Origin of the sequence: Enterococcus sp. AZ040 (assembly GCF_050499185.1) — a bacterium.
Classification (GTDB): domain Bacteria; phylum Bacillota; class Bacilli; order Lactobacillales; family Enterococcaceae; genus Enterococcus_D; species Enterococcus_D entomosocium.
Genome location: NZ_JBMHEW010000001.1, coordinates 345,872 through 680,000, shown reverse-complemented (window position 1 = coordinate 680,000; position 334,129 = coordinate 345,872). Strand labels below are relative to the sequence as shown.

Genomic DNA, 334,129 nt, shown 5'->3' with positions numbered 1-334,129 from the left:
CTATAAAAGATGCTGGGTTCCCCCATTCGGAAATCTCTGGATCATAGCTTACTTACAGCTCCCCAAAGCATATCGGTGTTAGTCCCGTCCTTCATCGGCTCCTAGTGCCAAGGCATCCACCGTGCGCCCTTATTCACTTAACCTTTGACCTTACGGTCGGTTTTGAGTACTTCTTCTAGCGATAGAAGGTTGCTCAAGAAAATAAGCGTTGAACTTATTAAAAAACTCTTTTAACATTTCAACTCGGTGTGTGTTACTTGTTTTGATTATTTCTTCGATATCCAGTTTTCAATGAACAAATTTTGTTTGAGAGTAAACCTCTCAAAACTGAACAAAGGCAAACGATGTGTAGTCTTCCGAAATATTCCTTAGAAAGGAGGTGATCCAGCCGCACCTTCCGATACGGCTACCTTGTTACGACTTCACCCCAATCATCTATCCCACCTTAGGCGGCTGGCTCCAAAAAGGTTACCTCACCGACTTCGGGTGTTACAAACTCTCGTGGTGTGACGGGCGGTGTGTACAAGGCCCGGGAACGTATTCACCGCGGCGTGCTGATCCGCGATTACTAGCGATTCCGGCTTCATGTAGGCGAGTTGCAGCCTACAATCCGAACTGAGAGAAGCTTTAAGAGATTAGCTTAGCCTCGCGACTTCGCAACTCGTTGTACTTCCCATTGTAGCACGTGTGTAGCCCAGGTCATAAGGGGCATGATGATTTGACGTCATCCCCACCTTCCTCCGGTTTGTCACCGGCAGTCTCGCTAGAGTGCCCAACTAAATGATGGCAACTAACAATAAGGGTTGCGCTCGTTGCGGGACTTAACCCAACATCTCACGACACGAGCTGACGACAACCATGCACCACCTGTCACTTTGCCCCCGAAGGGGAAGCTCTATCTCTAGAGTGGTCAAAGGATGTCAAGACCTGGTAAGGTTCTTCGCGTTGCTTCGAATTAAACCACATGCTCCACCGCTTGTGCGGGCCCCCGTCAATTCCTTTGAGTTTCAACCTTGCGGTCGTACTCCCCAGGCGGAGTGCTTAATGCGTTTGCTGCAGCACTGAAGGGCGGAAACCCTCCAACACTTAGCACTCATCGTTTACGGCGTGGACTACCAGGGTATCTAATCCTGTTCGCTCCCCACGCTTTCGAGCCTCAGCGTCAGTTACAGACCAGAGAGCCGCCTTCGCCACTGGTGTTCCTCCATATATCTACGCATTTCACCGCTACACATGGAATTCCACTCTCCTCTTCTGCACTCAAGTCTCCCAGTTTCCAATGACCCTCCCCGGTTGAGCCGGGGGCTTTCACATCAGACTTAAGAAACCGCCTGCGCTCGCTTTACGCCCAATAAATCCGGACAACGCTTGCCACCTACGTATTACCGCGGCTGCTGGCACGTAGTTAGCCGTGGCTTTCTGGTTAGATACCGTCAAGGGATGAACGTTCTACTCTCATCCTTGTTCTTCTCTAACAACAGAGTTTTACGATCCGAAAACCTTCTTCACTCACGCGGCGTTGCTCGGTCAGACTTTCGTCCATTGCCGAAGATTCCCTACTGCTGCCTCCCGTAGGAGTCTGGGCCGTGTCTCAGTCCCAGTGTGGCCGATCACCCTCTCAGGTCGGCTATGCATCGTTGCCTTGGTGAGCCGTTACCTCACCAACTAGCTAATGCACCGCGGGTCCATCCATCAGTGACGCAAAAGCGCCTTTCAACTTTCTTCCATGCGGAAAATAGTGTTATACGGTATTAGCACCTGTTTCCAAGTGTTATCCCCTTCTGATGGGCAGGTTACCCACGTGTTACTCACCCGTTCGCCACTCTTTTTCTTTCGGTGGAGCAAGCTCCGGTGAAAGAAAAAGCGTTCGACTTGCATGTATTAGGCACGCCGCCAGCGTTCGTCCTGAGCCAGGATCAAACTCTCATAATGATTTGTTTGAATGACCATACGGTCATTAAGCTCATAAAAATTAACTTTGCTAGCTATTGCTTGCATGTATTTGTTTCAATAAATTGAAACATCCTACACATTGGTTCGTTTGCTTGCTTTGTTCAGTTTTCAAAGGTCTACCGTGCTGTGTTAGCAACTTTTATATCATATCAGAGTGACAGTTGATTGTCAACTCTTTTTTAAAAGTTTTTTTCGCTCGTTGTTTTTCAACTTCGCAGCGGCTGTCTCAGCGACTTCATTAGAATAACAAATGATTTGTTATTTGTCAACAACTTTTTTTAATTAATTTTGTTGATGTATCAACATCGATTAACTGTTTTAAAATTGCGACTTCGTTATAATATCATCTGTTTCATTTTTGGTCAAGTCTTTTTTTGAAGTTTTTTCAAAAGCATTTTTGACCCGCTGACTCAATTGCCAACGTTGACTAATTTACCATTCTTCTTGACTCAGGTCAAGGAAATATTTCATTTTATTTACAAAAAGTTTTCAATAAAAAAAGACCGTCATAACGGTCTTCAGTCTTTTCACTAGTATACAGTTGCTAAAAGAACGGAACGCCTTCAATCTTATAGTCTTCGATGATCTTACGAAAGATATTGGGCTCTTCCCACGCATACCCTTCTGGCAGCTGTTGCGTTTGTCCTGCTTCTTGTGTTTCAAAAACAAATAAAGGAATGTTTTGCGTATCAATGTTGCCATTTGTGAGTTCAACGAGTTCGATCGCTGTCACATCAAGGTGGATACGGTCTTTAAACAATTGTAAGATCGTAGCCAAGCCGGTTTTATCTTCAGAAAAATCCGTTGACGCTAATTCCGCAGTGCCTTCGTGTATTTGCATCAAAAATCGTTTCGAACCATTTGCTAAGTGCATCATAACTGTACCCGCTACTTTTTTGGATCCCAAAATACCCACCTCAGTTATTCATCTGTTTGTAAACTAATTTTAGCACATTTTCAGAAAATATGCACGATTATCTGTTGCTGTTTTCTTTTTCTAACATTTCTTTGGCTTCTTTCACCCACACTGGTAAAGCTTCTCCAATCGTACGGAAACCGATCCGCTTATTCTTATTTGTAAAGTAGCGTTTACGCTTAAAGGGTGGCTGAACAAAACTTGATTCCAATGTACGGCGGGACAAACTGATCTTTTGGCTGTATTCGTCAATATCAATGATTTGTACACGGATCTTTTGCCCGATCTGTAAGACATCATGGATATTTTTGGTAAACCCGGATTGGATCTCTGAAACATGGATCAAGCCTTGCGTTTCTTTATCTAACGAAACAAATGCACCATAGGGTTGAATCCCAGTGACTGTTCCTTCTATAATGTTCCCGATTTGATAATTCATAGTCTTTCCTCTCTTTTCCACTTTCATTATACTTGAACTAGTGGTAGATTTGAAGCATCAGAAACAACGTTGCACAATAATAGGAGGGAAACGCATGATCAATTTTGACAAAGTCCATCCCCGCTTAAACACCAATAGCGTCAAATGGGACAGCATTGCAAAAACCTACAAGGAAGAAAACCTGCTGCCACTTTGGGTAGCGGATATGGATTTTCTGGCACCAGAACCTGTGAAAAAAGCGTTAGAAAAAGCAGTTGCCCAAGGGATCTATGGCTATTCCATCGTTCCTGATTCGCTACTTGATTCCATCATTGATTGGCAGCAAAGACGTCACGGTTATACCATCAATAAAAAAGCGATTCTTTTTAATAGCGGTGTCGTCCCTAGTATTGCCCTGGCGATCCAAAGTTACACCCAAGAAGGAGATGCCGTACTGATCCACGATCCGGTCTACCATCCCTTTGCCCAGGTTGTCAAAAATAATCAGCGTACCTTAATTCAAGAACCGTTACTGGAAAAAGATGGCCACTTCGTCATCGATTTTGAGGCGATGGAACAAACCATCATCGAAAAGAAAGTAAAATTGTTTCTTCTATGTAATCCGCATAATCCTGGTGGCCGGGTATGGTCCAAAGAAGAACTACTGGCGATCGGCCGTATTTGTCAAAAACATCAAGTGATCGTTGTCAGTGATGAGATTCATCAAGACATCGTTTTTGCGCCAAATCACTTTGTTTCTTTCCAAACAGTTGAGCCAAACTTTGCCGATTTTTCAATCATCTTGACTTCAGCAACCAAGACCTTTAATTTAGCTGGGATCAAAAATTCGATGGTATTCATCAAAGATAAAACCTTGCGCAGCCAATTTGCAAAAACACAGGAGCGTAACGTTCAAGGGGAGATCAATACGTTTGGATTGATCGCTACTGAAGCAGCGTATCGTGAATCTGAAGAATGGTTAGAAGAACTATTGTCCTACTTAGAGGCAAATCGCACCTTTGTCTGTGACTTTTTGACTGACCAACTGCCAACCGTGTCGTTTCAAAAGCCTGAAGGTACTTACTTGATCTGGCTAGATTTTTCTGCCTATGGCCTAACGGACAATCAGCTACAAAGAAAACTGATCAAAGAAGCCAGCGTCGTGTTGAATCAAGGAAGTATCTTTGGTCCCCACGGGAGTCACCATATGCGGCTAAACTTTGCCTGCCCTAAAGAGCTATTAGAAAAAGCACTCAATCAAATCGCCGCCGCGTTTAAAGACCAACCGATCGATTAACGCTTACGTGTAAAAAAAGAACCCTAAAGCTGCCATTTCAACGGTCTCCTGAGGATGACCGTTGAAACTGCTTTGGGTTCTTTTGTTTTATTCGCTGATTTCGATCGTTTCGATCACTACATCATGCACTGGGCGATCTTGTGGTCCCCGTTGCACGCCAGCAATTTCATCAACAACTGACATTCCTTCGATCACATGACCGAAGACTGTGTGACGGAAATCTAACCAAGGAGTACCACCTGCTTGATAGGCTTCGATGATTTCAGCTGGATAACCAGCACCTTCTAATTGACCTAACATGTTGCTAGGAACATTTTGGTTGTTTACGATGAAAAACTGACTGCCGTTAGTATTCGGACCAGCGTTTGCCATGGATAAAGCGCCACGAAGATTGAACAACTCTTTTGAAAATTCATCTTCAAAGCTGCCGCCATAGATACTTTCGCCGCCCATCCCTGTACCAGTTGGATCGCCGCCTTGAATCATAAAATCAGGAATGACACGGTGGAAGATGATCCCATCGTAATACCCTTTTTTCGCTAATTCAACGAAGTTCTTCACTGTTTTTGGTGCCAATTCTGGGAACAATTGTACAACTACATCCCCACGATTGGTTTTGATGACTGCTTTATGGCCAGTTTGTTTTTCTAATGCTAACTGTGGAAATTCAGACACATTAACTCCTCCTTCTCTCTCATAAATCCATGATAGCAGAAAATTGAAAAAATGCTAGTTTGGATAATTTTTGCTATAATGAAGCTATTCGTACACTACGAACACGCTTCACCCCAACGTGGTTAGAAAAGAGGAATAACATGGATATTTTTGATATAACGATTATCGGCGCGGGACCTAGCGGGATGTTTTCTGCTTTCTATGCCGGTATGCGTAACGCCAAAACCAAGATCATCGACAGCTTGCCGCAATTAGGCGGTCAGCTTGCTACTTTATACCCAGAAAAATACATCTACGATATCCCAGGTTATCCGAAAATCAAAGCGGGCGATCTTGTCCAAAACCTGGAAAAACAGTTGACGACCTTCAATCACCAATATTGTTTAGAAGAAACCGTCTTGTCGGTCGAAAAACAAGAAGACTATATCGAAGTCACCACCGACAAAGGAATCCATTACTCGAAAGCCGTGATTTTGGCTTTAGGAAACGGCTCCTTCCAGCCACGCAAACTGACTTTGCCAGAAAGCGAGCGGTTTGAAGGATACGGCTTAGACTATTTTGTCACCGATTTGATGAAGTATGCCGGACGCAAAGTAGCGATCGCCGGTGGCGGCGATTCTGCCATCGATTGGGCATTGATGCTGGAGCCGATCGCTAGTGAAGTCTACTTGATCCATCGCCGTCCTGAATTTCGTGCTCATGAACATAGCGTCAGCAAATTGCAAGCTTCTGCCGTCAACATTTTGACTCCCTATGTGATCCAAGAGATTCAAGGAGAGCAACGTTTGACTGGTGTCTCGTTGCAGCAAGTCAAAGGTGATGAAACGGTCAGCCTTTCATTGGATGCTTTAATCGTCAATTACGGTTTTTCTTCCACATTGAACATCAAGGATTGGGGCATGAAAAGCAGCCGCCAAGGAGTCTTCGTCTCTTCAGATATGAGCACGTCTGTTCCTGGGATCTATGGCTGTGGGGATGTCGTTTTATACGATGGAAAAGTCGACCTGATCGCTACTGGTTTCGGGGAAGCCCCAACTGCGGTGAACAATGCGCTCCACTACATTGATCCCAAAACGCGGACACAACCTGCCCATAGTACAAGTCTTTTTAAGGAGTAGCTGAGATGAAACAAGCTGGTCAACGTCAACTTGCCGCCTATAACCACCCTTTACAGGGGGAGACCATCACCGAGCAAATGGTTCAGTATCTGGAAGCCTTCGATCATGCCGAAACGGCGGTCCACAATCTGGCCGTTGCCCAAGAAGCCAAAGGATTGGCAGAACGGTTTCAAGTCAATGCGGATAAAGCTTACTTGGCAGGACTGCTGCACGATGTCAGCGTCGTCATCCCTAATGAACAACGAATTTCCTTGCAAATAGCGGTAGGCGAACCGATCTTAGACGCGAAGAGGCAAGCACCTTTTTTGCTGCATCAGCAGCAATCCGCTTTGTTGGCAAAAACGGTTTTTCAGGTGTCTGATCCAGACATTCTGTCCGCCATCAGCTGTCATACCACCTTAAAGACCCATTATCGTCGTCTCGATCTACTCGTTTTTTTAGCCGACAAAATCAAATGGGATCGCAAAGATCAAGCGCCTTTCTTAATCGGCTTATTAGACCGCCTCGATGATTCCTTGGAAGCCGCCGCTGGGTATTATATGGACTGGCTTTTTGCTGGTGACTTGGTGGTCCCCCATCCTTGGGCAGTGGCAGCCCAAGCAGAACTAGCAAACACCTGTGCTTCAATGGATGTCAGAAGGGACTAAAACCCAAATGGCATTGGTTGCAACTGGAATAAGGCACTACTTATGATTGCAATCCATCAGTCGCACGTTGACTTTTGAATAAACTATTTTTACATGGAGGGGAACTATATGGTATTAGAAAGCAAAACACTTGAAGACAAAGCAAGAGAATTGTTGGCCGACCGCGGTGTCTCACTGCAAGACATCGGCGAATTGGTGATGTTCTTGCAAAAAGATTACATTGAAGGCATCACGTTGGAGATGTGTATCGAAAGCGTCAACGCTGTCTTAAGCAAGCGGGAAGTCCACAACACGATTTTGACGGGTGTCCAATTGGATATTTTGGCAGAAGAAAATCAACTGCTGCATCCACTGCAAGAAATCGTCAAAGAAGACGAAGGGCTTTATGGGATCGATGAGATCCTCGCACTATCCATCGTCAATGTGTACGGCTCCATCGGTTTTACTAACTACGGATACATTGATAAAGTCAAACCGGGCATTTTGAAAGAACTGAATAAGCACGACGGTCCCCGCGTTCACACCTTTTTAGATGATATCGTAGGTGCCATTGCCGCTTCTGCCGCAAGTCGCTTAGCCCATCAACACCCAAGTAAATCTCATTACATCACGCAATAAAAAAAGACCAACGATCCGCCTTCTTCAAAGGAAGTGGATCGTTGGTCTTTTTTCATTACGCTGTTTTTTTCAAGCCTCGTTTGCCCCACCAATAGAAAGCAAAAAAGAAGACTTCAATCAAGACAAAAAAGAGAATAAAGCAATGCATGAAAAACGTTTCTGGCAATACGTTGATGATCGGATCGGTGGCTGGATTAAATAGCCAATCGTCGTTACTGAAGAAAATCTCATGGAACGTAACGAAAAAGCGATCAAAGCCGACTGCCATCAAAAACCCGAAAATCAGCGGCAAAATCATCCCCCATTGAGAGGGACGAATCAAGCGCCATTGCTGTTGTTTTTGCCGTAACCGATTGACGAACCAGATACTGGGCAGCACCGTGACGATCATCACGGCATAATTTAATAGAAACAACTGCTTCACATCGTAAAAATGCCCAGCGCCAGCTTCAGACATTGGAAAATCGGGCAAGGCGAGCGTACTTGCAAAGGGATTGTTTAGAAAATCTAGCAATAAGCCATAGTTCTTCAACAACTCTTCTCTTGTTAGCGAGGTATAATCCAGCAGATTTAAGTGATCGACATCAAACCAATATAACGGTCGAAAATTGATCGTTAGGGTGATCGCTAGACTGACCAAAAACAAAAACAAGCAGACAAATCCTAAGCGTTCAAGCCACACTTGTTTTTTCATTGTTCAAAATCCCACTCATCTAAAGAATCAACCACATAGGTTGGTGCTACTGGTAATGTCGGAACTGCCGCTTTCGGGGTAAATCCAGATAATACGAGCAAAGAATCGATCCCGTTTTGGATCCCCGAACGGATATCCGTTTCATAATTGTCCCCCACCATCAAGACCTCTTCTTTTGATAAGCCGATGTGTGCCACCGCTTTTTCCATAATGATGGCTTCTGGTTTGCCAATAAAAATCGGTTGCATTTGGGTGGCAGTCTCCACCATTGCAATCAGTGAACCCGCACCTGGCAACAAGCCTCTTTCCGTCGGGATATTTTTGTCTGGATTGGTCCCGATAAAGGTAGCTCCTTTTTGGATCGCTAACGTTGCTAAAACAAATTTTTCATACGTCACGTGGTTGTCTAAACCAACCACGACATAATCCGGATTGGTTTCTTCCCACTCAAACCCAGCAGCTAAGATCAAATCGATCAACCCCGCTTCGCCGATCACAAACACTTTGCGGCTTTTGCCATGGTCTTTCATAAAATCGATCGTTGCCAAGCTTGCGGTATAGATCGTTTCTGGTGCCACGTGAATCGAAAATTCATCCGCCAATCGCTGTGCCACGACTTCGGGACTGCGGGTCGTATTGTTGGTCACAAATAAATAAGGCAGTCCTTTTTCTTGTAAGGATTCTACGAAGCGTTTCCCAGCAGGAATCGGCTCTTTTCCTAAATAAATCGTGCCGTCTAGATCAATCAAATAACCTTTATATTTCATCTTATTCTTCCCTTTGTCGAATCGTAAACTCTTTTTTGCCTTTTTTCACCGTAGTTGTTTCGGTTTTTTTGACGTTTTTTTCTTTTGGTTTACGATTTTTAATCGTTGGTTTGCTTTTCTTCTGCGGAATTGCTTCACGCTTTTCTTCTATATGTGCGTTTTGTTGTGTAGTTTGATTTTGATTCGTTTGAGCTGGCTTTTTCTTACGTCTTCGGGAGGTACTTTTTTCTTTCTTGCCGCCAACCCTCTGGATCACGAAATAGGCACAACCGAAGTTGCAATACTCATACAAATAGTCTTCCAGCATGTCAATGCGCTGATCGGGTAATGCTTTGCGGTTATCCTTTTCAAAGAAGCCTTTCAAGCGTAGCTGTTCATAACCCCAATCACCTACGATATAATCATAGCGTGCCAAAACTTCACTGTAACGCTCACCAAGTTTTTCAGGATCGAAGCCTTCACGATAATCCATGACCAATTTGTATTGTCGATTGCCAATCATTAATTCTTCATCATTCAACAAAGTCACCAACTCGCCTTTTTGCGGTTGTTTCTCTGGTTCTTCAATAATTTCTTCTAGTACAGATGTCATTTCATCTGTGATCGTTTGTTTTTCGGTCATTTTTTCACCACCTGCTGTTTATTATACCTTGTTTTATTCCTCAATGATAGTCGCGGTTTTCCTAAAAAAACCACTGGAGGAGTACCAACTACTGAATAGGGTATTTCTGACTCAAGTAATCACCGACCACCGTCCGAATAAAGTCTGGAAAAAGAAACTCAACAGTTCCAGCAATCTCGATCGTCGGGAAAAACGGAATAAACAAGTAGTGATCCACAAGAGTCAACGTGTAGCTTTGAGAGACATCAACTGGTTCTTGCTTCCACAAAACTTGGTGGTTTTTTTCATCAAAGCGAATGCCTTCATAAACCAGTTCGCCAAAAATCTTCCCTCGAAAGCCCATCCCCATAATTGGGAAATTGCGCAAAAAGTTGCGATTTTTTTCCATCTCTAAGACCAATCGAATGACATCCGCGCCTTGCAGCGTCACTCGAATCAAATGCATCGGATGGGGCAAAATCGTGTGCAGCTGATCTTGATCGACCCGTCCTTGTGGTAAATCATCTAAAAATAGCCCCGTATTTAAGATGGCGGTATCCGTCTGTCCTTTGGCACATAATGCCAAAAGAGCCTCCCGAACCAAGGAATGTTCACTTTGCCAATCCCTCGTAAACGCTGCTGGAATTTCTGCCACCTGATTTGCCCGCAGCAAGCGATGGCCGATCGATAGATATTCGGAGATCTCGTCCTCATCTTGCGGAAAAGCCACCAACGAATCCGTCGGAATCACACGTGCGCGATGCTTGATCGGGCGGTGGTGATCATCTAAGACCACTTCGACTTCGCCAATGTTAAAACCAAACTTGCCAGCTGCGCCAATTTGAACCCCATTGATGACTTCGCCCTTTTCAAACAAATGGTGCGTGTGGGAACCTAATATAACATCTAACTCTGGAAAGTCCCTCGCAATCTGGCGGTCAGCATTGATGCCTAGATGGCTCATCAAGACCAGCAGATCGACCTCGGGGCGCAAATGCTGCACCAATGAAGGCAAAATCTCCAAGGGTTCGCGAATGTCCCAACCGTTGGGGGCATATGTTAGCGGAAACGGTGCCGTAAAAGCGATCAAGCCGATTTTGGCTCCTTGATTGCTTTCCATGATTTTGTATTCTTGTGCCCACTTTGGCGGACGCAAATCCTTTTTATCAAATAAGTTGCCTAAAATGACCGGAAATGCTGCTTGGTCATACAGATGCTGCAAGACCTCTTTGGGATTTCCGACTCCCTCATTGTTCCCAATCGTCACCGCATCATAATGCCCTTGATTCATCAAGTCGACATTCGCCTTGCCGTCAGTTGCTTCTGTCAAAGGATGCCAGCGATCGACAAAGTCGCCTAAGTCGACCGCGATCACTGTCTCTTCGGTCGTATCCGCTTCTCGTTTTCTTTGATCCAAATAACGCCGCATCTTCGGCCAATGTTCTAGGTGGGAATGCAGATCGTTGGTATGGATAATCGTAATTTTTTCCATTGTGCGCCTCTTTTCAAATACGTCGCCTGAAATCACTATCCGTTTCTCTTGGCATCAAGGGTTGCCAGTAGAAAGACGACGGAATTCTCTACAAAATAAGCATAGCATAAAATCTCTGGGAAACCATTGGAATGCTTGGAAAAGAATGGTGACTTTTTGTAAAAAAGAAACAGTTACAGTGACAGTTGTTCAAAAGAAAAAATCACTTTTCTGACTGTAAAAAGGAAAGTGATTTTTTCTGGTTATTTGGGGGAATTGCAACCGATAACACGACGGCGGCAATTTGTTGAAGCGAAAATAAAGAGTTCTTGAAACGACGATTCTATCGAATATCGAGAGCAGGTATTCCATGTTTCAGTTCGTCAGAACTACTGATTCTTTGAGAGTACAAAAATCGCCAACGGAAAAGTTATCAGAGTAAGGTTCTAAACAGGAATAAAGCCTTTGTATCAAAAATACAACTTACCCCTCTGAGAGCTGCTATCGATTGCCTAGATTTAAAGCAGAATACAATTAGAACAGCCCTTGGTGTCACAAAGACTTTCAGACAATAAAAAAACCTAAGACAGTCTGTCTCAGGTTTGAATGATCATCGATTCAATTAGTACTACTGCTTTCTTCAAAACAAGCAGTTTTTCAATCAGACACATGGAGAATCCTGCTTAGTGCTGCTTCCTTCCGGATCTGACACGCTTCACAAGACCTCCATTGTCCTAGCCTTTCGGCAAAACTTAGTATAACGTATTTCGTTAGAGATTGCCAGCCTTTTTTTGTTTTTTCTTTTCTCGTAATGCTCGGAAAAAATCTGTTAGCAGCTGGCCGCATGCTTCTTCTAAAATGCCGCCTTCCACATAGGACCAATGGTTGAAGCGCTCATCTTCCAATAAATTCATCAATGTACCAGCAGTGCCGCCTTTGGGATCGTAGGCACCAAAATACACTTCTTCCACCCGTGCCAATAACATCGCCCCACTGCACATCGGGCATGGTTCCAAGGTCACAAACAGCTGCGCTTGTTCTAAGCGCCAACTTCCGACAGTGCGACAGGCTTCCTCGATCGCAAACATCTCCGCATGCGCTGCGGCTTGTTGCTGCGTTTCTCGTAGATTGTGCCCACGACCAATGATTTTGCCATCCAAGACGACGACAGCACCGATCGGTACTTCTGCCACACCTTCTGCTTTTCGGGCTTCTTTGATTGCTTCTTCCATAAAGAACGCTTTTTCCTCGGCAGTCAAGGTACTTGTTTTTTCCACGACTTCACTTTCACTCCTCTACCTCGCACCATTTCGTGCATTTCCTTGTTAGTATAACGAAAAACGCTTAGAAAGACGAGAAAAACTCGCAAAGACCGATGTCCCTGCGAGTTTCAAATGGAATGATTGGCTTAAAAGACGGAATCAACAAAGCTCGTCAACTTGTCTTTGACATGTTCTGTCGAATCTTTGATGTTGTCTCCGTAAACAGAGATTTTGTTGCGGCCCTCATTGACTTTTTTCATCACACCTAACAACGAATCCAATTCATTGTCAGACAAGCCGTCTACGACATCCAACAATTTTTCATTGCCGTTGAATTTGTCATCGACAAATTTCTTTACTTTGTGTCGGTTGCAAGCGAAGCGTACTTTATTGAATACTTTGTCTGATACAACGACGGCAGTAGTGATCCCAGCGATCGCTGCAATGCTTAATCCAATCGTTACTTTTGATGATGTTTTCATATCGATCAGCTCCCTTATTTTGCTACTTCCATCATAGCACGAGGACTGAAATAAAAACACTATTTCGTTTAAATCGCTTTGAATCTTAATCCTTTTGGAAAGAAGTTTTTCACAGTTCCTTGGACTTGTTTTCCAAAACCGACGGGGATCTCATCGACTGTCAAAATCACCCATCCAGCATTTCCTGGCACGCTCATGGTTTCACCTGCCACATACTGCTGCCATTGCGGCAAAGTGATCGGCACTGTCGGTGCCCCTTCTTCTGCATGGATCGCCAATGCCAACGCATAACTAGGTTCGATCCTATTCTTCTTAACGACGCCGACATGCAAACCTGGGCGCATAAACTTGATCCCTTTTAAAGAAGGCATTTCTTCAGGAACGAGCCAGAGGTTTTCTCCTAGCAGCTGAGGTGTCGCATTCAGTGCCTGTAAAAAAGGAAACTCCTTGCGAAAGGCTTGCCACAACTTTTGAGTCGTTGCATCCAATGGGCTCTTGGCTGTCGCTCCTTTGCCTTTTTTCTTCTTTTTCACTGGCGCTGCTTCTGCTTGGGAGGTCAATTTCGCAGCGAAATGACCTTCTCCTTGGTTTAAATGCGGCCATAAGCGGATGGTTTTCTCAATCCCTGGTGCCTCTCCCCACTCGCTGCGCCCATGAGATACATTGGCCAAGTCGATCGCTTCGATTGTGAAGGGATACTCCTCCATTAACCAAGCCATCATCGCTTCGTTTTCTTCAGGGGCAAAGGTACAGGTGGAATAGATCAGCTGGCCCCCCGGTTTTAGCATCGCAACGGCTTGTGCCAAAATGTCTTTTTGCCTGATCGCACACTGATCAGGTGTTTCTGCCTGCCATTCTTCTAAGGCGACGGGATCTTTACGAAACATCCCTTCACCAGAACATGGGGCGTCCACCACGATCTTGTCAAAAAACTGAGGAAAATGGCGGCTCAATTCTTGTGGAGCCTGATTGGTGACGACTACATTCGGAAAGCCCCAACGCTCCACATTTTCTGATAGGATTTTGGCACGCTTCGGGAAAATCTCATTTGCTACAAGCAGCCCTTTTCCTTGTAATTGGCTTGCCAGCTGCGTTGTTTTGCCTCCCGGTGCCGCACATAAATCTAAGACCCGCTCCCCTGGTTGAGCGGCTGCGATCGTTGCCACGATCATCGCACTAGGTTCTTGGCTGTAGACATAGCCAGCTTGATGGAGCAACGAACGGCCTTTGACTTCGCCAATATAAGCCGCTTCTGCATAGGGGGCGGGTACAGCAGCTGGTCCATATTTTGCCAGCATCGCTTGTGCGTGCGGCTTAGCAACATTCAAGCGAAAGCCTTTGACTGGCTGATTATCGGTTAAAGCGGTAAAAAAAGCTGGTGCTTCTTCTCCTAGCAACCGTTGGTATTTTTCAATAAATGGTGTTGGTAATTGCATACTACCCCTCCTCGGCTTTTTTATTCTAGCGACTGAGAAGCAATTATGCAAGAATTCCTTGAGCAAATGGCAAAAAAACTGCAGCTGAGTGAAGTGGGCGACTAAATCGCTTCGACTTCTCTTTGCTGCAGACCTTTTTTTATTTAAAAATCGCTTTTTTGACACTGCTTTCGATGAATGGCTCAGAGACACGATTGTCCCAGAATTTGATCAGTGGGCCCACTAAAAAGGCACTGATGAAGGTTCCGATCCCGATTGGCCCGCCTGTGAAGAGCCCAATCAAGGCAAAGGCAACGTCTTGAATCACCCGCACCACTCGATAGTTGGCTTTCGTCTGATCGACGATGGTTGGGGCGATCGCGTCGTAGGGGGCGCTACCCAAATTCGCTGACATATAAAACGAAGCACCGAAGGTAAAGAAGATGATCCCGATCAACAAGAACAAGCCTTGCTGCCACCAGTTATTTGGACCGACGGATAACCAATCAAAAACGTTGGTATAAAAGTCGATGAAAAATCCTGTCAGCACCATATTGATGACCGTCCCGATGCCGATATGGCGACGGCCAAAGATAAAAATCAATACTAGGACAGCGATATTGATCATCAATTGATAGACCCCAAGGGATAACCCTAGCAGCTCGCCGACACCGATATTGGCTGCTGTGTATGGGTCTAGCCCTACTCCGCCAACCCGCAGCAATGCCGCCCCGAATCCTAAAATGGCGACACCAATCAACGCATAAAGCGAGCGTATTCCTGTTTCTTTTTTCATTAAAATTTCCCCTTTTTTCTCATCTGTTCTTTCAAGTATAACGAGAAAAAAGCAAAATGGGAATTTCAACGCTTCATAGGGCTTTTTGTATGGAAGGGATCTGGCTTAGTCATCTCCTTTGCTTCTATATGAAAAGCCAGCGGCAACCATCATTGCTATTGCGTATCTTAGTTTTCGTTTCTTACAGATACGCGTGCCTCGTCCATTACTCGGGCTTCACTGGAACCATCACTTCAAATATCTGCAATTCTTTTTGTGTGGTAAAGACTTCATCTTGCCATAACAATTCCCAAACATCGCCATCGATTTTCAACTGCTTCTCTTTTAGAAAGGCTTGGATGCGGTGGGTAAAAGCGGCAATTTGTTCTTCTCCCTCACTGACAAATCCAGAAACATACGTACCAGCGGGACGTGTGATGATCAGCTTTTCCGGATAGAGATGTAGCCGATCTTGGGGAATCAAGATCAATGCCCGATAAGGCGATGCGTGAAAAGTCTGATCCTCCAACGTCGTTCCTGCACTTAAAAAGCCGATGGGATAGCCACTGAAGGCATCTTTATAATCCACTAGCGGATAAAAACGGGCGTACACTTGATAAGCAGATTCTGGATCATCGCCAGCGATCTCTTCGGAAACGATAAACGCCTCTGCTTCGTGCTGCGCTATCGTAAAGGTCTCAAAATCGGCTTTCTGTACTTTTTCATAGCGCTGGATGTAGCGATCGAAGGTTCGTTCCAATTCTTGTAGCGCAGCGATTTTGTCACGGACTTGTCCTCGCCGTTCCACAAGTTCCTTTTGCGTGTATTCCGGGTTGCGGTTTTTCAAAAATTGGCGAATGTCTTGCAAGGGCATGTCTAAAGAACGCAACATCAAAATCACGTCTAACTCAAGGCATTGTTCAAAGCCGTAATAGCGATAGCTGTTTTCACCAATCGATTGCGGTTTGAACAAATCGATTTGATCATAATAAATCAATGTGCGCCGACTCACGCCAGCATAAGCGGACATCTCACTGATGGTCAATTGTTTTTTCAAAAAAATTTCACTCCTTGCTTGACTGTAACGTAACGTTACAGTTTATTCTACCATAGAACGACATTTTTGGAGGGAAATCATGAAACAATTACAGTTATTTTATAAAGAAGAACGACGCTTCTTTTTCAGTTTATTTCTTTTGATGCTAGTCCAATCCTTCGGCACACTCTTGTTGCCGTATTTTTTGGCAAAAATCATTGATGAAGGGATCTTAAAAGTCGACACGACGGCCATTTGGCACAATGGCTGGTGGATGTTTGCCATTGCCATCGGCACCGTGATCGTCTCGGTAGGCGGTAGTTATTTATCTGCCCACCTTTCAGGAAAATTCGGGCATTTTTTGCGGATGCGCTTTTTCAAAAAAACACAAGAACTCTCTGTATCCGCTGTTGATGGCTATGGTACACCCACTTTGCTGGCACGTACCACCAGCGACATCAACAACATCCAACAAATTTTGATGATGGCGCTGCAAATGATTTTGCCAGCCCCAATGATCGTCGCAGCTTCGATTTTTCTAACCGGCACCGTCTCTTTACGGATGATTTGGGTCCCAATCGTAGCGATCCTATGTTTTTCAATGATCGCTTATGGGGTGATTCGCAAAGCGATCCCATTATCACAAATCACGCAAAAACTAGTCGATAACATGATGCGGATCTTACGAGAAACCTTTACTGGCGCTCGGGTGATTCGGGCATTTGACAAAGCGGATTACGAAAAAGAACGGACAGATCAAACCTTATCCGAATATGCGAAAACCATGATTAAAGTCAATCGCCTCTTTGCTGTCTTGAATCCGACCGTCAACTTAGTAATGGGACTCTCGATTTCGACCATCCTAGTCTACGGCGGCTATCAAAGTCTTCAGGGCCATCTAGCTATTGGTAGTATTACTGCCATTATCGAATACACGATTTTGAGCCTTTGGTTTTTGACCATGGCAGCGATGGTGATCGTGATGGTGCCTAAAGGCTTGACTTCCTTACAACGAATCGAAGAAGTCTTAGAAGAACCAATTGATTTGATTGACGGTGACCAAACCTTAAACAAATCCGCCTTGTCAGAAACGATCGCCGCTTTCAATCACGTGCAATTTACGTATGAAGGCGCCGAAGAACCTGTCTTAGAAGATATCAGCTTCGAGATCCACCGAGGCAAAACGACAGCGATCGTTGGCGGAACCGGCTCTGGAAAAAGCACCATTGCCAAAGCCTTGCTGCGTTTCAAAGATGTGACTGCTGGTTCGATTACGCTTTTTGGCCGCAACATCAAAGAGATCTCTCAAGCCGAATTACGGGACCAAATTAGTTATGTACCGCAAAAAGCGCTCTTGCTTAGCGGCACGATTCAAGAAACCCTGCGTTTCGGCAATCGTCCGGCAACCCATGAGGTGATGGCAAAAGCCGCTGAAGTTGCCCAAGCCAAGTCATTTATCGAAGGCTTACCTGAAGGTTATGAAAGTCCAGTTGCTCAAAAAGGCAGCAATTTCTCTGGCGGTCAAAAGCAACGATTGAGTATTGCCCGAGCGCTGACAAAGCCCGCAGAAATCTACTTCTTTGACGACAGCTTTTCTGCTTTGGATTATCAAACAGACGCCAACTTGCGGCGTGCATTGAAAGAATACACGAAAGATGCCGCCGTCATTATCGTGGCTCAACGGGTATCGACCGTCAAAAATGCCGATCAAATCATTGTCTTGGATAACGGCAAAATGGTCGGTAGTGGAACCCACGAAGAATTATTACGCACTTGCCAAACTTATCAAGAGTTTGCCTCATCTCAAGGAATGGGAGGAATGAAGGATGAGTAAACAAACAATGGATACACCAAAAAACATGAAACATACAAGCCGGCGCCTACTTCGATTACTAATGGAACAAAAAGCCCGCTTTCTGCTGATCATCGTCTCTGCCTTGTTCTTTTCCTTACTGATGTCCATCGCCCCTTTGATCTTGGGACGTGGACTGGATAATCTGATCGCCTTGTTTCAACAAGAAGGCTGGCAGATCAATGATTTTTGGCAAAGTATTTTAGGTCCAGTCGTCCTTTTAGCGGGAACATGGCTTTTGATCAGTCTCTTTTCCTTGCTGCAAGAGTATACGATGGCCAGTGTCAGTGAAACCCTGACCTTGACTTTACGCAAACAAATCAGTGACAAATTCAATCGCCTGCCTATCAGTTTTTACGACAAACATCATACCGGCGATATTTTAAGCCGAGTGATTCTCGATTTAGATAAAGTATCCGAAGTCTTACAAGTCGGTTTGATGCAGCTGATCACCGCAACCATCAGCATTACCTTCGGCTTGATCGCCATGCTTTATCTCAGCCCATTACTGACGATCGGTGTGGTCCTGATTTTGCTTTTGAGTGCTTTTGTGACCACCGTTCTCGCACGAAAAAACTTGAGCTACTTTACCAAAAACCAAGAAACATTAGGTGCAGTCAGCAGTCGTGCGGAAGAGTTTTATACCGCAAATCCGCTGATCAAATCCTACAACCAGCAAATTGCCGTTGAAGCGGAAATGGCGGAATTGAGCGAAGCCCAATTTAAAGCCTTTCGGAAAGCACAGTTCGTCAGTGCAGCTATCAATCCTTTCGTGCGCTTTATCAATCAAATCGGCTTTATCTTAAGTGCCGTCGTTGGTGGTCTGATGGTGTTGCAAGGGCAATTATCCATTGGTCTTGTACAAGCCTATCTGCAATACATCAACCAAGTGTCTGAACCGATCACGCAAGCTTCTTATATTATGAATACCTTGCAAAGTGCCTTAGCATCTCTCGAACGAATTTTTGAGATCCTTGATTATCCTGAAGAAGAAACAGCGACCCAGCAACTGCCGGTACCGCAAACCATCAAAGGAAAAATCGATTTCCAACACGTCTCCTTCGGCTACAACAAGGAAAAACTCCTGATGGAAAACGTCGAATTTTCCGTCAAACCAAAACAAACGGTTGCGATCGTCGGACCAACAGGCGCTGGAAAAACCACCATGATCAATCTTTTGATGCGCTTTTATCCTTTGAACGGTGGAAAGATTTTGCTGGACGATCAAGACATGATGTCCTTTTCGGCACCGGCAGTCCGGAAAAAATTCGGTATGGTGCTGCAGGATACATGGCTGTTCCAAGGAACCATTGCTGAAAATATCGCATATGGCAATCCCGATGCCACTCGGGAAGACATCTTGGCTGCAGCCAAAGCCGCCCAATGCGACCACTTCGTGCGGACCCTGCCCAACGGTTACGATACCGTCATTGGCTCCGAAAGCGAACTGTCTCAAGGACAACAACAATTATTGACGATCGCCCGGGCGATTTTAGCGGACCCAACGATCCTGATCCTTGATGAAGCCACCTCCAGTGTCGACACTCGGACGGAACAAATGATCCAAACGGCAATGGATCGTTTGACCCAAGGAAGGACCAGTTTTATCATCGCCCATCGTCTTTCTACCATCAAAAATGCCGACTTGATTCTAGTGATGAAAGACGGCTCCGTCGTCGAAAAAGGCTCCCATACTCAATTGCTGGCACAAGATTCCCTTTACGCCCAACTATATAACAGCCAGTTTGCAACAGCTTGATGAAAAAGCCGAAAGGTCCAACGATGTCTATGACGAATCGTTGGACTTTTCGGTTATTTGCTTTTCATCCCTGAGTAGCACAAGTGTTCCTGTACAAGAAACACTTGTTACCTACTAAAAACCTTTCCCTTGCCTTGCCAGTATCCATATTCCATAATCAGACGTGAGAGACGATCCACCAAACAGACCATATGGGAGTGTTATGAATGAAAAATTTTCAGATGACGTTTATTACTTCTACTACCACCATTCGTTGGTTGAAACTATTGAATCTCTTGGAACGGCATAAGACCCTTTCGAATCGTGAGTTATCAAAAGCTGTCCAGAGTTCGCGGCGCACGATCATTTATGATATGGAGGGGCTACGGAGCTACTTTGGAAGTACTTTAATGATCGAATCCACGTCGAATGGCTATTCTCTTCACGAATTACTACCGAAGGAATATCTTGAACGAAAACGAGCGCTCCTTCAGAATGAACCATTATTCGTTATTCTTGAGCATCTGTTTAAGGGAGAATATCGGACAGTTTCCGAATGGGCAGACTATTTTTATCTTTCTGAAAGTTCCCTTTTACGCTATTTAACGCTTTTTGAAAAAGCCCTGAGGCCCTTTCAGTTATCTGTTGATCACAAGAATTTCCGTCTGATCGGATCAGAAGCGGATATTCGCAAATTTTTTCATACCTTTTATTATGAGTCAGACGCTACGCCTCATACGGTACGTCCAACGATCGCTGTGCAAAACATCGTCTTAGATTTTTTTCGAAATATACGCGGCAAAACCAATAATACGGCTTCATTTTGGTATATCAGTTATTGGTTGTATATTGTCCTTGAGCGTACTCAAGCAGGAGAAACTGTCATTGTCTCCGATCAATTAAAAAAGATCGTCTTGGCAGATGAGCTCTTCCAAGAAATCCAGCCCCTCAATCAACGACTCCAAACGGCTTTTTCCTTGTCTTTACCGTCAGAGGAGCTGGTCTACCTTTTCGCTCTACTAGCAAGTAACCGTGGGATAAACAACTATCTCAGGGAAATATCATTTGTTAACCGCTTTGACCATTGGCCTGAGCTAAAAGAACTGACTGCCAATTTTTGCCAGTTTCAGCAAATATCCGATCATGATCAGTCCCGAGAGTTTATTTTTCTCCATTCTTTCTTTATAACAGAAAAAATAAAACAGCTGATTTCCCCTACCTATAATCTAAGTATGGAAGAAATTTCCAGTTACGCACAAACGCAATACCCTAAAGAGTATGAGGAAAATACACGGTTTCTTCTTAGAGAGCCTCTCTTTGAAGCAACTGCTCTGCCAGCAATCAGTGCCCGCTTCACTTTATACTTTGAAGGATTAAAAGAAAAATACTGGGGCAATCCACGCCGAATCGCTTTTCTTTTAGAGGGGGATGCGCATATTTGTCTTCACATCAATGCTTTTGCCGTAAAATATTTTGGTCGATATCATATTTTGCAATTTCCTGATTCCAGTGAGTTTTCTTTGGATTATGTGGAACGAAACAAGATTGATCTAGTCGTGACGAATTACGCAGAGTATTTGGAAGAGTATATTTTAGATGTTGAATGCCTCCTGATAAAATCGATCCCAGATGCAGATGATTGGAACAATTTCTTGAAAATCATCAACCCAAAAATCATCCATAATTTTGCGTTGCGAAACATCGAAAAAAGCACCTTTTATAAGTGAAAAGACGTGTGCGGCACTTGAACGCCGCACACGTCTTTTCCATTCGTTTCTTATTGCCGACTAGTATTCTTTCTTCACTCTGGCACACTACTTAACGACCATTCAATCGTTGCACGGTACCATCCCAACTTGGGATTTGCACCAGCAGGCACTTCCAAGGCGACACTGGTGGCTGCCGTCTCTTGATCACCAAAACGATAGACCCATGTTCCCGTACTCTGACTGTCGCCAGTTAGTAGAGGCTGCGCTTCACCTGGCGTCAAAGTTACCCTATCATTCACCGTGGAAAGCTCTGGCATACTGGCATTGGAATTTGCTGAGGTCGTCATAAGCCGTTGATTGGCTAAGCTGATTTGAGCACCGATCAAGGGCTCATTGTCTTCATTTTGGAAGCCCTGCGAATCAAGAGTCGCCGATAAACGCCAACTCGTCTCTTCTGCATCGTTACGCTGATCCGTGATTTGCACATAATTCGGACGTTCCTTAGTTTCGGTTGCCCCTTCGGCAAGATTCATATGCTGAGGCAGTGCGTGATACGTTCCTTTGGCACTGCGGATCGGCACCTGACCAAATCGGAACTGGGAAACAAAATCAAGACTGAGCAACCCTTGGTTCTCAGGAATGACCGACGGATTTTCTGGATTCACTTCTACATCCGGTTCTAATGGATCAACCGGTGGCAGTGGTCCAGTCTGGGCGATTCGCAGGGTAGTTGCAGCGGGAAACACAGCGTCCCGAAAAACAACTTCTGAGGCTGGATTCTGATTGCCGTGTTCGTCATTCGTTGTCGGCGGATTGATCACTCCAGCTTCTTTTGCCGAACCAGCAGAATCTCTCAGAAAGACTTGGATCTCATCCCCCGCTTTTAACTGCCGATCACTTACATCAATCGTAAATGTTCCATCTTCATCGATAACCACCGCCTCTGTATCAAACCAGGCACCATTATGTGCAGCACTTAGCTCAACCTCTTTGTCTTCCGTGTGGCCATGGATCTCAGTTGTTTCTTCAAGAAGTACGTAGGAAGCAAAAGCTGCGGGCGTTGGCGGCAAAATAGGGAAAACCTGCACAGACTCGGTCCGTATTTGATGTTGGGCACCTTCTGTCAGTTCGCCGCTGGTTAATTCGACAGCGACGACTCGGACGATGGTTCCTGCTTCCAAAGGAGTCTCAAGAGGAATCTCAAAAATCCCTCCTTGCGGCTCTTCTCCATAGATACTGATCCCCGGTGTTTCTTCTGTATGTCCGACGGTTTTCGCAGTGACTTCTTCCTTCTCACCATCTGCTGTTTCAATTTCAACGGTCACTTTCGCTTCATCATCCCAAGCAGGGCGAGTGCCATCAAAACCAACAGGCAAGCTGACTCGCCCATGAATTTTTTTGTCCGCATTCGTCGGCACCCGTAACTCATCGACGATCGCCCAACGCGCATTGTTTGAACTTACGCGAGAGTACGCTGTCAGTCCCTGATTGCCAAAGGTCTCCGTATTCAATATCTCTGGTTTATTCGTCAAACCTAACGTGCCAAAATCAGCTCCTGAAAAAGCAAAATCGAGGGTTGGGAAATTTAGATCGGGATCTCCTAAGAGATTTGACCCGTTTTTCCAAACAGCTAAGTCACTATTCGTCGCTGTTAAAGTTGAAAGATTAGAAACACTAAAGATGTTTCCTCCATCAAGCCGCTCATTACGAAAATCAAAAAAGACTGGATCGTTCAAGAAGACAGATAGTTTACCTGAACGAAACACGCCACCATTCGGGGAACTTGTCCGCCCTTCCACTTGGAAATATCCTTGTTCAACGTAGATCGTTGAATTGAAGTAGGTATGCATGTCAATCCCCGGACCACTATCTGCTACACACATAAATTTACTATCGACACCTACGATTGAAAAATTATTCTCTGTCCCGTTATCATGGATGCCTCTCGCATAAAAAATTCCTTGATTTCCTCCAGCGACATTCCCATCATGCGCGTTGCCGTTTCCCGGATTATAAAGGTCAACGATGCCGCCTTCTGTGATCTCAAAAGAATTTCCTCCACTAGGAATTCGGATCAAGGGTGCGCTCCCCCCTATTTTACGAACTTTTACTATTCCACCATCCGTTACATGAAAGGTCACCAAACCAAAGTATAAAAATCGAATCACTGCATGGTCCCCGTCAGCCTCATGGCTGCTAGCTATTAATTGTCCATTGCTTTTAACTTTAAAAGTAAAGTTCAGACTAGTGATATTGATCGCACTAGCAGTGATGCTTTCGACCTCTAAGACTGCTGATTCATTCAAAGTAAGAGCCCCAGCTTCTGCCGCATTCGACGGTGTCGATAAAACAAAGGATGCTGCTCCTTCTGCCGCTGCAATCTCACTGAAAATCCGTACATGTGTCTCTTCGCCACTAATGGTGACGTCGGCATTTTTTCCGTTGACCCGTAAAGCATTCGCATTTTCGGCGGTCAAGCGTACTTTTGAGCCGTTCTGGATCGTCAACTTAGGATTCTCACCAGTCAGAAATACGCCGCGCCTTCTTTGTGTCGTTTCAATCTGCAATAAGGCAGCATCCCCCACAACCATTGTTGGATCCGCCCCCTTCATAAATAGTGCAATATTTTGTTCCTCCGACATTGCTGTGGCTGCTCCCTGACTTTCTACAATGAGCGTACCACCATCAAAAAGATAAAAATTGCTGTTGTCTCCTACTAGTTCGATCGCATTGGCATCTGCCGCCGTCTCATTGTTCACCCGTACTTGTGTTTCATCTCCTGCGATCGTAGCAGAAGGAAAGAAACCATTTAAGAGGATGGCGCTCGCATTCATTGTGTTTATCGTTACGTTTGCACCAGATTGGATCGTCAATTCTGGCTGCTCTCCAGTCAGAACAAGCCCGCGTTTTCTTTCTGTAACCTCGATTGAAAAAACTGAATTCTCTGCTGCGATAAAGCGAGGATTTCTCCCAGACAGAATAACGGCATTATTATTACCATTGGTCGGAGCAGCAGTCGTTCCTGGACTGCGAATAGTTAAACGAGCACCATGATTGAGTTCCATTTGACCATTATCGCCACGTAAATCGATTGTATTCGCATCCCCTAGTCGCGTAGTAATGCTCACTTGCGCACCCTCATCGATCAACAACCTAGGATCTTGAATATCTGGTGCTGTATAAAAAATCCACATATTCGGCTTATTAATAATCACTTGCGCTTGATTTCCGACCTCCACTTCTTTCAGATTGAACAAGGTATCGGAAGCCATCGTCATTGCCTCGAAGCGATTGATCCCACCAGTAAAGTGAACCTTCGCTTCTCGTGCTAAAATAAAAGGTGACCGATTCTCCGAGGCTTCTTCTACTTCCTCTAGTTCAACGACCCAGTTTTTACTCAACGCATTGGTGGTCTGGATCAAAGCGGTATTGCCTATTTTTTGGTATGTGAGATTTTCGATACGAAAAATCGTTTCTTCGTTAACGGTTAATAATTGAAAATAAGCACTATTGTTATTGAGGGTCAATGCATGACCATTTCCTTGAATCATTATCGGACGATCGATGGTCATTATGCTGGAAGTAGATTGGACAAGGTCCGCTTGTAAGGAAAGAATGGATACGGCTGGATCTTGTAAAGCACTAATAAACTCCGCCATGGTCGTTACGTAAGCTGTGCCACCATCAAAGGCGCTTGATACGATCTCACTAGCCGCCTGTACCGCTGACTCCTCCTGCGGACGCTCAATGTCTGCTACTTTTTCAGCAGGATCACTATCCGTTTCTTGCGATTCTAAGGACTCATTTTCCAAGTCTTTCGGTGTTTCCTCAGTGTCTGTCTCTGCAGCAGCTATTTCAACGATCGCTTCGCTCCCTGCACTGGCTATAACAAAACTTCCAGGAAGTTCGGCAACGATCAAAACAGAAAATGTCTGCCGTGCTTGACTTGCTTTGATCTGCCAGCATTGATCGCTTTGTTTTGCTGCTGTTTGTCCGGGTGCCAATACATCAGTCATCAGCTTGACTTCTGCTGGTAATTCTAGGAAGATTTCTGCCACCGCTTGGTCGCTGACCAAATCGATCGTAAGTGGTTGACCTACCGTACCAGCAAATTTAGGCTCTTTGAACTGCACCGTCCCTTCAGGCTCAGATGTTCCTGTGGCAAACTCCCCCAGAACTCCCTCATCCGCTAGCGGTTGTGCGAGGTATGGCGGCTCGGTTTCAGCAAAAACAACGATGAGCGGGACACTCATCAAGCGTAATCCCATAAAAACAAGCAGCAAGCGAATCCAATATTTCAAGTTTTGCTTTTTCATTCCATGCTCTCCTTTACTTCTTACGTATCCATGGTCGGCTTTTTGTTCTTCCATAACAGCCAAATGATTATTCCAATAAGGAAGATCACTAGTCCTAATGCGCTGATCAACCACCAGTTTTGCCCCTCTTCAATGGTGACATCCTCACGATTCAACTGTCGTGCTGTGTCTGCTTCCACAGTAAACGGATATTCCCATGTCCACTCCTCACCTTCAGCTCGAGCTGTTAAGCTCATTACATATTCTCCGCTGTAAAAACGATCCCCCTGTAATGAAACGGGAAAATGAAAATGTGAATTTGGCGCCATTTGCATCCCTTCACGCTGCGCCTCATATAAGACTTCTTCCTGATCCGCTCGTCGAACAGTTGCCTCTACCTCTAGTCGATTGACAAAACGCGGCAACGGATTTTGTAGCGTTGCCCGAAACGCATTGCGATAATTGACTTGACCGGCAAACACATCCAATAACGCAAGCTCTGGTTCAATAATAGACGCTTCATTGCGGACAACAACGCCTAGGATATAAGCAAACCGATTTTGGATCGCAACACCTTCTTCCTCTGATCCAGTCGCTTCTTCGATGACCTCTCGAATACGTAAACCGCCGACTAGACTACCAGTAAAGGCTTCTTCAGGCATATGTATGGGTAACTCGATCGTCTTTTTTTCCTTAGCTGACAAAATAATCTCTCCAGGTGATTCGATTAGATCAGCTATCGAATAAGGCAAAGTCGGATCAGGTTCTGCGGCATCTTTGCCATATTCCACGACGCCATTTCCGTTAGTGAACGCCGTATGTGCGGAAACTTCGATCGTGATTTCCTTTTCCGCGCGATTTTGAATCGTCACCCCCAGAACATCATCGGTCCCTGGTGCTAGTTCTAGATCAAAATAGCCACTATTCCCATCTGGCAATTGGCTTTTCGGCAAATTGGGGACCACATGAAATGGCAATTCTGATTGTGTTTCTGCCCAACCTGTCATCGGCAATCCAACGAGTACCATCACCAGTAAAACAAACCCAGCTACTAGCCTATTCTTGATTGATCTCTTGCTTTGTGTCTTCATAATGAATCATTCCTTTCAAAATAGGCAGGAACAACTCGTCTCCTGCCTATTCCCTATATCCCTTACTCACTTCCTGATTCGTTTTTCCCTAATCGCAACACGCGTATCATTCGCTATCGCGCTTACTGGTAAAATGATTCGTTAAAATCATGTGCCTTTATTCATGCTTCTGAGCCAAGCTAAAAGACTGGCTTCTTTGCTGTGTTCTTCCAAAAAACTTATCCCTTAATTCCCAGGAGTGGCACTTAAATGCCAAGTCAGAGTAGCCGTATAAGCGGTTGCTTGCGGATTCGCTCCTGTCGGTATATGGAGCCAAATCGCTTCATTGAGAATATCCTCTTCCCCAGCTGCATGCTGTTGATTTAGCAGGGTTTGATTGCCCCATTGAACCGTTGAAAGTCCCGCCCCTTGGCCAGGAGCCGCAGACATCAAGGTGTTGCCTTCCGTTCCAACATCGATGGTTTGATGGTTAAATTGATCGCTAGGTGCTGTTGGGAAAGTAGCCGAATCTAATGCATTCGAACGAATCTGTGGATTTTGAAATTCGATATAAGCCCCACGTAATACATGATTCGAAGTGGCATCTGTACTTGTAAATTGATCCAAATCGACATTTAACGTCCAGCCGTTGTGTCCACCACGGGTATCCAATACTTGAGCAAAAGAGACATATGGTGCGGTTCCTGACCCATCAGACAGTCGTTCCAGCTCCGCAAGCATTGCGGATTTTCCAGGGCCTGTGCTGATCACTTGGGTTCCAAAATCGAAGCGCTTTGGCACATGCACCAAAGTGAACGGACCGGTTACCTCTGGATCGATCGGATCAATTTCTACCTCTGGCTCTTTTTCAGGTAACTCAACATCGATCTCTTCCTCCTCACCAGGGATGAAATCTACTTCATTTTCGGTATTTCCTTCCAGGATGGGGGTTGCTGCTGCGGTCACTCCCCCAGATAACACAGCGATACTCATGACACCGATTGTTGCTAAATAAATACGTTTCATAAAAAATTACTCCTTTTACTATTATTATTCGCAGAAAGAATCTACGATGATTACTATTGATTGATGCATAAACCTTTTTTCGCTAGAACTGGTTGCCAGTTGGCTTACTAATCCACTCACTTCTTCAAAAACCACAACTGTCTTTTCCTAAAACAAGCGTGCGACCGTATTGCCTAAAGGTCATTTTTCTCGTTAGCTGATCTTCGTGCGCATCGTTTCAAGTAAGCGACCACACTCAAGAGGATGAGCAGCAGACCTATCCAGCGAATAAGCAGTCGTTGGTGACTGTTCGTTTGCGGAAAACGATCATTTTTTGCGTGACCAGATGAATCATCTTCAGGTACTGGCCATTTTCCTGTCGGCGGTTTTGGCTCTGGCTTTGCAGGTTCCTGACCACCAACAAAACGGATGACCCCTTCTGTTCTAGCGGTGGACACTTCTTTGGCTTCTACGAAATCAGCGACTAGCAGACAACTTAAAACCAACATCGCTACAATGAAATACCTCAATTTATGAAGCGGCATGTATTCCCCCTCATTTTCCTTTCGCCCCTTTTTCTCTTTCAAAAAACATACTTCAGACACAGACGAAGTCCTCCAATCCTTCATTTAAGATGGAGACAACCATTTTAATCGCTTCTTTATACCCAATGTATTTAGGCAAAAAAAATACCTGCGGTTGCTTTTCTATGGAGTAATCAAATGGAATGATATTGGTGATCAAAATATCACAGTCAAGCTGGTTGATCTGTTCCGATGTTAATTGTTCTTCATAGAGCACAGCCATTCGACCACTAAAATGATGTTCAAAAATACTGTAGACCCATTCATCGATCACATAATTATTGGCAAGCAACACCACGATTTTTTGTGAAACCCGGATCAATTGATTGCCAAAAAGATAGAGAACGAAGGAACAACAAAAGTCCCTCAAAAATTGATTTTTGAAACATTGCGGAATCTCATTCACTTCCATAAACCTAATCAAAGGCTCATATAGATCAAAAGGCAAAGAAAACACAAATTGATTCGTACTATCCGGATTTTTTAAGTAGATAGGTGCTAAGCCAACTTTTGCATATTGCCGGACTAAAAAATCTTCCACGACCTGTTGAATTCCACAAGGCTCGTCAAGGTAAGTATTGTGCTGTTCAAAAAAAGCAACAAAGAGTTCAACGAATCGCTTACTCGTTTTTGAAAAGGTATTGAGAGGAATCCTCGTTTTCCCTCGAAGCGCCCACTGCGCATAAAGCATTAAGTAAATAAAGCACGCTTCCTGAACGAGCCGTTTTTTCGCAATGGGTTGGAGACTGCTGCTTTCTTGAAGTGTTTCACTGATCGTCAAAAAAAGCGGATCTTGCTGGATCAATGCTAGGATCTCAGGATCAAATATCAAGGTTCCAAAAGTGGCACGCTGAACAGACAAACGAATAATATTGATGACCTTTTTTCTTGAAACGATCCCCACGTTTTGCTCAATTCTTCTTAAAAGCGTTTCTTGAAGCTGATGTTCAATGACCGGCAACTCAAAATAGTGCGTTTCGCAATAAAAATCCCAGAAGAACTTTCGCTGATTGATCTCTTCTCCCATCAGCCCAATCGGTGCTTTGGTTACCACCAAACCGTATTCATCAAGAATCAGCTGTAATTTTTTTATGAGTCGATTTGCCGTTGATTCTGAAATATGCATGGCTCGAATCCAAGCTAAAAAAGGAAACGTTTGTCCCGCATAAAAAGCTTGTACTAATAAAATAAGTGGTTCTCGCTCATAGAAGGAGCGTCGTTTTTTATAGTATTCACCATGATCATTGATTACCAACTTCATCCCGTGATGGGTCCCTTCAAGAGAGATCGCATCACCAAAAAATGTGCGTAGTGCTTTTAAGTCCGTTAAGATCGTCCGCCGAGAAATACTCGCTTTTTCTGAGAGCTGTTTGACACTCAAAATCTGTTCGTTTTCCATGTACGCCAATAGTATAAGGCTTCTTCGATTCACTGAGTTCGTTACCAATTGGAATGTAAGACTGTTCACGGGCGTAATCTCCTTTAGCAAATTTCCTATAAATTTTCCATCAAATCGTAGGTCCCTCCTTTAGTGCTGCCTTCGAATCGTTGCAATGTTTCTTGTTTGATTCTAACAAAATTACCACCTATTTTTTATCCAGCATTTGCACACGAGGGTGCAAAAATATTGACTTTCCGCAAAGAATCATTTGTTCTGCGGGCTCTCAATGGTAAATATTAGATGTTATTTTAAATAATTCAGACACGTTTTTGTTTATTGTTTCTCTTTTATAAATTGCTAGCTGTACTCACCAATAAGCCGCAGCTTTTTTAGTAACAGCGCCGATTTCAACTGCCTAAAGCACAAAAAAACAGCTAGACACTTGTCTAGCTGACTTTATAGAATTATAAGTTAGAGCTAACTCCTATTTCCTTTTCAGTACGCTTGTAAACACACCGCCTACCATGATTGCGCCTAGAATCACCAGCCATGCAGCTCGTTGCTCATTCGTTTTAGGAAGAGCCTTTGCTTTTTCTTGACTGGAAGATTTCGTGGTTTCGCTACTAGCACTTGTTTCAGTAGACTGGCTCTCATGGGGATTTACTAGCGTGGCACCGTCATGGTTTGTGGTCGTTGTACTTGGTTCTGCTATACTTGGCTCGGTCGTACTTGGTTCTGGGGTACTTGGCTCCGTTGTACTTGGTTCCGTTGTGCTTGGTTCTGTTGTGCTCGGTTCTGTTGTGCTTGGTTCCGTGGTACTCGGCTCCGTTGTACTTGGTTCCGTTGTACTTGGTTCGGTAATGCTTGGTTCTGTGGTACTTGGCTCCGTTGTACTTGGTTCGGTTGTGCTCGGTTCTGTTGTGCTTGGGTCCGTGGTACTCGGCTCCGTCGTACTTGGTTCCGTTGTACTTGGTTCGGTTGTGCTTGGTTCGGTTGTGCTTGGTTCTGTGGTACTTGGCTCCGTTGTGCTTGGTTCCGTTGTACTTGGTTCTGTTGTGCTTGGCTCCGTTGTACTTGGTTCGGTTGTACTTGGTTCCGTGGTACTTGGTTCGGTTTCTTTTTTTGTATTGGTGATTACAAGGGTATCTCCCTCAGTCGTCACACTGCTTTCGAAGCCGTCGGGGATATTGACTTCTTCAACCTGATACACGAAGTCTTCCCCTTGATTGTTGTATTTTGGTAAGTCTGCCATTTGACCAGCAACGGGTATCTTTGTTAATGATGCTTGAAAATCATTGGCTTTTTCAAGGGTCAAACGGTCTGACTGCTGCCAACTGTCTGCTGCCGTAGTGGTGGTTCTTTTGACTTGATAATCGATTTGGTCTGGAATCTCAGCTGCTGAGACATTGACCCACTTTTTGAGAACAGCAAGGGAAACATTGGGTGCCTTGATGGAAGGTATCGGAAAATCCAACGCTTCATCATCGCTTGCTGGTGTTAAGGTCGTACGGCCATTGCACAACACCCACGCCTCTCCTTTAAAATCTGGGGCTTCCGTATTCAAGCGAACTTGGTAGGTCAAGGTCAATTTTTCATTTTCACCTAAGGCTATCCCACTGACGGTAATAGTCTGATCCTTTTCAGAAACGGTTACTCCAGTTGCAACTTCCGGCGCCTCGACCCACTCTCCTTGCGCATTTTTGCGCCATCCGACTAACTGATACTGATCAGCATCAAAATTACCTGCCCCTTGCAAAAGAATGCCCTCTCCCATCGGATCTGTAATCGTCCCGTCAGGGATGGTTTTATCGATATGATTGGCGATTTCTGTCAATGCTGAACCCAATCCGCTCAGGTTTTCATCCGTTGTTAAGTAATTGCTCGGTGCAGACGCCAGATTGCGCCCAATGTATTCCCCTCGTGCGGAAGGCGCCGTTGCTACCGAATAATAGGTAAAACCAGATTTTTTAAGCGCGACGATCGTGCCAAGGGTCTCGTCTGTCACCACAGTGTTGCTAACAGGAATGGCTTGCGAATCTGATGGATTTTTACTTGTCGTATGGTAAGCAGTGGCTGACGTTTGAAATTCTTCAATATAGCTTTCCGTGTGATAACCGTTATAGTCACTGATTGCGCCGGTATTTTGATAAACCGCTGCCTCATCTACTGGCAAATAACTACGATTGGCACTGTCGTCACCGATATGAATAAACAGCTTTTCCGCTTCTGGACGACTTTCTTCCAGTAACAGTTGTTGTCCAGCCAATAAGCCTTTTTGCATAAAAGTTCCAGAATGGGATTCGGCCGTCTCACGCAGAAATTGTTCCAAGTACGCGATATCGGTAGAAAAACCGTTGGTAGTGTAAACTTCTCGATTGTAGGCAACGATCCCGATCCGAATGGAGCCATTCGCTAGCGAATCAGCTAATTCATTTCCAAACTGTTGCAGCCCCAACAAGGCGTTGGTTAATTTTTCTCCAGTCATGGAGGAAGAATAATCGATCACCATGACCAGATCAACAGGGGTACTGGTCTGATTGCCTTTGACAGCTAACGTTACATCAAATAGTCCTTGGCCCGCAGCTTCTTTGACACTCTTTTTCAGATAAGCTTCATCTGCATAATTGACATAGTTCTCTTCATCAAAAGCAACCCCCGGCGCCTGTCCATACTTGTAGTTGTACGTATCTCCTTGCGCCGTTCCATTTGTCAAATACTGTCCGGTCGCATCAGTTTGATAGTCAAAATCATACGTGGTGGTTTCACTGTTTACAGTCAGACTGCCCATGAGAACCCCCATCAACAACAGGAAAAAAATCCCTGTATACTTTTGCCAACCTCTTTTGTGTTTCATCACTTTCGCTCCTTTATTTCCGCACTGCTTTCCTCAGCAGACCATGAATGCTGAGAAAAGCGAGTCTTTGTCAGAAAACAGTATAGAAGGTTTTGCTGCGAAAAGGAGACAAAAAATTGCTGATTTCATTTACAAAAAAATCACGTTTTTTGTGCTATCATAAGAGAATCGAGTACATAGAGAAACCTTTAGAACGGAGCTTGAATTATGGAACGGTTTTATCCATTTTTTGGACACACTCTCAAGAGAGATATCGACCTGTTGCGGTTTTTGTATCTTCAAAAACGTTTTGTTCCCATTGAAGAGATCAGTCAAGCGTTGGCTTTGGATCGCCGCTCCATCCAAAAAAGCTTCGACACTTTAAGCAAACGCTCGCTTTCCTTACAAGACGATCCCTCACCGCTTTTGGTTGCCAAACACGGCTTTGGGTTATCCTTCATTGGGACTAAGCGAGACTACAAGCGATTGAGTCGGCAGTTGCTGGAAGCGAATCCCTTTTTTTATTTACTGGAAACCCTTTTGCTGCAAAATGAGATCAATTTGATCCAATTCGCCGCTGACCATTACTTCTCCGAATCAACCGTTCGTAAACGAATCTATGCGTTGCAAAAACTGCTTGCTCCATTGGGATTTCAGCTGCAAAAGCAAAAAGGGACGGTTCGACTCGTAGGCAGCGAAGCCCGTATCCGCTACTTTATGATGGTCTTCTTTTGGCGAACATTTGCCGGTCTGCATTGGCCCTTTACTGGTCTTTCCCAGAAAAAATGTGAAACCATCGCACAAGACTTCTACCAAAACAATCAGATTCCCTTTAACCCGATCGAATTGAAAATGACCACATACATTTTGGCTGTCACTATTTTGCGGTTTCGCAAAGGACAACGGATTTCAGCAGAAGCAGTAGCGATCGAAGCCCCTTTGATTGGGGAAGATCTTTCCCTGTTTCAATCCCTGATTGATGAAGAGACCGCCATCTACAACCATTTATCGTCAGAACTAGCGGAACACTTCTTTCTTGATGAGAATGAACGCCGCTTTTGTTTTCTATGGCTAGCATCGAATCTCGATCGAACGTTTGCCGATGCGCAACTGGACGCTGCGTTTTCCCCAAAAAAACCAACGACGAGCATCCAAAAACTTCTCTGGTCGATGACCGCGTTCGCACCAAAATCCGAGTTGACCCGCCCTTGCAAAAGTAGGATCGTGAATACCCTCTTGAATGGGCTTTTGACTGTCGAATTGTTTGGACCGGTCGACCATACATTAGCCGGCTATAATACTGCCCAGTTTTTAACAGAACATTTTCCTGATTTGCAAAAGCAAGCCGAAAAGCTAGTGACAAAAACTTCGTTATACCAAAAAGAGCCGCTGAAACAAAGCGGATTTTCTCTTCATGTCGCTATGGCGTGGACGCTGATTTTACCGCCAGCTACTTTTCAGCAGAAAATCAAGATCAAACTGGAAACAGACTTGCCGCTGGCGATTTCGCTGACCATCAGAGAACTGATCAAAGCGCCCTTTCAAGGGTTCTACAACCTTGATATTCGTGATCAGTTTGTCGACGACGACTACGATCTCTGTCTAAGCACCACTCCATTGTCTGAAACCTATGAAAAAGCACCGGTCCTATTGATCAATGCACAAGTCACCCTTCCTGATTTGTTAGCAATTCATCAGGCGATTGAAGTATTCCAATCGCAAAAATAATGATTGCTCTGCTCAAATCACTCCAACAAAACGAGACGACGAAGTAATGAAAGTAGGTACTTCGTCGTCTCGTTTTGTTTCATTCATTCAATACAGTATTACTTTTATACAACCAATAGTTAAATCTGTTGCTAGTTCCTTTAACGAAAAGGAACACTCGAGTGTTGCAACTGGATTCGAACGTTGCCGTCTTCATCCAACATATACCCAAATGTATATTCGACCTTTACCTCTTCTCCGGTCTCACCGGATGTAAAATAATAATTTCCTGAAGAAAGTGCTGTATCACCATTTAGAATCGTATCGTGATTGTCAAAGCGTACATTTGTCCACGGCTCTAAAGCAAACCCGCTGTCTTCTTCAATATCACCACCAACGAAATAAGACAAGGCTTCTTCCTTTGTTGAGCGGAAAGGAATTTCAGCAGCTTTCGTCGGTTTAAAAAGGACTGTTCCTTCATCAAATGCATACAACGTATCAAGGGTTTCTTTAGCTTGTTCTTCTGCAGCTTCCTCACTCTGCGTACTTGCTTCCCCAATAGCTACGATGCTCTCAGCCCAAGCTTCTTGTGCTTCTTCGATTGCAGCGAGAGTGATCGTTGGCACTTCAACCGTATCTGCTTGTGCTATGTCGTCTTCATTTTGAGCCCCACACCCTGTTAAAGTAACTAAGATTATTGGTAAAATCAGTGTTTTTTTATTCATTTTATTCCTCCTTCTTTATCAATCAGTCTAATAAAGAATAGGTTTAATTGAAATAATAATCATAAAATCTTAACAAAAATAGAAAAATACTCGTATTTTGATTATTAAATGCATTTATCGCAGCTGATAATGAGAGCTCATTTTTCAATCCGTTGTCTGCTTTTCTGCATATGTCAAAAAATACTGTTTATACGGACGCCCAATTTTTGTATACACATTTTCACTGCGAATGGCTTTGGTCTTTTCTAAGTGGGCGACATACTTTCTTACCGACACATGGGACAATGCGCAAGCTTGCGCCAATTCTTGGACTGTAAATGGCTGTTTGATAGTACGAATCGTTTCTTGGATCAACTGAAGCGTGTCTTCTGTCAACCCTTTTTCTAGTTCGATCCACGGACTTTTTTGGTTTCCCTGCAGAAGCAGATCGATTTGCTGCTGAGCGATCCGCGGATGTTTGAGGCTTTCGCGTCGTTGCTGAAATACTTGGATACTTTGGGCAAATCGTTCGAAGGAAAACGGCTTGATCAAATAATCCAGCATCCCCAAATGTAGGCTTTGGCTGATCAATCGTGTTTCATCGGCAGCCGTGATCATGATCACATCCACAGCCTGTTGTTGTTCCCGTAATGTTTGCAACAGCTCCAAGCCATTGCCATCTTTCAAATGGATATCCAGCAAGAGCAGCTCAATGGTTTCTTTTTGTAGCATTTCTTGCGCTTCTTCCACTGTTTCCACCGAAAAAATTCGCTCAAAAACCGCTAAACGTTCTAAATAGCTGCGATGAATAAATTGAACCATCGGATCGTCTTCAACAATCAAAATATTGGCTTTCATAGCTGCTCCTTCCGATAATCATTCGTGATCGTCACTTCCAAAACACCTTGCGCTTCCTGAAAAGTAATCGTCCCATTGACTTCATGCAGTAATTGCTGAAAATAGCCTACTTGTTGTAAAGTCACTTGTTCCGCTGGTGTCAACATTTCTTCCGCTAGCTGCCAACTCGTTTGCAACTGATTTTCTTGGTACTCGATTTTCATAAATATCTCTTGAGTCAAATGCTTTTGCAGCAAAAGATGATGTATATATTGATAAAGGTTTAATAAGACTTTGGTTTCATGTGCAACGGCCCCTTGAGGAATCTCTGGAAAAATTTCTAACAACAGCTGGCATTTCTTTTCTAAAAATTTTTGCCGCTCGCCAATCAAAAACCCTGCCAACAACGGGTTTTTAATAAGAATCGCTAGCCGATGAGCAAATTCTTTCTCTGGTTTCAAAATATCATCCAAATAGATCGTCAACTCTTCATAGGCTTCTAAATCCACCAAACCATAGATGACATGCAGCTTGTTCATAAATTCGTGGGCTTGACTTTGCAGTGCCGTCGCATAGGCTGTCGTATTTGCCAACTGATCCGCAATAAATAAAGACTCTGTCGCATTTCTTAGAAAAATAATATGCCCTATCTGCTGATTTCTCACGATGATCGGCGCCGATGAAAAGACATAGTTCTGCCCTTCTTGCTGTACTAACCGCTCTTGCTTCTTGTCAAAATCGACGTGCTGCAAAGCAGGCAAGATCGTTAGCAGGGATTGGCCAACCAAGCCATCTTCTGATGCAGTAGCAAGCGGCAATGCCGTGGCAGCTCGATTTGCCAGCAAGATGTTCTTCGCTAAGTCTAAGACAAAAACAACATCCTTGGTTTCTTCCAGCATACTATTGCGTTCTTCTAACAAACGTGAGATTTCTTGCGGTTCCAGATTATGCAGTTGTCGTTTCAAATAAAATGCCACGAATAATGCAATCCCCCCGCCTAATAGCAAACTGATGAACAATGCTTTCCGATAGCCTTTTTGCGATAGTAAGATTAGCGATTGCAGTGAAGTCATTTTAATCCCTAATGCCACGACGCCAAGTTGTTCTCCATCTTCTTTCACTGGAACGAACCCACGTAAGGACTGTCCTAAGGTGCCGTTGCCAATGGAGAGAGACTCCTTGCCTTCAATTGCCGGTGTTTCATCGCCACCTGTAAAAGGTTGACCAATCTTTTCAGGGTCTGGGTGCGTGATCCGAATAGCGTCTTGATCCATCAAAACAATAAAATCCAACCCATAATTTTTTGCTAATTCATTGGTATATGATTGCAACTGGGGACTGGCTTTCTTTTCCCGCAGTGCTTGCTTGACCTCCGCTTCTGATGCTAACTGACGACCGATCGATAGCAGCAGCGTTTCTTCATCCCGGTGCATTTGCTCTTTTTGTTCCATCATCATCAGTACATAAAATAATGTTAGAACGATACATAAGGTACTGGTAAAAATTCCTACTAACAGCACCCACAGCCGAACTGGCCGCTCTCGCATAGTCGTTCCTCCTCAATTGCTAATAAGCGTTCATTACACGCTCATTTTAACATAGGAATCTTTTTCCGAAGGTCTTTTTTTAAGTTGTATTTAATTAAATTAGTTAAATAATCTTCTTTGTTTGTGAGCGCTTCCTTATACTGGAAACATCCAAAGGAGGTATTTGAATGAAACAAGTCGTCGCAAAACAACCCGTTGTTGAAAAAAAGCAAACCAAAGCAAAGTGGTGGTCTTTCTATGTTGGTTCCGTTCCTTTGCCCGTCTATCTGGTAATGTCTGCCATTATCTTGATCACTGCTTTTCTACAGCAACTGCCTGTCAATATGTTGGGGGGGTTCGCCGTTATCCTAAGTTTAGGCTGGTTATTAGGAACGATTGGTGCCAACATCCCCATCATCAAGAATTTTGGTGGTCCCGCTATTTTTTCTTTGTTGATTCCGTCAATCCTGGTCTTTTTTAATCTTATCAATCAAAACGTATTGGAATCAACTAATATCTTAATGAAGCAAGCAAACTTCCTTTATTTCTATATCGCCTGTCTGGTTTGCGGCAGCATTTTAGGTATGAATCGCAAAATCTTAGTCCAAGGGTTGATGCGAATGATCATTCCTATGATGTTAGGCATGGTCTTAGCGATGGGCGTAGGTACCCTTGTCGGTGTCCTGTTAGGGCTAGATTGGAAACACACTTTGTTCTTTATTGTGACTCCTGTTTTAGCCGGCGGTATTGGGGAAGGAATCTTACCACTTTCCTTAGGCTATAGTGCCATCACTGGTTTAGGTAGCGAGCAATTGGTCGGTCAGTTGATTCCAGCCACTATCATCGGCAACTTTTTCGCGATCGTTTGTACTGGCTTGTTGACTCGCTTAGGGGAACAAAAACCGCAGCTTTCAGGAAAAGGCCAACTCGTCAAAATGAGTGATGGGGATGATTTGAAAGATGCGTTGGTTGAAGATCAATCACCGATCGACGTCAAATTGATGGGTGCCGGTGTGCTGACCGCTTGTACGCTCTTTATTCTCGGCGGTTTGCTGGAACACGTCACTGGTTTTCCTGGACCTGTTCTCATGATCGTAGCAGCCGCTTTCTTGAAATACTTGAATGTCGTACCAAAAGAAACACAAAAAGGATCGAAACAGCTTTACAAATTCATCTCTGGTAACTTTACATTTCCACTCATGGCAGGATTAGGACTGCTTTATATTCCTTTGAAAGATGTCGTCGGTATGCTGACCTGGCAATACTTTTTAGTCGTTATTAGCGTCGTTTTCACTGTGATTGCCACGGGATTTATCGTTTCTCGCTTTATGAACATGTACCCCATCGAAGCAGCCATCGTTTCTGCTTGTCAAAGCGGAATGGGTGGAACCGGCGATGTCGCGATCTTAAGTACCGCCGACCGCATGAATTTGATGCCATTTGCCCAAGTAGCTACACGTTTGGGTGGCGCGATCACGGTTATCTCAATGACCGCACTTTTACGACTATTATTTTAATTGTTTGAAATCGGAAGGGAGAAATCAAGAATGTCAACGATGAATGTCAAAGAAGCAGCTATGAAACAAGCCGAGGAAAATGGGGGCAAATTAGCCGTCGTTTCTAAAGTCACTATTGATTCAAAAGAAGATTTAAGTATCGCCTACACCCCAGGAGTCGCAGCTGTTTCATCAGCAATTGCTGAAAACGAAGAACTCGCCTACACCTTGACCACCAAGAAAAATACTGTCGCCGTGATCAGCGATGGCTCAGCGGTGTTAGGTTTGGGCAATATCGGTGCCAAAGCAGCTATGCCGGTCATGGAAGGCAAAGCGGCCTTGTTCCAGCGCTTTGCCGGAATCGATTCGATTCCGATCGTCCTAGATACGCAAGACACCGAAGAAATCATTCAAACGATCAAAGCGATCGCACCAACCTTTGGTGGGATCAACCTAGAAGATATCAGCGCCCCTCGCTGCTTTGAGATCGAACGACGCTTGATTGAAGAATTACCGATCCCCGTGTTCCACGATGACCAGCACGGAACTGCCATCGTGGTATTAGCCGCTTTGATCAATAGCCTGAAGCTGATCGACAAATCCTTTGAAGAGGTCAAAATCGTGATCAACGGCGGTGGTTCAGCTGGCCTTGCCATTACCCGAAAATTTTTGGCTGCTGGCATCAGACACATCACTGTTGTCGACAAAGCAGGGATCATTTCAGAAACGAACCATGAACTTGCGCCCCATCACGCAGAAATTGCCAAAGTCACCAATCGTCAACATCTAACAGGAACACTAGAAGATGCCCTCAAAGGAGCAGATGTCTTCGTAGGCGTTTCAGCTCCCGGTGTGCTGCACCCTGAGTGGATCAAAACGATGGCAGAAAAACCAGTGATTTTTGCTATGGCGAATCCAACGCCAGAGATTTTCCCTGATGAAGCACTGGCAGCTGGCGCCTTTATCGTCGGTACTGGTCGCAGTGATTTCCCTAACCAGATCAATAATGTCTTGGCCTTTCCGGGAATCTTCCGAGGCGCATTAGACGCTCGAGCAAGAGACATCACGATCGAGATGCAGATCGCAGCAGCACAAGGGATCGCTAGTTTGATCCCCGAATCAGCTTTGACTCCAACCACTATCATTCCAGATGCGTTTCAGCCTGATGTCGCTAAAGTCGTGGCAGAAAGCGTGAAGAATGCGGGGAAAAAAGATTAAATAGATTGGTATCATTAGTGACTGCAGCGCTAGTTGTTTGATACCAATAAAATGAAAAATAGCTACAAAAATGTACCGACTATGAAAACTAGTCGGTACATTTTTGTGTCGGATTTTACAGTTAATCGAAAGTTTCCTCCCAGAAGACAGTCCGAAAAAATACTACCTAACTTCCCATTCACTATTGCTTCACTTGGTTCACTTCACAGAGGGCACTCTTTAGTTTGAGGATACAATCGACAAATCACACGCTCCCAATCTTTCTTCGTTGGTATGCTACTTAACAAGATATAATCATCCGTCAAACCATAATCCAGGATATAGGGACGATAATTTGTGACGATCAAAACCTTCTGGTCCGCTTTTAATCGTTCTTCTGTTAATTCGTGCAATGAAAGAAAAATGACTTGATACTTGTTTGCAAAGAGCCGAATTGCTTGTAGTCGAATCATTTGAACGACCATTGAGTCCCCTTCTATAAGAAACAAAATATTTTTTTTCGGTTGATAATAGTCGCGTAGTAAATCACTTACCGTTGTAAAACTGATAGCAATATCTTCCATAAATTCTGTCGCAAAAGCTAACTCTTCTTTGTACTTTTCCAAAAATGGTTTATTTTTGTAGTAAGACTCTCGATGGTATGTTTTTATTGAGGCGACTTCTTCAGCTTGTCGCTTGTTCAAAGATGGACAAATCACTTCATTGAGTTTTCTAGACACCAGAAAGGAGGTTAGATAATCTTCTAGCAGTGACTGATCCCAGCCCTTAAATTCGGCATCAGCAAAATACGCTTTTACGATCGGCTTCACTTCTGGCCAGAAATTAAATCGAGCTAGAAAAGTTTTTTCTCGATCGTATTGATTGATTGTCCGCGTACATATAATCATGTAGTGAAGCCAAGCAAGTTCTTCTTTGGGTAAAGATACCCCATACTCTTTGAAAATGACTTCTTTCAGAATCTCTAGCAATTTAAAATCATTTTCTTGATAGACAAGCTCTTTTGCCCAGTCAGGAATCGAAACATAGTGCTCCTTTTGCGCCCGTACAATCGTTATATACAGCAGTGAATAAAAAGCCGAGATCGTCAAGCCAGTCCCTACTTCATATTTTCCCAATTTATCAGAAAGTCCCTTTAGAATTACATGATGCAGGCCTTCTGGTGGTCTGATCGTATAGGGGGTGGGCTCACCTACATAGTAAAAATCAAAAAAGAATTTACGAATGCTTGCTTCATCGCCTACCAAAGTAACCGGTGTGAAACTTAGAGAAAGTCCATACTCTTTTAAGGCTGGTTGCACACGTGCAATAAACCTTCGTAATGTTGTTTCCGCATAATTGTATCGATAAGCCAATTCATTCAGATCAACTACTTCTCCATAAAAAATGTTCCCAATGATTTCAAATAAAACTTCCTGATTTAATAGCTGCTCTTTTTTTTCTTTAAAGAGAACACGATTTCGTTCTTCGAAATGAAATCCGCTATTACCTGATACCAATTCAATACATTCGCCAAAATGCTCTTTGATCAAGCGTAGGTCTTTCACCAATGTCCGCTGAGAAATAGCCAATCGCTCAGAAAGAATCCCAACTTTAAAAACTTGTTCTCGTTCAATAATCGTTAATATCTGCATCCAACGCTTTGTACTCGGACTTGTAATAAAAGACATCTGAAGTTCCCTCATGCCATTTCTTCACTCATTTCCTTTTCTGACTTGGCTCTATTCATTCTACCATACAACAGAAACCCCTTTCTTCGCTACGTCAAATGAACTTCTTTCTAAAAACATAAGATGTGGCACGAAACATCCATTGTCAGAAAAGTTCGCTTTCGCTTTTTTGAACTTGCTGCGGGCTTTCTTTCAATCCATAGCAAGGCAAGCACCATTCTTTTCCTGGATCAAATGATAGCACTGCGACACGCGACAAATAAGAAAAGTGCTGACACCCATGTATACACACAACCTTTTGCCTGTGCGCAACAGATTTTCTATTGCAGATTCAAATAAAAAAGCTTAACACCTCGTAGATGTTAAGCAGAATCAGCTATCATTCTATGTTTGTTCAATACTCGGTGCCCGATTTTCATTTGGCATTCTTCTCTGGATCGGATTTAAAACCTCACAACCGCTTTGACCAACGGATCATCTTCTAACGTTTGGCGTTCTAGCGCCTCTTGCAGTTTTTCCAATGGGTATTCATCCGTGATATATTTTGTGGGATCGATCATGCCACTAGCAATCAAATCGATCGTTTCTTCAAACTCTTGGCGGGTGCATGAAACGCTGCCGATGAGCTTGATTTCTTGCAGGACCAACCGATTTAATGAAAAAGGAATTTCGGGAGCAACGGAATTTCCGATCGCCACGATCGTTGCGCCAGGACGAGCAGCCTCAATGCATGTCGCTAAGGAACTGCTGGAACCGACCGCTTCAAAAATCAAATCGAACCCACCAGCAGACGCGTCTTTCAATACTTCCCCGCGGTTTGGATCCTTAGCGTCAAAGTAATCGTCAAAGATTCCCAATTCCTTGGCTTTCTCAATTTTTGTATCGTTGATTTTGGACATGGCCACATAAGAAGCCCCAGCTTTTTTTGCCAATTCGCCAATCAATTGCCCGATGATCCCACTTCCAGAAACCAAGACTTTGTCATTTAACTTAATATTGGATTTACGGACGGCATGATAGGCAACCATCAAGGGATCAATCAAGCTAGCTGCTGTATCTGAAACTGTATCTGGCAATTTATAAGCATTGGACGCTTTTCCGACAAACCGTTCGGCATAGGCGCCATTGCAGACAAAGCCGATATAATTGGTGCCGTTTACTTCCCGACACAAATGCTCTTGCCCTTTTTGGCACATCTCACATTTTCCACAATAAAGATTTGCCCAAAAAGCGACGCGATCGCCGATTTTAAAGGAACTATCGCCTGCATCCGTCACGACACCGCAAAACTCGTGACCCATGATAAAATCGGACTCCCCTGTTTTGCCCCAACCTTTCCCTGCTTGCCACATATGCACGTCACTGCCGCAGACGCCGCAAGCTGAAACTTGGATCTCGATCAGTCCTTCTTCCACTTTCGGCACAGGTACTTGTTTGACCTCGATCGTTTCTGGTCCTTTTAATACAGCAGCTTTCATGTTTTTTTCTGTCATCTCTGTTTCCTCCTCATTGCTTTTTCCTTTTCTTACTGTCATACTAACATTAAAGTTAACTTTAAAGTCAACGTTAAGGAGTGAAAAAAATGACCTATACGATATCCCAAGTTGCGAAAGCCTTAAATATCCCCACGTCAACCATCCGCTATTACGACAAAGAAGGCCTTTTGCCGACGTTAGCGCGCAAAGAATCTGGCTACCGTTTATTTTCAGATACCGAAATTGAGATGCTGGAATTGATCGAATGTCTGAAGGAAACAGGCATGACCATTAAAGAGATCAAAGATTATGCACAATTGACACGCCTTGGTGATGACTCGCTGCAAGAACGCCATAAAATGTTTCTTGAACAAAAAAAAGCGCTGCAAGCGCAGATAGACGCTTTGCAGCAATCGATGGCGTTGATCGACCATAAGTGCTGGTATTATGAATCAGCGATCGCAGCCGGTACAGAACAAATCCATTTCCCAATCAAAATGTCGTTGAGAAACAAAGAAAAGTTTCAAGCGATCACCGCCCAAAGCGAAGATCGCTAACGTTATGTAACGTTCACAGGACTATCTGCCTGCTTCTAGTGATCCGAAGCAAACCTATTCTTGGTACTTTTCAAATACTTGCTTGTCTGCTAGTGAATAGACTTGTTCATACAAATAATCAAAGAGAGTATTCATGTTCTCTTTCGTATCGCTCACTTCATCAAGGATCTCTTTTGCCGTACGATGGGCGATATTCAAGCGCATTTCGGCGTTGTAGATCATCCGTTCTGCTTCAACCTGCGCTTCTTCAAGTGTCCGGTCTGCTTTCTTTCTAGCAAACAGCAAGATCTCTCGCATCTCCGCTTGAAACTGCTGATTTTCTTTTTGTAACTCTTGGTTTTCTTTTTGCAGCTCATTGACCGCTTTGCGAAGCGCAGCGGCTTCTTCTTCCTGAGGGCCTCGATCCTGCTCCTCCAGCTGTGCTTCTTTTTCAGCGAGTTGGTTCGCCAAATTTGTGATGACCTCTTCTTTTTGGAGCAGCAGCTGTTTTTGTTCTTGGGCTTTGCTTTCATACCATTGTTTTTCTCTTGCCCAATCCAAGCGTTCAAAAATCGCTTTTTCTTTCACTTGCTGGATATCCGACTGTGAGCGATGCAAGGTTTCTGCATGGAGCCGCTTTTCAAGTTCTGTGATTCTCGTTCGTGCCAACACTAACTCTTGATGGGTTTGTTCAAAGCTCATATCTGCTGGTGAGACAGGCGCCAGCTCCATCTGCTCCTCGTTCGCTTCCGCGGTAAACGCTTCAAAAGAGCGTTTTTCTTGATAGCTAGGCAAGGGCGCATTGACAGTTTCATTACGCTTTTTGGTGCTTTTACGCTTTCTCTTCCCTTTACTGCTTACTGGATGTGGCATGCCAGTTTCTGAGGACCAGGGTTGCGTCGAGTGCTTAGGCGATCCTTCTGGCTCCAATCGTTCCTCTAGTTCCGCTTGTACTGAAGGAGACGGTGCCGGCGCCTGTCCACTTCGTTGCCCTTGTTTTTTGCCTTTTTGGGGTTTACTACTGGTACCCATCATTTCTTGATCATTGCTAGTAGCTTTCTTTTTTGCGGTATCGGCGAAGGCTTCTTTCGCCGGTCCATTGGCAACAGCTGTCTCAGCGGTTCTGTTTTCTTTCTCATACGTTTCTTCAAATCCTTTTAATTCTTTCAATGACACTTGGTTCATTTCGTCGAATAGCGTCTGAGCAGAAAACCACCCACGTCCCTTCTTCTTACTCATCCCTTGAATCCCTCCCTTTCGTCAATAACTCTTTTGATTGTTTCATTCTAAGTTCCCGTGTCTGAAGCTTGGACAAGCTCTTTTCGGTTGAGTACTTGCCACTGTCCCTGAGCATTGCGGACGATCGTTTGTTCAAATGACGTATCGGGCGTATCTGCTACTTGCAACACGAAATGGCACCGTTTCACGCCCTGCGCCTGCGATAGATCATCGATGATTCGCTGCAAATTAGCTTCCCAAGCAGGAAAGTCCGCAGAAGAGTTCAAATGACTTGAACTCGTTAGGGTGATTTCTTGCAGCGGTTGGTCAATATGGATCAGCACGACTGTCGGTCCTAAAAAAGGCGTCACTTGCGTCCCAAATTCTTCTTCTAGCTGAAAACGCGCTTCTCGATCATCCGCCATCAGCAGCGTCTGCCAAGCAAGATTTTCAAAAGGGAGACCTGCAGACGGGTACACCGATAACGGTCGTTGCGTCCCTTCAATCTGTTCTTTTTGTAAATGTAAGATTTCCTGTTTCATCTGCTCCCTTTCCTCTGCTATCCTGCGGCTTTGCGCATGTATGGAAACATGAGTAAAAGTCAAAAGCAGCAAACTCATAAGAAACAGACCACTCACCATCAGTAACGCTAACGGATGTTCATTACGAATCTTATGCTTAAAAAAAGCCAGTTTTCTTTTTTCCAACTCCGTCATCTTTGTTCGTCGCTCAAGTCTTCGAACAAAGATTTCGAGGTATCCCCGTTGAGCAAGCACCCCGATCGCCACAAAACAAAGCAGCAGTATGCTGACATAAACAATCTTCACGGACATCCCCCTTTCCATCTTTTGTCCATAATTGAGCCTCGATTTTCAAACAGACACGCTGACTGACCTCGTTGAATCCTTAAAAGAAATTCAAGACGACCCCACGAAGCGCCTCGCTCGTCACCATACCAAATTCACGACTATCGATCGAGTGCATGATCGCATCCCCAACGACGAAATACTCTCCTGGCTGCAAGATGCCTCCGACCGGCAATTCCCTCGCCGTTTCTTGCGTCAGTGTAAAGGTATAGGAAAAATCATAATAGGACCCTGATGCACCCAATAGCAAACGATTGCCACTGCGCGCATAGGAATCCCCAGGAACCCCGATCACTCGTTTTACGATCAGCAGCCCTTCATGCTCAAAAGCGACGAGATCATAACGATGCGGCAACTGATTCTTTTGAATAACGACTAACTCGTTGTTTTGAATAATGGGGGCCATCGAATCACCGCTGACACGAGCCATTTTGTAGTTTGAAAAGAAATAGAACAGCAGCAGTAGCAGACAACTTATCCCCAACACACGAAGTAGCAATTGCTTTTGGAATCGACCCATGATACCTGTTGCTCCTCTACCATAATTTTACGTCGTACGTAGCGTTTGACTGATTCTACCGTTGGCTCTACCGTTTTTGCGAGAGGCAGACGCTGCTTGAAGCTCTTCACTAGGAACAGAGCCTTTACATTGACCAAGAAAATCGGCTAAAATCGCCTTGCCGAGACGTTCAATGGAATTTGGCTCAATCGGTCGTTCCAACCGATAGATGGGCTGTTCCAATTCCAGCAAAAAGAGCGGTTGATCAGTGACTACCACCTGGCGGGCGGTGAAAATCGACAGCTCACTCGTAGTCTCGACGACAACATCCACTCCTTGGGCAGCCAGCCAATCACTCAGACGTTGTTTGATCCAGCCTTTGATTTTCTCATTTCCACACAAATGATAGGTGATCATCAGCTGGTTGTTTTTTAACTGCTGCTTCTTTAGATAGGACTCGCCTATTGTCAGCAAATAGTGAGAAGCAGCGCTAGAAAGTGCCTTAGACTTTCCAATCTCCGACACTGCTGGCTTTCGACGATCCCGCAGCAAAGGAGGTGGCACATGGAAGAGCCGATCCAGTAACATGACTGCTAACGTCACTTGCACGAATACGCGATCTTCTCTCAATGTCTCTGCTTGCTTAGGAAACGTCTCTCGCAAGCTATCGATTGGATCAAAGGGCACCGTTTCTTCGACCCACGGATGTTTCAATAAAAACGAAAGTACCCCTTCATCTGCCATCATCAAAAACAATAGGACACACCGTTCTTGCTGCGACAAGGACCTGCAGACCTCCAAGCCTTCGATGACAAAACCCGTTTTTTCTAGAAACAACCGACAAAAGTCAGCCATTTCCCAATTTTCTTCCAAGCGTCCACCTTGTTGCGCCCGCAAAAGAAAGACCTTCGTCCACTGCAACGAAACCACTGGATCGATCGGCAAGGACGGACGATACCGCAGTGTCAACGTTTCAGCCAGCTGCTCAAAGATTTGGTAGGGCTGTTCCTCTTCTTCAAAATAAAAGGCTTTATAGAAATACCGTATGTTTCCTTCTGCCCCTTCTAGGCACCACTGCTTTTTATTCAAGGTCAGTTCATAAGCAGCGAACAAGGTCTGAAGCTGACGACATTGTTTCAAAAAGGTTTGATTGCCTAATCCGGTGATCGCAACAAGTTTTTCCGGTATCGCCGTTTCTTGCTGACACAAGAAATGCAGAAACAACAGATTCGGGTCATCCGCCAACAATGCTCGCTTTTTTTCCTGATACTCTGCCAATTCTTGGATCATCAATTCATAACCATTGCTGGCAGATGCGAGGATCGTCGAAGCCCCAAAGAGTTGGCGCAGTTCCTCAATGTCTGAAATAATCGTCCGCCGAGAAGCGCCGCAAGCATGTGCCAGCTGTTGCCCACTTAAAGGACCGCAACATTCCAACTGCCGCAAAATCGTCAATTGCCGCTTGCACGTCATTGAAAATAAACTGTTCATCAATAAAGACGGCTTGTTTCTCATCGTTTCACCTCCCCACACATTCGAAAGAAGAGAAGCTGCAGGCGACTTCCAGCAGCTTCTGCTTCCTTCTTATTCAAACTTTTATGACTCAGGTCTCGGAACAAAGCTTAATTCCCAATAAATCGTGCCGCGATAAGCAGTTGCTTGGGGGTTGGCACCAATCGGGACTTCCAGTTCCACACTGTTTTCCATTGTTTCACTTGAGCCATAATGTTGGATCCACGTCCCTCCACCATGATTCTCTTGAGCCGAAGCCAAGGTTTTACTTTGACCTGCAATAAGTTCAATGGCTTCTTGATAGTCTGGCGTCTCCGACTCATTCGAACCAGTGGTTACCATATGGATATTTGACAAATAAACGCTTGCCCCTCTTAGTCGTTGCCTTTCATCATGCGTACCCACAAAACCCTCTTCAGATAAGCGAGCACTCAGTGTCCAACCAGTAGTAGCGACCCTCCGATCCGATACTTGGATATAATTGGGACGGTCCCCTTCATGCACATCCTCATAAACTTCCCGCAACGCCTGCGGCTTTGCTGGATATCGAGTGGTACTTGAAAGAATTGGTACTTCTCCAAAATCGAATTGAGAAATAAAGTCGATGCTGACAAATCCCTGGTTTTCTGGCAAAACAGGAGGATTCACAGGATCGACCGTTTCATCCGGGCGAAAAGGATCCCGCGGATCCACAATGTCGATTTTCTCTACAATCACCGAATCCTTTCCCCATCTCCCATTCAAAAACGCCTCGGCTGTCACTAGCTCTTCGTGACGAAAATGTTGGAAGTTTGGAAATTCGGATAAATCAAACTGAAAGTTTCCCTCTTCATCAGCTTGGACGTGAAAGAATTCTCTGCGTCCATCTGGATCCGTTACAGTACCAAGGGAAGGATTTGGTTCGGGCATAAATGCTTCCCGCTCAAAACGAATATAGCTATTGGGATTTGCTCTTCCAGAGATGATCCGAGAATTTGATAAGGTCGGATCTTCCGTTAATGGATTCAACTCTATTTCAACTTCAGAAACTTGCTCGAAAAGCAATCGTTGGCTATGAGTCGAAAAATGACTACGTACCCCTTGTTCCACTGTTGGATCCAAAGTTACGACACTGTTGATTGTTGGATTGATCCAAGTAAGGTTGGTACTCATATGAATCAAAGGCATCCACTCATGGGTAGACTGCACCTCATCAAACTCACCGTATTGCCATTGTTTGATTCCTTGAAATTCGATTTCCAGTTCATTGGTTCCATTTAAGTTGATCAAACTTCCGTTATTAAAAGAAAGCGGCGCCGTTCGTTCTAAATTGACCTTTCGGGCCTCATTGAACGTCAACTTCGAAAGATTTCCAAAAAAGATCAAATTTTGAGAATCATTGCGACTGTCCGAACGAATATCTAAAATAGCATCTTTACCAACAGTGATACTGTTTTGAGGTTCCCAGAAGCCAACAACATGTGCCGATAAGTTGGGTTGATTTTCCGCATCAATTTTTAACATACTACGTTCCTTTAGATTGATATGGGTGTTGCCTCCTTGAAATGAAAGAATATTCCAATTCCATCCATTCGTGTGGCTTCGATTCTCTAAGGATTGGATATGCACTTTGCTGTCTTCCAAGAGATCGATGGTATGGTTTCCATGAAGTGTGGAAATCGCAGAGGCGTTGATCTGAGTGTCAAGTTTTAATTCTGCTCCCTTGCCAACAGTCAGATTCCCACCACCATTTCCAAAATAGACATTCACACCATCGGCTTCCCCTCTAGTCCCTTCAAAATTTGCTTTCATGGAAACTTTGGCATTCTCTCCAATAACCAGTTCTGGATGATTCAAACCATGATAAAATAAATTTCCTGAACTGATGGTCGACAATTCTACTTCTGCATTGGGACTGATCAAAAGTCGATGGACTTCAAAATTTGCTTGATTCCAAGCATTGATCTGCCAATTTTCATTAAAAGTCGAACGGTAGCTTCGTGCTTGATGTGAGGTAACCTTTCCTGAAAGCACTGCGGTTGTACCAACGGAATGCAAAAGCTGATTCCCAATGTTTTCAACATTATGGTACCGCATGGTGGATATGGCTTGATTGTTAACACCCAAAGTAGTAACGTTCATAGGTCCGTAATAATTCCCATGATAAAGGGTAATATTTTGATACGAAATATCCCAAGGAGATTCTGGTACCATCGTACTATCCAAGAAGCCAACAGCAACCGCACGAAAATCAATTTGGTATTTTCCTTGTCCATCAATAATAAGAGTTCTTGAGATTCCCGGTTGGCTGATATAGACATAAGAGTCTCCACTCGAAATATTAATTGTACTTCCTGATACGCCTGAAGCTATACCTTCAATCGGATTATCACTAGATTCAAAGCTATCGATCAACTTTATATGATTCACCTCTGGGTCCATGACAGCTTCTAAAAATTCTAGCCAGGAGCCTACTTCTTGTTCTCTTCGCCTATCTTCCAAAAGATCAAGATTGCCTTCATCCACCTCGATGTCATCAAAAAATGAACCATCTGATTTGACAGGATCCGCTGCTAAGTTAGTGCCAATCGGGTGGTCGTCCGTTTCCATAGGGGGCCTCTCCCCCTCATCTCCGGATTTTCTTTCTTCCACGTTCAAGGTAAGCACTGTCTCTGCTACCGTTATTTCATAAGTACCTACGGATTCTATCGTCAGTGGTAGACTAAACGACGTCAACGGCACTTCGGAGTTCAGAAGCCATTGCTCGGGATCCTCGGTTTGGGTGATCACTATTTCTTCCATTAAAAATGTTTCTTCTATGATCGTGGCTGCAGGCAGCTGGATGTCGATGCTTGTTAGTGGGCGGTTTGTTAAAAACATGATCGGAAACACTTCTCCAACATAGGCTTGCTGGATTTCTTCCAGAAAAGAAACCACCAACTCCTCTTGATCCTCTAAAGATTCTTCAAAAGAAGATCCAGTGAACACCTCGCCTAACGTACCTTCTCTTCCTTGCCATGCATGTAGTGGTTCAAAAAAGAACACACGAATAGACGGAAAAAACAAGTAAACACTAAATAGTCCTACCATAAGTGATAGTACTATCTTTAGTGTTTTTTTTTTCATTTTACTGATCCCCACCTTCCTTTGTCTTTTTTTTCTTGTTAATGATTAAAACAACAACGATGATCAATAACAAAACAAGTGCGGCGATTCCGCCAATCAGCCACCAATTGGTTTCTGGTTCCAATGTCACGTCTTCCTCATTTAAACGTCGGGCATCAGCAGCCGCAATCGTGAAGAGTTCTTCCCAATGCCATTCCTCCCCTTGTGAACGGGCCGTCATAGTTAGAACATAGTCTCCCGGACGGAAACGCTCGCCATTTAGAGGAATCGGAAAATCCATCTGCGAATTTGGGGCCATCTGCATGCTTGTGCGCTGCGTTTCATACAAGACGGTGTCACTGCCGCTGGCACGAATCTCAGCATCAATTTCTATGTGGTTGACGAAAGTCGGTGTGTAATTTTGAATCTTGGCACTGATCACGTTCCGATAATTGACTTGACTGGCAAAAACGTCCAGCAATTCAAGGCCCGGATCCGTTGACGAGCGGTTATTGCTTACGACGACTCCTAAAATAAAGGCAAACTCATTACGAATCCCGATGCCTTCTGTTTCTGACTCCGTTGCCGTAGCATCGCGGACCTCTTCTACTCGGATCGCCCCTGCCAGTATCCCATCAAATTCTTCCTCAGGCATCGTCAGAGGCAGTGTAAGGATCCGTTCTTCTTGGGCTTCTAAGGTGATGACCCCTGGTGCTTCAATCAATTCTGCAATCGAGGCAGGCAATGTCGGGTCAGGAGCTTCGGCATCACGACCGTATTCTACTACCCCATTGACATTCGTGAAAGCAGTATGAGCCGATACTTCGACGTCGATGGTTTCTTCCGATGTATTTTGGACGCGCAGCTGCAATTCTTCTTGTTCCCCTGCGCCTAAATTCAGATCAAAATAACCGCTAGCACCGCCTTCGATCTGACTGTCAGGGAATATCGGGGTTACAAAAAAATTCAACTCTGATTCAATGTCATCATTTGCTCTTACTGGTGTCGGCCAAGCAATCAATGAGCATAGCACGATCATTGCAGTCAAAAGCCGCAGCCAGCGTTGGTTTGTTGGTTGTTCAATCACTGTTGTTTCTCCTTCCAAAAAAGGCAGGAATAACGGTCTACTCCTGCCAGTTGTTTCACATTATTGTTGCGTTGCTTTGAAGATTAGTCGTCTTAGTCTGGCACTGTTTCACCATCGGCGTCCATCGTACTTGTTAAATGCCAAGTTAGTGTTGCCGTATATTCAGTAGCTTGTGGTGTAGCCGTTCCCGGGATATGCAGGCGAATGGCTTGATTCAAAACTGGATCTGTTTCTGACTCGTGAGCAGCATTTAATTCTTCTTGATCCCCCCAATAAATAGACGATACACCTTGCCCTTGCCCATCGGTAGCAGCCATCACTGTAACGTTGGTCGAGTTTGCAGGGACAATCAAACTCTGGTTTCCTAATTCGTCTGGTGTGGTAAAGGCATTAGGAAGTAACTGCAGTAAATAATCCCTATCCTCATGGTCATCAGGCAGTGCCTTCAGCTCTTCCTCAGTAGCGCCATTGTGAACAATGGTTGGATTAAGGAATTCTAAATAAGCCCCTCTCAAATTACTCCCGCTGGATGTAGTAAACTCTGTTAAATCAAGATGCAGTCCCCACTGTGGATCATCCAATCCGCGAGTATCAACGATTTGCGCGAAGGATACATATGGTACTCTTACCTCTTCGCCATTATCTCTTGAGATTTCCTCCCCCTCATCATCACCGGTGACAAGCTTTTCTTGTTCAGCGATTATTGGATAAAATTCATTAGTAGTTGAAATTCTTTGTATGCCAAAATCAAATTTTTTCGGTACATGGGCAATCGTTAACGGTCCGGTTGGTGGATCTGGATCAACGATTGTTACTGGTGGATACGGTACAGGAGGAACGACCTCTACGCTCTCCCCATCACCAGCTCGGAACTCAATATTATTTTCTGTATTCTGACGACGTCTTTCTCCACTCGGCTCTGGGTTCGGTGTTGGTTCATCATTTGCTACTGCTTGTACACCGCCTGCGAAGATCGTAGAGGTCAGTGTTGCGACTGTTGCTAAGCGAATCCATTTCATTTTTATTCCTTCTTTCTTTTCTTTTAGTTTGTTTCATCGGCTTGCGCCGTTGGAACTGTTTCTCCTGATTGCGAGGTAGTGGTCGTCAATTGCCACGTCAAAGTCGCCACATACAAGGCTGCATCTTTAGCAGTCGCTCCCGGGACGAACAATTGGATCGCCTCATTGCGAACCACCGGCGCCTGGGCTTGGACCTGCGCATTCAATTCATCTTGATAGCCCCAAACGACGGATGATGTGCCTGCCCCTTTGCCGGCATCAGCAGTCAGAACAGCTTGTGCTGAACCATTGGCATCCAAACGCAAGCCTGCTTCATGTGCGGCCGGTGCGTTTTCTTGGTTGTGGCTATTGTAGTCAACTTCTCGTGAGGCAAAGATGATTTGTGCCCCTCGCAGTTCGTTGTGTTGCGTCCCTGATTCAAACGCACTTAGTGCTACAGTCAAACGCCAGCCAGCATTTGACCCACGGGTATCTTGTACTTGGGCGAAGGAAACATACGGTACTTTGTTTTCTTCCCCTTGGGTATCCGCTAATTGTTGCTTTTCTGCCACCATCGAATAGACGGCATCTCGGTTGGAGATTTCTTGGGTACCAAAATCCAAAGTCGGCGCATAAGCGATCGTCAATGGTCCTGTTTGTCCATCTGGTCCGATCGGCGGTATCTCCACATCGGGGCCATCGGGGCCTGGATCAGGCGGAAACACTTCCGTCGGGTCTCGATCATTGGGCACAAAACTGACTTGCCCATCGGTTTCAGCGACTCTTACTTCAGCGGCGGTCCCTTGGATCCCACCAGTCAAAAGGGTTGCGGCAAGTACGGTGCTCGTTGCAAATCGCAAAAATCTCATAAGATCATTCCCTTATTCTCTATTACTCAACTTTTACTCAACTTTTCTTGTGTTCTTGAGGTTGTTCGTTCTTTTTGGTACCTGCGTGTCTTCTTCACTGTTGAATAGCCAGCGATCAATAGCAGCAATGATCCGAGTGCCGTGGCACTGGAACTTTTTCGGGTATTCGTCTGCGGCAAACGTTCCCCATCCCCGCCAGGTTGTGTCGGTCCGGTCGGTGGTGAAGGTTCTGGTTTGTCTGGTTCATAGACACCCGTGAACTGGACTGAGCCTTCTGTATCGACGGAACGCTCCTCTTGTGCCGAAACTAAAATCGTCGAAGCACTGATCACTTGAAAAAAAGCCGCGAAGATCATCAGCTTGACCCAAAAATTCCCCCTCGCTCTTTTCATTCTCCCTCCCCCTTTTTGACATCATCAAGCCTAAAAACCACCCTTTTTTAGACACCTTTACTTAGACGGTAACCTTGAACAAAGTCGATTGGTCTTTGTTTCAGTTGGCTTCCAAAAACGCTGGGTTTTATCCTCGATATACTTCATTATAGCTATCTTTGTGATGCGGGAAAAATCAATAAATTCACTGGCTGATGAAATCTATGCCTAAATAAAAAAACAAACCCCCGTTTTAAATAAATTATTCAACATAGGATATGGCTAAAGTGAGAAATCCTTAACATCTACCAAAGTGCTTGTTACCATAGAAAAATCATATATCAATCTCCAAAGCACCTGCAGTTCTCCATTCTATAAAAGCCACAATAAAATAACGGTAAAAAAAGGAGGGGGACTATCCTTATTAAGAACGTTCCTCTCTTTTCATCTGATCCCCCAAGCTACGTTTGTCGGGTATTCTTTCTTTTATGTTGTTTTTCTTAGAATCACTAAACTGATAAGAACATGAAGCATGCCTGTCAGTGGTCATCTCCTGCTCGTTTGGTATTTCTCTACGGAAAACAGTTGGGTGGTTCCTCGACGATTGGCGGATCATCAGCTATGGTTCTTCTTTCGGAGCGCCACCTTTCCCATTCATTTTCACTTATCCAGCCCTTTCCCGGTACTCTGTTGTTGCCAATACAGATGCAGCCAAACCAACGCATACTCCAATAGCTATTGCAGCGCTAAAAACTTTGGCGTCTCTGTCCATTGCTTTATCTTCTCTATCTAATATCCTTCGGTACTCCCTTGAAATGCCGCTTGGCTAAATCAGCCATTCCTCCATGAAGCATTTTATTGACTCTCTCGTATGTAGTTCTTCGGTCATCCATTTTTTGATTACTATTTACAGAACGAATCGATTCTTCCAGCCTCCCCCTTAAGAATTTTTCATTTCCTTGAAAAAAGCTCTCCACTGGATATTTGAAAACAGGCCTATTTGTTAGCACAAAAAAAAGCAAACGATCCCTTCTTGGTTTCACCAAAAGAAGCAAACGTTTGCTGCAGATTTGTTTATGTTAAGTAAGAGCCCGCGAAAGGCTCGTCTCGGTCGTACTATTTTATGTATACTTTTGCTTACAAACAAGCGATTTCTTCCTACTGTAAAAACGCTTCTTTGCTGATCATTGCTGTTTAATTCTTGATCATTCTCCTAAAGATTGCTTCTCTTTTCTTGTTCTGCCACGCTGTACCCAAAAATACATAACCAGCAGAAAGAAATAGCCAAGCAAAAGAATGGTTTGCCCCAATTGAAACCAGCTGCGAAGGATCACAGATATGCTGGGAAAGAAATCATACATGCCGTATTGTGCCACCGATATGCCTACCGACAAGTAGGCAAAAATAATAAAAAGTTTCATTCCGTTCATGTCCTACCTTCAAGCGCTTTTTGCTTTTTTTCACGTCTTACACAGTAATTATTTTATGAAGAGCAAAAAACATTCGTCTTTGTCGTTGACTTTAGCGGTCAATCTGTTGTTTCTTAAAAACAACTCTTACTCAAGCAAGGAAGACCAACCAATTGCCTTCCCCACTGCGTTGTTTGAGTAGTCCATCTGCTCTCTGTCATTCTCAAGGGTACGTTCCACCTGAAAATCATCCTTTTAGCCCCACTACTACTCTCCATTTATTTCTCCAAAAAACTATCTATGAAACTTCCCCAATAGTCTATTGAACATCATCGTTTCCCATTTATCTCAATTTTTTTCCTAACTCTCAGGTCTAATCGACGTATTAGACATAAAAATTCAGGACTCCGCTAAGTGTTCACTCAAATAAATCAAGCCCATTTTGGGTTTTTGCGTTAACTTTGCCCCCGTGATCTCACGGTAAAAATACTTATGGTCATTTTCTATCATTTCAATGACTTCTTCCTCACTCATCCCAAGGTCATCTAGCAATCCCTCTTTGCGATTGTTGCTGATTTCCATCAATATTTGCAATTGTGCATCAATCGCCAATAAGTGGCCCCACTGAACAAACAGGTTTTCTTCCTTGCTATGAAAAATCGTTAAAAACTCTTTTGCTAACCGATGATAAAAGGCATTTATTTTTGGAAAAAAGCGTAACACCCCTTGTTTTTCTAGCTCTGTTTGAAAATGCGCCAAATATTCTTCTGCTCCCGCTATCTTTTCTGCCAGCATATTAGCCTCCTCGTAATCTATCTGCATGTTCGTTTCCAGTTTACACTTTCTGGTAACCGTAGATGTTCTTCAACCAATCAATGTCTTCTATTTTCTTTCTCTCTCATTCGTGGATACCCCTCAAGTACACTGCTTTTCTAGGTATTGATGGCACATTCACTCATTTGCTAGTTACATTTACTGTTTATTTTCTCCCTTTTGATCCAACCAACAGTTCACAGGTTTCCTCTTGAGAAAAAACAAATACTCCTAAGCATCGGACTATGGTCTCACTATAGCGTCAAATATCCTTAAAAAAAAATAGCAATTTTCACCTGTCGGTGAAAAAACCTACATTGTATCAATTCGTTTCAACCGTTTACATCCACCAGAATAATAAAAAATCGAATATTTAGTCAAATAAAATTAAATTAAACATAAAAATTGAAGTTTTTTAATCAATTGTTTATAATGTGTTTAATTCTTTTTTAAATTCAACGGGGGCAACTATGAAAAATTTTCAGCTAAAATTTATCAAAAATCGTTCTTTAATCCGACGATTGCAATTATTAAATGAATTTGAGAAGAATCCATCTGCAACATTGGGCGATTTATCAGAAGTAACAAAAAGCAGTACCCGTACGATCATTGCGGATATTGCCATGATTCGCGACTATTTTAATGACGCGATCGAAATCTATTCCTCTAAGTTTGGGTATTTATTTGAAGAACTTGATCCCGAGGGGTATATCAAACAAAAACAAAATTTAGTTAAAGACGAGCCATTTTTTATGATTTTGGAGAGTATTTTTTTTGATGAATTACAATCTGCTCTGGATTGGAGCTTGACCCTTAATCTTTCGGAACAAGCATTGCTCAGTTACTTAAAAAAAATGAACGAATTATTAAAGCCCTTCAACCTTCGTCTATCAACAAACCCTGTCACATTGATAGGTTCTGAAATCGATATTCGCCGCTTTTTTTGTCTGTTTTATTATGAGTCAGATATCAATGTCAATACGATCTTCCCATCGCTGGATGTCCAAGATGCTGTCATTGAGATCACCAATCTTTTGCATTCAAAAAAGCAACCGGCTTCTACTTTTTCTTACTTTTCCTATATTCTCTACATTACACTGGAACGCAGCAAGAAAGGGTTACAAGTCGAACTTTCACCTGAACTAAAGGACATCTTTTATGCTTATCATTCATTGATTGCTCCAGATACGTTAAGAGAGATCCTTTATTCCTATTTTCATTACCATCTGCCAGAGGACGAAATCATTTATTTGTTACTTTGTCTCATCTGTCGCCGAAAAATCAATCATCCTTCGATCGAAGAATTTTGCCGAAAGTATAATCGCTGGCCTGAGATCCAACAAGTGACAAAAGATTTCTATGCCCTAAATCAAGGCAATTCCTATGATGAACAAAAAGATTTACACTGGTTAGAATCATTTTTTACGATTGTGAAAATACGCGATATGCTCTCGCCCATCATGAATGTCAATATTGACGATCTTACGCAATTCGTCAAAGAGAAGTTTTCCTACGAATATAAGAGAAACTATGCATTTTTGGCAAAACACAAGCTAGTCAAAAAGCTGTATTCATCCTCCTATCTTGACGATTTCTGTGCCAGCTTAACGATTCATATGGAAGCGATCAAAGAAGAAAATTGGGGATCACAACGGACGATCGCCGTGATTTTTGAAGGAAACGAATATGTTTGTGAATATGCCGAAAGTATCGTGCGAAAATATTTGGGTCGCTTCCATACATTGTATTATCCTAATGCCAGTGAACTCTCTCCAACCTATTTAAAAGAAAAGCAAATTGATCTATTAGTCACCAATTATTCGGAGTATACGACAGAATACTTACTGGAAGTAGAATGCGTTCTTCTAAAATCTTTTCCAGATGCGACAGATTGGAATCGATTACTTAATCAAATCAATCCACGGATCTTGCGTCTGGTTGTGTTGGACAATGCGTAAGTCAACTTGCTAGACACTATCTTGTGGAATCATTACGGTCACAAAGCATTTCGAAGTGTTATTTTATAAAAACCATTCTTACCCAACGAGTGGTTGACACTCTGATTTATCTCAGCGATCACAGTGTTCATTTCTCGCTGAGATAAATCAAGCCATGGGGCGCTTTCTGGTTTGTGCCGATCCCTGCCATTTGTCGGTAATAGACATTTTTGTCCTTTTTGATCATTTCGACGATCTCTTCTTCTGCTAATTCGATTTCTTTAAAAAAGTCGTGTCGGAAAAAATCTAAAAACATTTGCAGTTGGGCATCGATTTCTAGCAAATCCGCCATTTGTTGTAGCACATTATCGTACTCGGTATAGCAAATTTCTTTGAATCGTGTTTGCAACTCTGTACATACTTGTTTGATTAAGGGAAATTCCTGCAAGTAACAAAGTTCGCTGTAATTTTTTAAATAGGCTTCTGGTGTCATATGTCCTTTTTTCATCATGATTGCATCATTCCTATCTTTCCTCTGAGAATTATTTTGCACCTGGACCATTGTTAAAGTTTAAAGTCGATCAATGACATGAGTCTGCGCCAATCGGTTGAGTTCGGGATTTTATTGAACAATAAATACACGCCAGAACAAGAAAAATTCGACATATGCTCATTATAATTTGTGACGACGATATCAAATTGGTTCGCCTCAAAATAGCCGGGATTGATATCTAATACATTCGGAAAAAAGAGTTTCTGATAACTGCCTAGATACTTACGAGCAGTGACCTGAATTCGTTGCGAGATAAATTGATTCCCTTCTAACAGGAACGCAATTTTTTTAGGCTTCCCCCAGTACAATTCTTTCACACAGTCCATGTGAATGGTAAACACTGCGCTGATATCTACGATCATGTCTAAAGACAGGCACTTCAGTTGTTTGAATTGTTTTTGTAAGAACGCTGTGTTTTGTGCCATTTCCTCTGGAAAATGTTCTTTTACAAATGAGATCAGATCGGGAATCACTTTGTTCAAGACCGGTGAAAGTTTATTTTTTAGTAAGATCGTCGCAAAAAACGACTGGATCAAAACCGTACTATATTCCAGCGCATACGGCGGTACGCCTGCCTCCTTTAGATAACGTTGGGTTAGTTGCAGGATCTGCGAGTCTTTGCCTAACTTGTTGCAAAAGTCCCTTTCCATATCAATATCAAACACCGTCCGTTTTCCCATCGATAACGCATAAAAGTAGATGATTTCTTTTTCGGCGATCGTCGTTTGCAAATGGTTCGATAGCATCGTCTTTAATTTTTTCAGCTCAAGATAATACTCTTTACGAAACTGCTTGACGATGGCTGGATCGATCGTGACGTAATGGCCATGAGAGGTTCGCTCTAAAATGATATAAAGCATGTAACTGATTTCCTCAAAGGCAAGATTAGAGAAATTGCTATCGAATTCTTCTTTTTTCAAGTTTAAACCGATCTCATGAATGATCAACGGCGGAAATACGGTATGCGGCGTACTATCGGATTCATAATAAAAGTTCAGAAAAAAATGGCGAATATTGACTTCCTCACCAATAAGATCAACGGTGGTTTTATTTAATGTCAGTTGGTACTGTGCTAAAATTGGGTCGATCTTTCGAAAATACCGCATCAACGTGGCAGGGGAAATAAACAAAATGTCTGACCACTCATTGATGGTCAATATTTCCCCTAAAAAAATGCTCTCAAAGATGCGAAACAACGGCTCGTTACTGATCAAATTCCGTTTTTTTTCTAAGTAGCTTTCTGTGTCGATGACTTGTAGCTGATAGCCACTATTTGACGTTTCCATTTCGATAGCATCTTCGAAATACTCTTTAATGTTTTGTAAATCTTCAATGATGGTTCGGCTAGAGCTTTTGATCACTTTTGACAACCCACGGATCGGTGTATGAGAAGCGTGCTCCATATGTTCTAGCAAATGTAGCCACCTTAGCGTCGTTTTACTAATGACAAAAGATGATTGGAATTGTCTCATAGATTCGCCTTCCTCTACTCGAAATAACTTTTTAATTCAGCCACGATCCGCTCACTGGCTTGTCCATCTCCATAGGGATTTTTGGCTTGCGCCATCTGTTTGTATGCTGCCTCATCTGACAATAAATGAACGATTTCTGAATACACACGCTCCTCATGGGTACCAATAAGTTTCAAAGTCCCTGCTGCCACCCCTTCTGGGCGTTCCGTCGTTTCACGTACGATCAAGACAGGAATCCCCAAGGAGGGTGCTTCTTCTTGAATCCCTCCTGAATCGGTCAAAACAAGGTAGCTGCCTGCCAGTAACTGATAGAATGCAGGGGCATCCAATGGTTCGATCAGCTCAATATTTTGCTGCCCTTCTATATAGCGCTTGGCTAGTGTACGGACACGAGGGTTTTTATGCATCGGAAAGATGATCGTCAGTGCGGGATAAGCAACAGCGATCCGTTTTAGTGCACGAAACACTTGTTCCATGGGTTGCCCAATGTTTTCTCGCCGGTGCATTGTAACTAAAAGGATTTTTTTTTCACTAATTGGTTTTCGGTCTTTTTTTTGTGCCAAGGTGTGGTACAAAGCATCAATAGACGTATTGCCAGTAACGACGATGCGGTCTTGTGGATGATTTTCTTTTAGCAGATTTGCCTGGCTTTGATCTGTAGGGGCAAAGAGAAAATCTGCTAGTTGATCAATCAACCGGCGATTCATTTCTTCTGGAAACGGATCATTCTTGTTACCTGTTCGTAGCCCAGCCTCCACATGACCAATCAAGATCTGCTGATAAAAAGCGGCCAGCGCAGCTGCCACTGCCGTCGTCGTATCGCCATGGACCAACACTACGTCTGGTTCTTCTGATTGAAAAATACCTTCGAGTCCTTCTAAAATACGACTGGTGATACTAGACAAGGTTTGATTTTCTCGCATGATAGCCAAGTCGTAATCAGGGGTCAGCTCAAACGCCGCTAATGTTTGCTCAAGCATTTCTCGATGCTGCCCTGTCACGACGATCTTTGATAGGAAGCGTGGATCATTTGCTAGTTTTTTTATGACCGGTGCCATCTTGATGGCTTCTGGTCGTGTACCAAAAATAGATAATACCTTTATTTTTTGCATCGTACTTCTCCTTTTTTTCAGCAATTTGAGCATTAATCAAGTTGCTTTTTGTAAATCTTCTGCCAGCGCTTCATATACGACGTTAAGGCATACTGTTGCTCAATCGTTGCTCTGGCTTGTTGGCTGCTTTTGATTCGTTCTTCCTCGTTAGCTAACAGACTGCTCAACGTCTCGATCATTGCTTGAATATCACCGGCAGCTACTAGGTAGCCGTTTTCACCCGATTGGATCAACTCTGGGATTCCCCCAACCTTCGTCGTTACATTGGGGATACCTGCCGCCATGGTTTCTAAGATCGCCATCGGCAAGCCTTCGTGATAAGAAGGGAGAAAATGGATGGCTGCCTTACGAAAAACAGCTGGTAACGCATCGGTTGCTACCCACTCATTTAAGAACACATTGGTGAGAGCCTCTTCTTGGAGCTGTTGGGCAACCTGTTGATTTTCTTGATCGCCAAATAACATAAAGCGAATCTCGGGAAAGGAAACAGCCATTGCTTTTGCAACTGCCAACAGATCAAAACTGCCTTTTCTTTGCCCGATCCTGCCAAGAGTGATGATCCATTTTGCGGTGGGGTCATAAAAGGATTCCTCCGGCACCGCTACGGCATTTGGCAAGACCTCGATTGAGGTATCGGTAATCGTTTGGTAAAATGCTGACCAGCTACTACTTAGCACTACGAGCTGATCCACCCGAGCTAAGGTAAAACGGACCCACCACTTTGCCCATGAAGGACTGTTTTGATAAAACTGGTCAAATTGCGAAGCATGCATATGAAAAATCGTCTTGCAATGTTTTGGTGCTAGCAACAACAGCAAACTCTTGCGATAGAAACTGCCCTTTTGCGCAACGTGGAAATGAAGGATCTGGCACCTTTCTTTTTTGATGTGCCGACGAAACGTAAGAAACGCTTTGAGCTGCGTCCAATATTTTCCTTTTTCCGACCAAGTCTTATGGACGACGAAACGCACGTCCTCTGGCGCTTTTGCTTTTTGGAAATTATGAATGACCGTTGCGATCCCCCCTTTTGCTGCTGGATCTGGACCGATAAGTAAGATATTCATGCTTTGTTGATTTTCCTTTCTTGTACAAATCTAGTTACCTGCTTTAGTTCCTTGCGATAAAGAACAACGACGAAGAGCATCAGCAGCAAAATGAGGCTCTTTTCCAGCCAAAGAGTCCGATTGAATGCCGTAAACAGCGCAAAGCAATACAGCATGATCGAAAGGCTGATTTGGCGTTTGACTGAGAACCCCTGCCAATAGGTCATCGAAAAATATGTACGGGCAAAAAAGAAGACCAAGTACCCTAATGCCGTAGCACAAGCCGCTCCTGTGGCGCCAATTGTCGGTACGAGTAGGAGATGACCAAGGGATGCGGCTAAGACCGCCAGCAAAGAGGCAGCAATATTCAAATGACTTTTCTTATAAAAAACGATCCCGAGATTGGTCGTTTCACTGATCGTCATCATCAAGGGATAAAAACATAACAAGGGAAACAAGTACTGGGCCTCTAAGTAGTCTTGCGACAATAAGATGACGATCGTTTCTTTGAAAAAGACCATCAGTAAAAAGAAAATCGACAAGACGAACATAATAAAGTGACTGACTCGTTCGTAATAAATCAATGGTTTGCCTTTTTTGAACCATTCATAGGAGGTGGGAATCCAAAAATTGGCAAAACTAACTTGTAGAATCATCAAGGCACTTGCCACTTTGAATGCAGCCGTGTAGATACCCAAAGCGGCAAAATCAGCAAAATAGCGCAGCATCATTTTGTCGATAATCATTAACAGGCTATAGAGGAACGTTCCCACCACCGTCGGCAAGCCAAAACGACTCAGCTTTTTGATCAGGTTGCGATCGATTTGGCGAATGAGCGGCACAAAAAGCGCCAGGTTTGCCAGAATCAACAGACAATCACCGATAATCTGACCGAAGAGCATGCCATAGACCACCGTAATAAACGTCGGCGGACCAAAAAAGAGAAACAGCAACGTGATGAACAAGACCATGAATTTCACCAAAATACTGTAAACGGAGAACTGGATCGCTTTGTTTTGCATTCGAACCGTTAACAAAAGAAACCGTTCAAAAATCAGCAGTCCCGACGAAAAAGCAAATAAATAAATCGCACGGGTGTACTGTGGAGATTCAAATAAAAGCTGCGAAAAATCTACCGCAAAAACCACTAGGATCAGCTGAAAGAAAAATGAACCGAGCAACGGGACGAGCATCGCTTGTTGCAATAACTCGCGTTTGTTTTCGTGGTCATGGTATTCCCTCGTAAAGGCTTGGTCGAAGCCGAGATAGATCACGTATATCAAAAAGGTCTGTGCAAGGAAAAACATACTGGTCTTCCCATATTCTTCGGGTGTCAAAAAGCTGGTCGTTACGGGCAAAAGCACCAAGTTTAAGACCGCCGAACCTAACGAACCGAGGGAGAAAAAGCCCAGCCTCAAAAGTAATTTTTTCAATCAGTTGTTCACTCTTTCTCTGTTAAAATAATGCCTCCACAAATCAATCCTAAAAAGGTGGAAGACAATGCCGAATACAAAACATGCCCGGCAAAAAAACTATAAAAAAGCACCACGATCAAGGCAAAACTATAAACCGATCGTTTTCGTGGCTGAAAGGCCAAATAGACAAAATAGGCGAGCATTAGCAGCAATAACGCTATTCCCAGTAGGCCTTGCCCGAAAAGGGTGTCGAAGAAGTCCATTTCAATTAAGCCAAGACGACCAAAGTGTGCCAAACGGTATTCAAAGCCTTGGCCAAAGATCATGGTAAAGTGTCGGGCCTCATCATTTAAGAAGGCGTTCATCCCACCAATCAAAAAATCACTTCTTGAACTAGAAAATAGCCGGATCAAGTCCCCGTCGAAAAGATGATAAAAATACACCATGCGAAGATAGGTTCCTTCGACGGCTTGGATCAGCAATGGTAGTCCTTGAATAAGCAGCCAAGCAATCGTAATCAAACTCATAAACCAGATAAACAATTGTTGCAGAAATGCTTTACGTTCAATGCCTAGCACCAATCGGATTAAAAGATAGAACAACACACCGACACCATAAAACACGCCGGTTTTCGTACCGACCAAGACCAAACAGACGAAATTTCCAGCGAATAAACTAGCCAAAAACAGTGAAAACTTATGGGTCTGTTCTTTGATCGAAACAATTAGTGCCTGGACTGTAAAGGTGATTGAAACAATAAAGGCAAAGCTCGTATCATTATTGGCAAAGAAATAGCCTTTATACCCAGCATCAGAATTGTCATAAGTTTGGTAGCCTAGCCCTAAAAAATAAGGAATCAGTAGCCCCAAGGTGAAGCAGACACTGATAACAATAAACAAGCTGTCGTAGTGCAGTTTGGAGAAGTCGTTTTTTCGTTGATAGACATAATAAGGAATCAGTACCCATAAGAGGTATTTGATATACACCGATAGATCCTCGATCACCCACTGCCAGCTGTACCCTAGAAAAAGTGCTTGTAACAGAAAAATCGTAAGCGTCACAGCGATAAACCCATACGTTAAATATGTATAGTAGCTATGGGGAATCTTTTCTGTCACGATCATAATCACTAAGAACAAAAAGAACAGCAAACGGTAGAACACGCCAATGGGAAAAGGAATGCCCAGACTTAGAAATAAGCCGTTTAAGACGTCGATTATCGGAAAAATGGCCACAATCCCCAGGAAGAAGCGGTGATGGCTTTGCTGTTTTGATTTCATGCGTTTCTTCTTTTTTCTCCCCACACATACTGTAAAAAGCGTAAATTCCCTATGATATAGCGATTAAACATCCTGACTGGCTCTTGCGCAAAGCGATAAAACCATTCCAAACCTGCCCGCTGCATCCACAAAGGCGCTCGTTTGGTTTTGCCTGCGACGATATCAAAGCTGCCGCCAACGCCCATCGCAAATGGCACTTGCAACACTTCGCTGAATGTATCGAGCCAAATCTCTTTTTGCGGGCTAGAAAAAGCGACAAACAGCAAGTCTGGTTGCGTCCGTGCAATCTCTTTTGCCACGTCCAATGATTCGACTTCGGAAAAATAGCCATGGTGAAAACCCGCTATGTTCAGGTCGGGATAGAGCTGTTGGTCATGTTTGACGACGGCTTCTACGACTTCGGCAGTTGCTCCTAAATAATAAGGACGCCAACCTTTTTCTGCTGCCAATTTGACCAGCTCGCGAAAAAGATCGATGCCTGTTACCCTTTCTGGTACCGGGCACCCTAAATATTTCGCTGCCCAGACAATCGACTGCCCATCAGCCGTGATCAAAGCTGCCCGATTGACGATCGATCGCAACGAGGGATCTTTTCGCATCAAGTTTATTTTTCCCGCGTTAATTGAAACATGCTGTGCGGGCATCCCCTGTTCGATCATTGCCTCGATCTTAGTAATGGTTTCCTGAAAGTTTAAGGAATCGAGATTGCTGCCTAAAAGTGATACACGTACTTGTTGCTCCATTAGAATGCTCCTTTGGGTAAGAAAACAACGCCAATCGTTTTCATAATTATTTTCAAGTCCAATAACCAGCTCAGGTTATTGATGTAATAGAGATCCAATGCGACCATCTCTTGAAAGCTCAATTCGTTTCGTCCACTGACTTGCCACAACCCTGTGCACCCGGGTGTGACACACAATCGTTGCTTGTCTTTTTCTGAATAACTGACGACTTCTCTTTCTAAAGGAGGACGGGGGCCGACCAGTGCCATCTCCCCTTTCAAGACATTGATCAATTGGGGCAGTTCATCAAGACTCGTTTTTCTTAAAAAACGGCCTAAGCGCGTCACTCGCGGATCTTTCTTCAGCTTGAACATGGCCCCTTCAATTTCGTTTTTATCAAGGTATCGCCCTAATAATTGATCGGCATCAGGCACCATCGTTCGAAATTTGTACATCACAAACGTGGCCTCATTTTTGCCAACACGAACTTGCTTAAAAATAATCGGTGCCTGCCAGTTAGAAAATTTGATCCCTATACAAATCAGCAGTAACAGCGGGCTAAGGACGACTAATAAGCCCAAGCTAAAGATAGTTTCTATCGTGCGTTTCCAACGTAAATAGCTAGTCGCTTGAACCCTTGACTGCTTGTCTAAAGCGGGTCTTTCCACAAAGTTCCCCTCCTTAATAATAGTAATTTTCACCCGTGTCCGTGCCATTCGCAACGACACCTAAGATGTTTGCGTTAACTAGGCGTAGCTTTTTGACGGCATTTTTTGCGGATTGTTTGTTCGTTTTATCCGCATGAACGACTAAAAGTACACCGTCGACTTTCTTGGCTAGGATCAAGGCATCCGAAACGACATTGACTGGTGGCGTATCAATAATGACCACATCGTATAGTTGTTTGACCTCTTGCAAGGCTGCGGTCATTTTCGAAGAAGCGAGCAGATCATTAGGGTTTGACATAATGGCTCCACTAGTGATGATTGAAAATTCGCAATCTTCTAAAATCACTTGTTGGACACAGCTTTCGATCGAGATGTCCCGTCGGATATAGTTGGACAAGCCCACGTGCATTTCTTGTGAAAACAAATAATGTTGGGTGGGTTTACGCAGATCCGCATCGATCAATAAGGTTCGGTTCCCTTTTTGGGCATAGGCGACCGCCAAATTTGCCGAGACCGTGGATTTTCCCGTACCGCTTTCTCCTGAAGTAATCAAAATCGTTTGAGCATCTTGTTGTTGGCATAAATAGTCGACATTTTCGCGAATCAACTTGACTTGTTCGCTGATGATGGAATAATTTTCCTTCATGCTACGCATCACACACGCTTCCTTCCTCTAAAGCTTCTCGACTGGATGGTTTTAAACGAAGCAACTCGTTTTTCTTTGCTTATCTCTCCGATGACCTTTACCCCTAAGACCTCTTCGATTTCCGTATTCGAAGCAAAACTGCGCTCAAAAACCAACAGGAGGAACACATACGTAAAAGCGAAAAGAAGACTTAAAAAAGTGGTCAAACTGTACAACAAAAACTTGTTTGGACGAGCAGGCGTTTCTTGTGGCAAAACGGTTCCTTCTGCTAAGATCGTGACATTATCAATGTTCATGATTTTAGGGATCTCTTCACTAAAAACGCTGGCGGTCGTATTGGCGATTTCGGCTGCGATCTTCGGACTTTGATGGTAAGCGTTGATTTCGATGATCTGCGAGTTGGTGGCATTGGTAACACTCAAAATCTCCGACAATTCAGCCACATCGTAGCTTTCCTCTAGCGCCTCACTGACTTCATTTAAGATGCGAGGACTCATAATGATGGTGCTATAGGTACTGACGAGTTGAAGGTCTGCCTGAATCGTCTGGTTTTCCAGACGATTGCCAGCTATCGTTTCTGACTGACTAATCAGCAACTGTGCACTTTTTTGATAAATGGGTTCAGCAAACAGGGTTAGATAAAGCAACATCGCTAGTAAGGGAATACTAATGATCATGAGGATCCAGCCTATTCGTTGCTGAAGGACTTGCTTCAATTTTTTCATATTTATTTCTTTATTCATTGGTTTTCCCTTTCAATAACAGAAATAGCAATCAAACCATTTACTGGGCGCTTGGTAATGACCCAAGAGAATAGGCAGCCTCGAACCTCGTTTTACCTGTCACAATATTTTTCGTGTCAAAAACGATTTTTTGTTTCATCGCTTGAATGGCTGCCGGCGCTATGTCTTTAAAGGCATCATGGTCACAGAGGATCAATGCCAGATCACTGTCTGTTAGTGCTGCTTCAATTTGTGCAACATCAGAAGTGGCGACATAAGGATCATAGGTAGTGACTTGCAGAGCTTTCTTTTGTTTCAATCTTTTGGCGATCTCAACAGCCGGACTTTCTCTGGCATCGTCAATGTTGCCCTTATACGCCAACCCTAGGACCGCGATTTTGTTTCCACCATGAATCGCTAAGATCTCTTCGACTTTTTTTATAATGAATTCAGGCATCTCTGTATTGATCATCCGCCCCAATTGAATTAACTTCGCGTCATCAGGTGCTGCCGCGACAACAAAATACGGATCGACTGCTAAGCAATGACCGCCGACACCAGGTCCCGGTTGATGGATATTGACCCGTGGATGCTGATTGGCTAACTCAATCACTTGGAGTGCATCAATGTTTAGGCGATCCCCAATTTGGACCAATTCATTGGCTAGTGCAATGTTCAAGTCGCGATAGGTGTTTTCCATCAATTTCGATAGCTCAGCGATACTTGCAGAAGTCTCCAGCACGTTTCCTTTGACGAAGGTCTGATAAATTCGTTTGCCTTGTTGGGTGCAAGCGCTCGTCATGCCACCAATGATTCGATTGTTCATCACCAGCTCTTCAAAGATTTTCCCTGGCAAAACTCGCTCTGGGCAATGCAACAAATAGAGATCTTCTCCAATGGTATAACCTGCTTTTTCAAAAAAGGGTCCAACGATGTCTTCCATCGTGCGGGGTTGAATGGTCGATTCAACAATGACTGTGTTGCCTTTTTCAAGATAGGGTAAGATAGCAGCCATCGCCGCTTTCACGTAGGACAAGTCGCAACTACCAAATTGATCGGCGATATTTGGCGTTGGTACGGCAATAATAAAGACATCCGCTTTTTCTGGTACCAACTGTGCCTTGAATGTCTTTTTCGCTAAAGCTTGTGCTAGATAGCGATCAATGTCGGGTTCTTCGATTGGTGCCTGACCTGCTTGAAGTGATTGAACGACTGTTTCTGACACATCAACCCCAACGACTTCAATCCCATGGTTTGCAAAAGTAAGTGCTGTGGGTAGCCCGATATACCCCAATCCAATAACGTTTACCTTCATTCGCTCTTAACATCCCATTCTGCTAATTGTTCTTCACCGGGTTTATAAATCAGTTTTTTCGCCACTTGTCCTTCTTCTAAAGCAAAGGAAACTTGTCCAGTGATGGTTTCACCTACAGCGATCTCATTGCCAAACATCGCCATGGTATGATCAAGTTCAAGAAATTCTCCCTCTTCAGTTTCTAAAAGAAAATCAATCGAACCTAATCCAGCGGCAACTGATCCCATATTTTCTGCTGTGATGGTAAATGTATGTAATACTTGTTCCCCATCTTCTGTTTTCTTTTGATTGATTTCTTGTTTGTCGATGATGATCTTTAATCCACCAATGATCGATTGCGGCTCGGCATTGCTTTGATCCGTGATTTGTTCGATTGGTTCGCTGCCTTGGGTAGTATCCGTCTTTGCTTGGTCATCCGTCGAGCAAGCCGCTAAAAAACTCCCCATGAGGGCAAGGCTAAAGAGGCTAACGATTTTTTTCTTCATGTTCATTTGCTTTCTCTCTTTCTATCAATGAAGAGCCCCTTGCAACAGGCAAGGTACAAGGGGCTCTCGTAGTTTCTGTTTCTTATTCTGTGATTGAAACGGTTGCTTGTGCAATCTCTCGTGTACTTAAGTCAGCAAAGCGATGCAATGCATAGATCGTCATCTGGCTGTCTTTTGTCACACTGTTGGCTTGTTCTTGGTTCAAGTAGGCGGTAAAGGTACCATCCGCAAAACCGCTCACCCACAGGATCATGCCATCAATTTCAAGTCGAGCAAAGTTGATGTCATCGCCTGTATAGGTCCCCGTAATGGTTCTGTCTCCCAGCTTGTATGGATTTGGCGTAATCGTTCCAGTAAATTCTTTATCGATAGTGACTACACTGCGGTCCAACTCGTTATCTATCGGAAGGCCATTAATAATCTCGCGATGGTAAGCAACCAATTCGACTGTTTTCGCATCGCGAATCAAATTACGTGTATCTTGATTGACAAAGTAAGTAAAGGTTTGGTTTGCCGCGTTAAATGTGCCACCCCATGATATCGAACGCCCATCAACGATCAAGTTGGCGAAATTCACATCACCCGTAAAGGTTCCGGTAATTTCACTCTCTGTCACTTTGAAGGCTGCTGGTTGAATCGTGCCTGCTGCTTTGACGATTTCTACCGGCTGCAACACCAGCTTATGATCAATCGTTTGTCCATCGACTGTTTCACGATGGTAGGTTTGCAACTCAACTTTTGCTGCTGTTCTGATCTGTTCTCTAAATTGTGCGTGAACAAAGAATTCAAAGCGGCCAGTTTCTTTATTGAATGTGCCACCCCAGTTCCCTACAGACTGTCCATCAATCACTAAGTTGGCAAAATTGATATCTCCCGTAAAGGTTCCCGTGATCATGGTGTCGGTGTAACTGTATTGATCCGGTGTGATCGTCCCTTGAAGTTGGTCAATAACCGTTACTTCTTTCGTTTCTAGCACTTCGATTGCTTCCGTGCTGCCGTTGATTTGACGATTCAACGCTTGAATCTCGACTTTGTCGCCCGCTTTGATTCCAAGGTTCGCTACATAAAACGAGAAGGTGCCATCGGCATTGAAGGTACCACCCCATGCATTAGAAGGCATGCCATTGATCACTAAACGTGCAAAATTGACATCGCCCGTAAAGGTCCCAGTAATCATTGTTTCGCCAACACGATATTGATCCGGTGTGATCGAACCAGCCAAATCTCTAGTTAATTCAACGGTTGTCCGATCAAGTACTTTGCCATATTGATCCAAGGCTTCGATTTCTACGACATCATCTACGGATTGGATGCGATTGCCGATAAAGAATTCAAACGAACCATCAGCAAAATTCCCACCACGAACGGATGATCCATTTACATACACACGGGCAGATACAACATCACCGGTATACGACCCTCTCAGGAACTGATCGGCCGAAGAAACATTGTAGCTTGCTGGTGTAATCGTGCCTTCAGTGTTTGCTGGATCAGTGACAACGATCGTTGAAGCAATATTTGATTGCAATCCATCGATGCTTGCTTGAGCAGTAATAATTGTTCCCGCTGCTTGTTGATCAATCTCTACTTCAAAATTGCCATCACTGTCAACAGTGGCATTTTTCGTTTCATCACCAATCGTGATTTCCACATGTGCATCGGGTTCAGCTGTTCCGCTAACGGTAGTGGATGTGGTTGTCACCTCATTCAATGTTGTTTCGGCGATCGTTGCTCGCTCAACCATGGTTTCTGCAATATTTGATGAAATGCCATTTAAGGTTGCTTGGGCGGTAACTACCGTACCAGCTTGTTGTTTCTCAATCGTCAATGCATAGATGCCATCACTACCCACTCGTCCATTCGCAATGATCGTGTCACCGGCTTTGATCGTAATCTCAGCATTCGGCTCAGCCGTTCCCGTCACACTTGTGGAGTCAGTATTTAGCTCGGAAATCGTTGTTTCGGCAATCGTTTCTTTTTCACTATCCTCTACAACTGTTTCTGCAACCGATTGAATACCATTGGACGTTGCGGTAACAGTCACTTTTGTTCCAACTGCTAATGGTGCGTTCGGAATCGCAAATTGATAAGTTCCATCACTTGCAACGCGTCCCGTTAAACTTCCTTGTCCTTCAATAGTGACTGCTAAATCGGCATTTGGCTCAGCTCGCCCCGTAATGTGCGTTGAGCTTGTGGTTAAGTCGTCAATGGTCGTTTGTTGAATCGTTGCGGTATCCACAAAGTCACCAAAAGCGATTTTTCCGATTTGAGAACTATTGAATGTTGCGTTGAAGATTGAGTCATTGGATTCAATTCGCGAAGTAACTTGTTTGTTCGTATAAGTATTTAGTGAGAAAGAACCTTGTCTAAACTCTGGATAATTAAAGCTGGGCTCTCCTGAAAAATCAGCTGATCTTCTCCAAGTTTGCATTCCTGTCGATGAGTGGATCGTGTAGTTCGTTGTTCCTGGATAGGACCCAATTGCGGTTCCATTCGTATGATTGTTTTGGATTCGAACATTTGATCCTTCGTGGAAAGTGCTTGATTGTCCAACGTTTACCGTTGAATACGTGCTTCTTCCCACGACATCCAGTGTTCCCCCAGATAATACGGTCAAAGCACCTCGCAACCCCAATGCTTCTTGTGTTTTTTGCGTATTTGGCGCACTTGTGATCTTAAACGTTGCATTCGAATTAACTACTACGCTTGAGGCACTTCCTTCGATCAAGACTGCTTTTGCTGTATTTGAAGGATTGTTTTGAGTAACGTCTAATAAACTGCCTTCACCTAAATCAATTCGACCACCACTTGCAAGATAAATCGCACGAGCTGTTCCATTGTTATTTGCAACTACAGAAGCACCACTGCCGATATTCATTCGGACATTCGAAGTAGCCCAAATCAAGGAACCTGCATTTAATCGGTTTTCGCCAAAGAAATTAGCTGAAGAATTGCTAGCGGCTAAATAGAGTAAGCGCCCCGTTGCATGACTATTTTCATGAGTAACGTTTGTGAAGGAAACACTGGACGTTCTATTTTGATAGATCGTATTTGTTGCATGAGCCACGATTCTCACATTTCTGATACTTAATCCTTGATTTACCGTATTTCCATACAACCGAACATTATTCCCGAAGGTTAACGTATGACCATTACCTTCAATCGTTTTGGTCGTCCCTGTCCATGTCACACTACTAGTCATCGTGATGTTATTGGCTAAGCTGATTTGTGTAACCGTCGCATTGGCTAACGCTGTCCGTAATTCAGCATCAGATGTTACTTGGACACTTGCCCTTGTTGAACGGGTTTCAGCAGCGTCTTCTGATGATTCGTTAGAATTACTTTCTGAGGTTTCTTCATTTGGTGCATCCGCTTGTTCATCATTTTCTGCGACTTCATTATTTTCTGAAGAGTTCTCAGTAGAAACTTCTGTTTGAGCTTCTTCACTTTCAGTAGGAGAACCCTCTGTTTCCTGAACTGCTTGCTCATTGGTTGCTGTATGGTCATTTTCTGTGCTTTGAGTTGCTTCACTATCTGATAATAAATTTGGAGCTTCTATTCTCTCTTGTGTCACTCCTGAAGAATTATCAGTTTTTTCTGTCGCCATCGCATTTATTGGCAACGCCGATAAAGTTAAATGACTAATCAACAATAAACCTGTGACTTTTTTACTAAATTTGTTATTCATAAGTAACTCCTTTTTCTCTATTCTTTCTCTTGTACTTTAAAGATTCATTTCACGTTTTTATCAGTCACCCTTTCTTACTCCCTCGAAAAAAATCAGTTATAGCTCTTATCGGAACAACCTATTCGATACAAACTCTCTAAAAACCTAAATTAGAGCTATAAAATAATGCTTTTTTGACGAAATTTTATCGTTTTTAACGAGATTAAATTTACCATGGTTGATCATCAATCGATAAATCAAGATTTGCAAACCTGTATGAATAAATTGATTTTCATTTTCTTTTTAAATAAGGCATTTTAAAAGTTTGTGCAAAAAAAAGTGTTATAAAAAAAGACGATTCCTTATCATTTAAAAAGGATCGTCCATTTTTGTTATTACCTGTAACCACTTAACTCAATACGATGGATACAAGGTTTCTGCCTACTAATTCTTAGTATTATCACAAACATTTTTAACAACAGTTCCTTTCAACAGAACGCTTCTTTTCTTCAAAAAAGGTCCCAAAAAAAGCAAAATAAAAGAAATTGTATGTAATTTTACACATCTTCTAAAAAAATTCATTTTTCTTTGGTATACTAAACATAGATCTGCATATCATTAGATTTACGTTGCCCGTTAGTGAAGTTTCAGGCAACGTTTCTTTATGGGGGATAGATAAAAATGGAAGAGAAAAAGATTTTTGAGAAGCGGTGGTTATTAGCTACCAGTGAACAACGAGAGAAATACCATGCCTTGATTGCCTCTTACCCTTCGATCGAATGGACATTCAAAGAAAAAAGCTACCTTTTATGGCTTTGTCAGTTAGATAGTGATACGTTCAAAACCTTTGAAGCAATTTTTGATAAACTAGTAAATGCCAACTAACTGTTTCAACGTAGGCTGTTCTTTCACCAAAATAACCCAATCTTTTGGTATTCAGGAACAGTGGGCCTATTTTCAGATAACTCCCTTTTTTATTAGATGAACGAATAAAAGCCGCAACCGTTGATCGCAACGGTTGCGGCTTTTCCTTTTAATTTATCCACACATGTCCTCGTCATGCTCTTTTTCAACACGTATATTAGGCTGTGGGAGCGTTTAACGCTTGCCCTAACTGAGGATCGATTTTTTCAATCACTCTTTGCCAATCTTGATGATCGGGGATTGCTTTGAGCAAAAGATAATCAGTCGATAAGATGAACTCTGATAAATATTCACTATAATTTGTAACCACAAGATCAATGGCATTTCCCTTCAAATAATCGGTCGTCAATTCATTGATTTTTGGAAAAAATACCAGATGATCATTGCCGACATAACGCAAAAAGCGCGCACGAATCGTGTGACAGGCATAGAGATCACCTTCTATTATCAATGCGATCCGTCTGACTTTTTGAGCATAGAGCTCCCTGATTGCTTCACTGTAAAGGGTCAGTGCCGCACAAATATCTACCAGATACTCCTGCTTGATCCCAAGAATCGCTTGGTGCTGCTTCATAAATGCCAGATTCCTTTGATAAGCGGCAGAACGATGCTTCTGCGCTTCATTTTTTACTTCTGTTAGCAAGTGATTTAAAACGGGCGCCAGTTGCTCATTGATTTTCTTTGACAGGAAAAAGGCGTGGATCATCGTCTTGACCCGTTGGGGCTCTTGAAAGGAAATGCCCCATTCTTGAACGAAGCGCTGACTCAGTTCTTCGAGTTCAGGATACAGTCCAAACGATGCAACGAATTGCTGCTCTTTTTCAGGCTCGGTCAAAGTCCGTTTCATCACGGTCACTAAATAAAGCCACATAATTTCTTGTTGCGGCAGTCTTACTCGGTATAGCGCTTCGATTTTAGGTGCTAAGTCATTCATTACGGCAAATGCCTCATGGGTTTCGATGATTTTTGCCAACGATTGAGGAATCTGAACCGTCTTTCCCAATTGGTAACGCTTGATCGCAATATACAAGCTATAATAAAAATCACTCGGAGAAACGCCTGTATTCACCAGCTCTGCGGGCATTTCTGAGAAGACATCACTGACTAGTGCAATCAGTTCTTTGGGGGGCAATAGCGTATGAGGGGTGACATCTGATTCATAATAAAAATCTTTAAAGAACTTGCGAATATTGGCTTCGGAGCCACTCAAATTAACCGGTTGCAAGATCCACTCCACATGATACTTTCGCAACGTCACAGAAGCAGTATTCAAATAACGACGCATCGTACTTTCTGATACATACAAGCGCTGCGCCCACTCTTCAACCGAACAGAATTCACCGTGGAAAATGGCTTCCACGATTTGATACATTCCTTCTTCTGCAACAAGCTCCTTTTTTTGGGACAAGTATTTTTTCGGATTCGTTTCCCTAAAATGATAGCCATTGGCTACAAGCGAAAATTCGGCTGCCTCTTGTAGATAGGTTTTCAATTCTTTGATATCCGAGCTGATCGTCCGTTGGGTCACATCAAGTTTGTTTGCTAAACTTGCGATGGAACAAGTCCGTTCTCGCTCAAAAGTATTTAACATTTGAAGCCAGCGAACGGTCGTCTTATTTAGCATAAAATTTAACTGCAATTCTCTCATTTTCCCCTCCGTGTTTCTTCCTCACCGACTAGTGTCTTTACTATAGTACAATATTTAGGTGCATAAAAAAACCTTCCTATTTCCCAAATTCACATTAAGAAGCTTCTTGAATGTGTACTTAAGTGAACAAACAAGGTATTCTCTATGTAGACTTATTTTTGTGCAACTGGAGGAATTCGTATGACAAATATGGTTTATGGGTACGCACGTGTCTCCACAAGACAACAGGATCTCTCGCGTCAGTTAGATTTACTTGACCGGTATGAGTGCAATAAAATTTATACGGAAAAGATCAGTGGTGTTCGTGCGAATCGTCCTGAATTAAATAAATTAAAAAAACGAGTGAAAGAAAACGATAAAATCATCATTGAAAGTTTCTCGCGACTAGGAAGAAGTACCAAAGATCTCATTGATCTTGTCTACTTTTTTGAAAAAAAAGGAGTAAAGCTTATCAGTATCAAAGAAAATTTTGATACGCAAACCCCACAAGGGAAATTGATGATGACTGTTTTCCAAGCCTTTAGCCAATTCGAACGAGACATCATCGTCGAACGGACCAAAGAAGGCTTAGAATCCGCTCGTGCTAGAGGAAATATCGGTGGTCGCCCACGAATCGATCCTGGACTGATTCAACACGCATTGAACCTTTATCAAAAAGAAGGAAAAGCTGTTGTGGATATCTGTGCCCAAACAGGGTTAAAACGATCAACTTTTTATCGTTATCTTAGTCTGGAAAAAGAGGAAATCGTTTCATAAATACAAGTGCTGGCTAAACTTAGTACTCTCGGCTGCTCACTATATAAATAAACAGGACGAACATTGCTGATGTTTGTGATTGCTTTTTTGTTCTCTCTTAAAGCAATTCATCCAGCTTGTTCGTCCTGTATGTTTTATTCTTCTAGCTCTTTTGTCGATCCTATTGTTATTTTCTCCATGATTTCTTACGGTACAAGAGCACCAACCCGCCGATTAAGAATAGGATACCTGTAACACTTAGCAAAACACTGCTTGTTTCTCCTGTTTTTGGCAGTTGCTTAACAGTGGATTGTTTGCTTGCTTTGATCGGTGTTGTCTGTCCTGTTGCTGAGGGGTTGTCTGATTGTTCTGATGGACGTTTTTCGTTTTTCTCATCATCGTTTGTTTCTGACGTCTCTGTCTCAGGACGTGCCTTAATTGGTTCTTCTGTTATTGGATCAGACGCTTCAGTTTCAGGAAATTCAGTCCCAGGCGACTCACTTTCCGGGCGATTTTCTTCTGGTACTTCTGTTGGCGTTTCGTCAGGTGTTTCGCTGACTTTTGCTTGTATAGTAATCACGGCATGGGCAATCACTGCTCCGTAATGGTAGGAAACCGTGTATTGACCGACTATGTTGTTGTTCACTGTGCCATTGACTTCTACTTCTGAAAAGGCTACTTTTTTGCCATCACGATCGGTGGCAGAATCAAAGTTTGTTTCTGGCAACCATTCATCGCCTTGCTTGATCGTTGAATCGTGGACTTTTAGGGATGTTTCATCCGCTTTGACGGTGATAGTGGCTTTGCTTTCTACACCACGATAAATGTAAGTGACCTCGTACTCGCCTGCTTTCGTTGTGTCTGCTTTTCCTGTAACGGTGATATCTTCAAAATCAACAGGTTTACCATCCCGATCTGTTGCGCTATCGAAGTTGTCTTTGGCTGTCCAGTTTTCCCCTGTGTACAACTCGCTATCGTGGACTTTGACTGTAGTTTGATCGGCTTTGACGGTGATAAGGGCTTTGCTTTCTAAGTCATGATAGCTGTATATAACTTCATACTCGCCTACTTTCGTCGTATCGACAATCCCTGTGACAGTGATATCCCCAAAATCAACAGATGAACCGTCTCTATCTGTTGCATTATCGAAATTATCCTTAGCTGTCCAGTTATCCCCTGTGTACAACTCACTATCGTGGACTTTGACTGCCGTTTGGTTGGCTTTGACGGTGATAGTGGCTTTGCTTTCTACGCCGTGATAGCTGTAAGTGACCTCGTACTTTCCTGCTTGCGTTGTATCGACAGTCCCCGTGACAGTGATATCCCCAAAATCAACAGATGAACCATCTCTATCTGTTGCACTATCGAAATTATCCTTAGCTTTCCAGTTGTCCCCTGTGTACAACTCGCTGTCATGGGCAGTCACCTTGGTTTGGTCAGCTTTGACGGTGATCACAGCTTTTGATGCTACTCCATCATAACGATAAACTACCTCATAGGACCCCGTTTTTTTAGTATCTACGCTTCCTTCAACGTTCACATCCGCAAACGAAACTGGGTTGTTATCCCGATCTACGGCTTGATCAAAGTTATCTTCTGCGGCCCAGTCATCGCCGACGTATATCGAAGAATCATGAACCTTAATCGCAGTGAATCGTGGTTTTACGAGTATCGTTGCTTCTTTACTCACATGATTCAATTGATAACTGATTTTATACGTAGCGGCTTTGTTAGTATCTACTTGTCCGGAAACACGACCACCCTCAGCAATAAATTCCTCATAAGTCAAAGTTTTGCCTTCTTTTGAAATAGCTTGCTCAAAATTATCCGCCGCTGTCCATGTATCCTGTTCATAAATCGTGGTATCTTTCACGGTCAGATTGGTATAGTCAGTCGGTGCTTTTTGATAGACGTACGTCACCGTTACTTCGCCACGAGGAAGAACACCTTTTGCATTCGTTGGCAGTTGACTGGTATCAAGGATGTACCCCGGAATTTGTGGAATAAACGCACTTGTAGAGACATCATAAGGCTCATTGGTACTATCATTGATCGTTTGGGAAGGATAGATTTCCATACCAGTCTCATCCACATATTTAATGGTCAGATGGCTATTTGTAAAGCGAATATTATATGTTGCTGTAAACAAAAGGTTACCGTTAGCGTCGGTATATTCTAAAACCGCTGTTAAACCGTAATAGTTGATCGTAAAACCTGTGAAGCTTGTCCAAGATATATTTAATTGATTGGTACCAGTCACTTCACTTGTATACCATAGTCCCACTAGCATGTATACCTTATCCGTTTTGTAGACATAAAAATCTTCTGTCAGCTGCGGGTCTTGGTATAGTGTTTGGTGTGCGTATTTTTCCGGGATTGGCAAATCCAAAACCAGTGCTTTATACTTGATCGGATCATATTCTACAGTCAGATCGTAGTTGAAACTCTCGATACTCTTCGTTGATTCTGCAGCGAGAGGTTGACTATCCGTAGATTCTACATTGGTTTCAGCAGATGGGGCAGTAACTGAAATTTGAGTTTTTTCTGCAACATCAGCTGCGTTAGATTGATTTGTTTCTGAGTTTGAAGTGGTGGTCACCACTTCACTTTCGGTTGTTTCAGAAGATATGACGTCAGCATTTCCTTCTTGGGTATCTGTCTTTTCTCCTGTGTTCATGCTTCCTGATGAATCTGCCAGCAAGGGAACCGATGAGTCTATGAATGGTGTTTGCTGCTCTGTTTGTTGTGTTTCTGTTGCCTGAGCGATCGGCCATGTGCTTGGAAAGGTTGTCCCTAAAATCAGCATCCCTATTAAACCTCTCTTAATTATAACTACGCGTTTTTTCATTTTTACTTTTTCTCCTTTTTCTTTTTCCAAACTTTATTCACACTTACTTCCGTTCCAATCTGTCCAAATTTTGGTTGACTGCAACTGGCAGGGGTGTTTTCTATAAAATAACTTCCTTAAATGACTGTCCTTCGCAAAAATATGTGGGCGCCGCATCTTTAACATGAATTCCTTCAATTTTCAAGGGATAAGACTTCTTGAATGGCCCAGAGTATTATATAATTTACTTAAAACGAATGGTTTTTATATTCGATCGCTGATCGCTCCCACAGGGTCTTGAAAGAGGTGGTGACATCAATGTTAGAAAATTTATCCATCAACTTACATCGAGATAAGGCATTTTCTCGTCAAGTAAAAATTCTGCAAGTGCTAAATGCAGCACCCGCAGGGTATCACCCGCAAGAGTTGGCGACATTATTGGGACTTTCCTTGCCTACAGTCTCTAAAGAATTAAGTATTTTAAGCGACAGTTTGCCGAAAGATCTGGTCAAGATCAAACTTTCTGGATCCAACATCGTTTCGATTGAGTATGCACCAAATGCTTCAATCAATTCTGCCATTCAGCTTTTGGGCATGGAAACGTTGGAGTTTAAAATCATGTCTAGTATCATTGATAATAAAAAATACTCTATTCACCGAGCAACGATCGAATTTGGCTATTCCCGCAGTCATCTGTTGCGAACGATCAGTTATATGAACAAATCTTTACAAACCTATTCTGTGACCATCGCAACGAATCATCTTGATTTTATCGGTACCGAAGCCGATATTCGCTTTTGTCTGTTTGTCTTTTTCTCCGCTTATGGCGATAGCACGATCTTAGATAAAGACAGCCCTGCAGATGCGCGTCTTCTGGTCCAAAAAGCAAAAGAAGCCAACAAAAAAGATTTGCATTACAGTCATTATCGACTTGCCCTATGGCTAAGTATTGCCAAGCGTAGGTGGCGCTATTCTTACTTTTTGACATTGCCACCGTCTTTAGAACGCAATCTATTAGAGAAAGAACGCTTCGCTGTTTTCTCAAAAATATTAAACGAACATTATTTGAAAAAATATCGGATCATCCACTTGCCGCAACAAGAACTCCTTTGGATCTTCCTCAATGCTCTCCACTGCATTTCGTATAGTACGATGGATATTAATGGGGAAAGCGAGGCGGATTACATTTTTCACCATACAGAGAAACCAGAAATTCTCGCAGAAGTTGCTGCCTTTTTAAAGAAACCTGGAATAGCTATCCTTCCTGCAGCATCACACAAAATCATCGCATATCTCGTAAATCTCCGCTTGTTAACGATGATTTCTGCGAATTACGAATTTGCCGATCCCCAGATCAAAACCTTTGTTGAAGCGACATTCAAGACGGACTACCTTGCTTGGAATAAATGGTTGAAACAGTTTAATGAACAAAGTCGTTTCTTTTCGTTTACTCACTTAGAGCATGTCGCAGTTACGTTGACCTTGTTAAGCGAACTTTCTTCTAGCAATCAGTTGAAAAAACATCTCAAAGTGGCCTTTGCTTTTCAAGGTGGTGCTGGATTAGATGCCTTTTTAGCCGCATCAACAGAGCTATTCAAAAATGACCATACAGAAATCAGTTATTTTTTTGAAGTGGCTCCTGATGAACAAGAATTGATCCATCGAGAAATTGATTTGATCGTTAGCAATTTTGACTTGCATCTGAAAAGTAACCCCAAATTTCAGCAACTACGAATTTCCAATGTTCCTACCCTTTCGGACTGGACGATCATCCACAAAACGATTGAACAGCTGATTCAGCCAAGAATCACACCGATTCATTGACCTAAGGCAACTGTCGGCCTTCTTGAAGGAAGCGCCGTCAGTTTTTTCATTGCATGGTTTGCTATTTTAGTCCTTTCCTAAGTATCCATTTTTCTTTTCTCTTAGCGTGTCTATTTTTTTCACATCCGAAAAAAATCAGACCTTTTTTCAAGATTCCTCTCCTAACAAACGCTTTTCTTTTCAAGCGCAGCGTAAAAATTCATTGTCTTGTTTTCGTGTGCTGCTCGTAATCCCTGAAAAGTTGGGATGTTTGGTGTATTTTTTATGATAGAAATTTTAGCAGCTACTCTTAGCCCCAAATGTGAAAAGCGTTATTTTAAAAGCAAAGAAACATACGATCAAAACAGACTGCATGTTTTAAATAACTTTTGTATCTATTTTTTTTATTTACTAGAAAAAAAAGAAATCTTCTCCCCGCTCCTTTTTTGTATAATAGGTAAAAAGAGAGGGGGACCAATGTGGATTTTATCAAAGAGCTGCACTCCTTTAAAACGATCGTTGAAGAAGGTACGTTTACGAAAGCTGCTGCTAAATTAAACTATGCCCAATCGACGGTTACGAACCATATCAAAAAGTTAGAAGAAGAGTTAGAAGTAGCGTTATTTTTGGAAGGAAAAAGCAATGTACTCACGTTGGAAGGTGAATTGTTGAAACAGGCGGTTCCTGGTCTGATCGCTCAGTGGGAGGAGGTCAAAGAACAGTTGCTCAATGCTTCGAACACAGTCGAATATTCTTTACGGATGGGCATCGTCCCCCCTTATGACATGTTGATTTTACCGGAGCTTCTCCATGTATTTTCCCACCAATACCCAAAAATAAAATTCGAGATCATGGTGGGATCCACGCTGGCATTAGCCGATGCATTAAAAGAAAATCGTATTGATTTTGCGTTATGCTCACTTCCTCACGAAGATTCCTTTGTCTATGAAGAACTTTTCCAAGAAGAAATCTGCTGCATCACTTCGATCACGAACCCATTGATCATTAAGGAATTAGCCGACCTTACAGGAATCCATCTATACAGTTCCGGCGGTGACTGTCCTGCACTTAGAAATATCGAGGGCTACCTTGACCAGTGTGTACCTTCGCTCCAATGGGAATATGTCAGCAGCAGCACGACGATTCCTTATTTGATTGAACAAACAGGCTTCTGCGGTCTAGTCCCGCGTTCGATCATTGATCAAACATGCGCTCAAGTAAAAATTTTATCACTGCCTTTACCGAATCTCCGCATGACGATTGGCTTACTGTCAAAGCAACCATTGACACTTTTCCCGAATATTACAAAAAAGTTTGTCTTTGAGTTAAAAATGCGCTTACTGTAATTGTTATAAAACCAGTTTGATCACGATCGATTTTTATGCAGTTATTCTTCAAAAAAAAAATGATAGTATTTATTCTAGCAGCAAAGAAGCAGCGTGAAAACAAATAGCCGCACAACCTCTTTCTGTTCTACAGACGTTGTGCAGCATAGCTTTTCATTTCGCTTATTATTATTCAATCAGATGATTACCTCTTGTTTCGCCACTCACTTTTTGTTATCATTTTACTTTTTTTATGCAAACTGGTACGATTATTCATGCTATCCGCAGGAGATAAAAAAGCCACTGTTGTTCTTTACATTTCAGAATTTTTTACCGATTATAAAAAATAGAAACGTTCTTTCATCCTTTCCAATGTATACTCTACTTTGGAAAAGAACAATCACCAAAAAAGGCTGGACTTGAAAACCGTTCGATCATGTTTTTAGTAGCAGGCAGTTATTGCTCAAGGAGCCTATTTTTGCAATTGTCAGAAAAAATAGACGATGAGAAAAGGAGGAAAAACTATGTTTATCATTGAAGCGATCTTCAGCTTTCTAAGAGACACATTAGGTGTGATCCTGGCCATTCTCTTAGGGACGCTTTGTTTGTCGATGGTGATCAATCTGATCGTTATCGTTGTAAAAAACACCTATTCAAAATTTAAAAAGAATTATTAACGAATCGCTGTCTTCTAATAGATAGTTTTTTAGATAGTTTTTTCAACCTCTCAGGTCTCTTTTTTGCCTTTGTAGTATCTTTTTTCAAATTCAATCCAAGATTTGCTGAATTCATGGTTGGAAAAGGCACTTTTTAAGCCTGAGCGCTGCTTAAAGCGAAAGACCTCTTCGCGGTCCATCCCCAATTCCTTGGCAATTCGTTCGTCCGACCACTCGTTAGCGACCAACTGCTGCACGATGTTTCCCATCTTCTCGATGCCATGGGTACCACGTGCTCGATTGTGGCGAATCGTTGAAGCGATGCGATTCTCAAAAGGCTTATCGATCACTGTGACCGGAACGCTTGGCAACGCCAGGCGGTCTTTTGCTACGACATACCGATGAAACCCATCGATCAAAATATACTTGTCCAGCTCCTTATCGTGGTAACAAACCAGTGGCTGCGTAAAGCCATCTTCCCGAATCGACAGTTCCAGCAAATCCATCTCTGGAGCAGCCACGGTGTTGGGATTATACGTATTCGCGTGAATCTTGCTGACTGGGATCAGCTTCGCCGCTAACACTGGAAAATCGATATCGCTCATGAGGTACTACACTCCTTTTTAGAAATGAATAATTTTTTGTTTGTCGATAGACCGCAAACCCTTTTGACTCCAAAAGTGCAATTTCACTAGGCTGGTTACTAGAAGCGAGAATCTCTGCTTCTGGGTAATTGCGGCTGATATCCACCAACATTTTCCGTAAAAGAAACTTTTTAAATTGAGCAGTTGGATCTTTTTCATAAAATTCCCCTAGCTCCACTTTATTGACGCCTTTTTCATAATAAGAAAAAGCGGTCACCCGTTTTTCGTCATCAAGAATCACATACCAGTAGCAGTTCTCATCATTGACTAAGTACGGAAATTGCTGCTGATACACCCGTTCCGCAAAAAATGCCCCCATCAATTGATAGAATTGGCTTTTCTTATACGGTGGAAAAAATAAAACCAATCGTTCGTTCACAAAACCCTTCCTCTCTAGGGACACATTCGTCCATCGTTAGGTAATTTTTTTCGTTAAATACTCATATTTGGCATTCAATTTTTTTAACTGATACTTGGGTAAATGCTCGATTCCCAACGCCGCCCCAAAATCGACCGCCAACTCATACAATTCCGTCTCATCTTTTTTCGTCAGACTGTATTGTCGCGTGCTCAAAGAAAAATCATTTTTTTCTAACGCACGAGCGATCCCTTTCCAGTCATGCCAGAGTACTTCGTTTTTCAGCCACTCCTTACGTTTGGTCACATCGGGAATGTCTTCCACTTCGATTCCGTGCTTTTCTCGATAATGATCAATCAAGATCGTGATTTTGCGGTAATAATGGTCCTGTAATTTCTTTGAATAAAGTCCAATTGATTCCAGTAAAAAGACCGCATACTCTTGCCAAGTCATATGACTTGGCTTTCTCGTATTGTAATGCGCCAATAATCCCGTCTGGGCATACAATCGACCAAAATTGGCTCCTGACACGCGGTTGACGACCCGTTCCCACGTTTCCGGTTCCACCAGAGCATATTGATATAAGCCTTTTCGTTGCTGCATACCATAAGGCTGACAGATTCGCATTTGATGAATCGGAACGCCATGATCATATAATTTTTCATAAAAGCCATTTATCGGCCAGTCAAAATGGGCATAGGCGCCCCAGACATCTTCTGTCTTCCAATCATAGATGGGGTAAAAATTGACGACCATGGAATCTGCTACTTGCCGTTTGATCCAGCATTGCTTCCGAAAGTTATACTTTGGCGAAGTGATCGACCGATATCGGTATAGACTTTCCTGTGTTCGGATGCCAACGCCACAAGCAACGGGTTCACACTGATGATAGTTTGCGTACCAGTGAGCAAAGTTTCGTAAGAACTTATCTGGATTCATATTTGCACTCTGATAGATTTCCATCAATGATTCATCTAAATCAGCAAGTGAAATCGCATCTTTTGGCATCATCTGTACCCACTTCTCACGTTCTTGTTCATCCCACATCAGCCATTGTGGCTGAAATACGCTAGTGTTGTTGTCCTCGTAAAAGGGCAAACAGAAGTGAAAGGTTTGATTGATAGTTGGTAACGCTTTGATTTTTTCCATGAACGTTCTCGTAGCATCATAATTTGCCTCGATATCTAAAATCAGCAGATCAAAAGTTTTCTTTTTTTGTCGGGCGACTTGGTCAGCCAACTGAATCATGGCACCGCTATCTTTTCCACCACTGAAAGAGAAATAAACATGGGGAAAGGTATCAAAAATATATTCCAGGCGCGTCATCGCCGCTTCCAGCACATTATCCTTACAATATTTCTTCATAAAAGCTCATGTCCTCATTTTATTTGTCCTTTTTTTGAATAAGTATTACATTCTAGTATAAAGTTTCACTTAGCTTCTTACAAGGACTTAAGGGAGATTTTGCATTCGATACATGCAAATAATTGTTAGCTATCATTGCAATGTGTTCCCCATTGTTCACTACTATTCCTAGTAATCAAGAAAAATAGTGGGAAAAAATAGTAGAAAAATTCCTTCTGAAACAAGTTTTATTGCTTTTCTTGATTCATTCAGCCAAAAGGGTTTGAAGGACTTTTTCAATACGCTTCACTTGTTTTTCATTGAAGTGGGACAGCCATTCTTGATCCTCAAGTAAACGCTGAATCTCTTGCTGAAGGTCTTTGTATCGACTGGCTTCCTTGATGTTTTCAGTCATCTTCAAGAAATTACTAATTTTTTCTCCTTTAGGCAGCAGTACATACTCTTGCTTGATCCCTTCAAACTTGTCTTCATGATCAATCACCAAAAGTTGACTGATCAAATCATGAGCGATCCACCGATGATAGGAGTTTTTATGGGTATGCAAGGCCCAGATCCGTTCCCATTCATCATAAATCAGCTCAGGGTTTTTAACGGCTACTTCTTTAATGATCAAATAACTATTAAAATACTCATTGATATGATTTTGACCATCAACGATATTCTCCACTAGCCTCTCTCTTATCTTTCGATCATCGATCGCCGTTTGCACAAACGGTTGGGGATCAAAGGATGTTGTCTGGAAATGACCTGCGATTTCTGGGTAGTCCATGCTTTCACCTTCTTTAAAAATTATAAGATTATTTTACAGGTTTGAACCTCTAAGTTTATTTTAACAGAATCTATGTGCGAAAAAAGTGGCTTTTATATTCCCCTTCTTTTATCAATCATCCATTCTGATCACGTAGGTAGACTAACGCCACTTTGAATATCATACTTTTTGGAAAACCCAATTTAAAATTGAAAACAGCTGGAAAGAATCCTTTCGATCCTTTATCCACTAACACTGCTATCTATTGATTTCTTCGGTTCGTCTATTGAGCGCTAGGAAAAGTGCAAGCTTCCTTTTATATCCTTTTCTGAAAGGAGCCCTTCACAAGAGAACCTGCTGGCAACTACTTTCTCGTTAAATTCCCAATGTCACTGACACAAAAAAGGAAGTCCCGCGTTCGGGACTTCCTAACGTTCTTTTCTCTTCAAATACTATTTCACGCATAGCTGCGAGATGCTGGATCACGCGTCCTTTCTCCGAATACCTCGGTCGGTAGGCATTTTGATCCATTGTTCTGGTGGACGCTTTCTGATTTTTTTTGGTGCAAACATCAGTTGAATAGTTCTTTTGACAAAGTTATTTCGGTATACGTTTTCCATAACTTCCACGCCCTTTTCAATTGATTTAGGAAGCGATGACGTCGATCCTTCTTCCTATTTTTATTATAAGCCCCAATCCGGTACAAAACAAACAATTCAGCTGCTGTTTTCTCCCATTCGTTTAGATGAAATCTGTGATTGCTGCTAAAAAAAGAGGCATATATTCTTGAATAAAGTTCAATAAGCCACCGCATATTTATTGAAAAAAATAATGAAAAATTGCAGAAAAAGATCGAAACTACTCGAGACAAACGCCAAAGGGCTATGTTTTTGAATGAAAAATCGTTTCACTTTACTTTTTCTTAAATTTTAATTATTATTCTTTTGAAATAAGAATAATGAAGGAGATAAAAACATGGAAAAATACCAAGTGTTCCCTGGTCAAAACTATCAGGCAAATGTTATTGGCTTTACCGGTTTACAAGAAGTTAGTGTGATTCATGTTTACGAAAATACTGCAACTGTTCTAATCAAAGAAACAGCTGAAACAGGTGTTGCTAAGCTATGTAATTTTCTAGTTGGTGCCACACAATTAGTTAGTTGATCCTCTTTTATTAACCAAAACATGAGGAGCCATTTGCCATCCAACATGTTGTAGGAAAACGATTTGAAAGTAGTCCTTTGTGAGCTTGCTCTTTTCCTATTCATCAATTACAGCAGTATTTTTATTTATCTACTCAATATCTCTCTACTTTATATATAAATAGTGTTAGAATGAACAAAAGGAAACGTATCAGGCTTCCCCCAAGAGAATCTTCCCCAAGTACTCTTGTCTGATACGTTTCCTATTTTTGTGGCGAAAAAGCCACAGACTAATGGTAGCCCTTTACTCTGTGAAAAGCAAGCATTCAAAATTGATTTTTTCTTCATTTTTTTATTTTATCTCCTCAAATTCCCTTTAAAAATCAGGCAAAAACACACCTCTCGTAATAAGGTGTGTTCTTTTTATGACAATGATTATTCACGAATAATAAGTTCATAAGGCAGAATGATCTGTTCTTGTTTTCTTTCTTGAAACAAGCGAAAGGCTTCTTTGCCGCACTGATTCAGATGAAACTCAACGGAAGAAAAATGCAGCATTTGACTGATAAGCAGGTTTTCTTGCCCAATCACGATGGGTGCTGTCCCGTGGGAGTATTGATTCAAAATCATTGCTGCGATTTCGTCTCCATTTGTGATCACCCCATCGATTCCTCGTTCTTTAAAAAAGGCTGCTGCGGAAATCCCGTCTTGGGCTTTGATACAATCCCAATAAATATCGGCTTCCGAAAAAGCAGGAAACAGCTCCTTGGCTTTTGCGATGGTATTGACTGAATTGCAGCTAAGACGTTTGCTGCGCCCGAGCGTCAGTCCCAAACGTTTTACGCCTTGTTCTTTTAAATAATTGATACTAGCTGTCACAGAGCCGACCAAGTCGATCGCAACGAAAGGAACAGCAGTACCGGTCGAATTTTCACAAAAAACGATCGGTCCTTTTTCCATGTAGGGATAAAACGTCTCGATATGATTTGCGCGGGTAATGACGATCAATCCGTCAAACCCTTTTGCAGCGAATTCTTCTAGATATTCTAGTTCCAATTTCCGATCAAAATTGGTCGGCAATAACGTCACTTTGTATTTTTTAGCAAAGGCTTCTTCCATAATGCCATTTAGAATCCCATCAAAAAAGGCGTGATTGACAAACGGCACGATGACCCCAATATTATAGGTTTTCCCCGAGCTGAGCTTTTGGGCGATCTTATTCGGTTTGTAATCCAGTTCTTCCATCACCGCCAAAATCGCTGCTCGCTTTTGCTCATCGACATAAGGATGGCCATTGATCACACGAGAGACTGTCGTGATCGAAAAACCAGTGATTTTTGCTATATCGCGTATCGTTGCCATTTCCTTCATTCCTATCTGTTTGTTTTACGATTGACCTAAGTCTACCATAGAAAATTTACTGATTCACTTTCGATAAATTTTCTGAAAAGGTCCCTTGGTTGATTGTACGGTATGAAACGAGTTTCATAGCAAGACTATTGCCACATTATTTTTTCTTTAACTACTACATAGCATACGAAAAAACTGCTCAACATTTCTAGAAGAGCAGTTCTCTTTGATAAACGCTCAATTCATTTCTCTAAACTGCTTTGGTGAACTGCCCGTTACTTTAAAAAAATAGCGATAAAAATTACTCAAATCCCCATAGCCGACGAGCTCAGCAATCTCTTGGATAGGTAAGCTGGTTTGTCTTAAATAGACTTTTGCTTTGCTGATTCTCATCTCCAATACTAACTGAGAAAAAGTTTTTCCCGTTTTATTTTTTAGAATACGCGCAATTTGCCGCTGACTATAATTGAACTTGTTGGTTAAATCGACAATAGAGACTTCCGCAAAATGAGTCTGCAAATATTGAAGCATATCGATTGTTTCTGACTCCTCTCCTGCTTCAGTATCTAGGCTGACTTGATTGGTTTGAAACCCTCTTAAAAGCTTGATAAAAAAGGTATCGAGAATGTTCTTCAGCATTCTTTGAGAATAGCCATCCGTTTTGTTGATCTCTTCTGTCATTAATAGAATGTCGTCCGTCAGCCCTGCTGTGGGGAGTGTATGAAAATAAAGAAATCGCTTGCTGTTTTCATAAAGCGCATTCAGGAAGAAGTGCGACAAAATATCTTTATCCTCTAATAACCCAAAGAAAGAAGCGTTGAAGGTGCTCTTGCGAATTAAAATATTGACTGCTTCCAAGCCATCTGAAAATCCACTGATTGCGTGGATCGTCCGTGGTGCAATTACTACAATGTCCCCTTCCTTCAATTCATAGGTCTGATTTTCAAAAAAATTATAACATCTACCTTTTACCACATAGATCATCTCGAAAAATTCATGTGCATGATAATTTGCTGGTAGATAGCGAATGTGTTTGATCACTTGAATGTCAGCATTTTCTTCGATCAAGTAGTGCTCCGAGAGTTCTGGTCTGAATTCCGCGAAAATTTGTTCTAGGATCAGTCGTTTGCTAGAAGCTAAATTTTTGGGAATGACTTTGTCATGAAACGGTACCTGGAGTTCTAATTCTGGGCAAGCCAAATAAACCTCTTTTAATGCTTTTTCAAGAATCGTTAGTGTCGCCATTGTGAAATCCTCCAATGTCTTTTTTTACTAATCGGGTTGGCAATAATAGCTAAGACACAAAAAAGAATAGCGCTTACAATTTAGGTATCAAAAACTTAGTAGTAATACTAACAAGCCATTAAAAGAATTGCAAGCTTCATTTAGGGCAAATTTTGAAAGAAAGAAGGACCGTTTATGACAAAAAATTGGCAAGCGACTTGGATCGAACCGCAGCAAGAGCCAACTCGAAAAGAACCACCATTCAGTTTGGCGGATATGTTTTCAGGAAAAAAAGTTGTGCAGGATCCCCCCGAAGAAAGGTTACTCCCACCACATTATTTGAAAAAAATATTCACTATTGAAAACAAGTCTATCAAACAAGCATCCCTTACGATGACGGCACACGGCATCTATCAAGCAAAAATCAATGGACAAGCGGTGTCAGAAGCATTATTTGCGCCAGATTATACCTCTTACACGCAGTATCTTCAATATCAGACCTACGATGTGACTCACTTGTTAAAAGAAAAAAATGTTTGGTCGGTAACGTTAGCTGATGGCTGGTACGCCGGCAGGGTCAGTGTCAGTGGCGGCAGTGCTCAATTCGGTGATCGACTAGGTATCTTAGGAGAAATCGAAATCCACTATACCGACGGTACGCATGAAATCATTGTGACCGACGAAGATTTTTTTAGCAGCCACGGCAAATACGTCTACAGTGATCTTTTCATTGGTGAAAAACAAGACTTACGTTTAGAAAAGGAAAACTGGGAAACCGATTTTGACCTAACTGGATTTACGAAAGTGTCAAAAGCAGATTATGGCTTCGACCATTTGACTCCTCAAAGAGGACCGCAAGTCAAACGCCAAGAAAAGCTTGCAGCAAAGGGTATTTGGTGGGAAAAAGACGCAGTGATCGTAGACTTCGGCCAAGTGATCGCAGGTCGCGTCCAGTTACAGATTCCATTGGCTGATGGACAGGAAATCACCATTGAGCATAGCGAAGTGCTCGATCGGGAGGGTCATTTTTTCAATAATATCGTTGGTAGAAACAAAGACCAAAAAGATGTGTTTATTGGCAATGGCCGTGAAGCCTGGCTAGAGCCTGACTTTACCTTTCACGGATTTCGCTACATCAAAATTGACGGGCTTGACGTCCTGCCAGATAAACAGTCTGTTTGGGCATACGCCATTTACTCTGATATGAAAACAACCGGCTCTTTTACTACATCCAATCCAAAAGTAAATCAGCTGATCGAAAATATTCAATGGAGTCAAAAAGGGAATATGCTATCGATTCCGACAGATTGTCCACAACGGGAACGGGTCGGCTGGACAGGTGACATTCAAGTGTTCGGTCCAACAGCAACATTCTTTATGGATGTTTATGACTTCTTAGGGCGGTGGCTAGACAATGTCCGCTTGGAGCAACAAGCAGATGGACAAATCGTCGACTATACCCCTGCCCCCCGAGATTATTTTGAAGGAGAGTCACTTACTGGTTCTTTGTCTTCTGCTGGTTGGGGCGACGCAATCGTTTTACTTCCTTGGACATTGTATCAACGGTACGGCAAGTTAGAGATTTTAGTCGAAAATTATCAAGCCATGAAGCGCTGGCTCTCCTTTAGTCGAAAAAGCGCCGCTGGGGACAAGACGGATGACAAACAGTATTTATGGGATACAAAGTTTCATTTTGGTGACTGGATGTTTCCTAGCTTCATGATCGGTGAGGACGCTAAAGGTCCGATGGAAACAGCATTCGTCACGAAAGACCTTTTCGGTACGGCTTTTCTAGCACATTCATCTCAACTTTTTGCTCAAATCAGCCAGCTACTGGATGAAGAGGAAGAAAATTGGAGTGATTTTAGTAATAAAGTAAAAGCAGCTTTTCAGAAATATTACTGGCGCGATGATCACCTTACCGCTGATTTTCAAGGAAGCTATGTGATCGCACTGGCGTTTGATCTTTTAGACGAAACAGCGTCAAAAGCTGCAGCAGCAAGGCTAACCGAGCTGATTATTGCAAACAATTATTGCTTAGACACTGGCTTTTTATCCATCCCTTATCTCCTTGACGTTCTTTGTGATTATGGCTATCAAGAATTGGCACTGAAGCTCTTACTACAAGAGGAATGTCCTTCTTGGCTTTACGAAGTCAATCATGGGGCAACCACGATTTGGGAGTCATGGGCATCGATTCAACCTGATGGTACAGTCTGTGATTTTTCTTTCAACCACTATGCATTTGGTTGTGTTGGGGATTGGCTAGTGAGACGTTTGGCAGGATTGCAAGTAACAGAACCCGGTTTTACTTCTTTTACAATTTCACCGCTTGAGCAAACCGCGATCTCAAGCTATCACTTGAATTATACAACCGCATACGGTGACATTGAAATCGAACGGAGCAATGACCAATTCCATTTAAGTGTGCCACAAAATACGAAAGCAATCTTCCAATATGGAGAGACCACAAAAGTTTTAACATCTGGAAAACATCATTTAACGATTAAAGGAGAGAAAATATATGAGTAAATTGAGGTTAAAAATCGGCATCATTAGTCTGAGTTTTATGAGTATGAGTGCCTTAGTTGTGACTAATGCTTACAGTGCCATTATTGCTGATTTTCCTAATGAGCCGATTGCAAAGATCCAAATGATCGGTACGATCCCTAGTTTAGGATCTTTGATTACCACATTATTCGTAGGAGTATTAGCGATGAAATGCCCCAAAAAAATCTTAGCTCTCTTCGGAATCCTTTTAACAGCTATTGGGGGATTAGTCCCTATCTTCTTTCATTCAAGCATCAATCTCCTATTGGGGTTTGCGCTTATTTTGGGCATTGGGATTGGGTTTATGAATACACTCAGTCCTATGTTGCTCTCAGAGTACTTTGAAGGAGAAGAACGAGCCGGCTTAATGGGTATCGGAACAGCAATTACTTCGTTAGGCTCCGTTGTAATGATGCTGGGTGGCGGTTTGTTAGGTGCCTCAAATTGGCAAAATACCTACTATATTTTTCTAATAACGATCCTGGTTTTCTTATTGTTACTAGTGAATCTGCCTATGGATAAAATTCCCAAACAAACTGCAACTGACAAAAAGAACCAGTCAACCTCAGCCCCCATTGATGTTTTAAAATCAATGAGTAAACTGATTTTTGTTATTGCAGGACTCGCATTCTTCATGTCATTTATTTACACAATTTATCCAAGTAATCTCTCTATTTTGATCAACCATAAAGAAATTGGCGGTACAAGTACGACTGGATTAGTCAATGCAATTGGAACAGTCGGTGGGTTCATTGCCGGCTTCAGTTTGAAATACATCAATCGCGTGACAAAAGATAAAACACTTGCATTAGGATTTCTATCGTTAGCTTTGACGTTTCTGATCAGCCGTTTTTCTTCAACGGTACTGACCATGTCGATCGGTGCTATTCTCTCAGGATTTGCTATGGCTATGGTTATGGCTACCATTCCTTACTATATCTCATTGAAAGCAAGGCCTTTTGAGATTGCAATTGCTATGTCCGTGTTCCAATTTTTGAACTCACTGGGCGGTATTTTCTCGCCTATCATCCTAAGTTGGTTAACGATTAATCCGGGTGAACAAGCCTTCTTATTCGGTGGAATTGCTTGCGTGATCCTCAGTCTGATCATCTTAGTAACCAATATCGGCAAACGCGCATTGAATCAAGCTCCCCTAGACAAGGATTCCCTTTCACAAGTACAGTCTTAATCATATGATTGCTTAAAGCTTCTTTTGCTAAAAAATAAGCCTGAAATGATGGATAACACTCATTTCAGGCTTATTCTATTAGTTTTGCACTTTCTGCAGTGCTCGTTTCTTCGTATACCTTCGCATCAGTAACTCGATTCCCTTATCCGCAAAGCGTTGCATATAGGCGGAAAAATTCAACAAGGCAATCAAGAGAATGAGGTTGAGATAGCTGGTATTGCCTAGGTTAAAGAGGTCACGACCGACGATCAAGGCAGCAAAGTACAAGATCTGGGTGCTGAAAAAAATCATCGTTCGATAGCTGTTGATAGCTGGATAGACTTTTTTCTGGATCAAGCGATAGTTCCAAGCGGTAAAAATAATGCTCATGATCGATAGAGCTTTGCTGCTACTGTTGAACCAATAGCCAAAGTTGATGATCAGCAGAGTTCCTACCGTAATCGTCAATGCTGTTGGAAAAGCATTTTTGAAAATCGTTGTCATAAAGTCCCCTTTGATCCGATTGAAGTCTGGTTCAAAGTTTAAAAAGAAGGTCGGAATGCCGACAAAGCAGGCATTGATGATCGTTAATTGGATCGGCTCAAAAGGATATGTCGTTCCTGATAACAACGTCCCCATAGTGATCATGATGGAGAATAAGACTTGCACTAACACCAATGAACCTGAGCGAGTAATGTTATTGATTACTCGGCGGCCTTCATCCATGACCGAGGGCAAAGCATCGAATTGATTTTCCAAAAGCACCAAATTTGATACTTGGCGCGCAGCATCGACACCGGAAGCCATCGCGATGGAGCAGTCGGCTTCTTTCAGCGCCAAAACATCATTGACGCCATCGCCAGTCATCGCGACAGTATGCCCTTGTTCTTTCAAGTAGAGTACCATTTCTTTCTTTTGTTGCGGCGTCACTCGACCAAAAATCTGATAGTTGCTGACAGCTTCTTTTAATTCGGCTGCAGTTAATTTTGATACATCGATAAAATCAGCAGCCCCTGGTAGATTGACTTTTTTCGCGATTTGACTGACTGTCACTGGATCATCGCCAGAGATGATCTTGCATTGGATTGCTTGTGAACGAAAATACTCCAAGGTCTCTTTGGCATCTTCACGGATCGTGTCTGACAGTAAATAAAATCCTAACGGTTCAATATCCGTCGGCAGTCCTGCCTCCTCATAGCCTTGCGCACTGTGCGCCAAAACGATCACCCGGTAGCCTTCTTCTGCCAGCTGTCTTTCCTGTTTTAAGACAGCTTCATGGTTGGTTCCCAGTAAAATCGACGCAGCTCCGATGAAATAAGTGCCTTGCCCTTCAAACGTGACGCAACTGAATTTGCGGTCAGATGAAAAGGGGACGACTTGCTGCATCTGGTACGTCTTTTTTTCTGGGAAAAAGGTTCGCAGCGCCATTGCCGTTGGGTTCTGATCGGGTAGCTGCGCCATTAAGTTACCAGTGATTTCTGCCAACGGTGTTTCTGAATGAAAGGAAATCGTCTTTTCCACCGTCATCTTGCCTTCGGTGATCGTGCCCGTTTTATCTAAGCAAAGAACATCGACCCGTGCCAAGGCATCAATGCAGTTCAATTCCTGCACCATCACTTTTTTGCGCGCCAGATAGACGGCACTGATGGTCAACGTGACACTCGTCAATAAAAACAAACCTTCGGGGAACATTCCCACAGCTGCCGCCACCGTCCGTAAGATGGCGGTGTTGAAAGTCGCATGAGAGAAATAGAACTGTTTGACAAACAAGAGGGTACATAACGGTACCAAAATCAAGCTGATCCAACGAATGATTTTATTCAAACTGCCTTGGATCAAGTATTTTTGTCGTTTGATGGTCTTGGCTTCTTTGTTGATTTTTGCGATATAGTTATCAGCGCCTACGTGGATCACTTGGCACAACGCTTCACCAGCAGTGATAAAACTGCCAGAAAACAACTCGTCTGCCGGCTGTTTGTGGATTGTATCCATTTCACCAGTCAGCAAGGATTCATTGACTTCTAAAGATCCTTGAATGACTTTGGCATCCGTCGGCACTTGATCCCCGCTTTTCAGTCGTAACACATCATCCATTACGAGTTTGTGGATCGGCAAATTCTCCAGCTTACCATCCCGATAAACATCGGCTTTGGCAACTTTTAGCAGTGCCAGCTTATCTAGCGTTCGTTTGGAACGAACTTCTTGAAAGAGATTGATGATCACATTGCTGAAGACAACAAAGACGAACAAACCGTTTTGATAAGAACCCGTCAAACAGACGAGAAAGAATAGGACACAGTTGATTAAATTGAAAAAGGTAAAGATATTGGTAAACAGGATTTTCGGGTACGTATTCGTCGTATCCTTTTTTGTCTTATTGACTTGACCGCGCTGCACCCGCGCCTTGACTTCCCCTGACGTTAAGCCAATGGTTTGGTTGTTTTCGATGATCCTCACCCTTTCTAATCATAGTCATTTACTTTTCGTTTGCTGAATATTCAGCAAACGTGCATCGGACTTGGGAATGATTTTGCGTTTTTTCTATAAAACCAATTGGCGGCGATTGCGTAAGTTACGCCATCATCTATCGGCTTTTTTCCGTAAAAAAACAAGTACTGTCTAAAATATAGCATACCCTTTTAAGTAATGGCGTTTCATTTTTGTCACCTTCGCGTCACTTTAGGAATTAAAATAACAGTTTATTTTGTTAACTCAACCCACTACACATCAAGCGATCACAGGCTTCCTCGGTTGTTTCTTACGATGACACAAAACAAAAAAACAGCTGATCTTCACAGATCAACTGTTTAACAATTCTTTAAGTCAGCTTTTTCTAGCAGCTATTAGCAGCATCATTGGTCGGCGCATTTCGTCTTTCATTCCCGGTACTTCCAGTAATTCTTCTGGCGGCTGCGGCTCAATCACTTTTTCTAAAATGAAGCCGTTTTGCAATAAGGTCATTAAATAGGTTGTCAGGGTACGATGGTATTTCGTCACCGTTTCACCTAAAAATTGCGCTTGCCGCTTGCCTTCATAATAGTAATGATCGACTGGGAAATGCTGGATTCCCCCCTGCCTATCATACTGCCAATCTTGCGATCCTTCCGCAGTATAAACCGGATGCTCCACCGAAAATACGAGTACACCACCAGGTTTCAGCCAGACCGATATGCTTTTGATCAATGTTTCGAACGTTGCCACATAGTGAAACGCCAATGAACTTAAAACAACGTCTATTGTGGCTGGAGGAAGTGTCACTTCTTCCATTGCGACACATTGATACGTTATTTTCGGATCAGGGTTCCTTTTCTTAGCCTCCTCAAGCATCCGTTGAGAAATGTCAGTTCCTAGTACTGCTGCCGCTCCATGGTCTACAGCATATTGGCAATGCCATCCATACCCACAACCTAGATCAAGCACCTGCTTCTTTTTAAAATCCGGCAACATTTGTTTTAGCGTCTGCCATTCTCCAGCTCCTTGCAGGCCTTTTTGTGAACGAGTCATTTCACTGTATTTAGTAAAAAACGTTTGGTCATCATATTTGTTTTCTTTCATCATTTGTTCCTCCCATGTAAATCGTTTTTTGCTGGTCTTGATCTACATGGGCTTAGGCAATTTTTTGGGAAATAATGCCACCACACATCAGCTTTTTCCTCCTTGCTCTGATTAACGCCATCATAGCACGATTTTCAGTCTCTCACAATTGATAGCAAGTCGCTGGCGCTTCTTTGCCATTGTTTCTCAATAAACCGTTTTTTTATGTACAGCAAAAAATCACACTATGAAAAGGGTGTGATTTTCCTGTTCGATTCATTCATTTCTCTATTGATCAATGCAGTGCTTCCTTTTTCCATTTTCGGATTTTCGTTCGGAAATTGGTAAAGGGTGCTACTGTATTGATATGGATCCATTTATAGACTGGCCACTGTGCTTTGGTGGTTGCCCAATCCCGTTGCCCTGCTTCAAACAATTCCTGATCGGATAAGCCCTCGATCCACTGGCAAAGGGCCGTCACTTTTTGGTCTAAGAGCTCTTGCTGCTGTGCTAAGGTCAAACTGCCATATGTCTGATAAAAGGATTGATACAATCCGCCAAGGTTGTTCCATTTATACCCTTCAGCAGGTGTGTGAACGCTCATCCCTTGTTGTTCCTGTGCTTCCCATGACAATAACAAACTGACCCAGCCGATTTGGTAAGACAAGTTTTCTGAAGGCGTCTTATCGACCCCAGCTGTTCGCTGATTTCGTAACGCTTCGGGAATTTCAACAAATTCTTGGCGAAATTTTTGGTAACGTTCTGTGATCTCTTGGATCAAGTCTGCTTTGCTTTCGTACTGTCTCATTGACTGTCCTCCTATTCAGGAAAATGGTTACTCTTTGTCGCTTTCTTCAATGGCGATAAAAATCGTTACTTCGCCGTCTGGCGCATACTGTTCGAAATCAAAGGAATACCTGCGCTGCAACTGCTGGTTTTCTTCCTCTGACCAGACTTGACGCCAAGTAGTCAGAATGCCCTGCGCATCGCGCCGATCGACCGGATACTTTTTCCAAGTATATTTTTCTGTGTCAAAGTCTGCTTGCTCCGTTTCTTCGAAACAAAGCGAAACGGCATAGTCTCCTTGATAGTTTGACTCATACTCGTGGTAAACGCAAGCGATGACCGTTCCTTTTTCTGCGGCTTTCTTGACCGCCTCGCTGTTTTTCTCCCATAAGCCAATGATTTTTGCTTGAATCGCTGGATCAGTAAAATTATTGGTTCTTTCCGTTGCCATTATCGAAAATTTCATTGGAGTTCCTCCTTCTTTGTCTTTATGATACGATAGAAACCTAGACACCTTCTGTCAGTGTTTTATCATCTTTTTATAAAAGGAGTAACCCCAGTGAGCACGACACGCCTGTTCGGCCTTATCTACCACCTGTTGAATCATGAAAAAGCAACCACTTCTGAATTAGCCAAACAATTTGAAGTCTCGACTCGCACCATCACCAGAGATATCAATACCCTAAGCAGTATTGGCGTACCCATCTATACCGAAACGGGTCGAAATGGCGGCGTCTATTTGTTAAGCAGTTTTGTGTTGGATAAAGTGTTATTATCAGAGGAAGAACGGAAAAACCTGCTTTTGGCGTTGAAAGGGATTCGCCAGCTGACGCCACAGATCAGCGGAGAATCATTGGCAAAACTGCAATCCTTATTCCAGCAAAACGATGCAGACTGGCTAGAAGTTGATTTTTCCACTTGGCATCGGCGAGAAAACGGCAACGACACGTTTGATTTATTAAAAAAGAGTATTTTAACGAACCACGTGATCACCTTTGACTATATCAGTAAACAGGGACCGCAAAAACGCGTCTGTCAGCCTTACAAACTGCTTTTTCGTTCGCAAGCATGGTATCTGCAAGCCTTCGACCAGCAAAAGAATGCCTTTCGGACATTTAAAATCAGCCGCATGAGTCAGGTCCACGTCACTGAACAGCATTTTTTTCCGGTCACTGCGCCTGATTCTGCCATTGAATTGACTGTTACCACCTATCCTGCGCGTCTATTCTTTCAAGCCGACGTTCTTTATCGGGTATATGATGAGTTCGATCATCAGGATATTACTTTGACGGAGGAAGGCACTGCTGTGGTTACCGTTGATTTGCCCGAGGAAAGCTGGGTAGTGCCCTATTTGTTCTCTTTTGGAAAAAGCCTACGCATTTTAAGTCCCCCTCGATTAAAGAATCGTTACCAAGAAGAAGTTGCTGCGATTTATGCCAATTTGACTGAGAACGAGGGTGCGAACTGATTTTTCAAGAAATGGATCCCTATTGAAAGGAGTGTTTGATTTGAAAGAAGTGATCGTAGACTATGGCGGGGTTTCGCTAGCCCGCCTTTGCCAGCAGTTGGAAGAACAGCAGATTCACTTAAACGCGTATGCCAACCAGCTCTTGCGCCATCCCCACCTCTCCCTCAGTGCCGATAAACAGCGTACTACTTGTGTGATTGTTCCCCTTAAAGAACTGGGACTCCCCCAAGGCGGCTCGTTGACGGAGATTTTTGCAGCTGCACCTTCTTATGGACTGACCGATTGTACATTGGAAATGGCCTTACACTTTCGCCTCAGCTATCATCAACTGGCAAATAGCACCGGACTGAAATCCCAAGGAAAAGCGCCAGCTGCCGCAATCACGATCGCTTCTATGCCTTTGGAGAAAACCGACGATTTCCCCAAAGGATTCTACGTTCGCCGCATCGATGGTTGTGACTGGTTGCGGGGCTATACTTGCGATGCACGCCACCAGTTTGCACCGGATGACCTGTTTTTGTTTCAACGACGAGACCCGTTGTCAGAGACCTTCAACTGAAGGGGGAACAAATAGTTACCAATCAAACGTCCCCATTTACCCTTACTGCAATCATTCTGCAAGATAGGGAGAATCCAAAAGGACGAAAGGAGAAATAGATGAACTTAATACCAATGAAAGACAGCGACTACGCTGCCTACTTAGCCAATGCTGTTTTCGAATACGCCAATGACAAAATCCAAGCAGGCACATGGGCCAAAGACGAGGCCCTCTCCCTCGCCAAAGAAAGCTTTGCTTCTTTACTTCCTCAAGGGACTGCCACTGAAAACAATCACTTGTTTTCTTTATTTGCAGCTGATTTTAGTGAACCGATCGGGGTGATTTGGATCAACACAGCTGCCCAGAAAGCCTTCATCTATGACTTTATCATCGAGGAAGACCAGCGAGGAAAAGGCTATGGAACCAAAGCGTTACAAGCTTTGGAAAAGTGGGCGATCCAGCAAGGCATCACTGAGATCGGCTTGCACGTTTTTGCCCATAATCAATCTGCGTATCAGCTATACAAAAAAATGGGCTATTTGGAAACAGATATTACGATGGTTCGACGTTTCGCTGAATGAGTAGTGTTGAATAGGCCCGATCATTAGTACGAAAAAATTGATCGATCAGTTCCGAGCCAAACAAAAAGAAACGACGAAAAATCATCGTTTCTTTTTGTTTCTATTTACAGAAAACTACTCTTTCAGTTGTGGCTTCTTCAAAAGTATCGCCATTGTTGAATCTTCTTCGCTATAAGGACTGCCTTTAGCATCGCCAAATACCTCACAGATATCAAAGCCTGCAGCCTGAACTTCCCTCAGCAATGCATCTTTTGTAAAATAGGTCGTCCATAAGTAATAATTTGTGGTCTCACCTTCTGCTAAAATCGTTGTTTGCTCCAGCAAGACGTGATCAGGATATTTCCATCGTTGATATAGCACAAGATGGGGCTCCCCCCGCCAAAACCCTTCTGATTCGTGACTTTCCCAGGTCTGCTCTTCATTAAGCGTTAAAAACTGTTCAATCGTAAATACATCGAACAAAAATTTGCCACCCGGTTTTAGATGCGCCAGCACATTTTTTAGCAGTAGTTTGCGTTCCTCTGGATTTAAGGCACCATAGTCGCAATAAATCAAGGTAATAAAATCAAATTGCTGAGGCAATGCCATCTCCAAATAGTTATCAAATAGATAGGTAATATTTAGTTCCCGCTTATTCGCAGAATCTCTCGCATAGGTAAGGGATCTTCTGGAGTAATCAACGCCTGTCACTTCATAGCCCAGCGCTGCAAATTTTTCCGCGTAGATCCCTGGTCCGCAGCCGATATCAAGAAGTTGCGTCTGTTTTTCTGGCGGAACAAGGCGACTGATCCATCGAACGGATTCGTTGATAAAGTCAACCTTTCTACTAGCTCCCTCAAAATCAGGATCCAAATGAGCCTTTAACATTTGCTTGGAAATATACGCATCGTCCCAAAACGCCTCTGCCATTTTTTTATAGAGCGGTGGCCGCTCGATTGCCTTTCTCAATTCTTGGTACATCTTATTTTCCCCTTTCAAAATAATTGAAAAACAAAAAAGACCGCAGATTTCACTCTGCGGTCAACCTTCAAACGATGAAGATCAAAAAGCGAAGAGTAAAATAAAATCAATGATAGGCACTTCAAATAAAACTGCATGCAGTCAATTTTTTGCCTATGAAATTGATTTTATTTACTCTTTTCCAGTCCTACCCCTGTTAACGAAGGAATAACAGCAGATAGACCGGAGCCATCACCTTTTTCTCTTGTTTTTCTGCCTTTAGTTTAGAAGGCGCCAGTCGATTTGTCAATGGGAATTGACTGTAGACACTCGATTAAAAGATGGTCTTGCCGAAATTCACGCCTTACGGAGTAGAAATTTTGCAAGAACGCTGATTTTTTGCTTCCCTTCACCTGCTGATTTTTTCAACAGGAAGCTGGATCTCAGTCAGCCATTCCTCTTCACTTTCTTTATTCCAAATACCATCAATATAGCTTTCACGAAAAGGCCCTGTGATTCGATAGCCGTTATTTTCAGCAAACTGGATCACCGCAGCATAGGCTTTCGGAAACTCAGTGTAGGCTCCTTTATGGACCGTGCAAACTGCCTCTGGTACTTCTTCTATCTGCTTGAAGGTCAAATTCCCTTGATTATCTTTCATTTCTGTGACCGCTTCGCAAACTTCCACATCAATGTTTTCTTCTTTGTACTCGTTGTCATGATAGATAGTAAAGCAATATTCGGGCAATGCGCAGACGCAACCAGCTGTTTCCATCTGCAGCCCCATTTCTGGGATGATAGAAAACAACCGATCGAAGCTTGGCACGACCATTCTCATTGAAGCGACGATAACCGCTGGCAAACGTTTAACGATCATTTGGTAATTGGCTTCTTCCTGTTGCAAATACCCTTCGATCTGCGTGAGCATCGCCATCCGTTCCGTGATCTCTCTCATCAGTTGCTGTCTCTTGCGATGCAGTATTCGCCTTTCGCTTTCTCCTGCTTGCACTTGTTTGATTTCATCGATGTTATACCCCATTCTGCGTAAAGCTAATAACCGATGCAATGGTGCCAACTGACTAGAGATATAATAGCGATACCCATTATCTGGATCGATAAAATGGGGCTTAAGCAGCCCCACCTCATCATAATAACGCAGTGTTTTTATCGTCACTTGATTCATTTTAGAAAACATGCCGATTCGATACAGCTTATCTGGTGTTTTTTCACATTCTTGTGTCATAACTCTTTCCTCCGTTTCCTGTTATTCCCAACGGAAAAGCTTAACTGCCAAACCAAATCCCACGATCGTCACCACTGTCAATAGAAAAAGAATGAATCGAGGGTCACCGATTGGTTGATCGAGACTCACACTCTTTAACAATTTAACACCTTGTGTCAATGGCAGAACACTAGCGACTTTTTGCACACCTTCTGGAAATAGCTCAAAGGGAATCACTGCCCCAGAAAGAAACAACATCGGAAAATAAACCACTGTGCAAACGAGATTGGCAATCTTGATATTTTTACACAAACTAGCAATCAATAGTCCTAGGCTATACATGGCAATCATAACGAAAAAATAGCTAGCTATCAATCCTATCCAGCTGCCTTTCATTTGATAGTCGAGAAATACCACCGACACGAATGCGACACCTATCGCTGAGAGTAGTGCAGTCGCTGCAGCTACTACCACTTGAGCTGCAATCAGATGAACTGGAGAAGCTGGGGTAACAAAAAAGTGTTTCAAAATCTTTTTGTCTCGATAATCACAGATAGTTAACGGAATCCCCATAAAGGCTGTTGCGCAAATCCCCACCACCAGCAGCGAAGCAAAACTGCCCTCTTGAAATGTATAAGAAGCAGCACCAATCACTTTCTCTCCACCGATCATATTCGTCAAAAGCAGGACGACCAGCGGCATGCCAATACCAAAGACGATCCCATCAATTCCTCGTAACGCTATCTTTCCTTCAATTTTTGCTAGTCTCATTACTTTGCTCATTCTATCTCCTCCCTACAAACCAAAGATATGCCTCTTCGAGTTTTTGCTGACCGCTTCGTTTTAACAGCTCCTTCGTACTGCCTTCAACTACCTTGCCCCCATGAGCGATGATGCATAGCCGATCACAAAGAATCTCCGCCTCCTCCATATAGTGGGTCGTCAATAGAATCGTCATTTGCGCTTCTTTTAGTTTGAGGAGCGTTTGCCAGACACTTCTCCGTGCTTTTGTATCCAGTCCCGTTGTTAATTCATCCAAAAAAATCACCTCGGGATTCGGGATCAAGGCGAGTACAATTGAAAGCTTTTGTTTTTCCCCACCAGAAAGTTTGTCGATGAATTGCGATTCGAATGGTTCCAGCTGAAACAAACGCAAAAGCTCTTGATAGTCTTGAGGCTGTCGATACAAGAGCGTCATCTCTTTGCACAATTCTCCGACGCGAATATTGTTCTGATAACTTGAAGATTGAAGCTGTACCCCCACTTTTTCAAATACCTCACGTCGCTTTTTTTGAGGATCTGATCCGAGAATTTTGACAGAACCTTCCTCTGGTGTTTTGATACCTAAAATTGTTTCAATCGTTGTTGTTTTTCCTGCTCCATTTGGTCCTAATAAGCCGAACACCTCGCCTTTTTTTACGGTGAAGGTAAGTTGATCAATAATTTTCCGACCGTTGATTTTCTTAGATAGCTCGGCAACCTCAATCATTTTTTTCACAGCAATCGCCCCTTTCTACTAAAGCATACTGTCTCCTCTTGAGGGAGAGTCAATAGCCTACTTGCCTTTTTTCATGACGAACAACCCCATACTCATTGGTTAGCTAAAAGCGGCTTTTTCTTTTTGTTCGATAGAGCTACACTATTTAAATCACAATTAACTATTTTTAATTTCTAAGCTTGTTTTTTTCTTCTATCTCCACTATATTTGTGGGTAACCCTATTTATTTCTATGTAGAGAGGATGTTTCCCTTGAATTATCCCTTATTAAATGAACAAATGCCTCAAACCATCATTCGTGTTTGGCGGTTGCGAAGGATTACGTCACTGATTATTTTCAGCCTGATTTTCGCTGCTTCTTTTTGGTTTCTAGCCACGCAAAACTGGCTGCATTTCTGGGTGATCGCCCTTTGGTCAAGCTTATTGGCGCTGACTTTGATCAGCCATCTGCTTTCTTTTGTGCTGATGAGCTACCGTTACACATTCCATCGCTACGAGATTCAAGAAAATGATATCGCCATTCAACACGGCTATCTATTTCGCAGCACCACGTATATTCCGATCCGCCGAATTCAGCATATCGAAACAGACCAAGGGATCTTTTTGCGAAAATACTCCTTAGTCTCCTTACAGATTCATACGGCTGCCACCAACCACACCATTGAAGGCCTACCAGTGGCGCAAGCCGAACGCTTGCGAGAAACCATTATGACTTTAGTCGAGGTGGTCAAAGATGATCTATGAAAAACAACGACTGCCGTTGCTGTGCATTGGCCTTTACTGGTTCAAAAATTGCAAAAATTTTCTGGTACTAGCGTTTCTGCTTGTATTCAAATTATTCAACGACGTCCCTTCTTTGCCGATGATTCTGGGCGGCATTCTGCTATTTTTACTGGTGTGTCTGATTTTTGCGGTACTGTCTTACGCCCGCTTTACCTTTCAAATCGATCAAACGAGTGTACTAGTCAACAAAGGACTCTTTATCCAAAAACAAACGATTTTGCCATTTGAACGCATCCAAACCATTCAAGAGAATCATTACTTTTATTTACGTCCATTTAAATTAGCTGAAGTGAAATTGGAAAGCGCCGCAAGTTCGAGTGGCGAAGCCGAAATTCTTTTCCCAGCGTTGCCGCTGGCTCTCATTGCCTCCATCGAAGCGTCAAAAAAAGCGGCTGCGACACCACAAGAGCCGACTGCCCAAGCAGCTAGTGGAGAAGAACCAACCAATAATTACGCTACTGTTTTTTCGGGTGAGGAAACAGCAAATCCGCCGTTAGAAACATTCACTTTGAAATTCAAGGAGATTTTCTTGTTTTCTATCACTGATTTTTCTGTTTTCACCTTGGTTCTAGTCATCGGCTACAACGTGATCGACAACATTCCCAATCTCTTTACCTATGCATCGGAATTGCAACAACTCGGCCTTTTATTTGGTGCTGCGCTTTTGCTGGGGCTGTTAATTTTGTTTTTCTTTCTTGCGATTGCTAGAAATCTTTTCCGCTATTATGGCTTTACGGTGGAAACGAACCAACAACAGCTGCTGATCACGCAAGGCTTGTTTTCTAAACGACACCAAACGATTCCCCTCGCTAGGATCCAAGGGCTAAGTGTCGAACAAAATCTTTATCGCCGAATCTTTCATCTAAGCTCCGTCAAGTTACTGCTGGCTGCTGGCAGTTCTTCAGAAAGCGATGATACGGTCTATCTGTTCCCCATTTTGAAAGAGGCGCAGCTGACCGAAACATTGGCCCGCTTTTTACCTGAATGGTCGTTTCAACAAACCGCTCTAGTGAAAAATCCGCGACCCAACTTTTGGTACTTTTGCCGTTGGCCACTGCTTATCGGGCTGCTTGTTGTAGGAATCTCCGCCTTCTTTTTCTGGTGGTTAGCGCTGATTTTCTTCGTGTTCTTTGGCTCCTTCGTGTTATCAAGCATCTGGCGGGGCAAAATACAAGGGTATCAATTTTTAGATAACCATGTATTGTTGTGTCAAACGATTCGCGGCTTAACAAAGGTGACCGCTTATCTGAAGAAAAATAAAATCCAAGATTTCACCGTCACCACTACCTATTGGCAGCACAAAAAAGGTCTGGGCAAGTCACAGTTGACCATCAAAACCGAAGATACCTTCACCGAAAGTAAGCTGTTCTACTTCCCATTAACCGAAGCAGAAAAGTTACGGCGCTGGTTTTTGTCGTAGTTCATAAAAAAACGTCAAACAGCAGAACTGACGCGTTGTTTGACGTTTTTTGCAAGTCCTGAAATAAATGAGAAGGAAGCACCAACCATTGATTCGTTGATGCTTCTTTTTTCTATCCCCTGACCTTCCCCTCGACGATTTGCTGCTTGATTGAAGCAGCATCTAAGCCATATTCTTTTTGCAGGAAGTCGGGTGTGCCGACTTGGCCAAATCGTTCATTGACACCAATGCGCTTTAAAGGGACAGTACTGCCAGTTTCAGCAAGCACTTCGGCGACGGCACTCCCTAGTCCACCGGTGATAGAATGATTTTCGATGGTGATGACTTGCCGTTTCCCCTGAACTTCACGGATGATCATTTCTTTATCGATCGGTTTGATGGTAAACATATCGATCACTTCACAGCTGATTCCTACTTCTGCTAATTCTTCTGCCACTTGCAGTGTTTCAGAAACCAATTGGCCGCAGGCAATCAACAACAGTTCATCGCCTGGTCTTAAAACATTGCCTTTTCCTAGTTCAAAGGTCGAGCCTTTTTCATAAATCGTCGGAACCGCTTTCCGATTGCCTCGTACGTAATGAATGCCGGATAATTGGCTAAAGGTGTTTATGATCCATGCCATTTGGACTTCATCCGCTGCATCGCAGACGATCGACTGGGGAATCATTCGCATCAAAGCCACATCTTCCCATGTCGTATGGGTGCCGCCGTTGTGCCCGACTGCAAACCCTGGATCAGAACCGTAAATATTGATCGTATTGCCGCCATAGCCGCCAGAAATAAACAACTGATCGAATACCCGACGCGTCGCAAATGGCCCAAAGGTGTGGATAAAAGGTGTATAGCCAGTTAAACTCAAGCCAGCCGCAACGCCAACCATATTGGCTTCCGCGATCCCCATGTTGATAAAGCGTTGGGGATGTTTGTTGGCAATCGCTGTCCAGCCGCTGGCAGAGCCAAGGTCGGCATCCAACGCAACTAGCTGGTTATTTTCATCCATGAGTTCCACCAATGTGTCAACGACACATGTTCGCAGCTCTTTACCAGCAGCAGTGGTTTTGCTTAATGTAAACATGCCTTAGCGTCCTCCTTCGATTTTTATCGTCAACTCTTTGATTGCCGCTTCTGCCGCTTGATTGATTTCATCCGTGGTAAACTTCACGGAGTGATTGGCATCTAATTCTTCAAAGAAAGGAACGCCTTGTCCTTTCACGCTGTCCAAGACAATGCAAACCGCTTGGTCTTCGATCGCTTTGCAGCGCTCGATTGCCTCATCAATGGCTTGCATGTCTGCTCCTGGAACTTTTTCTGTATAAAAGCCAAATGCAGTCATCTTCTGCTGGATGTCAAAGGGATCAAGAATGTCTTTGGTTGGCCCATCTAGCTGTTTTTTATTGTCATCAATAATGACGATACAGTGATTCAGTTTGAAGTGGGCAATGTATTGGAAGGCTTCCCAGCACTGTCCTTCATTTAGTTCGCCGTCCCCGACGATCAAATAAACAAAATTGTCCTTCCCTGCCAAGCGCAGACCCGTCGCGATCCCGGCAGCCATGGAAGTCCCCTGCCCCAGTGAACCTGTGGTGGCATCAACCCCCGGCGTTTTCCAGCGATCCGGATGGGAAGGCAGTCTCGTGCCGCCCTCATTGATCGTCCATAACCACGACCGATCAAAATAGCCCGTATTTGCTAATGCACTGTACAGTGCGGCGCCAGCATGTCCTTTTGATAAAACGAGTCGGTCACGATCCGCCCACTGTGGATCTTGTGGATTGACCCGCAGCTGTTTGCCGTACAAAACGGCTAATAATTCAACAATTGAAAAGGAACCGCCCAGATGACCTTGCCCCATTTTCTTGATGCTGCAAAGGGTATCTAAACGAATCTTTGCCGCTAATCTTTCGAGTTCGTGGTATTCTTGTTCACTGATTGCCACTATTTATCCCTCCATCCTCTATTTATTCAGAAACAGATTTTGCCCGGCTGTTTTTCTTGAAAATCGTCAATCCGATCAAGACCGCGACTACCGCAATTATCCCTGAGAAGATGGCGATTTGACCGCCCATATTGGCTAAGTTTCCTAGGAAGATCCCTGCAACTCCATAGTCGGTATCAGAGAAAGTTGATCCTTGGAACCCAAGATCCCCCATGACTGGCATCAACAAGATCGGCATGAAGCTGATAATGATCCCATGAATAAAGGAACCAATGACGGCGCCTCGCACACCACCCGTTGCATTGCCGTAAACACCTGCCGTTGCGCCACAGAAGAAATGGGGCACGACACCTGGAATAATAACGGTTGTTCCTGTGAAGACCATGATGATCAAACTAACGATTCCACCGACAAAGCTGGTTAGAAAACCAATCAGAACAGCATTTGGCGCATAAGGAAAGACAATCGGACAATCCAATGCAGGAATCGCATTAGGAACAAGCTTTTCGGAAATTCCTTTAAAGGCTGGTACGATTTCTGCCAAAATCAGACGGACACCAGCTAAAATCACAAAGACACCAGCGGCAAACGAACCGGCTTGCTGCAACGAATAAATGATCGAGTTCGTGCCATTGCTAAGATTTTCTGTAATAAATTCACTCCCAGCAAAAATTGCTACGATCACGTATACAACAGCCATCGTAATCGTGATACTAACAGTAGAGTCCCGCAAGAAAGACAGGCCTTTCGGAAAATTGATGTCTTCGGTAGATTTTTCCTTATTGCCGACGTATTTCCCAATCAACCCGCTCAATGCGTAGCCGAAGTTCCCCGTATGCCCCAATGCGACGGAATCATTTTTAGTAATTTCTCGAGTAAACGGTTGTGCGATCGCTGGGAAAATCGTGTTACAGATCCCTAACGCTAAGCCGCCAAATAAAACTAGATTAAAAGTATCCATTCCAGTAACGCTCAAAATCACCGCAATCATGCAAGCCATATACAACGTGGCATGCCCAGTCAAATAAATGTATTTAAAGCGAGTGATACGGGCAATCAAAATATTGAAGGCCATTCCGGCTAACATAATAAGTGCGGTATAGGTGCCGTAAGTCGTCAAAGCCAGCGCAACGATCGCTTCGTTATTTGGGACGACCCCTTGCATGTTAAAGGCTGCTTGGAACATCTCCCCAAATGGCGCCAGAGAGCTTTCGATCACCCCAGCCCCGGCAGTGACCACGAGAAACCCAACAAAGGTTTTGATGCCCCCTTTGACGATCGTGGCAATGTCTTTTTTCTGCAGTACATTCCCCAAAACAGCGATCAGCGCAACTAAGATCGCTGGGGTACTCGCGATATCAACAAGAATATCTAAAAATTCGTTCATGACTGTCTACTCCTTTTTATAGTAATCCTTTTTCCTGACAAACGGCTTGAACCTTTTGCTTCAATTCATCGAGATCGATAATACTGTCTAACACCACGATCTCACCTAGATGCTGCGCACTATCGGCTAAATCGCCACCAACAAAGAAAACATCCGCCATATCGGGTGCAGCACTTCCTAAATCATAATGGGACACTTCCACACCTGAGACACCCAATTCATTTAAAACAGAATTGATATTCATCTCCACCATAAAACTTGATCCTAATCCTGACCCACACACTGCTGCAAATTTCATTTTTCATCTTCTCCTTCTCTGATCACTTCAATTATTTGATCCGCATTGGTTGCGGAAAGTAACGCAGTTAGTTTTTCATTATTCGACAAAATTTTTGTTAAACTCGCTAACGCTTTTAGATGGAGCTCATTGTCAACCGCCGCCAAACATATAAACACGTGAATAGGGTGTTGCGGATCATCATTCAAAAGCACTGGTTCTTTGACTTTTAATAACGACATCCCGATCGCATTGACCCCATCTTCTGGACGCGCATGGGGCAAAGCGATGCCTTTTCCAATATGGATAAAGGGACCGTGATCCACCACTTTATTGATCATGGCGGTTATATACTGTTCCTCAATCTTATTAGTCTTTTTTAATGGCGCAGCAGCTTCTCGAATGGCTTCTTGCCAAGTCAGCGGCACCTCGGTAAATTGGATGGTTTCTGCTGTTAATAAATCTGATAACATCGGACGTTGGTCTTCCCTTCTATTCAATTCTCGATTGATTTTTCTTTGCAAAATTTTTCTCAGCTTTTGCTTACTGATTCCTGCTTTTAAATCAACATAGGGCAAAATCACTTCTAACACATCGTCAATGGAATGCAAACCAGTTTTTGAAGGAAAGAATGCCGCTTGTACGTTTCTAAGCAGTTCATCCTTCTCAATGGGCGTCATAATCGGATTGATCACATAACATGGTCGTTTGGTTTTGATCGGGGCACTGGAAAAAATCAGATCAATCTCTTCATTGAAACGAACATTTTCATACTCTTCGATCGAACGAGCCGGCAAAAAATGGATCTGGGGAAACAGTTCCTTTAATTCTGATTCCAAAATCAAGGATGAACTGATGCCGCTTGGGCAGACAACTAATGCATTCAATTGGAAGTAATCGCGTTTGGCCTTTTGTTTACTGATTTCCCCACCAAACAAAATCGTAAAATAACCGATTTCTTCATCAGGGATCGTACCGACTAGGTCTTCTAAAGAACCCAGTGCTCGTCTCGTCAGTTCAAACAACTCATTGTATTGCAGCTTGATTTCTTCAATCAGTACATTCTCCAGTGGAAAACCGTAGCGGATTCGAAAATACGCCGGGACAAGATGATAGAATGTGTTCATCAAAAGGGTGCGATAGTCCACAAACTCGATAGCTGCCAGCCGTTCCATTTCATGAATGATCTTACTGGCACATTCCAATAAAAACTCTAATGAAGTATCTTCGATATCTCCTTGCAGAATCGTTTTCAACAGGATCGTTACATAAAGTTCTTCTGTTTTCCGATCTTTGATGGCAGGAAATTCTGCTAAAAACTGCTGACTAACTTGATGGACATGCAGCGACTGTAGCAGCGATGTTTCTGTCTCCGCTAAAGAAACAGCCGTTTCTGCCATCCGAAAGGATAAATAATTAAGAAAATAAAGCATTTCTTCGAAGCGGCTCGGTACGATCACCAGATTGAAGGCAGTCAATGTTGCGGACAAACGATCTCTTATTTGAATATATATCGTTTTATTCTGCTCATAGATTCCCTCAAATAAAAGCAAATTCCCATTTTTCGTATTGGATAATGCACTGACTTTTCGAAAAGCAAGAGCGCGAATCTGATATTCCTCTCCCTCTAGATAAAAGCCATATTTTCGAGAGTACAATAGTTGAATCTTGAAAGCTGCAAGTTCCTCTCTGATCCCCTTTAAATCCTTCAAAATCGTATTTTTACTGACATAGAACAGCTCTTGAAACTGGTAGACGGATAAGTCTTTCACTGCTGAAAAAGTCAGAAGATAAATCATGGACCGCCGCTCTTCTTCCGAAAAAAACAACGTGTTCTTCTGGACATCGAAAAGAATTTCCGGCCATTTTCGTTGAATCAGCGAAGGAATCAAAACTTCTCCCTCATGCATCGTGATTCGTTGATTCAACCGCTGTTCAGTGATTTGATTGATCTTGGCAATCTCCGCCAGAAATTCCTCATCCCTCCACTTCGTCAACTGAAGAAACGCCTCAATATTTGGTTCTGAAAACAGATACGTCAATTTGAAATGAATCATATTTGCTACCCCCACCTAAACTATAGCTTGCACAAAATGAAATCGCCATCATTTCTCGGCACAACTGAAACTCCGTTTTTTTTAAACGATGGACCGAAGAGGAGATTTCAAGAATTACCATAACATCCAATAAAATATTCGAGAAGGTTTTATTGATAGAAGCAAATGATAAAAAATACAACATTAAAAAAAGCGAATCATTTACTGATTCGCTTAGATAATGATGCTATTTGTTGTTTTATTATTGAAACTAACAGAATCATGAAGGACAATCGTCTTTTTTCCAATATACTTTTTTAAAGTTATTTTCTGATACCTAAAAATACTTATCTTAATGAATGATGGAAAATAGGCTTCTTCTATCTACTCACTTATACTCACAGGAATCGTTGTTTCCGTTTCTTGCGCCTCTGCGGTTTCATTTTTCACTTGCTGCTTTTCCAATATTTTGAAAAATGGCATATAAATAAAATATGAAATGAAAATCGATACAAAAGACCAAACGGCTGCTCCAATACTACCATTAGTAGCTAAATAAGGACCAATAATAGGAGGAATAGTCCATGGAACTTGAATAACAATCGGTCCCACTATACCAATATTCATTAAGATATACGTACCGATACATAGGACCATAGGCGTTGCTATAAACGGAATAAGCATTACAGGATTCATCACAATAGGCAAACCAAAAATAACCGGTTCATTGATACAAAAAATAGCTGACGGCAAAGATAATCGTCCAATCGACTTATACATCTTACTTCTGGAATGGAGCATATTTAACACTAGACCGAGTGTTGCTCCAGTTCCGCCTAAACACATAAAGACAATCCAAAATCCATCGGCAAAAACATGAGGTACTTCTGCACCACTTTGAAAAGCTGCCGTATTATCAGCAAGATAACTTAGGAAAACAGGGGTCGCAATCCCAGATAAAACATTGTCTCCGTGGATTCCACATATCCATAGCAAACAAACGAGAAGTGTGTATAACAGCATGCCAGGGAGTGTTCCCATCCCTTGCATTAAAGGTTGGAAAACAATAGTAATGATTTCATTGATATCAACCCCTAATAAAGTTCTGACGATCCATATAACGGTCAGAATAAATGCCCCTGGGATTAACGTTGCAAAAGAGGTTGCTACAGTGGGCGGCACACCCTCTGGCATTTTTATTACAATATTGTGAGTGACAAACCATTTAAAAGCATGAGTAACAAAGACCCCAACAATGATCGCGGTAAACATACCACTAGCACCAAAATTAGCCAAATTTATCGTCCAGTCATCGTTTAATGTTGCTAGAAGAAAGCCGATAGTTGTGAGCATCGAATTAGAAATAGCATCAACACCAAACTCTTTTCCTAAATGATAGCCTATACCAATGGCTGATATCAGTCCAAGGATTCCGAACGTAACATTGACTGGTGCATTCAACTGGGGCCCCCAATTTGACACAAAATCCATCCATGACTGTATTGGAAAGTTACCAATGATTAGGAAGATACTTCCAACAATAGTAAAAGGAATCGTCATGGAAATCCCATTTCTTATAGCAACTAAGTGTTTACTATTGCCTATTTTCAGCAATATAGGCAATACCTTGTTCTCAATGACCTGCATCTTTTTTCCTCCTTTTAGTTCACGACTTCCTTATCAACCACCAATACAGGATCTTTGTGCAACCATAGAGAAGTAACTGGACACTCTTTTGTAATCGTACCGCATAGAAACTGTTGTATCGCAGATTTCTTTTTTGCTCCACTAGCTTGTACGATCATTGTTCCAGATTGTAATAATTGTCCTATCCCTAACGTAATTCCTTTCGTACGATCAACTTTCTCGTCTGAAAAATATTTTTTCCCAACACTTTGGGTTGATTCGTCTAAGTTCACTATATGAGCTTTATCTTCGAAGGACGAACCAGGCTCATTAAAACCTAAGTGACCATTTACTCCAACCCCAAGCAAACTCAGTGTTAATCCTCCATTCTCCTCGATAAATTTATCAGCTTTTTTGCATTCCTCATTTAAATCATCGGCTAAAGGATCAAATGTGTGAAGTTGCTTTAGGTCAATAGGAACCCGATTGAATAAGTTTCTTTTTAAATAGGATAGACAACTGCCTTCATTTTTCGGATCGATTCCAACCCATTCATCTAGTTCAATAAACTTTGCCTGGGATAAATCTATTTCTTTGTTGATTGCTGCTTCTGCAATGATGTTAAGCGTTCCTACGGGTGTATCACCACCTGCAAAGCAATATAACCCATTTGGCTTTTCTTTTAAGACATCTAAAATGAGTTTTGCACAGATCCTACTGACTTCTTGGTAATTTGTCTCAACATAGTATTTTACTTTCATTGTCATTCTCCTTTAAAAAAATTCGGCAGATATTCTTTGTGTGCTAAAAGCATTTCATCAAGTAGTTGCTTTGCTGTCCTATCACTTGGAACTAAGGGATTGATCGTCATCGCTAATAAAGCAGTGTTATAGTCTCCCGTAACAGCTGCTTGGGCCGCTATACGTTCAAAAGACTTAATTTGTTGAACTAGTCCTTTGATAGGAATAGGTAATTCACCTGTAGTCAAAGGGATCGGTCCTTGTTTTGTAATCAAACAATTTACTTCAACCGCTGAATCACAATCGATATCACTGATGGCACCATTATTTCTTGTATTGACCGTTTGAATATCACGTTTGTCATTATAGATGGAATTAATTAAATTACATGCTGCTTCACTATAATAAGCGCCCCCACGTTCTGACAATTGAGGTGGTTTGATTGCTAGATGTTCATCTTTATAAAGTTCAAACAACTCATGTTCGATTTTCTGCACAACTTCTGCACGAGTTCCTTCTTTCTCTGCTGATCGTTTTTGCTCAGACAACATAGTAGCTGTTTGATAGTAATACCTTAAATAGCCGATGGGAATCATGCCAAGTGTTCGGAAAAAATTTGGTTCCCATTCTAAATCAGCAATGTTTTTCAGACCAACTGTATCGCCAGTATCTTGCGTCATCAATGTAAGTACTTTTTGGGTCACATCAATCCCTTTATGATAAATCTTTTTCGCAAAAACCATATGATTTAGCCCAGTAAATTCAACATATAATTCTTGTTTGGGTACTTTTAATGTTTCTGCAATGCCACGTTCTATTCCAATTGGTCCATTACACAAACCTACTACTCTACGCATATTGCTATGGCGTAAGACAGCTTCTGTCACCATGCCAGCTGGATTAGTGAAGTTGATCAGCCATGCTTCTGGGCAAAGGCGCTCCATATCTTTCACTATTTCTAAGATAACAGGAATCGTGCGTAATCCTTTAAAAAGCCCTCCTGGACCATTCGTTTCTTGTCCAATCGTGTCATATGTTAAAGGAATTCTCTCGTCTTTCGCTCGCGCTTCCAAAAGACCTACACGAAATTGCGTCGTAACGAAGTCCGCATCCTTTAATGCCGCTTCACGATCAAGAGTCATATAAATTTTCATTGGAAGGTTCGCTTTTTTTACCATACGTTTAGCAAGTTCCCCAACTATTTCTAATTTCTCTCTTCCTTGTTCAATATCCACAAGCCATAATTCTGAAATCGGTAATTCAGCATATCGTTTAATAAATCCTTCTATCAATTCTGGTGTATAACTTGATCCACCGCCAATTGTTGCAATTTTTATTCCTTTATCCATCCTGAAACACTCCTTTAACTTAACTACATGGTCAGTATAGATTATTTTTATCCCCTTAAATACCGCTTTTAAGTAAACGGTTACAAAAACAGACGATTGACACCGGTTACAATCCTGTTACAATTTGTAACAGGAGGGGATTACTATGTTGTTTCTTGACTATCAACCAGACTTAAATGAAACGGATATTGAGGTATATAAAGCAATTATTTCAGAGGTAAATGCAGTTGCTTCCATGAGTATTCGAGAATTAGCTGAGAAAAGTCATACGAGTACTGCCAGCGTATTACGCTTTTGTAAAAAATTTCGCTGTACCGGTTTTTCTGAATTTAAAATTTACCTTAGTGCGTATCTCGAATCTCTTAAAGAAGAAAAAGAGGTAAAAACACTTGATTTTGAGAGTGAACTCTTGAATTTTTTAGCACGGACACAAGACAAATTCTTTGAAGATAAATTTGATGAGGCAGTTCACTTATTGATGGAAAAAGAGCTGATTATTTTTATTGGCGTAGGCTCCTCAAATGTTGTTGCTGAATATGGTTCTCTTTATTTCTCGTCACTATTTAACATGGCGATTCGCATTGAAGATCCTAGTAATTATCCTATTAATTACCTATCCACTGAGTTAGCAAAAAAAATGTGTATCGTCGCTTTATCCGTTTCCGGCGAGACCACAGAAATCATTCAATATTTAAATCATTTGAATCTATCAGAAAGCTCAGTAATAGGAATTACCAGCAGCTCTAATTCAACACTTTCTAAATTAGCTGATATTTCAATAACCTATAATATTTCGCTAGAAAAAATTAATGAAGCTGATATTACAACCCAGATACCGGCAATGTATATTATTGAAAAGTTAGCCAAAACCGTGAGAAAAAGAATGGAAACTCAATAGATTTGTATAAAAAAATTCTTGCTAATAAATTCTTCAGGTAATTCTTTCCGTCTAAACACAAGTTCACCGACCGATATTTCCACAAAAAAAGAGACTCACATACATCTATGTGGTCTCTTTTTGTTATATAGATTTGTTCAGTTTATTTGTTTCACTTCCCTTTGGTTTGAGACGACTTCAAAAAATCTTGTGAAGTTTCCTCTTCTCAATCATTTGACTCTTCATTTCCTATTGTTGAGGTAACTTTTTCATCGATACGTAAAAATGGTAAGTAGATAAAAACACTCACAGCAATGATCGCAATTTGTAAGACTGATGCTCGCCAATCGCCACCAGTTGCTAAAAATCCAGATATGACGGGAGGAGTGGTCCAAGGTATCTGCACGACTACATGATTGATCAAACCAACAGCTGTCGCAAAATATGCAACTGTTAGGGAAAAAATCGGCGCCAATACAAATGGAATAATCAAACTAATATTGAAAACAATTGGTAAACCAAAAATGATTGGTTCACTGATATTAAAAAGTGCTGGAGTTACGGATAATTTTGCAAAGTCTTTGTAATCTTTACGACGACTAAAGATAAAAATAGCAATTAGCAAAGCAATAGTATTTCCTGACCCTCCCATAACAGCAAACGTATCTTTAAATGCCATGTTTATGATATGTGGAATATCTTCCCTATTCGCATAAGCAGCCATATTCTCTTGCATATTTTGAATCAAGAACGGATCGAGAAGTGAACCTGATATCACTGCTTGATGAATTCCAAACCCAAAAAAGAGATTTGCAATTGAGGTAATTAAGAGGAACCCTGGTAAACCTGTCGTTACCCTACTTAAAGGCCCAGTGATTAGAGTAGTAATCAACGAATTAACATCCATATTGAATAATTGATTGACAGCAAATGAACCAATTGCGAAGGTAGTCACGGTAATCATGATTGGAATAAGGACGTTAAAAGACTTCAACACAGCTGGAGGGATATTTCCTGACAATTGAATTTGTAACTTTTTATTATTAGATAACTTAATAAAGAGTTCCGTAGCAGCTAAGCCCACAAAAATTCCAACGAACATTCCTGACGCACCAGTATGAGTGACAGGAATAACCCCACCTACTTCCAGCGCTTCTTGACTTCCTTCTGGTGTAAACATCGTCATCATAGGGGTGAGAACAATAAACGTTGAAATAGCGACTAGAACAGCAGCAATATGATTTGTATAATTTCTGCTAACACACATATGATAAGAAACTGCCGCAACAACTAATAGTGTCGTTATACTTAGCGTTCCATTACTGATGGAAGTCCCGATCTCTTGAATCGTCGTTAATGTTGCTGGATCAATAATATTTCCCATAAATCCTGTTGGCTCTAAAATAACATAGTTGATCAATGTAACAAATCCCGCCAACATCATAAAAGGCATAAAAGTGGCGAAAGCATCCCTTAGTGTTCGAAGATGAATCTGGTTTCCTAACCTTGTGGCTATTATTCCGAACTTTTCAAAAATAGCATCTTTTTTACTCATAATTCCAATCAGTCTCCTTTTTTAGTTGTAAGCGATTGCTTATGGGATGATCATACACCAGCTCTTCCAAAAAGTAAATATCTTTATTTAAAATTATATATCTTTTTTTGAAAGTAAAAAAAAGACCAACGAAATTCGTTAGTCTTCACTTCTCAACAAAAACTGCTTCAAAAATAAAATCTTTGTATAAATGTCTCGAAAGAGAATATTCAAACGGTATACCAGAAGACAATGACACCACTTTGTCTACCTCTATCATAAACTCGCCTGGTTTTACAGAAAGAATTTCCGCATCGAAATCATTTGCCACATCCCCTTTGATCCAAATATGGGAAGATTTAATCTCTAGACCAAGCTCATTTGTAATGTAGCCATATACAGAACGTTTCAAATGCTTTGGTTCTAACCCCGGTATAACAGAAAGTGGCATAAACGTTTGCTCAATAGAATAAGGCTGTTCATCAATAAAACGACTTCTAATAATATTATAGACATACTCTTTTTGATTTATTTCTAAAATTTCTGCAACTTCATTCGATGGCAATTCAATTGAGAACGTATGGATTTCAGAAGTCACATGTTCTTCCCCTACTAAATCAAAAAGACCTTCATTTGGTCCAAACACTTTCGAATTATCAATTGGTCTGCGTAGAACTTCCGTTCCAAATCCACTACGTGTTCGTAAAACTCCCTCTGATACTAGCATATCAATACCTTTCTTCACAGTGAGCTTACTTGTTTGATACTCATGCGCAAGTTCATCGCCCGTAGGTAATTTTTCACCGATTTGATAGGTTCCATTGGCAATTTTTTTCTTTACCTCCGTATAAACCTCCATATATTTTGGCTGTTTCTTCATAACTTACTCCCTCATACTCATCTCTATTACTTATACTTTAACATAAAAATTGTCTTTTTACAGCTAAAACCATACCCACCATAAAAAGATATATATTTTTAATAAAAAGTATTTATTTATATCAAAAGCAATGTTACACTGTTAAAAACGAACAGGAGGAAACGATAATGTCAATACATACTCAGTTAACATTTCCAGATGACTTTTGGTGGGGATCCGCTTGGTCAGCAGAACAATCTGAAGGGCGTGGAGAAACAGGAAAAGCAGAGACCGTATGGGATCGGTGGTTTCACGAAGAACCTCATCGTTTTTATAAACGAATTGGACCTAGTATTACGACAGACCATATCCATCGTTACCACGAAGATATTCAATTGATGAAACAAACCGGGCACGATTCATTTCGGGTGTCTATCTCATGGGCACGAATGTTTCCAAATGATGGGGTTGGTAAAGCGAACGAGAAAGCGATAGCCTATTATCGAGATCTTTTTACCGAAATGAAAAATAATAATATCAAAGTTTTTGCGAATCTCTATCATTTTGACATGCCAGCAAAATTACAAGATAAAGGGGGATGGGAATCACGTGAAGTTGTTGAAGCTTATGTAAATTTTGCTGATACCTGTTTTCTAGCGTTTGGCGACTTAGTTTATCATTGGTTCACCTTTAACGAACCTTTGGGGCCAATCTTGGGCTCTTATTTAGAAGATTTTCACTATCCAAATCTCATTGATTTTAAACGTGGTGCTCAAGCAGCGTTCTTTACCATATTAGCCCATGCAAAAGCCATTCAAACTTTTAAAAAATACCAGCTATCTAGCAAAATCGGAGTAATTCTCAATTTGAGTCCGACTTTCCCAAGAAGCCAAAATTCAGCAGATAAAAAAGCAGCAGAAATTGCGGATCTTTTTTATACTCGTAGTTTCTTAGATCCCATGGTCAAAGGAGTATTTCCAGAAAAACTAGTCTCTTTGCTGGAGGAATATGACCAATTACCCGTTGATTTCAATGACACAGACCTAAAAATTATTGAAGAGAATACCGCGCAGATACTTGGTCTAAACTACTATGAACCACGCCGTGTCAAAGCAAGAACTTCTGCCGTTAATTTAGAAAGTCCATTCTTACCAGAATGGTTCTTTGAACCGCATATTATGCCTGGTCGTCGAATGAATGAATATCGTGGATGGGAAATCTATGAAAAAGGAATTTATGATTTATGTATGGACATCAAAAATAACTATGGAAATATTGAATCCTTTATCTCAGAAAACGGTATGGGTGTTGCTAATGAAGAACGGTTCATGGATGAAAATGGTCAGGTGATTGATGACTATCGCATTGAATTTATCCAAGATCATCTCGCCTATTTATGGAAAGCAATTCAAGATGGCTGTAATATAAAAGGGTATCATCTATGGACATTCATTGATTGTTGGTCATGGATCAATGCATATAAAAACCGCTACGGCTTAGTTTCTTTAGATTTAGCCACACAGAAACGTACAATAAAGAAAAGTGGCTTGTTTTACAAGGAACTAAGTAAGCAAAACGGTTTTTCCTACGATCTCGAGCGATTGGTAGATTAGCATTCACGAATATGATCGATAGTGATCTGTATAGAAGAAACCTGTTGCCACAACTCCTCTTTCGCACCTTTTAAGAAGGCGACAGGGTTTTATTAGTAATAAAATAACCGTTTCCTTGCTAAAGTTGACGGTTATTTTTTTGTCATTTTTCACTGTGGCTAGGATACGAAAGAGCAGCACGGCAATAAATGTACCAGAATTTATCTGGAACTTATTAGCCGCTAGTTTCGATAATAATGCTTCCCTTTTCTTTAAACATTGCATTCGTTTTTAGATGTTCGAACACTTTTCAAAAATGACTACATCGAACACCTTATTCCAATTGAGAATAAGGTTTTGCCTATGTCGCTTATCGATTTTGTTTGAAAATATCCTTGTTAAAGTTGAAAAATCACTCTCTTCTTGCTATACTAACTATGTAAAGAGGAGTTGTTGCCACAACCCCTCTGCAGCGCCATTTAAGACGGTGACAGGTTTTTTAACTTAAAAGATAACCGTTTCCCTGTTAAAGTCGACGGTTATTTTTTTTTGTCATTTTTCACTGCGGCTAGGATACCAAAGATCAGCATGGCGGTAAATGTACCAAAACTGATCATTAGCCCGATTGCTTCCGCTGTGGACAAAAAGGCTTCTCCTTTCTGAGGAGTTAGTACTTACATTCATAAGCACCACCACCTTTCAAAGATAGCCACCGTCACAAACTTTACTGCAGTCAAATGGTACCATACTTCCATCAATAAAACTTTCAAATGCCAAGGATTTGTCATTATTTTTTCACGGTGCATGGTCCATTTGCTTTGATTCATTACATAAAATCGTCAAAATAACCCGCTGTTCTCTCTTCAATCCTGGTCCACTCTTTTCCGACCTTCTCCAGCCCCTTTTCTCAATCCCAATCAAGGGCCTTCCATCAAGAAAAATAGTCAAAAGTCAATATCATTCTATTCACCAAAAACCACTTTTGTTATAGTAACAAAAAGGAGAATGCAGATGAGAAATGAACGAAAAATCATTCAAGATAGCACCCTTGGTGTAGAGGCTTTATTATTTAACGGCATCCAGCAGGAGTTTCCTAACCATTGGCACGAATATTATGTGATTGGCTTGATGGAAGCTGGAACGCGTCAATTCACCTGTCAAAATACCTGCTATATCGTTGAAGCAGGCGACTTGATTTTGATTCCACCAAAGGCTGCCCATCGCTGCCAGCAACTCACGGAGGAGAAGCTGGTTTACCGCAATATCCACTTAACCCCGGAGAACATGGCCGTACAAGTACAAAAAATTTTTAACACTCAATTGACGCCGCACTTTCCTGAACCGGTCATTCGCCAAGTGAAAGAAAAAGAGGAACTTCATGCAGTTCATCAGCTGCTGCTGTCGGATCGCGGCGATGAGTTTGAAAAACAAGAACGCTTTACTTGTCTCCTTCACGACCTGCTTGTTCAGTATGCGGATTTCACCCACGAACAAACAGATCCGGTTTCAAATAAAGCCGCAGCGGCAAAAGCCTATATCGATCAACATTATGCCGAAAAATTGTCCTTGAGTGAATTAAGTGACGTTCTTGGAATGAATCAGTACGTCTTGATTCGGCAATTTACCAAAGCGTATGGGCTGTCGCCGTTTCAATATTTAAGTACGGTGCGCATCAGTGCTGCCAAGAAAAGACTAGAATCACAAGAAGCAATTGCAGAAGTCGCTTTTCTGACAGGTTTTAGTGACCAAAGTCATTTTACCCGTATCTTTAAAAGCTTGATTGGGGTCACCCCGAAAGCTTACCAAACAATTTACCAAGAAGATGGAGTGAGAACGTATGAATAACCAAGAAAAATGTGTCATGATTATCGATGAACAATTACCGATTGGCTTAGTTGCAAATACTGCTGCAATTTTAGGCGCAACCTTGGGCAAATTGTTTCCCGAAGGAATCGGAGAAGATATTTACGATTCGACAGGCAGAAAACACCTTGGCATTGTCAACTTTCCCATTCCTATCTTAAAAACGAACAAGGAGCAGTTGCAGACCATTCGTGAATCGATCAGTCAGCAAGCAGATCCAGAAGTAACCATCATTGATTTTTCCGACGTTGCTCAGACCACCAATTCTTACGAGCAATACCGTCAGACGCTTGAGACGATTCCCACAGAAACACTGGCTTATTTTGGTCTTTGTTTAAAAGGCAAGAAAAAGAGTATCAATAAAGTCGCTGGTAGTTTGCCGTTGTATCGGTAAAGCGCTAGTAAGAAAACGGTCGTTTAAAACAAATTTTCTTTTTGTCGGCCGAACAGTCTTCTTGCTATATACGTTATTTATAAACAGTCTTACAAAAAAACAAACACTTTTGAGGTGTTTGTTTTTTTGTAAGAGATTTTCTAGCATACATTTTCTTGCTCTTTGATTTTGCCAAGATCAATTGAAAAAATAAACTACTCTCCTTGATAAATATTCAACCCCACTTCAGTATCTTCTACACAACTGTTCGCTGGTGCTTTAACAATCAGAAAAAGAAAGTAAAAGTCTCCCACACAAGAAGCGGCATGTGCGGCAGCAATCAAGGTGAAAAGAGATGCCGTCAACCAGCCAAATAAATAAAATAGAAAGAGACCCACAGAAATGCCAAGGAATGGCGCCAATAAAATGATGGCAAATTTCCCTTTTGAATAAAAGGAATGGGGACTCGTGGCATATGCTACCCCATTTTTGAACCCAAACTTTACCTTCCCTTTAGGGTCAAAAAGCTTGAAGAAGGCACCATGGATCAATTCATGAATAATGATGAGAATAAAATACGCAACCATTAAGAGCAAAAGATCGAAAATAAACGAAGTTTCAGCATTTGACCCATGACCACCTAAGACAAAGAGTGTAAAGAACACATAGAAAAAAATAAAACTAGGGATCGCCGCGAGATTCAATCTCTTTATTGTTTTTTTATCATCCATTAAATTGATTTGTTTGAGTAATTTCATCGCTGTTCTCCTTTTCTTTTCGACATTCTTCTTAGTACTTAATTTCTATGAATTCCCTTTACCCAACCAACAAGAGCAGCAAACACAAAACCAGTGCCGTTAAAACGAAGAGGAAATTGATCGTTTCTGGCGCACCTTCGATCCTTCTCTTTAATGGCGGAGGACGAAAACTTGGATTCATGCTTTTCGTTTGGTAGTCCACGCTGCTTGATAAAAAGCTATCGGAAGGGATCATAAACACCAAGAGAACGCCATAAATAATGGATGCAGGAATCAGGAGTGAGCATTTGGCTAAGTAGCCAATCAGTAGACTCACGATCAAAGGAATAGCTACGTATAAAGCACTTTGGTACAGTGATCGCCGAATTGGTTTCATAGGGAAGTCTCCTTAGTCAGTCTTCGTTACACACAGGAAAAAAATAATTTTATTTACTTATCAAATAAATATACCATTGCTTTCTAAGGGTGTAAACACGCAGAAAACCAATTCGATGCTGCCAAGTGCGGCTACCCAATGCTTGGTGCAAAAAAAGAAGTGGTTTCTTCCCACTTCTTAAAAAGCACTCTCCTTGCCTTTCTATCCTCGCTTAACCTCTCAAGATAATCGGAAACCGTTTAGTAAACCATTATACTTACCAGATTGCTTCCCCTCTTCCTTTTGAAAAAGCTACGACGCTGGACAAAGAAGCCTGCGAACATTGTCTCTTTATTAAAACTTCTTCTGAAAAGCATTCGTCTAAAAAAATCATACGGCCTTGTCTTTCCTTTTGGTTTCCTACAACACCCAATCTACTTGAGAAAAGACTGCGGAACCTTCTTTAGAAAAGCAAGCGTCTCAAGAAAATATAATCGTGCGGTTTCTGCCCTTCCTTTTGGCTTCGTACAATGCTTGATCCGCTTGATAAAAGATTTCTGAAATGTCTAACGTAGGACCTGCTTCTGAAATCCCTGCTGAAAAGTAAAGGGTCAGTTGTGTTCCCTCTAGTTTCAACTGTTCATTACTTAAGAACAAATGAAATTCTTCAATAATTTTTTTCACTGACACGGAAGTATTCTCTTTAAATAGGACTAAAAATTCTTCGCCACCATACCGATAGACTTCGATTAAATGGGAAGGACTTTTTTGATAGAGAAATGTCGTCAGTTTATCCGAAAAGAAGGTTAAGGCTTGATTGCCGATTTGATGTCCATGGTGATCATTGATCTGCTTAAAATGATCTAAATCCATCATCACCACGACCAGCTGATCCTTCTCGTTTATCACCAATTTTGAAATATCTTCGTTCAAACTACGGAAATTTTTTACCTTCGTCAACTCATCATAATTGCGCTCAATGATCTTCGTATTGATTTTTTCGAGAAAGTTTTTTTGATTCTGCAGATAATACTTCCATAAAGAAACGATTGCCACTGATCCAATCCCTAAAGTGACAGCATCCCAAAGACCAACTTCACGGCGATGAAAAAGCAATGCATTGACCATCGGCGAGACAACCGTAACCACAATCGAAAATAGATAAAAGACAGTATGATTTGTCTGTCCGTAAAATCTTTTCTTTAATAAGCAAGTAATGATTAAAATGATGTAATTTAATCCGATAATAAAGAGCATGGCTCCCCATTCGAATTTATTGATCAATGCAAAAAAAGTTAGCAAGATGACGGGGACCAGCCCAATCAGATATATTTTTTCTTTGAGGATACCAAAATAATAAATAAAGATTGGAATCGTATATTCATACGCAACATAACCGATACTGTTCAAAGAAAATGATATAATAAAGTAGACTTGCGAAATGAACAGAACGACACCGATAAGAATTTTAAATGACAAGCGTAAATTCAATTCTTTGAAGTTCTTGATAAACAAATCATACGAAATGAGCAAGCTTACAACTAAAATAGAATAGATCGCAGCATAAATCAGATGGACAAACACACTATTCCTTCTTTCTTTCATAGATTTTTCTTTAAAATCCTTCGCCCATGATTTTGAAAGGCTCGATTCTTTAACAATGCAGGTAAAGAACTCGATCTTCCTTTCCTGCACTTCATGAAACCAAAAATAAAACTACCCCAGAAAGGAGCAGAAACCAATGTCTGAGAAAATAGAACAAGAACTCTTATCGATATTTCCTCAATTATATTTTGATGCCCAGCCTATCTTTCAAATGAAAGCAGATAGTCAGAAAGTGATTGGCTACGAATTATTATTGAGAAGTACCGAAAGAAATAGGTTTCCCCTTTCCTTCTTCCAGCAAGTGATCAAATACAAAAAGCTACACACTCGCTTACTGCAATGGTACCGAAATGAAATTTTCAGCTTACTTCACCCGAATGAAGAAACAAAAATCAGTCTTAATATCCACCCGCAACAACTCAGCTACCCAGAAACCTTTCTGATGTTAGCTGACTTAGCACCCTACCATGATCGTATTTTGATTGAGATCACCGAAGACGATACGGAACCTTCTATCGCCTGTGATCCCAAGTCTTTTCTTATGAACAAAATCAACCAAATAAAAAAGATGCGCTTTTCTGTCGCATTGGATGATGTAGGGACAGGCATTCATTCACTGACAAATATTGCACCGATGCTGGATAAAATCGATGTGATCAAATTTTCGCCTATCTCGTTGCGAGTGCTGTCCCAAAAGGAGATTTTCTTTTTGATCGACTTCTGGCGAAATATCGCCAGCAATCGTAAAATCCAATTTATTGTCGAAGGGGTCGAAACCTCGGATATCCATGAGTACTTGCTTGAAGAAGAGATTTTTCTTCAACAAGGGTTTTATTTGGACAAACCTTCCCCAGCTAATCAATTAAAGCGAAAAAAATAGCCATCGCGTCGTTTATTTTTCTCACTATACGCGATTAAAAATAAACGAATATTAAAAAAATGAACAGATGCCCTTCAAATATAACACAAATAATTTTATTTGCAGAATTTTTGCTGATTCGGCATCGTTTTAACGGTGATTTTACATGAGAGGGAGTAGAAACCAAAGCAAAGACCTTTTTCAGATAAATGAATAGACAAAAAGCATTCAAGAAACCAATTCCTGAATGCTTTTTGTCTATTCACCCTTTTTTTCGATACAAACCTTCTATTTCAATCGCTCACCTTTACTAATTGCAGAAACATTAAAAATACTCATCACTTCTTACCAAATCGTTTTGCTAGAAGTGATTCCGACTATTCCCCTCCTTGATTTATCTCACGTTGAAAACCAGAGAATGCTTCGTTTCCATTCCTAGATTGTAACCGCACAATTCTTTCAGATAAAAGCGATAATCTTTTTCGACGATTCGGATGATCTCGTCATCGGAAAAATCGTCAAATCGCATCATTTCTGTGACTAAAACCAGTTTGGCATCGATTCCCAGAATATCTGGGGTGATCGCCCAAAATGTTTCTGGAGAAATCCCTGCTACCAATTGATCAAGTAACGTTAATTGCTTTTCTACATAAGAGGCTAAGGCACCATTTTCACGATTGGAATCCGTAAATTTCTTTTGAAATCCATCAAGATATTCTATCTTTGAAGTAAATACAGTCAAGCTTCTTTGCTCCTTTCTTTGAGGGGAACAAGCCCCCTTATTTTCTTCCTAAGTCTCAGCCTATTCTTTCTCGTTATCTATTCACTACTTTTTCTAGCTACTGAAAAAACACCAAGGTCCAGTAGTCAATGAAGAATATCCAGCAACCCTCTGACCAGTTGCTTGTAATGCTCTTTTTGATCCTTCGCCTCATCTTCTGCCTTGATTGAAAGACTTTGCTCAATTGCTTCTTGAGGCATCAACAAATGGGTGTTCAAATTTGAGATGTACGAGACGCATTCTTCCAACAACTGATACTCTTTTTGTAGGACACTAGGTACTTTATACGTACGAAAAATGAACAAATAGCGAGCATTCGCTTTTATTTCTTCTATGTGATTATTTTCTAATAAGTAACGCATCTTATCTATTTGTTCCCCTTGGGGATAGGGGCTAGAATCTGCAGTCAGCAGATGATAGTAGTAGCCAATATATTCACTATTTATGATGGTTCTTTCAAACGCTTCTTTCTTGATCTTCATCTTCTGTATCCTTTCAAAACTATCACTGACCTCACTTATACAGCGTTTGTGGTATCACTAAGGACTGCTTACTTTTATGATTCATTTTTTATCCGCTCTACTCTTTCATTAAAAAAGAGAAACTGTAAGTTTTCCTCACAGTTTCTCCTTTACGCTTCTAGCGATGACGATAGTTAAGGAGCGACGCTTTCACCGTGCTTCTTTTTTCTTGTCGCTGCAATGACAAACAGTACTAAGAGTGCATACCCAAGGATGATCAAACTGCTTGTGTTTGAAGAACCTGTTTGCGGTAATTTCCCTTGTCCGATTTGAGAAGCATCTGCGACGATCGTTTTCTTATTGTCATCGTCTGCTTCTTCCTCTTTCTTCGCTGTTTCACCAATTCGACCAGTCACAGTGACCTGCCCTGTTGTCGCCTCTGCGACAATGGTTTCTGATAGCTCCCAGACAGTCAGAGCCAGTAATGCAGCGATGAAAAAAATGATTCTTTTTCGTTTTTTCATACGATAGATCCCTTCTTTACTGGGATTTCAGTTTTTAGTCTTCCTCTACATCCGGCGCAAAACTCAAGACCAATTTGAAACTTGGGTTTGATTCTTCTGATGCATTGACAGGAGTTGCTTCACCAGTGAACGCAAACGTCCCTTCATTCGTTCCTTGGTTGCCTTCAAGGGTAAACAATTCTGTTTCTGTTACAGTTGGTGTGCCGTTTTCAAACAACTCAATCCCGTTTACGTTTAACAAGTCTACTTCAGACATATTCAATGGTGTATCAACACCTGCAACAGAAGCGATCACACCAACTGCTGAGTTATTTGTCACTGTGTACGTAGGCGAAACGATCTCTGTATGACTTGACGCTTCTGTCGTATAGAACAAAGCAGTCGTTGGAATCGTTACATTGATCCATTGGTTCAAATCATCGGGATTTGGTCCAGGTGTTGTATTATCGAATTCACCGATGATCCCGTTTACTTGGACATCTCCTGACGTATCGCCTTCACGTCCGTCAATAGTTTGTGTCGCAAAAGCGGTGGTGCCGCTTGCGATTACTCCTGCGATCGTTGCTGTACTTAGAATAGCTGCTACAAATTTTTTCATTTTTATTTCCTCACTTTTCCTTTTTTTAATTCTTAACGATAATCGTTAATTCAGCTTCAGTGACCCCTTGTTTTTCTTTGCTTTCAGGGTCGTAAATATTGATGGTGGCTTTGGCAGGATACTCGCCTTTTGCCAATGGTGTCGCTAAGGCGACATTTTCAACAAATTGATTTGGATAGATCGCACCGGAAGAATAGATGACTTCCCCGCTCGACAGTAAAGAGATATCCACGGCGATTGGGTACACATTGGTGCCTGGATTAACGATTTCGATGGATCCCGTGCTTTGACCATCTTCAAAAATGGCTTCTGGATTGATTTGCAGGGTGAAATAATTCGCATCTGCAATTTCCTGCGCCCGTTCAGATAATCGCTGATCGGTGGCATCGCCAGATTCAGGCAAAAGGTCTGCACTGATCAACGGAACTGCTTCTTTTGATTGATAGAAATAGTACCCGAGTCCACCGGCAAGTACGGCCAATAGCAACAACCACCAGAGCCATTTCCGTCGTTTTTTATTTTCGGTTTGATTCGTTTGCTCCAATGGATTCACCTCCTTCACGTTTGGTACGATCTTTTTTTCTTAGTCTCGTGGAACAAAGCGTAAGACGATGCGATAATTCGGTACGAGCAAGTCTTCATAATACCCGCCTTGATCGGCTTCTGAATCAACGACCCATTGCGGGTAATCCCCATAGAAATCCCCTGTTAAGGAAATCGGCACGCGACTTCTTTCTTCTAAGCGAACCAAGTGTTGTTCTTCCATCGCTTCATAGAGTTGAATCTGGGTTTCTTCCGTTTTTAGGTTCAATCGCAACAGCGGGGTTGAGATATCGTCATAAGTAAGGGTTGGGTCTTCCTCTTCGCTTTCACTTTCAGCGTAATCGAGGGGATCTTCTCCCTCTTCTAACAAGACGATTCCGGCATGATCATCGATCGCCAATTGATTGATATAGGTATCCACAGCAAGTGGCGATTGATTGCGGATCTCATACGCTTGGCTTTCAAAATTACGATTCGATTCCGCCGTATTGTACAAGGATTCAAAGACCATTTTGGTCGGGATCGTCACTCGCATATGCTCCAGTTTCGATGTCACATCGATACCGATAGTCATCTGGTAGGCTTTATTCCCCACCTCAAGAACAGCGAAGTAGCTGCCGTCTTCGTCCACTTCTCGTGTAAGATCCGTTTCTACGATGCGAAAGTCATCCGTCATATCCGCTTCCGTCAATACATTTGCGGCTTGCGCGCGACTTTCTTGAAGGATCAAAGCATCTAATTCTTCTTGCGTGCTTAATTCATTAATTTTATAGCGATCTAAGGTGATATTGTATGCTTCAAAATTCACACCTTTAATCACCGTTTGACGAGCGGTCACATCGACATAGGTCTCAATCGAAGGTTTCGATAAGAAAATCGACACTTCTGTCTCTGTTTCCAATCGCTCATTTTCTCTTAAGGGAATGCGGAAATAGCGATACAGCTGATTTTCATCCCGATAGTCGCCCCATTCGATTCGTTCAGAGTTTTTGTCCAATTCGACGATTTCTCCATCGGTATTTGTATAGGAGATCAAGGTGATATCGGTATCCTCGTACATGGAACCAGTGATTTCAGTCGACTGATCACTCAATGCATCGATTCGGGCAATGAGGCCTTCTGGTTCTGAAAAACGAATCTTATTGAAGTTATTCTTAGCAATCACTTGGTAAATGTCCGTTTGTTTTTCCAGACTTTCCAAAGAACCCTCTAATTGCTCGCCACTCAGTAATCTGGAACGCGCTTCGCCATTTCCTGTGCCGCCATAAGGGAATGTATTCCCCCCATTTCGATTGATTCGCATCGTTCCGGAAATATTGATAAATTCTTCTGTTGGTTCATCTAAAGAAGCATTTTCCCAAACTGCTAATTTTTGACTCGCAACATTGATTCTCAAACCGTTCGCAACCGTATTTTGTGCAGATCGGATCAAACGCTGCAATTGCGCATTGGCTTGACCAGTTCTTGTCGTAGGATGACTAATTTCAAACAAATTCACATTGTTTATATTCAATCGTGCATTGGCAAGTCTGAAATAAAGAACTTCAGATTTATTTCTTATGGTTTCCAATACAACCGTAGAATCTTCTCCTGCCGAAAATGAATTCCGCACATTGACTAACGGGCGATTGATAAATTCCGCTGATGTTCCCATGCCTGTCCGATTATCGGTCATGGAAAAATTAGCTCTGGCCCCTACTGTGATATTCGCAAATGAATTCGAATGATTGCTTGAGGCATTGCCTCCCGCCTGAGTATTTAAACCTCTCGCAACACCTTTAAATGTTGCCTCATCATTGAGAATGAAATTAGAGGAAGTCGTTACTCTAAAGATTCCTCCAGATTGATCCACGTCGAGGGTAGCCCCTTTACCAATCCGAACAAATGAATTACTAGCAGTCAACCAAATAAATCGGGAATCTGAAGTCGTTCGATCTCTTCTTGACGTCATGGTAGCATTGTCTTGCAACTCCACTCTTTGTGATACTCGGATTCTGGAATAATTTTGACTTGTTGCTGAATTTTGAATCGCCGTCGTTGTTGGCTCTGTCAAATGCACTTCAGCATGTTGCGCAAGCGTAACTGAACGAACAGTGGTGTTTCCTGTCATTCCTCTAGCAGCGTTTATTCTCGTATAGGAATTTTCGCCGAATAACAGATCTGTTGTTCCGACTCCCTGTAGAAATCGTCCACCAGTATCAACTTCGACTTTACTTCCTTCTTCCATCGTAAATTTCGAATTCGCCAAGGTTAAACGAAAAACGGCTCGTGCAGCTTGTCGCGTAGTATGATTGACCGTTACTTCCGCTTCACGACCTAGTTTGATTTCTTCTCTAAACCGGAAAAAATCAACATTTGCATTGCTTCGTCCAGAAACGGTGATTTCAGAGTGATCGCCCACATGCAACCGGCGAATGGTTGAAGAAGCAGCAGATGAGGTACCACCGGTAAAGCCTTGTGCGGTTTGTAGGCTGATCGTATTTGCCTCACCAATATAGATATCTGTTGTGCTGCGACCAGTCACCAATGGTCCTACTTGATTGAGGGTGATGGTTGCATTTGCTTCTGACAAAAATTGTGAAGCCGTCGACGTTGAACCCAGTGCAATGAAAGGATTGGCTGCTGATGATGTGCGAGAATAATTGATCGCTGCTTTTTCTCCTAGGAAGAAACGTCGTTGCACGGAAAAAGAATTGGCTGCTGTGCTCGTTGAATGCTCAGCAACATTGATTTCAGCCCCTTCAAGCAGCTCAAATTGATCGACCATCGTTCCAGCGGTAAAGCCATTCCCTAATACGCCCGTTAATTTTGAGTATTTCCCTAAAGTGACATGGGACAAACTTGCGTTGACAAACGCCCCTCGCTGGTTCACGGCTATTTCAGAATAGTCACCAATGGTGATTTTCCCGTTGCTTGATGCTAAGCCGATGACGACATTCGATGTACTTGCTGAAGAGGTCGTTCGCGTTCTCGGCACGTCAATTGTTGTATGACTTCCGATTTGAACCGAAGACGTTGCGAAAAAGGTTCGATACGCTTGACCAACAGTGGCATTACTAGGTTCACTTATGGTTATATCCACCTGATCACCAATCGCAATACTGTTGACTGCTACGTTGCCATTAAACCCGTTGCTATGCTGATTGTTCATTTTCACGTGGTCTTGAATCACTATCGTGGTACTAGCCACACCCGTAAACATCGGTCCATGCTGCGATATTCGCGTTTGTGTATTCTCCCCAAAATCGATGGAGGAATTTGCACTTTGGAGCTGGATAAAAGCTCCGGTCGTTGTGCCCGTCCGCGTTCCTTCAATAATGGTAGGTTGGTCCGCGGTACTATTTTCAACGATGAAGCGGTGTCCGACATTGATGGCGGGCGTCCCGCTGACCGTCCCGTACTCAGATAGTTTTAACTGACTCCCTGCTTGTAACCTTACTTCGCCTAGCGTGCTGGTGGAATTACCAGAAAGCCCCTGTCCCGTGCCAACATCTAGTGTTGCCCCGGTTGCTAGCGTCAACCGACTATCTTGATTGGCATTTGGTAGAGAAACCATTGCGCCAGATTGGCGAATCGTGGTCATACTTCCTTGACCAAAATCAAGGCTTGCTGCGGTACCTGTCATGTGAAAGACAGTGCCAGTATTGCTGTTGGTACTTCGGGTGACAGAAATTTCAGCTTGGCTAGCGACTACTACTTGATTCATTTCAAAGATTGGTGTGGCATTTGATGAGCGATGATTGATCGTCAATTGGCCTTCGACCAAGAGTCCTTCAGCCGTGAATAACGTTGGAATGGAAGACGTCGCTGTCGTCACCACATTGGTTCCTTTGAAATGAAGATGTGCTTGGTTGTTATTCACCACGCGTCCTGCGGTAGTGGTCAGCTCCAGTTGGGTATCTTCAAAGGTAATCGTTGAAGCCCCAGTTGTTTGAGCCAGCCCTTGCGCCGACTGAATGCCTTGTTGTTGCACCCCTTGCCAAGTCAGTTGAACAGGTGCCGCAAACTGCATCAGGTTCTCTGCCGCCGTCTGCGAAACGATCACAGGCGTATCTTGACTACGAAAAGTAACGTCTGTCCGTTGGATACCACTGATTGGCTCAGTTAATGCCAAGTTGTTGGCAAAAGTAAGCACCAAGGATTGATCATTGGCGATTTCTTCGTAATGATACTCCGTGCCATCTTCATCGGTGAAGGATTCCCCAAGTAAAATTGCCCGCAATTGCGCCTCACTTACTACAGTCAATGCGACCGCTGAAGCTTCAGCATCAAACCTTTCGACTTGCTCATTCTCAGCTTCTGTTTCCGCTTCATCTTCTGAGCTATCTGGCGTTTCTGCTTCGGGCAGTGCTTCATTTTCCTCTGCTTCTTCTTGGCTAGCTGTCGTGGAATCATCCGTGGCTTCCGAAGAAGATTGTTCTTCACTGCTTTCTTCGGTTGTTTCTTGGTCTTCCGATAGATCAGCAGAATTAGTGGTTTCCTCAGTTGAGGAGTGTTGCGTCTCTTCAGAAAGTGACTCTGTTTCTGCATAAGCAACTTGCTGGAACGCCAGCGTCGTGTTGACCGCCGTGCTGCTTAGTAGGAATACTGCAGAAAACAATGTAAGTAGTTTCATCATATCCTCCTTTCTTCAAGTCTTTGGTGCGTCAAGAAGGTTGAAGCTAAGAAACAGCCTCCTCCTTTTCACACAAAGTTGTCTCAATATTCTTCGTTTTTGGGGGAACGACAAAAAAAGACATTTGGACGAATCAAATGTCTGAAGAAAGTTGTTAGATTGGGTTTTTGTAAAATAATATCTACATACGAGTTCCTATTTCTTAAAAACGAAGGTTATTGAGACGAAAAAAACTGTAAGTGTATCACGCGTGGTCCTTACTAAACTAAGAATAGCGTGGTCCTTTAGCAAAAGAAAATCATTATTTTCATAAACACCTGAAATAGATGAATAAATAACCTACCTCTTTCACTGTGTGAAAGGTACGGGAATGGGTTTAAAAAAGCGGTTTTTGATACGGGTTTATTTTCCGTTCAAGATGTTCCCAATCTCGATCATCTGGAAGAGATTTTAATAATAAATAATCTGTTTTGACTTTGTAATCGACGAGATAGCGATTGTAATTGGTCACGATCAAATCAATATGTGATCCATTTAGCGTCTTCTTTGTTAAATATTGCAGCTGCACAAAGGTCAACTCGTGCTTGCTGCCAAACCGCTGGATTGCTCGAGTTTGAATGTGCTGGCACACAAAATGATCTCCTTCTAGGAGAAAATAAATGGTTTTTGCTGGTGCGTAATAATCGAAAATCAACTCGCTATAAATTGTTAAACTGACACAGATGTCTTCTAAGTAAGCACTAGACAAAGAGAGTTTTTTGCTCTGCTCCTTAAGAAATTGTAAGTTCTTTTGATAATTCTCGCTGTTGGAACGCATGATCACTTCTTTGATATCATCCATTTCCTTGTTCAAAACCGGCGCAATCGCATGGTTTATTTTCCTCGATAAAAAGAAAGAACGTAAAAACGTCGCCACCGTAATGGCTTGCTCTTTGGGCACATCATGGTTCTGCAGAAACAATTCGGCCACGTTTGCAATCGCTGTACCTTGATGAAACTGACGGTAAAATTTCTGCTCTCGTTCTTCTTGATCCAAGGTTCGCTTACACAGGGTGACCAAGTAGATCCAAGCAAATTCTTCTTTGGGCAACTGGGTCTGATAGATTTCTTCAATGCCTTTTTTCAAGGAATAAAGTTTGGCGAAACTATTCCCTTTATACGCTTGCCTGACCAGTTCTTTGGGCACAGTGATATGATAGCCAAGGCTCGCGCGTTTGATGGCAATATAAAACGTATAGTAAAACGCTGCGGGGGTCGCCCCAGATCCGATTTCATAATAGCCGAACTTGTCATCCAATTGCCCTAAAATCAGGTCATGCAATACTTGGTCTGGGACCAATGTATAGATCGTTTCGACCCCTTCATAATAAAAATCTTTGAAAAACTTACGTAAGTTGGCTTCGCTTCCTTCAATCGTTAAAGGATTGGAGGTCCATTGTAAGCCATAGCTTTTCAAAATAGGGTTGCGCTGATTGAGTAAGCGCCGAAATGTACTCTCTGAAAAATGGTAATGATGTGCTAGCTCATCCACCTTAGCTAACTTGCCATGAAAGATATTCCCGATAATTTCAAATAAGCATTCATTTTTTAACAAACTTTGTTTTCTTTTTTGATATTCTGTAGGCTTTTTCTCTTCGAAAACAAACCCGCTATTGCCGGAAACAAGAACTATACTGTCCCCAAAATATTCTTTCATGTATTTGATATCATTGGCAATCGTCCGCTGAGTTACCTGATTGCGCTCAGCTAAGTCGCCAATCGTAAACACCCGATCTCGCTCAATCGTACTCAACAGCCGAAACAACCGCGCGGTTGTGCGGTTGCTGATGAAGGCCAATTGCAGCTCTCTCATCCACTCCACTCCTTTTTCAAGAGATTCTTTTCTATACTATTACATAAATAGACCACTATTTGGTAATTATATACTCAAATTTACAGTATTTTTATCAAAAAACCTACTAATAATGAAAAAAATAGCGTTCTGAATTTTATTTTCTAACTTGTAATCGCTTCTTCGATGGAATGAAAAAAGCCGCAAGCAACACTCGATGAAAAGAGCTGCTTACGGCTAGTCTTGGTTTTTTCGTTAAAATAAATACTGCGCAGTAATCGACGATTGACAATTGATCAGTTGGTCTGGGGTTCCTTCGTACAAGATTTCACCACCGCGAATCCCACCATCAACACCGACATCGATCAGCCAATCCGCTGCTTTCATGACCTCAAGGTTGTGTTCGATCACGATCACCGTGTTGCCTTTTTCCACTAATCGTTCGATGATCGCCAAGATGCTTTTGATGTCGGCCATGTGCAATCCGGTCGTTGGTTCATCCATAATGTAGATATTGCCTTTTTTGCTTAATTCTTTTGCTAACTTCAGTCGTTGGCATTCACCGCCAGACAAGGTATTTAATGGCTGTCCGAGGGTCATGTATCCTAGACCTACAGCCAAAATCTGTTTTAGTTTTCTTTGAATCGCTTTTTCCTCAAAAAACTCCACCGCTTCCGTGATACTCATGGCAAGGACTTCATCGATCGACTTGCCTTTCAAGCGATACTGGTAGACTTCTTCTTTAAACCGTTTGCCGCCGCAGGCCTGACACAAAACCTCGACGGAATCCATAAAGGACAGCTCCATCTTGATGGTCCCGTGGCCCTTACATGTTTCACAAGCACCTTCGGAATTGTAGGAAAAAAGACCTGCTGAAACCTTGTTTTCTTGCGAAAACAACTTGCGAATGTCATTCATGATTCCTGAATAGGTTGCAGGATTAGAGCGAATATTCCCCGCCACCGCTGATTGATCGATCGTAATGGCTTCAGGGTATTCTTTGGCAAAAACACCATTTACCAAACTGCTCTTTCCAGAACCAGCGACACCGGTCACCACCGTAAATACCCCTAATGGCACCCGCAGTGCTGTATTTTTCAAGTTATGCAGCGTCGATTTTTTCGTTTCGATAAACTGTTGGCTTCTGCGAGGGGCTTCTTTGAAATCCACCATCTGTCCAAAGGCTTTGCCAGTCAGTGTATCTGAGCGCAGCAATCCTTCAAAGGTTCCTTCGTAAGTAATATAGCCGCCATTTTTCCCAGCTTTAGGACCAACATCGATAATATGGTCGGCTGCTTTAATGACATCTGGGTCATGCTCCACTACGATGACGGTGTTCCCTTTGTCCCGTAGTTTGACTAACAATTCATTCAATCGATGGACATCCCTTGGATGCAGCCCAATACTCGGTTCATCAAAAATGTAGATCACATCGTTCAAGCTAGAAGACAAGTGTTTGACCATTTTTACCCGCTGACTTTCCCCACCAGAAAGCGTCGTTGTTTCACGGTCTAAGGAAACATAATCCAACCCGATATTGATCAGATCAGTGATTCTCGCTTGGATGTTTTGAAGCAGGGGTTGGACACTCTCCTCCGAGATTTCTTGAAGAACCGTCAATAGTTCATCCACTTGCATCGCCAAAACGTCCGCAATCGAATAGCCCGCGATTTTACACGCGAGTACTTGTGGATTGAATCGTTTTCCCTGACAGTCAGGACACTTCTGCTCATTCATGAAAGAAGCGATTTTCTTCTGCGTAGCAGCGGAGCTTTCATTGCCGCCTTTGATATTGGAGCGATTAAAACGAGCGACTAAGCCTTCATAGGTGGAACTCATGCCTTCCATATACAAGGAATCGATTTTTTCTCCTTGGGCATACAAAAAGCGGTTCATTTCTTCTTCGCTATATTCTTTCAACGGCTTGTCATTGTCAAAAAAGCCCGTATTGGTGAAGGACTTCAGTAGCCAAGAGCCGACTTTGTAGCCAGGAAGCAGGATCGCCCCTTCGTTCAAGGACTTTTCAAGATCCAGTGCCTTTTCTAAATCTAACCCGACGATCCGCCCAATCCCTTCGCAAGTGGGACACATCCCATGAGGGTCATTGAAGGAAAAATTCCATGCAGGACCTAAATACGGTTGACCAAGACGAGAAAAAAGCAAGCGGATCAAGGGGTTGATATCCGTGATCGTCCCTAATGTAGAGCGGGAATTGCCGCCTAAACGGCTTTGATCAACTACTACCGCCATCGAAAGATTGTCGATGGCATCCGCATCGGGCTGGCTGTATTTTGGCAAAAAGTTGCGGACAAATTTCGAAAAGTTCTCATTCAGCTGTCGACCAGCTTCTTGTGCGATCGTGTCAAAGACGATCGATGACTTGCCAGAACCAGAGACACCCGTGAAAATCGTGATTTTTCTTTTGGGAATCTTCAAGTCAAAGCCCTTCAAATTGTTCTGCCTGGCGTTGTGGATCGTAATGTATTCCTGCATGCTATACCCTCCCAGATTCTATTGAATTTTTACAGTGAGCGACCATTATAGCACAAACATTCTCGCTGTTTCTCGGAATTTTGCAAAAAAACTATGTTTATTTTATGTTTTGTTCTCAATGTTGGAATAGCAAGGATAGAGGGCTTATGCAATTTTTCGATAACTATTGTATAGGAAGGAATTTAGAGTGCGAACGAAGTTAGAAGATAGAGCGAAGAAGGAGTATTTTGAATGACCTTAAATTGCTAAAAGGTAAAAAACAGTCCATTTCCCCTTGCTTGCAAAGTGAAATGGACTGTTTTCATGAAATAACCTTTAATCGTTTGAAGCCGAATGTTAGAGATCGGCCAGATCAGCCAGATCAGCTCACTACAGTTGACGGAAACGTTTTGATCAATGTCACCGTTTCTTCTGCCCCATAATCCCCTTCGGCATATAAAGCAAGATACTCTTCCAACAAATAGTCAGCAAGGTCTTGGGTAGATTGCGTAAAACCAGCCTTTTCGTAAGATCTGACTGCAGGGATATTTTTTCTCGATGGTCGCATCATCAATTTTTGAATGTCGAATGTTTCATGTAAATGATCACCGAGGGTGACGATCGCATCGGTACCAAATCCTTTACCACAATGACCTTCTCGATTCAACCAGATATCCAATTCTGCTATGCCGTCTTTTAGATGAAACGAGGAGTAACTAATAAAGCCAATAGGTTCACCTGCATGTAGAATCAAAAAGCCTCTGCCATCTTGCGGTTGGGCACCAGTAAAGTAATACTCTTGATAGTCCTCAAAAAACTCTGCTTCAGTGGCGATCGGTGCATTAGGATAAGAAGGTGGTCCGGAATGATATTTTGTGGTTTCAGAGTGAAAACACCATTGATAGACCGCTTCTTTATCTTTGATTTCCGCAGGGGTTAAAGTGACTTTGTTGCCTGTTAGCATGTGGTGTACTCCTTTCGCTCTTCCTAATGTTCCCCCCAATTATAGCGGAGGATGTCCCTTAAAAACAAACCGCGTTTTTTCTTTACTTGAATCGAACATCGACATTTCTTAAATTTTCATTGTTGCGCCAACAATCTACCGATTGATTCCTCTATTTTTTATCCTCTAAAAATTAAATTCATTTTCCCAATTAAAATCAGCAGATTCTTCTAAACTGTTCGGCCAATGATGGCACCAGGAAGGAACTCTGGGCACTTCTACTCGATCCAAACTTGGTGTGTACGGTTTGATATCTATTAGTGGCGTTTGGTCGTTTGCATCAATATAAGGAATAGAAAGAATTCCTTTCTCAACATCGACTGATAATACTTGAACAACACTTAATGCAATTGGATTTGGTCGGATGGGTGATCTCGTAGCAAATATCCCCATTTTTTCAGGCGCATGTTTATAGGGTTGCTCAGCATCCAAAATCATTCGATACTTTGCATCCGCAAAATCACTGAACCACCATACTAATTGAAGGTGACTAAATCCTTCAATCCCTGCCAAAGCTGGAACATATTCTTTCTTTAGCTTGAGCAAGCATCCGTCCTCATTGTTTTGAATGATTCCGATCGGTTGTAGTTTATATTCTGTCATTTTCTTTCCTCCATTTCCTCTTTGTGCTCTTAGAATAGTGCCTGACACAATGTGAGAGTCAAGAGAAAATAGAAAAAATCTGCTACTCATCGTTTTATGAGTGGTATTTGTATTTCAGTCAAATAATTGCTTTCCTCCTGCTCATTCCAAGGACCGCGATGCACGATTTGCCTGTCTGGTCCGTCCATTTGGTAATAAGGATGTTCTTGTAGCCACTCAGCCAAGGACAAATAGACGTTGGCTATGTTGGAGAATGCACCGTACACCATCGTGCACGCCATAATTGGCACTGCCTCCGTTTCGTAGATAGAAAATACTTTGGAATCTACTTGCAGGCCTGCTTTCACTTGCACACACAATTCAACATCGACATTTTTTTCTTTAAACTCTTGGTCGTGATAAATCGAAAATGATTGTCCGAAATTCTTTATTTTATGAAGCTCCATAAAAGTGGCTAGTTCTCTCCACAGTTCCTCTTCAGCAAAATAATTTGGTATGACTTTGCGAAGGGAGAGCACATGATAACTCGGGACTGCTTTCATTGTGACCTGATAATTGCGCTCTGTTCGTTCCTTCGTCAATTCTAATTTAGCTACTTCTAGTTTGATTAATTTTTGTTTTTCCGCCTCTATAGTTGTCTCAATTTCATCTTTTTTTCTTTCTAATTGTTCTGCAAGGAAGTCCTGCTCTTGGTTTTTCAGCAACACCGCAATTTCTGCTACACTAAAGCCGCTATCACGCAAATAGAGTATTTTATTGAGTTCAGGCAATTGAACAGCCGAATACAGTCGATAACCAGTAAACGTATCAATCCTATCGGGCTTTAATAGACCCATCTCATCATAGTAACGCAACATTCTGATACTCACTTGAGAGAGCTTTGAAAATTCACCTATCTTAAACATACGCACCTCCGATAGATTTATTATAAAAACACTTTATCCACACTTCAATGCTACTCACTATAAAAAACCGAAACAAAGAACTCACTCTCTGTTTCGGTCTTGCTTCATTATTCAACATTCAACGAAAAATTCTTCTAACACTTCTTGCATTTCATAGGCATGTGCCGATTTGTTCCACCTATCGGTTCACTGAGACGGCCATTCGGTGATAGGTATGGCGCTTGCCTCTGATGGCGATGGATAGTTGCAAGATGTTCTCGGGATCAGCGGTCCCAGAAAAACCTGCATCTCCGATATGATGAAGGTCGCAGCCGGCACGTTTGCTAGTCAATGCCAAGGCACGGATCGTACCTGTATCTGCACCTTCCTGTGTAGTACCGATGGTGCCCATGACCAACTGCCCTTTTTGGTGAATAAAGGCTACAAGATCACTCATGTGTTGTTCACTCAGACCAGGAATCGTGCCTGCAATGGGTACAAGAATAACATCGGCTCCCGCTTGAATGAACGCAGACGCAATTTTTTCATCTAACACGGGTTCATTGACACCAGCTCCGTGCATTTTTCCAGCAATAATGATCCCAGAGAAAACGGCTCTTGCTTGTTGGATTGCCGCTGTGATTTCCTTATTTGAAACGCCAGTGGAAGGATTTCCTGTCAGACAGATAAAATCAAATCCAAGTGCTTCTGCACGAGCCATGTTTTTCTTTGTTGCCAAACGCCCAGTAGCGATAGTTGTCAACTGTTCCATCTGCTCCGCACAATCGTCGACAGGCTCAAGATTGACCCCAATAGGCCGCCCCGTTAAGCACTGCAAAAAGCGAATGGGGTCATCCGTTGTCGGTAAACCTTTGATAGCGCCGTTTTCGCAATCAAAAAGGTTCAGTAAAATCAAATCCGCCCCAAATGCAGCGACGAATTCAGCATTGGTGATTCCTCTAGACATCGGATCGATTTGGACATCATTTTCTGCTACGATCGTCCGACCTGCACTTCCTCGGATACTTTCCAATAGTTGGTCTTTATCAAATGATTTAAAATCAGCTGCCGTGCAATTCAATAATCGTTTTGTCTTCATTTTACGCCCCACTTTCTGAACCGAGTTCACTGGCTAATGTCCGATTATCTAGCATTTTGAAGAATGGATAATAGATGGCTATAGAAACCGTCAGATTCACCAGCTGTAAGATTGCCCCCGAAATATGTCCGCCTGTGGCTAGATAACCGCCGATGATTGGCGGCATCGACCAGGGCACCAAAACGACGGCAGGTTGGACGATCCCCATGGCAACTGTCGTATAAGAGATGATATAGCAAACGACCGGTGTCAGAATATATGGGAACAAAATCAATGGATTCATAACAACGGGCAACCCAAACATGATGGGTTCATTGACATTAAAAACCGTTGATGGAAATCCGAGTTTCCCCAACTCTTTTAAATACTTGCTTTTACTTCTGACTAAGAGCAAGATCGCCAAGCCCAAAATCACCCCACTACCGCCAATCCAGACAAAGGTATTCATAAAGGTATAATTGATGATATGCGGAATCGTTTCGCCGTTTTGAAAAGCGATCCGATTTTCATCGATCATTTGAATCCATGTCGGCTGCAGGACGCTCAAGACCAAGTCCCAACCGTGGATGCCCACTGACCAAAACAATGACGTAAACATAATGGCAAATAGACCACCTATAAAGCCTCCACCAATGATCGATAAAGGTTGTCCCACAAGGCTGTACAGCAGATCATGAACATTCGTGTTGCCGAATGATTCCACTAATAAACGAATCACCCAGAAAAGCGAGAGGCAAAAGAATGAGGGGATCAATGCAATAAAGGAGCGACTGACCGCCGGGGGAACGTTTTCTGGCATGCGAATCACGATATTCTTTTGTACGAATAATCGGAAAATCTCCGCCGTGATTAGACTAGTGATGATTGCTACGATCAGCCCGCGGCTACCAAGATAAGACATTTGAATGCCGCCATCTTCAATCGGAGTGACTAAAAGAAAAACCGAAGCTGCCAATACACCGGCAGATAAACCGCTGACGCGGTAAGTGGTTGCTAAACTATACGCAATAGCAAAGGAATTGAACAGCGCCATCACACCAAAGGTCACTTGTACGACAAAGTCTAATTTGCTGCGCCATTCCCCGCCAAAAATACTAGTAACAAATAGGTTAAAGCCTTCCCATGGAACGTTGGATAAAATAACAAAAATGGAACCGATAATAATCAAAGGCATCGTGGTGACAAGTCCATCACGGATAGCAACTAGATGCTTTTCACCACCAATTTTCATTCCCCATGGCAGCATCTTTTCTTCCATAAATTTCTTTAACGAATCCTTCATAAGCTTCCTCCTTAACCTTAAAAGATCGCTGAAAGAGTGCGTTCAGGTATCTTTTCGAAGTGTGAATAGAAACCAAGGCTTGCCACCTTCAAGAACCTAGGATTGAAGTGCTGATCGCCAAAACGCTATTGCTATGAACACAGTAAGAACGCAAGGCTTTGGATTTCTCAACTATGACTGCCTATTTTCCATGCAACTGTTCTCAACTGATCTTCATACCTGTTATTCGCTGCAAACGATCCTGCGCATGAACCGTTTCAAACGACAAAAAAGGCATTGGACAAGATTGTCCAATGCCTTTGGCATAGCAAAATAAGCGTCCAGCATCCCACGGTTTTTGCCCAAAAACCTGCCTGAATCTACTAGAAATCGACAAGGAAATCGGGTACAATAAACACGTTGATGCCTTTGGCGATCAACTATGGCAACTTGATTGGTCATCCGTCTTAAGGGTGTGACTGATCAGGGCCTCGTAAATCTGTTGGCGCAGAGATACGAGGTGCCTATTTTTTTGGTTTCTATTCGCTTACATTTTATAGAATGTTTTTGGGAAAAGCAAGCGAACATTGCAACAAAATTGTAAATAATGGTCAAAAAAATAAAAAACTATTGTGATTTGTTCGATTGAAACAGAAAATAGTAATTACTTTGCGTATTTATAAAAAAAGGAGGACCGAATCATCCATGATTCAGTCCTCCTTTTCGCGTTAGACAAATACAAACAAAATTCCAGAGCAGATCGTGCCTACCAATAGCCCACGAATACTGCCTTCCCCTTCATTGGGTAACTCAAATTTGATGATATTCACCAGCAAAGCGCCGGTGATCAAGGCTTCAATGATGACCACCAAATAGTAGGGCAATGATACAAAGAGGGAGAACGCCGCTCCCGCGAAAATACTGAAGGAAAGCACAAAGCGGCCATATTTGTTATAAAGGGCACCATGATGGTGATAGAGCAACCAATCGTTCATGAGAAAGTGCAAACCAAAAGCGATAAAGTAGGTCAAAATGTAGAAACGCTCTGATAGCGTATTGGCAATCACGATATAGCCGATCATAATATTATAAATCACATGAAAAGCGATATCCGACCAAAAAAAGGCGTTTTTGGCACTGGTGATGTCTTTTTTTTCTAACACCATAAACGTCCGCTCATCGATTTTGTAGATCACGTAACTGAAGACTAAGCCAAACAAAACGATGCCATAGACCCCATGACTATAAAAAATCCCCGAGTCCCAGCCAAATTCATCAATCAACACCGTTTGAAAATACGCCAAATGGGGCAATAGATGAACGATCGCATAGGAGATTCCTACCCCAGCGGCAAAGGAGCTCATGTATTGCACGTTTAGTTTTCTGGATGAGATAACATTTGAAAATAGATGGATGAAGATAAACCCTAAAGTAATCATGCAATTCACAAAATTGTTTGTTAAATACGTCATTGTTTTCTCCTTCTTACATTCCGTTTACAGCATCGTTTAATCGCAATTTTCAATAACAAAGTCTTTTTAATTAGTTATTTTTGGTTATTTTCATGAAATATTCTTGTTTACTATACAGTAAGTGGGCTTGGGGGGCAATAGGTTTTTTAGGTTTTTGGGGAGAAATATTTTTGATAGAAAACGGCCTTCATTGTTGCCGATTTTTTACCGATGATCTTGTCTTCATTTTCGGATAGGATAATCTTGTTTTTGCTCTAGCAGATACTAGGTCTAACTTCATTTTTTATCAAAAATTGCGCTTATTTGAAGTTAACTTCAAATTTCCGAAAAATTGTAACCAATTTGAAGTTATCTTCAACTTTCTCAATTATGACAGATTTTTGACGTTCGTAACCAATCGCAGATGAATTCAGAAAGCCGTTGCTGCTCCTATTCCATCAAAAAAAGAAGCAAGAACCTGCAGCGTCCTTGCTTCTTTTTGTTACAATTCATTATACTTCTTTTTCGAATCTTTACTTTCTTTCACCGGATACTTCATGTTGTTTTTTTCCAGCTTTTCTTTGATGATCTCATCAATATCAAGACCCAAATTGTCTGCCAGCATATAGGAATAAATCAGAACATCGGCAATTTCTTCTTTTAAATGTTCGAAATCTTGAGTGGCTTCTTTAGGTGTTTTCCATTGAAAAATCTCCAACAATTCGGCGGCTTCGATGGAGATAGAAATAGCTAGATCTTTTTCATTATGAAATTGTCGCCAATTGCGATCATCTCGGAATTTATTGATCCGTTCCATTGAAGAGGGTTGGTTTTGCATGGTAGGCCTGGCTCCTTTCGTTTTGTAGGGTTAAGAGTTTTTGGCGCAGATTGGGATTGATTGCATAGATGTAAAGCCCTTTGATTGCTCGTTTCATTAATACATTCAATGAATTAAGGATGATCGTTTCTTTGGCTTTCTTCGTCAATTCTTGGTTCATATCGTCACGTCCCGTAAACGCCCCTTTGTCCTCATATTTATCGATATCGATGACAAGCTGGTCGGTCTCTGGATCGTAATCAACGGAAGGGCCAATGACGACTCCTACATTGTTTAAATCAAACCCTTGGACGGTGTAGATTGAACCGACTTCACTGATTGTATCTGGTCGCTCCGCCCATGTTCGCTTCGTATCGGTCGTATTCCATGGCAGGTTGATCCCACCAGGATCTACAAGATATGAAGCTCCGTCTTTCTTATGAACATAATCGAATGTTGAGATGATCCGTGACAGACCTTCCTTTTTATCGAGAGAAAAGATTTTGTTCTTCAACGCATCATGGGTTTCCATAATCTGAAGCTCAAAAGATGCTGTCGATTCTGGAATCGGTGTTACACGTTTTTCTACGATATCATCGATCCATTGAATAATTTGTGGACTACTTTTCATTCTTAATTGATCTTTTAGCTTAAAGCGAGAAGCATTGTACCTTTTCTGAAACTGATCCAATTTGTCCTGATCCCAATAACTTTTGATTTTCAATACTTGCTTCGGATCAAAGATACAAATCGTGATTTTTGCTCGCTTGATAATCTCTTCTAGTTGGTTTTCATAGTGAAAACTGTTATAGCTGTCTTTCTTCGTTAAAAGCAAATGGGCCTCATCCACAATAACGATGTCTGGGTGCAACTTCTGATTATCTGTTTTATTAATAAAGGAAGTTGGCTTTAACATATGATTCTTTTTTAAACTTGGCAAACTTTCTGCCATTGTATGGTAGGTTTTTAACATCTCTGAATGGTTGACTAGCAAATAGTTATCAGTGCCTTTTAATACAGACTCTGACTTTGTATAGTCTTGAAGGGTGTTATAGAGCGATGCCAATAGGACGCTCTTTCCCGTTCCAGCTTCTCCTTCAATTATTAAGACTTTTTGTGTTTCATCCTGCTGAATCGCTTGTTTACAGTACTCAATAATTTCAAGTTTTATATCTAACTGTTCTGGCGTCAATTCTTTAAAAGGGGATAATTTATATACATCTTTGTTGCGAATCGTATCGATTGAGTGCTTCGCCAATTGACGCCTTTGCAATTCTTCCCATAACTCTTGGAAGACCACTTCATCATAATACTCTTTTTCATAATACTGATGCATCTGTACCTGTCTTGTTTGACTGACGTTTTGTAACTGAAACTGCTCATCCCCAATGAAGTGATTGATCAAATTGGTTTCGATATTGTAGGTCGCTGATTGATTGAATTTTTCATGTCCAATCAGCAAGACTTCTTTAATTTCTCTGCGCTTAGAGTTATTCAAGTGCTGCTTCAATCGTTTATTCACTTGAACCGTTTGACCAATGTACGCAACAGGTCTTTTCTTTTCATTTCGGTTGTAGAGTATGTAAACGACTGGGTACTGATCGATATATGCCGTCGTTATGCTAGATAGCTCACCTTTCTTGAAATGATGATCTTCTATGATTAGTTGGTTGGTCATATTTTAGAGTCTCCGTTTAGTGTCTATTCCATTAAGTTTATTTATTTTAGTATATCATTGCATATTTTGCTCTTAAAGCATTAAAGACAAAATTGGTAATTTTTTGTTTTAGCAAAATAACCATTATCTAAAAAAATCGCTGTTGATTAATCTACTAATTTCGTCCAACGTGCATACTTTGCTAATGATTTAATAGACTAACTTATTATCCTGAAACTCTTTTCAAACGAATCCTCTCTAAGACGTTCTAAAATAAATAGCTGAAAATCCCCTTTGACAATTCACCAAATATCCTCTGTTTAGGATATTTATAAATTGTTTATTAAATCAAAAGAATTTATTTTGCAATCTGAAAATAAATAAATATTTTATAATTTTAATTTGACCAAATCATTCAATATGAGATAATCATTTACGAAAGGATGATTTGATGGACCATACAGTTACCAGCCTAAGATATCTGCGGATCGCTCAAATTTCTTTGTTAACATACTATATTTATTTAGCCGTCCATGACAATATGTTCGAAGCAATTCCATTACTGTTTATCAGTGGTATTTTAGATCTCGTGTACCCGCCAGACTACGCAAACCAGTCATTTTGGTTTCCTTATAAAAAGAAAACAATATTTTTAAAAAGCAACAATTTGTTTCTGGAAAGAGCATTAGAAATCTTAATCATAATTGTTCTTGGTATTTTTTTATCTCTTGTTTTTTAAAGTAAAGGAATAATTTGTGATTGCTGGTTTCCATTTAGCAACGACAGAATCCTTTTTCTATTGCTCACTACTATTTTATCCATTTGTCTATTAAAATGGATTTACCAAATAAATAACGAATCCTTCGCTGTTGAGATGGCGCTAGTATCTAATCGAAAGGAAAGATGATTGTTTATGAAAAGAATTTGTTTTGTCTTAGTGTTGAGCAACGGATTATCTTACACACCATTAACTCCAGGTGTTCTTTATCAAAGAGACACAAGCCTCAAAGACTATTTTTCACCGTTTTACGATGTTTCAATCAATTATCTGAGAGATAAAGATACTGTTGATTACTTAGTCCTTCCTGAGCCATTCGCTCCTTTTGATAATGAAAATAACCTCCCCATCATAAAAGTCCCTTCTAAATTTTTTCTGACTAAAGACTTTGAAAAAATTAAGGATTACATTGATAACTACTTTAAAGAAAACGTGGATAAGTAATACTATCCTCGATCGTTTTACGCCCTTACTGATTGATACCATTATCAATCAGTTTTTTTGTCGGATTGTCAATTTTTTTTGGACGGAAAAATAGTCCGAATATTCTAAATTTATATTTTTGCGATAAAATTATTTCAATAAATAATAAGGTGGTGTTAATTATGTGGCTTTCAATTATTAGTTTATTTGGCTGGGGGCATCCTTTGCTTGACCACAAAATTTAATTACCTTAATCTGAGATCGTACAAGGGTTAACGGTCTCAGATTTTACTTAAAGGGGTTTTAGTTTTGACAGACGAAAGATGGTTCCAAATAAGAAAAAGACGAAAAATAGAATTATATATTTGTCTTTTAGTCGTTTTACCAATGGTCTATGGGCTATGGTTCAACATAGTTTTTCTTGTACAATATACTGCCCTACTTTTTTGTATCGCAGTTTTAACAGCAATTTATGAGCTAGGAAAACTATTAATTGATAAAATTCGAAGAAAAAGGTAGCAATGTTCAATCTATATTTTGTAGGTTGGACATTACTACCTTTTTCTTGAAGGAATTTAATAACAATAAGCCTAAAGAAGATACAAAAAGGAGCACTCCTTAGAGTACTCCTTTTTTATTATTTAATGGAAAACAGTAAGATACTAGTCAAGTCAACAGAGCTCTGAAAGTAGTGGTATACACCTATTACCCCACAGACCCTTCCATCTCATAACTAATCAACCGGTTCAATTCGACTGCGTATTCCATCGGTAATTCTTTGGTGAATGGTTCGACGAATCCCATGACGATCATTTCGGTTGCTTCGCTTTCGGAGAGGCCGCGGCTCATTAGGTAGTACAGTTGTTCTTCTGAGATTTTGGAGACTTTGGCTTCGTGTTCTAGGGACACCTGGCTGTTGTGGATCTCATTGAATGGGATGGTATCAGATTTCGATAGGTCATCCATGATGATGGTGTCACACTCGATATGGGAGATAGAGCCTGCGCTCTTCTTGCCGAAGGTGACTTGTCCACGGTAGTTTACTGCACCGCCGTCTTTAGAAATTGATTTTGAGACGATGGAGCTGGAGGTGTTTGGTGCGTTATGGATCATTTTTGCACCAGTATCTTGGATTTGATTGGCACCTGCAAAGGCAATGGAAAGCATCGTGCCCCGTGCGCCTTTGCCATCAAGATACACACTTGGGTATTTCATGGTTGTTTTGGCACCTAGGTTGCCATCGATCCATTCAACGGTAGCACCTTCTAAGGCTTTGGCCCGTTTGGTTACTAGGTTATAGACGTTGTCTGACCAGTTTTGAATGGTGGTGTAGCGGCAGTAAGCGTCTTTTAGGGTAAAAATTTCAACGATGGCTGCGTGCAAACTATTGCTTGAATAGGTTGGGGCAGTACAGCCTTCAACGTAATGGACGCTGGCGCCTTCGTCAACGATGATCAATGTTCGTTCGAACTGACCGGTATTTTCGGCATTGATCCGGAAATAGGTTTGTAATGGCACATCGACACGAACGCCTTTTGGTACATAGATAAAGGTACCACCTGACCAAACGGCTGAGTTTAAAGCAGCAAGCTTGTTATCGGTTGGTGGGACTAATTTTGAGAAGTATTGTTTGAACAGCTCAGGGTATTCCTTCAAGGCTGAATCGGTATCGGTAAAGACGATGCCAAGTTTTTCAAACTCTTCTTTCATGTTGTGGTAAACGACTTCTGATTCGTATTGGGCAGAAGCGCCAGCCAGGTATGCCCGCTCGGCTTCTGGAATACCAATGCGCTCAAAGGTCTCTTTGATTTTTTCTGGTACGTCATCCCAATCACGGGCAGGACGATCACTTGGTTTTTGGTAATATTTGATGGCATCAAAATCGATGTCAGACAGGTCTGGGCCCCAGTTTTGCATGGGCATCTTGTTGAAGGCTTCAAGAGACTTCAAGCGGAACTCAAGCATCCATTCTGGCTCTTGCTTGACCCGTGAGATTTCACGGACGATGTCTTCGGTCAATCCTTCGCCGGTACTAAAAACAGGCTGCACGTCATCGTGGAAGCCAAATTTATATTCTTCTAATTCGGGTACACCCATGGTTCTCACTCCTTTTGTAGTGCGGTTGTCTATTCGCTGGTTTCTTCAGTGTCAGATTCATTGGCGTGGCTGTGACTGACAGATGCTTGTGTACTGTCGGCAGCAATGGCTTTTTCTAATGCTTTCCAAGCTAAGGTCGCACACTTGATGCGTGCAGGAAACTTCGCCACACCCCCAAGCATGGAAGCATCGCCTAAGCGATCGCTTTGGGGAATGTCGTTTCCTTGGACGAGCTCAGAAAACAAGCCTGAAAGTTCACCAGCTTCGGCTAGTGTCTTACCGATAATCGCATCCCCCATCATGGATGCACTGGCGGTACTGATGGAACAGCCTTCGCCAGTAAAGGCGATGTCTTTGATGGTGTCTCCTTCGACAGCGAGCTCCAAGTGGATCACGTCGCCGCAGGTAGGGTTATTCAATTCGACTTTGTACGTTGAATCATCCAAGGTGCCCCGATGATGTGGGTGGCTAGAATGATCCAGAATGACTTGTCGATACAAATTATCTAATTTCGTTAGTGCCATGTTGGAAAAACTCCTTCGTCAGCTTGATGGCGTCAACCAGTCGATCGGCGTCCTCTCTTGTATTATACAGGTAAAAGCTGGCCCGTGCAGTCGCTGGGACTTGCAAATAGGTCAAGAGGGGTTGGGCACAATGATGACCTGCCCGTACCGCGATGCCTTCCATGTCTAAAGCGGTGGCAACATCATGAGGATGGATGCCTGCTAGATTAAAGGCGATCACTCCCGTGCGTTTTGCTGCTTCTTGAGGACCATAGATGGTCAAACCTTCAATGGCTTGCAGTTTGGGCAAAACGTAGGCAGCTAAGTCTGCTTCATGGGCGTGGATGTTTTCTAAGCCGATTTCTGTTAAGTAATCGACCGCTGCACCTAAGCCGATCGCGCCGGCAATATTTGGTGTGCCCGCTTCAAATTTCCACGGCAGTTCTTTCCACGTGCTTTCTTGCAGATGGACAAAATCGATCATTTCACCGCCAAATTCGACGGGCTCCATTTGATCCAGCCATTGCCGTTTGCCGTATAAGACACCGATGCCAGTTGGTCCGCACATTTTATGGCCAGAAAAGGCATAGAAATCACAATCCAGTGCTTGGACATCAACTGCCATATGTGGAACAGCCTGAGCACCATCCACCACCATGACGGCTTGGTGCTGATGCGCCAATTTGGTTAGCTCTGCAATCGGATTGATCACGCCTAAAACATTGGAAACATGAGCGATCGAAACGATGGCGGTTTTGTCTGTGATCTGTTTCTTGGCATCTTCCATGTCCAAGGTGCCTTCTGGTGTCAACTGGATATATTTCAAGATAGCTTTTTTCCGAGCAGCTAATTGCTGCCAAGGGATGATATTGGAGTGATGTTCCATATAAGAAATCACGATTTCATCGCCTTCATTGACAAAACGGTCGCCGTAGCTGCGGGAGACCCAATTTAAACCAGTGGTCGTCCCTCGAGTAAACAGCACTTCCGCCGTTTCATTCGCATGGATAAAACGGCGAACTTTTTCTCGTGCGCCTTCATAGGAATGGGTCGCCCGTTCTGCGAGGGTATGGACCCCACGATGAACGTTGGCATTGTCTTGATGGTAATAATCGGTGATCGCCTGCAGCACCGCCTCTGGCTTTTGCGTAGTGGCGGCATTGTCGAGGTAGATCAATGGTTCGTCATTTACGAGCTGATCCAAGATGGGAAACGCTTGTTTCACTTTTTGGGCATCGATCATGCGAGCAACTTCCCTTCGATAACGGCAACCAATTCTTGTTGCACTTCTTTGACTGGGATCGCGGTCAAGACGGATCCTAAGAAACCACGAATCACCAAACGTTCCGCTTCTGCTTTGCGCAACCCACGACTCATCAAGTAGTACATTTCTTCTGGATCGACCCGTCCCACACTGGCTGCGTGTCCGGCTGTTACTTCGTGCTCATCGATCAAAAGGATTGGGTTAGCATCGCCACGAGCCTGGTCAGAAAGCATTAAGACTCGGCTTTCTTGTTGCGCGTCCGCCCCTTTGGCTCCTTTTAAAATGTGTCCGATACCGTTAAAGGTTAAGACGCCGCGTTCTCTGATAACACCGTGTTGCAGGATATGACCAATAGAATGCGGTGCTTTGTTGGTTACGCGGGTATCGATCCCTTGTGTTTGGCGTCCAGCACTGATTGCGACCGCTTTGACTTCCGAATGCGCGCCTTCGCCTACAAGATCAGAATCAAAGTCTGCCACGATGTCGCCGTCATTCATGACTCCGATCGCCCAATCTACCATCGCATCTCGTAATACGTAGCCGCGACGATTCATGTACGTAGTAATGTTGACACCTAGCTGATCAATCGCAGAGAATTTGACCTTCGCGCCTGCTTTGGCAATTACTTCCACTACGATATTGCCTGACAGTTTTTTCGCTTGGTCGCCTTTGGTTTGGAAACGTTCCAAATAGCTGAACTCACTGTGCTCATCAGCAACGATCAAAATGTGTTTGAAGAAATGCGCTTGGCTATTGCCATTGTGGTAGAAAATCGCTTCAAGGGGTTCTTCGATCACCACGTTTTTTGGTACATACAAGAACATGCCGCTATTCATAAACGCCGCATGTGCTGCGGTCATTTTGTCTTCGTCCATTGGCACTGCTTTGGTCATATAGTATTGATTAACCAACTCTGGTACTTCTTTCATTGCTGTAAACAAGTCGGTAAAGATCACGCCTTTGTCGATCAACTCTTGCGGTAATTGCTCAAAGATCGTGGTGTCATCGAACTGAACGAGGGTCGGATGGTTATCCATCGCGTCAAAGGCAGGAACTGCGCCTGCCACTTCTTCTTCTGACAAAGCGTACTCACCAGCAAGTGCTTGTTCGTCGATATTGAACAATGGCCAACGCTCGTAACGCACGCGCTCGATTTTTGGAAATGCAAGTTCATCCACTTTCGCAAGGGCTGCTTGGCGTAATTCCAACATCCATTCAGGCTCTTCTTTTAACGCTGAAAAAACGTTGACTTGTTCAAGATAATCCTGTAATTTTGCCATTTACCTTGCCTCCTTACGCTTCTTCTTCTTTGTAGTCGATCCCTAACTCTTTACTGATCCCAGCATAGCCTTCTGCTTCTAGGCGTTTGGCTAAGTCTGCCGAACCGGTCATCACGACACGGCCTTCCATCATGATATGAACCACGTCTGGTGTGATGTAGTTTAACAGACGTTGGTAATGGGTGATGATCAAAGCGCCAAAGCCTTCGCCGCGCATTTCATTGACGCCTTTTGCTACGACTTTCAAGGCATCGATATCTAGACCAGAGTCGATCTCATCCAAAATCGCAAAGGTTGGATCTAGCATCAACAATTGTAAGATTTCATTTCGTTTCTTTTCTCCACCGGAGAAGCCTTCATTCAAATAGCGTTCCGCCATTTCTTCGGGCATATTCAATAAATCCATTTTTTCATCTAATTTTTTCAAGAAATCCATGACAGAGATTTTGTCGTCTTCGTCACGTTTGGCATTGATCGCTGCCCGCATAAATTCCGCATTGGTAATGCCTGGAATTTCACTTGGGTATTGCATCGCCAAGAACAGACCTAAACGAGCTCGCTCATCCACTTCCATTTCCAAGACGTTTTCGCCGTCGAACAAAATTTCCCCTTCTGTCACTTCATAATTCGGGTTGCCCATGATGGCAGCGGACAAGGTTGATTTCCCTGTACCGTTTGGTCCCATGATGGCATGGATCTCTCCAGTTTTTAACACTAAGTCAACGCCTTTTAAGATCTTTTTATCTTCGATTTGGACGTGTAGATTTTTGATTTCTAAAACTGACATTTCTTTCCCTCCAGTATCTTTTCTTTCTCACTATTTTAGACTAATTGAGAATGAACTTCAAACGCTATTCCCGACTTTTTTAAAATATTTCTAATCTGTACATTGGAATTATTATAAAGTATTACATAGAGATAGTACATGGTTATTGTTCAGAAAGTCGACTATTTTTGAAATTTTACTTTTATCTTTCAACTATCTTCTTTTCTCTATTGTTGAAACCTTGTATTCTTAGGAAATCAAAGTGAAGGACCCTCACTCGTTTTTTGTGAGGGTCCTTCACTTTTTCCATCCTGCTGTTTTTTAACTATAATGGAAAATTAAAGTTCATCATAAAATGCTGTGCAACGTTAATCAGTTCTTTTTTTGATAGTTTCCCTAAAATTTCAATCTTTCTACCGTCACGCTCGGAATAATCTAGCGTATAAACTTGCTTTGTATTTACTTTACTCCCAGGTTTCAATTTATCGTGTTGAATATCGACAAAGTAAGGACGCTTCCTATCTGTACTCGTTATTGGACAAACAATGATCAAATTTGAAGTGTAACTGTACTCATCCCTGCTGATGACTAAAGCAGGCCTGCGCTTTTTGATTTCACTCCCTTTCGAGGGATCAAAATCAATAAATACAAGAGTCCCTTGTTCGAGCCTATTCATCAAGCTGCCTGCCTTCAACAATAAAATCAGCAGCTAGCATATCTTCTTCATCAACAAATTCTTTCTCTTTCGCAGCTAAAAAATAATCATCGATCTTAGGAATCAAGGAAATCGTACCATCGTTTTCTTTACTGATAAAGTAGGTCTTACCAGCAGGAATCTCAAACTTACTTGCTAGCGTGACCATTACCGCATTTCCTTGCTTTCTTGTTTTCACTGTATCCAAAACAATCACCTTTCCTTCATAACATATATAGTCTATTTTACTTCGTAATTACTGTAATTACAAAATACAGCTAGGAGATCAGCCCCTTTTTTACTAGGTACTTTACTATACGCAAAATGCATCTGATCAATCATCAACAACAAAAGAGGACACGAAAAAATCTCGCATCCCCTACCTTCACTTCTGCTGTGCCCATTCTTCTCGCAAGATGCCATACTTGATGGAATCATAATAGGTGCCTTCCCAGAAACGGACTTTGCGGATCTGGGCTTCTTTGGTCATCCCTAGCTTTTCTCCTAGTTTCATCATGCGGTGATTGCCCGACCACGTGGTATAACCAACACGCTGGATATGAGGCTGTGATTCAAACAACTCATTGATCCACTGGCGAATTACTTGGCTGCCAATCCCTTGATTCCAAAGGGAAGCATCATAGATGGCTATCCCGAATTCCAACCACTGCTGCAAGGTATTGTCTTCCCAATAAGCGGTCGCGATCCCTACGATTCTTCCTTGATAGCTGATCGCTTTACGTAACGGGTTGTCGATACAGCTAGCGCCAAACCCCGTTCGAAATTCTTCCCACGTCAACACGGGGTCTTGGAAATACGGTCCGTCCCATTTTTTCCATTCTAAATCTGCCTTAGGCCCATAGCTGATCGACCAAAGTTCAGCAATCATTTCTTCCGTAATCGGTTGAAGTGTGACTGTTTCTGCCATCTTCAAGCCCCCCCTTTCTCCTAAAAAAAGTCGTCTCCTTTATTCGTAGACGACTTTCTTTCTATTTTATCTGAAATTTCCGTAAATTTAAATAAAGGAGTCCGAAAAAAAGGACTGGAAAAAGAGTAGAGCCAAATTGCGGCTTCAAAATCAAGGCGACAAAAACGGCAACAAACAAACAGGTTGCTAACAAACTAGAAGGCCATTTTTTCAAAGTGAAAAAAAGTGCGGTACGCAGGACATCTTTCTTAGCGGCTTTTGGATTACGCACTTGGAAGTACCACGCGTTGATACTAAGAGCTATGGAAAGCATTCCTAACAAAAGAAAGAAAGGAACGAGCCATTTGCCACTTTCAAATTGAACCGCAAACAGAATATCCACGATCGCAATGACACTTCCCAACCAGCCGATGAGCCAATAGAGAAACCCGCGCACGGCAAAGGTTCGTAAAAAGCAGCAGAAATCTTTTACTGGATCGATGTCTTTGTGTTCTGCAAAGCGATCGATCGCAGCCAGGAGGCTGATCATGCTTGGCCCAATCAGCAAGAGTGCCAATGCAAACCAAAGGAGGTTTCTAGGATCGACTGCCAAGAACATTGCCGTGAGGGTGTAGGGTGTATTCACGACCCAAAAACTGATATTCAGGGCAAAGCCAATATATAGCCAGCGGAAGATCCGCATGTAAAGATTGTTTTCAAAGGTAGGTTTGGTAAACATGATTGATCACCTCAATTTTTCATTCCCGAAGTAGCGATTCCTTCTACGAAGTATTTTTGCATTGCTAAAAAGACGATCGCTACTGGCAAAATGGAGACCACAGATGCTGCCATGATCAGGGCGTACTCGGCATCATATAAGCCGACAAACATTTTCAACCCTAACTGAATGGTTTTGTTTTCGGTTGAGGAGAGGTAGATAAATGGTCCCATATAATCGTTCCATGTATTGACGAAGGTGATGATGGTCAGACTCGCTAAAGCGGGCTTCGTCAGTGGTAGAATGATTTTTCGATAGATCCCCCACTCACTCAAGCCATCGATCCGCGCACTTTCACACAGTGAATCAGGAATACTACTATAGTATTGTTTCAACAAAAAGACGCCAAAGGCACTGAAAGCTTGTAAGAGGACCAAAGACCAAAGCGTGTCTGTCAGCCCAAACTGGCGCATCATGATGAACTGAGGAATCATATAGGATTGCCAAGGAATCGCAATCGTACCGATGTATGTCAGAAACAACAGGTCGCGTCCTTTGAAATGCATCTTTGAAAACCCATAGGCCGCAAAGCTAGAGGTAAACAGTTGGACCAAGGTAATGATAATGCTCAAAAATGCTGTGTTCTTGAAAAAAGTCAGCAAAGGAATGCGATCCCAGATCACCGTATAGTTTTCTGGGTGCCAACTTTTTGGAATCCATTGGATCGGTACGCTAAAAACATCGTTATTGGTCTTAAAAGAAGCAGAGATCATCCAAAGAAACGGGATCAGTGTCACTAACGCGAGAAATGTTAATAAAAGAATCAAGGAGACACTGCCGACCGACAGCTTGGCTTTTTGTTTTGGTTTGGCTTGAACATTCTTTTTACTCAGTGTATTTTCCATCTGTACTCCCTCCTTACACCCGTTCTTGTCTTTGGTTCCACTTAAACTGGATCACCGTGATGCCCAAAACGATCACAAACAAGACCATGGCGATCGCAGATGCGTAACCAAAATTAAATTTCACAAACGCTTCGTTGTAAATTTGATACACCAAGACATTGGTGGCTCGACCGGGTCCGCCGGCAGTCATGACTTGGACCAAATCGAAGATCTTGAAACAGTTGATGACCAGCATGATCGAAACAAAGAAGGTCGTTGGTCGTAAGGACGGCAATGTCACGTTGCGAAACTGCTGCCACTTGTTGGCCCCATCGATCGAAGCCGCTTCATACAATTCCTTTGGCACACTTTGTAGCCCTGCCAAGTATAAGATCATGTAATACCCCATGCCACGCCAGACGCTGACTATGATGATCGCCGTCAAAGCCCAATCAGAGCTGGAGGTCCAACCAGGAGGATTTTCAATAAAAAATTTCAAAAACTGATTGATTGGTCCCATCGTTGGGTGAAACAACATGTTCCACACGACAGCGATCGCAACTAACGAGGTGACATAAGGAAAGAAGAAGGCAGTACGGAAAAACTTCATTCCACGTACTTTTTTATTCAATAAAATCGATAAGCCTAAGGAACATACTAACGTTAATGGAACGACGCCAATCGTATAGAGAAAGGTGTTCTTTAACGAGATCCAAAAGGTGTCGTCCCCTAGCATTTTGCTGAAATTTTTCATTCCCACAAATTCAGGCGAACTAAAGGAATCCCATTCCATGAAAGCCAGAATCAATGAGAACACAACTGGCACTAAGGTAAATAAGAAAAAGCCGATAAAGTTCGGTGCAATAAAAGACAGCGCGGTTAGCGTATTTTTGCGTTTCAACTTATTGGCTGCTTTTGATTTTGAGGTTATTTCCATATTTGTCTCCTGCTGCTTGCCAGCAGGCCCCCTTTCATTAATAAAGAGAAGGAACTTTTTTGCCCAAGTCCCTTCTCTCGTTAGGACTATTCGGTTTCAGATTTCACCCTTTTTTCCATATTCGCAATGCCTTCTTTTGGTGCTTCATCCCCTACAAGAATCAAGTCATGTTCTTCTTGCAAGATTTTGTCGATCGCTGGTCCATTTTCATCGACAGGAAACTCGATCGCGACGGTTTCTGGATTGAAGGCTTTTTTCGATACTTCATCGGCGGGCATGCCTTCACGGGAGAAGTAAAGTTCATCAATGGCGTCAGTCTTATACGAAGGAACGACACCGACTTCTGCTAATACTTTGGCGCCTTCTTCACCAGAACAAAAGTCTAAGAATTTTTGTGCAGCTTCTTGATGTTTTGAATTTTTATTGATGGCAAAAGCAGTCGGAGAACCAAATGTCGTTACTTCCCCTTTTTCATTTTGCGGCATTTCCGCAATGCCCCACTCGACATCTGTCTTGCCATCGTCGATATTGGTCATCAACGCTCCCATATACCAAGTTCCCATGTACATCATGGCTGCTTTTTCATTTTCAAATTGTGATTGATACGTAACTTTCGTTGATTTTGCTGTCCCAAAGTCCATTTGCGCTTTTTCGTCTTGCATCCGCAATGCACGATCATAGTACGCTTCCAAGTAGTCGTATTGAGGATCGATCAAGTTGGCGCCATTTTGGGCAGCTGCGATCGCTTGGGTAGTGGAACGCCACGTGTGTTGATACGCACCATAAATTTGTTCGTCTGGTTTTGTTAGCTGCTTGGCAAGCTCCTCATATTCGTCCCAGGTGATGTTTGATGGGTAGTCTAAGCCTGCTTCATCGAACATTTTTTTGTTATAATACAAGACCCAAAAATCCGTCCGATACGGTTGTGCATAGGTTTTGCCTTCTACGTCATACATGTCATAGCTTTCTTGCGCTGGGGCAATATCCAATGATCCGATATGGTCGGTGAGATCCACCAATTGGTCCCGCAACGCATAATTAGAGTAAGAAAGTAAATTTTTCATGGTCAAAATATCTGTCGTATCTCCTGAAGAGAGCATCGTCGTCAGCTTGGTATCATAATCATCTGAAGCAATATCGACAGGTTCAACGGTAATGCCTGGATTCGCTTCTTCAAAGGCACGGAATAGTTTTTCGAATTCAGGTGTCGTATCGTAATTCCAAGTGGTTACGGTCAATTTGATGTCGCCATCTTCAGAAGCAGCGGAATCATCTGTCGCTCCGCCTCCACAGGCTGCCAAAGCTGCGATCGCCCCAAACATCGTTGCTGCTAATAAACCTTTTTTCAAAAAGTGCATGTTCATTCCTCCATTAAACATTTTTTTAAAGGGTCGCCCCTAAAACTACCAATAGGAATACCAACTTTGTGACACCCGCATCAGCGCTTCCATGTAATAATAATCGCCCCAGATCATGCATTCATCGACCCCTTTGAGGGAATTCTTGTCATAAACCCCATGCATCAATAGTCCGTTTGATTCGGGATGGTCGATCGTTGTATAGTTTTGGGCTAACGATGCCAAGATCGCCAAGGCGTTTTCCTGATAGGCGGCTTGGTTTGGCTGCGTGATCGGTAAATGTTTCGCCAGTTCTAGCAAGCCACAGACTGCGATGGCGGCGGCCGAACTATCCCTTTCTTCCTGACTACCATCGTTAAACACTAAATCCCAATAACTGACCTTGTCCGCCGGTAATTCAGCAATAAAGTATTCCGCAAGGTCTTGAGCAGTCTTCAAGAAACTGGTATCACCGGTGTAAAGGTAACTCAGCGTAAATCCGTAGATGCCCCACGCTTGCCCTCTTGCCCAGCAGGAATCATCGGCATAGCCTTGTTGGGTATTGCCGCCGATCGCCGCTCCAGTTTCAACGTCGAAGTAATAGGTGTGGTACGTCGTGGCGTTGTCTCGCACGATGTATTTCTGGGTCTGCTTGGCATGGGCATAGGCTGCTTTTTTGTAGGATTCATCCCCGGTCATTTGGGAAGCAAAATACAATAGCGGCAAATTCATCAAGCAATCAATAATGATGCGCCCCCGTTGTTGCGGATCATCGAGATCGCCCCACGCTTGAATGATCTGGGCTTTGGGTGAGTAACGGGCCATCAATAGATCGGCGGCGGCAATCGCGAGTTTTTTCGAAGATTCCCGTCCGTTCACTCGATAGTCGGCAATCGCAGTCAAACTATACAAAAATCCGATATCATGGGTTTCTAGTCCAATTCTTTGGTCCAATCGTTCTTGGAAAGAGTGCAGTTGTTTTTCGATGGTTTCATCAAATTCTGTTGATCCCGTCAGTTCTTTACTCAAAAACAACATGCCAGTCCAAAAACTCGCCGTCCAATCATGGTTGGCTTCTGGTCGATAGACAAGCTGTTCACTTGCTGCCGGTGGGACCAATGTGTCAAAGGTCTTAGTATTCTTTCTTACTTGATTAACGGTGAAGTCGATTTGCTCGGCTATCCATTGTGATAGCTGTACGTCATAGCTAGTTTCCATTTTTTCCTCCTATTCGATCAACCTGGATCGTTTGTCCGGATTGATTGATCGTAATGTTGTCTGTTGTCACTTCGACGGTCACTGCTTGTTCTTGTTCTTGTGGAAGCAAGCCGGTGACGAGGGAAACGAATAGGTGCTTTCCCGCTTGTCGTTGAGCAGTTAGATACGGTAGCCACGTTGCAGGATACAAGAGGTTCGTATTGGGCTCCGTTCGTAAGACATCGCTCGTTTCATAGCCAGCGATCGCCTCGATTTTCGAATAGCCGATCGATGTTCGTACCGCAGCGCTACGTGCGGTTTTTTCAGTGATGGCAGTAGGCTCTTTCGGTGATGAAAATCCACCTTCATAGAAAGAAAGGGCGCGCTGAGAATTGATCTCGTGAATGCGAAGGTGGCTGCCTATCAGTGGAATGATCGTTGTTTTTATCTGCACGTCTTCCCACGGATCCCATTCATGAATGATCCGATCAGGTAAAAGTTGATACTGGCGATCCAATCCTTTGGTGCGAAAGTAATGGTCATCTTCTGACAAAGCCAACGTATTGTCATAATTTCCTTCATAAAACCAATAATTGCTTTTGGGCACGCTATTGCCAAACGTCGTTGAGTAGACAAATTTGCTATATTTGCTGCTGGCATGACTTTGATAGTTGATAAATTGCCCTGCAGGAAACATCAAGGCATGCGTCAAGTCTTGATTGTGTTGATAAAAGTTCTTACTGATGAGATGAGCCAGTGTTCTTTCAGTGATCGCTAATGGCGTGGAGGTGGCTTGCCAATAGGGATGCTCCTTTGGTACCGCTAACAAAAGAAAGGTTTTTAACGCCCAATAAGGCGAACCTGGTGCATTGTAACCTTCGGCAAAGATCAGATTCTGGTACGAATAGCCGACCGTCAGTATCCCTTCGGAAGTAAAAATGTCTTGCTGCATCCACTGATGCAGGTGACGACTGATCAACCCCTTGATCTCTCCCCATGGCAATGCTTCAACATCCGCAAAAACCAATGCGCTGAAAAAAGAAACTTGCGCAAAGCGATACGTCAAACTTCGACCAAAAGGAACGGCAGCTCCACCTGCTGCAAACCAATGCTTGAAGGTTCCAGCAAACTCGGTGGCTCGTTGTTTGAACTTCCTTCCCCTTTCAAGATCCTCAGGGACAAATCGACAGTACAGAAGACTATAGTAGTGGATCGCAAAAGATACATAGTAATCGATTTGAGTGGCTACTCCATCACAGTACCATCCTTCCCCTAAATAAAAGGTCTCGATCAATGCCAAGTCAGCATCGATCTTTTCTTGGGAAAAGCTGCTGCCACAACGCTTCATGGCTACATTGACGAGAACCCGAAAGAAATGCCAATTGTTTGCGGGAATTTCTCGTTGATTGACTTGGATCAGCCACGCATGGAGATTATCTTTTTGGCGTTGGGATAAAACATCCCACGTTTTTTCCTTGTTTAATAGTAAAAAGGTACTTAGCGAAGCCATTTCCACGATTCGTTGGTCGAAGTCTTCCACAACACCCCAATAATCGCGACTCTCTGGATCTGTACCCGCAATAATTCCTGAGAGATAGGTTTCCATGAATGAATCTTCTTGCTGGGTTAGATAAGGCGCGAGTCCCCAAAGCGGTCGCAAGAACGCTTCAAGTTCCTGTACCTCTTTCTCATAGACAGTCCCATGGCTGCCTAAAGCCAAATGACCGGGACGACTGCTTGCAAAAGCGGGTTTGAGTTGATCCATGATCGTTTTGAAGCCGGCTGCTACATCTTCATAACTTTCAAATTTATTCTTTTTCAATTGCTGCAGCTTCTGTGATTGCATCCGCATCCTTCCTTTCAATCAATGTCGCTTTAATAAACCCATAATATTCTCCGTAGATCGTCACCACTTCTTGTAGTTTCAATTGCTGACTTTGTTCATTGAATACTTGGTACTGTCCAGCCGCTGTTTCTAAAATAAATCGATTCCCTTTCTCAATGTCTGCTGTTTTCGCATCACTCTTCACGATGGTGCCAGATAGCTTCACGAATTCATGCAACGGGACGACACCTTGCGAAAAATCTTCGTCAGAATAACAAAGCGCTCGTTCTTTTAATTGCTTTTCGCTGCTTTGGGAAAATGCTTGCGTCTGCGTTGCTTCATTTGGAGAACAAGCAGTCAACCCCATAAGTAGACCCAGGATAAATAACGAATTAATCCACTTCATTCATGCCACCCTCATTTTTAAAACGCTTTCTTCAATTCAAATCATACTTTTTTTTAGGAAAATAATCAATAGTTTTTCCTAAAAAAAGTAAAATTTTTACTTGAGGGCAATTTCTCTCTTGGTTTTTTTACTAAAAAGAAATATACTGAAGAGGAGAAGCATTGGAGGAGGGATTCTATGGCTACGATTACCGACATAGCGACCATAGCTGAGGTATCAATATCAACCGTATCACGGGTTCTGAACTACGATCCTAGTCTTTCAGTGACCGAAGAAACCAAACGAAAGATTTTCGAGGCAGCTGAAAAACTAAATTATACGAAATACAAAAACAAGCAAAAGCAGCGTGAACTACCAGTGGATGTACCAAAAAAACACAACAAATCGATCGGGATCGTTCAGTGGCGGATGGATGATGAAGAATTGGAAGACATTTACTATATGTCGATTCGTTTAGGTGTGGAAAAACGCGCCGCCGAACTGGGTTGTGATCTGTTAAAAATCTCCAACCTTGATGAGTCAGTGATCCAGTCCGTCGACGGCTTACTGGCAATCGGCAAGTTTACAGAAGAGCGGGTCAAGAAACTCCATGAGCTACACCCCAACCTCTGTGTGATTGGCAGTAACTTTCCCCTGGATGACTACGATTCTGTCAATACCGATTTTACGCAAGCAACGGAGTTGGCTCTTTCTCACTTGATGGGACTTGGTCATCAAAAAATCGCCTTTATCGGCGCCGAGGAAAGTCAAAATATGTATGGGTATCGACGGTACAAAACGCCAACGGTCAACACCTATGTCGATATGATGCAGCATTATCAGCTGTTTGATGAGGATTATTTCATCGTGAAAGAAAATAGTCGGTTGGATGTCCAAACGGGGGAAGAATTAACGGAGCAGGCTTTGGCTTTGTGGCAAGACCGCTTGCCGACTGCGATTTTGGCAGCCAATGATGCCTTTGCGATCGGGGTCATTCATACGCTAACGGCTCATGGAATCAAGATTCCTGAAGACATCAGTGTTATGGGCATCAACGATATTTCGGTGTCCCGCTATGTCTCCCCACCCCTTTCTTCGGTCCAAGCATTTACTGAAGAGATGGGTGAAACGGGGTTAGAGCTACTCTATAACCGCATCGAAAATCCTGGGATCGCCAGACGCATCTTTTTAAGTACACAGCTGGTGATTCGTCAATCTACCGCAAAACCAAAAGAAGGCTGAGAAGCTGCGGTGTCTTCTTGCATTGATCAACGTCATTGCAAGGAAGCACCGCATCCTTCTCACCCTTTTTTTATTTTAATGGTCGTTTTGATTTCCCCTGTCTGCTCAAGCGTGTATTCGGCTTGAATCAAATACGCTTGCGCCTGTACACCATGGTGATCTTGATAAGTGACTGGCTGTATTTGGATCTTATCACTGGTAAAACCAAGAACACAGCGTGCTTTTTTTGTCATTAGTTGAACGGTCTTATCTTGCACCATTGGTGGTATGTTCGTAATAAAGTTTTCCACCACCAGATTCTTTGGTTGGTGCTCGTCAAAGACAAAATGGTCTTCGATCGTTACTTGTTGCTGCGAGACCACGAAGCGCCGCTGGTATTCAGTGACCGCTGCTTTCGGATAGAACGCACTGAGGTCTAAGTCAAATTGCTGGTCATTAACCTGTAGCACCGTTGCTTCCTCGGCTGTTGGGCGTTGGGTGTGCTGTTTGATGATTGGCAGCGAATGACTGATTGCGGCTGCGGGAAAGTAGTGATAGCGCGTGTTCTCGTCAAAATACTCTTTGGTGTACTCCCCTGCACCAAGGTCCGTCAGAAACAACTCCTCCGTCGTTCCTAAGACAAAATGACCGACATCAAGATGATTGTGGCTTTCTTGATTGCTCCCCCCTTTGGCAGCAAAAAAGAGATCCTGCTGCACATCTTTTGCAACGAACCACTGCGCTTGTTCAAAATAGTGATGATACGAGGCATTCGTTTCTCGTGTGATCGCTTCGTTATGCCAATACAAATTTCGATAGATGTGGGCAAACCGGTAGCAAGGATCAAAATCTAACGGACTGACCCCCGATAATTGGGGAACCGTCACGCCTAAATGCTCGTAGCAATAACTGACCAAGCCGCTAGGCAGTTCGATCGCCGAATAATCAGAAAAAGGAATATAATGCCCCGGAGAAATCATCGTGTAATAAGGAAAAGCGGCGATTTTTCTGGTTTTAGGCTGTTTTAGGTAGGTATCTTCTTGCAATACTTCTGCCAACAATTGCGCATAATACAGAAAATAACCAAACCCATACGCCCAGTATCCGACACCTTCCACACAAGCCCCATCTTCGCCAAAGCTGTTGAGATAGCTTTGCATTGCAGTATCCAATCGTTTGATCATCCGCAATTGTCGCTCGCTTTTTTTCGGCAATACATAGAGCGCCGTCATTCCAAGACAGCCACCAATGACTGCGGACCAATTGTTCTTTTTTGTCTCCCACTCCCAGGTTTGATCCTCGAAGGGTAAAAAAAGCCGTTGATCGATCTCATACAACACTCGTTCTGTGATGACTGGTGAAAGGTCTCCCCCAATCAACATCAACAACTCTGCTAAGGATTGCCCAGTTTCAGCTGCAAAAAGATCGACTGTGTGGCGCGCTTGCGAAGAAAACTGGCCATCGACAATCGGCAGATGCGCTGGCAGACACCATGTATATTCATTGCAGATTTCCCAAATCACTTGCTCCAGCAGCACTTTGATCGCTGCCTTACGCTCCATTTCATAAGCAAGTCCTAAAACCACCAACATCCGTCGGCGGGCAAAATAATGGGATTCGAAGACAACACGATTCCCCAATTCGAGATACTCTTGATAGCCTTGATAAGGCAAATAGGGAATCTCACCAGTGTCAAGATAAGCCTGTGCCGCCTGTAAAATTTCTTCTTTTACCTCTGCTGGATTCACGCGTTTTCCTCCTGAATAGAGCGTCCGAAGACTTCGATTTGGGTCAACGCTGGAAATGGTGAGGGATCGTCATTTTGGATCAGTTCATGCAATTTTACCCAAGTGACCGTTCGCGGCTGGAAAGAAAACCGTTGAGGCTGGCTGCTTTTGACCGAATGCAAGATTTCTTGACTCCCATCGGAAAACGCCAACGTGACTTGTTGCCAATAGCTATCATGGGGAAAATCCGCCCGTAACGTAAGCGCACATTGGTCGATGCTGACCTCATGACCAAAGTCGATCGTCAAAGCGGCATCTGCTTGTTGATTGATCCCCCATGAGCCATAGGGATAATTGCCATGAGACGTATTGGCAAAAATGCCATCAATAGCGTTACAAGCGAAAAACGTCGCATCATCTCTTGTTTCAACATTGGCATGGGCATGCGGATAGGCACCCAAGAATTCTTTTTGATCATGAGGGTTTAAGGCGACGTTGCGGTAAGCCGCTAGTTCTTCTTTTGTTGCTACCCGCACACTCAAATAGTGACTTTTCCCAGCAAAACGGCCTTCTGGCGCAGCTTCTTTGGCATTTTTACTAAGATTTACGGGGTAGATCCACTCGTTGCCTTTGATGTACACCAAAGTAGTCGCCAGCGTTTCATCGAGTGTGACCCACACAAATTGTCCGCTGCGTGAGAGCGAAACAACGATTTTATCTCCGTCCTCGTAACAACACTCTTGGGATGCCAACGTGACAAAGTCTTCCGCCGTCGCTTGCAGAAGGGTAGATTCACTTTCAGGTGCTCGTTTGCCTTGTTTTACTTGATGCTTTTGGTCATAAATCGTTAAGGAAATCTGGGTCATTGCATGTAGCTCCTCTCGTATTTTCTCCATTATAGCGATGTCGACAAAAAAATGTAACTGTTTCCAGCGATTTTTTACTATTTTTTTACTTAAAATCGAGAAATGTAACGGTTTCCATTTATTTATTTTACTAAATAAAGTAAAATAACAACTAAAAGGAGCTGTTTGCATGAGAAACTTCCAAGAAGCATTAAGTAAGAACCCTCTTCGAACCAAAACCGATCTAGAAGAGGCCCTTGTTGATCTGGTCACTTCCATATACGAATGTATGGCACAACAAGGAACTCCCGGGAGGGTCCACCTAGGAAATTCAGGAGCGGTGTACACTCAGGAAAAGAGTGACATCGAAGGCTTTTTACGGACACTCTGGGGATTGGGCCCATTGTTCAGCCAAGAAGAAGCGTGTCTTCGTTTCCCAAAACTTTTTCAACAAGCCAATGCCGGGATCGTTGCAGGCACCACCCCGACCTCTCAGGAGTACTGGGGAAAATTGCATGACTATGACCAATTGTTTGTGGAAATGGGTGCCCTTGCTAGCTATTTGATTTTTACCAAACCGATCTTTTGGGATCGCCTCACACCAAGAGAGCAAACGAATCTCTTTGATTGGCTCAGCCAGATCAATCAGCACACGATCCCTAAAACCAATTGGCTCTTCTTTCGGATTTTAGTCAATACCTTCTTTGAAATGGCAGCATTGCCTTTTGTAGAAACCACCCTTTTGGCTGATCAAGAAGAGATCGAGAGGTATTACTTAGCAGACGGCTGGTATTTTGATGGCTATGAAAATCAAATCGACTATTATATTCCTTTTGGGATGCAATACTACGGACTCCTTTACAGTGTTCTTACCTGTCGTTCCCAATGCCCTTATCAGTTTAACTACCGTCAAAGAGCCGCTACGTTTGCTCAATCCTTTAAGCAGTGGTTCACAAAAACCGGTGCGGCATTGCCTTTTGGCCGTAGTCTAACGTATCGGTTTGCGCAATCAAGTTTCTTTGCCGTCGGTGCTTTCGCCGATATAGAATATGAAGGCTTCACAAAAAATGAAGGAAAATATTTACTGTTACAAAACATGCGTTACTGGTTTCGCCAACCAATCTTTACGCAAGAAGGCTTTTTAAGTATTGGCTATGCCTACCTCAACCTAAATATGGCTGAAGGCTATAACGCACCAGGATCGCCTTATTGGGCTTTCAAAAATTTCTGTGTATTGGCAATCCCAGCGGATGCTGAATTTTGGACGCTTGAGGAGCAGGTGTCAACCTTTGCCCCACAGGTGCGCAATCCGCATAGTCGGATGCTCTTGGTGCATAACCAAGAAGGGACAGAATTGCAAGCTTTCACGGCGGGGCAGCATTCCCACGAACATGCTCACGGCAATGCCAAATACGAAAAGTTTGTGTATTCGACAACGTTTGGGTTTAGCGTACCGAAAGCAACCGTTTTATTGAAACAAGGTGCTTATGATAATACATTGGCGATCTCAGAAGGGCAGACGGATTTTAAAACGGCTTTTGGTTATGAAGCCTTTGCGATTGAAGATGACTACGTCTATAGTCGCTGGCGTCCCTACGAACAGGTCATCATCGAAACCTTTGTGATTCCGATGTATCCTTGGCATCTGCGTTACCATCGGATTCAAACGGATCGAAGGTTGCAACTGGTCAATGGCAGCTTTGCAGCACCGGCTGATGGTACTGCGTTTTCTAGCAAAGAAGGCACCTTTTATCAAAGCTCGGTTGGCTGTGTTGGTATCAAAACCTTCGCGACGCATCAAGAGGGTACCCTCTTGATGCCAGAACCCAACACGAATCTACTTTATAGTCGAACAGTCATCCCTCAAGTAAGCAAAACCGTTCTCGCCGGACAACAGGAATGGCTCGTTGCGTGTTTAGGCAATGCCTTTTCTGATCAGATCCCACCCTTTGATGTCACTATCACAGCGGACAAAATAACAATGAGCAAAGGGGATCAGAGAAAAACTATTCAGCTTAACTACTAGCAAAAAATTACTGGCAAATGCTAGTAGAAAAGCTACCGAAAACACCTTTCTAATTTACTGGATTGAAGAATGTCCCCCCAGAAGTTCGCTTTCAGTCTAACGTTTCAGCGTCGGTACCTTCTGCCCCCTCCGTTTCTATTGGCAAAGAGCAAAAAAATACTTGTACCACAAAACGGTTCTTCACACATTGTGAAGCGCCGTTTTTTTGGTACAAGTGATTCATGTTTTGATTGACGATCAGTGCTTATTTCCCGAAAAGCTTTTGGAGAAATCCTTTTTTCTCAGAGACTTCCTTTGTTTCAGTCACCTGAAGCGGTCCAGTTTCCTTCACGACTTGCTGAAAGCCACGATTGTCTTGCATCAACAGACCGTTTAGTTCCAGGATCCCAGACAGACTGCCAATCATCCGCCGCACTTCTCCCGCACTTTTACCGAAAAAGCGCTGGTCGTCATTTGCTTCGGCTTCTTCCAAAATAACCAGCAGCTGCTGGATGCTTTGATTTTGTTCACCTAAGACGTACGACAACTGGTCAACTTCCACTGTTGTAGTTGCCGCTGACGGTACTAAATCTGTTATTAGCTTTAAGCTATCTAAATAATCCTTTAAGTCAAAAATGAACGTTTGTGCCGCTTCATTATTCATTAATTGGCTTTGACTCAATTTTCTTTGTAGCGCTTCCAATTCACTTGAACGTTTAGAAAGTTCGCTTACGATCATTTCTATATCCATATGCCACCTCCTAATGACATTGTCCCGTTTTCTCTTTCATCCGTCAAGAATTCGTCGGACTTTTTTCTGCGTTTTTACCAATCACCCCTGACTATTGCTCCTGTTGGTACTTTGTGGGTGCGCACCCATAGCGCTTCGCAAAGAGCCGATTAAAATGGTTGATGTTTTGGAACCCTGATTGAAACGCCGCCTCTCGAATCGTTAGTGTTTCGTTGCTGCGTAGATAAAAAAACTTTTGAAACCGAGCTTGCAATAAATCTTCTTTGGGCGTGGTATGAAAAAACTGTTGATAGAGCTTGTAGAATTGGCTTTTACCGATGGAAAGCTCTCGGCTAAATTGGTAAAAATCCCATTGCTGTTCGCAATTGACTAACATTTTCAACCGCATCGCTTGAAACAGTTGATAGTGTTCATTTTGTGGTTGCGGGATGCTTTCTTCAAAATTGCGTTCAAGTAAGACCAATAGATTTGTCATATACGCCGCAATCAATTCTTCCGTGTGCCGTTGTGGCAACAAGGATTCATGATTGATCTTTTGGATCAATTTGTTGATTTGTTGAATATTTTTCGGCTGGAACAATTGGTTGCAAGGGATCGCATAGGTTTCTTCGATCACCTGATCCGTTTGAAACTCAACAAAGCTATTAAAAAAATCTTCTTTGCCACGATAATCTTGATAGACGGTTGGAGGAAAAAGAATGCAGCTACCTTTTTCACTGGTTTCTTGATGACCATCTTCAAAAGTGAAAACCATTGGAGACAACGTCAACACGAAAAGATAATGCTTTAAGCCAGAGGGGCGATAAATATGATCGGAAACAGCATTGTGCATTTGAAATCCTGAATAGGTTACGTTCAACTTCTCACTCCTTCCTACTTGCCTTTAGTATAAAGAAAACGGACAAAACGTCAATAGAATAAGACAGAATGTAGTGTTTATTTTCAAGGACTATCGCTACAATGAAAGAAAAGAAAGGGGTTGCAACATTGAAGAAAACTACGATGTATTTAGACAAACACTTTATTTTGGCACCAGTCGACGAACGGATCTATGGCTCTTTTGTGGAGCACTTAGGGCGCTGTGTGTACGAAGGGATCTATCAACCAGAAAGTCCTTTTGCCGATGAGCAAGGCTTTCGTCAAGATGTCGTTACCTTGATCAAGCAGTTGAATGTGCCGATCGTCCGTTACCCAGGAGGCAACTTCGTCTCTGGGTATAAATGGGAAGATAGCGTCGGACCTAAAGAGCAACGGCCAGCAAAAATCGATTTGGCCTGGCGGGTGATCGAGAGCAATCAGTTCGGCTTAAACGAATTTATGGATTGGACCAAAGAAGTCAATACGGCACCGATGATGGCGATCAATCTTGGGACACGAGGAATCGAAGCAGCGAAAAACTTGATCGAATACACCAATTTAAAAGGCGGCAGCTATTATAGTGATCTCCGTCGTACCCATGGGGTGGCCGATCCTCATGACATCAAACTTTGGTGTCTAGGCAATGAAATGGACGGCCCTTGGCAAGAAGGACATAAGACAGCCGATGAATATGGCCGTCTCGCAGAAGAAGCTGGCAAAGCGATGCGTCTGGTGGACCCAACGATCGAAACCGTTGCTTGTGGTAGTTCTTCTCTCACGATGCCGACCTTTGGCATGTGGGAAGATACAGTATTAAGTCATTGTTACGATCAAGTCGACTACATTTCCATGCATCAATATTATGGCAACCGTAACGGCGATAGCCAAGATTATCTAGCAAGCAATGTCGCAATGGATCAGTTCATCAGTCAAGTCGCAGCGATCTGTGATGCGGTGAAAGCCAAACGCCGAAGCAAGAAGACGATCAATATTTCCTTCGACGAATGGAACGTCTGGTATCACTCAAATGAACAGGATCAAAAAATTGAACCTTGGAGTCAACACCCACCACAATTAGAAGACGTCTATCACTTTGAAGATGCGTTACTCGTCGCAAGCATGATGATCACGATGCTTCATCACGCAGATCGCGTTAAAATCGCCTGCATGGCACAGCTGGTCAACGTGATCGCACCGATCATGACTTCCGATACTGCCGCTTGGAAACAAACGATTTTTTATCCTTATGAAATGATCAGCAACTATGGTCGCGGTCACGTGTTGCATAGTATCCTTCGAGGAGCTGATTTCGATAGCAGCCACGGGAAAGCTTCTTATGTGGATGCCATTGCGATCGAAAACGAAGATGACTATTTAACCTTTTTCTTAGTAAATAAGGATTTGCAGGATGCCAATGAATTCACTTGCGACTTGCGTCAATATGATTCATTGCAAATCGCTACCCATCAAGTCTTGCACCACCCAGACTTGCATGCCGTCAATACCGAAGCAACCCCGAACAACGTTGTGCCCGTCAATGGAAAAACAGCGGAATTGAATGACGGCATTTTGCGTGTCGTCTTGGAAAAACAAAGCTTCCAGATGCTACGCTTGAAGAAAAACGTCAGCAAGTAACGAGCGTATCTGTTTTAGCAAAAAAAGCAGCAGCCTTGGTGACATCCTGAAAAAACGAGACTTTTACGGAGTGGAGACATCCACTCCTTTTTTATGATCCCCCCCTGTTCGATTGCTGTTTTTCGCATTCTTAACTGATCTGGGCAAGGAAGCGGCAACTGCCAGCTTGCTTTCTCAAAAAAAATGAAACGACAAAAGAACACCCTGCGGCAGCTAAGATACCGCAGGGTGTTCTTGATTCATTGTTTAGCCGTTATAGGCATCAACGATGATTTGTTTCAATTCAGAGATTAGTGGTTCTTTTGGATTTGCTGTTGTACATTGGTCTTCGTAAGCCAATTCAGCCATGCGATCAACTGTTGTATCTAGTGTTTGTTGAGTGACGCCTTGCGCTTTCAAGCTCATGTCGATACCAACAGATTGTCCTAATTCGTAAACAGCTGTTGCCAATGCTTCAACCAATTCAGCCGTTGTTTTGCCTTTAAGGCCTAAGAATTTCGCAATGTCTGCGTAATCTGTATCGGCACGGAAGAAGTCATATTTAGGGAACATTGCATGTTTTTGTGGGTCTTTGGCATTGTAACGGATGATGTGCGGTAAAAGAATCGCATTTGTACGTCCGTGAGGAATACCATATTCACCACCGATTTTGTGAGCTACAGAGTGACAAATACCTAGGAATGCATTGGCGAAGGCCATACCTGCCATTGTTGAGGCATTATGCATTTTTTCGCGAGATTCCATATCAGGTGTTTTCACTGATTTTTCTAAGTAGTCAAAGACTAGCTTGATTGCTTGTAAGCTCAATCCACGAGTGTAATCAGAGGCCATTACGGACACATAAGATTCGATCGCATGAGTCAAGACGTCCATTCCAGTGTCTGCTGTAACAGAAGCAGGTACTGACATTACGAATTGAGGGTCAACGATTGCAACATCTGGTGTCAATGCGTAATCAGCTAATGGGTACTTCACGTGTGTTTCACTATCAGTGATAACCGCAAATGGGGTTACTTCAGAACCAGTACCAGACGTTGTTGGGATACAAACGAATTGGGTTTTTTCTGGTTTGTCGATCTTGTATGTCCGTTTACGGATATCTAAGAATTTTTGTTTCGCGCCGAAGAATGAAGTATCTGGGTGCTCATAGAACATCCACATGCCTTTGGCAGCATCCATTGCTGATCCACCACCAAGGGCGATCACTGTATCTGGTTTGAAATCAACCATCATTTTTGTTCCAGCGTAAACGGTGTTTGTTGATGGGTTTGGTTCTACGTCAGAGAAGACTTCGATTTTCACGTCATTTTTACGACGAGCAAGTACTTCACGAACCGTATCGCAATAGCCGAATTGAACCATACCAGGGTCACAAACGATCATGACACGTTCAACGTTTTCCATTTTCTCCAAGTACATTAGAGAGTTCTTTTCAAAGAAGATTTTTGGTGGCAATTTAAACCATTGCATATTATTTCTCCGTTTCGCTACAGTTTTCACGTTGATCAAGTTCACGGCAGAAACATTTCGTGATACAGAGTTTTTCCCGTATGAACCACAACCAAGTGTCAATGATGGAATCATTTCGTTGTAGATATTTCCGATACCACCTTCTGCAGATGGTGTGTTAACTAAGATACGGCAAGCTTTCATGCGTAGGCCGAATGCTAATTGCAAGTCTTCGTTTTCAGTGTGGATCACCGCTGTATGGCCTAATCCGCCTAAATCAAGCATTGCTTCACATTTTTCGAACGCGTCTTCTGTGTTGTTTGCTTTGATCATTGCTAAAACTGGAGAAAGTTTTTCTCTTGATAGTGGGTAATCAGCACCGACACCGTCAAGTTCAGCGATCAATAATTTTGTTCCTTCTGGTACGTTGATGCCTGCTAATTTCGCGATATCCATTGCTGAATGACCAACGATTGCTGGATTTACGGCATATTTCCCTTCGTTCATCACGGCATCTTCAAGTTTTTGTAATTCTTTTGCTTTTACAACATATACTTGATGTGCTTCAAATTCTGCTTTCACAGAGGCATAGACTTCTTTATCAACGATCACTGCTTGTTCAGAGGCACAGATCATTCCGTTATCAAAAGTTTTTGACACGATCAAGTCATTGACTGCTCGTTTCACTTTCGCTGTTTTTTCGATATAAGCAGGTACGTTCCCTGGTCCAACACCTAATGCAGGTTTACCAGTTGAGTATGCTGCTTTGACCATGCCAGCGCCACCAGTTGCTAATACGATCGCAATTCCTGGGTGGTTCATCAATAAGCCAGTCGCTTCGATTGATGGATGCTCGATCCATTGCACACAGTTTTCAGGTGCCCCAGCAGCGATGGCTGCATCACGAACGATACGTGCAGCTTCTGCTGAACATTTTTGTGCAGATGGGTGGAAAGCAAAAACGATCGGATTACGTGTTTTCAAAGCGATCATTGCTTTAAAGATCGTTGTAGATGTTGGGTTGGTTGTTGGTGTTACCCCACAAACGACACCAACTGGTTCAGCGATTTCGATCAAGCCTTTTTGTTTGTCTTCATTGATCACGCCGACTGTTTTGTCATGTTTGATACTGTTCCAAATATATTCTGAAGCGTACATGTTTTTGATTGCTTTATCTTCATAGATACCACGGCCAGTTTCTTCTACTGCCATTTTAGCTAAAGGCATGTGTTTGTCTAATGCTGCCATTGCCATTTCATGAACAATGTGGTCCACTTTTTCTTGATCAAAGCTTTCCATTTCTTTTAACGCCACATTTGCCTTCGTTGCTAAATCGTCGATCATTGCTTGTACGTCGATTGTCACTTCTTTTTCCAATGTCTTAGCCATTGTTTGTCCTCCTAGTTTTTAAACATGTTTTGTTTGTTAACTACTTCACATACAAATCATACAACATCTTTTTTTGTTTGTAAATAGTTTTTGTGATTTTTTTCACAGTTTATTAAACTCCCTTTAAATTAAGCGTTTTCAAGAGCTTTTAAGGAAAAGAAGTGGACAAAAGTTTCGGTTTTTATTAAGAAAAATGTCATGTGCTAAGTTGAACAATGGAGGGATTTACGAAAACACCTTATCCCTACTAAATATGATCATCTGCTCTTTTCACTTTTTCTGTCAAACGTCATATGATCTGAAAGGATTATTCATAAGAAGGGTCCTCTAATACATCCCATTTCATTAGGCGTTGGCTTCTTGCCGTAAATGCCTTCTGTTTAAACACCTCACAAGCTTTTATTACAAGAGGTGATGCATTTTGTTCATTTAGCTGCTCGATGGGGAAAAAAACTGCTCCCAATGAATCTTGGCCTGTAAATTGAGGAACATTCTTCTCAAGACTTCCAACGGTTGTTTGAATCTCATAAAAGACACAGATGTGATTATTCATAGATGTTCCTTGATAGTGCCAGGGGTAAAGAAAATTAATTGCCCCTAATTGATGATAGCTAGTGACGGTCATGCCGGTTTCTTCTTTAAATTCTCGGCACAGCGTGTCTTCCAGCAATTCACCTGCCTCCATGCTGCCGCCTGGCAAATCATAGCGGTTTTGATAAGGTCCCGCCTTCTTTTTGATGACGGCCAAGCAGTTGCCTTGAAACAAAATTCCATATACTCCAAATGCGGTATGGTACAACCGAATCCCTCCTAACTTGTATCTATTCTACGTAAATCAAAACAAATCATCAACAGGCTTAGTCGATTTATGTCTTACATCGAACATGCTTGGCTTGATTCATAAAAAAACGACCAGCCAGCGCTGATCGTCTTTCTCTTTAAAACAAATCTTCTTGGTCTGCTTCTGTTAGAGGCTTCCCGTGGGCAAGCTGGGAAACAACATGCGCCATCTTTTTGTAGGAATCATTCAATCCGATTCCGCCTTTTTTCGGCATCTTCAAGATATAGATATCTTTGGCATAGATTGCCACTGCTGGGTTTTCCTCTGACATCGCTGCAGCCCCTGGAATTCCTTGTGCATTGAATACTTTCGTCAATCCTGCTGCCATTTCGCCAAAATTAGGATAATGCATCGCAGGTCCGCAAAGAACGGCATCGGCGTCAAATTTTTTAGCAAACCCCACAAATTTTTTATTCACTTCTTCTTGATGCTCGTGATAATATTGGTCACCACAATAAATCGTTGCAACGATTTGTGCGTCTTGCTCTTGAAAAAGTGGATTCAAGGTTCGACCTGGACCAAGGGCAGCTTTTTTGCCGCTTGGCGGCAACTGAGCATTTTCATCACTTCCCATCCCTGCAGTGACATGATTGAGAATCAAAATTATTTTTTTCATGAGCGGTGCCTCTTTTCTTACAGATCATCAAAATCGAAATCATCAAAATTGATTTCCTCTTCTTCTTGTTCAACGGCATCCGCTTCTTCTTTTAGATATTGATTATCTAAGACTTTGATAAACGGGTAATAAATAGCCATTCCTAAGAGGATCAACAAGACTTGTAACACGGCCGCTTGCCAACCACTGACTAAGAAACCAGAAATAATCGGTGGCGTGGTCCATGGCAGCTGAATTCCATTGGTATAGTTGACTAACCCAAGATCCATACAGAAGTAAGAGATAATAATATTGATCGTTGGCACTAAAGCAAAAGGAATCAGCAGAACTGGATTCAAGACGATTGGTAACCCAAAGATGATTGGTTCATTGATCCCGAAAATACCTGGGATTAACGATAACTGTGATAGTTTTTTGACCCTTTGGCTTTTACAGACTAAGATCATGACTAAAATCAAAGATAATGTCGAACCGCCCCCGCCAAAGGTCGCGAACATGTCTTGAAATTGACCGGTGATGATGTTAGGAATTTCTGCGCCATTCTTGAAAGCATCTAAGTTTTCAATAGATAATGCCCGTAAGATAGGGTTGAAGACGGCACCGACCACACTGGAACCATTGATCCCAAAGAACCAGAAAAAATGCAAAAATAGGTAAGCTATGATCATGGCACCTAAAGTATTTCCTAAACTTAACAACGGTGTCTGTAAGAACTTAAAGAGGATCTCTTGGAGATTGCCATAAGACGTCAAGTTGGCTAACCAGTTGGCGATCATAAAAACCGTCACGATCACAAAACTAGGAATCAATGCCTCAAAGGATTTCACCACGGTTGGGGGAACACCGTCAGGCATTTTGATCGTCCACCCTTTGCGTAATAACGCAACGAACATTCTGGTGGAAATCAAGGCAACGACCATCCCTAAGAACAAACCGCTGGAACCCATCCACCGTAATGGCAGGCTGCCAACTTCATACACTTCCGTAGAGCCTTCTGGTGTGAAAACGGTCGTAAATGGTGTCACGATAAAAAAAGAAACGAGTGAAATAATGGCTGCTTGCATGGCATCAACTTTAAACTGTTTTGCCAAACTATACCCGATCCCACCAACGGCTAAAATCGTCATAATGTCAAAGCTGGCTGTTGCTGGCATATTCAACATCGTTGCCCAGTTGTCTCCCAGCAAACTGCTCATCATCTCGTTCCAATTTGGAATCGGAAAATTGGTCAAGACTAAAAAGAGTGAACCCACGATCAACAACGGTGTGGATAATAAGAAACCATCACGAATCGCAATCAAATATTTGTTTTCACCAATCGTCTTTGCCATCGGTGTTAACACTTTTTCTAACCAGTTTAAAAATTTCTGCATTTTTCTTCCTCCCATCTGCGTGCTATCTGGCAGATAACACGTAGTCCCCTGTTACTCCAACACTTTTATTACTTTGCTTTGGCTTTTTTGATCAAGCTTAAGGCATCTTTCAATGCTCGTTCGCCATCCATCATGCCGTATGCTTCTGTTGCGATCGTGCCGACTGGAATCCCCATTGGCTCGAAAGTTGCTTTCATTTTGCTATCTAAGTGTCGTACTTGTGGACCTAACAAAATAGCAACTGGTTTTTCTTGTTCGACTTTTTCTTCTGCATGGATTGCAGGGAATGCTTCGATCGTCAAAGGCATGTTGTGCTTTTTGACGACTTCCATCATTTTATTGACCATGATACTCGTTGACATTCCAGCTTCACAAAACAAATAGATTTTTTTCGTTGCCATATCCATTCCTCCAATGTTTGTTTTTCTCAATCGCGGTTGTTAGACCGGCGCTTTGATTCGTTCTTCATACGCTTCCAACCATTCTTTCGTAATAGGCTCGATCATGGTTGTCTGCTCAGGTCCTGGCGTTGCCATAAAAATAGCTGGCGCTTGATTGGTGGTTGCGACACTAAAGGTAAATTCTACATTGGTTGCCACGCCCCAGCGCCCCTGTTTATCTAAGGCGATCAGCGAGAAGGCGCCGGCTTTGCCATAGCGCTTCTTCAATCGCGCTTCAAAGTCGTAAACGGCTTGATCACATGCTTCTTGCGGTGCTAGCCCTTCTCCCATCAAACGGACGATTTCGTAGGAAAGGCAGCCTTTCATCAAGTCTTCCCCTAACCCTGTGGCAGCGGCACCGCCGATTTCACTATCCACATAATAACCAGAACCAGATAAAGGTGAATCGCCGACACGACCGCTTTTTTTCATAAATAAACCAGAACTAGAGGTTCCTGCTGCCATACTTTGGTGTTCATCTAGCGCAACTACTCCCACTGTATCGTGGCCGTCATAGGGATCGAGGTTGTTGGCAGCGATCTCTGCTTTGCGCTTTTCCCAAATGGTTTTGGCTCGCGGTGTCAGCATCGCTTTGGGCTGGAATCCTTCGGCAAGCGCATAAGCGACCGCTCCTTGGCCGATCCGAAAACTATTGAATTTTTCCTCACTTAGGCGGCGTGCCACGGAAATAGGATTTTCCACATCGACGATCCCAGCGACGGCACCAATTTTGAAGGTATCACCATCCATGAAGGCAGCGTCCATTTCCAACACGCCTTCTTCGTTGGGCAGCCCGCCATACCCCACCGATTTATAAAATGGATAATCTTCCACTGCTTTAATGGCTGTTTCTACTGCATCTTGGCAGGAGCCTTGTTGTTCTAATAGTGATTTAGCAGCGAGCACGCCATCGTGTGCCATCCGCCATGTAGCAATCATTCCCCACATAAATATCCCTCCATTTTTCATAGCGCTTTCAAGTATATTCTATACGGTATATACTACTATGTCTATACTAAAAAAAGAGTTTCTCAAAAAAATTGGAAAAACTCTTCTTCGTTCGCGTCTTCGCTTATTTTGTCAGTGCTTGTAAGCTGCGCAGATAAATTTCAAGATTCATCCGTAGATCGGCAACCGCCATGTACTCATCTTGGTTATGAGCGATCCCTTTTTGCCCTGGAAAAGACGGACCGAAAGCAAGGATATTTGGCATCTTGCGGGCATAGGTTGCTCCTGTAGTGGTCACGGGGGTTGGATCATTGCCCGTTACTTGGTGATAGATCGTCGATAGCGTTTGGATTTCGGGGGCATCTTTTGATCGGCAGAACCCCGGAATGCTGCGAAGGATCGTAAGGCTTGCCCCTTCTGGCAATGCCTTTTGCACCCCAGCGAGTACTTGTTCCTCCGTTACCGATACAGGATAGCGAAAGGCCACTTCTAACGCTAGTCCACTGGCGGATTTTTGGAGAACCACAGGGGTCAAGATCAACTTTCCTGAATCAGCATCTTCTAGTACCAAATCAACGCCTTCGCCATAGTGCTGCTGGTGAAAACTTTGGGCGATCCACTGCAAAGCTGCTTGCAAGGACGGTGTCGCCGCTAGTTGCGGTGCTGCTTGCTGGGCAAGCTTTGTAATGGCATTGTCCCCTAGCTCAGGGGCATTGCTAGGGGAGCGTTTGCCTAGTGCTTCAAAGGACTGGCTGCCTATGGTTACCGATAGGTGGTCTGGCACATGATCGCGGAATTGATCGCCAGAAAACGCCGCTAACAGCTGCTGTTCTTGGGCGGGCAACGGAAAATCAAGTTGCACATTGACGACACCTCGTTCGCCGTAAACCACTGGGTACTTGCAGTCTGGCGTAAAACCAAAACGCGGTGGCTGCTCAGCCGCTAGATAATGCGGGATATCCGACATACCGCTTTCTTCATCTGTACCGAAAATGATCCGCAGCGGTAATTGCGGTTGATGACCAAGGTCTTTCAACAATTTCATGGCAAACAAACAGCTGATGATTGGGCCTTTGTTGTCTAAAATCCCTCGGCCATAAAAGTTGCCGTCCTTTTCAGTTAGTGCAAACGGTGGATAGCTCCAGCCAGAACCTGCCGGCACGACATCCAAGTGTCCTAACACACCGATATAGTCGGTATCCGTTGGTCCCCAATGGGCATAGCCGATTGCATCATCAATGACCGTTGTTTGAAACCCGTATGCTGCGCTTTTTTCCATGACGTATGCTAACACTTCTCGTGGTCCCTTGCCATAAGGCGCATGGGGCGCCGGCTCACCTTTGACGCTTGCAATCTGCATCACTTCGCTCAAAAGCGTGAGAAATTCTGACCAATTGGCTTCAATACTTGCTGTGAGTGGATCCACTGTCTTCACCTCTAAAGGATTGATTTTATTTTTGACGAACTAATGTATTTTTGAAGGTATATTTGTCTGCTCGGTAATAGGATGTATCGTATAAGATCGGTTTGGCTGATGCGGAATAGGTCATCGAATGGACCAAAAGCATCGGTTCCTCTTGAGGCACCTGTAAAAGTTTCGCAATATCGGCAGGACTTTTCACAGCTTCCACCTCTTGATGGGAATAACCAATCTCGATGTTGGCTTCAATGACTTGATATAAAGACGACTCTAATTGAGCTTTCGTGAGTTCTGCGGTGCCTTCTTGCAGATAGCGTTTCAGTACGTAAAGATTTTCCACCGTCATCGGCTCATCATCAAAGTAACGCAAGCGCACCAAATAAACGATCGGTTCCTTGGCGTAATCACCAAACAACTGACCAATCTCTATCGGGAGCTCTTTGACGGTTTCGATATGCAGAACTTCCGTACGGGTCTTTTTCCCTTGGACCTTTGCAGTTTCAGTAAAACTTTGAAGGCCGCCGGAGCCGCTTTGGATCTTGGGCTGTTTCATGACATAGGTTCCTTTGCCTTTTTCTTTCACCAACAAATTCTGGCCAATCAATAGATCGATGGCTTTGCGCACCGTTAAACGGCTGCACTGAAATTCCTCTGCTAAATCATAATCGGAAGGAAGTTTTTGGCTCGTCACGTACGTACCTTCATGAACCCGTTGCGCAATCTGCTGGGCAACTTCTTGAAATACTGCTTGTTTTTTCAACGTCTCTCCTACTTTCTTTCACTTTGCTACCATTCATAAAACGATCGATTGGCACTGACGCCAGAAGAAACACTGACAAACGCTTGTTCATCGATTCCTTGGATCATGCCTTCGACGGTCTTGAGTTCTCTATGGGAAATGACAAGTAATAATAGTTTTTTCTGTTGATGATCAAATCCACCTTCGACATCGTTGATGACCGTGATGCCTCGCTGCAAGGCACATTGCAGCGTCGTAATGACGGGTTCTGCTTTTTCTGTAACGACCAGCAGCTGCACACGCCGCTGCTTCAGGTTGACGTAGTCGACCATCCGCCCACTGATGAAGAAGGAAATGGCACTATAAAAAGCATAGGGCCAGCCAAAGATCAGCCCGGCTGCTAGCTGCAAACTGACATTGAAGCCGATAAAGAAACTGCCGATACTTCTACCAGTGGCTTTTTTCACTAAAATCCCTAAAATATCAAGCCCACCCGTTGAAAAATCGTCGTTCAATGTCAAGCCCACCGACACCCCGTGCAGCAATCCGCCGAACACGGCACAGATCACCGGATCGGTCGTTAAAGCAATGACCGGTACCACCTTCATCATAACAGAAGACAGGACGACGGTACAAACCGTCATGATGGTAAATTCTCGATCGATTTTGACCCAAGCAACCGCTAACAATGGCGCATTAAAAAAAAGCACCAAAAGCGGGATCGAAAGCTGCAGATTCAACTGCTCATCTAAAAGCTGCGACAGCAATTGCGACAAACCAGTGATCCCACTCGCATAAATATTTCCCGGCAGCCAAAAGAGATTTAGGGCAATCGACGACAGCAATGCATAGATCAAAGCAACAAGCATTCGTTTTCTATAACGTGCCATGTTTTTCCTCCTCCGCTTCGCTTTTAGTATATATCATTAAGTATATACTGTCACGCAGAAAAAGCAGGCGAAATGAGGGGGGAAACAGGAACGAAGCAATGTAAAAACACGCCAAAATCAAGGAGTAAAACGTTGGTATCAAAGGTTTTTTAAGATTTTTTTAAAGCGAGTAAATCACTTGAAATTCGCTAAAAAATGAATAAAATAAAAAGTGTAAAAACAAAAGAACAAAGAAAGGATGATTCTTATGACACATGAGATTGTGCCACGCCGCTCAGATTCATACAGTATGACACCTTTTGATTTCTTTGAAGATTTTGGCCGCAGTTTTTTTGATGGGTTTCCATCGAACCTGATCAAAACCGATATTCACGAGAATGACAAGGAATTTCTCGTTGAAGCAGAACTGCCTGGCATCCCTAAGGAAAATATTCAAGTAACCTATGAGAATGGGGTTTTAACGATTACGGGACAACACCAGACGGATCATGCGACCGAAGATGAAAAAGGACGTCTGGTTCGCAGCGAGCGCAGCTTGACAAGCGTTCGGCGACAATACCTGTTAGAAAACGTCAAAGAGGATGAAATCAAAGCCTCTTACGCTGAAGGAATTTTGAAATTGACGTTGCCAAAAGATCAAGGCAAACAAGCGTCAAAGAAACTGATTCCGATCGAGTAGCGAAGGCAATCAAAACACTGCAGCAAAACGAGCGATCTCTGTTTTGCTGCGGTGCTTGTTTTATTTTAGAAACTGTCCGACTACTAAAAAAACGCACCATCGCTTCTGAGAAAGCGACGGTGCGTTTGTGCTTATTCTTTGGTTTCGTCTTGGATGCTCGTTGCGTCTTCGACATCAGCTGGTTCGATTTGTGTCTCAACGGATGCAACAGTTCCAGGTTTCACTGTGCGGATCGCTGAACGATCAAACTCTAAGAAAATTCCTTCACAGTCGATGATCACGGTGCTTTTTTCTGTGTTGACTTCAGAAAGAACGCCGTGGAGTCCGCCGATGGTTACGACTTCATCGCCAGCTTTCATATTTTCTAAAAGATTTTTACGCTCTTGCTGTTGTTTCTTTTGTGAACGACTCATAAAGAACCACATTGCCACTAAAGCAACCAGCATAAAGAGCATTGGTAAAGATTGTGCCATTTTTTTCACCTCGATTTATTTTCTTTCTATAAGATACTTTATCAGAATTCCTCTATTATTCCCACCATTTTAGTAGAGAATGTTAGAAATTCCTCGCATTTTCCTTGTTGAACCCATACTCTTCAATAAAATGCTCACGGAACTCCAACAAGTTGTCGTCCATGATGGCTTGACGGACATTTTTCATCAGATTCAATAAGAAGTAGACATTGTGGTAAGACGTCAAACGCATACCAAAGGTTTCATCACATTTGATCAAGTGGCGGATGTACGCACGAGAATAGTTTTTACATGTATAGCAATCACACTTCTCGTCAATTGGTCGAAAGTCACGGGCATATTGCGCATTTTTCACGACTAAACGACCTTTTGAAGTCATACAGGTACCGTTTCTTGCGATCCGTGTTGGTAAAACGCAGTCGAACATATCGACACCGCGAATCACGCCATCGATCAAGGAGTCGGCTGCCCCAACGCCCATTAGGTAACGTGGTTTATTTTCTGGAATCCAAGGGGTCGTAAATTCCAACACGCGATTCATTTCCGCTTTTGGTTCGCCAACTGACAGGCCGCCGATAGAATACCCTGGGAAGTCCATACTAATCAAGTCTTGGGCACTTTGCTTGCGCAAGTCTTCAAAGCCTGCACCTTGAATGATCCCAAACAAGCCTTGACGATCTGGATTGGCATGAGCTTTCAAGCCACGTTCTGCCCAGCGAGACGTCCGTTCCACCGATTTTTTGACGTAGTCATAGCTTTCATCAAATGGCGGACACTCATCAAAACTCATCATGATATCTGATCCTAATTTGTTTTGGATATCAATCGCTTTTTCAGGAGATAAAAACATTTTCGACCCATTCAAATGGTTTTTGAAATGGACACCTTCTTCGACGATGTTGCGCATTTCGGCTAATGAAAAGACTTGGAAACCACCTGAATCTGTTAAGATCGGTTGATCCCAATTCATAAATTTATGTAAGCCGCCTGCTTCTGCAACAATGTCTTCTCCTGGACGCAACCACAAGTGATAGGTATTGCTTAAAATGACGCCTGCACCCATTTCTTTCAACTCTTCAGGGGCAAGGGTTTTAACCGTTGCTAATGTGCCGACTGGCATGAACATTGGCGTTGGAAAGGTTCCGTGAGGCGTGATCAGTTCGCCTAAACGGGCACCGGTATGCTTTTCTTTCTTTATCAGACGATAACGAATGGCTGGTTCCGTCATTCATTTCCCTACTTTCTCTCTAAACTCAATTAACTGTGCAACGCTATCTATGATAAGGGTTGCCCTTACATTTTGCAAGGAAGTTTAAAGAAACTAAGAGTATTTTCTCCTAGTTATGCGAAACATCTATTACTTTTTTTTGAAGATTTAGCGAAAGTTTGCTATCATGTTATTTATATTGAAGGGAGGTTTTTTGAAATGAAATCAAATAGAGAACTAAAAGCAGAAGCAAAAGCAATCCTGAGAGGCCGCTGGAAAGACAGTGTTTTGATGTGTATTGTACCGACTTTGATCTCGATCGCTATCGCACTCGTCATTATCGTTCTTGCTGTTATTCCATTGTATCAAAGCGGTATGTTTAATGATCTTGGTTCCACTGACGCAGTCAATTCCGCAGGAGGAAGTGGCAGCGGCAGTGGTGGCGGTTTGATCAGCGGTCTATTTTCTGCCTTATTCGGTGCTGGGATCTCTTGGACTTTCCTTGACATTTTACGCGGTAAGAAGCAATCGATCCAGCCTTTTTCTGATGTCTTTCGCGGCTTCAGTGGCGCTTTCGTGTTAGGGATCATCGTCATCTATATTCTGTCGACTATTTTCACGACGTTGTGGACGTTCCTGTTTATCATTCCTGGGATCATTAAAGCTTATTCTTATTCTCAAGCATATTTTGTCTTTTATGATACCTATGAAGAAACGGGCATGCGGCCAGATTTTCTCAGCTGCATCACAGGTAGCCGTCATTTAATGAAAGGCTACAAAGGTCAACTGTTCATCCTTGATCTGAGCTTCATCGGCTGGCACATTTTGGCCATCATGACAGCAGGAATTGGCTACTTATGGTTGACGCCATACATCAGTGCAACCAAAGCAGCATTCTATGACAATCTGCCTAAACGAGCACTTGCTTAAAAGATCGGTTCGCCGGTCTTTTTTTTTGAAGAAAAGAATCGTTTTCTTTTGCAAACGCTTCCGTTTCGTGTTATAGTATAAGTGTAAGGAAGGTAGCAACTCTGTTGGTGGTTTTCGTAAATATCGCAAACTCAATCTACTAAAAGTTGTTGAACGTACAAGTTTCACCTAGTACCAAACGTGTAAAGTAACAAGAAGAAAAACGTAACAAGGATCGAACATTTCCATATCGAAAAATGATACGTCTCATTTTGTATCGGAATACACGAAACATGTGTAAGTTTGTAAATGAAAACAAATTTTCGAGAAACATTGCTTTGCATGGACCACAAAAAGCGACCACCACTTATACCTTCCTCTAGTAGTAAGCTGGGCGACAAAAAAAGCAGTTCTAAAAGTTGAGAAATTGATTCAACTTAAAGAGCCGCTTACGTCGCTCAGTTTTTTTGTTTATTTTAAGAACATCGCATCGCCAAAGCTAAAGAAGCGATATCGCTCATCGATGGCATGCTGGTAGGCAGAAAGTGTTAGGTCGCGTCCTGCAAAGGCACTGACTAACATCACTAAGGTTGATTTTGGTAGGTGGAAGTTGGTAGAAAAAGCTTCCACGATTTTAAACTGATAGCCTGGCGTGATAAAAATACTCGTCCACCCACTATCGGCTTTGATTTGCCCATCAAACTTGGTCCCAATGGTTTCTAATGTACGGATCGAAGTCGTTCCGACTGCAACGATCTTGCCACCATTTGCCCGAACCTCGTTCAATTGTGCGGCAGCTTCTTCTGTCAAACGGTAAAATTCGCTGTGCATCTCATGATCAGCGATATTATCGACACTGACTGGACGAAACGTTCCTAAACCAACGTGCAAAGTCAGATAAACCAGCTTGACGCCTTTCGCTGCAATCTGCTCTAGCAATTCTGGGGTAAAATGCAAGCCGGCAGTTGGTGCGGCAGCTGAGCCGTTTTCTTTGGCATAAACCGTTTGATAGCGGTCTGGGTCTTCTAGCCGTTCTTTGATGTAAGGCGGTAACGGCATTTCGCCAAGTGATTCCAGAATCTCTAAAAAGATTCCTTTGTATTGAAAACGAATAATCCGGCCGCCGTGATCGAGCTCTTCTTCCACCACTGCCTCTAATCGTCCGTCGCCGAAGGTGATCTTCGTGCCGGCTTTGGCTCTTTTGGCTGGCTTGATCAAGGTTTCCCACGTATCCCCTTCAATATTATTCAGTAAAAGGATTTCCAGATGGGCACCGGTTTCTTGTTTTTCGCCATAGATACGAGCTGGTAATACCCGCGTATCATTCATCACCAAGGCATCCCCTGGTTCCAATTCATCAATGATGTTATAGAAGTGCTTGTCCTCAAATTTGCCAGTCTCGCGGTCAACCACTAATAAACGGGAACTTGAGCGATCACTTAATGGCGTTTGAGCGATCAGTTCTTCCGGTAATTCAAAATCAAAATCTTCAGTTGTAAGCATGTTGTTCCTCTCTTTCCCTAAATTCTTCTCTATTCTAGCATGTTTTTATAAAAATTGAAAAAACAGCTTTTAATTCTGCCCTTTCTTAGAAAAAAATAAAGAGACTGCTGCTAAGGCCTTCAGCAAAAAAGTCTCCTTTTTCCCAATGAAAAATAACGACATATTTCCGCTGCTTCTTTTCTCTATGCATCGCTCCTTAATTTGGACTTGCTTATGGCGCTATTTTCAGTTTTGTCTATACAATTATGAAAAAAATGGGCAGATTATTTGAATAACACGTGACTTTTCGGCATACTTAGTACAGATTCTAAGCCATTATTCAGATTGCTTAAATAAAAATAGAGGTGACATCATGATTGAGTTTCAGCAGGTATCCAAAATTTACAAAGGTGGTAAAGTCGCTGTTGAAGATGTGAATCTTTCCTTTGAAAAAGGCGAATTCATTTGCTTCATCGGGACAAGTGGTAGTGGAAAGACGACTTGTATGCGGATGATCAACCGTATGACGGATCCTTCTAAAGGAAAAATCTTGATCAATGGAAAAAGCGTTACAGAGATCAACCCAGTGGAGTTACGCCGTCAAATCGGCTATGTGATCCAAAGCATCGGTTTGATGCCTCACATGACGATTCGGGAAAACATCACATTGGTTCAAAAATTGTTAAAAGTCAGCCAAGAAGAACGCAACAAAACTGCCGAGCGTATGATCGACTTAGTGGAATTGCCACGAGAAATGCTCGACCGTTACCCCAACGAATTGTCTGGAGGGCAACAGCAACGGATCGGTGTTGTCCGTGCCTTGGCAGCTGACCAAGATGTCATTTTAATGGATGAGCCTTTTGGCGCACTAGACCCAATCACTCGTGACTCCTTACAAGATTTGGTTAAAGACTTGCAAGAACGGCTTGGAAAAACCGTCGTCTTCGTTACCCATGATATGGACGAAGCATTGAAGCTTGCTAGCCGTATCGTGATCATGAGTGAAGGAAAAGTCATTCAATTTGATACACCAGAAAATATTCTGCAACACCCAGCAACACCGTTTGTGGAAGAATTGATCGGTGAAGACCGCTTGTTACAAGCAAAACCTGACACGACGCCAGTCAAAGACGTAATGTTAAATACCCCGATCGCTATCACACCAGAAAAATCCATACAAGAAGCGATTCACTTGATGCGGGAAAAACGGGTCGATACCTTGCTTGTTACCGACAATAGCAACGTGCTAAAAGGCTACATCGATGTCGAATCCATCGACCGCAACCGTGGCAAAGTTACTAGTGTCGGCGATATCTTGAACAAAGATGTCTTTTTCGTTCGCGAAACCGCCTTGTTGCGGGATACCTTGCAACGCATCTTAAAACGCGGCTTAAAATATGTCCCAGTAGTAGATGCCGACAAACATTTAGTTGGGATTTTGACCCGTGCTTCCTTAGTTGATATCGTTTATGACGTGATTTGGGGCGATGAGCCATCGATCATGGAAGCCATTGAGTCGGCGAAACCTGAAGAAACTGAGGAGGTCTAGCGCATGCAAAGCTTCTTTAATGAATATGGCGGCCAATTGGTCACCAAAAGTCTTGAACATTTGTATATTTCCTTTGCGGCTTTGCTCTTAGGGATTCTTGTTGCCGTACCGATCGGTGTGATCTTGACCCGTTTCCCCAAAGCAGCAACGATCGTGATCGGCATCACCAGTGCGTTGCAAACCGTGCCTTCTTTGGCACTATTGGCATTGATGATCCCGATTTTAGGTGTCGGAAAAGTCCCTGCTATCGTCGCTCTTTTCATTTATTCCTTGTTGCCGATTTTGCGAAATACCTACATTGGAATGAAAAAAGTCGATTGGAATTACCGCGATGTTGCCAAAGGGATGGGGATGACCAACTTGCAGTCGATCATCAGTGTGGAATTACCTCTAGCGATCCCAACGATCATGGCAGGGATCCGCTTATCGGCCGTGTATGTTTTAGCCTGGGCTACCTTGGCTTCTTACATCGGTGCCGGTGGACTTGGTGATTTGATCTTTAGCGGACTAAACAACTACCAACCGCCTTTGATTTTTGCTGGGACGATTCCAGTGACGATCTTTGCTTTATTAGCTGACTGGTTACTGGGTTTGTTAGAAAACAAACTGACACCAGCTGCCTTAAGGGGGGATGCGTAATGAAAAAAACTTCAAAATTAGCGCTGTTGTTTTCCTTAAGTGTCGCTTTACTGTCCGGCTGTTCCTTTCCCGGTTTAGCATCGACTTCTGATGAGAATACCGTGGCGATCACAGGCGGGATCACTTCCGAAGCCCAAATTCTTGGCGCGGTGGTTGCCGGTATGGTCGAACACTATACGGATAAAAACACAACCGTCATTAACAACTTAGCAACAACGACCATCAATCACCAAGCGATGATGAATGGCGATGCGTCGATCTCAGCTGCCCGCTACACAGGAACTGACTTGACCACTACGTTAGGGTTGGAACCAGAATCTGATCCGCAAGCCGCCTTTGACAAAGTCAAATCAGAATTTGAGCAACGATACCAACAGACTTGGTTCCCATCTTACGGCTTTGATAACACATATGTCTTTCTTGTCAGGAAAGACACTGCTGAAAAATACGGATTGGAAAAAGTCAGTGACTTGAAAGATGTCGCAGATCAATTGGTCGCAGGGGTCGATACCGCGTGGATCACACGGGTCGGCGATGGGTACGATGGCTTCCAGGAAGCCTATGGATTCTCTTTCCAAAATATCCTACCGATGCAGATCGGTCTCGTCTATGATGCTGTTGATAACGGAAAAATGGATATCGTTTTAGGGTACTCAACCGACGGCCGGATCGGCAGTTACGATCTCGTGATGCTAGAAGATGATCTAAACTTCTTCCCGCCTTATGATGCCGCACCGATCGTCGATGACAAATTATTGAAAGAAACACCTGAAATCGGCGATGCCCTGAACAAATTAGCAGGCAAAATTGATACCGAAAAAATGCAAGAATTGAATTACCAAGTGGATAATGACCTTCTAGAACCAACGGTAGTTGCCGAACGTTTCTTAGAAGAAAATAATTACTTCGAAGGAGAGTGACGAAATGGCAGACATGAATTTATTCCAACAATTTCTTTTCTATTTTCAAGAAAATGGCGGCTATGTTTTTGCCCAGTTCATTCGTCACTTCTTGATTTCAATCTACGGGGTACTTTTTGCCTCAATCGTCGGGATTCCAATCGGGATCTTGATTTCTAAAAAAATGCGTTTGGCAGATTGGGTGATTCGTTTCGCCAATATCATCCAGACGATTCCATCTTTAGCGATGATCTCGATTTTAATGATCGGCATGGGCTTAGGTGTGAATGTCGTGATTTTAACGATTTTCCTTTATTCTTTGTTACCGATCATCAAAAATACCTATACCGGCATGCGCCAAGTCGACCGCAATACGTTAGATGTCGGCAAAGGGATGGGGATGACTAGCTGGCAACGATTGTATATGATCGAATTGCCATTGTCTGTTTCGGTGATCATGGCAGGGATTCGAAACGCCTTAGTCGTGGCGATCGGTATCACCGCTATTGGGGCTTTCGTTGGTGCTGGTGGACTGGGGGACATCATCATCCGTGGAACCAATGCGACGGATGGTGCATCGATCATCTTAGCCGGTGCTTTACCAACTGCCTTGATGGCGATCATTACGGATCTTGGATTGAGCTTTATTGAACGCCGCTTAGATCCAGCCAGCCGTACGTCACGCTAAACTTATTTGCAAAAAGCAAAAGCCGTTGTGACCATTTATTGGTCGCAACGGCTTTTTGGGTTTGGTCATTTTTCAGAAAAGCATGCTTCAGACGCTTCCCTTCTTAGGTTTAACGCCCTGCTCTTTTTCGCTATTTATCCATTCCGTATACTTCGACTTCATAGATTCGGGCTGCCGAATCTGCTCCTTGTGTTGGTTTATCGATACTGATTTTTACATATTGCACCTTCTGGACGGCAAACGTATTGGTGCTATTGCCGGCTTCATTTTTCAACGTTCGTGAAACTGGCTCATAGTCTTTGCCATCTTCACTGACGAGCACCGTATACGCCCGCGTATTCATGTCTGGACCTTCTCCACCAGCCTCCGCATGAGCGAGGCGTACTTCACTGACCGTTTGTGGCCGACCGAGATCGATCATCAACTCATGAGGCGCATTGCCTGTCGCACACCACTTCGTACTCAAATCACCATCGAGGGCAAAAGCCGGTGCTTCGGCATCATTGACAAACGATGAAGCAGTTGCTTCGGCATCTTTTGAAAGCAGCAGCAACTCTTTCGGCGCATCAGCAGAAATCGTGATCAATCCCGCCATTTCCAGAGGGGTCTCTCCTGCTTCGTTTTTGGCAACAAGCGTGACTTTGTAGGTACCTGGTTCCGAATAGGTCACTTGGGGATTTTCTTCTGTACTGCTCGTGATATCGCCGCCTTCAAACGTCCATTCGAATGCTTCAGCATTCGCAGATGAGGTATTCGTGAAGGTGATCGTTTCCCCCGGTGCTGCCAAGGTTCTAGAGGCTGTAAAGGCCGCTTTTGGCAGCTGATTGTTCGGCCAAGTGATCTCCACCGTATCTGATAGCTTGCCACGATTGCCATAGCGATCCACTGCCACCACCGCGAACTTGGTTTTCGTCCCTTTTGGACGTTCAACGGCATTCAAATAGTGGTTGGTTGCTGGCGTAGCTGCTAAGAAAGAGCGTGAGCCGTCATCGTTCAATTGGTAGATCTCATAAACCGCAGCTGTCTTGTCCTTGGCAGCTTCCCACGTTAAACGGACACCCGCATAGTTGCCCTCTTCCTCATCAAAGAGCACATCCTCAACCGTCAATGCTTCGGCAGCGAATTTCTCCGCTTTCTGATCTCCGATCGTTAATTGCCCTAAATTCAATTCATAGACATCACTGGTTTCTTTCGTGGTTATGTCATAACCGATCGCTGTCACTTCTCCTTTGATGTCTTTCAATGAGTAGGTGATCGTCGTCCAGTCTGTTGCGACCTCTTTGTCTCCTTTGATTGTTTGTGTCGAACCATCGGCTAAGGTCACGACCAAATCAAGAGTTGTCGGTACCGTTGCTTTGACAGTCGTTGTTAGCTTCGTCTTTTTCGTCACAGGAAATGCTGTCTGATACAATGCCATGTGACTGGTACTGCCTTTTGTCATCTGTCCACGTAGTTTCAGTGCATTTCCGCCATTGTAGGCATCCGCATAATTGATTGATACAGCCAAATCATTATCTTTTCCATGATCAAAGACCCAACGATAGGTCGGCAAAACAGCTTGCAAGCTTCGGTTGTTCCAATTGCGGCTGGACACTTTTTCTCCGTCGATAAAATAGTTGTAGCCATTACCCAGACTAAAATTCGTCACAAAAGGCAGCTCTGTGATAGCGGTCTGTTCCAGGGCATACGTGGAGATTCCAGGCCACTCTGTCGCTTCTGGCAGCTGGCTTTCCCGAGGATCGCCCGTGTTATTGACCCAAAAAGCATTCTCTTTGCTTTGGAAATCATCCGGCGTACTAGCAGAAGAATAGGTCCAGCTAGGCACATACAGGCCCAATGAGGTATAAGGAACGCCTTTTTCATCCGTAAACAGATCCCAGCGCACAGGCGTTGAATAGCCATTTTCTTGCACATCGATCCCAGCAAAAAGATCGTAAGGATCGACGCCGATTTCACGGGCTTTTTCATTGGAGGTCTTCAGCAACTCTTTGTCCGCCAGTTTGTCAGTAGTCCACCAGAAATTCAAGAACATACTATCTGCCAATGGGTTCATCTCTGCATCCACCAAATAGGCTTTGTTCTTATCCGTCAACGCGTTTTGCCAATCCATTTTCCCATCACTCGTCATAGAATCATACCACATGATCTCTAAATGCTCGTCGGCTTGTTCTTTGAATTGGGCGATCAATTCTTGCATCGCTTTGGCGTGGCTTTCATTTAGTCCTTTACCATCAGTCCCCGATTGTTCGACACCTTCCGCTGCATCATCAAAACTAGTGACCGCCGTATCGGTTTCTTGATTGATGAACCAGCCATCAAAGCCATACGTATTGGCAACTTCGATCATCTTTTCTACGATCGGAAAATTGCCATCCTCATCTTTAGCTAAAAACGTATCTAGCCATTCCAGCTTCCCACCATGGGCAGTTTGCGGAAAGAAGATCGTTCCTAAAACAGGCACGCCATTCCTATGAGCAGCATCCGTTACATCAGGACTTGGTGGTACGATGATCCCTTCGCCAGAAGAGCCGCCCCAATAAACCAATTGATCGATGTATTGCCAATAAGAAAAGACATTGGCATCAAAGGTATTGATCCCTCGTGGTGCATTGCCGCTCGTACTGCTATTCATGATCGAAAGCGCCACGACTTTGGTTTCTGCCGTTTGCGTGTCATTCATCTTCGGCAACGTCTCTTTAGCTGCCCGCTGCGCTAATGGAACGACGCTGGTATTGTATTTCGCATCTGGATCTTTTTCAAAAGACCATGCCAACAAATCCTCTGGGAACCAATAAGACGACTCCGGTTGATTGTCCATCGCTTTTTCCAACGTACTTTTGGCTGTTTCTTGGTAAACGACTTTTCCAGTTGTCTTCGCCTCACTTTGGGTGCAGCCGCCGATTGCCGTTGCCGCTGCCAATACCAACAAAGATACGCCAACTTTACTGATTTTCCTTGTCACACTTCTTCCTCCTTGTTTTACATAAACCCGCCAACATTCCTACACTAAAACGATAACGCTTTCAAAGGTAGGAATATAGGAACAAATTAAAGAAATCATGCAACAAATCCAAGAAGGTTGAGTTTAGAAAAAAAAGAGCCTCCTTTTTGGGAAGCTCTTGGTCAACTAGCTAAAAAATCAGCTCTTCACACTTCATTCATAATGTGTCCATGCAGAATAAATTTCCACAACTTTATTTTCCTCATCAACTTTGTAAACCACTCGATGTTGCCTATTCAGCCTACGTGAATATCTGCCTTCATGTGTAGGTCTCAGCTTTTCAAAAGACTGCGTGGGCATATATTGATCTTCCTTCAAGGCCTGAATCACTTCTTCAAACTGTTTTTTTTAAATTCGATTGTTTGATTTTCCTTAGATCCACTTTCGCAGAGTTTTTGATTGTGACTGTATCGCTCCTCATCAAAGAGCTTGTCAATCAATATCATCGATATCCGTAAAGCCACTGTCGTCTTTTTCGCGGTCTCGTACCTTTTCTAGAGTACCTGTTTGCTCAAGAAAAAGGGTTTCTTGAATCGCTCTCCAGTCTTCTAGCGCAATCAACACCGCATTGTTTCCACTACGATCACTAATAATCTCAATTTCAGTATGGTTTTCATTTACATCTTTCAATAACTGATAAAAATTTTTACGAGCAGTGCTAGGATTCATCGTTGTATTAGCCATTGCCACTCCTCCTTTTCTTGATATAATTATAGCGTACCTGATTGAGTACATCAAAAATACAATAACGTACTCATATACAGCGAACTTTTCCCGTTATTTTTACATAGAAAAAAAGAGCCTCCTTTTAGGGAAGCTCTTTGGCCCTGCTTACTTCTTACTCCTTTCCAACGAGCGGCAGCCAAACGCGCATTTCGCCTATGCCCCGGTTGCCCCATAAATGGTATGGGATCAGTTGCCACGTACGAGGTATGACCGTTTCCGCTCGTTCTTCGTAAAGGGGTGTTCCCGACCATTCTTCGCTTTGGTAGCCTTTGATCGCCAAACATAAAGTAGTTGGCAACAACGTATCCTCTTTCGAAAAGGTCGCCTCCAGCGCCTGTGGGTCGATGCGGCAACGCCAGAGTGCTTGACCATTGTCGGCTTCTTCTATGCAATACACGAAGGGTCCTCGTTGCAATGCGACTTGATTGATAGCTTGAATAACCTGAGGATTCGCACGCAAGATTTGCAATGGTTGTTCAAAACGGATATTGGCCGTCACGTTTTCGACTGCCTCAAAGATGATTGCCTCGTTCGTCTCCTGCCATTCGTGTTCACTATCGATTTGAAACTTACTTAGTCCGTTAGGTTTGTGGATGATGAGCGTCTTTGGAATACCTTGATAGCGAATCGTGAGGTCCTCTGTAAAAGGAAACCCGCCTGTTTGTTCAAACGTAAATTGGTCAGGTTCTTCTAAACGGCTTGCCACAAATAAATTCACGTAAAGCTTTTCTTGATCGCAAGTGTAAACCAAGCGCTGCAGCGAAGCGACCATCCGCGCAAAATTCGGCGGACAACACGCACAACCGAGCCAATCAGGTCGTTGGGCTTTGACGTGGCCTTTGTCAGGATTTTCTTGATCTCGTTGGGGATTGACCTCCAAAGGATTCACGTAGAAAAAGTGTTTGCCGTCAATTGCCGCACCAGAAAGGACGCTATTATACAACGCTCGTTCCATCGTCGCTAAATATTTTGGTTCCTTGGTTAGTTTGAACAGCTCAAAAGAAAATTGCACCAATGCAATAGCTGCACAAGTTTCACAATACATCGTATCATTCGGCAAATCATAGGGACCGACAAAGGCTTCCCCGTGAACGGTTGAGCCGACGCCACCGGTCACATACATTTTCTTACAGGCGATGTCTTCCCAAATCGCTTCGCAAGCGTCGATTAATGCTTGATCTTGGGTATGCTGGGCGACTTTTGCCATCCCGCTTGCCATATACAGCATTCGTACCGCATGACCTTTGGCTTCATGCTGCTTTTTAGGTTGATCGTAGGCTTGTAAATAGGTGAGGTCTACCCTTGGTGTTTCATCTGATAAGCCATCCGCTTGGTTTTTCAAGATTTCTTTTTCGTAAAAGGCAGGATCTTCCCCACGTACTTCAAGAAAGAAATCAGCTAATGTCAAATAGGTTTGTTTACCAGTGTATTCATACAAACGCACCAGTGCCAATTCGATCTCTTGATGGCCATCAGCACCTTGAATTTTTCCAGGCTCCCGCCCAAAATACGTGCAAATATTGGCGATATTTTTCTCTGCCACGGTCAGTAATTTATCCTTGCCTGTTGCTTGATCATAAGCGATAGCCGCTTCGACTAGATGCCCGGCACAATAAAGTTCATGACTGAAATACAGCTGACGGTATTTTAACTTCGGTCGGGTCAATTGAAAGAAGGTATTTAAGTAGCCATCCGCTTCTTGCGCAGCAGCAACTAAGTCAATCACTTCATCTACTGTCTTTTCCAATTGCGGATCGCTAGTATTCAACAAGCTATACCCAGCCGACTCGATCCATTTGTAGACATCGCTATCTTGGAAAAACCAGCCAAAATGTTCCCCTTCCATTTGCCCTGCAGCGATGCGGAAATTCGCCAAGGCATGGCTTTTCCCAGCTGGCAAATTGGGATCTTCCCGTTCTGCTTGAACATCTACATCGATTTCATCATTTAGGACTTGGTATTGGTAAGGAATCGTTTCTTTGCGAACAAGCTCTTGGTATCCTTGCCAAAACTCGTCCGTGAGCTGTACCTTTTTTAATGCGAATTCTTTCATTACGTTCTCCTGTTCTTTTACTTTTTTATGCTTGATCATTCAATTCATATTTACTTCATTAATAAAAAGTTCGGATCATCTCCTGTGATATGTTGCCCTGCCTCCTCTTTGATCGTTTGCTTATATAAGAGCTGGTAGGCTTTAGGACTCATGCCTTTTTTCTGTTTAAAGGTATTGGTAAAGTGCTGCCTGCTGTTGAATCCTGCTTGAGCGGCAATTTCGACGATTGGCAGCTGACTATTGCTTAGTAAAAATGCTGCCTGTTTCAGACGCTCACTGGTGAGAAAATGGTTGACCGTCACTCCCAGTTGCTCATGAAAGAGTTTATGCAAGTAAGCTTTCGTAATCCCCACCGCCGCTGCGATTTGGGAGACTTGAATATCTTCATCAAAATGCTGTTGAATATAGTTGATCGCAGCGTTCACATAGCAATTGCCCCGTTTGGTTTCTTTCGTACGTAATGAAAAGGCTAATTCCATCAGCATCCGCTTAAACAAGAGCTCGATCGTAAATTGCCGTTCAGCAGACGGTTGCTCTTGAGTATCATCGATCATTAGCAGCTGCAGCAATGACTTGATCGCTTGTCCAAATTGGCGGACATCGCGACTTTTCGCGTAAGGCTCATTCCATTGTACATTTCCTTTGATGTATGCAAAAACATCACGAACACAAAGGGCGGACGGTGTCTCACTCAGAAGAAATTCAATATTCAGTAATGTGCAGGAATCTCCTTCAACGAGTAAGGCGTGTTCCACAAACGCATTTATGAAAACGAAATCATTTCTTTCCAGAACAATTACTTGATCTTGCACCTTTATCTTACACTTCCCTTTGGTCACAAACATGATCTCACACGCTGGGTGTTGATGTGGATTCATGGAAAAACGCTCAAGGGCAACACTATAGTATGCTGTAATCTTCGCATAGTTTGTTTCTTGTGGAAACACTATTGATCAACTCCTTTTTCATTCGTTGACGATTTCTTTCTTTTTTATTTCTAGTAGACAAAACTTTCCCTCTCTTTTTTATTGCTTACTATACTATAAGAAAAACGTACTAGGAGGAAATCGATGTCTTTTTTACATTTTGCACAAACACCCCCAATGGGATGGAATTCTTGGGACTGCTATGGCGCTTCTGTGACCGAAGCAGAAGTGATCGCCCATGCCGATTTTATGGCAGAGCATTTGAAAGCTTATGGTTGGGAGTATGTCGTCGTGGATATTCAATGGAGCGAACCAGAAGCAAAGTCTACAAGGTACAATGATTTTTATCCGTTGTGTATGGACGACTATTCTCGCTTGATTCCTGCTGAAAATCGTTTCCCTTCAGCAAAAGATGGCGCTGGTTTCAAAAAACTTGGTGACTATCTGCATCAAAAAGGGCTGAAGTTTGGTATCCATATCATGCGCGGCATTCCACGACAAGCAGTTCATCAAAATACGCCGATCAAAGGAACGGATAAACGGGCACGGGACATTGCTATGAATTCAATCTGCCCTTGGAATTCCGATATGTATGGGGTCGATGTTTCATTGCCTGAAGGACAGCTTTATTATGATTCTTTGCTCGAATTATATGCTTCTTGGGGTGTTGACTTTATAAAGGTGGATGATATCGGCGATTCGAAAATTTACGGTGATGCCCATAAAGCAGAAATCAAAGCGATTCGCCGTGCAATCGATCGATCCGGTCGAGAGATCGTCCTTTCTTTGTCTCCCGGACCAGCTGCCCTCAAAAATGGTAGTTTCTTTCAAAATCATGCCAATATGTGGCGCTTGACGGATGACTTTTGGGATCATTGGGATGCCCTTTACGCCATGTTTGACCGAGCAGCAGAGTGGGCACCTTTCGTCCGTCCAGGTAACTGGCCTGACTGTGATATGTTGCCGTTGGGTCATATCGGCATTCGGGCAGTTGATGGTGGCGGTGGTGACAGCTGGACACGTTTTACGGAAGACGAGCAATACTTATTGATGAGTTTATGGACGATCTTCCAATCTCCATTGATGTTTGGTGGTACTTTACCAGACATCGATCTCTTTACCTTACGTTTATTGACGAATACTGAAGTCTTAGAAATGTATCGAAAAATTTATACGAAAAAAGAGTTCTATCGTGATCAAGAGTGGATCATTTGGGAGGCGTTGAGCGACACAGCAGTCTACTATGCCATTTTCAATGTTTCTGATCAAACGCAAACCATCCCAAAATCGATCACTGATTTACTACCACTTAAAAACGGCACTGAGTTATGGCAACAAAAAGAACAAACAATTGCCAATGCTGAGGTTCCTACTCATGGTGTCCGATTATTCAAAGGCAGTATTTAGTAAAACCGGCAGCAGTATACGTTTATAAGCAGCACAATGCAACCTGCCCATTGTGCTGCTTATTTTTTATTCTTCGTACACTTTTCGACCAAGAAACGCAACGCCTTGATCATTGATTCCAGATAAAAACAACCTTTCTTTTTGGTCGATGTACTCATAATATGGGACAAATTCATTTTCTCCCCACAAGTAACTTCGTCCTTCTTTTTTTAATGCTGTTATTTCTTGCTGTTGAGAAGATATAACTTGAGACTCGTGATCAAATTGGATGATTTCCCACTTTCCTAACAGAGTTTCCTGCTCTGGCATTCGTGAAACACTTCCCTGATAGATTGAAGCAGAGATTACTGGCCAACCTGATTCTAGCCAATAGAGTTTACGTATTTGTAAATAGAATTGGTCACTGAAGGGTTTTCTCCGTGCATGATGCACAACGAAGCTTTCTTTATTGGTTTGCGTAAAGATCGAATTATGACCAGGAGCATATACAACTGGTTCTTCTGAGAACTGATAACTGCCCAACAGTTTAGTCCCTACTTCGGTTGGCGTCTTCTCTTGATCCGTCATGGCCGTACCATGCCAGTCCAGATATGGCCCTGTAATTTCTTTTGCTCGGGCGACACGGATATTATACGAATCGTTAAGGGAGTCGAAAGAAACAAACAAATAATAATAATCGGTTTCAGGATGATAATAGACAAATGGGCCTTCAATAGCAGTATCAACTGTTTTCGGACGAAAAGCAATCCGTTGGCCATAGCTCTTTTCTTGAAGTTTTCCAGTTTCTTTGTTCAATGGAGCAATATAGATTCCGCCAAAGAAAGAACCATAGACAAACCACTGTTCACCCGAGCGGTCAAAAGCAATATTGGCATCGATCGCGTTATGCTGTGCAAGAGTAGCATTGGTTTTAATAACCTCTCCTTGATCTTCCCAAGGGCCCAAAGGATCTGTTGCTGTAGCTAAGCCAATAAAAGAAGTGGTACTGCCGAATGTCGAAGCAGAATAATACATACGGAATTCGTCCTTATAGCGAATAACTTCCGGTGCCCATAGTCCTTGAGCCTTGCTCCATTTTACTGCTGGTTCAGGCATTTCTGACAATGCCTGTTTCTCAAATTGCCAATGGATCAAATCTTTTGAACGACGAATTGGTACACCAGCCGTTTTGGGCTGTTGGGTGTCCGTTGAATATAAATAAAAGGTGCCTTCATGTTCAATAATCGTAGGATCATGAACCCCATTGATCGCTGTCATGTCTTCCCTCATCTCCTAATTGATTTATTCTATTTTATAAAAACAGGACAGCTACTTGACGAGCTGCCCTGTTTGTTCCCACATTCCTGCAGGACAGTTTTTCTTAGCTAAATTTGCGCGAAACCGATAAAAGCAGCCGCATTTGGTACAGGTATGATTCAATCGCAATGGACAAGTCTCACAAACAACGATTCTCCTACTGACGATCTCCGGCGAAGCCAAGTCGCTTTCTAAAGAAAGTTGTTCTGCAATCAAGGATTCAATGTCTTCCTGTGCTGCTGCCGCAGCATCTTTCACTTCGCATCCTTTACAAGTCATGGGATCAGACTGTCAATGAGATCGTTAGAACACTCATTGCGGGCACCCGCAAGCTGACTTTGTTCTCTTCAACATTGTAAGCGGTGAAGTCTTGGATCACCACATCTTCAGGATGATCAAAATCATTGTGTGCGTTCATTTTGTTTCCCACGATATAACGAGCTTCTTTCACTTCATTGATCGCTGTTTCAAGGGAGAAGGATAATTCTTCCGTGCCTTGGGTAGCAAAATTACAAACCGATAGATGGATCGTATCTTCTTTTTTCGAAATCGTATACGTAATGGTATCGCTGCTGGTTCCATGGCTATCAATGGTTTCAGCATCTTGATGGACTTTGTACAAATCAAAGACATGATAGCTTGGGGTTTTCACCATTTGTTCGCCATCTGTCAAAATCATCGCCTGCAGGACGTTGACGGTTTGTGCGATATTTGCCATATGCACTCGCTTGGCATGTTTATGGAAAATATTCAAGGTGATCGCTGCGACCATGGCATCACGGATCGTATTTTGTTGGTATAAGAAGCCTGGATTCGTACCAGGTTCTGCTGAGAACCAAGTGCCCCATTCATCAACAATGATTCCCACACGCTGTTCTGGGTCATACTGGTCCATAATCGCGCTGTGGCGGGTCAATAATTCATCCATGTAGGCTGCTTTTTCACAGGTCACTTGCCACTCTGCCTCATCAAATTCCAAGGCGCTACCTTTTTCTTCCCAGCCTTGCGGATGAACGTAGTAGTGCAAGCTTAGGCCGTCCATCAACCAATGGGCGTTTTTCATCAGCGTTTCTGTCCAATGATAGTCTGCGACATTCGCTCCGCCGGCGACTTTGTAGATTTTTTTGTCGCCGTATTGGCGGACATAGGTTTGATAACGGCGATACAGATCCGCATAATACTCTGGCCGCATATTGCCGCCGCAGCCCCAGTTTTCGTTTCCTACGCCAAAAAATTTCATTTCCCACGCTTCTTCATGGCCATTTTCTCTGCGAAGATCAGCCATCGGAGAAATGCCATCCATCGTGATGTATTCCACCCATTCCGACATTTCTTGTACCGTTCCGCTGCCGACATTGCCGTTGACATACGCATCACATTCCAGTTGCTTGATCAATTCAAAAAATTCATGGGTCCCGAAATGATTGTTTTCAGTCACGCCGCCCCAGTGGGTGTTGACCATCGTTTTGCGGTTTTCTTTAGGACCAATCCCGTCTTTCCAATGGTATTCATCGGCGAAGCAGCCGCCTGGCCAACGTAGCACAGGGATTTGAATGTTTTTCAGTGCTTCAACCACATCAATCCGCATCCCATTTTTATTTGGGATCGGCGAATCTTCTCCAACGTATAATCCTTCATAGATACAACGGCCTAGATGCTCTGCAAAATGACCGTAGATATATTTGCTGATCGTTGTTCCTGATTTTGTGTTTTGAATGTTAATCGTCAATCAGTTCACCTTCATCTCTAATTTATTGTTTACGACCGGCTCACCAAAGACTGGGAATCCTTTTTCATCCCAAGTGAATGGTTGTGCAACTGCATGTCGATTCGGGTTTGCCAGAGGATCGCCTGCCTGATTTTTTTCTGGTCTTGCATGATAAACTAAAATGTCCTCACCATCTGCCCCTTTTGTAAAAGAGTTATGCCCCGGTCCATATTGAGAATTCCGTTCTGACGTTTGAAAGACTGGATCTTGGGATTTTTGCCAAGAAAACCCATTTAATAAATCACTATTTTCGTCTGTCCACAATAATCCCATAGTGTAATTTTCATCTGTAGCACTGCCCGAATAAGTGATAAAAATCTTACCATTTCGTTTAAGCACGGCCGGCCCCTCATTCACCATGAAACCAATCTGTTCCCAAGGATATTCAGGGATCGATAGTAAAAGCTGCTTCCCTTTTAGTGTCCATGGATTTTCCATTTCTGATAGATAAAGATTAGAGTTTCCTGGAATTCTTGGATCTTGTTGCGCCCAAACATAATAAAGTTTCTCCTGATGTTCAAACACGGTTGCATCTAAACTAAAACTTTCAAATTGCGTGATGACTTGTCCTTTTTCTTCCCATTCCCCTTCAAAAGGGTCACTTGCATTATTTTCGATCACGAACATTCGATGATGATGATTTTCATTTCTGATCTCTTCATTATCACTAGCGGCAAAATAGATATACCACTTATCAGCGATGAAATGAATTTCTGGTGCCCAAATCAATTCACTCATTGGTCCCGATTCATGTGCCTGCCAAACCGTCTTTCTCTCTGCATCTTCCAGTTCATTGAGGCTTTTCGCTCGTCTAAGTTCAATCGACTGATATCCAGGAACTGAACCTGTAAAATAATAGTAACCATCGGAATGTAAATATACCCAAGGGTCTGCTCGTTCATACACGATTGGATTTTGTATTGTCTCTGCATTTGCTTTTGCCATACCTTACTCCTCATTCCTAACAATAAATAATGGTACTCCTGCTTCTGAGGTACCTGTAAATGTCATTACTTGCTTTTGCTGATTTTCATCCCAGCCGGAAAGAAACTTCCCTTTATAAACAGTGCCATCGATAACCACACTTGAATCTTCTTGACTATTCTTTTCCGCTAGTTCCCATGTTCCAGTGCGATCACCATTGATCGGGCCATTTTTTTCAACTGTAATTTCCTGTGGTTCTTTCAAATCATCCGTTAAAAACTTGTCAAAGGAAATCAGCGTATAGGCACCCGTAACTTGATTCTTTGTATAATCAGCAATCGTTTCTTCGCTGTATCTCAATGGAGAAACAACCGGCCACCCTGCTTCTGTGAAAAACATTTGATGGACTCTCACAGAATGATATTCTCCGCTATTTGGAAAACGTGTATGGAAAATCAAGTAATATTGATTGGTTTCTTCATCATAATAGGTCGAGTTGTGACCTGGCGAAACATAGCCAACCCCTTCATTGCTCGTATTTTCGGTATATAGGAAGTTCCCCATAATCTTAGTTCCGAAGTCTTGAATACTTACGTCATCAAAAACCGTTCCAAATTTCCCTTTGACCTCAGCCATTGGATTTCCTTGGCTGTCTTCATAAGGACCATCGGGATTCTTTGACCGCGCGACTCGAAGGTTGTATCCACCGTCTGCATCTAGCCCACCAAATGAAGTGAACAAGTAATAGTAGCCATTTTCTTGATTATATTGAATGTATGGTGCTTCGATGCGACTGTGATTTCCGCCCATCAAATGTGTTCCGTAAGAATTGCGATCTTTAGGCAAACCCGTTTCATCATCCATTTCTAGGATAAAAATCCCGCCTGAGTATGATCCATAGACCATCCATAATTTCCCTTCATTGTCATAAAAAATATGAGGATCGATCGCATTTGGATGAATCGCTGCATTGTACGCTTCACCAAACTGCGGAGAGGTTCCTGAATAAAGAAAAGATTCGACTTTTTCATAAGGACCTTCAATAGAGTCAGATACCGCCACTCCCATTACGGATAGCGGTGAAGTTCCTTGACACAAACAATAGTACAAATAGTATTTTCCATTCTTAAACTGTTGGATATCACTAGCCCATAACGTATCTGTCTGTGCGTACTCAAATTCTTCCGCCAATTCTTCTCGAATATTCTCAAATAGAGTATCTTCAGATACTGAATTAGATATCTGCTCCCACTTCAACAAATCCTGAGACTTGGCAAATTGCATATGTGAACCAATAATATAAAACGTATCATCCGCTTTGATCACCGATGGGTCATGGACACTAACATCGGCAAACTCAGGAGGGGATAAGACTTCTTCAACTGCAGAAGCAGTACAGCCAGATAAAAGAATCATTAGAGGAACACACGAGAAAAGAAATTTTTTGATCATGATTTTAACAATCCTTTCTTGCTATAGCCTGACAACAAGCACTTGCTGGCACTGTACAAAAAGATTGAAATTGCGACAAAAAAGAACCAATGATACGCCATGCTAACAATTGAAAATGTAAGAACCATCAAAAGACAAAGAAAAGATTCTTTTGGTAACAAGAATGGACTCGTCAATGAAAAAACGGCTTTTTTCCGCCACTTATCTTTACTCAATCGAGTAACTAAGGATAAATTGATCAATACTAAAATCACATAACTGAACAAAAACAAAAGTGGCCATTGGAAAAATGCTCTCATTAGATCACTTTGCTGCACAATCAGCAATTCCAAATAGAGAATGCCTAGAATAAGTGGAAATATAAAGACCCGCCATTTGTATAAGCGAATAGCTGACACATAGTTTTTCCAAAATAAAGTCAATACTTCTATATAAGAGTAATAGCCTGTAAATAGATCCTCTTTATTTAGAATCGTTAAGACAGCAACAGTACTTGGAACAAAGCCGACCACAAAAAAACCAGCTAAAATACCTAGAAGCCACAAAATATTTAGTTCTATCAGAAGTACGAATGCATTTAGCCAGTTCATTGCTTTTAGAAACATCTACTCACCCTTTCATTCCAGAAAGTGCAACTGATTCGATAATTTGCTTTTGGAAAATAATAAATACGATCAAAACCGGAAGTAATGAAACAACGGAAGCTGCCATAATCAACGGATAATCCGTTTGAATAGCATAGGCGGCATTTAGGTTTGCGATCACTACTTGCAATGTTTGTTTTTCTGGACTATTCAAGTAGATCAATGGTGCTAAGTAGTCATTCCAAGCGCCCATAAACCATAAAATAAATTGAGCAGCAACTGCTGGACGAATCAACGGGAAAATCAATTGGATAAAGGTTTGTAAATAGCCCGCACCATCAATTTTTGCCGCCTCAACGATCGAATCAGGAATATTAGATAAATATTGTCGCAAAAAGAAAATCATAGTGATATTCCCAAACATTCCCGGAATGATCAATGGTAATAACGTATCAACCCAGCCAATTTGGGAGAACATCATAAATTGCGGGATCATCACCGCTGGATAGGGAATCATCAAAGCGGCTAAAAGGATTAGAAATAGCGCATCTTTATGCGGCATCCGTAATTTGGCAAATGAGAAGGCAGCTAAACTGGATGTCAGAGTACCTACAACAGTTACAGAAAGTGAAACGATCACTGTATTTTTAATCCCTGAGAACAAAGTGTCCAGCTCAGATAAACGTTTGTACGCATCAAATTGTACTGGGTCTGGAATCCATTGAGGTGGCAGCTGGAAGACGCCAGCTCGGTCTTTTAGCGATGTTGAGATCATCCAAAGTAACGGCCCCACCATAATAACTGCTCCAAGGGAGAGAATTAAAATAATGAGTACGTTGCTTATTTTCAGTTTTTTCATTCTTTTCCCTCCTAATCTAATTTATAGCTTGAACGATTGTTCATATAGAATTGGAATGCTGTTATCACAAAAACCAATACTGCTAGAATCAACGCCATACTGCTTGCATAACCCATTTGCCAATTTCTGAAAGCTTTTTGCCAGATATACCAAACGACCGTAGCACTGCTATATTGTGGTCCGCCAGTTGGTGTCATAATGTTTATTTCCGTAAAGATTTGTGAGCCGCCGATAATATTCGTAACGACTAAAAAGAAAGTGACTGGTCTAACCATCGGCCAAGTGATATTGCGAAACTTTTGAAAAGAAGAAGCACCATCTAATTCTGCTGCTTCATAAAAGGTTTTTGGTACACTTTGAATCGCTGCCAAGTACAAGAGCATAGAATAACCCAAGCCCTTCCAAACAGACATAATAATAATTGCCGGTTTGACTGTTGATGGGTTTTGCAACCAGTTAGGGCCGCTGATACCGAAGATATCCAAGACCTGATTGACTAAACCAAAATCACCATTGTAAGCCCATTGCCACAAAATCGAAATGGCTGCTAATGATGAGATGACTGGAATATAATAGATTGTTCGAAAAATCGTCGTTCCTTTAATTCCTCTGCTCAGTGCTGATGCTAGCATAAATGACAAAATCAAACCGATTGGAATCCCTAACATCAAAAAGACGGTATTAAACATCGTCTTATAGAAGTACTCATCTCTAAAAAGCTTCTGAAAGTTCTCAAGACCGATAAAATTCATTTGCCCTAGACCGTTCCAATCTGTAAAGGCAGCATAAACCGAATAGCCCAAAGGTATCAATGAAAACAAAATAAATCCTAAAACTGGAAGTAGAACGAACAAGAAAGCAACTTTGTGCTCTTTTGCATAAAGACTATTTTTATTTTTTGTTTTTTTTATTTCCACTTGTTCCATTACGCGTCCCTCCATAAAAATCTTTGGGGTCACATAGATATGTGACCCCAGTGAGTCTATCTTGCTGTTTCTTGTTGGCGAATCGCTGAGTCTAGTTTTTCTTGCATCTTAGGTTGAACTTCTTTTAAATAATCCGCTGCCGTTTGATCTCCATCTAACACAGGTTGGATATTGATAAAGAATTCATCGTACCATTCTGCATTGTAGGTTGTTGCTACTGGCAAAGCGCGACCATAATCTTGGACGATGTCAATAAATTCTTGTTTATTATTAGGTACACTGTCCGTATCAGAAGCCCATTCTTCAGCCATATCAATCAGGTTAGGAATTTGAATCTGTGCATCTACTAATTGTTGTTGTCCTTCTTCAGATGCACTTAAATACTCAACTAATTTCACTGCTTCTTCTGGATGTTTGGTTTTGCTGGCAACACCAATTCCTAAAGAACCAATATACGTTGCAGATTCGCCTGTAGAGCCTGCTGGCCAAGGCATCAAGTCATACTCAAAATCTAATCCTGCATACGTACTCATATCCCAAGGTCCTACAGGGAAGAAAGCAATCTCCCCATTCATCCATCTTTGATACGTATCCAATGTTTGTGCATCAGAAATTGAAGGGGTGAGTTCATGCACATTTTGCAGATCCGCAAACCATTGCAATGCTTCCGCAAATTCTGGTGTATCGACTGTAACGGTATCTTTGGCTTCGTTGATCCAATCTGCTCCGTTACTCCAAACAAAAGCTTGTAAACTCCAGTTTACGTTAAATCCTGTTGCCCATTGGTCAAGATTTCCATCTCCATCAGAATCCTTCGTCAACTGTTTAGATACTTCAACGAATTCATCCCATGTATAAGGCGTATCTGTATCTGGCAAATCAATACCAGCTTCTTTAAACATGTCTTTGTTATATCCTAAAGCAAATGGTCCAACATCTTTTGGTAATCCATACAAAGCACCGCTACCAACTTTTTCACCATCATACCGATAACTGTTTACTCCATATTCCCAAATGTTTGAAAGATCAAAATCTGAATTCTCAATTTCATCCGTAATATCTAGCAAAACACCATTATCAACGTAAGCCATTAGATTGCTTTGTTCTACATAGAAAACATCGGGCATATTACCGCCTGAGATTGCCGCTTGTAGCTTTGTTGCATATTGATCAGCATCTGTGGCGATAATCTTAACGCTTACATCATTTTCTTCCTCAAATTGTTTAATTGCTGTTTCATAGGCTTTCTTCTCGTCCTCGCCGCCTCGAAACATAAACGTAATTTCTTTACTTCCGCTATCATCACCTGAACTATTATTACTGTTTCCGCAGGCCCCTAATACCAAACTACTTAAACCTAGAACTGCTCCCGAAAAAATAACCTTTTTGATGTTCATCTTTTCCATCCTCTCAAGTTTTATAGATATTTGCAGGTACGTTATCACATTTGTTCATTGACCTCTCTAAAAAAAGACCTTACTAACTGCTCATAATAATTCCTAACACCTAAGATATTTCCTATAAAGAAGCCTATAAACAATTCACAAAAACAAAACATAGAAATTGATGTTTGCAAACACTTTCAATTTACAAATAAATCATAACTTTATTTGTAATCGCTGTCAACAATATTTTGATTAATTTACCAAGGATAATATCTATGTTAATTAATAAATATATTAATAACTAGCGAAATAAACAACGCTATTTACACAAATTAGCAAATATGTTAACATTCAAGTAAATCAAACAGTTTAAGCGGAGGTGACACGATGCAATTAGAAATCAATCAAGAAGCATTGCCTGTCTATGAGGCACTTGCCAGTAACGTGCGAATCAAAATCATTCAATTGCTGGCTAAAAACAAGATGAATGTCAAAGAGTTGGCACAAGAGTTAGGCTTAAGCAGCGCTATCATTACGATGCATATCAAAAAATTAGAAGAAGCCAAAATCATCAAAACAGAGCGTGTGGGGCAAAAAAAGATTTCCAGTTTGAGAGTGGACCATATCGATATCAACTTTCCTGAGAAAATCTTTAATGCCTTTGATACGAAAGAAACGGCGATACCGATCGGTCATTATACAAATTATTCGGTAGAACCAACGTGCGGGCTTGCTACTTCAGCTGATTTTGTGGGAATGGTAGATGAACCGAAGTTTTTCATGGATCCCCGACGAATGGATGCCCGCATCTTGTGGTTTACGAAAGGATTTGTCGAATACCAATCGCCAAACTTCTTAGCAAAAGAAGAAAAACTCGAAATGATGGAGATTTCAATGGAGGTTTCGTCTGAATTTCCTTTTTCCAATAACAACTGGCCGTCAGACATCACCTTCAGCTTAAATGGTGTGGAGCTTGGTACATGGACTAGCCCAGGGGATTTTGCAGATATTCGCGGCAAGTATACACCGGATTGGTATCCAGACAATCTAAATCAGTACGGGTTATTAAAGACGATTCGCATCATGGATCATGGAACCTACATGGAAGGTGTTCCTCTTTCCGACATTACGATCAAGGATATACCTGCCTACGAAGATACGTGGCATTTAAAAGTGGAAGTCAAAGAAGATGCCGAGCATGTCGGCGGTTGTACCCTCTTTGGCAAGGGGTTTGGGAATTACGATCAAGATATCAAACTAAAAATGTTTTATAGCTAAAAAAAACGCTAGTCTTAGCGGCTGACCCAAACATTTCTTTTGGGAATCAGGTCGCTAAACTAGCGTTTTTGTTATTTCTTCAAATGGTAACTGTACGTACTTACAATGATGTTTTCACGCCAAGAAAGTCTGAAACGCAAGCGCAGGCTTGTTTGGTTGTGCAAAATATTTTGCCAGCGACGTCTTGGAACAAACTGTGGAATGATGACGGTCGTTGTGTAATTGTGTTTGGCTGCATTGCGGCTGACTAGATCTACATAACGCAAGATTGGATTTTCAATCGAACGATACGAAGAATGAACGACGGAGAAACGCACGTCTGGGAATTTTTGCTTAAATTCTTGTTCGATCTCTTTTTCTTTCTTCACATCTTCATCCAATGAGACGTGCATCGCCACGACATAATCACCAATCGATTGGGCATAGTTCAATGCGCCGATATTTACTCGGGTAACATTTCCGACGAGAACGATCACGGTATTTCCTTCATAGACATGCAGTGCTTCTTGTTTTTCCAATCGCAGCTGTTCTGCGACTTTTTTATAATGATCATGGATCTTGTAAAAGATATACAAGAGGATCGGCATGATAATAAAGAATGGCCAAATATCGCCTAAGCGATACACGAACAAGATGGCAATGATCGCAAAGGAAATCAAAGCCCCAACGATGTTGGCGATCGATTTAAAGAACCAGCCTTTGCCTTCTTTTCTCCATTTGATCACCATTCCGCTTTGGGACAAGGCAAAAGGAATAAATACCCCAATGGAATACAAAGGAATCAAACGCTCGGTCGATCCTTGGAAGATAAACAATAATACGATGGAACCAGCAGCCAAGGTGATGATTCCGTTCGAATAGCCAAGACGGTCCCCACGGTCTTGATACATATGCGGCATATATTTGTCTTTCGCTAGGTTATACGCCAACACGGGGAAAGCTGAAAATCCGGTATTTGCGGCAACTGCTAAAATCAGTGCCGTAGCAAATTGCAAAACGTAGTACATAAACCCATGACCAAAAACGGCAGAACCGATTTGAGATAGGACGGTCACTTCTGTTTCTGGTACGATACCATACCAATAGTTGATAAAAGTGATGCCGACAAAGAAGAATCCTAAAATCGACGCCATGATTGTCAAGGTCGCAGCTGCATTTTTCGCCCGTGGTTTTTTGAAAAACGGCACCGCGTTACTGATCGCTTCGACCCCTGTCAAAGAAGAGGAACCTGATGAGAAAGCCCGTAAAATCAAGGCCACGGATACCCCAGGTACGACCGCTCCCGGTAGTGCGGTTGCATTTAACGGTTGCGCACCCGTTACGATATTGTACAAACCGACCACGATCAAGACTGTGATCACTGCGATAAAGGTGTAGACAGGAATCATCAAGAAGCTAGCTGATTCTCGCAACCCTCGCAGATTCATCATCATGATCAAGATTACGATCACGACAGAAATGGCCACTTGATGACCAAACAACGCCGGCACAGCTGAAGTGATAGCTTCTGCCCCTGCTGAGACGGATACTGCCACTGTCAGCATATAATCGATCAATAGAGAGCCGCCGGCAATCAGGCCCGCATTTTTCCCTAAATTTTCACTACTTACTACATATGCCCCACCGCCGTGAGGGTAAGCATGAATGATCTGGCGGTAAGACAAGGTCAATGAAATCAAAAGAATAATAACAAAAGCAGCGATCGGCAATGAATACCAGATAGCAGCAGCGGAAAGTGCCACTAATACGACAACGATCTGCTCTGTCCCATAAGCAATCGAAGACAAAGCATCAGAAGATAGCAACGCAAGGGCCGCCGTCCGGCTCAGTTTTTGTTCATCATTCTCTGCGGATTTCAATGGACGTCCGACCAACAAACGTTTCAAATACTCCACTTTTTCTACACTCCTTTTCATGAAAAAATCCTTCGTTAAACTTGTAACGATATCCTCACAAATATTGAATTATCAAGACTGTATGCTACTCTTGTAACCGCGAAAAGTCAATGAAAATCAGATGAAAAAACGACCCTTTTTCCCTCTTTTGATTATTAGAAATTTCACGTGATGGCACAAAAGCAGAAAGAACAAATGCTCTTTCTGCTTTAAGATTTTAGTGGAAGAAATGACTTTCTTTGGAAATGTCACTTAGTTTCTTCGTAGAGTTGACTAGATAAGGATACGCGTACGTACCGACGATCCCAAAGACTAGGAACAAAATCGTTAAAATGATCAACTGCGGGATAGCATTTGGCCAATAGATCCCACCGGCTGATTCTCTTAACAGATTGACCGCATGAGTAAACGGCAGTAGCGGATTAATGAATTGGAAGAACTTCCCAGAGACTTGGATTGGGTAGTTTCCTCCCCCACCTGAAATGGAGAGAACCAAAATAATGATGGCGATCCCTTTCCCGAGGTTGCCGAACAGTCCCGCCAGTACGTAGACGATCATCATAAAGGCGAGTCCGACGAGTAATGCGAAGAAGACACTGTACACAGGGTTGTGGACATCGACGCCTAATAAAAACATATTTCCTAGGGTCACGATCAAACTTTGGGCGACTGCCATCGTCAAGAACGTCAGCATCCGTGCCACAAAGGTTTCACGTTGTGTAAAGCGTTTTTTGTCTTTCTTCTCTAAATGATACTCCGTTGTAGCGACACTTGACAATAATAATGCCCCTACCCACAAACACAATGCGGTATAAAATGGTGTGCTAGCTGAACCATTGTTGGCGATTGGGTAGATTTCATTGCTTTTTAATTCCACTGGTTGTTTGAAGAAGTCGGCTTCATCCGTGGCATCAAGTTTCAATAATTTGATGACTTCCCCGAGATCGACTTCATTTTCTCCTGCTCGGATCGCATCAGCGGCTTTGTGGATGCCTGCTTTGATACTTGGCCAATCGTTATTGATTAAATCGACAGCCGCATCCAAGGCTTTTTCAACTTCTGGCAGTTTTTCATCCACCATCGCCATCGTAGAACTGATTTCTGATTTGATGGTTGGCCAATCGTTTTGCAAGAAGTCTACGGCCAGCCCTAATTTTTCTTCGACAACTGGCAATTCGTTGTTGTACAGGTCGGCTCCTTTGTTGATGGCATTGACGATTTCATCCATATGACCATTCAGCATCGTATTGGCATCGTGCAATTCTTGCTTGATGGCAGGCAATTCTTTTTGGTATTTTTCCAAAATCGTCACGGCATTGCTGACCACTGATTTGGTGGAAGACAGCAACGAGTCAAAATCGATTTCTTGGGCTTTTTTCAAGACATCTTCGGCAGTGGTGATGGTTTCGATTAGTTTAGTTAGAATGTCGTTGATGGTTGCAGTGATTGAATCAACATTGATGCTGTTCATGAGATTGGCAACGTTATTAGCTGCATCAGTAACTTGACTAAGGTATTGCTTAGCTGCTGTAACATCGCCGCTTTGCACAGCATTTCTAACCTGAGTTAACAACCCAGATACATTCGTCAAACGCCCTTTTGCGTCATTTAACTGACTGATCACGGCTTGAATTTGGGCATTTTCAGCTGAACCTTCAATATTTCCTAAAAATGCAATTAAGGCATCTAGCATACTTTGTTGTTGCTGAATGCTTTGTTGCAACCCATCAATTGTTTTTAAGATTGATTCTCGATCTTGTTCCAACTGCTCCTGGTTGATTGAATCGTTCAGAGCCTTCGACCATTTAGCAGTAGTTGTTGCCACTTGACTGATCGACTCAATCGTCACCTTCACACTGCTAGAAATACTTGGCAGGGCATCTTGCAACTGTTGCGCCCCATCTTTGGTCGATGTGGCGAAGCTGGCGGCTTGGTCGCCTAGTTGTTCGATCTGTGGTAACGCGGCTTGAACTTGTTCGATGACTTGCAGTCCTTGTTTGGCGGTATCGATGCCGTCCGTCATGGTGCTGGCAATGTCATCAAAATCATCATCGATCATCTTCAATTGTTTGCCGGCATTTTGGATCTCTGGGATCTTCTCTTGCAAGGTCAAAATGATGCTGGCTTCTTTCTTCAATGTCGGCAGCTTATCGTTTAGGCCAATCAGTTTTTCCCCCATGGCATCCACTTGCGGGATATAATCGGTAAATTCTTCAGCTTTTGCGATCTTTTCCTTGATTTCTGGAAACTTATCGTGCAAGGTGACGATCTCTTTCGTATAACCGTCGATCGTAGCCAAATTGTCATCGGTATCTAAGATCATGGATTTGACTTTGTTGATGCTGACTAAGTTGGAATCAATGTCATAGCCGATTTCATTGAAGACTTTTATTAACGTAGAGCTGGCAGTCTCAATAAAGTTTTGCGAGATCTCTTCTTGAAGACTGCTGGCTCCTTTTTCGGTGATTTTTGGTGCGATGGCGTTGATTTTTTGGTTGCTGTAATACTCAATGGTCGGTTTTTCAATTGTCCCGCTGGTAAAGCTGATCAGATCATCTGAAAAATCAGCTGGCAGATAAATACCGGCGTAATACTTTCCTGATTTGACTCCTTCTACCAAGTCCTCTTTTGAATCCACGAAACGCCAGCCTAACTGTTTGTTATCATGGAGGGTGTCGATGACTTCATCACCGATATCGATATGCTTGCCTTGAAATTCTGCCCCTTTATCCGCACTATACACGGCGATTGGCAATTCACTGGTGTTGCCATATGGATCCCAAAGTGCTTTGATATTGAACCACGCATAAAGCGAGGGTAAGATCATTAAGGCAATGATCAAAAATGCAGAGATTGGATTGCTGAAAATTCGTTTCCAGTCCAGTTTATATAAATAGAAAACATTCTTTAGTTTATTCATTTTTTTCTTCCCCCACTAGTTCTTCGTCGAAGGATAATTTACCATGTTTTTCCCCCGCCGCCAACGGCTACGATCGACCAAGAAAAGTCCTTTTGACAAATGGACGTTTTTGTCAAAATGAAACCCCTTTACTTTTTGTTTTTTTTCGCTTATTGTTAAACTTTCTTTAACTTTACCATGATGGCGAAAAACAAACCACTCATATCCTTTGAACTGTTTTTTTACCGGTCTTTTCTTCACAAAAAAAGCTTCCTTTTTCTGCAACGAAAAGGAAGCTTTTTTAGGTGTTATTTCAGTTGATCCTTTGCCAATAAATCATACACATATTTCAGTGAGGTGGCTTCGCCATATAACTGAAGTCCGGCCTTCTCTTCTGGGGAGTAGACTTGATCAAAACTTTGATCGGGAATCAACACGACATCGATCTCCGCACGTGTCGCAGCTGTTGCTCCCACAAGAGAATCTTCCATGACTAATGCTTTTTCTGCTGCGGCTTGCGCTTTTTCTAAAGTCAGCAAGTAAGGTGCGGGATCAGGTTTATGGGCGGAGACATCATCGCCAAAGGTCTGATAGTCAAAGGCCTGCAACAAATCGAAATGCGCCAACAATTCAGAGGCTCTTTTTTTCATCGTCGAGGTGGCTAGTGCCGTTTGGAAGCCTTTCTCCCTAGCCAATGCGATGGTTTCTTTCGCATAGGGTTTAGTTTTGAAGGTGCCATCAGTTATTTGCTGGGCAATATAGACTTCCCGTTCTGCTCGTAATTCCTGCACCCGCTGCTGACCGCCTACGAGGTCGGCTAATTTACTAGCCGTCTGTTGCCAACTTTGACCACGCCAACCAAAAATATCAGCGGCTGTAATCGGAAGCTGATACTTTTTAAATAGAGCCAACCACCCATCAAAATAGACTTTTTCAGTATCGACTAACAATCCATCAAAATCAAAAATCAAAAGTTCTTTCATAAACGCTCCTTCGTTTTGCTAAGATTTTCCCCTCACTCACTGGGTATCAAGACATTTCCCGACTTTTGTCAGCAGCTGCTTGCACTGCTTTGATGACAGCCGCACGAAAGCCATTTTCCTCTAAGGTTTTGACTGCTTGGATCGTTGTGCCCCCAGGCGAGCTGACACGATCCTTTAAGACACCTGGGTGTTCCTTCGTCTCTAGTACCATCTTCGCTGCGCCTAATACCGCTTGAGCAGCAAATTCATACGCCATCGGCCGCGGCATACCTTCTGCCACTGCTCCATCTGCCAAAGCTTCAATGAATAAATACGTGTAGGCTGGCGAAGAACCACTGACACCAATGACTGCATCGATCATGCTTTCTGGTACTTGCTCGGCTTTCCCAAGGCTTTCAAAAAGTTGTTTGACTTCGTTGGCTTCGGCTTCCGTTACTTGACCGTTGGGGCTGATAGAAGACATCCCTTCGCCGACAAGTGCGGGGGTATTTGGCATGACCCGCACGATTTTGTGCGCACCGATGATTTCTTCCATTTGCGCGATCGTCACACCCGCGGCAATGGATACTAGCAAGTGTTCCTCAGTCAATCCTGCTTTTAAATCAGCAAGCAAGCGGGGAAAGACAAAAGGTTTGACTGCTAAGACGAAGATCTCTGCTTTTTCTGTGACATCCGCCAGCTTAGTTGTCCCAGTGATTCCGGTTTCTTTTTCTAATTGTGCCAAAGTCGGCTCGTAGCGATGGTTATAAACCAAGATCTCTGCTGGTTCATACAGCTTTGCTGCAATCAAGCCATTAATGATAGCTTTTGCCATGTTACCGGCTCCTAAAAAGGCGATTTTTCTCATGTATTTCACGCTCCACTTCTGATTTTGGTACCACTTTTTGCTAAAAAAGCCTAATCAATGACTAGGCTTCAAATTCGATCATATACGGATGCAAGGCAGTGTTATAGATCCCTTCTGTATATTCTACCACTTCTCCTTGTAGATCATACGAATAACGGGTTCGTTTCAAGGCAGCGACCTCCGGCGTGATCATAAACTTCTGTTGCTCTTCAGTCAACGTCGTTGCCACAAACGCATCTTGAAAGCGATCGATGATCATTCGATGTTCATCCAATAGGCGATACAATGATTTTTCTTCAAAGACCTCGATGGAGGTTCCCTTTAGTTGCTTTGGCAAATGGTACTCATAGTAAATAAAAGGTTGGTGGTCAAAATAGTACATGCGACGTAAACGCATGACTTCTTTGCCCATCAAAGAATACGCAGGGTGTTCAGGCGCAAGTTCGACTAATTCATAGCTGAGGTTTTTCTTTGTGTATTCCTTGCCGGTCTTTTCAAGCAATTGGCTAAACGTCGTGCCTTTTGACAGCTTGTTGTAGGGGCGATTGCTTAAAACCGTCGTCCCACGTCCGCTGCGTTTTTCCACATACTCATCTGCCGCTAACAATTCGATGGCTTTGCGGACAGTGATCTTGCTGACATTGAAGGTAGCTTCCAATTCTGTTTCCGTCGGTAAAAATGAACCAATCGGGTAGCGACCCGACATGATGTCTTCTTTGAGCTTATCGGCAACATCACGGTAAAGAATGTGTTTGCGTTTCATTGCTATCTCGCCTTTCTCTCATTGGATTGGTCTGGTGTTCTCCTTATTCATCAAAGGTAGGAATGTCTTCTGGTTGCGGCTCAATCAAGACTTTCCGCGGCTTGCTGCCTTCAGAAGGTCCCACGACACCTTGATCTTCTAATTCATCCACTAACCGAGCCGCTCGGTTATAGCCGATGCGGAAACGTCGCTGCAAGAGAGAAACGCTGGCGGTCTGCATTTCCACCACAAGGGCTTTGGCATCTTCGAACAGCTCATCTTGCGGTTGTCCGCTGCTGCCGGCACTCGTTTCTTCCTCAGTGACCATCATTTTTTCTTCATAATTGGCTTCTTGCTGATCTGTCACGAATTCAACCACTCGTTCGACTTCTTGGTCGGAAATAAAGGCCCCTTGGACCCGAATCGGTTTGTTCTCACCCATCGGCAGATACAGCATGTCGCCGCGGCCCAGCAGTTTTTCGGCCCCGTTCCCATCAATGATGGTCCGAGAATCGACACCGCTGGAAACAGCAAACGCCATCCGTGATGGAACATTGGCTTTGATGATCCCTGTAATGACATCCACACTTGGTCGTTGCGTTGCTAAGATCATATGGATACCAGCTGCCCGCGCCATTTGTGCCAAACGAATGATGGCATCTTCGACTTCGTTGCTAGCAACCATCATCAAGTCAGCTAACTCATCAACGATCACCACAATGAATGGCAAGATCGGACGATTTTCGCCATCTTCTAAATTCTTATTGATTACTAAATCGTTGTAGCCAGTAATATTTCGGACCCCAGTTGCCGCAAATTTTTCGTAGCGTTCTTCCATTTCCTTGACCACTTTTTGCAACGCTTGCGCCGCTTTGCGAGGATTGGTCACAACGGGTGTCAAGAGATGGGGAATCCCATTGTAAACATTTAATTCAACCATTTTCGGGTCGATCATCATCAGTTTGACTTCATGGGGTTTTGCCCGCATCAAAATACTGGTGATGATGCCGTTGATGGCTACGGACTTCCCGCTCCCGGTCGATCCGGCAATCAAGAGATGGGGCATTTTCGTTAAGTCTGCCGTTTGGACACGGCCAGAAATATCGCGTCCTAAAGGTACTTCTAATAGTTTATCTGGATGATCTGGTTGGGCTTCGATCACTTCTCGGAATGAAACCATGCTGACTGCGCTGTTTGGAACTTCGATCCCAATCAATGATTTCCCTGGGATCGGCGCTTCCATCCGGACGTCTTTGGCGGCCAAGGCTAAGGCGATATCATCGGTCAACCCGACGATTTTGCTGACTTTGACCCCTACTGCTGGTTGAACTTCGAATTTGGTTACTGCTGGTCCTAAGCTAGCTTTGACGACTTTTGCGTCAACACCGAAGCTTTGGAAGGTGGTTTCTAACACACCAATATTTTGTTCGATCTTTTTGTACTCGCTGCTTTGATCCGTTGAAGGGATCGAATCGAGTAATTGCGCTGAAGGCAATTCATAATCACGATTTTCAGCTTCTTCCGAAATCTCAAATTCCAATACTTCACCATCGTCATCGAGGATCTCCCCGTCTTCGTTGACCTTTTTGCTTGGTCCCGGTTTGTTTCCTGCTGGATGCGGTGCTTGAGCGGCCTCTGGTGCCGCCGCTTGCGGCAATTCTTGGAAGTGGTCGATGGGTACAAAGCTCAGCTGCTCAGGTTCAAAATCAGCTGGCGCTTGCATCTGCTGTTCTTTTGCTGATTTTTCGTCTTCTGTCATTGGTCGGACTTGATTCTTTTCTTTGATCTCCGCCATGACTGCTGCTCGCTCGGCTTCTTTTTTGGCTTCTTTCGCCGCTTGTTTCTCTGCTGCTCGTTCCGCTTTGCGGGCTTCTCGTTCGGCTTGCTTTTCTGGAGAGCCTTCTAACAACCGCTGCAGCTTGTCACCAGCTACTTGCAGGTGCTCCACTAACTCGTGGCTGCTCATTTGGCTGAACAAGAACGCCCCGATCAGCATGAGTAAAACAGCGATGATGTAGCTGCCGATCTGGGAAACAAGAAAATAGGTCGCCCCATAAAGCATGGCGCCAATCATTCCGCCCCCGACATTTTGGGTCACTTGGCTGCGCCGGATATCGCCTAACAGCGTCATCCACGTCGTTTGGAAGATATTGGCTTGTTCTCCCACCACATTACTAAAGATTTGCGCATGGAGGATGATCAGTAAACCAAAATACACCAATATACAGCCGATCACTCGCCGAATGCTCTTAAACCGAGCATCGGTCGTTTTGATCGCTAACCAGACACCATAAGCAGCTAGGGCAACACTCAAAAATTGGTACGTGTTTCCGCCAACGATCCGAAACCCGTTGGCAATCAAGGTTCCTAAAAAACCTAAATGGAAAAAGCCAAATATCGAAAACAAGACAAAGAGCAGGCCGACGCCGACCAGCATTAATTTCTCTTGCTGTTTTTGTTGTTTTTTTGTTTTGCGTTTCTTTGCGCGTTTTTTTTGCGCCATTTCTATCCCTCTTTTCATCTTTCCCTATTATAACGAAAAAAGAAGGCGAACAAAAGTTTTCCTGTGAGAAATTTTGGTTAGCTGCTGGAATTTAAAGGAAAAAGAGGATGTCTGCCAGATAGAGCAGTGATCATCCTCTTTTTAGTTGGTGAACAAATTCAGCGACTGTATAGACAATCAGTCCTGATGATTTAAAATCAGCTGTATTGGTCGTTACTAGACTGTCGATTTGATTTCGCTTCGCACAAGCTGCTAAAACAGCATCTTCAAAATCTGTCATTGTTGAATCAAGCGCCTGAACGCAATCTGCTTCCGTGACTGTTAAGACGGTATGCACTTGGATCAGTTTTTTGACTTCCCTCCGAGCATCGACTCCTGCTGCTCCATCGAGAATATAGAAAAGATCCGTTAATGTACTTGCCGTAATCACGCCCTCGCAAAGTCCATAGATGGAACTGTTGTATATCAGTTTGATGGCTTCTTGATGGCTTTTAGACCCTCTTCCTAATAAATAGTCAAGGATCACATTGGTGTCAATCACGACTCGTTTGGCTTTGTATTTGGTCATGTTCCTTTCATTCTCCCAGATATTTTTTCCTACGCCGTTCGTTTCTTACTTTTTTGATGTCCACAAAGTGAGGTGTTTCAAATGAATCTGCTAAAATGCCTTGCAAAGAATCGACTAAACGAAGTTTCTCCTCTGGGGACAACTCCCCTGCTGGTTGCTTTTCTGTAATAACTAACTGTTTTTTGCCATTGACTTCTTCTGCCAGTTCCATTTCTAGTTCAGAACCTACCTGGAGATCCAATTTTCGAATCATTTTCTTAGACAAGCGAACCCCTTGTCCGTTGCCCCACTTAATCAAATGAGCGGTCTCTTTATAATGTTCCACTCGGCTCACCCCTCTTTATCGGATTTTCCTTGCTACCTATCATTATAACATGAGCACGCATATGTATACACAAGTATATACTTCAATCGTTCCTTCTTTACTTAGATACGCAAAAGAAATGAATGTATAAAAAAACACCAGCTGCTAAGCAGCCAGTGCCTCTTGTTGACTTGTTTTTAGTTTGGTGTGACGTCTTCGCCAAACCACTTTTCAGAGATTTCAGCAAAGGTACCATTGTCTTGCAATTCTTTCAAACCATCGTTGATTTTATCTGCCATGGCTTGATCGTCTTTACGCACACCTACAGCAAAATCTTCTGCTTCAAAAGGGCTTTCGATTTCGTTGAAGTCATCGGTTTTGCCTGTTTGAGTCAAATAATATTCTGCGTAGACGCGGTCGATCAAAAGACCGTCGATCCGACCGTTTTCTAGATCGATAAAGGCTTCATTAAAACTGGCATACAAGGTTGCGTCATTGCCGTCTATAAGATCCTTCAAAACTTCCGGTTGGTTATTGAAGGTCTCATAACCAGAAGAACCTTCTTGGGCACCTAAGACTTTGCCCGCCATATCATCGAAGCTAGTAATGCCGCTTGATTTCGCTGTGACCAAGACTTGTTTATTTTCCATATAAGTATCTGTAAACAATACTTTTTCTTCACGAGCTGCGGTTTTGGTATACCCGTTCCAGATCATATCGATGGTGCCATTGCTTAGTTCGGTTTCTTTCATGGACCAATCGATTGGTTGAAATTTGACTTTGGTTCCTGTTAGATCCAAAATCGCTGTGGCTAAATCCACATCAAACCCAACGATGTTGCCTTGGTCGTCTTTAAAGCCCATCGGTACGAAGGTATCGTCTAGGCCGACGATCACTTCTTCTTTGTCAGCGGCACTGGTTGTGGTGTCATTGCTACTGCCGCACGCCCCTAATAAAAATACACTTGCTGCTGCGATTCCCGTTAATAGTAATTTTTTCATTTTGTTCTCCCCCTTATTCTCCTGCTACTTTTAATAATTGATCGCCGATATTTTCGGCAAAAACCAAATCATGGGTCACCACGATCTGGGTCACTCCTTCTTTTTTCAGATCCAAGATCAGCTGTTCGACTTGCTGTCTCAAGCCTGGATCTAAGGCGCTGGTAGGCTCGTCATAGGCCAACACTTTGGGATTCATCGCCATCGCTCGTGCGATAGCCACCCGTTGCCGCTGCCCCCCGGACAACTGGAAGGGGTATTGAGCTAATAGGTCACTTAACCCTAGTTTTTCTGCCAACTGTTCGGCTTTTGCTGTATACGTGGCTTTGTCTTGTTTTAGCACCATTTTTGGTGCCAAAGTGATGTTTTCAAAAACCGACAAGTGGGGAAACAATTGGAAGTCTTGGAAGACGACACCGACGACTTGTTCTTGTTCTTTTGTGTCGGTGGGATCAAAGGCTTTGCCATCCAGTAAAAAGCTTCCAGAATCGATCGTTTCTAACCCAGCCAGTGTCCGAAGCAAGGTGGTTTTCCCGCCACCGGAAGGACCGACCACCGCTAAGATACTGCCGTCTTCGATCGTCAGGTCTAGCTGATCGATGACTTTTTTGGCGCCAAATGATTTTGATACTTGTTTTAGTTCTAACATACGTGGTTCCTCCTAACGGTAATAGTCCAGTTTGGTCTCGATTTGTTTTAACAATAACGTGAAGACGCCCGTCATCACCAAGTAGATCAAGCCAACCCCAACTAACGGAAGCAAGGTACTGTCTCGCTCCATGGCGATTTTTCCGATTCGCATCACGTCTGACAAGCCCAAGATGTAGACGAGGGATGTGTCTTTGACAAGATTGATGACTTCATTGCCGACAGATGGCAGGGTGATCTTGACAACTTGTGGGATGATGATTTTTTGGATCGTTTGGATTGGGGATAAACGCAAGACTTTCGCAGCTTCGTATTGTCCGGCTGGAATCGATTGGATCCCCCCACGGAAAATCTCAGCAAAATAAGCAGCGTAATTGATGATAAAGGCGATCAAGGCTGCTTCAAAGCGATCAAAGACGATCCCTAAAATCGGCAGACCGTAGAAAACAAAGATCAACTGCAGCAATAAAGGCGTTCCTCGCATCAACCAAACGTAGACTTGCACGATCAATTTCAAAATACGCAGGCGGCTGGCCAAAACAAAGGCAAACAAGATGCCTAAGGGAATGGACCCGATTAAGGTCAGTGCGAACAATTTAACGGTGATTCCGGTTCCTGAAATTAGTTGGGGCATAACATTGACTAAATACTCAAACATGGTGACTTCCTCCTTGATAGGTTTCAATTTCGCTTGGCAGAAAAACAGCTTAGCGACGGCTTACTCCGACGCTTATGTGGCGCTGTGCGTTGGCTGGTGAGGGCAACTGGCAAGTTTCATTTTTCTAAAAAAGAAAAACAAAAAAAGCGCACACTGGCATTTGCCAGAGGACGCTAGATACGTGGTTCCACCTCAATTTGCCTTTCCTTCACAGGAAAAGGCCTCGTGCAGTCCTTGTGATCCTTCCACTTTCGGTTTTCGGTGAGCCGCAAAAAAAGAGAAAAAAACGTCCCCTAGCCATTACAGCTAAAGGACGTTATCAACGCGGTTCCACCTTTGTTTATCAGTGCTTCACAGCAACTGAACTCAGAAAGTCATCAATCAATGACTGCTGCTGTAACGGGCAAACCCGGTCTCTCCTACTTTTCTTTCGGAAAAACGACTCCAAGATGTGTTTCACAACCATGCGTTATCTCTTTGCACCAACCAGAGACTCTCTTCAAACAGCAAGCCTTGCTACTCTTCTTTTCGATGTCTGTTTCATTAAGTTGTGTCTTACTTTACTCGCTCTTAAAGAAAATGTCAAACATTTTTTCTGAAATTTTCGAAACTTTGTCGCATGCACCGATTTCGAGGGGAAGATTCAGGGAAAAGAAGACGCAACTGCTTAACCGAAGTATGCTTCAGCTAAGGCTTGCCCTTGCTTGATTTTTGCCCATTGCTGCTCAGTCGAAAGCTCATTGCCGCAGTCACAAGAGGCAAAGCCACATTGATGAGAAAGATAAAGCCGCTCCTTAGGAATGATTTGACTAGCTTTGTCTAATAAGGCGATCACTCGCTCTTCATCGTCTAATGTGGCGGTTTTGCTGGATAATAAGCCTAAGACAACCTCCACTTCTGGACGATCTTTCAGCGCTTCTAAAGCCGAGATATCACCGGCACGGTCATCGTCCCACTCTAGGAAAAAGCGGTCATAATGCTGATCACGTAAGAATTTTTCGGCGATCGCTTTGTAGGTACCACTGGCTGCCGCGCGGCTTTGGTAATTGCCGCGACAATTGTGGGTCCAGACTTTTAATCCTAATTCGTGGGCGTAATCAGCGACTTCGTTGTTGATCGCCACGAATTCATCGGCTAACGCTTCTAAGCCGTCATTGCCTTGGGTGAAGAAGCTCTTGTCATTGTCTTCAGCAAATAGTTCCCATAAACAATCATCGAACTGAACGATCTCACCACCGGCTTCTCGGTATTCCTGCAAGAATTCCTTGTAGGCGTTAAGCAGCCCTTCCCGCAAGGCTTCTTTCGTTGGATATACCTGACCTTCACCAACGAGGTCGTTAAAGACAGTCAGCTCGGTAAAGGCGTGGGCAGCCCCCCAGACGGTGATTTTGACTGGCAGGTCGCCAGCTTGGCGTTTGGTTTCTTTAAACAATGTCAAGTAATGATGGTTTTTGCCAGATAATGGTTCTGTGATCCGGATGCCGATGTCTTTACGCGTTTCAAAATGTCCACCGTCCAAATCTTCAAAGGCATACCCATGATCGGAGATATAGCGCTCAACGCCTTTTAATCCCCAGAGAAAATCCAGGTGCCACATCGAGCGGCCATGTTCGCCATCTGTGATGACTGTAATGCCGTGTTCTTTTTGCGCTTCAATGATGTCAGCGATCGCTTTTGCTTCCGTTTCTTGGTAGCCAGGAAACGCATCATAAAACGGGTAGCGGATGTCCTCCCGATGCTCGATTTGATTTTTGTAGTCCAATAAATCTTGTGGTCGTAACAATGACCCCACAAGCTGAAATTTGTCTGTTGCCATATCCATTCCTCCTATACAAAGTTTTCAAAATTGTTAGATTTATTCTAGCAAACATCTTATACTATAGATAATACTTATAAACTTATATATTCCATAGGCAATACCTATAACACAAAAAGGAGGTTGCTTCCCATGCGTATCCAGCAGCTTGAATATTTGGAAAAAATCGTAGAGACCGGCTCTTTCAATGAAGCCGCCAAACAGCTTTTCATCAGTCAGCCATCCCTCTCCCAAGCCATGAAAGAGTTGGAAAAAGAGTATGATCTGCAGCTGTTTTACCGTAGTAAATTAGGGGTGACCTTGACCGATGATGGCCGTTCCTTTCTCAACTATGCTCGAAATATTTTAGACCAAGTCAATCTCTTGGACGAACGCTTTCGCAAAGACAGCCATCGCAAGCATGTTTTCAGTGTTTCTGCACAGCACTATGCCTTCGTCGTCCACGCCTTCGTAGAGCTGGTCAAACAGTTAGGGGAAGATGAATTTCAATTCACCTTGCGGGAGACCCAAACACAAAATGTATTGGATGATATCCAGACGTTTAAGAGCGAATTGGGGGTCATTTATCTGAATGATTTCAACACGACGGTCCTCACCCGTTTGATCCACGAAAAAGACCTGCAATTCATTCCTTTATTTGAAGCCAAACCCCACGTCTTCATCGGCCGAGAAAATCCACTGACTCAGAAAAAAAGCATCACATTAGCTGATTTGGAACCTTATACCTATTTGTCGTACGAACAAGGGGAAACCAATTCCTTCTACTTTTCTGAAGAGATCTTAAGCACTTTACAACGCAAAAAACACATTCGCATCAGCGATCGTGCCACGATTTTCAATTTGATGGTGGGTCTCAACGGCTATACCATCAGCTCTGGGATCATCAGCAGTGAGCTGAATGATGAAAAAATCGTTGCGATTCCTTTGGAAGTCGATGATGCGATGACCCTAGGTTACCTCAAACACAAGAAAATGGAACTGAGCGAGATGGCTTTGGACTATCTCGCCTTGTTGAAACAGCATATCAAAAATTACGGTTTCGACGTCTTTTAAAAAAACGATCCGCAGACAGTCGGTCGGGCTTCCTTGGTAAGGCGTCCCGACCCTGTTGCGGATCGTTTTGTACTGTTTGGTCTTCTTCTGTTCTTAAATTATCTTACGTTGGTGTTGTGGAGAAAAAATCAACGCAATGGTTTCCATTCCCACTCTTCGACTTCGGCGATATCATAGCCGTTTTCTCGAATAAAGTCATGGTGATACGCAACGGTGTCTGCCATTTTTTTGGCAAAGTCCGTTGCTTTTTCTCCATAGACCCATTCGGCGGCGTCTTTGGCTAAGTGGAAGCGATCCAATTCAGAAAGGATCCGCATATCAAACGGTGTCGTGATGTCGCCATTTTCTCGGTACCCATGAATATGAAGCTGTTGGTTGCGACGGCCAAAAAAGATGTCGCGAATCAGTCCTTCATACCCGTGGAAAGCAAACACGATCGGTTTGTCTTTCGTAAAGTAGGCTTCGAATGCTTCATCGCTCAACCCACGAGGATCGACTTCTGGACGACGCAATTTCAATAGATCGACCACATTGATGAAGCGGACTTTCAACTCTGGGAAGGCTTCAATCAGCAAGGAAACAGCAGCTAATGCTTCCAAATTCGGTTCCGTCCCGGCAGCTGCGATCACGATGTCCGGTTCTTGTCCTTCATCTGTCGATGCCCAGTCGATGACTTTCAAGCCATCTTTGACAAGCACTTTCGCTTCATCCGCCGAATAAAACTGCGGACGTGGGTGTTTCGAAGAGACCACTAGATTGATCTTTTCTTCAGAAGCGAGCGTTTCTGCCATGACAGCCATCAAGCTATTGGCATCGGCTGGCAAGTAGACCCGCACAAAGTCGGCTTTTTTCTCTGCAATATGGGTCATGATCCCTGGATCTTGGTGGGTGTACCCATTATGGTCTTGTTGGAAGACCGTTGATGAAGCGATCAAATTCAATGAGGGGTACGGGTTGCGCCAGTCAAGATCATGGGCTTTTCGTAACCATTTGAAGTGCTGCGTGATCATAGAATCAACGACTCTTAGGAATGACTCGTAGCTGGCAAAGAAGCCATGACGCCCCGTCAGCACATAGCCTTCCAAGAAGCCTTCTGCTTGATGTTCTGATAATTGTGAATCAATCACACGTCCCACTGAAGACAGCCATTCATCATAATCAGGATGTTTTGGCTCCAACCATTGGCGGTCCGTGACTTCGAACACATGGTTCAACCGATTGGATTTGGCTTCATCTGGGCCAAAAATGCGGAAGTTGTCAGGATTTTCTTTGATGATGTCACGGGCAAATTTCCCAAAGACCATCATATCTTGGGCCGTCGTTTCCCCTGGTGTCTCAATCGCAATGGCATGTGCTTGCCAATCTGGCAAGCGTAGCGGTTGCGGATCGATCCCCCCGTTGGTGATTGGGTTGACAGCCATCCGTTGCTCCCCTTTTGGCGCCAATTCTTGAATCTCAGCGTTGATGCGGCCGTTTTCGTCAAAAAGCTCTTCTGGACGATAAGACTGCAGCCAATCCGTCAAAGCATCCACGTGTTCCATATGTTTCGCATTGACAGGGATCGGCACTTGGTGGGCACGGAAGCCCCCTTCAATCGGCTCGCCATCCCAGACTTTCGGTCCAGTCCACCCTTTTGGTGTGCGAACGATTAAAACAGGCCAATGAGGCATAGCGGCTTCTTCCGCAGAACCTTTGCGGGCTTCTGCTTGGATCGCGTGGATCTGTTCGATGGCTTGATCCATCTTCTGTGCCAATTGCGGATGAACCGCTTCTGGATCGTCCCCTTCTACGAAATAAGGGGTCCAACCCATGCCTTCAAAATATTTCGTGAGATCTTGGTCGCTTTTACGAGCCAAAATCGTTGGATTGGCAATTTTGGCGCCATTCAAATGCAAGATAGGCAAAATTGCGCCATCATTGACTGGGTTGATAAAGGTATTTGAAAACCAGCTGCCCGCTAACGGTCCGGTTTCGGCTTCACCATCACCGACCACTACTGCTGCAATGACATCGGGATTGTCTAAAATAGCTCCGGTAGCGTGGGCGATGGAATAGCCTAGCTCGCCGCCTTCATGGATCGAACCTGGCGTTTCAGGTGCCGCATGAGAAGCGATCCCACCTGGGAAAGAGAAAGTTTTGAATAATTGTTTCATCCCTGCTTCGTCTTGGGTGGCTTTTGGATAGATCTCACTGTAGCTGCCGTCTAAATAAGCATTCGCAACCATGACTTGTCCGCCATGGCCCGGTCCTTCGATATAAAACATGTTTAAGTCGTACTTATTGATGACGCGATTGAGATGGGTGTAAATAAAATTTTGTCCGGCGATCGTTCCCCAGTGACCAATTGGATTCACTTTCAAGTCTTTTTCTTCGATGGGGCGGCGCAATAAGGGATTGTCTTTCAAATAGATCTGACCAACGGAAAGGTAGTTGGCTGCTCGCCACCAAGCGTTCATTTTCTGATAATACTCTAGTGTATCGTAGGTTGTCTTCATTGTGCTCCTCCTTTTAGTCCATTGTTCCACTCTTACATAAAAGTCTATGCCCCCTATATTTAAAAGTCAATTTTGCTGATTGCTGGTGCTTTCAAGGGTTTGCTTGCCCGCACTTTACAGCCAGAAGGCAAGAAAGCTTAAGAAAAACGCAAAGAAACCGCCGACCATCGCCAACGGTTCCTTTTGTGATTGGGTACTTATTTGATCGTTACGTATTCTAATCCTACAAGTTTCGCCCATGTTTCGATCTGATCAGAATTTAGGACAAGTGAGACAACGGTGTGATGGCCACCGCCTGTTTCGATCCACTGTTTGACGCCATCGTGGAAGTTTGGTTTTGGCGTCCACATTACTCGTGCAACCGGTAGTTTTGGTGCTTCTTCAGTTGGCTCAAAGGCATCGACTTCATTGATCAATAATTTGTAGTGAGTGCCAAAGTCGGCCATCGAAACCACGACACCTTCGCCGCCTTGGCCGTCAAACACGAGCCGGGCTGGGTCTTCACGATCCCCCATCGACAATGGCGAAACCACGATTTTTGGTTTGCTGGCTGCTAATACCGGATCGACTTCCATCATGTGGGATTGCAAGATGGCTTCTTTTCCTGGTGTCAGCTCATAGGTGTAGTCTTCCATAAAGCCAGTCGCTTTATTGTGAGCCATGATTTTCATCAAGCGGTCAATAGCGGCTGTTTTCCAGTCCCCTTCACCGGCAAACCCATAGCCTTCTGCCATCAAGCGTTGTACAGCTAAACCAGGCAACTGCTGCATACCATACAAGTCTTCAAAGTTCGTGGTAAATGCCGTATAGCCGCCTGCTTCAAGGAAGCGGCGCAGACCGATTTCTTGTTTGGCTTGTGCTTTGACATGACGTGCCCACTCTTCTTTGTCGTAATCGCCATAATCGAAATCATACAGCTGGCTGTATTCTTCAAAGAGTGCATCGATTTCTTCGTCAGTCACCGCATCGACAACTTGTACCAAATCGCCGATCCCAAAATAATCAACGGTCCAACCAAATTGGATCTGTGCTTCGACTTTGTCGCCTTCCGTCACCCCAACGTTACGCATGTTGTCGCCAAAACGAGCGACTTTAATTTGGAAGCTTTCATTGTAGCCGACTGCCACGTCCATCCAAGCAGCAATTTCTTTTTGGATGGCTTCATTTTTCCAATAACCGACAACGATTTTATTTTGCTTTTTCAAACGGGCATTGATAAATCCGTATTCTCGGTCACCATGAGCCGCTTGGTTCAAGTTCATAAAGTCCATATCGATGGTTTCCCATGGAATTTGTTCATTGTATTGAGTGGCAAGGTGCAGCAATGGTTTTTGTAATAATTTCGTGCCGCGAATCCACATTTTTGCAGGTGAGAAGGTGTGCATCCAGGTGATCACCCCAGCGACTTCATTCCGATAGTTGACTTCTTTCATGATTTTCGTAATCGTATCGGCAGTAACAGCGAGTTCTTGTAAAACAACTGGATAAGGCAGCTTTGAGCTGTCATTTAAGCTTTTGACCATTTCTTCTGCATGATCCCGTACTTCTTGTAATGCTTCTTCTCCATATAAGTGCTGTGATCCTACGACGAACCAAAATTCTTTTTTCCCGATTTCTAACATTCTACTTGCTCCTTTTTCGTTATTTTTGCCCGTAATAGGCATTTTCTCCATGTTTGCGTAAATAATGTTTGTCTAAGACCCGCTGCGGCAATTCGGGTGCGTAACTGTTGAGCTGGCGCGTGATAAAATTCATCTTAGCGACTTCTTCTAAGACAACTGCGTTCATCACCGCCGCATCCGCCGTTTTGCCCCAGGTAAACGGTCCATGACCGTGAAGCAAGACACCAGGAATTTCTTCTGGCGTGATGCCGCGTTCCTTAAAGGTTTCGACGATCACCTGTCCTGTTTGTGCTTCATAGCCTTCATCGATCTCGGCTTGCGTCAAAAAGCGGGCACAGGGGACTGCTCCATAAAACGTATCGGCATGGGTCGTGCCCATCGCTGGCAGATCGAGTCCTGCCTGAGCCCAGCTCGTTGCCCAAGTAGAATGGGTATGGACGATCCCACCAATTTCTGGAAATGCTTTGTATAAAACGGCATGCGTCGGCGTATCGGAGGAAGGATTTTTTGCCCCTTCCACTACGTTGCCTTCAAAATCACAAACCACCATATCACTGGCTTGCATGGTTTCATAGTCAACACCGCTAGGTTTGATGACAAACAACTGCTGTTGGCGATCCACTGCTGACACATTGCCCCAGGTGTATTTGATCAATCCTTGCTTCGGCAATGCCAAATTGGCTTGAAAGACTTCTTCTTTTAATCCTTCTAACACAAAATTCCCTTCTTTCTTTTTAAATCAACGCATCGATTGCCGCTTGCTCGATCGGCAACCCTGCTTGGTAACGTTGGGTAAAGACGGTGAATCCCTGAATGTCCGCTTCCGTTGGGGCTAACGTCACGCCGTGGTCATTTTTAAACACTTGATCTGCCAAGAATGCGGCCAAGGATTGTTCTGGCGTGTGACGGCGAAGGTATGCTGCTAAAAGGGCGATCCCCCAGGCGCCGCCTTCACCAGCCGTTTCCATGACCGTGACTGGGGCTTCCATGACAGCTGCCAAGACACGTTGGGCAACTTCTGGCGTCTTGAAGATCCCACCGTGACCAACGATTCGATCAATGGCGACGTCTTCGGCTTCCAGAATCTTCATCCCGATCTTCATCGCACCAAAGGCACTAAACAGATGTAAGCGCATGAAATTTGCTAAAGTAAAAGAACTCTCTGGCGATCGGACGAAAAGCGGCCGTCCTTCAGGGATCTTAGTGATATTTTCACCAGAATAATAGCCATAAGAAAGCATCCCGCCACATTCTGAATCCCCTTTCAATGCTTCGTTGAATAAGGTCGCAAACAATTCTTCCGTGGAAAGTTTCATTCCAGCTGCGTCGGCAAATTCGCGGAAAAGTTTGACCCAGGCATTGATCTCCGAGGTACAGTTATTCGTATGGACCATCCCCACCAAATCACCAGAAGGCGTCGTGACCAAATCGATCTCTGGATACACTTGCGTTAAGGGTTCTTCTAAGACGATCATGGCAAAAGCCGACGTCCCGGCTGAAACATTCCCGCTTCGCTGTGCCACACTATTCGTGGCAACCATGCCAGTGCCCGCATCGCCTTCTGGCGGACATAACGGGATGCCGGCTTGCAAGGTACCGGTTGGGTCGAGTTTTTTTGCGCCTTCTGCCGTCAATGTGCCGGCTGGTTCGCCTGCTGTCAACACTTGTGGCAAAAGGTCTTTGATCTGCCAAGGATACCCCTGACTGCTGATTTGTGCATCAAATTGCTGCAGCATATTCGCATCATAGTTTTTTGTCGTACTGTCGATTGGGAACATACCAGATGCATCGCCGATTCCGATAACTTTTTCCCCTGTCAGCTGCCAATGCACATAGCCGGCTAAGGTAGTGAAAAAAGCGACCTCTGGTACGTGAGCTTCTTGATTCAAAATCGCTTGATACAAGTGCGCGATACTCCAACGCTGCGGGATGTTGTATTGGAACAATGCCGTCAAAGCTTTTTCTGCTTCTTCCGTGATCGCATTTCGCCATGTCCGAAAAGGGACCAACAGCGTGCCTTGCTGATCAAAGGCCATATAGCCGTGCATCATTGCAGAAAAACCGATACTGCCGATCGTCGTCAAAGGTACCTCGAATTGCTGCTGGATATTGTGCGCCAACTCTTGGTAGCTGGCTTGCAGTCCTTGCCAAATCGCTTCTAGCGAGTAGGTCCAAATCCCTTGCCCCAATTGATTTTCCCATTCAAAGCTGCCGGAAGCGATCGTCTGAAACTGTTCATCGATCAAGACGGCTTTGATCCGTGTCGAGCCTAGCTCGATCCCAAGAGACGTGCGCCCGTCAATAATTGCTTGCCTTACTTGTTGCGTCATCTTCTTACTCTCCTTTTTGGTTATTGACTGAACCGCGAACGATCAGCTCTGGTTCAAAATAAAAGCGTTGTGCTTCTGTTGCCTTACCTGTAGTGATCCATTGTGCTGCCAATTCCCCCATCGCTTCTTTCGGGTGAGTCAGTGTGGTGATCGTCGGTGTGGACAAGGTGCTAAGGGGCGAGTCATCGTTTCCTACGATCGAAAAATCAGTAGGAACGTTCTTCCCAGCAGCCGTCAATGCTTGAATCAAACGATGCGCGATCTCATCGTTGTAACAAACGATGCCTGTGACTTGATTATCGGCAGCCGTCAAGCGCTGGATCGCTTGTTCAATAACGGCTTCTTTCGTCTCCGTCGTATACGTCAAGACGTCTTCTGCTGCAAACGTCCGCTTGGCTTGGGTCAACGCTTTGACAAACCCTTTCATCCGATATTTCCCTTGTAAGTCATCGATTTTCGTGATCATCATCAACTGCTGATGCTGTTGTTCTAATAGATAATTGGTTGCTAAAAACCCAGAACGTGTATCGTTGACACAAATATGCGGCAAGTCTAGTTCTTCGTAATAGGCATTGATCATGACGAGAGGAATCCCAGCTTCTTGGAGGGCGACATAATAGGCAAGATTCGGGTTGTACTGGCTGCTCTTAGTTGGTTCAACGATCAACCCGTCTACCCCTTGATCCATCATTTGCTGCAAGCACGCTCTTTCTTGCTCATGGTCATTGTTGGTTGAGCCTAAAAGCAGTGAGTAGCCTTGCTCCCGCAATGTCTGCTCCACGCCACGCATGATCGATGGGAAAATATAATCAGACAAATAGGTCATGATGATCCCAATCGTTTTGCGGTTTTTACGATTGACAGTCTCAGGTTTTGAAACGTAGGTACCTGAGCCCCGTTCTTTTCTTAAATAACCTTCATTGACCAAAACAGCGATCGCTTGGCGCACCGTGTGGCGGCTATAATGAAATTCTTCCTGTAAGGTTGCTTCTGAAGGGATCGCATCGCCTTCTTGATAGGTGCCTAAGCGGATCTTTTCTCTTAAGATATCCGCTAGTTGTTCGTACTTATTCGCCATTTTTACCCCATCTTTCAAAAGTTGTCCGTACATCTAAGATACCAAGAAACCGCTTCCTTGTCAATTGCTGCTAGGGATTTTTTTCTAAAAAACCATAACGAAAAGAAGGAAAACGACAAAACACCCTTATTTTCATCAGAATAAAACGAATAAAAACGCTATTTGTTGTATAATTGAATAAAATATTACTTATTACGTTTAAGGAGGTAAGTATTTTGACGAGAACACCTAATGAAACCTACGAGGAACCCATTATTCTGTATTCAAAAAAATATCGAGAGAATCGCAGACATGATGCCAGCTGTCGTTGGTTCATTACGAAAAAAGGCGTCTGGATAAACAACACCCATCCAAAAATCCCGGATGAAAAGATTCCCATGGCAAAAATTGCCGATGTGGAATTACACATAGGCAAAGGTCTCTTAGTGGACTACCTCCGACTGCAGGTACCAGGTAATTCTCATCTGCTTTATTTCACCAATCGAATCGATGCCCAAAAAGCCTATGAATTTTTAACGGATCATTTGGCAGCACTTGGCGGACAATCAGCCAAAAGTTACGTGGATGAAGAGGCTGGTAAAATCAAATTACTGTCTTATCATTATCGTGATGCTTGGATCATCGCAGAAGATACCCTCACGATCATCGACTACAAAAAGAAAGAAAAGCAGGTTTTGCAGATTCCCCAGATCACCAGTGTCAGTCTGAAAGAAGTTGCCGAATCTGGTCTTTGGAAAGGCAATGGCTTCTTGGAACTGTATATTGGCGGCGGGGCAATCAGAGAAACCCATTCTCGCAGAAGGACGGAACCAAACCACTCCCTTTGCTTTGCCGAAAAAGACCTGCTGATTGCTCGGATCATACAGCGCTATCTCACTAACTTCCCCCGTAAGCATGCGATACTGCCCCCGCGACCAACTGTAACCCCGACGGAACAGGTCATTGCTGATCTTCGCGAACTGAAAATGTTGGTCGATGAAGGAATTTTGACTGAAGAAGAATTTGCCTTAAAGAAAAAACAACTGTTAGGATTATAGAAGCCATCGCTTCGGGAAAAAAGCAGTCCTCCTGCCATGCAAAGGCAGAGATTTCGGTGAAGGGCTGTGCTTTTTTCTGGGAAAATTTTGAACGGTTTTTTTAGAACATGCTATACTAAATGAAGAATACGTAGAGTATCTCAAAGGAGGTCTTTCTCATTTTTTCTTTTAATGACATCAAAGCGCGTTTCCCCCAGGCAACGCTGCATGACAAAGTATCCACAACGAAGGACATCGAATCCATCGCTTTCGGCAAAAAATATATTTGGCTGCCAACTGACCAATTAAGTGACAGTGAAAAACTGCTGATCCAACTGGGAAACGGCTCTTTGCAACCAGAAATCGATAACCGAAACCATCCATGGTATCCGATTTTATTTGAACATCAGCCCGTTCAAGACCAAACGTGGGTCCGAATGCTGCAAGTTCATTTCACCCGAACCATTGACTCCTTGCAATCCGAATGGCTCGCAGAGATCCAGCAAATGCTCCCTAGCGTGGTGGATCTTTTTTTCCTCACCGAAGACCATGCGGTGATCGTAGAAAAACAAGACGACACTAATTTACCCATCGAAGATCTCGACGGCTTATTCGTGGCTTTGGATATGGATTTCGACTGCTATTCTCAGCTGTTCGTCGGTCCCTTCCATCATCCGCGCCACGATTTCACTACCTTATGGGCAAGTGAGTCTACCCTGTTCAAAAATGAGTTAAAAACGAAAACCACCAGTAAAAGTATGGATCTGCCCAAAGTGGTCTTCGCTCTTTTTCGCAACGGCTTTTCCGAGTATATTTCCTTGTTTCGTACCTTGTATCTAGATTGGTTTGAAGAAGAGACCGAAACGATCATTCAATCACTGTGGCGCAATCAAGGCAATGCGAGTTCTACTGCCAAAGAACTGTTTATGCATCGGAATTCCCTTCTTTATAAGATCGATAAGTTTCAAACACTGACACGTTTAAATTTAAAAAATATGGATGATCTTTTGCTTTGCTATTTATTGATCGATCAGTTCACCCATCAGAGCAATTAAACAACCTGCACAAGAAAACGTTTTTTTCTTGTGCAGGTTTCCGTTGCACATTCGAAGCGTTTTCATTTATGCTATTCATGTAAACTAAATGGAAAGAGGTAATCCCAATGGTAGAAATGGCCTTAAAAAATATCCACAAAAAATATGACAATAATGATGCGTATTCGGTAACTGATTTTAATTTAGATATCGCGGATCGCGAATTCATCGTTTTCGTTGGACCTTCTGGTTGTGGAAAATCAACAACCCTTCGAATGATCGCTGGTTTAGAAGATATTTCTGAAGGCGAATTGAGCATCGGTGGAAAAGTAATGAACGATGTGGCACCAAAAGACCGCGACATCGCGATGGTTTTCCAGAACTACGCATTGTATCCCCATATGACTGTTTTCAACAACATGGCATTTGGTTTGAAATTGCGTAAATACGACAAAGAAGAAATCAAAAAACGCGTAGAAAATGCCGCTGAGATCTTAGGTTTGACAGAATACTTAGATCGTAAACCTGCTGCCCTTTCAGGTGGTCAGCGTCAACGGGTTGCCTTAGGCCGTGCCATCGTTCGTGATGCCAAAGTCTTCTTGATGGATGAGCCGTTGTCAAACTTAGATGCGAAATTGCGGGTTGCCATGCGTGCGGAAATCGCAAAATTACACCAACGTTTAGAAACAACGACGATCTATGTAACCCATGACCAAACAGAAGCGATGACCATGGCTGACCGGATCGTTATCATGAAAGATGGTTTCATTCAACAAATCGGTTCACCAAAAGAAGTCTACAACACACCGAAAAACATTTTCGTTGCCGGCTTTATCGGTTCACCAGCAATGAACTTCTTCAATGTTACGTTGAATAACGGTATGATCTCTGATGGTCAAAGTTTGAATTTACGTATTCCTGAAGGCAAGAATAAGATTCTTGTTGAAAAAGGCTACGAAGGCAAACAATTAGTCTTTGGTATTCGTCCAGAAGATATCCACAGTGAACAAATCGCATTGGAAGCTTCTCCTGAAGCAACTGTACGTGCTGAAGTGGTCGTATCTGAACTATTAGGTGCAGAAACAATGCTTTATACACGTGTAGGTGCGACTGAATTTATCTCGAAAGTTGATGCCCGCGACTTCCACCGTCCAGGTGAAACAGTTGATTTAGCTTTCAACATCAACAAAGCGCATTTCTTCGACAAAGATTCAGAAAATGTCATCACACTTCCTTAATTTGTAGTTACCATGCACTGTTCTCGGATTTGCCCCCTAGGCAGTCGCATTTAACTAATATCCACTTTTATTCCTTATTTGTATCCCTCAAAAACAGACAGTCAGCCGACTGTCTGTTTTTGGGTTACTTTATTCTTCCTGAGGCACATAGCGCGCGGCCATGGTTTGAATGATCGGTGTTTGCCGAACTTGAGTAAAAACGATTTTGACAGCAGACACGCCGACCGCTTCAAAGCTGATGATTTTTTGATAGCCGATCGTCACTATTTCGGTCAGTAACTGTGGTCCTGCTACAGTTTGCAGAAAAATTTTTGCTTTTTCTACCCGTTGCCCATATTGAATCGCTTCCTTCAATACAAGTGAATTGATGACGACCGGTTCTGCAAAATGTAGGGTCAGCCATGGCCGTTTGTCTTCCAAGTCCGGTTTCCAATACTGGCCAAACGCTTGAGATAGTTGGAGCTTATCCATTCTGCTGGACACACTGGTTGAAGAACTCGCAAACGTGCCGTTCCTTTCAGTCGTCACCTCTTTCAATTGTTTAATCGAGTGACCTAATTGCTGCAATGCCTTTTGATCCGTTGGATGGATCATACCATCCGGCATCGGCGGCACATTAAGTAGAAAAGAACTATTGCCCCCAACGATCTGCTTGTAAAAAGACCAGAGCTCAGCGCCGCTTTTTACTTGTTGGTCTTCTGATGGATGATAAAACCAGCCGGGGCGAATCGATAAGTTGACCTCAGCAGGGTACCAAGCCAATTCGGCAGCTTCTTTAATGCCGTACTTTTTCAGCGCTTGTTGGCTTCCTAAATCCATTTCCATACTGGAAATCGATTGCCGAAACGCTGTGCTATCGGCTTTTTGCGAATGACTCGCTGTTTTTTCAGCATCCTTTAATGCTGCTGGCACCACACTCCATTCTTGAAGTCTGGTTTGCCCCGCTTCGTTTCCTACCCAACGGACATCCGGTCCGCAAACCGCAATCACTGCATTGGGTTGCAGCTCTCGAATCACTTGATAATACCGTTCCCAATCATAGTTTTGGCGTTTTCCATTGGGTCCTTCACCATTGGCCCCATCTAACCATATTTCGAATATATCACCATAATTGGTTAAAAGTTCTGTCAACTGCGCCGTATAAAAATCATCATAGGCTTGCCCCATTCCATAACAAGCTTCATGCTGATCCCAAGGCGATAAATAAATGCCGAATTTCAGGTCTGCTTGACGGCAAGCATCAGAAAGTTCTTTCACTAAATCACCTTGACCATTGCGCCAGGGCGTTGAAGCGACTGTGTAAGCAGTGTGCTGGCTTGGCCATAAGCAAAAGCCGTCATGGTGTTTACAGGTCAAAATGATTCCCTGCATCCCGCTTTGCTTCATTGCAGAAACCCATTGATGACAGTCTAGCTTTTGCGGGTCAAATACCGTTGGCGACTCATTGCCGAGCCCCCATTCACGATTGGTCATCGTATTGAGACCAAAGTGGATAAAGCCATAAAATTCCAACTGCTGCCACTGTAGTTGTCGTTTACTGGGGCGAATCTGGGTAAGTTCTGCTGGTTCGATAATCTGTTCCTCCATTCTATGAGTTGTTTGCTGCTTTAAGGAAACAGATACAAGATCGATTCTTGACTGTTTCCTCATTGGAAAAGATCCAACGCCTTTACTGTACTTCCGTCATCTGTACGCTCACTGGCAAACGAAGTACAGGAACTGACTGAAGCACCATTCAATCGACGGGTCTTCCCTATCAGGTGATCAAACTACTTTACGATAAAAAGAGTAGTGCTTGCTTGGGGGATTCGCAAGGCACTACTCTAAACAACATATTCAAACGCTAAAAGACACATCTTTTTACGCGAGCCTAGTGATCGTTTTGTAAGAGGGTCAGGCTGTCTGTAAGGACAGCTTCGCCATCTAACAGCTCGTAATCTGTTTCTTTGATTAATTTATATGGCACCGCTTTGACCATGAGAAAGTCTTTTAATCGATTGACTTCGTACTTCGACTGCGGACCGATCAACAAAGCATCGACTGTTTGCTGCTGCAGGATCTGTTCAGCAATGATGGCTGGTGCCGAATAGATATGCACAGCTAGCCCTTTTTCATCTGCGGCCCGCTGCATGTTTTTCACTAAGAGACCCGTAGTGATGCCGGCGGTACAAATCAATAAAATCGTCTTTTGTGCTTGGTCCTCCATAAACAGGCCCTCCTACGAAATTTTCTTTTTCTTATTGTAGATATCCAACACGACAGCCAGCAGCAAAATCAACCCTTTGATGGCTTGCTGCCAATCGACACCGACCCCTAAGATCGACATCCCATTGTTTAAGACACCCATCACGAGACCACCAACGATCGCCCCCATCACAGTACCAATACCGCCTGAGGTAGAAGCACCGCCGAAATACACTGCGGCCATTGCATCTAATTCCATTGACGTTCCCGCTTGTGGTGTAGCTGCATTCAACCGAGCCGCTAAAACCAAGCCCGCCAAAGCTGCCATCATCCCCATGTTCACGAAGACCCAGAAGGTGATTTTCTTCGTCTTGATTCCCGAAAGTTCAGCTGCTTTCTTATTGCCGCCGGTTGCATAGATTTGACGACCAGCGACGGTTTTGTTAGTCAAAAAGCCATAGGCAGCCACGATCACCCCTAAGACGATCAAAATGATCGGATACCCTTGGTAAGAGGCAAAGATGTAGGTAGCGCCGAGAAATACGACCGCAGTAAAGACGGCTTTAAAGGTAAAGGCTGCCATTGATTCCACTTCAAAAAGATTTTTTTTGCGACGCTCACGGGTTCGCCATTGGCCTAAAATCAAGATGCCCGTGATCACTACACCTAAAATCATGGAAAGTAAATGGATCTGACCGCCTGCAATATCTGGCAAATAGCCGGTGGAAATTTGTTGGAATGCCTTGGGAAACGGTGCCAATGATTGACCGCCTAAGACGACTTGGGTCAGTCCTCGAAACATCAGTAAACCAGACAAGGTCACGATAAATGCTGGGATACCGACATACGCGACCCAGAAGCCTTGCCAAGCACCGATCACTGCGCCCATCAGTAAGCAAAGAGGCACTGCCAGCCAAGGACTGATGCCGTTATTGACCATTAAGACACCTGCAATCGCACCGACAAACGCCATCACGGACCCTACGGATAAATCAACGTGTCCTAACAAGACGACCAAAAGCATACCAGCTGCCAAAACGAGAATATGACTGTTTTGCAACACGAGGTTGGTGATATTCAGCGGCCGCCAGAAAATCCCGTCGGTCATGAGCTGAAAGGCCACCAGCAGCACTGCTAAGATAATGATCATACTGTATTTGCTAAAGATTTCCAATGCCTTTTCTTTCAGCGAATGGCTGCGTTCTTTTTTTAATTTATTGGTTGTTTCCATCTCAAACCCCACTCTCTTCTAGTGTCATTAGATTCATCAATCGTTCTTGGTCTGCCTCTTCCCGTAACACTTCGCCCGTGAAGCGGCCTTCGTTCATCGTGTAGATCCGGTCGCACATGCCTAATAGTTCTGGTAACTCCGAGGAGATGATACAGATGGCTTTGCCAGCTGCTGCCATCTCTTCGATGATCGTATAGATTTCGTACTTCGCCCCGACATCGATCCCGCGGGTCGGTTCATCTAAAAATAAGATATCTGGTGTGGTCATCAGCCACTTTGCCAAAACGACTTTTTGCTGATTCCCACCACTCAAGCTGCCGACGTTTTGATAGATTGAATTGGTTTTCGTCCGCATTTTTTTGCGAAATTCTTCTGCCATCGTGACTTCTTTTTCTTTATCGATGACCCCTTGGCGGCTGATTTTGGCAAGACTAGCGATGGTGGTGTTCTCGCGAATATCCATCAGCAGATTCAAGCCCAACGCTTTTCTGTCTTCCGACACATAGGCTAACCCATTTTTGATGGCGGTTGGCACGTCTTTGACAGAAATCGGTTGGCCGTCTTTATAGACTTCCCCCGAAATCGAACTGCCATAGGAATGACCGAAGACACTCATGGCAAACTCTGTCCGTCCCGCACCCATCAAACCGGCGATGCCGATGATCTCTCCTTTGCGGATCATCAAGTTCAAATTTTCATTCACCACACGGGTATGGTCGATTGGATGATGGACCGTCCAATTTTTGACTTCAAAAAACGGTTCACCAATAGCGGGTTTCCGCTCTGGGTAACGATTGGTCAAATCTCGCCCAACCATGCCGCGAATGATACGCTCTTCAGAGATTTCGGCCCCGCTCAGCGTCTCGATCGTTTGCCCGTCTCGTAAAATCGTGATGCGATCCGCCACATTGACGATTTCATTCAGCTTGTGGGAGATAATGATCGAGGTGATCCCTTGGTTGCGAAACTCTTTGATCAGCTCTAACAGATTGGCACTTTCTTCTTCATTCAACGCCGCGGTTGGTTCATCTAAAATCAACAATCGGACGGATTTTGAAAATGCTTTGGCAATTTCCACCAGCTGTTGATGCCCGACACCGATTTGTGAAACCAGCGTATTCGGGTCTAATTTCAAGCCAACGATCTTTAAGAGGTTATCTGTTTTCTTTTCGGTCAGATCCCAATCAATAATGCCGTGCTTGGCTTGTTCATTTCCTAGAAAGATATTTTCTTTGATCGACAGGTAAGGACTTAAGGCTAACTCTTGATGAATAATAACAATTCCTTTGTCCTCACTGTCCCGCAAATCTTTGAACTTGCATAACTCCCCTTCATAATAGATCTCTCCATCATAGCTGCCGTAAGGATAGAGTCCGCTTAAGACATTCATCAGCGTGGACTTTCCGGCGCCATTTTCTCCACACAGTGCGTGGATCTCTCCTCGCTCGATCGAGAGGTTGACGTTATCAAGGGCGCGAACCCCTGAAAACTCTTTGACGATGCCTTTCATCATCAAAATATTATCTGCCATGTTCTTTCACCCTTTTCCTTTTTATGTAAAAGTGATGCGCTCCCTTTGCAAGAAAAGCGGAAAGAACGAATACTGGGGATGATTCGTTCTTCCCTGCTGCTTTAGGGGAAACTAGCATCTTTTCTCGCTGGATCTGCACTCCTTGCTTAAATGCCCAGCTCTTCTTCTGTATAGTAATCGGTATCGATCAGTTCTTCTTTGTAGTTGTCGCTATCCACAGAAACGGGATTTGACAAGTAGGTTGGTACGACTTTGACGCCATTGTCATAGGTTTCCGTATCGTTGACTGGCACTTCCTCGCCATTGGTGATGGCTTCGATCATTTCGATCGTGTTTTTCGCTAACACTCGTGTATCTTTAAAAATCGTTTGGGTTTGTTCGCCCGCGATGATTGATTTCACTCCTGCCACCGTCGCATCTTGACCGGTGATCACAGGCAGTGGTTTATCAGAGGAACCATAGCCCACACCTTTAAGCGATGAAATGATTCCTAGGCTGATTGGATCATACGGTGAAAGAACAGCATCCAATGTTTGATCCGTATAGTTGGCACTCAACAAGTTGTCCATCCGAGCTTGCGCGGTTGAACCATCCCAACGCAAGGTAGCGATTTGGTTGAAGTTGGTTTGACCAGAAGGAACGACTAGCTGTCCGCTGTCAAAGTATTGTTGGAAGACCGAAAGGACCCCATTATAATTGATCAATGCATTGTTATCATCTGGAGAGCCGCCGAATAATTCAATATTAAATGGTCCTTCACCGTCTTTGAGACCTAATTTGTCTTCAATATAAGACGCTTGCAGCACGCCGACTCCAAAATTATCAAAGGTGGCATAATAATCGACGTATTCCGAGTTCATCAGTAAACGGTCATAGGCGATGACTGTGATGTCTTCGTTATGGGCTTTTTCCAACACGTCCGTCAGTGCCGAACCATCGATCGAGGCGATCACTAAAGTATCAACGCCTTTGGTGATCATGTTCTCAATTTGTGCCACTTGGTTTTCTACTTTGTCTTCTCCATATTGCAGGTCAGTTTTATAGCCAAGCTTCTCTAATTCCTCTACCATATTGTCGCCATCTGCGATCCATCGTTCTGCCGATTTGGTCGGCATCGCAATCCCAACAAATCCTTTGTCTCCGTCACCGTTTGCCCCGCTATCTGATCCATTCCCACAAGCTGCTAACAATCCACCAACCAATAAGGTGGATGCTAGGACGACCAATTTACCAAAAGTACCTTTCATTGTGATCCCTCCATGTCTTTTTCTTACATATTCAGTATAGCTAGTTAAGGAATCGCTTACATTTAGATTTTTTCGAGGTTTCTTGGATTTCTTGAGAAAAAACGGCCCAGTTGCCCCCTTTTCTCTTTGGAATCTTGGATTTTTTAAGATTCCCTTGGTTTTTATTTGATTTGTTATTTTGTGTAAAGCGCTTCCGTATTTTTTAGTAGAATAGACCATAGAGGTGAAAAAAATGAGGAATAGAAAAATTGGGTTACTCCTTTGTTTGTGTCTGTCTTTCTTGGCTGGTTGCGAAGCAATCAAAGAAACGACCGCTGAAACAGCGGAAGAAAGTATCGTGATCGGTTTTTCCCAGTCGGGAACGGAAAGCAGCTGGCGTAAACGCCATACGGAATCGATCCGCACTGAATTAGAGAAGGAAGGCTATGAAGTCCTTTATCGTAACGGTTATATGAATCAAGAGCGACAGATCCAAGATATCCGCAATTTTATCGTGTATCAAGTCGATGCCATCGTCTTTACCCCCATTCAGGAAAACAATTGGGAACCGATTTTGGAAGAAGCGGCCCAAGCTGGGATTCCCGTTTTCGTGGTAGATCGACATGTCAATGTCAGCGATCCCTCTTTATTTTTGACCCATATCGGGCCAAGCTTCAAAGCCGAGGGCAATCGTGCAGGTCTCTACGTTAGTAATTATTATAAAGAGCATGAGAACGAAACAGTCAATGTTTTAGAATTGACGGGACTGGATGCTACGTCCCCGACGTATTTGCGCTCAGAAGGGTTCCGAGAAACCATCAAGCGTGATTATGCCCATAACAATGTGACGATCCAAGTCGTAGACGAATTAAACGGCGATTTCATCCGCCGTAAAGGCAAAGAAGTCATCGAACAATACATCGAAGCAGGCAAAATGGAACAGATTGATGTCTTGTTCAGCCACAATGATGAGATGACGTTGGGTGCCCTAGAAGCCTTAGAAAAAACCGATATTGAGCCGGGGAAGGATTTAGTGATCGTATCGATCGATGCTCAAAAAGAAATGATCGATAAATTGAAGCAAGGAGTGGTCAATTGTGTCGTTGAGTGCAACCCAGATGCCGGGGTGTTCGTCAAAAATGCCATCTCGCGCTACTTGGCTCGCGGCGCCGATGCCATTCCTCGTGAAATCTATGTCCATGAAACAGTTTTTTCCAGTGACATGGATTTCGATCAGATTCCACCAAGAAATTATTGAGGAGATGAAGATGAAAACAAAAAGTATCAAGGGCATCTTTCAACAGACGAATAAACTGATGATCCTCGTCGCCTTTATTCCCCTCGTACTAAGCAGTGTGTTTTACTCGCGGCAGATTTTCATTTACCAAAATACCATCAACAATATTGAAGAAGCCAATCAACTATCGGAAAAAGTCGATGCCATTGTCTTGGAGGAGATGTGGGACTTAGTCTTCGGCCAAAAAACCGTCGCACAAGTCCAAGAAACCAATGTAATTGAGGAATTGAGGAGCGACCTGCAACACATCCAAGAAAATACCAGCACTGCGAAAGAGCTCAATATTTTAGCGGTCGCCTTTCGGACGCTCGATTCTTTAGAAACCTATCAGCAACAGTTGATCGACAATATTCTCAAGGATGAACCAGTGGAAAAAAACCAATACGTCATGATCCAAGTGGATTCGGTGATCGATTTGCTATCCGATATTTTGCAGCAATTCGTCGGGGTAGAGATCAGCTTAGCCAGCCAAACCAATCACGAACTAGTCCAATCGGTATTGTTACTGATCCTTTTTCAAGTCGTGTTGCTTTTGATCATCTTTGCGATCATCAATAAAAATCGGCGCTTTGTTCGGGACAATCTGCAAGACCCATTGGATCGGTTATTAGATCTTTCTAACGAACTATCCCAAGGACATTTGAGCTACCGAGCAGAACTGCCAGAAACCCCAGAGCTGCGGACCTTGACGAGTAGCTTGAATCGAATGGCAGATGACTTGACCCGGCTCTTGGAAGAAAATGCCTTGAAGCAGTATCACTTAGCCCAAAGTGAGGTGCGGGTCTTACAAGCCCAGATTACCCCACATTTCATCTATAATAGTTTAGATGCGATCGTTTCTTTGATTGAAGCTGCCCGTTACGAGCAAGCAACGGAAATGACCTATGCGTTGTCGGATTTTTTCCGTATCTCCTTAAGCAAAGGGCAAGACTGGATTCCTTTGGAAAAAGAATTGCGGCATGTGGGCGATTACTTGAAGATTTTGCAGATTCGCTATGGTAGGATGCTGTCTTACACCATCGAAGATCAAACCGTCAGTCCAGAACTGCAGGTTTTGAAAATGGTCCTGCAGCCCCTAGTTGAAAACGCCGTTTATCATGGCACCAAGTTTGTCCGTCGCGTCGGCATGATTCGAATTACAGTGTCAGAATTGCCTCACCAGATTCAAATGACCATCAGTGACAACGGCATTGGGATCGACCCTGAGCGTTTGGAGGAGATTCGTCGTAACCTTAAAGAAACCACTGATCCCGCCTCTGAGAGCGGCTATGGCCTATATAACGTCTATCGCCGTCTCCAGCTGAACTACGGCAGCGAAGCGCAACTGACGATCCACAGTCAATACCAAGAAGGCACCACGATTAACGTCACAGTACCAAAAAGGGAGGAACCCAACCATGTACAAAGTGTTCATAGTTGAAGATGAACATCTGATTCGCGATAGTTTGCGTCACCAAATCATGACTCTCGCCAAACAATACCCGATCGTTTATAGCGATGAAGCCGCCGATGGCGAATTGGCGTTAGCTTCGATCCTTGATCTGCGTCCGGATATTATTATCAGCGATATCAAAATGCCGTTTATGGATGGCTTGGTCTTTGCGAAAGAAGCCAAAAAATTATTGCCGCAAGTTCGCATTATTTTTGTTAGCGGCTTTGATGATTTTGACTATGCAAAAACGGCACTGCAGCTGCAAGCAGACGATTACTTACTCAAGCCCATCAAAAACGAAGAATTAGAACAAGCCATCAAAACCGTCGTTCAACACTTAGATGAACAACAAACCACCCATCAGCAATTATCCAAAGAAGACGATTTATTCGAAATGGAAATCAAAAAAAATCACTTTCTGAATCATCTTTTTAAACAAAAGATCACGATCTCAGAAGCTTTTTTGCAAGCAGAAGAACTGGGACGGCGCTTTTCAGGCAAACAGTTTTGTGTGCTGTTAGCAAAAACCCCCTTCAATCAAAGTTTTTCTGACTACACTCGCTTTAGCCAGCAGCTGACCAAAGCCTATGAGCAAGATGATGCCGTCTTGTTCTCCAGTGTGTCTAGCCGCTTCATCAAGTTTTTACTTTTTGACCATGACCGCGAACAAGTTTTAGAAAAAGCCTATCAGATCGCTCAAAGCCTCGTTCATGGTTCTGGGGAAGAAGTGGCAGTGGCGATCGGACCTATAGCAGATCGTTTCTCGGGCATCCCTCTTTCTTATCAGAAAGCTCGTGACATGCTAAAAACCTATGGCAGCATCCGCAAGGAAAAAATCATCAGCTATGAAGATGACATTCGAGAAGGGGAACTGTCCCCCACCAATCCTTTCAAAACCGATCTTGCTTCAAGACTGGCAAATGCTGGGAAACAGACGATCCCTGAGCTGACCGATGAATTGATGGCGCCTCAAGGGACCGTTGAGCGAACGCAAATGTACCGTTTGTTCGTCTTGGTCGAATTGCTGGCATTATTGAAGAAAAAAGACAGTCATTCGCTGCCCCAGATCGTTCAGCACGCCCATGACTTAGACTATCTAGCGGCATTGACCCATGAGCCAGAGAACTATCAAACGACTCTGGCAGAACTGTTGCCGCTATTGACCAAACAACCCATCAATCCTGCAATGGCGAAGTATCAAAGCGTCATCAATCAAGCCAAAGCCTTTATCAGTGATCACTTTTCTGATCCCAATATTTCCTTAAATGTAGTTGCTGAAAAAGTTCATTTGAGTCCGGCGCACTTCAGCACCATCTTCTCGCAAGCCACTGATTCTACGTTTATCGAATACTTGACCGAGCAACGATTGACCTTAGCTAAGGAACTGCTGTTAACGACAAATCTACGGCTATCTGAGATCGCCTTTGATGTTGGCTATAATGACCCAAATTATTTTTCCTTTTTGTTCAAGAAGAAAGAAAGTATCTCACCGAAAGAATACCGTCAAAAAAATGCCTAGTTGAATGAATGGATACAAAAAAAGAGTGAGAGACAGCAAAATCGTCCTCACTCTTTTTTATTTTCTACCTCATTCAGTTATTTCTTCTCCATAGCAGCTTTTAAAGCAGCTGCTAATGGGCTTTCTTGCGGTTCTTCTTGATTGATTTTGTTCATCAAGCGGCGTTCTTCGTGTTTCGACAGCTTTTTGCTGCGTTCCTTTTTATCCGCCATTTTTTCGGTGGTCCCATCGAATTTACAGCGGAAATAGGCGCCGTTTTTGCCTTCAATGATCTCCATCTTTCGGTGGCATTGCGGGCAGCGTCGGTTTGAAACTTTCGGGTCTTTCCGACGACGGTACTTGCAGGTCCCACTGGAGCAAACATAGATCTTGCCATCACGGGTATTTTTCTCCCGCAAGGGTTCGCCGCATTCGGGACACCGTTTTTGGGTCAATGAGAAATCTTGGTACTTGCTTTCGCTTTGCTTGATTTCTTTGACCAGTTGTTTTGTGTCTGCTTCGATTTGTGCGAGGAAGGTTTGGGCAGAATAGGTGCCTTTCGCAATGGCTTCCAGTTCCTTCTCCCATTTTTCCGTCAATTCTGGTGTCACCAAGGATGGATTGACTAAGACTAACAGCTGCTTGCCTTTTGGCGATACTTGCAAGCCGCTTGGGGTCCGCTCCATCAGCTCAGATTTGATCAGCTTTTCAATGATCTCCGCACGGGTTGCCGGCGTACCAAGACTGTGTTTTTCCATTTTGCCTAAAAGAGTTCCTTCATTCAACGGTTTTGGTGGTGTAGTCAACTCTTTTTGGATGGTGAACTCAGGCTTGACGGTACTGCCTTTTTGCCAAGCCACATCACTGGTTTCTTCTTCAGAAGTCGTTTTCCACCCCGCTTCTAACACGGTATTGCGGTTGAATACAAAGGTTTCTGAACCAAAGGTCACGGTCACTTTCTGCTGCTGCTTTTTATGGGGTTTCGCAAAGAGCATTAAGAAACGACTAACGATCATTTGATAGATCCGTTGTTCATCGGTAGTTAATTTTTCATAACGTGCCCGCTGTTCCGTTGGCAATAAGGCATGGTGATCGGTAACTTTTTTATCATTGAAGACAGCTTGCTGCACTACTTGTCCGCCATTTTTCAAGTATCCTTTGACTTCTGGGGCAAAATCCGCAACTGCCTGCAGGCGTTCCTTCATGGTTGCCTTCATATCATTAGTCAAATACTTGGAATCCGTCCTTGGGTAAGTGACGATTTTATGGGTTTCATACAAGCTTTGAACAAGCGACAAGGTCTTCTTGGCTGAAAATCCATAACGCTGATTGGCTTCTCGTTGGATCTCGGTCAAATCATAAGGCAATGGCGCACTTTCTGTTTTGACCTTTTCTTCGATCGCTGTCACGCGACCATTTTGTTGACTCATTTGCTTGACCAATGCTTCGGCGTCGCTGCGTTCTTTTAGTTGATAGGGATTTTTTTGCTGCAGGCGGGCCTTGGCATCGCCTACGTTTAGGGTAATCACATGATAGGTTTGCGGACGGAAACTCTCGATCTGCATTTCCTGACTGCGCACCAAAGCTAAGGTAGGGGTTTGGACCCGACCCGCACTAAGATTGTCTTGATATTTGACCGTCAATGCCCGGGTGACATTCAACCCTACCAGCCAGTCGGCTTTTGCCCGCGCAAGGGCGGAGTAGTAAAGATTGTCGTAGTGCTTGGCTGACTGCAATTTTGCAAAGCCTTCTTTGATGGCTTTAGGGGTTTGCGAAGAAATCCACAAACGTTTGACTGGTTTGTCAAAACGAACCCACTCCAAAATCCAGCGAGCGACTAGCTCCCCTTCTCTTCCCGCATCGGTAGCGATCACGACTTCCCCGACATCTTTTCTTTGAGCCAGTTGTTTGATGGCTTTTAGTTGATGACCGGTTTTTGGTAACGGCTTGATCCCGATGGACTTAGGGATCATCGGTAACGTTTCCATCTGCCATGATGCCCACTCTTTGTTTAAATCTTCAGGCATTTTCAAGCCCAATAAATGACCAAGGGCCCAAGTAACAATCGCCTTGGGTCCTTCGTAATAATTTTTATGTTTTTGCTCACAGCCCAAAACTTTGCTGAGGTCTTTGGCAACGCTTGGCTTTTCCGCTAGAATTAGTTGTTTCATAAAAATCTTTCCTGCTTTCATCGACGACTTGCTGATATTCTTTAAGCAATGCCAGTCCAATATATTGTTGGAGGTAATCGTCGCATTCTTCGCACCAGCGTTCGTCTTCTTCATTCCAAAAAGCCGTCATAAAGTTTGATTTTGCATTTATGTACGAATACTCTTCTCTGATTTCTTGCCATTTTTGTTCATAAAATGACTGCGCCTCGCTGAAAGTTGCAAATGTGAACGCCTCTTGAATATCTGACTGCCATCCCTCAAAAAACCACCACGGTTCATTGTCCCCATACATGACTACTACTTGATACATTCCATTGCTCCTTTCACGATTCCTTCCCCATATTAGTCACTTTTACTTAAACTTGCAAGGAATAAGTTTCAGCATTTAAACATTGCTTTAAAAATTCATTAAACCCTCGTTTTTTTTGTACGATTTATCGGTTGTTTAAGATTACATCATTTCTATGCCCCTATAGTCTAGCACAGATGTTTCCTGTTGTGAATATAACATCAAAAGATTAAAAAAATATCAAACAAGATTTATTTTAACCTCGTAAAAAAAATTTGTCTGCGATGGATATGCTACAATAATGACAACCATGAAATTGCCAGGAGGTGCCCTATGTATCTCGAACAAATCACTTTTCCCGATCAAGAGACCGAGTTTGATTTTTTCCTTTCCATCAAACGAACCGTTTATGATTCTTACTACCCTTTTCAGATTCTCAGTGCCCGCCTTTTTCAGCAGATCGATTTTGAACCGGTCACGATCTTATATGGCGGCAATGGTTCTGGCAAAACCACCGCATTGAACGTGATTGCCGAAAAGATCCACGCGCAGCGCTTTGCTGCGTATAATCGCTCGAATTTTTTCGAGGACTACTTAGCCTACTGTACTACTGGCAGCATCGACGAACCGCAAGAAAAAGTACTTTTGACCAGCGATGATGTCTTTGATTACATGCTGGCTATTCGAAACTTGAATCAAGGGATCGATCATCGCCGAGAAGAAGTATTCCAAGAATACTACCAAGCAAAGTATGCAGACTTTCGTTTCACGGGTTTTGACGATTACCATGAATTGAAGAAAATCAATCTTGCACGATCCAACACACAGTCCAAATTCACCCGCAAGCACTTGATCGACAATGTCCGAGAATATTCCAATGGTGAAAGTGCCTTTCGCTTCTTTCAAGAAAAGATTCGTCCCAACAGCCTTTACTTATTAGATGAACCAGAAAATTCTCTTTCTGCTGAGCGTCAGCTGGAACTGGTGCAGTTACTGGAAGATTTTGTCCGCTATGAACAGTGTCAATTCATTATTGCTACCCATAGTCCTTTCGTTTTATCTTTAAAGGAAGCCAAAATCTATGATTTGGATCAAACACCTGTCGATGTTCGGAAGTGGACGCAGTTAGCTAATGTCCAGCAGTATTACCGCTTTTTTCAAGCACATCAAGCCGAATTTGATGATCGATCATGACCAAAGCAAACCATTTTCCGTCAAAGATTTCTTTTGGCATTTTTTTCCGCTACACTCACACAAAGACCAAAATCAAACTGATCAGAGCAATATAGAAGGCGACCACTCCCGCAATTTTGTCCCACTTGACTTCTGCTTGGTTATACTGATCGGAATGCTCCGCAATCTGAGCGGACAAAAAGTAGAACTTTTTAAAACAATCAAATACCCTACTAAACCAAATAGTACGGCTAAGGCAAGTTCGTTGATTTGGCTTGAAATGACCTGATTCTGATGAAGCATTACCACCCCTACGGCACTAACGAAAAACCCCCATTTCATGAGATTGGCTTTGGTACGATTCATGCTCCTCCTTTTTTTAAAAAATGCCAATGCATCAAAAACATTCATTTTCTATCTGAATTATATCATAATTTGACTATTTTTTTAAAATAGAAAGCGCTCGCTCTAATCGGTTTTTCTAATTGATTTATAAAAAGCCCTAGCTAAGTGCAACTGATTGGTTCAGTGGGCTTAGCTAGGGCTGATTGTGTTAGTGGTTAAACATATTGTAATTCTTTGGCTTCTTTGTAGGCTGCATCGATCAAACCGCCGCCCAAGCATTCCATCCCGTCATAAAAAACGACTGCTTGTCCAGGAGTGATGGCGCGTACTGGTTCGTCAAAAATCACTTCTGCTCGATCTCCATCTAATAGACGCACCGTTACCGGTACATCTTGTTGACGGTAGCGGAATTTTGCTGTGCATGAAAATTCCGTGCCGCGGTCTTGTTCTGTAGTAAAGTGGATTTGGCTTGCTTCCAAGCGATCTGCATACAAAGCGGGGTGATGGAATCCTTGCCCCACATACAAAGTGTTGGTCGCTAAGTCTTTTCCTACGACAAACCATGGTTCTTGAGTGGCACCGCCGCCGCCAATGCCTAAGCCTTGACGTTGTCCGATGGTGTAGTACATCAAGCCATCGTGTTGTCCTTTGACTTCGCCATCTAATGTAACCATATTGCCTTTTTTCGCTGGCAAGTAATTACTCAAAAATTGTTTGAAATTCTTTTCTCCGATAAAGCAGACACCCGTGGAATCTTTTTTCTTGGCTGTTGCTAGACCTGCCCGTTCAGCGATCGCTCGTACTTCTGATTTTTCCATGCCGCCTAGTGGGAACATGGTTTTGCTCAATTGTTCTTGTGACAATTGGCTTAAGAAATACGTTTGATCTTTGTTGTTATCCACGCCTCGCAACATATGAGTTACGCCGTTTTCATCAATGGTCACTTGCGCATAATGGCCAGTTGCTACATAGTCGGCACCAAGATCCATCGCATAATCCAAAAAGGCTTTGAACTTGATTTCCTTGTTACACATGACATCTGGATTTGGCGTCCGTCCGGCACGGTATTCTGCAAGGAAATATTCAAATACACGGTCCCAATATTCTTTTTCGAAATTCACTGAATAATAAGGAATCCCGATTTGCGCAGCCACTTTGGCTACGTCTTTGTAGTCTTCTGTTGCGGTACAAACACCGTTTTCATCGGTATCATCCCAATTTTTCATAAAGATCCCGACAACATCATACCCTTGTTCTTTCAGCAAAAGTGCTGTTACTGACGAGTCTACCCCGCCACTCATTCCAACCACCACCCGGGTGTTTTCGTTAGACATGATTGTTTCACCATCATTTCAATTATAGATTCTGAAATCATCTACGATTTGAAGGTCGCAACTTTTCAGTAATTTGCATTATACAACAAAACACAAAAAAGTTCACTGTTTGCTGTCTTTTCTTATAAATTCCTTTTTTAGAAAAGACATCTGGAGAGAAGTAACTGTTCGTTATTCCACCTACTCAGCCAAATAGAGGAAGCGCTGCTTTTGTGTCTGTCATCGACAGCTGTCCAAACAGTAACAACTTACTTTTCAAATGGTGGTTGTCATAAAATCGTATGAAATTCTTCAGGAAATGCAGAAATGCTCTTATTAGAAAAAGACTATACTTCTCTTAGATACTACTTTACGAGGAGGGGCATTTCATGCGATCGCACACAAGGATATCGAAAACGAGGAGAAACGATGGGAAGAAAGAAAAGAGCCTTGCACTGCTGCTTTTTCTCATCGGTGGTGTTTTTGTCATTCATTACGTGATTGATCAGGTCAGGGATGCTGCGTTTGATCAGACAGCGCTTGTCTCAAAACAGTTCACTCGCCAAGCCAATCAAGCGATTCAACAAGCGATGGCAGACACGCAGCAACTGCCGTTGATTGTACAAACCGATCAACGCTGGGGCAATAACACGTATGGATATGGAGAAGAGCAAAACACCTTTGCGGCAAACGGGTGCGCTATTGCTTCTTTAGCCATGATCGATGCTTTTTGGACGGATCGTCCGCCGAATCCTGACAAACTATTGGAGTGGGCTGGCGATCAATTTTATCTTCCCAAACAAGGAACAAGTTGGCAAATCTTTCCTCAGTTTGCCGAAGCTTTTGGTTACCAATTTGCCGATTTAGGGGATTCATTTGAGGCTGCCTATGAGAAAATGACACAAGGCATCCCCGTTGTGGTCTCGGTTCAAGCAGGAACCTTTACGACATCCGGACATATCATGGTATTGGCTTTGAACAAAGAAGGAACGATTCAAGTATTCGATCCTAATGATTCCCCCGAAAAAGCCCATTATGAGAAAAGCTATCCTAACGATGTCTTTCAAGCAGAAGGAATCCATTATTGGAGCTTTTGGCTTTGATGTTCTGATCGGCTGAAGCTGCAAAAATACACCTTTTGTGGGACAAAAAAAGACTAGCCGCAGCTAGTCTTTTGCTTATCTTGCTATTATTGAACGCGTGGTTCGTTGTTTTCTTGAATACGCGTCGTTGTCCGGTTGAAGGCACCTTTGGCTTTACGTGTTTGTTTTGACGCAAAGTCGCCAGTTGTTTCTGCCGCACTGCTTACTTTGTCTTGAACTGTTTCAGAGTCTTTTTCGAATTGTTCACGTGTTTTGACATCTGCTACATTCACGTTTACTTCGATGACTTCTAAATTCGTCATTTTGTTGACTTGTGTTGAAACAACCTCTTTGATTTGGTCGTAGATCGTGGTCATGTCGCTGCCATATTCTGCAACGATATCAAGATCGACTGCCACTTGTTTTTTCCCAACTTCAACGTTGATCCCTGAAGTCACATCATCGGTGTTGACTAATTTACCTGCAATATTTGAGAAGAAACCGCCATCGACTGTTAAGAGTCCGTCTACAGATTCTAATGCAATGCCTACGATTTTTTGAATCACTTTATCTTCGTAAGTTAATTCTCCTTTAACACCTGTTGTTGGTTTTGTTTGGTTTTCCATCGTACATTCCTCCTACTATAATCTTGATATAAATTAAACTAATAATGTTACCAAAGTTAACGGCGCGGTCTTTGAAATTGTTCAAAGAATCCGACTTCTTTGAGATAAAATCCCAGATACGTACCTAGTGCCGTAAATAGCACCAGCAGTATGGTTTTCAAAAAGCCGATCGTTAGAAACAGGATCGCTAGGATCAAACCGAAACCTGCAAAGATAAGCGGGATCTTATAGTGGTAGAACCATTCACTCATACCTGTTCCTCCTAAACTACACGCGGTTGGTCATGGGCTGCTGGCGTTTCTTGCGTATCTTTTAAAACAACTTCCGTTTGGATATTGCTTTCGATACCGAAAAGCTGCTGCAGACTGCTGCTGATCTCACCAACCAAAGCTTCTTGTTTTTGCGGGATGGCTGCTGTTTGTTTCATTTCTCCATCGATTTTTACCGCTACTTTATTCTTGACGATTTTGATTTTTACCGATGGCTGATGGATGAAATCTGCTTGTTTCACCCGCTCGAGCACAAAATGCTCTAACGCCTTCTTCTGAATCACTAAATCGCCTGTCTTATGGGGAATGATCAAGCGGTCTGAGCGTTTTGGATAAAACAAAACGACAAAGAGTGCGATCACTGTAAAAATAGCAAAGCCAACAGATAACCAAAAGAGCAGCATACTCATGGAAGATCCGACCCAAGGATACTCATCCAAAGGAATCAAGTAAACAGGCAATGAAGCCGCTTGCTGATTGGCGATGATCCCAAAATAAAAGACAAGTAAGAGTAAAAGTAATCCGATGATAAAAATCACTTTAGAAATCTTACGCATTGGCAACCTCCTTTACTGCTTTCTACTTAAAGCATACACATTTCTTAAATATCCATCAAATAATAACTCTTGGAATCGATTATTTTTTACATATAAAGTTTATTTTTATCAAAAAAATTTCCTTAATCAAAGCTTGCTGTCAAAGTCATCGCAAAAAAAGCAAGCCGTCCGACGTTGTCTTGACGCTTGCTTTTCTTGTTATCTGTTAACGAGCTAGCTTGGCAAGTTCTTGTTGCTTTGCATGATGTAGCACCGCCAGTTCATTTTCGGAAACTGGTCGACCGAAGGGACGCGGCTGCGGCAGAAACGCCAATTCCGGTGCATCGACTCCTACGTTGAGATTCTCAGCGATTGGTACACTATGATGATGGATATGCCCATGCAGATTGCGGCTGTTTTTGGTGATCCCCAGCAGCATAGGATAATGGGTTAGTAAAAATTGCTGATGAGCAAACTTCAGCAAGACACCAACATCTTCAAACGCATACTTTTGGGCTCCCAAACAACCAGGATCATGCTTGCGCAAGTACGCAAAGAAAGCCCGAGTATCATGATTGCCTTTGATAAAAACGATTTTGCCCTGCAGCTGTGCTAACAGCGCAGCAATTTCTGGAAAGCCTGCTTCATAAGCAGGGTGCATCGCGACATCCCCTAAATGATAAACGACATCTTTATCCGCAACCACCTCATTCCAGCTAGCGATCATCGTTTCATGCATTTGCGTCACTGTCTCAAAGGGGCGTGGGGCAAAGTCATTGTCCCCGAGCAAGGCTGCATGAAAATAATGGGTATCAGACGTAAAAAATTTCATAGTCGCTCCTTACTTTACTGCTTTTTTCTGTGATTAGGGTCTTCAAATCATCGCTAGCGGCTGCTTTTTCGTTGGCTCCGGAAAGCGTGCATCGATTGTCGCCAATTCGCTTTTGGAAAAAACGATTTTGGCAGCTTCAATGTTCTGCAGCATATGCAGCGAGTCACTGGTTTGTGGGATCGCTAAGACGTGGGGTTGTCGGAGGGTCCATGCCAAAAGCAGCTGAAAAATCGTGCAGCCTTTGGCTTCTGCCAGCTCTTTCAAGACTTCATCATTTTTAAAGTGGTGCCCTAACCGATCGCCTTGAGCAATTGGTGAGTAGGCAATCACCGGAATCTCCGTCTCTGCCTGCCAAGGCAAAAGATCGTATTCGATCCCGCGGGCGCCTAAATTATAGAGTACTTGGTTGGCGGCACATTGATCGCCGTTTTCTAACCGCAACAGCTCCTCCATATCTGCCACGTCAAAATTAGAGACGCCCCATGCGCGAATTTTTCCAGAGTCTTTGGCAGCTTCTAGTGCGTCAACTGTTTCTGCTAACGGTACATCCCCTCGCCAGTGTAACAGATACAGATCAAGATAGTCGGTGCCTAAACGCGCTAAGCTGCGGTCTAAAGCTTTTGGCAATTCATCGGTGGAGGCATTCCAGGGATAGACTTTTGAAATCAAATAAAGATCTGCTCGTGTAAAGGGCTGGATCGCCTTGCCAACTAGCGTTTCTGCGTTTCCCTCGCCGTACATTTCTGCGGTATCGATGACAGCCGCTCCGGCTTTGATGCCCGCTTGCAGCGCATCGATCTCGGCTTTTTCCTTAGCTGGGTCATCCCCCATATGCCAAGTCCCCATTCCAACGGCTAACACGGATTGCTTGTTTAAGGTTCGTTTCATCTGGATTCCTTCTTTCTCGTCTCAACGTATCCACTTTCTGAGAACGGCTTAGGTTTGTTTACTTTAGTATAAAAAGAAACCGGCAAAGATACAAAAGAAGTGTATCAATCCCTTGCCTGCTTGGCGGAGTGACACACTTCTTGCCCTTTGAACGGTATAGCTGCTTTTGACAAAAGCTTACGCTTTGACAAACAACCCGCGGCTGATAAAACCATCCATTAAAAAGTAAAATTTTTCTTGCAGCATTTTGTGCTGTTCATCTTTGAAAATATTGACTGCTTTTAATCCATTGGCTGTCGTGATCGACATCTTGAAGGTTTGCAGATCTTTTGCAACAGTGATTTTTAATTTAAATCCTTCTTTGCTTTGGGGTGTTGCTTCAAGGCCACGAATCAATTGGAAGTTGCCGCCGTTCGTTTCTGTAAAGCCATTGTCCCGCAACGTATATTTTTTTGCTTCAGGAGCAATGCGGTATTGGGTTGCTGCGCCTAAAACGGTTGCTGTTGTTTCAAATGCCATGTTCTTCACCTCTTTAACATCATTTCTTTCATTATAAATAGTTTTCAGCGAGATTGCTAGCTGTTCTCCTACTTTTTCGTTGCTAAGACAGTTTCTGCTAATAGCTGAGCAAATGCTTCGATTTCCGCCAATGTGTTGCCATAGCCAAAGCTGACTCTGACCGATTCCCGGATAGCTGGATGCTCTTTGCCTACCATCGCTTCTAGCACATGGGAGGGTTCAACATTGCCCGCCGTACAAGCGCTGCCTGTCGAGATGGCGGCTCCTTTTAAGTCCAATTTCATCAGTAACAAGTCACTGCTGACCCCTGGGAAACGCAGATTCAAAATATGGGGCAATTTGTGTGCTGGATCACCATTCAACTGAACATCAACGCCTTGTGCTGCTAAGGTCTCCATCAGCACATCGGCAAACGTTTGATATTGTTCTGCCGCTGCTTGCTGCGCTTCGGGGGTATGCAAAGAAGCTGCTTTGGCCATTCCCATGATGGCTGCCAAGTTTTCCGTCCCTGCTCGCCGTTTTTCTTCTTGTTCGCCACCGTGGAGTAGCGAAGGTAGCGACAAGCCATCTCGTTTATACAAAAAGCCGATCCCTTTTGGTCCGTTGATTTTGTGAGCCGAAATGCTTAGGAGATCAATGCTATTTTCATTGATTTCAAGCGGGATTTTGCCATAAGCTTGCACGGCATCGGTATGAAAAACGGCGGGATGCTCCCGTAAAAGGGCGCCAATTTCTGCAATCGGCAACAAATTGCCCGTTTCATTGTTTGCCGTCATTATGGATACTAAAATCGTATCGGGACGTAAGGCAGCCTCAACTTCACTGACGGCCAATTGCCCCTTTTGATCTACGGGCAAATAGGTCACCTCAAAGCCTAAGCCTTCTAAATAGCGCATACTCTCAATGACCGCCGGATGTTCGATCTGGGTCGTAATGATATGTTTGCCTTGTGCTTGTTTGCTAAGGGCTGTACCGATGATCGCTGTATTATCACTTTCGGTACCTCCACTGTTAAAAATGATCTCATGTTCCTTGACCCCTAGCTGCTGAGCGATCGCTTGACGAGCCAATTCTAATTGGGTGTGGGCATCTCGACCATAATGATGAATGCTTGATGGATTGCCAAAAAATGTCTGCATCGTCTCACTCATCACTTTGATCACTTCTGGGTGCAGCGGTGTCGTTGCTGCATGATCTAAGTAAACCATTCTTTTCACCTATCCTTCATTACTGCCATTATAACAAATCTTGCTCAGACGTCTATCGTGAGTGTCCATACGAAAAAACCTGTCAGTCAAAAGCGGAAAAATCGCCAATGATGACAGGCAGCTGAACGCGTTCAGCCTTACGAAAAATCAGGAACGAGTGCTGTTTTGCTTGTGCGAATCACGTCACTTACTGATCGTTTTATTTTTTTCCAGGTTCAGAGGCAATGACAGTCAATTCACCAACCAATTCCCATTTCTTGATCGGGTTTGGCAAAATGCAGCTCGTGCCCATTTTTAGTTCATAGGAATGACCGTCGATCATCAACTGCCCATACCCATCGATCACGGTCATCAAGGTATAATCGGCCTTTTGTGCCAAAGATAATTTCCCACGTACTTCCCATTCATACACATTGAAAAATGGCGTTTCAAGATAGGTAACGACTGCTGATTGTCCTTGTTTGACTTCACGGATCGATAATTCTGGCGTCCGTGCAGGAATCGTCGTCACATCGATTGATTGTTGGATATGCAGCTCCCGTGTTTGTCCTTGATCATCAGTACGATCATAGTCGTACACCCGATAAGTCGTATCCGAGCTTTGTTGGGTTTCTAAGATCATGATCCCTTTCCCAATGGCATGGATCGTTCCACTTGGCACGTAGAAGAAATCGCCTTTTTTCACAGGGACTTTTGTTAACAAATCATCCCAACGACCCGCTTCGATCATTTCCGCAAGTTCTTCTTTGGTTTGTGCGTGGTGGCCATAAATGATTTCCGCACCTGGTTCGGCATCAATAATGTACCAGCATTCCGTTTTCCCTAATTCCCCTTCATGGGCTAGCCCATACGTGTCATCAGGATGGACCTGAACGGATAGATCATCTTCCGCATCTAGAATTTTAATTAATAATGGAAAGACTGGTTCGTCTGAATGTCCAAACAGTTCTTGATGGTCTTGCCAAAGATCCGCCAATGTTTTGCCTTTAAACGGACCATTTTCAATGACGCTCACCCCATGAGGATGCGCACTGATCGCCCAATCTTCACCGATTTTGTCACTCGGTAAATCAAAACCAAAAACAGAATGCAGGCGACTGCCGCCCCAAATTTTTTCTTGAAAAACAGGTTTCATAAACAATGGTTCCATAATTGTTCCCCTCTCTAGTTGTTCGTGCATATTATAGCATGAATCCGCTTATTCGGCAGATTCTTTTAAGTAACATTGCAGGATTTCGTCACGATGACCCAAGTAGCTTTCTCGATGATCCACTGGATGGACCCGATTCGATAAGAAAATAAACGCTTTTTTGTTAGGGATATCTACTGCGAGAAACGTGCCTGTATAGCCTGTATGAAATAATTGGTACGGCGCACCCAATAAGTCCCAGCCATAGGTGCGGGGCTTTGTGCTTTCAGGCGTCTGCCTCTGAGCCAGCGCCTGCATCACTTTTTCTGAGAAAAACGGCGCACCTTGCTGCTGACCATTTGCCAATAACAGTTGAACGAACAGCGTCAAATCATCCACGGTAGAAAACAACCCGGCGTTGCCGGCATGGTTTCCCAGCACTCGTGCTTTTGGGTCATGGGTGATTCCTCTAAGGATACTGCCGTCTGGCTGCTGCTGGGTAGGCACGATCAATGGCAGCTGTGAAGGAGGAAAAGGCGGAAAGCCGCTGTTCTTCATGCCTAAAGGCGTCAAGACTTCTTCTTGAAAAATCTCGGTCACTGGTTTTTGATACAGCTCCTCCAATAAAAAGCCCAGCAAAATCGTCCCAGTATCCGTATAGCTGACCGTTTGACCGATCGTATCACTGCTTTCAAGCTGCAAATACGCCTTGCGCAAGGCAACAGCATCCAACTGGTCTCGATGAGGAATCCACGTGTTGATGGCTGCCGTATGCGTCAGCAAGTGCTTGATCGTTACCCGATCGTCTTTAAACGCTGGCAACCAACGAGTAAGCGGCGCCTCCATCTCGATTTTTCCTTGATCCCACAATTTTAACAGAACACTCGTTGTACAAACGACTTTCGTCAATGAGGCTAAATCAAACAAATGCTCTTTCGTCATAGGTTCGGTTTTCGGAAGAAGCGCTGCCTGTCCGAATACCTGGGTCTCTTGGGTTTCACCAGCGATAAAACGCAGCACCGCTCCTGGGAAAACGGTCGGCATTTTTTCTTGAATGAGCTGTACTGTTTTTGGGTACATTGTCATCGTTCCATACTCGCTCCTTTCAGGCTTGTCTTGCTTCTAACTTTAGCACTTTTTAGCAGCAAACAAAACTCGTTATAACCTTTTTTTCTCCAGCTGTTCGCCTCGATCAGCTAATCGATTCGCTTGCTTGGTTTCTTAGCCATCAAAAAACATCGACCACTCAAAAGAGTTTCCGATGTTTTTCTTATCTATTTGGATTTATTTTTTAACGATAAACCACCATTCGATACCGATCGCATCGTAGGTCGTCAACAATTGCCGTTTTTTGTCGATGAAAAACTCTTGGTTCTTCTCAGACAAGTGTTTTTCCAATGTATCGATATCTTCTTGACTGATGGAGATTTTCAAGAAGTCTAAGCCAAGCACCTCGTGGCTCGGTAAGTCGATCGTACCACCTTGTGCTTCAGTCAAGCCAACTTGGAAGTCACCATCATTGAGGATAAATTCCTTTGTTTCGGCTTCTTTTGTTTTCAATCCTAAGCTTTCTTCTAAGAAAAGCTGCTCTTTGGCTAAATCACTGACGTTTAAATACAGCTTGCCAAAATGAGCCTCTTTTGATAAGCCAGCCGCTTTTGCAGGTGCCGCTTTGATCAATTCTGCTTCGTCTTTTGGTACCGCAGTTCCTGCGGGTGCTGTAAATAAGACTTCGATTTTGTTTCCTTCTGGATCCGCTATAATAAAGCCTAATTGATTCGCTTCATAACGAGCTTCTTCGAAAGCAATCGCTTTTTGTTGGGCATTGCTCGCGATAGTTGCCGCTTCTTCTAGCGAGGATATGGCTAAAACGATGCGCTGCATCTTTTTGATCTCACCGAAATGGTCGTTGGCACGCGGGCTTTCTTCCAACCATAAAACTTCTCTATCTAATCCTTTTAGACCAAAGATGGCCAACTCATTTTCTTCTCTTTTCAGCTCAAAGCCAAGTACATCGCGATAAAAGGCAATCGCTTGATCGCGGTCTTTTACCCGAATTGCAACAGTCAGCAACTTCGTACTGCTCCCCAATAAGAAATCTGTCATTGTTTCTCCCCCTACTTACATATGTACTCATTGTACTGATAAAACGAAATTCTAGCAAATGAAATCCCTATCTCTTTTATTCTTTTTTTAGAGAAAATAAGAAGAAACGCACAGAAATGTCAGAATTTTGCATTTTTATGAGTAGAGAGGAGGCGCTTGGGTGTCGCTAATGGCTTCAACTACAGCCAGCTGCTGCTGGACTTGCCGCGAGGATCTGGGTTCCTAAACGATCGATCCGATCGGTGATACAAACGGCAGCTACCCCTGCTTTTAAGGCTTTCTGAGCACTTTTTAGTTTTGGCAGCATGCCGCCCGTGACTACTTCTTCGGTGATCAAGCGGGGGATCTCTTCAAAAGAAACAGCGGATAACCACTTGCTTTCTTGCTTGATCCCAGGGACATCCGTCAACAAATACAGTTTTTCGGCTTGTAAGCTGGCTGCGACCTGACAAGCCACTTCATCCGCGTTGATGTTCAACCATTGCCCCTCTGGCGTAATTCCTAGTGGGGCCAAGATCGGGACATGTTTTTTCTCTGTCAAGAGCTGCAAGAAGGCGGCGTTGATTCGCTGAACTTTCCCTACTTGCCCTAATTTCTCCTCATCGATAACTTCTCCTTGGATCAGCTGATCACAGCCAGCATTCAGTCCCACGGCATGGAAGCCAGCTTGCTGGAAAGCGGTCGTGATCAGCGGTTGAACTTGTCCCAAAAGGACCATTCTAGTTACTTCAAGCGTCTGGGGGTCGGTCACCCGCAGGCCGTCTTTGATCGTGACTGTCAACGCCATTTTCTCCATCATTTCTGAGATGTAGTGACCGCCGCCATGGACGATGACCACTTTTTTGCCCGCAGCTTGCCAATCTGCTATCGTCTCAAAGAATGACGGGGTTAAATTGTCTGAAGCGACACCGCCGATTTTTACTACGATCGTCTCCATCTACTCGCTCCTTTTTGTCTAGTACCTGATTTGTTTCAGGTATGATATAGTGCGTTGATTTTCACATAGTCATAGGTCAGATCACAGCCCCAAGCGGTGCCAACACCTGCCCCTTCTTTCAGCTCAACAGCGACTTTGACTTCATTTTCCGCCAACTGTTCTTGCATGATGGTTTCGTCAAAAGCTACCGGTGTCCCTTGGACAAAGACGGGAATGTCGGCTAATGCGATCGATACCGTTGCTGGATCGATGGGTTGCCCACTATAGCCCACTGCACATAAGATACGCCCCCAGTTTGGGTCTTTGCCAAAGAGGGCTGTTTTGACCAGCGGCGAACCGACGATGGTTTTGCTGATCATGCGGGCTGCTTCATCGGTCACAGCTCCACTCGTGTGAGCTTCGATCAATTTGCTGGCGCCTTCTCCGTCCTTCGCAATTGCTTTGGCTAAGGCGGTCAGAACTGCTTTAAGCATCCCTTTAAACTCATGATAAGCTGGCGTATCGGCTTCGATCGTTGGATTTTTGGCTAACCCGTTGGCTAAAACTAACACCATATCATTGGTAGATGTATCACCATCGACCGTGATTTGATTAAAGGTGACATCGGTCAACTCTTTCAGCAGTGTTTGCAAGAGTGCTGACGAGATCGCTGCATCCGTCGTAACAAAGGCCAGCATCGTGGCCATATTAGGATGGATCATACCAGACCCTTTGGCACAGCCCGCAACAGTCACCGTTTTGTCAGCGATCGTTGATTGGATGACACTGCTTTTTTCAGTCAGATCCGTCGTCAAAATTGCTCTTTGAAATCGGTGGGCATCCCCTTGCCTGTTTAGTTGCTGAATCCCTGCCGTGATTTTTTCCATCGGTAAGCTCTTACCAATGATCCCGGTGGAGGCTACCGCAAAGGCTTCGGGACTCGTATGCAGCTGGGCTGCTGCCAATTCTGCCATCTCTTGTGCATCTTTTAAACCTTGCTCCCCGGTACAAGCATTGGCATTGCCCGCATTGACGATCACGCCTTGCAAGGTGCCTGCTTGCATTTTTTCCTTTGTAACGAGAATGGGTGCCGCTTGTACTTGATTGGTGGTAAAGACTGCCGCAGCACTGGCTGGCACTTCAGAGACGATCCAACCAAGATCGACTTTCTCTTTCTTCAGACCGCAATGCAGACCGTCGGCAAAAAAACCTTTGGGGGTTGCGATCGTTCCTTCGATTTCTTTCATTTTCTTTCCTCCTACTGCCACCTTTTTGCGGATTGTCCACTGGCTGACACGAGTATCCTCACGCGTCTGTTGGCTATTTTATGGATATAACGGTGCTTGCATAAGACCAGTCGTTTCTGGTATCTTTGCCCATCGATTGAAGTTTTGGATCGCTTGGCCAGCAGCCCCTTTGCCTAAATTATCGATCACTGCGACAACGGTCAACACTTGGGTCAGTGGATTGAAGCATAGGCCAATGTCACAAAAATTCGTTCCCGTCACTTGCCGCAGCTCTGGCAGCTTTCCTAACGGTTGCACTCGGACAAACGGATGGTTTTGATACGTTTTTACATATTGCTCATAAACGGCTTCTTGGGAAATCGCGTCTTTGAGAGGCGCATAAAGCGTCATAAAAATCCCTCTTTTGACAGGAAGTAAGCTGGTAGAAAATTGGATCGGCGGTATTGCCTGATCCCATTGTTGAAACTGTTGCATGATCTCGGGAATGTGCTGATGCTGATTTGGCTTATACATCGTCATGTTATCTGCAGCGGTTGTAAAGTGACTGGTGTCGGACAATTTCTTACCAGCACCCGACAAGCCCGACTTGCCATCAAAAATCAACGTACCGCTGAATAGTTTTTGCTGAACCAACGGCGCAGCAGCTAAAATGGCAGCAGTCGCATAACAGCCTGGATTGGCGATCAAATTGCCAGGAGTCGTTGCAAACTCAGGCAGCGAATAGGTCGCGTGTGCCAACAACTCGGCAGGGGCAGCTTCTTGGTGATACCATTTTTGATAGCTATCCCGATCCTTCAATCGCAGATCACCAGAAAGGTCAATCACTGGAAAGTCATTTGCGACAAAAGTAGCTGCGAGTTCTTTGCTGATTCCAGCAGGAGTCGCAAAAAACACGAGTTGATTTTCCTTTTGGATTTTTTCTGCATCAAAAGGTTCGATCAGCTGCTCTGTCAGCCCAACTAGATGAGGATACAAAACTGATGAATTTTCATGCATAGAATGACTATGCAAGGTGCCCACCTCCAATTGGGGATGTTGCTGGATCAAACGAATCAATTCAATTCCGGTATACCCTGTTACACCAACGATTGCTGCCTTCAAACACGTCACTCCTCAAAAGAATTTACTTAAGATTATAAGAAACTCCCATTGCTCTGTCAATGATTATTTATAAAACTATTCAAAATAAATTCGCTGTTATTCGGTTTTTATAAGAAAAAATGCCCAAAAAATCTATTTTTATACAATTATGCTAAGATTGCTTGTAAAATCGCCAAGGCTGCTTTCGTTTCCTCTTGCGAGATCGTTAAGGGTGGCAGCAAGCGCAAAACCTTGGTACCCGCCTTTAATGCGAGGAGGCCTTGGTTCCGCAGTTGAGTCAACACGGATTGCAAGCTTTCCGAATCTGCTAATTCGATACCAATCATCAATCCTTTCCCACGAATCGCCTGCACCTTAGATAGTCCTTGCAATCCGTCGAAAAACTGCTGCTGACGCAATTGAACATTGACTTGAATGTCCTCTTCTTGCAACACACTGCAGACGGCACTAGCAGCGGCCATCGCTAATTTATTGCCACCAAAGGTCGAACCGTGACTACCGGGTCCAAAAGCCGTTTGCAAATGACTTTTGCCTAGCATTGCTCCGACAGGGATCCCGTTACCAAGCCCTTTTGCTACGGTAAAAAGATCAGGTTCAATGCCGTATCCTTCAAAAGCAAACAGTGTTCCTGTCCGTCCCATCCCGGTTTGGATCTCATCCACCACCAGCAGTGCTCCCTGCTCCTGACAAAGGGCTGCCACCCCTTGGACCCACGCCACCTCGGCAGGGATTACGCCGCCTTCGCCTTGGATCAATTCTAAAAACACGGCTGCCGTCTGCTCATCTAAAACGGCTTGCAATGCCTCAAGGTCATTAAACGGTACATAAACCATCTCTGGTACCAGCGGACCAAACCCATCGTGAATACTGCTTTGCCCAGTCAAAGACATCGCGCCAAAGGTCCGACCGTGGAAAGATTGTTCAAAACTGATGACTTTGCTACGGCCAGTCGCTTTGCGAGCCAGCTTTAAAGCTGCTTCGTTCGCCTCAGCGCCGCTATTACAAAAATAGGCCAGATACGGCTCGTCTGATACGTTCTTTTGGTTTTGGGTCAGCTTTTGGGCAACTTCTTCTTGTAGTTGGCTGTCATATAAATTCGGCACATGCCAAATCTGCTCTGCTTGGGTCATCAAAGCGGCTTGCACTTTGGGATGTCCATAACCGAGATTGACAACCCCGATACCGCTCGTTAAATCTAAATATTGGTTCCCTTGCGAATCTACGACATAGCTCCCGCTGCCTTGCTGGATATCGATGGGCAAACGGCTGTAATTAGGAAAAAGATGACTCATTGGATTCACTCCTTGTCTTGGATCATTCGAAATTATGTATTAATATACATTTTTATCTAGATAATTGCAATAAATATTTAAATTAAAGCGGTAAAAATTCATAAAAAAAGAAAGCAGTGACAATCACTGCTTTCTTTCAGTCAACCTTTGGCGGTCTGTTTATTATCATTTGGGGAAGAATTTCTTTCATTACAAACAGTGGATCACGCCACTTCTTCTGAAAATTGACTGTTATAAAGGTCTGCATAGAAACCGTTTTGCGCCATCAATTCCTCATGGTTTCCAGTTTCAACAATAGATCCGTGATTCATCACGATGATATTGTCAGCATCACGAATCGTAGAGAGACGGTGAGCAACCACAAAGCTGGTCCGATTTTCTAACAAACGCCCCATTGCTTTCTGGATCAAGATCTCAGTCCGCGTATCGACACTAGAAGTTGCTTCATCCAAAATCAAGACGTCCGGATCCGCTAAGAAGGCGCGGGCGATCGTGATCAGCTGACGTTGACCTTGGGAGATGTTGCTGGCTTCTTCATTCAAGACCGTATCATAGCCTTCTGGCAATTTGCGAACAAAATCATCCACATGGGCAGCCTTCGCCGCAGCAATCACTTGTTCTTTGGTCGCTTTTTCATTTCCATAATGAATGTTGTCATAGATGGAGCCGGTAAACAACCACGTATCTTGCAGCACCATCGAGATATTACTACGCAATTCATCACGAGTCAAGTCTCGGGTATCTCTGCCATCATAACGAATGCTACCGCCAGAAACATCATAAAAACGTTCCAAGAGATTGATCAGCGTGGTTTTCCCAGCGCCGGTTGGTCCTACGATAGCCACCATCTCACCAGCTTTGACATCCAGATTAAAATCGGTCATCAATAATTTGTCTGGGGCATAACCAAATTGAACATGATCGAAACGAACTTTGTATTCACTGTCTTCCACTGGTAAACCAGAAGGCTCATCATTCATTTCTTCTTCATCCAAGACTTCAAAGACCCGTTCGGCAGATGCAACGGTTGATTGGATGGTGTTTAGCAAACTAGCGATTTGAGTGATCGGTTGAGAGAATTGATTGGTGTATTGCAAGAATGCTTGCACATCCCCTAACGTCATGTTCCCATTCGCTACCTTGATTCCACCAAGGACAGCCACGAAGACATAGCCTAAGTTTTTAATGAAGTTCATCAAGGGCATAATGATCGCTGAAATAAATTGGGCTTTCCAACCAGCAGAATACAGACGGTCATTTTCTTCTTCAAAAACGACTTGATCGGCAGCTTCATGGTTGAAGGTTTTGACTACTGTATGACCGCCGTAAGTTTCTTCGACTTGGTCATTGAGCAATCCTAAACTTTTTTGTTGGGCCGCAAAGAATTTTTGCGATTTTGGTGCGACGATCATCACGACGATCAAGCTTAAAGGAACCGTTGCTAAAGCAATCAAAGTCAGTTGCCAACTGATCGTCAGCATCATCCACAAAACCCCGATAAAGGTCACGACACTCGTAATAAATTGGGTCAAGTTTTGTTGCAGGGTACTTGCGATATTATCCATATCATTGATTGCCCGTGACATGATATCCCCATTTGAGTGAGTATCATAGTAAGAGATCGGCAAGCGGTTCATTTTTTCATCTAAGTCTCGACGCAGCTCATAAACCGTTCGTTGAGAGACACGGGTCATAATAAACTGTTGTAGAAAGTTGAAGACGGCTGAAATCACATACATGCCGATCGCGATCAAAATGATTTGACCAACTTTCTCAAAATCGATAGGAAATTCTGTCACCTGTTGGCCGGCTTGCATCTGCTGCGTACCGATCATGACCCCTTTAAAAATTTCAGTGGTCGCTTCCCCTAAAATTTTCGGTGTTTGGATTTGGAAGATCACGGCTGCGATCGCTAAAACGAAGACGGCAATGATAGCGAGGGAGCGTTTCGACATGTACCCGAAAAGCCGTTTGACCGTCCCCCAAAAGTTTTTTGGTTTTGGTCCTTTGGCACCGATGTTACGGCCTGGACCGCCGCCCATTGGTCCGCCACGGTGTTGTGTTGTTGTTTTCTTTTCACTCATGCAAGATCCTCCTCTCTCAATTGTGAAGAAACGATTTCTTGATAGGTTTCATTGTCTGCCATTAATGATTCATGGGTCCCTTTCCCTACGAGTTGTCCTTCATCCAATACTAAGATCGTATCGGCATCCATGACGGTGCTGACCCGTTGGGCAACCACGACCATGATGCTGTCTTGCATGTCGCGTTTCAGTGCTGCTCGTAAGTTTGCATCGGTTTTGAAGTCCAATGCGGAGAAGGAATCATCAAAGACATAGACATCTGCTTGTTTCACTAACGCACGAGCAATCGCTAAACGTTGACGTTGTCCACCAGAGAAGTTGCCGCCGCCTTGTTCTACACGGCTATCTAAGCCATCTGCCAGTTCGGAGACAAAATCTTTGGCTTGGGCGATCTCTAATGCTTGCCAGATTTCTTCGTCTGTCGCATCAGGTTTTCCATATTTCATATTTTCACGAATGGTACCGGAAAACAGTACCGCTTTTTGCGGAACAAAGCCCACGACTTCTCGTAGATTATGCTGGGTGATTTCTGCAATATTGACCCCATTGATTTTGATTGCACCAGACTCCACATCGTACAAACGAGGCAAGAGATTGACTAGTGTCGTTTTCCCTGAGCCCGTCCCACCGATGATGGCAACAAAATCACCAGATTTTGCTTGGAAGTCGATATCTTCCAACGCCAATTTCTCAGCGCCTTGGTAGCGATACGCCACATGGTCAAAAGTCAAGGTTGCTTGATCCCCTTGTAAGCTCAATGTCGCTGGTGTTTTTGGATCGAGAATTTCATCTTCTTCATTTAAGACTTCGTTGATCCGATCAGCTGATGCTTGGGCTCTTGGCACCATCACGAAGATCATGGACAGCATCATAAAGCTGATCAAAATTTGCATCGCATAAGTCATAAACGCAATCAGGTTCCCGACTTCTAAGGTCATTTCGGCAATATAATGACCACCAAACCATGTGATGGCAATGTTCGTTCCACTCATGATCAACGTCATCAAAGGCATCATCAAGGCCACGATGGTATTTACTTTGATCGCGGTGTGGGTGTAATCTTTGTTGGCTTGATCAAAGCGATTCGCTTCATAATCCGTCTTGTCAAATGCCCGAATAACGCGGACCCCCGTCAAGCCTTCACGAAAGACTAAGTTCAAACGGTCAGTTTTCTTTTGCATACTTTTGAATAAAGGAACGGCAAAATACATAATACCGCCAACTAATACTAGCATGATAGGAATAACGACTAAAAAGATTCGTGTTAATTGGGCATCTTTTTGATAGGCCAAGAAGCTCGCCCCAATCAGTGTGATCGGTGCATTGATCATCATACGTAAAAACATTTGCGTCACCATTTGAATTTGGTTGACGTCGTTAGTGGTTCGTGTGATCAATGATGCGGTCCCAAATTTATCGAAAGAACGGGAAGAAAAATTCTCAACTTTTTGGTAAATGTCCGAACGTAGTTTTTGTCCTAATTTTTGTGATTCTCTTGTTGCGAAATACGTATTTCCTAAAGCGGCGATGATACTGATCAATGAAAAGCCGATCATGTAAAAGCCGGTTTTCCAAATGTAATCAATGTCCCCTGTCGCCACCCCATTGTTGATAATATTGGAAGTCAATGTCGGTAGATACAAATCAGAAACGACTTGGATCACCATAAACACCACTGCCATGATTATGGAAATGACGGATACGCGTTTTATCAGCTTAATCATAGGTTTCCCCTCTTTCTTTTTTTGCGCCCTCTCTTAACCAGCGGACTTTACTGTTGAAATCAGCGATCGCTTCGGCAGGATCATAGTCTGGATCAAATGCTGATTGGCGATAGGCTTCGGCAATCGTCGAAAAGACGGTATGCATCAGCAGCTGGATCAGCATTTTCAACTCATGGTCGTCTTTGACTTTCAATAAATCTTTGTCGACCTCTGACAAAAAGATGGCTTGCTGCTTCTGCCGATCGGCTTTGTGTTCTTGATGCATCTTGTGCTGCATCTCTGGCACGACTTTATGGAAGGAACGATAATCCATACTCATAAATAAATTGCGGTAAAAGTTTGCGTTTTTGCCTTTGAAAACCTCGGCGATCATCCGTGAAAAGTACCATTCGAACCCCGCAAACAGATCACCGTTTTCATGTTGGATCGATTTCAGCAGATCTCGCTGACTATTTTTTTTCAACGTATGGAAATAATAGTAATAAAGATCTTCTTTGTTTTCGAAGTATTGGTAAAAACTCCCGCGAGGAATCTCGGCATCTTTGATGATGTTGGCGATCGAGGCGTCTTTCAACGGCAGCCTTGAGAATTCTTTTTTCGCCGCATTTAAGATGCGCTTTTGTTTTTCTGGCGGCAAGTGAAAAAATGTATCGGTCGGCATCACAAGCAACTCCTTTCTAATTTAAAATAAATCACAGCTCTCGATATGACACGTTGTCATATGACACTGTGTCATTATACACCCCTCACCAGAGAATGCAAGAATTTAAATTTGACTTTTTTATGAAGGAATCAATTCTGGTCTTTTTATAAAAGGCGTTATTTGAAAAGAAATCACGAGTGAAATTTCTGAAAATAAAAAACCTTCGTTTCCCTGATGGAAAACGAAGGTTGCTATTTTTTCATTCCGCCGATTATAAATAACGGTCATTTTTTCTTTCGGCGCCATAAAATCAAGAAAACGATCAGCAGCAGGATAACACCGGCGATCAATAAGGTATAACTTGGCGCTTCATTGGTTTTAGGTAATGTTTTTTCGCCATCGGCAGTAGCGTTGGCCTCTTTCGAAGAAGTCGTTGTCGCTGTTTCTTGGGCTGTCGTCGAAGTTGCCGTCGCTTCTTCAGTCGTACTCGTTTGCGTGCCTGTAGGCAGATACATGGAATCATTTGCCGCTTGAATGATATAAGAGATCCGTCCGGGGACAAAGGCACCTGGATCAACTTGCATCTCTTGTTCCATCTGATTCAAATTGGTCAAAATTGAAATCATCCATTCGTTGGAAACGGCTTGATTCAAATGTAAAAAGACTCCGTCTGCTGGATAGACGACCCTTAAATATTCCTGCAACTGATCCACGACAGGAATCAAGTCAGCAAAACTGGCGTAGCTATTCGCATCAAAAGCCAGTTGCGGCTCAATGGCTTCCCAGGATAACGTCTGATCGACAAACAAGGCACCGATGATTTTTGCCAAGTAAGCAATATCAAAGCCCATCGCATCACTAGAATAACGTAACGCTAGGCGATTGCCATTGGTCAATTCTTCATCTGTCAACTGGTCCAACTGTTCTTGGGTAAATGCGGTCACACTGCCTTCAGTGATCCCTTGGGTTAAGGCGCTACGAAGCGAACTAGGTTCATCGGCTAACGTGTTGATCTCATTGACGTTTTGCGTCCCTGTCTCTGCTTGGATCGAGGCAATAACGGCTTCGGAATCGACTGGCTCTTGATTCTCGTCAGCTGTAGTTTCTGAAGTAGCGGATTGATCCGTTTCTTGGTTTTCATCTGTACTTTCTTGGGCAGAATTTTGAATCTGCTCACTGTCTGTTTGCCCTTCTGATGAAAGCGTCTCGCTAACGGCAACCGGATTGTCACTTCCACTCGTAGCCGTTTCATCTGCATGAACCATCATTGGTGAAAATGCCAGCGTCATTAGTCCGAACCAAATTATTTTTTTCATCATCATTGCCTCCTCGAATGGGATTTCTCCCTTTGTAACGAAACTGTAACATAAAGGCCTCGTTTCCGCAATCAATTTAGTAACTTCTTAAAAAAAACCTCCATCTTTATCAGATAGAGGTTTTACCATTATTTTATCGTTGCCACATGCATGACTGCTTGACCTGCGTTTGTTTCCGCGATCGGTAACAGTTCAACGTTGGCTGCTTGGTCCATATTGGTGATAATAACGAGCATCTCAGAGGCTTTGCCTTTGGCTGTCAGCTGCGCCAAATCGACTTGGGCAACTTGGGTGGCTGGTGTCACCGCTTGGCCTTCCTCCACCAGGATCTCAAAAGGTGCTCCTTGCAATTCGACGGTGTCGACACCCATGTGCAGCAGAATCTCTAGCCCGCTAGCAGTCTTGATTCCCAATGCATGTTTCGTTGGGAAAATCGTCGTGACGGTTCCTGCTGCTGGTGCAAAGATCGCCCCATTGTCTGGCAAGACGAAATACCCGTCGCCCATCATTTTTTGCGAAAATACCGGATCACTTGACGCGCTGATCGATTTTGTCGTACCTGTTGCTACTGCGTATAAGGGTGTATCGATCGTTGTTGCTGATGAATTTGCTGCCGTTTCCTTTGCAGCCGTTTCACTCGTTTCTTTTGGTTGCGGTTGCACAGTGACGGTTGCAGCTGGTTTTGCCTCCTCTGCTTCGCTTTCTTTGACTGCTTCTAAGCGATCTTTAGGAATCCCAAAGAAGTAGGTGGCAACGAAGCCGCCAGCATAGCCTGCTAACAAGCCGAAAATATAACCCATCCAACGGCCGTTGGCAATCAATGGAATCAAAGCTAGCCCTGATGGTCCAATCGCCGTTGCGCCGATATTTGTCAAAGCGCCAATGACCGCACCACCGATCCCACCACCAATACAAGCAGTGATAAATGGTCGACCTAATGGCAATGTCACTCCGTAGATCAATGGTTCGCCGATACCTAAGATCCCAACTGGCAATGCACCTTTGATCATTTCAGAAAGCTCTTTGTCTTTACGTAGTCGTACCCATAAGGCGAAAGCTGCTCCGACTTGACCGGCACCAGCCATGGCTAAAATCGGTAATAATTGCGTACTGCCTGTTGCTTCGATCATTTGGATGTGGATCGGGGTTAAAATTTGATGCAAACCAAACATGACCATTGGTAGGAAGGCCGCCCCTAAGACAAACCCAGAAAACGCACCGCCCACATTCAAGACCCAAGTGATTGAACCGACTAAGCTGTCAGAGATCAGACCTGCCAATGGCATGATCAAGAAAATCTCCGTCAAACCGATGATCAACAAACACAACGTCGGAGTCACGATAATATCGATCGCTTCAGGAATCACTCGATGCAGCACTGCCTCTAATTTCGCCAAAAGCCATACAGCGAAGATCACACCGATGATCCCTCCTTGGTTGGCAGCTAAAGCTTCGCCGGTGAACAAGTTTTGGATCGGGGCTTCTGGGTTCATACCGGTCAGCAAGATGATCGAACCGATCACTCCACCAAGGGTTGGATTGGCTTTAAAGACCTGCGCAGCATTGACCCCAGTAAAGATTGCTAAATAGGTGAACATCCCATTTCTTAGGACGTTTAAAATCATGACATAATAATTCCAAGTGTCTCCATCTAAATTTCCAGCAGTGATCATGTTGGTCAGAACGGAGGCGATCCCTGCAACGAGTCCTGCACCAACGAAGGCTGGAATCATTGGAACAAAGATATTTGAAATGTCTTTCAGCAGCGACTTCAATGGTGATGATTTTTGTTTGGCTTTTTGGGCTGCTTTCATCTCTGCCGTTTTTTCTGATAACGCCTCTTTGCCTGATTTTTGCTGCGGGATCTCTTGCCCTAAATCAACACCGGCTTTTGCCACCATTGCGTTGGCTACTTTGTTGACTTTCCCTGGTCCGATAATGACTTGCAGCTGCTCGTCATTGACGACACCCATCACGCCGGGAATCTCTTTTAACCCTTGTTGATCGACCTTGTCGTGGTCGCGGACGGTCATTCGTACGCGAGTCATACAGTGATTGACTGTTTCTACGTTGTCCATTCCGCCGGCTTCTTGAAAAATCATCTCCGCTAACTCTTCTACCGTCAGTGTTTCTTTTGCCATTACTTTTCTCCTCCTAACGCCGTTTTGACAAACCCTTGTGCCGTGGCAAGTTTTGCTTGTGCTTCGTCTTTCGTGCTATCCGTCAACAGCATCACGATCGCCAATTTGACATTCTGATCTGCTTCTTCAAATGCTGCAGCGGCTGTTTCATAATCAGCTTCAGTTGCCTGCATGATGATCCGTTTTGAGCGTTCCACCAATTTTTCGTTGGTCGCTTTCACGTCGACCATCAAATTATTGTAGACTTTACCGATCCCTACCATCGATAACGTCGAGATCATATTCAAAATCAATTTTTGGGCAGTTCCTGATTTCAAACGAGTCGAACCCGTCAGAAACTCTGGGCCACAATCGACTTCAATTGGAAAGCTGGCATGTTGAGAGATCTCCGCATCTTTGTTACAAGCGATCGTAGCCGTTGTGGCACCAAGCTCATTGGCGTAATCAAGAGCCCCAATCACGTAAGGCGTTCTACCACTGGCAGCGATCCCGATCACCATGTCATTTGGGTTCAACTTCAGATCGACAAGGTCTTGTTTCCCTAGCGTTAAGGAGTCTTCTGCTCCTTCGACAGCGACCGTCATCGCTTCTTCACCACCGGCGATCAGACCAACCACCATCTCAGGTGATACCCCAAAGGTTGGGACACATTCGGCCGCATCCAAGACGCCTAATCGACCACTTGTCCCAGCGCCAAGATAAATCAAGCGTCCGCCTTTTTTAAAAGCAGCGATAGTTTGTTCAATCACTTTTTCAATACTAGGAATTTCTTTTTCCACTGCATAGGCAACTTTTTGATCTTCTTGGTTCATTTTTTGGCACGCTTCTAAAATCGTCATTTCATCTAAATTGCTCGTTTCGCTATTGCGTCGTTCAGTCGTTAATTTGTCTAAATTGATTTTATTCATTGGAATCATCTCTTTCTAATTTAAATCGCATCCCTGCTTTGATTTGTTGGATCAAAGGCAGATCGGCTGGTATCACCTGAGCGGCGAGGTTGACTTTGGGGTCTGCAGGCAATGGTCGTTTGCACACTTGAATCTCTTCCATATAACGCAAGTACTCTTGGTTATCGATCGTCACAGCACCCATTGGCCGCTCTTGACTAAGTTCAGGTTTGACTTCTGGAATGGCATTGAAACGGGCATCGGCGCTACGCAAGACATCTCGAGCTTCATCGTAACGATTCTGGTGATCCCCTAGTACGTGTTCAAAGTAAGTAGAACCAAGATCTTTGACCCGCAAAACGATCCGCGCTTCTTGCAGATACGTCGCAAACTGCTGCGCACTTTTTGCAGAAACCATGCCATCGCCAATGTAAACAGCATCAACTGAGCCAGTAGCCAACAAGTCGATTGCTGCGGCAAAAGGCGACCAGTTGCGGTGTCTTTCCAGTGTGGGTAATCCTTGAAATAACGGTCCGCGTTTCTTGGCATCTCCTGGAACAAAGGCTTGGACGAAAAAGCCTTGTGCTTTCAACCAGCGGTTCTTCTCCTGAAACCAGTCAGCATCTAGTCCTGTTTCTGGCCGGGGGTAATAATTGTGCCAAGCTTCCAAACGAGTAAAATCGGCTCCATACGCCTGCAGCTCTCGAATGTCTTTTTCCGTTAATGTACTGGCATTCAAACTGATGGTCATTTCTTTTGAAAAAGCAGCGATTTGTTGATTGTCGATGGCATAGTCCATTCGTAAACCAGTGACACCGATCTCCCTTAGTTCCCCCAGATTGTCGATGGAAAAGCCCGATTCTGCTAAGGCGTTTCCAGAAATATCTACCATTAAAGACAGCTGATGGTCTTTTGCGAAACCTCCCAAGTCCGTCAGACGCTGCCGATAGGTACTGCGATCGTCTTCTGGTATGTGCATGGAGGTGAAAATCCCTTTAAAGCCTGATGCCATCGCAGTCATCTGCTCAAGTTCTGCTGCCGTCAAGTCTTCGTTCATAAATACAGAAAAGCCGAACATCTCTTTGCCTCCTTGGTGAGTCACTTTCGTGATACCGTTTTCTATAAAAGCATTATAACTGATTCTCTTCCTGTTCGCAACTATATTTCATAATTAAATCTTATATATAGAAATATCGTTTCATTTAATAAGAAAGCTTTACCCTTTAAACTTTCTTATGCCCTTCTTTCTGCACTTGTGGTACACTTTATTAGGAACGAAACTTGCTTTCGTCATTTTTACATAGTAGGAGGAATCACATCATCAATGATTACAATGGATGATATTATTCGCGAAGGCAATCCAACCTTGCGTGAAGTAGCAAAAGAAGTACCTTTTCCTTTGAGCGAAGAAGATATCGCACTAGGAAAAGAAATGATGACCTTTTTAGAAAACAGCCAAGACCCAGTCAAGGCAGAAGAACTCGAATTAAGAGGTGGTGTTGGTCTAGCAGCTCCTCAATTAGATATTTCAAAACGAATCACAGCGGTCCTCGTCCCTAGCAGCGACCCAGAAAAAGCAGAACCTGATTTTAAAGATGTTCTTTACAATCCTAAAATTCTAAGTCATTCCGTGCAAGAAGCTTGTTTGGGTGAAGGCGAGGGCTGCCTGTCCGTGGACCGTGAAGTCCCTGGCTACGTGGTACGCCATGCCCGGATCACGATCAGCTATTACGACATCAACGGCAAAAAGAAAAAAGTTCGTTTAAAGAACTATCCTGCGATCGTCGTTCAGCATGAGATCGATCATTTGAACGGGGTCATGTTCTACGATCATATCAATCAACAAAATCCTTTTTCATTGAAAGAAGGCATTTTAGTCATCGACTAACTAAAAAGTCTCTACCGACATTTTGCGGCAGAGACTTTTTTTTCTTCTATATTATTGAGTATCCTCTGGATATCTTCCTTCAAGGTTTTGGCGTTAATTGCCTTTTGCTAGGCTTTCTTGATGATCGGCTTTGATTTTTTCTAATAACGCCGGTTGTTCAAAAAGATCTAACGCGGTCAGCGCTAAAAGTTCAGCCGCGATAGCGATCGACTGCAAGCCTTTTTCACTCTTGGCAGCGGCTTTGAATTCTTCCGAATGACCCGCAATGTAGTCATCTGAAATCGAAACGGTGGGTTGGATCGTCGGGATCACTTGACTGACATTGCCGACATCAGAAGAACCAAGACTTGTTTTGGCTTCCGTATCGATCTCATCGGCAGGTACGCCCGCTTCTTGGGCATGGGCAAAGAAGATCTCATCAAAACTTGGTGTCACGATCACATCGTCGACGGAGTTTTGGAACAAGCCGAATTCATAGGTCGCTCCCGTGGCTAAAGCGGCTCCTTTGACGATGTTTTCGACTTTCTCGTAGACATCGTTCAAGGTCGCACGATTGGCTGCTCGTAAATAAAAACGACCGGCTGCATATTCTGGCACGACATTGGCTGCCACGCCACCATCGGTGATCACACCATGAATATTGACGTCTTTTGGTAAGTGCAGACGCAATCCATTGATCCCGTTAAAGACTTGCAGCAATGCTTCTAACGCGTTGATGCCTTTTTCTGGTGCAGCTGCCGCATGGGAAGCTCGACCATAGAACTTGATATCCACTGGATCATTGGCTAATGACGCTGTCGTTTTGCCATAGCGATGGGCTGGATGGACACAAAGAGCGGCATCGACATCATTGAAGAACCCTTCACGGACAAAACTGCCTTTAGCGGAACCATTTTCCCCACCTTCTTCTCCTGGCGTCCCATAGACTCGAATCTCCCCGCCTAGCTCATCGATGAAAGGTTGCAGGGCACTGGCTGCTAAGACGGAATAAGTCCCGAAGAGATTGTGCCCACAAGCATGACCGATCCCTGGTAACGCATCGTACTCAGCTAAAAAGGCAATCGTCGGGCCCGGTTTTCCACTGACATAGCGGGCATCAAAGCCGGTGCGATGTCCTGCGACATCCTTTTTAACAGCAAAGCCTTCTTTTTCTAATTGGGCGATCAGGGCATCGGCTGAGTAAAACTCATAGTTGCTGACTTCTGGGTGATTATGGATATCTAATGCCAAGGCTTGATAAGCGGCTAAACGCTCTTGGATAAATGGTTTAATCGTTGCTTTTGTAATAGTTGCTGTTGTCATAATCAAATCTCTCCTTTTTTATACATGTTTTTTCAATTTTATATCAAATTACGTGGTACTTATTTTGCCCCAAAGGTTTCCCAAGCAGGAACACTTGATCCTTTTGACGTTTCCTCGATGACTTTTTTCGTATCCTCTGTTTGGTAAGCAGCAACCACTTTTTGGTAAACTTCATTGTCTTCATCTTCTTTACGGGCGGCAATGATGTTGACGTAAGGACGGGCCGTTTCATCAACAGGCTCTAAAAAGATTGCATCTTCGGTAGGCACAAATCCTGCATCTACCGCCATGCCGCTATTGATAACAGAAACATCGACATCGGAAAGTGCCCGGGCTGTTTGCGCTGCATCAAGTTCCGAAATTTCTAAATTCAAACGGTTTTCAGTAATATCCGCGACCGTTGGTGTTTGTCCGGCTGCTTCATCCACTTTGATCAATCCAGCTGATTGTAACAAGAGTAATGCCCGACCACCATTGGTCACATCATTCGGGATCGCAACTTTAGCTCCTTCAGCCAAGTCGTTGACATCCGTCACTTTGTCGGAATAAATGCCTAATGGCGCGTTGACTGTATTGCCGATCGATACGAGATCGGTACCAAATTCTTTATTATAATTGTCCAAGAAAAATTGGTGTTGGAATGAATTGAGGTCAATGGAACCATCAGCTAATGCTGCGTTGGGTTGATTGTAATCAGAGAATTGGACATATTCTAAATTGATGCCTTCGTCTTTCAAACGATCTTTGACATCATCCCAGACATCGGTGTCCGCGCCAATCACCCCTAATTTCACAGTGACTTCTTCTTGATCAGTGGCTGCGGCACTGCCATTGTTTCCGCATCCGGTAATAAATAATAATGCTGCCCCTAAGACGATTGATTGTACGATTTTTTTCATTTTTTCTTCCTCCATAGACTTGCTTGTTTTTTTATTTGTACGTAAGTGGTGGTCAGTGAGATACTCGTTTAATGAGTAGGTTGCTGACAAATTGACTGATAAAAACGAATACTAAGATGATCAAGGTCGCCATGATCGTGACATCGGTCTGGAATCGGTTGTACCCGCGGGTGATGGCTAAGTTACCTAAACCGCCAGCGCCAACTGCTCCTGCCATGGCGGTCAATCCGATCACATTGATCACGGTCAATGCAGAGACCCGAATGATTCCCGCCACGCCTTCTGGCAAATAGACCCGAAAAATGATGCCGAAAGGACTGGTGCCCATCGCTTCGGCTGCTTCCACGACACCGGGGTCAACTTCTAGCAAGGCAATCTCGATCTGCCGAGCAAAGAAAGGAATGATCCCAGCAATCAGAGGAACCAATGCTGCTGTTTCGCCGATCGTCGTTCCCACAAGAAATCGGGTAAAGGTTCCTAGTAACGTCAATAAGATAATGAAAGGGATCGAGCGGACCACATTGATGACTTTATCGAGAAATTCAAAGAGCGGTCGATTTTCTAAAATCCCGTTCGGTCGCGTCACTACTAGGACGATCCCTAACAAGATACCTAAGATGCCCGCAATCAAAGAGGTCCAAAAAACCATATACAAGGTTTGGATCGTTGCTGCGACAAATTCATCTTGGATCGCAACAACATTGGGAAAATATCTTTCTAATAAGGCAGCCATCTAAAATCCTCCTTTAATCACATTGTTTAATGGTTCTGCATGATTTTCTTTTAAAATATTGGTGTACACTCCTTGAGACTTCAAATATTCTAAGGCATGTTTGCGCTGTTGGTACTCTCCGGATAAGCTAACGACCAAGCTGCCGATCGGCACTTCTTGCAAGATCTCCACGTTGCCGTAAAGAATATTGGTGGTCACTTTGTAGCGACTGTACAATTGGGCGATCAGTGGTTCATTGGTTTGATCCCCCACGTAGGACAGCTCCACCAGCCATTCATTCGGTGCCAAGGAAGAAAACTTCGAACTGCCGAGGATCGTTTCTAAGGCTTGGTCGATGTGCGTCGCCGTTCGGATGAAATCTTTGGTCAATGGTTTTTCTGGTTGGCTAAAAATCTGAACGCTCGAACCTTGCTCAATAACTTCGCCGTCTTCCATCACTGCCACTTTGTTGCAGATTTCTTTGACAACTTGCATTTCATGGGTAATGATCACGATGGTCAAACCGAGAGTCCGATTTAATTTTTTCAACAAAGCCAATATCTGTAAGGTCGTTTTCGGATCAAGGGCGCTAGTTGCCTCATCGCACAGCAAGATCTCTGGATCATTTGCCAAAGCTCTGGCAATGGCGACCCGCTGCTTTTGCCCTCCAGATAGTTGGCTAGGAAACGCTTGGGCTTTTTCTTCCAATCCAACAAGCGCCAGCAGCTCGGTTACTTTTTGATGACGTTCCTGTTTGGACCGTCCCCCATATTTCAAGGAAAAATCCACGTTATCAAAAACATTGCGGCTGTCCATCAAGTTGAAGTGCTGAAAGATCATTCCGATCGTTTTCCGTTTTTCTCGCAGGTCTTTCGCAGAAAGCGTGGTCAGCTCCGTGCCGTTGACGACGACGCTGCCGCTGCTTGGGCGCTGCAATAAGTTGATCACACGGACGAGTGTACTTTTCCCGGCGCCTGAGTAACCCACGATGCCGTACACGTCCCCTTTGTCGATCTCGATCGATACGTTTTTGACCGCTTGGATCGCGGGTTTCTTTGATTGATTGAATGTTACTGATATATCTTTTAATGAAATCATCGTCTTCCCCCTAGTTCTTGTCTTTTTCAATAAAAAAAGGCATCCTCAAACAAGTCACCTGTGACTTGTTTGAGGACGCCTTTTTGCGTGTTACCACCTCAGTTTAAGCTGTACTCGCATACAGCTCCTTTTCGAGTACGATCATACTCTAGCCAGATAACGGTCGCTACCGTCGTCGCCTTGCAAACTACTGCTCGGAACGAATCACTCCTTGGCCATTTTCTAAAAGTCGTTTGATGCTTCTTTTCAGCTACCGAAGCTCTCTGTTGAAAAAACGTGCTTTTTTACTTACCAATTCTTCGTGTGTGGTGCTATTTGATTTTTGTGTATAAAAAAAGTCCTTTTACCAGCGTTTGCTAGTAAAAGGACGAATATTCGTGTTACCACCTTTTGTTTAGAAGGTTTCCCTTCCCTCAACCCAACGTCTAGCCGTGCTAGAGATTGGTGCACTTTGTAACGGTAGTGCGCATCCGTGATTGCCTACTTATCGACAATCAATCCTCCAAGGCCATTTTTCATCGCTTCTGACTTGACTCTTTCCACCAACCAGAGTCTCTCTTTAAAGTATCCGCGGTTACTTTCCTTCTCAACAGATTCATTATTCTTGTTGAGTTGTACTTTACTGGAAAATGAACGCCTTGTCAACAAAAAATCACAATTTTTTCATCTAAGTGTTCCCCAAGACTGCCGATAGCGTCCTTGCCAGAATGGTTTACGCCTCAATTTTGATAGAGCATGCCTTTTTCTGCTAACTGTTGTTTGGCTTTTTCCAGAGCCGCAGGATCGGTGTAACGCAACGTATGCAAGTGTACCCCATTGGTTAAATCTGAGAGCAAGCGGGCTTCTGCATGTTTGGTTTTGTTGATGAAATCAGTCACGTCTTGGTCTGTTTGAATCTGCAAATTGCCAGTGATCTCTCCATAGATTTCATGTTCAACGATGACATCGACCACTTCCACGCCACAAGCGACAAAAATCCGCAATTCTTCTTCGGTTTGTTCAGGCCGATGCTGCACCGCTAGCTTGCTGACATGCCCCGCCTCATTCAACAGTGCTTGCAGTCGATAGCCGCGAGCAGTGGCCGCGATCGCTTCACCGGCTGCTCGCAGCAAGGCAATGTCCCCAACGATGATTTGGCGACTGACTCCTAGTGATTCTGCCAGTTTGCTGGCACTGATCGCTTTGTCCGCTTGCTTCAATGCCGCTAAAATCGTTTCTCGACGTGTTGCTCCATCCATACTCATTCCTCCAATTGATTCTCTTGATAGGTTTTTGAGTGTTTCATAATTGATTGAAACATGGCTAAAATCGTTTCCTCATAGGCTTGATTTGAAATCGCCTGCCGAATATTTTCCAGCACTTTCTCTTCACGATTTTCATCTAAAACCGGCAACTGACTACTTTTCTTCAATTGCACGATTTCATTAACTGTACTCATGCGTTTTTCTAAAAGATGCGTGAGCTGCCAATCAAGGTCATCGATTGCCGCTCGCTGAACAGCCAAAGGATCTTGCTGGTTGTTTTCTTCTTCCAAGTCGATCGTCTTGATGACCCGTGCCGGATTTCCCGCCAGCACAACATTGTCTGGGAATGATTTTGTGACCACACTGCCAGCCCCCACCACGACATTGTTACCTAAGCGCACCCCCGGCAAAATCGTGGCCGCGCCACCGATCCACGCGTTATCGCCAATCACGATCGGTGCCCCTAATTCTAAGCCGCTATTTCGTTTGACCGGATGCAATGGATGAGTCGCCGTAAACAACCGAACATTGGGTGCCAGCATACAGTTGTCACCAAAGGTAATTGGACAAACATCTAATAGCACACAGTCGTAGTTAGCATAGAAGTTTTTGCCGACAGAAATATTGTAGCCATAATCAAAGCGGACATTCGGTTCGATATAGATTCGACCAGTCACAGAGCTGAAAGTTTCTTTTAGTAACTGCTCTTTGATTTTTGTATCAGTTTCTTGGTTGATCAGGTTCATTTGTTCACGGGCATATTTCCGGTCTGCCACCAATTCTGGATCTGGGGAAAAGTACAATTCGCCAGCAATCATTTTCTCTTTTTCGGTACGTTGTGTCATATCATAAACTCCTTCATTCAATTTTCTGGAAAAACGTTTCGGCTGCTGCGGTCAACATGCCATATTCATTCGGGATCGCCAATGGTTCCTTATTGATGACCAACACCTGCTGGCTGTAATCGACTAGCCCTGCAAAAGGATAGACTTGCAGCGAAGTCCCCACGACCACCGTCAGGTCGGCTTGAGCAACGGCTTGAATGGCTCCCTCAATGGTTTCATCCGTAAATCCTTCCCCATAAAGCACGATCGCCGGCCGAATCTGACCGTCACATCCTGCATGGTGCCAATCCTGCAAATACGCTTGCCAAGGTACCGGATTACCGCATTTTCGGCAATAACAGTTGTACAAGGAGCCGTGAAAATCGATTCTTTGGTGACTCCCCGCTTTTTCATGCAGTCCATCGATGTTTTGTGAAACGACCCAAACTGTTTTTTTCGTTTGCAGCGCAGCCATTTTTTGATGAATGATGTTCGGCTGGGCCTGAGGATGGTAGAGGTGCTTGACGAACTGATAAAATGTTTCCGGTTCGTTTTCTAAACAGTCATGGCTTAACAAATACTCTGGCTGGGCCAGTCCTTGATAGACCCCTTTTAAGGAACGGTAATCAGGAATGCCCGATGGGGTTGAAACACCGGCACCCGTCAAAAAGGTCACGGATGATGCGGCGGTGACCGTTGCGATTGCTTGCTCAATAGATACCTTCATCGTTCTAACTTCCTTTATGGCTTTTCTCTTATTCTAACCGAAAAAGAACCGTTTTTGCGAAAAATCAGCCATTTTCTTTTTTAAAAGCAACTAATGCTTTTTCTTGCGGAATTGCTTATAATAAATGCAATAAATACAAGAAGAATGGGAAAACCAAATGAAAATTTTGATTATCGAAGACAACAATGAGATCAGCGAAATGTTGGCTACTATTTTAGCAGCTGACTATACCGTCCAGCAAGCCTATTCAGGCACGGAAGGTCTGCTGCTTTTTCAGCAAGATGCTTTCGACTTGATTTTGCTAGATCGAATGCTCCCCGGTAAAGATGGGACACAAGTCTTGCAAGAGATTCGCCAAACCTCCACGGTCCCCGTCATTATCTTGACTGCCTTAGATGAACCAGCCGATGTTTCCACCCTTTTGCTGGCGGGGGCCAATGATTACTTGACCAAACCCTTCAATGTCGAAGAATTAAAGGCACGTATCATTGTTCAATTGCGAACAAATAAACAACCCCCTCCAGTTGCCAGCAGCCACTCGTATAAAAACATTCAACTGTTGCCTGACTCGTTTCAGCTGCAACGAGGAGAGGCAACGGTTCAGTTAAAGAAAAAGGAGTTTGAGATTTTTTCCCTGCTCTTAGCGAACCCCAAAAAAGTTTATACCAAAGAAATGCTCTATGAAGCTGTTTGGCAAGAACCTTACTACGGTGAAGAAAACACGATCAATGTCCATATCAGCCATTTACGCAGCAAAATCAAAACACTCGATCCAGATGAAGCGTATATCGATACTGTCTGGGGCATCGGCGTCAAGCTAGCTTAAAAAGGAGGAACCTCATGCATATACTTCAGTTTTTCGCCGCTCTGATCGTTGTGTTATTGTTTGGCTATTGGTTTTTCTTACTATATGATCTAAAAAAGTACCACCAGCAATTAACAAGAATCAGCGAAATCGAAACAAATCAAGAGATCCATTTGCAGACCCGCGTCCCCGCTTTAAAAGCGATCGCCTTGTTAAACAATCAGATACTTAGAAAAAATAAGCAGCAACACTATCAAATGCTGCAAGAAAACCAACAGTTGGAACAAGCCATTCAAAATATCTCTCACGACTTACGCACACCTTTGACGGTCGCCAGCGGCTACACACAACTGCTGCAAGCCGATGCGACCCTCACCCCGCAACAGCTACAGCTGTTGGATAAAGTCAGCAGCAACCTAGAAAAAGTCGAAAATCATCTGGAACAGTTGTTGACCTATCAGCGTCTCAAAGACAATCAGCTCGCTTTGACTTTGGAAGAATTCAATCTTTCTCGTTTATTGGAAGAAGAACTGCTCCAGCTTTATCCTTCTTTTGAGGAAAACCATTTATCACTGACGGTTGCGATCCAACCCAACATCATGATCATTTCAGATAAAAAAAGCTGGCAACGAATTTTCCAAAATGTCCTTGGTAACCTGCTGGAACATGGCAGTGAAACGGGGACGATCCGCTTGAATCAGCAAGGAGGTCGCATCGTTTTCCAACAGGAAAATCAGCTGAGATCACCGATCCAGCACCCAGAAAAATTGACCCACCGCTTTTATACCGAAGACCTTTCACGGCATAAACAGCAAGCCGGACTTGGTCTGTATATCATCGCGGCATTGACTAATGCATTAGACGGCAAGATCCAATTGGATACAACCGAAGAGACGTTTCGTTTGACCCTTTTTTGGCAGCAGTCCGTTGAACCCCACTAACTCATGGCTATACACAAAAAACACCCAATCGCTCGACCTTCACTAGTCGATACGGTTGGGCGTTTTTCTGCTCTTACAATTCTTGTCTCTTAAACACCAGATGCGCAGCCAAGAGGCAAAGCAATAAACTGATCAGGCTCCCAAGAAAAATGGGTTGGACTGTTTCCCATGTTTGGAAAGTAGTCATGGTCACCATCTCTAACCCACCTTGAAAGTCCAAGTATTCTAAAAACTTCCAATTGGGTAAAGAGATTCGGGCAATCGCAAAGGCCATCGGAATAAAAATCGTCGCCAACACGCTGACCGCTGTATTTTTGGTCAAATACAAAACTAGCACTGCAAAAGAGGAAGTCGCTAATAAAATCAGTACAAAACTAACGAAATAATACAACAAGTTTTCTATCTGTGAAAGGTCATTATAACCAATCCCCCCAATAACCGTTCCCGCTACAAAGCTCACCAAACAAATCGCGACGATCTGTAAGACCAGCACCAATGTATAAACCAAGAATTTCCCAAAAAGATAAGCGGGTTTGGAGACACCAACGGTAATGATATTCTTCATGGTCCCTTTCGTGTACTCACTGCCTAAGACCTGCATCACCAATGGCAAGGAGTAATACAGCAACATGGAAGACAGACTGGTCTGGATCGCCAGAAAGCCAGTCATTTCCGTAAGGCTGCCTGCTGTTTGCGTACTATCCCCAAGAGTGACCCCTACACTACCATTGGAAACAACGGATAAAATCACCAACAATAAAATAATTCCTTCTGTGATCCAAAAACTTTTACTTCTTGATAAACGATACAAATCGGCTCGAATAAAATTCAACATCTTAATTTCCCCCTTCACTTGTTACTAACTCTTTGAAATACGACTCTAGATTTTCCCCTTCAAAAGAAATCCGGTCGATAGCGATCCCTTCATAAACCAGCTGACGGACCAGGTCACGAATCAACACATTCTCTTGATAAATATGAATTTTGTGGTCACTGACGACTTTATATTCGGAAATCAGCTGACTCTCTAGCAAGCGGCTAGCTGTGGCTACATCATCCACTTCTAATTGAATAAACCGTTTCGCCATCAGATCGAATTCGTGTTTGGTCATCTCTTTGATCAGACGCCCCTCACTAATGACCCCAAAACGTGTAGCCACTAAGTACAACTCTTCTAAAATATGACTGGAAATCAAAATCGTCATGCCGCGTTCTTGATTCAATCGTAAAAGCAGCTCCCGAAACTCAACGATCGCTACAGGATCCAGGCCATTGATCGGCTCATCTAGTATTAGAAAATCCGGTTGGTTCAATAAAGCGATGGCTAAGCCTAGCTTTTGTTTCATACCCAAAGAAAAATCACGGTATTTCTTGTGGCCAACATTGGTCAATCCGACAAACGCCAATGCTTTACTGACCGCCTCAGGTTCCACCACCCCGCTGATTTTGCAATAATAGTTCAAATTTTGCTCTGCGGTCAATTGGTCGTAAGCAACTGGGGTCTCAATCACATTACCGACCCGTTTCAGCATCTGAGTGTATACTTTGCCGCCTTCAACATCAAACAACTGCAGACTGCCACTAGTTGGTTGGATCAACTGAACGATCGCTTTTAATAGGGTCGTCTTCCCAGCACCATTTCTCCCCACCAATCCATAAATATCTCCCTTAGCGATCGTTAGATCGACATCATGTAACGCCTGCTGTTTGCCGTAACGTTTGTTTAATCCTTTGATTTTAAGAACATTTTCCATTTTTACTTCCTCCTTGCTTGCTTCTGTGCTCATTCTAGCAAGCAGATCTAAATCAGCTATTAACTAATTATTAATTGATTCTTAACTCGTAGTTTTCTGCAAAAAACAGTTTATTTCTATTATACACAGCTGAAAATGAACCGATCTAGAAAAATCGTCTCTTTTCAGTAAACCCACCAATAGCAAATGTAGTAGATGATCTTTTCATTACTGCTCTTGCTCTTTGTTTTTTGCCTCACAAAGAAAGAGATTCCTTCATGACAAGGAACAAAAAACGTGGTAAACTAGTCACGAATCAAAGTGAGGTGAAATACATTGGTAGCAGCTATTATTTATTGGGCAATGATCATTATCAGTTTCGGTTGGTTGGCAGTCAGCTTATATTTCTCTATCTTCTATTTAGCACGTAAAGAAAATGGCAATTTATGGGCATTCGGCTTTTTAAATGTCATCACAGCAATCATTCAAGCCATCGTCCTTGTGGTTTACCGTACCTTCGGACAAGATTGGGGCGTTACACAATACTCAAGCCTCATCTATCTAGCACTTGGCTTATTGCTTGCTTTGACAGTCATCCAAGCTGTTTTAGGCCGTGAACCAAAAGCGAAAGTCGCTTAAGGGTTCCAATAGACACTCGTAAAAACGATCCGCTTTCTCTTTGATAAAAATAGGGAAATGGTCGTTTTTTTGTTAAAAAGAATTGACATTTGGGTGCTTTTCTTCTAAACTCTGAGAAGAATCAAATTAAATACGAGTACCCTTTAACATTTAGGTAGAGGTCGCGAGGTTCATTAATCCTGCTGAGTGAAGCAACACGTTTACAGCAGAGCTAGGGAACATCGCCGAAACAAGGTCGGTTTTGCTTGCATCGATTTTGTTGGGCCGCAAATGAACAATTTGCGGACTGTCTTAGCTTGTCTAAGTTGCGCTATGTTTTGTGAAAGGTTTGTCGACGATGACCTGTCAACAGCCGTTTTCCAATCATGGAGTACGGCTGTTTTTTTGCTTTTTCATCCTTACCTGCTTGTCCAACTCGTGAAAGGAAAGAGAAAAAATGAAAAAAAATAATTGGATCTGGGCAGTCTTCGCCCTCTGTCTAACCCTCATTCAGCTGCCCCTAACCGTGCAAGCGGATGACCAAACACCTGCGGAACAATTCCGTGTCGGTATGGAGGCAGGCTATGCCCCATTTAACTGGACGCAAACGACGGACGCCAATGGTGCCGTGCCGATTTCTGGGGAAGAAGGCTCGGCGTTTGCCGGCGGTTACGATGTCCAGATCGCCAAACGAATCGCTGAAGGCTTAGGCAAAGAATTAGTGATCGTCAAAACTCAATGGGACGGTTTGCCGCCAGCTTTGCAAGCGGGGACTATCGATGCTGTGATCGCTGGTATGTCACCAACTGCCGAACGTCGCGAGCAAATTGATTTTACCGATCCTTACTATGAATCAGATTTGGTGGTAGTGGTTCGTAAAGATGGCGAGTTCGCCGATGCCAAAAGCCTCGCTGATCTTTCGGGGGCAAAAATCACTGCCCAGCTGAATACTTTCCATTATACGGTCATAGATCAAATCCCTGAGGTCCAAAAAGAACAAGCCATGCGGGACTTCTCCTCCATGCGCGTTGCTTTAGCTTCGGGTATCATTGACGGCTACGTCAGCGAACGTCCAGAAGGCGTCACTGCCGTCGGTGCAAATCCTGATTTGAAGATGGTCGAGTTCGATGAAGGCGCCGGTTTTGAAACCAACCCAGAAGACGTCCAAGTAGCAGTCGGAATGCGCAAAGGCGATCCCGATGTTGAAAAAGTCAATGAGATTCTTGCAGGAATTTCTGAAGAAGAACGGGTTTCCCTGATGGATCAAGCAGTCTTAGATCAACCTGCAGATGCCAGCGGAGAAACAGCGGATCAAGGTCTGGTCGCTGATTTTAAAAAAATCATTGATGATTACGGCATGCTCTTTTTACGAGGCGCTGGCTTGACCTTATTCATCGCGATCCTTTCAACGATCATCGGATTGATCATCGGTCTTTTAGTCGGTATCTTCCGGACATTGCCGCTTTCAGAAAATCCAGTAGGACGTTTCTTCCAACGCATCGTCAATGGTTTACTGACCATTTATATCGAAGTTTTCCGCGGCACCCCAATGATGGTTCAAGCAATGGTTATTTTCTACGGAACTGCTCTAGCCTTTGGCGTCTCCATGAATCGCACGCTGGCAGCCGTGCTGATCGTTTCTATCAATACGGGTGCCTACATGTCTGAAATCGTTCGTGGGGGGATTTTTGCTGTAGATGACGGTCAATTTGAAGCAGCTCAAGCCATCGGAATGACCCATTGGCAAACCATGATCAAGGTCGTGTTGCCGCAAGTGATGCGCAACATTTTACCAGCTACCGGGAATGAGATCATTATCAATATCAAAGATACTGCCGTCTTAAGTGTTATCAGTGTTGCAGACCTCTTCTTCCAAGGTACATCAGCCGCTGGAACGAACTTCCAATACTTCCAAACATTTGCGATCATCGGTGTGATCTACTTAGTCTTGACCATCAGTGCCACCCAGATCTTGCGCTTTGTTGAACGCAAAATGGATGGTCCCAGTGCGTATGTCAAATTAGAAGACATCAACCCGAACGAATAAGGAGGAAGAACATGTCAGCAATCATTGAAATTGACCATTTAAAAAAGAGTTTTGGCGACAACGAAGTCTTAAAAGACATCAGTTTGTCTGTTAATAAAGGAGAAGTTGTCACGATCATCGGTTCTTCTGGTTCAGGAAAATCTACACTTCTTCGCTGCATCAACTTATTAGAAAAACCAACCAGTGGGCAAATCATCTACTTAGGTGAAAATGTGCTGGAAAAAGGCTATGACTTGCCGAAATACCGTACGCATCTAGGAATGGTTTTCCAATCCTTTAACCTATTCAACAATATGAATGTATTAGAAAACTGCGTGACGGGCCAAGTCACTGTTTTGAAACGTGATCGCAAAGAAGCAGAAGCGACTGCCAAAGAAAATCTGGAGCAAGTCGGTATGGCTCAATATGCCAATGCCAAGCCTTCCCAGCTTTCAGGTGGACAAAAACAACGGGTAGCCATTGCCCGTGCCTTATCGATGAATCCAGATGTCATGTTGTTTGATGAGCCGACTTCTGCGCTAGATCCAGAAATGGTCGGTGAAGTGTTGAAGACCATGAATACGTTAGCTCATACTGGCTTGACGATGGTGATCGTTACCCACGAAATGGGCTTTGCCAAAGAAGTGTCTGATCGGGTCATCTTTATGGATCAAGGTGTCATTGCCGAACAAGGGACGCCTGAAGATATCTTTATTCATCCAAAAGAGCAACGCACCAAAGAATTCCTTTCCCGTGTGTTGAATTAATTTTCTGTCTTGAAACACTTAGCGGTCTTCTTCCGAGCTTTTTCGTCCTTTTTCAGTAAGCTTGGAAGAATTCAATGCTAAGTGTTTTTTTATTGCAGGAGGAGGAATTGTCAGAATTTATCAAAAAATCACAAAAAACCATTGCTATTTGTTAGAAACTTTGTTATTTTTTTTAAAACTAAGGAATTATAGGAGCTTTCATTTATGGAAAAAAAGTTACAGTTTAAGGATTATATGTATGTTGGATCAATGCTTTTCGGTCTTTTCTTTGGTGCCGGAAATCTGATTTTCCCCGTTCACATGGGACAAGAAGCTGGCGCGAATGTCGGCTTAGCCAACCTTGGCTTTTTAGTTACAGGGATCGGCTTGCCATTTTTAGGGGTCATTGCTATTGGCGTTTCCCAAAGCAGCGGTGTTTTTGAATTAGCTTCTCGGATCAATCGCCGCTATGCAATGATATTTACGATTTTGCTTTATTTAGTGATTGGGCCATTCTTTGCTCTGCCTCGTTTGGCTACTACTTCTTATGAGATCGGGATCGCTCCCCATGTTTCATCAGACATGCAAACTTGGTTATTGGCGTTGTTCTCTGCCCTATTTTTTGGAGCTGCCTGGTGGTTTTCACGCAAACCTAGCAAAATCTTAGATTATGTAGGGAAGTTTCTAAATCCCTTGTTTCTGGTCTTACTAGGAGTTTTGCTCTTTTTTGCCTTTTGGCAACCACTAGGAACCATCAGCGATGCGCCGATCTATCCTAGCTATCAAAGCGATGCTTTCTTTACTGGTTTCACCAACGGCTACAATACTCTCGATGCGCTGGCATCTTTAGCCTTCGGGATCATCATCGTCTCAACGATTCGCAATATGGGGGTTGAGAAACCTGCGACGGTCGCAAAAGACACGATCCTTTCCGGCTCTGTCAGCATCGTGTTGATGGGGATCATCTATACCTTACTTTCTTATATGGGAACCAAAAGTTTAGGCCAGTTTCCCATCAGCGAAAACGGTGGGATCGCTTTGGCACAAATCGCCAACCATTACCTTGGCACTGTCGGCAGTCTGCTATTGGCATTGATCGTCATCTCTGCCTGTTTAAAAACCGCCATTGGTTTAATCACGGCCTTTTCCGAAACCTTTGCTGGATTGTTTCCAAAGCAAAGCTACGGATTCTTTATCGCTTTGACAAGTATCTTACCAGCGATCTTCGCTAATGTCGGCTTGACCAATATCATCGAGTTTTCTATTCCAGTCTTGATGTTTATCTATCCACTGGCGATCACTTTGATTTTGTTGGCGATCATCAGTCCATTATTTAACCATCGTGCCAGTGTCTATCGAATGACGACATACTTCACGTTGATCGCTGCAATCATCGACGGCTTAAATGCAAGTCCTGCAGTGATTACCAACAACGCTTTCGTGCAAGGAATCTTGTCTTTTGCGTCAGATTATCTGCCCTTTTTCCAAATCGGGATGGGGTGGGTCGTACCAGCTGCGATCGGATTTTTGATCGGTTTGCTATGGTCGTGGTTCAAAAAAGACCCTGTTTCAGCCTAAATTAGTTAAAAAGATGAAAATAACCTACCTTTTTTTAAAGGGTAGGCTATTTTTTTGATTAAAAAGACTGACAGTTTCGTAAAAAAAAGATACAATAGAGCCACAAAGGAGGATACCTATGTTTTATGAAGAACTTATGATGGACCCGCAAACATTAATTAAATTTAAAATATTCCGGCGTATGCTGACTCTGCAAAACCCTAGCCACCCAATCGCACAATTGGCAAAGGAAATGGAGTTAAGCTACCAACAAGCTTTTATAGAGTTGACTGAGATCGACCAAGATCTAACTGAGTTAACTCCGGATCATATGTCGATACTCGGTCGTGGCGGTAAATTACAGCCTCAGAATATCGCGGTAACGATCGATGAATACCGCTTCTATTTATTGAATAAAAGCGTTCCGTTCTTATATGTTCTTTACATGCTGAATGAAGACAATCCTACGATCACGGATTTTTGTGCAAAATACGATGTCAGTCGTTCAACGGTGTCTCGCAAATTTGAACATCTAAAAAAACATTTGAAGCAATTTCAGCTTCGCTTTACGTACACTGAATCAAACTTAGTGGGCGATGAGCGTCTTGTGCGGCTCTCCCTATTCAATATCATTTGGTTAGGTACTCGTGGAATAGAATGGCCATTTGCGATCGCTGAGAGTGAGACAGAAAAAATGGTGGATCGATTCACGGAGTATTTCCCAATGACTCATTCTTATCTTGGCCGATTAGAGTTGAAGTATTTCGCCGCCTTGATTCTTTTACGAATCAAAAAAGGGAATTTTGCCAAATACGACAAGCGGTACAATTTCCTGATGAAAAATAATCCATATTTCGATTTTGAGCGTTTGACACAAGTCGTTGATCCTGAAGTTTCAATGACAGACAAACAATTAAAAGGCGAATCAGGGTTTATTTATTTGATGGCGCAAATCTTCCCATTCTACTTGAGTCCTGAAGAAGAAGCTTTGCAACAAACCTTGCAATTCTTTTCAAGCAAACAAAACCCAGTTTATCCGTTAGTCGCAGACTTGTTAGCAGAGATGAAAGCAACCTTCTTTGCTTCACAACCTGGCCTGTTAGACGAGCCATTGGTCGTGGGTAATTTAATCAATGTGACTTTCGGCAACTACGTTTTCCGTCAGCCGTTTCCAAATATCTATCGCTTGCTGACACCCTCGATCAATCGCGGGTCTGCTGAAGAGCAGCTGCAGCAAAAAATCGATGAATTCTTAACGAACTATCGCGAAGAATCAGCGGTGGACTATATCAATGATGAAAACCAAGAGCAGATGGCAACGATGTATACCCACGCCCTGCTGCCGTTTTATGATCAAATCCGTTATTCGAATCGTTTACGGGTAGGGGTTGCGTTAGAAGATAATTTCTTAGTCGTTCAAGGATTGAATCAATTCCTACATGACTTGACCTTCGTAGCAGCAGAACCTTATGATCTAAACCAGCAAGAAAATTATGATGTCATCGTTAGTTCCAATCAGTTGATGAAAAAACTCAAACCAGAAAAAATGAGTTATATTTGGGATTATGCGGCAGACGATCGGCAATACATTGATTTGTATCGTACGTTGAAAAACCGTTTTGATGAAAAGAACCTTTCTCTGTAACCAAACCGTTACGGTTTCTTAAGAACTTCCGAAAAGATTTGTCACAGAATATTCATATTTATCTCGTATACTCTATGTATACCAACAAACAACCCTAACTAACACTTTTTCATTTTTAACTCCTTCCCGTCGGCCACCCACCGACGGGTCTTTTTTTACTTATTTTCGCAGCCAGCAAACTTAAACACTTTCCAATCTTTTCTCCACAAAAAATTCATATTTGGACAGTATAGTATACATAACCCAACAAACAACCCTAACTAACACTTTTCATTTTTACTCCTTGCCTGTCAGCTACCCACTGACAGGCTCCTTTTTTTCTTACGGGGTTTGCCGTATACTAAAGGCAGGAGGTGGCCTATGACAACAGCCATTACGACAGTTGACCAATACATTGCAGCAGCTCCAGCAGAACGACAAGCGATTTTAAGAAAGGTCCGTCAAACCATCAAAGCCGTTTTACCTGAAGCGGTTGAAAAGATCAGTTATCAAATGCCTACTTATCATCAGGGAGAAAATATCGTACATTTTGCCTGCGCCAAACAGCATCTAGGCTTTTATCCCACGCCTTCTGCGATCACGGCCTTCCAAGAGGACTTACAACCATACAAGACCAGTAAAGGGGCGGTCCAGTTTTCTTTTGCACAGCCGATCCCTTACGAACTGATCGCTGTGATGACCGCTTGGCGACTCGCAGAAGTCAAAAACAAGCACGCGTAACTAGCAATTAAAAAACCGCTATGTCTAATGACGCAGCGGTTTTTTTGCTATGCACAGGCTTGTTTACAAGCCGGGTTTTGTATTCAAGGTGCTAACTTTCAGCACATGATGCAGGGGAATAATCCGCAGCTGCTGACGGTCGCTTTGTAATTTCAAGACAACTTGTTCTTTTGCTACCGTTTTGCCGACGATCCAGCCGGTAACGGTTTCAAAACCACCCAATTTCTCTGTTTTTACTTGCAGCACGACCAGATGCTTGGCAGCGGCTGCCTCTTGCAGCGTTCGCCGGATTTCTTTGACTTTCTCAGACTGATTCTTCTTGTCAGCATCATCACTGAAAAAGGTATCCAGCAACGTTGTGGATGTCATCACAATGAGTTTGCCCAATTGTTTGATGGGCGATGGTTTCTTTTCCATTGGACATTCCTTTCTGCGCGTTGCAGCAGTTTCTAAAACCACACATACGTTCGCATTTCCATGGTTCTATTTTAGCAAATTTTTGATAAAATACAAGCGAAAACGCCTTATTTTTCAGAAGAAATAACCTCTAGCCAATAAGGAATCCCCTCTTGCAGCAGTTGATAGGTCTCTTCGAAATCTCCTGTATAATAAGGATCTGGTACTTCCTCAGCCTCTTTGCCAGGAACAACACTCAAATACGAACGGATCTTTGCGGTCGTATCGGCAGGTGCTAGCGCTTGAAGTGTTTCAACATTGTTCGCATCCATGCCGATGATCCAATCAAATGTGGCAAAATCCGCTTCAGTGATCTGCCGTGAAATAAGACCGTCACTAGAGATCCCTGCTTGACGCAGTCTTTTTTTGGTTCCGGGATGAGCAGAATGTCCGACTTCCCATGAGCTGGTCGCTGCCGAATCGATCTGCCAATCCAACTTGTGTTTTGCTATTTCTGCTTTATAAATAGCTTCTGCCATGGGGGAACGGCAAATATTACCTAAACAAACAAATAAAACTTTCGTCATCGCTTACTGCTCCTCTTTTTCATAGATTTGGTAGCCAAAAAATTCCACATCCTTCGCCAAACGAAACAATTGCGTCGCAATCTCTAATGGGGTCTCTGGAAAGTCGTTGTGAATCCAATTTTCCAAAATGCCTCCGCAGCCGTAGGAAAAGAATCGGCTATAAAATAGAATGTCTTGTTTCGTCAATTGCTGCTCTTGATCGACCTCCAAGAACAAGCGCTGAAAAAGCGGTTCTGTGATCTGTAAAAAACCGTTCATTAAGATCTCGCGGTCATAAGCCAGTGATTTGCGGTAAAAGGCCGGCGCTTGTTTCATTGCTTTCAGCATGCGCAAGGCGGCTTCTTCCCAGTTATCAAGGGAGACATCTTCTGTCGTCAAAAAAATCAGGGCATCTTGCCGATAGATCCATTGGATCAAAGCTTTTTTATCAGGAAAATGGTAGTAAAACGTCTGCCGATTGACTTGCGCCTTTTCGGCGATCTCCTGTACGCTGATTTTATTCACTTCTTTGGTCTCACAAAGGGTGATCAATGTCTGGCCAATCACAGCCTTCGTTTGTTTCCCATCCATCATAGGGCACCTCTTTTTCTTCTCTTTCTATCATACCAAATTTTCTACTAAAAAAAAATCCTATCAAATGGTCCTTTTTCACAGACCTTATCCGAACACTTCATCAGGGCAATAGATCCCTGTGTGCTTTTTGCATATGGTAGATTTCTGCAAAAAACGCCTGCCTTCATTTGAGGCAGACGCTGCTTTCGATAGTTAAACGGCAAGATGCTCACTGTGCCGTTTTGGTTTGAAATTGTTCTCTGCGAATCACGCTGATTTTTTCAGTAAAATTGGCCCAATCGATGGGTCTAGGTGGTGCTAGCCATAAAATATGGTCGATCCCCAACGCACCATAAAATGGCAGGTTTGAAAGAATCAGGTGCGTATGATCATCTGGGTAACTCTGGAATTGCACATTCAAATCGAGAATTTTTTCAATATTCTTTTTGATCATCTGGTTGTAGGAATCACCAAACGAAAAATCAACACAGACATATAAAGGAACCAAAATCTCTTTTAGTGGAATCGTAGAAACTAATAAAATTAGGTATCTAAAAAACAAAAACTCTTTATTGTTCCATAAGATCGGTCGATTACGACTTTCTTCCAGATAGTTGCGGCAAAACGCAGCATATTCAGGATACGTCTCAAGAAAATATGTGACATCCATGTATTGGTATTCATAACGAGAACTAAAAGAAAACGACAAGAGCTGGTAATGAATCGTAGTCGTTTCGACATGAAGCAGCGCCAACGTGTCCGTGGTTAGCGAAAACTGCTGTTGGACTGCCTGAATAAACTGCTCGTTTAATTGTTGGATATAGGTTTGTTCTTGGTCGATGTAGCTATTGTTGTCGATCAACCAGCCTTCAACGATCAAGAAGCGCAAAATATCTCGTGCCTCACGTTCTAGGACTTCTTGATCGTTGATCGTCAAGATCTCCTGCAACCAACGCTTCAAATCTTCAATGATCACTAAATGTTTTGGCAAGACTAAATCGTTTTCCACACTGTTTTGCATGAAATGTCCTTTAGACATCCGCGCCAAAACAATACCTAGATAATGTTTCTTGCGAATCCGCATGCGGGCAGACTGTTCTGGATTCAGCCAAGTACTTTCATTGAATCGATCAAAGGTTTTTTCTTTGTCCAAGATACCTTTTGGGAAAGGGGAATGGTTCAAATAATATTCCTTCATAAAAAAGAGAAAAATAAACTCCCGAATCTCACTTTCTTCACCCACCAGCTGAAACTCTTTCGTCACTTCAATGTCGTATTCTTTCAAGATCAGTTTAAACTGTTTAAATTCTTTATAGACGGGATTATGACTTAGATAGTGATTGGTAGCAAATTCGTATAAAGAAGACAATTGCTCAAAAAAGCATTCTTTCAACATAGAAAATTTTAACGCTTGATCTAGATAATAGGTCAGTAGTGTGTCTGAAGTTGCCAGCCCGGAGGCATTCAGTTTAATGACCGTCCCATCGGTCACGATCTCAAATTCCTCATTCAATCCTAGTTCATAAAAATCAAGATTCAATTCTTGAACGGTCTTATTGATCAGAAATTCCGACATGGTCAATTGGTCCATCAATGTTTCCTTCGTTTCAGAAAGAGCGACTGCGTTTTCCAAATATTGCAGCATCATCAATTTTCGTTTGTCCGCCTTATTCAAAAATGTCACAAACATGCGTTTTCAAGCCTCCGTTATTTTTTTGGCCATAAAGAACGTTTCCTGAAAATAGATAGCATAAGCTGGCAAGATACGAAGGTTTGTCATCCCCGTCACCATCCGTATTATTTCCCGGCAGTGCTAAATCGACAGCCAAACGATCCGACGCAAAAACATCTTCTAACATGACTCGTTGTGCTAAGTGCTTCTGTTTTTCCAAAAAACTGCTCTCTGGAAATGCGGATTGTTCCTGTTCTTTTTTCGGAACAGGTTCCGGTTCAGGAGCCGGCGATTCTTTGGATTCTTCCTTTTCTGCAGGCGGTTCATCTGCTTTTTCCGTACTTCCTTCTGGCGGATCCGTTGGGACGATTTCTTCTGAGGGGTCTAGCGGATTATAGATAGTCGCAAAAACAACTTGTTCTGTGACAAGATCGATCATTCCAATAATCATGCAGGCACCAATGACAAAACCAAATCTGCGTTTCATTTCTTCACCCTCCTTATCAACAGAGCTTCTTTTTGATGCTCTTTCTACGGCGCTGAACGTTTCAACAGTTTGTGAACGCCAAGCAGACATCCACTAATTATAAATAAAATAACAAATAAAAGAAACCAATTTTTTTCAGATTGTTGTTTCCATAACATTTCTTGTTTTTGAGCCAACACTCTTGCGCCTTGTGACGTACTGCCCATGGTCGCTGTGTTTTGCGACTGCCCGGCAGTTGCTTGCTCAACAGGAATCGCTGTCAGCACGTAGCGTTCTTCTGTTCGAGTAGGTGTGGGACAAGTAATCAATGTCAACTTTGGTGTCTGGTCATCTGTTAGAACCGACAAGTCGGATTCATCTACGACTTTTTTATCGATAATAATATACTGCTGGCGTTCCTCGAGGTAGGTTACGGACACTTCCATCCCCACCTGTGCTTCTAGCAATTGACCAAATAACAAACTTTGTCTACCGAGATGATGCCCTAAAACGACAAAATTGTTATTTTTTAACAAACGTTCCGGAAACATCACGACACCGCCTTTCAGCAGCTGCTGATTGGTTATCCCCACCAATAGCGGCTGCTGGAACTCGATCGCTTCAATTGCAACAAAGCCGTACCCGGTGATCGTTGCCGACTGCGGAGCCAATACATCCCCTAGAGCCGGCATTTGAATCGTTTCTTCTTCTGGAATCGTTGTCGGCAGCTGGGTCGCTATCGTCAATTCGCTTGTGCGTAATTGCCAACTGACGATGCTTTCTTTTAAAAAAGGAAGTGCCAACAAGAGGATACCTGCGATGATCAAGCCATCGATCAAGTATTTCTCAAGGTGCTCACGCTTCATCCGTTTCATTTTTTTTCTTTCGTCGGTACCATAAAAGCAGCAGTAAGGCGAGCAGCAGCAAGAGACCGCCGATCAAGAAGTAAAGCCACGTGTAATCTGTTTCGATCGTCACATCTTTCTTATTAAGATCACGAGCAACATCGCCAGTCACTGTGAATTCTTTTTCGAAGCTCCATTTATAGAGATAGCTTTCTTCCTCGCCTTCTTCATTCTCCACTTTGTATTGTCCTTCATCGCTTTTCCCACCATAGGCCACGGAAGTCAACACATAGGTCCCTGCTTCTAAACGTTGTCCTTCCAAGGAAATTGGGTACGAGAAGTTTGAATTAGGTGCCATTTGCATTCGTGAGGTATCTGAAGCATACAAGACGTCACTATCGCCTTTCTTCTTCACTTCATTGATCAACCGTAAGGAATTTAAGTAAGCTGATTCAGGATTTTGCAACGTAACATTGATGGTATTGCGAGCGTTGACTTGTCCCGGTCCAACATCCAGCAGTTTTAGATCCGGCGTGACTTCTGTTGTATTTTGACGGAGTAAAATCGCAACGACATAGGCATACTCATTCTTGATGGCTAACCCTTGGTCTTCTTCACTGTCAGCAGTATCGGTTTCCGCTGTCGTTTCTTTCAAGGTCAAACCACCGGCAATAACCCCTTCAAACGATTCTGAGGGCATACTGATCTTTAAGGGTAAGGTGATTTGGGATTGTTTCGGGATCGTGATCTCTTCCTCCACTTCAATCAAATCAGCCATATCATAAGGCAAGGTTTCGTCCGCTTCGATGTCGTTTTCGCCATATTCCACGACCCCGTTTAGATTCGTAGTAGCAGAAGCGATCACTGGCGCGATGACGACCTCTTGATCGGTGTCATTGCGCAATTGGACTTCTACAGTTTGAACCGCTCCTGGCTCCATTTTCAAGTCAAAATAAGTCTTTTCTTTATCGATTTGATTCTCTGGAATCACTGGATTGACGGCAAAGTTAAATTCAGAAGCGGTTCCTATGGTTGGTACAAAAAAGAAAATACTTGCGAATAGGAGCGCCAAAAGCTGTTTGATTTTTTTCATGATGGATGTCCCTTCTTTCTATGTATTCTCCTTGAACCCTTTCGAGGTTCAAGGAGAAAGCTGGTACTTATGGGTTGGTTGGTGTGTCTGTTAGTAACCAAGTAAATGTGGTGTTGTATTGGCTGGCATATTTCGTCGTTGAGCCTGGAACTTCCAACTCAATGCTATCCATGGCTGCAGCTAAACTATCGCCCCAGCTCATTAAATAGGTCCCTGCCCCTTCGCCATCTTGGGCACTCATCACTAAGGATTGGGCACCATTTGGATTCAATGTGATCGTTGCGCTCACATTTGATGGTTTTGGTGACAATGAAGGAGTTACCACAGTTCCCTTCGTCAAACGAATTTGCGCAGCAGTCAATTCTTGATCTTCCGCTGTTTTGAACTGACCATTTTGGCGAACATTCAATGTCCAACCGCTCTCTGTTCCCCGATTGTCTGTCACTTGGACAAAATTCGGTCCTTCTTGATTATCACCAACTGAATCCACATATTTTTGAGTTTCCGCATGGTAGATCTCTGTTTTTGAGGTGATTTTTTGTGTGCCAAAGTAAAGGCTTGAAGCAAAATCAATCGATAGCGGTCCGTTCGTTCCCGGATTTGGTCCATCTGGGTCCGTTGGATCCACTGGTTTGATTGGATTTTCTGGATCTGGATCCGTTGGGCTGATTGGATTAGTTGGATCCGTATTTGGTTCAAAGGTGATTTGTCCATTTGAGTTGTATTCTGCACTGTCCGCTGCTTGTGCCAGCACTGGTGCTGCTAGGCTTAAGCCTAATACTGAGAGAAATGCTAGTGTTTTTTTCATGTCTATACTCCTTATCCTTCCGTTCCTGGTGTATCTGATAATACCCAAGTCAATGTAGTCGTGTAGCTAACGGCATCTTTTGGGGTGCTGCCTGGTACAGAAAGTGCGACTGCTTTGGTAATATCGGCTTGTACTTCTTGATCATCTTTGTCTATTTCAGTGATCGACTCAACGCTTCCCCAAGCATTGACCCATGTCCCAGCACCTGTTTGATTTGCTGCGGTCATCACCACTGATTCAGCACCGGCTGCATCCAACGTGATCGTTGCTTCTGCCACTGGAGCAGTGACGCCAATCGCATTTGATTTAACGGCAGGGCTTGTTAGGGTGATGACAGAACCAGTCAATTCTTGATTCAACGTCGATTCATTTTTAAATTGTCCATTTTGCTTCACAGACAACCGCCAACCGGCATTACTACCGCGATTATCAGTTACTTGGACATAATTGGCAGTTTTTAATGTAGAAGCTGTGCCATCGTCATTCAAGTACCCTTGTGCTCGTGCATAATAAACTTCGTTTTTATTGGAGATTTTATTGACACCAAAATCTAAGCTAGAGGCATAATCGATCGATAACGGGCCATTTGTTCCAGGATTTGGTCCATCGGGATCGGTTGGATCAACAGGATTGACCGGGTTTTCTGGATCTGGGTTTTCTGGATTGACTGGGTTCGTCGGATCGGTATTTGGAATAAAATCAACCGCCCCATTTGAGGTGTAAGAAGCCGCTTCGGCTGCTGAAACCTCGGTTGCTGCACTCGCTGCTGCCAATACGGCAAGACTTAAAAAGACCCATGCTGTTTTTTTCATTTCTATTTGACACTCCTTTATCTTTTTTACTGAAAATCAGTGATTTTAATTGCTTTCAGGGACATTCTTTAAATTCCAAGTCAATGTCGTCCGATACTCTTTGGCTAATTTTACGGAACTGCCTGGTACGTTTAATTTTACTGCCGTTGACCCTTCCGTTGCATCGTTCCCAAACTTGTAAATCCAAGTTCCCATTCCTTTTCCGACAGGTGCATTGACCAAGGTGATTTCACTATCGGGTACAAAGGTATGACTTGCAGTAACTGTTGGTGCATACTGCATATCGGTGACTGAAGTTGCTGCACCTGAGGCGATCGATAATGAAGCGCCGACTAGCTCTTCGTCATCAGCCGTTTTGAATTGTCCGTTTTGCACAACACTCAATGACCAACCTTCTTGCGTTCCTCGTTTATCTGTTACTTGCACATAGTTTGGTCCAGCAGCGCCAGCTGTGAACTCTTGCAGCTGTGCGTAATAATCTTTTGTTTCAGAAGTAATCAGTTGGTTGCCAAATTGAAAACTTGAAGCAAAATCAATCGATAATGGTCCAGCTGTTCCAGGATTTGGTCCATCTGGATCGGTTGGATCGACGGGATCCACTGGTTTTTCTGGATCGGTCGGATCAACTGGATTGGTTGGATTCGGGTCCGCTTCAAAAGTGATTGCTCCATTTGAAGTGTATTCAGCGGCATTAACGGTTGTTGGTAACAGAGCAGTGCTCATCAATAGAATGCCTGCCGTCAAGAAAAGTTTTTTCATTTTTTGTTCTCCTTTTGATTAAAATGATTCCTGCTGCCAACAAAACGACAAGACCACTGCTTTGATAGCTATTGAAGTGATCTGATCCTGTTGCCGGCAGAATATTGTTGCCTTTTTGATTAACTTGTTTATTCCCTGGCTGTTCTTTTACGGGCTCTTCTGGCTCCTCAACTGGTTCTTCATAGACGCCGAAAAAGGAAGTAATGCCATTGCTGTCATAAGCACCTGCTTCGGCTGCTGAAACGAGCTGAGGAAATATTAATAGACAGCCAGCAATAATACCGATCATGATTTTTTTCATTTGTTTTCCTGCCTTTATGGGTTGCCAGGTGCCGAAACCAGCTGCCAGCTCAGGGTTCCTTGATAGTCCCCAACTTTTTGCTGTTCGACTGGAACGGTAAGCTTGATTCCTTCATTCTGACTTTCGCCCCAGTGCTGATTCACGACGTATGTGCCATTTTCTGTCAATTCCGTTTCCTCGATGATCATTTCCCCACTGGTTATCATCTGTTCTTGACCGTTTGTCACAAAGCGGAAGACATCGGTTAATTGATCTGTCCCATCCGTTAATGGCTGTTGCTCTTTGACCGTCAAGCGCCATGGACTCCGTTCGGACCCTCTCGTATCTTTCACCGCTAGCTCACCTGTGATCGTTGGCCAATAATCTTGTGTTTCTGTGGCAACTTTCTGCTGCCCAAAATCAAAGTCTGTTGGCACACTGCTTAAAATAAGCTCGCCGGCAACTGCGACATTGACGACTTTTTCTGCCCGTTGACTGCCTGCTTCATAATGGTAAGCCGTTGATACATTTTTCAACAGCTCATCTTCCGTTGCTTGCTGGATCGCGGCAAAAGCTTGCGGATCGACAGTCGGTGGTATATTTGCCCGATTATCTGCAAAAATCGTGGTTGCTTGGGTATAGTCTGCCAAAGCGGCTTCATCTGTCAGCGCCGTTGCTTCTGGTAAGTTCAAACGGACATCTTTTGCATAGACGGCAAATTGCCGATCAGCAGAAATGACACTTTCATTTTTGACCACCACCAGATTCACGGTAGTTTCTTCCTGATTCTGATCGTTTTCCCCTACTGAAAAAGTGATCGCTTGTTTGCGGTAGACCGCTGTTTCTAACGGTTCTTGAATCGCAGCTAAGACCTCATCTGTCAGCGTATCCTTAAAGAAAGGACGCCCGCTGGCTTCGAGATAAGTCACGGCTTGTTCTTTGGTCAGCGATTGTGCCTCTTGCTCTGTAAGGATCACATTGCGGGCTTGGACTTCCGCCTTATTTGAGTAGCGGACACTAATATCGTAACTATACTCCCCATCAGGACTCGTCCAGTCAACTGGCTCTGAATCTGGTTGTTCCGTCAACTGCTGATCCGTGCTATCCAGCTTGCTGGATTTGATTTGCCCCGCATAGACCCATGAACCGGACGTTTGGGTTTCTGGTGTAAACGTCAATGTTGGCAATTCCGTTACCGTGTAGGGAATCAATAAACGCCCTTTTTGCACCTGTGTCCCCGCCTGCTCAGTTCCCCATGCTTGCAAGGTCAGCGGCGTATTGTTCTCTTTGACTGCCGTTACATTGTGACTAATGGCGCCAATCCCGTTAGCGACTCCCGGTGTTTCGACTTCGTAGTTAATGATCGAACCTGGTATCGCAATACCGTACCCGTTGGCTGCATTGGTCACATCGTTGTCCCCGATGAAGGTTTTCCCAGTCGCTTTTTCGATCCCGCTGAAGTTGATTGGCGTGATCGCTGCAGCATTAGCAGCAGTTGGATTTATAGTCAGTACTTGATAGGCACTAACCGCTCCAAACCACGTCCCTTGACTGTTGACTCGAGAACCTGCATCATTGGTCGTCGTTTTCAGCCACGTTAAATGATCTTTGTCCGTATCTGGTGTTGCGAAATCTGAAAGATTGATTCGCCCCGTTCCCGGCGGTGACTCAATCGTCCCTTTGTCTTCCACCGTTAACTTCGCGCCTGAAATCAAATTCGTTGCAGAAGAAATACCGATACCGGCATCCTTGGAAAGATGGATGTCACCGAACTGATGATAGGTCGTTGCGTGATTGACAGCAGTGGCTGAACGGCCATTTTTGATGTCTCCCCCATTGGCCATTAGCTTGATGCCGTTTGTCACATTCAATTCGGTAAAGTTGACGATTCCCAGACCCGTCACAGCGATTGGATCAGTTTGATAAGAAGCTGTCCCATCGACATTTTCACCAAAGCTCATCTTCACTTGATTGCTGCTGTTGGCTACGATCGTGTTCGTAAAGTTGTCTGACGCATTTCCGCCTGAAATCCCATTGATACTTTTGGCTCCTTGAACCCGCATTTCGACATCTCTTAAAATTCGATTTGAAGAAATGTTTGAATAATTTGTTGTATACAAGTTACCGATACTTGATCCTTCAGCTTGTATATTAATATTGATTTTACCGCTTCTTGTGTTGGCGGCCGTTGAACCACCATCGCCATAGATCGTTGCACCATTCAGTGCATCTGACCCCGGCTTTGTGTATATGTTCAATGTAATCGTATTGGTACTATCAGTCCCAACGATGTTGGTACTGTTAAACGGATTTCCACCTGAGATATTCGTTCCTGAAGGAAGCTTAAATTCCCCTTCATAATCCCTTAGGTCGATTGTTAATTGGGCATCCCCTAGCAGCGAACCTGCATTCGTGATTCCCCCAGAAAAAGCACTTGGACCTGTCCGAGGTGTTCCAGAAAAATCTCCGCCGTAAATTCGATTATCAGAATTTCCATTGATCGTGTGTCCCGAAAAATATCCATATGATGCACCCATTGAGGCATTGATAATACCATCATGAACAGTGACTGAAACGTCCCCTGTAATTTTGGCATCCCCCCAACCGCCGCCACTAAGAAACCAGTCGACTTGACCGTAATTTACTTCAGCATGTGAATTACCGAATACACGTTTACCGGTATATCCTGCACCTTCCAAAGTATCAACGATCCCGCCATTCAAGATGTTTGCCGTGTTTCCCTCGATGATTCCTGAAAAACCACCACCATAGGTCCAACGAGCGACTACATTGTTTAAGACTGTTTTTGTATCCCCATAAATATAAAGGTTGGTTGCTTGCACACCATTGGTACCGCCTCCGCCTACGATATCAAACGTTCCGACACCATTTGCTCGTGAATTCAAGCTATTTGAATAGGCGATACCATCTTTATAAGATCGTCCCCCATAACTGTAGACGAATCCAGGTCCGCCGACCGTGCGAGAATCATTTAATACGCCGACTTCGACAGTTGTGCTGCCGTCAATAAAGCCACCATACCCAGCTGCCCGCGTATACGATAAGTTGTCTCCTCCATAGCTGACACAGCCTTCTAGGATTTTCGTCGTAATATCACCGTATACTTTAAAGCGAGCAGTGGTTTCAGCGTAAGCCCGGCGATCAGTTGGTGTCATCGCGTCATACACACTATCAGATCCAGTTTGCAGACTGGTAACACTTACGTCCATTCCTGCTCCGCCATCGACACGATTGAACGACCCTTGATTGTAGTCACCTGCTTTAATCGTATTTTCAATACTCCCAGTAATCGTTCCATTGGTTCGATTGGCACCAATAAAATAGGCTGCTCCTGTAGAATAGGCGCTAGTGTCTACTTGGTTCGTAATCGCTGTTTGCTCTCGTGTCTGTCCAATATTTCCTTCTCTGGAACCACCATAATAATTCAATCCTGTACCGGTCCAACCACCCACTCCTGTGAGAGTATTGTGGACTGTTCCACCAATGTTCCCGTATTGAACACCGCCATAATAGGTTCCTAAACGGAAATTGGTGTTCGTTGTTTGAAAGACTGTTGCGACATTACCGGTAACATTGGCTGTATTTGAAGTAGTGGTTCCGACACCGCCCCCATAATAATTGGTCAGTGTGCCATTTAGTCGATTGATCGTGACACTGGTATTCCCATCAATCGTACCGATATTGGCACCTCCTGCAATCGTACTGATGCCGCCCACCGTATTATTTACGACAACCGCTGTATTCCCAGTCAATGTACCACCGCTTTGATTCCCACCATAGATGTTCCAAGTTCCAGAGCCTGTCGCATTTACAGTGATCGTCGGATTTCCAGTAAGGTCGCCATTGTTGCTTCCTCCATAAATAGAAAGGCCATTGCCGGTGGAACCACCGTTCAAGGAAAGACTATGCCCATTCATGTACATTCTCGTCCCCGTATAGTTGAGGTTTCGAATCACTACATCAGAACCGAAGTAGATGTCCGTACCAAAAGGAACGGTTCGACTACCCGAAGTCAACGTTGTTGCATCTGTGATGGGATCATCACTATGCCCTGTGATGATCAAGCGGCTGATTTTTCCTTGTAGTGCATAAAAAGTCATATTTGTATTATCCACTGTATCTGGAATCGTTTTTGAAGTCAGATTTGTTGGCAAAGACGGTAAAGCTGAGCCAGAGCCAACATACAAAGCAAATTCTTGGCCATTGCCGTTTTGATACATATCGAACAACGCTTGACGAATCCCTTCAGCACTATTGGTGTATTCTGCATATGCTGAATCATCTCCAGCTGGACTTGGTACAGCGATCACTTTCGTTTTATCGGCTTCTGCAATGATCTCTTTGATCGATTGTTCTGCCAACGAGATGTCCGCCGCTCTTGCCTTAACAGTCGGTTTAAAAACAGCAGTCAAGGTTTGATTCTCCGTGAGAATCAATTCGGTCAGCGCTTGACTTGTATAGACCGTGCCATCTAACGACCAACCTTCAAAAGCAGTATCATCTTCAAAAACTGGTAAATCACTTTCTTTTAGTGCTTCCCCTTTGTTTTTGCTGATCTGAGTGCGGGTTTCCCCGGTAGCAAATACATGCTCCTTGTCTGTCAGAAAGGTCACCTGTACTTCTTCTGCAGCTTCCGATGAAGCTTCTGTTTCAGCTGAAGCTGTGTCAGTGGCTCCTGTAGACGAATCTGTCGAAGCAAGTTCGCTAGATGCTTGCACGTCAGTTTCGTTCGTCTCTTCCAGACTGTCGATCGATGAAACGACAGGGTCAGAAGAAGACATACTTTGTTCTTCACTTGTTTTTGTAACACTTTCGGCTTGTGCCACTACCATTGCATATGAAAAACACGGACCTGATGTTAGTAGAAAAACAAGTAAAGTTGTTAAAAACCGTTTCACTTTATCCCTCCTATCTTAAAAAAATAAACGTATCGCGCAGTGCACGCCCTGTGTTACAACTCTTAGTTTAGCGAGTTGACGAAAGAGAATTATAATTCTTTTTTTCTTCCATTCAAAATTATGATTATAATTGTTTTTTCATAATTCCAATTTTTGTAACTTCCACATCTTACAGCTATTAACTACTCATCAATTAAAAAAAGCTCAAATTATCAAGATGAATCATCGACTCTTTTCAAAAAAATGCTTTTCTCTTTCATAAATCATACAAAAAACGAGGGATAAATCAACACTATAAATTAAATTAAGATGAGAAAAATAAAATAGAAAGTTAAAATATTTGACAAAAACTAATGTTCCAAAGGTCTTTTATATAAGCCAAAAATAGTAAGTTAAAAGAACGCTTCCCGTCTTCTCTCCGTAGTTAATGATAATGTTATAATCAAAAAATGAATAAAAAACGTTATTTAAAAATTCCAGCACACATAAAATAACAAAATAAAAAATATTATTTTTTTTATAAATCACTGATTTAGATAAAAAAAGGAGTGTTATCGTTTGAAATAACGCAAAAAAAGCCTCAAACAGCGTACCTTGTTCGAGGCTTTTTCAACTATTTTTCCTTTAATTGATCAATTAAATAAATGATCCACCATCCACAAAAGTGGTATAAATATGCTCGTCCGCCACTGGTTCCCCTTGGATCGATTGTACGATTTTCTCAGCTGCCACCATGCCCCATCGATGTTTCGAATAGGAGATCGTCGCTAAGCGCGGCTGCACAAAAGCGCCTAATTCCGTGTTATCAAACCCGATGATGCGGATCTCTTTTCCGATGCGATAGTCGGTCTCGCGGACATATTTGTAGACACCGATCGCCATTTCATCATTGAAGGCAAAGATATCAATGGGAAACTGGGGATCATTTGCTAAGAGCTGTTTTGCCGCTCGATAACCAGAAGGTTCCGTGAAGTCACCAGGAATGACTTCATAAGGAATACCAAAGCGCGTCAATTCTTTCGTACTGGCTTCCAAGCGCTCCCGACTGTCGTAGCCTTTTTCTGGCCCTGCTAAGAGGAAGACTTTTTGGCTTTGTCCAGCGATCAAGCGATCGATCGCCAGCGCCGCCCCTCCTTTATTGTCTAACAAGACTTGATGGATATTTTCATGAGACAAGACACGGTCTAACACGACGATTTGATGTCCTCGTTGGGCGTATTGCTCGATTTCCTTTGCTGGAAACGTCCAATCCAAAATGATGGCACCGTCCACCATCCGCTCAGGAATAAACAAGTGTGATTTCTTGCCGCTGCAGACGATCATTTCATAGCCGAAAAGTTCCAACCCTTTCTTGATGCCATCTAGCAATTCCCCATAAAAACTTCCGGCATAATCGGCGAGATAAACACCGATGATGTTGGTTTGTCTGCGTTTCAGTGTGCGAGCAGCCATGTTCGGAACATAGTTCAATTCGTTTGCGATCGCTTGAATCCGCGCACGGGTTTCCTCGGTCACTTTTGGACTGCCATTCAATGCATACGAAACGGTGGATATGGAGACACCCGCTTTTTGGGCAATATCTTTGATTCCTACCATGGCTTCTCCTTTCTTAACGATAAATATCGATCGTATTGGTTTGGTTCTCGCTTAATTTGGCGCAAAGCGCTGCTTTCTTCAGGACAAACGCACCTTGGCGGTAGCGATTTTCCGCAAACTCAGTGGACATTTCTTCGCCGTTGATCAATATTTTCGGCGTACTTGACGAATGATAGACGATTTCGACCGGCCGATCATAGAGTCGATACGTCAGTGTCAATCCTGCTAATTCCGCTGGCAAGACGGGATCAAGTTCAACGTGATCAACAAAGGTCCGAATGCCTAACACATTGCTGATCAACTGATTCATATAGATCCCCGGTCCACTAGAATAGATGCGCCAGCCGCCTTTGACGCCGACTGTTGCCTCCTTAAGTTTACCAAAATTTTCTTGGGCTTCAACCCTTGTTTTGAAATCGCCATCAGAACTACTGAAATACGCATTTGCTTGACGGATTTCCGCATTTTCGACCCGTTGAGCGATTTGGATCGGATTAATGACCCCAAGTGCTTGCCAAGTCTCTTCTTCTCGACCTAATTTCGCCATGGCCTCTGTAAAGCGGATGTGGGCGTGAACGTACTGTAAACCGATTTCTCGTCCAAAATTGGCTGCTTGTTCTGCCCGCTTGAAGTTGGTGCTGACACCACCCGCATAAGTCGCTGGACGATTCATCAAGCGCACCCCATCTGGAAATTGCAAATGCTCCTTGATGATCGCCACATGATGATCGGCTTGTTCGGGAGATAACAGCTCGCCGATCATGCTTTGCTGCATCGGCAGCAAGCGGTATTGGATACCGGTTTTCTTGTCAGTCGGATGGACCATCAGTTCCACGTGCTCGCTATCTTCCATATAGACAAATCCTGGCAAAGTCCCATCAGCTAACATGTATTTTTCAAAGTCATGTTTGATTCCCGCAGACAGTTCCGTTAAATGTTTGGCATACTCTGGGTCAACTGACTGCAACTGGTTGGCTAATTTTTTCAATACTTCATAGGTCAAGGCAACGGTCCAGCTGCTGGCCATTTGTTTCTTCAACTTACTGTTATTTGGCTGCAAGGTGTCATCCCAATCGCCATCACCATAACAAGACAGGTACGTTCCTTCCAAAAAGTTCGCTTCGATATACGCCACTTCTTTTTTCAAATGATCAAACAAAGAAGCATTGGTTCTGGTTTTCAAGAAGGTTGTGCGATCCGTATAAGGCAGTTCTTTTTCCAAAATCGCAAAATCTTTGGTTTTTTCGAGATAGTCACTAACGACTTTCATTGGCCAAACGATCACATCTCCGTGGCTCTCATCGGCTTTTTGTTTCTCATAGCGATCAAACATAAACCATTGTGGCCAGTTGCCGTCATCTGCAAATTGATTTTCAAACAAATGCTCGATGATGGACGCCACCATCTCAGGACGATTGAGGGCTAAGAAATACTCAGTCGGTCCTTGGGAAACGTCTCGAGTCCCCCAAGCAGCACCACCGTACTGTTCAAGGCCATGAGGAGACAAGTAATGAACAAGCATATTGTGGGTGTACCAACGTGCCAAGTGATTGAAGGATGCGACATCTGCCTGCGAATGTTTCAATTCAAACTGATTCAACAAATCATCGACAAAGGCCGTATAGGCAGTGTCTTCTTGCTGGCGATCTAACGTTTCGGAAACAAAGGGTTCACCAGTCAGTGTGCCTTGGATCACGAAGGAAACCGTCGCCTGTTCTGCAAAGGTCAATACGGTCGTGCTATCGTCGGCTGCCACATTGAAAATCGTTTCATCGGTTAGTTCAAAAGGTTGTGCTGCATGGAGATAATACGTCAATTCTGGATAAGTTTCCGCAATCGGTGAATCCGCTGTTCCTTTGATGGTGAGCAATTGCTGGTCTTGCGTAATGGTAACAGTCGGTACCGCTTCATCGATCCCCATCACAAATTGATTAGTGATGGCCCAGGTGTAAGCACGACCTTGTTCACTAGTGATGGTGGTTGCAATCGTGCGTCCATTTGCTTTCGTGAAGGTCGTTACTTGAATGACATCATCCGCTGTTTTGTAGTACCACGTCGCCGAATTTAAGCCCATTTCAAAGGCAGATGGCATCGTTAAAATCCGCCATTGATCGCCGTCTTTCAGATAGATCCGCTGACCGGAACGTTTGAAAAGATTCAATGAGTTGCGGCTATTACTCAACAATTTGTTCATGTTCGTATTGCCTAATACGATTTGGGAGTTAAACATCCCCGTCATGTAAACAGTCGTGCTCAAAATGGGTTGATCGACGATCAACTCTTGTCCGCTCATCAAAATATGCCCATGGGAGCGTTCCATCTGCCCTTCCTTTTCCTTCAACACGACATGGTGATAATCAGGGGTAAAAAAGGAATAAAGCTGTTGGTCAACGATTTCCACTGCTTCTTGCTGAGGAAATCGCTCGTTGATTTCTTCTGTGGTAAATGTCAGCCCTGTGAGCGGTCGACCGAAGTTTTTTCGAGCCTGCGCCGTTGCCTGCAACGAGTCAAAGGACAAGGCTTGATACGTTTCTTTCAACGTTTCAAGTGCAAACTGCGGTTCATTGACTGCCGTCGCTTGATTGGCTTTGACCGCTGCGTAAAAAACGATTTCCGTAGGTGTCTCACTTATTGTCAACCATTGCGTTTGCAGTGCCGTATAGGCAAATTCGTATTGATACACTTCATTGGCTAATGTCTCTTGGCTGAGTGCAGCTGGTTGATTCGTTTCTTTGTAGCTGCGACCGAAAAATTGATAGCCATCCGTCGAGAAGCCTTTTAAGGCTTGGAAGCTGCCCTGTTCCACCAATGGAAATTGACCATTTTGTGGTTGATTTTGGCGAGAAGATAGCACGATTCGATCCTTATCATGGCTAACATGATGGTCGATATATTGCGAAACATAGGCTTCATTGGATTGAACAGCACCTTTGGCTGCGTTACCAAGATCTTGTCCGTAAACCAATTCCGCTTCCCCAGAACCACTCAATTGAACTCGCCAGAACCAGCAATCTTGTGCCAATTGAAAATCTACTTGGTAACTGATAGACTGGTACGTTCCAGTCCAAGTCAGCTGTTTGTCTGAGTAAGCAAAGGCACTGTCAGCATTTGAGCCGATCAAGGGAATGAAGTGCCATTCCCCCGCTTCACGCAGTCGTAGATAAATTTGATTCAAACTGCCATCTAGCGCATTCCCATTCAACTGATTGATCATCACATCGTGACTTTGGATCTCATATAAATCACCGTTTGGTAAAAACGTCACGGTCGTATTTGCATTATTCATCACTATTTTTTTCGTCATAGAAACCTTCCTATCTTACCTAACTAATTGCAGGGTTGTTTGTTGGGTGTCTCGGCTGTTCCCACCAATCATGATGTGGAATTTCCCAGGATCACTGCTTGCTTGTTGGTTGCTATGGACATAGCGCAGCAGTTCTTCCGTGATCTCAAATTGAACGGTTGCTGATTCGCCAGCTTCTAGCCAAATTTTCTTAAAGCCTTTCAGTTCTTTCACTGGGCGAACCACTTCACCGACTAAATCGCGAATGTAGCATTGGACCGTTTCCCAGACCGCTGCTGTCCCTTGGTTCGTAACCGTGATGGATGCCGTGACTGTTTGATCTTTGGTCATGGTCGGCTGATCCAACGTCACCGTAGAATACGCAACTGGGCTATAGCTCAAGCCGAAGCCAAATGGATATTTGGCATAATTGGAGACATCCAAATATTTTGAGACATATTTTTCATCCGGTGCACTTTCATATGGACGACCGGTATTGTCAACGTTGTAATACACAGGGACTTGTCCAACGGTTTCCGGGAATGACATACTCAAGCGGCCGCTTGGATTGTATTCTCCCCACAAGATCTGAGCAAGTGCGTTTCCGCCTTCGGTTCCAGGGAACCAAGCCTCGACGATCGCTTTGGCTGCATCAACCCCTTGCAAGTCAAGAGGACGACCGTTATAAAGGGTTACGATCAATTGCTCGTTGTATTCTTTCAAGGTTTCAACCAAGGACAATTGGGCTTGCGGCAAGCGAATGTCGCTGCGACTGGCAGCTTCACCGCTCATCCATTCTTGCTCTCCTAGCGCTAAGACAACTTTATCCGCTTCTTTCACTAATTCGATCGCTTCTTGGATCGCTGCTTCAGACGGTGCAAAATAATCAAAGGGCTCTTGACCGATCAACAGATCCGCACCCAAGGCTTGAGCACCCGCCACTAATGTCACCACTTCTTCTTGTTTCCCTTGCCAAGACCAAGCACCTAATAGATCACGGGAGTGAGCACCCGGGCCCACGATCGCCACTTTTTCGGTTTTCTGCAACGGCAGGACACCTTCATTTTTCAACAATACCATTGATTTCTTTGCGATATCGCTGGCGATCTCTCGGTGTTCTTGAGACAGAACAGTGGCTGCTTCAGCGGCTTCATCAGCACCGCGGTATGGATTTTCAAATAGACCTAGTTCATTTTTCAAGGTCAAGATTCTTAGCACGGCTTCATCGACTAAGGCTTCCTCAACGGTGCCTTCTGCGATCAGCTCTTTCAAGTTATCAGTGTAGCAAGTCGTCATCATCTCGATATCGACCCCAGCTTTGATGGCTAGTTCAGCGGCATGTTTTTCATCCTCCGCTGCGCCATGAGCGATCACTTCTTTGATTGCTGCCCAGTCAGAGATCACAACGCCTTCAAACCCGAATTCTTCTCGCAAAACATCGCGGAAAAGCCAGCGATTGGCTGTTGCTGGAATACCGTCCACCGTATTGAAGGAGGTCATCACCAGTTTGGCACCGGCATCAAGGGCCGCTTTATAGCCCGGTAAATAACTTTCTCGCAGTTGGCGTTCTGACATATTGACCGTGTTGTAATCGCGACCGCCGATAGCCGCACCGTAAGCCGCAAAATGTTTGACACACGCAGCTACGCGGTTGAAATCCGTTCGCAGATCATCCCCTTGATAGCCTTTGACAAAGGCTTCAGCGAAGCGACTGTTCAAGTAAGGATCTTCCCCCGTCGATTCCATGACACGGCCCCAACGTGGGTCTCTTACTAAGTCCACCATCGGTGAAAAGGTCACATGCAAGCCAGAAACAGCCGCTTCTTTGGCAGATACTTCCGCCATCTTCTCCGCTGCTGCCAAATCCCATGAACTACCTAATCCTAATGGAATCGGAAAAATCGTCCGAAAGCCGTGAATGATGTCCGCCATCAATATCGTCGGGATATTCAAGCGGTTATTTTCGATATACTCTTTTTGGACGCGGATCGCTTCTTTTGCACCAGAAACACCTAGCGTTGTTCCCGCATTGTTGATGTTCTCTTGTGTCAGTCCTAAGTCGCCCATTGGGCCGGTTTTCTCTTCTGCTTTATCTGAATAAAAAGCCGCTGCCAGTTGCAGCAACTGATCGATTTTTTCATCTAAGGTCATTTCTGAAAGTAGTTCGGTTAATTTCTGCTGTTCCATTTTTATTCATCCTTTGCTTTCTTCAAATTGGACTTCTGCTTCTAAAGGGAAATGATCGGAAGGAAAACGACGATCACAAGAATCCGTTAGACAGGCGGTTTTGACCACCGTGAAGCCTTTCGTATAGATATAATCAATTTCTTCTAGTTCTTGCCATGGTAACGTATAAATAAAATTTTGATAGGAGCCTTTGGGTCCGTGATGAGGCTTTTGTCCGTGTTCTTTGGCATTTTGAAAATGCTGCTCTAAGTACCGATGCACCCGCTCCGTTGGCTCCGCATTCAAGTCGCCCATTAGTAATACAGGGTAGCGTTCGATCTGATCTGCCAGCTGCTCAAAGATCACTTTCATCCCTTCAAAACGAGCCATTTCTGAAATATTATCTAAATGGGTCGTGATGACAAGAAACGGCGGATTCTTTTTTTCCTGTAAGACTGCCCAAACACATAAGCGTGAATAGGCAGCTTCTGGATGAATACTGGGTTCAGTCGGTGTCAATGACAACCAAAACGAACCTGAAGCTAATAACTCGAAAGTCTCTTTTTGATAATACAGTCCGATGCCTTCGCCTAAGCCATCACCATCTCGTTCAGCCGTGACGGAAGCATACTGCGCTAGCTTTGCTAAATCTGCAAATTGACTAGGTCGGGCTTCTTGGATCGCCAGAACATCCCAGTCGTAGTAATCGATCAAGGAACAGACCGCCTCCGATCGATAGTGCCATTGCCATTCTTGGTCATAGTCGGTATCGACTCGTAGATTGTAGGTTGCTACTTTCATCTTCATTCATTTCCTTTGAGTAATTTTTTGATTTGCTGCATTTCACGACGGATTTGTTTCGCTTCGCCGCCGCCATGCCCTTTATTTAAGTAAATACGCAATTCTTTCGGTCCAGGAATCTTTTTATAGGAAACGAAGAAATCTTCCATGGGACAGATCGGATCAGCACTGCCGACCGATGTATAAACAGGACCAGTTATCTGATGAGCAAAATACTTCAAATCAAAATAACTCATGACTTGATAGATCGTTTCCCGCATTTCTGGAAATTGTTCGATATACTCTTGAATCACATGGTAACTTCCTGTTTTTTGTTCGATCCGATGGACAAGATTGGAGTGGCTTGGCACATCGGCAAACGTCGCAAAAATCGGGACGTTCGTTAATGCGTTGACCAATAAGGCGATGCCGCCTCCTTGCGAGCCGCCTCTTAAAATAATCCGCTGCGGATCGATTTCCGGTATCTGTTGAAGGACTTCTAGTGTGCGCAAACTATCTGCGACCAATCGCTTCATATAAAAATCTTCTTTTTTCAAGATGCCGCGTCCAAAAGGTGCTTCATGCTGCGTGGTTTCATAGGGAACCTGATCTTGCGTGCGTCCCCCTTGTCCGCGATTGTCGATGACAAGACATCCGCAGCCGATCAGTAACCAATGAGCGAATTGGAACGGTTCTTGCACATGATTCATATAGCCTAAAAAATCAATCACGATTGGACAATCTGCCGCTTGTTCTGGCAGCAGCAGATGCCCATAGATCGTTTCATTACCAAGACTTTGAAAAGAAATCGTAAAACAATCGATCCCTTTTAGCAAAGGCGTTTGTTTGGTTCTTTCAAAGGCTAGCGGAAGGGCGTCAAGTTCTTGTTGGACCGAAGCCCAAAAACAGGATCGATCAGTTGCGGTCGATTCAGTCATTTGTCTCTTCTCCCTTCGCTAATACTTTATTGAAAAACAACACTTGTACAAAGGCTGATCCTGAAATGCCTAAACAAACAAATAAGAATAGGTTTACTTTGCTGCACAATACAAAAACAATGATTGGGATCACCAGTAAAATGATCGCATTCGCCGTACTGCTAAGAACCGCATATGCCGTTTCTTTCGCTGTTTCTTGCAATGATTGCGCAAACAAACTGTACAAGAGAACGAACACGACGAGATACAGCGCAGCCAAGCTGACGAGGATCACGGCTAAAACGCCAAAGTAAGGTGTAAGCATCATCAAGGAATAGATCAAACCGGCAAAGACTGCGACATACGCAATAACAAGACCTTCTAAGAAGAGACCACGTTTGAGGTTGCTTAAGAATGCTTGCTTGTATCGTTGCCAAATCGGGACATCTCGTTCCTTGTACAATTGATCGATCGTCCGATACAGCGCGATCAATGCTGGCCCTGCGAGAATCAGCGTCATTGCTGGAATCATAAAGAGAAAACTAACAATGATCATATCTGCTAGAAAAGCAAAGACCCGATAGTACCATCCTTCATAAGAAAATAGTCGATTCATTATGATCCTCCAATCAAAACTTGCTGATTTGTGCTGCGGGTGCTGCGTAAACCTGTTTCTTGCCTTCTTGTGATTTTGGGTCGTTTCTCAACGTACGGGTTTCTGGGTTGCAGGTCTCACTACGTGAGCCAGTCGCAGTGATTCTTTGTACGGACACTACGCTCCCTGCAGTCGTCTAGTACTTTTCATCATCTGCTCTGTCTCACTACGCGAGCCAATCGCAGTGATTCTTTGTATGGTCACTACGCTCCCTGCGGTCGCCTAGTACTTTGAAACATCAGATTTTGCGCAAAGTGCGCGCAAAACCTGTGTTTCAAAGCAAAGGAGAGGAAAGGTCTTTTTTTTGGCTTCCTTTCCTCTCCTATGGGGGTTATTCTAGTCGTTCGCGGTTTTCGGCCATTTTTTCAGTTTTAATGTCTTTGATTGCGTCCCAGTTGTTTGAATCTAAGAAGCTTTCAAAGTCGGTTAGTGTGCTGTCAAATGTTCCTTCATCTTTTGAACGAATCAATGAGATGATCGTGCTGTTGATTTTGGTTTTGATGGCTGTGTTTGAACGTGCTTCTGCAGTTCCGGCATCTGGATCCGTATTTTCGATCACAAAGTGTGGATACAATTTGCCTTCGCCCCATTCTTGCATTTGAGTCAACGCATTTTCAGTTTTGACTTTCAGTGCATTGACACGGTCATTGTTAAAGTAGTTGAAGCGGCTGATACCATATTTTTTGTTGTAGCCTTCGTTGTCGGTTTGTTCCATTTCTTTGATTTCTGGCAAGTAATCGATTTTGCCTTCATCGTTGTATTCATACGTCACGCCTTCAACACCGAATTTTGTCAAAATTTGTCCTGGTTCATCGATCAAGTACGTGAAGAGTTGGGTTACTTTTGCTGGATCCGCCGCATCTTTTGTGATGTAGTTGATCAACCAGCCAGAGATTCCTGTTTGGTTCAAGGTTGCTTCACGACCAGAAGTGCTGGCAGGTCCGTCGATTGCGATGTACCGCGTGTCAGAGTTTTTCATGAATTCAGTGAAGTTCCCACCTTGTCCGCTCGTTCCTGCGACTAAGATCGTTGCATAGTCCCCTTGTTTTACTTTTTCATCATAGGTTGGACCGTCATCGGTAAAGCTGTCATCACTGATGTTGCCGTCACGATACACTTGATTAAAGGTTTTCAACCATGAGATATATTCTTCATCTAAGTTACGATCGTAGAAAGCACCATCTTCATCTTCTAACGGAACACCTAAGAAGTCTTGCAATTTATCTAAGAATGGTCCTGCTGTTTCGCCGATCGTTGTGAAGCCCATTGGTGTCAAATCAGGGAATTTCTCGCTGATTTCTTTCATGACTTTCACATAGTTTTCTGGAGTCGAAACATCTGGTTTGCCCAATGCTTCATAGACATCTTCACGGATCACAAAGTTATCGTTGACGGGAATATTGCCGCTTTCGTAGTCCGCTGCTGTGTTGGAATAGTTTGGATAGCCATAAGTTTTGCCATCATCTAAAGCAAACCATTTGAAGGTATCTTCGGTCACGACATTCATCAAATACGGATCGTATTGTTCCGCTAAATCGTTTAATGAGTATGCCCAGCTATCAGCTTTTGTGGCTGCTTGACTGGTTTTATCCATCAACGTCACGATATCAGGCATATCACCACTTGAAATCAAAGCATTTAATTTCGAATCATCACCTGAAATAAATTCAATATCAATGTTCAAATCTTTTTTGATTTGGGCTGTCGTCACATCTTCACCAAATGGCAAAGCTGTCCAGTCTGAATTGATGTACCATGTGATCTTGGTTGGTTCTTCTTTGGTATCGAGTTTCCATGCTGGTGTCTTTTCATCTAACTCATACCGATCTTTGATAGAAAAATCCGAACTGCTGGCATTGTCTGAGCTGCCGCCACATGCTGCTAAGCTAAGTAATGCTGATGCTGCCAATAAACCGCCTACTACTTTTTTCATGTCTATCCCTCTTTCTATTCTTTTACTGCACCGGCCATCATACCGCCGATAAAGTGTTTTTGAAGCAATGGATATATAATTAAAATTGGCACTGTCGTGATGACGATCGTAGCCAACTGAACCCCACGGGTCGTTGCTTGGACGATAAAGTCGGTACTACCGCTTTCAGTCATCGTACTCAAGTTGGATTGGACGATGATTTCATAAATCTTCATTTGCAGCGGATAAAGATACTCTTTTGTGATATACAGTTTTGTTGTCATAAAATCGTTCCATTGGCCAACCCCGTTGAACAAGATGATGGTTGCCAATGCCGGTTTCGTTAATGGTAAGAAGATTTTATAAAAGATTTGGAATTCACTTGCACCGTCGATCTTCGCCGATTCTTCGAGTGAAGGCGGAATCTCACGGAAAAAGTTCATTAAAATCACGACATCATAATAGCTGAACAAAGCTGGAATAATGTAGACCCAGAAAGAATCCAGTAATCCTAGCGAGCGAATCAGCAAGTACGTTGGAATCATCCCACCACTGAAGTACATGGTGATGACCCCCATCGTTGTATAAATGTTGCGGCCAACCAAGCGTGATTTACTCAATCCGTAAGCCACGATCGCACAAAACAAGGTATGGGTTGCAGCCCCAAGAACCGTTTTTAACACTGAGATCAAGAAGGCACGGGGGATACTTGCGTCGGAAAAAACTTTCCGATAGTTTTCCCAGGTAAAGCCTTTGGGCCATAACACGAGGCCGTTGCCCGCTAATCCAGAACTAGAAGACACGGAGGAAACCAAGATATTCCAAATCGGTACAATGATCATTAACGAGAATAAAATCAAGATCACGGTATTGAAGAAGTAAAACCACGTGTTTTCTTTTGCTTTTCTTTTGATCATGTTTTTTCCTCCTATAAGATAACTGAATTGCCGTTGTTCAACTTGCGGGTCACTCGATCCGTGATCACCAATAAGATGACGGAAATGACCGCGATCCCCAAGCCGACAGCAGTTGCATAAGAGAAATCACCTTGCGTCAACCCCATTTTATAAACAAAGGAGTTGATAACTTCTGAACGGTTTTGGTTCTGTGAATTCATCAAAACTAATGTTTGATCTAGGTTTGACCCTAAGATACCGCTCACATTCAGAATCAAGTTTAAGGAGATGATCGGTGTCAGTAATGGCAATGTGATCGAACGAATCTGTCTTAGCTTGCTGGCACCATCGATTCGTGCGGCTTCATAAAACGTTGGATCGATCCGCGACATACCTGCCAAGTAAAGAATCGTTCCCCAGCCGACTTCTTTCCATAGATCAGAAAGGACCGCGATCCACCAATATTTGCTTGGATCCAATAGATGATTGACCCCTTTGTCCATCAATCCTACGGACATCAACACTTGGTTGATAAAGCCGTTCGTTGACAGCCAAGAGATCATCATCCCACCTAGCACGATCCATGAGAAAAAATGGGGAATGTATGAAACCGTTTGAATAAATTTCTTCAAGCGACCATCTTGCATTTCAAAAATCATAATGGCTAACACAATCGGGATCGCAAAACCTAATCCTAATTTCAATAAGCTGATGGCTAACGTATTTCTAACTGCTTCCCAGAAAAAACTGTCATTCATAATGATACGGAAATTCTCTAACCCAACCCATGGTGCTGATGAAATCGTGTCAATCACCGTATAGTTTTTGAAAGCGATTATAATTCCGTAGATCGGAATATAATTAAATACGATCATAAATGCCACGCCGGGAAAAACCATCCAGTGAAGCTGCCGTTGACTATAAAACTTTTGCAGTTTACTCATACACAAAATCTCCTTCTTTCTATCCTCGCAACACTACGTATATCTCCACACTTCGGTGAAACGTTTCTACAAAAAGATTATATCCGCTGCCATTCGAAAATGCAAGCCTTTCCAATTATTTTTTTCAGGTTTTCTTTTTTCACAAATTTCGTTGAGTTCCTCACAAACATAAAAGCTATTATATCAACATTTTTATAAGAAATAATTTCTCCAAACACTTCCTTTTAATCGAATTTCACAAATGATGTATTTTTTCAACATCTATTGATCCTCAGGAATCATTAAAAAATAAAAAGAAACGTTTCACCAAAAGCACAAAAAAACAGCAATCATCGCTGATTGCTGCTTCCTTCTATTCACTTCTTTGGGGATAGCCAAAATGGTCATAGGCTAACGGTGTTGCGATCCGCCCACGCGAGGTGCGTTTCAAAAATCCTTTTTGGATCAAAAACGGTTCGTACATATCTTCCACTGTTTCGGTTTCTTCTCCGATATTGACAGCGATCGTACTTAATCCCACCGGGCCGCCTTGATACAATTCGATCATCGTGCGGATCAATTTCTGATCGATATAATCCAAGCCAGCATGATCGACTGCCAAAAGCGCCAATGCCTGGTCAGCAACGGTTCGATCGATCAATCCATCTGCTTGCACTTGCGCATAATCGCGAACTCGTTTAAGCAAACGGTTAGCGATCCGTGGAGTGCCTCGAGATCGGCGGGCGATTTCGATCGCCCCTTCTTCCACGATATCCGTTTCAAAGATCGACGCAGTCCGCTGCACGATCTCTTTTAAATCATGGTCTTCATAATATTGCATATGAGAAATGATTCCGAAGCGATCCCGTAGTGGCGCCGAGAGCATCCCCGCCCGTGTCGTTGCGCCGACTAAGGTAAATGGCGGGAGCGGAAAATGAACTGGGTGAGCCGTTGTCCCTTGCCCCACCATGATATCCACATAAAAATCTTCCATTGCCGAATAAAGCATTTCTTCGGCGACACGAGGCAAGCGATGGATCTCATCGATAAACAGAACATCCCCTGGCTGCAGCTCATTCAAGATCGCAATCAAATCCCCTGGTTTTTCGATTGCAGGACCGCTGGTCGTCTTGATTTGGACCTGCATCTCGTTGGCGATCACCATTGCCATCGTCGTTTTCCCTAAGCCTGGCGGACCATATAAGAGGACATGATCCAACGCTTCTTCTCGATTTTTCGCCGCTTGGATATAAATCGAAAGCTCCTGCTTGACTTTGTCTTGTCCGATATATTGGGCAAGGGTTTGCGGACGCAAGGATTTTTCGATGATCTCTTCTTGTTCAGTACTTTCTGGCGAAACAATTCGTTCATCCATCGTCTACTTGCTCCTTACTTTTTCATCATCAATCGGAGAGCTTCCCGCAAGTACTCATCCGTCGATTTTGTCGTATTCGCCGCTAATTGTTTCTCGGCTTTCTTGACTTCTTTTTCGCTATAACCCAATGCTTTCAAGGCTTCCATCGCTTCATCTAAAGCAGTCGTTGCTACGCTTAGAGGAACGATCGCTTCTTCTCCAACCAGTTCAGCCACTTTGCCTTTCAAGTCTAGGATCATTTGCTGCGCCGTCTTTTTACCGACACCTGGGAACTTAGTCAAATAATTGACGTCCCCATTTTCGACTGCCGTGATCAACCCTGTATGGTCTTCATTGGCCATGATTGCTAACGCACTCTTTGGTCCAATACCTGAGACACTGATCAATTTTAAAAACAACTGCTTGCCTTCGATCGTGGCAAAGCCGTAGAGACTATGAGCATCTTCACGAATCACTTGGTGCAGATAGATTTTTACTTCTTGGTTCAACTTGCCGCTAAATGAATACGGATTGCCAAAAGCGATCTGATAGCCGATGCCATGGGTCTCAACGACGATATACGCCGGAAAGATATCCGTTACTTTTCCTATGATATATTCGTACATGTGCTTTCCTTTCTGTACATATGTTCCCTTTATTGTAGCACAGACGAGAGGGCAAAAAAAGGACTGTGAACGAAGGAAAAGGCTTAGCAGGAAACAAACGGAGGAAAAACCGTTGTTTCAGTCGCATTTTTTCAAACGAGACATGCTGCTGCGTCTTTTTTTCGCACACAGTTCCTAATACTTACTCAACGAGTGATTTGAATTCGCCATAGCCTTTTTCATCCATTTCTGCTAAAGGGATGAACTTCAATGCTGCCGAGTTGATACAATAGCGCAAACCGCCTTTGTCCTGAGGACCGTCTGAAAAAACATGTCCTAAATGAGAGTCAGCTTCTTTGCTGCGGACTTCTACCCGATGCATGCCGTGAGAAAAATCGGCTTTTTCTTGAATATCTTGGCGACTGATCGGTTTCGAAAAGGACGGCCAGCCACAACCTGCGTCATATTTATCAGTAGAAGCAAACAATGGTTCTCCGTTGACGATATCAACATAGATCCCTTTTTCATAAAAATCATCATACTCGCCAGTAAAGGGGCGTTCGGTTGCATTTTCTTGGGTCACCGCATATTCGATCGGTGACAATTTTTCTTTTAATTCTTTTTTATCTGTCATTTTTTCACCTGCTTTTCCTCTAGACTCATCCTGTATGCTCTATCATGCCTTTTTTCTTAGCGAATGTAAAATGACTTGCTCAAATTGCTTAAGGGTTTTGCAGCTTTTGCCAACGAGTCGTTGGTTCCACAAAATGGTAAAAATGCGGTTGGTCTTTTGTATAGATTTCTTCGGTTAAGACAGCTTCTGGCAAGTTGCCAAACAACCCAGCCGCAAAAAAATAGGTGTGTGCTTCTTTGAGGTAAAAGAACAGGCTCGAGCCGCATTGACTGCAAAATCCTCGCTGTGCCCACTCAGAAGAATCGTAACGTCGCAGCCACTTCGCTCCTTGAAGAGCCATCTGGTTCTCAGAACATGGCGCAAGAGCAAACATCGGTCCGCCGTGAAATTTCTGGCAGAGACTACAATGACAAACCGTGATTTCTTTCGCAACTCCAGTCAAGTCAATCGTGACTTTGCCGCAAAGACAACTACCAGAAACATCCATCCTTATTCCTCCTCCATAAACTCTTGCAACAACTGATAGACCGTAGTGACAGGAAACCCTACAATTGTATAAAAATCGCCGTTTATCGATGAGACAAATACTTTGGCCGCCCCTTGGATCCCATAGGCGCCCGCTTTGTCTTGGTATTCATCCAAGGCAAGATATTTGTCGATCTCTTGATCGGTCAAGGAACGAAACACAACTTCCGCCGAAACCACTGCTTGGCGTTGTTGTTTGCCTTTTTGTAAAACGACGGCGGTATGCACCCAATGGACACGTCCGCTCATTTTTCGCAGCATCGAACGAGCATCTTCACGGTCGGCTGGCTTTCCTAAGATTTCTTCATCCACCACGACCGTCGTATCGCTCGCGATCACCAGATCTTCAGGATATGCTTGCGTAATAGCCGCCGCTTTTTCTGCTGCCATCCGTTGGACATAAGGAATCGCCGCTTCGTTTGGTTGGACCGACTCGTCGATATCCGCTGGTATGACCGCAAATTCCGGGACTAACTCCGCTAATAATTCTTTGCGTCGCGGCGACTGTGAAGCCAAAATAATCATTCCATGCCACTCCTTGCTCGATGAGGATCTTGAATCCGTTTGAACATCCGCTCCATGTCGCTGTTGGTGAAATGGATCAGCACCGGGCGACCATGGGGACAGTTGAAGGGATTCTCGCATTTCGCTAAATCTTGCAACAAGATCCGGGCTTGCGCTTCATTCAAATAGTGATTGGCTTTGATGGATCGTTTGCAGCTCATCATGATCGCGGTTGCTTCACGAAACTTTTTGACACTGACACTTCCTGTGGTCAGTAACATGTCGATCATTTCGCGGATGATGGCTTCTTCTTCACCGCTAGGGTACCACGTCGGGTGCGCCCGGACGATGAAACTATTGTTTCCAAAAGATTCCAGATGGATCCCGACTTCCGCCAGCTTGTCGCTTTGTTCTTGTAATTGCAGTGCATCGCTGTTGGGATAATCCAAAACGATCGGCACTAACAACTCTTGCAGGTCATTGGTCACTTCGCCGATTTTTTCGCGGTAATACTCATATTTGATTCGTTCCTGTGCCGCATGCTGGTCGACGATATAGAGCCCCGCCTCGCTTTGGGCAAACAAATAGGTCCCATGCATCTGCCCAAAATAATCCAATTGGGGAAAACGCTCCTTCGCTGGTTCTTCTTCCAGTAACCGTTCGACCGTTTTCAGGTAGTTGCGGTCATCCCCATGCATTTCAGGGTGCAGAGTCGCTTGATTTTGCAGATCTTGCGCCGTAAGCTCTGGCGTCTCTTCCGAGAGAAAGGCTGGCGCTTCTAGCAGCGGCGCTTTTGTTTCCGTCTGGTCTTCCACAAATGGTTTTCGGACAGGCTTATTTGGCAGAGTCTCTTCCAAACTGCGAAAGGTTTCCTCAGTTTCTTCCAACAGGTTTTCGCTAGATCCCTGTGGCATTTCTGGAAGTTTTCCACCTTCCTCCACAGGTTTTTCCACAGAGTTATCCACAGTCTGTTGATAAGTACTGCCCTGAACCTCAAATTTCCCGGTTTCCCGATTATAAGACAAACCAGAAGTCGAATTTCCTGCTGACTCCAGTTCCAAGCCAAGCTGCTGGGCTTTTGGCTGATCGGCAACTTTCTTCTTAAACCGCAGATTGTCAGCCGCGTTAGGAATCAAGTTGATTTCCCGCAGCGCCTCATTGATGGCTTTACTGATTAGTTTCGTTAGCTCTTCTTCTTTTGACAAACGAACTTCTTGCTTAGTCGGATGGACATTGACATCGACTAATAAGGGGTCCATTTTGACTTCAAGGACAGCTAATGGAAAACGACCGACCATCAATTTTGACCCGTAACCGGCTACGATCGCTTTATTCAAAGCAAAGTTGCGAATATAACGACCATTGATGATCGTGGATAAATAGTTGCGGCTGGCTCGGGTAACTTCTGGCAGTGACACAAAGCCAGTGACTTTAAAGTCGAGATCCTCAGTATCGATCGCAATCATTTTTTTGGCCGTTTCCACTCCGTAGATCCCGGCGATGGTTTGTTTTAACTGCCCACTTCCAGTGGTGCTCAACATCTTATTGCCTTCATGAACGAGGCGAAAAGCCACTTCTGGATGACTCAGGGCGATCCGATTGACGATATCGCCGATGTTCGCAAGTTCCGTTTGCAGCGTCTTGACATATTTCAAACGTGCCGGTGTATTGTAAAAGAGGTTTTCGACAGTGATCTTGGTTCCTTGTCGCAAGTTGGCAGGCAGATGCTCTTCAACAGCGCCGCCTTTTAAGCGCACAAAGGAGCCTTGTTGGGCGCCTTTGACTGCCGTTTCAATCGAGAGGATCGAAACCGAAGCGATACTAGGCAAAGCTTCCCCGCGAAACCCGAGGGTACGTATTCGAAACAAGTCATCTCGATTGTGGATTTTACTGGTGGCGTGGCGTTTAAAGGCAGTCAAGACATCCTCTTCTGCAATTCCTTCGCCATTATCGATGACTTGGATTTTACGCAAGCCTGCTTCTTCAATAAAAATATCGATTTGGGTACTGCCGGCATCCACGGCGTTTTCAACTAATTCTTTGACGACAGAAGCCGGTCGCTCAACAACTTCTCCTGCCGCGATTTGGTTCGCCAGACGTTCGGATAGCTCTTGGATCTTTCCCATCTGCTGACCTTCTTTCTAAATTCGTTTTTGCAGCTCGTACAATGTATTCAGAGCATCCATCGGGGTCATTTCCAACAGATTCAATTTCTTCAATTGATCGATGACGCCGATTTCTTCCGTAGATACTTCACTAAACAACGACAACTGCTGACTTTCTTCGACGACGGGTTTTGGTTGTACCGTCGGTTCATGTTCTTCCAGCGCTTTCAGGATCGTCGCTGCGCGCTGTAAGAGTGCACTTGGCAGTCCAGCGATTTTAGCTACATGGATCCCATAGCTTTTATCTGCGGGTCCTTCCATCATCTTATGCAAAAAGACAACTTCGCCTTCTTTTTCAACGGCACCGACATGGACATTGCGTAAGTGTGCCAATTCCTCATCTAAAACCGTCAGCTCATGATAATGGGTGGAGAAAAGTGTTTTGGCATGAACTTCTTTGTGGATATATTCAATGATGGCTTGTGCCAATGCCATCCCATCATAGGTCGCAGTCCCGCGCCCTAACTCATCAAACAAAATCAAGCTGTTAGGCGTTGCATGACGCAGCGCTTGGTTGGCTTCCATCATCTCTACCATAAACGTACTTTGACCGGCGATCAGGTCATCGCTGGCACCGATGCGAGTAAAGATCCGATCAAAAATCGGCATCTCTGCAGATTGTGCCGGTACGAAACAGCCGATCTGCGCCATAATGACTAGCAAGGCAAACTGCCGCATGTACGTACTTTTCCCAGACATATTTGGTCCTGTGATCAACAGGATCTCTGTTTCTTCATCCATCACGATACTATTTGGAATGTACTCTTGGTGACCAAGGACTTTTTCCACTACAGGATGACGGCCATCGATGATCGATACTGCTCGTTTTTTCGCTACTGTCGGCCGCACGTATTGGTAGCGTTCCGAAACCGTGGCGAAACTTTGTAAGACATCGACCGCACTGACGGCTTTGGCTAACTTTTGTAGACGGGTGATACTCTTTTTCACTTCTTCACGAACATCAAGAAAGAGGCGATATTCCAAATCCACCGATTTTTCTTCGGCTTCTAAAATCAAAGTCTCCAGTTTTTTCAACTCGGGTGAAATAAAGCGTTCCGCATTGGCTAAGGTTTGCTTGCGCTCGTAGCGAGAGGTATCTAAATTCACTAGATTGGCTTTCGTGATCTCAATGTAATAGCCAAAGACGCGGTTGAACCCAACTTTCAGGTTTTTGACCCCCGTCGCTTGACGTTCGTTGGCTTCTAATTCCGCCAACCATTGCTTGCCGTTACGCATCGCCGTACGGTATTCATCTAATTGTTGATGGAACCCGTCTTTGATGATGTTGCCTTCTGTGATCTGCAACGGGGCATCTTCATCGATCGCCGCTTCGATCAATGCAACCAAATCATCTAAGGGCGTTAATTCCAGCAGCAAGTCATTCCACTCGCCACGGTTGATCCCCTGCAGCAATTGCGCGATCAAAGGCACTTGCTCCAAAGAAGATTTCAACTGCAGCAAATCGCGGCCATTGACATTTCCGAAGGCGACCCGTCCGACTAGGCGTTCCATGTCATAGACTTTCGTCAACGCTTCTTGCAGATCTGCTCGCTCAAAGAAACTGTCCAGTAACGATTGGACCATTTCTTGGCGGGCAGTGATTTTCTTTGGCTGGATCAAGGGACGATCCAACCATTGCTTTAACAAACGTCCCCCCATTGCGGTCTTTGTCTCGTCCAGCAACCACAAAAGAGTCCCTTGTTTTTTTCCGGTTCGAATCGACTGCGTCAATTCTAAGTTGAATTTGGAATAATGATCCATTTTCAAGGCATGATCCGGCTGATATTCCACGGCTTGCTGAATGTGGGCTAAACTGCGTTTTTGGGTAATCGCCAAATAACTTAGCAATTTCCCTGTGACTACTTTTTCTAACCCTTGGGAGAGAGATTCCGTTAAAAATTGAAATTCGGCATTTTCTTCCAACGTTTCTTGCTTAGAAAACACGACATTCAAGCGATTGGTCAACATCGTTTGCAATGATTCAGGAATCTCGCTGCACAAAACGACTTCTTTCGTTTGCAGAGCGGCGGCCTCATTGACGACGGCTTCTTCATCTTCCAATTGCGCTGCTTTTAATTCACCGGTACTTAGATCGACATAGGCAAAGCCAAAACGCTCCCCTTGCTGCAAAACAGCTGTCAAAAAGTTGTTTTCTTTGGCGGATAGGCCTTTACTGTCCATCACCGTTCCCGGCGTGATCAGTTGCACGACTTCGCGTTTGACCATTCCTTTGGTGGTTTTTGGGTCTTCCACTTGCTCACAAATCGCTACTTTGTAGCCTTGCTCGATCAAGGTGTCGATGTAATTACTGGCGGCGTGGTAAGGCACCCCACACATAGGGATCGGTTCCTCCGCATTTTTGTTGCGGCTGGTTAAAGTCAGTTCTAAAATTTGTGCTGCCTTGACAGCATCCTCATTAAATAATTCATAGAAATCTCCTAAACGATAGAATAAAAAAGCATCTTGGTACTGAGCCTTGATGCTTAAATACTGTTCCATCATCGGGGTATTTTTAGTTTTTTGAGGCATTGGTTTCATCCTCCTCGATGGCTTTATTCATTTTCTTTTGGATCTCCGTCGTGACATATTGCAGCAATTCATCTGCTTGCAGTAACGCTTGGCGATAAGCAACCACTAAGGGGTGCTGCTCGTATTCGTTTGTCAATGACGCATAACGCTGCTCGGCAGCTTTTTTTGCTTCGGGTTTCTCATAATGCTCAAATTGAACGATTTCTTTTTGCGCTTGCTTCAGCGCTTCTTCCAACTCCAGTAGCCCTTGGTTTTGCAAGGCTCGTACTTGAATTTCTTGAAATTCTTGAACGATCGGATGATTAGACAAAAGCTTTTGCAAAGCAGCCAACTCTTGGGCAACGTTTGATTCTTTGGTTAATTGCTCTTCCATGCTTCTCCTATTCTGTAAACGGGCGATCTTCACTGATTTGGATCGGACGGATCGATTTTGCTTTACCAGTGGCTTCATCAATCTCAAGCAAGCAAGCCGACAAAATACTGCGGCCTTTTTCAATCACTTCAAACCGTTGCGGCAACGCCGTCAAAAATTTTTCAATGACTGGTTCGCGTTTCATTCCCAAAATCCCATCATAAGGACCAGTCATGCCGACATCTGACAAATAAGCCGTTCCTTGGGGCAAAATCCGCGCATCGTTGGTCTGTACGTGGGTATGCGTGCCGACGACTGCCGAAACTCGGCCATCCAAATACCAGCCCATCGCTTGTTTTTCGCTAGTAGTCTCCCCATGAAAATCCACAAAGATAAACGGTGTACGTTTGCGGGCAATCGCAACCAATTCATCCATTTTGCGAAACGGATCATCAAGGTCTACCATGAACGAGCGAGCTTGCATGTTGATCACCGCCAACTCAATGGTGTTGACTTTCACAAACACCATGCCGACCCCCGGTGTTCCCTCTGGAAAATTGGCTGGACGAATCATTTTCTTCGCATCGCCAATAAATTCAAAAATGTCACGGTTGTCCCATGTATGATTGCCTAATGTCACGACATCGACACCATCTTGCAAAAATTTCTTATAAATTTTACCAGTGATCCCACGACCCGCCGCCGCATTCTCGCCGTTCGCGATCGTCACCTGTGGTCGATACGCCTTCTTTAATTTGGGAAGGTACTCCGTGATTGTTTCTCTTCCTAATGAACCAACTACATCTCCAATGAATAATACCCGCACACATTTTTCCTCTTCTCTTTTAGCTTCTTTTCTATTATAAGGGTTTTGGTCCAGAAAAAAAAGGTTCTTTCACTTGCTGTTCTTCCTTGCAGCAAAACAAAAAAACACGCTAGACTTTTTCGCTTTAGTCTAGCGTGTTGCCGCGTTCTCTAGGAAACGGTAGTGTCTTCTTTCCCGACATGTTCCACGATCGCCACGATCAAATCACGGGCTTTTTCCATCGCTTCCACGGTAATAAATTCATACTGGCCATGGAAGTTTTCACCGCCAACAAATAAGTTCGGTGTTGGAATGCCTTTATAGGTGATTTTCGAGCCATCGGTCCCGCCACGAAACGGCGCTTCGATCGGTGTCACACCAATCGCTTGCATCCCTGCTCGGGCAGCTTCGATACTGCGGGGATCTTTCTTGATCAAATCCCCCATATTGTAATATTGATCATACAGCGTATAGGTGATACGTTCTTGCCCATAGGCTGTGTTCAGTTCATCAATGATCCCCACGATGTTGGCTTTTCGCTGTTCAAAAAGCGTATGATCGTGATCACGAATGATATAAGAAACTTCTGCTCGACCAATATGTCCCGTCAAATTGTGCAGCAGGTAGAAGCCTTCATACCCGCGGGTGCGTTCAGGAACTTCCTCTGCTGGTAAGGCATCATCGATTTGATGCGCGATTTTCAAGGCGTTGACCAAACGACCATAGGCAGTTCCAGGGTGCACACTCGTGCCGTCGATCGTTATATCGATACGAGCCGCATTAAAGGTTTCATACTCCATATGGCCCACGCGACCACTGTCCATCGTGTAAGCAAATGCTACTGGAAAATCCGCCGCATCAAAGCGATCAGCGCCAGTCCCGATCTCTTCGTCAGGACCAAAAGCGACCCAGACATCGCCACGCTTATGCGCATCCATCGTTTGTAAGATCCGCAGCGCATCAATGATCTCTGCGATACCAGCTTTATCATCTGCACCCAGCAGGGTCGTTCCATCCGTTGTGATCAACGTTTCGCCGACATAGTCTTTGAGATTAGGAAATTCAGCAGTTGTCATATAAATGGCTTTTTCTTTATTTAAACAAACATCCTTGCCATCGTAATTTTCATGGATCTGCGGCTGAATATTTTCAGCTTCGAAATCTGCCGTGTCTACATGGGCAATAAAGCCAATCGCCGTTTTTTCAGGATTACCAGGTAGACGACCGATCACAAAACTATTCTTTTCATAGTAAGCAACATCCGCTACCCCCATCTCGATCAACTGATCTTTCAATAAAAGAGCCAACTCAACTTGTCCCGGCGTCGTTGGGATGGTCTGACTCATCGCATCTGAGCGAGTATTCATTTTTGCATAGGTCAAAAAATCCTTTAAGATTGCTTTCAATTCTGCACGTCCTTTTTCTTCAATTCTTCTACTATCTTTATAACGACAAGGGACGATTGTCCGTTTCGTGGATCACTTGTCGAAAATCAGCAAAGCCGGCTGCTAACCCCCGCAACAAGATTTCTGCCGTTCCCATATTGGTAGCTAAAGGAATCTCGTACACATCCGACAAGCGAATCAATGCCGTTACATCTGGTTCATGGGGTTGTGCGGCTAAAGGATCGCGCAAAAAGATCACCATATCCAAGTCATCTTGCGAAATCATGGCGCCAATTTGCTGATCTCCTCCCAGCGGCCCTGATTTGTAGCGGTGGACAGGCAACTGGGTTGCTTCTTCGATCCTCTTCCCCGTAGTTCCTGTTGCGAAAAGTTCATGCTGCGCTAAAATTTCTCGATAGGCAGTCACTAATTTTACCATTACATCTTTTTTTCGATCATGAGCAATCAATGCGATTTTCATTTGCTGCATTCCCCCTTTTTTCTATTGTACCAATTTATTTTCTTTGCGACCGAGAAAAAACAAAAAAACATAGCACAGATGCCGTAAACCGACTGTGCTATGTCTAAAGGATTCCTTTTTAAATCAGTTGTAATTCTTTCAAGGCTAACCAGATGCCATCTTCATCATTGCTAGCGGTCACCATATCTGCGACTTGTTGGATCTCAGGGACCGCATTGCCCATTGCCACACCGACACCTGCGGCAGTCAGCATTTCACGATCATTTTGGCCATCACCAAAACAGATCACATCTTCTTGCGCTATCCCTAATTGTTCCGCGACGCACAGGATCGTTGCTGCTTTGGAGCCTTCTTTTGGAACGACATCCACACTGTTTTCATGCCAACGCACAAAACGCAGTTTGCTGTATTTCTCGTCAAAGAAATGCTCATACTCTTTTCCGTAAAAAGCCAATGCTTGATAGACTTCTTTTTCTTCGGGAAAATCCATGTCCAACTCAGGAAGTTGGGCACCAAAAGAATGCATCGCTGCTTCCATTTTAGCAATATCCAAAGAAGACGCTCGTTTCGCTGTATCCATCCCGACAAATGCCGTGTCGATCCCAAGCTCTTGGGCTTCTGCCACGAAAGCAGCCAATTGCGTTTCATCGAGTAAGTTTTTATACACCTGCTGATGCGAAAGAAAAGCAGCTGCGCCATTACATAAAATGTAATTATCAAAGGACAACGAACGAATAATATCTTGAGCGTGGAAACGACTGCGTCCAGTGGCAACGGTCACGAAATGGCCAGCATCTCGTAAAAGATCAAGGGCTTTTAGCGTACTGTCTAGTGGCTGTTTGTTCGAGTCAAGCAAGGTTCCATCAATATCAAAGGCAAAGAATTTCCGATTCATAAAAGGTTAAGGCTCGCTTTCTATTAAGAAGTAACTAAGATTTTGGTCTTGGTTGCGGTCATTTTTACAAAAAACAGCAAGAAAAACCGTACATACTTATTCTTAACATAAATAGGCGCTGATTTCAACGCTCCGTTAAGGGATGATGGCTTCTTCCTGGAGAAATGTTAGAGAAAAGAAAAAAAAAGAAGCATCGCTGCTTCTTTTGGTAGGTTCTAATTAGTCGACATAGGTCGATTTTGAGTTGTTCAACCATGCATAGCCCAGCCCCATGACCAAGCCACCGCCGATATAGTTACCGATAAAGGCAAAAACTAAATTATGGATCACACTGCCGACAGTCATACCTGCCAAGTGTCCGCCTGAAGCCCAGAAAGCTAAGGTAAACGCTGGGAAGTTAGCAATAACGTGTTCGAATCCTAAGAAAGCAAAGATGAAGATGATGAAAATGATTGCTGCAACTTTTCCGGCATCGTCTTTCATCCGCATGCTTACTAGCACAGCTGTGTTTACAACGATATTGGCGAACATCGCTTCTACTAAAATTTGGATGGTCGATTTTTCTAATTTCGCAGTGATCGAGGTCAGCATAAAGTTGTCTGCGGTCAGCCCTTGAAAAGGACCTGTCAGTGCAACGATTGAGCCGAAGATCACCCCGCCGATCAAGTTGAACAAGACACACGTAAGCAAAATTTTCAATGCCAAAGGAATACTTAGACGTTTACGGTAAACCCCAACAGTCATATACAACATATTTGATGTTCCTAATTCTGCGTTCATATAAAGAATCATGACTAAAGACCAGCTAAACATAAATGCATATAGAATTTTCCCTAACCCGTGAACCATCGATTCACCTTTCATAGCGATCGCAAAAGCAATAGCTGTTCCGAGGGTCAAGAATAAACAAGCCATCATCGCACGTACAGCGTAACGCAAATAACTACTCTTGATCAGATCGATTTTCTTTTCTATGGAAGAATCGATCTTCTCAAATAATGGGGATACTGGATTCATTTTTTCTACTCCTTTTATGAATAATTTCACTTCGTTATCATTTGCACAATACTTTCATATTCTAATGACGAAAAGCTGTTTTGTAAAGAGATATTTGAAAATATAAGTAATTAATGAAAAATTTCAAGATTTGTTTTCATCAAATCCAAAGCCAGCTCCATCTTGACTTTTGCCCCTAGTTTGTCGTATACTATTCCTTGTGTAAAATAATGCAGCAGGAAAATAACAGCTCGTCACCAGTTCGTTGCCCCTCGGGTGCAATTGCGTAACCGCGGCTGCAAAGGTGAAGATTGAAGAACGAACTGCACGAATGTGAGTTTTTCAACGGATTATTTTACTCCAAACTATTTTATTGGAGGAACTAAATTATGTCTCGTTATACAGGACCATCATGGAAAATTTCTCGTCGTTTAGGAATTTCTTTATCAGAAACTGGAAAAGAATTGGCACGTCGCCCTT

289 protein-coding genes, 2 rRNA genes, 1 other RNA gene, 1 pseudogene, 1 riboswitch and 2 other annotated features (2 of these 296 cut by a window edge) are annotated in these 334,129 nt (G+C 43.4%); of the genes and pseudogenes, 61 read left to right on the top strand and 232 right to left on the bottom strand.

Going from position 1 to position 334,129, the window contains the following annotated elements:
* The 4 genes from IGK63_RS03120 to IGK63_RS03105 all read right to left on the bottom strand — a co-directional run.
* Positions 1-143 (bottom strand): 23S ribosomal RNA (locus IGK63_RS03120) (it extends 2,772 nt beyond the left edge of the window).
* A gap of 229 nt (positions 144-372) precedes the next feature.
* A 16S ribosomal RNA gene (locus tag IGK63_RS03115) occupies positions 373-1,932 on the bottom strand.
* The 16S and 23S rRNA genes sit together here, the layout of an rRNA operon.
* 565 nt (positions 1,933-2,497) lie before the next feature.
* The gene (locus tag IGK63_RS03110; RefSeq protein WP_034871858.1) at positions 2,498-2,860 is read right to left on the bottom strand and encodes a hypothetical protein; all 363 of its coding nucleotides are present in this window, start codon (positions 2,858-2,860) and stop codon (positions 2,498-2,500) included.
* Positions 2,861-2,927: 67 nt separating this feature from the next.
* A complete protein-coding gene (locus IGK63_RS03105; protein WP_034871860.1) occupies positions 2,928-3,308 on the bottom strand; it encodes a CvfD/Ygs/GSP13 family RNA-binding post-transcriptional regulator in 381 nt (126 codons plus the stop codon).
* Positions 3,309-3,402: 94 nt separating this feature from the next.
* Here IGK63_RS03105 and IGK63_RS03100 point away from each other — a divergent pair, with 94 nt between their 5' ends.
* A complete protein-coding gene (locus IGK63_RS03100) occupies positions 3,403-4,584 on the top strand; it encodes a MalY/PatB family protein (protein WP_034871862.1) in 1,182 nt (393 codons plus the stop codon).
* Between the two features lie 87 nt (positions 4,585-4,671).
* Here IGK63_RS03100 and IGK63_RS03095 read toward each other — a convergent pair whose 3' ends face one another.
* Positions 4,672-5,259, bottom strand: coding sequence for a peptidylprolyl isomerase (locus IGK63_RS03095; RefSeq protein ID WP_005227659.1), 588 nt, complete (start codon positions 5,257-5,259; stop codon positions 4,672-4,674).
* 140 nt (positions 5,260-5,399) lie between these two features.
* Between IGK63_RS03095 and IGK63_RS03090 the strand changes: the two genes are divergently transcribed.
* The 3 genes from IGK63_RS03090 to IGK63_RS03080 all read left to right on the top strand — a co-directional run bounded on the left by IGK63_RS03090 (position 5,400) and on the right by IGK63_RS03080 (position 7,642).
* On the top strand, positions 5,400-6,377 hold the full coding sequence (locus IGK63_RS03090) for an NAD(P)/FAD-dependent oxidoreductase (RefSeq protein ID WP_010748839.1): 978 nt from the start codon (positions 5,400-5,402) through the stop codon (positions 6,375-6,377).
* A 5-nt stretch (positions 6,378-6,382) separates the two neighbouring features.
* On the top strand, positions 6,383-7,024 hold the full coding sequence (gene yqeK / locus IGK63_RS03085) for a bis(5'-nucleosyl)-tetraphosphatase (symmetrical) YqeK (RefSeq protein WP_016611249.1): 642 nt from the start codon (positions 6,383-6,385) through the stop codon (positions 7,022-7,024).
* A gap of 108 nt (positions 7,025-7,132) precedes the next feature.
* Positions 7,133-7,642, top strand: a complete 510-nt coding sequence (locus tag IGK63_RS03080) for a phosphatidylglycerophosphatase A family protein (RefSeq protein WP_005227653.1) — start codon at positions 7,133-7,135, stop codon at positions 7,640-7,642.
* Between the two features lie 55 nt (positions 7,643-7,697).
* Here IGK63_RS03080 and IGK63_RS03075 read toward each other — a convergent pair whose 3' ends face one another.
* The 10 genes from IGK63_RS03075 to IGK63_RS03030 all read right to left on the bottom strand — a co-directional run bounded on the left by IGK63_RS03075 (position 7,698) and on the right by IGK63_RS03030 (position 16,139).
* Positions 7,698-8,336: a TIGR01906 family membrane protein gene (locus tag IGK63_RS03075; RefSeq protein WP_016611250.1), complete on the bottom strand. Its 639-nt coding sequence runs from the start codon at positions 8,334-8,336 to the stop codon at positions 7,698-7,700.
* Complete coding sequence (locus IGK63_RS03070; protein WP_016611251.1) at positions 8,333-9,103, bottom strand: TIGR01457 family HAD-type hydrolase; 771 nt, start codon at positions 9,101-9,103, stop codon at positions 8,333-8,335. The genes IGK63_RS03075 and IGK63_RS03070 overlap by 4 nt, the downstream gene beginning before the upstream one ends.
* 1 nt (position 9,104) lies before the next feature.
* Positions 9,105-9,725, bottom strand: a complete 621-nt coding sequence (locus tag IGK63_RS03065) for a YutD family protein (RefSeq protein WP_016611252.1) — start codon at positions 9,723-9,725, stop codon at positions 9,105-9,107.
* An 88-nt stretch (positions 9,726-9,813) separates the two neighbouring features.
* Positions 9,814-11,196 carry a bifunctional metallophosphatase/5'-nucleotidase gene (locus IGK63_RS03060; protein ID WP_016611253.1) on the bottom strand — a complete coding sequence of 461 codons (1,383 nt, stop codon included), beginning with the start codon at positions 11,194-11,196 and terminating at the stop codon, positions 9,814-9,816.
* Between the two features lie 633 nt (positions 11,197-11,829).
* Positions 11,830-11,916, bottom strand: an RNA gene (ffs, locus tag IGK63_RS03055) — signal recognition particle sRNA small type.
* A 29-nt stretch (positions 11,917-11,945) separates the two neighbouring features.
* On the bottom strand, positions 11,946-12,452 hold the full coding sequence (gene tadA / locus IGK63_RS03050) for a tRNA adenosine(34) deaminase TadA (RefSeq protein WP_005231990.1): 507 nt from the start codon (positions 12,450-12,452) through the stop codon (positions 11,946-11,948).
* Between the two features lie 131 nt (positions 12,453-12,583).
* Positions 12,584-12,919: a hypothetical protein gene (locus IGK63_RS03045; RefSeq protein ID WP_005227636.1), complete on the bottom strand. Its 336-nt coding sequence runs from the start codon at positions 12,917-12,919 to the stop codon at positions 12,584-12,586.
* A 68-nt stretch (positions 12,920-12,987) separates the two neighbouring features.
* Positions 12,988-14,355 carry an RsmB/NOP family class I SAM-dependent RNA methyltransferase gene (locus tag IGK63_RS03040; RefSeq protein WP_034871865.1) on the bottom strand — a complete coding sequence of 456 codons (1,368 nt, stop codon included), beginning with the start codon at positions 14,353-14,355 and terminating at the stop codon, positions 12,988-12,990.
* A 139-nt stretch (positions 14,356-14,494) separates the two neighbouring features.
* Complete coding sequence (locus IGK63_RS03035) at positions 14,495-15,130, bottom strand: YczE/YyaS/YitT family protein (protein ID WP_008378064.1); 636 nt, start codon at positions 15,128-15,130, stop codon at positions 14,495-14,497.
* Positions 15,131-15,335: 205 nt separating this feature from the next.
* Positions 15,336-16,139, bottom strand: a complete 804-nt coding sequence (locus IGK63_RS03030; protein ID WP_016611256.1) for a MerR family transcriptional regulator — start codon at positions 16,137-16,139, stop codon at positions 15,336-15,338.
* Between the two features lie 106 nt (positions 16,140-16,245).
* Here IGK63_RS03030 and IGK63_RS03025 point away from each other — a divergent pair, with 106 nt between their 5' ends.
* The 3 genes from IGK63_RS03025 to IGK63_RS03015 all read left to right on the top strand — a co-directional run bounded on the left by IGK63_RS03025 (position 16,246) and on the right by IGK63_RS03015 (position 21,462).
* Entirely contained in the window at positions 16,246-17,979 is a 1,734-nt protein-coding gene (locus tag IGK63_RS03025) for an ABC transporter ATP-binding protein (protein WP_016611257.1), read from the top strand.
* Positions 17,972-19,756, top strand: coding sequence for an ABC transporter ATP-binding protein (locus IGK63_RS03020; protein WP_005231996.1), 1,785 nt, complete (start codon positions 17,972-17,974; stop codon positions 19,754-19,756). The genes IGK63_RS03025 and IGK63_RS03020 overlap by 8 nt, the downstream gene beginning before the upstream one ends.
* A 206-nt stretch (positions 19,757-19,962) precedes the next feature.
* On the top strand, positions 19,963-21,462 hold the full coding sequence (locus IGK63_RS03015) for a helix-turn-helix domain-containing protein (RefSeq protein ID WP_008378048.1): 1,500 nt from the start codon (positions 19,963-19,965) through the stop codon (positions 21,460-21,462).
* A gap of 74 nt (positions 21,463-21,536) precedes the next feature.
* Here IGK63_RS03015 and IGK63_RS03010 read toward each other — a convergent pair whose 3' ends face one another.
* From IGK63_RS03010 to IGK63_RS02985, 6 genes are all read right to left on the bottom strand, one after another.
* Positions 21,537-25,760 (bottom strand): WxL domain-containing protein, encoded by a 4,224-nt coding sequence (locus IGK63_RS03010; protein WP_429972431.1) that lies wholly within the window; start codon positions 25,758-25,760, stop codon positions 21,537-21,539.
* A 20-nt stretch (positions 25,761-25,780) separates the two neighbouring features.
* Positions 25,781-26,830 carry a WxL protein host-binding domain-containing protein gene (locus tag IGK63_RS03005; protein WP_016611259.1) on the bottom strand — a complete coding sequence of 350 codons (1,050 nt, stop codon included), beginning with the start codon at positions 26,828-26,830 and terminating at the stop codon, positions 25,781-25,783.
* Positions 26,831-27,055: 225 nt separating this feature from the next.
* Positions 27,056-27,835 (bottom strand): WxL domain-containing protein, encoded by a 780-nt coding sequence (locus IGK63_RS03000; protein WP_008378042.1) that lies wholly within the window; start codon positions 27,833-27,835, stop codon positions 27,056-27,058.
* Between the two features lie 173 nt (positions 27,836-28,008).
* Positions 28,009-28,419 carry a hypothetical protein gene (locus IGK63_RS02995; protein WP_016611260.1) on the bottom strand — a complete coding sequence of 137 codons (411 nt, stop codon included), beginning with the start codon at positions 28,417-28,419 and terminating at the stop codon, positions 28,009-28,011.
* Positions 28,412-29,866, bottom strand: a complete 1,455-nt coding sequence (locus IGK63_RS02990; RefSeq protein ID WP_008378039.1) for a helix-turn-helix domain containing protein — start codon at positions 29,864-29,866, stop codon at positions 28,412-28,414. Before IGK63_RS02990 ends, IGK63_RS02995 begins: the two co-directional genes overlap by 8 nt.
* 397 nt (positions 29,867-30,263) lie before the next feature.
* The gene (locus IGK63_RS02985) at positions 30,264-32,633 is read right to left on the bottom strand and encodes a VWA domain-containing protein (protein WP_016611262.1); all 2,370 of its coding nucleotides are present in this window, start codon (positions 32,631-32,633) and stop codon (positions 30,264-30,266) included.
* A 207-nt stretch (positions 32,634-32,840) separates the two neighbouring features.
* Here IGK63_RS02985 and IGK63_RS02980 point away from each other — a divergent pair, with 207 nt between their 5' ends.
* Complete coding sequence (locus tag IGK63_RS02980) at positions 32,841-34,340, top strand: helix-turn-helix domain-containing protein (protein ID WP_016611264.1); 1,500 nt, start codon at positions 32,841-32,843, stop codon at positions 34,338-34,340.
* A gap of 140 nt (positions 34,341-34,480) precedes the next feature.
* Here IGK63_RS02980 and IGK63_RS02975 read toward each other — a convergent pair whose 3' ends face one another.
* The 3 genes from IGK63_RS02975 to IGK63_RS02965 form a co-directional block, all read right to left on the bottom strand.
* Positions 34,481-35,044 (bottom strand): hypothetical protein, encoded by a 564-nt coding sequence (locus IGK63_RS02975; protein ID WP_008378032.1) that lies wholly within the window; start codon positions 35,042-35,044, stop codon positions 34,481-34,483.
* Positions 35,045-35,188: 144 nt separating this feature from the next.
* Positions 35,189-35,881: a response regulator gene (locus IGK63_RS02970; protein WP_008378031.1), complete on the bottom strand. Its 693-nt coding sequence runs from the start codon at positions 35,879-35,881 to the stop codon at positions 35,189-35,191.
* Positions 35,878-37,407, bottom strand: a complete 1,530-nt coding sequence (locus IGK63_RS02965; RefSeq protein WP_034871874.1) for a Spo0B domain-containing protein — start codon at positions 37,405-37,407, stop codon at positions 35,878-35,880. The genes IGK63_RS02970 and IGK63_RS02965 overlap by 4 nt, the downstream gene beginning before the upstream one ends.
* 167 nt (positions 37,408-37,574) lie before the next feature.
* Here IGK63_RS02965 and IGK63_RS02960 point away from each other — a divergent pair, with 167 nt between their 5' ends.
* Both IGK63_RS02960 and IGK63_RS02955 read left to right on the top strand, forming a co-directional pair.
* On the top strand, positions 37,575-38,903 hold the full coding sequence (locus IGK63_RS02960; RefSeq protein WP_008378026.1) for a 2-hydroxycarboxylate transporter family protein: 1,329 nt from the start codon (positions 37,575-37,577) through the stop codon (positions 38,901-38,903).
* A gap of 30 nt (positions 38,904-38,933) precedes the next feature.
* The gene (locus IGK63_RS02955; protein ID WP_034871877.1) at positions 38,934-40,100 is read left to right on the top strand and encodes an NAD(P)-dependent malic enzyme; all 1,167 of its coding nucleotides are present in this window, start codon (positions 38,934-38,936) and stop codon (positions 40,098-40,100) included.
* Between the two features lie 203 nt (positions 40,101-40,303).
* Here the strand turns inward: IGK63_RS02955 and IGK63_RS02950 are convergent, their stop codons facing one another.
* Together IGK63_RS02950 and IGK63_RS02945 are read right to left on the bottom strand one after the other, a co-directional pair.
* The gene (locus IGK63_RS02950; RefSeq protein ID WP_016611268.1) at positions 40,304-41,782 is read right to left on the bottom strand and encodes a helix-turn-helix domain-containing protein; all 1,479 of its coding nucleotides are present in this window, start codon (positions 41,780-41,782) and stop codon (positions 40,304-40,306) included.
* A 428-nt stretch (positions 41,783-42,210) separates the two neighbouring features.
* Complete coding sequence (locus tag IGK63_RS02945) at positions 42,211-43,260, bottom strand: zinc-dependent alcohol dehydrogenase (protein WP_228100636.1); 1,050 nt, start codon at positions 43,258-43,260, stop codon at positions 42,211-42,213.
* A gap of 89 nt (positions 43,261-43,349) precedes the next feature.
* On the opposite strand from IGK63_RS02945, the gene IGK63_RS02940 reads away from it, so the two are divergent.
* The gene (locus tag IGK63_RS02940) at positions 43,350-43,799 is read left to right on the top strand and encodes a MerR family transcriptional regulator (protein WP_008378019.1); all 450 of its coding nucleotides are present in this window, start codon (positions 43,350-43,352) and stop codon (positions 43,797-43,799) included.
* Positions 43,800-43,853: 54 nt separating this feature from the next.
* Here the strand turns inward: IGK63_RS02940 and IGK63_RS02935 are convergent, their stop codons facing one another.
* The 11 genes from IGK63_RS02935 to IGK63_RS02885 form a co-directional block, all read right to left on the bottom strand.
* Positions 43,854-45,017 (bottom strand): hypothetical protein, encoded by a 1,164-nt coding sequence (locus tag IGK63_RS02935; protein WP_016611270.1) that lies wholly within the window; start codon positions 45,015-45,017, stop codon positions 43,854-43,856.
* Positions 45,018-45,064: 47 nt separating this feature from the next.
* The gene (locus tag IGK63_RS02930) at positions 45,065-45,829 is read right to left on the bottom strand and encodes a hypothetical protein (protein WP_034871879.1); all 765 of its coding nucleotides are present in this window, start codon (positions 45,827-45,829) and stop codon (positions 45,065-45,067) included.
* Positions 45,830-45,902: 73 nt separating this feature from the next.
* Complete coding sequence (gene lepB, locus IGK63_RS02925) at positions 45,903-46,382, bottom strand: signal peptidase I (RefSeq protein ID WP_016611272.1); 480 nt, start codon at positions 46,380-46,382, stop codon at positions 45,903-45,905.
* A gap of 27 nt (positions 46,383-46,409) precedes the next feature.
* On the bottom strand, positions 46,410-47,876 hold the full coding sequence (locus IGK63_RS02920) for an HTH domain-containing protein (protein ID WP_051154583.1): 1,467 nt from the start codon (positions 47,874-47,876) through the stop codon (positions 46,410-46,412).
* A gap of 81 nt (positions 47,877-47,957) precedes the next feature.
* Positions 47,958-50,978: a WxL domain-containing protein gene (locus IGK63_RS02915; protein WP_016611274.1), complete on the bottom strand. Its 3,021-nt coding sequence runs from the start codon at positions 50,976-50,978 to the stop codon at positions 47,958-47,960.
* Position 50,979: 1 nt separating this feature from the next.
* Positions 50,980-52,044 (bottom strand): DUF916 and DUF3324 domain-containing protein, encoded by a 1,065-nt coding sequence (locus tag IGK63_RS02910; protein WP_034871881.1) that lies wholly within the window; start codon positions 52,042-52,044, stop codon positions 50,980-50,982.
* Between the two features lie 92 nt (positions 52,045-52,136).
* Complete coding sequence (locus IGK63_RS02905) at positions 52,137-53,063, bottom strand: WxL domain-containing protein (RefSeq protein WP_016611276.1); 927 nt, start codon at positions 53,061-53,063, stop codon at positions 52,137-52,139.
* A 23-nt stretch (positions 53,064-53,086) separates the two neighbouring features.
* Positions 53,087-53,911 (bottom strand): WxL domain-containing protein, encoded by an 825-nt coding sequence (locus IGK63_RS02900; protein WP_016611277.1) that lies wholly within the window; start codon positions 53,909-53,911, stop codon positions 53,087-53,089.
* A 26-nt stretch (positions 53,912-53,937) separates the two neighbouring features.
* The gene (locus IGK63_RS02895; protein WP_016611278.1) at positions 53,938-54,303 is read right to left on the bottom strand and encodes an LPXTG cell wall anchor domain-containing protein; all 366 of its coding nucleotides are present in this window, start codon (positions 54,301-54,303) and stop codon (positions 53,938-53,940) included.
* A gap of 1,184 nt (positions 54,304-55,487) precedes the next feature.
* Positions 55,488-55,712 (bottom strand): hypothetical protein, encoded by a 225-nt coding sequence (locus IGK63_RS02890; RefSeq protein WP_016611282.1) that lies wholly within the window; start codon positions 55,710-55,712, stop codon positions 55,488-55,490.
* Positions 55,713-56,090: 378 nt separating this feature from the next.
* The gene (locus IGK63_RS02885; protein WP_008377999.1) at positions 56,091-56,486 is read right to left on the bottom strand and encodes a DUF7006 family protein; all 396 of its coding nucleotides are present in this window, start codon (positions 56,484-56,486) and stop codon (positions 56,091-56,093) included.
* 488 nt (positions 56,487-56,974) lie between these two features.
* On the opposite strand from IGK63_RS02885, the gene IGK63_RS02880 reads away from it, so the two are divergent.
* On the top strand, positions 56,975-58,462 hold the full coding sequence (locus tag IGK63_RS02880; protein ID WP_016611284.1) for a helix-turn-helix domain-containing protein: 1,488 nt from the start codon (positions 56,975-56,977) through the stop codon (positions 58,460-58,462).
* 127 nt (positions 58,463-58,589) lie between these two features.
* Here the strand turns inward: IGK63_RS02880 and IGK63_RS02875 are convergent, their stop codons facing one another.
* The 13 genes from IGK63_RS02875 to IGK63_RS02815 form a co-directional block, all read right to left on the bottom strand.
* Positions 58,590-58,952 carry a DUF7006 family protein gene (locus IGK63_RS02875; protein ID WP_008377996.1) on the bottom strand — a complete coding sequence of 121 codons (363 nt, stop codon included), beginning with the start codon at positions 58,950-58,952 and terminating at the stop codon, positions 58,590-58,592.
* 53 nt (positions 58,953-59,005) lie between these two features.
* Positions 59,006-60,466: a helix-turn-helix domain-containing protein gene (locus IGK63_RS02870; RefSeq protein WP_016611287.1), complete on the bottom strand. Its 1,461-nt coding sequence runs from the start codon at positions 60,464-60,466 to the stop codon at positions 59,006-59,008.
* A 14-nt stretch (positions 60,467-60,480) separates the two neighbouring features.
* Entirely contained in the window at positions 60,481-61,578 is a 1,098-nt protein-coding gene (gene wecB / locus IGK63_RS02865; RefSeq protein WP_422708597.1) for a non-hydrolyzing UDP-N-acetylglucosamine 2-epimerase, read from the bottom strand.
* Positions 61,579-61,610: 32 nt separating this feature from the next.
* Positions 61,611-62,642 carry a glycosyltransferase family 4 protein gene (locus IGK63_RS02860; protein ID WP_016611289.1) on the bottom strand — a complete coding sequence of 344 codons (1,032 nt, stop codon included), beginning with the start codon at positions 62,640-62,642 and terminating at the stop codon, positions 61,611-61,613.
* Positions 62,639-64,054 carry a lipopolysaccharide biosynthesis protein gene (locus tag IGK63_RS02855; protein WP_034871886.1) on the bottom strand — a complete coding sequence of 472 codons (1,416 nt, stop codon included), beginning with the start codon at positions 64,052-64,054 and terminating at the stop codon, positions 62,639-62,641. Before IGK63_RS02855 ends, IGK63_RS02860 begins: the two co-directional genes overlap by 4 nt.
* An 8-nt stretch (positions 64,055-64,062) precedes the next feature.
* The gene (locus tag IGK63_RS02850) at positions 64,063-65,316 is read right to left on the bottom strand and encodes an O-antigen ligase family protein (protein WP_016611291.1); all 1,254 of its coding nucleotides are present in this window, start codon (positions 65,314-65,316) and stop codon (positions 64,063-64,065) included.
* Positions 65,313-66,059, bottom strand: coding sequence for a WecB/TagA/CpsF family glycosyltransferase (locus IGK63_RS02845; RefSeq protein WP_016611292.1), 747 nt, complete (start codon positions 66,057-66,059; stop codon positions 65,313-65,315). Before IGK63_RS02845 ends, IGK63_RS02850 begins: the two co-directional genes overlap by 4 nt.
* Positions 66,059-66,706, bottom strand: coding sequence for a sugar transferase (locus tag IGK63_RS02840; RefSeq protein ID WP_008377982.1), 648 nt, complete (start codon positions 66,704-66,706; stop codon positions 66,059-66,061). Before IGK63_RS02840 ends, IGK63_RS02845 begins: the two co-directional genes overlap by 1 nt.
* A 13-nt stretch (positions 66,707-66,719) precedes the next feature.
* Complete coding sequence (locus tag IGK63_RS02835; RefSeq protein ID WP_008377979.1) at positions 66,720-67,361, bottom strand: CpsD/CapB family tyrosine-protein kinase; 642 nt, start codon at positions 67,359-67,361, stop codon at positions 66,720-66,722.
* Positions 67,361-68,095, bottom strand: coding sequence for a YveK family protein (locus IGK63_RS02830; RefSeq protein WP_016611294.1), 735 nt, complete (start codon positions 68,093-68,095; stop codon positions 67,361-67,363). The genes IGK63_RS02835 and IGK63_RS02830 overlap by 1 nt, the downstream gene beginning before the upstream one ends.
* 40 nt (positions 68,096-68,135) lie before the next feature.
* Complete coding sequence (locus IGK63_RS02825; protein ID WP_016611295.1) at positions 68,136-69,389, bottom strand: nucleotide sugar dehydrogenase; 1,254 nt, start codon at positions 69,387-69,389, stop codon at positions 68,136-68,138.
* Positions 69,386-69,880 (bottom strand): hypothetical protein, encoded by a 495-nt coding sequence (locus IGK63_RS02820; RefSeq protein ID WP_008377972.1) that lies wholly within the window; start codon positions 69,878-69,880, stop codon positions 69,386-69,388. The genes IGK63_RS02825 and IGK63_RS02820 overlap by 4 nt, the downstream gene beginning before the upstream one ends.
* 76 nt (positions 69,881-69,956) lie before the next feature.
* Positions 69,957-73,562, bottom strand: coding sequence for an immunoglobulin-like domain-containing protein (locus IGK63_RS02815; protein ID WP_016611296.1), 3,606 nt, complete (start codon positions 73,560-73,562; stop codon positions 69,957-69,959).
* Between the two features lie 660 nt (positions 73,563-74,222).
* Between IGK63_RS02815 and IGK63_RS02810 the strand changes: the two genes are divergently transcribed.
* On the top strand, positions 74,223-74,426 hold the full coding sequence (locus IGK63_RS02810) for a hypothetical protein (protein ID WP_005232004.1): 204 nt from the start codon (positions 74,223-74,225) through the stop codon (positions 74,424-74,426).
* Positions 74,427-74,622: 196 nt separating this feature from the next.
* Here IGK63_RS02810 and IGK63_RS02805 read toward each other — a convergent pair whose 3' ends face one another.
* Positions 74,623-76,113, bottom strand: a complete 1,491-nt coding sequence (locus IGK63_RS02805) for a helix-turn-helix domain-containing protein (RefSeq protein WP_016611298.1) — start codon at positions 76,111-76,113, stop codon at positions 74,623-74,625.
* Between the two features lie 180 nt (positions 76,114-76,293).
* Between IGK63_RS02805 and IGK63_RS02800 the strand changes: the two genes are divergently transcribed.
* Positions 76,294-76,869, top strand: coding sequence for a recombinase family protein (locus IGK63_RS02800; protein WP_005232006.1), 576 nt, complete (start codon positions 76,294-76,296; stop codon positions 76,867-76,869).
* A 166-nt stretch (positions 76,870-77,035) separates the two neighbouring features.
* Here the strand turns inward: IGK63_RS02800 and IGK63_RS02795 are convergent, their stop codons facing one another.
* On the bottom strand, positions 77,036-79,696 hold the full coding sequence (locus IGK63_RS02795; protein WP_086299112.1) for a bacterial Ig-like domain-containing protein: 2,661 nt from the start codon (positions 79,694-79,696) through the stop codon (positions 77,036-77,038).
* Positions 79,697-79,993: 297 nt separating this feature from the next.
* On the opposite strand from IGK63_RS02795, the gene IGK63_RS02790 reads away from it, so the two are divergent.
* The 3 genes from IGK63_RS02790 to IGK63_RS02780 all read left to right on the top strand — a co-directional run bounded on the left by IGK63_RS02790 (position 79,994) and on the right by IGK63_RS02780 (position 83,480).
* Positions 79,994-81,499: a helix-turn-helix domain-containing protein gene (locus IGK63_RS02790; RefSeq protein WP_016611300.1), complete on the top strand. Its 1,506-nt coding sequence runs from the start codon at positions 79,994-79,996 to the stop codon at positions 81,497-81,499.
* 458 nt (positions 81,500-81,957) lie between these two features.
* Positions 81,958-82,824, top strand: a complete 867-nt coding sequence (locus IGK63_RS02785; RefSeq protein WP_016611302.1) for a LysR family transcriptional regulator — start codon at positions 81,958-81,960, stop codon at positions 82,822-82,824.
* Between the two features lie 503 nt (positions 82,825-83,327).
* The gene (locus tag IGK63_RS02780; protein ID WP_008377957.1) at positions 83,328-83,480 is read left to right on the top strand and encodes a hypothetical protein; all 153 of its coding nucleotides are present in this window, start codon (positions 83,328-83,330) and stop codon (positions 83,478-83,480) included.
* A 50-nt stretch (positions 83,481-83,530) separates the two neighbouring features.
* Here IGK63_RS02780 and IGK63_RS02775 read toward each other — a convergent pair whose 3' ends face one another.
* The 4 genes from IGK63_RS02775 to IGK63_RS02760 all read right to left on the bottom strand — a co-directional run bounded on the left by IGK63_RS02775 (position 83,531) and on the right by IGK63_RS02760 (position 86,595).
* Positions 83,531-84,064 (bottom strand): IbrB-like domain-containing protein, encoded by a 534-nt coding sequence (locus IGK63_RS02775; protein ID WP_429972430.1) that lies wholly within the window; start codon positions 84,062-84,064, stop codon positions 83,531-83,533.
* A complete protein-coding gene (locus IGK63_RS02770; protein ID WP_050790962.1) occupies positions 83,991-84,482 on the bottom strand; it encodes a hypothetical protein in 492 nt (163 codons plus the stop codon). Before IGK63_RS02770 ends, IGK63_RS02775 begins: the two co-directional genes overlap by 74 nt.
* A 36-nt stretch (positions 84,483-84,518) precedes the next feature.
* Positions 84,519-85,826 (bottom strand): DUF3440 domain-containing protein, encoded by a 1,308-nt coding sequence (locus tag IGK63_RS02765; protein WP_008377955.1) that lies wholly within the window; start codon positions 85,824-85,826, stop codon positions 84,519-84,521.
* A 244-nt stretch (positions 85,827-86,070) separates the two neighbouring features.
* Complete coding sequence (locus IGK63_RS02760) at positions 86,071-86,595, bottom strand: hypothetical protein (RefSeq protein ID WP_016611308.1); 525 nt, start codon at positions 86,593-86,595, stop codon at positions 86,071-86,073.
* Between the two features lie 954 nt (positions 86,596-87,549).
* Between IGK63_RS02760 and IGK63_RS02755 the strand changes: the two genes are divergently transcribed.
* Positions 87,550-87,738 carry a hypothetical protein gene (locus tag IGK63_RS02755; RefSeq protein WP_005227564.1) on the top strand — a complete coding sequence of 63 codons (189 nt, stop codon included), beginning with the start codon at positions 87,550-87,552 and terminating at the stop codon, positions 87,736-87,738.
* 413 nt (positions 87,739-88,151) lie between these two features.
* Here IGK63_RS02755 and IGK63_RS02750 read toward each other — a convergent pair whose 3' ends face one another.
* On the bottom strand, positions 88,152-89,078 hold the full coding sequence (locus tag IGK63_RS02750; protein WP_008377949.1) for a LacI family DNA-binding transcriptional regulator: 927 nt from the start codon (positions 89,076-89,078) through the stop codon (positions 88,152-88,154).
* Positions 89,079-89,303: 225 nt separating this feature from the next.
* The gene (locus tag IGK63_RS02745; protein WP_016611309.1) at positions 89,304-90,311 is read right to left on the bottom strand and encodes an AraC family transcriptional regulator; all 1,008 of its coding nucleotides are present in this window, start codon (positions 90,309-90,311) and stop codon (positions 89,304-89,306) included.
* Positions 90,312-90,485: 174 nt separating this feature from the next.
* Here IGK63_RS02745 and IGK63_RS02740 point away from each other — a divergent pair, with 174 nt between their 5' ends.
* Together IGK63_RS02740 and IGK63_RS02735 are read left to right on the top strand one after the other, a co-directional pair.
* The gene (locus tag IGK63_RS02740) at positions 90,486-92,822 is read left to right on the top strand and encodes an alpha-L-rhamnosidase (protein WP_016611310.1); all 2,337 of its coding nucleotides are present in this window, start codon (positions 90,486-90,488) and stop codon (positions 92,820-92,822) included.
* Positions 92,815-94,029: an MFS transporter gene (locus tag IGK63_RS02735; RefSeq protein WP_016611311.1), complete on the top strand. Its 1,215-nt coding sequence runs from the start codon at positions 92,815-92,817 to the stop codon at positions 94,027-94,029. The genes IGK63_RS02740 and IGK63_RS02735 overlap by 8 nt, the downstream gene beginning before the upstream one ends.
* Before the next feature lie 78 nt (positions 94,030-94,107).
* On the opposite strand, the gene IGK63_RS02730 is transcribed toward IGK63_RS02735, so the two are convergent.
* The 4 genes from IGK63_RS02730 to IGK63_RS02715 all read right to left on the bottom strand — a co-directional run bounded on the left by IGK63_RS02730 (position 94,108) and on the right by IGK63_RS02715 (position 98,794).
* Positions 94,108-96,465 (bottom strand): HAD-IC family P-type ATPase, encoded by a 2,358-nt coding sequence (locus IGK63_RS02730; RefSeq protein WP_429972429.1) that lies wholly within the window; start codon positions 96,463-96,465, stop codon positions 94,108-94,110.
* Between the two features lie 366 nt (positions 96,466-96,831).
* A complete protein-coding gene (locus tag IGK63_RS02725; RefSeq protein ID WP_034871894.1) occupies positions 96,832-97,563 on the bottom strand; it encodes a class I SAM-dependent methyltransferase in 732 nt (243 codons plus the stop codon).
* Between the two features lie 274 nt (positions 97,564-97,837).
* Positions 97,838-98,350 carry a ClbS/DfsB family four-helix bundle protein gene (locus IGK63_RS02720; RefSeq protein WP_005232023.1) on the bottom strand — a complete coding sequence of 171 codons (513 nt, stop codon included), beginning with the start codon at positions 98,348-98,350 and terminating at the stop codon, positions 97,838-97,840.
* Between the two features lie 27 nt (positions 98,351-98,377).
* Entirely contained in the window at positions 98,378-98,794 is a 417-nt protein-coding gene (locus IGK63_RS02715; protein WP_016611315.1) for an effector binding domain-containing protein, read from the bottom strand.
* A 93-nt stretch (positions 98,795-98,887) separates the two neighbouring features.
* Between IGK63_RS02715 and IGK63_RS02710 the strand changes: the two genes are divergently transcribed.
* From IGK63_RS02710 to IGK63_RS02700, 3 genes are all read left to right on the top strand, one after another.
* Positions 98,888-99,796 (top strand): helix-turn-helix transcriptional regulator, encoded by a 909-nt coding sequence (locus tag IGK63_RS02710; protein WP_034871895.1) that lies wholly within the window; start codon positions 98,888-98,890, stop codon positions 99,794-99,796.
* Positions 99,786-100,355, top strand: coding sequence for a hypothetical protein (locus tag IGK63_RS02705; protein ID WP_016611318.1), 570 nt, complete (start codon positions 99,786-99,788; stop codon positions 100,353-100,355). Before IGK63_RS02710 ends, IGK63_RS02705 begins: the two co-directional genes overlap by 11 nt.
* A 98-nt stretch (positions 100,356-100,453) precedes the next feature.
* A complete protein-coding gene (locus tag IGK63_RS02700) occupies positions 100,454-100,915 on the top strand; it encodes a GNAT family N-acetyltransferase (protein WP_008377933.1) in 462 nt (153 codons plus the stop codon).
* 114 nt (positions 100,916-101,029) lie between these two features.
* Here IGK63_RS02700 and IGK63_RS02695 read toward each other — a convergent pair whose 3' ends face one another.
* The 4 genes from IGK63_RS02695 to IGK63_RS02680 all read right to left on the bottom strand — a co-directional run bounded on the left by IGK63_RS02695 (position 101,030) and on the right by IGK63_RS02680 (position 104,574).
* Positions 101,030-101,875 (bottom strand): class I SAM-dependent methyltransferase, encoded by an 846-nt coding sequence (locus tag IGK63_RS02695; protein WP_016611319.1) that lies wholly within the window; start codon positions 101,873-101,875, stop codon positions 101,030-101,032.
* Positions 101,876-102,263: 388 nt separating this feature from the next.
* Positions 102,264-103,097, bottom strand: coding sequence for a MerR family transcriptional regulator (locus IGK63_RS02690; protein ID WP_016611320.1), 834 nt, complete (start codon positions 103,095-103,097; stop codon positions 102,264-102,266).
* Positions 103,098-103,118: 21 nt separating this feature from the next.
* Positions 103,119-103,859: an ABC transporter permease gene (locus tag IGK63_RS02685; protein WP_016611321.1), complete on the bottom strand. Its 741-nt coding sequence runs from the start codon at positions 103,857-103,859 to the stop codon at positions 103,119-103,121.
* Between the two features lies 1 nt (position 103,860).
* Positions 103,861-104,574: an ABC transporter ATP-binding protein gene (locus tag IGK63_RS02680; protein ID WP_034871898.1), complete on the bottom strand. Its 714-nt coding sequence runs from the start codon at positions 104,572-104,574 to the stop codon at positions 103,861-103,863.
* A 251-nt stretch (positions 104,575-104,825) separates the two neighbouring features.
* On the opposite strand from IGK63_RS02680, the gene IGK63_RS02675 reads away from it, so the two are divergent.
* Both IGK63_RS02675 and IGK63_RS02670 read left to right on the top strand, forming a co-directional pair.
* Positions 104,826-105,317, top strand: coding sequence for a PH domain-containing protein (locus tag IGK63_RS02675; protein ID WP_034871900.1), 492 nt, complete (start codon positions 104,826-104,828; stop codon positions 105,315-105,317).
* Positions 105,307-106,776 (top strand): PH domain-containing protein, encoded by a 1,470-nt coding sequence (locus IGK63_RS02670; protein WP_016611324.1) that lies wholly within the window; start codon positions 105,307-105,309, stop codon positions 106,774-106,776. Before IGK63_RS02675 ends, IGK63_RS02670 begins: the two co-directional genes overlap by 11 nt.
* Positions 106,777-106,888: 112 nt before the next feature.
* Here the strand turns inward: IGK63_RS02670 and IGK63_RS02665 are convergent, their stop codons facing one another.
* From IGK63_RS02665 to IGK63_RS02630, 8 genes are all read right to left on the bottom strand, one after another.
* On the bottom strand, positions 106,889-107,851 hold the full coding sequence (locus IGK63_RS02665; protein ID WP_016611325.1) for a transketolase family protein: 963 nt from the start codon (positions 107,849-107,851) through the stop codon (positions 106,889-106,891).
* A 3-nt stretch (positions 107,852-107,854) separates the two neighbouring features.
* Positions 107,855-108,712: a transketolase gene (locus IGK63_RS02660; protein WP_008377922.1), complete on the bottom strand. Its 858-nt coding sequence runs from the start codon at positions 108,710-108,712 to the stop codon at positions 107,855-107,857.
* A gap of 22 nt (positions 108,713-108,734) precedes the next feature.
* On the bottom strand, positions 108,735-110,099 hold the full coding sequence (locus IGK63_RS02655) for a PTS ascorbate transporter subunit IIC (RefSeq protein ID WP_008377920.1): 1,365 nt from the start codon (positions 110,097-110,099) through the stop codon (positions 108,735-108,737).
* Positions 110,100-110,115: 16 nt separating this feature from the next.
* Positions 110,116-110,397 (bottom strand): PTS sugar transporter subunit IIB, encoded by a 282-nt coding sequence (locus IGK63_RS02650; protein ID WP_005227537.1) that lies wholly within the window; start codon positions 110,395-110,397, stop codon positions 110,116-110,118.
* Positions 110,394-112,433 (bottom strand): BglG family transcription antiterminator, encoded by a 2,040-nt coding sequence (locus tag IGK63_RS02645; RefSeq protein ID WP_016611326.1) that lies wholly within the window; start codon positions 112,431-112,433, stop codon positions 110,394-110,396. Before IGK63_RS02645 ends, IGK63_RS02650 begins: the two co-directional genes overlap by 4 nt.
* 363 nt (positions 112,434-112,796) lie before the next feature.
* Positions 112,797-114,059 (bottom strand): PTS sugar transporter subunit IIC, encoded by a 1,263-nt coding sequence (locus tag IGK63_RS02640; RefSeq protein ID WP_016611331.1) that lies wholly within the window; start codon positions 114,057-114,059, stop codon positions 112,797-112,799.
* 14 nt (positions 114,060-114,073) lie between these two features.
* Positions 114,074-114,799, bottom strand: a complete 726-nt coding sequence (locus IGK63_RS02635) for a glucosamine-6-phosphate deaminase (protein ID WP_034871903.1) — start codon at positions 114,797-114,799, stop codon at positions 114,074-114,076.
* A gap of 2 nt (positions 114,800-114,801) precedes the next feature.
* Entirely contained in the window at positions 114,802-116,127 is a 1,326-nt protein-coding gene (locus tag IGK63_RS02630) for a 6-phospho-beta-glucosidase (protein WP_016611333.1), read from the bottom strand.
* A 145-nt stretch (positions 116,128-116,272) separates the two neighbouring features.
* Between IGK63_RS02630 and IGK63_RS02625 the strand changes: the two genes are divergently transcribed.
* Positions 116,273-117,025, top strand: coding sequence for a MurR/RpiR family transcriptional regulator (locus IGK63_RS02625; protein WP_016611334.1), 753 nt, complete (start codon positions 116,273-116,275; stop codon positions 117,023-117,025).
* Positions 117,026-117,230: 205 nt separating this feature from the next.
* Here the strand turns inward: IGK63_RS02625 and IGK63_RS02620 are convergent, their stop codons facing one another.
* Positions 117,231-118,559 (bottom strand): PTS sugar transporter subunit IIC, encoded by a 1,329-nt coding sequence (locus tag IGK63_RS02620; protein ID WP_016611335.1) that lies wholly within the window; start codon positions 118,557-118,559, stop codon positions 117,231-117,233.
* A 145-nt stretch (positions 118,560-118,704) separates the two neighbouring features.
* The gene (locus IGK63_RS02615) at positions 118,705-119,418 is read right to left on the bottom strand and encodes a GntR family transcriptional regulator (protein WP_016611336.1); all 714 of its coding nucleotides are present in this window, start codon (positions 119,416-119,418) and stop codon (positions 118,705-118,707) included.
* A gap of 167 nt (positions 119,419-119,585) precedes the next feature.
* On the opposite strand from IGK63_RS02615, the gene IGK63_RS02610 reads away from it, so the two are divergent.
* Positions 119,586-121,010: a glycoside hydrolase family 1 protein gene (locus IGK63_RS02610; RefSeq protein ID WP_034871905.1), complete on the top strand. Its 1,425-nt coding sequence runs from the start codon at positions 119,586-119,588 to the stop codon at positions 121,008-121,010.
* A gap of 518 nt (positions 121,011-121,528) precedes the next feature.
* On the opposite strand, the gene IGK63_RS02605 is transcribed toward IGK63_RS02610, so the two are convergent.
* The gene (locus IGK63_RS02605) at positions 121,529-121,633 is read right to left on the bottom strand and encodes a putative holin-like toxin (protein ID WP_017144486.1); all 105 of its coding nucleotides are present in this window, start codon (positions 121,631-121,633) and stop codon (positions 121,529-121,531) included.
* A gap of 367 nt (positions 121,634-122,000) precedes the next feature.
* Here IGK63_RS02605 and IGK63_RS02600 point away from each other — a divergent pair, with 367 nt between their 5' ends.
* Together IGK63_RS02600 and IGK63_RS02595 are read left to right on the top strand one after the other, a co-directional pair.
* Entirely contained in the window at positions 122,001-122,834 is an 834-nt protein-coding gene (locus tag IGK63_RS02600; protein ID WP_034871906.1) for an AraC family transcriptional regulator, read from the top strand.
* Positions 122,827-123,246 carry a DUF2000 domain-containing protein gene (locus IGK63_RS02595; protein WP_005232083.1) on the top strand — a complete coding sequence of 140 codons (420 nt, stop codon included), beginning with the start codon at positions 122,827-122,829 and terminating at the stop codon, positions 123,244-123,246. Before IGK63_RS02600 ends, IGK63_RS02595 begins: the two co-directional genes overlap by 8 nt.
* A 194-nt stretch (positions 123,247-123,440) precedes the next feature.
* Here the strand turns inward: IGK63_RS02595 and IGK63_RS02590 are convergent, their stop codons facing one another.
* The 3 genes from IGK63_RS02590 to IGK63_RS02580 all read right to left on the bottom strand — a co-directional run bounded on the left by IGK63_RS02590 (position 123,441) and on the right by IGK63_RS02580 (position 125,943).
* Complete coding sequence (locus IGK63_RS02590) at positions 123,441-123,983, bottom strand: DUF3267 domain-containing protein (protein WP_016611343.1); 543 nt, start codon at positions 123,981-123,983, stop codon at positions 123,441-123,443.
* Between the two features lie 58 nt (positions 123,984-124,041).
* The gene (locus IGK63_RS02585; RefSeq protein ID WP_005232089.1) at positions 124,042-124,359 is read right to left on the bottom strand and encodes a hypothetical protein; all 318 of its coding nucleotides are present in this window, start codon (positions 124,357-124,359) and stop codon (positions 124,042-124,044) included.
* Positions 124,360-124,818: 459 nt separating this feature from the next.
* Complete coding sequence (locus tag IGK63_RS02580; RefSeq protein WP_429972428.1) at positions 124,819-125,943, bottom strand: GGDEF domain-containing protein; 1,125 nt, start codon at positions 125,941-125,943, stop codon at positions 124,819-124,821.
* A 136-nt stretch (positions 125,944-126,079) separates the two neighbouring features.
* On the opposite strand from IGK63_RS02580, the gene IGK63_RS02575 reads away from it, so the two are divergent.
* On the top strand, positions 126,080-126,823 hold the full coding sequence (locus IGK63_RS02575; RefSeq protein ID WP_005232094.1) for an EAL domain-containing protein: 744 nt from the start codon (positions 126,080-126,082) through the stop codon (positions 126,821-126,823).
* 373 nt (positions 126,824-127,196) lie between these two features.
* On the opposite strand, the gene IGK63_RS02570 is transcribed toward IGK63_RS02575, so the two are convergent.
* From IGK63_RS02570 to IGK63_RS02495, 16 genes are all read right to left on the bottom strand, one after another.
* A complete protein-coding gene (locus IGK63_RS02570) occupies positions 127,197-127,544 on the bottom strand; it encodes a DUF7006 family protein (RefSeq protein ID WP_016611346.1) in 348 nt (115 codons plus the stop codon).
* Positions 127,545-127,669: 125 nt separating this feature from the next.
* The gene (locus tag IGK63_RS02565; protein ID WP_008377891.1) at positions 127,670-128,065 is read right to left on the bottom strand and encodes a hypothetical protein; all 396 of its coding nucleotides are present in this window, start codon (positions 128,063-128,065) and stop codon (positions 127,670-127,672) included.
* A gap of 173 nt (positions 128,066-128,238) precedes the next feature.
* On the bottom strand, positions 128,239-128,568 hold the full coding sequence (locus IGK63_RS02560; RefSeq protein WP_429972427.1) for an LPXTG cell wall anchor domain-containing protein: 330 nt from the start codon (positions 128,566-128,568) through the stop codon (positions 128,239-128,241).
* Positions 128,569-128,602: 34 nt separating this feature from the next.
* Positions 128,603-129,166 (bottom strand): hypothetical protein, encoded by a 564-nt coding sequence (locus tag IGK63_RS02555; RefSeq protein ID WP_008377887.1) that lies wholly within the window; start codon positions 129,164-129,166, stop codon positions 128,603-128,605.
* 25 nt (positions 129,167-129,191) lie between these two features.
* A complete protein-coding gene (locus IGK63_RS02550; protein ID WP_034871937.1) occupies positions 129,192-129,710 on the bottom strand; it encodes a hypothetical protein in 519 nt (172 codons plus the stop codon).
* Between the two features lie 39 nt (positions 129,711-129,749).
* Positions 129,750-134,327, bottom strand: coding sequence for a hypothetical protein (locus IGK63_RS02545; RefSeq protein WP_429972426.1), 4,578 nt, complete (start codon positions 134,325-134,327; stop codon positions 129,750-129,752).
* Between the two features lie 373 nt (positions 134,328-134,700).
* Positions 134,701-136,176: a helix-turn-helix domain-containing protein gene (locus IGK63_RS02540; RefSeq protein ID WP_016612451.1), complete on the bottom strand. Its 1,476-nt coding sequence runs from the start codon at positions 136,174-136,176 to the stop codon at positions 134,701-134,703.
* A gap of 234 nt (positions 136,177-136,410) precedes the next feature.
* Entirely contained in the window at positions 136,411-138,648 is a 2,238-nt protein-coding gene (locus IGK63_RS02535; protein WP_016612450.1) for an ATP-binding cassette domain-containing protein, read from the bottom strand.
* Between the two features lie 361 nt (positions 138,649-139,009).
* Positions 139,010-139,591 carry a GNAT family N-acetyltransferase gene (locus IGK63_RS02530; RefSeq protein ID WP_016612449.1) on the bottom strand — a complete coding sequence of 194 codons (582 nt, stop codon included), beginning with the start codon at positions 139,589-139,591 and terminating at the stop codon, positions 139,010-139,012.
* A 165-nt stretch (positions 139,592-139,756) separates the two neighbouring features.
* Positions 139,757-140,233 carry an SAM-dependent methyltransferase gene (locus IGK63_RS02525; protein WP_034872811.1) on the bottom strand — a complete coding sequence of 159 codons (477 nt, stop codon included), beginning with the start codon at positions 140,231-140,233 and terminating at the stop codon, positions 139,757-139,759.
* A gap of 86 nt (positions 140,234-140,319) precedes the next feature.
* The gene (locus IGK63_RS02520; protein WP_016612447.1) at positions 140,320-141,138 is read right to left on the bottom strand and encodes a MerR family transcriptional regulator; all 819 of its coding nucleotides are present in this window, start codon (positions 141,136-141,138) and stop codon (positions 140,320-140,322) included.
* Positions 141,139-141,316: 178 nt separating this feature from the next.
* On the bottom strand, positions 141,317-142,216 hold the full coding sequence (locus IGK63_RS02515) for a hypothetical protein (protein ID WP_016612446.1): 900 nt from the start codon (positions 142,214-142,216) through the stop codon (positions 141,317-141,319).
* 1 nt (position 142,217) lies between these two features.
* Positions 142,218-143,498 (bottom strand): PTS cellobiose transporter subunit IIC, encoded by a 1,281-nt coding sequence (gene celB / locus IGK63_RS02510; protein ID WP_195265273.1) that lies wholly within the window; start codon positions 143,496-143,498, stop codon positions 142,218-142,220.
* Positions 143,499-144,205: 707 nt separating this feature from the next.
* Positions 144,206-144,949: a hypothetical protein gene (locus tag IGK63_RS02505; protein ID WP_008377866.1), complete on the bottom strand. Its 744-nt coding sequence runs from the start codon at positions 144,947-144,949 to the stop codon at positions 144,206-144,208.
* 481 nt (positions 144,950-145,430) lie between these two features.
* The gene (locus IGK63_RS02500; RefSeq protein WP_034857870.1) at positions 145,431-145,766 is read right to left on the bottom strand and encodes a nucleotide pyrophosphohydrolase; all 336 of its coding nucleotides are present in this window, start codon (positions 145,764-145,766) and stop codon (positions 145,431-145,433) included.
* A complete protein-coding gene (locus tag IGK63_RS02495; protein ID WP_016612441.1) occupies positions 145,729-147,423 on the bottom strand; it encodes a DUF2075 domain-containing protein in 1,695 nt (564 codons plus the stop codon). The genes IGK63_RS02500 and IGK63_RS02495 overlap by 38 nt, the downstream gene beginning before the upstream one ends.
* An 892-nt stretch (positions 147,424-148,315) precedes the next feature.
* Between IGK63_RS02495 and IGK63_RS02490 the strand changes: the two genes are divergently transcribed.
* Positions 148,316-148,624 carry a hypothetical protein gene (locus IGK63_RS02490; protein WP_016612439.1) on the top strand — a complete coding sequence of 103 codons (309 nt, stop codon included), beginning with the start codon at positions 148,316-148,318 and terminating at the stop codon, positions 148,622-148,624.
* A gap of 684 nt (positions 148,625-149,308) precedes the next feature.
* On the opposite strand, the gene sufB is transcribed toward IGK63_RS02490, so the two are convergent.
* The 15 genes from sufB to IGK63_RS02415 all read right to left on the bottom strand — a co-directional run bounded on the left by sufB (position 149,309) and on the right by IGK63_RS02415 (position 163,418).
* Positions 149,309-150,700 (bottom strand): Fe-S cluster assembly protein SufB, encoded by a 1,392-nt coding sequence (gene sufB, locus IGK63_RS02485; RefSeq protein WP_005232103.1) that lies wholly within the window; start codon positions 150,698-150,700, stop codon positions 149,309-149,311.
* Positions 150,701-150,729: 29 nt separating this feature from the next.
* Complete coding sequence (gene sufU / locus IGK63_RS02480; protein WP_005232105.1) at positions 150,730-151,224, bottom strand: Fe-S cluster assembly sulfur transfer protein SufU; 495 nt, start codon at positions 151,222-151,224, stop codon at positions 150,730-150,732.
* On the bottom strand, positions 151,202-152,446 hold the full coding sequence (locus IGK63_RS02475; RefSeq protein ID WP_016611351.1) for a cysteine desulfurase: 1,245 nt from the start codon (positions 152,444-152,446) through the stop codon (positions 151,202-151,204). The genes sufU and IGK63_RS02475 overlap by 23 nt, the downstream gene beginning before the upstream one ends.
* On the bottom strand, positions 152,443-153,747 hold the full coding sequence (gene sufD / locus IGK63_RS02470) for a Fe-S cluster assembly protein SufD (RefSeq protein WP_016611352.1): 1,305 nt from the start codon (positions 153,745-153,747) through the stop codon (positions 152,443-152,445). Before sufD ends, IGK63_RS02475 begins: the two co-directional genes overlap by 4 nt.
* Before the next feature lie 13 nt (positions 153,748-153,760).
* Positions 153,761-154,534 carry a Fe-S cluster assembly ATPase SufC gene (gene sufC, locus IGK63_RS02465; RefSeq protein WP_005232112.1) on the bottom strand — a complete coding sequence of 258 codons (774 nt, stop codon included), beginning with the start codon at positions 154,532-154,534 and terminating at the stop codon, positions 153,761-153,763.
* Positions 154,535-154,838: 304 nt separating this feature from the next.
* Positions 154,839-155,189, bottom strand: coding sequence for a type II toxin-antitoxin system PemK/MazF family toxin (locus IGK63_RS02460; protein WP_016611353.1), 351 nt, complete (start codon positions 155,187-155,189; stop codon positions 154,839-154,841).
* Positions 155,182-155,406 carry a type II toxin-antitoxin system PemI/MazE family antitoxin gene (gene mazE / locus IGK63_RS02455; RefSeq protein WP_371860490.1) on the bottom strand — a complete coding sequence of 75 codons (225 nt, stop codon included), beginning with the start codon at positions 155,404-155,406 and terminating at the stop codon, positions 155,182-155,184. The genes IGK63_RS02460 and mazE overlap by 8 nt, the downstream gene beginning before the upstream one ends.
* A gap of 186 nt (positions 155,407-155,592) precedes the next feature.
* Entirely contained in the window at positions 155,593-156,135 is a 543-nt protein-coding gene (locus IGK63_RS02450; protein WP_016611355.1) for a GNAT family N-acetyltransferase, read from the bottom strand.
* 61 nt (positions 156,136-156,196) lie between these two features.
* Positions 156,197-156,853 carry a hypothetical protein gene (locus IGK63_RS02445; protein WP_016611357.1) on the bottom strand — a complete coding sequence of 219 codons (657 nt, stop codon included), beginning with the start codon at positions 156,851-156,853 and terminating at the stop codon, positions 156,197-156,199.
* Positions 156,854-156,864: 11 nt separating this feature from the next.
* A complete protein-coding gene (locus tag IGK63_RS02440) occupies positions 156,865-157,737 on the bottom strand; it encodes a carbohydrate ABC transporter permease (RefSeq protein ID WP_016611358.1) in 873 nt (290 codons plus the stop codon).
* Between the two features lie 13 nt (positions 157,738-157,750).
* Positions 157,751-158,653: a carbohydrate ABC transporter permease gene (locus tag IGK63_RS02435; RefSeq protein ID WP_429972425.1), complete on the bottom strand. Its 903-nt coding sequence runs from the start codon at positions 158,651-158,653 to the stop codon at positions 157,751-157,753.
* An 86-nt stretch (positions 158,654-158,739) separates the two neighbouring features.
* Positions 158,740-160,011: an ABC transporter substrate-binding protein gene (locus IGK63_RS02430; RefSeq protein ID WP_034872052.1), complete on the bottom strand. Its 1,272-nt coding sequence runs from the start codon at positions 160,009-160,011 to the stop codon at positions 158,740-158,742.
* A gap of 45 nt (positions 160,012-160,056) precedes the next feature.
* Positions 160,057-161,208, bottom strand: coding sequence for a glycoside hydrolase family 88 protein (locus IGK63_RS02425; RefSeq protein ID WP_016611360.1), 1,152 nt, complete (start codon positions 161,206-161,208; stop codon positions 160,057-160,059).
* Entirely contained in the window at positions 161,198-163,033 is a 1,836-nt protein-coding gene (locus tag IGK63_RS02420) for a DUF2264 domain-containing protein (RefSeq protein ID WP_016611363.1), read from the bottom strand. The genes IGK63_RS02425 and IGK63_RS02420 overlap by 11 nt, the downstream gene beginning before the upstream one ends.
* A complete protein-coding gene (locus IGK63_RS02415) occupies positions 162,996-163,418 on the bottom strand; it encodes a hypothetical protein (RefSeq protein WP_005232135.1) in 423 nt (140 codons plus the stop codon). Before IGK63_RS02415 ends, IGK63_RS02420 begins: the two co-directional genes overlap by 38 nt.
* Positions 163,419-163,595: 177 nt before the next feature.
* Between IGK63_RS02415 and IGK63_RS02410 the strand changes: the two genes are divergently transcribed.
* Positions 163,596-164,639, top strand: coding sequence for a LacI family DNA-binding transcriptional regulator (locus tag IGK63_RS02410; protein WP_005232137.1), 1,044 nt, complete (start codon positions 163,596-163,598; stop codon positions 164,637-164,639).
* 59 nt (positions 164,640-164,698) lie between these two features.
* Here IGK63_RS02410 and IGK63_RS02405 read toward each other — a convergent pair whose 3' ends face one another.
* Both IGK63_RS02405 and IGK63_RS02400 read right to left on the bottom strand, forming a co-directional pair.
* On the bottom strand, positions 164,699-166,366 hold the full coding sequence (locus IGK63_RS02405; RefSeq protein WP_016611365.1) for a heparinase II/III family protein: 1,668 nt from the start codon (positions 166,364-166,366) through the stop codon (positions 164,699-164,701).
* Positions 166,363-167,211, bottom strand: coding sequence for a hypothetical protein (locus IGK63_RS02400; protein ID WP_034872053.1), 849 nt, complete (start codon positions 167,209-167,211; stop codon positions 166,363-166,365). The genes IGK63_RS02405 and IGK63_RS02400 overlap by 4 nt, the downstream gene beginning before the upstream one ends.
* Positions 167,212-167,380: 169 nt before the next feature.
* On the opposite strand from IGK63_RS02400, the gene IGK63_RS02395 reads away from it, so the two are divergent.
* Positions 167,381-169,216, top strand: a complete 1,836-nt coding sequence (locus IGK63_RS02395) for a DUF2264 domain-containing protein (RefSeq protein WP_429972424.1) — start codon at positions 167,381-167,383, stop codon at positions 169,214-169,216.
* A gap of 244 nt (positions 169,217-169,460) precedes the next feature.
* Here IGK63_RS02395 and IGK63_RS02390 read toward each other — a convergent pair whose 3' ends face one another.
* Both IGK63_RS02390 and IGK63_RS02385 read right to left on the bottom strand, forming a co-directional pair.
* Positions 169,461-169,946: a hypothetical protein gene (locus IGK63_RS02390; protein ID WP_016611369.1), complete on the bottom strand. Its 486-nt coding sequence runs from the start codon at positions 169,944-169,946 to the stop codon at positions 169,461-169,463.
* A 91-nt stretch (positions 169,947-170,037) separates the two neighbouring features.
* A complete protein-coding gene (locus tag IGK63_RS02385; RefSeq protein ID WP_015508907.1) occupies positions 170,038-170,805 on the bottom strand; it encodes an AraC family transcriptional regulator in 768 nt (255 codons plus the stop codon).
* Between the two features lie 101 nt (positions 170,806-170,906).
* Between IGK63_RS02385 and IGK63_RS02380 the strand changes: the two genes are divergently transcribed.
* The gene (locus IGK63_RS02380) at positions 170,907-172,439 is read left to right on the top strand and encodes an alpha-N-arabinofuranosidase (RefSeq protein ID WP_016611371.1); all 1,533 of its coding nucleotides are present in this window, start codon (positions 170,907-170,909) and stop codon (positions 172,437-172,439) included.
* Between the two features lie 246 nt (positions 172,440-172,685).
* Here IGK63_RS02380 and adhE read toward each other — a convergent pair whose 3' ends face one another.
* The 9 genes from adhE to IGK63_RS02335 all read right to left on the bottom strand — a co-directional run bounded on the left by adhE (position 172,686) and on the right by IGK63_RS02335 (position 182,544).
* On the bottom strand, positions 172,686-175,277 hold the full coding sequence (adhE, locus tag IGK63_RS02375; protein ID WP_008376050.1) for a bifunctional acetaldehyde-CoA/alcohol dehydrogenase: 2,592 nt from the start codon (positions 175,275-175,277) through the stop codon (positions 172,686-172,688).
* Positions 175,278-175,584: 307 nt separating this feature from the next.
* Positions 175,585-176,076, bottom strand: a complete 492-nt coding sequence (locus tag IGK63_RS02370) for an NUDIX hydrolase (protein ID WP_005232154.1) — start codon at positions 176,074-176,076, stop codon at positions 175,585-175,587.
* A gap of 139 nt (positions 176,077-176,215) precedes the next feature.
* Complete coding sequence (locus IGK63_RS02365) at positions 176,216-176,734, bottom strand: GrdB-related putative oxidoreductase (RefSeq protein ID WP_016611373.1); 519 nt, start codon at positions 176,732-176,734, stop codon at positions 176,216-176,218.
* 17 nt (positions 176,735-176,751) lie between these two features.
* On the bottom strand, positions 176,752-178,107 hold the full coding sequence (gene celB, locus IGK63_RS02360) for a PTS cellobiose transporter subunit IIC (protein WP_034872054.1): 1,356 nt from the start codon (positions 178,105-178,107) through the stop codon (positions 176,752-176,754).
* A gap of 68 nt (positions 178,108-178,175) precedes the next feature.
* Positions 178,176-178,508, bottom strand: a complete 333-nt coding sequence (locus tag IGK63_RS02355; protein WP_005227348.1) for a PTS sugar transporter subunit IIB — start codon at positions 178,506-178,508, stop codon at positions 178,176-178,178.
* Between the two features lie 39 nt (positions 178,509-178,547).
* Positions 178,548-179,495, bottom strand: a complete 948-nt coding sequence (locus IGK63_RS02350) for a N(4)-(beta-N-acetylglucosaminyl)-L-asparaginase (RefSeq protein WP_034872055.1) — start codon at positions 179,493-179,495, stop codon at positions 178,548-178,550.
* A 124-nt stretch (positions 179,496-179,619) separates the two neighbouring features.
* Positions 179,620-180,921: a Sapep family Mn(2+)-dependent dipeptidase gene (locus IGK63_RS02345; RefSeq protein WP_016619682.1), complete on the bottom strand. Its 1,302-nt coding sequence runs from the start codon at positions 180,919-180,921 to the stop codon at positions 179,620-179,622.
* A gap of 25 nt (positions 180,922-180,946) precedes the next feature.
* The gene (locus IGK63_RS02340) at positions 180,947-181,675 is read right to left on the bottom strand and encodes a GntR family transcriptional regulator, LSA1692 subfamily (RefSeq protein ID WP_016611378.1); all 729 of its coding nucleotides are present in this window, start codon (positions 181,673-181,675) and stop codon (positions 180,947-180,949) included.
* Between the two features lie 26 nt (positions 181,676-181,701).
* A complete protein-coding gene (locus tag IGK63_RS02335; protein ID WP_005227341.1) occupies positions 181,702-182,544 on the bottom strand; it encodes a YitT family protein in 843 nt (280 codons plus the stop codon).
* Between the two features lie 247 nt (positions 182,545-182,791).
* Between IGK63_RS02335 and IGK63_RS02330 the strand changes: the two genes are divergently transcribed.
* Positions 182,792-183,223 (top strand): Hsp20/alpha crystallin family protein, encoded by a 432-nt coding sequence (locus tag IGK63_RS02330; protein WP_005227339.1) that lies wholly within the window; start codon positions 182,792-182,794, stop codon positions 183,221-183,223.
* Positions 183,224-183,354: 131 nt separating this feature from the next.
* On the opposite strand, the gene yajC is transcribed toward IGK63_RS02330, so the two are convergent.
* A complete protein-coding gene (gene yajC / locus IGK63_RS02325; RefSeq protein WP_005232170.1) occupies positions 183,355-183,696 on the bottom strand; it encodes a preprotein translocase subunit YajC in 342 nt (113 codons plus the stop codon).
* Positions 183,697-183,778: 82 nt separating this feature from the next.
* Positions 183,779-184,924, bottom strand: a complete 1,146-nt coding sequence (gene tgt / locus IGK63_RS02320) for a tRNA guanosine(34) transglycosylase Tgt (protein ID WP_005227333.1) — start codon at positions 184,922-184,924, stop codon at positions 183,779-183,781.
* Between the two features lie 198 nt (positions 184,925-185,122).
* Between tgt and IGK63_RS02315 the strand changes: the two genes are divergently transcribed.
* The gene (locus IGK63_RS02315; protein WP_005227331.1) at positions 185,123-185,833 is read left to right on the top strand and encodes a DUF975 family protein; all 711 of its coding nucleotides are present in this window, start codon (positions 185,123-185,125) and stop codon (positions 185,831-185,833) included.
* A 450-nt stretch (positions 185,834-186,283) separates the two neighbouring features.
* Here IGK63_RS02315 and queA read toward each other — a convergent pair whose 3' ends face one another.
* Positions 186,284-187,315, bottom strand: coding sequence for a tRNA preQ1(34) S-adenosylmethionine ribosyltransferase-isomerase QueA (gene queA / locus IGK63_RS02310; protein ID WP_016611381.1), 1,032 nt, complete (start codon positions 187,313-187,315; stop codon positions 186,284-186,286).
* A gap of 352 nt (positions 187,316-187,667) precedes the next feature.
* On the opposite strand from queA, the gene IGK63_RS02305 reads away from it, so the two are divergent.
* Genes IGK63_RS02305 through IGK63_RS02290 form a run of 4 tightly spaced genes read left to right on the top strand, consistent with a single transcriptional unit; the run spans position 187,668 to position 191,069 of the window.
* Positions 187,668-188,843, top strand: coding sequence for a betaine/proline/choline family ABC transporter ATP-binding protein (locus IGK63_RS02305; RefSeq protein WP_008376079.1), 1,176 nt, complete (start codon positions 187,668-187,670; stop codon positions 188,841-188,843).
* 3 nt (positions 188,844-188,846) lie between these two features.
* Positions 188,847-189,482 (top strand): ABC transporter permease, encoded by a 636-nt coding sequence (locus IGK63_RS02300; RefSeq protein WP_005227319.1) that lies wholly within the window; start codon positions 188,847-188,849, stop codon positions 189,480-189,482.
* Positions 189,482-190,402, top strand: a complete 921-nt coding sequence (locus IGK63_RS02295; protein ID WP_016611382.1) for an osmoprotectant ABC transporter substrate-binding protein — start codon at positions 189,482-189,484, stop codon at positions 190,400-190,402. Before IGK63_RS02300 ends, IGK63_RS02295 begins: the two co-directional genes overlap by 1 nt.
* A gap of 4 nt (positions 190,403-190,406) precedes the next feature.
* Positions 190,407-191,069: an ABC transporter permease gene (locus tag IGK63_RS02290; RefSeq protein ID WP_005227316.1), complete on the top strand. Its 663-nt coding sequence runs from the start codon at positions 190,407-190,409 to the stop codon at positions 191,067-191,069.
* Between the two features lie 130 nt (positions 191,070-191,199).
* Here the strand turns inward: IGK63_RS02290 and IGK63_RS02285 are convergent, their stop codons facing one another.
* The 5 genes and pseudogenes from IGK63_RS02285 to IGK63_RS02265 all read right to left on the bottom strand — a co-directional run bounded on the left by IGK63_RS02285 (position 191,200) and on the right by IGK63_RS02265 (position 197,799).
* On the bottom strand, positions 191,200-194,031 hold the full coding sequence (locus tag IGK63_RS02285) for an endo-beta-N-acetylglucosaminidase (protein WP_016611384.1): 2,832 nt from the start codon (positions 194,029-194,031) through the stop codon (positions 191,200-191,202).
* Between the two features lie 192 nt (positions 194,032-194,223).
* Positions 194,224-194,491 (bottom strand): annotated as a pseudogene (locus tag IGK63_RS02280) (Txe/YoeB family addiction module toxin).
* Positions 194,492-194,502: 11 nt separating this feature from the next.
* On the bottom strand, positions 194,503-194,754 hold the full coding sequence (locus IGK63_RS02275; RefSeq protein ID WP_034872056.1) for a type II toxin-antitoxin system Phd/YefM family antitoxin: 252 nt from the start codon (positions 194,752-194,754) through the stop codon (positions 194,503-194,505).
* Between the two features lie 154 nt (positions 194,755-194,908).
* Positions 194,909-196,849, bottom strand: a complete 1,941-nt coding sequence (locus IGK63_RS02270; protein ID WP_034872057.1) for a glycoside hydrolase family 127 protein — start codon at positions 196,847-196,849, stop codon at positions 194,909-194,911.
* A gap of 50 nt (positions 196,850-196,899) precedes the next feature.
* Complete coding sequence (locus IGK63_RS02265) at positions 196,900-197,799, bottom strand: helix-turn-helix domain-containing protein (RefSeq protein ID WP_061053701.1); 900 nt, start codon at positions 197,797-197,799, stop codon at positions 196,900-196,902.
* A gap of 120 nt (positions 197,800-197,919) precedes the next feature.
* On the opposite strand from IGK63_RS02265, the gene IGK63_RS02260 reads away from it, so the two are divergent.
* Positions 197,920-199,182, top strand: a complete 1,263-nt coding sequence (locus IGK63_RS02260) for a glycoside hydrolase family 27 protein (protein ID WP_016611390.1) — start codon at positions 197,920-197,922, stop codon at positions 199,180-199,182.
* 66 nt (positions 199,183-199,248) lie between these two features.
* Here the strand turns inward: IGK63_RS02260 and IGK63_RS02255 are convergent, their stop codons facing one another.
* From IGK63_RS02255 to IGK63_RS02215, 9 genes are read right to left on the bottom strand one after another with little or no spacing between them, the layout of a single operon-like run.
* The gene (locus IGK63_RS02255) at positions 199,249-200,439 is read right to left on the bottom strand and encodes an arabinan endo-1,5-alpha-L-arabinosidase (protein ID WP_034872059.1); all 1,191 of its coding nucleotides are present in this window, start codon (positions 200,437-200,439) and stop codon (positions 199,249-199,251) included.
* A gap of 51 nt (positions 200,440-200,490) precedes the next feature.
* The gene (locus tag IGK63_RS02250) at positions 200,491-200,757 is read right to left on the bottom strand and encodes a DUF6171 family protein (protein ID WP_005232191.1); all 267 of its coding nucleotides are present in this window, start codon (positions 200,755-200,757) and stop codon (positions 200,491-200,493) included.
* Between the two features lie 4 nt (positions 200,758-200,761).
* Complete coding sequence (locus IGK63_RS02245; protein ID WP_016611392.1) at positions 200,762-202,207, bottom strand: alpha-N-arabinofuranosidase; 1,446 nt, start codon at positions 202,205-202,207, stop codon at positions 200,762-200,764.
* On the bottom strand, positions 202,208-203,191 hold the full coding sequence (locus tag IGK63_RS02240) for a glycoside hydrolase family 43 protein (RefSeq protein WP_016611393.1): 984 nt from the start codon (positions 203,189-203,191) through the stop codon (positions 202,208-202,210). It abuts the gene before it with no gap.
* A 3-nt stretch (positions 203,192-203,194) separates the two neighbouring features.
* Positions 203,195-204,622 carry a glycoside hydrolase family 43 protein gene (locus tag IGK63_RS02235; RefSeq protein WP_016611394.1) on the bottom strand — a complete coding sequence of 476 codons (1,428 nt, stop codon included), beginning with the start codon at positions 204,620-204,622 and terminating at the stop codon, positions 203,195-203,197.
* Positions 204,619-205,227 (bottom strand): DUF624 domain-containing protein, encoded by a 609-nt coding sequence (locus IGK63_RS02230; RefSeq protein WP_005232198.1) that lies wholly within the window; start codon positions 205,225-205,227, stop codon positions 204,619-204,621. Before IGK63_RS02230 ends, IGK63_RS02235 begins: the two co-directional genes overlap by 4 nt.
* 4 nt (positions 205,228-205,231) lie before the next feature.
* Entirely contained in the window at positions 205,232-206,065 is an 834-nt protein-coding gene (locus IGK63_RS02225) for a carbohydrate ABC transporter permease (protein WP_005232200.1), read from the bottom strand.
* Between the two features lie 11 nt (positions 206,066-206,076).
* Positions 206,077-206,991 carry a carbohydrate ABC transporter permease gene (locus IGK63_RS02220; RefSeq protein ID WP_034872060.1) on the bottom strand — a complete coding sequence of 305 codons (915 nt, stop codon included), beginning with the start codon at positions 206,989-206,991 and terminating at the stop codon, positions 206,077-206,079.
* A gap of 56 nt (positions 206,992-207,047) precedes the next feature.
* Entirely contained in the window at positions 207,048-208,388 is a 1,341-nt protein-coding gene (locus tag IGK63_RS02215) for an ABC transporter substrate-binding protein (RefSeq protein ID WP_015508887.1), read from the bottom strand.
* A 375-nt stretch (positions 208,389-208,763) separates the two neighbouring features.
* Here IGK63_RS02215 and IGK63_RS02210 point away from each other — a divergent pair, with 375 nt between their 5' ends.
* The gene (locus IGK63_RS02210; RefSeq protein WP_008376111.1) at positions 208,764-209,654 is read left to right on the top strand and encodes an ArsR/SmtB family transcription factor; all 891 of its coding nucleotides are present in this window, start codon (positions 208,764-208,766) and stop codon (positions 209,652-209,654) included.
* Between the two features lie 71 nt (positions 209,655-209,725).
* Here the strand turns inward: IGK63_RS02210 and IGK63_RS02205 are convergent, their stop codons facing one another.
* From IGK63_RS02205 to IGK63_RS02145, 13 genes are all read right to left on the bottom strand, one after another.
* Complete coding sequence (locus tag IGK63_RS02205) at positions 209,726-211,549, bottom strand: APC family permease (protein WP_034872061.1); 1,824 nt, start codon at positions 211,547-211,549, stop codon at positions 209,726-209,728.
* 217 nt (positions 211,550-211,766) lie between these two features.
* Positions 211,767-214,469 (bottom strand): YhgE/Pip domain-containing protein, encoded by a 2,703-nt coding sequence (locus tag IGK63_RS02200; RefSeq protein ID WP_016611396.1) that lies wholly within the window; start codon positions 214,467-214,469, stop codon positions 211,767-211,769.
* 15 nt (positions 214,470-214,484) lie between these two features.
* Positions 214,485-214,709, bottom strand: a complete 225-nt coding sequence (locus IGK63_RS02195; protein WP_223347157.1) for a hypothetical protein — start codon at positions 214,707-214,709, stop codon at positions 214,485-214,487.
* Positions 214,710-214,756: 47 nt separating this feature from the next.
* A complete protein-coding gene (locus IGK63_RS02190; protein ID WP_016611398.1) occupies positions 214,757-215,431 on the bottom strand; it encodes an HAD family hydrolase in 675 nt (224 codons plus the stop codon).
* 46 nt (positions 215,432-215,477) lie between these two features.
* Positions 215,478-216,278 carry a pyrroline-5-carboxylate reductase gene (gene proC / locus IGK63_RS02185; protein ID WP_008376116.1) on the bottom strand — a complete coding sequence of 267 codons (801 nt, stop codon included), beginning with the start codon at positions 216,276-216,278 and terminating at the stop codon, positions 215,478-215,480.
* Between the two features lie 61 nt (positions 216,279-216,339).
* On the bottom strand, positions 216,340-217,041 hold the full coding sequence (locus tag IGK63_RS02180; protein WP_005232219.1) for a GntR family transcriptional regulator: 702 nt from the start codon (positions 217,039-217,041) through the stop codon (positions 216,340-216,342).
* Positions 217,042-217,084: 43 nt separating this feature from the next.
* Positions 217,085-219,523 carry an FtsK/SpoIIIE family DNA translocase gene (locus IGK63_RS02175; RefSeq protein WP_034872062.1) on the bottom strand — a complete coding sequence of 813 codons (2,439 nt, stop codon included), beginning with the start codon at positions 219,521-219,523 and terminating at the stop codon, positions 217,085-217,087.
* A 130-nt stretch (positions 219,524-219,653) separates the two neighbouring features.
* Positions 219,654-220,091 carry a PIN domain-containing protein gene (locus tag IGK63_RS02170; protein WP_016611400.1) on the bottom strand — a complete coding sequence of 146 codons (438 nt, stop codon included), beginning with the start codon at positions 220,089-220,091 and terminating at the stop codon, positions 219,654-219,656.
* A 7-nt stretch (positions 220,092-220,098) separates the two neighbouring features.
* Entirely contained in the window at positions 220,099-220,416 is a 318-nt protein-coding gene (locus IGK63_RS02165; protein WP_016611401.1) for an AbrB/MazE/SpoVT family DNA-binding domain-containing protein, read from the bottom strand.
* Between the two features lie 176 nt (positions 220,417-220,592).
* Positions 220,593-221,396 (bottom strand): amino acid ABC transporter substrate-binding protein, encoded by an 804-nt coding sequence (locus IGK63_RS02160; RefSeq protein ID WP_016611402.1) that lies wholly within the window; start codon positions 221,394-221,396, stop codon positions 220,593-220,595.
* Between the two features lie 13 nt (positions 221,397-221,409).
* Positions 221,410-222,042: an amino acid ABC transporter ATP-binding protein gene (locus IGK63_RS02155; protein WP_016611403.1), complete on the bottom strand. Its 633-nt coding sequence runs from the start codon at positions 222,040-222,042 to the stop codon at positions 221,410-221,412.
* Positions 222,043-222,054: 12 nt separating this feature from the next.
* Complete coding sequence (locus tag IGK63_RS02150) at positions 222,055-222,699, bottom strand: amino acid ABC transporter permease (RefSeq protein WP_005232226.1); 645 nt, start codon at positions 222,697-222,699, stop codon at positions 222,055-222,057.
* Positions 222,700-223,005: 306 nt separating this feature from the next.
* Positions 223,006-223,240 (bottom strand) — a binding site (T-box leader).
* 126 nt (positions 223,241-223,366) lie between these two features.
* The gene (locus IGK63_RS02145) at positions 223,367-224,521 is read right to left on the bottom strand and encodes a cobalamin-independent methionine synthase II family protein (protein WP_016611408.1); all 1,155 of its coding nucleotides are present in this window, start codon (positions 224,519-224,521) and stop codon (positions 223,367-223,369) included.
* 126 nt (positions 224,522-224,647) lie between these two features.
* Here IGK63_RS02145 and IGK63_RS02140 point away from each other — a divergent pair, with 126 nt between their 5' ends.
* The gene (locus IGK63_RS02140) at positions 224,648-225,568 is read left to right on the top strand and encodes a LysR family transcriptional regulator (RefSeq protein WP_016611409.1); all 921 of its coding nucleotides are present in this window, start codon (positions 224,648-224,650) and stop codon (positions 225,566-225,568) included.
* A 128-nt stretch (positions 225,569-225,696) separates the two neighbouring features.
* Here the strand turns inward: IGK63_RS02140 and IGK63_RS02135 are convergent, their stop codons facing one another.
* From IGK63_RS02135 to IGK63_RS02115, 5 genes are all read right to left on the bottom strand, one after another.
* Positions 225,697-228,063 (bottom strand): phosphoketolase family protein, encoded by a 2,367-nt coding sequence (locus IGK63_RS02135; RefSeq protein ID WP_016611410.1) that lies wholly within the window; start codon positions 228,061-228,063, stop codon positions 225,697-225,699.
* Between the two features lie 197 nt (positions 228,064-228,260).
* On the bottom strand, positions 228,261-229,685 hold the full coding sequence (gene araA, locus IGK63_RS02130; protein WP_034872064.1) for an L-arabinose isomerase: 1,425 nt from the start codon (positions 229,683-229,685) through the stop codon (positions 228,261-228,263).
* Positions 229,686-229,704: 19 nt separating this feature from the next.
* On the bottom strand, positions 229,705-230,400 hold the full coding sequence (locus IGK63_RS02125) for an L-ribulose-5-phosphate 4-epimerase (RefSeq protein ID WP_008376133.1): 696 nt from the start codon (positions 230,398-230,400) through the stop codon (positions 229,705-229,707).
* Positions 230,401-230,419: 19 nt separating this feature from the next.
* Positions 230,420-232,015: a xylulokinase gene (locus IGK63_RS02120; RefSeq protein WP_016611412.1), complete on the bottom strand. Its 1,596-nt coding sequence runs from the start codon at positions 232,013-232,015 to the stop codon at positions 230,420-230,422.
* 4 nt (positions 232,016-232,019) lie between these two features.
* Positions 232,020-233,126 (bottom strand): GntR family transcriptional regulator, encoded by a 1,107-nt coding sequence (locus IGK63_RS02115; RefSeq protein ID WP_016611413.1) that lies wholly within the window; start codon positions 233,124-233,126, stop codon positions 232,020-232,022.
* A 182-nt stretch (positions 233,127-233,308) separates the two neighbouring features.
* On the opposite strand from IGK63_RS02115, the gene IGK63_RS02110 reads away from it, so the two are divergent.
* The 3 genes from IGK63_RS02110 (at position 233,309) to IGK63_RS02100 (ending at position 236,381) form a co-directional block, all read left to right on the top strand.
* Positions 233,309-234,130, top strand: a complete 822-nt coding sequence (locus tag IGK63_RS02110; RefSeq protein ID WP_008376140.1) for an SHOCT domain-containing protein — start codon at positions 233,309-233,311, stop codon at positions 234,128-234,130.
* A gap of 329 nt (positions 234,131-234,459) precedes the next feature.
* Positions 234,460-235,164, top strand: coding sequence for a helix-turn-helix domain-containing protein (locus tag IGK63_RS02105; protein WP_016611417.1), 705 nt, complete (start codon positions 234,460-234,462; stop codon positions 235,162-235,164).
* 107 nt (positions 235,165-235,271) lie between these two features.
* Positions 235,272-236,381: an ABC transporter ATP-binding protein gene (locus tag IGK63_RS02100; protein WP_008376142.1), complete on the top strand. Its 1,110-nt coding sequence runs from the start codon at positions 235,272-235,274 to the stop codon at positions 236,379-236,381.
* A 129-nt stretch (positions 236,382-236,510) separates the two neighbouring features.
* Here the strand turns inward: IGK63_RS02100 and IGK63_RS02095 are convergent, their stop codons facing one another.
* The 5 genes from IGK63_RS02095 to chvE form a co-directional block, all read right to left on the bottom strand.
* Positions 236,511-238,031: an alpha-L-fucosidase gene (locus IGK63_RS02095; protein ID WP_016619659.1), complete on the bottom strand. Its 1,521-nt coding sequence runs from the start codon at positions 238,029-238,031 to the stop codon at positions 236,511-236,513.
* Between the two features lie 220 nt (positions 238,032-238,251).
* The gene (locus IGK63_RS02090) at positions 238,252-238,587 is read right to left on the bottom strand and encodes a PTS sugar transporter subunit IIB (RefSeq protein WP_005232241.1); all 336 of its coding nucleotides are present in this window, start codon (positions 238,585-238,587) and stop codon (positions 238,252-238,254) included.
* Positions 238,588-238,599: 12 nt separating this feature from the next.
* Positions 238,600-239,796: a multiple monosaccharide ABC transporter permease gene (gene mmsB, locus IGK63_RS02085; RefSeq protein WP_034872066.1), complete on the bottom strand. Its 1,197-nt coding sequence runs from the start codon at positions 239,794-239,796 to the stop codon at positions 238,600-238,602.
* Position 239,797: 1 nt separating this feature from the next.
* Positions 239,798-241,327 carry a multiple monosaccharide ABC transporter ATP-binding protein gene (gene mmsA / locus IGK63_RS02080; protein WP_005232243.1) on the bottom strand — a complete coding sequence of 510 codons (1,530 nt, stop codon included), beginning with the start codon at positions 241,325-241,327 and terminating at the stop codon, positions 239,798-239,800.
* Positions 241,328-241,473: 146 nt separating this feature from the next.
* Positions 241,474-242,574 carry a multiple monosaccharide ABC transporter substrate-binding protein gene (gene chvE, locus IGK63_RS02075; RefSeq protein WP_005231478.1) on the bottom strand — a complete coding sequence of 367 codons (1,101 nt, stop codon included), beginning with the start codon at positions 242,572-242,574 and terminating at the stop codon, positions 241,474-241,476.
* A gap of 232 nt (positions 242,575-242,806) precedes the next feature.
* Here chvE and IGK63_RS02070 point away from each other — a divergent pair, with 232 nt between their 5' ends.
* From IGK63_RS02070 to IGK63_RS02060, 3 genes are read left to right on the top strand one after another with little or no spacing between them, the layout of a single operon-like run.
* Positions 242,807-243,811, top strand: a complete 1,005-nt coding sequence (locus tag IGK63_RS02070) for an ABC transporter substrate-binding protein (RefSeq protein ID WP_005232245.1) — start codon at positions 242,807-242,809, stop codon at positions 243,809-243,811.
* Between the two features lie 10 nt (positions 243,812-243,821).
* Positions 243,822-245,270 (top strand): sensor histidine kinase, encoded by a 1,449-nt coding sequence (locus IGK63_RS02065; RefSeq protein WP_034872067.1) that lies wholly within the window; start codon positions 243,822-243,824, stop codon positions 245,268-245,270.
* Positions 245,248-246,801, top strand: a complete 1,554-nt coding sequence (locus IGK63_RS02060) for a response regulator (protein ID WP_016611421.1) — start codon at positions 245,248-245,250, stop codon at positions 246,799-246,801. Before IGK63_RS02065 ends, IGK63_RS02060 begins: the two co-directional genes overlap by 23 nt.
* A 77-nt stretch (positions 246,802-246,878) precedes the next feature.
* Here IGK63_RS02060 and IGK63_RS02055 read toward each other — a convergent pair whose 3' ends face one another.
* Together IGK63_RS02055 and IGK63_RS02050 are read right to left on the bottom strand one after the other, a co-directional pair.
* Complete coding sequence (locus tag IGK63_RS02055; protein WP_034872068.1) at positions 246,879-248,951, bottom strand: DNA topoisomerase III; 2,073 nt, start codon at positions 248,949-248,951, stop codon at positions 246,879-246,881.
* Positions 248,884-249,261: a DUF1033 family protein gene (locus IGK63_RS02050; RefSeq protein ID WP_005227251.1), complete on the bottom strand. Its 378-nt coding sequence runs from the start codon at positions 249,259-249,261 to the stop codon at positions 248,884-248,886. Before IGK63_RS02050 ends, IGK63_RS02055 begins: the two co-directional genes overlap by 68 nt.
* 312 nt (positions 249,262-249,573) lie before the next feature.
* Between IGK63_RS02050 and IGK63_RS02045 the strand changes: the two genes are divergently transcribed.
* Positions 249,574-250,434 carry an AAA family ATPase gene (locus tag IGK63_RS02045; protein WP_016611423.1) on the top strand — a complete coding sequence of 287 codons (861 nt, stop codon included), beginning with the start codon at positions 249,574-249,576 and terminating at the stop codon, positions 250,432-250,434.
* A 539-nt stretch (positions 250,435-250,973) separates the two neighbouring features.
* Here IGK63_RS02045 and mnmA read toward each other — a convergent pair.
* Positions 250,974-252,092, bottom strand: coding sequence for a tRNA 2-thiouridine(34) synthase MnmA (gene mnmA / locus IGK63_RS02040; protein ID WP_016611426.1), 1,119 nt, complete (start codon positions 252,090-252,092; stop codon positions 250,974-250,976).
* 368 nt (positions 252,093-252,460) lie between these two features.
* Between mnmA and IGK63_RS02035 the strand changes: the two genes are divergently transcribed.
* Positions 252,461-253,174: a C39 family peptidase gene (locus IGK63_RS02035; RefSeq protein ID WP_016611427.1), complete on the top strand. Its 714-nt coding sequence runs from the start codon at positions 252,461-252,463 to the stop codon at positions 253,172-253,174.
* Positions 253,175-253,260: 86 nt separating this feature from the next.
* Here the strand turns inward: IGK63_RS02035 and IGK63_RS02030 are convergent, their stop codons facing one another.
* The 21 genes from IGK63_RS02030 to IGK63_RS01930 all read right to left on the bottom strand — a co-directional run bounded on the left by IGK63_RS02030 (position 253,261) and on the right by IGK63_RS01930 (position 275,695).
* A complete protein-coding gene (locus IGK63_RS02030) occupies positions 253,261-253,779 on the bottom strand; it encodes an Asp23/Gls24 family envelope stress response protein (protein ID WP_005232258.1) in 519 nt (172 codons plus the stop codon).
* Positions 253,780-253,835: 56 nt separating this feature from the next.
* The gene (locus IGK63_RS02025; RefSeq protein ID WP_005232259.1) at positions 253,836-254,030 is read right to left on the bottom strand and encodes a DUF2273 domain-containing protein; all 195 of its coding nucleotides are present in this window, start codon (positions 254,028-254,030) and stop codon (positions 253,836-253,838) included.
* Positions 254,031-254,041: 11 nt separating this feature from the next.
* Positions 254,042-254,605: an alkaline shock response membrane anchor protein AmaP gene (amaP, locus tag IGK63_RS02020; RefSeq protein WP_005232260.1), complete on the bottom strand. Its 564-nt coding sequence runs from the start codon at positions 254,603-254,605 to the stop codon at positions 254,042-254,044.
* Positions 254,606-254,810: 205 nt separating this feature from the next.
* Positions 254,811-255,416 (bottom strand): metallophosphoesterase, encoded by a 606-nt coding sequence (locus tag IGK63_RS02015; protein ID WP_005232261.1) that lies wholly within the window; start codon positions 255,414-255,416, stop codon positions 254,811-254,813.
* A 42-nt stretch (positions 255,417-255,458) separates the two neighbouring features.
* Positions 255,459-256,304, bottom strand: coding sequence for an aldo/keto reductase (locus tag IGK63_RS02010; RefSeq protein ID WP_016611429.1), 846 nt, complete (start codon positions 256,302-256,304; stop codon positions 255,459-255,461).
* Between the two features lie 177 nt (positions 256,305-256,481).
* Positions 256,482-256,823 (bottom strand): DUF1831 domain-containing protein, encoded by a 342-nt coding sequence (locus IGK63_RS02005; protein WP_005232263.1) that lies wholly within the window; start codon positions 256,821-256,823, stop codon positions 256,482-256,484.
* Positions 256,824-256,891: 68 nt separating this feature from the next.
* On the bottom strand, positions 256,892-258,031 hold the full coding sequence (locus IGK63_RS02000; protein WP_016611430.1) for a cysteine desulfurase family protein: 1,140 nt from the start codon (positions 258,029-258,031) through the stop codon (positions 256,892-256,894).
* Between the two features lie 199 nt (positions 258,032-258,230).
* Positions 258,231-259,184 (bottom strand): mannose-6-phosphate isomerase, class I, encoded by a 954-nt coding sequence (manA, locus tag IGK63_RS01995; protein ID WP_176257035.1) that lies wholly within the window; start codon positions 259,182-259,184, stop codon positions 258,231-258,233.
* 45 nt (positions 259,185-259,229) lie between these two features.
* Entirely contained in the window at positions 259,230-260,246 is a 1,017-nt protein-coding gene (locus IGK63_RS01990; protein WP_016611432.1) for a serine hydrolase domain-containing protein, read from the bottom strand.
* A 198-nt stretch (positions 260,247-260,444) separates the two neighbouring features.
* Positions 260,445-261,266 (bottom strand): VOC family protein, encoded by an 822-nt coding sequence (locus IGK63_RS01985; protein WP_016609582.1) that lies wholly within the window; start codon positions 261,264-261,266, stop codon positions 260,445-260,447.
* Positions 261,267-261,441: 175 nt separating this feature from the next.
* On the bottom strand, positions 261,442-262,203 hold the full coding sequence (gene argB / locus IGK63_RS01980; RefSeq protein ID WP_016611433.1) for an acetylglutamate kinase: 762 nt from the start codon (positions 262,201-262,203) through the stop codon (positions 261,442-261,444).
* A 35-nt stretch (positions 262,204-262,238) separates the two neighbouring features.
* Complete coding sequence (argJ, locus tag IGK63_RS01975) at positions 262,239-263,429, bottom strand: bifunctional glutamate N-acetyltransferase/amino-acid acetyltransferase ArgJ (RefSeq protein ID WP_034872069.1); 1,191 nt, start codon at positions 263,427-263,429, stop codon at positions 262,239-262,241.
* Between the two features lie 78 nt (positions 263,430-263,507).
* Positions 263,508-264,530: an N-acetyl-gamma-glutamyl-phosphate reductase gene (argC, locus tag IGK63_RS01970; RefSeq protein WP_016611435.1), complete on the bottom strand. Its 1,023-nt coding sequence runs from the start codon at positions 264,528-264,530 to the stop codon at positions 263,508-263,510.
* Between the two features lie 146 nt (positions 264,531-264,676).
* Positions 264,677-265,822, bottom strand: coding sequence for an acetylornithine transaminase (locus tag IGK63_RS01965; RefSeq protein WP_016611436.1), 1,146 nt, complete (start codon positions 265,820-265,822; stop codon positions 264,677-264,679).
* Between the two features lie 203 nt (positions 265,823-266,025).
* Positions 266,026-267,906, bottom strand: a complete 1,881-nt coding sequence (locus IGK63_RS01960) for an ABC transporter ATP-binding protein (protein WP_005232291.1) — start codon at positions 267,904-267,906, stop codon at positions 266,026-266,028.
* Positions 267,903-269,630, bottom strand: a complete 1,728-nt coding sequence (locus IGK63_RS01955; protein ID WP_008376197.1) for an ABC transporter ATP-binding protein — start codon at positions 269,628-269,630, stop codon at positions 267,903-267,905. The genes IGK63_RS01960 and IGK63_RS01955 overlap by 4 nt, the downstream gene beginning before the upstream one ends.
* Positions 269,623-270,291 carry a TetR/AcrR family transcriptional regulator gene (locus tag IGK63_RS01950; RefSeq protein WP_005232294.1) on the bottom strand — a complete coding sequence of 223 codons (669 nt, stop codon included), beginning with the start codon at positions 270,289-270,291 and terminating at the stop codon, positions 269,623-269,625. The genes IGK63_RS01955 and IGK63_RS01950 overlap by 8 nt, the downstream gene beginning before the upstream one ends.
* 266 nt (positions 270,292-270,557) lie before the next feature.
* Positions 270,558-271,589, bottom strand: coding sequence for an LPXTG cell wall anchor domain-containing protein (locus tag IGK63_RS01945; protein WP_034872070.1), 1,032 nt, complete (start codon positions 271,587-271,589; stop codon positions 270,558-270,560).
* Positions 271,590-271,717: 128 nt separating this feature from the next.
* Positions 271,718-273,730 (bottom strand): PTS beta-glucoside transporter subunit EIIBCA, encoded by a 2,013-nt coding sequence (locus IGK63_RS01940; RefSeq protein WP_016611438.1) that lies wholly within the window; start codon positions 273,728-273,730, stop codon positions 271,718-271,720.
* Complete coding sequence (gene murQ / locus IGK63_RS01935) at positions 273,730-274,638, bottom strand: N-acetylmuramic acid 6-phosphate etherase (RefSeq protein ID WP_008376205.1); 909 nt, start codon at positions 274,636-274,638, stop codon at positions 273,730-273,732. The genes IGK63_RS01940 and murQ overlap by 1 nt, the downstream gene beginning before the upstream one ends.
* Positions 274,631-275,695, bottom strand: coding sequence for a DUF871 domain-containing protein (locus IGK63_RS01930; protein WP_429972423.1), 1,065 nt, complete (start codon positions 275,693-275,695; stop codon positions 274,631-274,633). The genes murQ and IGK63_RS01930 overlap by 8 nt, the downstream gene beginning before the upstream one ends.
* A 246-nt stretch (positions 275,696-275,941) precedes the next feature.
* Here IGK63_RS01930 and def point away from each other — a divergent pair, with 246 nt between their 5' ends.
* Positions 275,942-276,505, top strand: a complete 564-nt coding sequence (gene def, locus IGK63_RS01925; RefSeq protein WP_008376209.1) for a peptide deformylase — start codon at positions 275,942-275,944, stop codon at positions 276,503-276,505.
* Positions 276,506-276,598: 93 nt separating this feature from the next.
* Here the strand turns inward: def and IGK63_RS01920 are convergent, their stop codons facing one another.
* The 7 genes from IGK63_RS01920 to IGK63_RS01890 all read right to left on the bottom strand — a co-directional run bounded on the left by IGK63_RS01920 (position 276,599) and on the right by IGK63_RS01890 (position 283,311).
* Positions 276,599-277,807: a M20 family metallopeptidase gene (locus IGK63_RS01920; protein WP_005232314.1), complete on the bottom strand. Its 1,209-nt coding sequence runs from the start codon at positions 277,805-277,807 to the stop codon at positions 276,599-276,601.
* Between the two features lie 59 nt (positions 277,808-277,866).
* On the bottom strand, positions 277,867-278,706 hold the full coding sequence (locus tag IGK63_RS01915; protein WP_008376213.1) for a MetQ/NlpA family ABC transporter substrate-binding protein: 840 nt from the start codon (positions 278,704-278,706) through the stop codon (positions 277,867-277,869).
* A 52-nt stretch (positions 278,707-278,758) separates the two neighbouring features.
* A complete protein-coding gene (locus IGK63_RS01910) occupies positions 278,759-279,439 on the bottom strand; it encodes a methionine ABC transporter permease (protein ID WP_008376215.1) in 681 nt (226 codons plus the stop codon).
* Positions 279,440-280,516: a methionine ABC transporter ATP-binding protein gene (locus IGK63_RS01905; RefSeq protein ID WP_008376218.1), complete on the bottom strand. Its 1,077-nt coding sequence runs from the start codon at positions 280,514-280,516 to the stop codon at positions 279,440-279,442. It abuts the gene before it with no gap.
* A gap of 360 nt (positions 280,517-280,876) precedes the next feature.
* Positions 280,877-281,115 (bottom strand) — a binding site (T-box leader).
* Positions 281,116-281,235: 120 nt separating this feature from the next.
* Positions 281,236-281,760 carry a transcription repressor NadR gene (locus IGK63_RS01900; protein ID WP_016611442.1) on the bottom strand — a complete coding sequence of 175 codons (525 nt, stop codon included), beginning with the start codon at positions 281,758-281,760 and terminating at the stop codon, positions 281,236-281,238.
* Entirely contained in the window at positions 281,757-282,605 is an 849-nt protein-coding gene (locus IGK63_RS01895) for a chorismate mutase (protein ID WP_034872072.1), read from the bottom strand. Before IGK63_RS01895 ends, IGK63_RS01900 begins: the two co-directional genes overlap by 4 nt.
* A 13-nt stretch (positions 282,606-282,618) precedes the next feature.
* Positions 282,619-283,311 carry an NAD-dependent protein deacylase gene (locus IGK63_RS01890; RefSeq protein WP_005232325.1) on the bottom strand — a complete coding sequence of 231 codons (693 nt, stop codon included), beginning with the start codon at positions 283,309-283,311 and terminating at the stop codon, positions 282,619-282,621.
* A 157-nt stretch (positions 283,312-283,468) separates the two neighbouring features.
* Between IGK63_RS01890 and IGK63_RS01885 the strand changes: the two genes are divergently transcribed.
* Positions 283,469-284,137 carry a response regulator transcription factor gene (locus IGK63_RS01885; protein WP_005232327.1) on the top strand — a complete coding sequence of 223 codons (669 nt, stop codon included), beginning with the start codon at positions 283,469-283,471 and terminating at the stop codon, positions 284,135-284,137.
* A 14-nt stretch (positions 284,138-284,151) separates the two neighbouring features.
* The gene (locus tag IGK63_RS01880) at positions 284,152-285,057 is read left to right on the top strand and encodes a sensor histidine kinase (protein WP_016611444.1); all 906 of its coding nucleotides are present in this window, start codon (positions 284,152-284,154) and stop codon (positions 285,055-285,057) included.
* A 73-nt stretch (positions 285,058-285,130) separates the two neighbouring features.
* Here the strand turns inward: IGK63_RS01880 and IGK63_RS01875 are convergent, their stop codons facing one another.
* Together IGK63_RS01875 and IGK63_RS01870 are read right to left on the bottom strand one after the other, a co-directional pair.
* Positions 285,131-285,892 carry an ABC transporter permease gene (locus tag IGK63_RS01875; RefSeq protein ID WP_080555166.1) on the bottom strand — a complete coding sequence of 254 codons (762 nt, stop codon included), beginning with the start codon at positions 285,890-285,892 and terminating at the stop codon, positions 285,131-285,133.
* 1 nt (position 285,893) lies between these two features.
* Positions 285,894-286,811 (bottom strand): ABC transporter ATP-binding protein, encoded by a 918-nt coding sequence (locus IGK63_RS01870; RefSeq protein WP_008376231.1) that lies wholly within the window; start codon positions 286,809-286,811, stop codon positions 285,894-285,896.
* 315 nt (positions 286,812-287,126) lie between these two features.
* On the opposite strand from IGK63_RS01870, the gene IGK63_RS01865 reads away from it, so the two are divergent.
* From IGK63_RS01865 to IGK63_RS01840, 6 genes are all read left to right on the top strand, one after another.
* Complete coding sequence (locus IGK63_RS01865) at positions 287,127-287,429, top strand: hypothetical protein (protein WP_005232333.1); 303 nt, start codon at positions 287,127-287,129, stop codon at positions 287,427-287,429.
* 147 nt (positions 287,430-287,576) lie between these two features.
* Positions 287,577-287,750, top strand: a riboswitch (Lysine riboswitch).
* A 115-nt stretch (positions 287,751-287,865) separates the two neighbouring features.
* Entirely contained in the window at positions 287,866-289,455 is a 1,590-nt protein-coding gene (locus IGK63_RS01860) for an ABC transporter permease subunit (protein ID WP_008376235.1), read from the top strand.
* 11 nt (positions 289,456-289,466) lie between these two features.
* Entirely contained in the window at positions 289,467-290,201 is a 735-nt protein-coding gene (locus IGK63_RS01855) for an amino acid ABC transporter ATP-binding protein (protein WP_005227196.1), read from the top strand.
* A 204-nt stretch (positions 290,202-290,405) separates the two neighbouring features.
* Positions 290,406-291,758 carry a branched-chain amino acid transport system II carrier protein gene (brnQ, locus tag IGK63_RS01850; RefSeq protein WP_008376239.1) on the top strand — a complete coding sequence of 451 codons (1,353 nt, stop codon included), beginning with the start codon at positions 290,406-290,408 and terminating at the stop codon, positions 291,756-291,758.
* Positions 291,759-291,876: 118 nt separating this feature from the next.
* On the top strand, positions 291,877-293,382 hold the full coding sequence (locus tag IGK63_RS01845) for a helix-turn-helix domain-containing protein (RefSeq protein ID WP_005232342.1): 1,506 nt from the start codon (positions 291,877-291,879) through the stop codon (positions 293,380-293,382).
* Positions 293,383-293,742: 360 nt separating this feature from the next.
* Entirely contained in the window at positions 293,743-294,102 is a 360-nt protein-coding gene (locus IGK63_RS01840) for an iron chaperone (RefSeq protein WP_005232344.1), read from the top strand.
* A 63-nt stretch (positions 294,103-294,165) separates the two neighbouring features.
* Here the strand turns inward: IGK63_RS01840 and IGK63_RS01835 are convergent, their stop codons facing one another.
* The 35 genes from IGK63_RS01835 to IGK63_RS01665 form a co-directional block, all read right to left on the bottom strand.
* Positions 294,166-294,519 (bottom strand): hypothetical protein, encoded by a 354-nt coding sequence (locus tag IGK63_RS01835; RefSeq protein WP_005232346.1) that lies wholly within the window; start codon positions 294,517-294,519, stop codon positions 294,166-294,168.
* A 107-nt stretch (positions 294,520-294,626) separates the two neighbouring features.
* Entirely contained in the window at positions 294,627-295,085 is a 459-nt protein-coding gene (locus IGK63_RS01830; protein WP_005232347.1) for a low molecular weight protein-tyrosine-phosphatase, read from the bottom strand.
* Positions 295,086-295,088: 3 nt separating this feature from the next.
* Complete coding sequence (locus IGK63_RS01825) at positions 295,089-295,658, bottom strand: TetR/AcrR family transcriptional regulator (protein ID WP_016611448.1); 570 nt, start codon at positions 295,656-295,658, stop codon at positions 295,089-295,091.
* Positions 295,659-295,866: 208 nt separating this feature from the next.
* The gene (locus IGK63_RS01820; protein ID WP_016611450.1) at positions 295,867-297,327 is read right to left on the bottom strand and encodes a helix-turn-helix domain-containing protein; all 1,461 of its coding nucleotides are present in this window, start codon (positions 297,325-297,327) and stop codon (positions 295,867-295,869) included.
* Complete coding sequence (locus tag IGK63_RS01815; protein WP_016611451.1) at positions 297,305-297,796, bottom strand: hypothetical protein; 492 nt, start codon at positions 297,794-297,796, stop codon at positions 297,305-297,307. Before IGK63_RS01815 ends, IGK63_RS01820 begins: the two co-directional genes overlap by 23 nt.
* A gap of 44 nt (positions 297,797-297,840) precedes the next feature.
* Positions 297,841-298,641, bottom strand: a complete 801-nt coding sequence (locus IGK63_RS01810; RefSeq protein WP_016611452.1) for a class A sortase — start codon at positions 298,639-298,641, stop codon at positions 297,841-297,843.
* Positions 298,631-299,713: a DUF916 and DUF3324 domain-containing protein gene (locus IGK63_RS01805; protein ID WP_016611453.1), complete on the bottom strand. Its 1,083-nt coding sequence runs from the start codon at positions 299,711-299,713 to the stop codon at positions 298,631-298,633. The genes IGK63_RS01810 and IGK63_RS01805 overlap by 11 nt, the downstream gene beginning before the upstream one ends.
* Before the next feature lie 67 nt (positions 299,714-299,780).
* On the bottom strand, positions 299,781-300,521 hold the full coding sequence (locus IGK63_RS01800; protein WP_005232357.1) for a WxL domain-containing protein: 741 nt from the start codon (positions 300,519-300,521) through the stop codon (positions 299,781-299,783).
* An 11-nt stretch (positions 300,522-300,532) separates the two neighbouring features.
* Positions 300,533-301,333 carry a WxL domain-containing protein gene (locus tag IGK63_RS01795; protein WP_008376256.1) on the bottom strand — a complete coding sequence of 267 codons (801 nt, stop codon included), beginning with the start codon at positions 301,331-301,333 and terminating at the stop codon, positions 300,533-300,535.
* Between the two features lie 45 nt (positions 301,334-301,378).
* Entirely contained in the window at positions 301,379-302,092 is a 714-nt protein-coding gene (locus tag IGK63_RS01790) for a WxL domain-containing protein (RefSeq protein ID WP_016609549.1), read from the bottom strand.
* Positions 302,025-302,393 (bottom strand): LPXTG cell wall anchor domain-containing protein, encoded by a 369-nt coding sequence (locus IGK63_RS01785; RefSeq protein WP_008376260.1) that lies wholly within the window; start codon positions 302,391-302,393, stop codon positions 302,025-302,027. Before IGK63_RS01785 ends, IGK63_RS01790 begins: the two co-directional genes overlap by 68 nt.
* 14 nt (positions 302,394-302,407) lie before the next feature.
* Positions 302,408-307,291: a hypothetical protein gene (locus IGK63_RS01780; protein ID WP_429972422.1), complete on the bottom strand. Its 4,884-nt coding sequence runs from the start codon at positions 307,289-307,291 to the stop codon at positions 302,408-302,410.
* A 636-nt stretch (positions 307,292-307,927) separates the two neighbouring features.
* Positions 307,928-308,887 (bottom strand): LacI family DNA-binding transcriptional regulator, encoded by a 960-nt coding sequence (locus tag IGK63_RS01775; RefSeq protein ID WP_005227180.1) that lies wholly within the window; start codon positions 308,885-308,887, stop codon positions 307,928-307,930.
* A gap of 13 nt (positions 308,888-308,900) precedes the next feature.
* Positions 308,901-312,191, bottom strand: a complete 3,291-nt coding sequence (locus IGK63_RS01770) for a GH36-type glycosyl hydrolase domain-containing protein (RefSeq protein ID WP_016611456.1) — start codon at positions 312,189-312,191, stop codon at positions 308,901-308,903.
* A 15-nt stretch (positions 312,192-312,206) separates the two neighbouring features.
* Positions 312,207-314,357 (bottom strand): glycoside hydrolase family 3 N-terminal domain-containing protein, encoded by a 2,151-nt coding sequence (locus IGK63_RS01765; protein ID WP_016611457.1) that lies wholly within the window; start codon positions 314,355-314,357, stop codon positions 312,207-312,209.
* A gap of 6 nt (positions 314,358-314,363) precedes the next feature.
* Positions 314,364-315,143, bottom strand: coding sequence for an endonuclease/exonuclease/phosphatase family protein (locus IGK63_RS01760; RefSeq protein WP_016611458.1), 780 nt, complete (start codon positions 315,141-315,143; stop codon positions 314,364-314,366).
* The gene (locus IGK63_RS01755; RefSeq protein ID WP_008376278.1) at positions 315,140-316,054 is read right to left on the bottom strand and encodes an acetylxylan esterase; all 915 of its coding nucleotides are present in this window, start codon (positions 316,052-316,054) and stop codon (positions 315,140-315,142) included. Before IGK63_RS01755 ends, IGK63_RS01760 begins: the two co-directional genes overlap by 4 nt.
* Positions 316,047-316,649: a DUF624 domain-containing protein gene (locus IGK63_RS01750; RefSeq protein ID WP_016611459.1), complete on the bottom strand. Its 603-nt coding sequence runs from the start codon at positions 316,647-316,649 to the stop codon at positions 316,047-316,049. Before IGK63_RS01750 ends, IGK63_RS01755 begins: the two co-directional genes overlap by 8 nt.
* A 13-nt stretch (positions 316,650-316,662) precedes the next feature.
* Complete coding sequence (locus IGK63_RS01745; RefSeq protein WP_016611460.1) at positions 316,663-316,806, bottom strand: hypothetical protein; 144 nt, start codon at positions 316,804-316,806, stop codon at positions 316,663-316,665.
* A gap of 213 nt (positions 316,807-317,019) precedes the next feature.
* Positions 317,020-318,621, bottom strand: coding sequence for a sugar ABC transporter substrate-binding protein (locus tag IGK63_RS01740; RefSeq protein WP_008376282.1), 1,602 nt, complete (start codon positions 318,619-318,621; stop codon positions 317,020-317,022).
* Between the two features lie 14 nt (positions 318,622-318,635).
* Entirely contained in the window at positions 318,636-319,517 is an 882-nt protein-coding gene (locus IGK63_RS01735) for a carbohydrate ABC transporter permease (RefSeq protein ID WP_005227173.1), read from the bottom strand.
* 11 nt (positions 319,518-319,528) lie between these two features.
* Positions 319,529-320,440 (bottom strand): ABC transporter permease, encoded by a 912-nt coding sequence (locus IGK63_RS01730; protein ID WP_005232388.1) that lies wholly within the window; start codon positions 320,438-320,440, stop codon positions 319,529-319,531.
* Positions 320,441-320,792: 352 nt separating this feature from the next.
* A complete protein-coding gene (gene ruvB, locus IGK63_RS01725) occupies positions 320,793-321,794 on the bottom strand; it encodes a Holliday junction branch migration DNA helicase RuvB (protein ID WP_005227171.1) in 1,002 nt (333 codons plus the stop codon).
* A 14-nt stretch (positions 321,795-321,808) separates the two neighbouring features.
* On the bottom strand, positions 321,809-322,399 hold the full coding sequence (ruvA, locus tag IGK63_RS01720; protein ID WP_005232405.1) for a Holliday junction branch migration protein RuvA: 591 nt from the start codon (positions 322,397-322,399) through the stop codon (positions 321,809-321,811).
* 181 nt (positions 322,400-322,580) lie between these two features.
* Positions 322,581-323,012: a peptide-methionine (R)-S-oxide reductase MsrB gene (gene msrB / locus IGK63_RS01715; RefSeq protein ID WP_008376288.1), complete on the bottom strand. Its 432-nt coding sequence runs from the start codon at positions 323,010-323,012 to the stop codon at positions 322,581-322,583.
* Between the two features lie 88 nt (positions 323,013-323,100).
* Positions 323,101-323,499 carry a GFA family protein gene (locus IGK63_RS01710; protein WP_016611463.1) on the bottom strand — a complete coding sequence of 133 codons (399 nt, stop codon included), beginning with the start codon at positions 323,497-323,499 and terminating at the stop codon, positions 323,101-323,103.
* 2 nt (positions 323,500-323,501) lie between these two features.
* Positions 323,502-324,062, bottom strand: coding sequence for a Maf family protein (locus IGK63_RS01705; protein WP_016611464.1), 561 nt, complete (start codon positions 324,060-324,062; stop codon positions 323,502-323,504).
* Entirely contained in the window at positions 324,059-326,167 is a 2,109-nt protein-coding gene (gene mutL / locus IGK63_RS01700; protein ID WP_016611466.1) for a DNA mismatch repair endonuclease MutL, read from the bottom strand. The genes IGK63_RS01705 and mutL overlap by 4 nt, the downstream gene beginning before the upstream one ends.
* 15 nt (positions 326,168-326,182) lie before the next feature.
* On the bottom strand, positions 326,183-328,735 hold the full coding sequence (gene mutS / locus IGK63_RS01695) for a DNA mismatch repair protein MutS (RefSeq protein WP_034872074.1): 2,553 nt from the start codon (positions 328,733-328,735) through the stop codon (positions 326,183-326,185).
* Positions 328,719-329,108 carry a YlbF family regulator gene (locus tag IGK63_RS01690; protein ID WP_008376299.1) on the bottom strand — a complete coding sequence of 130 codons (390 nt, stop codon included), beginning with the start codon at positions 329,106-329,108 and terminating at the stop codon, positions 328,719-328,721. The genes mutS and IGK63_RS01690 overlap by 17 nt, the downstream gene beginning before the upstream one ends.
* Positions 329,109-329,115: 7 nt before the next feature.
* Positions 329,116-329,913, bottom strand: a complete 798-nt coding sequence (locus tag IGK63_RS01685; protein ID WP_010748642.1) for a TIGR00282 family metallophosphoesterase — start codon at positions 329,911-329,913, stop codon at positions 329,116-329,118.
* A gap of 149 nt (positions 329,914-330,062) precedes the next feature.
* Positions 330,063-331,298, bottom strand: coding sequence for a peptidase T (pepT, locus tag IGK63_RS01680; RefSeq protein ID WP_016611469.1), 1,236 nt, complete (start codon positions 331,296-331,298; stop codon positions 330,063-330,065).
* Between the two features lie 37 nt (positions 331,299-331,335).
* Positions 331,336-331,758: a methylglyoxal synthase gene (locus IGK63_RS01675; protein WP_008376307.1), complete on the bottom strand. Its 423-nt coding sequence runs from the start codon at positions 331,756-331,758 to the stop codon at positions 331,336-331,338.
* Between the two features lie 118 nt (positions 331,759-331,876).
* On the bottom strand, positions 331,877-332,653 hold the full coding sequence (locus IGK63_RS01670) for a Cof-type HAD-IIB family hydrolase (protein ID WP_005227160.1): 777 nt from the start codon (positions 332,651-332,653) through the stop codon (positions 331,877-331,879).
* Positions 332,654-332,872: 219 nt separating this feature from the next.
* Positions 332,873-333,670, bottom strand: coding sequence for a formate/nitrite transporter family protein (locus tag IGK63_RS01665; RefSeq protein WP_005227159.1), 798 nt, complete (start codon positions 333,668-333,670; stop codon positions 332,873-332,875).
* A 368-nt stretch (positions 333,671-334,038) separates the two neighbouring features.
* On the opposite strand from IGK63_RS01665, the gene rpsD reads away from it, so the two are divergent.
* Positions 334,039-334,129 carry the 5' portion of a 30S ribosomal protein S4 gene (rpsD, locus tag IGK63_RS01660; protein ID WP_005227158.1) on the top strand. The gene runs 521 nt beyond the window's last position, so 91 of the gene's 612 nt are visible here — the first part of the coding sequence; the start codon lies at positions 334,039-334,041; its stop codon lies beyond the right edge, outside the window.

What these genes read in the sequence shown, in the direction of transcription:
- IGK63_RS03105 (WP_034871860.1), bottom strand. Translation starts at nt 3,308, where the DNA reads ATGAATTATCAAATCGGGAACATTATAGAAGGAACAGTCACTGGGATT.
- IGK63_RS03100 (WP_034871862.1), top strand. Translation starts at nt 3,403, where the DNA reads ATGATCAATTTTGACAAAGTCCATCCCCGCTTAAACACCAATAGCGTC.
- IGK63_RS03090 (WP_010748839.1), top strand. Translation starts at nt 5,400, where the DNA reads ATGGATATTTTTGATATAACGATTATCGGCGCGGGACCTAGCGGGATG.
- yqeK (WP_016611249.1), top strand. Translation starts at nt 6,383, where the DNA reads ATGAAACAAGCTGGTCAACGTCAACTTGCCGCCTATAACCACCCTTTA.
- IGK63_RS03080 (WP_005227653.1), top strand. Translation starts at nt 7,133, where the DNA reads ATGGTATTAGAAAGCAAAACACTTGAAGACAAAGCAAGAGAATTGTTG.
- IGK63_RS03075 (WP_016611250.1), bottom strand. Translation starts at nt 8,336, where the DNA reads ATGAAAAAACAAGTGTGGCTTGAACGCTTAGGATTTGTCTGCTTGTTT.
- IGK63_RS03070 (WP_016611251.1), bottom strand. Translation starts at nt 9,103, where the DNA reads ATGAAATATAAAGGTTATTTGATTGATCTAGACGGCACGATTTATTTA.
- IGK63_RS03065 (WP_016611252.1), bottom strand. Translation starts at nt 9,725, where the DNA reads ATGACCGAAAAACAAACGATCACAGATGAAATGACATCTGTACTAGAA.
- IGK63_RS03060 (WP_016611253.1), bottom strand. Translation starts at nt 11,196, where the DNA reads ATGGAAAAAATTACGATTATCCATACCAACGATCTGCATTCCCACCTA.
- IGK63_RS03045 (WP_005227636.1), bottom strand. Translation starts at nt 12,919, where the DNA reads ATGAAAACATCATCAAAAGTAACGATTGGATTAAGCATTGCAGCGATC.
- IGK63_RS03040 (WP_034871865.1), bottom strand. Translation starts at nt 14,355, where the DNA reads ATGCAATTACCAACACCATTTATTGAAAAATACCAACGGTTGCTAGGA.
- IGK63_RS03035 (WP_008378064.1), bottom strand. Translation starts at nt 15,130, where the DNA reads ATGAAAAAAGAAACAGGAATACGCTCGCTTTATGCGTTGATTGGTGTC.
- IGK63_RS03030 (WP_016611256.1), bottom strand. Translation starts at nt 16,139, where the DNA reads ATGTCCGCTTATGCTGGCGTGAGTCGGCGCACATTGATTTATTATGAT.
- IGK63_RS03025 (WP_016611257.1), top strand. Translation starts at nt 16,246, where the DNA reads ATGAAACAATTACAGTTATTTTATAAAGAAGAACGACGCTTCTTTTTC.
- IGK63_RS03020 (WP_005231996.1), top strand. Translation starts at nt 17,972, where the DNA reads ATGAGTAAACAAACAATGGATACACCAAAAAACATGAAACATACAAGC.
- IGK63_RS03015 (WP_008378048.1), top strand. Translation starts at nt 19,963, where the DNA reads ATGAAAAATTTTCAGATGACGTTTATTACTTCTACTACCACCATTCGT.
- IGK63_RS03010 (WP_429972431.1), bottom strand. Translation starts at nt 25,760, where the DNA reads ATGAAAAAGCAAAACTTGAAATATTGGATTCGCTTGCTGCTTGTTTTT.
- IGK63_RS03005 (WP_016611259.1), bottom strand. Translation starts at nt 26,830, where the DNA reads ATGAAGACACAAAGCAAGAGATCAATCAAGAATAGGCTAGTAGCTGGG.
- IGK63_RS03000 (WP_008378042.1), bottom strand. Translation starts at nt 27,835, where the DNA reads ATGAAACGTATTTATTTAGCAACAATCGGTGTCATGAGTATCGCTGTG.
- IGK63_RS02985 (WP_016611262.1), bottom strand. Translation starts at nt 32,633, where the DNA reads ATGAAACACAAAAGAGGTTGGCAAAAGTATACAGGGATTTTTTTCCTG.
- IGK63_RS02980 (WP_016611264.1), top strand. Translation starts at nt 32,841, where the DNA reads ATGGAACGGTTTTATCCATTTTTTGGACACACTCTCAAGAGAGATATC.
- IGK63_RS02975 (WP_008378032.1), bottom strand. Translation starts at nt 35,044, where the DNA reads ATGAATAAAAAAACACTGATTTTACCAATAATCTTAGTTACTTTAACA.
- IGK63_RS02970 (WP_008378031.1), bottom strand. Translation starts at nt 35,881, where the DNA reads ATGAAAGCCAATATTTTGATTGTTGAAGACGATCCGATGGTTCAATTT.
- IGK63_RS02965 (WP_034871874.1), bottom strand. Translation starts at nt 37,407, where the DNA reads ATGCGAGAGCGGCCAGTTCGGCTGTGGGTGCTGTTAGTAGGAATTTTT.
- IGK63_RS02960 (WP_008378026.1), top strand. Translation starts at nt 37,575, where the DNA reads ATGAAACAAGTCGTCGCAAAACAACCCGTTGTTGAAAAAAAGCAAACC.
- IGK63_RS02955 (WP_034871877.1), top strand. Translation starts at nt 38,934, where the DNA reads ATGTCAACGATGAATGTCAAAGAAGCAGCTATGAAACAAGCCGAGGAA.
- IGK63_RS02950 (WP_016611268.1), bottom strand. Translation starts at nt 41,782, where the DNA reads ATGAGGGAACTTCAGATGTCTTTTATTACAAGTCCGAGTACAAAGCGT.
- IGK63_RS02945 (WP_228100636.1), bottom strand. Translation starts at nt 43,260, where the DNA reads ATGACAGAAAAAAACATGAAAGCTGCTGTATTAAAAGGACCAGAAACG.
- IGK63_RS02940 (WP_008378019.1), top strand. Translation starts at nt 43,350, where the DNA reads ATGACCTATACGATATCCCAAGTTGCGAAAGCCTTAAATATCCCCACG.
- IGK63_RS02935 (WP_016611270.1), bottom strand. Translation starts at nt 45,017, where the DNA reads ATGAGTAAGAAGAAGGGACGTGGGTGGTTTTCTGCTCAGACGCTATTC.
- IGK63_RS02930 (WP_034871879.1), bottom strand. Translation starts at nt 45,829, where the DNA reads ATGTCCGTGAAGATTGTTTATGTCAGCATACTGCTGCTTTGTTTTGTG.
- lepB (WP_016611272.1), bottom strand. Translation starts at nt 46,382, where the DNA reads ATGGGTCGATTCCAAAAGCAATTGCTACTTCGTGTGTTGGGGATAAGT.
- IGK63_RS02920 (WP_051154583.1), bottom strand. Translation starts at nt 47,876, where the DNA reads ATGAGAAACAAGCCGTCTTTATTGATGAACAGTTTATTTTCAATGACG.
- IGK63_RS02915 (WP_016611274.1), bottom strand. Translation starts at nt 50,978, where the DNA reads ATGAAAAAAAAAACACTAAAGATAGTACTATCACTTATGGTAGGACTA.
- IGK63_RS02905 (WP_016611276.1), bottom strand. Translation starts at nt 53,063, where the DNA reads ATGAAATGGATTCGCTTAGCAACAGTCGCAACACTGACCTCTACGATC.
- IGK63_RS02900 (WP_016611277.1), bottom strand. Translation starts at nt 53,911, where the DNA reads ATGAGATTTTTGCGATTTGCAACGAGCACCGTACTTGCCGCAACCCTT.
- IGK63_RS02895 (WP_016611278.1), bottom strand. Translation starts at nt 54,303, where the DNA reads ATGAAAAGAGCGAGGGGGAATTTTTGGGTCAAGCTGATGATCTTCGCG.
- IGK63_RS02890 (WP_016611282.1), bottom strand. Translation starts at nt 55,712, where the DNA reads ATGAACGGAATGAAACTTTTTATTATTTTTGCCTACTTGTCGGTAGGC.
- IGK63_RS02885 (WP_008377999.1), bottom strand. Translation starts at nt 56,486, where the DNA reads ATGCTGGCAGAAAAGATAGCGGGAGCAGAAGAATATTTGGCGCATTTT.
- IGK63_RS02880 (WP_016611284.1), top strand. Translation starts at nt 56,975, where the DNA reads ATGAAAAATTTTCAGCTAAAATTTATCAAAAATCGTTCTTTAATCCGA.
- IGK63_RS02875 (WP_008377996.1), bottom strand. Translation starts at nt 58,952, where the DNA reads ATGATGAAAAAAGGACATATGACACCAGAAGCCTATTTAAAAAATTAC.
- IGK63_RS02870 (WP_016611287.1), bottom strand. Translation starts at nt 60,466, where the DNA reads ATGAGACAATTCCAATCATCTTTTGTCATTAGTAAAACGACGCTAAGG.
- wecB (WP_422708597.1), bottom strand. Translation starts at nt 61,578, where the DNA reads ATGCAAAAAATAAAGGTATTATCTATTTTTGGTACACGACCAGAAGCC.
- IGK63_RS02860 (WP_016611289.1), bottom strand. Translation starts at nt 62,642, where the DNA reads ATGAATATCTTACTTATCGGTCCAGATCCAGCAGCAAAAGGGGGGATC.
- IGK63_RS02850 (WP_016611291.1), bottom strand. Translation starts at nt 65,316, where the DNA reads ATGAAATCAAAACAGCAAAGCCATCACCGCTTCTTCCTGGGGATTGTG.
- IGK63_RS02845 (WP_016611292.1), bottom strand. Translation starts at nt 66,059, where the DNA reads ATGGAGCAACAAGTACGTGTATCACTTTTAGGCAGCAATCTCGATTCC.
- IGK63_RS02835 (WP_008377979.1), bottom strand. Translation starts at nt 67,361, where the DNA reads ATGCGTAGCATGAAGGAAAATTATTCCATCATCAGCGAACAAGTCAAG.
- IGK63_RS02830 (WP_016611294.1), bottom strand. Translation starts at nt 68,095, where the DNA reads ATGAATAAAGAAATAAATATGAAAAAATTGAAGCAAGTCCTTCAGCAA.
- IGK63_RS02825 (WP_016611295.1), bottom strand. Translation starts at nt 69,389, where the DNA reads ATGAAGGTAAACGTTATTGGATTGGGGTATATCGGGCTACCCACAGCA.
- IGK63_RS02820 (WP_008377972.1), bottom strand. Translation starts at nt 69,880, where the DNA reads ATGAACATGAAGAAAAAAATCGTTAGCCTCTTTAGCCTTGCCCTCATG.
- IGK63_RS02815 (WP_016611296.1), bottom strand. Translation starts at nt 73,562, where the DNA reads ATGAATAACAAATTTAGTAAAAAAGTCACAGGTTTATTGTTGATTAGT.
- IGK63_RS02810 (WP_005232004.1), top strand. Translation starts at nt 74,223, where the DNA reads ATGGAAGAGAAAAAGATTTTTGAGAAGCGGTGGTTATTAGCTACCAGT.
- IGK63_RS02805 (WP_016611298.1), bottom strand. Translation starts at nt 76,113, where the DNA reads ATGAGAGAATTGCAGTTAAATTTTATGCTAAATAAGACGACCGTTCGC.
- IGK63_RS02800 (WP_005232006.1), top strand. Translation starts at nt 76,294, where the DNA reads ATGACAAATATGGTTTATGGGTACGCACGTGTCTCCACAAGACAACAG.
- IGK63_RS02795 (WP_086299112.1), bottom strand. Translation starts at nt 79,696, where the DNA reads ATGAAAAAACGCGTAGTTATAATTAAGAGAGGTTTAATAGGGATGCTG.
- IGK63_RS02790 (WP_016611300.1), top strand. Translation starts at nt 79,994, where the DNA reads ATGTTAGAAAATTTATCCATCAACTTACATCGAGATAAGGCATTTTCT.
- IGK63_RS02780 (WP_008377957.1), top strand. Translation starts at nt 83,328, where the DNA reads ATGTTTATCATTGAAGCGATCTTCAGCTTTCTAAGAGACACATTAGGT.
- IGK63_RS02775 (WP_429972430.1), bottom strand. Translation starts at nt 84,064, where the DNA reads ATGAGCGATATCGATTTTCCAGTGTTAGCGGCGAAGCTGATCCCAGTC.
- IGK63_RS02765 (WP_008377955.1), bottom strand. Translation starts at nt 85,826, where the DNA reads ATGAAGAAATATTGTAAGGATAATGTGCTGGAAGCGGCGATGACGCGC.
- IGK63_RS02760 (WP_016611308.1), bottom strand. Translation starts at nt 86,595, where the DNA reads ATGGACTACCCAGAAATCGCAGGTCATTTCCAGACAACATCCTTTGAT.
- IGK63_RS02755 (WP_005227564.1), top strand. Translation starts at nt 87,550, where the DNA reads ATGGAAAAATACCAAGTGTTCCCTGGTCAAAACTATCAGGCAAATGTT.
- IGK63_RS02750 (WP_008377949.1), bottom strand. Translation starts at nt 89,078, where the DNA reads ATGGCAACGATACGCGATATAGCAAAAATCACTGGTTTTTCGATCACG.
- IGK63_RS02745 (WP_016611309.1), bottom strand. Translation starts at nt 90,311, where the DNA reads ATGGCGACACTAACGATTCTTGAAAAAGCATTAAAAGAGGTTTATTTG.
- IGK63_RS02740 (WP_016611310.1), top strand. Translation starts at nt 90,486, where the DNA reads ATGACAAAAAATTGGCAAGCGACTTGGATCGAACCGCAGCAAGAGCCA.
- IGK63_RS02735 (WP_016611311.1), top strand. Translation starts at nt 92,815, where the DNA reads ATGAGTAAATTGAGGTTAAAAATCGGCATCATTAGTCTGAGTTTTATG.
- IGK63_RS02725 (WP_034871894.1), bottom strand. Translation starts at nt 97,563, where the DNA reads ATGAAAGAAAACAAATATGATGACCAAACGTTTTTTACTAAATACAGT.
- IGK63_RS02720 (WP_005232023.1), bottom strand. Translation starts at nt 98,350, where the DNA reads ATGAGACAGTACGAAAGCAAAGCAGACTTGATCCAAGAGATCACAGAA.
- IGK63_RS02715 (WP_016611315.1), bottom strand. Translation starts at nt 98,794, where the DNA reads ATGAAATTTTCGATAATGGCAACGGAAAGAACCAATAATTTTACTGAT.
- IGK63_RS02700 (WP_008377933.1), top strand. Translation starts at nt 100,454, where the DNA reads ATGAACTTAATACCAATGAAAGACAGCGACTACGCTGCCTACTTAGCC.
- IGK63_RS02695 (WP_016611319.1), bottom strand. Translation starts at nt 101,875, where the DNA reads ATGTACCAAGAATTGAGAAAGGCAATCGAGCGGCCACCGCTCTATAAA.
- IGK63_RS02690 (WP_016611320.1), bottom strand. Translation starts at nt 103,097, where the DNA reads ATGACACAAGAATGTGAAAAAACACCAGATAAGCTGTATCGAATCGGC.
- IGK63_RS02685 (WP_016611321.1), bottom strand. Translation starts at nt 103,859, where the DNA reads ATGAGCAAAGTAATGAGACTAGCAAAAATTGAAGGAAAGATAGCGTTA.
- IGK63_RS02670 (WP_016611324.1), top strand. Translation starts at nt 105,307, where the DNA reads ATGATCTATGAAAAACAACGACTGCCGTTGCTGTGCATTGGCCTTTAC.
- IGK63_RS02665 (WP_016611325.1), bottom strand. Translation starts at nt 107,851, where the DNA reads ATGTTTACATTAAGCAAAACCACTGCTGCTGGTAAAGAGCTGCGAACA.
- IGK63_RS02655 (WP_008377920.1), bottom strand. Translation starts at nt 110,099, where the DNA reads ATGAACGAATTTTTAGATATTCTTGTTGATATCGCGAGTACCCCAGCG.
- IGK63_RS02650 (WP_005227537.1), bottom strand. Translation starts at nt 110,397, where the DNA reads ATGAAATTTGCAGCAGTGTGTGGGTCAGGATTAGGATCAAGTTTTATG.
- IGK63_RS02645 (WP_016611326.1), bottom strand. Translation starts at nt 112,433, where the DNA reads ATGATTCATTTCAAATTGACGTATCTGTTTTCAGAACCAAATATTGAG.
- IGK63_RS02640 (WP_016611331.1), bottom strand. Translation starts at nt 114,059, where the DNA reads ATGCAGGTCATTGAGAACAAGGTATTGCCTATATTGCTGAAAATAGGC.
- IGK63_RS02635 (WP_034871903.1), bottom strand. Translation starts at nt 114,799, where the DNA reads ATGAAAGTAAAATACTATGTTGAGACAAATTACCAAGAAGTCAGTAGG.
- IGK63_RS02630 (WP_016611333.1), bottom strand. Translation starts at nt 116,127, where the DNA reads ATGGATAAAGGAATAAAAATTGCAACAATTGGCGGTGGATCAAGTTAT.
- IGK63_RS02625 (WP_016611334.1), top strand. Translation starts at nt 116,273, where the DNA reads ATGTTGTTTCTTGACTATCAACCAGACTTAAATGAAACGGATATTGAG.
- IGK63_RS02620 (WP_016611335.1), bottom strand. Translation starts at nt 118,559, where the DNA reads ATGAGTAAAAAAGATGCTATTTTTGAAAAGTTCGGAATAATAGCCACA.
- IGK63_RS02615 (WP_016611336.1), bottom strand. Translation starts at nt 119,418, where the DNA reads ATGAAGAAACAGCCAAAATATATGGAGGTTTATACGGAGGTAAAGAAA.
- IGK63_RS02610 (WP_034871905.1), top strand. Translation starts at nt 119,586, where the DNA reads ATGTCAATACATACTCAGTTAACATTTCCAGATGACTTTTGGTGGGGA.
- IGK63_RS02600 (WP_034871906.1), top strand. Translation starts at nt 122,001, where the DNA reads ATGAGAAATGAACGAAAAATCATTCAAGATAGCACCCTTGGTGTAGAG.
- IGK63_RS02595 (WP_005232083.1), top strand. Translation starts at nt 122,827, where the DNA reads ATGAATAACCAAGAAAAATGTGTCATGATTATCGATGAACAATTACCG.
- IGK63_RS02590 (WP_016611343.1), bottom strand. Translation starts at nt 123,983, where the DNA reads ATGAAATTACTCAAACAAATCAATTTAATGGATGATAAAAAAACAATA.
- IGK63_RS02585 (WP_005232089.1), bottom strand. Translation starts at nt 124,359, where the DNA reads ATGAAACCAATTCGGCGATCACTGTACCAAAGTGCTTTATACGTAGCT.
- IGK63_RS02580 (WP_429972428.1), bottom strand. Translation starts at nt 125,943, where the DNA reads ATGAAAGAAAGAAGGAATAGTGTGTTTGTCCATCTGATTTATGCTGCG.
- IGK63_RS02575 (WP_005232094.1), top strand. Translation starts at nt 126,080, where the DNA reads ATGTCTGAGAAAATAGAACAAGAACTCTTATCGATATTTCCTCAATTA.
- IGK63_RS02565 (WP_008377891.1), bottom strand. Translation starts at nt 128,065, where the DNA reads ATGAAGATCAAGAAAGAAGCGTTTGAAAGAACCATCATAAATAGTGAA.
- IGK63_RS02560 (WP_429972427.1), bottom strand. Translation starts at nt 128,568, where the DNA reads ATGAAAAAACGAAAAAGAATCATTTTTTTCATCGCTGCATTACTGGCT.
- IGK63_RS02555 (WP_008377887.1), bottom strand. Translation starts at nt 129,166, where the DNA reads ATGAAAAAATTTGTAGCAGCTATTCTAAGTACAGCAACGATCGCAGGA.
- IGK63_RS02545 (WP_429972426.1), bottom strand. Translation starts at nt 134,327, where the DNA reads ATGATGAAACTACTTACATTGTTTTCTGCAGTATTCCTACTAAGCAGC.
- IGK63_RS02540 (WP_016612451.1), bottom strand. Translation starts at nt 136,176, where the DNA reads ATGAGAGAGCTGCAATTGGCCTTCATCAGCAACCGCACAACCGCGCGG.
- IGK63_RS02535 (WP_016612450.1), bottom strand. Translation starts at nt 138,648, where the DNA reads ATGCAGGAATACATTACGATCCACAACGCCAGGCAGAACAATTTGAAG.
- IGK63_RS02530 (WP_016612449.1), bottom strand. Translation starts at nt 139,591, where the DNA reads ATGCTAACAGGCAACAAAGTCACTTTAACCCCTGCGGAAATCAAAGAT.
- IGK63_RS02525 (WP_034872811.1), bottom strand. Translation starts at nt 140,233, where the DNA reads ATGACAGAATATAAACTACAACCGATCGGAATCATTCAAAACAATGAG.
- IGK63_RS02520 (WP_016612447.1), bottom strand. Translation starts at nt 141,138, where the DNA reads ATGTTTAAGATAGGTGAATTTTCAAAGCTCTCTCAAGTGAGTATCAGA.
- IGK63_RS02515 (WP_016612446.1), bottom strand. Translation starts at nt 142,216, where the DNA reads ATGAAGACAAAACGATTATTGAATTGCACGGCAGCTGATTTTAAATCA.
- celB (WP_195265273.1), bottom strand. Translation starts at nt 143,498, where the DNA reads ATGAAGGATTCGTTAAAGAAATTTATGGAAGAAAAGATGCTGCCATGG.
- IGK63_RS02505 (WP_008377866.1), bottom strand. Translation starts at nt 144,949, where the DNA reads ATGACGTATTTAACAAACAATTTTGTGAATTGCATGATTACTTTAGGG.
- IGK63_RS02500 (WP_034857870.1), bottom strand. Translation starts at nt 145,766, where the DNA reads ATGCAAAACCAACCCTCTTCAATGGAACGGATCAATAAATTCCGAGAT.
- IGK63_RS02495 (WP_016612441.1), bottom strand. Translation starts at nt 147,423, where the DNA reads ATGACCAACCAACTAATCATAGAAGATCATCATTTCAAGAAAGGTGAG.
- IGK63_RS02490 (WP_016612439.1), top strand. Translation starts at nt 148,316, where the DNA reads ATGAAAAGAATTTGTTTTGTCTTAGTGTTGAGCAACGGATTATCTTAC.
- sufB (WP_005232103.1), bottom strand. Translation starts at nt 150,700, where the DNA reads ATGGGTGTACCCGAATTAGAAGAATATAAATTTGGCTTCCACGATGAC.
- sufU (WP_005232105.1), bottom strand. Translation starts at nt 151,224, where the DNA reads ATGGCACTAACGAAATTAGATAATTTGTATCGACAAGTCATTCTGGAT.
- IGK63_RS02475 (WP_016611351.1), bottom strand. Translation starts at nt 152,446, where the DNA reads ATGATCGATGCCCAAAAAGTGAAACAAGCGTTTCCCATCTTGGATCAG.
- sufD (WP_016611352.1), bottom strand. Translation starts at nt 153,747, where the DNA reads ATGGCAAAATTACAGGATTATCTTGAACAAGTCAACGTTTTTTCAGCG.
- sufC (WP_005232112.1), bottom strand. Translation starts at nt 154,534, where the DNA reads ATGTCAGTTTTAGAAATCAAAAATCTACACGTCCAAATCGAAGATAAA.
- IGK63_RS02460 (WP_016611353.1), bottom strand. Translation starts at nt 155,189, where the DNA reads ATGAATAGGCTCGAACAAGGGACTCTTGTATTTATTGATTTTGATCCC.
- IGK63_RS02450 (WP_016611355.1), bottom strand. Translation starts at nt 156,135, where the DNA reads ATGGCAGAAACAGTCACACTTCAACCGATTACGGAAGAAATGATTGCT.
- IGK63_RS02445 (WP_016611357.1), bottom strand. Translation starts at nt 156,853, where the DNA reads ATGTTTACCAAACCTACCTTTGAAAACAATCTTTACATGCGGATCTTC.
- IGK63_RS02440 (WP_016611358.1), bottom strand. Translation starts at nt 157,737, where the DNA reads ATGGAAAATACACTGAGTAAAAAGAATGTTCAAGCCAAACCAAAACAA.
- IGK63_RS02435 (WP_429972425.1), bottom strand. Translation starts at nt 158,653, where the DNA reads ATGGAAATAACCTCAAAATCAAAAGCAGCCAATAAGTTGAAACGCAAA.
- IGK63_RS02430 (WP_034872052.1), bottom strand. Translation starts at nt 160,011, where the DNA reads ATGCACTTTTTGAAAAAAGGTTTATTAGCAGCAACGATGTTTGGGGCG.
- IGK63_RS02425 (WP_016611360.1), bottom strand. Translation starts at nt 161,208, where the DNA reads ATGGAAACTAGCTATGACGTACAGCTATCACAATGGATAGCCGAGCAA.
- IGK63_RS02420 (WP_016611363.1), bottom strand. Translation starts at nt 163,033, where the DNA reads ATGCAATCACAGAAGCTGCAGCAATTGAAAAAGAATAAATTTGAAAGT.
- IGK63_RS02415 (WP_005232135.1), bottom strand. Translation starts at nt 163,418, where the DNA reads ATGAAGTGGATTAATTCGTTATTTATCCTGGGTCTACTTATGGGGTTG.
- IGK63_RS02410 (WP_005232137.1), top strand. Translation starts at nt 163,596, where the DNA reads ATGGCTACGATTACCGACATAGCGACCATAGCTGAGGTATCAATATCA.
- IGK63_RS02400 (WP_034872053.1), bottom strand. Translation starts at nt 167,211, where the DNA reads ATGACCCAGATTTCCTTAACGATTTATGACCAAAAGCATCAAGTAAAA.
- IGK63_RS02395 (WP_429972424.1), top strand. Translation starts at nt 167,381, where the DNA reads ATGAGAAACTTCCAAGAAGCATTAAGTAAGAACCCTCTTCGAACCAAA.
- IGK63_RS02390 (WP_016611369.1), bottom strand. Translation starts at nt 169,946, where the DNA reads ATGGATATAGAAATGATCGTAAGCGAACTTTCTAAACGTTCAAGTGAA.
- IGK63_RS02380 (WP_016611371.1), top strand. Translation starts at nt 170,907, where the DNA reads ATGAAAGAAAAGAAAGGGGTTGCAACATTGAAGAAAACTACGATGTAT.
- adhE (WP_008376050.1), bottom strand. Translation starts at nt 175,277, where the DNA reads ATGGCTAAGACATTGGAAAAAGAAGTGACAATCGACGTACAAGCAATG.
- IGK63_RS02365 (WP_016611373.1), bottom strand. Translation starts at nt 176,734, where the DNA reads ATGAAAAAAATAATTTTGATTCTCAATCATGTCACTGCAGGGATGGGA.
- celB (WP_034872054.1), bottom strand. Translation starts at nt 178,107, where the DNA reads ATGCAGAAATTTTTAAACTGGTTAGAAAAAGTGTTAACACCGATGGCA.
- IGK63_RS02355 (WP_005227348.1), bottom strand. Translation starts at nt 178,508, where the DNA reads ATGGCAACGAAAAAAATCTATTTGTTTTGTGAAGCTGGAATGTCAACG.
- IGK63_RS02350 (WP_034872055.1), bottom strand. Translation starts at nt 179,495, where the DNA reads ATGTGGGGAATGATTGCTACATGGCGGATGGCACACGATGGCGTGCTC.
- IGK63_RS02335 (WP_005227341.1), bottom strand. Translation starts at nt 182,544, where the DNA reads ATGGCACGTTATAGAAAACGAATGCTTGTTGCTTTGATCTATGCATTG.
- IGK63_RS02330 (WP_005227339.1), top strand. Translation starts at nt 182,792, where the DNA reads ATGACACATGAGATTGTGCCACGCCGCTCAGATTCATACAGTATGACA.
- yajC (WP_005232170.1), bottom strand. Translation starts at nt 183,696, where the DNA reads ATGGCACAATCTTTACCAATGCTCTTTATGCTGGTTGCTTTAGTGGCA.
- tgt (WP_005227333.1), bottom strand. Translation starts at nt 184,924, where the DNA reads ATGACGGAACCAGCCATTCGTTATCGTCTGATAAAGAAAGAAAAGCAT.
- IGK63_RS02315 (WP_005227331.1), top strand. Translation starts at nt 185,123, where the DNA reads ATGAAATCAAATAGAGAACTAAAAGCAGAAGCAAAAGCAATCCTGAGA.
- queA (WP_016611381.1), bottom strand. Translation starts at nt 187,315, where the DNA reads ATGCTTACAACTGAAGATTTTGATTTTGAATTACCGGAAGAACTGATC.
- IGK63_RS02305 (WP_008376079.1), top strand. Translation starts at nt 187,668, where the DNA reads ATGATTGAGTTTCAGCAGGTATCCAAAATTTACAAAGGTGGTAAAGTC.
- IGK63_RS02300 (WP_005227319.1), top strand. Translation starts at nt 188,847, where the DNA reads ATGCAAAGCTTCTTTAATGAATATGGCGGCCAATTGGTCACCAAAAGT.
- IGK63_RS02295 (WP_016611382.1), top strand. Translation starts at nt 189,482, where the DNA reads ATGAAAAAAACTTCAAAATTAGCGCTGTTGTTTTCCTTAAGTGTCGCT.
- IGK63_RS02290 (WP_005227316.1), top strand. Translation starts at nt 190,407, where the DNA reads ATGGCAGACATGAATTTATTCCAACAATTTCTTTTCTATTTTCAAGAA.
- IGK63_RS02275 (WP_034872056.1), bottom strand. Translation starts at nt 194,754, where the DNA reads ATGGCTAATACAACGATGAATCCTAGCACTGCTCGTAAAAATTTTTAT.
- IGK63_RS02270 (WP_034872057.1), bottom strand. Translation starts at nt 196,849, where the DNA reads ATGAAAGAATTCGCATTAAAAAAGGTACAGCTCACGGACGAGTTTTGG.
- IGK63_RS02260 (WP_016611390.1), top strand. Translation starts at nt 197,920, where the DNA reads ATGTCTTTTTTACATTTTGCACAAACACCCCCAATGGGATGGAATTCT.
- IGK63_RS02255 (WP_034872059.1), bottom strand. Translation starts at nt 200,439, where the DNA reads ATGACAGCGATCAATGGGGTTCATGATCCTACGATTATTGAACATGAA.
- IGK63_RS02250 (WP_005232191.1), bottom strand. Translation starts at nt 200,757, where the DNA reads ATGACTTGTAAAGGATGCGAAGTGAAAGATGCTGCGGCAGCAGCACAG.
- IGK63_RS02240 (WP_016611393.1), bottom strand. Translation starts at nt 203,191, where the DNA reads ATGGCAAAAGCAAATGCAGAGACAATACAAAATCCAATCGTGTATGAA.
- IGK63_RS02235 (WP_016611394.1), bottom strand. Translation starts at nt 204,622, where the DNA reads ATGATCAAAAAATTTCTTTTCTCGTGTGTTCCTCTAATGATTCTTTTA.
- IGK63_RS02230 (WP_005232198.1), bottom strand. Translation starts at nt 205,227, where the DNA reads ATGTTTCTAAAAGCAATGAACTGGCTAAATGCATTCGTACTTCTGATA.
- IGK63_RS02225 (WP_005232200.1), bottom strand. Translation starts at nt 206,065, where the DNA reads ATGAAAAAACTGAAAATAAGCAACGTACTCATTATTTTAATTCTCTCC.
- IGK63_RS02220 (WP_034872060.1), bottom strand. Translation starts at nt 206,991, where the DNA reads ATGGAACAAGTGGAAATAAAAAAAACAAAAAATAAAAATAGTCTTTAT.
- IGK63_RS02215 (WP_015508887.1), bottom strand. Translation starts at nt 208,388, where the DNA reads ATGAACATCAAAAAGGTTATTTTTTCGGGAGCAGTTCTAGGTTTAAGT.
- IGK63_RS02210 (WP_008376111.1), top strand. Translation starts at nt 208,764, where the DNA reads ATGCAATTAGAAATCAATCAAGAAGCATTGCCTGTCTATGAGGCACTT.
- IGK63_RS02200 (WP_016611396.1), bottom strand. Translation starts at nt 214,469, where the DNA reads ATGAATAAACTAAAGAATGTTTTCTATTTATATAAACTGGACTGGAAA.
- IGK63_RS02190 (WP_016611398.1), bottom strand. Translation starts at nt 215,431, where the DNA reads ATGAAAGAACTTTTGATTTTTGATTTTGATGGATTGTTAGTCGATACT.
- proC (WP_008376116.1), bottom strand. Translation starts at nt 216,278, where the DNA reads ATGAGAAAAATCGCCTTTTTAGGAGCCGGTAACATGGCAAAAGCTATC.
- IGK63_RS02180 (WP_005232219.1), bottom strand. Translation starts at nt 217,041, where the DNA reads ATGAAACGCAAACACATTCTTTACCGTGATGTTGCCGATAAGCTCAAA.
- IGK63_RS02175 (WP_034872062.1), bottom strand. Translation starts at nt 219,523, where the DNA reads ATGGCGCAAAAAAAACGCGCAAAGAAACGCAAAACAAAAAAACAACAA.
- IGK63_RS02170 (WP_016611400.1), bottom strand. Translation starts at nt 220,091, where the DNA reads ATGACCAAATACAAAGCCAAACGAGTCGTGATTGACACCAATGTGATC.
- IGK63_RS02160 (WP_016611402.1), bottom strand. Translation starts at nt 221,396, where the DNA reads ATGAAAAAATTACTATTAACGGGAATCGCAGCAGCAAGTGTATTTTTA.
- IGK63_RS02155 (WP_016611403.1), bottom strand. Translation starts at nt 222,042, where the DNA reads ATGTTAGAACTAAAACAAGTATCAAAATCATTTGGCGCCAAAAAAGTC.
- IGK63_RS02150 (WP_005232226.1), bottom strand. Translation starts at nt 222,699, where the DNA reads ATGTTTGAGTATTTAGTCAATGTTATGCCCCAACTAATTTCAGGAACC.
- IGK63_RS02145 (WP_016611408.1), bottom strand. Translation starts at nt 224,521, where the DNA reads ATGGATATGGCAACAGACAAATTTCAGCTTGTGGGGTCATTGTTACGA.
- IGK63_RS02140 (WP_016611409.1), top strand. Translation starts at nt 224,648, where the DNA reads ATGCGTATCCAGCAGCTTGAATATTTGGAAAAAATCGTAGAGACCGGC.
- IGK63_RS02135 (WP_016611410.1), bottom strand. Translation starts at nt 228,063, where the DNA reads ATGAAGACAACCTACGATACACTAGAGTATTATCAGAAAATGAACGCT.
- araA (WP_034872064.1), bottom strand. Translation starts at nt 229,685, where the DNA reads ATGTTAGAAATCGGGAAAAAAGAATTTTGGTTCGTCGTAGGATCACAG.
- IGK63_RS02120 (WP_016611412.1), bottom strand. Translation starts at nt 232,015, where the DNA reads ATGACGCAACAAGTAAGGCAAGCAATTATTGACGGGCGCACGTCTCTT.
- IGK63_RS02115 (WP_016611413.1), bottom strand. Translation starts at nt 233,126, where the DNA reads ATGTACGGACAACTTTTGAAAGATGGGGTAAAAATGGCGAATAAGTAC.
- IGK63_RS02100 (WP_008376142.1), top strand. Translation starts at nt 235,272, where the DNA reads ATGGTAGAAATGGCCTTAAAAAATATCCACAAAAAATATGACAATAAT.
- IGK63_RS02095 (WP_016619659.1), bottom strand. Translation starts at nt 238,031, where the DNA reads ATGAGGAAACAGTCAAGAATCGATCTTGTATCTGTTTCCTTAAAGCAG.
- IGK63_RS02090 (WP_005232241.1), bottom strand. Translation starts at nt 238,587, where the DNA reads ATGGAGGACCAAGCACAAAAGACGATTTTATTGATTTGTACCGCCGGC.
- mmsB (WP_034872066.1), bottom strand. Translation starts at nt 239,796, where the DNA reads ATGGAAACAACCAATAAATTAAAAAAAGAACGCAGCCATTCGCTGAAA.
- mmsA (WP_005232243.1), bottom strand. Translation starts at nt 241,327, where the DNA reads ATGGCAGATAATATTTTGATGATGAAAGGCATCGTCAAAGAGTTTTCA.
- chvE (WP_005231478.1), bottom strand. Translation starts at nt 242,574, where the DNA reads ATGAAAGGTACTTTTGGTAAATTGGTCGTCCTAGCATCCACCTTATTG.
- IGK63_RS02070 (WP_005232245.1), top strand. Translation starts at nt 242,807, where the DNA reads ATGAGGAATAGAAAAATTGGGTTACTCCTTTGTTTGTGTCTGTCTTTC.
- IGK63_RS02065 (WP_034872067.1), top strand. Translation starts at nt 243,822, where the DNA reads ATGAAAACAAAAAGTATCAAGGGCATCTTTCAACAGACGAATAAACTG.
- IGK63_RS02060 (WP_016611421.1), top strand. Translation starts at nt 245,248, where the DNA reads ATGTACAAAGTGTTCATAGTTGAAGATGAACATCTGATTCGCGATAGT.
- IGK63_RS02055 (WP_034872068.1), bottom strand. Translation starts at nt 248,951, where the DNA reads ATGAAACAACTAATTCTAGCGGAAAAGCCAAGCGTTGCCAAAGACCTC.
- IGK63_RS02050 (WP_005227251.1), bottom strand. Translation starts at nt 249,261, where the DNA reads ATGTATCAAGTAGTAGTCATGTATGGGGACAATGAACCGTGGTGGTTT.
- IGK63_RS02045 (WP_016611423.1), top strand. Translation starts at nt 249,574, where the DNA reads ATGTATCTCGAACAAATCACTTTTCCCGATCAAGAGACCGAGTTTGAT.
- mnmA (WP_016611426.1), bottom strand. Translation starts at nt 252,092, where the DNA reads ATGTCTAACGAAAACACCCGGGTGGTGGTTGGAATGAGTGGCGGGGTA.
- IGK63_RS02035 (WP_016611427.1), top strand. Translation starts at nt 252,461, where the DNA reads ATGCGATCGCACACAAGGATATCGAAAACGAGGAGAAACGATGGGAAG.
- IGK63_RS02030 (WP_005232258.1), bottom strand. Translation starts at nt 253,779, where the DNA reads ATGGAAAACCAAACAAAACCAACAACAGGTGTTAAAGGAGAATTAACT.
- IGK63_RS02025 (WP_005232259.1), bottom strand. Translation starts at nt 254,030, where the DNA reads ATGAGTGAATGGTTCTACCACTATAAGATCCCGCTTATCTTTGCAGGT.
- amaP (WP_005232260.1), bottom strand. Translation starts at nt 254,605, where the DNA reads ATGCGTAAGATTTCTAAAGTGATTTTTATCATCGGATTACTTTTACTC.
- IGK63_RS02015 (WP_005232261.1), bottom strand. Translation starts at nt 255,416, where the DNA reads ATGAAATTTTTTACGTCTGATACCCATTATTTTCATGCAGCCTTGCTC.
- IGK63_RS02010 (WP_016611429.1), bottom strand. Translation starts at nt 256,304, where the DNA reads ATGAAACGAACCTTAAACAAGCAATCCGTGTTAGCCGTTGGAATGGGG.
- IGK63_RS02005 (WP_005232263.1), bottom strand. Translation starts at nt 256,823, where the DNA reads ATGGCATTTGAAACAACAGCAACCGTTTTAGGCGCAGCAACCCAATAC.
- IGK63_RS02000 (WP_016611430.1), bottom strand. Translation starts at nt 258,031, where the DNA reads ATGGTTTACTTAGATCATGCAGCAACGACACCGCTGCACCCAGAAGTG.
- IGK63_RS01990 (WP_016611432.1), bottom strand. Translation starts at nt 260,246, where the DNA reads ATGACAATGTACCCAAAAACAGTACAGCTCATTCAAGAAAAAATGCCG.
- IGK63_RS01985 (WP_016609582.1), bottom strand. Translation starts at nt 261,266, where the DNA reads ATGACAGATTTCTTATTGGGGAGCAGTACGAAGTTGCTGACTGTTGCA.
- argB (WP_016611433.1), bottom strand. Translation starts at nt 262,203, where the DNA reads ATGGAGACGATCGTAGTAAAAATCGGCGGTGTCGCTTCAGACAATTTA.
- argJ (WP_034872069.1), bottom strand. Translation starts at nt 263,429, where the DNA reads ATGAAAGAAATCGAAGGAACGATCGCAACCCCCAAAGGTTTTTTTGCC.
- IGK63_RS01965 (WP_016611436.1), bottom strand. Translation starts at nt 265,822, where the DNA reads ATGAGTCATCTTTTTCCTAATTACAGCCGTTTGCCCATCGATATCCAG.
- IGK63_RS01960 (WP_005232291.1), bottom strand. Translation starts at nt 267,906, where the DNA reads ATGAGTGAAAAGAAAACAACAACACAACACCGTGGCGGACCAATGGGC.
- IGK63_RS01955 (WP_008376197.1), bottom strand. Translation starts at nt 269,630, where the DNA reads ATGATTAAGCTGATAAAACGCGTATCCGTCATTTCCATAATCATGGCA.
- IGK63_RS01950 (WP_005232294.1), bottom strand. Translation starts at nt 270,291, where the DNA reads ATGCCGACCGATACATTTTTTCACTTGCCGCCAGAAAAACAAAAGCGC.
- IGK63_RS01945 (WP_034872070.1), bottom strand. Translation starts at nt 271,589, where the DNA reads ATGAAAAAAATAATTTGGTTCGGACTAATGACGCTGGCATTTTCACCA.
- IGK63_RS01940 (WP_016611438.1), bottom strand. Translation starts at nt 273,730, where the DNA reads ATGGCAAAAGAAACACTGACGGTAGAAGAGTTAGCGGAGATGATTTTT.
- murQ (WP_008376205.1), bottom strand. Translation starts at nt 274,638, where the DNA reads ATGAATAAAATCAATTTAGACAAATTAACGACTGAACGACGCAATAGC.
- IGK63_RS01930 (WP_429972423.1), bottom strand. Translation starts at nt 275,695, where the DNA reads ATGTTCGGCTTTTCTGTATTTATGAACGAAGACTTGACGGCAGCAGAA.
- def (WP_008376209.1), top strand. Translation starts at nt 275,942, where the DNA reads ATGATTACAATGGATGATATTATTCGCGAAGGCAATCCAACCTTGCGT.
- IGK63_RS01920 (WP_005232314.1), bottom strand. Translation starts at nt 277,807, where the DNA reads ATGACAACAGCAACTATTACAAAAGCAACGATTAAACCATTTATCCAA.
- IGK63_RS01915 (WP_008376213.1), bottom strand. Translation starts at nt 278,706, where the DNA reads ATGAAAAAAATCGTACAATCAATCGTCTTAGGGGCAGCATTATTATTT.
- IGK63_RS01910 (WP_008376215.1), bottom strand. Translation starts at nt 279,439, where the DNA reads ATGGCTGCCTTATTAGAAAGATATTTTCCCAATGTTGTTGCGATCCAA.
- IGK63_RS01905 (WP_008376218.1), bottom strand. Translation starts at nt 280,516, where the DNA reads ATGATTTCATTAAAAGATATATCAGTAACATTCAATCAATCAAAGAAA.
- IGK63_RS01900 (WP_016611442.1), bottom strand. Translation starts at nt 281,760, where the DNA reads ATGAGTATGGATGGAGCAACACGTCGAGAAACGATTTTAGCGGCATTG.
- IGK63_RS01895 (WP_034872072.1), bottom strand. Translation starts at nt 282,605, where the DNA reads ATGACACAACGTACCGAAAAAGAGAAAATGATTGCTGGCGAATTGTAC.
- IGK63_RS01890 (WP_005232325.1), bottom strand. Translation starts at nt 283,311, where the DNA reads ATGAAGGTATCTATTGAGCAAGCAATCGCAACGGTCACCGCCGCATCA.
- IGK63_RS01885 (WP_005232327.1), top strand. Translation starts at nt 283,469, where the DNA reads ATGAAAATTTTGATTATCGAAGACAACAATGAGATCAGCGAAATGTTG.
- IGK63_RS01880 (WP_016611444.1), top strand. Translation starts at nt 284,152, where the DNA reads ATGCATATACTTCAGTTTTTCGCCGCTCTGATCGTTGTGTTATTGTTT.
- IGK63_RS01875 (WP_080555166.1), bottom strand. Translation starts at nt 285,892, where the DNA reads ATGTTGAATTTTATTCGAGCCGATTTGTATCGTTTATCAAGAAGTAAA.
- IGK63_RS01870 (WP_008376231.1), bottom strand. Translation starts at nt 286,811, where the DNA reads ATGGAAAATGTTCTTAAAATCAAAGGATTAAACAAACGTTACGGCAAA.
- IGK63_RS01860 (WP_008376235.1), top strand. Translation starts at nt 287,866, where the DNA reads ATGAAAAAAAATAATTGGATCTGGGCAGTCTTCGCCCTCTGTCTAACC.
- IGK63_RS01855 (WP_005227196.1), top strand. Translation starts at nt 289,467, where the DNA reads ATGTCAGCAATCATTGAAATTGACCATTTAAAAAAGAGTTTTGGCGAC.
- brnQ (WP_008376239.1), top strand. Translation starts at nt 290,406, where the DNA reads ATGGAAAAAAAGTTACAGTTTAAGGATTATATGTATGTTGGATCAATG.
- IGK63_RS01845 (WP_005232342.1), top strand. Translation starts at nt 291,877, where the DNA reads ATGTTTTATGAAGAACTTATGATGGACCCGCAAACATTAATTAAATTT.
- IGK63_RS01840 (WP_005232344.1), top strand. Translation starts at nt 293,743, where the DNA reads ATGACAACAGCCATTACGACAGTTGACCAATACATTGCAGCAGCTCCA.
- IGK63_RS01835 (WP_005232346.1), bottom strand. Translation starts at nt 294,519, where the DNA reads ATGGAAAAGAAACCATCGCCCATCAAACAATTGGGCAAACTCATTGTG.
- IGK63_RS01830 (WP_005232347.1), bottom strand. Translation starts at nt 295,085, where the DNA reads ATGACGAAAGTTTTATTTGTTTGTTTAGGTAATATTTGCCGTTCCCCC.
- IGK63_RS01825 (WP_016611448.1), bottom strand. Translation starts at nt 295,658, where the DNA reads ATGATGGATGGGAAACAAACGAAGGCTGTGATTGGCCAGACATTGATC.
- IGK63_RS01820 (WP_016611450.1), bottom strand. Translation starts at nt 297,327, where the DNA reads ATGTTTGTGACATTTTTGAATAAGGCGGACAAACGAAAATTGATGATG.
- IGK63_RS01815 (WP_016611451.1), bottom strand. Translation starts at nt 297,796, where the DNA reads ATGAAACGCAGATTTGGTTTTGTCATTGGTGCCTGCATGATTATTGGA.
- IGK63_RS01810 (WP_016611452.1), bottom strand. Translation starts at nt 298,641, where the DNA reads ATGAAGCGTGAGCACCTTGAGAAATACTTGATCGATGGCTTGATCATC.
- IGK63_RS01805 (WP_016611453.1), bottom strand. Translation starts at nt 299,713, where the DNA reads ATGAAAAAAATCAAACAGCTTTTGGCGCTCCTATTCGCAAGTATTTTC.
- IGK63_RS01800 (WP_005232357.1), bottom strand. Translation starts at nt 300,521, where the DNA reads ATGAAAAAAACACTAGCATTTCTCTCAGTATTAGGCTTAAGCCTAGCA.
- IGK63_RS01795 (WP_008376256.1), bottom strand. Translation starts at nt 301,333, where the DNA reads ATGAAAAAAACAGCATGGGTCTTTTTAAGTCTTGCCGTATTGGCAGCA.
- IGK63_RS01790 (WP_016609549.1), bottom strand. Translation starts at nt 302,092, where the DNA reads ATGAAAAAACTTTTCTTGACGGCAGGCATTCTATTGATGAGCACTGCT.
- IGK63_RS01785 (WP_008376260.1), bottom strand. Translation starts at nt 302,393, where the DNA reads ATGAAAAAAATCATGATCGGTATTATTGCTGGCTGTCTATTAATATTT.
- IGK63_RS01775 (WP_005227180.1), bottom strand. Translation starts at nt 308,887, where the DNA reads ATGGTAGGAATCAAAGATATTGCCCAAAAAGCGGGTGTCTCCATATCC.
- IGK63_RS01770 (WP_016611456.1), bottom strand. Translation starts at nt 312,191, where the DNA reads ATGACGAAAAAAATAGTGATGAATAATGCAAATACGACCGTGACGTTT.
- IGK63_RS01765 (WP_016611457.1), bottom strand. Translation starts at nt 314,357, where the DNA reads ATGGAACAGCAGAAATTAACCGAACTACTTTCAGAAATGACCTTAGAT.
- IGK63_RS01760 (WP_016611458.1), bottom strand. Translation starts at nt 315,143, where the DNA reads ATGAAGATGAAAGTAGCAACCTACAATCTACGAGTCGATACCGACTAT.
- IGK63_RS01755 (WP_008376278.1), bottom strand. Translation starts at nt 316,054, where the DNA reads ATGACTGAATCGACCGCAACTGATCGATCCTGTTTTTGGGCTTCGGTC.
- IGK63_RS01750 (WP_016611459.1), bottom strand. Translation starts at nt 316,649, where the DNA reads ATGAATCGACTATTTTCTTATGAAGGATGGTACTATCGGGTCTTTGCT.
- IGK63_RS01740 (WP_008376282.1), bottom strand. Translation starts at nt 318,621, where the DNA reads ATGAAAAAAGTAGTAGGCGGTTTATTGGCAGCATCAGCATTACTTAGC.
- IGK63_RS01735 (WP_005227173.1), bottom strand. Translation starts at nt 319,517, where the DNA reads ATGATCAAAAGAAAAGCAAAAGAAAACACGTGGTTTTACTTCTTCAAT.
- IGK63_RS01730 (WP_005232388.1), bottom strand. Translation starts at nt 320,440, where the DNA reads ATGAGTAAACTGCAAAAGTTTTATAGTCAACGGCAGCTTCACTGGATG.
- ruvB (WP_005227171.1), bottom strand. Translation starts at nt 321,794, where the DNA reads ATGGATGAACGAATTGTTTCGCCAGAAAGTACTGAACAAGAAGAGATC.
- ruvA (WP_005232405.1), bottom strand. Translation starts at nt 322,399, where the DNA reads ATGTACGAATATATCATAGGAAAAGTAACGGATATCTTTCCGGCGTAT.
- msrB (WP_008376288.1), bottom strand. Translation starts at nt 323,012, where the DNA reads ATGACAGATAAAAAAGAATTAAAAGAAAAATTGTCACCGATCGAATAT.
- IGK63_RS01710 (WP_016611463.1), bottom strand. Translation starts at nt 323,499, where the DNA reads ATGGATGTTTCTGGTAGTTGTCTTTGCGGCAAAGTCACGATTGACTTG.
- IGK63_RS01705 (WP_016611464.1), bottom strand. Translation starts at nt 324,062, where the DNA reads ATGATTATTTTGGCTTCACAGTCGCCGCGACGCAAAGAATTATTAGCG.
- mutL (WP_016611466.1), bottom strand. Translation starts at nt 326,167, where the DNA reads ATGGGAAAGATCCAAGAGCTATCCGAACGTCTGGCGAACCAAATCGCG.
- mutS (WP_034872074.1), bottom strand. Translation starts at nt 328,735, where the DNA reads ATGCCTCAAAAAACTAAAAATACCCCGATGATGGAACAGTATTTAAGC.
- IGK63_RS01690 (WP_008376299.1), bottom strand. Translation starts at nt 329,108, where the DNA reads ATGGAAGAGCAATTAACCAAAGAATCAAACGTTGCCCAAGAGTTGGCT.
- IGK63_RS01675 (WP_008376307.1), bottom strand. Translation starts at nt 331,758, where the DNA reads ATGAAAATCGCATTGATTGCTCATGATCGAAAAAAAGATGTAATGGTA.
- IGK63_RS01670 (WP_005227160.1), bottom strand. Translation starts at nt 332,653, where the DNA reads ATGAATCGGAAATTCTTTGCCTTTGATATTGATGGAACCTTGCTTGAC.
- IGK63_RS01665 (WP_005227159.1), bottom strand. Translation starts at nt 333,670, where the DNA reads ATGAATCCAGTATCCCCATTATTTGAGAAGATCGATTCTTCCATAGAA.